The 457,966-nt window shown below is 70.5% G+C and carries 416 protein-coding genes, 2 tRNA genes, 3 rRNA genes, 7 pseudogenes and 1 riboswitch (1 of these 429 cut by a window edge); of the genes and pseudogenes, 248 read left to right on the top strand and 180 right to left on the bottom strand.

Annotated elements, in window-relative coordinates:
• Window positions 1–194 carry the start of a DUF6907 domain-containing protein gene (locus OHT57_RS12555; RefSeq protein WP_328746351.1) on the bottom strand. 310 nt of this gene lie to the left of the window's left edge, so only the first 194 of its 504 coding nucleotides appear in the window; it begins with the start codon at window positions 192–194; its stop codon lies off the left edge, out of view.
• Window positions 195–304: 110 nt separating this feature from the next.
• Window positions 305–955: a hypothetical protein gene (locus OHT57_RS12550; RefSeq protein ID WP_328746349.1), complete on the bottom strand. Its 651-nt coding sequence runs from the start codon at window positions 953–955 to the stop codon at window positions 305–307.
• Between the two features lie 575 nt (window positions 956–1,530).
• Here OHT57_RS12550 and OHT57_RS12545 point away from each other — a divergent pair.
• From OHT57_RS12545 to OHT57_RS12530, 4 genes are all read left to right on the top strand, one after another.
• Complete coding sequence (locus tag OHT57_RS12545) at window positions 1,531–3,036, top strand: peptide deformylase (RefSeq protein ID WP_328746347.1); 1,506 nt, start codon at window positions 1,531–1,533, stop codon at window positions 3,034–3,036.
• Entirely contained in the window at window positions 3,033–3,440 is a 408-nt protein-coding gene (locus OHT57_RS12540) for an NUDIX hydrolase (RefSeq protein WP_328746345.1), read from the top strand. The genes OHT57_RS12545 and OHT57_RS12540 overlap by 4 nt, the downstream gene beginning before the upstream one ends.
• Window positions 3,441–3,721: 281 nt before the next feature.
• On the top strand, window positions 3,722–4,177 hold the full coding sequence (locus tag OHT57_RS12535; protein WP_328746344.1) for a Panacea domain-containing protein: 456 nt from the start codon (window positions 3,722–3,724) through the stop codon (window positions 4,175–4,177).
• 21 nt (window positions 4,178–4,198) lie between these two features.
• Window positions 4,199–4,696, top strand: coding sequence for a hypothetical protein (locus tag OHT57_RS12530; protein WP_328746342.1), 498 nt, complete (start codon window positions 4,199–4,201; stop codon window positions 4,694–4,696).
• A gap of 134 nt (window positions 4,697–4,830) precedes the next feature.
• Here the strand turns inward: OHT57_RS12530 and OHT57_RS12525 are convergent, their stop codons facing one another.
• From OHT57_RS12525 to OHT57_RS12515, 3 genes are all read right to left on the bottom strand, one after another.
• The gene (locus OHT57_RS12525) at window positions 4,831–5,481 is read right to left on the bottom strand and encodes an MBL fold metallo-hydrolase (protein ID WP_328746339.1); all 651 of its coding nucleotides are present in this window, start codon (window positions 5,479–5,481) and stop codon (window positions 4,831–4,833) included.
• A gap of 103 nt (window positions 5,482–5,584) precedes the next feature.
• On the bottom strand, window positions 5,585–6,223 hold the full coding sequence (locus tag OHT57_RS12520) for a dihydrofolate reductase family protein (protein WP_328746338.1): 639 nt from the start codon (window positions 6,221–6,223) through the stop codon (window positions 5,585–5,587).
• Between the two features lie 110 nt (window positions 6,224–6,333).
• Window positions 6,334–7,020 (bottom strand): maleylpyruvate isomerase family mycothiol-dependent enzyme, encoded by a 687-nt coding sequence (locus tag OHT57_RS12515; protein ID WP_328746337.1) that lies wholly within the window; start codon window positions 7,018–7,020, stop codon window positions 6,334–6,336.
• A gap of 224 nt (window positions 7,021–7,244) precedes the next feature.
• Here OHT57_RS12515 and uvrA point away from each other — a divergent pair, with 224 nt between their 5' ends.
• On the top strand, window positions 7,245–10,244 hold the full coding sequence (uvrA, locus tag OHT57_RS12510; protein WP_328746336.1) for an excinuclease ABC subunit UvrA: 3,000 nt from the start codon (window positions 7,245–7,247) through the stop codon (window positions 10,242–10,244).
• Between the two features lie 104 nt (window positions 10,245–10,348).
• On the opposite strand, the gene OHT57_RS12505 is transcribed toward uvrA, so the two are convergent.
• The 4 genes from OHT57_RS12505 to OHT57_RS12490 all read right to left on the bottom strand — a co-directional run bounded on the left by OHT57_RS12505 (window position 10,349) and on the right by OHT57_RS12490 (window position 14,180).
• On the bottom strand, window positions 10,349–11,260 hold the full coding sequence (locus OHT57_RS12505; RefSeq protein WP_328746335.1) for a carbohydrate kinase family protein: 912 nt from the start codon (window positions 11,258–11,260) through the stop codon (window positions 10,349–10,351).
• Window positions 11,257–12,378, bottom strand: coding sequence for a LacI family DNA-binding transcriptional regulator (locus OHT57_RS12500; protein WP_328746333.1), 1,122 nt, complete (start codon window positions 12,376–12,378; stop codon window positions 11,257–11,259). Before OHT57_RS12500 ends, OHT57_RS12505 begins: the two co-directional genes overlap by 4 nt.
• Window positions 12,379–12,546: 168 nt before the next feature.
• On the bottom strand, window positions 12,547–13,503 hold the full coding sequence (locus OHT57_RS12495) for a hypothetical protein (RefSeq protein WP_328746331.1): 957 nt from the start codon (window positions 13,501–13,503) through the stop codon (window positions 12,547–12,549).
• Between the two features lie 317 nt (window positions 13,504–13,820).
• Window positions 13,821–14,180 carry a response regulator gene (locus tag OHT57_RS12490; RefSeq protein ID WP_328746329.1) on the bottom strand — a complete coding sequence of 120 codons (360 nt, stop codon included), beginning with the start codon at window positions 14,178–14,180 and terminating at the stop codon, window positions 13,821–13,823.
• A gap of 207 nt (window positions 14,181–14,387) precedes the next feature.
• On the opposite strand from OHT57_RS12490, the gene OHT57_RS12485 reads away from it, so the two are divergent.
• Both OHT57_RS12485 and OHT57_RS12480 read left to right on the top strand, forming a co-directional pair.
• Window positions 14,388–15,776 (top strand): extracellular solute-binding protein, encoded by a 1,389-nt coding sequence (locus OHT57_RS12485; RefSeq protein WP_328746327.1) that lies wholly within the window; start codon window positions 14,388–14,390, stop codon window positions 15,774–15,776.
• A 229-nt stretch (window positions 15,777–16,005) separates the two neighbouring features.
• A complete protein-coding gene (locus OHT57_RS12480; protein WP_328746325.1) occupies window positions 16,006–18,747 on the top strand; it encodes a PAS domain S-box protein in 2,742 nt (913 codons plus the stop codon).
• Window positions 18,748–19,029: 282 nt separating this feature from the next.
• On the opposite strand, the gene OHT57_RS12475 is transcribed toward OHT57_RS12480, so the two are convergent.
• On the bottom strand, window positions 19,030–19,191 hold the full coding sequence (locus OHT57_RS12475) for a hypothetical protein (protein WP_328746323.1): 162 nt from the start codon (window positions 19,189–19,191) through the stop codon (window positions 19,030–19,032).
• A gap of 247 nt (window positions 19,192–19,438) precedes the next feature.
• Between OHT57_RS12475 and OHT57_RS12470 the strand changes: the two genes are divergently transcribed.
• The 11 genes from OHT57_RS12470 (at window position 19,439) to OHT57_RS12420 (ending at window position 32,535) form a co-directional block, all read left to right on the top strand.
• Window positions 19,439–20,113 carry a response regulator transcription factor gene (locus tag OHT57_RS12470; RefSeq protein WP_328746321.1) on the top strand — a complete coding sequence of 225 codons (675 nt, stop codon included), beginning with the start codon at window positions 19,439–19,441 and terminating at the stop codon, window positions 20,111–20,113.
• Window positions 20,114–20,166: 53 nt separating this feature from the next.
• Window positions 20,167–22,200 carry an excinuclease ABC subunit UvrC gene (uvrC, locus tag OHT57_RS12465; RefSeq protein WP_328746319.1) on the top strand — a complete coding sequence of 678 codons (2,034 nt, stop codon included), beginning with the start codon at window positions 20,167–20,169 and terminating at the stop codon, window positions 22,198–22,200.
• Window positions 22,197–23,156 (top strand): RNase adapter RapZ, encoded by a 960-nt coding sequence (gene rapZ / locus OHT57_RS12460; protein WP_328746317.1) that lies wholly within the window; start codon window positions 22,197–22,199, stop codon window positions 23,154–23,156. The genes uvrC and rapZ overlap by 4 nt, the downstream gene beginning before the upstream one ends.
• Window positions 23,153–24,220 carry a gluconeogenesis factor YvcK family protein gene (locus OHT57_RS12455; RefSeq protein ID WP_328746315.1) on the top strand — a complete coding sequence of 356 codons (1,068 nt, stop codon included), beginning with the start codon at window positions 23,153–23,155 and terminating at the stop codon, window positions 24,218–24,220. Before rapZ ends, OHT57_RS12455 begins: the two co-directional genes overlap by 4 nt.
• Window positions 24,211–25,200, top strand: a complete 990-nt coding sequence (gene whiA, locus OHT57_RS12450) for a DNA-binding protein WhiA (RefSeq protein ID WP_328746314.1) — start codon at window positions 24,211–24,213, stop codon at window positions 25,198–25,200. The genes OHT57_RS12455 and whiA overlap by 10 nt, the downstream gene beginning before the upstream one ends.
• Window positions 25,201–25,346: 146 nt before the next feature.
• The gene (locus OHT57_RS12445) at window positions 25,347–28,298 is read left to right on the top strand and encodes a M14 family metallopeptidase (RefSeq protein ID WP_328746313.1); all 2,952 of its coding nucleotides are present in this window, start codon (window positions 25,347–25,349) and stop codon (window positions 28,296–28,298) included.
• Between the two features lie 214 nt (window positions 28,299–28,512).
• Window positions 28,513–29,523 carry a type I glyceraldehyde-3-phosphate dehydrogenase gene (gap, locus tag OHT57_RS12440; protein ID WP_328746311.1) on the top strand — a complete coding sequence of 337 codons (1,011 nt, stop codon included), beginning with the start codon at window positions 28,513–28,515 and terminating at the stop codon, window positions 29,521–29,523.
• Window positions 29,524–29,655: 132 nt separating this feature from the next.
• Entirely contained in the window at window positions 29,656–30,867 is a 1,212-nt protein-coding gene (locus OHT57_RS12435) for a phosphoglycerate kinase (protein WP_328746308.1), read from the top strand.
• 6 nt (window positions 30,868–30,873) lie between these two features.
• A complete protein-coding gene (gene tpiA, locus OHT57_RS12430) occupies window positions 30,874–31,650 on the top strand; it encodes a triose-phosphate isomerase (protein WP_328746306.1) in 777 nt (258 codons plus the stop codon).
• 104 nt (window positions 31,651–31,754) lie between these two features.
• Window positions 31,755–31,985, top strand: coding sequence for a preprotein translocase subunit SecG (gene secG / locus OHT57_RS12425; protein WP_328753185.1), 231 nt, complete (start codon window positions 31,755–31,757; stop codon window positions 31,983–31,985).
• Between the two features lie 214 nt (window positions 31,986–32,199).
• A complete protein-coding gene (locus tag OHT57_RS12420; RefSeq protein ID WP_082412914.1) occupies window positions 32,200–32,535 on the top strand; it encodes an RNA polymerase-binding protein RbpA in 336 nt (111 codons plus the stop codon).
• Between the two features lie 280 nt (window positions 32,536–32,815).
• Here OHT57_RS12420 and pgl read toward each other — a convergent pair whose 3' ends face one another.
• From pgl to tkt, 5 genes are read right to left on the bottom strand one after another with little or no spacing between them, the layout of a single operon-like run.
• Window positions 32,816–33,598 (bottom strand): 6-phosphogluconolactonase, encoded by a 783-nt coding sequence (pgl, locus tag OHT57_RS12415; RefSeq protein ID WP_328746303.1) that lies wholly within the window; start codon window positions 33,596–33,598, stop codon window positions 32,816–32,818.
• Window positions 33,595–34,746 (bottom strand): glucose-6-phosphate dehydrogenase assembly protein OpcA, encoded by a 1,152-nt coding sequence (gene opcA / locus OHT57_RS12410; protein ID WP_328746301.1) that lies wholly within the window; start codon window positions 34,744–34,746, stop codon window positions 33,595–33,597. The genes pgl and opcA overlap by 4 nt, the downstream gene beginning before the upstream one ends.
• Window positions 34,743–36,266 carry a glucose-6-phosphate dehydrogenase gene (zwf, locus tag OHT57_RS12405; protein WP_328746299.1) on the bottom strand — a complete coding sequence of 508 codons (1,524 nt, stop codon included), beginning with the start codon at window positions 36,264–36,266 and terminating at the stop codon, window positions 34,743–34,745. Before zwf ends, opcA begins: the two co-directional genes overlap by 4 nt.
• A 4-nt stretch (window positions 36,267–36,270) precedes the next feature.
• Window positions 36,271–37,389, bottom strand: coding sequence for a transaldolase (gene tal / locus OHT57_RS12400; protein WP_328746297.1), 1,119 nt, complete (start codon window positions 37,387–37,389; stop codon window positions 36,271–36,273).
• 32 nt (window positions 37,390–37,421) lie between these two features.
• A complete protein-coding gene (gene tkt / locus OHT57_RS12395) occupies window positions 37,422–39,509 on the bottom strand; it encodes a transketolase (RefSeq protein WP_328746295.1) in 2,088 nt (695 codons plus the stop codon).
• A 353-nt stretch (window positions 39,510–39,862) separates the two neighbouring features.
• On the opposite strand from tkt, the gene OHT57_RS12390 reads away from it, so the two are divergent.
• The 4 genes from OHT57_RS12390 to OHT57_RS12375 all read left to right on the top strand — a co-directional run bounded on the left by OHT57_RS12390 (window position 39,863) and on the right by OHT57_RS12375 (window position 43,176).
• Window positions 39,863–40,816, top strand: a complete 954-nt coding sequence (locus tag OHT57_RS12390) for a heme o synthase (RefSeq protein ID WP_328746293.1) — start codon at window positions 39,863–39,865, stop codon at window positions 40,814–40,816.
• Between the two features lie 44 nt (window positions 40,817–40,860).
• Window positions 40,861–41,193, top strand: a complete 333-nt coding sequence (locus tag OHT57_RS12385; RefSeq protein WP_328746291.1) for a hypothetical protein — start codon at window positions 40,861–40,863, stop codon at window positions 41,191–41,193.
• A gap of 141 nt (window positions 41,194–41,334) precedes the next feature.
• Entirely contained in the window at window positions 41,335–42,441 is a 1,107-nt protein-coding gene (locus OHT57_RS12380; RefSeq protein ID WP_328746289.1) for an amidohydrolase family protein, read from the top strand.
• A gap of 18 nt (window positions 42,442–42,459) precedes the next feature.
• A complete protein-coding gene (locus OHT57_RS12375; RefSeq protein WP_328746287.1) occupies window positions 42,460–43,176 on the top strand; it encodes a nucleotidyltransferase domain-containing protein in 717 nt (238 codons plus the stop codon).
• Here the strand turns inward: OHT57_RS12375 and OHT57_RS12370 are convergent.
• Both OHT57_RS12370 and OHT57_RS12365 read right to left on the bottom strand, forming a co-directional pair.
• Window positions 43,131–44,144 (bottom strand): COX15/CtaA family protein, encoded by a 1,014-nt coding sequence (locus tag OHT57_RS12370; protein WP_328746285.1) that lies wholly within the window; start codon window positions 44,142–44,144, stop codon window positions 43,131–43,133. The genes OHT57_RS12375 and OHT57_RS12370 overlap by 46 nt on opposite strands.
• Window positions 44,145–44,222: 78 nt before the next feature.
• The gene (locus tag OHT57_RS12365; protein ID WP_328746283.1) at window positions 44,223–46,802 is read right to left on the bottom strand and encodes a tetratricopeptide repeat protein; all 2,580 of its coding nucleotides are present in this window, start codon (window positions 46,800–46,802) and stop codon (window positions 44,223–44,225) included.
• A gap of 278 nt (window positions 46,803–47,080) precedes the next feature.
• On the opposite strand from OHT57_RS12365, the gene OHT57_RS12360 reads away from it, so the two are divergent.
• The gene (locus tag OHT57_RS12360; RefSeq protein ID WP_328746281.1) at window positions 47,081–48,388 is read left to right on the top strand and encodes a glycosyltransferase family 4 protein; all 1,308 of its coding nucleotides are present in this window, start codon (window positions 47,081–47,083) and stop codon (window positions 48,386–48,388) included.
• Here OHT57_RS12360 and OHT57_RS12355 read toward each other — a convergent pair.
• From OHT57_RS12355 to OHT57_RS12340, 4 genes are all read right to left on the bottom strand, one after another.
• A complete protein-coding gene (locus OHT57_RS12355) occupies window positions 48,300–50,366 on the bottom strand; it encodes a glycogen debranching N-terminal domain-containing protein (protein WP_328746279.1) in 2,067 nt (688 codons plus the stop codon). The genes OHT57_RS12360 and OHT57_RS12355 overlap by 89 nt on opposite strands.
• Window positions 50,367–50,452: 86 nt before the next feature.
• Window positions 50,453–51,223, bottom strand: a complete 771-nt coding sequence (locus OHT57_RS12350; protein ID WP_328746277.1) for an ABC transporter permease — start codon at window positions 51,221–51,223, stop codon at window positions 50,453–50,455.
• Window positions 51,220–52,143, bottom strand: a complete 924-nt coding sequence (locus OHT57_RS12345; protein ID WP_328746274.1) for an ABC transporter ATP-binding protein — start codon at window positions 52,141–52,143, stop codon at window positions 51,220–51,222. The genes OHT57_RS12350 and OHT57_RS12345 overlap by 4 nt, the downstream gene beginning before the upstream one ends.
• Window positions 52,144–52,154: 11 nt before the next feature.
• Complete coding sequence (locus OHT57_RS12340; RefSeq protein WP_328746272.1) at window positions 52,155–53,039, bottom strand: aminoglycoside N(3)-acetyltransferase; 885 nt, start codon at window positions 53,037–53,039, stop codon at window positions 52,155–52,157.
• 161 nt (window positions 53,040–53,200) lie between these two features.
• Between OHT57_RS12340 and OHT57_RS12335 the strand changes: the two genes are divergently transcribed.
• The 8 genes from OHT57_RS12335 (at window position 53,201) to OHT57_RS12300 (ending at window position 59,771) form a co-directional block, all read left to right on the top strand.
• Window positions 53,201–53,944, top strand: coding sequence for a helix-turn-helix transcriptional regulator (locus OHT57_RS12335; RefSeq protein ID WP_328746270.1), 744 nt, complete (start codon window positions 53,201–53,203; stop codon window positions 53,942–53,944).
• Complete coding sequence (gene sufB / locus OHT57_RS12330) at window positions 53,941–55,362, top strand: Fe-S cluster assembly protein SufB (RefSeq protein WP_328746268.1); 1,422 nt, start codon at window positions 53,941–53,943, stop codon at window positions 55,360–55,362. The genes OHT57_RS12335 and sufB overlap by 4 nt, the downstream gene beginning before the upstream one ends.
• Before the next feature lie 62 nt (window positions 55,363–55,424).
• Window positions 55,425–56,606 carry a Fe-S cluster assembly protein SufD gene (sufD, locus tag OHT57_RS12325; protein WP_328746265.1) on the top strand — a complete coding sequence of 394 codons (1,182 nt, stop codon included), beginning with the start codon at window positions 55,425–55,427 and terminating at the stop codon, window positions 56,604–56,606.
• Complete coding sequence (locus OHT57_RS12320) at window positions 56,606–56,926, top strand: non-heme iron oxygenase ferredoxin subunit (protein ID WP_328746263.1); 321 nt, start codon at window positions 56,606–56,608, stop codon at window positions 56,924–56,926. The genes sufD and OHT57_RS12320 overlap by 1 nt, the downstream gene beginning before the upstream one ends.
• Window positions 56,927–56,933: 7 nt before the next feature.
• Window positions 56,934–57,698, top strand: coding sequence for a Fe-S cluster assembly ATPase SufC (sufC, locus tag OHT57_RS12315; protein WP_328746261.1), 765 nt, complete (start codon window positions 56,934–56,936; stop codon window positions 57,696–57,698).
• Window positions 57,695–58,951, top strand: a complete 1,257-nt coding sequence (locus tag OHT57_RS12310) for a cysteine desulfurase (RefSeq protein ID WP_328746259.1) — start codon at window positions 57,695–57,697, stop codon at window positions 58,949–58,951. Before sufC ends, OHT57_RS12310 begins: the two co-directional genes overlap by 4 nt.
• Before the next feature lie 20 nt (window positions 58,952–58,971).
• Window positions 58,972–59,439: a Fe-S cluster assembly sulfur transfer protein SufU gene (sufU, locus tag OHT57_RS12305; protein WP_044471548.1), complete on the top strand. Its 468-nt coding sequence runs from the start codon at window positions 58,972–58,974 to the stop codon at window positions 59,437–59,439.
• Window positions 59,436–59,771: a metal-sulfur cluster assembly factor gene (locus OHT57_RS12300; protein WP_328746255.1), complete on the top strand. Its 336-nt coding sequence runs from the start codon at window positions 59,436–59,438 to the stop codon at window positions 59,769–59,771. The genes sufU and OHT57_RS12300 overlap by 4 nt, the downstream gene beginning before the upstream one ends.
• 73 nt (window positions 59,772–59,844) lie before the next feature.
• Here the strand turns inward: OHT57_RS12300 and OHT57_RS12295 are convergent, their stop codons facing one another.
• The gene (locus OHT57_RS12295; protein WP_328746253.1) at window positions 59,845–60,657 is read right to left on the bottom strand and encodes an AbfB domain-containing protein; all 813 of its coding nucleotides are present in this window, start codon (window positions 60,655–60,657) and stop codon (window positions 59,845–59,847) included.
• A gap of 462 nt (window positions 60,658–61,119) precedes the next feature.
• On the opposite strand from OHT57_RS12295, the gene OHT57_RS12290 reads away from it, so the two are divergent.
• From OHT57_RS12290 to OHT57_RS12270, 5 genes are all read left to right on the top strand, one after another.
• On the top strand, window positions 61,120–61,440 hold the full coding sequence (locus tag OHT57_RS12290) for a DMT family transporter (RefSeq protein WP_328746251.1): 321 nt from the start codon (window positions 61,120–61,122) through the stop codon (window positions 61,438–61,440).
• Window positions 61,440–61,997, top strand: coding sequence for a TetR/AcrR family transcriptional regulator (locus tag OHT57_RS12285; protein WP_328746249.1), 558 nt, complete (start codon window positions 61,440–61,442; stop codon window positions 61,995–61,997). The genes OHT57_RS12290 and OHT57_RS12285 overlap by 1 nt, the downstream gene beginning before the upstream one ends.
• A 278-nt stretch (window positions 61,998–62,275) precedes the next feature.
• Window positions 62,276–63,265, top strand: a complete 990-nt coding sequence (gene dapD / locus OHT57_RS12280) for a 2,3,4,5-tetrahydropyridine-2,6-dicarboxylate N-succinyltransferase (RefSeq protein ID WP_328746247.1) — start codon at window positions 62,276–62,278, stop codon at window positions 63,263–63,265.
• A 151-nt stretch (window positions 63,266–63,416) separates the two neighbouring features.
• Complete coding sequence (locus OHT57_RS12275) at window positions 63,417–63,986, top strand: SigE family RNA polymerase sigma factor (RefSeq protein ID WP_328753184.1); 570 nt, start codon at window positions 63,417–63,419, stop codon at window positions 63,984–63,986.
• Entirely contained in the window at window positions 63,983–65,200 is a 1,218-nt protein-coding gene (locus tag OHT57_RS12270) for a WD40 repeat domain-containing protein (protein WP_328746245.1), read from the top strand. The genes OHT57_RS12275 and OHT57_RS12270 overlap by 4 nt, the downstream gene beginning before the upstream one ends.
• On the opposite strand, the gene dapA is transcribed toward OHT57_RS12270, so the two are convergent.
• Complete coding sequence (gene dapA, locus OHT57_RS12265) at window positions 65,201–66,097, bottom strand: 4-hydroxy-tetrahydrodipicolinate synthase (protein ID WP_328746243.1); 897 nt, start codon at window positions 66,095–66,097, stop codon at window positions 65,201–65,203.
• A gap of 151 nt (window positions 66,098–66,248) precedes the next feature.
• Between dapA and OHT57_RS12260 the strand changes: the two genes are divergently transcribed.
• Genes OHT57_RS12260 through OHT57_RS12245 form a run of 4 tightly spaced genes read left to right on the top strand, consistent with a single transcriptional unit; the run spans window position 66,249 to window position 67,978 of the window.
• Window positions 66,249–66,377, top strand: coding sequence for a hypothetical protein (locus OHT57_RS12260; protein WP_328746241.1), 129 nt, complete (start codon window positions 66,249–66,251; stop codon window positions 66,375–66,377).
• Entirely contained in the window at window positions 66,374–67,054 is a 681-nt protein-coding gene (locus tag OHT57_RS12255; protein WP_328746239.1) for a hypothetical protein, read from the top strand. Before OHT57_RS12260 ends, OHT57_RS12255 begins: the two co-directional genes overlap by 4 nt.
• A gap of 52 nt (window positions 67,055–67,106) precedes the next feature.
• Window positions 67,107–67,526, top strand: a complete 420-nt coding sequence (locus OHT57_RS12250; protein WP_328746237.1) for a phage holin family protein — start codon at window positions 67,107–67,109, stop codon at window positions 67,524–67,526.
• On the top strand, window positions 67,523–67,978 hold the full coding sequence (locus tag OHT57_RS12245) for a DUF3618 domain-containing protein (RefSeq protein WP_328746235.1): 456 nt from the start codon (window positions 67,523–67,525) through the stop codon (window positions 67,976–67,978). The genes OHT57_RS12250 and OHT57_RS12245 overlap by 4 nt, the downstream gene beginning before the upstream one ends.
• Window positions 67,979–68,080: 102 nt before the next feature.
• Here the strand turns inward: OHT57_RS12245 and OHT57_RS12240 are convergent, their stop codons facing one another.
• On the bottom strand, window positions 68,081–69,091 hold the full coding sequence (locus OHT57_RS12240; RefSeq protein ID WP_328746233.1) for a YihY/virulence factor BrkB family protein: 1,011 nt from the start codon (window positions 69,089–69,091) through the stop codon (window positions 68,081–68,083).
• A 79-nt stretch (window positions 69,092–69,170) separates the two neighbouring features.
• On the opposite strand from OHT57_RS12240, the gene OHT57_RS12235 reads away from it, so the two are divergent.
• From OHT57_RS12235 to OHT57_RS12225, 3 genes are read left to right on the top strand one after another with little or no spacing between them, the layout of a single operon-like run.
• On the top strand, window positions 69,171–69,872 hold the full coding sequence (locus OHT57_RS12235; RefSeq protein WP_328746231.1) for an antibiotic biosynthesis monooxygenase: 702 nt from the start codon (window positions 69,171–69,173) through the stop codon (window positions 69,870–69,872).
• A gap of 58 nt (window positions 69,873–69,930) precedes the next feature.
• Window positions 69,931–70,548, top strand: coding sequence for an ArsR/SmtB family transcription factor (locus OHT57_RS12230; RefSeq protein WP_328746229.1), 618 nt, complete (start codon window positions 69,931–69,933; stop codon window positions 70,546–70,548).
• Between the two features lie 4 nt (window positions 70,549–70,552).
• The gene (locus OHT57_RS12225; protein WP_328746227.1) at window positions 70,553–71,287 is read left to right on the top strand and encodes an SRPBCC family protein; all 735 of its coding nucleotides are present in this window, start codon (window positions 70,553–70,555) and stop codon (window positions 71,285–71,287) included.
• A 28-nt stretch (window positions 71,288–71,315) separates the two neighbouring features.
• Here OHT57_RS12225 and OHT57_RS12220 read toward each other — a convergent pair whose 3' ends face one another.
• Window positions 71,316–73,139 (bottom strand): endonuclease/exonuclease/phosphatase family protein, encoded by a 1,824-nt coding sequence (locus OHT57_RS12220; protein WP_328746225.1) that lies wholly within the window; start codon window positions 73,137–73,139, stop codon window positions 71,316–71,318.
• Window positions 73,140–73,482: 343 nt separating this feature from the next.
• On the opposite strand from OHT57_RS12220, the gene OHT57_RS12215 reads away from it, so the two are divergent.
• From OHT57_RS12215 to OHT57_RS12160, 12 genes are all read left to right on the top strand, one after another.
• Window positions 73,483–74,907, top strand: coding sequence for a hypothetical protein (locus OHT57_RS12215; RefSeq protein WP_328746223.1), 1,425 nt, complete (start codon window positions 73,483–73,485; stop codon window positions 74,905–74,907).
• Window positions 74,908–75,190: 283 nt separating this feature from the next.
• Window positions 75,191–76,639, top strand: a complete 1,449-nt coding sequence (locus OHT57_RS12210; protein ID WP_328746221.1) for an alkaline phosphatase PhoX — start codon at window positions 75,191–75,193, stop codon at window positions 76,637–76,639.
• Window positions 76,640–76,698: 59 nt separating this feature from the next.
• A tRNA-Met gene (locus OHT57_RS12205) sits at window positions 76,699–76,768 on the top strand.
• Window positions 76,769–77,105: 337 nt separating this feature from the next.
• Window positions 77,106–78,686 (top strand): TROVE domain-containing protein, encoded by a 1,581-nt coding sequence (locus OHT57_RS12200; RefSeq protein WP_328746219.1) that lies wholly within the window; start codon window positions 77,106–77,108, stop codon window positions 78,684–78,686.
• Between the two features lie 97 nt (window positions 78,687–78,783).
• Window positions 78,784–79,431 carry a GntR family transcriptional regulator gene (locus tag OHT57_RS12195; RefSeq protein ID WP_328746217.1) on the top strand — a complete coding sequence of 216 codons (648 nt, stop codon included), beginning with the start codon at window positions 78,784–78,786 and terminating at the stop codon, window positions 79,429–79,431.
• A 40-nt stretch (window positions 79,432–79,471) separates the two neighbouring features.
• The gene (locus tag OHT57_RS12190) at window positions 79,472–80,488 is read left to right on the top strand and encodes a 1-aminocyclopropane-1-carboxylate deaminase (protein ID WP_328746215.1); all 1,017 of its coding nucleotides are present in this window, start codon (window positions 79,472–79,474) and stop codon (window positions 80,486–80,488) included.
• Between the two features lie 46 nt (window positions 80,489–80,534).
• A complete protein-coding gene (locus OHT57_RS12185; RefSeq protein WP_328746213.1) occupies window positions 80,535–81,578 on the top strand; it encodes a LacI family DNA-binding transcriptional regulator in 1,044 nt (347 codons plus the stop codon).
• Window positions 81,579–81,833: 255 nt separating this feature from the next.
• Entirely contained in the window at window positions 81,834–83,135 is a 1,302-nt protein-coding gene (locus OHT57_RS12180; protein WP_328746211.1) for an ABC transporter substrate-binding protein, read from the top strand.
• Between the two features lies 1 nt (window position 83,136).
• Complete coding sequence (locus OHT57_RS12175; protein WP_328746209.1) at window positions 83,137–84,138, top strand: carbohydrate ABC transporter permease; 1,002 nt, start codon at window positions 83,137–83,139, stop codon at window positions 84,136–84,138.
• Window positions 84,128–84,997 carry a carbohydrate ABC transporter permease gene (locus OHT57_RS12170; protein ID WP_328746207.1) on the top strand — a complete coding sequence of 290 codons (870 nt, stop codon included), beginning with the start codon at window positions 84,128–84,130 and terminating at the stop codon, window positions 84,995–84,997. The genes OHT57_RS12175 and OHT57_RS12170 overlap by 11 nt, the downstream gene beginning before the upstream one ends.
• Before the next feature lie 23 nt (window positions 84,998–85,020).
• Window positions 85,021–85,425, top strand: a complete 405-nt coding sequence (locus tag OHT57_RS12165; RefSeq protein WP_328746205.1) for an NUDIX hydrolase — start codon at window positions 85,021–85,023, stop codon at window positions 85,423–85,425.
• Between the two features lie 61 nt (window positions 85,426–85,486).
• Window positions 85,487–86,053, top strand: a complete 567-nt coding sequence (locus tag OHT57_RS12160) for a TetR/AcrR family transcriptional regulator (RefSeq protein WP_328746203.1) — start codon at window positions 85,487–85,489, stop codon at window positions 86,051–86,053.
• An 11-nt stretch (window positions 86,054–86,064) separates the two neighbouring features.
• On the opposite strand, the gene OHT57_RS12155 is transcribed toward OHT57_RS12160, so the two are convergent.
• The 8 genes from OHT57_RS12155 to OHT57_RS12120 form a co-directional block, all read right to left on the bottom strand.
• On the bottom strand, window positions 86,065–86,829 hold the full coding sequence (locus tag OHT57_RS12155; protein ID WP_328746201.1) for a class I SAM-dependent methyltransferase: 765 nt from the start codon (window positions 86,827–86,829) through the stop codon (window positions 86,065–86,067).
• A 115-nt stretch (window positions 86,830–86,944) separates the two neighbouring features.
• A complete protein-coding gene (locus tag OHT57_RS12150) occupies window positions 86,945–88,171 on the bottom strand; it encodes a TerD family protein (protein ID WP_328753183.1) in 1,227 nt (408 codons plus the stop codon).
• 84 nt (window positions 88,172–88,255) lie between these two features.
• On the bottom strand, window positions 88,256–89,245 hold the full coding sequence (locus tag OHT57_RS12145; RefSeq protein WP_328746199.1) for a zinc-dependent alcohol dehydrogenase family protein: 990 nt from the start codon (window positions 89,243–89,245) through the stop codon (window positions 88,256–88,258).
• Entirely contained in the window at window positions 89,242–90,078 is an 837-nt protein-coding gene (locus OHT57_RS12140; RefSeq protein WP_328746197.1) for a carbohydrate ABC transporter permease, read from the bottom strand. The genes OHT57_RS12145 and OHT57_RS12140 overlap by 4 nt, the downstream gene beginning before the upstream one ends.
• Window positions 90,075–91,013: a carbohydrate ABC transporter permease gene (locus tag OHT57_RS12135; protein WP_328746195.1), complete on the bottom strand. Its 939-nt coding sequence runs from the start codon at window positions 91,011–91,013 to the stop codon at window positions 90,075–90,077. Before OHT57_RS12135 ends, OHT57_RS12140 begins: the two co-directional genes overlap by 4 nt.
• Window positions 91,010–92,380 carry an ABC transporter substrate-binding protein gene (locus OHT57_RS12130; RefSeq protein ID WP_328746193.1) on the bottom strand — a complete coding sequence of 457 codons (1,371 nt, stop codon included), beginning with the start codon at window positions 92,378–92,380 and terminating at the stop codon, window positions 91,010–91,012. Before OHT57_RS12130 ends, OHT57_RS12135 begins: the two co-directional genes overlap by 4 nt.
• Window positions 92,381–92,459: 79 nt before the next feature.
• Window positions 92,460–93,227, bottom strand: coding sequence for a DeoR/GlpR family DNA-binding transcription regulator (locus OHT57_RS12125; protein ID WP_328746191.1), 768 nt, complete (start codon window positions 93,225–93,227; stop codon window positions 92,460–92,462).
• A 306-nt stretch (window positions 93,228–93,533) separates the two neighbouring features.
• Window positions 93,534–94,358 (bottom strand): NAD-dependent epimerase/dehydratase family protein, encoded by an 825-nt coding sequence (locus tag OHT57_RS12120; RefSeq protein WP_328746190.1) that lies wholly within the window; start codon window positions 94,356–94,358, stop codon window positions 93,534–93,536.
• A gap of 193 nt (window positions 94,359–94,551) precedes the next feature.
• Between OHT57_RS12120 and OHT57_RS12115 the strand changes: the two genes are divergently transcribed.
• On the top strand, window positions 94,552–95,496 hold the full coding sequence (locus OHT57_RS12115) for a 5-dehydro-4-deoxyglucarate dehydratase (protein ID WP_328746188.1): 945 nt from the start codon (window positions 94,552–94,554) through the stop codon (window positions 95,494–95,496).
• A complete protein-coding gene (locus OHT57_RS12110) occupies window positions 95,493–96,653 on the top strand; it encodes a hypothetical protein (RefSeq protein WP_328746187.1) in 1,161 nt (386 codons plus the stop codon). The genes OHT57_RS12115 and OHT57_RS12110 overlap by 4 nt, the downstream gene beginning before the upstream one ends.
• On the opposite strand, the gene OHT57_RS12105 is transcribed toward OHT57_RS12110, so the two are convergent.
• Window positions 96,590–97,963, bottom strand: a complete 1,374-nt coding sequence (locus OHT57_RS12105; RefSeq protein WP_328746186.1) for an MFS transporter — start codon at window positions 97,961–97,963, stop codon at window positions 96,590–96,592. The genes OHT57_RS12110 and OHT57_RS12105 overlap by 64 nt on opposite strands.
• A 144-nt stretch (window positions 97,964–98,107) precedes the next feature.
• Here OHT57_RS12105 and OHT57_RS12100 point away from each other — a divergent pair, with 144 nt between their 5' ends.
• From OHT57_RS12100 to OHT57_RS12000, 21 genes and pseudogenes are all read left to right on the top strand, one after another.
• Window positions 98,108–98,692, top strand: a complete 585-nt coding sequence (locus tag OHT57_RS12100; RefSeq protein WP_328746185.1) for a TIGR03086 family metal-binding protein — start codon at window positions 98,108–98,110, stop codon at window positions 98,690–98,692.
• 75 nt (window positions 98,693–98,767) lie between these two features.
• Complete coding sequence (locus OHT57_RS12095) at window positions 98,768–99,523, top strand: MBL fold metallo-hydrolase (RefSeq protein WP_328746183.1); 756 nt, start codon at window positions 98,768–98,770, stop codon at window positions 99,521–99,523.
• 158 nt (window positions 99,524–99,681) lie between these two features.
• Window positions 99,682–100,338, top strand: a complete 657-nt coding sequence (locus OHT57_RS12090; protein ID WP_328746181.1) for a GntR family transcriptional regulator — start codon at window positions 99,682–99,684, stop codon at window positions 100,336–100,338.
• Complete coding sequence (locus tag OHT57_RS12085) at window positions 100,335–101,246, top strand: dihydrodipicolinate synthase family protein (protein WP_328746179.1); 912 nt, start codon at window positions 100,335–100,337, stop codon at window positions 101,244–101,246. The genes OHT57_RS12090 and OHT57_RS12085 overlap by 4 nt, the downstream gene beginning before the upstream one ends.
• 14 nt (window positions 101,247–101,260) lie before the next feature.
• A complete protein-coding gene (gene araD, locus OHT57_RS12080) occupies window positions 101,261–102,979 on the top strand; it encodes an L-arabinonate dehydratase (protein ID WP_328746177.1) in 1,719 nt (572 codons plus the stop codon).
• Window positions 102,980–103,172: 193 nt separating this feature from the next.
• A complete protein-coding gene (locus OHT57_RS12075) occupies window positions 103,173–104,108 on the top strand; it encodes a carbohydrate ABC transporter permease (protein ID WP_328746175.1) in 936 nt (311 codons plus the stop codon).
• Entirely contained in the window at window positions 104,105–105,001 is an 897-nt protein-coding gene (locus OHT57_RS12070) for a carbohydrate ABC transporter permease (protein WP_328746172.1), read from the top strand. Before OHT57_RS12075 ends, OHT57_RS12070 begins: the two co-directional genes overlap by 4 nt.
• Entirely contained in the window at window positions 104,998–105,216 is a 219-nt protein-coding gene (locus OHT57_RS12065; protein WP_328746170.1) for a hypothetical protein, read from the top strand. The genes OHT57_RS12070 and OHT57_RS12065 overlap by 4 nt, the downstream gene beginning before the upstream one ends.
• Window positions 105,213–105,539 (top strand): hypothetical protein, encoded by a 327-nt coding sequence (locus tag OHT57_RS12060; RefSeq protein ID WP_328746168.1) that lies wholly within the window; start codon window positions 105,213–105,215, stop codon window positions 105,537–105,539. Before OHT57_RS12065 ends, OHT57_RS12060 begins: the two co-directional genes overlap by 4 nt.
• Window positions 105,536–106,690, top strand: coding sequence for a Gfo/Idh/MocA family protein (locus tag OHT57_RS12055; protein ID WP_328746166.1), 1,155 nt, complete (start codon window positions 105,536–105,538; stop codon window positions 106,688–106,690). Before OHT57_RS12060 ends, OHT57_RS12055 begins: the two co-directional genes overlap by 4 nt.
• Window positions 106,687–107,532: a PmoA family protein gene (locus tag OHT57_RS12050; RefSeq protein ID WP_328746165.1), complete on the top strand. Its 846-nt coding sequence runs from the start codon at window positions 106,687–106,689 to the stop codon at window positions 107,530–107,532. Before OHT57_RS12055 ends, OHT57_RS12050 begins: the two co-directional genes overlap by 4 nt.
• 124 nt (window positions 107,533–107,656) lie before the next feature.
• A complete protein-coding gene (locus OHT57_RS12045; protein ID WP_328746164.1) occupies window positions 107,657–109,183 on the top strand; it encodes a glycoside hydrolase family 43 protein in 1,527 nt (508 codons plus the stop codon).
• Between the two features lie 309 nt (window positions 109,184–109,492).
• Window positions 109,493–110,416: pseudogene (locus OHT57_RS12040) on the top strand (pectinesterase family protein); the annotation flags it as partial.
• Between the two features lie 56 nt (window positions 110,417–110,472).
• Entirely contained in the window at window positions 110,473–111,816 is a 1,344-nt protein-coding gene (locus OHT57_RS12035) for an ABC transporter substrate-binding protein (RefSeq protein WP_328746162.1), read from the top strand.
• A gap of 94 nt (window positions 111,817–111,910) precedes the next feature.
• Window positions 111,911–112,705, top strand: coding sequence for a rhamnogalacturonan acetylesterase (locus OHT57_RS12030; RefSeq protein ID WP_328746161.1), 795 nt, complete (start codon window positions 111,911–111,913; stop codon window positions 112,703–112,705).
• 44 nt (window positions 112,706–112,749) lie between these two features.
• Window positions 112,750–114,069, top strand: coding sequence for a pectate lyase family protein (locus OHT57_RS12025; RefSeq protein WP_328746160.1), 1,320 nt, complete (start codon window positions 112,750–112,752; stop codon window positions 114,067–114,069).
• A gap of 113 nt (window positions 114,070–114,182) precedes the next feature.
• A complete protein-coding gene (locus tag OHT57_RS12020) occupies window positions 114,183–115,322 on the top strand; it encodes a pectinesterase family protein (protein ID WP_328746159.1) in 1,140 nt (379 codons plus the stop codon).
• A 1-nt stretch (window position 115,323) separates the two neighbouring features.
• The gene (locus tag OHT57_RS12015; protein WP_443053444.1) at window positions 115,324–116,358 is read left to right on the top strand and encodes a pectinesterase family protein; all 1,035 of its coding nucleotides are present in this window, start codon (window positions 115,324–115,326) and stop codon (window positions 116,356–116,358) included.
• On the top strand, window positions 116,345–117,511 hold the full coding sequence (locus OHT57_RS12010) for a dienelactone hydrolase family protein (protein ID WP_328746157.1): 1,167 nt from the start codon (window positions 116,345–116,347) through the stop codon (window positions 117,509–117,511). The genes OHT57_RS12015 and OHT57_RS12010 overlap by 14 nt, the downstream gene beginning before the upstream one ends.
• A 55-nt stretch (window positions 117,512–117,566) precedes the next feature.
• Complete coding sequence (locus tag OHT57_RS12005; protein WP_328746156.1) at window positions 117,567–118,679, top strand: right-handed parallel beta-helix repeat-containing protein; 1,113 nt, start codon at window positions 117,567–117,569, stop codon at window positions 118,677–118,679.
• 94 nt (window positions 118,680–118,773) lie between these two features.
• Window positions 118,774–119,574: an HAD family acid phosphatase gene (locus tag OHT57_RS12000; RefSeq protein WP_328746155.1), complete on the top strand. Its 801-nt coding sequence runs from the start codon at window positions 118,774–118,776 to the stop codon at window positions 119,572–119,574.
• Here the strand turns inward: OHT57_RS12000 and OHT57_RS11995 are convergent.
• From OHT57_RS11995 to OHT57_RS11985, 3 genes are all read right to left on the bottom strand, one after another.
• Window positions 119,571–121,769 carry a family 43 glycosylhydrolase gene (locus OHT57_RS11995; protein WP_328746154.1) on the bottom strand — a complete coding sequence of 733 codons (2,199 nt, stop codon included), beginning with the start codon at window positions 121,767–121,769 and terminating at the stop codon, window positions 119,571–119,573. The two genes, OHT57_RS12000 and OHT57_RS11995, sit on opposite strands and share 4 nt — an antisense overlap.
• A gap of 566 nt (window positions 121,770–122,335) precedes the next feature.
• Window positions 122,336–123,178, bottom strand: a complete 843-nt coding sequence (locus tag OHT57_RS11990) for a hypothetical protein (RefSeq protein WP_328746153.1) — start codon at window positions 123,176–123,178, stop codon at window positions 122,336–122,338.
• Complete coding sequence (locus tag OHT57_RS11985) at window positions 123,175–123,741, bottom strand: SigE family RNA polymerase sigma factor (RefSeq protein WP_328746152.1); 567 nt, start codon at window positions 123,739–123,741, stop codon at window positions 123,175–123,177. The genes OHT57_RS11990 and OHT57_RS11985 overlap by 4 nt, the downstream gene beginning before the upstream one ends.
• A 260-nt stretch (window positions 123,742–124,001) precedes the next feature.
• On the opposite strand from OHT57_RS11985, the gene OHT57_RS11980 reads away from it, so the two are divergent.
• Window positions 124,002–125,405: an NCS2 family permease gene (locus OHT57_RS11980; protein ID WP_328746151.1), complete on the top strand. Its 1,404-nt coding sequence runs from the start codon at window positions 124,002–124,004 to the stop codon at window positions 125,403–125,405.
• A 13-nt stretch (window positions 125,406–125,418) separates the two neighbouring features.
• Here the strand turns inward: OHT57_RS11980 and OHT57_RS11975 are convergent, their stop codons facing one another.
• From OHT57_RS11975 to OHT57_RS11965, 3 genes are all read right to left on the bottom strand, one after another.
• On the bottom strand, window positions 125,419–126,870 hold the full coding sequence (locus OHT57_RS11975) for a peptidoglycan D,D-transpeptidase FtsI family protein (protein ID WP_328746149.1): 1,452 nt from the start codon (window positions 126,868–126,870) through the stop codon (window positions 125,419–125,421).
• Between the two features lie 93 nt (window positions 126,871–126,963).
• Window positions 126,964–127,434 (bottom strand): GNAT family N-acetyltransferase, encoded by a 471-nt coding sequence (locus OHT57_RS11970; RefSeq protein WP_328746148.1) that lies wholly within the window; start codon window positions 127,432–127,434, stop codon window positions 126,964–126,966.
• Window positions 127,435–127,437: 3 nt separating this feature from the next.
• Window positions 127,438–128,211 carry an IclR family transcriptional regulator gene (locus tag OHT57_RS11965; RefSeq protein WP_328746147.1) on the bottom strand — a complete coding sequence of 258 codons (774 nt, stop codon included), beginning with the start codon at window positions 128,209–128,211 and terminating at the stop codon, window positions 127,438–127,440.
• Window positions 128,212–128,340: 129 nt separating this feature from the next.
• Here OHT57_RS11965 and OHT57_RS11960 point away from each other — a divergent pair, with 129 nt between their 5' ends.
• The 5 genes and pseudogenes from OHT57_RS11960 to OHT57_RS11940 form a co-directional block, all read left to right on the top strand.
• Window positions 128,341–129,870: an aldehyde dehydrogenase (NADP(+)) gene (locus OHT57_RS11960; RefSeq protein WP_328746146.1), complete on the top strand. Its 1,530-nt coding sequence runs from the start codon at window positions 128,341–128,343 to the stop codon at window positions 129,868–129,870.
• 45 nt (window positions 129,871–129,915) lie between these two features.
• The gene (locus OHT57_RS11955) at window positions 129,916–130,524 is read left to right on the top strand and encodes a DUF1349 domain-containing protein (protein WP_328746145.1); all 609 of its coding nucleotides are present in this window, start codon (window positions 129,916–129,918) and stop codon (window positions 130,522–130,524) included.
• 100 nt (window positions 130,525–130,624) lie between these two features.
• On the top strand, window positions 130,625–131,350 hold the full coding sequence (locus OHT57_RS11950) for a DsbA family oxidoreductase (RefSeq protein WP_328746144.1): 726 nt from the start codon (window positions 130,625–130,627) through the stop codon (window positions 131,348–131,350).
• A gap of 98 nt (window positions 131,351–131,448) precedes the next feature.
• Complete coding sequence (locus tag OHT57_RS11945) at window positions 131,449–132,501, top strand: aminotransferase class V-fold PLP-dependent enzyme (RefSeq protein ID WP_328746142.1); 1,053 nt, start codon at window positions 131,449–131,451, stop codon at window positions 132,499–132,501.
• Window positions 132,502–132,559: 58 nt separating this feature from the next.
• Window positions 132,560–133,029, top strand: a pseudogene (locus tag OHT57_RS11940) (RNA polymerase sigma factor); the annotation flags it as partial.
• Between the two features lie 111 nt (window positions 133,030–133,140).
• Here OHT57_RS11940 and thpD read toward each other — a convergent pair.
• The 5 genes from thpD to OHT57_RS11915 all read right to left on the bottom strand — a co-directional run bounded on the left by thpD (window position 133,141) and on the right by OHT57_RS11915 (window position 137,820).
• On the bottom strand, window positions 133,141–134,028 hold the full coding sequence (gene thpD, locus OHT57_RS11935) for an ectoine hydroxylase (RefSeq protein WP_328746141.1): 888 nt from the start codon (window positions 134,026–134,028) through the stop codon (window positions 133,141–133,143).
• Between the two features lie 4 nt (window positions 134,029–134,032).
• Window positions 134,033–134,437 (bottom strand): ectoine synthase, encoded by a 405-nt coding sequence (locus OHT57_RS11930; RefSeq protein WP_328746139.1) that lies wholly within the window; start codon window positions 134,435–134,437, stop codon window positions 134,033–134,035.
• A 45-nt stretch (window positions 134,438–134,482) separates the two neighbouring features.
• Window positions 134,483–135,754 carry a diaminobutyrate--2-oxoglutarate transaminase gene (ectB, locus tag OHT57_RS11925; RefSeq protein WP_328746138.1) on the bottom strand — a complete coding sequence of 424 codons (1,272 nt, stop codon included), beginning with the start codon at window positions 135,752–135,754 and terminating at the stop codon, window positions 134,483–134,485.
• Between the two features lie 71 nt (window positions 135,755–135,825).
• A complete protein-coding gene (ectA, locus tag OHT57_RS11920) occupies window positions 135,826–136,332 on the bottom strand; it encodes a diaminobutyrate acetyltransferase (protein ID WP_328746137.1) in 507 nt (168 codons plus the stop codon).
• Between the two features lie 387 nt (window positions 136,333–136,719).
• Entirely contained in the window at window positions 136,720–137,820 is a 1,101-nt protein-coding gene (locus OHT57_RS11915) for a pyridoxal-phosphate-dependent aminotransferase family protein (RefSeq protein ID WP_328746135.1), read from the bottom strand.
• A gap of 174 nt (window positions 137,821–137,994) precedes the next feature.
• Between OHT57_RS11915 and OHT57_RS11910 the strand changes: the two genes are divergently transcribed.
• The 12 genes from OHT57_RS11910 to OHT57_RS11855 all read left to right on the top strand — a co-directional run bounded on the left by OHT57_RS11910 (window position 137,995) and on the right by OHT57_RS11855 (window position 150,892).
• On the top strand, window positions 137,995–138,858 hold the full coding sequence (locus tag OHT57_RS11910; RefSeq protein WP_328746133.1) for a transporter substrate-binding domain-containing protein: 864 nt from the start codon (window positions 137,995–137,997) through the stop codon (window positions 138,856–138,858).
• Window positions 138,855–139,688, top strand: coding sequence for an amino acid ABC transporter permease (locus OHT57_RS11905; RefSeq protein WP_328746132.1), 834 nt, complete (start codon window positions 138,855–138,857; stop codon window positions 139,686–139,688). The genes OHT57_RS11910 and OHT57_RS11905 overlap by 4 nt, the downstream gene beginning before the upstream one ends.
• Window positions 139,685–140,485: an amino acid ABC transporter ATP-binding protein gene (locus OHT57_RS11900; protein WP_328746131.1), complete on the top strand. Its 801-nt coding sequence runs from the start codon at window positions 139,685–139,687 to the stop codon at window positions 140,483–140,485. The genes OHT57_RS11905 and OHT57_RS11900 overlap by 4 nt, the downstream gene beginning before the upstream one ends.
• A gap of 54 nt (window positions 140,486–140,539) precedes the next feature.
• Window positions 140,540–141,331, top strand: a complete 792-nt coding sequence (locus tag OHT57_RS11895) for a PIG-L deacetylase family protein (protein WP_328746130.1) — start codon at window positions 140,540–140,542, stop codon at window positions 141,329–141,331.
• A gap of 64 nt (window positions 141,332–141,395) precedes the next feature.
• Window positions 141,396–142,484 carry an amidohydrolase family protein gene (locus OHT57_RS11890; RefSeq protein ID WP_328746129.1) on the top strand — a complete coding sequence of 363 codons (1,089 nt, stop codon included), beginning with the start codon at window positions 141,396–141,398 and terminating at the stop codon, window positions 142,482–142,484.
• A 151-nt stretch (window positions 142,485–142,635) separates the two neighbouring features.
• A complete protein-coding gene (locus OHT57_RS11885; RefSeq protein ID WP_328746128.1) occupies window positions 142,636–143,529 on the top strand; it encodes an SCO1860 family LAETG-anchored protein in 894 nt (297 codons plus the stop codon).
• A 108-nt stretch (window positions 143,530–143,637) separates the two neighbouring features.
• Window positions 143,638–144,252 carry a hypothetical protein gene (locus OHT57_RS11880; RefSeq protein WP_328746127.1) on the top strand — a complete coding sequence of 205 codons (615 nt, stop codon included), beginning with the start codon at window positions 143,638–143,640 and terminating at the stop codon, window positions 144,250–144,252.
• A gap of 190 nt (window positions 144,253–144,442) precedes the next feature.
• Window positions 144,443–145,297, top strand: coding sequence for an ABC transporter permease (locus OHT57_RS11875; RefSeq protein ID WP_328753181.1), 855 nt, complete (start codon window positions 144,443–144,445; stop codon window positions 145,295–145,297).
• A gap of 50 nt (window positions 145,298–145,347) precedes the next feature.
• A complete protein-coding gene (locus tag OHT57_RS11870) occupies window positions 145,348–146,268 on the top strand; it encodes a carbohydrate ABC transporter permease (protein ID WP_443053609.1) in 921 nt (306 codons plus the stop codon).
• Between the two features lie 37 nt (window positions 146,269–146,305).
• On the top strand, window positions 146,306–147,943 hold the full coding sequence (locus OHT57_RS11865) for a sugar ABC transporter substrate-binding protein (protein WP_328746126.1): 1,638 nt from the start codon (window positions 146,306–146,308) through the stop codon (window positions 147,941–147,943).
• A 43-nt stretch (window positions 147,944–147,986) separates the two neighbouring features.
• A complete protein-coding gene (locus OHT57_RS11860) occupies window positions 147,987–149,051 on the top strand; it encodes a LacI family DNA-binding transcriptional regulator (RefSeq protein ID WP_328746125.1) in 1,065 nt (354 codons plus the stop codon).
• Window positions 149,048–150,892, top strand: a complete 1,845-nt coding sequence (locus OHT57_RS11855; protein WP_328746124.1) for a DUF2264 domain-containing protein — start codon at window positions 149,048–149,050, stop codon at window positions 150,890–150,892. The genes OHT57_RS11860 and OHT57_RS11855 overlap by 4 nt, the downstream gene beginning before the upstream one ends.
• Window positions 150,893–150,921: 29 nt before the next feature.
• On the opposite strand, the gene cobC is transcribed toward OHT57_RS11855, so the two are convergent.
• Genes cobC through cobM form a run of 6 tightly spaced genes read right to left on the bottom strand, consistent with a single transcriptional unit; the run spans window position 150,922 to window position 157,269 of the window.
• Entirely contained in the window at window positions 150,922–151,992 is a 1,071-nt protein-coding gene (cobC, locus tag OHT57_RS11850; RefSeq protein WP_328746123.1) for an Rv2231c family pyridoxal phosphate-dependent protein CobC, read from the bottom strand.
• Window positions 151,982–152,905, bottom strand: a complete 924-nt coding sequence (locus OHT57_RS11845) for a sirohydrochlorin chelatase (protein WP_328746121.1) — start codon at window positions 152,903–152,905, stop codon at window positions 151,982–151,984. Before OHT57_RS11845 ends, cobC begins: the two co-directional genes overlap by 11 nt.
• Window positions 152,902–153,525: a precorrin-8X methylmutase gene (locus OHT57_RS11840; protein WP_328746119.1), complete on the bottom strand. Its 624-nt coding sequence runs from the start codon at window positions 153,523–153,525 to the stop codon at window positions 152,902–152,904. Before OHT57_RS11840 ends, OHT57_RS11845 begins: the two co-directional genes overlap by 4 nt.
• The gene (gene cobJ / locus OHT57_RS11835; protein WP_328746117.1) at window positions 153,522–155,204 is read right to left on the bottom strand and encodes a precorrin-3B C(17)-methyltransferase; all 1,683 of its coding nucleotides are present in this window, start codon (window positions 155,202–155,204) and stop codon (window positions 153,522–153,524) included. The genes OHT57_RS11840 and cobJ overlap by 4 nt, the downstream gene beginning before the upstream one ends.
• Entirely contained in the window at window positions 155,201–156,445 is a 1,245-nt protein-coding gene (gene cbiE, locus OHT57_RS11830) for a precorrin-6y C5,15-methyltransferase (decarboxylating) subunit CbiE (protein ID WP_328753179.1), read from the bottom strand. Before cbiE ends, cobJ begins: the two co-directional genes overlap by 4 nt.
• Window positions 156,446–156,450: 5 nt before the next feature.
• Window positions 156,451–157,269, bottom strand: coding sequence for a precorrin-4 C(11)-methyltransferase (gene cobM, locus OHT57_RS11825; RefSeq protein ID WP_328746116.1), 819 nt, complete (start codon window positions 157,267–157,269; stop codon window positions 156,451–156,453).
• Between the two features lie 95 nt (window positions 157,270–157,364).
• Here cobM and OHT57_RS11820 point away from each other — a divergent pair, with 95 nt between their 5' ends.
• The gene (locus OHT57_RS11820) at window positions 157,365–158,102 is read left to right on the top strand and encodes a ZIP family metal transporter (protein ID WP_328746115.1); all 738 of its coding nucleotides are present in this window, start codon (window positions 157,365–157,367) and stop codon (window positions 158,100–158,102) included.
• A 101-nt stretch (window positions 158,103–158,203) separates the two neighbouring features.
• On the opposite strand, the gene cobI is transcribed toward OHT57_RS11820, so the two are convergent.
• The 10 genes from cobI to OHT57_RS11770 form a co-directional block, all read right to left on the bottom strand.
• Complete coding sequence (gene cobI / locus OHT57_RS11815; RefSeq protein WP_443053443.1) at window positions 158,204–158,938, bottom strand: precorrin-2 C(20)-methyltransferase; 735 nt, start codon at window positions 158,936–158,938, stop codon at window positions 158,204–158,206.
• Window positions 158,935–160,386, bottom strand: coding sequence for a cobyrinate a,c-diamide synthase (locus tag OHT57_RS11810; protein ID WP_443053442.1), 1,452 nt, complete (start codon window positions 160,384–160,386; stop codon window positions 158,935–158,937). Before OHT57_RS11810 ends, cobI begins: the two co-directional genes overlap by 4 nt.
• On the bottom strand, window positions 160,383–160,982 hold the full coding sequence (cobO, locus tag OHT57_RS11805; RefSeq protein ID WP_328746110.1) for a cob(I)yrinic acid a,c-diamide adenosyltransferase: 600 nt from the start codon (window positions 160,980–160,982) through the stop codon (window positions 160,383–160,385). Before cobO ends, OHT57_RS11810 begins: the two co-directional genes overlap by 4 nt.
• Window positions 160,982–162,985 carry a putative cobaltochelatase gene (locus OHT57_RS11800; protein ID WP_328746109.1) on the bottom strand — a complete coding sequence of 668 codons (2,004 nt, stop codon included), beginning with the start codon at window positions 162,983–162,985 and terminating at the stop codon, window positions 160,982–160,984. The genes cobO and OHT57_RS11800 overlap by 1 nt, the downstream gene beginning before the upstream one ends.
• A complete protein-coding gene (cobN, locus tag OHT57_RS11795) occupies window positions 162,982–166,638 on the bottom strand; it encodes a cobaltochelatase subunit CobN (RefSeq protein WP_328746108.1) in 3,657 nt (1,218 codons plus the stop codon). Before cobN ends, OHT57_RS11800 begins: the two co-directional genes overlap by 4 nt.
• Window positions 166,635–168,146: a cobyric acid synthase gene (locus OHT57_RS11790; RefSeq protein WP_328746107.1), complete on the bottom strand. Its 1,512-nt coding sequence runs from the start codon at window positions 168,144–168,146 to the stop codon at window positions 166,635–166,637. Before OHT57_RS11790 ends, cobN begins: the two co-directional genes overlap by 4 nt.
• Entirely contained in the window at window positions 168,143–169,084 is a 942-nt protein-coding gene (locus tag OHT57_RS11785; protein ID WP_328746106.1) for a cobalamin biosynthesis protein, read from the bottom strand. The genes OHT57_RS11790 and OHT57_RS11785 overlap by 4 nt, the downstream gene beginning before the upstream one ends.
• Window positions 169,085–169,184: 100 nt before the next feature.
• Window positions 169,185–169,326, bottom strand: a riboswitch (cobalamin riboswitch).
• 147 nt (window positions 169,327–169,473) lie between these two features.
• The gene (locus OHT57_RS11780; protein WP_020121372.1) at window positions 169,474–169,695 is read right to left on the bottom strand and encodes a hypothetical protein; all 222 of its coding nucleotides are present in this window, start codon (window positions 169,693–169,695) and stop codon (window positions 169,474–169,476) included.
• A 30-nt stretch (window positions 169,696–169,725) separates the two neighbouring features.
• On the bottom strand, window positions 169,726–170,967 hold the full coding sequence (locus tag OHT57_RS11775) for an inorganic phosphate transporter (protein ID WP_328746103.1): 1,242 nt from the start codon (window positions 170,965–170,967) through the stop codon (window positions 169,726–169,728).
• Between the two features lie 153 nt (window positions 170,968–171,120).
• Window positions 171,121–171,852, bottom strand: coding sequence for a lysozyme (locus OHT57_RS11770; RefSeq protein ID WP_328746102.1), 732 nt, complete (start codon window positions 171,850–171,852; stop codon window positions 171,121–171,123).
• A 194-nt stretch (window positions 171,853–172,046) separates the two neighbouring features.
• Here OHT57_RS11770 and OHT57_RS11765 point away from each other — a divergent pair, with 194 nt between their 5' ends.
• The 3 genes from OHT57_RS11765 (at window position 172,047) to OHT57_RS11755 (ending at window position 175,757) form a co-directional block, all read left to right on the top strand.
• Window positions 172,047–172,778 (top strand): class II aldolase/adducin family protein, encoded by a 732-nt coding sequence (locus tag OHT57_RS11765; RefSeq protein WP_328746101.1) that lies wholly within the window; start codon window positions 172,047–172,049, stop codon window positions 172,776–172,778.
• A 185-nt stretch (window positions 172,779–172,963) separates the two neighbouring features.
• Window positions 172,964–174,163, top strand: a complete 1,200-nt coding sequence (locus OHT57_RS11760) for an alpha/beta hydrolase (protein WP_328746099.1) — start codon at window positions 172,964–172,966, stop codon at window positions 174,161–174,163.
• Window positions 174,164–174,353: 190 nt separating this feature from the next.
• The gene (locus OHT57_RS11755) at window positions 174,354–175,757 is read left to right on the top strand and encodes a hypothetical protein (protein WP_328746098.1); all 1,404 of its coding nucleotides are present in this window, start codon (window positions 174,354–174,356) and stop codon (window positions 175,755–175,757) included.
• Between the two features lie 193 nt (window positions 175,758–175,950).
• On the opposite strand, the gene OHT57_RS11750 is transcribed toward OHT57_RS11755, so the two are convergent.
• Window positions 175,951–176,364, bottom strand: coding sequence for a VOC family protein (locus tag OHT57_RS11750; protein ID WP_328746097.1), 414 nt, complete (start codon window positions 176,362–176,364; stop codon window positions 175,951–175,953).
• Window positions 176,365–176,497: 133 nt separating this feature from the next.
• Complete coding sequence (gene ypfJ, locus OHT57_RS11745) at window positions 176,498–177,388, bottom strand: KPN_02809 family neutral zinc metallopeptidase (RefSeq protein WP_328746096.1); 891 nt, start codon at window positions 177,386–177,388, stop codon at window positions 176,498–176,500.
• A 265-nt stretch (window positions 177,389–177,653) separates the two neighbouring features.
• On the opposite strand from ypfJ, the gene OHT57_RS11740 reads away from it, so the two are divergent.
• The 3 genes from OHT57_RS11740 (at window position 177,654) to OHT57_RS11730 (ending at window position 180,750) form a co-directional block, all read left to right on the top strand.
• Complete coding sequence (locus OHT57_RS11740) at window positions 177,654–179,252, top strand: ABC-F family ATP-binding cassette domain-containing protein (protein WP_328746095.1); 1,599 nt, start codon at window positions 177,654–177,656, stop codon at window positions 179,250–179,252.
• A 347-nt stretch (window positions 179,253–179,599) separates the two neighbouring features.
• Window positions 179,600–179,821 carry a helix-turn-helix domain-containing protein gene (locus tag OHT57_RS11735; protein ID WP_004002281.1) on the top strand — a complete coding sequence of 74 codons (222 nt, stop codon included), beginning with the start codon at window positions 179,600–179,602 and terminating at the stop codon, window positions 179,819–179,821.
• Between the two features lie 116 nt (window positions 179,822–179,937).
• Window positions 179,938–180,750, top strand: coding sequence for an enoyl-CoA hydratase/isomerase family protein (locus tag OHT57_RS11730; protein WP_328746094.1), 813 nt, complete (start codon window positions 179,938–179,940; stop codon window positions 180,748–180,750).
• Window positions 180,751–180,754: 4 nt separating this feature from the next.
• Here OHT57_RS11730 and OHT57_RS11725 read toward each other — a convergent pair whose 3' ends face one another.
• Complete coding sequence (locus tag OHT57_RS11725; RefSeq protein WP_328746093.1) at window positions 180,755–181,471, bottom strand: nucleopolyhedrovirus P10 family protein; 717 nt, start codon at window positions 181,469–181,471, stop codon at window positions 180,755–180,757.
• Window positions 181,472–181,558: 87 nt separating this feature from the next.
• On the opposite strand from OHT57_RS11725, the gene OHT57_RS11720 reads away from it, so the two are divergent.
• The 5 genes from OHT57_RS11720 to amaP are packed head-to-tail and all read left to right on the top strand — an operon-like array spanning window position 181,559 to window position 183,903.
• Window positions 181,559–182,023: an Asp23/Gls24 family envelope stress response protein gene (locus OHT57_RS11720; RefSeq protein ID WP_328746092.1), complete on the top strand. Its 465-nt coding sequence runs from the start codon at window positions 181,559–181,561 to the stop codon at window positions 182,021–182,023.
• Between the two features lie 38 nt (window positions 182,024–182,061).
• Entirely contained in the window at window positions 182,062–182,256 is a 195-nt protein-coding gene (locus OHT57_RS11715; RefSeq protein ID WP_328746091.1) for a hypothetical protein, read from the top strand.
• A complete protein-coding gene (locus OHT57_RS11710) occupies window positions 182,253–182,651 on the top strand; it encodes a hypothetical protein (RefSeq protein WP_328746090.1) in 399 nt (132 codons plus the stop codon). Before OHT57_RS11715 ends, OHT57_RS11710 begins: the two co-directional genes overlap by 4 nt.
• Complete coding sequence (locus OHT57_RS11705) at window positions 182,648–183,319, top strand: DUF6286 domain-containing protein (protein WP_328746089.1); 672 nt, start codon at window positions 182,648–182,650, stop codon at window positions 183,317–183,319. Before OHT57_RS11710 ends, OHT57_RS11705 begins: the two co-directional genes overlap by 4 nt.
• Before the next feature lie 5 nt (window positions 183,320–183,324).
• Window positions 183,325–183,903, top strand: a complete 579-nt coding sequence (gene amaP, locus OHT57_RS11700; RefSeq protein WP_328746087.1) for an alkaline shock response membrane anchor protein AmaP — start codon at window positions 183,325–183,327, stop codon at window positions 183,901–183,903.
• Between the two features lie 50 nt (window positions 183,904–183,953).
• Here the strand turns inward: amaP and OHT57_RS11695 are convergent, their stop codons facing one another.
• From OHT57_RS11695 to OHT57_RS11675, 5 genes are read right to left on the bottom strand one after another with little or no spacing between them, the layout of a single operon-like run.
• On the bottom strand, window positions 183,954–184,709 hold the full coding sequence (locus OHT57_RS11695) for an SDR family oxidoreductase (protein ID WP_328746086.1): 756 nt from the start codon (window positions 184,707–184,709) through the stop codon (window positions 183,954–183,956).
• Window positions 184,710–184,714: 5 nt separating this feature from the next.
• Complete coding sequence (locus OHT57_RS11690) at window positions 184,715–186,499, bottom strand: glycoside hydrolase family 15 protein (protein WP_328746084.1); 1,785 nt, start codon at window positions 186,497–186,499, stop codon at window positions 184,715–184,717.
• Between the two features lie 33 nt (window positions 186,500–186,532).
• Window positions 186,533–186,832 carry a hypothetical protein gene (locus OHT57_RS11685; RefSeq protein ID WP_328746083.1) on the bottom strand — a complete coding sequence of 100 codons (300 nt, stop codon included), beginning with the start codon at window positions 186,830–186,832 and terminating at the stop codon, window positions 186,533–186,535.
• A complete protein-coding gene (locus OHT57_RS11680) occupies window positions 186,829–187,398 on the bottom strand; it encodes a sigma-70 family RNA polymerase sigma factor (protein ID WP_328746082.1) in 570 nt (189 codons plus the stop codon). The genes OHT57_RS11685 and OHT57_RS11680 overlap by 4 nt, the downstream gene beginning before the upstream one ends.
• Window positions 187,395–188,927 carry a sodium:solute symporter family protein gene (locus tag OHT57_RS11675; RefSeq protein WP_328746081.1) on the bottom strand — a complete coding sequence of 511 codons (1,533 nt, stop codon included), beginning with the start codon at window positions 188,925–188,927 and terminating at the stop codon, window positions 187,395–187,397. Before OHT57_RS11675 ends, OHT57_RS11680 begins: the two co-directional genes overlap by 4 nt.
• Before the next feature lie 166 nt (window positions 188,928–189,093).
• On the opposite strand from OHT57_RS11675, the gene OHT57_RS11670 reads away from it, so the two are divergent.
• The 3 genes from OHT57_RS11670 (at window position 189,094) to OHT57_RS11660 (ending at window position 191,844) form a co-directional block, all read left to right on the top strand.
• Window positions 189,094–189,309: a DUF3311 domain-containing protein gene (locus OHT57_RS11670; protein ID WP_328746080.1), complete on the top strand. Its 216-nt coding sequence runs from the start codon at window positions 189,094–189,096 to the stop codon at window positions 189,307–189,309.
• 136 nt (window positions 189,310–189,445) lie between these two features.
• Window positions 189,446–191,548: a carbon starvation CstA family protein gene (locus OHT57_RS11665; protein ID WP_328746079.1), complete on the top strand. Its 2,103-nt coding sequence runs from the start codon at window positions 189,446–189,448 to the stop codon at window positions 191,546–191,548.
• 95 nt (window positions 191,549–191,643) lie between these two features.
• Window positions 191,644–191,844 carry a YbdD/YjiX family protein gene (locus tag OHT57_RS11660; protein WP_328746078.1) on the top strand — a complete coding sequence of 67 codons (201 nt, stop codon included), beginning with the start codon at window positions 191,644–191,646 and terminating at the stop codon, window positions 191,842–191,844.
• Between the two features lie 143 nt (window positions 191,845–191,987).
• Here OHT57_RS11660 and OHT57_RS11655 read toward each other — a convergent pair whose 3' ends face one another.
• Window positions 191,988–192,785: an SURF1 family cytochrome oxidase biogenesis protein gene (locus OHT57_RS11655; protein ID WP_328746077.1), complete on the bottom strand. Its 798-nt coding sequence runs from the start codon at window positions 192,783–192,785 to the stop codon at window positions 191,988–191,990.
• Between the two features lie 164 nt (window positions 192,786–192,949).
• On the opposite strand from OHT57_RS11655, the gene OHT57_RS11650 reads away from it, so the two are divergent.
• Window positions 192,950–193,198, top strand: coding sequence for a hypothetical protein (locus OHT57_RS11650; RefSeq protein ID WP_031046215.1), 249 nt, complete (start codon window positions 192,950–192,952; stop codon window positions 193,196–193,198).
• Between the two features lie 243 nt (window positions 193,199–193,441).
• On the opposite strand, the gene OHT57_RS11645 is transcribed toward OHT57_RS11650, so the two are convergent.
• Window positions 193,442–194,425, bottom strand: coding sequence for a DEDDh family exonuclease (locus OHT57_RS11645; RefSeq protein ID WP_328746076.1), 984 nt, complete (start codon window positions 194,423–194,425; stop codon window positions 193,442–193,444).
• An 88-nt stretch (window positions 194,426–194,513) separates the two neighbouring features.
• Here OHT57_RS11645 and OHT57_RS11640 point away from each other — a divergent pair, with 88 nt between their 5' ends.
• From OHT57_RS11640 to OHT57_RS11630, 3 genes are all read left to right on the top strand, one after another.
• Window positions 194,514–195,242, top strand: coding sequence for a VIT1/CCC1 transporter family protein (locus OHT57_RS11640; RefSeq protein WP_443053441.1), 729 nt, complete (start codon window positions 194,514–194,516; stop codon window positions 195,240–195,242).
• Between the two features lie 242 nt (window positions 195,243–195,484).
• A complete protein-coding gene (locus OHT57_RS11635) occupies window positions 195,485–196,357 on the top strand; it encodes a sterol desaturase family protein (protein WP_328746075.1) in 873 nt (290 codons plus the stop codon).
• Entirely contained in the window at window positions 196,354–197,046 is a 693-nt protein-coding gene (locus tag OHT57_RS11630; RefSeq protein ID WP_328746074.1) for a lysoplasmalogenase, read from the top strand. The genes OHT57_RS11635 and OHT57_RS11630 overlap by 4 nt, the downstream gene beginning before the upstream one ends.
• A gap of 147 nt (window positions 197,047–197,193) precedes the next feature.
• On the opposite strand, the gene OHT57_RS11625 is transcribed toward OHT57_RS11630, so the two are convergent.
• From OHT57_RS11625 to OHT57_RS11610, 4 genes are all read right to left on the bottom strand, one after another.
• The gene (locus OHT57_RS11625) at window positions 197,194–198,249 is read right to left on the bottom strand and encodes a CopD family protein (RefSeq protein WP_328746073.1); all 1,056 of its coding nucleotides are present in this window, start codon (window positions 198,247–198,249) and stop codon (window positions 197,194–197,196) included.
• A 100-nt stretch (window positions 198,250–198,349) separates the two neighbouring features.
• Window positions 198,350–199,708, bottom strand: coding sequence for a CoA transferase (locus tag OHT57_RS11620; RefSeq protein ID WP_443053440.1), 1,359 nt, complete (start codon window positions 199,706–199,708; stop codon window positions 198,350–198,352).
• 73 nt (window positions 199,709–199,781) lie between these two features.
• Window positions 199,782–201,347: a S8 family peptidase gene (locus tag OHT57_RS11615; protein WP_328746071.1), complete on the bottom strand. Its 1,566-nt coding sequence runs from the start codon at window positions 201,345–201,347 to the stop codon at window positions 199,782–199,784.
• 73 nt (window positions 201,348–201,420) lie between these two features.
• Complete coding sequence (locus OHT57_RS11610; protein ID WP_328746070.1) at window positions 201,421–202,968, bottom strand: S8 family peptidase; 1,548 nt, start codon at window positions 202,966–202,968, stop codon at window positions 201,421–201,423.
• A gap of 253 nt (window positions 202,969–203,221) precedes the next feature.
• On the opposite strand from OHT57_RS11610, the gene OHT57_RS11605 reads away from it, so the two are divergent.
• From OHT57_RS11605 to moaA, 3 genes are all read left to right on the top strand, one after another.
• Window positions 203,222–203,578 carry a DUF485 domain-containing protein gene (locus OHT57_RS11605; RefSeq protein ID WP_328746069.1) on the top strand — a complete coding sequence of 119 codons (357 nt, stop codon included), beginning with the start codon at window positions 203,222–203,224 and terminating at the stop codon, window positions 203,576–203,578.
• Window positions 203,575–205,194, top strand: coding sequence for a solute symporter family protein (locus OHT57_RS11600; RefSeq protein ID WP_328746068.1), 1,620 nt, complete (start codon window positions 203,575–203,577; stop codon window positions 205,192–205,194). The genes OHT57_RS11605 and OHT57_RS11600 overlap by 4 nt, the downstream gene beginning before the upstream one ends.
• Window positions 205,195–205,349: 155 nt before the next feature.
• Window positions 205,350–206,339 (top strand): GTP 3',8-cyclase MoaA, encoded by a 990-nt coding sequence (moaA, locus tag OHT57_RS11595; RefSeq protein ID WP_328746067.1) that lies wholly within the window; start codon window positions 205,350–205,352, stop codon window positions 206,337–206,339.
• 29 nt (window positions 206,340–206,368) lie between these two features.
• Here moaA and OHT57_RS11590 read toward each other — a convergent pair whose 3' ends face one another.
• Window positions 206,369–206,587 carry a hypothetical protein gene (locus tag OHT57_RS11590; protein ID WP_328746066.1) on the bottom strand — a complete coding sequence of 73 codons (219 nt, stop codon included), beginning with the start codon at window positions 206,585–206,587 and terminating at the stop codon, window positions 206,369–206,371.
• Window positions 206,588–206,775: 188 nt separating this feature from the next.
• Window positions 206,776–207,174, bottom strand: a complete 399-nt coding sequence (locus OHT57_RS11585; RefSeq protein WP_328746065.1) for a DUF3099 domain-containing protein — start codon at window positions 207,172–207,174, stop codon at window positions 206,776–206,778.
• A 245-nt stretch (window positions 207,175–207,419) separates the two neighbouring features.
• Here OHT57_RS11585 and OHT57_RS11580 point away from each other — a divergent pair, with 245 nt between their 5' ends.
• Complete coding sequence (locus OHT57_RS11580; RefSeq protein WP_328746064.1) at window positions 207,420–207,698, top strand: GlsB/YeaQ/YmgE family stress response membrane protein; 279 nt, start codon at window positions 207,420–207,422, stop codon at window positions 207,696–207,698.
• Between the two features lie 61 nt (window positions 207,699–207,759).
• Here the strand turns inward: OHT57_RS11580 and tyrS are convergent, their stop codons facing one another.
• The 3 genes from tyrS to OHT57_RS11565 are packed head-to-tail and all read right to left on the bottom strand — an operon-like array spanning window position 207,760 to window position 212,000.
• Entirely contained in the window at window positions 207,760–209,028 is a 1,269-nt protein-coding gene (tyrS, locus tag OHT57_RS11575; RefSeq protein WP_328746063.1) for a tyrosine--tRNA ligase, read from the bottom strand.
• A gap of 57 nt (window positions 209,029–209,085) precedes the next feature.
• The gene (locus tag OHT57_RS11570) at window positions 209,086–210,480 is read right to left on the bottom strand and encodes a metallopeptidase TldD-related protein (RefSeq protein WP_328746062.1); all 1,395 of its coding nucleotides are present in this window, start codon (window positions 210,478–210,480) and stop codon (window positions 209,086–209,088) included.
• A complete protein-coding gene (locus tag OHT57_RS11565; RefSeq protein ID WP_328746061.1) occupies window positions 210,477–212,000 on the bottom strand; it encodes a TldD/PmbA family protein in 1,524 nt (507 codons plus the stop codon). The genes OHT57_RS11570 and OHT57_RS11565 overlap by 4 nt, the downstream gene beginning before the upstream one ends.
• 251 nt (window positions 212,001–212,251) lie before the next feature.
• Between OHT57_RS11565 and fabG the strand changes: the two genes are divergently transcribed.
• From fabG to OHT57_RS11550, 3 genes are all read left to right on the top strand, one after another.
• A complete protein-coding gene (fabG, locus tag OHT57_RS11560; protein ID WP_328746060.1) occupies window positions 212,252–212,956 on the top strand; it encodes a 3-oxoacyl-[acyl-carrier-protein] reductase in 705 nt (234 codons plus the stop codon).
• 5 nt (window positions 212,957–212,961) lie between these two features.
• Entirely contained in the window at window positions 212,962–213,729 is a 768-nt protein-coding gene (gene fabI, locus OHT57_RS11555; protein ID WP_328746059.1) for an enoyl-ACP reductase FabI, read from the top strand.
• 221 nt (window positions 213,730–213,950) lie between these two features.
• Window positions 213,951–214,334 (top strand): hypothetical protein, encoded by a 384-nt coding sequence (locus OHT57_RS11550; RefSeq protein WP_328746058.1) that lies wholly within the window; start codon window positions 213,951–213,953, stop codon window positions 214,332–214,334.
• Here the strand turns inward: OHT57_RS11550 and OHT57_RS11545 are convergent.
• On the bottom strand, window positions 214,309–215,004 hold the full coding sequence (locus tag OHT57_RS11545; protein ID WP_328746057.1) for a FadR/GntR family transcriptional regulator: 696 nt from the start codon (window positions 215,002–215,004) through the stop codon (window positions 214,309–214,311). The genes OHT57_RS11550 and OHT57_RS11545 overlap by 26 nt on opposite strands.
• 82 nt (window positions 215,005–215,086) lie before the next feature.
• Between OHT57_RS11545 and OHT57_RS11540 the strand changes: the two genes are divergently transcribed.
• From OHT57_RS11540 to OHT57_RS11525, 4 genes are all read left to right on the top strand, one after another.
• The gene (locus OHT57_RS11540; protein WP_443053439.1) at window positions 215,087–216,484 is read left to right on the top strand and encodes a CynX/NimT family MFS transporter; all 1,398 of its coding nucleotides are present in this window, start codon (window positions 215,087–215,089) and stop codon (window positions 216,482–216,484) included.
• A gap of 48 nt (window positions 216,485–216,532) precedes the next feature.
• The gene (locus OHT57_RS11535; protein WP_123759839.1) at window positions 216,533–216,649 is read left to right on the top strand and encodes an SGM_5486 family transporter-associated protein; all 117 of its coding nucleotides are present in this window, start codon (window positions 216,533–216,535) and stop codon (window positions 216,647–216,649) included.
• A 182-nt stretch (window positions 216,650–216,831) separates the two neighbouring features.
• Entirely contained in the window at window positions 216,832–217,038 is a 207-nt protein-coding gene (locus tag OHT57_RS11530) for a hypothetical protein (RefSeq protein ID WP_328746055.1), read from the top strand.
• Between the two features lie 65 nt (window positions 217,039–217,103).
• A complete protein-coding gene (locus OHT57_RS11525) occupies window positions 217,104–217,622 on the top strand; it encodes a SixA phosphatase family protein (RefSeq protein WP_328746053.1) in 519 nt (172 codons plus the stop codon).
• Between the two features lie 82 nt (window positions 217,623–217,704).
• On the opposite strand, the gene serB is transcribed toward OHT57_RS11525, so the two are convergent.
• Window positions 217,705–218,919 carry a phosphoserine phosphatase SerB gene (serB, locus tag OHT57_RS11520; RefSeq protein ID WP_328746052.1) on the bottom strand — a complete coding sequence of 405 codons (1,215 nt, stop codon included), beginning with the start codon at window positions 218,917–218,919 and terminating at the stop codon, window positions 217,705–217,707.
• A 701-nt stretch (window positions 218,920–219,620) separates the two neighbouring features.
• Window positions 219,621–221,549 (bottom strand): annotated as a pseudogene (locus tag OHT57_RS11515) (streptophobe family protein); the annotation flags it as partial.
• Between the two features lie 240 nt (window positions 221,550–221,789).
• On the opposite strand from OHT57_RS11515, the gene OHT57_RS11510 reads away from it, so the two are divergent.
• Window positions 221,790–224,420 carry an ABC transporter ATP-binding protein/permease gene (locus tag OHT57_RS11510; RefSeq protein WP_328746050.1) on the top strand — a complete coding sequence of 877 codons (2,631 nt, stop codon included), beginning with the start codon at window positions 221,790–221,792 and terminating at the stop codon, window positions 224,418–224,420.
• 90 nt (window positions 224,421–224,510) lie between these two features.
• Here OHT57_RS11510 and OHT57_RS11505 read toward each other — a convergent pair whose 3' ends face one another.
• The 3 genes from OHT57_RS11505 to OHT57_RS11495 form a co-directional block, all read right to left on the bottom strand.
• Window positions 224,511–225,251 carry a transglycosylase SLT domain-containing protein gene (locus OHT57_RS11505; protein ID WP_328746049.1) on the bottom strand — a complete coding sequence of 247 codons (741 nt, stop codon included), beginning with the start codon at window positions 225,249–225,251 and terminating at the stop codon, window positions 224,511–224,513.
• A gap of 304 nt (window positions 225,252–225,555) precedes the next feature.
• Window positions 225,556–226,662 (bottom strand): S-adenosylmethionine:tRNA ribosyltransferase-isomerase, encoded by a 1,107-nt coding sequence (locus tag OHT57_RS11500; protein WP_328746048.1) that lies wholly within the window; start codon window positions 226,660–226,662, stop codon window positions 225,556–225,558.
• On the bottom strand, window positions 226,659–227,357 hold the full coding sequence (locus tag OHT57_RS11495; RefSeq protein WP_328746047.1) for an SDR family NAD(P)-dependent oxidoreductase: 699 nt from the start codon (window positions 227,355–227,357) through the stop codon (window positions 226,659–226,661). The genes OHT57_RS11500 and OHT57_RS11495 overlap by 4 nt, the downstream gene beginning before the upstream one ends.
• Window positions 227,358–227,705: 348 nt before the next feature.
• Between OHT57_RS11495 and OHT57_RS11490 the strand changes: the two genes are divergently transcribed.
• From OHT57_RS11490 to OHT57_RS11475, 4 genes are all read left to right on the top strand, one after another.
• The gene (locus OHT57_RS11490; protein WP_328746046.1) at window positions 227,706–228,851 is read left to right on the top strand and encodes a GAF domain-containing sensor histidine kinase; all 1,146 of its coding nucleotides are present in this window, start codon (window positions 227,706–227,708) and stop codon (window positions 228,849–228,851) included.
• Window positions 228,844–229,485, top strand: a complete 642-nt coding sequence (locus tag OHT57_RS11485; RefSeq protein ID WP_328746045.1) for a response regulator transcription factor — start codon at window positions 228,844–228,846, stop codon at window positions 229,483–229,485. Before OHT57_RS11490 ends, OHT57_RS11485 begins: the two co-directional genes overlap by 8 nt.
• A 155-nt stretch (window positions 229,486–229,640) precedes the next feature.
• Window positions 229,641–229,886 carry a chaplin ChpE gene (gene chpE, locus OHT57_RS11480; RefSeq protein WP_328746044.1) on the top strand — a complete coding sequence of 82 codons (246 nt, stop codon included), beginning with the start codon at window positions 229,641–229,643 and terminating at the stop codon, window positions 229,884–229,886.
• A gap of 194 nt (window positions 229,887–230,080) precedes the next feature.
• Window positions 230,081–230,320 carry a chaplin family protein gene (locus tag OHT57_RS11475; protein WP_328746043.1) on the top strand — a complete coding sequence of 80 codons (240 nt, stop codon included), beginning with the start codon at window positions 230,081–230,083 and terminating at the stop codon, window positions 230,318–230,320.
• 173 nt (window positions 230,321–230,493) lie between these two features.
• Here OHT57_RS11475 and OHT57_RS11470 read toward each other — a convergent pair whose 3' ends face one another.
• On the bottom strand, window positions 230,494–231,282 hold the full coding sequence (locus OHT57_RS11470) for a hypothetical protein (protein WP_328746042.1): 789 nt from the start codon (window positions 231,280–231,282) through the stop codon (window positions 230,494–230,496).
• A gap of 139 nt (window positions 231,283–231,421) precedes the next feature.
• On the opposite strand from OHT57_RS11470, the pseudogene OHT57_RS11465 reads away from it, so the two are divergent.
• From OHT57_RS11465 to OHT57_RS11455, 3 genes and pseudogenes are all read left to right on the top strand, one after another.
• Window positions 231,422–231,952, top strand: a pseudogene (locus OHT57_RS11465) (ABC transporter ATP-binding protein); the annotation flags it as partial.
• A gap of 361 nt (window positions 231,953–232,313) precedes the next feature.
• Window positions 232,314–232,745 (top strand): NfeD family protein, encoded by a 432-nt coding sequence (locus tag OHT57_RS11460; RefSeq protein WP_328746040.1) that lies wholly within the window; start codon window positions 232,314–232,316, stop codon window positions 232,743–232,745.
• A gap of 131 nt (window positions 232,746–232,876) precedes the next feature.
• Window positions 232,877–233,815: an SPFH domain-containing protein gene (locus tag OHT57_RS11455; protein ID WP_328746039.1), complete on the top strand. Its 939-nt coding sequence runs from the start codon at window positions 232,877–232,879 to the stop codon at window positions 233,813–233,815.
• A 133-nt stretch (window positions 233,816–233,948) separates the two neighbouring features.
• On the opposite strand, the gene OHT57_RS11450 is transcribed toward OHT57_RS11455, so the two are convergent.
• The 3 genes from OHT57_RS11450 to OHT57_RS11440 all read right to left on the bottom strand — a co-directional run bounded on the left by OHT57_RS11450 (window position 233,949) and on the right by OHT57_RS11440 (window position 235,974).
• On the bottom strand, window positions 233,949–234,455 hold the full coding sequence (locus OHT57_RS11450; RefSeq protein WP_328746038.1) for an HNH endonuclease: 507 nt from the start codon (window positions 234,453–234,455) through the stop codon (window positions 233,949–233,951).
• Between the two features lie 151 nt (window positions 234,456–234,606).
• The gene (locus OHT57_RS11445) at window positions 234,607–235,146 is read right to left on the bottom strand and encodes a YbhB/YbcL family Raf kinase inhibitor-like protein (protein WP_328746037.1); all 540 of its coding nucleotides are present in this window, start codon (window positions 235,144–235,146) and stop codon (window positions 234,607–234,609) included.
• Window positions 235,147–235,191: 45 nt separating this feature from the next.
• Window positions 235,192–235,974 (bottom strand): sporulation protein, encoded by a 783-nt coding sequence (locus OHT57_RS11440; RefSeq protein ID WP_328746036.1) that lies wholly within the window; start codon window positions 235,972–235,974, stop codon window positions 235,192–235,194.
• Window positions 235,975–236,112: 138 nt separating this feature from the next.
• Here OHT57_RS11440 and OHT57_RS11435 point away from each other — a divergent pair, with 138 nt between their 5' ends.
• The 7 genes and pseudogenes from OHT57_RS11435 (at window position 236,113) to OHT57_RS11405 (ending at window position 244,750) form a co-directional block, all read left to right on the top strand.
• Window positions 236,113–236,754, top strand: coding sequence for a DNA-3-methyladenine glycosylase (locus tag OHT57_RS11435; RefSeq protein ID WP_328746035.1), 642 nt, complete (start codon window positions 236,113–236,115; stop codon window positions 236,752–236,754).
• Between the two features lie 521 nt (window positions 236,755–237,275).
• Window positions 237,276–238,803: ribosomal RNA gene (locus OHT57_RS11430) — 16S ribosomal RNA — on the top strand.
• A 305-nt stretch (window positions 238,804–239,108) separates the two neighbouring features.
• Window positions 239,109–242,233: ribosomal RNA gene (locus OHT57_RS11425) — 23S ribosomal RNA — on the top strand.
• A 106-nt stretch (window positions 242,234–242,339) separates the two neighbouring features.
• A 5S ribosomal RNA gene (gene rrf / locus OHT57_RS11420) occupies window positions 242,340–242,456 on the top strand.
• Together the 16S, 23S and 5S rRNA genes form the textbook arrangement of a ribosomal RNA operon.
• Before the next feature lie 179 nt (window positions 242,457–242,635).
• Window positions 242,636–243,481 (top strand): annotated as a pseudogene (locus OHT57_RS47435) (hypothetical protein); the annotation flags it as partial.
• Between the two features lie 16 nt (window positions 243,482–243,497).
• Window positions 243,498–244,019: a hypothetical protein gene (locus tag OHT57_RS47430; RefSeq protein ID WP_443053656.1), complete on the top strand. Its 522-nt coding sequence runs from the start codon at window positions 243,498–243,500 to the stop codon at window positions 244,017–244,019.
• Window positions 243,956–244,750: a hypothetical protein gene (locus tag OHT57_RS11405; RefSeq protein ID WP_328753177.1), complete on the top strand. Its 795-nt coding sequence runs from the start codon at window positions 243,956–243,958 to the stop codon at window positions 244,748–244,750. The genes OHT57_RS47430 and OHT57_RS11405 overlap by 64 nt, the downstream gene beginning before the upstream one ends.
• Window positions 244,751–244,807: 57 nt before the next feature.
• Here the strand turns inward: OHT57_RS11405 and OHT57_RS11400 are convergent, their stop codons facing one another.
• Complete coding sequence (locus tag OHT57_RS11400) at window positions 244,808–246,091, bottom strand: DUF1015 domain-containing protein (protein WP_328746034.1); 1,284 nt, start codon at window positions 246,089–246,091, stop codon at window positions 244,808–244,810.
• A gap of 72 nt (window positions 246,092–246,163) precedes the next feature.
• On the opposite strand from OHT57_RS11400, the gene OHT57_RS11395 reads away from it, so the two are divergent.
• The 4 genes from OHT57_RS11395 to OHT57_RS11380 all read left to right on the top strand — a co-directional run bounded on the left by OHT57_RS11395 (window position 246,164) and on the right by OHT57_RS11380 (window position 250,242).
• Window positions 246,164–247,192, top strand: a complete 1,029-nt coding sequence (locus tag OHT57_RS11395) for an HAD hydrolase-like protein (RefSeq protein WP_328746033.1) — start codon at window positions 246,164–246,166, stop codon at window positions 247,190–247,192.
• An 88-nt stretch (window positions 247,193–247,280) separates the two neighbouring features.
• Window positions 247,281–248,324, top strand: a complete 1,044-nt coding sequence (locus OHT57_RS11390) for a FecCD family ABC transporter permease (protein ID WP_328746032.1) — start codon at window positions 247,281–247,283, stop codon at window positions 248,322–248,324.
• Window positions 248,321–249,358, top strand: coding sequence for a FecCD family ABC transporter permease (locus OHT57_RS11385; RefSeq protein WP_328746031.1), 1,038 nt, complete (start codon window positions 248,321–248,323; stop codon window positions 249,356–249,358). Before OHT57_RS11390 ends, OHT57_RS11385 begins: the two co-directional genes overlap by 4 nt.
• Window positions 249,355–250,242, top strand: a complete 888-nt coding sequence (locus OHT57_RS11380; RefSeq protein WP_328746030.1) for an ABC transporter ATP-binding protein — start codon at window positions 249,355–249,357, stop codon at window positions 250,240–250,242. Before OHT57_RS11385 ends, OHT57_RS11380 begins: the two co-directional genes overlap by 4 nt.
• Here OHT57_RS11380 and OHT57_RS11375 read toward each other — a convergent pair.
• Window positions 250,226–250,573 carry an SCP2 sterol-binding domain-containing protein gene (locus OHT57_RS11375; protein ID WP_328746029.1) on the bottom strand — a complete coding sequence of 116 codons (348 nt, stop codon included), beginning with the start codon at window positions 250,571–250,573 and terminating at the stop codon, window positions 250,226–250,228. The genes OHT57_RS11380 and OHT57_RS11375 overlap by 17 nt on opposite strands.
• Window positions 250,574–250,615: 42 nt before the next feature.
• On the opposite strand from OHT57_RS11375, the gene OHT57_RS11370 reads away from it, so the two are divergent.
• The 5 genes from OHT57_RS11370 to OHT57_RS11350 all read left to right on the top strand — a co-directional run bounded on the left by OHT57_RS11370 (window position 250,616) and on the right by OHT57_RS11350 (window position 255,984).
• Window positions 250,616–250,921 carry a hypothetical protein gene (locus tag OHT57_RS11370; protein WP_328746028.1) on the top strand — a complete coding sequence of 102 codons (306 nt, stop codon included), beginning with the start codon at window positions 250,616–250,618 and terminating at the stop codon, window positions 250,919–250,921.
• A gap of 7 nt (window positions 250,922–250,928) precedes the next feature.
• Complete coding sequence (locus OHT57_RS11365; RefSeq protein ID WP_328746027.1) at window positions 250,929–251,744, top strand: TlyA family RNA methyltransferase; 816 nt, start codon at window positions 250,929–250,931, stop codon at window positions 251,742–251,744.
• Window positions 251,741–252,646 carry an NAD kinase gene (locus tag OHT57_RS11360; protein ID WP_328746026.1) on the top strand — a complete coding sequence of 302 codons (906 nt, stop codon included), beginning with the start codon at window positions 251,741–251,743 and terminating at the stop codon, window positions 252,644–252,646. Before OHT57_RS11365 ends, OHT57_RS11360 begins: the two co-directional genes overlap by 4 nt.
• 160 nt (window positions 252,647–252,806) lie before the next feature.
• On the top strand, window positions 252,807–254,525 hold the full coding sequence (recN, locus tag OHT57_RS11355) for a DNA repair protein RecN (protein ID WP_328753175.1): 1,719 nt from the start codon (window positions 252,807–252,809) through the stop codon (window positions 254,523–254,525).
• 322 nt (window positions 254,526–254,847) lie between these two features.
• Window positions 254,848–255,984 (top strand): glycosyltransferase family 4 protein, encoded by a 1,137-nt coding sequence (locus OHT57_RS11350; protein WP_328746025.1) that lies wholly within the window; start codon window positions 254,848–254,850, stop codon window positions 255,982–255,984.
• Here the strand turns inward: OHT57_RS11350 and OHT57_RS11345 are convergent.
• Window positions 255,981–257,621, bottom strand: a complete 1,641-nt coding sequence (locus OHT57_RS11345) for a PucR family transcriptional regulator (protein WP_328746024.1) — start codon at window positions 257,619–257,621, stop codon at window positions 255,981–255,983. The genes OHT57_RS11350 and OHT57_RS11345 overlap by 4 nt on opposite strands.
• Before the next feature lie 47 nt (window positions 257,622–257,668).
• Complete coding sequence (locus OHT57_RS11340) at window positions 257,669–259,474, bottom strand: glycoside hydrolase family 15 protein (protein ID WP_328753174.1); 1,806 nt, start codon at window positions 259,472–259,474, stop codon at window positions 257,669–257,671.
• A gap of 468 nt (window positions 259,475–259,942) precedes the next feature.
• Here OHT57_RS11340 and OHT57_RS11335 point away from each other — a divergent pair, with 468 nt between their 5' ends.
• The 12 genes from OHT57_RS11335 to OHT57_RS11280 all read left to right on the top strand — a co-directional run bounded on the left by OHT57_RS11335 (window position 259,943) and on the right by OHT57_RS11280 (window position 273,514).
• The gene (locus OHT57_RS11335; RefSeq protein WP_328746023.1) at window positions 259,943–261,607 is read left to right on the top strand and encodes a CTP synthase; all 1,665 of its coding nucleotides are present in this window, start codon (window positions 259,943–259,945) and stop codon (window positions 261,605–261,607) included.
• Between the two features lie 85 nt (window positions 261,608–261,692).
• Window positions 261,693–262,319, top strand: a complete 627-nt coding sequence (locus tag OHT57_RS11330; RefSeq protein WP_328746022.1) for an NUDIX hydrolase — start codon at window positions 261,693–261,695, stop codon at window positions 262,317–262,319.
• A 300-nt stretch (window positions 262,320–262,619) separates the two neighbouring features.
• The gene (locus OHT57_RS11325) at window positions 262,620–264,683 is read left to right on the top strand and encodes a tetratricopeptide repeat protein (protein WP_328746021.1); all 2,064 of its coding nucleotides are present in this window, start codon (window positions 262,620–262,622) and stop codon (window positions 264,681–264,683) included.
• A gap of 144 nt (window positions 264,684–264,827) precedes the next feature.
• A complete protein-coding gene (gene ald, locus OHT57_RS11320; protein ID WP_328753173.1) occupies window positions 264,828–265,943 on the top strand; it encodes an alanine dehydrogenase in 1,116 nt (371 codons plus the stop codon).
• 413 nt (window positions 265,944–266,356) lie between these two features.
• The gene (locus tag OHT57_RS11315) at window positions 266,357–267,484 is read left to right on the top strand and encodes a ParA family protein (RefSeq protein ID WP_328746020.1); all 1,128 of its coding nucleotides are present in this window, start codon (window positions 266,357–266,359) and stop codon (window positions 267,482–267,484) included.
• The gene (locus tag OHT57_RS11310) at window positions 267,469–268,047 is read left to right on the top strand and encodes a hypothetical protein (RefSeq protein ID WP_328746018.1); all 579 of its coding nucleotides are present in this window, start codon (window positions 267,469–267,471) and stop codon (window positions 268,045–268,047) included. Before OHT57_RS11315 ends, OHT57_RS11310 begins: the two co-directional genes overlap by 16 nt.
• A gap of 18 nt (window positions 268,048–268,065) precedes the next feature.
• Window positions 268,066–269,145, top strand: coding sequence for a segregation and condensation protein A (locus tag OHT57_RS11305; protein ID WP_328746017.1), 1,080 nt, complete (start codon window positions 268,066–268,068; stop codon window positions 269,143–269,145).
• Window positions 269,142–269,798, top strand: coding sequence for an SMC-Scp complex subunit ScpB (gene scpB, locus OHT57_RS11300; protein WP_328746015.1), 657 nt, complete (start codon window positions 269,142–269,144; stop codon window positions 269,796–269,798). Before OHT57_RS11305 ends, scpB begins: the two co-directional genes overlap by 4 nt.
• Window positions 269,798–270,919, top strand: coding sequence for a pseudouridine synthase (locus OHT57_RS11295; protein ID WP_328746014.1), 1,122 nt, complete (start codon window positions 269,798–269,800; stop codon window positions 270,917–270,919). Before scpB ends, OHT57_RS11295 begins: the two co-directional genes overlap by 1 nt.
• A gap of 253 nt (window positions 270,920–271,172) precedes the next feature.
• The gene (locus OHT57_RS11290) at window positions 271,173–271,706 is read left to right on the top strand and encodes a TIGR03086 family metal-binding protein (RefSeq protein ID WP_328746013.1); all 534 of its coding nucleotides are present in this window, start codon (window positions 271,173–271,175) and stop codon (window positions 271,704–271,706) included.
• 78 nt (window positions 271,707–271,784) lie between these two features.
• Entirely contained in the window at window positions 271,785–272,501 is a 717-nt protein-coding gene (locus tag OHT57_RS11285; RefSeq protein ID WP_328746012.1) for an NUDIX hydrolase, read from the top strand.
• Window positions 272,498–273,514, top strand: coding sequence for an ADP-ribosylglycohydrolase family protein (locus tag OHT57_RS11280; protein WP_328746011.1), 1,017 nt, complete (start codon window positions 272,498–272,500; stop codon window positions 273,512–273,514). Before OHT57_RS11285 ends, OHT57_RS11280 begins: the two co-directional genes overlap by 4 nt.
• Before the next feature lie 15 nt (window positions 273,515–273,529).
• On the opposite strand, the gene OHT57_RS11275 is transcribed toward OHT57_RS11280, so the two are convergent.
• From OHT57_RS11275 to OHT57_RS11265, 3 genes are read right to left on the bottom strand one after another with little or no spacing between them, the layout of a single operon-like run.
• Window positions 273,530–273,940 (bottom strand): Rieske (2Fe-2S) protein, encoded by a 411-nt coding sequence (locus OHT57_RS11275; RefSeq protein ID WP_328746010.1) that lies wholly within the window; start codon window positions 273,938–273,940, stop codon window positions 273,530–273,532.
• Window positions 273,937–274,518 carry a DUF6529 family protein gene (locus OHT57_RS11270; RefSeq protein WP_328746009.1) on the bottom strand — a complete coding sequence of 194 codons (582 nt, stop codon included), beginning with the start codon at window positions 274,516–274,518 and terminating at the stop codon, window positions 273,937–273,939. Before OHT57_RS11270 ends, OHT57_RS11275 begins: the two co-directional genes overlap by 4 nt.
• 22 nt (window positions 274,519–274,540) lie before the next feature.
• Entirely contained in the window at window positions 274,541–275,203 is a 663-nt protein-coding gene (locus tag OHT57_RS11265; protein WP_328746008.1) for a hypothetical protein, read from the bottom strand.
• A 258-nt stretch (window positions 275,204–275,461) separates the two neighbouring features.
• On the opposite strand from OHT57_RS11265, the gene aroH reads away from it, so the two are divergent.
• The 5 genes from aroH (at window position 275,462) to der (ending at window position 279,904) form a co-directional block, all read left to right on the top strand.
• Window positions 275,462–275,824 (top strand): chorismate mutase, encoded by a 363-nt coding sequence (gene aroH / locus OHT57_RS11260; RefSeq protein WP_328746007.1) that lies wholly within the window; start codon window positions 275,462–275,464, stop codon window positions 275,822–275,824.
• Window positions 275,821–276,906 carry a prephenate dehydrogenase gene (locus tag OHT57_RS11255; protein WP_328746006.1) on the top strand — a complete coding sequence of 362 codons (1,086 nt, stop codon included), beginning with the start codon at window positions 275,821–275,823 and terminating at the stop codon, window positions 276,904–276,906. Before aroH ends, OHT57_RS11255 begins: the two co-directional genes overlap by 4 nt.
• Before the next feature lie 111 nt (window positions 276,907–277,017).
• Window positions 277,018–277,704, top strand: coding sequence for a (d)CMP kinase (gene cmk, locus OHT57_RS11250; protein WP_328746005.1), 687 nt, complete (start codon window positions 277,018–277,020; stop codon window positions 277,702–277,704).
• Between the two features lie 53 nt (window positions 277,705–277,757).
• On the top strand, window positions 277,758–278,345 hold the full coding sequence (locus tag OHT57_RS11245) for a lysophospholipid acyltransferase family protein (RefSeq protein ID WP_328753171.1): 588 nt from the start codon (window positions 277,758–277,760) through the stop codon (window positions 278,343–278,345).
• An 80-nt stretch (window positions 278,346–278,425) separates the two neighbouring features.
• On the top strand, window positions 278,426–279,904 hold the full coding sequence (gene der, locus OHT57_RS11240; protein ID WP_328746004.1) for a ribosome biogenesis GTPase Der: 1,479 nt from the start codon (window positions 278,426–278,428) through the stop codon (window positions 279,902–279,904).
• Between the two features lie 50 nt (window positions 279,905–279,954).
• On the opposite strand, the gene OHT57_RS11235 is transcribed toward der, so the two are convergent.
• From OHT57_RS11235 to OHT57_RS11215, 5 genes are all read right to left on the bottom strand, one after another.
• Window positions 279,955–280,278 (bottom strand): hypothetical protein, encoded by a 324-nt coding sequence (locus OHT57_RS11235; protein WP_328746003.1) that lies wholly within the window; start codon window positions 280,276–280,278, stop codon window positions 279,955–279,957.
• A gap of 104 nt (window positions 280,279–280,382) precedes the next feature.
• Window positions 280,383–281,165, bottom strand: a complete 783-nt coding sequence (locus OHT57_RS11230) for a hypothetical protein (RefSeq protein ID WP_328746002.1) — start codon at window positions 281,163–281,165, stop codon at window positions 280,383–280,385.
• A 259-nt stretch (window positions 281,166–281,424) separates the two neighbouring features.
• Window positions 281,425–282,102, bottom strand: coding sequence for an ABC transporter ATP-binding protein (locus OHT57_RS11225; protein ID WP_328746001.1), 678 nt, complete (start codon window positions 282,100–282,102; stop codon window positions 281,425–281,427).
• The gene (locus OHT57_RS11220; RefSeq protein WP_328746000.1) at window positions 282,099–285,038 is read right to left on the bottom strand and encodes an ABC transporter permease subunit; all 2,940 of its coding nucleotides are present in this window, start codon (window positions 285,036–285,038) and stop codon (window positions 282,099–282,101) included. Before OHT57_RS11220 ends, OHT57_RS11225 begins: the two co-directional genes overlap by 4 nt.
• Window positions 285,038–285,514 carry a hypothetical protein gene (locus tag OHT57_RS11215; RefSeq protein ID WP_328745999.1) on the bottom strand — a complete coding sequence of 159 codons (477 nt, stop codon included), beginning with the start codon at window positions 285,512–285,514 and terminating at the stop codon, window positions 285,038–285,040. Before OHT57_RS11215 ends, OHT57_RS11220 begins: the two co-directional genes overlap by 1 nt.
• 123 nt (window positions 285,515–285,637) lie before the next feature.
• Between OHT57_RS11215 and OHT57_RS11210 the strand changes: the two genes are divergently transcribed.
• Complete coding sequence (locus OHT57_RS11210) at window positions 285,638–286,186, top strand: hypothetical protein (protein ID WP_328745997.1); 549 nt, start codon at window positions 285,638–285,640, stop codon at window positions 286,184–286,186.
• On the top strand, window positions 286,155–287,447 hold the full coding sequence (locus tag OHT57_RS11205; RefSeq protein ID WP_328745996.1) for an ABC transporter substrate-binding protein: 1,293 nt from the start codon (window positions 286,155–286,157) through the stop codon (window positions 287,445–287,447). The genes OHT57_RS11210 and OHT57_RS11205 overlap by 32 nt, the downstream gene beginning before the upstream one ends.
• Window positions 287,448–287,665: 218 nt before the next feature.
• Here the strand turns inward: OHT57_RS11205 and OHT57_RS47425 are convergent.
• Window positions 287,666–287,902 (bottom strand): annotated as a pseudogene (locus OHT57_RS47425) (epoxide hydrolase N-terminal domain-containing protein); the annotation flags it as partial.
• A 62-nt stretch (window positions 287,903–287,964) separates the two neighbouring features.
• Between OHT57_RS47425 and OHT57_RS11195 the strand changes: the two are divergent.
• Together OHT57_RS11195 and OHT57_RS11190 are read left to right on the top strand one after the other, a co-directional pair.
• Window positions 287,965–288,963: pseudogene (locus OHT57_RS11195) on the top strand (helix-turn-helix transcriptional regulator); the annotation flags it as partial.
• A gap of 348 nt (window positions 288,964–289,311) precedes the next feature.
• The gene (locus OHT57_RS11190) at window positions 289,312–289,527 is read left to right on the top strand and encodes an I78 family peptidase inhibitor (RefSeq protein ID WP_328745992.1); all 216 of its coding nucleotides are present in this window, start codon (window positions 289,312–289,314) and stop codon (window positions 289,525–289,527) included.
• A gap of 102 nt (window positions 289,528–289,629) precedes the next feature.
• Here OHT57_RS11190 and OHT57_RS11185 read toward each other — a convergent pair whose 3' ends face one another.
• Entirely contained in the window at window positions 289,630–290,655 is a 1,026-nt protein-coding gene (locus OHT57_RS11185) for a phosphatase PAP2 family protein (RefSeq protein ID WP_328745990.1), read from the bottom strand.
• A gap of 236 nt (window positions 290,656–290,891) precedes the next feature.
• Window positions 290,892–292,061 carry a mannosyltransferase family protein gene (locus OHT57_RS11180; RefSeq protein ID WP_328745989.1) on the bottom strand — a complete coding sequence of 390 codons (1,170 nt, stop codon included), beginning with the start codon at window positions 292,059–292,061 and terminating at the stop codon, window positions 290,892–290,894.
• Window positions 292,062–292,322: 261 nt separating this feature from the next.
• Here OHT57_RS11180 and OHT57_RS11175 point away from each other — a divergent pair, with 261 nt between their 5' ends.
• Window positions 292,323–293,942 (top strand): MFS transporter, encoded by a 1,620-nt coding sequence (locus OHT57_RS11175; protein WP_328745988.1) that lies wholly within the window; start codon window positions 292,323–292,325, stop codon window positions 293,940–293,942.
• A gap of 113 nt (window positions 293,943–294,055) precedes the next feature.
• Window positions 294,056–295,228: an acyl-CoA dehydrogenase family protein gene (locus tag OHT57_RS11170; RefSeq protein WP_328745987.1), complete on the top strand. Its 1,173-nt coding sequence runs from the start codon at window positions 294,056–294,058 to the stop codon at window positions 295,226–295,228.
• 36 nt (window positions 295,229–295,264) lie between these two features.
• Here the strand turns inward: OHT57_RS11170 and OHT57_RS11165 are convergent, their stop codons facing one another.
• Window positions 295,265–295,708 carry a cell division protein SepF gene (locus tag OHT57_RS11165; protein ID WP_328745986.1) on the bottom strand — a complete coding sequence of 148 codons (444 nt, stop codon included), beginning with the start codon at window positions 295,706–295,708 and terminating at the stop codon, window positions 295,265–295,267.
• Window positions 295,709–295,997: 289 nt separating this feature from the next.
• On the opposite strand from OHT57_RS11165, the gene OHT57_RS11160 reads away from it, so the two are divergent.
• The 7 genes from OHT57_RS11160 (at window position 295,998) to OHT57_RS11130 (ending at window position 302,326) form a co-directional block, all read left to right on the top strand.
• Entirely contained in the window at window positions 295,998–297,068 is a 1,071-nt protein-coding gene (locus OHT57_RS11160; RefSeq protein WP_328745985.1) for a DUF5685 family protein, read from the top strand.
• A 446-nt stretch (window positions 297,069–297,514) separates the two neighbouring features.
• Window positions 297,515–297,781, top strand: a complete 267-nt coding sequence (locus OHT57_RS11155) for a hypothetical protein (RefSeq protein WP_328745984.1) — start codon at window positions 297,515–297,517, stop codon at window positions 297,779–297,781.
• Window positions 297,778–299,544 (top strand): FAD/NAD(P)-binding protein, encoded by a 1,767-nt coding sequence (locus OHT57_RS11150; protein WP_328745983.1) that lies wholly within the window; start codon window positions 297,778–297,780, stop codon window positions 299,542–299,544. The genes OHT57_RS11155 and OHT57_RS11150 overlap by 4 nt, the downstream gene beginning before the upstream one ends.
• 46 nt (window positions 299,545–299,590) lie before the next feature.
• The gene (locus OHT57_RS47420; RefSeq protein WP_443053438.1) at window positions 299,591–299,743 is read left to right on the top strand and encodes a hypothetical protein; all 153 of its coding nucleotides are present in this window, start codon (window positions 299,591–299,593) and stop codon (window positions 299,741–299,743) included.
• Window positions 299,743–300,810, top strand: a complete 1,068-nt coding sequence (locus OHT57_RS11140) for an LLM class flavin-dependent oxidoreductase (protein WP_328745982.1) — start codon at window positions 299,743–299,745, stop codon at window positions 300,808–300,810. Before OHT57_RS47420 ends, OHT57_RS11140 begins: the two co-directional genes overlap by 1 nt.
• Before the next feature lie 145 nt (window positions 300,811–300,955).
• Window positions 300,956–301,414, top strand: a complete 459-nt coding sequence (locus tag OHT57_RS47415; protein WP_443053437.1) for a DUF1684 domain-containing protein — start codon at window positions 300,956–300,958, stop codon at window positions 301,412–301,414.
• A gap of 3 nt (window positions 301,415–301,417) precedes the next feature.
• The gene (locus OHT57_RS11130) at window positions 301,418–302,326 is read left to right on the top strand and encodes a S1 family peptidase (RefSeq protein ID WP_328745981.1); all 909 of its coding nucleotides are present in this window, start codon (window positions 301,418–301,420) and stop codon (window positions 302,324–302,326) included.
• A 70-nt stretch (window positions 302,327–302,396) separates the two neighbouring features.
• Here the strand turns inward: OHT57_RS11130 and OHT57_RS11125 are convergent, their stop codons facing one another.
• Entirely contained in the window at window positions 302,397–303,290 is an 894-nt protein-coding gene (locus OHT57_RS11125) for an alpha/beta fold hydrolase (protein WP_328745980.1), read from the bottom strand.
• 90 nt (window positions 303,291–303,380) lie between these two features.
• Between OHT57_RS11125 and OHT57_RS11120 the strand changes: the two genes are divergently transcribed.
• The 3 genes from OHT57_RS11120 (at window position 303,381) to OHT57_RS11110 (ending at window position 309,489) form a co-directional block, all read left to right on the top strand.
• Complete coding sequence (locus tag OHT57_RS11120) at window positions 303,381–304,271, top strand: slipin family protein (RefSeq protein ID WP_328753170.1); 891 nt, start codon at window positions 303,381–303,383, stop codon at window positions 304,269–304,271.
• A gap of 236 nt (window positions 304,272–304,507) precedes the next feature.
• The gene (locus tag OHT57_RS11115) at window positions 304,508–305,590 is read left to right on the top strand and encodes a S1 family peptidase (RefSeq protein WP_328745979.1); all 1,083 of its coding nucleotides are present in this window, start codon (window positions 304,508–304,510) and stop codon (window positions 305,588–305,590) included.
• A 443-nt stretch (window positions 305,591–306,033) separates the two neighbouring features.
• Entirely contained in the window at window positions 306,034–309,489 is a 3,456-nt protein-coding gene (locus OHT57_RS11110) for a DNA polymerase III subunit alpha (RefSeq protein ID WP_328745978.1), read from the top strand.
• A 776-nt stretch (window positions 309,490–310,265) separates the two neighbouring features.
• Here OHT57_RS11110 and OHT57_RS11105 read toward each other — a convergent pair.
• From OHT57_RS11105 to OHT57_RS11090, 4 genes are all read right to left on the bottom strand, one after another.
• Window positions 310,266–311,357 (bottom strand): aldo/keto reductase, encoded by a 1,092-nt coding sequence (locus tag OHT57_RS11105; protein ID WP_328745977.1) that lies wholly within the window; start codon window positions 311,355–311,357, stop codon window positions 310,266–310,268.
• A 140-nt stretch (window positions 311,358–311,497) separates the two neighbouring features.
• A complete protein-coding gene (locus tag OHT57_RS11100) occupies window positions 311,498–312,493 on the bottom strand; it encodes a hypothetical protein (RefSeq protein ID WP_328745976.1) in 996 nt (331 codons plus the stop codon).
• A 130-nt stretch (window positions 312,494–312,623) separates the two neighbouring features.
• A complete protein-coding gene (locus OHT57_RS11095) occupies window positions 312,624–313,472 on the bottom strand; it encodes an aldo/keto reductase (protein WP_328753169.1) in 849 nt (282 codons plus the stop codon).
• Between the two features lie 270 nt (window positions 313,473–313,742).
• A complete protein-coding gene (locus OHT57_RS11090) occupies window positions 313,743–314,996 on the bottom strand; it encodes an MFS transporter (protein ID WP_328745975.1) in 1,254 nt (417 codons plus the stop codon).
• 475 nt (window positions 314,997–315,471) lie between these two features.
• Here OHT57_RS11090 and OHT57_RS11085 point away from each other — a divergent pair, with 475 nt between their 5' ends.
• Complete coding sequence (locus OHT57_RS11085) at window positions 315,472–316,407, top strand: NADP-dependent oxidoreductase (RefSeq protein WP_328745974.1); 936 nt, start codon at window positions 315,472–315,474, stop codon at window positions 316,405–316,407.
• 210 nt (window positions 316,408–316,617) lie between these two features.
• Here OHT57_RS11085 and OHT57_RS11080 read toward each other — a convergent pair whose 3' ends face one another.
• The 4 genes from OHT57_RS11080 to OHT57_RS11065 form a co-directional block, all read right to left on the bottom strand.
• Window positions 316,618–317,016 (bottom strand): MerR family transcriptional regulator, encoded by a 399-nt coding sequence (locus OHT57_RS11080; protein WP_328745973.1) that lies wholly within the window; start codon window positions 317,014–317,016, stop codon window positions 316,618–316,620.
• Between the two features lie 214 nt (window positions 317,017–317,230).
• The gene (locus tag OHT57_RS11075) at window positions 317,231–318,235 is read right to left on the bottom strand and encodes a DJ-1/PfpI family protein (RefSeq protein WP_328745972.1); all 1,005 of its coding nucleotides are present in this window, start codon (window positions 318,233–318,235) and stop codon (window positions 317,231–317,233) included.
• A gap of 93 nt (window positions 318,236–318,328) precedes the next feature.
• The gene (locus OHT57_RS11070; RefSeq protein WP_328745971.1) at window positions 318,329–319,039 is read right to left on the bottom strand and encodes an SDR family oxidoreductase; all 711 of its coding nucleotides are present in this window, start codon (window positions 319,037–319,039) and stop codon (window positions 318,329–318,331) included.
• Window positions 319,040–319,502: 463 nt separating this feature from the next.
• Window positions 319,503–320,132 carry a TetR/AcrR family transcriptional regulator gene (locus OHT57_RS11065; protein ID WP_328745970.1) on the bottom strand — a complete coding sequence of 210 codons (630 nt, stop codon included), beginning with the start codon at window positions 320,130–320,132 and terminating at the stop codon, window positions 319,503–319,505.
• A gap of 97 nt (window positions 320,133–320,229) precedes the next feature.
• Here OHT57_RS11065 and OHT57_RS11060 point away from each other — a divergent pair, with 97 nt between their 5' ends.
• The 3 genes from OHT57_RS11060 to OHT57_RS11050 all read left to right on the top strand — a co-directional run bounded on the left by OHT57_RS11060 (window position 320,230) and on the right by OHT57_RS11050 (window position 322,004).
• On the top strand, window positions 320,230–320,337 hold the full coding sequence (locus tag OHT57_RS11060; RefSeq protein ID WP_443053436.1) for a ferredoxin: 108 nt from the start codon (window positions 320,230–320,232) through the stop codon (window positions 320,335–320,337).
• Window positions 320,338–320,539: 202 nt separating this feature from the next.
• Complete coding sequence (locus OHT57_RS11055; RefSeq protein ID WP_328745969.1) at window positions 320,540–321,313, top strand: SDR family NAD(P)-dependent oxidoreductase; 774 nt, start codon at window positions 320,540–320,542, stop codon at window positions 321,311–321,313.
• Window positions 321,314–321,710: 397 nt separating this feature from the next.
• Window positions 321,711–322,004, top strand: coding sequence for a Dabb family protein (locus tag OHT57_RS11050; protein WP_328745968.1), 294 nt, complete (start codon window positions 321,711–321,713; stop codon window positions 322,002–322,004).
• Window positions 322,005–322,216: 212 nt separating this feature from the next.
• Here the strand turns inward: OHT57_RS11050 and OHT57_RS11045 are convergent, their stop codons facing one another.
• Window positions 322,217–323,095, bottom strand: a complete 879-nt coding sequence (locus tag OHT57_RS11045; RefSeq protein ID WP_328745967.1) for a helix-turn-helix transcriptional regulator — start codon at window positions 323,093–323,095, stop codon at window positions 322,217–322,219.
• A gap of 823 nt (window positions 323,096–323,918) precedes the next feature.
• On the opposite strand from OHT57_RS11045, the gene OHT57_RS11040 reads away from it, so the two are divergent.
• A complete protein-coding gene (locus OHT57_RS11040; protein WP_328745966.1) occupies window positions 323,919–324,899 on the top strand; it encodes a DNA polymerase Y family protein in 981 nt (326 codons plus the stop codon).
• Window positions 324,900–325,210: 311 nt separating this feature from the next.
• On the opposite strand, the gene OHT57_RS11035 is transcribed toward OHT57_RS11040, so the two are convergent.
• A complete protein-coding gene (locus tag OHT57_RS11035) occupies window positions 325,211–326,641 on the bottom strand; it encodes a family 43 glycosylhydrolase (RefSeq protein WP_328745965.1) in 1,431 nt (476 codons plus the stop codon).
• Between the two features lie 784 nt (window positions 326,642–327,425).
• Between OHT57_RS11035 and OHT57_RS11030 the strand changes: the two genes are divergently transcribed.
• From OHT57_RS11030 to OHT57_RS10990, 9 genes are all read left to right on the top strand, one after another.
• Complete coding sequence (locus tag OHT57_RS11030) at window positions 327,426–328,424, top strand: LacI family DNA-binding transcriptional regulator (RefSeq protein ID WP_328745964.1); 999 nt, start codon at window positions 327,426–327,428, stop codon at window positions 328,422–328,424.
• 205 nt (window positions 328,425–328,629) lie between these two features.
• Window positions 328,630–329,931, top strand: a complete 1,302-nt coding sequence (locus OHT57_RS11025) for an ABC transporter substrate-binding protein (protein WP_328745963.1) — start codon at window positions 328,630–328,632, stop codon at window positions 329,929–329,931.
• 50 nt (window positions 329,932–329,981) lie between these two features.
• Window positions 329,982–330,866 (top strand): carbohydrate ABC transporter permease, encoded by an 885-nt coding sequence (locus OHT57_RS11020; RefSeq protein WP_328745962.1) that lies wholly within the window; start codon window positions 329,982–329,984, stop codon window positions 330,864–330,866.
• A gap of 6 nt (window positions 330,867–330,872) precedes the next feature.
• The gene (locus OHT57_RS11015) at window positions 330,873–331,769 is read left to right on the top strand and encodes a carbohydrate ABC transporter permease (protein ID WP_328745961.1); all 897 of its coding nucleotides are present in this window, start codon (window positions 330,873–330,875) and stop codon (window positions 331,767–331,769) included.
• Window positions 331,766–334,375, top strand: a complete 2,610-nt coding sequence (locus OHT57_RS11010) for a family 78 glycoside hydrolase catalytic domain (RefSeq protein ID WP_328745960.1) — start codon at window positions 331,766–331,768, stop codon at window positions 334,373–334,375. Before OHT57_RS11015 ends, OHT57_RS11010 begins: the two co-directional genes overlap by 4 nt.
• 34 nt (window positions 334,376–334,409) lie before the next feature.
• Window positions 334,410–335,840, top strand: coding sequence for a family 43 glycosylhydrolase (locus OHT57_RS11005; RefSeq protein ID WP_328745959.1), 1,431 nt, complete (start codon window positions 334,410–334,412; stop codon window positions 335,838–335,840).
• Between the two features lie 447 nt (window positions 335,841–336,287).
• Window positions 336,288–336,659, top strand: coding sequence for a DUF4333 domain-containing protein (locus OHT57_RS11000; RefSeq protein WP_328745958.1), 372 nt, complete (start codon window positions 336,288–336,290; stop codon window positions 336,657–336,659).
• A 19-nt stretch (window positions 336,660–336,678) separates the two neighbouring features.
• Window positions 336,679–337,362 (top strand): ABC transporter ATP-binding protein, encoded by a 684-nt coding sequence (locus OHT57_RS10995; protein ID WP_328745957.1) that lies wholly within the window; start codon window positions 336,679–336,681, stop codon window positions 337,360–337,362.
• A 15-nt stretch (window positions 337,363–337,377) separates the two neighbouring features.
• Window positions 337,378–339,393, top strand: a complete 2,016-nt coding sequence (locus tag OHT57_RS10990) for an FtsX-like permease family protein (RefSeq protein ID WP_328745956.1) — start codon at window positions 337,378–337,380, stop codon at window positions 339,391–339,393.
• Window positions 339,394–339,657: 264 nt separating this feature from the next.
• Here the strand turns inward: OHT57_RS10990 and OHT57_RS10985 are convergent, their stop codons facing one another.
• A complete protein-coding gene (locus OHT57_RS10985) occupies window positions 339,658–340,428 on the bottom strand; it encodes an SDR family NAD(P)-dependent oxidoreductase (RefSeq protein WP_328745955.1) in 771 nt (256 codons plus the stop codon).
• Window positions 340,429–340,493: 65 nt separating this feature from the next.
• On the bottom strand, window positions 340,494–341,177 hold the full coding sequence (locus OHT57_RS10980; protein ID WP_328745954.1) for a GntR family transcriptional regulator: 684 nt from the start codon (window positions 341,175–341,177) through the stop codon (window positions 340,494–340,496).
• 100 nt (window positions 341,178–341,277) lie between these two features.
• Between OHT57_RS10980 and OHT57_RS10975 the strand changes: the two genes are divergently transcribed.
• From OHT57_RS10975 to OHT57_RS10965, 3 genes are all read left to right on the top strand, one after another.
• Complete coding sequence (locus tag OHT57_RS10975; protein ID WP_328753168.1) at window positions 341,278–341,925, top strand: NAD(P)H-binding protein; 648 nt, start codon at window positions 341,278–341,280, stop codon at window positions 341,923–341,925.
• 160 nt (window positions 341,926–342,085) lie between these two features.
• Window positions 342,086–342,541, top strand: coding sequence for a VOC family protein (locus OHT57_RS10970; RefSeq protein ID WP_328745952.1), 456 nt, complete (start codon window positions 342,086–342,088; stop codon window positions 342,539–342,541).
• A gap of 7 nt (window positions 342,542–342,548) precedes the next feature.
• Entirely contained in the window at window positions 342,549–342,863 is a 315-nt protein-coding gene (locus tag OHT57_RS10965; RefSeq protein ID WP_328753533.1) for a hypothetical protein, read from the top strand.
• A 3-nt stretch (window positions 342,864–342,866) separates the two neighbouring features.
• Here the strand turns inward: OHT57_RS10965 and OHT57_RS10960 are convergent, their stop codons facing one another.
• Window positions 342,867–343,241 carry a cupin domain-containing protein gene (locus OHT57_RS10960; protein ID WP_328745951.1) on the bottom strand — a complete coding sequence of 125 codons (375 nt, stop codon included), beginning with the start codon at window positions 343,239–343,241 and terminating at the stop codon, window positions 342,867–342,869.
• Window positions 343,242–343,343: 102 nt separating this feature from the next.
• Here OHT57_RS10960 and OHT57_RS10955 point away from each other — a divergent pair, with 102 nt between their 5' ends.
• Both OHT57_RS10955 and OHT57_RS10950 read left to right on the top strand, forming a co-directional pair.
• Window positions 343,344–343,787 carry a MarR family winged helix-turn-helix transcriptional regulator gene (locus OHT57_RS10955; RefSeq protein ID WP_328745950.1) on the top strand — a complete coding sequence of 148 codons (444 nt, stop codon included), beginning with the start codon at window positions 343,344–343,346 and terminating at the stop codon, window positions 343,785–343,787.
• Window positions 343,788–343,958: 171 nt separating this feature from the next.
• A complete protein-coding gene (locus tag OHT57_RS10950; protein ID WP_328745949.1) occupies window positions 343,959–344,822 on the top strand; it encodes an esterase/lipase family protein in 864 nt (287 codons plus the stop codon).
• 56 nt (window positions 344,823–344,878) lie between these two features.
• Here the strand turns inward: OHT57_RS10950 and OHT57_RS10945 are convergent, their stop codons facing one another.
• Window positions 344,879–345,868: a lytic polysaccharide monooxygenase auxiliary activity family 9 protein gene (locus tag OHT57_RS10945; RefSeq protein ID WP_328745948.1), complete on the bottom strand. Its 990-nt coding sequence runs from the start codon at window positions 345,866–345,868 to the stop codon at window positions 344,879–344,881.
• A 140-nt stretch (window positions 345,869–346,008) separates the two neighbouring features.
• Here OHT57_RS10945 and OHT57_RS10940 point away from each other — a divergent pair, with 140 nt between their 5' ends.
• Window positions 346,009–346,458: a GNAT family N-acetyltransferase gene (locus OHT57_RS10940; protein ID WP_328745947.1), complete on the top strand. Its 450-nt coding sequence runs from the start codon at window positions 346,009–346,011 to the stop codon at window positions 346,456–346,458.
• A gap of 21 nt (window positions 346,459–346,479) precedes the next feature.
• Here OHT57_RS10940 and OHT57_RS10935 read toward each other — a convergent pair whose 3' ends face one another.
• Window positions 346,480–346,614: a hypothetical protein gene (locus tag OHT57_RS10935; RefSeq protein WP_328745946.1), complete on the bottom strand. Its 135-nt coding sequence runs from the start codon at window positions 346,612–346,614 to the stop codon at window positions 346,480–346,482.
• A 140-nt stretch (window positions 346,615–346,754) separates the two neighbouring features.
• Here OHT57_RS10935 and OHT57_RS10930 point away from each other — a divergent pair, with 140 nt between their 5' ends.
• Window positions 346,755–347,363: a class I SAM-dependent methyltransferase gene (locus tag OHT57_RS10930; RefSeq protein WP_328745945.1), complete on the top strand. Its 609-nt coding sequence runs from the start codon at window positions 346,755–346,757 to the stop codon at window positions 347,361–347,363.
• On the opposite strand, the gene OHT57_RS10925 is transcribed toward OHT57_RS10930, so the two are convergent.
• Together OHT57_RS10925 and OHT57_RS10920 are read right to left on the bottom strand one after the other, a co-directional pair.
• Window positions 347,360–347,935: a DUF402 domain-containing protein gene (locus OHT57_RS10925; RefSeq protein WP_328745944.1), complete on the bottom strand. Its 576-nt coding sequence runs from the start codon at window positions 347,933–347,935 to the stop codon at window positions 347,360–347,362. The two genes, OHT57_RS10930 and OHT57_RS10925, sit on opposite strands and share 4 nt — an antisense overlap.
• A complete protein-coding gene (locus OHT57_RS10920) occupies window positions 347,916–348,845 on the bottom strand; it encodes a GNAT family N-acetyltransferase (protein WP_328745943.1) in 930 nt (309 codons plus the stop codon). Before OHT57_RS10920 ends, OHT57_RS10925 begins: the two co-directional genes overlap by 20 nt.
• A 71-nt stretch (window positions 348,846–348,916) precedes the next feature.
• On the opposite strand from OHT57_RS10920, the gene OHT57_RS10915 reads away from it, so the two are divergent.
• Entirely contained in the window at window positions 348,917–349,288 is a 372-nt protein-coding gene (locus OHT57_RS10915; RefSeq protein WP_328745942.1) for a GntR family transcriptional regulator, read from the top strand.
• A gap of 124 nt (window positions 349,289–349,412) precedes the next feature.
• Here OHT57_RS10915 and OHT57_RS10910 read toward each other — a convergent pair whose 3' ends face one another.
• Window positions 349,413–350,507: a DUF5925 domain-containing protein gene (locus tag OHT57_RS10910; RefSeq protein ID WP_328745941.1), complete on the bottom strand. Its 1,095-nt coding sequence runs from the start codon at window positions 350,505–350,507 to the stop codon at window positions 349,413–349,415.
• A 168-nt stretch (window positions 350,508–350,675) separates the two neighbouring features.
• Between OHT57_RS10910 and OHT57_RS10905 the strand changes: the two genes are divergently transcribed.
• Window positions 350,676–352,097: a GH39 family glycosyl hydrolase gene (locus OHT57_RS10905; RefSeq protein ID WP_328745940.1), complete on the top strand. Its 1,422-nt coding sequence runs from the start codon at window positions 350,676–350,678 to the stop codon at window positions 352,095–352,097.
• 28 nt (window positions 352,098–352,125) lie between these two features.
• On the opposite strand, the gene OHT57_RS10900 is transcribed toward OHT57_RS10905, so the two are convergent.
• The 6 genes from OHT57_RS10900 to OHT57_RS10875 all read right to left on the bottom strand — a co-directional run bounded on the left by OHT57_RS10900 (window position 352,126) and on the right by OHT57_RS10875 (window position 360,432).
• Complete coding sequence (locus tag OHT57_RS10900) at window positions 352,126–355,956, bottom strand: lipopolysaccharide biosynthesis protein (RefSeq protein WP_328745939.1); 3,831 nt, start codon at window positions 355,954–355,956, stop codon at window positions 352,126–352,128.
• The gene (locus OHT57_RS10895; RefSeq protein WP_328745938.1) at window positions 355,949–356,749 is read right to left on the bottom strand and encodes a polysaccharide deacetylase family protein; all 801 of its coding nucleotides are present in this window, start codon (window positions 356,747–356,749) and stop codon (window positions 355,949–355,951) included. The genes OHT57_RS10900 and OHT57_RS10895 overlap by 8 nt, the downstream gene beginning before the upstream one ends.
• Window positions 356,742–357,731: a glycosyltransferase family 2 protein gene (locus OHT57_RS10890; protein ID WP_328745937.1), complete on the bottom strand. Its 990-nt coding sequence runs from the start codon at window positions 357,729–357,731 to the stop codon at window positions 356,742–356,744. Before OHT57_RS10890 ends, OHT57_RS10895 begins: the two co-directional genes overlap by 8 nt.
• The gene (locus OHT57_RS10885) at window positions 357,728–358,549 is read right to left on the bottom strand and encodes a glycosyltransferase family 2 protein (RefSeq protein ID WP_328745935.1); all 822 of its coding nucleotides are present in this window, start codon (window positions 358,547–358,549) and stop codon (window positions 357,728–357,730) included. Before OHT57_RS10885 ends, OHT57_RS10890 begins: the two co-directional genes overlap by 4 nt.
• A 364-nt stretch (window positions 358,550–358,913) precedes the next feature.
• Complete coding sequence (locus OHT57_RS10880) at window positions 358,914–360,035, bottom strand: GNAT family N-acetyltransferase (RefSeq protein WP_328745933.1); 1,122 nt, start codon at window positions 360,033–360,035, stop codon at window positions 358,914–358,916.
• 1 nt (window position 360,036) lies between these two features.
• Window positions 360,037–360,432: a hypothetical protein gene (locus OHT57_RS10875; RefSeq protein ID WP_328745931.1), complete on the bottom strand. Its 396-nt coding sequence runs from the start codon at window positions 360,430–360,432 to the stop codon at window positions 360,037–360,039.
• 219 nt (window positions 360,433–360,651) lie between these two features.
• On the opposite strand from OHT57_RS10875, the gene OHT57_RS10870 reads away from it, so the two are divergent.
• Window positions 360,652–361,446, top strand: a complete 795-nt coding sequence (locus tag OHT57_RS10870) for an SGNH/GDSL hydrolase family protein (protein ID WP_328745930.1) — start codon at window positions 360,652–360,654, stop codon at window positions 361,444–361,446.
• Between the two features lie 5 nt (window positions 361,447–361,451).
• On the opposite strand, the gene OHT57_RS10865 is transcribed toward OHT57_RS10870, so the two are convergent.
• The 4 genes from OHT57_RS10865 to OHT57_RS10850 all read right to left on the bottom strand — a co-directional run bounded on the left by OHT57_RS10865 (window position 361,452) and on the right by OHT57_RS10850 (window position 367,883).
• Window positions 361,452–363,047: a serine/threonine-protein kinase gene (locus OHT57_RS10865; RefSeq protein WP_328745929.1), complete on the bottom strand. Its 1,596-nt coding sequence runs from the start codon at window positions 363,045–363,047 to the stop codon at window positions 361,452–361,454.
• Between the two features lie 57 nt (window positions 363,048–363,104).
• Window positions 363,105–364,799, bottom strand: a complete 1,695-nt coding sequence (locus OHT57_RS10860; protein WP_328745928.1) for an urease accessory protein UreH domain-containing protein — start codon at window positions 364,797–364,799, stop codon at window positions 363,105–363,107.
• Entirely contained in the window at window positions 364,796–366,250 is a 1,455-nt protein-coding gene (locus OHT57_RS10855; RefSeq protein WP_328745927.1) for a tetratricopeptide repeat protein, read from the bottom strand. The genes OHT57_RS10860 and OHT57_RS10855 overlap by 4 nt, the downstream gene beginning before the upstream one ends.
• Before the next feature lie 100 nt (window positions 366,251–366,350).
• Window positions 366,351–367,883 carry a DUF4331 domain-containing protein gene (locus OHT57_RS10850; protein ID WP_328745926.1) on the bottom strand — a complete coding sequence of 511 codons (1,533 nt, stop codon included), beginning with the start codon at window positions 367,881–367,883 and terminating at the stop codon, window positions 366,351–366,353.
• A 207-nt stretch (window positions 367,884–368,090) separates the two neighbouring features.
• Here OHT57_RS10850 and OHT57_RS10845 point away from each other — a divergent pair, with 207 nt between their 5' ends.
• The 3 genes from OHT57_RS10845 to OHT57_RS10835 all read left to right on the top strand — a co-directional run bounded on the left by OHT57_RS10845 (window position 368,091) and on the right by OHT57_RS10835 (window position 369,922).
• Window positions 368,091–368,633 carry a sigma-70 family RNA polymerase sigma factor gene (locus tag OHT57_RS10845; protein WP_328745925.1) on the top strand — a complete coding sequence of 181 codons (543 nt, stop codon included), beginning with the start codon at window positions 368,091–368,093 and terminating at the stop codon, window positions 368,631–368,633.
• Window positions 368,630–369,529, top strand: a complete 900-nt coding sequence (locus OHT57_RS10840) for an anti-sigma factor (RefSeq protein WP_328745924.1) — start codon at window positions 368,630–368,632, stop codon at window positions 369,527–369,529. Before OHT57_RS10845 ends, OHT57_RS10840 begins: the two co-directional genes overlap by 4 nt.
• A 126-nt stretch (window positions 369,530–369,655) precedes the next feature.
• Window positions 369,656–369,922, top strand: a complete 267-nt coding sequence (locus OHT57_RS10835) for a hypothetical protein (RefSeq protein WP_328745923.1) — start codon at window positions 369,656–369,658, stop codon at window positions 369,920–369,922.
• A 211-nt stretch (window positions 369,923–370,133) separates the two neighbouring features.
• Here OHT57_RS10835 and OHT57_RS10830 read toward each other — a convergent pair whose 3' ends face one another.
• Both OHT57_RS10830 and OHT57_RS10825 read right to left on the bottom strand, forming a co-directional pair.
• Window positions 370,134–370,916 (bottom strand): ABC transporter permease, encoded by a 783-nt coding sequence (locus tag OHT57_RS10830; protein ID WP_328745922.1) that lies wholly within the window; start codon window positions 370,914–370,916, stop codon window positions 370,134–370,136.
• Window positions 370,913–371,851 (bottom strand): ATP-binding cassette domain-containing protein, encoded by a 939-nt coding sequence (locus tag OHT57_RS10825; RefSeq protein ID WP_328745921.1) that lies wholly within the window; start codon window positions 371,849–371,851, stop codon window positions 370,913–370,915. The genes OHT57_RS10830 and OHT57_RS10825 overlap by 4 nt, the downstream gene beginning before the upstream one ends.
• A gap of 63 nt (window positions 371,852–371,914) precedes the next feature.
• On the opposite strand from OHT57_RS10825, the gene OHT57_RS10820 reads away from it, so the two are divergent.
• On the top strand, window positions 371,915–372,631 hold the full coding sequence (locus OHT57_RS10820) for a TetR/AcrR family transcriptional regulator (protein WP_328745920.1): 717 nt from the start codon (window positions 371,915–371,917) through the stop codon (window positions 372,629–372,631).
• Here the strand turns inward: OHT57_RS10820 and OHT57_RS10815 are convergent.
• Genes OHT57_RS10815 through hmgA form a run of 3 tightly spaced genes read right to left on the bottom strand, consistent with a single transcriptional unit; the run spans window position 372,628 to window position 375,944 of the window.
• The gene (locus OHT57_RS10815; protein ID WP_328745919.1) at window positions 372,628–373,782 is read right to left on the bottom strand and encodes a type ISP restriction/modification enzyme; all 1,155 of its coding nucleotides are present in this window, start codon (window positions 373,780–373,782) and stop codon (window positions 372,628–372,630) included. The genes OHT57_RS10820 and OHT57_RS10815 overlap by 4 nt on opposite strands.
• Window positions 373,783–373,808: 26 nt before the next feature.
• Window positions 373,809–374,558, bottom strand: coding sequence for a GntR family transcriptional regulator (locus OHT57_RS10810; protein WP_328745918.1), 750 nt, complete (start codon window positions 374,556–374,558; stop codon window positions 373,809–373,811).
• Window positions 374,559–374,585: 27 nt separating this feature from the next.
• Complete coding sequence (gene hmgA / locus OHT57_RS10805) at window positions 374,586–375,944, bottom strand: homogentisate 1,2-dioxygenase (protein WP_328745917.1); 1,359 nt, start codon at window positions 375,942–375,944, stop codon at window positions 374,586–374,588.
• Window positions 375,945–376,119: 175 nt separating this feature from the next.
• Between hmgA and OHT57_RS10800 the strand changes: the two genes are divergently transcribed.
• From OHT57_RS10800 to OHT57_RS10755, 10 genes are all read left to right on the top strand, one after another.
• The gene (locus tag OHT57_RS10800) at window positions 376,120–376,896 is read left to right on the top strand and encodes a hypothetical protein (protein WP_328745916.1); all 777 of its coding nucleotides are present in this window, start codon (window positions 376,120–376,122) and stop codon (window positions 376,894–376,896) included.
• 64 nt (window positions 376,897–376,960) lie between these two features.
• Complete coding sequence (locus tag OHT57_RS10795) at window positions 376,961–377,581, top strand: TetR/AcrR family transcriptional regulator (protein WP_328745915.1); 621 nt, start codon at window positions 376,961–376,963, stop codon at window positions 377,579–377,581.
• Window positions 377,582–377,674: 93 nt separating this feature from the next.
• On the top strand, window positions 377,675–379,912 hold the full coding sequence (locus OHT57_RS10790; protein ID WP_328745913.1) for a molybdopterin oxidoreductase family protein: 2,238 nt from the start codon (window positions 377,675–377,677) through the stop codon (window positions 379,910–379,912).
• Window positions 379,913–380,050: 138 nt separating this feature from the next.
• A complete protein-coding gene (locus OHT57_RS10785) occupies window positions 380,051–381,475 on the top strand; it encodes a CitMHS family transporter (protein WP_328745912.1) in 1,425 nt (474 codons plus the stop codon).
• A 22-nt stretch (window positions 381,476–381,497) separates the two neighbouring features.
• On the top strand, window positions 381,498–382,736 hold the full coding sequence (locus OHT57_RS10780; protein WP_328753167.1) for an MFS transporter: 1,239 nt from the start codon (window positions 381,498–381,500) through the stop codon (window positions 382,734–382,736).
• Between the two features lie 100 nt (window positions 382,737–382,836).
• Window positions 382,837–383,496 (top strand): hypothetical protein, encoded by a 660-nt coding sequence (locus OHT57_RS10775; protein ID WP_328745911.1) that lies wholly within the window; start codon window positions 382,837–382,839, stop codon window positions 383,494–383,496.
• Window positions 383,483–384,229: a class F sortase gene (locus OHT57_RS10770; RefSeq protein WP_328745910.1), complete on the top strand. Its 747-nt coding sequence runs from the start codon at window positions 383,483–383,485 to the stop codon at window positions 384,227–384,229. Before OHT57_RS10775 ends, OHT57_RS10770 begins: the two co-directional genes overlap by 14 nt.
• Window positions 384,230–384,400: 171 nt before the next feature.
• Window positions 384,401–385,738, top strand: coding sequence for an ABC transporter ATP-binding protein (locus OHT57_RS10765; protein ID WP_328745909.1), 1,338 nt, complete (start codon window positions 384,401–384,403; stop codon window positions 385,736–385,738).
• 429 nt (window positions 385,739–386,167) lie between these two features.
• The gene (locus tag OHT57_RS10760; RefSeq protein ID WP_328745908.1) at window positions 386,168–387,556 is read left to right on the top strand and encodes an aldehyde dehydrogenase family protein; all 1,389 of its coding nucleotides are present in this window, start codon (window positions 386,168–386,170) and stop codon (window positions 387,554–387,556) included.
• 11 nt (window positions 387,557–387,567) lie between these two features.
• Window positions 387,568–388,647, top strand: coding sequence for a Zn-dependent alcohol dehydrogenase (locus OHT57_RS10755; protein WP_328745907.1), 1,080 nt, complete (start codon window positions 387,568–387,570; stop codon window positions 388,645–388,647).
• A 64-nt stretch (window positions 388,648–388,711) separates the two neighbouring features.
• Here the strand turns inward: OHT57_RS10755 and OHT57_RS10750 are convergent, their stop codons facing one another.
• From OHT57_RS10750 to OHT57_RS10740, 3 genes are all read right to left on the bottom strand, one after another.
• The gene (locus OHT57_RS10750; protein ID WP_443053608.1) at window positions 388,712–389,644 is read right to left on the bottom strand and encodes a DMT family transporter; all 933 of its coding nucleotides are present in this window, start codon (window positions 389,642–389,644) and stop codon (window positions 388,712–388,714) included.
• 91 nt (window positions 389,645–389,735) lie between these two features.
• Window positions 389,736–390,455, bottom strand: a complete 720-nt coding sequence (locus OHT57_RS10745; protein ID WP_328745904.1) for an ArsR/SmtB family transcription factor — start codon at window positions 390,453–390,455, stop codon at window positions 389,736–389,738.
• A 35-nt stretch (window positions 390,456–390,490) separates the two neighbouring features.
• Window positions 390,491–391,132: a TetR/AcrR family transcriptional regulator gene (locus OHT57_RS10740; protein WP_328745902.1), complete on the bottom strand. Its 642-nt coding sequence runs from the start codon at window positions 391,130–391,132 to the stop codon at window positions 390,491–390,493.
• 75 nt (window positions 391,133–391,207) lie between these two features.
• Between OHT57_RS10740 and OHT57_RS10735 the strand changes: the two genes are divergently transcribed.
• From OHT57_RS10735 to OHT57_RS10725, 3 genes are all read left to right on the top strand, one after another.
• Window positions 391,208–392,362 carry an acyl-CoA dehydrogenase family protein gene (locus OHT57_RS10735; protein ID WP_328745901.1) on the top strand — a complete coding sequence of 385 codons (1,155 nt, stop codon included), beginning with the start codon at window positions 391,208–391,210 and terminating at the stop codon, window positions 392,360–392,362.
• Between the two features lie 59 nt (window positions 392,363–392,421).
• On the top strand, window positions 392,422–392,709 hold the full coding sequence (locus OHT57_RS10730) for a YiaA/YiaB family inner membrane protein (protein WP_328745900.1): 288 nt from the start codon (window positions 392,422–392,424) through the stop codon (window positions 392,707–392,709).
• A gap of 91 nt (window positions 392,710–392,800) precedes the next feature.
• Window positions 392,801–393,427 carry a TetR/AcrR family transcriptional regulator gene (locus tag OHT57_RS10725; protein WP_328745899.1) on the top strand — a complete coding sequence of 209 codons (627 nt, stop codon included), beginning with the start codon at window positions 392,801–392,803 and terminating at the stop codon, window positions 393,425–393,427.
• Window positions 393,428–393,431: 4 nt separating this feature from the next.
• Here the strand turns inward: OHT57_RS10725 and OHT57_RS10720 are convergent, their stop codons facing one another.
• Window positions 393,432–393,893, bottom strand: coding sequence for a MaoC family dehydratase (locus OHT57_RS10720; protein WP_328745898.1), 462 nt, complete (start codon window positions 393,891–393,893; stop codon window positions 393,432–393,434).
• 128 nt (window positions 393,894–394,021) lie between these two features.
• Between OHT57_RS10720 and soxR the strand changes: the two genes are divergently transcribed.
• Window positions 394,022–394,489 (top strand): redox-sensitive transcriptional activator SoxR, encoded by a 468-nt coding sequence (soxR, locus tag OHT57_RS10715; protein ID WP_328745897.1) that lies wholly within the window; start codon window positions 394,022–394,024, stop codon window positions 394,487–394,489.
• 145 nt (window positions 394,490–394,634) lie between these two features.
• Here the strand turns inward: soxR and OHT57_RS10710 are convergent, their stop codons facing one another.
• Together OHT57_RS10710 and OHT57_RS10705 are read right to left on the bottom strand one after the other, a co-directional pair.
• The gene (locus OHT57_RS10710) at window positions 394,635–395,357 is read right to left on the bottom strand and encodes a 3-keto-5-aminohexanoate cleavage protein (RefSeq protein WP_328745896.1); all 723 of its coding nucleotides are present in this window, start codon (window positions 395,355–395,357) and stop codon (window positions 394,635–394,637) included.
• Between the two features lie 125 nt (window positions 395,358–395,482).
• Window positions 395,483–396,085, bottom strand: a complete 603-nt coding sequence (locus OHT57_RS10705; protein ID WP_328745895.1) for a hypothetical protein — start codon at window positions 396,083–396,085, stop codon at window positions 395,483–395,485.
• Window positions 396,086–396,318: 233 nt separating this feature from the next.
• Between OHT57_RS10705 and OHT57_RS10700 the strand changes: the two genes are divergently transcribed.
• Window positions 396,319–399,099, top strand: coding sequence for a penicillin acylase family protein (locus OHT57_RS10700; RefSeq protein WP_328745894.1), 2,781 nt, complete (start codon window positions 396,319–396,321; stop codon window positions 399,097–399,099).
• Between the two features lie 69 nt (window positions 399,100–399,168).
• Here OHT57_RS10700 and OHT57_RS10695 read toward each other — a convergent pair whose 3' ends face one another.
• Window positions 399,169–400,341 (bottom strand): DUF1343 domain-containing protein, encoded by a 1,173-nt coding sequence (locus OHT57_RS10695; RefSeq protein ID WP_443053607.1) that lies wholly within the window; start codon window positions 400,339–400,341, stop codon window positions 399,169–399,171.
• A gap of 91 nt (window positions 400,342–400,432) precedes the next feature.
• Between OHT57_RS10695 and OHT57_RS10690 the strand changes: the two genes are divergently transcribed.
• Window positions 400,433–402,064, top strand: coding sequence for a transposase (locus OHT57_RS10690; RefSeq protein ID WP_328745892.1), 1,632 nt, complete (start codon window positions 400,433–400,435; stop codon window positions 402,062–402,064).
• Here OHT57_RS10690 and OHT57_RS10685 read toward each other — a convergent pair.
• On the bottom strand, window positions 402,061–402,240 hold the full coding sequence (locus tag OHT57_RS10685) for a hypothetical protein (RefSeq protein ID WP_328745890.1): 180 nt from the start codon (window positions 402,238–402,240) through the stop codon (window positions 402,061–402,063). The genes OHT57_RS10690 and OHT57_RS10685 overlap by 4 nt on opposite strands.
• A gap of 163 nt (window positions 402,241–402,403) precedes the next feature.
• Between OHT57_RS10685 and OHT57_RS10680 the strand changes: the two genes are divergently transcribed.
• The 3 genes from OHT57_RS10680 to OHT57_RS10670 are packed head-to-tail and all read left to right on the top strand — an operon-like array spanning window position 402,404 to window position 405,461.
• Window positions 402,404–403,177, top strand: coding sequence for an SDR family oxidoreductase (locus tag OHT57_RS10680; protein WP_328745889.1), 774 nt, complete (start codon window positions 402,404–402,406; stop codon window positions 403,175–403,177).
• Window positions 403,174–404,841, top strand: a complete 1,668-nt coding sequence (locus tag OHT57_RS10675; protein WP_328745888.1) for a class I adenylate-forming enzyme family protein — start codon at window positions 403,174–403,176, stop codon at window positions 404,839–404,841. The genes OHT57_RS10680 and OHT57_RS10675 overlap by 4 nt, the downstream gene beginning before the upstream one ends.
• Window positions 404,842–404,867: 26 nt before the next feature.
• Complete coding sequence (locus OHT57_RS10670) at window positions 404,868–405,461, top strand: TetR/AcrR family transcriptional regulator (protein ID WP_328745887.1); 594 nt, start codon at window positions 404,868–404,870, stop codon at window positions 405,459–405,461.
• Window positions 405,462–405,469: 8 nt separating this feature from the next.
• Here the strand turns inward: OHT57_RS10670 and OHT57_RS10665 are convergent, their stop codons facing one another.
• Window positions 405,470–406,258: a response regulator transcription factor gene (locus OHT57_RS10665; RefSeq protein ID WP_328745886.1), complete on the bottom strand. Its 789-nt coding sequence runs from the start codon at window positions 406,256–406,258 to the stop codon at window positions 405,470–405,472.
• An 11-nt stretch (window positions 406,259–406,269) separates the two neighbouring features.
• On the bottom strand, window positions 406,270–408,252 hold the full coding sequence (locus tag OHT57_RS10660; RefSeq protein ID WP_328745885.1) for a sensor histidine kinase: 1,983 nt from the start codon (window positions 408,250–408,252) through the stop codon (window positions 406,270–406,272).
• Between the two features lie 161 nt (window positions 408,253–408,413).
• Here OHT57_RS10660 and OHT57_RS10655 point away from each other — a divergent pair, with 161 nt between their 5' ends.
• On the top strand, window positions 408,414–408,995 hold the full coding sequence (locus OHT57_RS10655) for a hypothetical protein (protein WP_328745884.1): 582 nt from the start codon (window positions 408,414–408,416) through the stop codon (window positions 408,993–408,995).
• Between the two features lie 106 nt (window positions 408,996–409,101).
• On the opposite strand, the gene OHT57_RS10650 is transcribed toward OHT57_RS10655, so the two are convergent.
• The 7 genes from OHT57_RS10650 to OHT57_RS10620 all read right to left on the bottom strand — a co-directional run bounded on the left by OHT57_RS10650 (window position 409,102) and on the right by OHT57_RS10620 (window position 414,512).
• Window positions 409,102–410,316: an acyl-CoA dehydrogenase family protein gene (locus OHT57_RS10650; protein ID WP_328745883.1), complete on the bottom strand. Its 1,215-nt coding sequence runs from the start codon at window positions 410,314–410,316 to the stop codon at window positions 409,102–409,104.
• Window positions 410,317–410,321: 5 nt separating this feature from the next.
• Window positions 410,322–411,365: a phosphotransferase family protein gene (locus OHT57_RS10645; protein WP_328745882.1), complete on the bottom strand. Its 1,044-nt coding sequence runs from the start codon at window positions 411,363–411,365 to the stop codon at window positions 410,322–410,324.
• Window positions 411,366–411,521: 156 nt separating this feature from the next.
• Complete coding sequence (locus OHT57_RS10640) at window positions 411,522–411,818, bottom strand: hypothetical protein (protein ID WP_328745881.1); 297 nt, start codon at window positions 411,816–411,818, stop codon at window positions 411,522–411,524.
• Window positions 411,819–412,194: 376 nt separating this feature from the next.
• The gene (locus OHT57_RS10635) at window positions 412,195–412,518 is read right to left on the bottom strand and encodes a DUF202 domain-containing protein (RefSeq protein WP_328745880.1); all 324 of its coding nucleotides are present in this window, start codon (window positions 412,516–412,518) and stop codon (window positions 412,195–412,197) included.
• Window positions 412,515–412,907, bottom strand: coding sequence for a YidH family protein (locus tag OHT57_RS10630; protein ID WP_328745878.1), 393 nt, complete (start codon window positions 412,905–412,907; stop codon window positions 412,515–412,517). Before OHT57_RS10630 ends, OHT57_RS10635 begins: the two co-directional genes overlap by 4 nt.
• 169 nt (window positions 412,908–413,076) lie before the next feature.
• The gene (locus OHT57_RS10625) at window positions 413,077–413,592 is read right to left on the bottom strand and encodes an NUDIX domain-containing protein (protein WP_328745877.1); all 516 of its coding nucleotides are present in this window, start codon (window positions 413,590–413,592) and stop codon (window positions 413,077–413,079) included.
• 26 nt (window positions 413,593–413,618) lie between these two features.
• On the bottom strand, window positions 413,619–414,512 hold the full coding sequence (locus OHT57_RS10620; protein ID WP_328745875.1) for a DMT family transporter: 894 nt from the start codon (window positions 414,510–414,512) through the stop codon (window positions 413,619–413,621).
• A gap of 443 nt (window positions 414,513–414,955) precedes the next feature.
• On the opposite strand from OHT57_RS10620, the gene OHT57_RS10615 reads away from it, so the two are divergent.
• The 4 genes from OHT57_RS10615 to OHT57_RS10600 all read left to right on the top strand — a co-directional run bounded on the left by OHT57_RS10615 (window position 414,956) and on the right by OHT57_RS10600 (window position 418,919).
• Window positions 414,956–415,906: a hypothetical protein gene (locus OHT57_RS10615; RefSeq protein ID WP_328745874.1), complete on the top strand. Its 951-nt coding sequence runs from the start codon at window positions 414,956–414,958 to the stop codon at window positions 415,904–415,906.
• 29 nt (window positions 415,907–415,935) lie between these two features.
• Window positions 415,936–417,477 (top strand): APC family permease, encoded by a 1,542-nt coding sequence (locus tag OHT57_RS10610; RefSeq protein WP_328745873.1) that lies wholly within the window; start codon window positions 415,936–415,938, stop codon window positions 417,475–417,477.
• Window positions 417,478–417,586: 109 nt separating this feature from the next.
• On the top strand, window positions 417,587–418,315 hold the full coding sequence (locus OHT57_RS10605) for a molybdopterin-dependent oxidoreductase (protein WP_328745872.1): 729 nt from the start codon (window positions 417,587–417,589) through the stop codon (window positions 418,313–418,315).
• The gene (locus tag OHT57_RS10600; protein ID WP_328745871.1) at window positions 418,299–418,919 is read left to right on the top strand and encodes a cytochrome b/b6 domain-containing protein; all 621 of its coding nucleotides are present in this window, start codon (window positions 418,299–418,301) and stop codon (window positions 418,917–418,919) included. The genes OHT57_RS10605 and OHT57_RS10600 overlap by 17 nt, the downstream gene beginning before the upstream one ends.
• Before the next feature lie 43 nt (window positions 418,920–418,962).
• Here the strand turns inward: OHT57_RS10600 and OHT57_RS10595 are convergent, their stop codons facing one another.
• A complete protein-coding gene (locus OHT57_RS10595) occupies window positions 418,963–420,360 on the bottom strand; it encodes a GntP family permease (RefSeq protein WP_328745870.1) in 1,398 nt (465 codons plus the stop codon).
• 53 nt (window positions 420,361–420,413) lie between these two features.
• Window positions 420,414–420,920: a gluconokinase gene (locus OHT57_RS10590; RefSeq protein WP_328745869.1), complete on the bottom strand. Its 507-nt coding sequence runs from the start codon at window positions 420,918–420,920 to the stop codon at window positions 420,414–420,416.
• 137 nt (window positions 420,921–421,057) lie between these two features.
• Here OHT57_RS10590 and OHT57_RS10585 point away from each other — a divergent pair, with 137 nt between their 5' ends.
• A complete protein-coding gene (locus OHT57_RS10585; protein ID WP_328745868.1) occupies window positions 421,058–421,759 on the top strand; it encodes a FadR/GntR family transcriptional regulator in 702 nt (233 codons plus the stop codon).
• A 29-nt stretch (window positions 421,760–421,788) separates the two neighbouring features.
• Here OHT57_RS10585 and OHT57_RS10580 read toward each other — a convergent pair whose 3' ends face one another.
• From OHT57_RS10580 to OHT57_RS10565, 4 genes are all read right to left on the bottom strand, one after another.
• Window positions 421,789–422,199: a YchJ family protein gene (locus OHT57_RS10580; RefSeq protein WP_443053435.1), complete on the bottom strand. Its 411-nt coding sequence runs from the start codon at window positions 422,197–422,199 to the stop codon at window positions 421,789–421,791.
• Window positions 422,200–422,389: 190 nt separating this feature from the next.
• Window positions 422,390–423,760 (bottom strand): M1 family metallopeptidase, encoded by a 1,371-nt coding sequence (locus OHT57_RS10575; protein WP_328745866.1) that lies wholly within the window; start codon window positions 423,758–423,760, stop codon window positions 422,390–422,392.
• A 77-nt stretch (window positions 423,761–423,837) separates the two neighbouring features.
• Complete coding sequence (locus tag OHT57_RS10570) at window positions 423,838–427,701, bottom strand: Pls/PosA family non-ribosomal peptide synthetase (RefSeq protein ID WP_328745863.1); 3,864 nt, start codon at window positions 427,699–427,701, stop codon at window positions 423,838–423,840.
• A 320-nt stretch (window positions 427,702–428,021) separates the two neighbouring features.
• Window positions 428,022–428,109 (bottom strand) — tRNA-Leu (locus OHT57_RS10565).
• 199 nt (window positions 428,110–428,308) lie between these two features.
• Here OHT57_RS10565 and OHT57_RS10560 point away from each other — a divergent pair.
• From OHT57_RS10560 to OHT57_RS10550, 3 genes are all read left to right on the top strand, one after another.
• Window positions 428,309–429,634 (top strand): M20/M25/M40 family metallo-hydrolase, encoded by a 1,326-nt coding sequence (locus tag OHT57_RS10560; protein ID WP_328745862.1) that lies wholly within the window; start codon window positions 428,309–428,311, stop codon window positions 429,632–429,634.
• A 136-nt stretch (window positions 429,635–429,770) separates the two neighbouring features.
• Window positions 429,771–430,004 (top strand): chaplin ChpH, encoded by a 234-nt coding sequence (gene chpH, locus OHT57_RS10555; protein ID WP_328745861.1) that lies wholly within the window; start codon window positions 429,771–429,773, stop codon window positions 430,002–430,004.
• A 149-nt stretch (window positions 430,005–430,153) separates the two neighbouring features.
• A complete protein-coding gene (locus tag OHT57_RS10550; protein ID WP_328745860.1) occupies window positions 430,154–431,005 on the top strand; it encodes a chaplin in 852 nt (283 codons plus the stop codon).
• Between the two features lie 88 nt (window positions 431,006–431,093).
• On the opposite strand, the gene OHT57_RS10545 is transcribed toward OHT57_RS10550, so the two are convergent.
• The gene (locus tag OHT57_RS10545) at window positions 431,094–431,282 is read right to left on the bottom strand and encodes a DUF5703 family protein (protein ID WP_328745859.1); all 189 of its coding nucleotides are present in this window, start codon (window positions 431,280–431,282) and stop codon (window positions 431,094–431,096) included.
• Between the two features lie 47 nt (window positions 431,283–431,329).
• On the opposite strand from OHT57_RS10545, the gene OHT57_RS10540 reads away from it, so the two are divergent.
• Window positions 431,330–432,037: a hypothetical protein gene (locus OHT57_RS10540; RefSeq protein WP_328745858.1), complete on the top strand. Its 708-nt coding sequence runs from the start codon at window positions 431,330–431,332 to the stop codon at window positions 432,035–432,037.
• Between the two features lie 122 nt (window positions 432,038–432,159).
• On the opposite strand, the gene OHT57_RS10535 is transcribed toward OHT57_RS10540, so the two are convergent.
• Both OHT57_RS10535 and OHT57_RS10530 read right to left on the bottom strand, forming a co-directional pair.
• Window positions 432,160–434,469, bottom strand: a complete 2,310-nt coding sequence (locus OHT57_RS10535) for a helix-hairpin-helix domain-containing protein (RefSeq protein WP_328745857.1) — start codon at window positions 434,467–434,469, stop codon at window positions 432,160–432,162.
• Complete coding sequence (locus OHT57_RS10530) at window positions 434,466–435,452, bottom strand: aldo/keto reductase (protein ID WP_328745855.1); 987 nt, start codon at window positions 435,450–435,452, stop codon at window positions 434,466–434,468. Before OHT57_RS10530 ends, OHT57_RS10535 begins: the two co-directional genes overlap by 4 nt.
• A 175-nt stretch (window positions 435,453–435,627) precedes the next feature.
• On the opposite strand from OHT57_RS10530, the gene OHT57_RS10525 reads away from it, so the two are divergent.
• Window positions 435,628–436,683, top strand: a complete 1,056-nt coding sequence (locus OHT57_RS10525) for an LLM class F420-dependent oxidoreductase (protein ID WP_328745854.1) — start codon at window positions 435,628–435,630, stop codon at window positions 436,681–436,683.
• 375 nt (window positions 436,684–437,058) lie between these two features.
• Window positions 437,059–437,847 carry a ferritin-like domain-containing protein gene (locus tag OHT57_RS10520; protein WP_328745853.1) on the top strand — a complete coding sequence of 263 codons (789 nt, stop codon included), beginning with the start codon at window positions 437,059–437,061 and terminating at the stop codon, window positions 437,845–437,847.
• Window positions 437,848–437,854: 7 nt separating this feature from the next.
• Here OHT57_RS10520 and corA read toward each other — a convergent pair whose 3' ends face one another.
• The gene (gene corA / locus OHT57_RS10515) at window positions 437,855–438,850 is read right to left on the bottom strand and encodes a magnesium/cobalt transporter CorA (protein ID WP_328745852.1); all 996 of its coding nucleotides are present in this window, start codon (window positions 438,848–438,850) and stop codon (window positions 437,855–437,857) included.
• 62 nt (window positions 438,851–438,912) lie between these two features.
• Here corA and OHT57_RS10510 point away from each other — a divergent pair, with 62 nt between their 5' ends.
• The 4 genes from OHT57_RS10510 to mshC all read left to right on the top strand — a co-directional run bounded on the left by OHT57_RS10510 (window position 438,913) and on the right by mshC (window position 442,393).
• Window positions 438,913–439,599: a histidine phosphatase family protein gene (locus tag OHT57_RS10510; RefSeq protein WP_328745851.1), complete on the top strand. Its 687-nt coding sequence runs from the start codon at window positions 438,913–438,915 to the stop codon at window positions 439,597–439,599.
• 96 nt (window positions 439,600–439,695) lie between these two features.
• On the top strand, window positions 439,696–440,286 hold the full coding sequence (locus OHT57_RS10505; RefSeq protein WP_328745849.1) for a DUF3090 domain-containing protein: 591 nt from the start codon (window positions 439,696–439,698) through the stop codon (window positions 440,284–440,286).
• The gene (locus OHT57_RS10500) at window positions 440,250–441,062 is read left to right on the top strand and encodes an SCO1664 family protein (RefSeq protein ID WP_328745848.1); all 813 of its coding nucleotides are present in this window, start codon (window positions 440,250–440,252) and stop codon (window positions 441,060–441,062) included. Before OHT57_RS10505 ends, OHT57_RS10500 begins: the two co-directional genes overlap by 37 nt.
• 101 nt (window positions 441,063–441,163) lie before the next feature.
• Window positions 441,164–442,393: a cysteine--1-D-myo-inosityl 2-amino-2-deoxy-alpha-D-glucopyranoside ligase gene (mshC, locus tag OHT57_RS10495; protein ID WP_328745846.1), complete on the top strand. Its 1,230-nt coding sequence runs from the start codon at window positions 441,164–441,166 to the stop codon at window positions 442,391–442,393.
• 82 nt (window positions 442,394–442,475) lie between these two features.
• Here the strand turns inward: mshC and OHT57_RS10490 are convergent, their stop codons facing one another.
• Window positions 442,476–443,108: a hypothetical protein gene (locus tag OHT57_RS10490; protein ID WP_328745845.1), complete on the bottom strand. Its 633-nt coding sequence runs from the start codon at window positions 443,106–443,108 to the stop codon at window positions 442,476–442,478.
• Between the two features lie 53 nt (window positions 443,109–443,161).
• On the bottom strand, window positions 443,162–444,886 hold the full coding sequence (locus OHT57_RS10485) for a S8 family peptidase (protein ID WP_328745844.1): 1,725 nt from the start codon (window positions 444,884–444,886) through the stop codon (window positions 443,162–443,164).
• A gap of 265 nt (window positions 444,887–445,151) precedes the next feature.
• On the opposite strand from OHT57_RS10485, the gene OHT57_RS10480 reads away from it, so the two are divergent.
• Entirely contained in the window at window positions 445,152–446,081 is a 930-nt protein-coding gene (locus tag OHT57_RS10480; protein ID WP_328745843.1) for an SMP-30/gluconolactonase/LRE family protein, read from the top strand.
• 54 nt (window positions 446,082–446,135) lie between these two features.
• On the opposite strand, the gene OHT57_RS10475 is transcribed toward OHT57_RS10480, so the two are convergent.
• The 8 genes from OHT57_RS10475 to OHT57_RS10440 all read right to left on the bottom strand — a co-directional run bounded on the left by OHT57_RS10475 (window position 446,136) and on the right by OHT57_RS10440 (window position 454,617).
• Window positions 446,136–447,179: a PAC2 family protein gene (locus OHT57_RS10475; RefSeq protein ID WP_328745842.1), complete on the bottom strand. Its 1,044-nt coding sequence runs from the start codon at window positions 447,177–447,179 to the stop codon at window positions 446,136–446,138.
• Window positions 447,180–447,343: 164 nt separating this feature from the next.
• Complete coding sequence (locus OHT57_RS10470; protein ID WP_328745841.1) at window positions 447,344–448,015, bottom strand: FadR/GntR family transcriptional regulator; 672 nt, start codon at window positions 448,013–448,015, stop codon at window positions 447,344–447,346.
• 69 nt (window positions 448,016–448,084) lie between these two features.
• The gene (locus tag OHT57_RS10465) at window positions 448,085–449,380 is read right to left on the bottom strand and encodes an amidohydrolase (RefSeq protein ID WP_328745839.1); all 1,296 of its coding nucleotides are present in this window, start codon (window positions 449,378–449,380) and stop codon (window positions 448,085–448,087) included.
• Window positions 449,377–450,150 (bottom strand): phosphorylase family protein, encoded by a 774-nt coding sequence (locus tag OHT57_RS10460; protein WP_328745838.1) that lies wholly within the window; start codon window positions 450,148–450,150, stop codon window positions 449,377–449,379. Before OHT57_RS10460 ends, OHT57_RS10465 begins: the two co-directional genes overlap by 4 nt.
• Window positions 450,147–451,016, bottom strand: coding sequence for an ABC transporter permease (locus OHT57_RS10455; protein WP_328745837.1), 870 nt, complete (start codon window positions 451,014–451,016; stop codon window positions 450,147–450,149). The genes OHT57_RS10460 and OHT57_RS10455 overlap by 4 nt, the downstream gene beginning before the upstream one ends.
• Entirely contained in the window at window positions 451,016–452,074 is a 1,059-nt protein-coding gene (locus OHT57_RS10450; RefSeq protein WP_328745836.1) for an ABC transporter permease, read from the bottom strand. Before OHT57_RS10450 ends, OHT57_RS10455 begins: the two co-directional genes overlap by 1 nt.
• Before the next feature lies 1 nt (window position 452,075).
• Entirely contained in the window at window positions 452,076–453,584 is a 1,509-nt protein-coding gene (locus OHT57_RS10445) for an ABC transporter ATP-binding protein (protein ID WP_328745834.1), read from the bottom strand.
• A complete protein-coding gene (locus OHT57_RS10440; protein ID WP_328745833.1) occupies window positions 453,565–454,617 on the bottom strand; it encodes a BMP family ABC transporter substrate-binding protein in 1,053 nt (350 codons plus the stop codon). Before OHT57_RS10440 ends, OHT57_RS10445 begins: the two co-directional genes overlap by 20 nt.
• A gap of 305 nt (window positions 454,618–454,922) precedes the next feature.
• Here OHT57_RS10440 and mtnA point away from each other — a divergent pair, with 305 nt between their 5' ends.
• Complete coding sequence (mtnA, locus tag OHT57_RS10435) at window positions 454,923–455,954, top strand: S-methyl-5-thioribose-1-phosphate isomerase (protein ID WP_328745832.1); 1,032 nt, start codon at window positions 454,923–454,925, stop codon at window positions 455,952–455,954.
• Between the two features lie 78 nt (window positions 455,955–456,032).
• Here the strand turns inward: mtnA and mtnB are convergent, their stop codons facing one another.
• Genes mtnB through OHT57_RS10420 form a run of 3 tightly spaced genes read right to left on the bottom strand, consistent with a single transcriptional unit; the run spans window position 456,033 to window position 457,953 of the window.
• Window positions 456,033–456,641: a methylthioribulose 1-phosphate dehydratase gene (gene mtnB / locus OHT57_RS10430; RefSeq protein ID WP_328745831.1), complete on the bottom strand. Its 609-nt coding sequence runs from the start codon at window positions 456,639–456,641 to the stop codon at window positions 456,033–456,035.
• Window positions 456,638–457,357, bottom strand: a complete 720-nt coding sequence (gene mtnC / locus OHT57_RS10425) for an acireductone synthase (protein ID WP_328745830.1) — start codon at window positions 457,355–457,357, stop codon at window positions 456,638–456,640. The genes mtnB and mtnC overlap by 4 nt, the downstream gene beginning before the upstream one ends.
• Window positions 457,354–457,953 (bottom strand): 1,2-dihydroxy-3-keto-5-methylthiopentene dioxygenase, encoded by a 600-nt coding sequence (locus OHT57_RS10420; protein WP_328745829.1) that lies wholly within the window; start codon window positions 457,951–457,953, stop codon window positions 457,354–457,356. The genes mtnC and OHT57_RS10420 overlap by 4 nt, the downstream gene beginning before the upstream one ends.
• Between the last annotated feature and the right edge of the window lie 13 nt (window positions 457,954–457,966).

Below are 457,966 nucleotides of genomic sequence, written 5' to 3'. Positions count from 1 at the left end.
TCGTCGCCGCGGTGCATGAGGTCCGACAGGTCACGGACCGGCTCGTCGACGTGGTCCTCGGTGCACCACGTCGGGTCCTCGATCAGCACGATCACCGAAGTGTCTTCGGTGGCGCCGACCTTGGCGGGCACGAACCGGTGACCCGGCTTCGGCGTCGGCATCGGGTAGAGGTTGGACGGTACGGTGTTGGACACGGCTGTTCTCCCTGGTTGAGAGGGGTTCGGCCCAGGCCCCGGAGGAAGGTCAGAGCTCCCCCGGGGCCGCCGCTTGTGCGGCGGCCGTGGGATGGAAGGTCTGAGGCCCGTCAGGCGGGCAGGAGGGCGGCGGCGCCGTCGATGGCGTCCGCGAGGCGACGCAGCTGCGCCGTGAACTCCGCGGCGGCCGCCTGGTCTCGCATCTCGCGGCGGATGTTCAGGCTGGTCATGTTGTAGGCGAAAGCCACGATGTGCGGGCCGCTCTCGTCGGCCACCAGCTCCGCGGGCAGGGACACGTCCTCGCCCTGGAACTGCACCTCACCGAGCTGCGCGGTGCAGGTGCTGTCGTAGTGCCAGGTGCCGTCACAGCCGGGGATGCGGCAGGCGGCCGGGATGGTCTCCGCCTTGACGGCCGGGGCGAGCTCCGTGACGAGGTACTCCGCCGTCCGCTTGTACGTGGTGTACGCCTCGTTGAGGATCTCGGCCTCGGTGGGCAGGTAGCCGTTCACGCGGCGCCACTTCCCGGAGACGAGGGACCAGGCCCGGCGGGGCTCGGCACCGTTCGCGGTGCGGTAGATCTTCGCCGCGGTGCGCCCGAAGGCGGATCCGTAGCGGTCGGCGAACTCCTGGTCGATGCCGCGGCCGGTGAGGTAGCGGCGGGCCAGCAGCATGCCGGCCGAGATCGCGGTGTAGAGGACGCCGAGGTCAACAGCCTGGGCGGCGTTCAGGTGGCACTGGCGGGGCGTGAGAGCATGGCTCACAGCGGGCTCCTGTTGATGGCAGGTGTTCCGTTAGGCCCGGGTCGGTGTTGGTAGCACCGGCCTTGGGCCGTCCCCGTTTCCGGGGTTGTTCTTGTAGGTACGAAGCTAGCCCCGTTGTACCTACAAAGCAAGCTACTCGCCAAAGAATCTTGTACCCACAAATTAGACGCGCGTGTCTGGAACTCGTAGGTACAAGGCGGTACCCTCCGACCATGAACCCCGAGCCGGAGACCGAGTACGATCCCGCGCGGAACTTCCGCGCTCCCGCTAGCGAATGGACCCCCTTCGAGGTCGCTACGCGCGCGATGCACCCCGAGGGGCGCAGCCCACGCGGGAAAGTCCTTCGGGAGTTCATGCGCTGGTACATGCGGCGGCCGGGGGCCAAGCTGCCGGAGCGTCCGCCGGCCGGACCCTGGTCCACACCGACCGACAGTTGAGTCGCGGATATCCATCACGTGTCGCCCCTCGGTTCGGGTGAGTGCGATCACCCCGAGGGAAGCGCAGAGACGGCATGTGACGGCAGCCTGAGCAGCGATCACTCATAGATCACTCACATGCACAGGGGAGGGGCGGTCATGGCCACCCAGCAGCAGCCGGCCGAGGCATTCATCGCGGAGCTGAAGCGCTGGAGGGACATCCGCGGACTCGCGCAGACCGCCCTCGCCGCCCTGGTCGGCTACACGCCCTCGTACATCTCGAAGGTTGAGGGCGGCCGGCAGCATCCATCCGCTGCGTTCGCTGCGGCAGCAGACCGCGAACTACGGGCAGGCGGGGCGATCCTGAGGGCCTACGGCGACCTCGGGCCCCGCACCCCCACCGCACACGCCGCAGGCCCGGAGAACGGCACAGGCGACGCGCATGCCGCGAACCTGATCGTCGAGCACGAAGACACCTCGCTGCACTACGACGGCCGCGTCTACCGCGCCACTCAGCGCCGGCGCCTCTACAACGACAGCCCGGACCCCATCGCCCGCTACCTGATCCGCATCAGCGTCGACCGCTTCCCGGGCGACCCTGAACGATCGAACGCCCACTTCCGGGAACACCCGCTCACGTGGGACGAGATACAGCTGTCCGCCAGCATCGGCGGCGAACCGATCGGCTGGCGCGTCCAGCACGACCGCGACGCCTTCAAGGAGCTGTGGCTTCTCTTCGAGAACGACAACGGCCGCTACCCGCTCTACCCCGGCGAGTCGACGTGGCTGGAGTACAGCTACACCGTCGGCGACGACAAGTGGGGGACCTGGTTCCAGCGCGCGGTACGCCTGCCGACCCAGCTGCTCTCTGTCCGCCTCGACTTCCCCGCCGAGTTCGACCCGCAGGTGTGGGGGACCGAGACGACGATGACGGCCGCCGCCCTGCCGTTCCGTACCGCCATACGCCAGACGCAGGAGGACGGCCGGAGCGTCTTTGCGTGGAGCACCGAAGACCCGCCCCTGCACGCCCGCTTCCGGCTGGAATGGAAGTTCCGCACCCGACCCGACCTTGAGGAGAACCCGCACGCCATGGAGACCGCCACGACTGCCAGCGCGAGAATGCACGCCGTTGGCGTCGTCCAGGACGGCGACCCGATCCTGACGAAGACAGCCCGCCGCTTCGTCCTGCCCGACGAGGCCGAGGACGCCCGCCGGGTCGTCGCCGAGCTGGTCTCTGCATGCGAACGCGCATCGAGCGTGCACGTCTTCGGCAAGGGCATGGGAATGGCGGCCCCGCAGATCGGCATCGACCGGGCTGCGGCGATCGTCCGCACCCCCGACGGCGAATCGATCACCTTGCTGAACCCGCGGATCGTCGAGGAGTCGCCGGACACCGACGAGCAGTACGAGGGATGCCTGAGCTTCTTCGACGTGCGCGGCATGGTTCCCCGCCCACTCGCCATCAGCGTCGAGCACACCGACATCGACGGGCAGCAGCGCATCACCATCTTCGAGCAGGGCGTAGCTCGTCTCGTCGCTCACGAGGTCGACCACCTGCACGGCATGCTGTATCGCTCGCGGATGCGGGAGGGCGTCGACCCGATTCCGGTCTCCGAGTACCGCGGCACGGGCAGCGGCTGGCGGTACGCCAAGTCGGCGGAATGACCGGCGAGGACGCCACACGGGCCCGTGTCGCGCTCGCCGTGGTGGTGGAGGCCGGCAGGGTGCTTCTGGCCCGTCGCGTGGTCGCCGAGGGCTCTCTCTCGTGGGTGTTTCCTGGGGGCGCGGTCGAGCCTGGGGAGAGTGCCGAGAGGGCATCCGTGCGGGAGGCTGCGGAAGAAGTCGGTGTCGTGGTCGAACCGGTGCGCATTCTGGGTGAGCGGGTGCATCCAGGGACCGGCCGGCATCTGGTGTACGTGGCCTGCCGCTTCATCTCGGGCCAGACGAGGGCGGCTAGCGCTCGGGAGGTCGCCGAGGTCGAGTGGGCCGGGCGGGCGGCACTTCAGGCGCTCGTGCCACAGGGATTTTATACCCCTGTGCAGGACTACCTCGACGGCTCCCTGATGTGAGCCATGCGCACATCGGAGCGGGCTGGACGCTTGGTTTGCCGCGATGGAAAGTGGCAGGTCAGGGGGCTAACGGGATCAGTACGCTAGCCATATGGTCGTTCAATAGTTCGAATCGTCACATAGCGTCCAGTGCTTCACTCGACCACTTACGAGATGTCAGTGATGGCCATTACGCTGGGGCTGTCTGGGGGAGAGTCTCGTTTGCCACGCCACCCACCAACGCTACTTTTTTGCGTCTGGTCTACCGTGGAGATATCGAGACGAGACGAAAGGGGGCAGCCATGGGAAGCGCGAACGACGTCGCGGCATACGTCCTGTCCAAGACGGGTCCGGTGTCCGCGATGAAGATGCAGAAGCTCTGCTACTACTCCCAAGCATGGTCCCTCGTCTGGGATCAGGAACCGCTCTTCGAGGACCGCATCGAGGCCTGGGCTAACGGGCCTGTCGTGCGGTCGCTGTACGCACAACACCGCCTCCAGTGGGAGATCCAGTCGTGGCCTTCGGGCAACCCTGACAACCTCACGGCGGACCAGAAGGCGTCGGTCGACGCAGTCCTCAAGGCGTACAGCAAGCTCACCGCGCAGCAACTCAGCGACCTCACCCACAGCGAGCGTCCGTGGATCGATGCCCGCGCCGGCCTCGCGCCGATGGTCCGCAGCGACGCCGAAATCACCCAGGACTCGATGCGCACCTTCTATGCTTCTCTGGCCAGCCGAGCAGACACGGATACTGTCTGATCTGCCGCGTCAGGGGAGCGTGTGGGGAACGACAAGAAGAACACCAAGAAGGTTCCGTCAGCCGCAGTGCCGACGGAACCTTCTCGTGTACCCCGGCGGCTGCAAGGCGTCGCAGTGCCCGGCGAGATGGACGAGCAGCACCCGGTATGGCGGATAGCCCTTCTGGATCGAGACCACGACGGCTCATGGTCATGGAAGATCACAGACCAGACGCTGATCAAGATCGTGGACTTCATGGCCACGATGGAGCGCCTCACGTGGCGTGAGATCCGCCAGATGCAGACCGGCGGTGACCGGAGGCGCGGCCCGAAGCACAAGTCGATCCCCCGCAACCATCTGTGCAAGGAAGCCCAAGAGCGACTCGTGGAGCTGAATCTCGACGACTTTGACGAACTCTTCCGGTTCCGCACGGGCAACATGGAACGCCTGTGGGGCGTCCTCATCGGTGACAACCCGCGGATCTTCTATCCGATCTGGTGGGACCCGGAGCACAAGGTCTGTCCCAGCGCGGATCGATAGGCGCGCAACCGCCTGAGAGCATAGGGCAGTGCAGCCTTCGGGCGCGCCGGCAGACAACGGCGCTGCCTGAACACCATGACCGGGCAGGACCCTTTTCGTTTCGCATTCCGTTTCGGCGCCGCAAGGCCCGACGCCTACCAGCCGCGCGCCCACCACTCCGCAAGGTGCGGGCGCTCCGCGCCCAGCGTCGTGTCGTTGCCGTGACCGGGGTAGACCCATGCCTCGTCAGGCAGCGTGAACACCTTGGCTTCGAGCCCGCTCATGAGGCTCTTGAACTCCTCGGGTTGTGTTGTCCGGCCAGGGCCGCCCGGGAAGAGACAGTCCCCGGTGAACACGTGCGGATGCCCGTGCGGGTCGTCGTAGACGAGGGCGATCGAACCCGGCGTGTGTCCGACCAGGTGACGAGCGGTCAGCTCCACCTGCCCCACGTGGATGACGTCGCCGTCCTCGACCGGGACATCGGTGGGCACGGGGATGCCGTCGGCGTCGTCCCGGCCCGCGTACGTACGCGCGTGCGTGGCCGCGACGACCTCGGCGAGCGCCTGCCAGTGATCGCCGTGCTGATGCGTGGTGACGACGGAGGCGATGCCGTCGTCACCGATCGTGCCGAGCAGGGTGTGCGCGTCGTTGGCGGCGTCGATCAGCAACTGCTCGTCGGTGGCCCGGCAGCGCAGCAGATAGGCGTTGTTGTTCATCGGGCCGACCGCGATCTTGGTGATCATCAGGTCCTTGAGCTCATGCACGTCGGCGGCCCCGCCGACCGTCACCTGTCCGCTGTACGTCATGGCGGTCAGCCTAATCCGTTCCCGGGGGTGTGCCGACGGGATGTGCGACTGCCGTGCGTTCACCCGGGCCGGTGCCCGCCACCGGCGATGACGGGGTCGGCCGTCAGCGGCGGACCAGTACCGCGTGGGTGACCTTCGGTGAGCTGACCAGCTTGGCGACCTGGTATCCGTCGATCCCGTCGCCCAGGTCGTCCAGCAGTCGCTCTCCGCGCCCGATGAGCATCGGTGCGATCGCCAGGTGGAGCTCGTCGATCAGTCCGGCGCGCAGGTACTGCCGGATGACCGCCGCCCCGCCGCCGATCCGGACGTCCTTGCCGTCCGCGGCGTCGAACGCGCGCCGGAGCACCGTCTCCGACGGCTCGTCGGTGAAGTGGAAAGTGGTTCCGCCGGCCATCTTCAGCGACGGGCGCAGATGGTGGGTGTGCACGAAGACGTCGTGGTGGTAGGGCGGGTTGTCGCCCCACCAGCCCTGCCAGGACTCGTCCTCCCACGGGCCGCGCTGCGGACCGAACATGTTCCGCCCCATGATCGTGGCGCCGATGTTCCGGTCGCCGCGGACCAAGTGGTCGACGTCGGTTCCGGTCCTGCCCGCGGCCGAGTCCTCCATCGCGGAGGAAAGCCAGCTGTGCAGCTCGTCGCCCCAGCCGACACCGTCGCCGAACGGGGCGTCCAGTCGCTGGTTCGGGCCGGCCGCGAAGCCGTCGAGCGAGATCGTCACGTTGTGCACCCGGACCTTGGGCATGGCCTTCACCTCTCGTGGAGTGTCGTTCTCTCACCTCTGCGTCGTACAGGGCCCGCCCGGATCGACATCCCCGCCCACGTTTTCCTCCCGAGGGCCGGAGGCGCGGGGTGCTACAGCGGGGGCAGCGACGGCAGGGTGCCGCCGTGCACCCTCAGCAGCGTGCCGTCGCGGCGGCCGGCGAGCCAGCCGAGCAGGTCGGCCCGGCGCCCGGAGACCACGAGTGCGGCTTCCTCGTGATGCCCGGTCGGGCTCCGGCGGCCGTCGTCCTCCTCGATCAGGAGGGCCGGTAGGCCGGGGTGGCCCCGGAACCGCTCCGCGAGGAAGTCGATCTCACGCTGGGTGAACTGCTCCGGGAGGTCCTCCAGCTCGTACCCGATCCCGAGGTCCACGTGGTGCAGCTCCACCTCGGCCCACCGCCGGAACGGCACCCGGGACGCCGAGTCGGTGACCCCGTTGCGCAGTTCCACCGTGCGGGACCAGTCGGCCGGCTCGGCCCCCGCCTCCTGGAAGCGCGCGGCGCTGTCGCGGAGGTCGGCCTCCTGGACGTCCAGGGGGCGCGGGGCGTCCCGCTCGATGTCGGCGTCGCGCGCGTCCGCGGAGGGATACATGGGCCGTCCGTGCAGAACGTTCACGAGGGCGTCGGCGTTCCGGGAGAGATGCGCGAGGACATGTCCGCGGCTCCAGCCCGGCAGCCGTGACGACTCGGTCACCGACGCGTTGTTCATTGCGGCGGCTGCGGTCAGCAGCCGCTCGGTCGCGCCACGTACAGACTCCAGGTCATGAGCGTGATCAATCATGCTGCCGACCCTAGCCCCGTCACACCTTTGGGTGAAGGTGGTGAAGCAGTGCCGGAAATCGAATGCACGTGCTATATGGTCGGGTGCGGCGTCGGGCATGCTGGAGGGCCGGGGATTGTTATGCCTCCGGGGAATCCGACCGGCGTTGTCAGTGGCTCCCCCTAGTCTGAGAAAGCACGGGGGCCCCGCCCCTGTCACCACTCTCTAGAAAGGTGCGGACCGGCGTGGCCGACCGTCTCATCGTCCGTGGCGCGCGCGAGCACAACCTGAAGAACGTCTCGCTCGACCTGCCTCGCGACTCGCTCATCGTCTTCACGGGCCTGTCCGGGTCGGGCAAGTCCTCCCTGGCCTTCGACACCATCTTCGCCGAGGGTCAGCGGCGCTATGTGGAGTCGCTCTCCTCGTACGCCCGCCAGTTCCTCGGCCAGATGGACAAGCCGGACGTCGACTTCATCGAGGGCCTCTCGCCCGCGGTCTCCATCGACCAGAAGTCGACCTCGCGCAACCCGCGTTCGACGGTCGGCACCATCACCGAGGTCTACGACTACCTGCGTCTGCTCTTCGCGCGCATCGGCAAGCCGCACTGCCCCGAGTGCGGCCGTCCGATCGCGCGCCAGTCGCCGCAGGCCATCGTCGACCGGGTCCTGGAACTGCCGGAGGGCAGTCGCTTCCAGGTGCTCTCGCCGCTGGTGCGGGAGCGCAAGGGAGAGTTCGTCGACCTTTTCGCCGATCTCCAGACCAAGGGGTACAGCCGCGCGCGCGTGGACGGCGAGACCGTCCAGCTCTCCAACCCGCCCACGCTCAAGAAGCAGGAGAAGCACACCATCGAGGTGGTCATCGACCGTCTCACGGTGAAGGACTCCGCCAAGCGTCGTCTCACCGACTCCGTCGAGACCGCGCTGGGGCTGTCCGGGGGCATGGTCGTGCTCGACTTCGTCGACCTCCCCGAGGACGACCCCGAGCGTGAGCGCATGTTCTCGGAGCACCTGTACTGCACGTACGACGACCTGTCCTTCGAGGAGCTGGAGCCCCGCTCCTTCTCCTTCAACTCACCCTTCGGCGCCTGTCCCGAGTGCACCGGCATCGGCACGCGCATGGAGGTCGACCCGGAGCTGATCGTCCCGGACGAGGACAAGTCCCTCGACGAGGGCGCCATCCACCCCTGGTCCCACGGACACACCAAGGACTACTTCGGCCGCCTGCTCGGTGCCCTCGCGGACGCGCTGGGCTTCCGGACGGACATCCCCTTCGCGGGGCTGCCGCAGCGCGCCAAGAAGGCCCTGCTGTACGGCCACAAGACGCAGATCGAGGTCCGCTACCGGAACAGGTACGGCCGCGAGCGCGTCTACACGACGCCCTTCGAAGGCGCCGTCCCCTTCGTCAAGCGCCGGCACGGCGAGTCCGAGAGCGACGCCAGCCGTGAGCGCTTCGAGGGCTATATGCGCGAGGTGCCCTGCCCCACCTGTGAGGGCACCCGTCTGAAACCGCTCGTCCTCGCGGTCACCGTCATGGACAGGTCGATCGCCGACGTCTCGGGGATGTCCATCAGCGACTGCGCGGACTTCCTGGGCGAGCTGAAGCTCAGCGCCCGCGACAAGAAGATCGCCGAGCGGGTGCTGAAGGAGGTCAACGAACGGCTGAAGTTCCTGGTCGACGTCGGCCTGGACTACCTCTCGCTGAACCGCGCGGCCGGCACCCTCTCCGGCGGCGAGGCCCAGCGCATCCGTCTGGCCACCCAGATCGGCTCAGGGCTCGTCGGCGTCCTGTACGTCCTCGACGAGCCGTCCATCGGTCTGCACCAGCGCGACAACCACCGGCTCATCGAGACCCTGGTTCGGCTGCGGGACATGGGCAACACGCTCATCGTCGTCGAACACGACGAGGACACCATCAAGGTCGCCGACTGGATCGTCGACATCGGTCCCGGCGCGGGTGAGCACGGCGGCAGGGTCGTGCACAGCGGCTCCCTGAAGGAACTGCTGGACAACGACGAGTCGCAGACCGGCCAGTACCTGTCGGGCAAGAAGGCCATCCCGCTGCCCGACGTCCGGCGCCCCCTGGACCCGTCCCGCCGGCTCACCGTGCACGGCGCCCGCGAGAACAACCTCCAGGACATCGACGTGTCCTTCCCGCTGGGAGTGTTCACCGCGGTCACCGGTGTCTCGGGGTCCGGCAAGTCGACGCTGGTCAACGACATCCTGTACACGCACCTGGCCCGCGAGCTGAACGGCGCCCGGAGCGTTCCGGGACGGCACACGCGTGTGGACGGCGACGACCTCGTCGACAAGGTCGTCCACGTGGACCAGTCGCCCATCGGCCGCACCCCGCGGTCCAACCCGGCGACGTACACCGGTGTCTTCGACCACGTCCGCAAGCTGTTCGCCGAGACGACCGAGGCGAAGGTCCGGGGCTACATGCCCGGGCGTTTCTCCTTCAACGTCAAGGGCGGCCGCTGCGAGAACTGCGCGGGCGACGGCACGATCAAGATCGAGATGAACTTCCTCCCGGACGTCTACGTCCCGTGCGAGGTCTGCCACGGCGCCCGCTACAACCGGGAGACCCTGGAGGTCCACTACAAGGGCAAGTCCATCGCCGACATCCTGAACATGCCGATCGAGGAGGCCACGGGGTTCTTCGAGGCCGTTCCCGCGATCGCCCGCCACCTCAACACCCTCAAGGACGTCGGGCTCGGTTACGTCCGTCTCGGCCAGGCCGCGACCACTCTCTCCGGCGGCGAGGCCCAGCGGGTCAAGCTCGCCAGCGAGCTCCAGAAGCGGTCCACCGGCCGTACGGTCTACGTCCTGGACGAGCCCACCACCGGTCTGCACTTCGAGGACATCAGCAAGCTGCTGACGGTCCTGTCGGGCCTGGTCGACAAGGGCAACACGGTCATCGTCATCGAGCACAACCTCGATGTGATCAAGACGGCCGACTGGGTCGTCGACATGGGCCCCGAGGGCGGTGCCGGCGGCGGACTCGTCGTGGCCGAGGGCACTCCGGAGGAGATCGCCGGGGTCTCTGCGAGCCACACCGGCAAGTTCCTGAGGGAGATCCTCGGGGCGGACCGCGTCAGCGACGCCTCCTCGGTCAAGGCTCCGCGCAAGCCGGCCGCCAAGAAGGCCACCGCGGCCAAGAAGACGGCCGCCGCCAAGTCGACGGCCCGGAAGACGGCGACGGCGCGGACGACAGCGGCCAAGAAGACGACCCGGGCCCGCAAGGCCTGAGACACCTCAAGGAATGACACGAACGGGCGGTGCCCCGCGGGAACTCCCCGCGGGGCACCGCCCGTTCGACCTGCGACGGCCCTTCCTCCTGCGGCCGGACGGTCCTAGAGAGCGCCCACTTCGGACGCGTACGGCGGCTCCGCGCCCGCCCGCGAGCAGGTGATCGCCGCCGCGCGTGCCGCGAATCGCAGCAGCCGGGTCCAGTCGCCGACGCCCAGCTCTGCGAGTGCCGCCGGGGACAGCGCGTCGAGGGTGGCAAGGCCGTGCAGCAGCGCCGCGTTCACCGTGTCGCCGGCGCCGATCGTGTCCACGACGTCGACCTTCTCGCCCGGCACGGGAAGCGCCGCCCCGTCCCGGGTGAACACGGTCAGCCCGTCACCGCCGTGGGTGATCACGACCGCCGAGGGCCCCGCGGCCAGCCACTCGCGGGGGGTACCGCCCAGCCACAGGGCGTCCTCCTCGGAGAGCTTGAGCAGGGACACCGACGGCAGCCAGCTCCTGAACCGGGCCCGGTAGGCGTCCGCGTCGGGGATCAGCCCGGCCCTGATGTTCGGGTCGAGCGCGGTGAACACACCCTGCGCGGCAGCTGTCCGCAGCAGTTCCTCGTACGCGCTCGCCCCCGGTTCCAGGACGAGCGAGCAGGTGCCGAAGGACACCGCGCGGGTGCCCACGGGGAGTTCGCCGGGTGCCGTGAACAGGCGGTCGGCGGTCCCGTCGACGTAGAAGGAGTAGGCGGCCGAGCCGTTGGCGTCGATGGTGGCGACCGCGAGCGTGGTGGGTTCCGCACCGCGCTGCACGGCGGACACGTCCACCTTGGCCTCCCGCAGCCCCTGAAGCAGGGCCTCGCCGAAGGCGTCGAGCGAGGTCCGGGAGCAGAAGGCCGTGGAAGAGCCGAGGCGGCCGAGGGCCACCGCGGTGTTGTAGGGGCCACCGCCGAGCGCCGGCTTGAGACCCGCGAGGGCGCCCCGGCCCTGCGGTACCAGATCGATCAGGGCCTCACCGGCGACGACGATCACGAGACGGTTCCTTTCCTGGACTGCGAGGACCGCGCAGGCTGCGAGACCTGCGAGGGAGTCGGGTGCTTCGGGGCCGGCCCGGAGAGCGCGGACCGCTCCCCGGAGTCGGGGCAGCCGCACGACGTGCGGTGGACGAAAGTGCAGGCCAGGCGCACGGTCCGGGCGGGCCGGTCCGGCACGGCGAGGCGGTCCAGGAGCACCCGGACCGCCCGGGCGCCGATCTCCCTGCTGGGCTGGGCGATCGCGGTGAGCCGGGGGGAGAACAGATCGGCCCAGGCGAAGTCGTCGAAACAGCACAGGGCGAGGTCGTCCGGTACGGAGAGGCCGCGTTCGCGCAGGGAGCGCAGGGTGCCCATGGTCATCGTGTTGTTGGCGGTGACGAGTGCGGTGGGCGGTGCGGCCAGGGAGAGCAGGGCGGCCGTGGCCCGTTCGGCTCCGGCCGACTCGGAGTCGCCATGGGCGACGAGGTGATCGTCGTAGGGGAGACGGGCGGCCGTGAGGCCCTGCCGGTATCCGGTGACCCGTTCCGCGGTGGTGCTGAGCCCTGGCAGGCCGGCCACCAGCCCAATGCGCCGGTGACCGAGTCCGGCGAGGTGGGCGACCAGGCGGGCCGTCGGCCCGGTGTTCTCGGCGCAGACCTGGTCGAAGCGCTGCGGACCGCCCCCGGGGGAGTCGACCAGCCGGTCGAGGAACACGGTCGGGACCTCGTGGCGCCCGAGGTAGGCGACGAGTTCGCGCGGGTCCACCGAGGGCGCGACGATCATGCCGTCCACGCGCCGCTCGTGCAGTAGTTGAACGACCTTGCGCTCATGCTCGGGGTCGTCGTGCGGGTCGGCGATGAGCAGGCTGTAGCCGTGTTCCAGGGCGTTCGCCTCGACGCCCTGAAGGATCTCCGTGAAGTACGGATTGCTGATCGCCGACACCGCGAGCCCGATGGAACGGGTGCGCGAGGTCACCAGGGAACGGGCGAGGGTGTTGGGGGTGTAGCCCAGTTCGTCGACGGCGTCCAGCACCGCCTGGCGGGTGTGCGGCAGGACCGGTCTGGTGTCGTTGAGGACGTGCGAGACGGTCGCCACGGACACTCCCGCGCTGCGTGCCACGTCGGCCATGGTCGGCATCGAGTCCCCCTCCCGGAACGGCGGCCCACGGCCGGAAGATATCCCATCGGACGCCGCACGTAAACGCTTGCGCAAGCGTTTACGTCGCGTCACCGACCTGACGTCACGCCACCCACCGCTCCGGCTCTCCTCGCCACCACCCTGGCTGTCACTCTCGTCGGCATCCCGTCACTCCCAGTCCCATCCGATCCCCACGATCCCCGACCGCACCCGCGGCTCGACGAGGTGGACCGAGTGGTGGTGGCCGGTGAGGGACAGTTCCTGGCGGCCGCTGCGGGGTGCCGCGGGGGAGTGCTGGGCGAAGCGGTGGCAGCGCCGCGGCAGGGCGTTCTCGTCGAACCGGACCTGCAGCGCGTACTGGCCCCCGGGCGAGCCGAAGCCCCGGACGTACTCACGGGACGCACCGGCCGTGCCGTCCTCGACGCGGTAGCGGAAGAGGAACGTGTCCCCTGCCCGCAGCCGTGCGTCGAGGAGCAGCTCGGCCACGAGCACACCGGTGTCGTGGTGCGAACGGACGCGCCCGGTACGGCAGTTCTCCAGCGCGTGCACGGTCATGAGCTCCGGCACGCACCCCGGGTCGCCGTGGTGGACGGCCATGAAGCGGTCGACGCCCTCCCGGTGGGCGCGCACGATGTGGTGCGACTCGCGGCTGCCCAGTTCCCGGCGCGGCCCGATGTCTATCCGCTCGTGGTGGCCGAGGGTGTGCAGCCCGCCGTCGAGGGGCGAGTCCAGCTCGTCCAGCAGCTGTTCGAGAACGCCCGAGGCCGCGAGGAGGGAGCGGTAGGAACGGGCCGCGGGCCGCTCGCCGGCCGACCGGTCCTCCTGCTCGGCGAGCAGCCGGATCAGTGACTCCTCCGGCAGCTGAAGGATCTCCTCCAGCGCGCGTACGGCCCGCAGCGACTCGGGGCGCTGCGGGCGCCGGGCTCCCTGCTGCCAGTAACTCAGGCTGGTGACGCCGACTTTGACCCCGTATCGAGACAGATGGTGCTGGACGCGCTGCAACGGCAGCCCCCGGGCGGCGATCGCGGCACGCAGCGCTACGTGGAAGGGGCCGCCGCGCAGGGCCGTGTCCAGTTCCGCGTCGGCGAGGGTCACGACGTCCGCGTGCTGTGTGGCGTGCGGCATGCAGGGGCCTTTCTGTGCAGGTCCGGGCGGCTGGTCAGGCCGTACGTGAGGATGCCCCGGGGCCGTCCGCGGCAGTGCCGGGGGAGGCTGCACATCCGTACGCCGTCGTTCCCGGTCCCGAGTTCCCCCGCATTGAAGCGTGTTGACCAAGTCCCGACAACACCTGTCGCCGAACGGCGGCGCACTCACGGCTGGATGGGGGCGCACTTCACGCCGTGCTGGGGGCGGGGTCACGGCCGGACGGGGGCGTGTTCATAGCCGGGTCCCCGGCCGGGCTCACGGCCGTACGGCGGCTCGCGCCCTCAAGTGGGCGTGGGCTACCCCTCGTTGTCCAGCAGCTCGCGGATCGCCCGCGCCGACAGTGCCGACTTGGGCAGGAAGCCGCGCGCCGCACTGGCGGCGACCAGTTCCTCGAAGTCCTCCAGCGCGTGCGTGGAGATCAGGATGACGACGGCGGAGACATGACGGGCCAGCTCCGTCGCCACGTCGAAGCCGTTCTCGCCGTCGAGGTCGAGGTCGACCAGAACGACGTCCGGGGTCAGCTCGGCGGCCCGTGCCAGAGCCTCCGTACCGGACAGTGCGACGCCGACGACAGGTATCCCGTCGCGTTCCAGCAGACTTCGCGCGGCCTGCAGGAACCGGATGCTGTCATCGACGAGAAGACAGCGCATGGACATGCGGACAGGGTCCCAACCGGCGGGTGATTGCGCTTTCCGGCTAGCCGGAAAGAGTCGGGGCGGATTGCTTCCCGGCACCTGGTATGTGCTCAAGTCCTTTGCCGGTTCCGACAGTTCCCGTTCACGCAGCGCAGCGGAAGGTGACTGGGGGTAGCATGTGGGCTGCCCTGGGGAGGCCGCGCAAGGCCGGTCGAGTGGGGGTGTGCGATGAAGGCGCCGCTCGAGAACGTCGGAGAGTTCGCAAGGGTCCGAGGGCGTCGTGCCCTGGCCTCGGGGCTGGTGGCGGCCGCGCTGCTGCTCGTCGCGTGCGGTGGCGCAGGAGACGGCGACAAGGGCGAGCGGGCCCGTACCGACACCACCTGCGACGGCAGGATCGACGGCACCGCGCAGGTCACGGTGTGGTTCCACGCGGGGCCGAGCGCCGAGTCCACCACCCTGCGCCGCCAGGTCCAGGACTTCAACACGTCACAGCGGCAGGTACGGGTGGAGGTCGTCACCCTTCCCGAGCAGCGGCCGTACAACGAACTCGTCCTCTCCGCCGCGGCCAGCGGCGATCTGCCGGACCTGCTCGACTTCGACGGGCCGCGGCTCTACAGCTACGCCTGGTCCGGCAGGATCAAGCCGATCGACTCCTGTCTGTCCGACGGCCTCCGGGAGGATCTGCTGCCGTCGATCCGTCAACAGGGCACCTACGCCGGACGGTTGTACGGCATCGGCACCTTCGACTCGGGGCTGGGGCTGTACGTGCGGCCGTCGGTCCTGAAGAAGGCCGGCATCCGTATCCCCGAGGGCCCGGCGGACGCCTGGACCGCCGGCGAGTTCACGGGCATCCTGCGCACCCTGCGCGGGGCGGGGTACCGCCACCCGCTCGACATGGGGCTCGTCCACGCGCGACCCGGCGAGGAGTGGAGCACCTACGGCTTCGCACCGGCGGTGTGGTCGGCGGGCGGGGAGCTCATCGACCCCAGGACGTTCCGGACGGCCGACGGCTTCCTCAACGGACCCGCGTCGGTCAGGGCACTCACCACCCTGCAGAACTGGGCCGGGGAAGGGCTCGTCGAGCCCGGCAGGAACGACCAGGCGTTCGATCAGGGGCGCAGCGTCATCTCCTGGACCGGCCACTGGCGGTACCCGGACTACGCCGAGCACTTCCCCGGTGACGTGACGATCGTGCCGCTGCCCGACTTCGGCGAGGGCACCGTGACCGGGATGGGCTCCTGGCAGTGGGGCCTCACCTCGGGCGGGGCCGACGGCGACGCCGTATGGCGCTTCCTCACCTATCTGCTCAAGCCGGACCAGATCCACCGGATGACCGAGGCCAACGGCGCGATCCCGGCCACGGACAGCGCGGTGAAGCTGTCGCCGGAGTACGCCGAGGGCGGCGCCGAGCATCTGTTCATCGAGCAGTTGAGGGGCGGGGTGGCCCGGCCGAGGCCGCGGACGCCCGCCTATCCGGCGATCACCGAGGCGTTCTCCAGGGCCTTCCCGAAGATCATGATCGACAGGGCGCCGGTGAAAGCCACCCTGGACGAGGCGGTCGAGGCCATCGACAAGGACCTTGCCGCCCACGACGGTTACCCGAGGAACGGATCATGAACCACCACCGCCCGACGTCACGGAACCGGCCCCCGGAACACATGGACGGCAGCGGAGTCCACGAGCATGCTGAGGAAATCGCGGCAGCCGGGCCACGCCGGACCGTTCGATGCCGACAGGCGCGGTACGCCGACGGGGAACCGGCGCCGGCGCCGTCCACGAAGAGGTGTTTCGCATGACGGAAACCCACGGCACGGCACCCGGAACAGACGCCATCTGAGGCCCGGCCATGCGCCACTCACCGCTCAGACGAGACCCCCGGGCCCCGCAGCGCGTCCCGCTTCTCGCCCGGCTGCGCGTCGGACGGAAGCTGATGCTGCTGGTCCTGCTGCCGGTGGCCGGACTTCTGGTCTTCACCGCGTTCAGCTCCGTGAGCCAGTGGCGGGAGGCGCGGACCCTGCGCGACTTCCACACCGGGGCCCAGGTGTCGTCCGCCACGGCCGAGGTCGCCGACGCCGTCGCGCGCGAACGGCTCGCCGCGGTCAAGGCCCGCCTGCGTCCCGGACCGGGCACCCTGGCCGAGCGGACCGAGGCCGAGCGCACCACCGGCCGGGTCCTGGAGCGCACGGTGGCCCACACCGCCCCGTGGTCCGGATCCGACGTCGTCGGCGATCTCGACGCCCTCGGCCGTCAACTGCACTCCCTGCACGCCCAGACGGCCACCGGCTCGCTCACCGCACCCGACATCGCCGAGCAGTACGGCAACGTCGAGGCCACCCTGCTCCACGACGTCGCCGCGCTGGAGTCCGGCCGCCCCACCCGGGCGTCGGGCCGCGCGGCCGACGCCCACATCGCGCTGCTGCGGGCCATCGAGGCCGCCGAACGCGAGCAGGCGGAGGTCGCCGCGCTGCTCGCCGGGCCCGCGGGCCGGCCCACCGGCGCCGGACGCTGGCCCGCCCTGGAGACGGCCCAACTGGACGCCTTCCGGGAGAACACCTCGGCCGACCTGCGCACCCGGCTGTACGTCATCCAGTTCCAGGACGCCGGCCGGGCCGTCCGCGAGGTCCGCGACCTGCTTGCCACCGCCCGCCCGGAGAACGCCTCCTGGCCCTCCTACGAGCGCTGGCTCGCCGACTCCGGCGCCCGCATCGAATCCCTGCGCGGCATCCAGGAGCGGGCCGCCCGCGCACTCGACATCACCGCCGGTCACGACCGCCGCAGCGCGGAGACCCGGGTGGTGCGCGACCTCACCCTCTGCCTGGTCGTGCTCGCCCTCGTCACCTTCCTCGCCCTCGCGCTCAGCCGGTCGATCACCCGGCCCCTCCGCCAGGTCTCCGCGGGCGCCCGGGCACTGTCGTACGGCGATCTCTCCTACGACATCCCGTACACGGGCCGCGACGAACTGGGCGAGGTCGCCGACACCTTCCGCGAACTGAGGGTGACCACCGAGCGGCTGGCCGCCGAGATCCGTGCCATGAACACGGCGATCGACGACAACCGCCTCGAACACCGCGCCGACGAAGGCGCCTTCGAGGGCACCTGGAGCCAGCTGCTCGGCGGCATGAACGGCGCCATGGCGTCCTTCGCGGCGATGCACGGCCGGCGCGAGAAGGCCGAGCAGGAACTGGCGAGCATCTTCAACCTCTCACTGGACCTGCTCTGCATCAGCGGGGTCGACGGCTACTTCAAGCGGGTCAACCCGGCCTTCGAGCGAACCCTGGGCCGCCCGCGCGAGACGATCCTGGCGACGCCGTTCCTGGAGTTCGTGCACGAGGAGGACCGGGACTTCACCCGGCAGGCCCTCGCGCGGCTGTCGAGCGGCGTCGAGGTCGCCGAGTTCGAGAACCGCTATCTGCGGGCCGACGGCACCGAGTGCTGGCTGCAGTGGAGCGCCCGGCCGGTCCCCGAGGAGGGCCTCGTCTACGCCACGGCCCGGGACGTCACCGAGAGGCGCCGTACCGCGCGGGAGCAGGCCGCCCTGCGCCGCGTCGCCACCCTGGTGGCCCAAGGAGCGCCGCCGTCCGAGGTGTTCGCGAGGGTCGCCGAGGCGGTGGGGGACCTGCTGGACACCACCGCGGCCGTGCTGCGGCAGGAGTCCGACGGCAGCCAGACCGTCCTCGGTACCGTGCTCGGCCTCCCGGCGGAGCTGGAGGAGGCCACGCGCGAAAAACGCAGACAGGCGGGCCGCGAGGCCGTCGACGAGGTCATCCGGACCCGGCGCGCCGCCCACGTCGGGCATGCCGTGGGCGCCCCGATCGTCGTCGACGACCGGCTGTGGGGCTTCGTGCTCGCCGCCTCCCGGCGGGACCCGCTGCCCGCAGGCACCGAGTCGCGGCTGGCCGACTTCACCGAACTCGTCGCCACCGCCATCGCGAACGCCGACGGCCGCGACCAGCTGACCGCCTCACGCGCGCGCGTGGTGGCCGCCGCGGACGCCTCCAGGCGGAGCTTCGAGCGCGATCTGCACGACGGGGTCCAGCAACGGCTCGTCGCCTGCCAACTGGATCTGCGGCTGGCCGAGACCCTGGTGACCGACCCGTCCTCGGAGCTCGCCGAGCAGCTGGCGCACGTCGGCAAGGGCCTCGACGACGCCTTCCAGGACCTGCTCCAGGTGGCTCGCGGCATCCACCCGGCCATCCTGTCCAAAGGCGGTCTGGGCCCCGCCCTGCGCTCCCTGGCCCGCCGCTCCGCCGTCCCCGTCGCGCTCGACCTGAAGCTGCCCGCGGCCCGGCTGCCGGAGCAACTGGAGGTGGCCGCCTACTACGTGACGTCCGAGTGCCTCGCCAACACGGCGAAGCACGCGCACGCGCGTGTGGTGGAGGTGGCGGCGAAGACCCGGGACGGCTTCCTGGAGCTGACCATCCGCGACGACGGCGTCGGAGGTGCCGACCCGGGCCGCGGCTCCGGCCTCATCGGGCTCACCGACCGGGTCGAGGCGATCGGCGGCAGGTTGGCCGTCGGCAGCCCGCCCGGCGAGGGCACGACCCTGGATGTGCGGCTGCCCCTGGGCGGGCCCCCGCCGGGCGGGTGACCGCCCGAGGCGCACGCCGGGGAATCGGTCCAGGTGGGGGAGCCTGAACGCGGTGACGTCGCGTACGCCGCGGGCGGTCCGTTCGGACGGAGACATCCGTCCGGTTCGAGGGCCTGTCGTCACGTTCCCGGCTGCCCGGTGACGTCCTGCACGCCCTGTCGCCGCACCGGGCACAGACCCACGTACAACCACGTACGAGGGCCCGCCCGGCACGCCGAGAGCACGCACCTGCCGCCGCGAGGCCCGCTCGTCGGGCGGACCACGCGAGTGTGACGACAGGCCCTAGCTGCGGTGGGTTTTGCCGGCCTGTGCGGTCAGCAGGCGCTTGGCGCGCACGATGTCGGGATCCCTGGGGTCCAGGTCGCCGAGCGCGCCGTACGCCTCGTCCGGGTGTCGGCGGACACGGACCGGTCGCCGCTGCTTCTCGATCCGTGTCCGCCGCATCTTCCGCACCCTTCGGCCGTACGACCCGCCGTCCCTCGCCCGGGACGGCCGGCCGGACTGCATCTGCACTGGTTCGAGAATCCCCCGGACACGCCCGCATGTCGTCACGGCAGGCCTCCAATTCCGCTTACGGCTAGCCGTAACCCCACGGGTGGGGCAGGCTGTTGGGGCGCAGGCAGCGGGCGGGCCGGGGCGGCTCGGACCGCGGACGGCGCACCGCGGAGGCCGGGCAGGGGGGACCGGGGCCATGGACGACGTATCGCAGCGGCCGGCACGGGGACGGGTGGTCCTCGCCGATGACGACATCCTGCTCAGGGAGGGCCTGGCCAGCCTGTGCGAGCGCCTCGGGTACCAGGTCGCGGGCCAGGCCGGCGACGCGGCCCGGCTCCTGGAACTGGTCGACGAGGAACGCCCCGAACTGGCGATCGTCGACATCCGGATGCCCCCGGACCACTCGACGGAGGGCCTCAAGGCGGCCCGCACGATCCGGGAACGCCATCCCGACACCGGCATTCTCGTCCTGTCGGCGTTCGTCGAGGTCGAGGACGCCCTGGAACTACTGGTGAGCGGCCACAAGGTCGGCTATCTCCTCAAGAGCCGGGTCACCGTCGTCGAGGAGTTCACCGAGGCACTGGAGCGCATCCAGCGGGGCGGCTCGGTCGTCGACCCGTCCCTGGTACAGGAACTGTTCGCCGCCCAGCGCCGCGACGACCCACTCGCCCATCTCAGCTCCCGCGAGCGCGAGGTCCTCGCCCTGATGGCGGAGGGCCGCTCCAACGCCGGCATCGGCCGCCGCCTGTGGGTCACCGAGGGCACCGTCGAGAAACACGTCCGCAGCATCCTGGGCAAGCTCGCCCTCACGGAGGACACCGACGACCACCGTCGCGTCCTGGCCGTGCTGACGTTCCTGGAGTCCCGCTAGCCGTCCTCCACAGGCTCGTCGGAGTGTCAGCCCTCGCCAGTAGGGTGGGAGACATGGCCGATCCCTCCAGCTACCGCCCCAAACCAGGGGAGATCCCGGACTCTCCCGGGGTGTACAGGTTCCGCGACGAGCACCGCCGGGTGATCTACGTCGGAAAGGCGAAAAGCCTGCGCCAGCGCCTGGCGAACTACTTCCAGGACCTGGCGGGCCTGCACCCCCGCACCCGCACCATGGTGACGACGGCCGCGTCCGTGGAGTGGACCGTGGTGTCCACGGAGGTCGAGGCACTCCAGCTGGAGTACTCCTGGATCAAGGAGTACGACCCCCGGTTCAACGTCAAGTACCGCGACGACAAGAGCTACCCGTACCTCGCGGTGACGATGAACGAGGACTTCCCACGCGTGCAGGTGATGCGTGGCCAGAAACGCAAGGGCGTCAGGTACTTCGGGCCCTACGGACACGCGTGGGCGATCCGCGACACCGTCGACCTCCTGCTGCGCGTCTTCCCCGTTCGCACCTGCTCCGCCGGCGTCTTCAAGAACGCCACCCGCACCGGCCGCCCCTGCCTCCTCGGCTACATCGGCAAGTGCTCGGCGCCCTGCGTCGACCGCGTCTCCGCCGACGAACATTGGGACCTGGCCGAGGAGTTCTGCGACTTCATGGCCGGCCGCACCGGCACCTACATCCGCCGTCTGGAGAAGCAGATGACGGACGCGGCCGACGAGATGGAGTACGAGCGGGCGGCCCGCCTGCGCGACGACATCGGGGCCCTGAAGAAGGCCATGGAGAAGAGCGCCGTCGTGCTCGCCGACGCGACCGACGCCGACCTGATCGCGGTCGCCGAGGACGAGCTGGAGGCCGCAGTCCAGATCTTCCACGTCCGCGGCGGACGCGTCCGGGGCCAGCGCGGCTGGGTCACCGACAAGGTCGAGGAGATCACCACCGGCGCCCTCGTCGAGCACGCCCTCCAGCAGCTCTACGGCGAGGAGAAGGGCGACGCGGTCCCCAAGGAGGTCCTCGTCCCGGCCCTGCCCGACCCGGTCGAGCCGGTCCAGGAGTGGCTCACCGGGCGCCGTGGCTCCAACGTCTCGTTGCGCATCCCGCAGCGCGGCGACAAGAAGTCCCTCATGGAGACCGTGCAGCGCAATGCCCAGCATTCGCTCGCCCTGCACAAGACCAAGCGCGCCTCCGACCTGACCACGCGCTCGCGTGCCCTGGAGGAGATCGCCGAGGCCCTCGACCTGGACAGCGCCCCGCTCAGGATCGAGTGCTACGACATCTCCCACCTTCAGGGCGACGACGTGGTCGCCTCCATGGTCGTCTTCGAGGACGGGCTGCAGCGCAAGAGCGAGTACCGCAGGTTCCAGATCAAGGGGTTCGCCGGGCAGGACGACGTCCGGTCCATGCACGAGGTGATCTCCCGCCGCTTCCGGCGCTATCTCGCCGAGAAGGAGAAGACGGGGGAGTGGGCCGACGGCGAGGACACGTTCACCGAGGAGGACGGCCGCCCCAAGAAGTTCGCCTACCCGCCCCAGCTCGTCGTCGTCGACGGCGGACAGCCCCAGGTCGCCGCCGCCAAGAGGGCGCTGGACGAGCTGGGCATCGACGACATCGCCGTCTGCGGCCTCGCCAAGCGCCTGGAGGAGGTCTGGCTGCCGGACGACGACGACCCGGTCGTGCTCCCCCGCACCAGCGAAGGCCTGTACCTTCTGCAACGGGTCCGCGACGAGGCCCACCGCTTCGCGATCACCTACCAGCGCACCAAGCGGGCCCAGCGCTTCCGGTCGAGCCCCCTCGACGAGGTGCCCGGCCTCGGGGACACGCGCAAGCAGGCCCTGCTGAAACATTTCGGGTCCTTGAAGAAACTACGATCCGCCACCATCGACCAGATCTGCGAGGTCCCCGGTATAGGCCGCAAAACGGCCGAGACGATCGCCGTGGCCCTCGCCCAGGCGGCCCCGCCCGCGCCCGCCGTGAACACGGCGACTGGAGAGATCATGGATGAGGAGGAACCCGGCACCACGGGTTCCGGTGGGGAGCCCGTGACGGCGGGTGCCCCGGACGAACGACGGGGGCAGGAGACATGAATGTGAACGAGCACGAAGAACAACAGGACCAGAGCGGGGACGACGCACAGGTGAGCACGGGCGCACCCCTCGAATCGGCCGGAGTCCCGGAGACGGCCATCCCCGAGCTGGTGATCATCTCCGGGATGTCCGGCGCCGGCCGCTCGACCGCCGCCAAGTGTCTGGAGGACCTCGGCTGGTTCGTCGTCGACAACCTGCCGCCCGCGCTGATCCCCACCATGGTGGAACTCGGCGCCCGCTCCCAGGGCAACGTCGCCCGGATCGCGGTCGTCGTCGACGTCCGCGGCCGACGCTTCTTCGACAACCTCCGTGACTCCCTCGCCGACCTGGCGGCCAAGCACGTCACCCGGCGCATCGTCTTCCTGGAGTCCTCCGACGACGCCCTGGTGCGCCGCTTCGAGTCGGTGCGCCGCCCGCACCCCCTCCAGGGCGACGGGCGCATCGTCGACGGCATCGACGCCGAGCGCGAACTCCTGCGCGAGCTGCGTGGCGACGCCGACCTGGTCATCGACACCTCCAGCCTCAACGTCCACGAGTTGCGCGCCAAGATGGACGCCCAGTTCGCCGGCGAGGAGGAGCCCGAGCTGCGGGCCACCGTCATGTCCTTCGGCTTCAAGTACGGCCTCCCGGTCGACGCCGACATGGTCGCGGACATGCGGTTCCTGCCCAACCCGCACTGGGTGCCGGAACTGCGCCCCTTCACCGGCCTCAACGAGGAGGTGTCGGCGTACATCTTCAACCAGCCCGGTGCCAAGGAGTTCCTCGACCGCTACGCCGAGCTGCTGCGCCTCGTCGCGGCCGGCTACCGCCGCGAGGGCAAGCGGTACGTGACCATCGCCATCGGCTGCACCGGCGGCAAGCACCGCTCGGTGGCCACGTCGGAGAAGCTCGCCGCGCGCCTCGCGGCCGAGGGTGTGGAGACGGTGGTCGTGCACCGGGACATGGGACGGGAATGACAGGACGTTCTTCCCGGCTGAGCAGGCTGCGCCGGGCGGTGCCCGAGGGGCGGGTGAGCCGTCCCGTCGAGGCACGCGGCGCCAAACCGCGCCGCCGCGGTGCCCAGCCCAAGGTGGTCGCGCTCGGCGGCGGCATGGGCCTGTCCGCGTCGCTCGCCGCCCTGCGCCGGATCACCGGTGACCTGACCGCCGTCGTCACCGTGGCCGACGACGGCGGCTCCAGCGGCCGGCTCCGCGACGAGCTGGGTGTGCTGCCGCCAGGCGACCTGCGCAAGGCACTGGCCGCGCTGTGCGGGGACGACGACTGGGGCCAGACCTGGGCCCGGGTCATCCAGCACCGCTTCCAGTCCAAGGGCGACCTGCACGAACACGCGGTGGGCAACCTGCTGATCGTCGCCCTGTGGGAGCAGCTCGGCGACCATGTCCAGGCCCTCGACCTGGTCGGCAGGCTCCTGGGCGCGCACGGGCGCGTGCTGCCCATGTCCGCCGTACCCCTGGAGCTCCAGGCCCTGGTCAAGGGGCACGACCCGGAGCGGCCCGAGGACGTGGACACCGTACGGGGGCAGGCGACCGTGGCCCTGACGCCGGGCGAGGTGCAGTCCGTGCACGTCGTGCCGCACGACCCGCCGGCGGTCCCCGAGGCGGTGGAGGCCGTGCGGGACGCGGACTGGGTGGTCCTCGGTCCCGGCTCGTGGTTCTCCTCGGTCATCCCGCACCTGCTGGTGCCGGAACTCCTCGACGCGCTGACCCAGACGAAGGCGCGCCGGGTGCTCTCCCTGAACCTCGCTCCGCAGCCGGGAGAAACCGATGGCTTCTCCCCGCAGCGTCATTTGGAGGTTTTGGGACGACACGCCCCTAAACTCGCCCTGGACGTGGTGCTGGCCGACCAGGCCGCCGTGCCCGACCGCGATTCCCTCACCGATGCCGCCAAGCGGTTCGGCGCCGCGGTCGAGCTGGCGCCGGTGGCCTGGCCCGACGGCACCCCGAGGCACGACCCGGAGCTGTTGGCCGCCGCGTACGACCGTATTTTTCGGATGCATGGAAGGATCGGCCCATGGCGATGACGGCAGCGGTGAAGGACGAGATCTCCCGGCTTCCCGTCACCCGGACCTGCTGCAGAAAGGCGGAGGTCTCCGCTGTTCTGCGGTTCGCCGGCGGCCTTCACCTGGTGAGCGGGCGCATTGTGATCGAGGCGGAGCTGGACACCGCGATGGCGGCCCGTCGGCTCAAGCGGGACATTCTGGAGATCTTCGGCCACAGTTCCGAACTGATCGTGATGGCACCGGGCGGGCTGCGCCGCGGCTCGCGTTACGTCGTCCGGGTGGTCGCGGGCGGTGACCAGCTGGCCCGCCAGACCGGCCTGGTCGACGGCCGCGGCCGGCCGATCCGGGGTCTGCCCCCGCAGGTCGTCTCCGGCGCCACCTGTGACGCCGAGGCCGCCTGGCGCGGGGCCTTCCTGGCGCACGGCTCACTCACCGAGCCCGGCCGCTCCTCCTCCCTGGAGGTGACCTGCCCGGGTCCGGAGGCCGCGCTGGCCCTGGTCGGCGCCGCCCGCCGGCTGTCCATCGCGGCCAAGGCCCGCGAGGTCCGCGGGGTCGACCGGGTCGTGGTCCGGGACGGCGACGCGATCGGCGCCCTGCTCACCCGGCTGGGCGCCCACGAGTCGGTGCTCGCCTGGGAGGAGCGCCGGATGCGCCGCGAGGTGCGCGCGACGGCGAACCGGCTCGCCAACTTCGACGACGCCAACCTGCGACGATCCGCGCGCGCGGCCGTCGCCGCCGGGGCCCGGGTCCAGCGCGCCCTGGAGATCCTCGCCGACGACGTGCCCGAGCACCTGGCCGCCGCGGGGCGACTGCGCATCGAGCACAAGCAGGCCTCCCTGGAGGAGCTGGGCGCGCTCGCCGACCCGCCGCTGACCAAGGACGCCGTCGCCGGCCGTATCCGCCGACTGCTGGCGATGGCCGACAAGCGGGCATCCGACCTCGGCATCCCGAGCACGGAATCCAGCATCACCGAGGAGATGGCCGACAACCTGGTCGGCTGACTCTCGCTCACCACGCCGGTGCCGACGCCCACTCGGGATGTCGGCACCGGCGTTTGCGTATCCGTGAGGCACCCTTGACTCGATCATGAACTGTCATGAGCCTGGCATCTGTTCGCTGCTGTGGCGGACCACCGCAAGGGGGGCTCATGAGACGAAGAGCGAGACCGATCCTCGCTGTTGGCGCACTTCTGCTCGGCGGCGCGGGTATCGCACCCGTCGCCCATGCCGCGCAGAGCGCAGGTTCTCCTGATCCAAGCGAAGTCAAGGTCTTCCGCGCCGAGGTCACCAGCGGGCAGGTACCCCTGCTGCTGGCGGCCGGGCAGGACGGCCAAGAACTGAGCGAGCAGGTGCCCGCCAAGGGCACCGCGACCGTCGAGGTCTACCTCACCGACCAGGAGGCGGAGAAGCTCGAAGGGCAGGGCGTCGAGCTCACTGAGCACACGCTGACCGCCAAGGCCGAGGCCCGCGTGGACAAGGCCGCCGAGGGCGTGTTCCGGCCGTACAGCGGAAAGGGGGGCCTGCAGGAGGAGATCCTCGCGACCGCCCGCGCCAACCCCGGGCTCACCAAGGTCGTCTCCATCGGCAAGACCGTGAACGGCAAGGACATCCTCGCGCTCAAACTGACCAAGGACGCGAAGAAGTCCAAGGACGGCGCCAAACCCGCCGTTCTCTACATGTCCAACCAGCACGCGCGCGAGTGGATCACGCCGGAGATGACCCGCCGGCTGCTCCACCACTACGTCGACCACTACAAGAGCGACAAGCGCATCAAGAAGATCGTCGACTCCACCGAGCTGTGGTTCGTCCTGTCGGCCAACCCCGACGGCTACGACTACACCTTCCAGAACGCCGACAACCGCCTGTGGCGCAAGAACCTGCACGACAACAACGCTGACGGCACGATCGGCGTCGGCGACGGCGTCGACCTCAACCGCAACTTCTCCTACAAGTGGGGTTACGACAACGAGGGCTCGTCCCCCAACCCCACCAGCGAGACCTACCGCGGCACGGCCCCGTCCTCCGAGCCCGAGACCAAGGCCCTGGACGCCTTCGAGAAGCGGATCGGCTTCGCGTACGGCATCAACTACCACTCCGCCGCCGAACTCCTCCTCTACGGCGTCGGCTGGCAGGTGGCCACCGACACCCCGGACGACGTCCTCTACAAGTCCCTCGCCGGCACCCCGGACAACTCGGCGATCCCCGGCTACCGCCCGCAGGTCTCCTCCGAGCTGTACACCACCAACGGCGAGGCGGACGGCCACGCCTCGAACGTCAACGGCCTGGCGATGTTCACCCCCGAGATGTCGACCTGCCAGACCGCCTCGGACCTCGACCCGAACGACCAGTGGAAGGCGGCCGACTGCCAGTCGGTCTTCAACTTCCCGGACGACGAGAAGCTGATCCAGCAGGAGTTCGAGAAGAACCTCCCCTTCGCGCTCTCGGTCGCCGAGACCGCCGCCCACCCCGACCAGCCGGCCTCCTCACTCGGCCTGAAGGCCGCCGACTTCACCCCGAAGCCGTTCACCACGTCCTACGCGCGCGGCGCCGACCAGGAGGTCTCCGTCGTCGTACGCAGGTCCGTGCGCGACAAGGAGCTCAAGTACCGCGTCAACGGCGGCCGTACACAGCACATGGCCCTGCGGGCCTGGAAGGGCGGCGAGACGTACGGCGGTGACGACAACCTCTACTTCGACGAGTACCGGGCCAAGATCGCCCACGGCGATCCCGGTGACAAGGTCGAGGTCTGGTTCACCGGCGCGACGAAGGGCAAAAAGCCCACCTCCAGCACGCACTTCACCTACACCGTGGCCGAACGGCCGCGCGCGGACGTGCTCGTGGTGGCCGAGGAGGGCGCGAACGCCACACAGGCGCAGACGTACGTCGACGCGCTGAAGGCGAACGGCCGCAAGGCGATCGTCTGGAACGTCGCCACCCAGGGCGCGCCCGACGCGCTCGGCGTGCTGGACCACTTCAGGTCGGTCGTGCACTACACGGGCGCGGCCGTCCCGGGCAATCCCACCCAGCTCCAGTTGCGCGCCTTCCTCAACGAGGGCGGCAAACTGGTCGAGGCGGGCGAACGGGCCGGCGGCAACGTCGACCTCGGTGGCGGCACCCTGTCGAACGACTTCAGCCAGTACTACCTGGGCGCCTACACCCGTACGACCTTGCCGGGCGCCACCGCCTTCCAGGGCAGCGGCAAGCTCGCCGGGGCCTCCGGAGCCCTCGGCGCCGCCCCGGGCAACCCGCTCGACGCGGCCGGATCCTTCAGCGTCACCTCGGACAACCTGCCCGTGGCGACCTACCCGCAGTTCGCGAGCGCGGGAGCGGCCGCCTATCCCGGCACGCCCAACCCGTACGGTCCCTACGAGGGTGCGTCCATGGCCGCCGTCACGCACAGCGACTACGCCTGGGACCGCCTCACCCGCACCATCGACCTCACCCAGGTGACCGCCGCGCAGGCGCCCGCACTGCGCACCCGGCTGCTGTGGGACACCGAGGAGGGCTACGACCACGCCGTCCTGGAGGCGCACACCGCCGGGGCCGAGGACTGGACCACCCTCCCCGACAAGGGCGGCGCCACCACCAACGCCGTACCCGCCGAGTGCGGCGCCGGGTTCTTCATCGCGGCCCACCCCGCGCTCAAGCGGTATCTGACGCTCGGTACGGACGGCTGCACGGCCACCGGCACCAGCGGTCAGTGGAACAGCTTCACCGGGGCGTCGGCGGGCTGGCAGGAGGTCTCCTTCGACCTCTCCGCGTACGCGGGCAAGAAGGTCGAGGTCTCCCTCAGCTACATCACCGACCCGGGCTCGGGCGGCCGGGGTGTCCTCGCGGACAACGCGTCCGTCGTCATCGGCGGCCAGGCCGTGGAGACCGAGGGCTTCGAGACCTCGCTCGGCGCGTGGAGCGTGCCCGGGCCGCCCGCGGGCAGTCCCGCGGTCGTGCAGGACTGGGGGCGCGTCGGAGAGCTGTTCAAGACGTACGGCGCGGTCACCACGGACGACACCGTGCTGCTGGGCTTCGGCCTGGAACACGTCACCGCGGCGGCCGACCGCACGGCCCTGCTCGGCAAGGCACTCGCGGCCATCGGCGGGTGAACCCGGGATGACCCGACGCGGTCGTTCCGGGTGACCGGAGCTTTCGGTCCGGGGCGGTCCGTACCCCTACTGGCGGGTACGGACCGCCCTGCCGTGTATGGGGCATCTCGATGTCACCGCGCCGGTCTCAGGGAGGTAGGGTCGGGGGTGGTCGGGGACATCCCATACAGCTCGCCGGAGTCGAACCCGGCGTACCAACGAGGAGATCGGTTTCGTGACGATCCGCGTAGGCATCAACGGCTTTGGCCGCATCGGTCGTAACTACTTCCGCGCGCTGCTGGAGCAGGGTGCTGACATCGAGATCGTGGCTGTCAACGACCTGGGTGACACCGCGACCACCGCTCACCTGCTCAAGTACGACACCATCCTGGGCCGACTCAAGGCCGAGGTGTCGCACACCGCCGACACGATCACCGTCGACGGCAAGACCATCAAGGTGCTGTCCGAGCGCAACCCCGCCGACATCCCGTGGGGTGAACTGGGCGTCGACGTCGTCATCGAGTCGACCGGCATCTTCACGAAGAAGGCCGACGCCGAGAAGCACATCGCCGGCGGCGCGAAGAAGGTCCTCATCTCGGCTCCGGCCAAGGACGAGGACATCACCATCGTGATGGGCGTCAACCAGGACAAGTACGACGCGGCCAACCACCACGTCATCTCCAACGCCTCCTGCACCACCAACTGTGTGGCGCCGATGGCCAAGGTTCTCGACGAGAACTTCGGCATCGTCAAGGGCCTGATGACGACGGTCCACGCGTACACGAACGACCAGCGGATCCTGGACTTCCCGCACTCGGACCTGCGCCGCGCCCGCGCCGCCGCCGAGAACATCATCCCGACCACGACCGGTGCCGCCAAGGCCACCGCGCTGGTGCTCCCGCAGCTCAAGGGCAAGCTGGACGGCATCGCGATGCGCGTCCCGGTCCCGACCGGCTCGGCCACCGACCTGGTCGTGACGCTGCAGCGCGAGGTCACCAAGGACGAGGTCAACGCCGCGTTCAAGAAGGCCTCCGACGACGGCGACCTCAAGGGCTTCCTGACCTACACCGAGGACCCGATCGTCTCCTCGGACATCGTCGGCGACCCGTCGTCCTGCACCTTCGACTCCTCCCTGACCATGGTCCAGGAGGGCAACACGGTGAAGATCCTCGGCTGGTACGACAACGAGTGGGGCTACTCCAACCGCCTCGTCGACCTCACGGTCTTCGTCGGCAACCAGCTCTGATCCACAGAGCAGGCACTTTGATGTGAGAGCAGGGCTCGGGCGGCGCAGGGACGCGCAGTCCGAGCCCTGACTCGCGTACGGACCGGCCCTCTCAGCATCACGAGCACCACCAGTCATTCGGGAGCCCTCTCAATGAAGACGATCGACGAACTTCTCGCCGAAGGCGTGGCAGGCAGGCGGGTTTTCGTCCGCGCCGACCTGAACGTGCCGCTCGACGGCACCACGATCACCGACGACGGCCGTATCCGCGCCGTGCTGCCCACCGTCAAGGCGCTCGCCGAGGCGGGCGCCCGCGTGGTCGTCGCCTCCCACCTGGGCCGCCCCAAGGGCGCCCCGGACCCGGCCTTCTCGCTCGCCCCGGCCGCCGCGCGCCTCGGTGAACTCCTGGACGCCTCCGTGGCGTTCGCGACCGACACGGTGGGTGAGTCGGCCACCGCCACGGTCGCGGGCCTCGCCGACGGCCAGGTCGCGGTCGTCGAGAACCTCCGCTTCAACGCCGGAGAGACCTCCAAGGACGACGCCGAGCGGGGCGCCTTCGCGGACCAGCTCGCCGCTCTCGCCGACGTCTACGTCGGCGACGGCTTCGGCGCGGTGCACCGCAAGCACGCTTCGGTCTTCGACCTCCCGGGCAAGCTCCCGCACTACGCCGGCTACCTCATCGCCACCGAGGTCGGCGTCCTGAAGAAGCTCACGGACGACGTCCAGCGCCCGTACGTGGTCGCGCTCGGCGGCGCCAAGGTCTCCGACAAGCTCGCCGTCATCGACGAACTCCTCGGCAAGGCCGACCGCATCCTCATCGGCGGCGGCATGGCGTACACCTTCCTCAAGGCCAAGGGGTACGAGGTCGGCAAGTCGCTCCTCCAGGAGGACCAGATCCCGGCGGTCCTGGAGTACATCGAGCGCGCGGAGAAGACCGGCGTCGAGCTGGTGCTGCCCGTCGACGCCGTGGTCGCCCCCGGGTTCCCGGACCTGAAGACCAAGGCCCCGAGCGGCGCCACCACCGTCGCCGCGGACGCGATCCCGGCCGACCAGCTGGGCCTGGACATCGGCCCGGCGTCCGGCAAGCTGTACGCCTCGAAGATCACCGATGCCGCCACCGTCTTCTGGAACGGCCCGATGGGCGTCTTCGAGCACCCCGACTTCGCCGAGGGCACCAAGGCGGTCGCCCAGGCACTCCTCGACTCCCCGGCCTTCACGGTCGTCGGCGGTGGCGACTCCGCCGCGGCCGTCCGCATCCTGGGCTTCGACGAGAACGCATTCGGCCACATCTCGACCGGCGGCGGCGCCTCCCTCGAATACCTCGAGGGCAAGACGCTCCCCGGCCTCGCCGCACTGGAGGACTGACCCCGCATGACCACTCGCACGCCGATCATGGCGGGTAACTGGAAGATGAACCTCAACCACCTCGAGGCCATCGCGCACGTCCAGAAGCTCGCCTTCGCCCTCGCGGACAAGGACTACGAGGCCGTCGAGGTCGCCGTCCTGCCGCCCTTCACCGATCTGCGCTCCGTGCAGACCCTGGTCGACGGCGACAAGCTCAAGATCAAGTACGGCGCCCAGGACCTCTCGGCGCAGGACTCCGGCGCCTACACCGGTGAGATCTCCGGCTCGATGCTGGCCAAGCTGAAGTGCACGTACGTGGCGGTCGGCCACTCCGAGCGCCGTCAGTACCACGCGGAGACCGACGAGATCGTCAACGCCAAGGTGAAGGCCGCCTACAAGCACGGCCTCACCCCGATCCTGTGCGTCGGCGAGGAACTGGAGGTCCGCGAGGCGGGCAACCACGTCTCCCACACCCTCGCCCAGGTCGAGGGCGGCCTCAAGGACCTGTCGGCCGAGCAGGCCGAGTCCGTCGTGATCGCCTACGAGCCCGTGTGGGCCATCGGCACCGGCAAGGTCTGCGGCGCGGACGACGCCCAGGAGGTCTGCGCCGCCATCCGCGGGAAGCTCGCCGAGCTGTACACCCAGGAACTGGCCGACCGGGTCCGCATCCAGTACGGCGGCTCCGTCAAGGCCGGCAACGTCGCCGAGATCATGTCCAAGGCCGACATCGACGGCGCCCTCGTCGGCGGGGCCTCGCTGGACGCCGATGAGTTCGTCAAGATCGTGCGCTTCCGGGATCAGTAAGTAGGCCCCGGCGGTAATACGTCGTACCCTTGCGGGGGCATGGTGGGAAGCCGCCATGTCCCCGTCGTTCATCCGAATCCGAGAGAGTTGGTCCAGCCGTGGTTTTGGGGTTCTCGATCGCCCTGATCGTCTTCAGCGGGCTGATGATGCTGCTGGTACTGATGCACAAGGGGAAGGGCGGCGGCCTCTCCGACATGTTCGGTGGCGGCATGCAGTCGTCCGTCGGCGGTTCCTCGGTCGCCGAGCGCAACCTCGACCGCATCACTGTGATGGTCGGTGTGCTGTGGTTCGTGTGCGTCATCGTGCTCGGCCTGCTCATGAAGACGAACAGCTGAGCGGCCACGCCACACACAGCACGTACATTCCGCACGTAAGGCCCCATGTTCGGTACGCGCAGCTGAGCGCGGCCTATCATGGGGCTTGCGTCTAGGTGTGAGGGCTGTAACTCCAATCACTGGACGCGCGTTGGGCCTTACGTAGACTGAGGCGCTCGCAACGAAGCGAAACGCCGACTCGCTTCGCGGCACCATCACGCAGGGAGTTACGACCGTGGCAAGTGGCAACGCGATCCGTGGTAGCCGGGTCGGGGCGGGGCCGATGGGCGAGGCCGAGCGGGGCGAGTCCGCCCCGCGTCTGCGCATCTCCTTCTGGTGCTCCAACGGGCACGAAACGGTGCCCAGCTTCGCCAGCGACGCGCAGGTGCCCGAAACCTGGGACTGCCCACGCTGTGGCTTTCCCGCCGGACAGGACCGGGACAACCCGCCGGCTCCGCCGCGCACCGAGCCGTACAAGACGCACCTCGCGTACGTACGGGAGCGGCGCAGCGATGCGGACGGTGAGGCGATCCTCGCCGAGGCGCTCGCCAAACTGCGGGGCGAGATCTAGAAGTCGAGAACCGGCCGGGCACCGAGAGGTGACTGGCCGGAGCCGTTTCACGGCTGCTGTCCCGACGCCGGCCAGGCCGATTGTCAGTGGCGGCCTCTACGGTTTGTGCATCGAGGTGTGATGCGCGGACCGGGAGGGGGAGCCGTGATGTCGGTCGAGGCGACGGGCGGATCCGCGAGGCGCCGCAGGACTGGGACCGGCGCGTCTCCCGCTGAGAACGCGAACACCGGGCCCCTCCCAGGAGGGACCCGGCGTTCAACCGCCTTCTCGAAGACGGGTGTTACGACGAAGCAGGCGGATACAGCGACCTCGGCAGCTGGGAGGCCGCCGCCGAGTCCAGCAGCCACAGGGTGCGGGCCCGGCCGCGGGCACCGGCCGCCGGGGCCTGGATCTCGCCCGCGCCGGACAGGGCGATCGCCGCGGCCTTCGCCTTGTCCTCACCGGCCGCCAGGAGCCAGACCTCACGGGCCGCGCGGATGGCGGGCAGCGTGAGGGTGATCCGGGTCGGCGGAGGCTTCGGGGCGCCATGGACCCCGACGACCGTGCGCTCGGTCTCCCGTACCGCCGGGAGTTCCGGGAACAGGGACGCCACGTGGGTGTCCGGGCCGACGCCCAGCATCAGGACGTCGAAGGTCGGCACCGTGCCATGGTTCTCGGGGCCCGCCGCCCGCTCCAGCTCCTCCGCGTACGCGGAGGCCGCCCCGTCGGCGTCGTCGCCGTGGGGACCGTCCGACGCGGGCATGGCGTGCACGCGCTTCGGGTCCAGCGGTACGGAGTCCAGCAGGGCCTCGCGGGCCTGCGTGACATTGCGCTCCGGGTCGCCCTCGGGCAGGAAACGCTCGTCGCCCCACCACAGGTCCAGGCGGCCCCAGTCCACGGCGTCCCGGGCGGGCGCCACGGCGAGGGCGGCCAGCAGGCCGTTGCCGTTGCGCCCGCCGGTGAGGACCACCGACGCCGAGCCCCGTGAGGCCTGCGCGTCCACGATCTTCGTGATCAGACGGGCCGCGGCGGCCTGGGCCATCAGCTCCTTGTCGCGGTGCACGACCAGCTGCGGGGTGCTCACTTCCCCGCCTTCCCGGACAGCCCGGAGGGGACCGGCTTCAGCGAGGGCGCCGTCGGCCCTTCCTTCCCGGCAGCTTTCGCAGGGCCCTCGACAGGGGCTTTGACGGCGATTTCCGCGGAGGTTCCGGCTGGGGCCTGCTCTGCGGAGACGGTGTCTGCGGAGCGGGATTCTCCGGCGCCGGAGCCGGTGTCTCCTTTGGCGGCCGGTTCCGGAAAGGGCGCCGACGTGTTCAGCTTCTCCACCCCGAACCGCAGCGCCGACGCGTATGTGTCGTCCGGGTCCAACCTGCGCAGCTCCTCGGCGATCAGCTCGGCCGTGTCCCGGCGCTTCAGCGCCACCGCACGGTCGGGCTGCCCCTGGATGGAGAGCGTGGCGAGCGAGCCGTCGGCACGGTCCAGGACGATCGGACCGCTGTCCGTGTGCAGCCGTACGGCCGTCAGACCAGGACCGCCCGACAGGGACCGCCTCACCGGCACGTCCAGCCGGTCCGCCAGCCACATCGCCAGCAGTTCGCAGCTCGGGTTGAACTCCTCGCCCTCCACCTCGACGGCCGCCACCTCGCAGGTGACCTGGTCGAGCGCGGCGGCCAGCATCGAGCGCCACGGGGTGATGCGGGTCCAGGAGAGGTCGGTGTCCCCCGGGGTGTAGGTGCCGGCGCGCGCCGACAGCTCGCTCACCGGCTGCTCGGAGGAGTACGTGTCGGTGACCCGGCGCTGAGCCAGCGCGCCGAGCGGATCGCCGGCCGGGTCCAGCGGCGCGGCCACCGGCCACCAGACGACGACCGGCGCGTCCGGCAGCAGCAGCGGAAGGACGACCGACTGGGCGTGGTCGACGACGTCGCCGTACAGCCGTAGCACCACCGTCTCGCCGGTGCCCGCGTCCGCGCCCACCCGTACCTCGGCGTCGAGGCGGGACTGGGTGCGGTCGCGGGAACTCCGCGACACCCGCTTGATGACCACGAGCGTGCGCGAGGGGTGCTCGCGGGACGCGTCGTTCGCGGCCTTCAGGGCGTCGTACGCGTTCTCCTCGTCGGTCACGATGACCAGCGTGAGCACCATGCCGACGGCCGGTGTGCCGATGTCCCGGCGGCCCTTCACCAACGCCTTGTTGATCTTGCTGGCAGTGGTGTCCGTGAGGTCTGTCTTCATGGCCGGCGCCAGCTCCGTCCCTCTCGTGCGAGCATTTCGTCCGCCTCGACCGGTCCCCAGGTGCCGGAGGGGTACTGGGCGGGCTTGCCGTGCCGGTCCCAGTACTCCTCGATCGGGTCGAGGATCTTCCAGGACAGCTCGACCTCCTCCGTGCGGGGGAAGAGGTTCGAGTCGCCGAGCAGGACGTCGAGGATGAGGCGCTCGTACGCCTCGGGCGAGGACTCCGTGAACGACTCGCCGTAGGCGAAGTCCATGGACACGTCCCGGATCTCCATGGAGGTGCCCGGCACCTTGGAGCCGAAGCGGACGGTGACGCCCTCGTCGGGCTGGACGCGGATGACGATCGCGTTGGAGCCGAGCTCCTCGGTGGCCGTCGTGTCGAAGGGGGAGTGCGGGGCCCGCTGGAAGACCACCGCGATCTCGGTGACCCGGCGGCCGAGGCGCTTGCCGGTGCGCAGGTAGAACGGCACACCCGCCCAGCGCCGGTTGTCGATCTCCACCTTGATGGCCGCGTAGGTGTCGGTCTTCGACTTGGGGTCGATGCCCTCCTCCTGGAGGTAGCCGACCGCCTTCTCGCCGCCCTGCCAGCCCTCGGCGTACTGCCCGCGCACGGTGTCGCGGCCCAGATCCTTCGGCAGCTTCACCGCGCCGAGCACCTTGGTCTTCTCCGCGGCCAGCGCGTCCGCGTCGAAGGACGCCGGCTCCTCCATGGCGGTGAGGGCCATGAGCTGGAGCAGGTGGTTCTGGATGACGTCACGGGCGGCGCCGATGCCGTCGTAGTAGCCGGCCCGGCCGCCGATGCCGATGTCCTCGGCCATCGTGATCTGCACGTGGTCCACGAAGGACCGGTTCCAGATCGGCTCGAACATCGTGTTGGCGAAGCGCAGCGCCAGGATGTTCTGGACGGTCTCCTTGCCCAGGTAGTGGTCGATGCGGAAGACCTGGTCCGGGGCGAAGACCTCCTCGACGGTCGCGTTGAGCTCCTCGGCCGACTTGAGGTTGTGGCCGAAGGGCTTCTCGATGACCGCGCGGCGCCAGGAGCCGCTCGACTGGTCGGCAAGACCGTGCTTCTTCAACTGCTGGATGACCACCGGGAAGGCGCCCGGCGGCACGGACAGGTAGAAGGCGAAGTTGCCGCCCGTGCCCTGTGCCTTGTCCAGCTCCTCGATGGTGGCGCGCAGCCGTTCGAACGCGTCGTCGTCGTCGAAGGTGCCCTGGACGAAGCGCATCCCCTGGATGAGCTGCTGCCAGACCTCCTCGCGGAACGGCGTACGGGCATGCTCCTTGACCGCGTCGTGGACCTCCTGCGCGAAGTCCTCGTTCTGCCATTCGCGCCGGGCGAAGCCGACCAGCGAGAAGCCCGGCGGCAGCAGACCCCGGTTCGCAAGGTCGTACACGGCGGGCATGAGCTTCTTTCGTGACAAATCGCCCGTGACGCCGAAGATGACCAGGCCCGACGGCCCCGCGATACGCGGGAGCCGTCGGTCGGCGGGGTCACGCAGCGGGTTGCTGCTCGACAAGAGTTCAGCCCTCCGAAGGGGCGAGGCGCCGAAGCTCCGCCTCGGTCGACTTGAGCAGGTCGTTCCACGCGTCCTCGAACTTCTGGACGCCCTCTTCCTCCAGCAGTACGACCACCTCGTCGTAGGAGATGCCGAGCTTCTCCAGCGCGTCGAGCTCGGCGCGGGCCTGCTCGTACGTGCCGGACACCGCGTCGCCGCGGATCTGGCCGTGGTCCTCGGTGGCGAACAGGGTGGCCTCCGGCATGGTGTTCACCGTGTTCGGCGCCACCAGCTCGTCGACGTACAGCGTGTCCTTGTACGCCTTGTCCTTGACACCGGTCGAGGCCCACAGCGGACGCTGCTTGTTGGCGCCCGCGCTCTCCAGCGCGGTCCAGCGCTCCGTGGAGAAGACCTCCTCGTACGCCTGGTAGGCGAGGCGCGCGTTGGCTACGCCGGCCTTGCCGCGGGCGGCCTTGGCCTCGTCGGTGCCGAGCGCGTCGAGCCGCTTGTCGATCTCGGTGTCCACGCGGGACACGAAGAAGGACGCCACGGAGTGGATCTTCGACACGTCCAGGCCGCGCTCCTTGGCCTTCTCCAGGCCCGCGATGAACGCGTCCATGACCAGGCGGTAGCGCTCCAGCGAGAAGATCAGCGTGACGTTGACGCTGATGCCGAGGCCGATGACCTCGGTGATCGCCGGGATGCCCGCCTGGGTGGCGGGGATCTTGATGAGGGTGTTGGGGCGGTCGACCAGCCAGGCCAGCTGCTTGGCCTCGGCGACGGTCGCCTTGAGGTTGTGCGCCAGGCGCGGGTCGACCTCGATCGAGACCCGGCCGTCCTGGCCGTCGGTGGCGTCGAAGACCGGGCGCAGGATGTCGGCGGCGTCCCGGACGTCCGCCGTCGTGATCATGCGGATGGCCTCTTCGACCGAGACCTTGCGGAAGGCCAGGTCGGAGACCTGCTGGTCGTAGCCGTCACCCTCCGAGATCGCCTTCTGGAAGATCGACGGGTTGGTGGTGACGCCCACGACGTGCTGCTGGTCGATCAGTTCGGCGAGGTTGCCGGACGTGATCCGCTTGCGCGACAGGTCGTCCAGCCAGATCGCGACGCCCTCCTCGGAGAGGCGCTTGAGTGCGTCTGTCATGGAATTACATCTCCTACGGTCGTGTGTGAGCGTCAGCGCTGGGCGGCGGCGAGGGATTCCCGGGCCTTGGCGGCCACGTTCTCGCCAGTGAAACCGAACTCCTGGAAGAGGACCTTGCCGTCCGCGGAAGCACCGAAGTGCTCCAGGGAAACGATGCGACCGGCGTCCCCGACGTACTTGTGCCAGGTGAGGCCGATACCCGCCTCGACCGCGACACGCGCCCTCACGGCCGGCGGCAGCACGCTGTCCCGGTACCCCTGGTCCTGCTCCTCGAACCACTCCACGCACGGCATGGAGACGACACGGGTGGGCACACCGTCCGCTTCGAGCTGCTCGCGCGCCTCGACGGCGACGTGCACCTCGGAACCGGTCGCGATCAGGACGACCTCCGGAGAACCGGTGGAGGCCTCGAACAGGACGTAACCGCCCTTGACCGCGTCCTCGTTGGGCGCGTACGTCGGCACGCCCTGACGGGTCAGCGCCAGGCCGTGCGGGGCGCCCTTGCCGAAGACCTTCGTGTAGCGCCTGAGGATCTCGCGCCAGGCGATCGCGGTCTCGTTGGCGTCCGCCGGGCGGACCACGTTCAGGCCCGGGATCGCGCGCAGCGCGGCGACGTGCTCGACCGGCTGGTGGGTGGGGCCGTCCTCGCCGAGACCGATCGAGTCGTGCGTCCACACGTACGTCACCGGCAGGTGCATCAACGCCGAGAGCCGCACCGCGTTGCGCATGTAGTCGGAGAAGACGAGGAACGTGCCGCCGTAGATACGGGTGTTGCCGTGCAGCGCGATGCCGTTCATCTCCGCGGCCATGGAGTGCTCGCGGATGCCGAAGTGGATCGTGCGGCCGTAAGGGTTCGCCTCCGGCAGCGGGTTGTCCGCCGGGAGGAACGAACTGTCCTTGTCGATCGTCGTGTTGTTCGAGCCCGCGAGGTCGGCGGAGCCGCCCCACAGTTCGGGGATCACGGCGCCGAGGGCCTGGAGCACCTTTCCGGAGGCGGCACGCGTGGCGACACCCTTGCCCGGCTCGAACACCGGGATGAAGGACTCCCAGTCCTTGGGCAGTTCGCCCGTGGCGATCCGGTCGAACTCCGCGGCGCGCTCGGCGTTGTTGTTCCGCCACTCCTGGAAGGACTTCTCCCACTCGGCCTTCGCCTGACGGCCGCGCTCCAGCGCCTGCCGGGTGTGGTTGATGACCTCGTCGGAGACCTCGAAGGACTGCTCCGGGTCGAAGCCCAGCACCCGCTTGGTGGCCGCGACCTCGTCGGCGCCGAGCGCCGAGCCGTGCGCGGCTTCGGTGTTCTGCGCGTTCGGGGCGGGCCAGGCGATGATCGAGCGCATCGCGATGAAGGACGGGCGGTCCGTCACCCGCTTCGCGGCCTCGATCGCGTCGTAGAGGGCGTTCGGGTCGAGGTCGCCGTCCGGCTTCGGGGCGACCCGCTGGACGTGCCAGCCGTACGCCTCGTACCGCTTGACGGTGTCCTCGGACACGGCCGTCTCGGTGTCGCCCTCGATCGAGATGTGGTTGTCGTCCCACAGCAGGACCAGGTTGCCGAGCTGCTGGTGGCCGGCCAGCGAGGACGCCTCGGCGGAGATGCCCTCCTGGAGGCAGCCGTCACCGGCGACGGCGAAGACGAAGTGGTCGAACGGCGACTCGCCGGCCGGGGCCTCCGGGTCGAACAGACCGCGCTCGTAGCGGGCGGCCATCGCCATGCCGACGGCGTTGGCGACACCCTGGCCGAGCGGTCCCGTCGTGGTCTCGACGCCCTTGGTGTGCCCGTACTCCGGGTGGCCGGGGGTCTTGGAACCCCAGGTCCGAAACGCCTTCAGGTCGTCCAGCTCCAGACCGAAACCGGCCAGGTAGAGCTGGGTGTAGAGGGTCAGGGACGAGTGGCCGGCGGACAGCACGAAGCGGTCGCGCCCGACCCACTCGGGGTCGGCCGGATCATGCCGCATCACCTTCTGGAAGAGGGTGTACGCGGCGGGGGCCAGGCTCATCGCCGTACCGGGATGGCCGTTGCCGACCTTCTGTACGGCGTCGGCGGCCAGGACGCGGGCGGTGTCGACGGCCCGCTGGTCCAGCTCGGTCCACTCGAGGTCTGTGGTGGTCGGCTTGGTGCTCACCCTGGGTCAGGGCTCCTCTCCACATGTCACGCATGTCGAATGCCGGTGCGCGGGACGCCCGGTCTTTGTCGAGCCTACCCCCGCAAGTACGTGCGTTTTTTCGAGCCATTCCAGACTGCCGGGACTCTCGGGGATCCGCCTCCCGACTGGCCGGGAGCGCATTCGGCAACTGAATACGGAGCTGCTCATCGGAGTGCTCAACCGAGTGGCGGCGAGCTCTTCCGGGGGAGTCGTCGGACACGACCCGACCCCCGCGAATGTCGGGGTATGGGCAACGTCTACAGTGGCGTGGTACGCGCGGGCCTTTACCGGGACTTCACACGGCTGAGGCCTGCTGGGATGTCTCTGTAGGGGTGTGCGTGACGGCCGTCGAATCCCGTCCAGTCGGTGTGCTGGGGGAGAGCAAGAGCTCGGGTCACCGGCCGTTCGGGGCCCGTGTCAAGGCGTTCGTGGCGCTGACCAAGCCTCGGATCATCGAGCTGCTGCTCATCACCACCGTGCCGGTGATGTTCCTGGCGCAGCAGGGTGTGCCGGACCTGAAGCTGGTCCTGCTGACCTGCCTCGGCGGCTACCTCTCGGCGGGCGGCGCCAACGCGCTGAACATGTACATCGACCGTGACATCGACGCGCTCATGGACCGCACCTCGCAGCGACCGCTGGTGACCGGCATGGTGTCGCCGCGCGAGTGTCTGGCCTTCGGCATCACGCTGGCGGTCGTCTCGACACTCCTGTTCGGCCTCGCCGTCAACTGGCTGTCGGCCTGGCTGTCGCTCGGAGCGCTCCTCTTCTACGTCGTCGTCTACACGATGATCCTCAAGCGCCGTACCTCCCAGAACATCGTGTGGGGCGGCATCGCCGGCTGTATGCCGGTCCTGATCGGCTGGTCCTCGGTCACGAACTCCATGTCGTGGGCGCCGGTCATCCTCTTCCTGGTCATGTTCTTCTGGACGCCGCCGCACTACTGGCCGCTGTCCATGAAGGTGCGGGAGGACTACGCACGCGTGGGCGTGCCGATGCTGCCGGTGGTCGCCTCCAACAAGGTGGTCGCCCGGCAGATCGTCATCTACAGCTGGGTGATGGTCGCCGTCTCCCTGCTGCTGACCCCGCTCGGCTACACCGGCTGGTTCTACACGGCGGTCGCGCTGCCGGCCGGCGGCTTCTGGCTGTGGGAGGCGCACGGGCTGCAGAACCGCGCCAAGGCCGAGGTGACCGGCGGCAAGCTCAAGGAGATGCGGCTGTTCCACTGGTCGATCACCTATGTGTCGATCCTCTTCGTGGCCGTCGCCGTGGACCCCTTCCTGAGGTGAGCGTCACGTCGCCGCCCCTTCTACCGGTCGGTAGCATCCTGGGCATGGCAGACACGCAGCAGGTTGACGCGAAGGCCGAGCGCAAGGTCGCCCGGCTCGCCAAGCAGATCAGCGCCTTCTCCAAGGAGCACGGCGGCGCCGAGGGCCAGTTGGCCCACATCGGTGAGCGCGGCACCCGGATCGTCCTCGTCGGTGAGGACGGCGGCTGGGGCGACCTGGTGGCCCCCTCGCACGACATCGCCGAGAAGGCCGTCGAGAAGTCCGGCATCACCGTGCACGAGGAGTTCGACGGCGAGTTCGCCGCGAAGGTGAAGACGGGGCCGTACGAGTGGAGCCGGATGGCGGGCCTCCAGCTCGGCGGACCGGCCAACGGCTGATCGAGCGCGTCCCCTTCTCCGTGGATGAGCCGTCCCAACCCGCGAAGCGTTTCGCACGGGGTGTGTGACAGCAGCACCTGATGCCCGGTTCACCCGTTAGGACCTGTGAGCAGTGCCACGGTCCTGACACGGGGAGCCCGGATGATCGAAACGCCGTCCCTCGTGGACCAGTACTGCCACGGCGTACTGAGAACGGAGCTGGGTCTCGGCACCTTCGAGGCCCAGCTGGCCCGCACCGAGGGCCCTCCCGCCCCGGGCACCACACTGTTCGACACTCAGACGGGCTTCGCCCTACGACGCTGGTGTCCGCCGCTCCTCGGTCTCGAACCGCACTGTCCGCCCGCCCGCTATCTGGCCCGGCGCCGTGAACTGGGCGTACTGGAGACGGGCCGCAGGCTGTTGCGCGGCAGCGGGATCACGACCTACCTGGTCGACACCGGGCTGCCGGGCGACCTCACGGGACCCACCGAACTGGCCACCGCGGCGGCCGCCGAGACCCGCGAGATCGTCCGCCTGGAACTCCTCGCCGAACAGGTCGCCGACACCTCCGGGACCGTCGAGTCCTTCCTCGCCAACCTCGCCGAGTCGGTGCACGGCGCCGCCGTGAACGCGGTGGCCTTCACCTCGGTGGCGGGCGTACGGCACGGCCTCGCACTGGCGCCCGAGCCGCCGGGGCCGGGCGAGGTGCGGGGCGCGGCAGGCAGGTGGCTCGCGGGCCGCCGGGTGGGCGGCGAACTGTCCGACCCCGTGCTCCTACGACACCTGCTGTGGATCGCGGTCGCCTCCGGCCTGCCCCTCCAACTGCACGCCGGGCTCGGCGAACCGGGCCTGCGCATCGACCGCACCGACCCCGTCCTGCTCACCGACTTCGTCCGCGCCACTGCCGGCCTCGGCACCGACCTCGTGCTGCTGCACAGCTACCCCTACCATCGCCACGCCGCCCACCTCGCCGGCGTCTTCCCGCACGTCTACGCCGACTCCGGCGCCGCCCTGGTCCGCACTGGCGCCCGCGCGGCGACCGTCCTCGCGGAGACCCTGGAGCTGGCCCCCTTCGGCAAGATCGTCTTCTCCAGTGGCGCCCACAGCCTGCCCGAACTGCATGTGGTGGGCGCCAGCCTCTTCCGCGAGGCACTGGCCCGGGTGCTGGGCGGCTGGGTCACGGAGGGAGCGTGGTCGGCGTCGGACGCACAGCGGGTGGCCGGCCTGATCGCGGCGGGGAACGCGCGGAGGCTGTACGGGCTGGAGTGAGCTGTACAGGATGGGTGGATGCAGACAGAGGTGTTACTGGACCGCTTCCTCAGCGGACTGGCCCCGCTTGCCCCCGTCGCCGTCTGGGCCCACGGCTCGCTGGCGGGCGGCGACTACCAGGAGGGCCGCAGCGACCTGGACCTGATTGCCGTACTCCCCTCGATCACACCCCGTACGGTGTGGCGGCTGGCCAAGCTGCACGCCCGGCTGCGGGCCGAGCCGCTGGCCGGGCAGCTGCACTGCACGTACCTGACGCCTTCCGCCGATATCGATCGCACTCACCTCACCTGGGCGCACTCGGAACTGTTCAAGCGGCCGGTGAGCCCGGTGACTCGGCGTGAGCTGCACACCTTCGGGCGCGTCCTGCACGGGAAGCCGCCGACGGACCTGCTGCCGTCGGTGACGGACCGGGAACTGGCCGACTTCGTGATCCGCGACCAGCGCGACTTCTGGCGCCCGACCCTCGACAACGCCGAGCTGTGGACACGGGATGTGTGGGTCGACCTGGGACTGCTGACGTTCGCCCGAGCGACCGTGACCCTGCGCGAGGGCCGGCTGATCTCCAAGCGTGAGGCGTTGGAACTGCTGCCCGGGCTCGGGGCGCCCATAGAGGTAGTGGAGGACATCCGGGGGCGCCGCTACGGCGATCCTGTGCCCACCGTCGAGGACAGGGCCGCGCGGACCCGGAGCTACCTGGGCCCGGCGATCGACGGGCTCGTGGCGGCGTACGGCTGAGCGGGTACATCGGGCAGCTCGCCCCCGTCCCGCTCGCGCAGGGCCAGCAGCACCCGGAGCACCGCGATCCACACCAGGGCCGAGCCGAGCATGTGCAGGCCGACCAGGAACTCGGGGAGGTCGGTGAAGTACTGGACGTAGCCGATGACGCCCTGCGAGAGCAGGACCAGGAAGAGGTCGCGGGTGCGGTCCAGGGGGTTCTTCGGGGCGTCGACCGCCTTGAGGATGAACCACAGGGCGAAGGTCAGAGACACCACGATCCAGGCCAGCACCGCATGCACCTTGCTCACGGTCTCCCAGTCCAGCGGCATCCGCTCGACCTCGCTGGAGTCGCCGGCGTGCGGTCCGGCGCCGGTCACGACCGTGCCGACGAGGATCAGCAGGGCGGCGGCGGCGACCAGGAACCACACCAGCTGCTGCACCGGCTTGCCGACCAGCGGGCGGGGAGCCTCGTCGCCCTCGCGGGTGCGCTGCCACATCACCGCGGCGACCGTGATCAGGGCCGTCGTGGCGACGAAGTGGGCGGCGACGGTGTACGGGTTGAGCCCGACCAGCACGACGATGCCGCCGAGGATCGCGTTGCTCATCACGATCCAGAACTGCGCCCAGCCCAGCCGCGTCAGGCTGCGCCGGTACGGCTTCTCGGAACGCGCCGCGATGATCGCCCACCCGACGGCGGCACACAGCACGTACGTCAGCATCCGGTTGCCGAACTCGATGGCGCCGTGGAAGCCCATCGCGCGGGTCGTGGTCAGCGAGTCGTCGGTGCACGTGGGCCAGGTCGGGCAGCCGAGCCCGGACCCGGTCAGGCGCACCGCACCGCCGGTGACCACGATGACCACCGCCATGACGAGCGCGGCGAGAGCCGCCCGCTGAACCGTCCGAGGGGTCGGGGTCCAGCGTGCGGCGATGAAGGCGAGCGGGTTGCGGACGGCCGCTACGGCGTCGGCGCGGGTCACGTTTGGCACCCGCCCATCGTAGGGGGGACGCTTGTGCACGGTTTCACGAGGGTCGCCGTTTCGGTGCGGCGCGGCCTGAGGGGTCGGTCACAGGGACTGACGGATGCGGTCCGCCTCGGCCCTGAGCCGGTCGGCTTCATGCTGGTCGCCGCGGTCCGCGACGCAGTCGGCCAGGTGTTCGTACACGGCCATCAGAACGGGGTGGTCGCCGCCGAGCGCGGTACGGAAGATGCCCCCCGCGTCCCCGAGCACCCGCTCGGCCTCCGCGCCGCGGCCCTCGGCGCGCAGCACCGGTCCGAGCCGGGTCAGCGACTTGGCGCGGTAGTAGTGATGCTCGCCGTAGGCGCGTCGATAGATGGTCTCGGCCTGCTCGAGCGTTCGTCTCGCCTCTGGGATCCGCCCCTGTGCGAGCCGCAGCGAGCCCAGCTTGTTGAGGCATGCCGCGTACTTGTGCTCCTCGGCCTCGCTGCGCTTGCTGTGGAGCTCCACCACCGGACCGAGAATCGCGTCGGCGCGTGCCAGCTCCGAACCGGCCCGGCGCAGCAGATCGACGCGGCGCAGGGGCTGCAGGGTGCGTCGCGCCGCCTCCCGGTGCTGCTCGCCGCGCCGACGCAGCACGTCGGCCAGGAACTTGGCTACCTGCGCGGTCTCGAAGTCCTCCGGCCCCCGGTGCGCCCCGAACATCTCCAGCGCTGTGTTGAGCTGTTCCTCCGCCGGTTCGAGCTGCCCGCGGTCCTGGGCGACGATGCCGAGATCGCGCTGCAGCATGGCGCGGAAGAGCGTGTACTCCGGCGGTTCCTGGTTCCCGCGGCTGGGGATCCTCTCCTTGGCGCGCTCGTAGTGGACGACGGCCTGGGCGAGCTGGCCCGCGTTGCGATGGATCAGTCCGATCTCCTGCTCGGCGACGGCCCAGTCGAGGCTCTCCTCCCGCCAGACCTGCCCCTCGTAGATCTTCACCGCCGTCTGCACGGCTTCCAGGGCCTCCGGGAAGCGGTTGTACTCGCGCATGATGCCGCCCAGCTGTCGCTGGCACTGGGCTCGTAAGCGCAGGAAGGCCTCTTCCTCGTGAGCCTCGCACAGATCCAGCGCCCGACGGCACTCCCGCTCGGCGGCGTCCAGTGCCGCGAGCAGGTAGTGCTGGCGAGCCACGGCGTACCTGGCGGTGGCGCGGGCGAGTTCGTGGTCGTCTCCGAACTCGCGCAGTTCGGCCTCCTGCTCGAAGAAGTCCAGGGCCCGCACCCAGTCGCAGCGGTGCTCCTGATATGTGCCCACCCGGTGCAGCAGCCGGGCCAGCGCCTCGGGGTCCTGGGAGGCGCCGAGCCCGCCGTCCGCGTCGTCACCCCAGGCCAGCTTGTCGATGACGGCCTCGACGTGCGACATCAGCCTTTCGCACAGGGGCCGGGCGGCCAGCAGGTCCGGGGTCGTGGGGAAGCAGGCCTCCACAAGACGGACCGCCGCCTGGGACCACTCCAGACGCTCGGACAGGCTCAGCCCGTCATGGATCAGTGTCTGGACCCGTGGGTGCATGCCGTAGGCGGCCGATCCCTTGCGCCAGTCGCCGCTGCGGGTCAGCAAGGAGTGATCCACCAGCAGCAGCACCTCCCGGGTGAAGGTGACGGGATCGTCCATGATGGTGCGCAGACGGGCGGGGAGGACGGACCGGTGCTGGGTGAGTGTCGTCCGTCGGACGTCCTCCGACGCCAGGAACGCGCACAGCCGCAGCAGGTCGACGGCGGCGGGCGAGGCCTCCGAGACCCGGGCGATGGAGAGCCGGAAGGTGCCCTCGACCGCGGCGCCGCCCGGCAGGTCGCGCAGATACTCGGCCACGGTGATCTCGGCCTGCGCTATGTAGGCCGCCGCCTGGTCGAGGGCCAGCGGCAACCAGCCCAGCTGGTGACCGAGTTCGGTCAGTGCCCTGTGGTCCTCGTCCGTGAGCTGCTCGGACGTGATGCCGAACCGGCGCCGTAGGAACTCGACACCTTCCTTCTCGGGGAAGGCCCTCAGTTCGATCGGGCCCGAACTCAGGCCCGCCCAGCCCTGGTGCTGCTGGGTGGTGATGAGTACTTCGCCGTCACCCTCGGAGGGCAGCAGACTGCGCATCGAGTCGTCGTACGTAGGCCATCCGTCGTAGACGAGCAGCCAGCCCCGCTGCTCGCGCAGCCGGCTCCACAGGTTCATCAGGACGACGTTCTTGCTCTCTTGGTCCGGGATGCCCACATACTGCGCGAACTCCAGGAGTTCGGTGCGCAGGGTGTCGGGCCGGGAGGCGTTGAGCCACCACGTCAGGGTGTGCCGGCTCAGCTCGTCGTGGGCGTAGGACACGGCGAGTTGCGACTTGCCGGCGCCGGTCGCGCCGTAGAGCACGCACAGGCGCGGGACGGGCCGTTCGTTCTTGTCCCGACGTCCTCTGGCAGGGCCCTTCAGGACGTTCACGATCCGTTCCTTCTCCACCGCGCGGCCTGTGAAGTACATGCTGAGCATGGGAAGGTTGTTGGGTGGTCCTTGCTCTGTGCCGATCGGTTCCGGCGCTGCGTCGTCGGACTTCTTGTGCGCATGCGCCACACCCGCTGTCAGGCCGACGAGCATGGCGGCGCCGGCGGTCAGCACCCACAGCAGTGGTTGATCGGAGTCGACCGTCTTGGCGGCGACGCTGAGAAAGGCGGCCACCCCGGCCCCCGTACCAGCGGATAACGTGACCACCCATGACCGCATGCGACCCCCCGAAGTCGCTCTGCCCACCGCGAGCACACACTCGCGTTTGAGAGTGAATGTCATCTAATCTTCAGTTTCCCCTTCTTCCCTTCTTCGCAACCGGTGAGCAACCGATTCGTTAAAGAGGCGAACGGCGAGCCGCGCCGTGCAATACGATCCCGGCTCGCGAAAGTTTGTTCTGCCGTTTACCGGGTCCGGCCCGAGCACGGTGGCGAGGGCGCCCGGAGGCGGCAGTGCGACAGGAGAGCGGTTCACGGACCCCGAAAGGGCTGGACATCGCCCTGGTCCACTGGGCGTTTCCGCCCACGGTCGGCGGGGTCGAGTCCTATCTGTGGAACTGCTCCCGGCTGCTGGCCCGGCAGGGGCACCGGGTGACGGTGTTCACAGGGACGCCCGACGCGAGGACGCCTCCGGGAGAGGGGGTCGAGGTGCTGCGGCACCCGGGGCTCGATCTGTCCCGGGCCACGGGGGACAGTGCGGAGCGGCAGGCCCTGCGGGATTGGTTCCGCGCGGAATTGTCCGAGCGGGAGATCCAGTTGGTGCACGGCCACAATCTGCACCATTTCTCGTCGGCTCCGGCGGAGGCGCTGCTCGAGCTGCGGGACTCGCTGGGGCTGGTGCTGATGCATACCTACCACAGCATCTGGAGAGAGACCGAGAGCGTTCGGCTGGCCCGGCCGTGCAGTCGCTTCGACGTGCACTTCGCGGTCTCCGAATTCCTCCGGCAAGCCTGCGCGGATGTGCTGGGCGTGACCTGTGCGAAGCCGATGTACCTCGGCATCGACACCGAGCCCTATCTGCAGGTTCCGGAACTTGTCGATCCGCCGGAGAACGACGAGGCCGTCATTCTTCTGCCGGCTCGTCTCATTCCTGACAAGGGTGCGGAGATGGCGGTGAAAGCCATGGCCAAGGTCATCAAGGAGGATCTGCCGGTCCGGCCGTATCTGGTTCTCATGGACGCCCCGGACTCGATCGATTTCCATGGCGAGAAAGTCGGATTCCGTGATTCCGTGCAGGAATGGGTGAAATTTCTTCCGGAGCCTGATCGAGTGCGTTTTGAGCGGGCAGGCGTGGACGGCATGGTCGACCTGTACTCCCGGGCGCGGGTGGTGGTCTGTCCGTCCCTGTTCGCCGAACCCATGGGGCTTGCCGCACTGGAGGCGATGTGCGCCGCGCGCCCGGTGATCGCCACCGAGGTGGGTGGCCTCGCGGAGGGCATCGGGGAGCACGATGTGTCGGGATTCCTGGTCGCTCCCGGGGATGTCGACGGCCTCGCGGACTGCATTGTCCGTCTGCTGCGCAGCCCGGGCCTGGCCAGAGACGTCGGCCTCGCCGCGCGCAAGCGGGTGCGGGAGGACTTCGACCTCGAACACCGACGCCTGCCCCCGCTGATCGGCGCGTACGCCGACGCGCTCAGGGTCGCTCCGCGCCGAAGGTGGCCGCGGGACCTCCTCACCCGTGCGGTGGATCGGTGGGGTGCTCCCAGCCGGCGGGCAGCCCAGTCACCTTCACCCCGCCCGAGCGGGTCGTCCCGATCTTGAGCGTCGCCCCGGCCAGCCGTACCCCCATGACCGACATCGGTCCGAGAAGTTCTGCCGGCATCGGACGGAGCCGCAGTGTCCGGTCCGAGGCGTCGGGGTGCAGCCCGAGCAGGGCGGAGAGGAGCGCCACTCCGGAGGCGGCCGACCAGCCCTGTGGGCGGCAGGCGGCGGGATACGCCAGGGGCGCGGGTGAGCCGGGGGTGCGGTGGTCGCCGCCGTAGAGTTCCGGCATCCGGTACTCGAAACGTGTCGCCGCGTCCAGGAGGCCGTCCGTGAGCGCGTAGGCCTCGGTGTGGCAGCCGGCTGTGCACAGTCCGTGGATCGCTATCGCCGTGTCATGGGTCCAGACCGAACCGCCGTGGTAGCTCATCGGGTTGTAGCCGCCCAGGGCCGCGGAGCGGCTGCGCAGCCCCCAGCCGGAGTTCAGCTCGCTCGCGGCCAGCCAGGCCGCCACGTCCTGGCAGCCGTCCGCGTCCAGGATGCCCGTGGACAGCAACTGGCCCATGTTGGACGCGGGACCGCTGACCGGCTTCCGGCCCCGGCCGACGGCGATGGCCACGTAGCGGGCGGCCGGGCCCTGCGGGGACGGTAACCAGAAGGCGTCGGCGAAGCGTTTGCGCAGGGACGCCGCCCAGGTGCGCAGCCGCTCGGAGGCCTCGACGCGGCCTCGGGACGACAGCAGTCCGGCCAAGCCGGTCGCCGCCTCGTAGGCGTATCCCTGCACCTCGCACAGCGCCAACGGCGGCTCGATACGGCGGCCTGCCGCGTCCCGGACCGCGTCCTCGCTGTCCTTCCACGACTGGTGACGCAGCCCTCCGGCTCGCGGGTAGTAGCGCAGGAAGCCGTCGTCGTCGTCGTTGCTCGTCTCCACGACCCAGTCCATGGCCCGTTCCGCGTACGGCAGCAAGGCGTCCGTCTCCGCGTCCGGCAGCCCCCAGTGCCAGGCATCGACCAGGAGGGACACGAACAGCGGGGTCGCGTCGACCGAGCCGTAGTAGCGGGACGGCAGGCGCAGTCCGTGGCCGTGTTCGGCATCGGCCGGGCGCAGTTCGTGCAGGATGCGGCCCGGTGCCTCCTCCCGGAACACGTCGTGCGCCGTGCCCTGTCGGCGGGCCAGCGCCCACAGGGTGCCGCGGGCCAGGTCCGTGCCCAGGGGCAGCATCATCCGCGCCGACCAGATCGAATCGCGGCCGAAAAGTGTCAGGTACCACGGGCACCCCGCCGCGATGAACTGGTCCTCCGGGTCCGTGCGGTCGGGATCCGCCAGGCGCAGCGCGCGCAGGTCACCGAGGCCGTGGCGCACCAACTCGACCAGTCGCCGGTCCCCCTGCACGACGGGCTCGGTCCAGGGCGCCGCGGAGCGTGGGGCTTCGGGGTGACCGGGCGGGGCGGGAACTGCTCCGCCGGCGACGGTGAGCCCGATCCGCCGGCTCTCGCCGGGTCTGAGCAGCATCCGGGGCCATGCGAAGGTGCCGCCTTCCGGGCCGTCGGTGACCTCCGGCAGCGCGCCGTCGCCCGTGGCGCGGACTTCGGAGCGGGCCGTGTCCGTCCGCCATTCCAGGCCGGTCGCGTCCTGAACGACCGTGCAGCGTATGGCGGTCTGCGGATCGCCGCGCTTGACGGCGGCGATGTCGGCGAGGTCGGTGGCGAGGGCGAGCTCGACGCGTAATCGGCGGGTCGTGACGCCGACGTTGCGCAGGAGGACGGTCTCGCCCTCACCCGCGGTGCGTACCCGCTCGATGATCACGGTGGGGTCGTCCGTGCGGGCCCCGGCATAGCGGTGGACGGAGCTGAACCGCACCCGGTCGGGGCCCAGTGGTTGCAGCCCGATCGGCTCGGGTTCCCGGCCGTCCACCAGCAGGCACGCGGTGTGCAGAAGCCTGCGGTCGTGACCGTAGAACCCGTCCGCGCGCACGCCACGCAGTTGTCCGTCCCGTGGTGAGGCGGCGAAGGACGGGGCCGCGACGCAGATCACCACGTCGTGCAGCAGAGGTTGTAGTGCTCGCACACTCGACGAATCCGCGGACTCGAACATTGTGCGTCTCTTCCCGCTCTCCGCGAACGTCACTCCCAGCGGAAGAACTTCCCGGCCAACGCCAGCCCCACAACCCCCCACACCGCCAGGATTCCCAGATCCCCCCACGGCGTTCCGGCCCCGTGCTGCAGCACGTCCCGCAGGCCGTCCGAGAGGGCCGAGATCGGCAGCAGGCCGAGGACGTCCTGGGCGCCCTGGGGGAACTTGTCCAGGGGGACGATGACTCCGCCGCCGACCAGCAGGAGCAGGAACACCAGGTTGGCGGCGGCCAGCGTGGCCTCCGCCTTCAGGGTGCCCGCCATCAGCAGGCCGAGGCCGGAGAAGGCCGCCGTGCCCAGGATGAGGAGCAGGAGGACTGCGAGGGGGTTGCCGTGCGGGTTCCAGCCCAGGGCGAGGGCGATCACCGTCAGCAGCGCCACCTGCAGGATCTCCGTGACCAGGACCGACGCCGTCTTCGCCGTCATCAGACCCCAGCGGGGGAGCGGGGAGGACGCCAGGCGCTTCAGCACGCCGTAGCGGCGTTCGAAGCCCGTGGCGATGGCCTGACCCGTGAACGCCGTGGACATGACCGCGAGGGCGAGGATGCCGGGGGTGAGGAAGTCCACCGACCTGCCCGTGCCCGTGTCGACGATGTCCACCGAGCTGAAGAGGACCAGGAGCAGGGTCGGGATCACCACCGTCAACAGGAGCTGCTCGCCGTTGCGCAGCAGCATCTTCGTCTCCAGGGCGGCCTGGGTCGCGATCATGCGTCCCAGGGGTGCCGCGCCCGGCTTCGGCGTGTGGAGACCGGTGGCCGTCACGTGCGCAGCTCCTTACCCGTCAGTTCCAGGAATACGTCTTCCAGCGTGTGCCGTTCGACCGAGATCCGCTCCGGCATCACCCCGTGCTGCGCACACCACGACGTCACCGTCGCGAGCAGCTGCGGGTCGACCTTGCCGCCGACCCGGTAGGAGCCGGGGGTCAGCTCGACCGCTGTGCAGTCCGCCGGGAGCGCCTTGAGCAGGGACCCCACGTCCAGGCCCGGGCGGCCCATGAAGCGCAGGGTGTTCTCCGCGCCGCCGCGGCACAGCTCCTCCGGGGTGCCCTGGGCGATGACCCGGCCGCCGTCGATGATCGCCACGTCGTCGGCGAGCCGCTCGGCCTCGTCCATGTAGTGCGTGGTGAGGATGACCGAGACGCCGTCCGCGCGAAGGTCGCGGACCAGGTCCCAGGTGGCGTGGCGGGCCTGGGGGTCGAGGCCGGCGGTCGGCTCGTCCAGGAACACCAGCTCCGGGCGGCCCACGACCGCCATGGCCAGCGCCAGGCGCTGCTGCTGGCCGCCGGAGAGGCGGCGGTACGTCGTCCTGCCGCAGTCGCCCAGGCCCAGTCGCTCGATCAGCGCGTCCACGTCCAGCGGGTGCGCGTGCAGCCGGGCCACGTGCCGCAGCATCTCGTCGGCGCGGGCACTGGAGTACACGCCGCCGGACTGGAGCATCACCCCGATCCGGGGGTGCAGCTCGCGAGCCTGGCGCACCGGGTCGAGGCCCAGGACGCGGACCGTGCCGGAGTCCGGCGTGCGGTATCCCTCGCAGGTCTCGACGGTCGTCGTCTTGCCCGCGCCGTTGGGCCCGAGTACGGCGGTCACGCCCGCCCGGGCCACCAGGTCGAGGCCGTCCACGGCGGTTTTCGTGCCGTACCGCTTCACCAGGGCGTGGACCTGGACCACGGGCTCACTTCGCATGGGACCCGAGTCTAGGTTCGCCGTCCGCGCCGCAGACGGCCGGGTGCAGGATCTCCACCCGGGTCCCCGCCGGGGTCCCCGCCCCGGGCGTACCCGAGCACGTCCTCCCGCGAGCGGTGCAGCGTCAGCCACCGCTGCGCGTACCGCACCGCGTCCGCCACCGGGAACAGTCGTACGTCGGCCGCGCCCACCTTTCCCCGTACGACGACGGACCGCCGGTCCCGCTCGAAGTCGTAGCCCAGTTCGTCGAAGCGGTCGGAGGTGATCGACACCTCCGTCACCACCTCCCAGCCGGCCGCTCCCGGGCGGCCGACCCGCACCAGTGGGGTCGGGACGCGGTACTCGGCGAGATGGAAGCTCGTGCACGTGTCGTAGCCCGCGCCGAGGAGCAGCACGCGTGCGTGCATCGCCTCCAGACGGGCGAGCGGGCTGTGCTCGCCCAGGCGGCAGTCGTGGGCGTGGCCGTCGACGACCTCGTGGGCGCGGGCGCCGATCGCCGCGAAGGAGGTCTGCGGGTGCGCGCTGCGCAGGGCACCGGGCCAGGTGCGGACGGTCTCCGGGATCACGCCGACGCCGCGGGAGGGCGTGACGAGGGGGTCGTAGGCGGGCATGGCCCTGCGGATCGTGTCCCACCAGTCCTCGGGCACCGGAGGGTTGCTCCACAGGGCCGGGTCCGAGAGTTCGCCGGTCTGGGTGGGGACCACGAGCGTGCCGTCCGGGGCCAGGATGTCGAGCAGGCCCTGGACCACCGCGACGGGTCCTCCGCAGACCCAGCCGAGGGAGCTGAGGGAGGAGTGCACGAGCAGGGTCTCGCCGCTGCGGACACCCAGTTCGCGCAGCTCCGCCGCGATGCTGCCGCGGGTGACAAGAGGGCCGGTGGGAGGTGGTTTCGGCATGCTTCGGGAGTGTCCCCGACCGGCCGCCGAAAAACCACCGCTTTGATCGATCAAAGATCGTTCCCGCAGGTCAGGTTAGGAATACCTAAGTGATGCATGGCACCGTCCGGCGGACGGGGTGCGGCTTGCCTGGTCCTGAGGAATTACGCAACAATGGTGTTGTGAAAAACGTCGGCGAGGCTCGGGCGACCCCCACGGGGGCCCCACAGGAGGAGCTCGCGACCGGTGAGCGGTCCACCCGCAACCGCGTCGCGCGATCCATCCTGGACCTCGGCCCCTCGACCGTCGCCGAGCTGGCCGGACGGCTGGGCCTGACACACGCGGCCGTACGACGCCATCTGGACGCGCTGGTGGCCGACGACGTCGTGGAGGCACGCGAGCAGCGGGTGTACGGCGCGCGGACGCGTGGCCGCCCCGCCAAGGTCTTCGCGCTCACCGACTGCGGCCGGGACGCCTTCGACCAGTCCTACGACAAGCTCGCCGCGGACGCCCTGCGCTGGATCCAGGAACGGTTCGGCGGGGACGAGGCGGTCGTCGCCTTCGCCCGCGCGCGAATCGCCGAGCAGGCCGCCGGGTACCGCGAGGCCGTCGAGGCCGCCGCCCCCGAGGAGCGCACCGAAGCCCTGGCCAGGGCGCTGAGCGCGGACGGGTACGCTGCTACGGCGCGCAGCGCACCGGTCGGCGAGCAGCTCTGCCAGCACCACTGTCCGGTGGCCCATGTCGCGGAGAAGTTCCCGCAGCTGTGCGATGCCGAGACGGAGATCTTCTCGCAGCTGCTCGGGACGCACGTCCAGCGGCTCGCGACCATCGCCCACGGTGACGGCGTCTGCACCACGTTCATCCCCAAGATTTCCAAGAACACCCATAACGCATCTGCAAGCACGGCCGGGAGGAACCCCGCATGACTCTCCCCACGGAGACCGCCCACCCTGAGCTCGAGGGCCTGGGCACGTACGAATACGGCTGGGCCGACTCCGACACCGCCGGCGCCTCTGCGAAGCGCGGTATCAACGAGGACGTCGTCAAGGACATCTCCGCAAAGAAGTCCGAGCCGGAGTGGATGACCAAGCTCCGCCTCAAGGGCCTGCGTCTTTTTGAGAAGAAGCCCATGCCCAACTGGGGCTCGGACCTCTCCGGCATCGACTTCGACAACATCAAGTACTTCGTGCGCTCCACGGAGAAGCAGGCGGAGTCCTGGGAGGACCTGCCCGAGGACATCAAGAACACGTACGACAAGCTCGGCATCCCCGAGGCGGAGAAGCAGCGCCTCGTCGCCGGTGTCGCGGCCCAGTACGAGTCCGAGGTCGTCTACCACCAGATCAACGAAGAGCTTGAGGCGCAGGGTGTCATCTTCATGGACACCGACACGGCGCTGAAGGAGCACCCGGAGCTCTTCAAGGAGTACTTCGGGACCGTCATCCCGGTGGGCGACAACAAGTTCGCGTCGCTGAACACCGCGGTGTGGTCCGGCGGCTCCTTCATCTACGTGCCGAAGGGCGTGCACGTGGAGATTCCGCTCCAGGCCTACTTCCGTATCAACACGGAGAACATGGGCCAGTTCGAGCGGACGCTGATCATCGTCGACGAGGGCGCCTACGTGCACTACGTCGAGGGTTGTACGGCGCCGATCTACTCGTCGGACTCCCTGCACTCCGCGGTGGTCGAGATCATCGTGAAGAAGGGTGGCCGCTGCCGTTACACGACCATCCAGAACTGGTCGAACAACGTCTACAACCTGGTCACCAAGCGCGCCGTGGCATACGAGGGCGCGACCATGGAGTGGATCGACGGCAACATCGGCTCCAAGGTCACCATGAAGTACCCGGCCGTCTACCTGATGGGCGAGCACGCCAAGGGCGAGACCCTCTCCATCGCCTTCGCGGGCGAGGGCCAGCACCAGGACGCCGGCTCCAAGATGGTCCACATGGCGCCGAACACCTCCTCCAACATCGTCTCCAAGTCGGTGGCGCGAGGCGGCGGCCGCACCTCCTACCGCGGTCTCGTCGAGATCGGCGAGGGCGCACACGGCTCCAAGTCGAACGTGCTGTGCGACGCGCTGCTCGTCGACACCATCTCCCGCTCCGACACGTACCCCTACGTGGACGTCCGCGAGGACGACGTGTCCATGGGCCACGAGGCGACCGTCTCCAAGGTCAGCGACGACCAGCTCTTCTACCTGATGAGCCGGGGCATGACCGAGTTCGAGGCGATGGCCATGATCGTGCGCGGCTTCGTCGAGCCCATCGCGAAGGAACTGCCGATGGAGTACGCCCTCGAACTCAACCGGCTGATCGAGCTGCAGATGGAAGGTGCGGTCGGTTAATACCGGTCTTCTGTAAAGCAGCAAGCGAATTCTGACGCAGGAAAGAGAGCAGACCGACAGCCATGGCTGAGGCTCAGAGTATTCCGGTGGGGTCGACCACCGCCGGCGCGGTGGCCGTTGCCGCCGAGTCGACCGTCGCCACGCGCATGAGCGCGCCCCCCTCCTTCGACGTGGCGGACTTCCCGGTCCCCCACGGCCGCGAGGAGGAGTGGCGGTTCACCCCGCTGGAGCGGCTGCGCGGGCTGCACGACGGCACCGCGATCGCCACCGGCGACGGCGTGAAGGTCGACGTCCAGGCTCCCGAGGGCGTCATCGTCGAGGCTGTCGGCCGTGACGACGCCCGCCTCGGCAGGGCCGGCACCCCGGTGGACCGCGTCGCCGCCCAGGCGTACTCGGCGTTCGAGGAGGCCGGCGTGATCACCGTCCCCAAGGAGACGGTCCTCACCGAGCCCGTCCGGATCGCCGTGCACGGCGAGGGCGGCACCGCCTTCGCCCACCAGGTGATCGAGCTGGGCGCCTTCGCCGAGGCCGTCGTCGTCATCGACCACACCGGTGACGCGGTCCTCGCCGCCAACGTCGACTACATCGTCGGCGACGGCGCCAAGCTCACCGTCGTCTCCGTCCAGGACTGGGACGACAAGGCAGTGCACGTCGGCCAGCACAACGCCCTGATCGGCCGGGACGCCACGTTCAAGTCGTTCGTCGTCACCTTCGGCGGCGACCTCGTACGACTGCACCCGCGCGTGGCCTACGCCGGGCCCGGTGGCGAGGCCGAGCTGTTCGGCCTGTACTTCACGGACGCCGGCCAGCACCAGGAGCACCGCCTCCTGGTCGACCACAACGTCCCGCACTGCAAGTCCAACGCCGTCTACAAGGGCGCGCTGCAGGGCGAGGGCGCCCACGCGGTGTGGATCGGCGACGTGCTCATCGAGGCCACCGCCGAGGGCACCGACACGTACGAGATGAACCGCAACCTCGTGCTGACCGACGGCGCCCGCGTCGACTCCGTGCCGAACCTGGAGATCGAGACCGGCGAGATCGTCGGAGCGGGACACGCGAGTGCGACCGGCCGCTTCGACGACGAGCAGCTCTTCTACCTGATGGCCCGCGGCATCCCGGCCGACGACGCCCGCCGACTGGTGGTCCGCGGCTTCTTCGCCGAACTGGTCCAGCAGATCGGTGTCGCCGACATCCAGGAGCGGCTGCTCGAGAAGATCGACGCGGAGCTGGAGGCGTCGGTCTGATGCCGGCCTTCGTCCGCGCCTGCGGCTTCGGTGAGCTGGAGGAGGACACCCCGAAGCGGGTGGAACTCGACGGCACGCCGGTCTCGGTCGTCCGTACCGGGGGAGAGGTGTTCGCGATCAACGACATCTGTTCCCACGCGAACGTCTCGCTCTCCGAGGGCGAGGTGGAGGACTGCCAGATCGAGTGCTGGCTGCACGGCTCCGCGTTCGACCTCAGAACCGGCAAGCCGTCCGGTCTTCCCGCGACGCGCCCCGTCCCCGTATACCCCGTAAAGATCGAAGGGGACGACGTTCTCGTTTCCCTCAACCAGGAGTCCTGAGGCACCCATGGCAACGCTTGAAATCCACGACCTGCACGTCACCGTCGAGGCCGACAACGCCACGAAGGAGATCCTCAAGGGCGTCGACCTCACCGTGAAGCAGGGCGAGACGCACGCCATCATGGGCCCCAACGGCTCCGGCAAGTCGACCCTCGCCTACTCGCTCGCGGGTCACCCGAAGTACACGATCACCAAGGGCACCGTCACCCTCGACGGCGAGGACGTCCTGGAGATGTCCGTCGACGAGCGCGCCCGCGCCGGCCTGTTCCTGGCCATGCAGTACCCGGTCGAGATCCCCGGCGTCTCCGTCTCCAACTTCCTGCGCACCTCCGCCACCGCCATCCGCGGCGAGGCCCCCAAGCTGCGCACCTGGGTGAAGGAGGTCAAGGAGACCATGCAGCGGCTCCACATGGACCCCGCCTTCGCCGAGCGCAACGTCAACGAGGGCTTCTCCGGCGGTGAGAAGAAGCGCCACGAGATCCTCCAGCTCGAACTCCTCAAGCCCAAGATCGCGATCCTCGACGAGACCGACTCCGGCCTCGACGTCGACGCGCTCCGGGTGGTCTCCGAGGGCGTCAACCGCGTCCGCGAGACCGGCGAGGTCGGCACCCTGCTGATCACGCACTACACGCGCATCCTGCGCTACATCAAGCCCGACCACGTGCACGTCTTCTCGGGCGGCAGGATCGTCGAGTCCGGCGGTGCCGAGCTCGCCGACAAGCTGGAGAACGAGGGCTACGAGGCTTACACGAAGGGTGGCGCATCCGAGTGACACAGCTGCCGGGCCTCCTCGACACAGAGGCGATCCGCAAGGACTTCCCGATCCTGGACCGCATGGTCCACGACGACCGGAAGCTCGTCTACCTGGACAACGCGGCGACCTCGCAGAAGCCGCGCCAGGTGCTGGACGCCCTGAGTGAGTACTACGAGCGCTACAACGCCAACGTCCACCGCGGTGTGCATGTGCTCGCCGAGGAGGCCACGGCGCTGTACGAGGGAGCGCGCGACAAGGTCGCGTCCTTCATCAACGCGCCGAGCCGCGACGAGGTGATCTTCACCAAGAACGCCTCCGAGTCGCTCAACCTCGTGGCGAACATGCTGGGCTGGGCCGACGAGCCCTACCGCGTGGACGACGAGACCGAGATCGTCATCACGGAGATGGAGCACCACTCCAACATCGTGCCGTGGCAGCTGCTGTCGCAGCGCACCGGCGCGAAGCTGAAGTGGTTCGGCCTCACCGACGACGGCCGTCTCGACCTGTCCAACATCGACGAGATCATCACGGAGAAGACGAAGATCGTCTCCTTCGTGCTGGTGTCCAACATCCTGGGCACGGTCAACCCGGTCGAGGCGATAGTGCGCCGGGCGCAGCAGGTCGGCGCCCTGGTCTGCATCGACGCCTCGCAGGCCGCGCCGCACATGCCGCTGGACGTACAGGCCCTCCAAGCCGACTTCGTGGCCTTCACCGGTCACAAGATGTGCGGCCCGACGGGCATCGGCGTGCTGTGGGGCCGCCAGGAGCTCCTGGAGGACCTTCCGCCGTTCCTCGGTGGCGGCGAGATGATCGAGACCGTGTCGATGCACTCGTCGACGTACGCTCCCGCCCCGCACAAGTTCGAGGCGGGCACCCCGCCGATCGCACAGGCGGTCGGTCTGGGCGCGGCGATCGACTACCTCTCCGCGATCGGCATGGACAAGATCCTCGCCCATGAGCACGCGCTCACCGAGTATGCGATGAAGCGGCTCGGCAACGTCCCCGACCTGCGGTTCATCGGCCCGAGCACGGCCGAGGACCGGGGCGCGGCGATCTCCTTCACGCTCGGCGACATCCACCCGCACGACGTGGGCCAGGTCCTCGACGAGCAGGGCATCGCGGTCCGGGTCGGCCACCACTGCGCGCGGCCGGTCTGCCTGCGGTACGGAATTCCCGCGACCACGCGAGCGTCGTTCTATCTGTACTCCACGCCGGCCGAGATCGATGCTCTGGTCGACGGACTGGAGCACGTACGGAACTTCTTCGGCTGAGGAGATTGGCGAGCGATCGCATGAAGCTTGATTCGATGTACCAGGAAGTCATCCTGGACCACTACAAGCACCCGCACGGGCGTGGTCTGCGGGACGGTGACGCCGAGGTGCACCACGTCAACCCGACGTGCGGCGACGAGATCACCCTGCGCGTGAAGTACGACGGTACGACGATCAGCGATGTCTCGTACGAGGGCCAGGGCTGTTCGATCAGCCAGGCATCGGCCTCCGTGCTGAACGAGCTCCTGGTCGGCAAGGACGTGTCCGAGGCTCAGAAGATCCAGGAGACCTTCCTGGAGCTGATGCAGTCCAAGGGCAGGCTCGAACCGGACGACGCGATGGAGGAGGTGCTGGAGGACGCGGTCGCGTTCGCCGGTGTCTCCAAGTACCCGGCCCGGGTGAAGTGCGCGCTGCTGAGCTGGATGGCGTGGAAGGACGCGACGGCCCAGGCTCTGGGTTCGGACGCCGCCGAAAGGAAGACGGCATGAGCGAGACAACGATCGAGATGAAGCCGGCCTCGGAGGACGAGGTCCGCGAGGCGCTGTACGACGTCGTCGACCCCGAACTGGGCATCGACGTCGTCAACCTCGGCCTGATCTACGGCATCCACATCGACGACGCCAACATCGCGACGATCGACATGACCCTGACGTCGGCGGCCTGCCCGCTCACGGACGTCATCGAGGACCAGGCCAAGTCCGCCACGGACGGCATCGTCAACGAACTCCGCATCAACTGGGTGTGGATGCCGCCGTGGGGCCCGGACAAGATCACGGACGACGGCCGGGAGCAGCTTCGGGCGCTCGGGTTCAACGTCTGAGACACCCCGTGCAGTTCACGGAAAAGCGGCGGCACCTGTCGGGTGCCGCCGCTTTTCCGTGCTCGGACGGAACTCAGGCCAGCCCGTCCACCAGCTGGAACGACGAGTCCTGGAGGTACTGCGGGCTGTACTCGAAGCGTTCCAGCTTGACCACGAAGTTCTCGTGGCGGAGGAAGTAGCCGGGGTAGTTGACCGACTCCAGCATCTGCGCGCCGGAGTACGCGGCCTCGCGGGGGCAGAAGGTGGCGTCCTTGGGGAAGAGGCCGGAGCCGTCGTTGCGTTCGGCCCGCAGCACGAAGTTGCGGTGACGGAGGTACTTGCCGTCGTGCGTGACGAACGAGTAGCAGGACGCGTCGGCGAGGCCCTTGACCAGCTTGAAGGTGGAGTCCTCACGGGACTCCGAGCCGCTGACGGAGTCCAGGCCCACGTAGCCGTCGTCCACGTGCCAGTACCGCTGCGGGTAGTTGACCGAGCGGACCGAACGGTAGGTCGCGGAAGGCTTCGGCTTCGACGAAGCGCCCTTGGAGGCCGTCGATTTGGGTGGCTTCGGGGTGACCGTGACGGTTGCGGTGGGGCTCGGGCCCTGCTGCCGGGGGTCCAGGGGGCTGGGCGACACCGACGAGAGACCGCTGTCGCCCTCCGGGGCGGCGGCCGCGGGCTGCGAGGCGAAGGAGATCAGGCCGGAGCCGTCGTCCCGCGCGGTTTTTGACGGTGTGTCGATCGCCTTGTTCGTGGCGACCACCGCCGCCACGCAGGTGACGATCGTTACCACTGCCAGCGCTCCGGCGAGATAGAGCCTTCTGGTGCCGGGTGTACGGGCGGTGTCCAACGTCCAGCCGTTCTCCCAGGGGCGATCCTGGGGCGGCCGGGACTTTTCTTCGGGCATGCGCTGTTCCTCCGGCGCGGCGGGCTACGACGGCCGCTGCTGTGGTGGCGCGGTATGTGAATGGTGAAGCACTGCTGCTTCCGAGTGAACACTAGTGGTTACCGGGGCCCCCGAGCAGCCTTTTGAACCGGCTGGTATCCACTTTCGCCGCTCGCCGGGTTTCAGTTCCGCATCGAGGGCGACGGCGGCGTGGCGGTGTGATCACGTCTGCCCCTGCTTGTCCCGTACGGCCGGGTCCTCGTCCTCCAGACGTCAGTGCGAGGTGTCCCGGGGACGGCACACGACCGGTGTGTGTGCCCGGAGATGACCGGGTCCGCCGTCGGGAACGCCTCCAGTCGGGCAGCCGCCCGCGGCGACTGACGCCCAGTCGGATGATGGTGTGACGCCGGATCGGGTGAGGGGCCGGCATCGGTACGGGAGTCGGGGGTCCGGAACCGCGCCGCGTTATGTACGCTTGTACACATGGGATACCTGATGCTCGCCGGAGCCATCGCCGCCGAGGTCGGAGCGACCACGGCCATGAAGTACACCGAAGGCTTCAGCAGGCTCGGACCCTCGCTGCTGACCGTGCTCGGTTACGTCCTCTCCTTCGCCCTGCTCGCCCAGACCCTGAAGACGGTGTCGGTCGGCACCGCCTACGCGATCTGGGCCGGGGCGGGCACCGCGACCATCGCGGCGATCGGCATGTTCTTCCTCGGGGAGGGCATGACGGCCACCAAGGCCGCCGGGGTCGCGCTGATCATCGTCGGCGTGGTGGTGCTGAACCTGGGAGGGGCGCACTGATGGCCCGGCGTCACGACCCCGAGCGCCGGCAGCGGATCATCGACGCGGCCATCCGGGTCGTCGGCGAGAAGGGCCTCGCGGGACTCAGCCACCGCACCGCCGCCGCCGAGGCCGATGTGCCGCTCGGCTCGACGACGTACCACTTCAAGAGCCTCGACGAGCTCATGGTCGCCGCGCTGCGCCGGGCCGGCGAGGGCTTCGACAAGGCGGTCGCGGCGCACGGCGCCCTGGACGACCCCGGCGGCGACCTGGCCGCCGGCCTCGCCCGCGTCCTCGGCGACTGGCTCGGCGGCGACCGCACCGGCGTCGAGCTGGAGTACGAGCTCTATCTCGCCGCGCTGCGCCGTCCCGCCCTGCGTCCCGTCGCCGCCGAATGGGCCGACGACCTCGCCGCGCGCCTGGCCCACCGCACGGACCCGGCCACGGCACGGGCGCTGGTCGCGCTGACGGACGGGATCTGCCTCCAGGTGCTGCTGACGGGGGTGCCGTACGACGAGGAGTACGCGCGGGAGATGCTGGCCCGGGTGATCCCCGACGGGCCGACCGACCACGGTTGAACGCCGGTCCGGACCGGTCGGCAGCGAGCGGGTTCCTGGGTGCGGGGCGTGCGGGGCGTGCGGGGCGTGCGGGGGTACGGGGGCGTGCGGGCAGTTGCGGCAGCCTCGCCGAGGGGTGCGGTCGGCGCTGAGTTACTCGGCTCCGAGCCGTTGCCCAGCCGCCCCGAGCCGCCGTCCGGTCCACGCCGGCCCACCCCCCCCAGCCCGTACCGCCCGGCTCATGAGACGTCCCGTGCGTGGGTTCGCATCGCGTGCCTCCCGGCGGTTAGGTTTTCCTCATGACCGACACGACTGTTCCGCGCACCACCGGCGCCATCGCCGCAGGCCTCGCCACCGTCGCCGCTGACGGCACCGTTCTCGACACCTGGTTCCCCGCCCCCGAGCTCTCCGCCGAACCCGGCCCGGCCGGTACCGAGCGGCTGTCCGCGCAGACGGCCGTGGAACTGCTCGGCGAAGGCGCCGCCAAGGCCGTCGGACCGGATGCCCGCCGTGGCGTCGAGGTGGTCGCGGTCCGTACGGTCATCGCCTCCCTCGACGAGAAGCCGCTCGACACGCACGACGCCTACCTGCGCCTGCACCTGCTCTCGCACCGCCTGGTCAAGCCGCACGGCCAGAGCCTGGACGGCATCTTCGGCCTCCTCCCCAACATCGCCTGGACCTCGCTGGGCCCGGTCGCCGTCGACGACATCGAGAAGGTGCGCCTCAACGCCCGCGCCGAGGGCCTGCACGTCGCCGTGACGAGCATCGACAAGTTCCCGCGCATGACCGACTACGTGGCGCCCAAGGGCGTCCGCATCGCCGACGCCGACCGGGTCCGCCTGGGCGCGCACCTCGCCGAGGGCACCACCGTGATGCACGAGGGCTTCGTGAACTTCAACGCGGGCACGCTCGGCACGTCGATGGTCGAGGGCCGTATCTCCGCCGGCGTCGTGGTCGGCGACGGCTCCGACATCGGCGGCGGCGCCTCCACCATGGGCACGCTCTCCGGCGGCGGCAACGTCCGTATCACCATCGGCGAGCGCTGCCTGATCGGCGCCGAGGCGGGCGTCGGCATCGCGCTCGGCGACGAGTGCGTCGTGGAGGCCGGGCTGTACGTCACGGCGGGGACGCGCGTGACCATGCCCGACGGCCAGATCGTCAAGGCCCGTGAGCTGAGCGGCGCCTCGCACATCCTCTTCCGCCGCAACTCGGTCACCGGCACGGTCGAGGCCCGCCCGAACAACGCGGTCTGGGGCGGCCTCAACGACGTCCTGCACAGCCACAACTGAGCCCGCGAGGGCACTGCGGAAGTCGCCGTGGAGGAGAACCTTCCTCCACGGCGACTTTTTTTCGTGGTGGTGGCATAGCGGCGGGCCACGGCACGCGTCACAAGGGGCGGAGGGGCGACGCACAGGCGTCGCCGAGGAAGAGAAGGTGACGATGAATGCCGAAGGGCTGGAGAGTTTCCGGGACTTCGTCGACAGCAGGTCGTCCGCCCTGCTGAAGACCGCTGTGCTGCTGTGCGGGGGAGACCAGCACGCCGGTGAGGACCTGCTCCAGAACGCCCTCGTCAAGGCGGCCGGGCGCTGGCAGCGGATCGACGAACCCGAGGCCTACGTACGGCGGATCCTCTACCGCCAGCAGGTCAGCCGCTGGCGGCTGAAGTGGCCCCGGCGGGAGGTCAGTGTCGCCGAGCCGCCCGAACCACCGGGCACCGGCGAACCCGGCGCCGACACGGCCGCCGCGGCCGAACTGCGCCTCGTGATGCGGCAGGCGCTGTCCCGGCTCACCGCACGCCAGCGGTCCGTGCTGGTGCTGCGCTACTTCGACGACCTGCCCGAGGCGGAGGTGGCACGGCTGCTGGGCTGCTCGGTCGGCACCGTACGGTCCACCACCCACCGCTCGTTGGCCCGGCTGCGTTCGCTGGCCCCCGAACTGGCCGCCCTCGGCGAGGCCGACGCCGAGAGGTCCGCATCGCGTGACTACTCGCCCGTGGAGGTGCGTTCGTGAACGTCGACGATCTCGTGCGCGACGCCCTGCGCGAGCAGGCCGCTCAACAGGCCCCCGCGGCAGGGGGTTTCACCGACCGGGTGCTGTCCTTGCGCCGGCGCCGCCGTACCCGCAGGATCGCGGTCGCGGCCGCGGCCACGGCCGCTGTGGTCGCCGTGGCGGTGGCGGTGCCGCTGCTGGACTCAGGCAAGGAGGACGTGCGGCCCTCCGGCGGCATCGTGGTGGAGAAGAAGACGAAGGCCCACCCCGACCAGTCGCCGCCGCGCGACGAGATCTCCGTCGGAGGCACGACCCTGGCCGGGTACTTCGTCCCGGAGACGGTGAAGAAGACCGCGGACAGCGCCGTCTACGAGCGCACCTACCACCTGCTGAACCCGAAGACGGGCAAGTACGCCAAGGCCGCGGACTGGTCCTGGATCGCCCTCGCCCCCGGCGGGAGGACCGCCGCCGTCCTCGAACGGGACCTGCCCGCCTCGCGGATCGGCCTGCTCGATCTGGCCACCGGCAAGGTGGAGCGGTGGATCCCGGTCGACCACGGTGTCGGCGGGCTCGCCTTCTCCCACGACGGCCGCAAGCTGGTCGCGACGACGTACAGCCAGAACCCCGACCGGCGGGTCAAGGTGGAGGGCAACGTCGAATGGGGCCAGCCGCAGACGTCGAGCCGCACCGGCTTCTACGTCCTCGACGTGGCATCCGGGAAGGGCGACTGGACCGAGATCAAGCTCGTGCGCGACTCGCACGACCCGTTCGAACCCATGGTCAACAGCCGCCAGGACTTCTCCCTCACCGCCGACGGCCGGTACGTCTGGGAGGGCCGCCCCATGGAGCCCGGCTATGCGTTCTACGACCTCACGGGCAAGAAAGTCCCCGTGCCGACCGGCTACAAGTACCTGGACTGGTCCGTCGAAGCGGGCAGGTCGCCGAACGGCGGACTCGTCGCCAGTTCGTTCGCCGGGAAGAAGTGGCAGACCTCCTCCTACGTCGTCAACGCCCTGACCGGCGCCAAGACCGAGGAACGCGGCCAGCAGTTGCTCGCCTGGGTGGGCGAAAGCCGGCTCATCGCCTGGGACATCGGCAGGAACGACAAGAACGAGTTCCACCAGCGGCTCGTGCTCGTCACCCTCGGCAGCGACAAGGAAGTCCCGCTCAGCGGCTTCCGCGAGGGCCACGACGGGGACGCCGGACGCTGGGAGCCGCTCTTCGCCCAGCCCTGATCAGGGGGCGGCCACGAGCCGTTCGTACTCCGCCAGCAGCCCGTCGGCCGTCTTCCGGTCGGCGGGCCTCAGCGGGGAGCGGACCGGGCCCGCCGGCAGACCGAGGGTGTTGAGGAGTGCCTTGGCGGTGACCGTGCCGGGCAGGTCAGACGACATCATCAACTCGATCAGCGGCGTGGCTCGTTGTTGGAGGCGGGCGGACACGGGGGTGTCGCCCGCCTCGAACGATTCCAGGACCGCCGCGACGTGCGCCGGGACGACGTTGGCGACCGTGCTGACACAGCCCGCCCCACCCACGGCGTACAGCGCGAGATTGTGCTCGTCGCAGCCCGCGTAGTACGCCAACTCCGTTGCGTTCAGCACCTTCTGGGTGCCGAGGAAGTCGTAGGAGCAGTCCTTGACCGCGACGATCCGGGGGTGTTCCGCGAGCCGGATCACCGTCTCCGGCTCGATGCGGATGCCGGTGCGGCCCGGGATGTCGTACAGCATGACGGGCAGTCCTGAGGCGTCCGCGATCTCCCGGAAGTATGCCTCCAGCGCATCCTGCGGCGGCCTGCTGTAGTAGGGGCTGACCACCAACACCCCGTCCGCGCCCGCCTTTTCGGCCGCCAGGGTCAGCTCGACGGTGTGCCGGGTGTCGAAGGTGCCCACCCCCGCCACGACCGACGCATCCTCGCCCACGGCCTCCCGTACCGCCGTCACCAGTGCCGCCTTCTCCGCGTCCGTCGTGGTGGGCGACTCACCCGTCGTGCCGGACAGGACGAGCCCGTCGCAGCCCTCGCTCACCAGGTGTGCGGCGAGCAGCTGTGCGCCGTCGAGATCGAGGGCGCCGGTCTCGTCGAAGGGCGTGATCATGGCGCAGAGGGTGCGGCCGAAGGGCGGGGCGGTGGGTGTCATACGCGTAGTCTCGACAGGGCGACCGTGAAGCTCCACTTAATTCTTCTACGATGTACCGCTAAGGGATGCTGTGAGAAGGCCCTATGTCCAACCGGACTCGCATAGGTCACCATGGCGAGGACGGTGCACGACCCCAGGTCCTGGAGGCGTCATGAAGCTCGGCAAGGCACTCGCCACCGGAGTCGCGGAAGAGCGGCCGGAGATCCATGAGGAAGAGCTCGAACTCCCTGAGGAGATCATGGAGTTGAGGGCCCCCGAAGAGGTTCCGGCAGCCCGGTGAGACTGCGGCTTCCGGAGGAACGCCCGACGGAGCCGCCGACCGGATTCAAGATCGCCCACCCGGTGCTGTCGCAGGACGGCGGCCGGGCCGGGTTCACCGGTGTGTCGCTCGGCGGCGCGCTGCCGTACGGAGCCCTGGCCGACGCGTCCTGCGTCTACGGCCTGCGGCACCGGGCACCGAACCGCCGCTGCGACTGCGGCTTCCACTGCGTGCACGACCGCGCGGCGGCCGAGGCACTGCTGTGCACGGCCGAGCACCGCACGGCCGTCCTCCTCGACGTCCTGGTCCTCGGCCGCTATCTCCGCTTCGAACTCGGTTTCCGCTACGCCCGCCAGCGGGTGCGTACGGCCACCGTCGGACCCTGCGCCTGCGGCACCGTCGCCGCGGCGCTCGCCGACGCCGGCTGGGGCAGACCGGGATGGCGGGCACTGGCCCCCTCCTGTGCGGGCTGCCTCCGGGGCCGTACGTCCGTCTCGCTCGCCGGGTTCGCCCGGCTGGCCGGGGAAGGGCTGCGGGTGGTCGCCGGGTCCGCGGTCGCCGGACCTTATCTGCCGGAGGGACTCGGCGTACCCGAACTCGCCGCGGAGGCCGCCCTGTTGCAGGCCCGGCTCGACTGGTTCCAGGGCCAGCTGGCCCGGCTCGGACAGCACGGTCCGGGCGGCGGCCCGCAGGGGTAGCGGGAGCCGGGCCGGGTACCCGGGTGCTCCGACCGAGAGGAGGCGGAGCACCGTGACCGGAACCACGGCCCCCAGGCCGGCGCTCGACGAACACCACTCAGTGGGCGAACTCGTCGGGCAGGCCACCGAACAGGTTTCCCTGCTGGTACGGCAGGAGGTCGCCCTCGCGAAGGAGGAGCTGGCCGCGAAAGGCCGGCGCGCCGGAAAGGGCGGCGGGCTGCTGGGCGCAGCGGGTGCCTTCGCTTACGCGGGGCTGCTCGCACTGGCCGGAACGGCCGTCGCCGCCCTCTCGCTGGTGCTGCCGGTCTGGGCGTCGGCACTGATCGTGACGGCCGTGCTGTTCGTGATCGCCGCGGTGCTCGCCGCGACCGGCCGAGCCCAGCTGCGCCAGGCCACACCCCCCACGCCCGAGCAGGCGCTCGACAGCGTCAAGGCCGACGTCGAGGAGATCAAGGAGAGGGCGCACCGATGACGGACCGGACACCAGCGCAGAGCACGGGCGCCGACGCCGCTCAGGCGGTCGGCGCCGAAGGACCCGAGGAGCTGCGGCGCCAGATCGAGCGGACCCGCAGCCGACTGGGCGATACCGTCGAGGAGTTGGCAGGAAAGATGGACGTGAAGGGCCGCGCGCGAGCCCGGGCGGCCGATCTCAGGGACAAGGCGGGCGCGATGACCGTCCAGCTGCGCAGCACCGCTGCGCAGGCCGGTCACACCGTGCACGACAAGGCCACGCAGGCCGGCCACAAGGTCCACGGCAGGGCAACGGGCACGAGTCACGAGCTGGAGCGACGGGCACAGCGCAGTGTGCCCGCACCGGCGCGATCCCTGGTCATGACGGCGGTACGGCGTCCGCGGCCGGTGCTGATCGTCGGCGCGGCGGTGGCCGTGGTCGTCGTGGTGGCGTGGCGGTACCCCAGGAAGTGAGCCCCAGGAAGTGAGCCCCAGGAAATGAGCGGTGCGCACATGCGCACAAAGGTGGGCGCGGGCCGTGAAGCCCGCGCCCACCCTTGTGTCCTGTGTGTGCTGTCACCGGCCGCGCTTCGCCCGCAGCTTCGCCGGCCACTTCCTGGTGTCCCGGGGCTCCACATAGGGCTCCTCCGTCGGCGTGTGCTCGCCGGAGGTGATCGCCCGTTCCCGCGCGAGCTCTGCGTCGAACTCCAGGCCCAGCAGGATCGCCAGGTTGGTCAGCCAGAGCCACACGAGGAACACGATGGCGCCCGCGAGTGTGCCGTACGTCTTGTTGTAGGAGCCGAAGTTGGCGGCGTACAGCGCGAAGCCCGCGGACGCGGCCAGCCAGACCAGGGTGGCGAGGACGCTGCCGGGGGAGATCCAGTGGAAGCCGCGGCCACGGACGTTGGGAGCGGCCCAGTACAGCAGGGCGATCATCAGGACGACCAGCAGCAGGAGCACCGGCCACTTGGCTATGCCCCACGCCGTGATCGCCGCGTCGCCGAAACCCACCGCCCGGCCCGCCCGTTCGGCGAGCGGGCCCGTGAACACCACGATCAGCGCGCTCGCCGCCAGCATCAGCATCAGCGTCACGGTCAGCGCCAGCCTCAGCGGCGTCAGCTTCCACACCGGCCGGCCCTCGGGCAGGTCGTACACCGCGTTGGACGTACGGATGAACGCGGCGACGTACCCGGACGCGGACCACAGGGCGGCGAGCAGTCCGAGGATCGCCAGGACGCTGCCCGTGCCCCCGCTGTCGCCGAGCTGGACCACCGCGTCCCGCAGGATGTCCCGGGCCGGGCCCGGCGCGAGGTCCCCGATGTTGTCGAGGATCTTGTTCGTCGCACGCTGTCCCACCACCCCGAGCAGGGACACCATCACCAGCAGTGCGGGGAACAGTGACAGGACACCGTAGTACGTCAACGCCGCTGCCCGGTCGGCGAGTTCGTCGTCCAGCAGCTCCTTGAACGTGCGCCGCACCACGGCACCCCACGACCGCTTGGGCAGCTCGGAGGGGCTTTCCGGCTCCGGCTTCTCGGCCGTGCCCACCTTCTCGGCCTTCGCGGCCCTGTCGTCCTTCTCGTCCATGGGCAGGCGGGTCTCCCGAACGGGCCGTTCGAATCGGCTGCTTGACCTGAATCCTGGTCGAGGTTGCAAGGTCGTCGGTATGACACGTCGTACCGAAACGCATCCGGACCTCACCGACCCCCACGTCGGCGCTCCCTTCTTCAGCCACTGGCGGGTGGGCACGCCCGAGCGGCAGGAGCAGGCTGTGGAAGTGATCGCGCGCACCTGGGAACGTCGGCCGTGGCCCGCCGCCGGCCTGCTCGGCTACCACGTCTACACCGGGCACGACGGCGAGACCCTGATGCACTACTCGCAGTGGGCCGCCGAGCAGGCGTACGAGTCCTTCGTGAAGACGCACCGGCAGGAGCGCGTCGACGAGATCGACACCCTGGTGCCCGGCATCGAGCGGCTGAGGCTCGACCGGTACCGGCACTACCGGAGCAGGGTCCACGACGGTGACACACGAGTGCCGGGGTGCGTCGTGGTCGTCGACATCGAGTTCGAGGGGCCCGACCCGGACCGGCAGCGCACCTGGACCGACGCCGTCCTCGAGGCGCTGGAGAGCGAGCCGACCGCGCATCCCGGTGGCATCTCCGCCCACTTCCATCTGAGCACCGACGGCAGGAGGGTCCTCAACTACGCGGGGTGGGAGAGCGCCCAGGCGCACATCGACGCCCTCGCCGGACCGGGCGAGGGGATCGGTTCGGCCACCGGCCTCTGGGAGCGGGTGCACACCTGGCCGGGCCTGAAGAGCGGCACCGTCAGCCGCTACGACCACGCTCTCGGGCTGCTCCCGCACTGAGTCGTCCGAAAAGCAGAACTGTCTGGACAAAAAAAGTGTTCGGTGAGACGGTGGACCCATGCTGGATGTCACCGTGATCGAGGACCCCGAGGCCGCAGCCGTCTCCCTGGACCCCATAAGGGCGAGCCTGCTGGCCGAGCTGGCGGCCGGACCCGCGTCGGCCGCCATGCTGTCCGGCAAGGTCGGGCTGCCCCGGCAGAAGGTGAACTACCACCTGAAGACACTGGAGCGGCACGGCCTGGTCGAACTCGCGGGGGAGCGCCGCAAGGGAAACGTCACCGAGCGGCTGATGCGGGCGACCGCGGCGTCGTACGTGATCTCGCCGCTCGCCCTCGCCGCCGTGCAGCCCGACCCCGACCGTTTCCGTGACCAGCTCTCCGCACGCTGGCTGCTCGCACTCGGCGCCCGCCTCGTGCGGGACGTCGGCTCGCTGATCACCGGCGCGACGAAGGCGCGGCAGCGACTGGCCACCTACGCGCTGGACGGTGAGGTGCGCTTCGCCTCCGCCGCCGAACGGGCCGCTTTCATCCAGGAGTTGACCGCCGGGGTCACCGCCCTGATCCGCAAGTACGACGTCCCGGACACCGAGGGCGGCCGGGATCACCGGATCGTCATGGCGGTCCATCCGACGCTCAAAGAGACCGAACCCGCCCCCAAGCAGACCGAGTTGGAGTAGATCGATGTCCAAGGAATTCGAGATCGCCCGCGAGTTCGAGGTCGACGCCACCCCCGAGCAGGTGTGGGAGGCGTTCACCGCCGGAACCGGCGGTTACCTGTGGCCCATGGAGCCGCCCGAGCCCCGCGTCGGCGGCACGGGCCCCTTCGGGTCCAAGGTCACCGTCTGGGATCCGCCGCACCGCTACACCAACCGCGTCGAGAACGTCGAGGGCATCTCCGAGCAGAGCCTCAACCAGCTCGACTACACCGTGGAACCCCGTGACGAGGGCCGCCGGGCCTGGGTGCGGTACGTGCACAGCGGGATCTTCGTCGACGACTGGGACAACCAGTACGACGGCGCCGCCCGGCACACCGACTTCTATCTCCACACCCTGCGCGAGTACCTGACGCACTTCGCGCCGAGGCCGGTGGCCTTCGCCACCTTCGACGGCCCCGAGGCGTCCAGGGCGGCCGATGCCCTCGCCGTGGTGGGGCAGGCGCTCGGTGTCGGGGAGGATGTGGCCGCCGGTACCCGGCTGACGGTCCACGGGCCGGACACCTTCGACGCCGTGGTCGACTTCCGCAACCCGTACTTCATCGGCCTGCGCACCGACCGGGGCCTCACCCGGATCTTCGGGCGCAACCACTGGGGCCACCCGGTCGGCATCTCCCTGCACGACTTCGCCTCCGACGCCGACATCAAGGAGTGCGAGACGCAGTGGCAGGACTGGCTGAACGGCGTGTTCACCCAGTCCTGATCACTGTTCCTGTTCCTGCTGCGAAGGGCTACGGCTGGAAGCGCAGCACCTGCGGGTCGTGGTCGCTGATCTGGTCGTTGAACTCCGAGTTGATGTGCACGCTGTCGTACTCGAGGTCGCAGCCGCGCCGGATCGACGGGCTGACCAGGATCTGGTCCAGGACCTGCTGGTTGCCCTGGTAGTCGTAGGTGTAACGCTCGCTCGCGGGCAGCGACTTGATCGCCGACCAGAGTTCGCCGTCGCCCTCCAGGATCTTCGCGGTGTCGGAGAACTCGAAGTCGTTGATGTCGCCGAGGGCGATGACGTCCGCGTTCTTCTGGACGTCGAGGATGCTCTTGACGAACGCGTTGACCAGCGTCGCCTGCGCGTGACGCTGGATCTCCGAGCTGCGCGGCACCGGCTGGGTCGCCGAGGTCAGACCCTGGTCGCCGCCCTTGGAGTTCAGGTGGTTGGCGATCACGAAGACCGTACGGCCACGGAAGACGAACTCGCCGGCCAGCGGCTTGCGGCTGGACTTCCAGGCGTCGTTGGCCGGGTCGATCCGGCCGGGGGAGGCCGTCAGCTGCGGCTTGCCGTGCACCTTGGTGACGCCGACGGCGGTCGTGGAGTCGCCGCCCGCGCGGTCCACGAAGGACACCCGCTCCGGGTTGAACAGGAACACCTGGCGGATGTTGCCGCCCGGCTCGCCGCCGTCCTGGTCGTTGACCGGGTTGATCGAGCGCCAGTCGTACTTCGGGCCGCCCGCCGCCACGATCGCGTCGATCAGCTTGTTCACCGTGACGTCGGCGGCGACCGTGCCGTCGTCCGTCGCGCCGTTGTTGTCCTGGATCTCCTCCAGGGACACGACGTCGGGCGACTTCAGGTTGTTCACGATCGCGGAGGCGTGCTCCTCGAACGTGGCGTCGGACGGGTCGAGGTTCTCGACGTTGTACGTCGCGACCGCGAGCTCGCCCTTCTTCTGCTTCTTGGTCGTCTCGCGGGCCAGACCGGCGCTCTTCAGCGTCCCGATCTGGTTGGCGACCAGGGTGTAGCCGCCGAACTGGTTGTAGTCCAGCGGGCCCGCGGTGGCACCGGTGAGGACGTCACCGACGTTCGCGACGGGGAAGGCGGAGGTCGCGCCCAGGGACTGGATCTGCAGCCGGCCGGTGTTCTGCGAGGTGTAGGAGCCGTAGAGCGTGCCACCGCGCCTGGTGGTGTTCTCGCGCGGCTTCACCGTCACCCACAGCTCGGTGTACGGGTCGCTCGCGCCGACCACGCGGGTGTCGGCGACCGTGACGTTCATGCCCTCGAGGGACTCGTAGTAGTCCAGGGCGTACTTCTTCGGCTGCAGTGTCAGGCCGTTGATCGAGTTGGCCGCGGCCGTATCGCCCGCCGGGGCGTACGCGGCCGGCACCGACTTCGCGTCGACGACCGTGGCGGCCGGGACCGCGTTGCCGCTGGAGACGACGCTGACGGTCGGCTTGGTGATCTCGGTCACGGACTGGTTGCCGCTCGACGTGCCGCCCGGGACGTACTCCGAGACGGTGCCGGTGACCGTGACGGCGTCACCGACGGCGACCTTCGGCACGGAGCTGGTGAAGACGAACACGCCCTCACTGGTGGCCGGGTCGGCATCGGGGTTCGGATCCTGGATCCAGAACCCCTTGGAGGAGCCGTAGGTGCGCACACCGGTGACGATTCCGGCCACGTCCGTGACCTTCTGACCGGCGTACGGGGATATCCGGGTCGCACCCTGGATGTCATGGATGGCCACGCCGACCGCGTGGGCGGGCGAGATCAGAACGACCGTGGAGGCCGCGGACAGGGCGGCGACGGTGAGCGCGGCGAGACGTGCGGACTTCTTGCTGGGCAACGGAATCCCTCCGGGGACGTGCGTTGGGCGCCGGGACGAGGGTGGCGGCGGAACGGTGGGAGCGGCGACCGGTGGGGCGGTGACCACGCGCGTAGAAAAGTACGGTGAACAGATGTCCGCCCCGTTTCTACGCGCGTAAATCTCGTGCCTGGTCAGGCCAGTTGTCAAGGTTTCAGCCATGTACAGAACCAGTCGCAGAGATGAACCGGGCGGCATGGGTGGATATCCGTCTAGGCTGAGCGACTGAGTCGTACGGCGTCCGGATGGCCGTACGGCCCGCCGTCGTTCTTCGGCCGTACTCCGGTGGTACGGCCTTCAGAGGCGCCCTAGGAGAACCAAGCCGATGTCAGACAGCTCCCCCCTGCCGCCGGTGCGGCTGCACCCCGAAGCTGAGCTGGCGCGAGACGCCCTGTCCACGCCGTTGCTCGCCCGGGCCGCCCGGCTCGCCCGCTGGGCCGGCGAGGACACGCGGGTCGACGCCGGGGGCGGACTCGTCGAGGAGCAGTTGTCCGCGGCGGCCTCGGAACTCGCTCTGACCGGCGAGGACGCGGCGGCCTACGCGAGTGAGGCATGGCGGGTCGCCGTCGACACCGGGCTCGTGGAGATCGTCGACGAGGAGGCGGGCACCGTCACGGCGGGCGAGGACCTGGCCCTGCTGACCGGGTCGCCGCAGGAGGTGCTCGCGGTGTGGCTGACCGCGCTGGAGACGGTGCTGGCCGACGCGAGCGTGCCCGACCTGGACGACCTGGTCGACGCGATGGACGACGGCGGCGAGGTCGACTTCGCCTCCCTGGACTGGGACCCGCAGGCCGAGCAGGAGTTCCTGGACGGGGTGCTCGGGAACCTCTACCTGCTCACCGTGAGCGAGGACGGTCCCGGGGACGGGCCCGTGCCGCTGCCCGCGCTCGCCGCGTCCATGATCGTGCCGAGCGACATGGGCGAGCCCACGAACGACGTCCTGGAGCAGGTGTCCGACGCGATGATGCGGCTGGACGACCAGTTCCGGGTCCTGGAGCCGGTGGGGATCGTCGAGTACCAGCCCGTCGACGAGGCGTTGATGGCGGACGCCGACGAGGAACCCGCCACGGCGGTCGACGACACCGACGTCTCCCGGTACGGCATGGTGCGGCTGACCCCGCTCGGGCTGTACGGGCTGCGCTCGCGGCTGCTGGAGGCGGGGATCGCCGCGCCCGCGGTCGGCGACCTGGCCGACAAGGGAGCGGACGTGCTGCTCGACGGCACGTCGTCGTTCCCGGCGGCTGCCGCGCAGGCCGAGACCGAACAGTGGCTGGACCGGCGTGAACCCCTCGCTGCGGCACGGGAGTTGCTGACCGCGGCCCGGGGAGGCGACCGGGGAGCCCCGCTGCGACGGCTGCGGTGCCAGCAGGCGCTGTCACTGGTGGGCATGGCCGCGGAGCCCGCGCTGCGGGAGGTCCTGGACGACTCCGAACTGGGCGGACTGGCACGCGTCTGGCTGGCTGAGCGGGGGTTCCCGGACGTGCCCGCACCGTCCGAGGACCTCGTCTTCTGGCTGACCGTCGACACGATCGCCGCGCAACTGGCCGCCGAAGGCAACTCCGACGAGCTCCGGGGACTGGTGGAAGGGCTGGCCCAGCAGCACGGCGGCTTCTTCGCGGCGGCCTGGAAGGTCGACCACCCGGCCACCGCGGATGTGCTGGAAGCGATGGGGCGGCTGCACCCGGACAAGCGGGTCGCGAAGGAAGCCCGGAAGGCGGCGTTCAAGGCGAGGTCACAGCAGGGGGGTTGAGAGCGGCCGGGGGACGCGGTCCTGCCTGCTGTGACCTGCGGTGTGCCCGCTGTGACCGGCGCCCGGGCCTGCTGAGGTCGACGACACCGTCTGCACGGCGGAGCCGCACAAGGGCACGGACCCGCGTCCCTATAGGGGAGCATGCCCTGCCCTTTATTGATTCATTGAAGTTGGCCCGCTGAAGTCGCCTGGTGTTCAACCGGTGTTCAGGCATGGGCGAGACGGTTGCGCCGACTCGAGGTCCGCCACCCTCCTCGGCATACCGACCGTCTCAGGAGACACCATGTCGCTCACCCGCAGGGACTTCACCAGCAGAACCGCGCTCACCGGCGCCGGGGTCGCGCTGGCGGGCAGCGTCGGCGCCCTCGCCACCGCGCCGAACGCACTCGCCGCCACCGACGTCGAGAGCGAGGGGGCGCAGACCGCGGGCGCCCACGGCGGTGTCGGCTACGGGCCGCTCGTCTCCGACCCGGACGGCCTCCTCGCGCTGCCCGCCGGGTTCAAGTACAAGGTCATCACGTACAGCGGCAAGACCAAGCTGGAGTCGGGCGAGTTCACCCCCTCCAACCACGACGGCACGTCCACCTTCGACGGCCCCCGCGGCACCACCCTCCTCGTCAACAACCACGAGCTCGCCGGGCCCCGCGCCAACTGGCCGCACCCCGTGCCGCTCATCGACGGCCTGGTCTACGACCCCGCCGCGGCCGGCGGCTGCACGGTCGTCGAGGTACGCCCCGGCGGCAAGGTCGCCGAGTGGGTCGGCATCGCCGGCACCGCCACCAACTGCGCGGGCGGCAACACCCCTTGGGGTACCTGGCTCACCTGCGAGGAGACCGAGGACAAGGCCGGCACCAACGGCTTCACCAAGGACCACGGCTACGTCTTCGAGGTCGACCCCAGCGACCGTCGCGCCAACAAGAACCCCCACCCCATCAAGGCGCTGGGCCGCTACGCCCACGAGGCCGTCGTCGTCGACCCCAAGCGCGGCCACCTCTACCTCACCGAGGACGCGTCCAACCCCAACGGCCTGCTGTACCGCTGGACCCCGCCCGAGGGCTTCTGCCACGGCCACGGCAAGCTGCGCACCCTCGCCGAGAACGCGGGCGTCCTCCAGGCCTTCAAGTGCTTCGACTCCGGCGGCAAGTTCGTCGACGACCTGTCCCGCGCCACGAAGATCGGGACGGTGTACGGCGTCGACTGGGTCGACGTCCCCGACCGCGACGCGCGGACGACCTCCGTCCGCAAGCAGTTCACCGCCGGCCAGGTCACCCGAGCCCGCAAGCTCGAAGGCATGTGGTGGGGCGACGGCGGCACCTACATCGTCTCCTCGTTCGCCCGCACCGAGAGCCCCGTTCAGCACGACGGAGCGGTCTGGTTCTACGACCCCAAGCGCCGCACCCTCACCCTGAAGGTCCTCCTCGGCGTCAACCCCGACCCCTCCGTCGACGGCGCCTTCGACGGCCCCGACAACATCACGGTCTCCCCCTACGGCGGCCTCGTCATCGCCGAGGACGGCGAGGGCGTCCAGCACCTGTTCGGCGCCACCGAGAGCGGCCGCACCTACCCGATCGCCCGCAACGAACTCAACATCGGCACCGAAGAGGACCCCGAATACAGCGAGTTCACCGGCGTAACCTTCTCACCCGACGGAAGGACGCTGTACGCCAACATCCAGACGCCCGGAATCATGCTGGCGATCACGGGGCCGTGGAAGCGTCAGAAGCGCGGCTAGAAGAGCGGCTGAATTTAATTCGCTCGCCCGTCCCGCGGCCCGCCTCCTAGAGTGATGAACGTCCAGGTGCGAAGGCAGGACCTACTTCCACTCATAATGGGGCGGCCGCGGGTTCGAGTCCCGCCATCGGCACAACGAGCCGGTGTAGCTCAGGGGTTAGAGCACCTAATGTCGGTTCCGCCGATCTGAACTCTGGACACCACAACTTCATGCACCTCCCGGTGCGAGTATTTTGATCTCGGGAGGCGCAGCTCTTGGTGGGTGCCCGGTGCGCAGGCAGCGGATACTTCGGGAACTGGTGGGGGGAGATCCCTCATGCGGGTTCGAATCCCGTCATCGACCCGTGGTCGGTGTGGCGGAACGGAAGACGCGCCAGTTTATAAGCGCCGCAGTCGACTTCGACCTCGGACACCCTCCTTTTGCTGTGCCTCCCTCCGAAACCGACAGGAATTCGGGGGAATTCACCATGGCGCGATTCAACAAGAAGGCCGCGCGGGCCCGTCCCACTTCGCGGGTCACCTCGACGGGACGCGTTCTGCGCACCTACGAGGGCGGCCGAGGCCGTGAGCGTGACGCCCGCTCCGAGCTCTTTTTGCTCGCGGTCGCCAACTTCGTGTCCCAGCAGACCTGCTACGAGTCCGGCGCCGACCGCGACGACCGGTTCGCCGCGCTGGTGCGGCAGCTCGCCGTCACCGACTCCACCTGGACCGCCGGCCTGCTCGGCTGGCTGCGCGGCGAGGGCAACCTCCGCACCGCCTCGCTCGTGGGTGCCGCCGAGTACGTGAAGGCGCGCCTGGACGCGGGCGCCACCGACGGCCCCTCGAACCGGCAGGTCGTGGCGTCCGTACTCCAGCGGCCCGACGAGCCAGGCGAGTTCCTCGGGTACTGGACGGCGCGGTACGGCCGTAACGTCCCGAAGCCAGTCAAGCGCGGAGTCGCCGACGCCGTACAGCGGCTCTACAGCGGCAAGTCGCTGCTGAAGTACGACACCGCGTCCAGGGGCTACCGCTTCGGCGACATCCTCAACCTCGTGCACGCGGCCCCGGACCCGGACAAGCCGTGGCAGGGCGAGCTGTTCCGCTACGCCCTCGACCGGCGGCACAACCCGGACACGGCCGTGCCGCCCGAGTCGAGCCGGGTGCTCACCGCGCACCGCGAGCTGATGGCGGTGCCGGCCGGCCGACGGCGTGCCGTGGTCACGTCCGAGGGTGGGGTGGAGCGGCTTGCCGCGGCCGGGATGACGTGGGAGGCCCTGGCGGGCTGGCTCCAGGGACCGATGGACAAGGCGGCCTGGGAGGCCGTGATTCCGTCCATGGGTGCGATGGCACTCGTGAGGAATCTCCGGAACTTCGACGAGGCGGGCGTATCGGACGAGGTCGCCGCTCAGGTGGCGGCGAAGATCAGCGACCCGGCCGAGGTGGCACGGTCGCGGCAGTTCCCGTTCCGGTACCTCGCCGCATACCGGCACGCGCCCTCGCTGCGCTGGTCCTACCCGCTGGAGCGGGCGCTCGGCCACTCGCTGGCCAACGTGCCCGCGCTCCCGGGCCGCACCCTGGTGCTCGTCGACCGTTCCGGCTCGATGTGGGCGCGGCTGTCCGACCGCTCGCAGCTCAACCGGGCCGACGCGGCGGCGGTCTTCGGCACGGCGCTCGCGCTGCGGGCGGCGGACGCGGACCTCGTCGAGTTCGGCACCACCAGCCGGCGTCTCACCTTCGGTGAGGGCGAGTCGGTGCTGAAGATCCTGGACCGCTTCGGCGACCTGGGCGGCACCGACACCACCTCGGCCGTCCGCGCGCACTACCGGGGGCAGGACCGGGTACTGATCGTCACCGACGAGCAGTACACGCACCACCGCCACGGCGGCCCGACCGAGCAGATCCCGGCCGAGGTACCGGTCTACACCTGGAACCTCGCCGGTTACCGGGCGGGCCACGGCCCCTCGGGCACCGGCAACCGCCACACCTTCGGAGGCCTCTCGGACGCGGCCTTCCGGATGGTTCCGCTGCTCGAAACGGCCCAGGACGCCAACTGGCCCTGGGCCGCCTGAGCCCCGAGCGTGTGACCCGCACTTCACGGGGGTGCGGGTCACACTCATGTCCGCGCCCCTTGTCCGCGCCCCGCTCTGACATCTAACATTTCAGTTCATGGACGCCATACGCCCGCTCGCCCGCACCCTGCTCAGGGACCGCGCCTACGCATCCATCAGGGACGCCATCGTGGCCGGGGAGATCGAGCCCGGGGCGGTGGTGCGGGACGCCGAGCTCGCCGAGCGGCTCGGGCTGTCGCGCGCGCCGGTGCGGGAGGCCTTCGCGCGGCTGGTCGATGAGGGGCTGCTGGAGAGCAAGCCGCAGAGCTACACGCGGGTGACCCAGGTCGTCGCCGCAGACGTGCGGGACGCCGCCGCCGTGGTCGGGGCCATGCACGAGCTGGTCACGCGGGCCGCCGTGCCCCGGCTCTTCGCCGCCGACATCGAGACGATGCGTGCCGCCAACGAACGGTTCGCGGCCGCCGTCCGCGCCGGTGAAGTGGACGAAGCCATCCGGGCCGACGACGAACTGCACGACGTCCTCGTCCGCGTCAGCGGCAACCGCGCGGCCGCCGCCACCGCCGCCCGCTACACCCCGCTCATCCGCAGGCTGGAACGCCGACGCTTCGGCGAGGGCGGCAACTGCCGTTCGGCAGGCCTGCACGACCGGCTGATCGAGGCCTGCGCGGCCGGAGAGGTGGACGGAGCCGTCCGGGTCACGGCGGAGATCTGGCGCGGCCTGGCCGAGCTCGCCGACAGCGACTGATCCCTCCCAGGAGGGCCCCACCCCGTCTCAGGAGGACCCCATGCCCCTTTCGTCCTACGACCGTTACCCCCTCCTCTTCGGCCCGTCCCCCGTCCACCGTCTGGAGCGCCTCACCGCGCACCTCGGAGGCGCCGCCCTGTGGGCCAAGCGCGAGGACTGCAACTCCGGGATCGCGTACGGCGGGAACAAGACCCGCAAGCTGGAGTACCTGGTCGCCGACGCGCTCGCCAAGGGATGCGACACCCTCGTCTCGATCGGCGGCATCCAGTCCAACCACACCCGCCAGGTGGCCGCCGTCGCCGCCCATGCCGGGCTCAAGTGCGTGCTCGTGCAGGAGAGTTGGGTGGACTGGCCGGACGCGGTGTACGACAAGGTCGGCAACATCCTGATCAGCCGGCTCGCCGGGGCCGACGTACGGCTGGTGAAGGCCGGGTTCGGGATCGGGTTCAAGGAGAGCTGGGAGCAGGCGCTCAGGGATGTCGAGGAGGGCGGCGGGACGCCGTACGCCATTCCCGCCGGTGCCTCCGACCATCCGCTCGGCGGACTCGGCTTCGCCGCGTGGGCGTACGAAGTCGCCGATCAGGAGCGCGAGTTGGGCGCCTTCTTCGACACGGTCGTGGTCTGTTCGGTGACCGGCTCCACGCAGGCCGGCATGGTCGCGGGGTTCCGGGCGCTGGAGGAGACGGGCGGTCGGCCCCGGCGCGTTCTCGGCATCGATGCCTCCGCCAAGCCCGTCGCCACCCGGGAGCAGATCGCGCGGATCGCCCACGGCACCGGTCAACTCATCGGCGTACAGAAGGAGTTGACCGAGGATGACGTGGAGTTGGACGAGCGCTACCACGCGGGAATCTATGGCATCCCCGACGAGGCGACCCTCGCCGCCATGCGCCTCGCGGCCCGCACCGAGGGGATGGTCACCGACCCGGTCTACGAGGGCAAGTCGATGGCGGGCATGATCGACCTGGTCGAGCGCGGCGAGATCGGCGCGGACTCCACCGTGCTCTACGCCCACCTCGGCGGACAGCCGGCGCTCAACGGGTACAGCGCGCTGTTCTAGACCGGGCCTGAGCGTGTTCACGTGATGGCTGGATACAGTGCACGGTATGTGGACCGACGAACAGCAGCGGGAGCCCGGCCCCGACGGTTCCGGCGGTCCGCGTCGCCGGGCCACGATCCACGACGTCGCGAAGCTGGCCGGGGTGTCCCGGCAGACCGTCTCGCGGGCCGTCAACGACAAGGGTGAGATTGATCCGGACACCAAGGCGCGGGTGCTCGAAGCGGCTCGGATGCTGGACTACCGGCCGAGCCGTTTCGCGCGGGGTCTGGTGCGCAAGGGGACGGTGACCGCGGGTCTTGTCATTCCGGATCTGATGAACCCGTTCTTCCCCGAGGTCGCGGCCGGGGTGCTGGAGGCCGCCGAGGAGCGCGGCTGGCAGGTCGTGGTGTGGGACACCCGCACGGACGGCGCCAAGGAGCGCGAGGCGCTCAGCGTGCTGTCCCACCAGGCGGACGCGGTGGTGGGGTACTTCAAGAACGACGACGAGGTCCTCGCCCGGCACCTCGGTGGCATGCCGCTCGTGCTGTTGGAGCGCGGTCCGCACCAGACCCGGTTCGCGGCCGTCGGCATCGACGCCGCCGCCGGCCTGGAGCAGGGCATCGCCCATCTGGTCCGGGCGGGTCACCGGCGGATCGGCATGCTGGACGGCGACCGCGTCGAGGCTCCCGGGCCCCGGCGGGAGGCCTTCCTCGCCGAGGTCCGCCGGCACGGGCTGCCGGTCGACGACAGCTGGGTCGTGCTCTCCGCCGGTCACGGCGTCGCGGGTGGCGAGGCGGCCATGGAGCGACTTCTGGACGCCCGGCCCGAGACGACGGCGGTGTTCGGCTTCAACGACCTGATCGCCGTCGGCGCGATGCGGGCCGCCCGGCGCCGGGGCCGGCGGGTGCCGGAGGACCTGGCTGTGCTGGGCTTCGACGGACTCTCCCTGGGCGAACTGGTGGAGCCCGCCCTCACCACCCTGCACCTTGACAAGCGCCGGCTGGGACGGCTGGCCGTCGAGCAGGTGGCCCGTCTGCGCGCGGGCGAGGAACCCCTGACCGGCGCGGCCGCGTGGGTCGCTCCCGACCTGATCGTGCGCGCTTCGGCCTGAGTCCGGTGCGACTGCGGGCCGGCTGTCCGTTCGGCGAGGGCGCAGCATCCGCGCATCCGGGACGGCGTGTGCACCCCATGTCCATACCGCCGACACCTCGCCTCCTCACCTGAAGCCTCGTCAGCAGATAGCGCTCGCAGGTGTCTTGACTCCTGTTTTCAGCCCCCCCGATACTCGTCGGCAACGTTCACGTGAACGTTCACGGGAGCTTTGACATCGTTGTCCTCTCTTGTCCCGGAAAGCGAGTGCGCGCCCATGCCACACCGAACGATGTCCCGCAGGCGCCTGCTCGGCGCCTCACTCGGCGGGGCCGGTGCCGCTCTGCTGGGTCTGTCGGGGTGCGGGAGCGCGAGCGGCTCGATCTCCGCGGGCGCCGACCACCTGACGATCTGGTACTGGAACGGCTCACTCAGCGACAAGCTTCTCGCCACCTCCGCACGTGGAGTGCCCGGCGTGAGCGGACTGAAGGTCAAGGGTGCGTCGATCGCGGGCGACTACCGGGGCAAGCTGCGCACCGTCATGGCGGCCCGCGCCTACGTCCCGGACCTGGCCTGCGTCAACACCCCGCTCGGGGACTACTTCCCCGACGAGAACGAGTTCTTGGACCTCAGGAGTCTCGGCGCGGACGCCGTCGAGGACGACTACCTGCCCTGGAAGTGGAAGAGCTGCATCAGTCCGACGGGCCGGATGATCGGCTTCCCGCTGGACGCCGGTCCCACCGCGCTCTACTACCGCCGCGACCTGTTCGAGCAGGCCGGTCTGCCCACCGAACCGGAGGAGGTCGCCGAGGCCGCCTCGACCTGGGAGAAGTACCTCCGACTGGGCAAGACCCTCAAGGCGAAGGCGCCGAGCCACCCGTATCTGGTCTCGCAGATCGCGTACGTGTTCCGGATGGCGCTCTACCAGAGCCCCAAGCAGTTCGTCGACGCCGACAACCGCTTCATCGGCGACCAGGAACACGTGAAGCGCGCCTGGGACCTGGCCGTCGAGACCTACCGGCAAGGGCTGAGCGCCCGGACCCTGGACAGCACGCCCGACTACAACTCGGCCATGAGCAGCGGCCGTATCGCCTCGATCAACAACGCGGTCTGGTACATGGGCGGTCTCAAGGACACCGCGCCCAGGACCTCGGGGAATTGGCGGCTGACCACCATGCCCGACGGTCCGGCGAACTATGGCGGGTCCTACGTCGGGATCACCCGCTACTGCCGTGATCCGGAAGGGGCGTTCGCCTTCCTGAAGTGGATGCTCGGGCCCGAGAACCAGCTGAAGAGCTATCAGGAGATGTCACTGTTCCCCACCACCCCGGCCGTCTACTCCGAACCGGCGATGCGTGAACCGGACCCGTTCTTCGGCGGACAGATCCCCGTCGACGTCTTCGGACCGGCCGCCGAGAAGGCCCCGGTCCTCTTCATGAGCGCCTACGAGAACACCGCCAACACCCCGGTCTACCAGGAGCTGACGAACGTGGAGACGCTCGGCAAGAACCCCGACAGGGCGTGGCGGGACGCCATGAACGCCGCCGAGCGGGCGCTCGCCCAGCGGGGGGTGAGCTGACATGGCCACACTGGCCCAGGCGCCGACATCCGACAGCACCGAGGAGACGTCCCGCGCACAGGTCCCGCGGGGCCGGTGGCGGCGTCACCTTCCGCCGTACCTCGCGATCTCGCCGTACTACATCCTCTTCGTCCTCTTCGGCGCCTTCCCGGTGTTCTTCTCGCTGTACCTGTCCTTCCACGACTGGGACGGCATCGGGGACATGAAGTTCGTCGGGCTCAGGCAGTACTACTGGCTGCTGCACGACTCGGTGTTCTGGCACTCGATCGTGAACACCTTCGAGATCTGGTTCATGTCCACGCTGCCGATGCTGTTCCTGGCGCTGGTGCTGGCGTTCCTGCTGCACTCGCAGGTGCGGTACTCGTCGGCCTGGCGGGTGGCGTACTTCATCCCGAACGTCACCTCCATGGTCGCCATGACCATCGTGTTCGGGTCGGTCTTCGCCCAGGCGGGGCTCGCCAACTCGCTGCTCAAGGTCGTCGGGGTGGACGGTGTCGGCTGGCTGACCTCCTCCCTGGGGATCAAGTCGGCGATCTCCCTCATGGTCATCTGGCGGTGGGTCGGCTACAACGCCCTGATCTTCCTGGCCGGTCTCCAGGCCATCCCGAACGAGCTGTTCGAGGCCGCGCGGGTCGACGGGGCGAACAGCCGCCAGGTGCTGTTCCGGGTCGTGGTGCCGCAGCTCAGGCCGGTGATCCTGTTCGCCATCATCACGTCCACCATCGGCGGCCTCCAGATCTTCACCGAGTCGCAGGTGCTGTTCTATTCGGACGACCCGGGCACCGCGGGCGGTCCCGGCCAGGAAGGCATGACGATCGTGCTCTATCTGTGGCAGAAGTCCTTCAACGACCTCCAGTTCGGCTACGGCGCCGCGATGGGCTGGGTCCTCTTCGCGCTGATCGCGGTCTTCGCCGTCATCAACTGGCGGCTGGTGTCCGGGGGCGACCGTGACGAGCGCCGCGGCATCCCGCTGCTGCGCAAGGGAGGCCGCAATGGCCGCTGAGCACGCAACGTCCAACGCGGGCCTCGCGATAGGCGCCGGCAGCAGGAGGACCCGGATCCTGGTACGGATCGCCCTGCTCCTCGGGGTGCTGGTCTCCCTCTTCCCGTTCTACTGGCTGGTGGTGATGGCCTCCGTCTCCACCCAGGAGATCCTGGCCTACCCGCCCCGTCTGGTGCCGGGCACCCAACTCCTGCACAACATGCGGGAGGTGATCGACCGCATCGACTTCTTCACCTCCCTCTTCAACACGGTCGTGGTGGCCACGGTCGGCACGCTGCTGGTGCTGTTCTTCGACTCCCTGGCGGCCTTCGCCTTCGCCAAGTACGAGTTCCCGGGCAAGAAGATCCTCTTCGGCATCCTGATGGCGACGTACATGATCCCGTCGCAGCTGGCGCTGGTGCCGCAGTTCGTCACCATGGCCGAGTTCGGCTGGGCGGGCACACTGAAGGCGCTGATCATCCCGGGGGCGGCGAACGCCTTCGGCATCTTCTGGATGCGCCAGTACGCCCAGAACTCCCTGCCGGACGAACTCCTCGACGCGGGCCGGATCGACGGCGCAGGGTTCTTCCGCCTCTACGCGCAGATCGCCCTGCCGCTGTTCCGGCCCGCACTGGCCTTCCTCGGCATCTTCACCTTCATCAGCCTCTGGAACGACTACATCTGGCCGCTGGTCGTCATGGTCAACCCCGACAAGGTCACCCTCCAGGTCGCCCTCGCCAACCTCAACATCGCCTACAACACCGACTACGCCGTGGTGATGGCCGGAGCCCTGATGAGTGTCCTGCCGCTGATCGTCGTCTTCCTGATCGGCGCCCGGCACTTCCTGCGGGACCTTGCGGCGGGGGCGACGAAGATGTGAGCGCGGGTGGGTAGGGTCCCGGGATGGGAAAGGGTGAGGGCGTTCCGGAGAAGGTGGCCTGGGTTCTCGTGCGTGACGGGCGGGTGCTCGTGACACGCAGCCGCGGTGTGGATGTCTTCTACTTCCCGGGCGGGAAGAGGGAGCCGGGCGAGTCCGATGCCGAGACCTTGGCGCGCGAGATCGTCGAAGAACTCCGGTCCCGGGTCGATACGACCACGATGGTGCACGTCGGCACCTTCGAGACGCGGAGGGACGACGGACGCACCGAGTTCCGGATGATCTGTTACACCGCCGAGTGCACCGGTCCGCTGGTTGCCTCGAGCGAGATCGAAGAGACGGACTGGTTCGGCTACGGCGACCGTGAGCGGGTCTCGGCCGTGGACCGGATGGTGTTCGACGCGCTGCACGCCTCCGGCCTACTGCCCTGAGGGGACAGGCCGGGGTTCGGTACCATGCGGGGAGAGTCTCCGGTTCGCGAGGAGTATCTGGATGACGCCGGTCAGGCCCATGCGCGCGGACGCTCGGCGCAACTACGAGCGGTTGCTGAAGGCGGCGGCGGAGGCCTTCGCCGAGCATGGGGAGGGTGCGTCGCTGGACGACATCGCCAAGCGGGCCGGTGTGGGGTCCGGGACGCTGTACCGGCATTTCCCCACGCGGCAGGCCCTGCTGGAGGCGGCGTACGTGGACCGCGTCGAGGGATTCGCGCGCCGGGCCGACGAGCTCGCGGAGGAGTTGCCGCCGGGGGAGGCACTGGCGGAGTGGCTGTACGAGCTGTGCGTCGGGACGGTTCAGGTACGCGGGCTGAAGACGCTGCTGGGGTCGGCGGTGGCGGACGCGAGCGATGTGGTGCTCACGGTGTGCGGCACGCATGTGCGGGGGGCGGCGACGCGGCTCGTGGAGGCGGCGCGGGCGGAGGGGACGCTGCGGGCGGATGTCGAGCCGATCGAGTTGCTGCGGCTGGCGCACGGGGTCGTCGGCGCGGCGGAGTTGGCGGACGGCGGGGGCGAGTCCATCCGGCGTTACCTGTCACTGCTCACGGAGGGGCTGCGGGCGTAGTCGGTCGTGGGTCAGCCTGCCAGCCGCGCTTTCCAGATCTCCTCGCTGGGCCATTGCCGGGCCCAGTCGGCGGAAACCTCCGGATAGTCCTGGTGGGCATGCCGGGGCGCTTGAATCTCCAGCAGGTCCTCGACGACGAAGCCGCAGGATCGAAGCAGGCGAAGCATCTCACCATGCGGCAGGATGAACTCCACGTGCGATTCCCGGTGCAGCCGGGTCAGGCCGAACTGCCCGCGGGACAGCGTTGTGGACACCGGTCCCTCGGACGGCACGCACAGCGCGAACAGCGGTGAGTAGCGCATGAAGACCAGCCGGCCACCGGGAACGAGGAGCCGGGCCGCCTCCGGGATCCACTGGTAGGGGTCGCACCACAACGAGGCGCCGAATTCGCTGATCGCCAAGTCGAAGGTGTTGTCCTCGTAGGGCACCTTCTCGGCATTGCCCAGGACCAGCGGGAAGTCGATGCCGAACTCCGCCTGCATCGCGCGAGCGGTGGCGAGCTGCTTCTCCGAGAGGTCGATCCCGACCGGGTGGGCGCCCGCTCCGGCGAGCCAGGCGGAAACGTACGCGGTACCGCAGCCCAGCTCGATGGCGCGCATCCCGTCGATGCCGTCGGGAAGGACGCGGGCCTGCGACTCGGGGGTGGCCCACAGTCCCCAGGACGGTTCCGCGCGCGCCCAGTGATCACGGGCGAGCGGCCCGTGCCACGCGGCCGCCTCGTCGTCCCAGAAGCGTCGGTTCTGCTCCAGATGGTCCGCAGGGCCGTCATGAGTCATGAAGGCATTCGATCGAAGATGCCGGTGCTGCGGCAACGCAATTACACAGTCGGCGGGGGCCGACTCGCGCAGGCCCCCCCACCACTCACCGCCTGGCCATGCACCGCATCGTGCACTACAGCGCCTGCGCCGCCGGTTTCACCATCCCCCTCACCGTGCGGGACTTCACGAAGTCGCCGATCGCCGTCATCTCCCACTCGCCGGAGAACTGCTTGATCATCTTGGCCATCATCACGCCCGTCTGCGCCTCCGCGTTGGTGAGGTCGAAACGGACCAGTTCCTCTCCGCTCGCGGCGTCGATGAGGCGGCAGTACGCCTTGGCGACCTCGGTGAACTTCTGGCCGGAGAAGGAGTTGACCGTGAAGACCAGGCCGGTGACGTCCTGCGGGAGACGCCCGAGGTCGACGACGATCACCTCGTCGTCGCCGCCGCCCTCACCCGTGAGGTTGTCGCCGGAGTGCTTGATCGCGCCGCCGACGATGGACAGCTTGCCGAAGTAGCAGCTGTCGATGTGGTTGCGCTGCGGCCCGTAGGCGATGACGGACGCGTCTAGGTCGATGTCCTTGCCGCGGAACGCCGGCTCCCAGCCGAGACCCATCTTGACCTGGGAGAGCAGCGGACGACCGCCCTTGACCAGGGACACGGTCTGGTTCTTCTGGAGGCTGACGCGGCCCTTGTCGAGGTTGATCTTCCCGGCGCCCGGAGCGACGGCGGGCGGAGCCGGGGGAGCGGCGGGCGCCGGCGGCGCGGCGATCCGGGGGTCCATGGCCGGGGCGGGCGGAGCCACCGGGGTCTGCACGGTGGGCGTGACCGGCGGAGCCACGGGTGCCGGGGCGGGCGCGGGCGCCGGTTCCTCCACCGTCACGCCGAAGTCCGTCGCGATGCCCGCCAGACCGTTGGCGTACCCCTGGCCCACCGCCCGGGCCTTCCACGCGCCGTTGCGCAGATAGATCTCCACGACCACCAGCGCCGTCTCCGCGCCGAGCTGCGGCGGCGTGAACGTGGCCAGCGCGCTGTTGTCGTCCGCGTTGCGGATCGTGGCTGTCGGCTCGATGCCCTGGAAGGTCTGGCCGGCCGCGTCCGGGCTGGCGGTAACGACGATCTTCTCGATGCCGGGCGGTACGGCCGCCGTGTCGACGACGATCGCGTCGGGGGTCGTACCGCCGCCCGAGCGGTAGGTCACGCCCGGCCCGGTCGGCTGGTTGTAGAAGATGAAGTCGTCGTCGGAGCGCACCTTGCCGTCGGCGGTGAGCAGCAGGCCCGATACGTCGAGCCGCACGGGTGCGGCGACGTCCACCGTCACGCGGGCGGCGGACAGGGGGATGTTCGAGCCGGGGGTCATAGCTGTCATGCCCCGTGAACGATCGGGCCCACTTTGCCGTTCCCTTACCCGACGGCCAAATGGGGGCCGGGAGATCCGAAAGGCTTACGGCACCACCACGATCTTCCTCCCCACCCCCGCCGCGAACTGGTCCAGGGCCTGCGGATACCGCTCCAGAGGCAACCGGTCGCTGATGAAGATCTCCGGGTCCAGGACGCCCGTCGCGAAGAGTTCCGCCGCGCGTTCGAAGCTGTGCAGGACCGCCATGGAGCCGGTGATGGTGATCTCCTGGTTGTAGATGCGGTACGGGTCGATCGTCACCCTGGTCGCGTAATTGGCCACCCCGAACTGGAGGAAGGTGCCCGCCTTGGCCACCCGTTCCAGGCCGTCCTGGATCGCCGCCGCGTTGCCCGTCGCGTCGACCACCAGGTCCCAGCCCTGTGGGCGGTCCAGCTCGTCGGGGTTCGCGGCGGACGCCGAGACGCCGAGCCGGCGGGCCGTCTCCAGGCGGGCCGGGTTCACGTCCACCATGTCCACGCTCGCCGCGCCGGTCCGTTTGGCCAGCTCCAGCATCATCAGCCCCATCGTGCCGGAGCCGTAGATCAGGACATGGGCGCCGAGCCGGGACCTCAGGACGTCATAACCCCGCACCGCGCAGGACAACGGCTCCACGAGCGCCGCGTCCTGGGTGCGGATGTGCTCCGGCAGCCGTACGCAGTTGGCCACCGGCGCGAGCGCGTACTGTGCCGCGCCGCCCGCCGTCGTCACTCCGATCGCGGCCCAGCGCTCGCAGAGGTTGTTGTGGCCGGTACGGCACTGTCGGCACTCGTAGCAGTACAGGGACGGGTCGACCGCGACCCGGTCGCCGACGGCCAGCTCGGTGACCTGGGCGCCGACCCCGACCACCGCGCCCGCGAACTCGTGGCCGGGCACGATGGGCAGCTCGGGGGCGAACTCGCCCTGGAGGATGTGCAGGTCGGTGCCGCACAGGCCGCACGCGGCGACCTCGACGACGACCTCGCGCGGGCCCGGCGTCGGGTCCGGGACCTCGGTGACGACGGCACGGCCCACGGACTCGATGACGGCGGCCTTCATTTCACGGCTCCCAGTGACAGGCCCTGGACCAGTTTGTCCTGGGCGGCGAACCCCGCGGCGAGTACGGGCAGGGAGACGACGAGCGACGCGGCGCACACCTTCGCCAGGAACAGGCCCTGGCTGGTGATGAAGCCGGTCAGGAAGACGGGGGCGGTCTCGGCGACCACGCCCGTCAGGACCCGGGCGAACAGCAGTTCGTTCCAGCTGAAGATGAAGCAGATCAGGGCCGTGGCGGCGATGCCGGGCAGGGCGATGGGGGCCACCACGCGCGCGAGGATCGTGGGCAGACGGGCGCCGTCCACGCGCGCGGCCTCGATGATCGCGACCGGAACCTCGGCGAGGAAGGACTGCATCATCCAGACCGCGATCGGCAGGTTCATCGACGTGTAGAGAATGACCAGCAGCCAGATGTTGTCGAGCATGTCCGTGTTCTTCGCGAACAGGTAGATGGGGAGCAGGCCCGCCACCACCGGCAGCATCTTCGTCGACAGGAAGAAGAACAGGACGTCCGTCCACTTCCGGACCCTGCGGATGGACAGCGCGTACGCCGCCGGGAGGGCGAGGAGCAGGACGAACAGGGTCGAGGCCAGCGAGGCGACCGTCGAGTTGATCAGCGCCGGCCAAGGGCTCGCGCCGCCGCCGGTGCCGAAGAACTCGCGGTAGCCGTCCAGGGTGAGGGCGGCGCCGAAGGAGGGCGGGTTGGTGGCCGCGTCCGCCTCCGAGTGGAAGGACGTCAGGGCCATCCACGCGATGGGCAGGAAGAAGACGATCCCCAGGAGCCAGGCCACCAGTCCCAGGCCGCGCCCTTTGCGTTGTGCGGTGATCGTGCTCATGCCCGGCCCGCCTCCTCACGGAACAGGGACGACACCACGCGCAGGGCGAAGGTCGCGATGATGATCGAGCCGATGACGACCAGGACGCCGGCGGCCGAGGCGAGGCCGTTCTCGTGGGCCTGGTAGAAGCTCTGGTAGACGGTGTAGGGCAGGTTCGCGGTGCCCAGGCCGCCCGAGGTGATGGTGAAGACCGCGTCGAAGTTCTGGACGATGTAGATCGAGCCGAGCAGGGCCCCCAGCTCCAGATACCTGCGCAGGTGCGGGAGCGTCAGATAGCGGAACATCTGCCAGCCGCTCGCGCCGTCCACGCGCGCGGCCTCCATCTGCTGCTGGTCGCGGCTCTGGAGTCCGGCCAGCAGGATCAGCATCATGAACGGGGTCCACTGCCAGATGAGGGACGCCTCGACCGCGAGCAGCGGGGTGTTGGAGATCCAGTCCGGCTGTGGGCCGCCCACATAGTGCAACAACCCATTGAGCAGGCCGTATTCAGGGTTGTAGAGCACATGTTTCCAGAGGAGGGCGGCTGCCACCGGGACCACCAGGAAGGGGGCGATGAGCAGGGTGCGGACCACTCCCCGACCCCGGAAGCGGCGGTCGAGCAGCAGCGCCAGGAGCAGCCCGAGGACCAGGCTGACCAGGACCACCGTCACCGTCAGCAGGACCGTCGTCCACACCGAGTGGCGCAGGTCCGCGTCGGTCAGCACCTCACGGTAGTTGTCGACGCCGGTGAAGTGGCGGGCCTTGGGGTAGAGGGCGTTCCAGTCGAAGAAGGAGATCACCACTGTGGCCACGAAGGGCAGTTGGGTGACCACGATCATGAAGATCAGGGCGGGGAGCAGCGGGGCCCGGGTGGCCCAGGCCCGCAGTCGGGCCTTGGACGGGTCCGGGGTGCGTACGTGCGCGGTGGCCAGGGGGGCCGTGGTGGTCGCGGTCATCGTCCCTCGTACTCCTCGGAGATCTTCTCGGCGAGCTGCTGGGACCTCTTCAGGGCCGCCTCGACGGACTGGCGTCCGGCGACGGCCGCGCTGATCTCCTGGGAGACCTTGGTACCGAGATCGGTGAACTCGGGGATGCCGACGAACTGGATGCCGGGCGCCGGGCGCGGCTGCACCCCCGGGTCGTTCGGCCGGGCGCCCTCGATGGCCTGCTTGGTCATCTCCTGGAAGGAGGCGGCCGATTTCTGGTACGCCGGGTTCGTGTACGTCGACGCGCGCTTGCCCGCCGGGACGTTGGACCAGCCGATCTCGTCGCCGACCAGTTGCTCGTACTGCTTGCCGGACGCCCAGGAGATGAACTTCCAGGCATTGTCGGGATTGCGGGAGGCGTTCTGGATGCCCCAGGCCCAGGTGTAGAGCCAGCCGGAGGACTCGGTCTTCTCGACGGGCGCGGGGGCGTAGCCGAGCTTGCCCCTGACCGGGGAGTCGGCCGCCTCCAGCAGGCCGGCGGCGCTGGTGGCGTCGTACCACATGGCGACCTTGCCCTGGGTCATGTTGTTGAGGCACTCGGCGAACCCGGACTGGGCGGCGCCGGACTCGCCGTGCTCGCGGACGAGGTCGACATAGAACTTCGTCGCCTTCTCGAAGGCGGGTGAGTCGAGCCGGGCCTTCCAGCCCTTGTCGAACCAGGTGCCGCCGAAGGTGTTCACGACCGTGGTGAGCGGGGCCATGATCTCGCCCCAGCCGGGCAGTCCGCGCAGACAGATGCCCTTCATGCCGGACTCGGCGCCGTCCGCCGCGGCGGCCAGGTCGGCGACCTGGGTCCAGGTGGGGTGGGCCGGCATCGTCAGGCCCTTCCTCTCGAAGACGTCCTTGCGGTACATGAGGAAGGACGACTCGCCGTAGAAGGGCTGGCCGTAGAGCTTGCCGTCGTCGCCGGTCAGGGACTGGCGCATCGGCTTCAGGATGTCCTGTTCGTCGTACGCGGGGTCCTTGGCCACGTACGAGTTCATCTCGTGCAGCCAGCCGTTGCGGGCGTAGATCGGGATCTCGTAGTTGGACAGGGTCGCGACGTCGTACTGGCCCGCCTGGTTGGCGAAGTCCTGGCTGATCTTGTCGCGGACGTCGTTCTCGGGCAGGACGGTGAAGTTGACCTTGATGCCGGTCTCTTCGGTGAAGCGCGGGGCCAGTTTCTGCAGCTCCGTCATCTGGGAGTTGTTGACCATCAGGACGTTGACGGAATCGCCGCCCGACCCGGTCCCGCCGGCTCCGACCCAGCAGCCGGAGAGCAGCGGGGCGAGCAGCGTCCCTGCGGCGGCCATGGCGAGCGTGGCTCGCGATGGCCGTCGTCGGCTCTGGGTTCGCATGGATCGCTCCTGGACATAGGGGGGTAAAAGGGGCTTCGCCGGGTATGCGGAACCCCTGTTGAACACATCGGTCGGAACATCAGACGCGGATGACCTGCGGCCCGAGGAGCGAGTACCGGTGGGCCTCGGAGGAGGGCAGCAGTGTGCTCGTCACGATCGCCTCCAGCGCGCCGATCTCCGCGAACCGGCAGAAGCTGACCGCGCCGAACTTGGTGTGCACGCCCGCGAACACCGTGCGGCGGGAGGCGCGGATCGCCTGTGCCTTGACCTCGCTGACCGCCGGATCGGGCGTGGTGAGGCCGTGTTCGCGGGAGATGCCGTTGGCGCCGATGTAGGCCAGGTCGAGGACGAAGCCGGCCAGCATCTTCGTCGTCCAGTGGTCGACGGTCGCCAGGGTGCCGGGGCGGACCCGGCCGCCGAGCAGCAGTACGGAGGTGTTCTCGGCCTCGGCGAGACTGCCCGCGACCGGCAGGGACGCGGTGACCACGGTCAGTGGCCGGTCCCTGGGCAGAGCCTCGGCGATGAGCTGTGGGGTGAAGCCCTCGTCGACGAAGACCGTCTCGGCGTCCCCGAGCAGCTCGGCCGCGGCGGCCGCGACCCGGCGCTTCTCGGGTACGTGGCTGGTGGCCCGGAAGGCGAGCGTCGTCTCGAACCCGGCGCTCTCCACGGGATAGGCCCCGCCGTGCGTGCGGCGGACCAGGCCGTGGTCCTCCAGGGCGCGGAGGTCTCTTCTCACGGTCTCTTTGGCGACACCGAGTTGAGTGGCCAGGGTGTTGACGTCGACGGCGCCTGTGGTGCGAGCGGCACGGACGATTTCCCGCTGGCGTTCTTCCGAGGTGCTCGTCATGCGGTCACCCGCCCTCCTGTCGTGCTGCCCGTTCGGGCCGTATGCAGGAAGTTGTACAGCGGGTGGGTGGTGGTGACCAGGTCTGTTGCGGGAGCGATCCTGTCCGTGTGTGCCCGTTCGGGCGGGCCGAGCCCACGGGGGGCGGGGTGTGCGGTCGGACGGCGGCTGCGGGTTCGTCGTGGCTGGTCGCGCAGTTCCCCGCGCCCCTCGAGTGGCGCTGTCGCGCCACAGTCAGGGGCCGTCGGCCGTGCCCGGATATGCCTGCGGGCGGGCCCGTTCGGTGCCCGCCCGCTGATGTCAGGGGTGTCAGTACGGCCAGATCGGCGGGTCCGTCACGAACTGGCCGCCCAGGTGGGCGTGTCCCTCGTTGCCGTCCTGGAGCTCGCCCTGTTCGGCGATCAGCTTCTCCGCGTACGGCTCGGAGTCGTCCTGCGGCTTGTAGCCGAGCGCCCGCGCGGTGCTCAGGTCCCACCACAGCCGGGTGTTGGCGGAGGAGCCGTAGACCACGGTGTGACCGACCTCCTGCGAGGTCAGCGCCGCGTGGAAGAGGCGGGCGCCGTCGGCCGGGCTCATCCACAGCGAGAGCATGCGCACGCTGGTCGGCTCGGGGAAGCAGGAGCCGATGCGCACGGACACGCTCTCCAGGCCGTGCTTGTCCCAGTAGAACTGCGCGAGATCCTCGCCGAAGGACTTGGACAGGCCGTAGAAGGTGTCCGGGCGGCGCGGGGCGTCGATCGGGATCAGCGCACTGGGATCGAGAGGTGTGTCGCCCCGCGGGCGGGGGTTGTAGCCGACGGCGTGGTTCGAGGACGCGAAGACGATCCGGGGCACGCCCTCCTCGCGGGCGGCCTCGTAAAGGTTGTACGTGCCCTCGATGTTCGCCTTGAGGATCTTCTCGAAGGGGGCTTCCAGGGAGATGCCGCCGAGGTGGATGATCGCGTCGACGCCTCGCACGGCCTCGCGCACCGCAGCTTTGTCGGCGAGGTCGGCGACGACCGCGTCGGGCTCGCCCTCCACGGGGCGCAGATCGAGCAGGCGCAGGGTGTAGCCGTAGTCCGGGAGCAGATCCCGCATCAGGGTGCCGAGCCCGCCGGCGGCGCCGGTGAGCAGAACGGTACGGGGAGCGGGCATCCTCGGGTCTCCTTGGGACGACGGCCGTATGAGTGCACGGTATTCACATTCATGGACAAGCTAAGGATCATTGCCCGGTTGCGTCAAGGGTGGCGCGACCCATGTTCATAAATGTAAACTCTGATCAGTATCCCGCACGCGTGTTTTTCGTGATCACTCGTATCGCCCGTGCTACTCGTTCTAGGGAGAGCCTGTGACGTCTGCCGACCTCGTCCATCGACTCGGCATCCCCAGCGGGCCGCTGTTCTTCCCGGTCACGCCGTACGGCGCCGACGGCTCGGTCGACCTCGACACCTACCGCGCGCATGTGCGCCGGGGCGTGGAGGAGGGCGCCGCGGCCGTGTTCGCGTGCTGCGGCACCGGGGAGTTCCACGCGCTCACGCCCGAGGAGTTCGAGACGTGCGTCCGGGCGGCCGTCGAGGCGACGGCGGGACGCGTACCGGTGATCGCGGGCGCCGGATACGGCACCGCGCTCGCCGTGCGGTACGCGCGCCTCGCCGAGGCGGCCGGGGCCGACGGGCTGCTCGCCATGCCGCCCTACCTCGTGATCGCCGGGCAGGAAGGGCTGCTGCGGCACTACCGCGAGGTGGCCGCCTCGACCCCGCTCCCGGTGATCGTCTACCAGCGCGACAACGCCGTCTTCACTCCGGAGACCGTCGTCGAACTGGCCCGCACGGACGGCGTCATCGGTCTCAAGGACGGCCTCGGCGATCTCGACCTGATGCAGCGGACCGTCAGCGCCGTGCGCACCGAGATCCCCGGCGGCGACTTCCTCTACTTCAACGGACTGCCGACGGCCGAGCAGACCCAGCTCGCCTACCACGCCATCGGCGTCACCCTGTACTCCTCGGCCGTCTTCTGCTTCGCTCCCGAGGTCGCCCTCGCCTTCCACCGCGCGCTCACCGACGGCGACCGGGCCACGGCCGACCGGCTCCTCGACGGGTTCTACCGCCCCTTCGTCGAACTGCGCGCGCGTGGCCGCGGATACGCTGTCGCGCTGGTCAAGGCGGGCGTACGGTTGCGCGGACTGGAGGTGGGCGAGGTCCGGCCCCCGCTGCACGAGCCGGCGGAGGACCATGTGAAGCAACTCGCGCGGATCATCGAGCGCGGTTACGAACTCCTGGAGGAGCAGCAGTGAAGGCGTCGACGTTCGTCTACCCCTGGGACGTCAACGGGGACCCGGAGGCCGCGGCCCGCATCGCCGCCCTCGGCGTACGGCAGGCCACCCTCGCCGCCGCCTACCACTCCACCCGCGCGCTGACCCCGCGCCACCCCCGCCACCGCATCGTCACCGCCGAGCACGCGTCCGTGCTGTACCCGACGGACGACCGCTGGCAGGGGCGTGCGCTGCGCCCCTACGCGGCCGGCGACTGGGCCCCGGGCGACGCCTTCGGCGAGGCCGCCGACGCGCTGTCGGCGGCGGGCCTGGAGGTGCACACCTGGGTCGTCCTCGCGCACAACTCCCGCCTGGGCGCCGAGCACCCGGACACCTCCGTGGTCAATGCCTACGGCGACCGCTACCCGTGGGCCCCCTGCATCGCACAGCCCGCCACGCGCGGGTACCTCGTCGACCTCGCCGTCGAGGCGGCCGTGCGCCCGGGCGCGGCCGGCACCGAGCTGGAGTCCCTCGGCTGGTACGGCCTCCAGCACCTGCACGCGCACGACAAGACCGGCGGGGTCCCGCTCGGCGATGCCGGGATGTACCTCATGGCGCTCTGCTTCTGCGCGACCTGCCGGGCGGGTTACGGCGAACAGGGCGTCGACGCCGACGAGTTGGCGTCGGCCGTACGCACCGCCCTGGAGCCGCTGTGGCAGGGAACCGCCACCGACGAGGGCTGGCCGACGGTCGAGAAGCTGCTCGGCGCGTCGAACACGGCGGCCACCCGTGGGTGGCGGGACGAGACCGCCCGCACCCTCCAGGAGACGGCGGTCCGGGCGGTCCGGGCGGCCGCTCCCGAGGGCTTCCAGATCCTGCTGCACGCGGACCCCGTGACCTACCACGTCGGCGCCAACCCCGGGGTCGACCCCGAGCACATCCTGTCCGTCGCGGACGGTGTCGTCGTGCCCTGCTCGGGCGGGCCGGGCCTGCTCACGCCCTTCGCCCGGGCCCGGAAGGACGCGGTGATCGCCGCCAACTTCCCCGTCATCTCGGAGATGGGCGGCAGCCCGGGCACCCTCGCGGCGGACGTGGCCCGGGCGCGGGACCTCGGGGCGACCGAAGTCCGGCTGTATCACGCCGGGTTGGCGTCGGACGGTGACCTGGAGGCGATCCGCGAGGCGCTGGCAGGCCTCTGAAACAGCGGTACGGCTGTCGCGAGCCACACCACGCCGAGGACGGCCGACAGCGGCCGCTGGCCGACCAGTTCGACCAGGGCCGCTCCGACGGCGAGGCCGAGCACGTTCGGGGCGTACACGAGGGTGTGGGCCGTGGCGACCGTACGACCCAGCAGCGCGTCCGGTGTCTCGCGCTGCACGGCGGTGAGGGCGGCGATCAGCACGCAGGGCAGGCCCGCGCCGATGGCCGCGCTGCACGCGAGGGCGAGCGGGTCGGAGGGGATCGCCCGCAGCCCGGCGGCGACCGCGGTCAGGGCGATGCCGTACGCGGCGAACCGGCGTTCGCCGAGCCGGCGCAGAGCGGGCCCGGAGACCAGCCCCACCGCCACGGATCCGGCACCCTGGGCGGCGTACAGCGCACCGGCGTACGCGGGGGAGCGGCCGAGGCCGTCGAGTACGGCGTAGATCAGGGCGCCGTTGAGCCCGGCGAAGAGCATGGTGGTGCCGCCGGCCAGGATCAGGGGGCGCAGTGTGGGGTGGGCCCATATGTGGCGGACACCTACGGCTGCCGCGGTCCGCCCGCGTGACTTCGGGCGACCGGTCGCGGTCGAGCGCTGCCCGCACGGCGGTGACCCGCTCCCGGTGACCGGCGCGGGGTCGGCGGCCTCCGCCACGGTCGCCGCCCGGCCGGGCCTGCACCTGAACGTGCGCGCCCGCTTGAACAGTGGCGTGGGGGAGTCCGGTCGGGGCTCGTGGGGTCGCAGGCGGGCGTACAGGAGCGCGGCGATCACGAACGTGATCGCGTCCAGAAATGCGACACCCGGACCGCCGTAGACCGCGTAGAGACCCACGCCCGCCAGGGGGGCCACCAGCTTCATGCCCTCCGTGATCGCCGTCCGCAGCCCGTTGAAGTCGCCGAGCAGGGCCGGGGCCACCGCCCTGGCGACCAGGGCCGACTCCGCCGCGTCATGGACCACGCCCGCCGCGCCATAGACGAAGAGGACCGTGATGACGATCCACACGCGGTCGGGGGCGCCGACGGCGAAGAGGGCCGGCAGCAGCGCCGCCGGCAGGAGGTTGGCGCCGATCAGCAGGGGTTTGCGGCGGACCCGGTCGGCGAGCGCCCCGAACAGCGGGCCGGCGAGCGTCGGCGCCCACATCGCGAGCATGCACAGTGCGGCCAGGCCGTCCGAGCCGGTGAGCTCCTTGACCCATACGCCGGACACCAGCCACAGGGCCGAGGTGCCGAAGCCGGAGACGACGACAGCGGTGAGGAACACAGCGGAGTCACGGTCGCGCAGAACCGTCCATGTCTTCCATGTCTTGGTCATGCCTGGACATCGTGGGTCTAAGGCCCCGGTGCCGGGATGGGGCAGGTGCCGTAGATGTGGGAACGGGCGATGAGTTCTCGGGCCGCGGACGGTCCACCCCTCACGACACCGGAACCGTTGCCCGGACATCACGAGGAGCGCCGCATGACCGTCCCGACCCTGGACCTCGGACCGCAGACCCGCGCCATCGCCCGTCTCGCCGACGCGGTCACCGATGATCAGCTGGGGAACGCCACGCCGTGCCCCGAGCTCGCGGTGCACAATCTGCTCGGCCACCTGCTCCACCTCGCCGCCGCCTTCCGTGACGCCGCCCGCAAGGACCTCGGTGTCACGACCGACACGCCCCCGACCGCCTCCGTCCCGGACATCGGCCCCGGCTGGCGCGAGGAACTTCCCAAGGTGCTCGACGAACTCGCCGAGGCCTGGCGCGACCCGGCCGCCTGGACCGGCATGACCCGGGCCGGCGGCTTCGACATGCCGGGCGAGGTCACCGCTGCCGTCGCCGCCGACGAACTGATCGTCCACGGCTGGGACCTGGCCCGCGCGACAGGCCGCCCGTACGACCCGGACCCGGCCGCGCTCCAGGTCTCGCACGACTTCCTCCAGGCCTGTGTCGACGATCCCGGCCGGGGTGCCATCTTCGGCCCGGTCGTCCCGGTCCCGGCGGACGCCCCGCTGCTGGACCGGACCCTGGGGCTCAGCGGGCGGAACCCGCGGTGGACGCCGTAGACGCCGGTACGAGAGTGCCGTAGAGGAACGGAAACGGGCGGCGGGCGGGGAGGCCCGGACCGTACGCTCCCCACCATGCCGCCCCTCAGTCTCACCGTCCTCGGAACCGCCTCTCCGCATCCGGGACCGGGCCGCCCCTGCTCCGGCTACCTGGTGCGCGGCGGGGGCGCCGAGGTATGGGTGGACGCCGGGCCCGGCACTTTCGCGGAGTTGCAGCGGCACACTGATCCCTCCCGGCTGACGGCGATCTGGATCTCCCATCTGCACGCCGACCACAGTGCCGATCTGCTGGCCGCCGTCTACGCCTTCGTCTACGGCGGGCTCACCCCGCCCGCACCGATCCCGGTGTACGCGCCGCCGGGCTGTGCCCACCGGCTCGCCGGGTTCTTCGGACGGTCCGACATCCGTTTCCTCGACGGTGTCCTCGACTTCCATCCCCTGTACGACGGCCATGTCGTCCGGCACTGGAACCTCCGGCTCACCACCCGGGCCGTCGTCCACGACGCCGAGGCCTACGGACTGCGCGCCGAGTGCGCGGGGCGCGTCCTCGCGTACTCGGGGGACAGCGGGCCCTGCGGTGCCCTCGTCGAACTGGCCGCCGAGTCGGACGTGTTCCTGTGCGAGGCGGACATCGACCGTCATCGCGAAGGCGAACAGGTCCACCTGACTCCCGAGGAGGCGGGCGACCTCGCCCGCAAGGCCGGTGCGCGCGAGCTGATCGTCACCCATGTCGGACCCACGCTCACCAGGGAGGCCGCGACCACACGCGCGGCCGTGGCCTTCGCGGGGCGGACCAGTACCGCGTTCGAGGGTGCCACCCGTCTCGTCTGACGCGTCCGCACAGAAACTTCGGCTTCCTCTGCCGGAAGCATTGACGAAACAACACCGTCCTCTTACCTTCAACCCGTCGTACTTCGTACGTCATATATGAGACGCGATACGCGAGATCAGATACACAAGATCCGATACGCGAGATCCGAGAGGCGCGCATGACCTCTGTGCCCACGCCGATCCCCTCCCGCACGCAGTACGTGCAGGAAGAGATCAAACGCCGCATCCTCACCGGGCGCCTGACGCCGGGTCAGGCCCTGGTGGAGACCGAACTCGCCGCACAGTTCGGGGTGTCGAAGACCCCGGTGCGCGAGGCGCTCAAGACCCTGGCCGGAACCGGGCTCGTCGTGATGAACCAGTACAAGGGCGTCACGGTGCGCATGGTGGACGCGGACATGGCGCGCGAGGTCTACGACGTCCGGCTGCTCCTCGAACCCGAGGCGCTGAAGCGGGCCGTGCGCCGGGGAGCCTCGCTCGACGACGCCCGTGACGCGCTGACCCGGGCCGACGACGCCACCGACACCGCCGAACGCTCCCTCGCCAACCGGGATTTCCACCGTTCCCTCTATCTGCCCTGCGGCAACCCGCTGCTCGGCCGGATGCTCGACGAGGTCCGCGACCAGGCGGCTCTCGTCTCCGCCGTCGCCTGGGCGGCCTCGCCCTCCTGGGAGCGGGAGGCCGGTGAGCACCGGGAGATCCTGCGGCTCGCCCTGGAGGGCGACGCGGACGGCGCGGCCCGCGCCCTGCACGCCCACATCGCATCCTTCGTCGAGCGAGCGTTCCCCGGAGTGATGGACCAGGAAGGTCAGGAATGAGCAGCGAGACGTATCGGACCCAGCGGGCGGCCCTGGCCGACGTGGTGGCGATCCCGGTGACGCCGTTCGCCGAGGACGGCACCGTCGACCAGGACGTGCACCGGGCCCTGCTGCGTCGGCTGCTCGACGGAGGGATCACGACCCTCACCCCCAACGGGAACACCGGCGAGTTCTACGCCCTCACCCCCGAAGAGCGCCGACTGGTCACGGAGTTGACCGTCGACGAGGCCGGGGAACGCGCGAACGTCCTCGTCGGCGTCGGTCACGACGTGCCCACCGCCGTCGCCTCCGCCCGCCACGCCCGTGAGCTCGGCGCGGGGATGGTCATGGTCCACCAGCCCGTCCACCCCTACGTCTCGCAGGCAGGCTGGGTCGACTACCACCGCGCCATCGCCGAGTCCGTGCCCGAGCTGGGTGTCGTCCCGTACATCCGCAACGCCCAGCTCAGCGGCGACCGCCTCACCGAACTCGCCGACGCCTGCCCGAACGTGATCGGCGTGAAGTACGCCGTCCCCGACGCCGCCAAGTTCGCCGCCTTCGCCCGGGACGCGGGACTGGAACGCTTCGTGTGGGTCGCCGGACTCGCCGAGCCCTACGCCCCCTCGTACTTCTCCGCGGGCGCCACCGGCTTCACCTCGGGGCTCGTGAACGTCGCCCCCGCCGTTTCGCGGAACATGATCGAAGCGCTTCGGTCCGGGGACTACCTGGCCGCCATGAAGGTCTGGGAGCAGATCCGCCGCTTCGAGGAGCTCCGCGCGGCCAACGGCTCCGCCGACAACGTCACCGTCGTCAAGGAGGCCCTCGCCTCCCTGGGTCTGTGCCGCCGCGAAGTGCGCCCGCCGAGCCGCGAGTTGCCCGAGAGCGGGCGCGCCGAGGTCGCCGCGATAGCCGGCGGGTGGGCCGTATGACCGACAGGGAGCGAATGAGACCGGAGGAACTGCGCAGCCACCACTGGTACGGCGTCGAGGGCCAGTTGCGGACCTGGTCGCACAACGCCCGTATGCGCCAGCTCGGTTACGAGGCGGAGGAGTACCGGGGCCGCCCGGTGATCGCCGTCCTCAACACCTGGTCGGACATCAACCCCTGCCACGTCCATCTGCGCGAGCGCGCCGAGGCCGTCAAGCGGGGGGTGTGGCAGGCCGGGGGCTTCCCGCTCGAATTCCCGGTCTCCACACTCTCGGAGACGTACCAGAAGCCGACCCCGATGCTCTACCGCAACCTCCTCGCGATGGAGACGGAGGAGCTGCTGCGGTCGTATCCGATCGACGCGGCGGTGCTGCTCGGCGGCTGCGACAAGTCGACGCCCGCGCTGCTCATGGGCGCGGCCTCGGCCGACGTTCCCTCGCTCTTCGTCCCGGCGGGACCGATGCTGCCGGGGCACTGGCGCGGTGAGACCCTCGGGTCCGGCACCGACATGTGGAAGTACTGGGACGAGCACCGCGCGGGCAACCTGACGGACTGCGAACTGCGCGAACTCCAGGGCGGATTGGCGCGTTCTCCCGGCCACTGCATGACCATGGGGACCGCGTCCACGATGACCGCCGCCGCGGAAGCCCTCGGCATGACACTGCCGGGCGCCTCCTCGGTCCCGGCCGTCGACTCCGGGCACGAGCGGATGGCGGCCGCCTCCGGACGCCGCGCCGTGGACCTCGCCTGGACCGGCCTCAAGCCCTCCGAGATCCTCACCCACGAGGCCTTCCAGGACGCCGTCACCACGGTGCTGGGGCTCGGCGGCTCCACCAACGCGGTCATCCACCTGATCGCGATGGCGGGACGCTCCCACGTCTCCCTCACCCTCGACGACTTCGACCGCATCGCCCGCACGGTGCCGGTGCTGGCGAACGTACGGCCCGGCGGACAGACGTACCTCATGGAGGACTTCTACTTCGCCGGCGGGCTGCCCGCCTTCCTCTCACGGATCACCGACCTGCTGCACCTGGACCGGCCGACCGTCAACGGCACCCTGGGGCAGCAGCTCGAAGGAGCCGTCGTCCACAACGACGACGTCATCCGCACCCGCGAGAACCCGGTCGCGAGCGAGGGTGGGGTCGCCGTACTGCGCGGCAACCTCTGCCCGGACGGCGCGGTCATCAAGCACGTCGCCGCCGAGCAGCACCTGCTCAAGCACACCGGCACCGCGGTCGTCTTCGACGACTACAGGACCATGCAACGCACCATCGACGACCCGGCGTTGGACATCACCGCCGACAGCGTGCTGGTGCTGCGCAACGCCGGACCCAAGGGCGGCCCGGGCATGCCCGAGTACGGCATGCTGCCGATCCCGGAGCACCTGCTCAAGCAGGGCGTGCGGGACATGGTCCGGATCTCCGACGCCCGGATGAGCGGCACGAGTTACGGCACCTGTGTACTGCACGTGGCGCCCGAGTCGTACGTCGGCGGACCGCTCGCCCTCGTCCGCACGGGGGACAGCATCACCCTCGACGTCGAGGCCAGGTCACTCCAACTCAACTTGAACGACGAGGAGTTGGAACGCCGAAGGGCGGAGTGGACGCCGCCGCCCGTGCGTTACGAGCGCGGCTACGGCGCGCTCTACAACGAACAGATCACGCAGGCGAACATCGGCTGCGACTTCGAGTTCCTGGCACGGCCGGGCACCTCGCCGGACCCCTACGCAAGCTGACCCGAGCCCCATGGGGGCGCGGGGCTGTATCGACATGCGGCTCCGCCGCGTGAGCGCGACAAGCCACAACGAGTCCGCACCCGCCGCACAACAGCAAGAGGCACCCCGTATCGCGACAGGGGCGGACCTCCGCATATCGAGAAAGCGCTTCCCGTACGACCACCGCACGACGTACCGAGAACGGAGAACAGTCATGGCCCAAGCCGCTGCCGTGGCGAAACCGCCCGCGTCACCCCGGCGACGCCGTGCCTCCGCCACGCCGCGCAGGCTGCCGTACCTGCTGATCGCGCCGGCGGCCCTGCTGATGCTGGGCTTCATCGCCTACCCGGTCATCAGCGTCTTCTACTACAGCCTCCAGAACTACAACCCCACCAAGCCGTGGCGGAACGGGTACGCGGGCTTCGACAACTTCGTCCAGATCTTCACCAAGGACCCGCAGTTCTGGGACACGCTGACCTTCAGCGCCAAGTGGGTCTTCGTCGAGGTCGGACTCCAGCTGCTGTTCGGCCTGGCGCTCGCGCTGATCGTCAACCAGTCCTTCGTGGGCCGGTCGATGGGCCGCGCGCTCGTCTTCTCCCCGTGGGCCGTCTCCGGCGTGCTGACCTCCGCGATCTGGGTGCTGCTCTACAACTCCCAGACGGGCGTGACCCGTTACCTCGCCGACATGGGCATCGGCTCCTACGGCACCAGCTGGCTGTCGGACACCTCCACCGTCTTCTCGGCGGCGGTCGTCGCCGACCTGTGGCGCGGTGTCCCCTTCTTCGCGATCCTCATCCTCGCCGATCTGCAGTCCGTGTCGAAGGACCTGTACGAGGCCGCCGAGGTCGACGGGGCGAGCAAGATCAAGCAGTTCTGGCACATCACGCTGCCGCACCTCAAGGACGCGATCGTCCTGTCCACGCTGCTGCGCGCGGTGTGGGAGTTCAACAACGTCGACCTGCTCTACACGCTCACCGGCGGCGGCCCGGCGGGGGAGACCACGACCCTGCCGCTCTACATCGCCAACACCTCGGTCGACGCCCACAACTTCGGCTACGCGTCCGCCCTGACCACGGTCGCGTTCGTGATCCTGCTCTTCTGCTCGATGGTCTATCTGCGGCTGAGCAAGTTCGGAGGCGGTTCCAAGTGATCACCAAGGAGGCCACCGAGGTCGCCCCCGTGCCCGTGCGGAACACGCCCGAGGCACCCCGCCCGGTGAAGCGCCGCCGCAGCTGGGACGAGGCCCCCCGCTGGCAGATCTACACACCGCTGTCGATCTACCTCGTCTTCACGCTCATCCCCTTCTACTGGATCCTGCTCTTCGCGCTGCGCCCGGCAGGTTCCACCTCGCTCGTGCCCTGGCCGATCACCTTCGACCACTTCGAGAAGGTGTGGACGCAGCGGTCGTTCGGCACCTACTTCGAGAACAGCGTGTACGTCGGCCTCGCCACCCTGGTGATGACGACCCTGGTGGCCCTGGCCGGCGGTTACGCCCTCGCGAGGTTCGACTTCAAGGTCAAGAGCGCCTTCATGCTGGCCCTGCTGTGCTCCCAGTTCGTGCCGGGCGCGCTGCTGCTGGTCCCGCTGTTCGAGATCTTCGCCGAGCTGAACATGATCAACTCGCTGGGCAGCGTCATCATCGCGGAGACGGTCTTCCAGCTGCCGCTGTCGATGATCCTGATCAGCAACTTCATCAAGAACGTGCCGTACACCCTGGAGGAGGCGGCCTGGGTCGACGGCTGCAACCGCCTCACCGCGTTCAGGATCGTGGTGCTCCCGTTGTTGCGGCCCGGTCTGATCGCGGTTGGTTCCTTCGCCTTCGTGCACTCCTGGAACCACTTCCTGTTCGCCCTGATGTTCCTCAACAACCAGGACAAGCAGACGATCCCGGTCGGCCTCAACACCCTGATGAGCGCGGACAGCGTCGACCTCGGCGCCCTCGCGGCGGGCGGCATCATCGCGGCCGTCCCCGTGGTGATCGTGTTCGCCTTCATCCAGAAGTGGCTGATCACCGGCTTCAGCGCGGGGGCGGTGAAGGGATGAGACTCGGTCGGGTCGCCCTGGGCGGCGTGGTGCTGGGCCTGCTGGGTGTCGTCGTGCGGGCCGAGGGGCGTGCCGTCGGCCGAGTCCTGCTGGGGGTGGGCGACGCCCGGGTGTCCGAGGCGGCCGGCCGCGGTGGAGCCGGGGCGTTCGCGGGCCGGCCCGTGGGTGTGCGCACACAACCGGTCCCCGGGTCTGGCGAGGAGGCACGAATATGAGGGTCCGTCAGACCGCCCTGACCACCGACTTGTCGGGACGCACCCGCGACTTGTCGGGACGCACCCGCATCCCCGCCCACGCCCGTACCCGCGACGCCGACCTCGTCAGGAGCCGGAACGCCGGCACGAGGGAGCAGACCGGCGGCCTCTCCGACGGCGGTCCGGCGGACCTGCTCGCCGTGTGCCACACCCACGGCTCCGGCAGCGGGCGTGAGCTCACGGCCGACGTCGGCCGGACGCCTACCCTGCACTCAAAGTTCGACAGCGCCGAGGCAGCCGACCGAGAGGTGGCGCACGGCGCGGGCGCAGGGAGGACCCCATGAGCACCGTAGACATCGTCCTGGCGGGCGCGCGCGGCCACGGCCGCTGGCACCTGGAGAACATCCGCCGGCTCCAGGACAAGGGAATCGTACGGCTGGCGGGGATCTGTGAGCTGACCCCGCTGACCGGCGACGAGATCCCCGAGGGCCTGGGCGCGCCCGAGCAGTCCGCTGACTTCGGCGCGCTCCTCGACTCGACGGGCGCCCGGATCGCCGTGATCTGCACGCCGATCCCGACGCACACCGACCTGGCGCTCCTGGCGGCACAGAGGGGCGTCCACATCCTGCTGGAGAAGCCCCCCGCCCCCTCCTACGCCGAGTTCCGCCGCATGGCCGACGGGGTCGCCGCGGCCGGGGTCGCCTGCCAGATCGGCTTCCAGTCGCTGGGCTCGCACGCCGTGCCCGCGATCCGCGAGCTGGTCCAGGAGGGCGCGATCGGCGCGCTGACCGGGATCGGCGGAGCCGGTGCCTGGGCGCGTGCGGAGGCGTACTACCGGCGGGCACCCTGGGCGGGCAAGCGGCGGATGAACGGCGTCGACGTCATCGACGGCGCGCTGACCAACCCCCTCGCGCACGCCGTCGCCACCGCGCTGGCCCTGGGCGACGCGAGCCGTGCCGAGGACGTCACCCGCATCGAGACCGAGCTGCTGCGGGCCAACGACATCGAGTCCGACGACACCTCCTGTGTCCGCGTCACCACCTCGGCCGGTCTCACGGTGACCGTCGCGGTGACCCTGTGCGCCGAGGAGCCCGGCGAGCCGTATGTCGTCGTGCACGGCGACCGCGGCCGGATCACCTACTGGTACAAGCAGGACCGCGTACTGCTCCAGCGGGCCGGCCGCGGCCCCGAGGAGTACGAGTACGGCCGCACCGACCTGCTGGAGAACCTGGTCGACCACCTCACCGACGGCACCGGCCTCCTGGTCGTCCCGGACGTGACCGGTGCCTTCATGAAGGTCGTCGAGGCGATCCGGCTGGCCCCGGACCCGACCCCGCTGCCGGCCACGGCCTGGCAGCTGCTCCCCGACGAGGAGCGCCGGGTCGTGCCCGGCATCGACGGGCTCGTCGAACGCGCCGCCGACACCCTCGCCCTGTACTCCGAGCTGGGTGCCGGCTGGGCTCCGCCACATGACGCGAACGAGGTGAGTACATGACGACCCCCGACTTCCCTGTCCTGTGTGTCGCGGGCCGCCCGGTCGGCCGTTACGTCACCCGGCCCGAGCTGTCCGCCCGGCTCTCCCCACGCCCCTATCTGCACCCCGTCACCACCCTGGCCGGCACGGCGGTCACCGAACTGAGCCCCGCCGACCACATCCACCACCTCGGCGTCGGTGTCGCGGTTCCCGACGTCGAGGGGCACAACTTCTGGGGCGGCCGGACCTACGTCCGCGACCAGGGCCCGACCGAGCTCGACAACCACGGTGCCCAGCGCCACAGTTCCTTCCAGCTCCGCGACCCGGACGGCTTCGTGGAGGAGCTGCGCTGGGTCGCCACCGGGGGCGAGCTGCTGCGTGAGCGCCGTACCGTCGCGGTCACCGAACTGACGGGCACCGCCTGGGCGTTGGACTTCACCTTCTCCCTCACCAACGTCACCCAGGCCGCCCTGTCGATCGGCAGCCCGGCCACCAACGGCCGCCCGGGCGCGGCCTACGGCGGCTTCTTCTGGCGGGCCCGCAAGGAGCAGGAGGCGCCGGACGTCTTCACCGTCGACCGCGAGGGCGAGGGCGCGATACACGGCACCCGCGCCGACTGGGTCGCCCTCACGGGCCGTAGCTGGACGCTCGTCTTCGCCGGGGCCACCGAACGGACCCGGCGGGACCCGTGGTTCGTGCGCGCCGGCGAATACCCGGGCGTGGGCTCCTCGTTGGCCTCCCAGGAGCGGCTGGACGTGCCGCCGGGCGAGACCGTCGTACGGCGGATCGTCACCGTCGTGGCCGACGGACGCCTCCCGCGCCTCGAAGCAGCGGCCCTGGTACGGAAGGCGGTCAGCCAGTGACGTACTCCCGTCCGACCTTGCCAGGGACGCATCCGAGCCCGTCCCTGCCGGCCATGTACTCGAACTGCGACGGACGCCTCCCGCGGCTCGAAGCGGCGGCCCTGGTACGGAAGGCGGTCAGCCAGTGACGTACCCGAACCCGGCCCGGCCGGCGACGTACACGAACCCGGTCCTGAACGCCGACTGGTCCGACCCCGACGTCATCCGTGTCGGCGACGACTTCTACCTCACCGCCTCCAGCTTCGGCCGCGCCCCGGGCCTGCCGCTGCTGCACTCCCGCGACCTGGTCAACTGGACGCTGATCGGCCACGCCCTCGAACGCCTGGAACCGGCCGCGGAGTTCACCAGGCCCCGGCACGACTGCGGGGTCTGGGCGCCCTCTCTCCGTTACCACGACGAACGGTTCTGGATCTTCTGGGGCGACCCCGACCAGGGCATCTTCCAGATCAACGCCCCCGAGATCAGGGGCCCTTGGACTCGCCCGCACCTCCTCAAGTCGGGCAGGGGCCTGATCGACCCGTGCCCCCTGTGGGACGAGGAGACCGGCGAGGCCTACCTCGTGCACGCCTGGGCCAGGTCCCGCTCCGGCGTCAAGAACCGGCTCACCGGTCACCGGATGGATCTCGACGGCCGTGAACTCCTCGACGAGGGCAAGGTGATCGTCGACGGCGATCGGATCCCCGGCTGGTTCACCCTCGAAGGCCCCAAGCTCTATCAGCACGACGGCTGGTTCTGGATCCTCGCCCCCGCGGGAGGAGTCGAGACCGGCTGGCAGGGCGCCTTCCGCTCACGCGGGTTCTTCGGGCCCTACGAGGAGAAGGTCGTCCTGGAGCAGGGGGACACCGACGTCAACGGCCCCCACCAGGGCGGCTGGGTGCGCACCCCGTCCGGCCAGGACTGGTTCCTGCACTTCCAGCAGAAGGGCGCCTACGGCAGGGTCGTCCACCTCCAGCCCATGCGCTGGGGTCCGGACGGCTGGCCGGTGCTCGGCGAGGCGGGCACCCCCGTCGCCGTGCACGAGAGGCCCGACCTGCCGCCGCAGCCGGACGCGGCGCCCGCCACCGACGACGACTTCCCCGGCGGACGTTTCGGCCGACAGTGGCAGTGGACCGCCAACCCGCAGCCCGGCTGGGCCACCCACCACTCCGGCGACGGACTCCGGCTCACCTGCGTCCGCTCGGCCGACGCGCACGACCTGCGCAGAGTGCCGAACCTTCTCACCCAGCGGCTGCCCGGCACACCCTCGGCGGTCGAGGTGGAACTGCGGTTGCACAGCGAGGAACCGGGGGCCCGCGCCGGACTCGCCGTTCTCGGTGACGCATTCAGCTGGATCGGACTCCAGCGGGGGGCCGACGGCGCCGTCCACCTCGTGCACCGGTTCGCCGAGGGCGTCGCCGAGCAGGAACGGGACGCCGAGCACCCCCGGCCCGCCCTCGCCGAGAAGGTACGGCTGCGGATCGAGATCGGCACCGGGGCGCGCTGCAGGTTCTTCTGCGACCTCGGCGACGGCCCGCAGCCCTCCGGGCCCGTCTTCGCCGCCACGCCCTGGCGCTGGGTCGGCGCGCTGCTCGGACTGTTCGCGCTCGCGCCCGTCGGAGGAGGGCACGCCGGCGCGGCAACCTTCTCGCACTTGAGGATCGACCACCTGTAACGCACCGAACCCGTAAGCCTGTTGGGAGCCGCAATGACGCAGCACCTGCATAGCAAGCGCTTGCAGAGACCGGGGTACGGCACCGTCGTGGCCGCCGTGCTCGGTCTCGCGGCTGCCCTGGGTCTCGGGGCGGCAGGAGAGGCGAGGGCCTTGGCGACGACCGCCGTCGGAACACCGGCTTCGGGGGCCACGGCCTCCGCGGAGCAGTTAGAGGGCCGGCCGCACGGCTTCGCCTCCCTCGCGGGCGGCACCACAGCAGGGGCCGACGGCAAGGTCGTCACCGGGCCGCGGCAGCGGACCGGCGTGACCCTGCACGTCCCGGACGGCTACCCGACCGTGCAGGCCGCCGTGGACGCCGTGCCGGACGGGAACACCGTGCCGGTGACGATCGCCGTGGCGCCGGGGGTGTACCGCGCCAAGGTGTACATCCCCGCGACCAAGCCGAACATCGTGCTCCGGGGGACCGGACGCGACCGGTCCGACACCGTCATCGTCTACGACACGCCTGCCGAGTACGGCGGTTCGACGGGCAGCGCGACGGCTCGGATCGCCGCGAACGACGTCACCGCCCGCCACCTCACCTTCAGCAACGACTTCGACGAGGCCGCGGTCGAGCTGAAGGGCGAGCAGGCCCTCGCGATGAAGACGACCGGCGACCGGATCGTCTTCGAGGACACGGCCTTCCTGGGCAACCAGGACACCCTGATGACCGACAGCCCCAAGCTGGACGTGATCAGCCGGGTCTACATCCGCGACTCGTACATCGAGGGCGATGTCGACTTCCTCTACGGCCGTGCGACCACCGTCGTGGAGCGGTCCGTGATCCGCCTGCTGAGCCGGGGTTCCACCACCAACAACGGCTATATGACGGCCGCTTCGACATGGACGGGCAATCCCCACGGGTTCCTGATCACCTGCTCGAAGGTCCTGAGCGACGCGCCGGAGCAGTCCTTCCACCTGGGACGGCCGTGGCATCCGGGCGGTGAACCCGCCGCCGTGGCCCAGGTGTTGATCCGGGACACCGAGCTGCCGGCAGCGGTGAAGTCCTCGCCGTGGACCGACATGAGCGGCTTCTCGTGGAAGGACGCGCGGTTCGCCGAGTACCGCAACTTCGGGCCGGGGGCCTCCCCGAGTGCGGACCGGCCGCAGCTGAGCGCCGCCGACGCGAGGACGTACACCGTCGCGAACCACCTCAAGGGCACGGACGGCTGGGCCCCGTACGCCCGCCACTGACTTCCCCCCACACCTTCATTTCTCCGCTGGAACCAGAAGAAGAAGAGAGCCGACCAATGAAGATCAGCATCCGCAGAAGCAGGCGCGCTGCCATAGCCGTCGCCCTCGGGTCCGTACTGGCGCTCACCGCCACCGCCTGCGGTGACAACGGCAGCGGGTCCGGCGGCGACAAGGGCGACGAGGGCAGCGGCAAGGGAAAGATCGTCTTCTGGGACAACAACGGCGGTGTGCGCACCGACGCCTGGAAGGCGATCATCGCCGCGTTCCAGAAGGCGAACCCCGGCATCAAGGTCGAGTACGTCGGCATCGCCTCCACCGAGTACCAGTCCAAGGTCGACACCGCCATCCAGGGCGGCGGCCTGCCGGACGTCGGTGGCGTCGGTGCGGCCATGCTCGCCGGGTTCTCCGCGCAGAAGGCGCTGGAGCCGCTGGACGACCGCCTCGCCAAGTCCTCCCTGAGCGGCAAGCTCAACGAGAACATGGTCGCTTCGCTGAAGGCGGCGGGCGGCGGGGACGGGACCCTGTACTCGATCCCGACCTCCGCGAACAACGGCGTGCTGTACTACCGGACCGACCTGTTCAAGAGGGCCGGCCTCGACGAGCCGACCACCTGGGACAAGTTCTACGAGGCCGCGCGCAAGCTCACCGACTCCAAGAAGAACGAGTTCGGTTACACCATCCGCGGAGGAGCCGGGTCGATCGCCCAGGCCCTGGACGCCTCGTACGGGCAGAGCGGGATCACCTCCTTCTGGAACGGCGACAAGACCACCCTCAACGACCCGAAGAACGTGGCGGCGTTGGAGAAGTACGCGGCGCTGTACAAGAAGGACACTCCGGCGGCCGACCTCAACAACGACTTCACCAAGATGGTCGCGCAGTGGGACTCCGGCACCATCGGGATGCTGAACCACAACCTGGGCTCCTACCAGGACCATGTGAAGGCGCTCGGAGCCGGCAAGTTCCGGGGAATTCCGCAGCCGATCGGCGCCTCCGGCAAGCGGGTCCAGGTGTCCAACCCCGTTGACGGGCTCGGGGTGTTCAAGAGCTCGAAGAACAAGGAAGCCGCCTGGAAGTTCATCGAGTTCGCCACCTCGCGCGCGGAGAACTCGGAGTTCAACAAGGCGGCGGGACAGGTGCCGTCGAACAACGACGCCGCCAAGGACGCGTGGATCTCCCAGGCGGAGCCCACGAAGCTCGCCGCCGCCGCGCTGACCGACGGCTCCACGAGCATCGTCCAGTTGCCGTACTACCTGCCCGACTGGAACACGATCTCCAAGGCCGACAACGAGCCGAACTTCCAGAAGGTGCTGCTGGGTGACATGAGTGCGAAGAAGTTCCTGGACACCATGGCCGACCAGCTGAACACGGCCCAGGCGGAGTGGAAGGAACAGAACGGCTGAGAACCCGGGTGGTTGTTGTCGTGGGGAGCTGCGGGTCCGTCGTGGCTGGTCGCGCAGTTCCCCGCGCCCCTGAAAACAGGAAGGTGCACCGAAAATGTCTCTTACCCGCAGACAGGTCACCATGGCGACGATCGCCGCCGTGCCCATCGCTTTCAGCGCGACCGGTACCGCTCAGGCCAAGGAACAGCGCACCCTCTACATCGCCGGTGACTCCACGGCAGCCCAGAAATACGCCGACGCCGCGCCCGAGACCGGGTGGGGTATGGCTCTCCCCTTCTTTCTGCACAAGGGTCTCCCGGTCGCCAACCACGCGGTGAACGGGCGGAGTTCGAAGTCCTTCGTCGACGAGGGGCGGCTCGACGCCATTCTCGGGCTGATCAGGCCCGGTGACTTCCTGGTCGTCCAGTTCGCGCACAACGACGAGAAGACCGCCGATCCGACCCGGTACACCGAGCCGTGGACGACGTATCAGGACTATCTGCGCCTGTACCTCGACGGCGCCCGCGCCAAGGGTGCCCGTCCGGTGCTGGTCACGCCCGTCGAGCGTCGGAAGTTCGACGCGAGCGGCAACGCCGTGCCGACCCACGGTGAGTACCCCGCCGCGATGCGTGCGCTCGCAAAGGAAGAGGGCGTGGCGCTGCTCGACCTCCAGGCGCTGTCGCTCGCCCTGTGGCAGAAGCTCGGGGTCGAGGAGACCAAGCGGTACTTCAACTGGACCGCGACCGAGCAGGACAACACGCACTTCAATCCGCCGGGTGCCATCGCGGTGGCCCGGCTCGTCGCCGGTGAGCTGCTGCACCGGCGGGTGCTGGCGCCCCGGGACGTGCGCCGGCTCGACGCCGAGATCCCTGAGTCCTGGATCACCTGGCCGTCGCCGGCCACTGCCTGACCACTCCTTCTCCTCCTTCTTCGCAGTCGAAAGAGAGCCGCACAATGAACACACACGCATGGCATGGGCATGTCATAACAAAGGCGATGGCCGTGGCAGGCTGCGCCGCCCTGGTCCTCGCGGCCACCGGCACCACCGCCCAGGCCAAGGGGCATGACGTCACCCGCGAGGCCCTCGCCGCGAACGACGGCTGGGGCTCCGACGGCACCGGTACCACCGGGGGCGCGGCCGCCGACGCCGCCCACGTCTACACCGTCACCGACTGGGCTGGCTTCAAGGCCGCCCTCGCCGCAGGCGGCACCACGCCGAAGATCATCAAGGTGAAGGGGACCATCGACGCCGTCTCCGAGGGCTGCGACTCGCTCGCCGCGCCCGGCTACGACTTCGACGCCTACCTGGCGAAGTACTCGCCCGAGGCCTGGGGCCTGGACACCGACCTGAGCGCCGAGCCCGCAGGCAGCCCCGAGGGACTGCGCCGCGTCTCCGCCGCCAACCAGGACCAGACCATCAAGGCGAACGTCCCCGCCAACACCACGATCATCGGGGTCGGCAGGAACGCCGGCTTCAAGGGCGCCAGCCTCCAGATCAAGGCCGTCGACAACGTCATCGTCCGCAACCTCACCTTCGAGAGCCCCATCGACTGCTTCCCGCAGTGGGACCCGACCGACGGCGACAAGGGCAACTGGAACTCCGAGTACGACACCGCCGTCGTCTACGGCTCCACCCATGTGTGGCTGGACCACAACACGTTCACCGACGGATCCCACCCCGACAGCGCCGCGCCGACCTACTTCGGCATGCTCTACCAGCAGCACGACGGCGAGCTGGACATCGTCCGCGGCGCGAACTACGTCACCGCCTCCTGGAACGTCTTCGCCGACCACGACAAGACGATCCTGATCGGCAACAGCGACAGCGAGTCCACGGCGGTGGGGGACCGGGGCAAGCTCAAGGTCACCTTCCACCACAACCTGTTCTCGGACCTCGTCGAGCGCGCACCGCGCGTCCGCTTCGGACAGGTCGACTCCTACAACAACCACTTCGTGGCGAACGCCGACTACTCCTACAGCTTCGGCATCGGCAAGGAGTCCCAACTCGTCTCCGAGCACAACGCGTTCACGCTTCCGACGGGTGTCAGCGCGGCCAAGGTGCTCAAGCGGTGGAACGTCTCGCCGCTCACCGCCGACGACAACTACGTCAACGGCACGCCCACCGACCTGATCGCCGTCCACAACGCGGAGATCCCCGCCGAGACCCTTCAGTCCGGTGCGGGCTGGACGCCCACCCTGCGCACGAAGATCGACCCGGCGAAGAAGATCCCGGGGATCGTCGACCGGGGCGCGGGCGCCGGACGCATCTGCTGACACGCCCCCCCGAGACCGGCCGGGGCGGAATCCAGCGGCCGCCCCGGCCACCTCACCACACCCCCCACGCGAGGTACCCCCACCACTGAGCCGCGTTTCCAAGGAGCACCCGCATGTCCTCGCCCCACATACAACTCCCCCTGAACAGAAGGGGATTCCTGCTCGCGAGCACCGGAGCGGCAGCCGCGCTCGCCCTGACGCCGGCCGCCGCGTCCGCCGCCGCCCCGGCCGCCGGCAGACGTCCCTTCGGCCGCTTCGGGGCACCGGCCGCGCGGCTCACCCCGCAGACGCTGTACGTCGACCCGCGGGGCCGCGGTGACCACACCACCGTCAAGGCCGCCGTCACCGCCGCCACCGGCAGCGGCTGGACGCTGGTCCTCGCCCCCGGCACCTACCGGGAGACCGTCGCCGTCGACGTCACCCGGACCGAGGCGACCTGGATCGGCGCCTCCGAGGACCCACAGGACGTCGTGATCGTGTACGACAACGCGGCCGGCACACCCAAGCCGGGCGGCGGCACCTACGGCACCACCGGATCGGCCACCACGACCGTGCAGGCCGCCGGCTTCACCGCCCGCTGGATCACCTTCGCCAACGACTGGCTGCGCGCCGACCACCCCGACATCACCGGCACCCAGGCCGTCGCCCTCAAGGTCCAGGGCGACCGCTCCGCCTTCCACCACTGCCGCTTCCTCGGCCACCAGGACACCCTGTACGCCGACTCGACCGCCCTGACCTCCTTCGCCCGCCAGTACTTCGCGCACTGCTACGCCGAGGGAGACGTCGACTTCGTCTTCGGCCGGGGCACGGCAGTCCACGAGGACTGCCACTTCCGGACCCTGAACCGGACCGACCTTGCGGCAGCGCCGTACGGTTTCGTCTTCGCGCCCTCCACGGCGGGCGCCAACCCGCTCGGCTACCTGGTCACCAGGAGCCGTGTCAGCAGCGAGGCCCCGGACGGCTCCTACAAGCTGGCCCGCCCGTGGGTCCCGAGCTCCGACACCACGGCCCGTCCGTCACTCGTGGTCCGGGACACCCGGCTCGGCCCCGGCATCGACGCGGCCGCCCCTTACGCCAATATGTCGGACGCCTTCCCCTGGCAGAACCAGCGGTTCGCCGAGTACCGCAACACCGGCCCCGGCGCCAGGATCACCGTCCCGGAGAACCGGCCCCAACTCACCCGCGAACAGGCCGAGTCGGCGACCAGAGAGGCCTACCTCGGCGACTGGAAGCCGTGGAAGGAGACGTGCTGAGATGCTGCGCAGACGCACGCTCCTCACCGGGATCGCGGGCGGCCTGACAGCGGCCGCCTCCGCACCCGTCTTCGCTTCCGGCCGCCATGTCCTGCATGTGCACCCCGGCGACTCCGTCCAGGCGGCCGTCGACGCGGTCACCGGCCCGGGCCGGACGGTCGTCGTCCACCCGGGGACCTATCGCGAGGTGGTGAACATCCCCGCCTCCGCAGCGGAGCTGACCGTGCGCGGCGCCACCCGCGACCCCCGTGACGTGGTCATCGTGTACGACAACGCCAACGGCACCCAGAAGCCCGACGGTTCGGGCACCTACGGCACCGCAGGCTCCGCCACCTTCACCTCCGCGGCCCCCGGCCTCACCGTCCGCGACCTCACCCTCGCCAACGACTGGCTGCGCGCCGACCACCCCGACATCACCGGCACCCAGGCGGTCGCGGCCTACACCTACGGCGACCGCACCCACTTCGACAACGTCCGCCTCCTCGCCCACCAGGACACCCTGTTCGTCGAGACGACCGCGCTCACCTCCTTCGACCGGCAGTACTTCCACCGCTGCCACATCGAGGGAGACGTCGACTTCGTCTTCGGCCGGGCCACCGCCGTCTTCGAGGACTGCCACTTCCACACCCTCCGGCGGGACGTGAACTTCACCCCCAAGGGCATGGTCTTCGCCCCCTCCACCGCCCGCGCCAACCCGTACGGCATCCTCGCCGTCCGCTCCCGCTTCACCTCCGCTGCAGAGGACGGGGCGTACAAACTGGCGCGGCCGTGGGTCCCGTCGTACGAGACGACCGCCTGGCCGTCCCTCGTCGTGCGGAACTCCCGGATAGGCCCCGGGATCGACCCGGTCGCGCCCTACACCAACATGCGCGAGGCCTACCCGTGGCAGACCATGCGCTTTGCGGAGTACGGCAACTCCGGCCCCGGCGCGGTCGTTCCGGTCCCGGAGAACCGGCCGCAGCTGACCACCGCCGAGGCCGCCACGCACACCAGGCGGAGCTACCTCGGGAACTGGAGGCCCTATGAGCGCCCGTGACCCGAGGGGCCCCGTCGGCAGGCGGGCGTTCGTGGTGGGCGCCGGAGCGGCCGTGCTGGCCGGAGCCGCGGTGAGCCCTGCCGAGGCCGGGGTCGTGGACGGCCCGCTGCCCGACTTCCACCCGGCGCTCAAGCGGGAGCTGAACTTCCCACTGGCCAGGGGGCGTTCACCGATCCGAGACTTCAGGACCTGGCGGGCCCGAGCCAGGGCGGTGGTCGAGGAGCACCTCCTCGTCGACCGCGAGGACGGCACCCCGTACGCACCCGAATTCGGCAGCCGCGCCCAAGGGGACGGATACACGCGGGAGTTGGTGACCCTCTCCCTGACCCGTCACGAACGCGTCCGCGCCGCCCTGCTCACCCCGCAGGGCCCGGGCCCGTTCCCCGCCGTGCTGCTTCTCCACGACCACGGGGCGAAGTTCGACATCGGCAAGGAGAAACTGGTCCGGCCCTGGTACGACGACAGCCGGCTCGCCTCCGCGCAGGCCTGGACGGACAAGTACTTCAGCGGTCGGTTCGTCGGCGACGAGCTGGCCCGGCGCGGCTATGTCGTCCTGTGCGCGGACGCGCTCGGCTGGGGCGACCGCGGACCGGTCGCGTACGACCAACAGCAGGCCCTGGCGAGCAACTTCTACAACCTCGGCTCCTCGCTCGCCGGACTCATGGCCCGCGAGGACGCCCGCGCGGCCGGCTTCCTCGCCGGTCTCGACCGGGTGGACGCCCGCAGAGTCGGTGCCGTCGGGTTCTCCATGGGTGCCTACCGCGCCTGGCAGACCGCCGCGCTGACCGACCACATCGCGGCCACGGCGTCCGTCTGCTGGATGACCGGCCTCAAGGACATGATGGTGCCCGGCAACAACACCCTGCGCGGGCAGTCGTCGTACTACATGCTCCACCCCGGGCTTCCCCGGTTCCTCGACTTCCCCGACGTGGCGAGCATCGCCGCACCCAGGCCGATGCTCTTCTTCAACGGCGGGCTCGATCCGCTGTTCCCCGCCGACGGCGTACAGGTCGCCCACGACAAACTGCGCGCCGTCTGGCACTCCCGCCACGCCGAGGAGCGGTTGCACCTGAAGACCTGGCCCGACCTCGGCCATGTCTTCGTCGACCGCATGCAGGACGAGGTCTTCGGCTGGCTCGACGCCGTCCTGTGACCCCGCCCCGGACAATCCCCTCCCCGAACAGCACGACGGAAAGGACCCGCACTCCATGTCTCGTCGTACCGCTCTCATCGCCACGGCAGCCCTCGCCCTCGGCTCCGGCCTCGCCGTACTCCCCACCCAGGCCCAGGCCGCGACGGTCGTCGTCAGCAACTCGACCGACCTGTCCAACGCCATCAAGAACGCCACCGCCGGCACCGTCATCCAGGTCCGCGGCGGCACCTACTACCCGACGGCCACCCTCCAGTCCACGGCCAACGGCACCTCGTCGTCCGCGATCACGCTCACCGCCTACGGCTCGGAGACGGTGAAGATCGACGGGTCCTCGCTGCCCGCCGGCGACTGGATCTTCAAGCTGACCGCCGACTACTGGAACGTCTCCAACATCACCTTCCAGAACTCCCCGGACAGCGCGGTCGTCTGCCAGTCCTGCACCGGGACGGTGTGGAACAACATCAAGACGATCAACGGCAAGGACTCCGGCTTCACGCTCACCGGCGACGGGACCGTCAACAACACGGTCAGGAACATCGACTCCTACGGCAACTACGACGCCGCGAACCACGGGGAGAACGCCGACGGCGTCGCCGTGAAGTTCGGCTCCGGCACCGGAAACCTGATCACCGGGGCTCGCCTCTACAACAACTCGGATGACGGGATCGACTTCTGGTCCTTCTCCTCGCCCGTCACCATCGAGCACACCTGGTCCATGGGCAACGGCGTCAACCGCTGGTCCGACTCCGCCTTCGCGGGCGACGGCAACGGATACAAGCTGGGCGGCGACGGCGAGGTCGTCGCCCACGTCATCAACAACTCCGCCGCCTGGGGCAACGCCGGCAACGGCTTCACCGAGAACTCCAACACCGGCGCGATCGTCATCAACCGCACCACCGCCTACGCCAAAAGCAAGTGGGGCTACTACTTCGCCACCAGCTCGGCGAAGCTCGGCAAGAACCTCGCGGTGAGCAACAGCGGCGGCTCGGTCAGCAAGGGCTCCAAGGTCTCCTCGTCCGGCAACAACTGGGACAGCGGCATCAGCACCCCCGCCTTCAAGTCGACGGACGCCTCGACGACGTACAACGCCCGCAGCTCCAGTGGCACCCTGCCGGCCACGACCTTCCTGACGACGGGGAGCACCACCATCGGCGCCACGATGAACTGATCGCACCGTTCAGGGCCCCGCCCCGGGGCGCTTGACCCGTTTTTTACCCGGCGGGTCTCGCGCCCACGGGGGTGACGCGCGTAGAACCTCTGTCATGCATAAGACATTGCGTATCGCTGCCGCCACCACCGCCTGTGCGGTCGTCGGCATCGCCGTGTACGGCGCCGGTGCGGCCACGGCCCACCAGTCCACGGCCAACTCCACGCACGAGCCCTACAACATCGGGCTCCTGGTCAAGGACATCGACACCTACTACGGCACCACGGCCGACGCCAACGGCATCTACCAGGCGTCTCCCGACAGCCAGTACGCCAAGGACCTCGCGGCCGTCGACAAGGCCGTGAAGAAGCAGATCGACCAGGCCGCCCGCAAGACGCAGCACCACAAGGGCCACAAGCCGGCCGTCGTCTTCGACATCGACGACACGCTGCTGCTCAGCCTCGACTACGAGAAGCGCTACAACTACACGTACAACCCCACCACTTGGGCCGACTACGTGAACAAGGCCGACCGCCCGGGAGTCTTCGGCAGCGCCGAACTGGTGCAGTACGCCGAGAAGAAGGGTGTCGAGGTCTTCTACAACTCGGGCCTGAGCGAGGCGCAGCGCTCCGCCGCCGTCCAGAACCTGAAGAAGATCGGCGCCGATGTGAACCTCGACGCCGACCACGTGTTCCTCAAGGACAAGGCCAACCCGCCGTCCTACCTGAGTGCCTGCGCCACCCCCGGCACCTGGACCTGCACGACCGTGCAGTACAAGGGCGGCACCCGCAAGCACATCGAGCAGGACCTCGGGTACGACATCGTCGCCAACCTCGGTGACCAGTACTCGGACCTCGACGGCGGCTACGCCGACAAGACGTTCAAGCTGCCCAACCCGACGTACTTCGTCAGCTAGTTCCGCACCGGCCTGATCCCTTCGAGGGTCGGCACCACCGGTTCGATCGACCCGTCCGCCGCGAACCTCATGCGGTCGATGGTCGTCTCCCGGTGCATGCCGTCCCCGCCCGCCTTCCCCGGCCCGTTCAGGGCGAACCGGTGATAGACGATGTACCAGTCGTCGGTGCCGGGGACGTTGACCACGGAGTGGTGGCCGGTGGCGAGGATGCCGTACTCGGGACGCTTGGACAGGATCGTCCCCCGCTTGGTCCACGGACCGAGCGGGGACGGTCCCGTCGCATAGGCGACGTGGTAGTTCTCGCTGCGTGTGTCGTCCTCGGACCACATGAAGTAGTACGTGCCGTTCCGCTTGATCACGAAGGATCCCTCGCGGAAGTTGTCCGGGGTGATGTCCTCGATCCTCGCCGGGTCGTACGACACCATGTCGTCGTTCAGCGGCACCACGTACCCGTGCCCGTTGCCCCAGTAGAGGTACGACGTCCCGTCGTCGTCCGTGAAGACGGCCGGGTCGATCATCTGGCCCTTGAGCGCACCGCCCTTCGCCACCAGCGGCTTGCCCAGCGCGTCCTTGAAGGGGCCCGCGGAGGAGTCCGCCACCGCCACACCGATCTGCTGCTCGGCGCAGAAATAGAAGTAGTACCTGCCGTCCCGCTCGGCGATCGCCGGCGCCCACGCGTAGGTGTCGGCCCAGGACACGTCCGCGCCGAGGTCGAGGATGACGCCGTGGTCCTTCCAGTGGACCAGGTCCTTCGACGAGTACGCCTTGAACCGCGTCCCGCTCCAGCCGTTGAAGCCGTCGGTCGTCGGGTAGATCCAGTACTCGCCGTCCAGATAGTGCACGTCCGGGTCGGCGTTGAGACCGGGCAGGACGGGACTCCCGGTCCGCACGGCCTCGATCGTCCAGCTGCGGGTGGTGCCGTCCGCCGCCGTCACGGTGTACGTCTGCGGCCTGCGGAAGTCGCGCCGGGTACCGGACCTGGGGCTGACGCTCGCGCCCTCGCCCACGGCGATCTGCGGAGCGAGGTGCGAGAGGTCGGTGTCGGTCTGCACCGGCAGCACGACCTTCGCGGCGGACTCCGTGACGATCGCATACCCCTTCTGGCCCTTGGCCGTGGCGTCCACCATCGAGGTCGGAGTGGACGGATACGCGGACAGCAGCCGGTCGTACTCCTTCTGCGTCACCGGAAGTACCGTGCCGTGCCGGGGACTTGCGGGCAGCTGGTAGTTCGTCGACGGCGTCCACGTACCCGAGTCGAGGTCGGTCGTCTCGAAGGGCACGTAACCCCGGCCGCCGTACTCGTCGATGAACAGGTACCACTTCTTCTCGGTGTTCGACCGGAACACCGTCGGCCCCTCGCCGCGGGTCATCGCACCGCTGCCGATGCAGTCCGCCACCAGGTCGTACTTCGTCGACGTCAGACTCGTCGACTTCTCACCGGTGATGAACTTGGCGCAGGGCGAGCTGGAGGCGGGGTCCCGCTCGTCCTTGGTGTAGCGGTAGTAACTGCCCCTGTGCTTCACGACCGTCGAGTCGATGACGGAGTAGCCCGGGTCGTCCCAGACCTTCGGCTCGCTGAAGCTGCGGAAGTCCTTCGTCGTCGCGTACAGCATCTTGTTGTACGTCGATCCCGTGTGGCCGGGGTCGTCGTCGGCGTACAGCTTCGACGCCCAGAAGACGACGTACTCGCCGAGGCTGTCGTCCCAGTAGGCCTCCGGCGCCCAGGTGTTGCCCGCGTTGCCCGGGGCGACCTCGGCCAGCCGCTGGTCGGTCCAGTGGACCAGGTCGGTGGACTCCCAGATCATGATCGACCTGCTGCCGTGGCGCTGGACGTCGTCCCAACTGCCGCTGCTGTTGCGGTACATGCGCAGATCGGTGGCGATCAGATAGAACCTGTCGCCCTTGGGGGAGCGGATCACGAACGGGTCGCGCAGACCCTTCTCGCCGATCGTCGACGTCAGGACGGGCCTGCCCTGGTTCAGCTCGCGCCAGTGCAAGGGGTCGTTGCCGCGGCTGAGAGCGTAGCGGATCTGCTCGCCGTCGGCGGTGCCCTCGCCGGTGAAGTAGGCGAAGAGATAGCCGGCGTACTTGGGAGGGTTCACGGGTGGTGCTCCTGAGTGGGCGGAACCGGGCGGTGCGGTGAGAAGGGCCAGGAGTAGCGAGAAACAGGCAACGAGGAGGATACGAGAGCGCATGTCGCTCCTGCGAATGTGGGGGTGTGGGGGTTTGTGTTGAGGGCTGTGCGCGCCTTCGGAGTGTCACCAGTGCGAAACAGCACGTCAATCGATGAGCGTGCGCTGAGAAGCAGCGAAAGTTTCGGTTGTTGGGGCCGAGGCCGCTTCGGCGACGAGAAGGTGCGGATCGACGGGGCCAGGCTGCCCGCGACGACCTTCCTGGCCACCGGCTCCGGCACCCTCGGCTCCACGATGAACTGAAGGACGCGACCCGAACGACGAAACGCCCCGCCTGTCGTCACAGGCGGGGCGTTCCTCGTGCCGGCCGAGGGGGGCTCTGCCGGCAACTGCCGGCCGAGGGGGGCTCAGGCCGGCAGGTCTGTGGAGTCGGACGACGTGCCCGCGCTCAGGTGGGCACTATGAGGGACGTGAAAGGTGGGCGAATGGTTGTGCCCATGGGGGAACCTGTGGTGTTCAAGGGGGCTGTGCTCCGTCATCAGGGGACCTTCTGCCCTGTTGGTTGCCGCTGACGACGGATCGGTTGCCTCACCGGTGGGTGATTTTCAGCCGGACCGGTGAAGAGCCGGTCAGGAGTCCCCGTCGTCCTGCGCGGCGAAGCCGCCCTTCACGGCGAGGTCGCCGGACTTCGCGGTCGCCGTCACCGTGTAGCTGTCGTCCTTCGCGTCCCGGCCGCCGCGCTGATGGTTGTACTGCCCTGCGAACACCCACTCGCCCTTGGGGACCGTACGGCCGTCCTTGAGCACCCAGGTGTAGACGAGGAAGCCGTCCTTCTCGGCGACCGTCAGCGTGAAGTCGCTCTCGGGCGGCGAGCGCCAGGCTCCGGTGTCGGTGACACCGCCGGTCTCGGCGATCTTCAACTGAACGGTGAGCGTGGTGAGCTGCTCGGAGGTCTTGAAGGTGACATTGCTCTGCGCCCAGAAGTCGTTGCTGTGCTGGCCCACCGAGCCGTCCGACCAGAGCGGGCCGTCCTCGGTGCCGGTGGCCCGCGCCCCCGCAGGGGTGCTAGCCGTGGGAGAGGGCGTGCTGCTGGGCCGCTCGGCCTTCCGCGTGGGGGTGGTGCCCGGCGTCGGGTTCGCCGGCGGGAGGGGTGCGCGGCTCGTCGCGTCGGGCGACGGGGTGGGTGTGTCCGAGGTGGCGACCGATTTCTGTGCGGGAGTCCCGTCGTCCTTCACCGCGGACGCCACCGCGTAACCGCCGAAGCCCAGCACACAGGCGACCGCTGCGGTCGCGCTCACCACCCGCACCCAGCCGTAGAGCGGCGGCCGGGTCGCCCGGTGGTCGGGGCGGGTCTGCTCCGACATGCCACGCTCGACCCGGGCCAGGATCAGCTCGCGGTTCGGCTCGTGCGCCGCGGCCGAGTCCTTCAGCCGGGCGCGCAGATCGCGGTGCACGTCCCGCTGCATGGTCATCGGTCCCTTCCTCCGGCGTCACCGGTGCGCACCATCGCGGCGTGCATCGTCACCGGAGTCCTCTGCGTGCCGAGCAGGCGCTGCAACTCGGCCATCCCCTTCGAGGTCTGGCTCTTAACCGTACCGACAGACACACCCAGGGCCAGTGCCGTGTCCTTCTCCGAGAGGTCGAACGCGTGCCGCAGCACGACACACGCCCGCTTGCGGAACGGCAGCCTGCGCAGGGCCTCCTGGACGTCGATCACGCCCGCCACATCCGGGTTCTCAACCTTCTCCTCGCGCTGGGACCAGAACAGGGCGACGCGCCGGCGCTCCCGGACCGCACTGCGGATGCGGGTACGGGCCAGGTTGGCGACCACCCCACGGGCGTAGGCCGCCGGATGGTCGGCCGCGCGCACCCGGTCCCAGCGGTGCCACAGCGCCAGCAGCGCGTCCGCGGCCAGGTCGTCGGCGGCGTCCGGCTCGCCGGTCAGCAGATGGGCGAGGCGGGACAGTTCGGCGTAGTGGCGCTCGAAGAAGGCATGGAATTCCACGGAGGCGGCGTCGTCGACGACAGTGCCCACGGGCTACCTCTCCTCACTATGTGTGTCATGTGTATGACATGTGGCTATTCCGGGCACGCCAGGGCGAGATCGGGAAGCGTAGCAGTGATCCCGTGCAGGTTCTCGTACGGGTCTTCGAACGCTGTCTGACCGTTCGGGAACGCCTCTATGGTGCGCCGAGTCCGATTCCGTAACACGGAGAAAACCTGAAACGGGTTCGGCGCGGGAACAATCCAGCCAGCATCCGCACACGTTCATTCAGGCATCGAGGAGCAGGAAACATGTCCGTCGACCAGTACTTCAGGATCTCCGAGCGGGGGTCCACCTTCGCCCGTGAGATACGCGGCGGCTTCGCCACGTTCTTCACGATGGCTTACATCCTTGTCCTGAATCCGATCATTCTCGGCAGCGCCAAGGACAAGTTCGGACACCAGTTGGATGCGGTTCAGTTGACCACCGCGACGGCGCTCGTGGCCGCGGTGATGACGATCATCATGGGCGTCGGGGGCAACCTGCCGCTCGCTCTGGCCGCCGGGCTCGGGCTGAACGCGGTCGTCGCCTTCCAGATCGCCCCGCTGATGAGCTGGGACGACGCGATGGGGCTGGTCGTCCTCGAAGGCCTGCTCATCTGCGTGCTGGTGGTGACCGGACTGCGCGAGGCCGTCATGCACGCCATCCCGCAACCGCTCAAGCAGGCCATCAGCGTCGGGATCGGCCTGTTCATCGCGTTCATCGGCTTCGTGGACGCGGGATTCGTGAGCCGCATCCCCGACGCCGCGAACACCACCGTGCCGGTTCAGCTGGGCGGTACCGGGGCGCTCACCGGGTGGCCGATCCTCGTGTTCTGCCTCGGGGTGCTGCTGACGATCGGGCTGCTCGCCCGCAAGGTCAAGGGCGCGATCCTGATCAGCATCGTGACCATGACGGTCCTCGCGATGATCATCAACTCGATCGCCGACGTCAAGGCCTGGGGGCTGACCACCCCGGCGTGGCCCGACAAGATCGTCGACACCCCCGACTTCGGACTGCTCGGCCACTTCAGCCTGTTCGGGGCGTTCGGTGCGTCCGGTGTCGGTGTGGTCACCGTCGTCCTGCTGATCTTCACGCTGATCCTGTCCGACTTCTTCGACACCATGGGGACCGTCGTCGGCATCAGCGCTGAGGCGGGGCTGCTGGACGAGGAGGGGAAGGTACCCAACCTCGGCCGGGTGCTGCTGATCGACGGTGCGGCCGCGGTCGCCGGCGGTGCGGCGTCCGCCTCCTCCGCCACGGCCTACATCGAGTCGGCGGCGGGCGTGGGCGAGGGCTCACGCACGGGGTTCTCGAACCTGGTCACCGGCGGCATGTTCGGGCTCGCGCTGTTCTTGACCCCGCTGCTCACGATCGTGCCCCTGCAGGCCGCCGCGCCCGCCCTGGTCGCCGTCGGGTTCCTGATGATGACCCAGGTCAAGCACATCGACTGGGACAAGTACGAGATCGCGATCCCGGCGTTCCTGACCATCGCCGTCATGCCGTTCACGTACTCGATCACCAACGGGATCGGGGCCGGGTTCCTGGCCTACGTCGTGATCAAGGTGGTGCTGGGCAAGGCCAAGGAGATCCACTGGCTGCTGTGGGCCACCTCGGCGCTGTTCCTCGTGTACTTCGCGATCGACCCCATCGAGCAGGTGCTCGGGGCCAAGTAACCACCGCACGGGCTCAGTTCTTGAGGGCCGCCTCCATCATGGCCTTGGCCACGGGGGCGGCCAGACCGTTACCGCTCACCTCGGACCGGGCCGCGTTCGACTGCTCCACCACCACCGCCACGGCGACCTCCTTGCCGTCGGCCTTGCCGTAGGACGTGAACCAGGCGTACGGCGTCTTGCTGTTGTTCTCGCCGTGCTGGGCTGTGCCCGTCTTGCCGCCCACCGTGACACCGTCGATCCTGGCGTTGGTGCCGGTGCCGTCCTGGATGACGGACTCCATCGCCGACTGGAGCTGCTCCGCCGTCCGCGAGCTGACGACCTGCCGGGTGCTCGCCTCGTCGTCGTAGTTCTTCAGGACGTCGCCGCCGCTGTCGGTGATCGTCGACACCATGTGCGGCGAGACCAGCTTGCCGCCGTTGGCCAGGGCCGCGGAGACCATGGCCATCTGGAGCGGGGTGGCCGTGACGTCGTACTGGCCGATGCCGGTCAGGGCCGTCGAGGACTTGTCCATGCCGGAGGGGTAGACGCTCTCGTAGGCCCGCACCGGGACGTCCTGCGAGCCGTCGTTGAAGCCGAACTTCTCGGCCATCGCCCTCACCTTGTCCTGGCCGAGGTCCACGGCCATCTTCGCGAAGACGGTGTTGCAGGAGTACTCGAGCGCGACCCGGATCGAGGCGTTCTCACAGGGTGCCGAGGAGTTCTCGTTGCCCAGCGGGGTCACCGTGCCCGGCAGGGTGTACGGGTCCGGGCTGTCTGTCTTCTCGTCCACCGAGGAGTACAGGCCGTCCTCCAGCGCGGCGGACGCCACCACCAGCTTGAACGTCGAGCCCGGCGGCAGCGGCTGGCGCAGCGCGCGGTTGGTCAGCGGCTTGTCGGAGTCCGCGTTGAGCTGCTTCCAGGCACCGCCCGCGGTGTTGGCGTCCGTCAGCGAGGACGGGTCGTACGACGGCGTCGACACGACCGCCAGGATCTTGCCGGTCTCCGGGTCGATCGCGACGGCCGCGCCCTTCGTGTCGCCGAGCGCGTCGTACGCCGCCTTCTGCACGGCGGGGTCGATCGTGGTGACCACATCACCGGGCTCGGCCCGCTGGTTGGTGACCGTGTCCATGACGGTCTTCAGCCGGCTGTCCGTGCCGTTGAGGAGGTCGGCGTAGATGCCCTCCAACTGGGTCGGGGCGTACGCCTGCGAGGCATAGCCCGTCACCGCCGCGTACAGCTTGCCGTTCGTGTACGTCCGCTTGTACGCGAGGTCGCCGCCCGTCGTCCTCTCGGACCCCGTGACCGCCTTTCCGGCCACGATGATGTTCCCGAGCGGCGAGGAGTACGTCTCGATCGCGTTCCGTCGGTTGTCGCTGTCGTCCGCGAGTGCCTGGCCCTCGTAGAACTGCACCCAGGTCGCTCGGATCAGCAGAGCGAACACCAGGAGCAGCGCGAAGACCGATGCGCGCCTGATCGTCTTGTTCATCCCACAGACAGGACGATCAGGCGGAAGCGAATCGTTCCCATGCGTCCGCTTTTCTCATCGGACGTTCATCCGCCGCTGCTTGTACGGCCGGTGTCAGGCGTCCAGCATGAGCACGAACTCGTCGATCTCCGCGCCGCGCGCGTTGGCGTACCCGGAGGCCCGGGCGGTCACCCGGAACCCGCACTTGTGCAGGACCCGCAGCGAGCCGTCGTTGTCGGTGGCCGCGCGGGCGTACAACGGGCGCTCGGGCACCTGGGCGAGCAGCTCCCCGAGAGCCGCCGTGGCGATGCCCCGCCCCCAGTAGGCGCGGTCGATCCAGTAGGTGACCTCGCGCTCGCCCGGCTCGCCGTACACCGCCGCGCTGCCCACCACGTCCCCGTCCGCCAGAACCGTGCGGTGCACGGCGTCGGAGGCCCGGATCCGTTTCCAGTGGGCGTCGAACGCGTCCCGGTCGGTCGGGTCCTTCGGGGTGAAGGCCGCCATCCGCAGGGACTCGGGATCGTTCATCTGCCGGTAGAAGACCGGCAGATCGCTGTCGTGGACCTCTCGAAGCGCGATCTGCATGCCTCAGAGCCTACGGGTGGCCAGTGTCAGCCGGTCCCGCGCGTCGAACAGCGCGTCCTTGACCAGCTGTTCGTGGGCCGGGGTCAGCCGCGCCACCGGCACCGAGCAGCTGATCGCGTCCCGCGCGGGCGTGCGGTAGGGGATCGCCACACCGAAGCAGCGCAGCCCCAGGGTGTTCTCCTCGCGGTCCACCGAGAAGCCCTGCTCCCGGATCTGGTGCAGCTCCTCGATCAGCTTCTCCCGGTCGGTGATCGTGTGCTCGGTGAGCGCGGGCAGGGTCTCCGGCAGCATCTTGCGGACCTGCTCGTCGGAGTACGTGCTCAGCAGCGCCTTGCCGAGGGAGGTCGAGTGCGCCGGGAGCCTGCGGCCGACCCGGGTGAAGGGCCGCAGGTAGTGCTGCGACTGACGGGTGGCGAGATAGACGACGTTGGTGCCGTCCAGCCGCGCGAGGTGGATGGTCTCGGTGGTGTCGTCGGACAGCCGGTCCAGCGTCGGCCGGGCCGCCGCGACCACCTCGTCGCCGTCGATGTACGAGGTGCCGACGAGCAGCGCCCGCACCCCGATGCCGTACCGCGTGCCCGTCGCGTCCGTCTCCACCCAGCCCAGCTCCACCAGCGTGCGCAGCAGCATGTAGAGGCTGGACTTGGGATACCCGACGGCCTCCTGGACCGCCGCCAGAGAGTGCATGCCGGGGCGCCCGGCGAAGTATTCGAGCAGTTCAACCGTCCGTACCGCGGACTTGACCTGTGCCCCGCTGCCCGTCTCGCCTGCCGACATCGCCCTTGACCCCTTTGTTGGACGAGAACCAGAGATATAGTCTCCAGCAGCATATTCACCACCGGAGACAGCGTTCAGCATATCGAACGTTCCTGGTGGATGACCCGGATACATGTGGAGGGACCTGCGGTGGCAGCAGCACCAGTCTGGAGTGTCGACCCCCGAACCGGGAAGCAGCGCGAACAGGTTGCGGTGGAGGCCACAGCCCAGGAGGTCGACGCCGCCGTCCGCGCCGCTCACGACACGCGCGCGTCCCTCGCCGACCGCACGGTCCGCGCGGCCTTCCTGCGCACCGCGGCCACCAAGCTCGAAGAGTCCAAGGACCATCTGGTCGAGGCCGCCGACGCCGAGACCGCCCTCGGGCCGGTCCGGCTGACCGGCGAGCTCGCCCGCACCTGCTACCAGCTGCGGGCCTTCGCGGACATCGTCGACGAGGGCGAGTTCCTCGGTGTCGTCGTCAACCACCCCGACGACACCGCGACCCCGCCGATCCCGGACCTGCGCCGCTACAAGATCCCGCTGGGCGTCGTCGCCGTCTACTCGGCCTCCAACTTCCCCTTCGCCTTCTCCGTGGCCGGCGGTGACACCGCGAGCGCGCTGGCCGCGGGCAACCCGGTCGTCGTCAAGGCCCACCCCGATCACCCCGCGCTGTCCGAGCTGGTGGCCGCGGCACTGCGGCGGGCCGCCGGCGAGCACGGCATCCCCGCCGGTGTGGTCGGCCTCGTCCACGGCCTCGACGCCGGCATCGAGCTGATCAAGCACCCGCTGGTCGCCGCGGCCGGTTTCACCGGCTCGGTGAAGGGCGGCCGTGCCCTGTTCGACGCGGCGGCCGCGCGGCCGGTGCCGATCCCGTTCCACGGCGAGCTGGGCTCGCTGAACCCCGTCGTGATCACGGAGGAGGCCGCCGCCGAGCGGGCCGACACCATCGGCGCCGGACTCGCGGGCTCCATGACCCTCGGGGTCGGCCAGTTCTGCGTCAAGCCGGGCCTGGTCCTCGTGCCCCTGGGCGCGGCCGGCGACGGCCTGCTGAAGTCCCTGACCGACGCCGTCAGCGACACCGACGCGGGCGTCCTCCTCGACCACCGCATGCGGGACAACTTCGTCGCCGGGGTCGCCGAGCGCGCGCAGCTGCCCGACGTCGAGTCGCCGGTGACGCCCGGAGCGGGCGGCGAGCACACGGTGAGCGCGGGCTTCCTCACGGTGGCGGCCGAGAAGCTGACCAGCGAGGGGGCGTACGACCTGCTCCTGGAGGAGTGCTTCGGCCCGGTGACCGTCGTGGCCCGCTACGAGGACGACGACCAGGCACGCGCCGTGCTGTCCCGCCTCCCGGGCAACCTCACCGCGACGGTCCACCTGTCGACGCAGGAGGCCGCGGGTAAGGGGCGGGGCGCCGAGATCCTCGCGGAGCTGACCCCCCTCGCAGGCCGTGTCCTGGTCAACGGCTGGCCGACGGGCGTTGCGGTGGCCCCCGCCCAGCAGCACGGCGGCCCGTACCCGGCGACGACCTCCACGTCGACGTCCGTCGGCGGTACGGCGATCGAGCGCTGGCTGCGGCCGGTGGCGTACCAGAACACGCCGGAGGCCCTGCTGCCGCCGGAGCTGAGGGACGACAACCCGCTGGGGCTGCCCCGCCGCTTCAACAACCGTCTCGAGCGCTAGGCACCCGACGCGCGCACGCGGAGAGGGAGCTGGAAAACTCTGAGGATGGACGTCGAACTTCCCGAACTCCCCTTCTCTCTCCGCACCTACGGACCCGACGGGCACTGGGTCCACGAGGACGGGATGCTCTCCGGCTGGGCCGGCCCCCGGCAGGACCGGTTCGTGCCGCCCACCGGGGAGGGACTCGATCCCGCCGCCGACGCACCACGGCTGCTCGGCGCCCCCGAGGGGGACTTCCAGCTGATAGCCCGCGTCACCGTCGGCTTCAACGGGTCGTTCGACGCGGGTGTGTTGTACGTCCACGTCGGGGAGCGGGCCTGGGCGAAACTCTGCCTGGAGAACTCCCCGGACGTACCGACCGTGTGCACGGTCGTCACCCGGGGGCACTCCGACGACTGCAACTCCTTCACCGTGGACGGCAGTTCGGTGTGGCTCCGGATCAGCCGCACCGGCCGCGCCTTCGCCTTCCACGCCTCCCGGGACGGCAAGCGCTGGACCTTCGTCCGCCTGTTCACCCTGGGCGACGAGAAGGAGACGGGCGCGGCCCTGGTCGGCTTCATGTCCCAGTCGCCGATGGGGGAGGGCTGCGTGGTGACGTACGACCACATCGAGTTCAGGCCCGCCTGGCCGGACGACCTGAGAGACGGAAGCTGAGCGTCACGCCGGGCTACGGGAATGCGAGCCACTGCTTGAATGTTCACCGAGTGAGCGGAGGGAGTCTCCGCAGTCGTCCGACCTGGAGAGAGCCGAAGACATGCGCGTCGAGATCTGGAGCGACATCGCCTGCCCCTGGTGCTACGTGGGCAAGGCCCGCTTCGAGAAGGCGCTGGAGGCCTTCCCGCACCGTGACGGTGTCGAGGTGGTCCACCGGTCGTTCGAGCTGGACCCGGGCCGGGACAGGAGTGACGTCCAGCCCGTCCTCGCCATGCTCAGCAAGAAGTACGGCATGAGCCAGGCCCAGGCCCAGGCCGGCGAGGAGAACCTCGGAACCCAGGCCGCCGCCGAGGGCCTCGCGTACCGCACCCGTGACCGCGACCACGGCAACACCTTCGACCTGCACCGCCTCCTCCACCTCGCGAAGGCGCAGGGCAGGCAGGACGAGCTCATCCAGATCCTCTACCGGGCCAACTTCGCCGAGGAGAGGTCCCTGTTCAGCGAGGGCGACGAACGGCTCGTGGAACTCGCCGTCGAGGCAGGCCTGGATGCCGGCGAGGTCCGCACGGTCCTCGCCGACCCCACCGCCTACGCCGACGACGTCCGCGCTGACGAGCGCGAGGCCGCGGAGCTCGGCGCGAACGGCGTCCCCTTCTTCGTCCTGGACCGCAAGTACGGCGTCTCCGGCGCCCAGCCCGCCGAGGTCTTCGCCCAGGCCCTCACCCAGGCCTGGGGCAACCGCTCCCCGCTGCAGCTGATCGACCAGGGCGACGCGGGCGCTGAGGCCTGCGGCCCCGACGGGTGCGCCGTACCGCAGCAGCACTGACAAACGCGCAGGTCGGCGCGGACGTATAAGCGTTCCTTCGCGAAACCACGTAGAGAATCGCAATGGACCGAGAGGTCTCCCGGGCCCACAGTGGGTCCATGGAGACCTTCGAGAGCCTGGTCCGTGCCGAGTTCGCCCCGAAGAACACCTTTCTCAACACCGCGAGCAGCGGCCTGCTCCCCGCCCGAACCGTGACCGCCCTCCAGGGGGCCGCTCTGATCCGCGCCGAGGGCAGGCCGCTTGATCCGCTGTTCGAAGACGTGGAGATGTCCCGTGCCGCGTTCGCCCGGCTGGCCGGTGTCCCGGTCACGAGGGTCGCGGCCGGGGCTTCTGTCTCCACCCACTCGGGCCTGGTCGCCGCGTCGCTGCCCGCCGGTGCCGAAGTCCTCACCGCCGAGGACGACTTCACCTCCGTCGTGAACCCCTTCCACGCCCGCGGCGACCTCAAGGTCCGCATGGTTGCGCTGGAGCGGCTCGCCGACTCCGTCCGCCCCGGCACCGCTCTCGTCGCGGTCAGCGCCGCCCAGTCCGCCGACGGCCGGATCGCCGACCTGCCCGCCCTGCGCGCGGCGGCCACGGAACACGGCGCCCGCACCTACGTCGACTTCTCGCAGGCCGCGGGATGGCTCCCGGTGGACGCGCAGTCCTACGACTACACCGTCTCCACCACCTTCAAGTGGCTGCTGGGCCCGCACGGCGCCGCCTTCCTCGTCGTGCCCGAGGACTTCGGCGATCTGGTGCCGGTGCTCGCCGGATGGGTCGCGGGGGAGGTCCCTTGGGACAGCTGCTACGGTCCCATCGCCGAACTGGCCCACTCCGCCCGGCGGTTCGACATCAGCCCCGCCCTGTTCACCTACACGGGAACACGTCGCTCCCTCGAACTCCTGGAGGAGCTGGGCGTGGACGCCGTACGCACCCACGACCTCGCCCTCGCCGACCGTTTCCGCACCGGACTCGCCGACCTCGGCCACGCCCCCCTGCCCGCGCCCGGCTCGCCGATCGTGTCGGTGCCCGGACTCGGCGGGCGGCAGCCCGAGTTGAGCGCGGCGGGCATCGAGGTGTCCAACCGGGCCGGCAACCTGCGCGCCTCATTCCATCTGTACAACACGGTCACCGATGTCGACCGGATTCTGGACGCCCTGTCTCACTGAACCGCTGGCGCCGGACCGCCCGGGACGCCAGGAAGGGGCACCAAGGGGTGGTGGTGCCGTGGAGTCCACGGGCGGGACGACGCCCGTGCAGCAACCCGCAGACGCGGAGCTGCACCGGCGGCTGGTGTACGGCGACGAGTCCGCGCTGGCCGAGGCGCACGGGATGTACGGCGGCCTGGTGCGGGCGGTCGCGGTGCGCGTGACCCGGAGCGGGGCCGCAGCCGAGGACGTGGCACAGGAGGTCTTCGCGCAGCTGTGGAGCAGGCCGTACGCCTTCGACGCGCCCTGGGCAGCCTGCGCACCTGGCTGTCGCTGCTCGCGCACCGCAGGGCCGTCGACTGGGTGCGCGGCGAGGCCCGGCACCACAAGGACGCCCGCGCCGACGACCTGGCACTGCATGCCGTCCCGGACTCCGCCCCGGGCCCGGCCGAGGCGGTCGTCGACCGGGAGCGCTCCCTTCTGCTGCACACCGCACTCGCCGAACTCCCGCAGCCACAGCGGGAGGTGGTGCACCTCGCCTGCTTCGCGCCGGACATGGTCCCCCGGGAAGCGACAGGCGACGCGGCCGCCGTACGGAACGTACTGGAGCGGGCCGCGTCGCTGTCGTGGCTGTGAGGGTCGACTCACCGTGGCACAGGGCTACTTCACCGGAGTGAAGTCCCTCGCGCCGATGAACTCAGGACGCCGTACGGGAGCCGCGAACGGCTCGACGGCCTGGTTCTCCACGCTGTTGAACACGATGAACACGTTGCTGCGCGGGAAGGGTGTGATGTTGTCCCCGGAGCCGTGCATACAGTTGCAGTCGAACCAGGTGGCCGAACCGGCCTTGCCCGTGAACAACTTGATGCCGTACTGCGAGGCCATCTCCGTCAGCGCCTCGTCCGAGGGCGTGCCCGCGTCCTGCATCTGCAGGGACTTCTTGTAGTTGTCCTTCGGAGTGGCCCCCGCGCACCCGAGGAAGGTGCGGTGCGAGCCCGGCATGATCATGAGGCCGCCGTTGGTGTCGTGGTTCTCGGTCAGCGCGATCGAGACGGACACCGTGCGCATGTTGGGCAGGCCGTCCTCGGCGTGCCAGGTCTCGAAGTCGGAGTGCCAGTAGAAGCCGCGGGCCCCGAAACCGGGCTTGACGTTGATCCGCGACTGGTGGACGTAGACGTCCGAGCCGAGGATCTGCCGGGCCCGGCCGACGACCCGCTCGTCGTGCACCAGCTTCGCGAACACCTCGCTGATCCTGTGCACCTCGAAGACGGACCGGATCTCCTTGGACTGCGGCTCGATGATCGAGCGCTCGTCCGCGCGGATCTCCGGGGCGCTGATGATCCGCTCCAACTCGCGCTGGTAGACGGGTACTTCATCAGGCCCGATGATCTGGTCCATGGCGAGGAAGCCGTCGCGTTCGAAGGACTCCAGCTCGGCCGTGGCGATCGGGCCCGGTGTGTCGGGCGACGACCACAGGACCGGGTCCTTGCGGGGGATCGACACCTCGGTGGCGCCGCGGCTGGGGTAGAGATCGGTGACGGTGGTCATGCGGTCACACCTCCTCGGGTTCGGTGAGCAGCGGGTAGACGCCGTTCTCGTCGTGGTCCTCCCGGCCGGTCACGGGCGGGTTGAACACGCAGAGGCAGCGGAAGTCCTCCTTGACCCGCAGCGTGTGCCGCTCGTGCCCGTCCAGGAGGTACATGGTCCCGGGCGTGATCGAGTGGGTCTGCCCGCTCTCGTGGTCGGTCAGCTCGGCCTCGCCCTCGACGCAGACGACGGCCTCGATGTGGTTCGCGTACCACATCGACGTCTCCGTACCCGCGTACAGGATGGTCTCGTGCAGTGAGAAGCCGACCCGCTCCTTGGCGAGCACGATGCGTTTGCTCTCCCAGGTGCCGGAAGCGGCCTTCACATGCCGGTCGGTGCCTTCGATGTCCTTGAACGAACGGACGATCACGGTGCTGCGATGCCTCCTAGATGGACGGTGTGCTGAGAGGGGTTCTCAGACGGTTTCCCGGACGGCACGGGCGAGGACGCTCAGTCCCTCGTCCAGTTCCTCGGGGGTGATCGTGAGCGCCGGAAGCAGCTTCACGACCTCGCTCTCGGGGCCCGACGTCTCGATGAGCAGCCCGAGTTCGAAGGCCCGGTGCGCGATCTTCCCGGCGCGTGCCTTGTCGTGGAACTCCAGGCCCCACACCAGCCCGCGCCCGCGGTACTCCTTCACGTCGGCGAGGTTCTCCTCGGTGATGGAGATGAAGGCCTGCTCGACCTGCTCCCCGCGCTTCCTGGTCTGCTTCTCCATCGCGGAACCGTCCGCCCAGTACTGCTCCAGGGTGGCGGTGGCGGTGACGAAGGCCGGGTTGTTGCCGCGGAAGGTGCCGTTGTGCTCGCCCGGCTCCCAGATGTCCAGCTCCGGCTTGAACAGGCACAGGGACATCGGAAGGCCGTAGCCGCTGATGGACTTGGACACGGTGACGATGTCCGGGACGATGCCCGCCTCCTCGAAGGAGAAGAAGGCACCGGTGCGGCCGCAGCCCATCTGGATGTCGTCGACGATGAGCAGCATGTCCTGCCGTTCGCACAGCGCGGCGAGCGCCTGCAGCCACTCCTTGCGGGCCACGTTGATGCCGCCCTCGCCCTGCACGGTCTCCACGATCACGGCGGCCGGCTTGTTGAGCCCGGACCCCTGGTCCTCCAGGAGCCGCTCGAACCACAGGAAGTCCTCGACGGCGCCGTCGAAGTAGTTGTCGAACGGCATCGGCGTGCCGTGCACCAGCGGGATGCCGGCACCGGCCCGCTTGAAGGCGTTGCCGGTGACGGCGAGCGACCCCAGCGACATGCCGTGGAAGGCGTTGGTGAAGGACACGATGGACTCGCGTCCCTTGACCTTCCGGGCCAGCTTGAGGGCCGACTCCACGGCGTTGGTGCCGGTCGGGCCGGGGAACATCACCTTGTACGGCAGGTCGCGCGGCCGCAGGATGTGGTCCTGGAAGGCCTGCAGGAACGCCCGCTTGGCGGTGGTCGACATGTCGAGCCCGTGCGTGACGCCGTCCCGCTCCAGGTAGTCGATCAACGCCCGTTTCAGCACGGGGTTGTTGTGGCCGTAGTTGAGTGAACCGGCGCCGGCGAAGAAGTCCAGGTACGCGTGGCCGTCCTCGTCGTACATGCGGCTGCCCTGCGCGCGGTCGAAGATGGTGGGCCAGCCGCGGCAGTAGCTGCGTACCTCGGACTCGAGGGTCTCGAAGACGCTGAGGTCGGGCTGGGTGATGGTCACGACGAATCGCTCCTCGGTGCGTGGGGGAGAGTGCAGGGCTGGCGTGAGGGGGAAGTGCGGGGTGTCGGTCGTCAGGGGGAGAGGGGACCGATGCGGTAGAGGACCTCGGGGTCGTGCGGCCCGTCGGGGAACAGGCTCGTGTCGAACAGCACCTCGCGCTCCAGGGCGGCGCCACGGCGTTCGGCGAACGCCGTGAACAGCCGCTCGGAGGCGGCGTTGCCGGGCGTGATGGTGGTCTCGAGGGTGGTCAGCCCGCGCTCGGCGGCGAGCCGCGCGGTCAGTCCGTCGAGCAGGGCGGCGGCGAGTCCGCGGCCGCGGTACGCCGAGTCCACCGCCACCTGCCAGACGAGCAGGGTGCCGGGCCGGTCCGGGCGGACGTACCCGGTGACGAAGCCGACCGGCTCCCCGTTCTCGTTCCGTGCGACGGCCGAGGTGGCGGCGAAGTCGCGGCACCACAGCAGATAGCTGTACGACGAGTTCAGGTCGAGGACCTTCGAGTCGCGGGCGATCCGCCAGAGCGCGGCTCCGTCGGCGACCGTCGGCCGGTCGATTTGCAGGTCTGCTTGTGCGGCAGTCATGCGAATTGAATTTACCGAGGGAAATTCAAAATTGCATCGCCGGGTGGGGTTACGGCCGGGCACTCCATGTGTTATCACGCGGGCGCGTACGAACGCGCGAGAGTCGCCCGACCTGCCCCGTTATGACCCGTAAATAAGGGACGAATTGATCAACATGTGTAACGCGTCACAGCGATGTAACCTCCGCGAGACCCACCCGAATTCCTCCCGCCCGCGTTCGCAGAATCTTTGCGTTTAGGTCCGAGAAAAGCGGGCAGGAGAATATGGGAAGCTGTTCTTCGATAAACTCCACAATTACTCTCGGGATTATGCTCCGGTAACCCCGTTTATGCCTTCTCGTAAGACTGTCGGCGTGTCCGCTTCGGCGCGCGTGCCGAAGCGGGGCGGTCAGTGCCAAGCGGTGTCCGTGGCGCGCAGGGCCGCCTCCACGTCCACCGTGAGCCCCTGCTCCGTCAGTGCCGCACCCAGTGCCGCGAGGCTCGCCCGTACCGCTCCCCGTGTCGCGTCCACCCCGTAGTGGTTGACCCGGATCATCTCCTTGGACAGCGCACCCCCGCCCGCGGCCAGCGGCAGCGCGGGGTCGGACGACAGTGCACGGGACACCAGTTCCGAGGCGACGGTCCCGGCCGGTGCCCGCAGTGTGGTGGCGACGGGAGCCGCCTCGTGATCCGCGTGGACGTACGGCTCCAGGCCCCCGCCCAACGCCCGCGCACCGGCCCGCGTCGCCGCGGCCGCCGCCCGGTGCCGGCCCATCACCGCGTCCAGGCCGTCCGCCTCGATCCGCTCGACGCACGCCTCCAGCGCCAGCATCTCCAACTGCGCCGGAGCGTGCAGCAGGGCCTTGCGGCCGCCGTCGATCCAGCGCTCCTTCCAGTCGAGCAGCGAGAGATACGACCGTCGCGGCGCCGCCGGGTTCGCGGCCATCCGCGCCCACGCCCGCTCGCTCACCGACACCGCCGACACACCCGCGGGCCCGCCCATCGCCTTCTGCGCCCCGATCACGCACAGGTCGACACCCCACGCGTCCGGCAGCACCGGCTCGGCCCCGACGGAGGCGACCGCGTCCAGATAGAACAGCGCCCCCTGCCGCCGTACGACCTCCCCGATCTCCGCGACCGGATTCGTGTTGCCGGTCGCCGCCTCCGCGTGGACCAGCGACACGAAGTCGATCTCCGGGTGCTCCGTGAAGGCCGCCGAGATCTGCCCGGCGCTCACCGCCGTGTGGAAGGGCACCGAGAGGTCGATCACGGTCGCGCCGCAGTCGCGCAGCCAGTCGCCGAAGGTCTGCCCGTAGGGGCCGGTGACGATGTTCAGCGCGGTCGTGCCCGGACCGGCCGTACCGCGGATCGCCTCCTCCAGCGGCAGCAGGGCCTCGCCCTGCATGATCACGACGTCCTGCTCGGTGCGCAGCAGCCGCGCCACACGGTCCTCGATGGAGGCGAACTGCGCCGCGCTCAGCGGGGCCAGGTCCAGGAAGGGGTGTGTCACGACGGTGCTCTCTTCGCTCTCTGGGGTAGAGGTGATCGAGGGTAGTCCCCTGGGGCACCCCACCTGAACTGGCGACTTCTCAGGCTGAACGGCCTTGGAACCACCGGTTTGATTTGAGAGACCCAAACTTCTCCTTATAATCGGAACCCACAGTTCCCGCACAGGAGGCCTTCCGTGAACAACCGCTCCGGGCGCCGGCCCCGCGTCCTGGCCGTCACCACCGCGACGGCGGGGCTCCTGCTCGTCGCTGTCACCACCTCCGGGTGCACCTCCACCGACGACGGCGGCAGCGGTTCGAAGACCGCCGCGGGCGGGGTCGAACTGGTCAAGGCCGGTCAGCTCACCACCTGCACCCACCTGCCGTACCCGCCCTTCCAGTCGGAGATCGACGGCAAGGTCCAGGGCTTCGACGTCTCGATGATCGACCTGGTCGCCAAGAACCTCGGTGTGAAGCAGGAGATCCTCGACACCCCCTTCGAGAACTTCAAGACCGGCGCCCTGCTCAACTCGGGCGGCTGCGACCTGGCCGCGGCCGGCATGACCATCACCGAGGAGCGCAAGAAGAACGTCGACTTCTCGGACCCCTACTTCGACGCCACCCAGGCCCTTCTGGTCGCCAAGGGCAGCGGGATCGCCTCGCTCGCCGACGTCAAGTCGAAGAAGGCGAAGCTGGGCGCCCAGGCGCAGACCACCGGAGAGGACTACGTGAAGGCCCAGGGCTTCGACCCGGTGTCCTTCGAGTCCTCCGACGCCGTCCTCAACGGCCTGCGCGCCGGCCAGGTCAAGGCCGTCGTCATCGACTACCCGGTCGTCCAGGGCTGGCTGAAGACCAAGGCCAACGCGGACGCCTTCCAGCTCGCCGAGCAGATCAACACCGGTGAGCAGTACGGCTTCACGGTCAAGAAGGGCAACACCAAGCTGCTCACCGCCGTCAACAAGGCGATCTCGGACGCGAAGTCGGACGGCACGTACAAGAAGCTGTACGAGAAGTGGATCGGCCCGTACAAGGAGTCGGCCGCGTCCCCCTCCGCCTCATGACGGCGGCGGACACACAACTCCAGCCCCGCAAAAAGGGACTGACCCGACGTCAGAAGCGCAGCCTGTCGCGCGGCGCGCAGTACGTCGTCTTCGTCGCCGTCGTGATCGCCTTCGCGGTCTCGGCGGACTGGGGGCGGCTGAAGAACCAGTTCGCGCAGGCGGACATCGCCGGCCAGATGTTCCCGGACGTCATCACGCTGGCGTTGAAGAACACCGTGCTCTACACCCTGTCCGGCTTCGTCGTCGGACTCGCCCTCGGCATGGTCATCGCGCTGATGCGGCTGTCGTCGGTCGGCCCGTACCGCTGGTTCGCAGGCGTGTACATCGAGATCTTCCGCGGTCTGCCCGCCCTGCTGATCTTCATCTTCATCGGCGTCGCGGTCCCGCTGGCGTTCCCGGGCACGGAGATCATCGGCGGCACCTACGGCAAGGTCGCCCTCGCCCTCGGTCTGGTGGCGGCGGCCTACATGGCGGAGACGATCCGCGCGGGCATCCAGGCGGTGCCCAAGGGGCAGTTGGAGGCGGCCCGTTCGCTGGGCTTCTCGCCGGCCCGGGCGATGATCTCGATCGTCGTCCCGCAGGCGTTCAGGATCATCCTGCCGCCGCTGACCAACGAACTCGTGCTGCTCTTCAAGGACTCCTCGCTGGTGCTGTTCCTCGGCGTCACCCTGGAGGAGCGCGAACTGTCCAAGTACGGCCGTGACCTGGCCAGCACGACCGCCAACTCCACGCCCATCCTCGTCGCCGGCCTGTGCTACCTGCTGGTGACGATCCCGCTCGGGTTCGTGGTCCGTCGTATGGAGACGAAGGCCGGGGAGGCCGTGAAATGAGCGAGGAGTCCTCTTCGGCGCGTCCTTCGGCGCGTCCGGAGATCGAAGTGCGCGGCCTGCACAAGTCGTTCGGCGACAACGAGGTCCTCAAGGGCATCGACCTGGAGATCGGCCCGGGCGAGGTCGTCTGCGTGATCGGTCCGTCGGGCTCGGGCAAGTCGACGCTGCTGCGGTGCGTGAACCTCCTGGAGGAGCCGACCAAGGGGCAGGTCTTCGTCGGCGGCACCGAACTCACCGACCCCGACGTCGACATCGACGCCGTACGCCGCCGTATCGGCATGGTCTTCCAGCAGTTCAACCTCTTCCCGCACCTCACGGTGACCGAGAACCTCACGCTGCCGCAGCGCAGGGTCCTCAGGCGGGGCAAGGCGCGGGCCGCACAGGTGGCCGCCGAGAACCTGGAACGCGTGGGTCTCGCCGAGAAGGCGGACGCCTACCCCTCCTCCCTCTCCGGCGGCCAGCAGCAACGGGTCGCGATCGCCCGCGCGCTCTCCATGGGTCCCGAGGTGATGCTCTTCGACGAGCCCACGTCGGCCCTCGACCCGGAGCTGGTGGGCGATGTGCTCGCGGTCATGCGGATGCTCGCCCGGGAGGGCATGACGATGATGGTCGTCACCCACGAGATGAGCTTCGCCCGCGAGGTCGCCGACCGGGTCGTCTTCATGGACGACGGAGCGATCGTCGAGGACGGCCCCCCGGACCGGGTCATCGGCGCCCCGAGTCATGAGCGCACCCGCCACTTCCTCTCCCGCCTCCTGAACCCCGCGAGGGCCGACGTGGAGGAGAACGACACCTGAAAGGGACATACGTTCCCCTGGTCCACACAGCCTGATAACCGTCATCATTCGGGCATGACGACACTCGACAACACGGGCGATTCCGCAGCGGGCGGCACCCTGCCCCCGCTGCCGGAGAACTGGGAGCGCTGCCTGGCCGTGGCGGCGCATCCCGACGACATCGAGTACGGGACGGCGTCCGCGGTGGCCCGCTGGACGACCCAGGGCAAGACCGTCACCTATCTGCTGGTCACCCGTGGCGAGGCGGGCATCGACGGGCTGCACCCGGACGAGGCGGGTCCGCTCAGGGAAGCCGAGGAGCGGGCCGGAGCGCGCGAAGTGGGCGTGACCGACGTGGAGTTCCTCGACCACCGCGACGGGATGATCGAGGAGGGCTCGGCCCTGCGCCGCGACATCGTGCGGGCGATCCGCAGGCACCGGCCGGAGGTGGTGGTGACGGGGGCGTACACCGTGCGGATGGTCGCCGGCGTGGTCAACCAGGCCGACCACCGGGTGGTGGGCCTGGCCGCGCTCGACGCGGCACGCGACGCCGGCAACCGGTGGATCTTCCCCGAACTCGCCGACGAGGGGCTCGAACCCTGGGGTGGCGTCCGGTTCGTGGCCGTCGCCGGCACCGACCGTCCCACCCACGGCGTGGACGTCACCGGTGAACCGCTGGAGCGGGGCATCGCCTCACTGACCGCGCACGCCGAGTACACCAAGGGCCTCGGAGCGGGAGCCTTCGAGCCGCGTCCCTTCCTGACCTGGGCGGCCCGGCTGGGCGGAGCGGCCCTCGGAGTCGAGGCCGCCGTCGTCTTCGACGTGCACCAGCTCGCCTTCGAGGGACCACCGCCCTGGGTGGAGTGACCGCTGCTCTTTGAGGGGCCGCCGCCGTGGGTGGAGTGACCCCGGGCTGGCTAGTGTGCGGTGCATGAGCGATCGCACCGTGCTGCACGTGAAGGGCCGGATCCTGGCCGGTCCCGAGGATGTCCGGGACGAGTTGTGGGTGGTCGGAGGGCGGATCTCCTACGACCGTCCCGCCACCGCCCGCGACATCCGCACGGTGTCGGGCTGGGCGCTGCCCGGCCTGGTGGACGCGCACTGCCATGTGGGCCTGGGCGCTCACGGCCCCGTCGACCAGGACGTGGCCGAGAAACAGGCCCTGGCCGACCGGGAGGCCGGCACCCTGCTGATCCGTGACGCGGGATCGCCCTCCGACACCCGCTGGGTCGACGACCGCGCAGACCTCCCGAAGATCATCAGGGCGGGCCGCCACATCGCCCGCACCCGCCGCTACATCAGGAACTTCGCCTGGGAGATCGAGCCGGAGGACCTCGTCACGTATGTCGCCCAGGAGGCCCGCCGGGGTGACGGCTGGGTCAAGCTGGTCGGCGACTGGATCGACCGTGAGGCCGGCGACCTGGCCCCCAGCTGGCCCCGGGACGCCGTCGAGGCGGCCATCGCGGAGGCCCACCGGCTCGGCGCCCGGGTCACCGCGCACTGCTTCGCCGAGAACTCCCTGCGGGACCTGGTCGAGGCGGGCATCGACTGTGTCGAACACGCCACGGGTCTCACGGACGACCTGATCCCGCTCTTCGCCGCGCGGGGCGTCGCGATCGTCCCGACCCTCGTCAACATCGCGACCTTCCCGAAGCTGGCGCAGGGCGGCGAGTCCAGGTTCCCCCGCTGGTCCGCCCACATGCGCCGCCTCCACGAACGCCGCTACGACACCGTCCGGGGCGCCTACGACGCCGGCATCCCGGTCTACGTCGGCACGGACGCGGGCGGCACCCTCCCGCACGGCCTGGTCGCGGCGGAGGTCGCGGAACTGGTGACGGCCGGCATCCCCCCGCTGGACGCTTTGTCGGCGACGACGTGGAACGCCCGGACATGGCTGGGGCGACCCGGCCTGGACGAGGGCGCGCCGGCCGACCTGGTGGTGTACGAGCAGGACCCCCGCGCGGACGTACGCGTGCTCGCGGACCCGTTGCGGGTGGTGCTGAACGGGGCCGTCGTCTGATGTGAGCCAACTCCCGCTCGCGGAAGGGGAGTCGAAAGCGTGCCCGGATGCGCCACGATCGTGTGAACTCCCGTGGGACCGCTGTCGAACGGCGGACGGTGCGACATCCTTTCGAGGTCCCAAGCGCGTTCTCTCTGGGGGTCCCACCACCTTGAACAGCACCTACTTCCGCATGCCCGCACGCCGTCTCGTCACCGTCGCGACGGCCACCGCCCTGGCCGCCGGTCCCGTGGCACTGACCGGTGCGGGCACCGCGCACGCGACCGGCGGGCAGGGCCGTGCGAGCGCCGTCGTCCTGCGCACCGGGCTCGACGTCTCCCTGCTCGACAAGACCGTGAACGTCCCGCTCGCGGTCGCCCTCAACGAGGTCCAGGCACCGCGGAGCGCCAGGCGGACCGCGCTGACGGCCGAGTTGGACGGGGTGGACGGCGGACAGCCGTTCCGTGTGCTCGACGCCGAGGTCGCCGACGCGAAGGCGACGGTCACCGGCGCGAAGGCCGAGGCGTCCACCGAGCTCACCCACGCCAGGCTCCATGTGCCGGGCCTGCCGCTGCTGTCCCTCGTCGAGATCGAGGGCGTCACCTCCAGAGCGACCTGCGAGGCCGGCCGGACCCCGACCGCCACCTCGAACGTGCTCGGCGCGGTGACGGTCCTCGGCAGGAAGGTCACGGTCACCGCCGGCGGCCCCACGGACGTCAAGGTGCCCGGCATCGGCGAGGTCCGCCTCGACCTGTCCAAGCGCGCGACCACCTCGCGCACGGCCGCCGCCACGGCGCTCGAACTCACGGTGTCCGTCAACCCGTTGAAGCTCAACGTCGCCGACGTCGAGGGCACCGTGACCCTCGCGAAGGCGACCTGCGAGGCACCGGCGCCTCCCGCGTCGACGCCTCCCGCGGACGACACCGAGCCGCAGGGCGGTCCCGTCAAGGAGGCGGGCCTGGCCGAGACGGGCGGCGGCTCCCTGGCGCCGTACCTCGCGGGCGGGGCGGTCGCCCTGCTCGTGGCCGGCGGGGGAGGGCTGGCGCTGGCACGGCGCCGGCGCTGACAGCGGGCCCTCGCCCGGGGCACCGGTACTCACCCGGATGGCGCAGTGGCCGTATCTCTGGGACCGTGGGACGAGGGGCAGCACCGCAGGGGGGTGTAGGAGGTCCCCATGCGCGTCGCACCGTTGACCGGTCTGGTGGCCGTGGTGATCACGGTCGTCGGCTTTCTCCTGTTCGGCGACACCCCCGGGGTCGGCGCCTCGGGCCGAGAGGTCAGGTCGTTCTACGACGACCACCGGGCGCAGGTCGGGGTGAGCCTGTATCTCCTGGCCGTCGCCGCGGTCCTGTTCGTCTTCTTCGCCGCCTACCTGGCCCGTGTGGTCCGGGACGTCCTCCCGGCCGGCGGCGGCTGGCTGCACCGCGTCGTCCTCGCGGGCGGCGTGCTGCTCGCCGCGGGCTTCCTGGTCGGATCCGCCCTCACCCTGGCCCTGCTGGACCTCGCGGACGAGTCGTCGGCGGCCGGTCCGGCGCTCCAGGCGCTGAACGCCGTCAACGAGGACTTCTTCATCCCGTTCGTCGCCGGTATGGGGCTGATGCTGCTGGCCGCGGGCCTGGCCACGGTCCGTGCCGCCGGTTCGCCCCTGCCCCGCTGGCTGAGCTGGTCCGCCGTCGTCCTCGGCGTGCTGGTCTTCATCCCCTGGGTCGGCTTCTTCGCCTTCATGCTGGCGGGCGTGTGGGTGGCCGTCACGAGCGTCCTCCTGGCCCGCCGACCCGCAGTCGACTGAGAGCGTTTTCATCCGTTCCTGCCTCATGAGGAACCGCTCTGACATGCGTCAACTCCCCATCTTTGTCAGAACTGTTGACCCATGCATGAAAACGTTTTAACTTCCTCTTCGCCCAGACCGACCGGGAAGAGGGAGCGCCTTGGCAGTTGTCCGACGAAAAGGTTTCCAGAGCCGGGCTCTGCTGCTCCTGATGCTGCCCGGCCTCGCCTACTTCCTGCTCTTCCACTACGGCGCGCTGGTCGGCAACGTCATCGCGTTCAAGGAGTACGTCCCCTTCGACGGGCTGTGGGGCAGCCCCTGGACCGGAGGCGGCAACTTCCAGCGGATGTTCGAGGACACCGCCTTCTGGGACTCGGTGCTCAACACGGTCTGGATCGCCGTCCTCCAGCTCGTGTTCTACTTCCCGGTCCCGCTCGGCCTCGCCCTGCTGCTGCACAGCCTCACCTGGAGCAGCGTCCGCCGGTTCGTGCAGTCGGTGGCCTATCTCCCGCACTTCATCTCGTGGGTGATCGTCGTCGCCCTCTTCCAGCAGCTGCTCGGCGACACCGGACTGCTCAACTCCGGCCTCGACGGCATGGGGTTGCACACCGTCGACATCATCGGCAACCCCGACGCCTTCAAGCCGCTCGTCGTCGCGCAGGTCATCTGGAAGGACGCCGGCTGGGGCACGATCATCTTCCTCGCGGCCCTCGCCCAGGTCGACGAGCAGCAGTACGAGGCCGCCGCGATCGACGGCGCCGGACCCTGGCGGCGCTTCTGGCACGTCACCCTGCCCGCCGTCCGCCCGGTGATCGTGCTGCTGCTGATCATGCGGCTCGGCGACATCCTCTCCGTCGGCTTCGAGCAGATGCTGCTCCAGCGCGACGCGGTCGGCCCCGAGGCCTCCGAGATCATCGACACCTTCGTCTACTACCGGGGCATCGTCGGCGGCGACTACGGATTCGCCGCCGCGGCAGGGCTGTTCAAGGGCGTCGTCGGCGCCCTCCTCGTCTACGCCGCCAACAAGGTCGCCCACCGCCTGGGCGAGCAGGGGGTCTACAAGTGAGCGCTGGTTCCCGCACCTCCGCCCGTCCTGCTCCCGCTCCGTCGAAGCCGGTGCGGCGCAGCCCCGTCCGGCGTCCGCCCGGCCGTCGCCCCTCCACCCGCCCCAGCTGGCTGGAGAGGCCGCGGCCCCTCACCCAGGCCGCCAAGGCGGTGGCCCTGGCCGTGGTCGTCCTGCTGGTGTGCGTGCCGTTCCTCGTCATCGTGTCGACCTCACTCGCCTCCACCGACGAGGTCGTGGCCAACGGCGGCTGGGTGCTGTGGCCGACGGACCCCTCACTGAAGGCCTACCGCGACATCCTCGACGGCGGCATCGTCACCCACGCCCTCGGCGTCAGCGTCGGTGTCACGGTCGTCGGAACCCTGCTGAGCCTCCTGTGCACGGTCACCCTCGCCTACGCCCTCGCCCGCCCCGGCGTGTTCGGCGGCCGGCCCGTCCTGCTGCTGGTCCTGTTCACCTTCCTCTTCCCGCCCGGCATGATCCCGAGCTTCCTGCTCGTCAAGGAGCTGGGCCTGCTGGACAGTTACGCCTCCCTGGTGCTGCCCGTCCTGGTGAACGTCTTCAACCTGGTCGTCCTGCGCGGCTTCTTCCAGGGCATCCCCGACGAGCTGTACGAGGCCGCGCGACTCGACGGGGCGGGGGACCTCAGGGTGCTCGTCTCCGTCGTACTCCCCCTGTCCAAGGCCGCGTTGGCCGTCGTGGGGCTCTTCTACGCGGTGGCCTACTGGAACTCCTGGTTCTACGCCTCCCTCTACCTGGAGAGCGACCACTGGCCCCTCCAACAGGTGCTGCGCACCTACGTGGTGGCCGGCTCGGGGCTCACCGACGCCACCACAGGGGAGGGCACCGTCACCGCCCCGCAGACCGTGCAGATGGCGGTCCTCGTGATCGCCACTGTGCCGATCCTGCTGATCTACCCCTTCCTCCAGAAGTACTTCACCAAGGGCGTGCTCACCGGCGCCATCAAGAGTTGACCCAAGCCGTCCCAAGCAGACACGAGGTGAAACACCCATGCCCAGCCTGTCCCGACGCACCCTGCTGCTGTCCGCGGCGGCGGTCTCCGTCCCCGGTGTGCTGACCGCCTGCTCCACCGGATCCGGCGACAGCGACGTCTCCAACGCGGGCAAGAAGCTGGCCCCCTGGCCCGCGTACAGGCCCGCGAGCGGCCCCAAGCCGGACCTCGCCGCCACCGAGGCCGGCGTCCAGGCCGGATACACCGCCTACCCCACCGACCTCGTCAGGTCCGTCGCCCGCACCCCCGGCGACGGCTCCACCGTCAAGGTCATGTCGGTGTCCTTCGGCACCCCGCCCAAGCCGGCCTCGGCCAACCGGTTCTGGGCGGCCGTCGAGAAGGCGCTGGGCGTGAAGATCGAGTACACGATCATCTCCCAGGCCGACTACCAGAAGAAGATGGCCACGGTCATGGCGGGCGACGCCGACGCCCTGCCCGACATCATCAACATGTTCTCCGGCTTCGTCCTGCCCCGTGAGGCCGAGTTCGTGCAGCGCCGCGCCGAGGACCTCACGCCGTACCTCTCCGGCGAGGCCGTCGCCGACTACCCCAACCTCGCGGGCATCCCCACCCACGCCTGGAAGGACATGGGCCGCATCGGGGGCCGCATCTTCGGCATCCCGCTGGAACGCCCCCTGCCCGGCTCCACCCTCTGGACCAACCAGGGCCTGTTCACCGACGCCGGCATGAAGCAGGGCTGGACCTCCGAGGACTTCGCCGCCGTGGCGGGGCGGGCGACGAGCGGCCGTACCTACGCGCTCGGTGCGGCCCAGGGCTCCCTGTTCGGCAACGCCGTGCATTCCGCCGCCCACAACGCGCCCCAGAACTGGGCGGTCACCAAGGACGGCACGTTCCAGCCGGGCTGCGCCGACGACCGCTACAAAGCCGCCATCGCCTTCCAGGCCCGGCTCCGCAAGAACGGCTCCTACTACCCCGACGCCACCTCCGTCTCCCAGATCGACCTCACGACCCTCTTCTACAACGGCACCGTCGGCTCCATGCAGGACGGCTTCGGCGCCTACCTGCCCAAGTACCGTGAGACGAAGGGCAAGTTGACCCCGGCGGCCGCCCTGCCGTACAGCGTCGGTGGCGAGCCCGGCGGGATCGTCGCCGCCCGCCGCTCCTTCGGCTACACGGTCCTGAAGAAGGCGAAGAAGGAACGCGTCGAGCTGCTCCTGCGCATCCTCGACCACCTCGCCGCCCCCTTCGGCAGCCAGGAGTGGGAACTCGTCCACTACGGCGTCGAGGGCACCCACTTCACCCGCGGCGACGACGGCTCCCCCGAGCCCACCGAGCTCGGCGAGGTGGAGAACAACACCAACCTGCCGTTGAAGTACCTCGCCGAAGGCCCCCAGGTGCTGTTCGTGCCGGGCATGCCCGATGCCGTACGGGCCCTGCACGCCTGGCAGCAGAAGGTGGTGCCGATTGCCATCCGCGACGCCTCCTTCGGGCTGCAGTCCCGGACCAGGAACGCCCAGGGCACCACGCTCAAGGCGATGCTCGACGACGCCGTCACCGGGATCGTCGCGGGGCGGCTGCCCCTGTCGGAGTGGGACGGGGTGGTCAGGAAGTGGCGTGCTCAGGGCGGCGACAGAATGGCGGCGGAGCTCGCGAAGGACTTCGCGGCCAACACGTGAGGCGCCGCCGGTGGAACACAGGGCGCGGGGGATGGAGAACGGGATGACGGGCAAGGGACGGGTCACGATCCGCGAGGTCGCCGAGCGGGCGGGAGTGTCGATGGCGACGGCCTCGCGCGCGCTGAGCGGCAACCATCCGGTGCCGGCCGCGACCCGGGCCCGTGTCCTGCGCGCCGCCCGCGACCTCGACTACGTCGCCAACGCGCACGCCCGGGCCCTGGTCGGCGGCGGCCGCAAGATGGCCGCCGTCGTCGTCCGGCAGGTCACCAGCCCCTTCTACGCCCAGGTCGCCGAGGGCGTGGAGGCGGAGGCCGCCGACCGCGGATGGCTGTGCGTCGTCGGGGCGACCGGCGGGGATCCGCAGCGGGAGATGGAGTTCGTGCAGCTGATGCGGGAGGAGGGGGCCCGGCTGGTGATCCTCGTCGGCGGGGTCGTCGAGGACGACGCGTACCGGGAGCGGGTGGCCCACTACGCGCAGGCCCTCGACTCCTCGGGGGCCCGGCTCGTCCTGTGCGGCCGTCCCGCCCCCGACCCCGAGACCCCGGCGCTGGTCGTCGAGTTCGACAACGAGGCGGGGGCCCGGGCGATCACCGGGCATCTGCTGTCGGCGGGGCACCGGCGGATCGTCTTCCTCGGGGGGCTGCCGGGCAACACCGCGCTGGACGCCCGGGTGGCGGGATACCGGGCCGCGCTCGCCGAGCACGGGGTGCCCGCGGCGGCCGCACGGGTCGTCGACTGCGGGCTCGGCCGGACCGCCGGTCTGCGGGCGATGGCCGAACTCCTCAAGGAAACAAGGGAGTTCACGGCTGTCGTCGCCGGGGACGACATGGTCGCCGCAGGCGCGCTGCGCGCCATCGCCGACGCCGGGCTCGGTGTTCCCGACGACATCTCCGTCGTCGGCTACAACGACATCCCCCTGGCCGAGGACTTCAACCCGCCCTTGACCACGGTCCGTACACCCGCCGAGGAACTGGGCCGGGCCGCCGTGCGCATCGCACTGCGCGACCCCGAGCACGCCGCCGGCAGCCACCATCTGCTGGGCACCCACATCGTCGTACGCCGAAGCGTCGCCCCACCCCCTGCCGACGGAGGAATCACCCCCGTATGACCGCGCCGTACGTGTCGCTGCCCGCCCTGCCCCCGGACGACCTCGCGCTCTCCCCGGTCACCGGCTGGACCCGCGCCCACTGGGAGGCCCTCGCCGACCGGCTCCTCGACGGGCTCCTGCCCTACGCCACCCCGGGCTTCGCCCAGTACCGGCTGCCCGGGCCGCCCAGCCACTCCGGGGCCTGGTCCGACGGGCTGGAGGGGTTCGCCCGGTCCTTTCTGCTGGCGGCCTTCCGGATCGCCGGATCGAAGGGGCGGGTCGGTCCCGAACTCATCGAACGGTATGCCGCCGGGCTGGCCGCGGGCACCGATCCGCAGCACCCCGAGCACTGGCCGCCGATCGCCGACCGCAGCCAGCCGATGGTCGAGGCGGCCTCGGTCGCCCTCGCGCTGCACGAGTCCCGGCCCTGGCTGTGGGACCGGCTCGACGACGGTGTGCGTGGCCGGGTGGTCGAGTGGCTCGGCCGGTTCGTCGGGGCGAGGGTCAACGACTCCAACTGGAGGCTGTTCCAGGTGATCACGGAGGAGTTCCTCGCGTCCGTGGGCGCCCGGCACAGCCGGGCGGAGATCGACGCCGGACTCGCCCGGCTGGACGACTGGTACCGGGGCGGCGGCTGGTACACCGACGGTGACGGCAAGAAGTTCGACTACTACAACGGCTGGGCGCTGCACCTGTACCCGGTGCTGTGGTCGCGGATCGCGGGACCGCGCGCCGACCCGGGCACCGTGGCCCGGCACCGCGCCAGGCTGCGGGAGTTCCTCGGTGTCCACCAGCTCTTCCTCGGCTCCGACGGCGCCCCCGTCCACCACGGCCGCTCCCTCACCTACCGCTTCGCGGCCGCCGCCCCGCTCTGGGCCGGCGCCCTCGCCGACGCCACTCCGCTGCCGCCCGGCCGCACCCGCCGCCTCGCCTCGGGCACGCTGAAGCACTTCACCGAGCGCGGTGTCCCCGACGAACACGGGCTGCTCACCCTCGGCTGGTACCGGCCGTTCCCGGGGGTCCTCCAACGCTACTCCGGCCCCGCCTCCCCGTACTGGGCCAGCAAGGCCTTCCTCGGGCTGCTGCTGCCGGAGGACCACCCGGTGTGGACGGCCCCCGAGGAACCCGGCCCCGTCGACACCACCGACTCCGTCCTCGCGCTGACCGCCCCCGGCTGGCTGATCCACTCGACCACGTCCGACGGGATCGTCCGCCTCGTCAACCACGGCACCGACCGCCTCCCGCCCCCGCCCGCGACGGACGCCGACAGCCCGCACTACGCCAAGCTCGCGTACTCCACCGCGACCGCCCCCGACACCCCCCTCGGCCCCGACAACCACCTCGCGCTGATCGCCCCGGACGGCACCCCCTCCCCACGCGGCCGCATCCACCCGCTGGGCTGCGAAGGCCGTACAGCCGCCTCCTGGCACGAGGCGTACGGCCATCACGTCGAGACGGTGAGCGTGGTGCACGGGCCGTGGGAGATCCGCGTGCACCGCGTCGACGAGACGCACAACGGCCGGGTCAGAGAAGGAGGTTGGGCCCTCGCCGACGACACCGCGCCGCCCGTCGCCGAGTCCGGGCCCGGCTGGGCACGGGCCCGCCGCACCGACGGTCTGACCAGTGCCGTCGTGGGGCTGTACGGCTGGGGCGAGGGCGCCGGGACGGTTGTGGCAGCCGAGGGTGTCAACGCGTACGGCCGGTACTCGGCCACCCCCGTCCTCGAAGGCACCGGGCCGCTTCTGGTCACCCTCGTGACGCTCGGCACCGGCCCGTACGCCGGGGCGAGTGCGCGGGTCGACGGCGCGGGGGGTGTGGAGGTGCGGTTCCCGGACGGGGTCAGGGAGCGGGTGGACCCGTAGCGGAGGGTGTCATTCTCCGCGCGGGGTCGTCAGCCCTTCGCCAGCGTCACCGCCTGATCGAGCGCCTGCAGCAACCGGTTCACCGTCACCCGGTCCCGCACCGCGAGCCGAAGCCACTCCTCGCCGAGCCCCGGGAACGTGTCCCCGCGCCGCACCGCGAAACCGAGGTCGCGCAGATGCCGTCGGACGGCGGCGGCCTTCGGCAGTCGTACGAGGACGAAGGGGCCCTGCGCCGGTTCGACCACCCGGAGTCCGTCCGGGGCGAACTCCCGTAGCCCGGCGACGAGATGGGCCCGGTCCGTGGCGATGCGGTGCGCCGCGTGGGCGGCCTCCGCCAGCGCCCGGGGCTCCATGCAGGCCCGGGCCGCGGCGAGGGCCGGTGTGGAGACCGGCCACAGGGGCTGGGCGCGTTCCAGGGCGGCGATCGTCTCCGGGGCGGCGAGGACGTAGCCGATCCGGAGCCCGGCCAGACCCCATGTCTTCGTCAGGCTGCGCAGGACGACGAGTCCGGGCACGTCGGTGCGGCCCGCGAGCGCCTCCCGCTCGCCCGGCACCGCGTCCAGGAACGCCTCGTCCACCACCAACGTCCGCCCAGGTCGGGCCAGTTCGGTGATCGAGGCGGCCGGATGCAGGACCGACGTGGGGTTGGTCGGGTTGCCGATCACGACCAGGTCGGCGTCCTCGGGGACGGCTCCCGGGGTGAGCCGGAAGCCGTCCCGCGCCCGCAGCAGCACCCGGTCGACCGCGTGTCCGGCGTCCCGCAGTGCCGCCTCCGGCTCGGTGAACTGCGGGTGCACCACCACCGGGTGACGAACCGTCAGCGCGCGGGCGAGCAGCACGAAGGCCTCGGCGGCGCCCGCGGTCAGCAGCACCCGTTCCACGGGCACCTCGTGCCGGGCCGCCACCGCCGCCCGCGTCCCGCGCCCGTCGGGATAGGCGGCCAGCCCGGTCAGCGACTCCGCGATCCGTTCCCGCAGCCACGCCGGGGGAGTGTCCGCGCGGACGTTCACGGCGAGGTCGGTGAGCCGTGCCCCGTCGTCCCGCACCTCGGCGTCGCCGTGGTGGCGCAGGTCGTGGCCGCCGGAGCTGTCAGTGTGCATGGGAGTGGGCGCCATGGTGATGCCCGTGGTGGTGGCCGTCGTCGTCCGGATGGAAGTGCGGCTGCTGCGGCAGACCCACCTTGTCCTCGAAGCCGGGCAGCGCGATGCGGTACACGCACGAGTCGCAGTTCATCCGCAGATCGCCCGCGACGGCCTCCCGGTACCGCTCCATCACCAGGTCGAGCAGCTCCGGCTCCGGACCGATGACCTCCGCGGAACGCACCTCGACCTCGGGGTGCGCCGCCGCCCAGCCCTCGGTCTGCTGCTTCACCCGGTCCGGCAGGATCCCGGTGAACAGGAAGTAGGGGAGCACGACGACCCTCTTCGCGCCCAACGCCACACACCGGTCGAGTCCGCTCGGCACGTCCGGCGCCGCCAGCGACACGAACGCCGTCTCCACGCCCGCGTAGCCGCGCCCCTCCCACAGCAGCCGGGCCGCCTTGTACACCTCGGCGTTGGCGTCGGGGTCCGTGGAGCCCCGGCCGACGAGCAGCACGGTCACGTCCGCCCGGTCCAGGGGAGCGCGGCCCCCGACGGCGCCCAGCGCCTCGTCGAGCCGTCGCTCCAGCACGGTCAGCAGCGCCGGATGCGGGCCCAGCGGACGACCGTAGGTGTACGAGATCCCCGCGTGCCGCTCCTTCTCCCGGGCCAGCGCGGCCGGGATGTCACCCTTGGCGTGTCCGGCGGACACCAGCATCAGCGGTACGGCGGCGAACCGGCGGACGCCCCGCTCCACCAGCTCGGCCACCGCGTCGGCCAGCGGCGGCGGGGACAGTTCGATGAAGCCGCCCGCGACGGGCAGTTCGGGGTGGCGGGCCCCCAGCTCCCGGACGAAGTCACGGAACGCCTCGGCGCCGGCCTCGTCCCGGGTGCCATGACCGGCGATGAGCAGGGCGGGCTGGGGGGTGGTCACGATGTCTCCTCGGTCTTCTGGGAAGGGGTCTTCCGGGCAAGGGGCTGCTGGGTAAAGGGGTGGTACAGCAGGGCGTTGAGCGCGGCGGAGGCGACCGCCGAACCGCCCTTCTCGGACACGTTGCTCACGGCGGGCAGTCCGCTGCCGCGCAACGCGGCCTTGGACTCGACCGCACCGACGAAGCCGACGGGCAGCCCGATGACCAGGGCCGGGGCCGCGTCCAGGGTCAGCAACTCCTCCAGCGCGGTGGGGGCGTTGCCGATCACCCAGATCGCCCCCGGGCCGACCTGCTCGTGGGCGAGACGGATCGCGTGGGCCGAACGGGTCAGCCCCGGACCGGACTCGGCGTCCCTCAGCCGGCAGACGGTCTCCCGCCGGGTGATGCCCGCCGCGACCATCTCCACATCGGTGACGACGGGCGCGCCGGAGTGCAGCGCGGCGTGCGCCTTCTCCAACTCGCCCTCGTCCATGACGAGATCGCCGGCGTACTCCAGATCGGCGGCGGAGTGCACGACCCTCTCCACCACCGCCCGGGTCAACGGCGGGAGGTGCGAAGTGTCCAGGCGGGCCCGCATCCGCCGGTAGGACTCCACCTCGATCGGGTGGACGACACGGTTCACTCGGCACCCTCCTGCCAGCGGTAGCCGCGCGGTGTCACCATGCGCCCCGCGATATTCCGGGTCGCCGTGTTGCCGACGGTCACGACCGTCATCATGTCGACCGTCGCCGGGTCGAGGGCGGCCAGGGTGGTCAGCCGGCCGGACTCGTCGGGCCGCGACGCGTTGCGTACGACACCGACCGGCGTCGCCTCCTCCCGGTGCTCCGCGAGGATCGCCAGCGCCTTCGGCAACTGCCAGTCCCGGCCCCGGGAACGGGGGTTGTAGAAGGTGACCACGATGTCCGCCTCGGCCGCCGCACGCACCCGCCGCTCGATGACCTCCCACGGCGTGTGCAGATCCGAGAGGCTGATCGACACGTGGTCGTGGCCCAGCGGGGCGCCCAGGATCGCGGCCGCCGCGAGAGCGGCCGTCACGCCCGGGACGCCGACCACGTCGATGTCGTCGGAGGCCTCGGCGAGCGCGGGGGAGGCCATGGCGTACACACCGGCGTCCCCGCTGCCGATGAGCGCGACCGCCTGTCCCTTCCGCGCCTCGGCCACCGCGGTCCGGGCCCGCTCCTCCTCGGCGCCCAGCCCCGACTCCAGGACCCGGGTGCCGGGCCGCAGCAGATCACGGATCTGGTCGACGTACTGGTCGAGCCCGACCAGCACCGAAGCACGCCCGAGCTCCGCCTTCGCGCGGGGCGTCAACAGGTCCCGGGCACCCGGACCGAGCCCGACCACCGCGAGCCGGCCGCGCGCGGGACGCCGTACGACGGCACAGGTCGCCATGGCGGGCTGCGCGGCCGACTTCCGCTTGGGGACGAGGAGTTCACCGCCGTTCAGCAGCGCGGCCGCTTCGGCGACGGAAGGGGTCCCGACGGCGGCCAGGGGCGCGTCCGAGGGGTTGGGCACCTCGACGGCGGCCAACTCCTCGGCGGAGTGGGTGACCAGGGGCACGCCGAGCCGCTCTGCGGCGGCCACGATCCCGGGCTCCTCGGCCTTGGCGTCCACGGTGGCGAGCCCGGCGACCGACCTCACGGACAACCCGGCCTCGACCAACGAGCTCTCGATCAGCTCCAGTACCTCCTCGACCGGTGCGCCCCTGGAGGCCCCGACACCGACGACGAGGGTGGGCGGACGCAGGACGACCTCCCGCTCGGAGGGTTCGACGAGACGGTCCGTCACCCGGATGCCGTACGCCCCCTCCGCGGCCACCGGCAGCGGGGGCAGCGGCCAGGCCGACTCGTTGTGCAGGGCGACGGGTTCGCCGTCCAGGAGCGCCCGCGAAACGGCCGCCACCGCACCCTCCACCGGCAGGCCGAGGGTGTCCAGCCCCGGCAGCCCCACCGCGTCGGTCGCCGTCGTCACCACGGGCTCGGCGCCCAGCAACTCCCCGACCTGGTGGGCGAGTTCGTTGGCACCGCCACCGTGCCCGCCCACCAGGGACACGGCGAACCGCCCGCCCTCGTCGACACACACCACACCCGGGTCGGACGCCTTGGCGTCGAGCAGCGGCGCGATCAGCCGTACGACTGCTCCCGTCGCCAGGAAACACACGAGCTGCTCGCACTCCGCGAACGCCCGCCGTACGGCGTCCCCCGCGGGCCCGTCGTACACGCGCGTGCGGTCCGGCCATGCCGCGGCCAGCCGGTCGCGCGCCGCCGCCCCCGCCGCGGTGGCGGAAATGAGGCCGATCACAGAGCAACTCCTTCACGAGAGACGGGGCTTCCGGCGCCGTGCCGGGCCCCCCACAGCAGAAAGACCGGGTTGGTCGCCGCGAGCCGGGTCACGTCCCCGGGCAGCGGCGCGAGCCGGGACGACTGCAGCAGTACGCCGTCGCAGCCGAACCCGGCACCGGTGAGGGCCGCACGCACGGCCGGTACCCGGTCGAGCGCGGCCATGGCGACGACGACGCTCCGCCGGGCCCGCCGCGCGCAGACGGCGACGATGTCCGCCAGCTCCCGCCCGCCCCCGCCGACGAACACGGCGTCCGGGTCGTCGAGTCCGGCCAGCGCGTCCGGCGCGGACCCGTGCACCACCCGTACGTCGACCTCGTGTGCGGCCGCGTTGGCGCGGATCCGCCCGACACCGTCGGGGGTCTTCTCGACCGCGACGACAGCGGCACCGAGCCGCGCGCACTCGACGGCCACGGAACCGGAGCCCGCGCCGACGTCCCACACCAGATCGCCGAGCCGGGGCCCGAGCCGGGCCAGCGCCAGCGCCCGCACCTCGAACTTGGTGATCATCGAGTCCCGGTGAGTGAACTCGCCCTCCTCCAGGGCCCATCGGCCGGGCGCGGCGGCGGGCCCGGCGACCGTGCGCACGGCACCGAGCGCCCGCGACTCGTCGAGGCACAGCACGACACTCACCGCAGAACCCCAGTCCCGGGCGGCGGCCTCCACAGGGGTGACCCGCTCCACGCGCTCGTCGCCGGTGCCGATCGCGGAGGCGACGACCAGGACCCGGGCGTCGGCGGTGAGCGCGGCTCCCAGCTCGGCGGGACCGGCTCCCGGCCCCGTCAGCACCGCCACTTTCGGCCGTGCCCGGCACACGTTGACGGCCGTCCGCAGATCACGCCCGTGCGCGCTGACCACCACGGCGTCGTCCCAGGGCAGTCCGACCCGCGCGAAGGCGGCGGCGACGGACGACACCCCGGGCCGGACATCGAGCCGCCCCGCACCGAACCGCTCGGCCAGCACCCGCACGATCCCGAAGAACCCGGGGTCACCGGAGGCCAGCACCACGACGCGGCTGTCCTTCTCCAGGTGCCGTTCGACGACGTCCAGCGCCGGAGCGAGCGGACCGAGGACGACCTGCTCGGCGTCGGCGGGAACGGGCGCGGCGGCCAGATGCCGGCGCCCTCCCACCACGAGCCGGGCACCGGCCAGCTCCCGGGCCGCGGGCGGCGCCCCCGTCCCCGTACCGACGACCGTGATCAGGCCACTCACGTGCTCGCACCCCGCGCCCGCAGCTCCCGCCGGGCCTCCGGGTCCGCCTTGCGGTACCCGTGGAAGTGACCGGGGTGGTACAGGTGCGACCGGGTGCCCTCGGCGTCCAGGGCCGGGCCGACCAGGAACAGCGTGTGCTTCCAGAGCTTGTGCTCCTTGACGGTCTCCTCCAGCGTCTCGATCGTGCACCGCACGACCAGTTCCTCCGGCCAGGTCGCCTGATAGGCGACGACGACCGGGGTGGACGTCGGATAGCCGCCCTCCAGCAGCTCCCGCACCAGCTGCCCGCTGCGTGCCGCGGACAGGAAGAGCGCCATGGTGGTGCCGTGCTTGGCGAACTCCCGCACCTCCTCCCCGGGCGGCATCGGCGTCTTGCCGCCGCCGAGCCGGGTGAGCACGACGGACTGCGCGACCTCGGGGATGGTCAGCTCCCGCTGGACGAGCGCGGCGACGGCCGAGAACGCGGAGACACCGGGCACGACCTCGGTCCCGATGCCGATCCGCGAGCACCGGTCCAGCTGCTCCTGCGTGCCGCCCCACAGGGCGGGGTCGCCGGAGTGGATCCGGGCGACCTTGAGACCCTCCTCGCGTGCCCGCTCGTACACCGCGACCACGTCCTCCAGCGACATGGCCGCCGAGTCGAGGATCTCCGCCTCCGCGCGTGCGTGTTCGAGGACCTCCGCCTGCACCAGGCTCGCGGCCCAGATCACGACGTCGGCCTCGGCGATGGCGCGCGCGGCACGGAACGTCAGCAGATCGGCGGCGCCGGGGCCGGCACCGACGAAGGTCACCTTGCCGGTGGGGGCATCGGCCATGGGAATCGGTCCTCTCGTTGCAAAAGGTGTCAAGGATGTCGCCGGGGCGACGGCAGGATGTGCGCGAACGGGGGTTGATCGGATACCAAGGCCCTATGGCGGTCTTCGTCGCGCTCGGCGCGTTCCTGATGACGCTGGCCGGCGGTTGGACGGCACAGCGCGTGACCGACCGCCGTCATCTGGTCCTGGGACTGGCCGGCGGCCTGATGCTCGGCGTGGTCGGACTGGACCTGCTGCCGGAGGCGCTGCACGCGGCCGGAGGCGAAGTCTTCGGCGTACCGGCGGCCCTGCTCCTCTTCGTGGCCGGCTTTCTGCTGGCCCATCTGGTGGAACGCCTGCTGGCCGCCCGCCAGGCGGCGCACGGCGGCGAGGAACGGGAGGAGCACGGCGGGCGGGTGCCCGAGGTGGGCCTGACGGCCGCCGGCGCGATGGTCGGCCACAGCGTCATGGACGGCGTGGCGATCGGCGCGGCCTTCCAGGTGGGCGGCGGCATGGGCACGGCGGTCGCGCTGGCCGTGGTCGCCCACGACTTCGCGGACGGCTTCAACACGTACACGCTCACGAGCCTGTACGGGAACGCCCGCCGCAAAGCCCTGACCATGCTGGTCGCGGACGCGGTGGCCCCGGTCGTGGGCGCCGCCTCGACGGCGTTCGTGACCATCCCGGAGGGCCTGCTCGGCGGCTATCTCGGCCTCTTCGCCGGCGCACTCCTCTACCTCGCGGCAGCCGAGATCCTCCCCGAGGCCCACCACGAACACCCCGCCCGCTCGACCCTGCTGTGCACGGTCGCGGGCGTGGGCTTCATCTGGCTGGTCGTGGGCCTGGCCGGCTGATCCGCGGGGGCGGGGGGCGGGACTGCGTCCGGGTATGGGTCCGAGCCCGAGGGCGGGTTTCAGCCCAAGGACGGGTCCGGGTCTGCGGCCGGGGCCGGGGTTCACAGCTTGCCGCCCCGTGTGCCGTCCCGTCGCGCGGGTGCGATCAGGGTGGAGAGGTACGGCAGGGGAGCCCCGTCGAGCTCGCCGGCGGGACGGATGGACTCGGACTCCAGCCCGAGCGCCGATCCCCATACGGCGTCCTCGATCCGCCCGGTCTCCCTGAGCGCCTCGGCCACCTCACCGGCCTGCCGCCCGAACTTGTACGCGACGACGGTCCCGGGCCCGTTGAGCGCGTCCTTGAGCACGGCGGAACCGGCGGTGACGGGCACGAGCGTGAGCGGTTCGGTGCCCTCGGTCAGTACCGCCCCGGAACGCGCCGCGAGATCCTGCATGGCGGTGATCCCGGGGACGGTCTCGACGACGACGTCCGGCACGAGCTCGCGGATGGTCTGCGCGAGATAGGTGAAGGTGGAGTAGACGTTGGGGTCGCCGATGGTCGCGAAGGCGACGGACGCGTGCGCGGCCAGTAGCTGGGCGACCCGCTCACCGGCCGCGTCCCAGGCGGCCTCGCGCCGGGCGTGGTCACTGCGCTCGTTGAGAGCGAAGACGACCCGGACGATCTTCTCCTGGGACACGTAGTGCAGAACGGTCGCCTCGGCCCGCCCCCGCTCCCCGCTGTCCATGACCGGCACGACGACCACGTCGGCGGCGCGCAGGGCGTTGACACCCTTGACGGTCACCAGCTCCGGATCCCCGGGCCCGACCCCGACCCCGATCAACCTGCTGCTGCTCATGACGTCCGGCACCTCTCCACGAACCTACGGGCGACACCGGGCTCCGAGGCCCAGTGCGTGTGCAGATAGCTCGCGTGCACACCACGCTGTACGAAACCTTCCAACCGCCGCCGGGGCACCCGTACCCCCCAGGCGGCCGCGTCCCCCGCCCCCGGCTCCACGACCGTCCGGTGGAACTCGTGCCCCCGCATCCGGGTCCCGGCGACGGCGAGCGAACTGTCACTGACGGCGACGGCGTCCCGGTAGCCGAGGGTGAGTGTCTCCTCCATCCGCGCGGAGGCGTCGAGCACCCCGCACATGGGCTGCCCGTCGAGTTCGCGGCACAGGTAGAGCAGCCCGGCGCACTCGGCGGCGACGGGAGCGCCGCTCTCCGCGAGCGCGGAAACGGCTGTGCGCAGCGGCTCGTTGGCGGACAGTTCAGCGGCGTACACCTCGGGGAACCCGCCCCCGATGACCAACCCGGCGGTCCCGTCGGGCAGTTGCTCGTCGTGCAGGGGGTCGAAGACGACCACCTCGGCTCCGGCGGCGGTGAGCAGTTCGCTGTGCTCCGCGTAGGAAAAGGTGAAGGCGGGCCCCCCGGCGACGGCGACGACCAGCCCCTCCGGCGTTTGAGGAGCCGGGGTCCAGGGGGCGGAGCCCCCTGGGAGCGGGGTCGAAGGGGCGGCAGCCCCTGGGGACGGGACGGGAAGGGGCGGCGGGGGCGAGAAACCCAACACCTCAGCCGCGTCCCAGGCCGCACACGGCAATGCCCCCGCACCCCGCGCCAGCCCGACCAACGCCTCCAGATCGCACCCTTGAGCAACCTGTTCCGCCATCGCCGCGACCGCGTCCACCGCATCCGCCCGCCGCTCGGCGACCGGCACCAGCCCCAGATGCCGGGACGGCGTGTCCACCTGGGCCACCCGCCGCAACACCCCGAACACAGGCACGCCGGCCGACTCCAACGCCTCCCGCAACAACGCCTCATGCCGATCGGAGGCGACCTTGTTGAGGATCACGCCCCCGACCCGCACCTCCGGATCCCAGGACGCGAACCCGTGCACCAGCGCGGCGACCGACCGGGACTGCGAGGAGGCGTCGACCACCAGCACCACCGGCGCCCGCAGCAGCTTCGCCACATGCGCGGTGGAGGCCAGCTCTCCTTCCCCCGCGGCCCCGTCGAACATGCCCATCACGCCCTCGACGACGGCGATGTCACACCCCCGCGCCCCGTGCAGGAACAGCGGAGCCACCAGCTCCGGCCCGCACAGGTAAGCGTCGAGATTCCGTCCCGTCCGTCCGCTCGCGAGCGCGTGATACCCGGGATCGATGTAGTCCGGGCCCACCTTGTGCGGGGACACGGCGAGCCCCCGCGCGGCGAACGCGGCCATCAGCCCCGTGGCGACGGTGGTCTTGCCGCTCCCCGAGGAGGGCGCGGCGATGACCAGCCGGGGGACGGAGGACGTCACCACTCGATGCCCCTCTGCCCCTTCTGCCCGGTGTCCATGGGGTGCTTCACCTTGGACATGTCGGTCACGAGGTCGGCGAATTCGACGAGCTTGTCGGGCGCGTTCCGCCCGGTGATGACCACGTGCTGGGTCCCGGGCCGCTCCCGCAGCACGTCGAGCACCTCATCGGTGTCGACCCACCCCCAGTGCATCGGATAGGCGAACTCGTCGAGCACATACAGCTTGTACGTCTCGGCTGCCAGATCCCGCTTGACCTGCTCCCAGCCCTCCCGGGCCTTCTCCTCGTTGTCCATCTGAGCGTCGCGCTGGACCCAGGACCAGCCCTCGCCCATCTTGTGCCAGTCGACGGACCCGCCCTCGCCGCTGGCACCGAGCACCCGCAGCGCGTTCTCCTCGCCGACCTTCCACTTCGCCGACTTGACGAACTGGAACACCCCGATCGGCCACCCCTGGTTCCAGGCCCGCAGCGCGAGCCCGAACGCGGCGGTGGACTTCCCCTTCCCGATGCCCGTGTGCACGACCACCAACGGCCGGTTACGACGCTGACGGGTCGTCAGTCCGTCCTCCGGCACCACACTCGGCTGTCCCTGAGGCATTACGCGGCCCTCCTCTGTACGTCCTTCACCAGACCGGCGATCGAGTCGGCCCGCAACTCGTCCAACGTCACCGCGGTACCGCCCAGTTCACCGGCGAGCTGCCCGGCCAGCCCCAGCCGCACGGGCCCGGACTCGCAGTCGACGACGACGGAGGCGACCCCGCCGGCGGCGAACAGCCGGGCCGCCCGCCCCGCCAGGGCGACCGGCTCGGGCCCTCCGGTGGCCCGCCCGTCCGTCACCACGACGACCAGCGCCCGCCGGGCGGGATCCCGCAACCGCTCCACCCGCAGCACCTCGTGCGCCCGCAGCAGCCCGGCCGCCAGCGGCGTACGGCCACCCGTCGGCAGCGTCTCCAGCCGGGCCGCCGCCGCGTCCACGGACGACGTCGGCGGCAGCGCGACCTCCGCGGCCGACCCCCGGAAGGTCACCAGACCCACCTTGTCCCGCCGCTGGTACGCGTCGAGGAGCAGCGACAGCACGGCCCCCTTCACGGCGCTCATCCGCTGCCGCGCCGCCATCGACCCCGAGGCGTCGACGACGAACAGCACGAGGTTGCCCTCGCGCCCCTCGCGCGTCGCCTGCCGCAGATCGTCACGCCGGACCACGAGACCGCGCCCGGACCGCCCCCGGGCCCGCTGATGCGGAGCCGCGGCCTGCACGGTGGCCGCCAGGTGCAGCTTGGTCAGGGCACCGCGGGGCCGCCGCGCGCCGGTCGTCCGCCCGTGCTCGGTCCGGGCCCGCGACCGCCGCCCGGCGGCACCCTCACCGAGACCGGGCACGCTGAGCACCTTCGTGCGGAACGGCTCGGAAGCCCGCGCGGCGGACTGCTCACCCGAACCCGCGCCCGAGGCCTGCGGCTCACCGCCCTCGCCGGCCTCCGGCTGCGCACCGGAATCACCGTCGGCCTCCGGCCCGTCGGACGGCGGCGGCTGCCCGCCGTCTCCACCACCGTCACCGGGCCCGTCCGGATCCGGCTCGTCGTCGTCCTCGGAGCCGCTGAACTCCTCCAGCGTCTCGTCCAGCCTGTCCTCGTCGAGTCCCGGCGCGTCGAAGGGATTGCGCCGCCTGCGGTGCGGCAGCGCGAGCAGCGCGGCCTGCCGTACGTCCTCCGCGAGCACGTCCGTCCGTCCGGCCCATGCCGCGAGCGCGGTCGCCGTGCGCGCCATCACGATGTCGGCCCGCATGCCGTCCACCTCGAACGCGGCACAGGTCGCCGCGATCTGCCGCAGCGCCCCGTCACTCAGCCGGACCGACGGCAGCAACTCCCGCGCGGCGACGACCCGTTGCCGTACGGCCGTCTCCTCGTCCGCCCAACGGGCCGTGAAACCGGCCGGATCGTCGTCGTACGCGAGCCGTCGCCGTACGACCTCCACCCGCTGGTCGGGCTCCCGGGACGCCGCGACCTCGACGGTCAGTCCGAACCGGTCGAGCAACTGCGGCCGCAGCTCGCCCTCTTCGGGGTTCATGGTGCCCACGAGCAGGAACTTCGAGGCGTGCCGCACGGAGACACCCTCCCGCTCCACGTACGACGCCCCCATCGCGGCGGCGTCGAGCAGCAGGTCGACGAGGTGGTCGTGCAGGAGGTTGACCTCGTCGACGTAGAGGATCCCGCGGTGCGCGTCCGCCAACAGCCCAGGTTCGAAGGCCTTCACGCCCTCCGCCAGCGCCCGCTCGATGTCGAGGGCGCCGACCAGCCGGTCCTCGGAGGCGCCGACGGGGAGTTCGACCATGCGGGAAGGACGCGCGACGCCGTTCCCGCTCTCGTGCGGGCCGTCCGGGCACGAGGGGTCGGGCGCGGACGGGTCGCAGGAGAAACGGCAGCCGGCGACGACCGCGACCTCGGGCAGCAGCGCCGAAAGGGCGCGCACCGCCGTCGACTTGGCCGTGCCCTTCTCGCCGCGCACCAGCACACCGCCGACCGCCGGTGACACGGCGTTCAGCAGCAGCGCGAGCCGCAGGTCGTCCTGGCCTACGACGGCCGTGAACGGAAACGGGGTACTCACTTCTCGTCACCTTCCAAGTCGCCTTCAAGCTCCAGGTAGGTGGCCCGCAGCCGCTCCAGGGTGTCCGCGTCCGGCTCGGCCCACAGACCGCGCTCGGCGGCCTCAAGGAGCCGCTCCGTGATGCCGCGCAGAGCCCAGGGGTTGGACTTCTTCATGAAGTCCCGGTTCTCCGGGTCGAAGACGTACTCCGCGCTGAGCTTCTCGTACATCCAGTCGTCGACGACGCCGGCCGTGGCGTCGTAGCCGAAGAGGTAGTCGACGGTCGCCGCCATCTCGAAGGCGCCCTTGTAGCCGTGCCGCCGCATCGCCGCCATCCAGCGTGGGTTGACCACCCGCGCCCGGAACACCCGGTGGGTCTCCTCGCCGAGCGTCCGCGTCTTCACCTGGTCGGGAGTGGCCGAATCACCCACGTACGCCTCGGGGTTGGTGCCCGTCAGGTGGCGCACCATCGCGACCATGCCGCCGTGGTACTGGAAGTAGTCGTCGGCGTCGACGAGGTCGTGCTCACGGGTGTCGACGTTCTTCGCGGCGACGTTGATCCGCTTGAACGCGGTCTCCATGTCGCCGCGCGCCGCCCGCCCGTCGAGCCCGCGCCCGTAGGCGTAGCCGCCCCACACCGCGTACACCTCGGCGAGGTCGGCGTCCGAACGCCAGTTGCGGGCGTCGATCAGGGGCAGCAGCCCCGCCCCGTACGCCCCCGGCTTGGACCCGAAGACACGGGCCGTGGCCCGCCGCCGGTCACCGTGCTCGGCGGTGTCCTCGTCGGCGTGCGCCTTCACGAAGTTCTGCTCGGCGGGCTCGTCCAGCTCGGCGACCTGGCGCACGGCGTCGTCGATCAGCCCGACCACGTGCGGGAAGGCGTCCCGGAAGAAGCCCGAGATCCGGACGGTGACGTCGATGCGGGGCCGCCCGAGCTCCGCGAGGCCGATCACCTCGAAGCCGGTGACCCGCCGCGAGGCCTCGTCCCACACCGGACGGCAGCCAAGGAGCGCCAGGATCTCGGCGATGTCGTCGCCCTGGGTGCGCATCGCGGACGTGCCCCAGACCGTCAGGCCGACGGACTTCGGGTAGTCGCCGGTGTCCTGGAGGTACCGCTGCACGAGGGAGTCGGCGAGCGCCTGCCCGACCTCCCAACTCAGCCGGGAGGGAATGGCCTTGGGGTCGACGGAGTAGAAGTTCCGGCCGGTCGGCAGGACGTTGACGAGTCCGCGGGTGGGGGAGCCCGACGGACCCGCCGGGACGTAACCGCCGTTCAGAGCCTTCAGGATGTGGTCGATCTCGTCCGTCGTGCGGGCGAGCCGGGGCACGACCTCGGCGCAGGCGAACTCCAACACCGCCACCGCGTCGGGGAGTTCGGTGCCGAGGACGTCACGGACGAGGGACGCGGCCGCCGTCGTGTCCCAGGACAGGTCCTCCATCCGCTCCGCCATGCGCCGGCACAGCTGCTCCAGCAGGTCGATCGCGTCGGAGGCCGTACGGGACGGGCCCTCGACGAGGTCGGACAGCTCGACCGGGACCTTCACCGGGGCGCCCGGCTCGGCGAGCAACTCCTTCTCGACGAGCCCGTAATGGGCCGCGAGGCACGCCCTGAGCCCCGGCAGGGCGTTGGCCTGACCGCCCCACACCTGCGAGGCCCGCAGCACGGCGAGCACGAGGTTGACCCGCGGCTCACCCACCGGACCACCGCCGAGGATGTGCAGCCCGTCACGGATCTGCACGTCCTTGATCTCGCACAGATAGCCGTCGATGTGCATGACGAACTCGTCGAACGCCGTGTCGTCCGGCTGCTCGTCGACATGCAGGTCGTGGTGGAGCTCGGCCGCCTTCACCAGCGTCCAGATCTGCGCCCGGACGGCCGGAGCCTTGGCCGGGTCCAGGTCGGAGACGAGGGCGTACTCGTCCAGCAGCTGCTCCAGCTTGGCCAGGTCGCCGTAGGTGTCGGCACGCGCCATCGGCGGCACCAGGTGGTCGACGACGGTGGCGTGTCCGCGCCGTTTGGCCTGGGTGCCCTCACCGGGGTCGTTGACGATGAACGGGTAGATCAGCGGGAGTTCACCGAGTACGGCGTCCGGCGCGCACCCGCCGCTGAGCCCAAGTCCCTTGCCCGGCAGCCACTCCATCGTGCCGTGCTTGCCCATGTGGACGACCGCGTCGGCGCCGAAAGAGTTCTCGAGCCATCGGTAGGCGGCCATGTAGTGGTGCGACGGCGGCATGTCCGGGTCGTGGTAGATCGCGATCGGGTTCTCCCCGAAGCCGCGCGGCGGCTGGATCATCACGACGACGTTCCCGAACTGCAGCGAGGCCAGCACGATGTCGTCCCCGTCGACGTACAGCGATCCCGGCGGCTCACCCCACGCCTCCAGCATCGCGTCCCGCAGCTTCGGGTCGAGCGTGTCGAACCACGCCCGGTAGTCGGCGAGCGGCACCCGCGCGGGCGCCGACGCCAGCTGGTCCTCGGTCAGCCACTCGACATCGTGACCGCCGGCCGCGATGAGCCGGTGGATCAACTCGTCGCCGCCGGAGGGGTATTCGGTGAGCGAGTACCCGGCGTCCCGGAGCGAGTCGAGCACCCGCACCGCCGAGGCGGGAGTGTCGAGACCCACCGCGTTGCCCACCCGCGAGTGCTTGGTCGGATACGCGGTGAAGACCAGCGCGAGCTTCTTCTCCGCGTTCGGCTTGTGCCTCAACCTGGCGTGCCGTACGGCGATCCCGGCGACCCGCGCGGCCCTCTCCGGGTCGGCCACGTACACCGGGACGTCGTCGGGCCCCTGCTCCTTGAAGGAGAACGGCACGGTGATCAGCCGCCCGTCGAACTCCGGGATGGCGACCTGCATCGCCGCGTCCATGGGGGACAGGGCGGCATCGGAACCGGCCCACTGGGCCTTCGACGACGTCAGGCACAGTCCCTGCAGCACCGGCACGTCGAGGTCGGCCAGCGCACCGATGTCCCAGGCCTCCTCGTCACCGCCGGCCGAGGCCTGCGAGGCGTGGGTGCCGCCGGCGGCGAGGACGGTGGCGACGAGGCAGTCGGCCTTGGCCAGGAGCTCGTAGAACTCCGCGTCGGCCCCGCGCAGCGAACCGCAGTACACGGGAAGGGCGTTGGCGCCCCTCGCTTCGACCGCGTCGCACAGGGTGTCCACGAAGGCGGTGTTGCCGCTCAGTTCATGGGCCCGGTAGAAGAGCACGCCGATGGTCGGACGGCCCTCCTCGAAGGCGTACGAGCCGTGGACGCCGTACTCCGGCATCTTCTGCGGCTCGACGAACCCCTCGCCGGTCAGCAGCACCGTGTCGGAGAGGAACCGGGCGAGCTCGGTGAGGTTGTCAGGGCCGCCCTCGACGAGGTATTTCAGCGCCTCGGCCACGACACCGGCCGGCACCGACGAGTCGGCCATCAACTCGGCGTCCGGGACGGCCTCCCCGCCCAGCAGCACGGTCGGGATGCCCGAGGCCTTCAGTGCGGCCAGCCCGTCCTCCCAGGCCCGTTTGCCGCCGAGCAGCCGTACGACGGCGATGTCCGCGCCGTCGAGGAGTGCGGGCAGTTCGTCCATGACGTCGACGCGCGTCGGGTTGCCGATCCGGTACCCGGCATCCGAGGCGGCCCGGGCCGCCAGCAGATCCGTGTCGGCGGTCGACAACAACAACACTGTGCTCATGCGGGCGCTCCCGGTGGAATGAAAGGCAGTCCTTGCGGCGCGCCGGACTCGATGAGCCGCCACAGCGCGTCCGTGTCCGCGTGCTGTTCGATCAGGTCGCCGAGCCGGTCGAGCTGCTCCTCGCGCAGCGCGGCGAACGAGGTGTCGGGGGCCGGCACGAACCGGCGGCCCGCGGCGGCGGCCACCTCCCGCAGGAACGCCCGCCGGAACCCGTCCGACTCCAGCGAACCGTGCCAGTGCGTGCCCCAGGTCTGGCCGACGCGGACGCCGTCCAAGAACGGCTCGCCCCCGCCGATGGTGGCGACCCCGTGATGGATCTCGTACCCCTCGACGTGCTCGCCGAGGGCTTCGCCGACGGGGCGTGTGAGGGTCTTCTCCCGTGCGAACCGCACCCGCACGGGCAGGACTCCGAGCCCCTCGACATGCCCCTGACGGCTCTCGACCTCGTCCTCGATGTGCTCACCGAGGATCTGGAACCCGCCGCAGATGCCGAGGACGGGCCGCTGCTCCGCGGCCCTTCTGACAAGGGCGTCCGCCAACCCCCGCTCCCGCAGCCACTCCAGCGCGCGGACGGTCCCCCGGGTCCCCGGGACGACGACGAGATCGGCGTCCGCCAACTCCTCCGCCCGGTCCACGAACCGCACCACGACGCCGGGTTCGGCGGCCAGGGCGTCCACGTCGGTGAAGTTGGACATCAGGGGAACGGCGCAGACGGCGACGCGCAGCACGTCCTGGCCGACGGGCGGAGCGGTGTTGGACTCCCGGACCGTCCCGCGCAGCGAGACCCGCAGCCCGTCCTCCTCGTCGATCCCGAGCCCGTGCCGGAACGGCAGCACCCCGTAGGTGCGCCGCCCGGTGAGCCCGTGGAGCATGTCGAGCCCGGGTTCGAGCAGCGAGACGTCCCCCCGGAACTTGTTGACGAGGAACCCGGCGACGAGCGCCTGGTCCTCGGGGGAGAGCAGCGCGACGGTGCCGAAGAAGGAGGCGAACACCCCGCCCCGGTCGATGTCCCCGACGACCAGCACGGGCAGCCCGGCATTGCGGGCGATCCCCATGTTGACGATGTCGGTGCGCCGCAGATTGATCTCGGCCGGACTCCCGGCACCCTCACAGATCACCGCGTCATACGTGCCCCGCAACTCGGCGAGACAGTCGAGCACGGTCCCCAGAAGCTGCTGCTGCCGCCCCCCGTGATACCCCCGGGCACTCAACTCGCCCACGGGCTTGCCGAGCAGCACGACCTGACTGCTCTGCTCGCCACCGGGCTTGAGCAGCACGGGATTCATGAGCGCGGTCGGCTCCACCCGGCAGGCCTGCGCCTGCATGGCCTGGGCCCGCCCGATCTCGGCGCCCTCGCGCGTGACGAACGAATTGAGTGACATGTTCTGCGCCTTGAAGGGCGCGACCTTCACTCCCTGCCGCACCAGCCACCGGCAGATCCCGGCGGTGACGACACTCTTGCCGGCGTCGGAGGTGGTACCGGCGACGAGAAGCCCCCCACCGCTCATGCCCCACGTCCCTTCACGACGATCCGCGCGACGGCACCGACGCCGAGCGCGAGCAGCCCCACACGCCGCGAGAGCCGTGCGGCGCGCTCGATGTCGGCGGCGGCGACAGCGCGCCCTCCTTGATTCAGCACGGGCCGGTGCTCGACCCGCCCCGCGTACGACAGCGTCCCCCCGAGCCGGACACCCAGGGCGCCGGCGAACGAGGCCTCGACAGGACCGGCGTTGGGACTCGGATGCCTGCCGGCATCCTCCTGCCAGGCCCGCACCGCACCCCGAGGACTGTCCCCCGCGGCAGCGGCGAGTACGGCGGTCAGCCGCGCCCCCGGCCACCCGGCGAGGTCGTCGCACCGGGCGGAGGCCCACCCGAACCGCCTGTACCGGGGCGACTTGTGCCCCACCATGGCGTCCAGCGTGTTCACGGCCCGGAACCCGAGCAGCCCCGGCACCCCGCCGACGGCGCCCCACACGAGGGCGCCCACGACGGCGTCGGAGGTGTTCTCGGCCACGGACTCGACCACCGCCCGGGCGATCCCGTCGGCGTCGAGTGCCTGAGGGTCGCGCCCGCACAGATGAGGCAGCCGGTCCCGGGCCGCCTCGACGTCCCCGGCCTCCAGCGCCCGTCCGATGACCCGGGCCTCCCGCACGAGCGAAGTCCCGCCCACGACGGCCCAGGTGGCAGCTCCGGTGAGCACGACGGAAGCGGTGCGGGACGGACGTACGACATGCTCCGCGACGGCGCCCAGCGCCACCGCGCCACCCACACACACGGCGGTGTGCAGCGCGCCCCACCCCCGGTGGTCCCGCCACAACGCCCGCTCCACGGCCCCGGCCGCCCGCCCGAACACGGCGACCGGATGTCCCCGGCGCGGATCGCCGAGCAGCAGGTCCCCGAGAAGTCCGGCGGCGGCGCCGTACGCGAAGACGCGATCGGCACGCACGGGGTCAGCCCGCCGTGGGGTCGGGCAGCTTGCTGGTGCTGTACCTCGAAGGGCAGGCGGGCATCGCGATATGTCCTCACTCAGGGTGTCCACGCCCTGGTTCGACGAGACCGACGGCGAGAGTTCCTGGCTCCCGGGGCTACCTACCCCGGTCACAGTGGCGGGACCGCGCCGGACTTGCACCGGCTTCCTCTGCTGCCGTCGTACATGGCTCCGGCAGTCCACCACGCACCCGAACGGCAGTCAACTTGCTGTTGACCTGCGGCGGGAGAGTGTGCAGAACCCCACACCGCCGGTCCGGGGGACGGCGGACCCGCCGCACACGGACGGCCGGGCGGGTACGGAACCAGAAGTTCCGTACCCGCCCGGCCGTCGGGCGATCGGTGCCGTCAGGCCACGATCAGATAGATCCCGTACGCCACCGCCGCCGCGCAGGCTGCGAAGCAGGCGTACGCGCCGGTGACCGCGAGGGCCGCCGAGTCACCCTGGGCCGTGGCCCTCTCCTGACGGGAGAGGCCCATGATGCCGAGGGTGAACAGGGCCACGAGGCCCACGGTGACCACGAGGCTGACGCCGAAGACGGAGCCGAGCGCTTCCCAGTCGATCTTCATGGTGAGGCTTCCTTAGCGCGGGGTGCGGGCTCAGACGGCGGCCGGCGGGGCGGCCGGCTCCGAAGCGGTGGCAGTGGCAGGGGCCAGGATCGTGGCCGTGAGGCCCTCGGCCGGCGTGCCGGTGGGCGGCGGGGCCACTGCGGCGATCGCCGTGGTCACCACGCCGGCCGGCTCGTCGGGGACGACGTTCGACGCGTCCACGATCTCGCGCCGCGAGATCTTCCAGATGGCCGCGCTGGAGGCGATGAGGAAGACCGCCACCGCCGCCGTACCCCCGTCGCCGAGGTTCGTGACCGACTCGGCCAGGGCGCCCACCAGGGCCGCCGCCGGGAGCGTCAGGCACCAGGCGACCAGCATGCGGGTGGCCGTGGACCAGCGGACGATGCCGCCCTTGCGGCCGAGGCCCGCGCCCATCACCGCACCGGAGACGGAGTGCGTGGTGGAGAGGGAGAAGCCGAGGTGGGAGGAGGCCAGGATGACGGTGGCCGCGCTGGTCTGGGCGGCGAAGCCCTGCTGCGGCTGGAGGTCGGTCAGGCCCTTGCCCATGGTGCGGATGATGCGCCAGCCGCCCAGATAGGTGCCGAGCGCGATGGCGAGGCCCGCCGAGAGGATGACCCAGGTGGGCGGGTCGGAGTCGGGTGCGACGACGCCGCCGGCGACCAGGGCGAGGGTGATGATGCCCATCGTCTTCTGCGCGTCGTTCGTGCCGTGGGCGAGCGAGACCAGGCCGGCCGAGGCGATCTGCCCGGTGCGGTAGCCCTTCGCGGCGGCCTTGCCGTCGGCCTTCCTGCCCAGCCTGTACGAGAGGCGGGTGGCCAGCATGGCGGCGACGCCCGCGACGATCGGCGCGGCGATCGCCGGGATCAGGACCTTGGTGACGAGCGCGTCACCGTGGACTGCGCCCGTGCCGGCCGAGGCGATGGTGGCGCCGATCAGACCGCCCATCAGGGCGTGCGAGGAACTGGAGGGCAGACCCACCAGCCAGGTCAGCAGGTTCCAGAGGATCGCGCCGACCAGTGCGGCGAAGATGACCTCGGGACGGATGCCGCTCTCGTCGACGAGACCCTTGGAGATCGTGTTGGCGACCTCCACGGAGAGGAAGGCGCCCACAAGGTTCAGCACGGCGGACATGGCCACCGCGACCTTGGGCTTGAGTGCACCGGTCGAGATGGTGGTGGCCATCGCGTTGGCGGTGTCGTGAAAACCGTTCGTGAAATCGAACGCGAGTGCGGTGATAACCACAATCGCGAGGATCAGCGAGAAGTTTTCCATTTACCCAGGCAATCGTTCGAAGTCATTGGTGAGTTGAACGTAGGTAACCTGGGTGAACGGAAGATGAACTGAGCAGGGCCGCACGGTGACCGGAGTGAGCGTCCTTCGGTATGTCGTACCTTCCTGACCCCGCACGGCCCAGGTGCCTCAGGGCTACGACCCCCGGGCGAACTTCTTCAGCCGGCTCGCGGACCCGTTGAAGAGATTCTGATCACCCGGCAGGCCGCCGCTGTTGTCGTACTGCCAGATCGTCCAGTTCGACCATCCGGCAGGCAGGGCACCCGCGTCCGCCGAGTGGTAGCGGGCCACCCACAGCGCGTGGTTCGAGGCGAAGGCGCCGCTGCCGCCCGTGCAGGTGTTCCACCAGTGGGCGGTCGTGTAGATCACCGGACGGCGTCCGGTGAGCCGCTTCACCTCGGCGCTGAACGACCTGATCCAGTCGACCATGCCCGCCGGGCTCAGGCCGTAGCACTTGTGTTTCCTGTCGTACGGGTTGTATTCGACGTCGAGCGCGGGCGGCAGCGTCCAGCCGTCCGCGGACCAGGCGCCGCCGTTGCGCACGAAGTACGCGGCCTGTGCCCTGCCCGACGACTTGTCCGGCAGCGCGAAGTGATAAGCGCCGCGGATGATGCCCGCGCCGCGCGCACCGTCGTACTGCTCCCCGAAGTGCGGATTGCGGTAGTCGGTCGACTCGGTCGCCTTCACGTAGACGAACTCGGCGCCCCCGGCCCTGGCCTTCGGCCAGTCGACGTTCTTCTGGTGCGACGAGACGTCGTGCCCCCTGGGCAGCCCCGCCGCCGAGACCGGCGCCCCGGCGAGCGCCATGCCGCCCACGGTGAGCGCGGCCACGGACACGGCCAGGGCGCGGGTTCGGTGAAAGGCCATGAATCCCCCGGGAATGGCGTCGTGCAGGACAAAGCCCAGAGAGTACGGGAAAGGTAATGCATTACGGACGATCTCAGGCCACGCCACAAAAGAAAGGTGTGTATGCCGACATGAGCCTTTCCGGAGACCGGGCTTCCGACCCGAAGTGCCCCGGCCCGAGGCGGCCCGGCACCGCGGGCTGGCAGGATCGCGGCATGGCTGAGGAGCAGCAGGATCCGCGGGACGTACGAGGCGTCGGAGCCGGCGCACAGGACGCGTTCGAGTCGTGGGGGAGAGGTGTGCACGCCGAGGAGGCCGACGCCTGGGAGGAACTGGTCGCCACGGCCCGCCGCACCGTCTCCGACGGACTGGTCGTCGGCACTTCCGGCAACGTCTCGGTGCGCGTCGGGGACACGGTCCTGGTCACGCCGTCGGGTGTGCCCTACGACCGCCTCACGCCGGACGACGTGACGGGCGTCGACCTCGACGGCACCCAGGTCCTCGGCAGCCTGGTCCCCACGAGCGAACTCCCCATGCATCTCGCCGTCTACCGCAGCACCGACGCCGGCGCGGTCGTCCACACCCACGCCGTGCACGCCACGGCCGTCTCCACCCTGGTCCCCGAACTCCCGGCGATCCACTACATGGCCGGCGCGCTCGGCGGGCCCGTCCGTGTCGCCCCGTACGCCACCTACGGCACCGACGAGTTGGCCGAGAACATGCTCCACGCCCTCGCCGACCGCTCCGCCTGCCTCCTCCAGAACCACGGCACGATCGCCTACGGCACCACCCTCGCCCAGGCCTACGACCGCACGGCCCAACTGGAGTGGATGTGCCACCTGTGGCTGACGGCCCGCTCCCTCCCGGACCTGACCCCCAACCTCCTGACGGAGCAACAGGTGGCGGAGGCCGGGGAACGGTTGCGGGGGTACGGGCAGCGGGGGTGAACGGTCCCGTCACCCGGGCGCCGTTCGGTGGGTCAGCCCCCAACGCACCCGCGGCCGCCGACGGCGCAAAGGGGCGCGGGGAACTGCGCAAAAAACGCCCGCCCCCACCGAACCCGCACAGGCCGCCGCAGGCACCCGCACCCGCCCACTGGCCCATCCCCGCCCCCACCGCGACACTGAAAGGCGTGCGCAGTGTCAAAGCGACGGCCGCCGCCGTCACCGCAGCCCTGGCAGCCGGCGCGGCCGGAATCGTCGCCGGGAGGATCGCCGGCGACGCCGGACTGAAGGCGCCACCGGGCCGGCCGCTGCCCGGCGAACCCCGGCTCACCGTGCACGCCACGGCCGCCGGCCGCATCGCCCTCACCCGCGACCTCGCCGCCCTGCGCCCCGGCACCTACGGCCTCCTGGGCGACGCCTCGCACGCGACCGTCGGCCCCGTCCTCGCGGAGGAGCACCACTCCGCCGACACGGTCGTCCGGCGCCTGGAGCGCGTCACCCACGGCACCCTGAAACCCGGCGACAAGGTCTGGCTCACCCCGAACGCATACGTCGGCGACCCGAAGTCCGCCCTCGGCATCGACCACACCGACATCGACGTCCCCGGTGAACTCGGCTCGCTGCCTGCCTGGTTCGTCCCCGGCGTACGGGACACCTGGGTCATCGCCGTCCACGGCCTCGGCTCGACCCGCGAACACGCCCTGAACATCCTGGAGTTCCTGCACCGCCACCGCTTCCCGGTACTCGTCCCCGCCTACCGCGGCGACGAAGGCGCCCCCCGCCCGCCCGACGGCCTGAACCACTTCGGCGAGACCGAGTGGCGCGACCTGGACGCGGCGATGCGCTACGCCGTCAGCCACGGCGCCCGCCAACTCGTGCTGCACGGCTGGTCCACCGGCGCCACGATGGCCCTGCGGGCCGCCGCCCGCTCCGGCCTGCGCGACCGCGTCAAGGGGCTCGTCCTGGACTCCCCGGTCCTCAGCTGGGAGCGGACCCTGCGTGCCCTCGCCGCCGCCCGCCACACCCCCGGCGTCCTCCTCCCGCTCGCGGTACGCGCGGCACAGGGTCGCGCCGGCCTGCCCAGCGACGACTCGGGTCTGTACACGAGCCGCGGCGGCCCGTACACCGACCGCACGACCGACACCGACACCGACACCGACCGGACCGACGTCGGCCCGGGCCACGCCAGGCGCACGCCCCCGACACTGGTCTTCCACGGCCCGGACGACACGGTCGCCCCCTGGGACCTGTCCCGCCGTCTCGCCGCCACCCACGCCGACCGGATCACCCTCCACACGGTCCGTCAGGCCCCGCACGCGGCGATGTGGAATGCCGACCCCGGCGCCTATGAGGAGGCACTTCGCCGCTTCCTCACGCCCTTGATGTGACATCCCGGCACCCCCGCAGAACCCCGCCCGGCATCCCGGCCCCACCCGGTTCCGCAGGTTCCGTTTAAGCGCGTACTACTGGCCTGATCCCGGCGTATGCCCCTCCGCGCGGCCCCGGCGTTGGCCCTGCCCGTAGCCCGCGGTGACATTCCGTTTGGGTTTTCGGACCGTCAACCGGAAGACTGCACCCGTGACGTCCCGTATCCCGCGCGACTCCAGGCTTCGACTCGTCCGCCCGCGACCCCTGGCCGCCGCCCCCTCAGCTGTGAACCAGCGGCGCCCACGCCGCCCCGCGCCGCGCCCGCCGGAAGGCACCCCGGCGCCCGCGGTACTGGCCAGAATGGCGCGCTCCGGTCTGGCCGACGCGGCCCGCGTCGCCCACTGGGCCGACGACGCCCTCCGCCCCGGCGGGGACGGCACCGGCTCCGACGGCAAGGGCACCCTCTCCGACGAGACAGCCGCGCGCGCGGCCGCGGCCCTCGGCCTGACCGCGACCCGGATCCGCGCCGCCTGGGACACCGCCCGCCTCGCCGGACTCGTCGAGGTGCACGGCGACACCGCACGCCCAGGCTGGCGGCTGCGCGCCTGGGACCGTGACGACAGCGCCGTACTGCGCGGCTGGGTCGCCCTCTTCGACGCCTGGTCGCTCGCGTTCCCCGAACCCACGGACCGCGAGCCCGCTGCCGTCGCCGAAGTCGTCTCGTCCATGCCCCAGGTGCTCTCCTTTCTTCAGCTGTCCGCCGGGCCCGTCCCCGTGGAGCAGCTCCTGGACCTGCTGGAGCAGCGCGTCACCGAACTGCGCACCGCGCGCTGCGAGATCCCCTACGGCCCCCAGCCGGAACCGGAGACCGAGGCGGCCGCCCCGCAGGACGCCCTGCTGGCCCCCCTTCTCGACTGGGCCCTGCGCGCCCTCGCCTCCGTCGGCGCCCTGACCTACGGCGACGGGCAGGCCACTCTCACCCCGCTCGGCAGCTGGGCGGTGTGGGTCAAGCTGGAGCAGATCTGCGTCGCCGCGCAGAGCCCCGCCGGCAACATCGAGGTCGCCGCCGACGAGATGCTCCGCGGCTGCGCCCAACTGCGCCCCAACGCGGCCCGCGCCGAGTACCGGGCCTGGCTCGCCGCCCGCACCGTCGGCAGCGCCGTCACCGAACTGCTCGGCGCGGCCCGCGGCGACGACGCCCTGCTGCGCGGCCTCGCCTTCGAGGCCCTGCGTGTGGTCGGCGCCCCCGCCGAGCCCGACGTCCGCTCCGTGGCCGACGAGCCCACCCTGCGGCCGTACGCCCTGCTGTGGCTGGCGGAGCACGACGGCATCGACCCGGAGGACGCCCACGAGGTCCTCACCCGCGAAGAGGCCACCTGGCTGTGGGTCGACACCGCGGCCGCCGTCGCCGACCACGGCGAGGCCCCGATGCTGGTCCGGCACCTGGAGTCCGCGCTCCAGCCCACCGTCCACGCCCTCCTGAACGAGGTCAGGGCCGTGGGTCACCCGCGCACCGTGCAGGTCCTGGTCGCCCTCGCCGCAGCCCACCCCGACCCGGCCCTCGCCAAGGCCGTCCGCCGCGCCGCCTTCCAGGTGCACACCGGCGGCAGCTAGGGCCCGCCGCGTCCGTCGACGGCCGCCCCGTCGCGGTGTCCGGCACGCTCCCTGGAGGGGGCACCCCCACTCGCCGCGCCGGCCGAGGGCTCACCCACGTCCAGTACGAGGGACTCCGGCCGGCACACCGAGAGAATGCTCGGACGCCGCTCCTCGACGGGCAGACGCTGCCGGTCGCGGCACCGGCGGGCGCTCAGGCCTCCATGTCGGGGGCGTACGTCCCGAAGCTCCACACATTGCCCTCGGCGTCCCGGGCCATGTAGTCCCGGGAGCCGTAGTCTTGATCCGTCGGGGGCATCAGAATCTCCGCGCCGTGCTCCACGGCACGGCGATGATGTGCGTCGACGTCGTCCACGACGACGTACACCCCGGACGGACCCGCGTCCTTCATCACCTTGTCGTAGGCGCTGCTGGTCCCCTTCGAACCGAGCATCACAGCCCCGTTGCCCTGCACCAGCTCGGCGTGTGCCACCAGGCCGTCCTCGCCCTCGTACACCGCGAGTTCGGTGAACCCGAAGGCTTCCGTGAGCTGCCTGATCGCCGCCCGGGCGTCCGCGTACCGCAGTGTCGGGTAGATGCTGGGCCGCCCGCTGCTCGAACCTGCCATGCGATCACTCCTTTGTGACCAGAAACGTGGACCAGGAAACAGACCTGGAAGCCGGGACCGGAAACCGGAGAGTCAATCCGTCGACCAGTCTGGCAGCGACCACTGACAACAGCCTCTGGGCAGGGCGGACGGCTCAGCGGAAGGTGTCGCACCGTGCCATGTCCCCGGTCCGGTAGCCCTCCCGGAACCACTGCTGGCGCTGCTGCGCAGACCCGTGCGTCCACGTCTCCGGCGTCACCCGCCCCTGGAACCGTTCCTGGATCCGGTCGTCGCCCACGGCCGCCGCCGCGTCCAGACCGTCGGTGATGTCGGCCTCGGTCAGGCTCGTGATCAGCGGCCGCCCGGTCGACTCGTCCTTCGTCGTGGTCGCGTGATGGGCCCACACCCCGGCATAGCAGTCCGCCTGCAGCTCCACCTTCACCGAGTTGCTGTCCGCGCCCGCACGTCCGTCCTGCGACCGGCTCAGCGTGCCCGTCAGGTCCTGCACGTGATGGCCGTACTCGTGCGCGACGACATAGGCCTGGGCGAAGGCTCCTCCGCTCGCCCCGAACTTCGACCGCAGTTCGTCGAAGAACTCCAGGTCCAGATAGACCTTCCGGTCACCGGGGCAGTAGAAGGGCCCCACCGCCGAGGTCGCCGACCCGCACGCGGTACCGACCTGCTGACTGAAGAAGACCGTGGGGGAGGCCGTGTAGGTGGCGCGGCGGCGCTCGAACTCCTGGTCCCAGTAGTCCTGCACGCTGTTGACCACCGCCACGATCCGGCAGTCGTCCCGTGTGTTCGCGTCCTGCCCGGTGTGGCAGCTCCGCTGGACCTCGGCAAGGCTGGACGCGGTGCCCGCGGGCTGGGAACTGCCGTCGGTGAGGCCGAGCTGGTCCGGCCCGACCCCGAGGAACAGCCCCAGCACCAGCGCGATCAGTCCGACGACACCGCCGCCGACGGTCGCCCGGCCGCCCGGGATGCGGCTGCCCCGCACGTCCTGCACCTCGGAGGTGTCCAGCCTGGCATCGTCGTCGAACTGCATGCGGACTCCGCCCTCTGCGCGCACCGGCCCCTTGCAGGGCATCTTTGCCCGGCCACCCGTCCCCGGCCTCGGAGATACACCCGGACGAGGGACGACAACCCGGACCGATCGGATGCCCGAAGGGAGACCAACCGAACACCCGAACGCAGAAGAAGTGCTTGCACGGCCCCGTTAGACTTGGCCCATGGCCATTCTCCTCGCGCATTAGACGGCGGGAACGTCCTCAGCCGCCCTTCCCGCCACCAACCCGCCCTGGAGTCTGTCCGTGATCTCCGCCACCGGTATCGAGCTGCGCGCCGGCGCCCGAGTCCTCATCGAGTCCGCCACCTTCCGGGTCGCCAAGGGCGACCGCATCGGCCTGGTCGGCCGCAACGGCGCGGGGAAGACCACCCTGACCAAGTGCCTCGCAGGCCAGGGCATCCCCGCCGCGGGCCAGATCACCCGGTCCGGCGAGGTCGGTTACCTTCCCCAGGACCCCCGCACCGGCGACCTCGACGTACTCGCCCGGGACCGCATCCTCTCCGCGCGCGGACTCGACGTACTGCTGAAGAAGATGCGCGACAACGAGCAGCGCATCGCCAACGGCAGCGGTGCCACCCAGGAGAAGGCGCTGCGGCAGTACGAGCGCCAGGAGACGGAGTTCCTCACCAAGGGCGGATACTCCGCCGAGGCCGAGGCCTCCACCATCGCCGCCGCGCTGAACCTCCCCGACCGGGTGCTGGGCCAGCCCCTGCACACCCTCTCCGGTGGTCAGCGCCGCCGTATCGAACTGGCCCGGATCCTCTTCTCCGACGCCGACACGCTGCTCCTCGACGAGCCGACCAACCACCTCGACGCCGACTCGATCATCTGGCTGCGCGACTACCTCAAGACGTACCGCGGCGGTTTCATCGTGATCTCCCACGACGTCGACCTGGTCGAGACGGTCGTCAACAAGGTCTTCTACCTGGACGCCAACCGGGCCCAGATCGACGTCTACAACATGGGCTGGAAGCTCTACCAGCAGCAGCGCGAGGCGGACGAGAAGCGCCGCAAGCGCGAGCGGCAGAACGCCGAGAAGAAGGCCGCCGCCCTGCACTCGCAGGCCGACAAGATGCGCGCCAAGGCCACCAAGACCGTCGCCGCGCAGAACATGGCCAAGCGCGCCGACCGGCTGCTCGCGGGCCTCGACGCGGTGCGCCAGCAGGACAAGGTGGCCAAGCTGCGCTTCCCCGAGCCCGCCCCCTGCGGGAAGACCCCGCTGATGGCGGAGGGCCTGTCGAAGTCGTACGGCTCGCTGGAGATCTTCACCGACGTCGACCTGGCGATCGACAAGGGCTCGCGCGTGGTCATCCTGGGTCTCAACGGCGCGGGCAAGACGACCCTGCTGCGCCTGCTCGCCGGGACCGAGCAGCCGGACACGGGCGCCGTCGTCCCCGGCCACGGTCTCAAGCTCGGCTACTACGCCCAGGAGCACGAGACCCTCGACCCCGAGCGCACGGTCCTGGAGAACATGCGGTCGGCGGCCCCCGACCTCGACCTCGTCGAGGTGCGCAAGACGCTCGGCTCGTTCCTGTTCTCCGGCGACGACGTCGACAAGCCGGCCGGTGTCCTCTCCGGCGGCGAGAAGACCCGGCTGGCGCTCGCCACCCTGGTCGTCTCCTCGGCGAACGTCCTGCTCCTCGACGAGCCCACCAACAACCTCGACCCGGCCAGCCGCGAGGAGATCCTCGGCGCGCTGCGCACCTACAAGGGCGCGGTCGTCCTGGTGACCCACGACGAGGGCGCCGTCGAGGCGCTCCAGCCGGAGCGGATCATCCTGCTCCCCGACGGCGTCGAGGACCTGTGGGGTGCCGACTACGCGGATCTGGTCGCCCTGGCCTGATCGAAAGCGTGATCCACGGGGTGATCCACGGCGTATGGATCATTCGGCCGATCCGTGATCCATCATCTGTGTGAGATCTCCTCGTACCGAGGTGTGTCCTACATCCATTTCGCGGCCGGGCCCTTTATCGACAAGGGCCCGGCCGTCGCACGTCTCTGACCTGGGACTTCACGATATAACCCGTTCGGGGGTACGAACGCGGCTGTGTGGAATCACAGATTCCGTATGTGGGGACTCGCTCCTGTCGTCAAAACCAGGTCTTACGGACCTTGCCGAATGGGTGGCCATGAACGCCTGGAGGGGTGATCATGAGGGGACCAGAGCGCACTTCCTATGAGGAGGCACGGGTGGCCGAGACTCTGAAGAAGGGCAGCCGGGTAACCGGCGCCGCGCGTGACAAGCTCGCGGCAGACCTGAAGAAGAAGTACGACTCCGGTGCGAGCATTCGGGCGCTGGCCGAAGAAACCGGCCGCTCGTATGGCTTCGTGCATCGGATGCTCAGCGAATCGGGCGTCACGCTTCGTGGGCGTGGCGGAGCGACGCGGGGCAAGAAGGCCGCATCGTCCTGAACCGGACGGCCCATCGGCTTCGATGGTGACCACCCGGTCGGTCGACCGACCGGCCGGGTGGTTACTGTGCAGTCACTTAGCAGCGCTCTGCTGACCGCACGCATCGGAGGCACCCCATGGCTACGTCCACTCAGGATGGCCAGGAACTCGTTCCCCTGCTCGACAAGGACGGCGTGAGGCTCACCGTCGAGGACTCCCTCGCCACGGTGACGCTGACCAACCCGGCCAAGCGCAACGCGCAGAGCCCCGCTCTGTGGCGAGCGCTCGCCGAGGCGGGTCGGCTCGTGCCGGGCTCCGTCCGTGTGGTGGTGCTGCGCGGTGAAGGCAAGTCCTTCTCCGCGGGGCTCGACCGGCAGATGTTCACGCCGGAGGGGATCGAGGGCGAGCCGTCGTTCATCGAGCTCGCCCGCAGTGGTGACGCCGAGATCGACGCCGCCATCGCGGAGTTCCAGGAAGGCTTCACCTGGTGGCGGCGCAGTGACGTCGTGTCCATCGCCGCAGTACAGGGGTATGCCATCGGGGCGGGCTTCCAGCTCGCCCTCGCCTGTGACCTGCGCGTCGTCGCCGACGACGTGCAGTTCGCCATGCGCGAGACCAGCCTCGGCCTGGTCCCCGACCTCACCGGCACCCACCCCCTGGTGGGCCTCGTCGGTTACGCCCGGGCGCTGGAGATCTGCGCCACCGGGCGCTTCGTCACGGCCGAGGAGGCGGTGAGCACCGGCCTCGCCAACATCGCCGTCCCCCTGGACCGGCTCGACGGCGCCGTACGGGACCTGACGGCCGCGCTCCTGTCCGCCCCCCGCGACGCCGTCATCGAGACCAAGGCGCTGCTGCGGGGCGCCCAGGACCGCACCTACGACGAGCAGCGCGGCGCCGAGCGAGCGGCTCAGACGCGCCGGCTGCGGGACCTGGCCGGCGTCGGCGAGTAGGTCCTCAGACCTCCACGGCCGTCACCAGCACCGCCACCGTCGGACGATCCGGCAGCACCTCAGCCACGGCGGCGCGGACGTCCCGGGCCACGTCCAGGGCCCGGCGGTCCGCGCCCGTCGCCAGTTCCACACGGACATGGCGGCGCCCGAGGGAGCCGTCCCCGCTCTCCCGCTCCCCGATGTGCACCGGGCGCCCCAGCAGCCCGGTCAGCCGGACCGCACCGGGGACTGCCAGCGCGGCCGCGGCAGCGAGGGCCTCATCACCCGGGCCCGCCTCCGCAGGTCGCGGCGGCTCGGACCGTCGTACGGGAGACGGTTCGGCGTCCACGTCCAGCAGGGCCGTCACCCGCAGGTCCACCGCGCCGAGCTCCAGCCCCAGCAGCTCGGCCGCCGCCCGCGCGAGCGCCGTGCGCAGGAGCTCCGACGTCACCGGCAGCGGCTCGGCGGGCGTCGCCCCGAACTCCGCGGTCAGCCGCAGCGGGCCGGGCGGCAGCGCGCCGGGCGGCGCCGGTACGACGGGCTCGTACGTGTCCTCAGGGTCGGCGAGGCCGGTCCGCAGCGCTCCCAGCCGTACGTCCCGCAGGTCCGCCGCGGCGGACCGCAACACCGCGTGAGCCGCCTCCTCCGAGATCCAGGCCCCCTCGCGCGGCCCTCCCAGGGGCAGCAGCCGCCCCGGCCCGAGGTGGTGCCGTACCGCCCGCGTCCACTGATCCGCAGTCATTGCTCTAGCCTGCCGCATCTCCGGGGCGCGATCGCGCAACGGCACTTACGGTGGTCGAAGGACGACGACCGGAAGGGATGTACGGCGATGACCGACATGACGCAGAGCCCCGAGGTGGAGACGTCTGCGCAGCCCCGCAAGGCGATCAAACGCGGCGGCGGCGACCCGGCGACCCGTGGGCGGACCACCATCGCCGACGGCGTCGTGGAGAAGATCGCCGGGCTCGCGGCACGCGATGTCCTCGGCGTGCACGCGATGGGCAGCGGGCTGAGCCGCACCTTCTCGGCCGTACGGGACCGGGTGCCCGGCGGGTCCAAGTCCGTGTCCCGCGGAGTCAAGGCCGAGGTCGGCGAGGTGCAGACCGCGCTCGACCTGGAGATCGTCGTCGAGTACGGCGTCTCCATCGCCGACGTGGCCCGGGCGGTGCGGGAGAACGTGGTCGCGGCGGTGGAGCGGATGACCGGCCTGGAGGTCGTCGAGGTCAACATCGCGGTGAGCGACGTGAAGCTGCCCGACGAGGAGGACGAGGAGCCCGAGCCCCGCATCCAGTAGCACGGACCACACCCCGAGGGATCGTTAGGGAGCGCACGATGAGCATGGCCGTGGTCGGCATGATCGCCGGCATGGCGCTGGGATTCGCCGGGTATTTCGGCGGGTTCGGCGCCTTCCTGCTGGTGGCGGCGCTGGGCGCCATCGGCTTCGTCGTCGGCCGGTTCCTGGAGGGGGACCTGGAGGTCGGCGACCTCTTCCGCAGCCGTGACGACCGGCGTGACCGGCGGCGATGACGTCCGTGAGCGGCGCGGCCGACGAGACGGGTGAACTCCGCAGACCCCGGACCGCCACCGCCGTCCCGCCCGGCGAGCGCGGCGCGACGAACATCGCCGACCGCGTGGTCTCGAAGGTGGCTGCACAGGCGGCCCGCGAGGCGCTCGGAGAACTCCCGGCCGGGGCCGCGCCCCCTTACACCACCGTCATGGTCCACCACGGAACCGCCCGCATCCGCATGCACCTCGAACTGGCCTACCCGTGCGACATCGGCGCGCTTTGCCGCGCGGTGCGTCAGCAAGTGGTCGAGCGGGTAGTCGCGTTGGTGGACATGGAGGTGTCGGAGGTGACCGTCCAGGTGGAGCGGCTGCATCCGGCACAGGCGTACGGCGCGGCACAGGGGAGGGCGCGATGAGCGAGCCCCAGGGCTCCGAGGGCACCACACAACGACTGCCGGTCATCGAGCGGGCGGCGGAAGGGGACGGGCGAGACCGGTCCGCGTCGGCCGCCGCGTACGGACCACCGGAGGGCGGGGCGGGCGGCGAACGCCGCTTCTGGTCGGCGCGCAGGGTTCCGGCGGGCATCGTCGCCCTGCTGGTCCTGCTCGTCGCGGGTCTCTTCCTGTACGACATCGCGGCCGTCCGGGCCCATCGCCCCGCGATGCACTGGCGCCACGAACTCTCCCGGCAGCTCGCCGAGCGCCCCCTGGACGACCCCTGGGTCCTGGTCGGCGCGGGTGTCGCCGCGGCTCTGGGCCTGTGGCTGATCCTGCTGGCCGTCACACCCGGCCTGCGAGCCGTCCTGCCGATGCACCGCACCCACTCCGACGTCCGCGCCGGCCTGCACCGGGACGCGGCCGCCATGGTGCTGCGCGACCGCGCCATGGAGGTCTCCGGGGTCCAGTCCGCCCAGGTGCGGATGAGCAGGACGAAGGCCGACGTCCGCGCGGTTTCCCACTTCCGCGAACTGGACGACGTACAGGCCGACTTGGACCTGTCGCTCACCGAGGCGATCAGGGCACTGGGCCTGGCCCGGCCCCCGGCCCTCTCGGTGCACGTGGCACGGACGACGAGGAAGGGCTGAGGCCGATGCTGAGGACCGTCAACCGCGTACTGATCGCCCTGGTGGGCCTGGTACTGCTCGTCGGCGGCGGCTCGGTGCTCGCCGTGGGCCTCGGTCTGGACCCGCCGTCCCGGTGGATCCACGACGGCAGGCACGACGTACTGCTGAGCGACGCGCAGCGCACCCGCTGGAACGGCGACGGCTGGTGGTGGCCGACGGTCATCGCCGCACTGGCTCTCGTGGTGCTCCTGACCCTGTGGTGGCTCACGGCGGTGCTCCGCCGGCGCCGGCTCACCGAGGTGCGCGTCAACACCGGCGACGGCGAGGGCGCGCTCCTGAGGGGCCGCGCCCTGGAAGCCGTACTGGCGGGCGACGCAGGGCAGTTGGACGGCGTCCAGCGAGCCCAGGTGGGCCTGACCGGCCGCCCGGACGCCCCGGAGACCCACGTACGCCTCCTGCTGGAACCGCATGTGGACCCGGGGGCGGCCCTGCACCACCTGACGACTCAGGCCCTGGCCCACGCCCGCGATTCGGCGGGGCTGGAGTCACTTCCGGCGGAGGTCCGCATGACCGGCGTCAAGCACAAGGCGGAAAGGGTCGGTTGAGGCTTCCGAGGGCGCGGTGAACTGCGCCCTCGTCCTCCACCGGGCCGCAGCTAGAACCCGTGCCGCATGCCCCCGTCGACCGGCAGCATGACCCCCGTCAGATAGGAAGCAGCCGGAGACAGCAAGAACGCCGCCGCCCGGCCGAACTCCTCCGGCGTCCCGTACCGCCGCAACGGAATCCGCGACTCGTTCGCAGCCCGGGTGGCCTCCGGATCCGCGGACAGCCCGTCCAGCTCGCGCACGCGATCCGTGTCGATCCGGGACGGCAGCAGCCCCACCACCCGGATGCCCCGCGGCCCCAGTTCGTCGGAGAGGGACTTGGCGAACCCGGCGAGACCGGGCCGCAGCCCGTTCGAAATGGTCAGCCCGGGAATCGGCTCGTGCACCGACGCCGACAGCACGAACCCGATGACGCCCCCGGCGTCGAGTTCCGCCGCGGCCGCCCGGGCCAGCCGGACCGCTCCGAGGAACACGGACTCGAACGCGGCCTGCCACTGCTCGTCGGTGTTGTCCGCGACGAAACCGGGCGCGGGCCCGCCGACGCTGATCAGCACCCCGTCGAACCGCCCGAAGTGCTCCCGCGCCGCGGCGATCAGCTGTTCCGGCGCGGAGGGATCGGCGTTGTCGACGGCCACCCCGACGGCGTTCGGCCCCAGCTCGGCCGCCGCGGCCACCGCCCGCTTCTCCTCCCGGCCGGTCAGTACGACCTTCGCCCCGTCGGCGACCAGCTCGCGCGCGGCCGCGTTGCCGAGCCCGCGGGTCGCTCCGGTGACGATGTACACACGGTCCTTCAGTCCAAGATCCATGGCTTCTATCCTGCCTCCTCGTCCCCGTACAGGGTGAGGGCGGTGTTCACCAGCCCGATGTGGCTGAACGCCTGCGGGAAGTTGCCGAGCTGGACGCCGGCCACCGGGTCGTACTCCTCGGACAGCAGGCCCACGTCGTTGGCCAGACCAAGCAGCCGTTCGAACAGGTCCCGCGCCTCCTTCGTACGGCCCGTCATGTGCAGGGTGTCGGCGAGCCAGAACGAGCACACGAGGAACGTGCCCTCGCCTCCCGGCAGCCCGTCCACGGGCGTCTCCTCGGCGCTGTACCGCCGTACGAACCCGCCGTGGTCCAGCTCCGCGCGGACCGCGTCGATGGTGCCGACGACGCGTGGGTCGTCGGGCGGCAGGAAGCCGACGCGGGGGATCAGCAGCAGGGACGCGTCGAGTTCGCGCGAGCCGTAGTACTGGGTGAAGGTGTTGCGTTCGGGGTCGTAGCCCTTCTCGCACACCTCGCGGTGCACCTCGTCGCGCATCGCGCGCCAGCCGTCCAGGTCGCCGCGCAGCTCGGGGTTTTCCTCCAGCGTGCGTACGGCCCGGTCGGCGGCGACCCAGACCATCACCTTCGAGTGGACGAACTGCTGCCGGCCGCCGCGCACCTCCCACAGCCCCTCGTCGGGCTGCCGCCACACCTCGCGCAGGAACTCCAGGAGCGCGCACTGCAGGGACCACATGTGCGGCTTGGCGGGCAGGCCCGAGCGCCGGGCCAGCGACAGGGAGTCCATGACCTCGCCGTACACGTCCAGTTGGAGCTGGTCGACGGCCTCGTTCCCGATGCGTACGGGCTTCGAGCCGCCGAAACCGGCCAGCCACGGCAGTTCGGACTCGGGCAGCCGGCGCTCGCCCGCGAGGCCGTACATGATCTGCAGGTCCGCCGGGTCGCCGGCGACCGCGCGCAGCAGCCAGTCGCGCCAGGCCCCGGCCTCCTCCTGGTAGCCGCAGGACAGCAGGGCGCCCAGGGTGAGGGTCGAGTCGCGCAGCCAGCAGTAGCGGTAGTCCCAGTTGCGGACCCCGCCGAGCTCCTCGGGCAGTGAGGTGGTGGGGGCGGCGACGATGCCGCCGGTGGGGGCGTAGGTGAGGGCCTTGAGGGTGATCAGGGAGCGGACGACGGCATCCCGGTGGGGGCCGTCGTAACGGCACCGGGCAGCCCAGGCCCGCCAGTCGGCGACGCTGGCCTGAAGGGTCTCGTACGGCTCGATCAGCGGCGGGCGCGGTTCGTGCGAGGGGTGCCAGGTGAGGACGAAGGCGACCTTCTCGCCCGCCTCCACCGTGAACTCCGAGTGCGTGCCGAAGTCCTCGCCCCAGGTGTGCACCGCGGGTTCGCTGCGCAGCCACACCGAGTCGGGCCCCGCGATCGCCACCCGGTGACCGTCGGAGCGGCGGACCCACGGCATGACCGAACCGTGGTCGAAGCGGATCCTGAGGGTGCTGCGGACGGTCACCGTCCCGCGGAGCCCCTCGACGACGCGTACGAGGTCGGGGGCACCGTCGCGCTGCGGCATCAGGTCGGTGACCCGCACCGCGCCCTCGTCGGTCTCCCACTCGGTGTCCAGCACGAGAGTGTCGGGGCGGTAGCCGCGCCTCGTACAACGGTCCGCCCCCTTCGGGGCGATCCGCCAGTGGCCGTTCTCCTCGTCGCCGAGCAGCCTGGCGAAGCAGGCCGCCGAGTCGAAGCGGGGCAGGCACAGCCAGTCCACGGAACCGTCCATGCCGACCAGGGCCGCGGTCTGTTCGTCGCCGATGAGGGCGTAGTCCTCGATACGGGGGTGCACGAAGTGCGGGTTCCCGGCTGGTCGCGGGGGCAATCAGGGGTGCGGCCGGGGGAGTGACGCCGTGGTGCCGGAGAAGATCACCCCCGGGTGCGCCGGAGTCTGGTTCAGCACCCACAGGCCGATCAGTGTCGCCAGCGCGAACACGACGGCGATGAGGACGGTGAGGACGAGCCGGCGGCGGCGCTCGCGGCGCAGCCACTCGCCGCGTGCCGTGCGATAGGCGTCGGGGGCCGCGTGCACCCCGCCCGCCAGCGCGGCGAGGGCCTCCTGGAGCTCCTGCTCGGTTCGGTCCGGGCTGGTGTCATGCGACGGGGTCGCGTCTCGATGCGTCATCGCCGGGCCTCCATCGCCTGGGTCAGGGCGGCGAGGCCGCGTGCCGTGTGGGTCTTGACGGAGCCGCAGGAGATGCCCATCGCGGAGGCGATCTCGCTCTCCTTCAGTCCGAGCCAGTGCCGCAGCACCAGCGCCTCGCGCTGCCGGGCGGGCAGATGCTGGAGCGCGTCGATGAGGACGCGCTGGTCGTCGTGGAGGAGCGCGGTGCTCTCGGCGGACGCGACGAGCTCGCCCACCGACGTCGGCGGGTTCTCCACGTGTCTGCGGGCGACCTGGAGGTGCCGTATCCGCATCCGGGTCAGATTGCAGACCGTGGAACGCAGATAGGCCTCCGCGGCCTCGGTGTCCCTCAGGCGCCGCCACTTCCGGTAGATCTGGTAGTAGGCCTCGGCGACCACGTTCTCCGGGTCGTCGGCGCCGAGCAGCACGGCGAGGCGGAGCATCGAGGCGTAGTGCAGCTCGAACAACCGGGCCACACCGGCCTCGCGCTCCAGCTCGGCAGGGTCCGCCGCGGCGGGGGCGAGCGGCACCGGTGGCGGGGTGCCGTGTCTCAGATGCTGTCTCACGGGTGGTTCGCTCCCGTCTCGGGGCGCCGCCTGACGGTCAGGCGCGACGGTAGGTCGGTGAGGTCGGCGCCGCGCGGGACGCCGAGACGTTCGAGGACGGTCGTCCCGGCGAGGGCGACGGCCAGGTTCAGCAGGAGGGCGACGAGCCCGGCGTAGATCTGGAACGGACCGGCACCGATCGACGAGAACCCCTCGCGTACGACCAGGAAGGTGCCGGCCAGCATGCCCGCGCCCCATCCGGCGAGCAGGGCCCGCGGATGCAGCCGGCCGGTGAACAGGCCCACGGCGACGGCCGGGAAGATCTGCAGGATCCAGACCCCGCCGAGGAGTTGGAGGTTGACGGCGTCCTGGTCGCGCAGCCCGAACACGAACGCCACCGCGCCCACCTTCGCCGTCAGTGACACCGCCTTGGCGATCCGCACCTGCCGCTTGGGCGTGGCGGTGGGGTGCACGTACTCGACGTACACGTTGCGGACGAAGCTGGTGGCCGCCGCGATCGACATCACCGCGGCCGGCACCAGCGCCCCCACGGTGATCGCGCCGAACACCAGCCCGGCCAGCGGCCCCGGCATCAGCCGGTCCACCAGCATCGGTACGGCGGTCTCGGCGCCGCCCGCAGGCGCCCGGACCCCCGCCGCGAGCGCCGCGATCCCGAGAAACCCGAAGAGCGCGAGCAGCCCCGTCCAGGCGGGCAGGGCCACCGCGACCTTGCGCAGGGTGCGGGGCCCGTCGGCGGCGAAACCGGCGGTCAGGACGTGCGGGTACATCAGGAGGGCGAGGGCGGAACCGAGGGCGAGGGTGGCGTAGGCGGGCTGCTGCTCGGGGGAGAGCAGGAGTGCCGGCCCGCCGAGGCGTTCGGCCGCCCCGTCGAACACCTTGCCCGGTCCGCCGAGCCGTGCCAGGACCAGCCAGGTGACGGCGGTGAGCGAGACGAAGACGGCGACCGCCTTGAGCGCCGAGATCACGGTGGGTGCCCGCAGCCCGTGCCGGTAGGTGGCCACCGCCAGCCCCGCGAACAACGCCACCATCACCAGGTCACCGGTCGCGCCCCGCGGGTAGACGCCCCCGGCGGTCAACACCGCCCGTATCCCGAGCAGTTGGAGCGCCAGATACGGCATGGTCGCCAGGATCCCGGTCAGCGCGACCACCAGGGCCAGCGGCGGCGAACCGTAGCGGCCGCGCACGAAGTCGGCGGCGGTGATGTAACCGTGCCGGCGGGCCACCTCGCCCAGACGGCTGAGCAGCACGAAGGCGATCGGACAGACGATCACCGTGTACGGCACCGCGAAGAAGGCGGCGGCGCCGTTGCCGTACGCGAGACCCGGCACGGCCGTGAAGGTGTACGCGGTGAAGATCGTGCCGCCGAGCAGCAGCCAGGTCCACACCGGGCCGAGACTGCGGTCGGCGAGCGCCCAGCCCTCCAGGGACGGCAGCCGGTCGCTGGGGCGAAGCCGGCGCGCGGTCACGGCGAGCAGCGACGCTCCGCCGATCACGGCGAGGAACGTCGCGGTCATGGCGCTGTCGGCCATGGTCACCGTCCTTGGTGTGTCTGTGCCCTCGCGCTTAAGTTGCGCGGACCGCCGGTTCGGATGACGGACATCGGCGGGAAATCTTCCCGGAATTCGCTGTCAACCGTCTGCGGGAGGTGGGCAACTCTTGCACAGACCGACAGCGACGGGGAGAGGAGTGCGGGGCATGGCACAAACCGGTCATCACCGGCTACGGCGCGTCGCGATCGCCGTACTGCTTCTCGCGCCCGCCGCGGGACTGCTGTGGGTTCCGATGTACGCCGGTGCGGAGCCGCGCCTGGCGGGCACGCCGTTCTTCTACTGGTACCAGCTCGCCTGGGTGCCGGGGTGCGGTCTGTGCCTGCTCGCCGCGTATGCGCTGTCGGACCGACATCGCCGCTGAGTCCGCTGTTTCCGCTCCCGTTCTCCGTCTCGACCTCCGTCTCGATTCCTGCCTCTTGTTCCACCGTTTCCGGTGAGGAGCCGCCATGCCCGAAACCGTCCTTCAGCCTGCCCTTGAGGCGCCTGAAAAGTCACGTATGTCGCCTCGTTCGATCCTTTTGTGGGCCGTTGTCGCGCTGCTCGGCGCGGTCGCCTGGGGCGTCCTCGCACTGGCCCGCGGCGAGAGGATCTCCGCGGTCTGGCTGGTCGTCGCCGCGCTCGGTTCGTACGCGATCGCCTACCGCTTCTACTCCCGCTTCATCGTCCGCCGCGTCCTGCGACCGGACGACCGCCGCGCCACCCCGGCCGAACGCCTCGAGGACGGCGTCGACTTCCATCCCACCGACCGCCGGGTGCTCCTCGGCCACCACTTCGCGGCGATCGCCGGTGCGGGACCGCTGGTCGGCCCCGTCCTCGCGGCACAGATGGGCTACCTGCCCGGCACCCTGTGGATCGTCGCCGGAGTGATCTTCGCGGGCGCGGTGCAGGACATGGTCGTGCTGTTCCTGTCCATGCGCCGGGACGGCACGTCGCTCGGGCAGATGGCTCGGGCCGAGATCGGCCGGGCCGGCGGGGCGGCGGCCCTGATAGCGGTCTTCGCCATCATGATCATCCTGCTGGGGGTGCTGGCCCTGGTCGTCGTGAACGCCCTCGCCCACTCCCCGTGGGGCACCTTCTCCGTCGCGATGACCGTCCCCATCGCCCTGTTCATGGGCTTCTGGATGCACCGCATCCGCCCCGGCCGGGTCGTGGAGACCAGCCTCATCGGCGTCGCCCTGCTGCTGCTCGCCATCGTCGGCGGCAGCTGGGTCCAGGAGTCGTCGCTGGCCTCCGCCTTCACCCTCAGTCCGACGACCCTGGTCTTCTGCCTGATCGGCTACGGCTTCGTGGCGTCCGTACTCCCGGTGTGGATGCTCCTCGCCCCCCGCGACTACCTCTCCACCTTCATGAAGATCGGCACGATCGCGCTGCTCGCGGTCGGCGTCGTGGTCGCGGCCCCGGTCCTGCGCGCGGACGCGGTGAGCGACTTCGCCTCGTCGGGGGCGGGGCCGGTGTTCGCGGGGTCCCTGTTCCCCTTCCTGTTCATCACGATCGCCTGCGGCGCCCTGTCCGGCTTCCACGCGCTGGTCTCCTCCGGCACGACGCCGAAGCTGATCCAGAAGGAGTCGCAGGTCCGTCTCATCGGCTACGGCGCCATGCTGATGGAGTCGTTCGTCGCGATCATGGCGCTGATCGCGGCGGCGACCCTGGAGCCCGGCCTGTACTACGCGATGAACGCCCCCGCGGGGCTGCTGGGTACGACGGCCCAGTCGGCCTCGCACGCGGTGGCGGGCCTCGGTTTCATCATCACACCCGACCAGCTGACCCAGGCCGCCAAGGCGGTCGAGGAACAGTCCCTGATCGCCCGGTCCGGAGGCGCCCCGACCCTCGCGGTCGGCATGTCGGAGATCTTCTCCGGGGTGTTCGGCGGTACCGCCATGAAGGCCTTCTGGTACCACTTCGCGATCATGTTCGAGGCACTGTTCATCCTCACGACGGTCGACGCGGGCACCCGGGTCGGACGCTTCATGCTCCAGGACATGCTCGGCAACGTCTGGAAGCCGGTCGGCCGGGTCAACTGGAAGCCCGGTATCTGGCTGTGCAGCGGCCTGGTCGTGGCGGCCTGGGGCTACTTCCTCTACACCGGCGCCACCGACCCGCTCGGCGGAATCAACCAGCTCTTCCCGCTCTTCGGTATCGCCAACCAGCTCCTCGCCGCGATCGCACTGGCCGTGTCCACCACCGTCCTCGTCAAGTCCGGGAAGCTGCGCTGGGCGTGGGTGACCGGGGTCCCGCTGGCCTGGGTGGTCGCGATCACCTTCACCGCGGGCTGGCAGAAGATCTTCTCCGACGACCCGCGGGTCGGCTTCTTCGCCCAGCGGGCCAAGTACGCGGACGGCATCGACGCGGGCCAGGTGCTCGCGCCCGCCAAGACCCTCGGCGACATGCACACGGTGGTCACCAACTCCACGGTCGACGGGGTGCTGATCGCGGTGTTCCTGCTGCTGGTCGCGGTCGTGCTCGTCAACGCGGGGACGGTGTGCGCACGGGCGATCCGCACCCCGGGAGCGCTGCCGACCACCGAGGCACCGTACGTCGAGTCACAGCTCGCCGTGCCCGCCGAACCGAGCCATGAGGCCATGGCGGGGACGCGTCCGTGAGGGGCCGACGGAGGGTGTCCGGGGGGTGGGGAGTTCGGGGCACCCGGGCCGTTCGGTCGGGGGCTTGGTGCGCGGGGTGGCGGTCGCGGGTTGCCGTGTCCTTCGGGCCGGCCGTCCGGCGATCGGCCCGGGCCGTCCGGTGGTATCTGCGGGAGCTGACCGGGGAGGCGGAGTACGACCGCTACTGCGAGCGGCATCTGCGCCACCACCCGATCGCGCCGGTGCCGACCCGGCGCGAGTACCAGGTGCTGCGCACGCGGCACCAGGAGGCCCACCCGCAGGGCCGCTGCTGCTGACGCCGTCCACCAGGGAGCGCGGGGCGGGCACATGACCCGGTATCCGTGGGAGCTGCTGCCCGAGCCGGAACGCACGTTCGTCCACTGGCGGGACCGTCCGGGAAAGTGAGCGCTGCCGAGGGGCTCGTCCGCGACGGTGAGGGTTACACCACGGCCGGTTCCGCCGCCGTAGGGCTGTCCTGATCCGCCTTCTCCCGGCGCTCGCGGAGCTCACGACGCACGAGGATCACCCAGCCGATCGGCACGCCCACGGAGAACAGCCACCACTGGATGGCGTACGCGTAGTTCAGCGCGGCGTCCTCCATGCCGGGGTTGCTGCCCATCAGCTCCGGGATGTCGCCCTTCGGCTCGGGCGCGGTCTGGGCGATGTAGCCGCCGAGCACCGTGACGCCCAGCCGCTCCGCCTCCTGCTCGCTGTTGATCAGCATGACCTGCCGGTCCGGCAGCCCCTTGAGGTTCTTGATACCGCTCGCCGCGGTCGTCTCGTCGGGCATCAACCGCCCGGTGACGGTGATCTGCCCCGCGGGCGGCGCCGGGATCTTGGGGAACGCGGTCTGGCTCGGGCCGTCCGAAGGGATCCACCCCCGGTTGACCAGCAGCACCTTGCCGTCGTCGAGGACGAACGGAGTCAGTACGTGGTAGCCGACCTCGTCGTCGGAGTTGGTGCGACGCCGGACGACGACCTCGTCCCGGGTGTCGAAGTGTCCCTTCGCGGTCACGCGGCGATACCGGTCGTGCGTGGTGACCGTGTGTCCGGGCGAGGTCATCCGCTCCACGGGCACCGCCTTCGCGGACAGCGCGTCCGAGACCAGCTGGTTGCGGGCGGTGCGCTCCTCGTAGCGGTGCATCTGCCAGATACCCAGCCTGATCATCGTGGGGATGAGAAGGAGGGCGACCAGTGTGAGGATCACCCACTGCCGGGACAACAGGAAGCGGTACACCCCACGACCGTACAACTCGGACCTTGCGGTGCTCGCACAGGGGTGTGGAAGGACGTGGTGGCCGACGCCGGTCCCCCGTCCTGCGCGGGACCCAGGGCCTGCCCGACGGTGCGGCCGGCGCTGTCGACTTGCGAGTGCCCGATACGCCCTTGACGATGCGGTTTATGACACGTTGCGAAGTGTGCGGGAACGACTACGAGCTGGCGTTCACCGTGGAGACCCGGGACGGGGCACGCCACGTCTTCGATTCGTTCGCCTGCGCGATCCATCGCATGGCCCCCATCTGTGAGCACTGCCGGGTCCAGATCATCGGCCAAGGTGTCGAGGTGGACGGCCACTGGTTCTGCGGCGCGCACTGTGCCCGTGCGGAGGGCAAGGCCGGCATCGTGGACAAGGTCGGCTCTGCCGTGTAGGCCGACGGGGGTCTTTGCATATGGGTCGGGTCCGGGTGGATGAGGAATGGGCTCGGAATCGCGTCCGCCGAGAGGACGCCTGGGGCGCCTCCTACGGCCGTCGGTGCGCCGTGGTCACGGCGCGGGCGAGAGGGCACCGGGCGAGTCGTACGGCAACCACCCGCCCGTCGGCAGCCACTCCTCGGCGAGCGAGCACCCTTGCCGTCCGGTCACCCCTCCCGTCCGGTCATCCCTTCCTTACGGTCATCCCTCCGACGCCGGCTCCACGTCCCTGAGGAGCTGTCCGAAGGCCGCCTCGTCGACGACCGGGGTCCCGAACTGCCGTGCCTTGACGACCTTGGAGGTGCCCGAGTCCGGGTCGTTGGTGACGAGGAGGCTGGTCAGCCGGGAAATGCTGCCGGCGACATGCAGGCCTGCCTCGACCGCCCGGTCCTCCAGCAGCTCGCGCTCGGTCGAGGTGTCCCCGGAGAACGCGATCCGCATGCCCTGTTTGAGAGGCTTGCTGTCCTCGTACCGCCCGGGGTTCGGATACGGGCAGGCGGGCCGCTTGCGGGCGGGCCGCCAACTGGTCGGCCGGTAGCTGCCGTAGCCCGCCTGCTGCCGGGGCACCGCATGGTCGGTCCACTCGGTCAGCGGCCGGCACTCGTGCAGCGGCAGCCGCACGCTGCGGGCGGCCGCGGCGTGCAGGCTCGGCCGGAACGCCTCCGCGAGCACGCGCGCGTCGTCGAGGGCGTGGTGCGCCCGCTGTTGGACGACGCCGAAGTGGGCCGCGAGCGACTCCAGCTTGTGGTTGGGCAACGGAAGCCCGAGCTCCTTGGACAGGACGATGGTGCACAGCCGTTGACGTACCGGCGCCTCACGCTTGGCGCGCGCGTACTCCCGGGCGATCATCTGCCAGTCGAAGACGGCGTTGTGCGCGACCAGCACCCGGTTCTCCAGGCGGGTCGAGAACTCCTCGGCGATGTCCTGGAAGAGGGGCGCGTCGCGCAGGGTGTCGCTCGTCAGACCGTGGATCCACACAGGTCCCGGGTCGCGCTCCGGGTTGACCAGCGTGTACCAGTGGTCCTCGACCTCGCCGCGGGAGTCCAGCCGGTACACGGCCGCGGAGATTATCCGGTCGTCCCGGGCAAGGCCGGTGGTCTCCACGTCAACGACCGCGTACCCCTGGGGATATGCGGTCGGCCACGCCGTGGGGGAGGACGCTGCGGTCGTGTGGTCTTCGAGCATGGTCCCTGAGGATACGGGCCGCGACTGACAGTCCCTCACGGCGGCGTCGGTACCGGGCCCGCGGCGGCGGGGGTGCGATCCTCCGGAGGTGACCGACGAGGGTGTGAGTGGACCGGCGCACGGCGAGGCGCACGGCGGAGCGCTCGGCGCCCGCCTCAACTGGCTGCGGGCGGCCGTCCTGGGGGCGAACGACGGCATCGTCTCCACGGCGGGGCTGGTGGTGGGTGTGGCGGGCGCCACGAGCGACCGGGAGGCGTTGCTGACGGCGGGCCTGGCAGGGTTGCTGGCCGGGTCCATGTCCATGGCGGCGGGGGAGTACGTGTCCGTCTCGACCCAGCGTGACTCCGAGCAGGCCGCGTTGGCCGTGGAGAAGCGGGAGTTGAGGGAACAGCCGGAGGCGGAGCTGGAGGAGCTGACGGAGCTTCTGGAGGAACGGGGCCTGTCGCGTGACGTGGCCCTCGAGGCGGCTCGGCAGCTGACGGAACGGGACGCGCTGCGCGCCCACGCGCGTGTGGAGCTCGGCATCGATCCGGACGACCTGACGAATCCCTGGCATGCGGCCTGGGCGAGCTTCCTGGCGTTCACGGCGGGAGCGGTACTGCCACTGCTCGCGATCGTGCTGCCGGAAGCGGGGTGGCGGGTGCCGGTGACCGTGGTGTCCGTACTGGGGGCGTTGGTGCTCACCGGGTGGAGCAGCGCACGGTTGGGGGCGGCGGCTCCGGGGCGGGCGGTGCTGCGCAATGTCGTGGGCGGGGCGCTGGCGATGGGGGTCACGTACGGGGTGGGGGCGCTGTTGGGGGCGGCGGGGGTCGGTTGACGAAGTGGCGGTCCTGCGGGAGGAGGCCGGCGGCGGCGCGCGCGGGCCGAGTCCAAGTCGGCCACCGGGCACCGTGGTTGATCCGTCGGCTCCGGCAGCGACCGCACCGGATTCGGGGCCGGCCCCGCAGACGGTCGCGGCCTCCCTTGGCGGAGATCACCAAGAAGCAAGCGCGTGCCACCGTCAATACTTGTAAGTAACAACGTCTAGCCGTGCCCGACCGGCGGTTCTACGGTGCACGCATGCCCAACCTCCCCGACGTCGTGGTCTGGTCCATACCGGCCTTCGTACTGCTCACCGTGATCGAGATGATCAGCGTCCGGCTCCATCCCGACGCCGAAGGTGCCGCGGCCGGTTACGAGACGAAGGACGCCGCCACCAGCATCGGCATGGGCCTCGGCAGCCTCGTCTTCGACTTCCTGTGGAAGATCCCGATCGTCGCGCTCTACACGGCCCTCTACGAGTTCACCCCGCTCCGTGTACCGGTCCTGTGGTGGACGGTCCCCCTGATGCTGCTCGCGCAGGACTTCTTCTACTACTGGTCCCACCGCGGCCACCACGTCGTCCGCATCCTGTGGGCCTGTCACGTCGTCCACCACTCCAGCCGGAAGTTCAATCTCACCACCGCGCTGCGCCAGCCCTGGACGACCCTGACCGTCTGGCCGTTCTACGTCCCCCTCGTCGCCGCCGGTGTCCACCCGGCCGCGCTCGCCTTCTGCTCCTCCGCGAACCTCGTCTACCAGTTCTGGATCCACACCGAACGCATCGACAAGATGCCCCGTTGGTTCGAGTTCGTGTTCAACACCCCGTCCCACCACCGCGTCCACCACGCCTCCCAGGGAGGCTATCTGGACCGCAACTTCGGCGGGATCCTCATCATCTGGGACCGGCTCTTCGGTTCGTTCGTCGCCGAGACCGAACGGCCTGTCTATGGGTTGACCAAGAACATCAACACGTTCAACCCGATCAAGGTGGCCACCCACGAGTACGTCGCGATCATCAAGGACGTCAAGAGGGCGAGCAGTTGGCGGGAGCGCGCCGGCCGGATCTTCGGGGGTCCGGGCTGGGCCCCGACACCGGCGCCGGACACGGCCGAGGAAACCGTGTCCGCGTGAGCCCGGCGAGCACCCACCGCACCCGCTCCGCACTCCTCGCGGCCTTCGCCCTCGCCACCGCCGTCGACCTCGTCTCCCTGGCCGTGGGCCTCGACCCCGGGCACACCGTCGCCAAGCCCCTGCTGATGCCGCTCCTGACCGCATACGCCCTTGCGTCCGGCGCACCCCGGCTCCTCGCCGCCGCGCTGCTGTGCGGCTGGGGCGGTGACGTCCTGCTGTTGTCCGACGCCGACCCCGCCTTCCTCGCGGGCATGACCTGCTTCGCGGCCGGCCACGTCTGCTACCTCGCGCTCTTCAAGGGGTACGGCAGCCCACACGCGCGCGTGGCCGTCCTCGCACCCGCCTACGCCGTCGCCCTGGTCGTCACCGTCGTAGCACTGTGGCCGGACCTGCCCGCCGAACTCCGCGTGCCCGTCGCGGGCTACAGCGTGCTGCTGACGGCGATGGCGTGCGCGTCGGCCGTGCGGTTCGGACTCGTCGCCGGGCTCGGCGGCTCGCTCTTCCTGCTCTCGGACACCCTCATCGCGACCGGCGTCGCCGACTGGCCCCAGCTGCCGCGTCCCGATCTCTGGATCATGCTCACGTACATCGCCGGGCAGTTCCTGCTGGTCACCGGCGTCCTGCGTACCCTCGAAGCGCGTTCGCGGCCGAGGGCGACATACGGCGAGGTGCGCTCGACCACACCCTGAGCGCCAGTCCGTAGCGACATCCCCGAGCCGCTGCCCGACGGGCTGTACGGCACCGCCGGCTATGCGGCTATGCGGCTATGCGGCAGGGCGGCGATGGATGAACGCGTGCCCTCAAGATGCTCGTGGCCGACCGGAGACGCCGCGACATCACCAGCGGATCGGATGCGGCAGGGCCGTCAGCAACCCCGAGATCACGACCACCAGCGCCAGCGCGACGACCTCCAGCCGCGCGGGGACACAGACGGTCAGCGGGTCGGGGGCGCGGCGCAGCCGGGTCCGGGCCCACAGGGCGAGCGCGGCGACGACCGCCACGAGGAGCATCTTGGCGAGCAGGACGCGCCCATAGGCCGTGTCCGTCAGCTGTTCCAGGATCGTGCCCGGAGGCATCCGGCGCAGCGAACTCCAGACGCCTGTCGCGGTGATGGCGGCGAGCAGAACGGCCGCCAAGCGCGCGTAGAGCCCGATCAGCGCCGCGCCCCACACGGCGGAGCCCGACTCCGAGAAGCCCCCGGGACCGGCGGGGCCCGACTCCGCGGCACCCCAGTGGCGCAATGTCCGCAGCACATGCAGCAGTCCGCCCGCCCACAGCGCCGCGCAGGTCAGATGGACCAGCGTCAGCCCGGAGCCGATCAGCGGACTGTGCTCGGCCGGGGGATGGGCGCGCAGGGCCTCCGCCATGATCACGGCGGCCAGGGGCCACACCTGGAGGGCCGGTCGGGCCGAGCGGGCGCACAGAGCGGCCACGAGGAACGCGTTGACCTCCAGCAGGGCCAACTTGCCGTCCCGCGACTGGTACAGGCCGCCGACGTCGATCTCGGAGAGGCTGTGCGGCACCAGATTGCCGGTCGCCACGACCGAGGCGAGACCGAGTGCGGCGACGAGACCGGCGGCAACCGCGTAGGGAGCCCAGGAGCGTGGCGCGTACGGGGGAGCGCCGGGCACCGAGCGGGCCAGCCGGGCCGCGAACAGCTCGCCCAGGGGCACACACAGCGCCGCGAACAGCACCGTCCGCAGCAGGGCCACGCCACCCGCACCGGGCGCTGCGGCCTCCCCGGTGCCGTGCAGTGCGGCTGATGGGCCGAACAGGGGTATCAGTACGGCCAGGACCACCAGGACGAGGACGGCGATCGCCCGGCCGGGGCCGGGCCGCCGCGCGGGTCCGTGTGGGTCGGTCACCTCGTCTGTGGGTCTTATCAAGGTCATCTCACGATCTTGACCAGAACGGACGGAACCGGGCAACTGCAGGGAATCGGGTGTCGATATGACATTCCGTGCACGAATACGCTCCCGCTCCGGCCGTCGCTCACGCCCAGCGCGCGGCCTCAGTGCCCCATGGCGCCGGTGGCCGGGCCCAGTTTTCCGGGCCGCCTTCGAAGGAGACCGGCGACAGCGCGTACCGCAGTCGCCCGAGCGCACTGTCCGCCTCCGACAACCACGCCTTTGGGCCGTCGTACGAGTCGTGCCCGGCGTCCCTCGTGTCCATGCCGTCCACGCCGTCCATGCCGTCCACGCCGTCCACGCCGTTCATGCCGTCCGTCAGCCACTGGGCCGTCCGTGTCAGGGCCAGCCGCACGAACCGGCTCCCGCCTTCCTGCGACTGCTCGGTCAGTGCCCGCAGCACGGCGGCCGCCAGAAGGTAGCCCGTCCCGTGGTCGAGGGCCTGCGCGGGCAGCGCGCCCGGCCGTTGCGCCGACCCCTCCAGTACGGCGATCCCGGTGGCCGCCTGCACGAGGCTGTCGAAGCCCCGCCGTTCACACCACGGCCCGTACGCACCCCACGCCGACAACTGCGCCACGACCACCCCGGGCCGTCGCTCCGCCAGTGCCTCGGGGGACAGCCCGAACCGGTCCAGCGCACCCGGCCGGTACCCGGTGACGACCACGTCCGCCGCCGCGAGGAGCTCCTCGAAGGTCTGCCGGTCGGCGGCCAGGTCGAGGGCCGCCGACCGTTTCCCGAAGCCCGTGTCGGCGTGCTGGTCCGGCAGTTCGGGGAGCCGGGGCGCGTCCAGGCGCAGTACGTCCGCGCCGAGCAGGGCGAGGGTGCGCGTAGCGACCGGGCCCGCGAGGACCCGCGTCAGATCCAGAACCCGCAGTCCGGCCGCCGGAAGCAGGGCGGCGGCGTCGATCGGCGTGAGCGTACGTACGCGTGCCGCGTCCAGCCGTCCCTGTTCGACCAGGGGCCGCTTCGCCACCTCGGCCGCCTGCGGGTGCGCGGCCCACTCCTCGGGAGAACGCAGTGCCACGGCGAGACCGCCGGCCGCGTACACGGCTTCCTCGACGTCGAGGGCCGACCGCTCGGCTAGCGCCGCCTCGACGGCCGCCACGTCCTCCGGCACCCTCAGCACGTCGAGCAGACGCGCACGATGGTGCGGGTAGTTCGCGTGGGTCCGCACCCACCCGTCCGCCGTCCGCCAGAACCGTGAAAGGGGTGCGAAGGCGACGGGCGCGCGACCGTTGATCAGTAGATGACGCTCGCTCAGGAAAGCCGTGGCGACCGCCCCGTCGTCCACCCGCACCGTCGGCACCTCGGCGAGCCCGGCCCTGCGCGCCCCCAGTTCGGCGGCGGCCGACGCGCACTCGGCCACACAGGCACGCGCGAGCTCCTGCACGGGAAGGCGCCCCTGAAGAGCGCCCTCCCGCATCACCAGCTTGATATCAGTCATGACTGCACTATGCAGCATTGATCACAGTATTGACTGAATCAATATATTGACGAGTGCTGATCGCCCCGTCCGGCTACTTCGTCACCGCGTCCAGAGCGTCCACAGTGCCCCAGCCGTAGAAGCCGTTGCGGTTCTTCGACCCCTCGCACACCGCGTCGACCTTGCCGTCGCCGTTGATGTCGTACGGGTCCGTGCACGGTGTGGCGTCCGCCTCCGCGTACAGCAGAGCCTTCACCAGGGCCGGCGGGGCGTAGGGGTGTGTCGACTTGATCAGGGCGGCCACGGCCGCGACGTGCGGCGAGGCCATCGACGTACCGGCCATGTAGCCCCACTTGCCGCCGGGCAGCGTGCCCAGGATCAGACCGCTGGTCGCGGGCGGCTTGGGCGTCTGGTAGGCCGTCGAGTCGCCGCCCGGTGCGGCGACGTCGATGACGCCCAGGCCGTAGTTGGAGAAGGACGACTTGATGCCCTTCGCGCCCGTCGCCGCGACCGTCACGACACCCGGCAGCTGGGTCGGTATGTCGAAGCACTCGGAGGGGTCGATGACCCGGTCCGAGGGGGTGCCGTCGTTGGGCGAGACAGGGTCGGTGATCTCGTCGGCCGCGAGGTCGTAGTTCTCGTTGCCGGCCGCGGCCACATTGACCACGCCCTTCTTCTCCGCGTACCGCGAGGCCCGGGTGATGGCGTCCACGAGCGCCTTCTGGTCCGGGTCGTCGGTGCAGTTGAAGTACCAGGGGTCCGTGTAATAGCTGTTGTTGGTGACGTCGACACCATGGGTGGCCGCCCACATGAAGCCGCAGACCACGGCCTCCGTGTAGAAGTAGCCGGCGGTGGTCGAGACCTTGATGCCCGCCACCTTCACGCCCGGCGCCACGCCCGTCATGCCGACGCCGTTCTTGGCGGCCGCGATCTCACCGGCCACATGTGTGCCGTGCGGGCTCTCCGCGGCGCTCGGCCGCCACGCCCCGTCGGTGGTGTCCGGCTTGCCCGTCACACAGTTGACCGACGCGGCCCGGTCGAAGTTCGGCGCGAGGTCCGGGTGGGTGTCGTCCACACCGGTGTCGATCACGGCGACGGTCACCTTGCTGCTGCCGAGCGACTTCTCGTGGGCCTTGTCCGCCTTGATGGCGGGCAGGTCCCACTGCAACGACTCCAGCGGGTCCTGACCGGCGGTGGCGGCCGTCTTCGCCGCGGCGACCTCCGTCGCGCTCAGCGTCCTCGGCGTCCCCAGGTCGTCCGTCGACTGCGCGGGCAGCGGCGCGTTGCGCGTGTTGCCCGCCGACTCGACGCCGCGGACCTTGCGGATCGTCTTGGCGAAGTCGGGGTTCGACGAGTGGACGACGATCACGCCGATCCGGTCGTACGACGTCACGATCGTGCCGCCGGCCTGGCCGATGGCCTTCTTCACCTGAGCGGAAGGAGCATGCCCGGAACGGACGTTGACGACATAGCTGAGCGCCGTCCCGTCCGCGTCGGCGGAGGCGAGGATGTCGTTCACGGCGCCGGTGACACCGGCCACGGTGCCGGGAACGTCGGCCGCGGACGCCGTGGCGCCCGGCAGGAAGGCCATGGCTGTCGCCATCGTCATGCCGAGCGGGATCGCGATCGCGCGCCGATAGCGCGAGTGGGGCCCTGTCATGATGAAGATCTCTCCAGTTCGTTCTCGGTACAAGCGGTCCGTGCGGGTGGTTCCGTGGCTGCCGACCGGCGGGTCACTTGACCGCGCGCAGCGCGTTGACGATGCCGAAGCCGTAGAAGCCGTTGGCCCGGGTGCCGCCCTCGCACACCGCGTCCTGCGTCCCGTCACCGTTCTGGTCGTACGACGCCGGGCAGCTCGTGGCGTTCGCCTGTGCCTTGAGCAGCGCCTGCAGCTGGGCCGGGTTCGCCTTCGGGTGCGTCGACTTCAGCAGCGCGGCGACGCCCGCGGCGTGCGGCGAGGCCATCGAGGTGCCCTGAAGGAAGCCGTACCCGCCGTTCGGCAGGGTGGACAGGATGCGGCCGTTCTGCGAGGGCGTGTCCGGGATCTGGTAGAGCCGGTCGCCACCGGGCGCCGCGATGTCGATGACACCCTTGCCGTACGAGGAGTAGTACGACTTGAGGTTCTTGACGCCGGTCGCGCTGACCGTGACGACACCCGGCAGCTGTGTCGGCACGTCGAAGCACTCGTGCGGGTCGACGGTCCGGTTCACCGGTGTCGAGTCGTCGGGGCTCGACGCGTCGACGATCGCGTCGGAGTCCAGGTCGTGGTTGGAGTTGCCCGCCGACGCCAGGTTGAGCGTGCCCTTCTTCTGGGCGTACAACTGCGCCCTGTTGACCGAGTCAACAATGGCCCGCTGATCGGGATCGTCCATGCAGTTGTACAGCCATGGATCAACGTAGTAGCTGTTGTTCGTGATCTCGACGCCGTGGTCGGCGGCGAACACGAACGCGCACACGACGCTCTCCGGGTAGAAGAGGCCGTTGCTCCGGTCGGTCACGTTGATGGCCGACACCTTCACGCCGGGGGCGACCCCGGCCACACCGATGCCGTTACGGGCCGCGGCTATCTCACCGGCCACGTGCGTGCCGTGGTAGTCGTCCGCGGTGTACGGCCGCCAGGCGCCCGCGGTGGTGTCCGGGACACCACCGTCGCAGTTGGCCGACTGGGAGGCGGAGAAGTTCGGCGCGATGTCGGGGTGGGTGTCGTCGACACCGGTGTCGATCACGGCGACGGTCACCTTGCGGCTACCCGGGTTGATCTTGGCCGCCTTGTCGGCGCCTATCGCACGCAGGTCCCACTGGTCGGCCTCGAGAGGCTCACTGTCCGGCGTGGCGGCCGAGGACTTCGCGACCTTCGCGGCCTGCGCGTCCGACAGGACCTGGACCGCGCCCTCGTCCGTCGTGCCCGCCGGGGTCAGCGGCGAGGTGCGGGTGGCACCGGCCGACTGCACTCCGCGCACCGTGCGGATCCGCTGGGCGAAGTCCGCGTCGGACGAGTGGACCACGATCACGCCGATCTTCTCGTACGTGATCACGACGGTGCCGCCGGCCTTCGGGATCGCCCGCCGCACCGACGCGATCGTGCGGTGGTCCACCTTGGTGTTGACGACGTACGACAGATTCGTCGCGTCCGCGGCCCGTGCGGTGGACTGCGCGGCGGGAGCCGCCGAGGCCGCCGAGGGCAGGAAGCCGAGCGAGGCCGTGAGGGACAGCACGACGGGCACGGCGAGCGCGAGGCCGGATCCTGAACGTGCCGAACGTCTGGAACGCGGCTGGGACATGGGGTCTCCACATCATCCGGAAACGAAACCTGCCCGAGCCACAGGTGGTGTTCGGGCAGGTACATGACGGTTGGTTCAGGCCGAAGCTATCTCCCGAAGTCGCTGGCCAGCAATGACTTCCCCAAGGTGAGTTAGGAAAGAAGCAAAGTGAGTTGAACCGGGCCCAGCGCGGCGCCGTGACCTTGAACAGGGAACGCGAGGACACTCGCCCCCGATCCCCGTCACCACCGCACCCGCAACGCGAGGAGAGATCGTGTCCACCGACGCACCGCCCCCCTCGAAAGAGCAGCACAAACTCCCCACCACCGCGGAGTTCACCGAGGTTCAGGAGAGCGCGGAGTTCGGTGAACTGCGCCGCTCCTACCGCTCCTTCGCCTTCCCGCTGACCGTCGGCTTCATCGCCTGGTACCTGCTGTACGTCCTGCTGTCCAACTACGCGGGCGACTTCATGGGCACCAAGGTCGTCGGCAACATCAACGTGGCCCTGGTCCTGGGCCTCGGGCAGTTCCTCACCACCTTCCTCATCGCCTGGTGGTACTCACGCGTCGCCGCCGCCAAGTTCGACCCCAAGGCCGACGCCATCAAGTCCCGGATGGAGGGCGGCGCATGAGCCCCGCGATCACCCTGGCGGCCGGAGAGGCCAGCCAGCACCGGCCGCTGATCATCAGCCTGTTCGCCGTGTTCGTCCTCGCGACCCTCGTCATCACCGTCTGGGCCGGCCGGCAGACCAAGGACGCGGCCGACTTCTACGCGGGCGGACGCCAGTTCACCGGCTTCCAGAACGGCCTCGCCGTCTCCGGCGACTACATGTCCGCCGCTTCCTTCCTCGGCATCGCGGGCGCCATCGCCCTCTTCGGCTACGACGGCTTCCTGTACTCCGTCGGCTTCCTGGTCGCCTGGCTCGTCGCCCTGCTCCTGGTCGCCGAACCGCTGCGCAACTCCGGCCGCTACACGATGGGCGACGTCCTCGCCTACCGGATGCGCCAGCGCCCGGTCCGTACGGCGGCCGGCACCTCCACCATCGTCGTCTCGATCTTCTACCTGCTGGCCCAGATGGCGGGCGCGGGCGTCCTGGTCTCCCTGCTCCTCGGCATCACCAGCGACGCCGGCAAGATCGGCGTCGTCGCCCTGGTCGGCGTCCTGATGATCGTGTACGTCACCATCGGCGGCATGAAGGGCACCACCTGGGTCCAGATGGTCAAGGCCGTACTGCTGATCGCGGGCGCCCTGCTGCTGACCTTCCTGGTGCTGCTGAAGTTCGACTTCAACGTCTCCGACCTGCTCGGCTCCGCCGCCGACAACAGCGGCAAGGGCGCGGCCTTCCTGGAACCGGGCCTGAAGTACGGCGCCACGGGCACCACCAAGCTGGACTTCATCTCGCTCGGCATCGCCCTGGTCCTCGGCACCGCCGGCCTGCCGCACATCCTGATCCGCTTCTACACGGTTCCCACCGCCAAGGCGGCCCGTAAGTCGGTCATCTGGGCCATCGGCCTCATCGGCGCCTTCTACCTGATGACCCTCGCCCTCGGGTTCGGCGCCGCCGCGCTCATCAAGCCGGACGAGATCATCGCCTCCAACAAGGCGGGCAACACCGCGGCGCCACTGCTGGCACTGCATCTGGGCGGCGTCGACTCCAACTGGGGCGCGATCCTGCTGGCCACCATCTCGGCGGTCGCCTTCGCCACCATCCTCGCGGTCGTCGCCGGCCTCACCCTGGCCTCGTCCTCGTCCTTCGCGCACGACATCTACGCCAACGTCATCAAGCGCGGTCAGGCCACCGAGAAGCAGGAGATGAGCGCGGCCCGCTGGGCGACCGTCGGCATCGGCGCCGTCTCCATCCTGCTGGGCGCCCTCGCCCGCGACCTGAACGTCGCAGGGCTCGTCGCCCTCGCCTTCGCGGTCGCCGCCTCCGCCAACCTGCCGACGATCATCTACAGCCTCTTCTGGAAGCGGTTCACCACCTCCGGAGCCCTGTGGTCGATCTACGGCGGCCTCGTCACGGCGGTCGGCCTGGTGCTGTTCTCGCCGGTCGTCTCCGGCAAGCCCAGCTCGATGTTCCCGGACGTCGACTTCCACTGGTTCCCGCTGGAGAACCCGGGGATCATCTCCATCCCGGTCGGCTTCCTGCTCGGCATCATCGGCACCTACCTGTCCAAGGAGGAGCCCGACAAGGGCAAGTACGCGGAGCTGGAGGTCCGGTCACTGACCGGCACCGGCGCCCACTGACACACCCCGTGAGCGGCCGCGTCGTAGGTCTCTACGACGCGGCCGCCCCGTACGTCGTGGGATCGGGCCCTGTCGATGTCAGTGACGTCACGTAGGCTCGCAAGTGACGGAAACGAAGAATCCCGCACTGATCCGCGACGAGGGAGGGGGCCCACGTGCTCATCGACACCTACGGCCGGGTGGCCACCGACCTGCGCGTCTCGCTGACCGACCGGTGCAATCTGCGGTGCACGTACTGCATGCCGGAAGAGGGCCTGCAGTGGCTGGCCAAGCCCGATCTGCTGACCGACGACGAGATCGTCCGCCTGATCGACATCGCCGTCACCTCCCTCGGTATCGAGGAGGTCCGCTTCACCGGCGGTGAGCCTCTGCTGCGCCCGGGTCTCGTCGGCATCGTCGAGCGGGTCGCGGCCCTGGACCCGCGCCCCCAGATGTCCCTGACGACGAACGGCATCGGCCTCAAGCGCACCGCGACCGCCCTGAAGGCCGCCGGCCTGGACCGGGTCAACGTCTCCCTCGACACCCTGCGCCCGGACGTCTTCAAGACCCTCACCCGCCGCAACCGCCACCAGGACGTCCTGGAAGGCCTCGACGCCGCCCGCGAGGCGGGCCTGACCCCCGTCAAGGTGAACTCGGTCCTGATGCCGGGGCTCAACGACGACGAGGCCCCGGACCTCCTGGCGTGGGCGGTGGAGCACGACTACGAGCTGCGCTTCATCGAGCAGATGCCCCTGGACGCCCAGCACGGCTGGAAGCGCGACGGCATGATCACCGCCGGGGACATCCTGACCTCCCTGCGCACCCGCTTCGACCTCACGGAAGAGGGCTCACAGGAGCGGGGCTCGGCGCCCGCGGAGCGCTGGCTGGTCGACGGCGGGCCGCACCGCGTGGGCGTCATCGCCTCGGTCACCCGCCCGTTCTGCGCGGCCTGCGACCGCACTCGCCTCACGGCCGACGGCCAGATACGCACGTGCCTGTTCGCCCGCGAGGAGACCGACCTGCGAGCGGCCCTGCGCTCCGACGCCGGTGACGAGGAGATCGCCCGCATCTGGCGCGAGGCGATGTGGGGCAAGAAGGCGGGAGCGGGCCTTGACGACCCGACGTTCGTCCAGCCGGACCGTCCCATGTCGGCGATCGGCGGCTAGTCACGGCCAGGGCTTGCGGCGAAAGCCTTCTAGGCCCCTTCGGGAGCCTGCCACTCCCCGAACTTCACGACGTCCTTGAGGAACCCGCGCACCCCGAGGAACTGCGACAGATGCTCCCGGTGTTCCTCACAGGCAAGCCACGTCTTGCGCCGCTCCGGCGTGTGAATCTTCGGGTTGTTCCACGCGAGCACCCAGACCGCGTCGGCACGACAGCCCTTGGCGGAACAGACAGGGATTTCGTCACTCACGGATTCGTCTCACAAGCGGGGGAAAAGGCGACGCCGAGCAGCCACGGGGGGAGCTGCCCGGCGTCGGTCTGTCGCTCCGACGGGGGATGCGGAGCGCGTACGAAGTATGTCACGGGTAACCCTTGGCCCGGCACTGGAACAACATGATTGATCTGAGCTTTTCTTGAGCTTGGGGCTGAGAACACCTCTCACGTCTGCTCGTGCGGTTCCCCCCGTGCACGCGACGCCGACCCGCCCGCGCCGTCCTCCGGTGCGGGTTCCGCGGAGTCCCCTTCCGCCCGCGGCGGCGCGATCATCGGCCGCATCGGGACGGTCACGAAGGTCGACGGCAGAGAGGGTGCGTTCTCCCGCCCCGCGTTGGCGATGACGACGGAGATATAGGGCAGAACGGCCCCGAGCACCAGCGCGACGATCGCGACGTGCCGTTCCACGTTCCAGAGGGTGGTCGCGAGCACCACCGACACCGTACGGGCCGTCATCGAGATGACGTACCGGCGCTGACGTCCCCGCACATCGTCCTGAAGGCTCGAGCGGGCTCCGGTGATCCGGAACACCTCGGCGCTGCCGCCGCCATGCTGCTTCCGCATCACGTTCCACCATCCGCCCGCATCGGACTCTCCCCACCGCGCATCCGCTCCGGACCCGGTGGAGATACCGGGTACGGACGCCTTCCACGTTACGCCGCGCCTGCGCCGCCTACGAGACCGGGGCATCTCGCGCCCGGGCGAACGACCTCACCCGCGGCACGTACGGACGCACCCGACATGCGCCGTACCGGGAACGGACCGACACTGGCCCTAATGCTCACGTAGAGCCGTACGAGGAGGCAGCCATGGGCTGGTTGTGGGCGATCATCGTGGGATTCGTGCTGGGTCTGATCGCGAAAGCGATCATCCCCGGAAAACAGCACAGTCCCCTCTGGCTGACCACCATCTTCGGCATGCTGGGAGCCATCGTCGGCAATGCCGTCGCACGGTGGGCGGGCGTCGACGCGACCTCCGGCATCGACTGGAGCCGCCACGCGTTCCAGCTGATCGCCGCGGTCATCATCGTCGGCGTAGGCGACATGCTCTACATGGCGACGCTGGGCAAGCGGAAACAGCGGACCTGAGAGCCCGAACGACGAAGGGGGCACCCTCCACCCGGAGGATGCCCCCTTCGTCGTACCAGGACTACGCGGAGGTGACCTCGACCGCCGCCAGGTTCTTCTTGCCCCGGCGCAGCACCAGCCAGCGACCGTGCAGCAGGTCCTCCTTGGCCGGGACGGCGTCCTCGGCGGTGACCTTGACGTTGTTCACGTAGGCCCCGCCCTCCTTCACCGTCCGCCGGGCGGCCGACTTGCTGGCCACCAGACCGACCTCGGCGAACAGGTCCACGACGGCGCCCAGCTCGGTGACCCGGATGTGCGGAACCTCCGAGAGGGCCGCGGTCAGTGTCCGCTCGTCGAGACCCGTCAGCTCGCCCTGCCCGAAGAGGGCACGGCTCGCGGCGATCACCGCTGCCGTCTGGTCGGCGCCGTGCACCAGCGTCGTCAGCTCCTCGGCCAGTGCGCGCTGCGCGGCCCGGGCCTGCGGACGCTCCTCGGTCTGCTTCTCCAACTCCTCCAGGTCCGCACGGGACTTGAACGACAGGATGCGCATGTACGTCGAGACGTCCCGGTCGTCGACGTTCAGCCAGAACTGGTAGAACGCGTACGGCGTCGTCATCTCGGCGTCGAGCCAGATGGCGCCGCCCTCGGTCTTGCCGAACTTGGTGCCGTCCGCCTTGACCATCAGCGGCGTCGCCAGACAGTGCGCCTCGGCCTCGGGCTCCAGCTTGTGGATCAGGTCGAGACCCGCGGTGAGGTTGCCCCACTGGTCGCTGCCGCCCTGCTGGAGCGTGCAGCCGTACCGCCGGTAGAGCTCCAGGAAGTCCATGCCCTGGAGCAGTTGGTAGCTGAACTCCGTGTAGCTGATGCCCTCCTGGGACTCCAGCCGGCGCGCGACCGAGTCCTTGGTCAGCATCTTGTTGACGCGGAAGTGCTTGCCGATGTCCCGGAGGAACTCGATGGCCGACATCCCGGCCGTCCAGTCCAGGTTGTTCACCATGACCGCGGCGTTCTCGCCCTCGAAGGACAGGAACGGTTCGATCTGCCCGCGCAGCCGGCTCACCCAGGTCGCGATGGTCTCCGGGTCGTTCAGCGTGCGCTCCGCCGTGGGGCGCGGGTCGCCGATCTGGCCGGTCGCCCCGCCCACCAGGGCCAGCGGGCGCAGACCGGCCTGCTGGAGCCGGCGCATGGTGAGGACCTGGACCAGGTGGCCGACGTGCAGGCTGGCCGCCGTGGGGTCGAAGCCGCAATAGAACGTGACGGGACCGTCCGCGAGCGCCTTGCGCAAAGCGTCCTCGTCAGTGGACAGGGACCACAGTCCTCGCCACTTCAGCTCGTCGACGATGTCCGTCACGGTTCTCGCATCTCCTCGAAAGATCCTCGGGCAGTCGAGTGACTACCGGTTACGAGGTTATACGCCCTGACTGACAGAACTCATATTGAAATCCGGCACCCGCAGCGCCGGCATCGCGGCCCTGGTGAAGTAGTCGCTCCACTCCCTCGGCAGCGTCTTCTCCGTCCGCCCCGCCTCCGTCGCCCGCCCCAGCAGGCCGACCGGCGACTCGTTGAACCGGAAGTTGTTGACCTCACCGGTCACCTCGCCGTTCTCGACGAGGTACACGCCGTCCCGGGTCAGCCCGGTGAGCAGCAACGTGGCCGGGTCGACCTCGCGGATGTACCAGAGGCAGGTCAGCAGCAGCCCGCGTCCGGTGTTCGCGACCATGTCCTGCAGGGAGAGGTCCGAGCCCCCGTCGAGGACGAGGTTGCCGGCCGCCGGGGCGACGGGCAGCCCGGTCAGGCCCGCGCTGTGCCGGGTGGTCATCAGGTGTGCCAGTTCGCCCGCGCGGACCCAGTCGGTGGCCGCGACCGGCAGACCGTTGTCGAACACCGACTGGTCGCCCCCGGAGGAGTGCGCGACCACGAAGGGCGCGGACTCCAGGCCGGGCTCGTGCGGGTCGCTGCGCAGGGTCAGCGGCAGCTCGGTCAGCCTCTCGCCGACCCGGGTGCCACCGCCGGGCTTGGAGAACACCGTCCGCCCCTCGGCCGCGTCCCGCCCCGACGCCGACCACAGCTGGTAGATCAACATGTCCGCGACCGCGGTCGGCGGCAGCAGCGTCTCGTACCGCCCGGCGGGCAACGGGACGCGGCGCTCGGCCCATCCGAGGCGTACGGCGAGTTCGGCGTCCAGCGCCGCCGGGTCGACGTCCTTGAAGTCCCGCGTGGAGCGTCCGGCCCAGGCCGAGCGCGTACGGTCCGGCGACTTGGCGTTCAGCTCCAGCGTGCCGTTGGGCTGGTCGTGGCGCAGCCGCAGCCCCGTGGACGTGCCCATGTACGTCGACACGAGCTCGTGGTTGGCGAAGCCGTACAGCTCGCGGCCGCCCGCACGCGCGCGTGCGAAGGACTCGCCGAGCGCCGGGGCGAAGTCGACGAAGGCGGCCGAGGACGTCTCGGCGGGCGCGTCGGTGAAGTCGGGGGACTCCGGTACGCCCGAGACCAGCGGCTGGGCGTCCTCGGCGGGCGCGGCGCCGCGCGCGGCGGCCTCGGCGGCCCGCACCAGCGGCTCCAGCTCGTCGGCGGTCACGGCCGACCGCGAGACGACCCCGGAGGCGGTGCCCTCCTTGCCGTCGACGGTCGCGATGACCGTGAGCGTGCGCCCGCGCGTGACGCCGTTCGTGGTGAGCGCGTTGCCCGCCCAGCGCAGGTTGGCCGTCGACTGCTCGTCGGCGATCACGACACAGCCGTCGGCCCGGGACAGTGCGAGGGCCCGCTCGACGATCTCGTGCGGCTTGTTGGTGCGGGCGCTCATCGACCGGCCTCCTGAGTGGTGTTCAGAATGTTGACGCCCTTGAAGAGGGCCGAGGGGCAGCCGTGCGACACCGCTGCGACCTGCCCCGGCTGGGCCTTGCCGCAGTTGAAGGCGCCGCCGAGGACGTAGGTCTGCGGGCCGCCCACCGCGGCCATCGAGCCCCAGAAGTCGGTGGTGGTCGCCTGGTAGGCGACGTCCCGCAGTTGCCCGGTGATCCGCCCGTTCTCGATCCTGAAGAACCGCTGGCCGGTGAACTGGAAGTTGTAGCGCTGCATGTCGATCGACCAGGACCGGTCGCCGACGACGTAGATCCCGCGGTCCACGCTCCCGATCAGGTCCTGCGTCGACATCCCGGCCGGATCCGGCTGCAACGACACGTTGGCCATGCGCTGCACGGGCACATGCCCGGGGGAGTCGGCGTACGCGCACCCGTTGGACCGCTCGAACCCGGTCAGCTTCGCGATCCGCCGGTCCAGCTGGTACCCGACGAGCGTGCCGTCCTTCACCAGGTCCCAGGACTGGCCCTCGACGCCCTCGTCGTCGTAGCCGATGGTGGCGAGGCCGTGCTCGGCGGTGCGGTCACCGGTGACGTTCATCAGCTCGGAGCCGTACCGGAGCTTCCCGAGCTGGTCGAAGGTGGCGAAGGAGGTGCCGGCGTAGGCGGCCTCGTAGCCGAGCGCACGGTCCAGCTCGGTGGCGTGGCCGATGGACTCGTGGATGGTCAGCCACAGGTTGGACGGGTCGACGACGAGGTCGTACAGGCCCGACTCGACGCTCGGCGCGCGCATCTTCTCGGCGAGCAGTTCCGGGATCTGTTCGAGCTCGCTCTCCCAGTCCCAGCCGGTGCCCGTGAGGTACTCCCAGCCGCGCCCGACCGGCGGTGCGATGGTCCGCATGGAGTCGAACTCACCGCTCGACTCGTCGACGGAGACGGCCGTCAGCTGCGGGTGCAGCCGGACCCGTTGCTGCGTGGTCACCGTGCCCGCGGTGTCGGCGTAGAACTTGTTCTCGTGCACGGTGAGCAGCGAGGCGTCGACATGGTTGACCCCGTCCGCCGCCAGCAGCCGTGCGCTCCAGTCCGCGAGGAGTGCCGCCTTCTCCTCGTCGGGCACGGAGAACGGATCGATCTCGTACGACGAGATCCACGTACGGTCGGCGTGCACGGGCTCCCCGGCGAGCTCCACGCGCTCGTCGGACCCCGCCGCGCGGATCACCTGGGCGGAGAGCTTCGCCATGGCCACGGCCTGCGAGGCGACCTTGGCGGCGGCATCCAGTGTCAGGTCCACGCCGGACGCGAAGCCCCAGGTCCCGCCGTGCACGACCCGCACCGCGTACCCGAGGTCGGTGGTGTCCGAGGACCCGGACGGCTTGGCGTCCCTGAGCCGCCAGGACGCGCTGCGCACCCGCTCGAACCGGAAGTCCGCGTGCGCCGCGCCGAGCGCACGCGCGCGTGCCAGCGCGGCGTCGGCGAGGGCACGTAGGGGAAGCGCTGTGAAGGCTTCGTCGATGGTATGAGGCACCTGGGTCTCTTCCTGTCGGGGTGAGGGTGGGCGACGGCTGCTCCGATCATGTCGCGGCGGACGGTGCGCGGACCACACGTTTCCGACCGCTGTCCGCATCTTTCTGTAGGGACCCGACAGTGAGCCCCCTGAGCCACTGTCGGTGCCCGAATGTCCTCGGGAGGGAGCGGCCCGATAGGTTTTCGGAGAAGCCGCCTGTCGTCCACGGAGTTCGGGCGGGTGTGTCAGACCCCTATGGAAAGAGTGATCCGTTGAGCCGCTCGGTTCTCGTCACCGGAGGCAACCGGGGCATCGGCCTCGCCATCGCCCGCGCATTCGCCGACGCCGGCGACAAGGTCGCCATCACGTACCGCTCGGGTGAGCCGCCGGCCGGCTTCCTGGCCGTCAAGTGCGACATCACCGACTCCGAGCAGGTGGAGCAGGCCTACAAGGAGATCGAGGCCGAGCACGGCCCGGTCGAGGTTCTGATCGCCAACGCCGGCATCACCAAGGACCAGCTCCTGATGCGTATGTCCGAGGAGGACTTCACCTCGGTCATCGACACCAACCTCACCGGCACCTTCCGTGTGGTCAAGCGCGCCAACCGCGGCATGCTGCGCGCCAAGAAGGGCCGCGTCGTCCTGATCTCCTCGGTCGTCGGCCTCTACGGCGGCCCCGGCCAGTCCAACTACGCGGCCTCCAAGGCAGCCCTGGTCGGCTTCGCGCGGTCCCTCGCCCGTGAGCTGGGCTCGCGCAACCTCACCTTCAACGTCGTCGCGCCCGGCTTCGTCGACACCGACATGACCAAGGCCCTCACCGACGAGCAGCGTGAGGCCATCGTCAAGCAGGTGCCGCTCGGCCGTTACGCGCAGCCGGAGGAGATCGCCGCGACGGTGCGGTTCCTCGCCTCGGACGACGCCTCGTACATCACTGGAGCCGTCATCCCCGTTGACGGCGGACTGGGAATGGGTCACTGATCACCATGAGCGGAATTCTCGAGGGCAAGCGCGTCCTGATCTCCGGTGTGCTGATGGAATCCTCCATCGCCTTCCATGCCGCGAAGCTGGCCCAGGAGCAGGGTGCCGAGATCATCCTGACCGCGTTCCCGCGGCCCACGCTGACCGAGCGCATCGCCAGGAAGCTCCCCAAGCCCACCAAGGTCATCGAGCTCGACGTGACCAACGACGAGCACCTCGGGCGGCTGGCCGACCTCGTCGGTGAGGAGCTCGGCGGCCTCGACGGTGTCGTGCACTCCATCGGCTTCGCGCCGCAGGACGCGCTCGGCGGCAACTTCCTGAACACGCCCTTCGAGTCCGTGGCCACCGCCATGCACGTCTCGGCGTACTCCCTGAAGTCGCTCACCATGGCCTGCCTGCCGCTGATGCAGAACGGCGGCTCGGTCGTCGGCCTCACCTTCGACGCGCAGTACGCCTGGCCGCAGTACGACTGGATGGGCCCGGCCAAGGCCGCCCTGGAGGCCACCAGCCGCTACGTCGCCCGCGACCTGGGCAAGCAGAACATCCGCTGCAACCTCATCTCCGCGGGCCCGCTCGCCTCGATGGCCGCCAAGTCCATCCCCGGCTTCAGCGATCTGGCCGCCGTGTGGGACAACCGCTCCCCGCTGGAGTGGGACCTCAAGGACCCGGAGCCGGCCGGCAAGGGCATCGTCGCCCTGCTGAGCGACTGGTTCCCGAAGACCACGGGCGAGATCATCCACGTCGACGGCGGGCTGCACGCGATCGGCGCGTGACGCCGGCGCCGATGCCCGGACGAGCCTGAGGGCCCGCACCTTTCGAAGGTGCGGGCCCTCGGCGCTCACGCCGCCGGCCGGTGCGGGACCGGAGCGACACGGTCCCCGCGCGGAGTCACCCGTTCGGCCCACCGGCCGCGCGCGGACGCCGCACAACTGGGCACTCTGGATTACGCGTTCACCCGCGCTCCCCTCCCCAGCCCGGCCGAGGAGGTCCCCTTGTGCGTCTGTCCCGCAGCCTGGCCTCAGCGATCGCAGCCGTCTGCCTCGTGATGTCCCTGCCGTACGACGCGGTCCCGTACGACGCGACCTCTCACGACGCGCTGCCGCACACACGTGTGGAGGCGCGCGGGGCCGTCGCGCCGGAGCCGTTCGGCGCCTCCTGCCGCAGCAAGGTCACCGGCTCGCGTGTGACCGCGTACTGCCACAACCCGTATCCGCGCACCGACGGCGTCACCCTGCACATCGAATGCGAGCGCTGGTGGGACCTCGACAGCGACGCCGCCCAGGTCGAGGCCGGCCCCGCGCAGACCGTACGGCTGGCCGGCCGGTGCTGGAAGGAGATCCGCTCGGTGTGGGTCAGCCACCGGAAGATGGCGCGCTGAACCGGCCCGGACGGCACACGAGCGGATAGCCGGCCGCCTCCTCCGCCGCGGACGCCGGGTCGCCCGCGCGGATCGCGTCGACGAGCCGGGTGTGGTCCATGTAGGTCTCCGGCGTCAGCTCCTCGCCGATGTCCTCACGCAGCCAGTCCCGCAGCACCTCGCCGAGGTCCGCGTACATCTCGGTCATCACGTCGTTGTGCGAGGCGGCCACCACGGCCAGATGGAAGGTGGCGTCGGCCGTCACGAAGGCCTCCGTGTCGCCCGACTCCCAGGCCTCCTCGCGCCGCACCAGGAGCGCGTCGAGCTGCTTGAGGTCCTTCTCGGTGCGCCGCTCGGCGGCCAGTCGCGCCGCCGACGACTCCAGCGTGGAACGCAGTTCGGCGACGTGCCGCGGTTCCGCGTCGGCGAACCTGCGGTGCATCACGCCCGCCAGCTCGCTGGTCGCCACGACATACGTCCCCGAGCCCTGGCGGATGTCCAGCAGGCCGTTGTGCGCGAGCGCGCGGACCGCCTCACGGACGGTGTTGCGCGCGACCCCCAGTTCCCCGACCAGTTCGGGCTCCGTCGGGATCCGGGAGCCGACCGGCCACTCGCCCGAGGTGATCTGGTTGCGCAGCGCGGCGATGACCTGCTCGGACAGTGCCGAGCGGCGGGGATGGCTCAGGGGCATGGCACACCTTCGCACGGGCGGGACGGAAGAAGACGCCCCGGGGATGGACAACCAATCATCCTATGATTCTATGATGGACGTCATGGCACGTGACGAAACCCGGACGGTGAAGTCCACGACCGCACACCCTTCCGCGACCGCTCGCAACTCCGCGCCAGGTCGCAGCTCCGCGACCGCGCCGGAGGAGGGGGCCGCGGTGCCCGCCACGCGCGTGTGGGCGGTGCGCCTGGTCGTCGTCGGCATCGTGCTGTCCGCGCTCAACCTGCGCCCCGCCATCACCAGCTTCGGCGCCCTCCTCGAAGAGGTGCGCGACGGCCTCGGCATGAGCGGCAGCCTCGCGGGCCTCCTCACCTCGGTGCCCCCGCTGTGCTTCGCCGTCTTCGGCGTCACGGCCCCCCGCCTGGCCCGCCGCTTCGGTGCCGGCGCGGTGGTGTGCGCGGGGATGGTCGCCATCACGGCGGGCCTGCTCATACGGCCCTACACCGGCTCCACGGTGGGCTTCCTGGCCGCCAGTGCCCTCGCGCTCATGGGGATCGCCGTCAGCAACGTCCTGATGCCGGTCATCGTCAAGCGGTGGTTCCCGGACCGGGTCGGCTCCATGACCGGCCTGTACTCGATGGCCCTCGCCCTCGGCACCGCGGCGGCGGCCGCCGTGACGGTGCCGGTGACCGAGGCACTGGGCGGGAACTGGCAGGCCGGGCTCGCCGTGTGGGCGGCTCTGGCGGCGGCGGCCGTACTGCCGTGGATTCCGCTCGTACGGGAACGGGAGGCGCCGCCGTCCGGACAGGGGCCCTCGGGCAGCGAGCAGGCACAAGGCGTGTCCCGGCACGTACACACACGCGTGGACGGCGCGGGACCGGTCCGGCACGTCCACGCGCGTGTGGAGCAGTCCACCCTGCGGATCACCCGGAGCCGTACCGCCTGGGCGCTCGCCGTCTTCTTCGGGCTCCAGGCCACCGCCGCCTACATCACCATGGGCTGGATGGCGCAGATCTTCCGGGACGCGGGCGTGCCCGCGGGTACCGCGGGACTGCTGCTGGCCGTCACGATGGTGATGGGGGTCCCGCTGGCCTTCGTCATCCCGCGCGTGGCCACCAGGCTGCCGCGCCAGGGCCCGATCGTGATCGTGCTCGGCGTCTGCGGTCTCGCCGGATACGCGGGTCTGTATCTCGCCCCGGCCGCCGGCGCCTGGGCCTGGGCCGTGCTGCTCGGCATCTCCAACTGTGCCTTCCCCCTGGCCCTCACCATGGTCGGGATGCGGGCCCGAACCGGCGCGGGCGTCGCCCAGCTGTCCGCCTTCGCGCAGAGCACCGGCTATCTGATCTCCATCCCCGGGCCGCTCCTGGTCGGCGTGCTCTACCAGCACAGCGGGGGCTGGGGACTGCCGATCGGGCTCATGATCGGCCTGATGGTCCCGCAGATGGCGGTCGGGGTGCTCGCGGGCCGCGACCGCACGGTGGAGGACGAGGCGGCCCGCTGAGGTCACCCCGGAAGCCTGGGCAGGAGTCCGGGGTGCGAGACTGGCCGTATGCCAGTGCTCGACCCGAACCCCCAGAACGGCCAGAAGAAGATGTTGCTGGTCTTCGGCTCGTTCCTCGCCATTTTCGTGGTCATCGCCATCATCGCGACGATCGCCTCGCCCTGATCCGATCACCCGCTCCCCGGCCCGGCGGTGGGGTTAGCCCCCCTGTCCCCTAGGGGGTGAGTGTCAGGGTCAACTGGGTGGATCACCGGATGGGTTGAGAGCCTCCGGTTCCGTACCTTCGAGTTGTGACCGCGTTCCGTGGGTCACCGCCCACCGGCCACTCGAAGACAGCGGAGGCACCCATGTCGGCCCCTACGCACACCCCGCCCCTCTCGGCGTCCCGGGGCGGCGTCGACATCCGGCTGCCCTGGTGGGCCCTGGCCCTCCCGACGCTCGCCTTCGTCGTGCTCCTGGCGCTCATCCTCAACCCCTCCGATGCGCACGCGGCCTCCGGCAGCCCCGCCGTCACCCAGTTCCTGGAGCGCGTACAGCAGCTGATAGCGCGCTGAGCACGGACAAAGCCGCCCGTCAACTCCCTGCGCCCCATGGCCTGTTTCGTGCGAAGCTGGTTCCCATGAGCGTCGCAGAACCCCGCAGGATCGTCCTTTTCCGGCATGCGAAAGCCGACTGGCCCGAGATGACCGACCATGAGCGGCCGCTTGCCGACCGGGGCCGAAAAGATGCAGCGGAAGCCGGACGGCGAATGGTCGACTCGGGCATCCCCTTCGACCTGGCCCTCTGCTCCACCGCGACCCGGACCCGTGAGACCTGGAAGCTCGCCGTGCAGGAGTTTGCGCACCGGCCGAAAACCGTCTACGAGGAGCGGATCTACGAGGCCTCTCCCGGCGAGCTGATCGCCGTACTCAACGAGACCCCGGACGACGTGCACAACGCCGTCCTGGTCGGCCACAACCCGGGCGTGCAGGGCCTCGCGGACGTCCTGGCCGGCACCTCCGAGGGTGACTCCCGACGCCGGATGGACGGCCGCGGCTTCCCGGCCGCCGCCTTCGCCGTCCTGTCGTTCAGCGGCCCCTGGAAGGCCCTGGAGCCGGGCCTGGCCACCCTCGTCGACTTCTGGGAGCCCTCCGACTGACGGACCCGAGACCTAACTCGCGCGAGACGAGACGCGACAGGGCCCGGCACCGCGAGGGTGCCGGGCCCTGTCGATCCGTCGGTCAGTCCTCCTCGTGCGCGTCCGCCGCCTCGACCTCTTCGCGGGTGACACCCAGCAGATAGAGCACCGTGTCCAGGAAGGGCACGTTCACCGCGGTGTGCGCGGCCTCCCGCACCACCGGCTTGGCGTTGAAGGCGACCCCGAGTCCGGCCGCGTTCAGCATGTCCAGGTCGTTGGCACCGTCCCCGATCGCCACCGTCTGGGACAGCGGCACCCCCGCCTCGGCGGCGAACCGGCGCAGCAGCCGCGCCTTGCCCGCGCGGTCCACGATCTCCCCGGTGACCTTGCCGGTGAGCTTCCCGTCGATGATCTCCAGCGTGTTGGCCTGGGCGAAGTCCAGCCCGAGACGTTCCTTCAGATCATCGGTGACCTGGGTGAACCCGCCCGAGACGACGCCGACCTGGAAGCCGAGCCGTTTCAGCGTACGGATGAGGGTGCGGGCGCCCGGCGTCAGCCGGACCTCGCTGCGCACCTTGTCCACGACCGAGGCGTCCAGCCCCTCCAGGAGTGCCACGCGCGCGTGCAACGACTGCTCGAAGTCCAGCTCGCCGCGCATCGCGGCGGCCGTCACCTCGGCGACCTGGTCCTCGCAGCCGGCGTGCGCGGCGAAGAGCTCGATCACCTCGTCCTGGATGAGCGTGGAGTCCACGTCCATGACGACGAGCCGCTGGGCCCTGCGGTGCAGACCGGCGGCGACCACGGCCACGTCGACGCCGAGCTTGGCGGCGTCCGTCACGAGAGCGGTGCGCAGCGGCTCGGTCTCCACGCCGGACACCGCGAACTCGACCGCTGTGACCGGGTACTTGGCCAGCCGGAAGATACGGTCGATGTTGCCGCCGGCCTTGGCGATCTTGGCGGCGATCGCCGCGGTCGCCTCCGCGGTGAGGGGGTGGCCGAGCACGGTGACCAGTGAACGCCCCAGCCCGCGCGGCCGGTTGTCGCCGAGGCCGGAGATGATCTCCGTCTGCATCTTGATCGACTCCGCCCAGCTGTGGACGGTCGCCCGAAGGTCACCCTCCAGCGCGCGGGGCGGCGCGGTCACGAGCGCGCACAGCACCATTCGGCCACGGGTGACGACCTGCTCGATGTCGACCACGTCGACCGAGTAGGCGGCGAGGGTGTCGAACAGGCCTGCCGTGATGCCCGGCCTGTCCTTCCCGAAAATCTTGACGAGAAGGGTGGGGTCGTCGGGGGACGGGTTCTGTGAAGCGCTCATGGTGTTCCCACCGTATCCGGCACCCCGTGCCTCCTGCTCCTGCGGTCCGTCTGACGGACACGGAACAGTCGGTGTCGAAAAGGTGGCGTGCTCCTTGCCTGCGGGACACGGCTCGGCTGCGGCGGGTGCTCGGGCGACGGTTCAGTCACGCCGTCGATGCACGCCCACGGACGCCCACGGACGCCCTCTCGGCAGCCGCCGCGCTCGGTGGCGCCTTCGGCATCGGCCGAGCCAGGCCCGTCTCAGCGCCGTCCCTTCGGTTTCCCCGGCGGGGGCGGGGGCGGCGGCGGTGGGGGCGGGGGAGGAGGAGGCGGTGGCTGTCGGCCCTCGTCCCCGGAGGACGGTCGCCGGCCACCGGGCCGCCGCCTGGGGGGCCGTTGCGGTGAACGAGCGGGCTGGTCGATCGGCCGGGCCATGGTCGGGGCGCCGTAGACGTTGTCGGGCGGTGCCGCGTCGCCGGTTCGGCGCGGCTCGTCCGGTGGCCGGGAGTTCTTCTCAGGAGACCGCCCCGCCTCCTGCGGTCGGCCGCCGCCCCCTTCCGAACCCTCACGTCCGGGCCCTCCCCGACGATCCTCACGACGCGGCCATTGCCCGTCGCCCTCCCGGCCCGGTTCGCTCCGACGGTCCTCGGACTCCGGCCCCCGCCCGCCACCAGGCGGGGCATCCTCGGGCTCGCGCAACTCGCCGGGAATCCGCAGGTACGGGTTCGTCACCGGATTCGGAGGCCGATAGGGCGTAACGGGCACGTAGGGCCCCGTCTCACCGCCGTGGACCCCTGCCTCACCGCTGTGCGGCTCCGGCCCACCGCTGTAGGGCCCTGCCTCGCCGCCGTACGGCCCCACGGCACCTCTGTTCGACTCGGGACCACTGTCATACGGTCCCGGCGCGCCCCCGCCGTACGGTCCCGCCGCACCGTGGTTCGGCACCGGCCCGCCGCTGTACGGCCCGCCCTCGCCGCCGTACGCTTCGGCCCCGCCCCCCTCGTACGACCTCGCTCCACCCCCCTCGTACGACCCGGAACCGCCGCCCTCATACCCCCCGGCTCCCCCCGCCCCGCCGGCGTAAGCCCCACCCTCACCGGCGTACCGCGGCCCCCCGGCAAGCCCAGCCCCCGGGCCGCCCGCCGTCCCCGCACTCGGACCCGCTTCCACCACCGCAAAGTCACGCAGTGCCAGTCCTGCGGCCTGTGACCCAGCCGCCCCGGTCGCGCGGGCCAGCAACGCCCCCGCGGCCCCCGCTCCCGCGCCCCACAGCGCCCCGAGCAGCACCGCCATGCCGAGCTGACCCCGCAACGCGATACCGGCGCCGAAGGCGTCGAATCCCAGGACCGACAGCGAGGCGTCCACCGACACCTGCGTCAACCAGGCGAGCAACGGCAACGCCAACGCGGTAACGACCCCCAACCGCACCGCACACCGCCCGGCGAAACCAAGAGCCCCCGGCTCCCGACCGCCCCCGGCACCCGAGTCCCACCCCTGCGCGGCCCCGCCACGGGTCCCCGTACCCGCCCCGCCCAAGACCCCCACCGGCGTTCGCACGGCGGTGAGCACGCCCGCCAGCAGCATCATCAGCGCCGCCCCCACGCCCAGCAGCCACACCCGCCCGTCCAGGTCCGCCAGCCGCGCCAGCGTCGCCGACTGGTCGGAGTCGGAGTTGAGCAGCTGGTCCAGCGGGTCCGGAAGGAAATTGGTCAGGACGCCCGTCGCCCGGCCGTCGAAGGGGACGAACAGGCCGATGGGGATGCCCAGCCACACCCCGTTCGGCGCTCCGAGCAGCGCCGCTCCCGCGATCCGCTTGGGGTGGTCGTCGCCGATGGCCGCGTACACCGCCGCCGAGAGCCCCGCGGCCACCGCGACCAGCAGGACCATCACGAGGGCCGACACGGCCGGCCGTACGACCCGGTGCACGGCCTCCCAGCCGCGCGGCAGCGGTGTACGGCGGGACGCCAGCAGCGCGATCAGCAGGATCCCGGCCGACCAGCCGAGCCCGCCGAGCAGGGTCGCCGCGGTGTCCACGGTGAAGCCGACCGCGGCCTTCGCGTCGATGAGGTTGCCGATCTGGTCGGGCAGCAGCCCGCCGATGTCCCCGACGTCACCCAGCCCGGGGATGTCGAGGCCGCCCCCGCCCGCGCCGGGCAGCTTGTCGAGGCCCAGGGAGGCCCCGTCGATCGTGATGACGTCGTGGCCCGCCCAGGCCAGCCCGCCCAGCATCGCCACGAACAGCGCGATCACCGAGCCCGCGCGCGCGAGGAGTTCCGACGGTGCGATCACCGCTCCGGCGGCCCGCAGGGACCGTAGGAAGAACCAGGACAGAAGCACCGCGCCGACCAGGCTGACACCCAATGGCGTGATCTCGATGGCGGTGGCCGCCTCCGCTCCCGTCAACCCGAACGCGGACACATCACCGGAAGGCGTCACGGAACCGCCTGCCGCAAGGGCTACGACAGCCGCGGTCATCGGCCCCAGGGAGGCGGTGGAATCGGCCTCCAGCAGATGCAGACCGAGTGCGGCCGTTCCCGCCATCCCGATCAACGCCCAGCTCACAGAGGCGATCGCGGACAGCAGGATGTCGCCCCACGGCAGCCTCACGCCGCCGTGCTGCGCGCTCTCGTCGCTCATGGACGCACTCATGGCAGACCCCCCGATCCGCGGCGCGGCTGAGACCGCGCTTGTCCCCCTCGCGTGGATTACCCACTCTCCGGGTCGGTTTCAACCCCGTCAACGGAACCGGCCGAAGCGTGCGAACGTGGTCTTCTCGGGGCTCGGGTTTCGGTCAGGAGGCGGATCCTGAAATGGTTCCCGACGATGTTCGACATCCCTACACTCCCTGTGTCGGGGGCAATTCGGGGGGACTACTCAGTGGGGCTTGGAGTGCCGGAACTCGTACTGGAAGCGAACGGACGCACCTGGACGCTCGATCCGTCCAGGCCATACAGCCTCGGGCGCGATCCGCAGGGGGACATCGTGTTCGACGACGCCAGGGTGTCCTGGCGTCACGCCACGATCAGCTGGAGCGGGCGCGGCTGGGCCATCGAGGACCACGGCAGCACCAACGGCACGTTCGTGCACGGGCAGCGGATCCACCAGACGGAGGTCGGGCCCGGCTCCGCCGTACATCTGGGCAACGCGAGTGACGGCCCGCTGCTGGACTTCACCGGCGCCGCGGCCCCGGCCGCGCAGCCCCAACCCCGGCAACAGCCGTACGCCGCGCAGGGGGTTCAGGGCGCGAGCCCCGGCTGGGCCCAGCAGACACCGCAGCAGGCGGCCCCGCAGTCGGCCTCGCAGCAGTCTCCCCAGCAGGCCCCCCACCAGTCCCCGCAGTCCGGCTGGCCACAGTCGCAGCGGCCGTCGCAGCCGCACTCGCAGTCGCCGCAGCAAAGTCACCCACCGCAGCAAGGGCACCAGCCGCCGCAGAAGTTCCCGCAAAAGCAGGGCCCCGACGCGGGCGTCGGCGCCGGCGCCCCGCCGGTCTACGGCGACCGCAGCCCGACCACGTTCCACCAGTTCACCATCGGCCGCATCATGCGCATCGGCCGTGCCCTGGAGAACGACCTGGTCGTCTCCGACCTCCAGGTCTCCCGCAACCATGCCGAGTTCCACTCGACCCCCGACGGTCGCATGGAGATCCGCGACCTCGGCTCGCACAACGGCACGTATGTCAACGGCCAGCCGATCACCAAGGGCGGTTCCGCGCTGCTCGGCCCGACCGACATCGTCGGCGTCGGCCACTCCACGTTCCGGATTGTCGGCGACCGTCTGGAGGAGTTCGTCGACACCGGTGAGGTCTCCTTCTCCGCCCGTCACCTCACCGTCACCGTCGACGGCGGCAAGCAGATCCTCAAGGACGTCTCCTTCGGCGTCCCGGAGAAGTCCCTGATCGCGGTCATCGGACCGTCCGGTTCCGGCAAGTCGACCCTGCTCAAGGCGCTCACCGGCTACCGGCCCGCCAACCAGGGCGACGTCCTGTACGACAACCGCGACCTCTACAAGCAGTTCGCCGAGCTGCGCCAGCGCATCGGTCTGGTCCCGCAGGACGACATCCTGCACAAGGAGCTGACCGTCAAGAAGGCCCTCAAGTACGCGGCCAAGCTCCGCTTCCCCGCCGACACCACGAGCGAGGAGCGCGACCACCGCATAGGCGAGGTGCTCCGCGAACTGAAGCTGGACGTCCACAAGGAGAAGAAGGTCACCGCCCTCTCCGGCGGCCAGCGCAAGCGCGTCTCGGTGGCCCTGGAGCTGCTCACCAAGCCGTCCCTGATCTTCCTGGACGAGCCGACCTCAGGCCTCGACCCGGGCATGGACCGCGATGTCATGCAGCTGCTGCGTGGCCTCGCCGACGACGGCCGAACGGTCCTCGTCGTCACCCACTCGGTGGCCGAGCTGGCGCTGTGCGACAAGCTCCTGGTGATGGCCCCGGGCGGCTCCGTCGCCTACTTCGGCCCGCCGGAGGAGGCACTGAACTTCTTCGGCTACGACACCTGGGCCGACGTCTTCTCCGCCTTCGAGAACTACCGCGACTACGACTGGGCCGGACGCTGGAAGGGCTCGCAGCACTACCAGATGTACGCCGCGGACATCGACGCCGTTGCGCCGCAATCCGTACAGACGCCTCCGATGCACGGTATGAAGCCGCCGAAGCCACAGGGCTGGATGGGCCAGTTCGGGACGCTCGTGCGCCGCTATGTCTCGGTGATCGCGTCCGACAAGGGCTTCCTGGCCCTGACGGTGATCCTGCCCCTCGTCCTCGGCGCGGTGAGCCTGCTCATCGACTTCGGCGACCCCCTGCTGCCCAAGCCGATCGACCCCAGGACCAACCTCCCCGAGCCGAACAGCACGGCCACCACCGTCCTGCTCATCCTCGCGGTCGGCGCCTGCTTCGCCGGCGCCGCCAACTCCGTCCGTGAACTGATCAAGGAACGGGTCATCTACGAGCGGGAGCGGGCCACCGGCCTGTCCCGTTCGGCGTACCTGATGTCCAAGGTGTTCGTGCTCGGCGTGATCACCGTGCTGCAGGGGCTGCTGGTCGGCGTCATCGGCTTCGTCAGCCGCGGACTCCCGAAGGAGGGCCTGGTCCTCGGCAACGCCACGCTCGCGGAGCTGTGCCTCCCGATCATGGGCCTCGGGTTCACCTCGATGATGTTCGGCCTGATCATCTCCTCGCTGGTGAAGACGTCCGAGAAGACCATGCCGCTGCTCGTCATGTTCGCGATCGTCCAGGTCGTCTTCACCGGCTGTCTGTTCACCCTGAACGGCAAGATCGGCGTCAACGAACTCTCGTACCTCATGCCGTCGCGCTGGGCGGTCGCCGCGGCGGGCGCCACCCTGGACTTCAACAAGGTCAACCCGCCCGTCAAACCGGGCGACTCGACCGACCCGCTGTGGGACCACACGATCAGCGCCTGGGGCCTCGACATGATCGCCCTCGTCGCCATCGGCGTGGTCTGCGGCTTCTTCGTGGCCCGCTTCCTGCGCCGCCACGAACCCGAGGTCATGCGGAAGTAGCAGGTCTCCCACGACGGCGAAGGGCGGCACCCCGGCTGGGGTGCCGCCCTTTCTGTCCGCCTTCTTCGCGTACGAGAGGTCCGCGCGGCCTCAGTACGCGCTGTTCACGTTGTCGATCGAGCCGTACCGGTGGAACGCGTAGTTCGCGGAGGCGGTGATGTTGGCGACCGGGTTGTACTGGCTCCAGGACGTGCCGGAGACGTGGTAGGCGTCGAAGGTCGGCTTGATGATCTGCAGCAGACCGATCGACGGCGTGCCGTTGATCGCGTTGATGTCCCAGCCGTTGATGGCGCTCGGGTTGCCCGAGGACTCCCGCATGATGTTGCGGTAGAGGCCGTTGTAGCTGCCCGGGATGCCCTTGGACTTCATGATGTCCAGGGACTGCTTGATCCAGCCGTCCAGGTTGTCGCCGTAGCTCCTGGGCGCCGCGGCCTTCAGCTTGGCACGCTGCGCGGACCGGCTCGCGGCCTCCTTGGCCTTGCGCGCCTTCGCGGCCTTCTTGGCGGCGGCTGCGGCGGCAGCCTTCTTCTTCGCGGCGGCCGCGGCCTTGGCCTTCGTCTCGGCCTTCGCCTTCGTCTCGGCGGCCTTGCCCTGGAAGGTCTTGGCGGCGAGCTGCTCGCTGACGTCCGCGTGGAGGCCCTTGAGCTGCTCGGAGGTGTAGGTCACCGGGACCGAGGAGGTGGCCGCCTCCGACGTGGTGGTCTCCGCGTTGCCCGGCACCGCGCTGAACGCGATGGCGGCGGCGCCGAGCGTGGCGACACCTGCGACGGCGATCTTGTGGCGCTTCGTCAGCGCACGACTATGACCACGGGTGAAAGTGTTCTTGGGCATGCGGATGGACCTCTTCGAATAGCGCGGAGGTCGCTCGCTGTCCGGCGGGGGACACGGGTGCTTCCGGCACAAACGCCGCGGTCGAAACCCGCGGCGTTGAGCGACGAGAGCCATTCTTAGCGGCCGCAAAATGCCAGGGCAAAGGTGTGACGTACGATCCCGGGTAGTGGACCGGGGGATGGCAAAACGGGACAGACTGGAACGTCTGCCCCGTTCACGACGGAAGCCTGTGTCTCCTATCTGTCTTCGTACGTGATCTGCGCCCTATGTGCGGGCTCACACCGAGCGGGAGGCGGTCTCACCGTTAGTTGCTGCAGCAATGCTCTGCGTGAGGACCCTCCTCCGGGAGGAGGAGATGCACGTCCCCGAACTCGTGCCAGAGGTAGTGCCCGCGCAGCGCCTCCTCGTAGCCACGGTCGACCGCCGCCCGCCCCGCGACCGCCTCCAGCATCAGCAGATGCGAGGCCTCCGGCTCGTGCAGTCCGGTCAGCAGCCCGTCCACCACCCGTACCCCGCGCTCCGGGGTCACCACGAGATCCGTCCACCCCGCACGCGCGCGTACGACCCCGTCGGCCCCGGTCCCGGCCGCGGACTCCACGGCCCGCACGGCGGTCGTCCCGACGGCGACGACCCTGCCGTCCGCGGCCTTCACCGCGTTGATCAGCCGCGCGGAGGCCCTGGGCACCGAGTACCGCTCCGGATACGGCGGCTCGTGGGCCTCCGCCGAGGCCACACCCGTGTGCAGGACGACCGGAGCGAACTGCACACCACGGCTCACCAGCTCCGCCACCAGCCGCGCGGTGAAGGGCCGGGCGGCACTGGGCATCTCGGCGCTGCCGGCGCCGTCGGGGGAGGGGAGGGCGAAGACCGTCTGGTAGACGGACAGCGGCTGGTCCCGTTCCGTATAGGAATAGCGAATGGGCCGCCCGTACCCACGGAGCAGGCGGTGGACCGCCGGACCGCCCCCGACGCCCGCCACCCCTCTCACCCGCGCCCACCACAGCCGTCCACTCGCCTCGCTCAGCCTCTCCTCCAGGACCACGCGGACACCCGCGGGCAGCCGCACCTGCGTTCCCGCGGGGCCGCCCTCCCGCGCGCGTGTGGTGCCCGTGCCGTCCGGCTCCCGCAGCTCGACGGCCCACCGCCCGTCGTCCCCGAGGACCGAGAAGTGCACCACCACGCGTGCGTGCCCGATCCACGCGTCCACGGCGGCGGCCCGCGTGGGCGAGGTGTTCACGACGAGCAGATCCCCGGCCCGCAGCAGGGACGGCAACTCCCCGAACCCGTGGTGCGACACCTCTGTCCCACGCGACACCAGCAGCCGTACGGCATCCCGGTCGAGCCCGGGGCCGCGCTGTTCGGCCGGTACGCGCGCCGACAGCTCCTCGGGCACCCGCACCGTGAGCGTCATCGCCGGCCCTCCAGCAACGCCGGCGCCCCGTACCGCCCGCTCACCGGCCGCTCGTCCAGCAGCCGCAGAAAGGCCGGCACCACACGGGCCGGCTCCAGCCGTGGATCCCGGTCCTCGGGTACGGCCGCCGCGTACAGGTCCGTCGCCATGTCCCCGGGGTCGACGGCCCACACCCGCAGCTGAGGCTCCTCCTCGCCGAGCACCGCCATGAGGTGGTCCAGGGCGGCCTTCGACGCCCCGTAGCCGCCCCACGTCTCGTACGCCTCGGCCGCCGCGTCCGAGCTGACGGCGATCACCGCCCCGGCCGCCGCGGCCCGCAACAGCGGCAGCGTCTCCTGGACCAGGCCCAGCGCGGCCACTACGTTCACCTCCAGCGCGCGGCGCAGCCCGTCCAGGGCCAGCCCCTCCAGGCGGGCCAGCGGCTCGGCGCCCAGCGCGCTCGCGTTGTTCACCAGCAGATCGACGCCGCCGAGCTTCCAGGCCGCGGCCACCAGCTCGGAGCGGTGCGCCGGGTCCGTGACGTCCCCGGGCAGGGCCGTCACCCGGGTCCCCTGCCCGCTCAGTACGGCTGCGGTCGCCCGCAGCACCTCCGTGTTCCTGGCGTCGAGCACCAGATCCCAGCCCCGCGTCGCCAGGGCCTCGGCGAGCGCCCGACCCAGCCCCTTCGAGGCCCCCGTGATGATCGCAACCGGCATGGCACGCCCTCTCGTCTCCCACCGCCGCCACCGGGCGGTGACCTCACCGTAGGAAGACCACCCCGAGCCCCGCCTCGGGCGCGGGTCCCGAAACAGCGGGTCCCTTCGTCCTACGCCGCCGGCCCACCGACCGCGGGCCGGGACCCGTCGGCGGATCAGGCCGGCTGCATCGAGCAGTGCGGCCCGGCCGAGCCGAACCTCGGCAACCGATCGACAACGCCGCAGGTGCGAGTGGCACGACCCGCGACGCCGGCATGCTCCACCGGGCAGGTCCTAGGTCTCGCGCCCGAGCCGACTGCCGTCACCGGTCCGATCCCCGCTGTCACACCCCGCCGGTACCGTGAGGTCATGAGTCAAGGCCCCCGGTCCGGCCTCGCCGCGGTGAGTTCCGCGTTGCTGGCCATGAGCAGGCACCTGGAGGTGCGCGACGTCCTCAAGACGATCGTGGCCTCCGCCCGCGAACTGCTCGACGCGCAGTACGCCGCCCTCGGCGTCCCGGACGACCACGGCGGCTTCGCCCAGTTCGTGGTCGACGGCGTCAGCGACGAGCAGTGGAAGGCCATCGGCCCCCTCCCGCGGCAGCACGGCATCCTCGCCGCGATGCTCCACGAGGCCACCCCCGAGCGCCTCGCCGATGTCCGCGAGGACCCCCGCTTCGGGGGCTGGCCGTCCGCCCACCCCGACCTGGTGGACTTCCTGGGTCTGCCGATCCGCGATGGCGACGAGGTCATCGGCGCCCTCTTCCTCGCGAACAAGAACTGCCCCAAGCCGGAAGGCGGTTGCGGCTTCACCGAGGACGACGAGGAACTCCTCGCCATCCTCGCCCAGCACGCCGCGATCGCCCTCACCAACGCCCGCCTCTACGAACGCAGCCGCGAGCTCACCATCGCCGAGGAGCGCTCCCGCCTGGCTCACGAACTGCACGACGCGGTCAGCCAGAAGCTCTTCTCCCTGCGCCTGACCGCCCAGGCCGCCACCGCCCTCGTCGACCGCGACCCGACCCGTGCCAAGGGCGAGCTCCAGCAGGTGGCCGCGCTCGCCGCCGAGGCGGCCGACGAACTGCGCGCCGCGGTGGTCGAGTTGCGCCCCGCAGCTCTGGACGAGGACGGTCTGGCCGCCACCCTCCGCACCCACATCCAGGTGCTGGACCGCGCCCACACCGCGCGCGTGACCTTCGCGGCACACAGCTTCCGCGCGCTGCCCGCCGCCCAGGAGGAGGCCATGCTCCGCGTTGCCCAGGAGGCCCTGCACAACGCGCTGCGGCACTCGGGGGCGGCACATGTCGATGTGACGGTGGACCGGTGCGGCGGCGGAGCCGTCCTGCGTGTCACGGACGACGGCAGCGGATTCGAACCGACGGCGATTCGCCGCGTGGGGCGCCACCTCGGTCTGGTCTCCATGCGGGACCGGACGAGCGGGGTCGGCGGCACGCTCACCGTGGAGTCGGCGCCCGGCAAGGGCACCACGATCGAGATGGAGGTACCCGGTGGCTGACGCGATCAGGGTCCTGCTCGTCGACGACCACCAGGTCGTCCGCCGCGGTCTGCGCACCTTCCTCGAGGTGCAGGACGACATAGAGGTCGTGGGGGAGGCGGCCGACGGTGCCGAAGGTGTCGCGCGCGCGGAGGAACTGAAGCCCGACATCGTCCTCATGGACGTCAAGATGCCGGGCATGGACGGCATCGACGCCCTGCGCAAGCTCCGCGAACTGAACAACCCCGCGCGCGTGCTGATCGTCACCAGCTTCACCGAACAGCGCACCGTGGTCCCGGCCCTGCGCGCGGGCGCCGCGGGATACGTATATAAGGACGTCGACCCCGACGCCCTGGCCGGTGCCATCCGCTCCGTGCATGCCGGCCACATCCTGCTCCAACCCGAGGTCGCGGGCGTCCTGTTGTCCCAGGAGGAGAACAACTCCGGCCAGGGCCGAGGCGGTTCGCTCACCGAACGGGAGCGCGAGGTGCTCATGCTGATCGCCGACGGCCGCTCCAACCGGGAGATCGCCCGCGCGCTGGTGCTCTCCGAGAAGACCGTCAAGACCCACGTCTCGAACATCCTGATGAAGCTCGACCTGGCGGACCGCACACAGGCGGCACTGTGGGCGGTTCGCCACGGTATGGCCGGTTGATCCAAGCAACGTCGGCAATACGGAGGGTTCCACTCCGGACTGAGATTCATACCGTCGTGGGAATGTCCCTCGAATGGCGCATCCTTCGCGGATCTCCGCCGTTCTCCAGTGCGTGCTGCGGCGACTGCCGCGGCAATCGCTAGGAGGGCTTAGAAGTGAAGAACCTGAAGAAGGCAGCGGCCGTGACGATGGTGGCCGGCGGGCTGATCGCCGCCGGTGCCGGTATGGCCTCCGCCACCGACGGGTCGCACGCCGACGGCAACGCCGTGGGCTCGCCCGGCGTCGTCTCCGGCAACCTCGTCCAGGCCCCGGTCCACGTCCCGGTGAACGCGGTCGGCAACAGCGTCAACGTCATCGGCGTGCTGAACCCCGCTTTCGGCAACCTCGGTATCAACCACTGACTCCCCTCGTCGAGCGAGCAGTGACTTCGGCCTCCTGGGTGCCCCGCGCACCCGGGAGGCCGGTCCGTTTGTCGTGCGAATGATCCGAACGGTCAGACCCGCTCGAATCTCCGTACCGTCCTGTTTCTCTTACGCGTTGACCAACACACGACCCGCGGCCGGGTCGGACCGCAAACGCAGGAGGAACGCTTCTCATGAACATCGCCAAGAAGGCCGCCGTGGCCCTCACCGTCGCCGGTATGGCCACGGGTGCCGCTGCCGGTGCCGCTTTCGCCGACGCGGGTGCCGACGGCGCGGCCATGAAGTCGCCGGGCGTCGGCTCGGGCAACCTCGTCCAGGTCCCGGTGCACGTCCCGGTGAACGTGGTCGGCAACACCGCCAACGTCATCGCTCTGCTGAACCCGGCCTTCGGCAACACGGGTGTGAACGACTGACGTCCGGTCCCAACTGCTGGGCCTCACAAGTCGACGGAGACTTGTGGGGCCCTTGCTGTTGCCTCAGCAGAAACAGTCGGCCGCATGTCGACGGCGGCCCGCTGGGGGCTGGTTGCGCAGCCCTCCGTGCCCCAGGGCAGCTCCAGTAACCGCGAGCAGTCCGTGCACGCGGATCACCGCGCCCCCCGCTCCCGTTCCTCCACGTATGCGTTGTAGGCAGCCACCTGCGCCCGCCTCGCCGTCCGCTCCACCGGTCGCAGCGCTTCCCCCCGAGCCCGCATCTCGGCGGAACTCACCGCACCCCCATGTCCGTTCTCATGAGCGAGCGACACCAGCAGCCCCACCCGCTGAGCGAGCTCCAACACCCGCACCGCCCGCGGCGGGTACCCCGGCGCCAGAACCTCCCGCCCCCGCTCGGCCCGAGCCCGGTACGCATAGAGAGCCGCCTCGGCCACCGGTCCGGACCCGGCCACATCCAGCCGCGACAGCACCTCCGTCGCCTCCCGCAGGGCCTCCGCGAGCTCCCGCTCGGCTTCGCCCAGCGACGGCACATCGGCCGGCGGCGCCTCCCGCACCGGCAGCACATGCCACACCACCTCGACATGCACATCCCCCGAGGGCCCGGCCTCGTACACCTCCGGCACCAGGCCCAGCGCGACGCCGTAACAGATCACCGCCTCCTCCGCCTCCAACGCGCGCGCGTTGAAGTCCGGCGGCCCGCTCAGCCCCAGCGGATGCCCCGGAGCCGGCAGCGCGACCCGCAGGCCGGTGACCCCGAGCGACCGCAGTCGCCCGAGCGCCAGCGTCAGACCGACGGCCGCCGTCTCACCCGGCAGCCCTTCGACCCGGTGTACGGCATCGTCACCGACGATCGCCAGCACAGCGTCGTCCGGTGAGACAAGTCCGGCCAAAAGACCGTTTCCCCAAGCGGCAAGGCGTCCAGAGCGCGGTTCCGAGAGCATGCCTCCACCCTAAGGACCGGACCGATGGAAGGGAGCGGCCGACCAGTGGCGTAGATTTCATCGAGGGCTGCGCCGATTGCGCGCACGCGACAGCCGAGACGCCGACACCGGTCACACAGCAAGGGGAGACAACGCGCTCATGAGCGATGTTCTGGAGCTTCAGGACGTATCCGTGGTTCGTGAGGACCGGGCTCTGGTGGACCAGGTCTCCTGGTCGGTCAAGGAGGGCGAGCGATGGGTCATCCTCGGCCCCAACGGCGCCGGCAAGACCACGCTCCTGAACCTCGCCTCCAGCTACCTCTACCCCAGCAAGGGCACTGCCACCATCCTCGGCGAGACCCTCGGCAGGCCCGGCACCGACGTCTTCGAACTGCGCCCCCGCATCGGCATGGCGGGCATCGCCATGGCCGACAAGCTCCCGAAGCGCCAGACCGTCCTGGAGACCGTACTGACAGCGGCGTACGGCATGACCGCCGGCTGGCAGGAGGAGTACGAGGACATCGACGAACAGCGCGCCCGCGCCTTCCTCGACCGCCTCGGCATGAGCGACTACCTGGACCGCAAGTTCGGCACCCTCTCCGAGGGCGAGCGCAAGCGCACCCTCATCGCCCGCGCCCTGATGACCGACCCCGAGCTCCTCCTCCTCGACGAGCCCGCCGCCGGCCTCGACCTCGGCGGCCGCGAGGACCTGGTCCGCCGCCTCGGCCGGCTCGCCCGCGATCCGATCGCGCCCTCGATGCTCATGGTCACCCACCACGTCGAGGAGATCGCCCCCGGTTTCACCCACGTCCTCATGATCCGGCAGGGCAAGGTCCTGGCCGCCGGGCCGCTGGAGCTCGAACTCACCTCGCGCAACCTGTCCCTCTGCTTCGGCCTCCCTCTCGTCGTCGAACAGGTCGGCGACCGCTGGACCGCGCACGGCCTGCCACTGTCGTGATCACGTGAAGTACCCGCAAAAACACGGGTAAGAAGCCCACCCCCGCTCCATCGCGCCCTGTCCGAGGGGGTACCCGCGGACCTACCATGACCACGTGAACGACATCAACGCATGGGTGTGGTGGCTCGTCGCGGCGGCAGCGCTCGGCATTCCGCTGGTAGTGACCGCGATGCCGGAGTTCGCCATGTTCGCGGTGGGCGCCGTCGCTGCGGCGGTCTCGGCCGGACTCGGCGGTGACGTCGTCGTCCAGGTGCTCGTCTTCGTCGTCGTCTCGGTCGCCCTCATCGCCGTCGTACGGCCCATCGCGAACCGGCATCGCTCACAGCGCCCCCAACTTGTCACAGGCATCGACGCGTTGAAGGGGAAACAGGCCGTCGTCCTGGAGCGCGTCGACAACACGGGCGGTCGGATCAAGCTCGCCGGCGAGGTCTGGTCGGCCCGCTCTCTCGACACCGGCAGTGCCTACGAAGTGGGCCAGGAAGTGGATGTCGTCGACATCGAGGGAGCCACGGCGATCATCATGTGACCTCGCAGGATGCAACTGAACCGAACGCACCACGTGTCACACGACGGTCTGTCAGACTCGACCAGCAAGATCTTCAACAACCATAAGATCTTCCGAAGAACACCGAGGCGGAGAAGGGCACGGGGAGCACGATGGAACCTGTCATCATCGTCTTGATCATCCTGGTGGTGTTGGTCTTCATCGCCCTGATCAAGACGATCCAAGTCATCCCACAGGCCAGTGCGGCCATCGTGGAGCGCTTCGGCCGCTACACCCGGACGCTCAACGCGGGACTGAACATCGTCGTCCCGTTCATAGACACCATCCGCAACCGCATCGACCTGCGTGAACAGGTCGTGCCGTTCCCGCCGCAGCCGGTGATCACCCAGGACAACCTGGTCGTCAACATCGACACGGTCATCTACTACCAGGTGACCGACGCACGGGCCGCCACCTACGAAGTCGCCAGCTACATCCAGGCGATCGAGCAGCTCACCGTCACCACGCTCCGCAACATCATCGGCGGCATGGACCTGGAGCGGACCCTGACCTCCCGCGAGGAGATCAACGCGGCCCTGCGCGGCGTCCTCGACGAGGCCACCGGCAAGTGGGGCATCCGCGTCAACCGCGTGGAACTGAAGGCGATCGAGCCCCCGACCTCCATCCAGGACTCGATGGAGAAGCAGATGCGCGCCGACCGTGACAAGCGCGCCGCGATCCTGACGGCCGAAGGTACCCGCCAGGCCGCCATCCTCACCGCCGAGGGCGAGAAGCAGTCCCAGATCCTGCGCGCCGAGGGTGAAGCGAAGGCGGCAGCCCTCCGCGCCGAAGGCGAGGCCCAGGCCGTCCGCACGGTCTTCGAGGCCATCCACGCCGGAGACCCCGACCAGAAGCTCCTCAGCTACCAGTACCTCCAGATGCTCCCCAAGATCGCTGAGGGCAACGCCAACAAGCTCTGGATCGTCCCCAGCGAAATCGGCGACGCCCTCAAGGGCCTCTCCGGAGCGATGGGCAACTTCGGCAACCTCGGCGGCGGTTCGGGCGGAGGCAACGGCGGCTCGGAACGCCGGGAGAACCCGCCGATCGACTGAACAGGCATTTCCGTACGACAAAGGGGCCCGCCTTCTCAGTGAAGGCGGGCCCCAACGCACTTAGGGGCGCTGGGAACTGCGCGACCAGCCACAATGAAGCCGCAGCCACACCGCACCGATCTCGAAGAGACGACTAGGCGGCGTCCCGCGCCAACCACTCCGGCAGCGCCGAGAAGTCCTCGTGCCCCAGCGACAGCAGCATCGCATCCGCCGGCGTCGGCTCGAACGGCTTCCGCAGCAACGGCATCCCCGCCTCCGCCGGAGTCCGGTTCGCCTTGCGGTGGTTGTCCTCCGCGCAGGAGGCCACCGTGTTCAGCCAAGTGTCCTGACCACCCTGCGACCGCGGCACCACGTGGTCCACAGTCGCCGCCCGCCGCCCGCAGTACGCGCACCTGTGCTGGTCACGTACCAGAACACCCCGCCGAGACCACGGGGCTTGTCTTCGGAAGGGCACTCGCACATACCTGCACAACCTGATCACCCGGGGCGCCGGTATGTCGACAGCGGCACCGCGCATGCGCAGTTCGGGGTGGGACTGCTCGACGACGGCCTTGTCCTGAAGCACCAGAACGACGGCGCGGTTCAACGTCACCGTCGACAGCGGCTCGAAGCTCGCATTGAGTACCAGCGTGTCCCGCATGACCAGCCCACCTCCCGTGCGCACCGGCCCACCCCCAGGCGGGCTTGGGCTTGGATCAACTCTGGCCGGGCACGCCGAGATGGACAACGCAATAAAAATGCCCGCCTCTGATCAATTCCATGACCAGAGGCGGGCAAACGTCCCATGAACGTCAGGCTTCGGCGGGCACTTCGTACTCACCGATCAACTGGGCACGGGCGATCGCGTGGAACCGCAGGTTGAAGCCCACAAAAGCCGGAGAGGCATCGGAAGCCGGCCCGAGCTTCTCCTGGTCCACGGCGTACACCGTGAAAACGTACCGATGCGGCCCGTCCCCGGCCGGCGGAGCGGCCCCACCGAAGTCGTTCGACCCGTAGTCGTTGCGCGCCTGTACGGCACCCTCCGGCAGACCCTCGAACTTCCCGCTGCCCGCACCCACCGGCAACTCGGTCACCGAGGCGGGGATGTCGAACACCACCCAGTGCCAGAACCCGCTGCCCGTCGGGGCGTCGGGGTCGTAGCAGGTCACGGCGAAGCTCTTGGTCCCACCCGGAAACCCCTCCCAGCGCAGCTGCGGAGAGGTGTTGCCGGCCGCGTAGACCTGAGCGTCCTTGAGGGGTGCGCCCTCGGCGACGTCCTCACTCGTGACCGTGAACGACGGCACGGGCGGATGGAAGTCATGGGGGAGCGGCCGCCGCTTGAGCTCGGTCACCTCGGTACCTCCTGAGCGATCATCCGGAATCAGTAGTTCCCGATCCTAGAACCAGTTGCGCTTGCTGCCGACCTCGGACAGCCACTGGTTGAGGTACCCGGCCCAGTCGGTGCCCTGGAAGTCGTGCACACCCACCTGGAAGGACCGGAAGGTGTCGCTGCCCTCGCTGAACAGCCCAGGCTTCTTGTCCATCTCCAGGATGACGTCCATCGCGTTCCCGTCCGCGACGAAGCTCAACTCGACCTGGTTGAGCCCTCGGTACTGCTGCGGCGGGAAGAACTCGATCTCCTGGTAGAACGGCAGCTGCTGGCGCGTCCCGCGGATGTGCCCGCGCTCCAGGTCCGCGTTCTTGAAGCGGAAGCCCAGTTGCATGAACGCGTCCAGGATCGCCTTCTGCGCCGGCAGCGGGTGCACGTTGATCGGGTCGAGGTCACCGGAGTCCACGGCACGCGCGATCGCCAGCTCGGTCGTCACACCGACGTTCATGCCGCGCAGCGCCTGCCCGTCGATCATCGTGATCGGTGTCTCCCACGGGATCTCCAGCCCGAACGGCACCGAGTGCACCGCGTTGGGCTGCAGCTCGAAGGCCCCGCCGAGCGACACCTTCGTGAACTCGATGTCCTGCTTGTACTCCTGGTCGCCGCTCTCGACCTCGACCTTGGCCTGCAGCCCGACCGACAGCCCCTCGATCCGCTGGTCGACGGACCCGCCCTGGATCCGCACCTCACCCTGGACGACACCACCCGGGACGACGTTGACCTCGGTCAGCACCGTCTCCACCGAAGCCCCACCGGCACCAAGGCTCGCGAGCAGCTTCTTGAACGCCATGTCTCTCCTTACAACGCGCGGATTCCTGATCCCTACAAACGCGATCCGGCCGTGGTCGGTTCCGGGCCCTCACCCTGGCAAGCGGACGGACCCTTGACCACCCCTTGGCACACCCCGTCTGGACTACGCTCGTACGCCATGATCACGCCCCCGGACCGTACGCCACTCACACGAGAGTTCTTCGACCGCCCCGCACTGGACGTCGCCCCCGACCTCGTCGGCCGCACCCTCGTCCGTACGACCCCGGACGGCCCGATCGCGGTGCGTCTCACGGAGGTCGAGGCATACGACGGTCCGAACGACCCGGGCTCCCACGCCTACCGCGGCCAGACGCCCCGCAACAGCGTGATGTTCGGTCCGCCCGGGTACGTGTACGTCTACTTCACCTGCGGCATGTGGTTCTGCATGAACCTGGTGTGCGGACCGGAGGGTCGCGCGAGTGCCGTCCTGCTCCGCGCAGGCGAGGTCCTCGAAGGCGCGGACCTGGCGCGCAAACGTCGATTCTCAGCCCGAAATGACAAAGAACTGGCCAAAGGACCGGCTCGCCTCGCCACCGCCCTGGGGGTGGACCGGGCTCTGAACGGCACGGACGCCTGCGAGTCGGGCGAGACCCCGCTGCGGGTGCTTGCCGGCACCCCGGTTCCCTCCGACCAGGTACTCAACGGCCCACGGACCGGAGTGTCCGGAGACGGGGGCGTGCACCCCTGGCGGTTCTGGGCCGCCAACGACCCGACGGTGAGCCCCTATCGGGCCCATGTCCCGAGGCGCCGCTCAAGTTGACTCGCTCTTGGAAGATGCGTAACGTGGCCCGAGCCGCTTGACCCGGGTACGGCAATCGCCTGCAGCCGGAAGCGGCCAAACCACTACCTACAACTTCCCCTCAGCGGGGGCGATTTCGGTGTGCTCGCATGCTCGAATTCGAACTCGCAGAACTCGATTATGGGTTGCGGAGGGAATCCGCTAGCGTAGTGAATGTCGAAAGGCCCCGCCGACAGGGATTCAGTTCCGAAAGGCCCTGAGAAAATCAGGACCGAAAGGATCTGGTAGAGTCGGAAACGCAAGACCGAAGGGAAAAGCCCGGAGGAAAGCCCGAGAGGGTGAGTACAAAGGAAGCGTCCGTTCCTTGAGAACTCAACAGCGTGCCAAAAATCAACGCCAGATATGTTGATACCCCGTCTCCGGCCTTCATGGTCGTAGATGAGGTTCCTTTGAAGAATACACAGCGAGGACGCTGTGAGTGACCGCCTTATTCCGGTGGTTGCTCCGCTCTCGTGATGTGTGCACCCGATTACGGGTAAACATTCACGGAGAGTTTGATCCTGGCTCAGGACGAACGCTGGCGGCGTGCTTAACACATGCAAGTCGAACGATGAACCACTTCGGTGGGGATTAGTGGCGAACGGGTGAGTAACACGTGGGCAATCTGCCCTTCACTCTGGGACAAGCCCTGGAAACGGGGTCTAATACCGGATATCACTGCTACGGGCATCTGTGGTGGTTGAAAGCTCCGGCGGTGAAGGATGAGCCCGCGGCCTATCAGCTTGTTGGTGAGGTAATGGCTCACCAAGGCGACGACGGGTAGCCGGCCTGAGAGGGCGACCGGCCACACTGGGACTGAGACACGGCCCAGACTCCTACGGGAGGCAGCAGTGGGGAATATTGCACAATGGGCGAAAGCCTGATGCAGCGACGCCGCGTGAGGGATGACGGCCTTCGGGTTGTAAACCTCTTTCAGCAGGGAAGAAGCGAAAGTGACGGTACCTGCAGAAGAAGCGCCGGCTAACTACGTGCCAGCAGCCGCGGTAATACGTAGGGCGCAAGCGTTGTCCGGAATTATTGGGCGTAAAGAGCTCGTAGGCGGCTTGTCACGTCGGGTGTGAAAGCCCGGGGCTTAACCCCGGGTCTGCATTCGATACGGGCAGGCTAGAGTGTGGTAGGGGAGATCGGAATTCCTGGTGTAGCGGTGAAATGCGCAGATATCAGGAGGAACACCGGTGGCGAAGGCGGATCTCTGGGCCATTACTGACGCTGAGGAGCGAAAGCGTGGGGAGCGAACAGGATTAGATACCCTGGTAGTCCACGCCGTAAACGGTGGGAACTAGGTGTTGGCGACATTCCACGTCGTCGGTGCCGCAGCTAACGCATTAAGTTCCCCGCCTGGGGAGTACGGCCGCAAGGCTAAAACTCAAAGGAATTGACGGGGGCCCGCACAAGCAGCGGAGCATGTGGCTTAATTCGACGCAACGCGAAGAACCTTACCAAGGCTTGACATACGCCGGAAAGCATCAGAGATGGTGCCCCCCTTGTGGTCGGTGTACAGGTGGTGCATGGCTGTCGTCAGCTCGTGTCGTGAGATGTTGGGTTAAGTCCCGCAACGAGCGCAACCCTTGTCCTGTGTTGCCAGCGTGCCCTTCGGGGTGACGGGGACTCACAGGAGACCGCCGGGGTCAACTCGGAGGAAGGTGGGGACGACGTCAAGTCATCATGCCCCTTATGTCTTGGGCTGCACACGTGCTACAATGGCAGGTACAATGAGCTGCGATACCGTGAGGTGGAGCGAATCTCAAAAAGCCTGTCTCAGTTCGGATTGGGGTCTGCAACTCGACCCCATGAAGTCGGAGTTGCTAGTAATCGCAGATCAGCATTGCTGCGGTGAATACGTTCCCGGGCCTTGTACACACCGCCCGTCACGTCACGAAAGTCGGTAACACCCGAAGCCGGTGGCCCAACCCCCTTGTGGGGAGGGAGCTGTCGAAGGTGGGACTGGCGATTGGGACGAAGTCGTAACAAGGTAGCCGTACCGGAAGGTGCGGCTGGATCACCTCCTTTCTAAGGAGCATCTAGGCTGCCGGGCTTGCCCGGTGGTCCAGGGCCATTACGTCGGCATACGTTCGACGGTGGTTGCTCACGGGTGGAACGTTGATTATTCGGCATCGTCAGTCATCTCGGGCTGCAAGTACTGCTCTTCGGAGCGTGGAAAGCTGATCATGAGTGGCGGGGATGCCGGGCACGCTGTTGGGTGTCTGAGGGAATGAAATTCCCTCGATGCCGGCCCCAGTGAACTCCAGCTCAGGTTGGGGGTGATGGGTGGCTGGTCGTTGTTTGAGAACTGCACAGTGGACGCGAGCATCTGTGGCCAAGTTTTTAAGGGCGCACGGTGGATGCCTTGGCACCAGGAACCGATGAAGGACGTGGGAGGCCACGATAGTCCCCGGGGAGCCGTCAACCAGGCTTTGATCCGGGGGTTTCCGAATGGGGAAACCCGGCAGTCGTCATGGGCTGTCACCCATACCTGAACACATAGGGTATGTGGAGGGAACGCGGGGAAGTGAAACATCTCAGTACCCGCAGGAAGAGAAAACAACCGTGATTCCGGGAGTAGTGGCGAGCGAAACCGGATGAGGCCAAACCGTATACGTGTGAGACCCGGCAGGGGTTGCGTGTGCGGGGTTGTGGGATCTCTCTTTCACAGTCTGCCGGCTGTGAGGCGAGTCAGAAACCGTTGATGTAGACGAAGGACATGCGAAAGGTCCGGCGTAGAGGGTAAGACCCCCGTAGTCGAAACGTCAACGGCTCGTTTGAGAGACACCCAAGTAGCACGGGGCCCGAGAAATCCCGTGTGAATCTGGCGGGACCACCCGCTAAGCCTAAATATTCCCTGGTGACCGATAGCGGATAGTACCGTGAGGGAATGGTGAAAAGTACCGCGGGAGCGGAGTGAAATAGTACCTGAAACCGTGTGCCTACAAGCCGTGGGAGCGTCGCGCATCAAGTTTACTTGGTGCGTCGTGACTGCGTGCCTTTTGAAGAATGAGCCTGCGAGTTTGCGGTGTGTTGCGAGGTTAACCCGTGTGGGGAAGCCGTAGCGAAAGCGAGTCCGAATAGGGCGTTTCAGTAGCACGCTCAAGACCCGAAGCGGAGTGATCTAGCCATGGGCAGGTTGAAGCGGAGGTAAGACTTCGTGGAGGACCGAACCCACCAGGGTTGAAAACCTGGGGGATGACCTGTGGTTAGGGGTGAAAGGCCAATCAAACTCCGTGATAGCTGGTTCTCCCCGAAATGCATTTAGGTGCAGCGTCGTGTGTTTCTTGCCGGAGGTAGAGCACTGGATAGGCGATGGGCCCTACCGGGTTACTGACCTTAGCCAAACTCCGAATGCCGGTAAGTGAGAGCGCGGCAGTGAGACTGTGGGGGATAAGCTCCATGGTCGAGAGGGAAACAGCCCAGAGCATCGACTAAGGCCCCTAAGCGTACGCTAAGTGGGAAAGGATGTGGAGTCGCACAGACAACCAGGAGGTTGGCTTAGAAGCAGCCACCCTTGAAAGAGTGCGTAATAGCTCACTGGTCTAGTGATTCCGCGCCGACAATGTAGCGGGGCTCAAGCGTACCGCCGAAGTCGTGTCATTCCAGCACATACCCCCAACGGGGGCTGGGATGGGTAGGGGAGCGTCGTGTGCCGGGTGAAGCTGCAGCGGAAGCTAGTGGTGGACGGTTCACGAGTGAGAATGCAGGCATGAGTAGCGATACACACGTGGGAAACGTGTGCGCCGATTGACTAAGGGTTCCTGGGTCAAGCTGATCTGCCCAGGGTAAGTCGGGACCTAAGGCGAGGCCGACAGGCGTAGTCGATGGATAACCGGTTGATATTCCGGTACCCGCTGTGAAGCGTCAAACATTGAATCAGGCGATGCTAAGTCCGTGAAGCCGTTCCGGACCCTTCGGGGAATGGAAAGTGGTGGAGCCGGCGAACCAGACTTGTAGTAGGTGAGTGATGGGGTGACGCAGGAAGGTAGTCCATCCCGGGCGGTGGTTGTCCCGGGGTAAGGGTGTAGGACGAATGGTAGGCAAATCCGCCGTTCATTAAGTCTGAGACCTGATGCCGAGCCGATTGTGGTGAAGTGGATGATCCTATGCTGTCGAGAAAAGCCTCTAGCGAGTTTCATGGCGGCCCGTACCCTAAACCGACTCAGGTGGTCAGGTAGAGAATACCGAGGCGTTCGGGTGAACTATGGTTAAGGAACTCGGCAAAATGCCCCCGTAACTTCGGGAGAAGGGGGGCCATCACTGGTGATCCGATTTACTCGGTGAGCTGGGGGTGGCCGCAGAGACCAGCGAGAAGCGACTGTTTACTAAAAACACAGGTCCGTGCGAAGCCGTAAGGCGATGTATACGGACTGACGCCTGCCCGGTGCTGGAACGTTAAGGGGACCGGTTAGTCACATTTCGGTGTGGCGAAGCTGAGAACTTAAGCGCCAGTAAACGGCGGTGGTAACTATAACCATCCTAAGGTAGCGAAATTCCTTGTCGGGTAAGTTCCGACCTGCACGAATGGCGTAACGACTTCTCGACTGTCTCAACCATAGGCCCGGTGAAATTGCACTACGAGTAAAGATGCTCGTTTCGCGCAGCAGGACGGAAAGACCCCGGGACCTTTACTACAGTTTGATATTGGTGTTCGGTTCGGCTTGTGTAGGATAGCTGGGAGACTGTGAAGCGGGCACGCCAGTGTCTGTGGAGTCGTCGTTGAAATACCAGTCTGGTCGTGCTGGATGTCTAACCTGGGTCCGTGATCCGGATCAGGGACAGTGTCTGATGGGTAGTTTAACTGGGGCGGTTGCCTCCTAAAGAGTAACGGAGGCGCCCAAAGGTTCCCTCAGCCTGGTTGGCAATCAGGTGTTGAGTGTAAGTGCACAAGGGAGCTTGACTGTGAGACCGACGGGTCGAGCAGGGACGAAAGTCGGGACTAGTGATCCGGCGGTGGCTTGTGGAAGCGCCGTCGCTCAACGGATAAAAGGTACCCCGGGGATAACAGGCTGATCTTCCCCAAGAGTCCATATCGACGGGATGGTTTGGCACCTCGATGTCGGCTCGTCGCATCCTGGGGCTGGAGTCGGTCCCAAGGGTTGGGCTGTTCGCCCATTAAAGCGGTACGCGAGCTGGGTTTAGAACGTCGTGAGACAGTTCGGTCCCTATCCGCTGCGCGCGCAGGAATATTGAGAAGGGCTGTCCCTAGTACGAGAGGACCGGGACGGACGAACCTCTGGTGTGCCAGTTGTCCTGCCAAGGGCATGGCTGGTTGGCTACGTTCGGGAGGGATAACCGCTGAAAGCATCTAAGCGGGAAGCCTGCTTCGAGATGAGTATTCCCACCCCCTTTGAGGGGTTAAGGCTCCCAGTAGACGACTGGGTTGATAGGCCGGATCTGGAAGGCGGGTAACCGCTGGAGGTGACCGGTACTAATAGGCCGAGGGCTTGTCCTCAGTTGCTCGCGTCCACTGTGTTAGTTCTGAGACAACGAACAGTTGTCGGCTAGAGCTTGAACCACACAACAGAAAAGTGTGCTTGTTCGCTCGAAACCATTAGGGTTTCGGTGGTCATAGCGTGAGGGAAACGCCCGGTTACATTCCGAACCCGGAAGCTAAGCCTTACAGCGCCGATGGTACTGCAGGGGGGACCCTGTGGGAGAGTAGGACACCGCCGAACAATATTTGGAGGACCCCTGGTCCCAGCGTTCAGCTGGGACCAGGGGTCCTTTTGTTTTTAGAATGCTTGCAGTGCCGAAGACAGGAGTCACCATGTCCACCAACTCTCCCGACGACCGACCGGAGCGCGACCAGCAACGACGGGACAGTGGTGACCGTGGTGATCGAGGCAACCGGGGGGACCGTGGCGGCTTCCGCCGCGACGACAACCGCGGTGGCAGCGACCGCGGCGGCAATGACCGTGGTGGCAATCGCGGTGGTGGTTACGTACGCCGTGACGATCGTCGCGATGACAACCGTGGCGGCGGCAGCGACCGTCGCAGCGATGACCGTGGCGGGGATCGTGGTGGTTTCCGGCGTGATGACAACCGCGGCGGCAGCTACGCACCTCGCCGTGACGACAACCGCACCGGTAGCGGTGACCGTGGTGGTTTCCGGCGTGACGACAACCGCGGCAGCAGCTACGCGCCCCGCCGTGATGACAGTCGTGGTGGTGACAGTCGTGGTGGTGATCGTGGGGCTCGTCCTCCGTTCCGCCGTGACGACCGGCCGGCTGGTCCTCGCCGGGACGACCGTGACCGTGGGTTCCAGCGGGACGGTGACCGGCCTGCCTTCCGTCGCGATGACCGCGGAGACCGTGGCGAGCGCGTAGAGCGCCGCGACGACAACCGCGGCAGCAGCTACGCGCCCCGCCGTGACGACAACCGCACCGGTAGCAGTGACCGTGGTGGCTTCCGACGCGACAATGATCGCCGCGACGACCGTCGCAGCGATGACCGTGGTGGTTTCCGCCGTGATGACAACCGCAGCGGTGGCGGAGATCGTGGTGGCTTCCGCCGTGATGACAGTCGTGGTGGTGATCGTGGGGCTCGTCCTCCGTTCCGCCGTGACGACCGGCCGGCTGGTCCTCGCCGGGACGACCGTGACCGTGGGTTCCAGCGTGACGGTGACCGGCCTGCCTTCCGTCGCGATGACCGCGGAGACCGTGGCGAGCGCGTAGAGCGCCGCGACGACAACCGCGGCAGCAGCTACGCGCCCCGCCGTGACGACAACCGCACCGGTAGCAGTGACCGTGGCGGTTTCCGCCGTGACGACAACCGCACCGGTAGCGGTGACCGTGGCGGTTTCCGCCGTGACGACAACCGCACCGGTAGCGGTGACCGTGGCGGTTTCCGACGTGACGACAACCGCGGCGGCAGTTACGCGCCTCGCCGTGATGACAACCGCAGCGGTGGCGGGGATCGTGGTGGTTTCCGACGTGATGACAACCGCGGCAGCAGCTACGCGCCCCGCCGTGACGACAACCGCAGCGGTGGCGGGGATCGTGGTGGCTTCCGGCGTGACGACAGCCGTGGTGGAAGTGGTGGTCCCCGTAGGGACGATCGCGGTGGGCGGCCCGGTGGGTTCCGTGGGCGGGATGACCGGGGAGGTGGCGACGACCGGCGTGGCGGTGGGCGCTTCCGTGAGGAGCGTGACCGGGATCGTGAGCCGATCAAGCGGCTGCCGATTCCCGAGGACGTCACCGGCGACGAGATCGACAAGGACGTACGACAGGAGCTGCTGAGCCTGCCCAAGGGGCTTGCGGAGGATGTCGCCAAGAACCTGGTGATGGTCGCCCGGCTCATCGACGAGGACCCGGAGGGCGCGTACGCGTACTCCAAGATCGCCCTGCGGCTGGCGTCGCGTGTGGCCGCCGTACGGGAGGCGGCCGGGTTCGCGGCGTATGCGAACCAGAAGTACAGCGAGGCTCTCTCCGAGTTCCGGGCCGCGCGGCGGATGACCGGGAACGTGGAACTGTGGCCGGTCATGGCCGACTGCGAGCGGGGGCTCGGGCGGCCGGAGAAGGCGCTGGAGATGGCCGGGGCGCCCGAGGTGCACAAGCTCGACAAGGCCGGGCAGGTCGAGATGCGGCTCGTCGCCGCCGGTGCCCGGCGTGACATGGACCAGTTGGATGCGGCCATCGTGACGCTCCAGAGCCCCGAGCTTGCCTCCAACTCCGTGCAGCCGTGGACCGCGCGGCTGCGGTACGCGTACGCCGACGCGCTGCTCGCGGCCGGTCGGGAGGACGAGGCGCGGGAGTGGTTCGCCAAGGCCGTGGAGTCCGACAAGGACGGCAGCACGGACGCCTCCGACCGGCTCGCCGAGATGGACGGGGTGGAGTTCGTCGACGCCTTCGACGAGGCTGAGGCTGAGGGCGACGCCGAGGGTGACGTCGAGGTCGAGGGTGACGCTGAGGTCGTCGTCGAGAAGGCCGTAGAAGACGAAGACGATGACGAGGGCGACCTCAAGGACTGAGGGCGGCGGTGGAGTGAGAAGAAGGGGCGGGATCCCGGGATCCCGCCCCTTCTTGCGTCATACGTCCAGGGCGCGAAGGACCAGTCCCGACGCCGGCTTCGGGCCGAACGACGTCGACTTGCGGGGCATCGTGACGCCCTGGCGGGCGAGGTCGCGGACGACCTCCTCGCGGACCGGGTGCATCAGGACCGCGGTGCCGCCGTCGCGTTCCGCCTTCTTGACCGTGGCGGCGGTGTCGTGGATGTAGGCGATGCGGGCGGGGTCGTCCTCGGGGATGTGCCAGATGTGGGCGAGGAGGGTGGCGTGCAGGACCGTGGCGTCCAGGGTGCGCCAGGCGGTGGGGCGGTCCCCGGGGATCGTGCGGGACAGGAGATCCGGGTCGGGGCGGTCGACGAGGTGGAAGGCGCCGTCGCCTGCGAGCAGAAAGGCGTTGCCCGCGCAGGCCGCGTCGGCGAGGGTCTCCAGTGCTTCCGCCAGGGGAACATCGAGGTGTCGTACCCGGAAGAGGCCGTCGAGAAGGGCGAGGGACGTGGCCACCGGGACACCGTGCAGAAGGCGGTGGATGGCTCGGACGCGGAGGGGGTAGCGCGCTGTGTCGACGAGGAGGACCAGGCCGTGGTCCCACGGGCTCGGCGAGGGGTGCTCCGCGCGTAGCCGACGGTAGGTCGCCCAGCGGTGGTGGCCGTCGGCGATGAGGGCCTGGTGGTGGGCCAGGTCGGTCTGGATGCGGGCCAGGTCGGCCGGGTCGGTGACCGACCACAGGCGATGGCTGTAGCCGTCCTCCGTGGTGGTGGAGAGCAGCGGTGTCCGCTCGGCGGTGCGTTCCACGAAGTCGGCGGTGGAGCCGTTGCCGCGGTAGGTGAGGAGCAGGGGCTCCAGGTTCGCCGAGGTGGCGCGCATGAGGGCAGCGCGGTCGGCGACGACGTGCGGCATGACGTCCTCGTGGGGCAGGACGACACCCTCCGACGGGTCCGACAGGCGCAGGGTGCCGATGATTCCGCGCTGCAGCAGGCCGGCGCCGTCGTGCTGTTCGTAGACGTACAGGCCCGGTTCGGGGTCGGCGGCCAGGATCCCCTCGGACAGCCAGCCGCGCAGCGTGCGGGCCGCCTGTTCGTTGCGTTCGGCCGGGGTGGTGGCCTGCGGGAGGATCAGCCGGACGATGTTGTACGGGTCGTTGGACTGGAGTTGGTGCAGGCCGTCGGGGCGGACCACGACGTCGTACGGCGGGGATGTCACGGCGGCCAGGCTGCCGACCCGGTCGGGGTCGTAGCGCAGGCCTCGGAACGGGGTGAGTTCCAGGCCTCGGCGCGCTGTTGCTTCCGGGTGACCTGCTGTGTTCATCCCGGCATCGTACGGGTGTCAGTGGCATGGGGGATGATCGGGGGAAAGCCGTCGAACTAGGAGCGATGCGGAATGAGCCAGGGCGTGAGGACGAGGCCCGAGGGCAGTGGGCAGGCTCTGAACGAGGCGTACGACACGGCGCTGCTCGACCTCGACGGGGTGGTGTACGCGGGTGGGAACGCGATCGCGCACGCGGTCGAGTCGCTCGCCACCGCGCGTGAGGGGGGTATGCACCTCGCCTACGTCACCAACAACGCGCTGCGTACGCCCGATGCCGTGGCCGAGCACCTCACCGAGCTGGGGATACCGACGGGGGCAGACGACGTCATCACGTCCGCCCAGGCGGTCGCGCGGCTGATCAGTGAGCAGGTGCCGGCCGGGGCGCGGGTACTCGTCATCGGTGGCGAGGGGCTGCGGGTGGCCTTGCGCGAGCGGGGGCTTGAGCCCGTCGAGTCGGCGGACGACGATCCGGCGGCGGTCGTGCAAGGCTTCGGCGGGCCGGACCTGCCGTGGGGACGCTTCGCGGAGGCCAGCTACGCCGTCGCGCGCGGGGTGCCCTGGTTCGCGTCCAACACCGACCTCACGATTCCGAGCGGACGTGGCATCGCGCCGGGCAACGGCGCCGCGGTGGAGGTCGTGCGGATCGCGACCGGTGCCGAGCCGCAGGTCGCGGGCAAGCCGTTGCCGCCCATGCACCGGGAGACGATCCTGCGTACCGGTGCGAAGAAGCCGCTCGTGGTCGGAGACCGGCTGGACACCGACATCGAGGGCGCGTTCAACGGAGAGGTCGATTCGTTGCTCGTGCTCACCGGCGTCACCGACGGCGCCCAGTTGCTGGCTGCGCCGCCCCAGCACCGGCCGACCTATGTGGACGCCGATCTGCGGGGGCTGCTCACCGGGCAGCCCGAGGTCACCGAGGCGGGTGACGGCTTCCGGTGCGGTGGCTGGACGGCGACGGCCGGGACGGAGCGGCTGGAACTCGACGGTGACGGCGAGGCGCTGGACGGACTGCGTGCGTTGTGCGCGGCGGCCTGGACAGCGGGGGGAGAAGCGGCCTGCGAGCTGGACGGGGGCAAGGCGCTGGCCAAGCTGGGGTTGTGAGCCGTGGGGGCGGGCAGGCGTTCCTGTGATCCGGGTGCGGCCGGCCTCGGGATCGTGACCGATTGGCAGGGTAGGCTAACCTAACCTGGTGTTGGTCGACAGTCCTCCCGAACAGCGCGCGGAGACCGCCCCCGCGCCCCCAACCCGCCGGGCGATACGAGTCCTTGGGCTCCTCGTCTCCGTCGTGATCCTGTTGCTCGTCGCGGTGGCGAGCATCGCGATCGGGGCGAAAGGGCTGTCCGTCGCGCAGGTCTGGCACGGCCTGTTCGAGGACACGGGGACCTACGGCGACGTTGTCGTGGCGGACCGGCTGTCGCGGACCGTGCTGGGACTGCTCGCCGGCGCCGCGCTCGGCCTGTCCGGGGCGGTGCTCCAGGCGCTCACCCGCAATCCGCTGGCCGACCCCGGGCTGCTCGGCATCAACGCGGGCGCGTCCGCCGCGGTTGTCACCGCGATCACCTTCTTCGGCGTCACCTCACTCAACGGCTATGTGTGGTTCGCCTTTCTCGGCGCGGCAGCGGTCGGCGCACTGGTCTGGTTCCTCGGCGGCAGCCGGGGCGCCACCCCGGTACGGCTCGCGCTGGCCGGCACGGCGATCAGCGCGGCTCTGTACGGCTACCTCCAGGCCGTGATGATCACCGACGACCAGGCCCTCAACAAGATGCGTTTCTGGACGGTCGGTTCGCTGTCCTCGGCGAGCAACTCGACCATCCTCCAGGTGCTGCCGTTCCTCGTGGCCGGCTCGCTTCTGGCCCTCGCGCTCGCCCGGCCGCTCAACGCGATGGAGATGGGCGACGACACCGCCAAGGCCCTCGGCGCCAACCTCAACCGCACCCGGGCGCTGGCCATGCTCTCCGCCACCGTGCTGTGCGGTGCCGCCACCGCCGCCTGCGGACCGATCGTGTTCGTCGGCCTGATGGTGCCGCACATCGTGCGCTCCTTCACCGGACCCGACCTGCGCTGGATCCTGCCGTACGCGACCGTCCTGTCGCCCGCGCTGCTGCTGGGCTCCGACGTCCTCGGGCGGATCGTCGCCCGGCCCGCGGAACTCCAGGTCGGCATCGTCACCGCGCTCATCGGCGGGCCGGTCTTCATCTTTCTCGTACGACGGCGGAGGACGGCGCAGCTGTGAAGACCAACCGTGCCCTCAGGACCCCCGGCGGACTCTCGGTCCGGGTGGACGTCCGGGCCGCTGTCGTCGTCGGCCTGATCCTGCTCGCCGCGCTCACCGCGAGCGTCGTGCTGATCGGCACCGGCGACTTCCCGATCCCCGCCGAGGACGTCCTCAGGACCCTGCTCGGGAACGGCAACGCCGGTCAGGAGTTCATCGTCAACGAGCTACGGCTGCCCCGGGTCCTCGTCGGGCTTCTGGTCGGAGCCTCGCTCGGGCTCGGCGGTGCGCTGTTCCAGGCCATCTCCCGCAATCCGCTGGGCAGTCCGGATGTGCTCGGGCTCTCCCAGGGGGCGACGGCCGGGGCGCTCACGATGATCGTGCTGTTCTCCGGGAGCGCCGCTCAGATCACCGCGGGCGCGCTCGTGGGCGGCCTCGTCACAGGGTTCGCGATCTATCTGCTCGCCTGGAAACAGGGGGTGCACGGGTATCGGCTGGTCCTGGTCGGTATCGGTGTCTCCGCGATCGTCACCGCGGTCAACGGCTATCTGCTCACCAGGTCCACGCTCACCGAGGCGGCCCAGGCCGTCGTCTGGATGACCGGTTCGCTCAGCGGCCGTGACTGGGCGCAGGTCTGGCCGCTGCTATGGCTGTGCGCCGTCCTCGTCCCGCTGGTCCTCGTCAACGCGCGCGGCCTGAGGATGATGGAGATGGGCGATGACGTCTCGAACGCCCTCGGCGTGCGTGTCGAGCGCGTACGGCTGCTGTTGCTGGTCGCGGCCGTCCTGCTCACCGCCGCCGCCACCGCGGCCGCGGGGCCGGTCAGCTTCGTCGCGCTCACCGCACCGCAGCTGGCCCGCCGCCTGACCCGCTCGCCCGGCCCCAACCTGCTTCCGTCGCTGTGTATGGGCGCCACCCTCCTGGTCACCGCCGACTGGGTCTCGCAGAAGGTCTTCGGGGCCGACCAGCTGCCCGTAGGCGTGGTCACCGGAGTCCTCGGCGGCGTCTACCTGCTGTGGCTCCTGGTCACCGAGCGCAAGGCGGGCCGGATATGAGTGCCGGGATCATCCACGGCAGCGGACCGAACAACACAAGGAGCACCGTGAACCGCCTGTCCGCCGACAACGTCACCCTCGCCTACGACCAGCGCGTCATCGCCGAGCAGCTGTCGGTGGAGATACCCGACCACTCCTTCACGGTGATCGTCGGCCCCAACGCGTGCGGCAAGTCCACGTTGTTGCGGGCACTCTCGCGGATGCTCAAGCCCAGCCGGGGCAAGGTGCTGCTCGACGGGCAGGCCATCCAGTCGATGCCGGCGAAGAAGGTCGCCCGCGCCCTGGGCCTGCTCCCGCAGTCGTCGATCGCGCCCGACGGGATCACCGTCGCCGACCTGGTCGGCCGCGGTCGATACCCCCACCAGGGCATCCTGCGCCAGTGGTCCACCGAGGACGAGCGGGTCGTCCAGGAGTCGATGCGGCAGACCGGCGTCGCCGAGCTCGCCGAGCGGTACGTCGACGAGCTGTCCGGCGGTCAGCGGCAGCGGGTGTGGATCGCGATGGCGCTCGCCCAGCAGACCCCGCTGCTGCTGCTCGACGAGCCGACGACCTACCTCGACATCCAGCACCAGATCGACGTTCTCGATCTCTGTGCCGAGCTGCACGAGGAGCAGGGGCGGACGCTGGTCGCCGTCCTGCACGACCTCAACCACGCGGCCCGGTACGCCACGCATCTGATCGCGCTCAAGAACGGCAGGATCATCGCCGAGGGTGCCCCCAACGCCATCGTCACGGCCGACCTGGTCGAGGAGGTCTTCGGGCTGCGCTGTCAGGTCATCGACGACCCTGAGACGGGGACACCGCTGGTGGTGCCGGCGGCCCGCAAGGCACGCATGCGCGTGGAGGCCGTCAGCGAGACCGTGGGTGCTACAGAAGCTTCCTGAGCTGGAACAGATCCCTCAGACCGGCCTCCAGCTTCACCCGACCCGAGCCCCAGGCCTTGGCGAAGTTCAGTTCGCCGTTCACCAGGGCCACCAGGTCGTCACCGGACATGGTCAGCCTGATCTGCGCCTTCTCCTTCGGCGGGCCCTGGAGGGTGTCCCGCACCACGATTCGGCCGCCCGTCATCCGGCCGACGAAGGTCACGTCGAGATCCGTGATGCGGCAGCTCACCGAGCGGTCCATCGACGCCGCCGAGGCGGCGTCCCCCTCGGCGTTCCGCATGGTGTCGGAGAGCTTCTCGAGTGCGGCGCGGCACTCCTCGATCGTGGCCATCGCGATCGACGGTACCCCAGGGGTTCGAGGTAGCGTCTGGGCATGAGCGACGCAGTTCCGGAGACGGAGAATCTCCAGGAGGCGGTGGAGCCGGAGTACGACCCCGCTGCCCCCGCCCCTTTGAACGTGGCCCGCACCCCGACCGGCAACGCCGAGGTCGACGCCCGGCTGGAGCGGTTGGGCGACGCCGACCACCTCGCGACGGACGGGCACGTCGAGGTGTACGAGGATGTACACCGGGGGCTGCGCGACGCGCTCACCGCGCTCGACGCGCGCCCGGAACCTCCGGCGCCCTCGCCGTCGTATGACCAGAGGGCGCCTTCACCCTCGTATGGCACTAGGAGCTGAACCGAACGTGGCAGGAGTCGCACGACGTCGTCTGGACGCGGAGCTGGTCCGGCGGAAGCTCGCGCGCTCGCGCGAGCACGCCGGTCAGCTGATCGCGGCCGGGCGGGTCACCGTCGGCAAGACCGTCGCGACCAAGTCCGCCACCCAGGTGGAGACCGCGGCCGCGATCCTGGTCCAGAGCGACGACAGTGATCCCGACTACGTGTCCCGGGGTGGGCACAAGCTTGCGGGTGCCCTTCAGGCGTTCGTGCCGCGCGGGCTGGTCGTCGAAGGACGGCGGGCGCTGGACGCCGGCGCGTCCACCGGCGGTTTCACCGACGTGCTGCTGCGGGCCGGCGCCACACACGTGGTCGCCGTCGACGTCGGCTACGGCCAACTCGCGTGGTCTCTCCAAAGCGATGAACGCGTCACCGTCAAGGACCGTACGAACGTACGCGAGTTGACGCTCGAAGCGATCGATGGGGAACCAGTGGATCTTGTCGTGGGGGACCTGTCCTTCATCCCGCTCGGACTGGTACTGCCCGCCCTGGTGCGGTGCGTGAAGCCGGACGCCGACCTGGTGATGATGGTCAAGCCGCAGTTCGAGGTGGGGAAGGAACGGCTGGGCAGTGGGGGAGTGGTCCGCAGCACGCAGCTGCGGGCCGAGGCCGTGCGCGGGGTCGCCGGGAAGGCGGCCGGGCTCGGGCTCGGGGTGAACGGTGTGACGGCCAGTCCGTTGCCCGGGCCCTCGGGCAATGTCGAATACTTTCTGTGGCTGCGTGCCGGGGCGCCCGCCTTGGACCCGGCCGATGTCGACCGTGCAGTTGCGGAGGGGCCGCGTTGAACCAGAACCGAGCTCGAACTGTTTTCCTGCTCGCCCACACCGGGCGGCCCGCGGCCATCCGCAGTGCCGAACTGGTCGTGAAGGGGCTGATGCAGTCGGGGATCGGCGTGCGCGTCCTGGAGTACGAGGCCGCCGACCTGCCGCTGCCGCCCGAGGTGGAACTCGTCAAGGAGGCGACCGCGCAGTGCCTCGAAGGGTGCGAGCTGCTCATCGTGCTCGGCGGTGACGGGACGCTGCTGCGCGGCGCCGAGTTCGCCCGGGCCTCCGGGGTGCCGATGCTGGGCGTCAACCTGGGCAGTGTCGGCTTCCTCGCGGAGGCCGAGCGGGACGACCTCGACAAGGTCGTCGACCGGGTGGTGACCAAGTCGTACGAGGTCGAGGAGCGCATGACGGTCGACGTCGTCGTTCACCGGAACGGGGACATCGTCCACACCGACTGGGCGCTGAACGAGGCGGCCGTGCAGAAGGCCGGTGCGGAGAAGCTGCTCGAGGTCGTGCTGGAGATCGACGGACGCCCGGTGACCGGGTTCGGGTGCGACGGGATCGTGCTGTCCACGCCCACCGGGTCCACGGCCTACGCGTTCTCCGCAGGCGGGCCCGTGGTGTGGCCCGAGGTGGAGGCGCTGTTGATGGTCCCGATCTCCGCGCACGCGCTGTTCGCCAAACCGTTGGTGACCTCGCCGAACTCCGTGCTGGCCGTGGAGTTGCTGCCCCATATTCCGCCGGGTGTTCTGTGGTGTGACGGGCGGCGGACCTTCGAGTTGCCGCCGGGGGCCCGGGTGGAGGTCCGGCGGGGGGCTGTGCCCGTGCGGCTGGCTCGGCTGCACCACGCTTCGTTCACGGATCGGCTGGTGGCGAAGTTCGCGCTGCCGGTTTCCGGGTGGCGGGGGGCGCCTCACTAGCCAGTTGTGGGGGCTGGTTGCGGAGCGTGCGCGGGTGCCCGTGATTCGTGGTTGCTCGCGCAGTTCCCCGCGCCCCCAAAAAACCTCCACTCGCCCGAGTGACAGGGGGCCTCGCATCTCGTTGCCCCGACCTCGTAAGGTCGTCACCGTGCTGGAAGAGATGCGGATACGGTCGCTCGGAGTCATCGACGACGCTGTCGTCGAGTTGTCACCCGGGTTCACCGCCGTCACCGGTGAAACGGGTGCGGGCAAGACCATGGTGGTCACGAGCCTGGGGCTGTTGCTCGGTGGACGGGCTGACGCGGCGCTCGTGCGGATCGGGGCCGAGAAAGCGGTCGTGGAGGGGCGGATCAGTGTGTCCGCCGGTGACTCCGTGGTCGTACGGGCCGAGGAGGCCGGGGCGGAGATCGACGACGGGGCGCTGCTCATCAGCCGTACCGTTTCCGCCGAAGGGCGGTCCCGGGCCCACCTGGGCGGCCGGTCCGTGCCGGTCGGGGTGCTCGCCGAGCTCGCCGACGAGCTGGTCGCCGTGCACGGGCAGACCGATCAGCAGGGGCTGCTCAAGTTGAGCCGGCAGCGGCAGGCGCTCGACCGGTACGCGGGCGACGCGGTCACCGTGCCGCTGGCCAAGTACACCGAGGCCTACCGGCGCCTGCGGGCCGTCTCCGTCGAACTGGACGAGATCGTCACCCGCGCGCGTGAGCGGGCCCAGGAAGCCGACATGCTGCGGTACGGGCTCGACGAGATCGCCGGTGTGGAGCCTCGGACCGGGGAGGACGTCGAGCTGGCCGAGGAAGCCGAGCGGCTCGGACACGCCGAGGCACTGGCATCGGCCGCCACGGCCGCTCACGGCGCCCTCGCCGGGAATCCCGAGGACCCTGAGGGCATCGATGCCACGACGCTCGTGGCGGGCGCTCAGCGGGCTCTGGAGGCCGTACGGTCGCACGACCCCGCCCTTGCCGCACTCGCCGACCGGATCGGGGAGATCGGCATCCTGCTGGGCGACGTGGCCGGCGAGTTGGCGGGATACGCCGACGACCTGGACGCCGATCCGCTGCGGCTGTCGGCCGTGGAGGAGCGCCGGGCCGCTCTCACCGCGCTGACGCGGAAGTACGGCGAGAACGTCGCCGCCGTGCTCACCTGGGCCGAGCAGAGCGCCGCGCGGCTCACCGCACTCGACGGCGACGATGAGCGGATCGATGAGCTGACCGCCGAGCGGGACGCGCTCCGGGCCGAACTGGGCGGGCTGGCGCAGGCGTTGTCGGATGCGCGAACGGATGCCGCGGAGAGGTTTGCGGCGGCGGTGACGGCAGAGCTGGCCTCACTGGCGATGCCCCACGCGCGCGTGTCCTTCGACATCCGTCAGACCGAGGACCCGGAGGGCGTGGAGGTCGGCGGGCGCACCGTCGCCTACGGGACGTCCGGTGTCGACGAGGTCGAGCTGCTGCTCGCCCCGCATCCGGGGGCGCCGCCGCGGCCCATCGCCAAGGGCGCGTCCGGTGGTGAGCTGTCGCGCGTGATGCTGGCCGTCGAGGTCGTGTTCGCGGGGACGGACCCCGTGCCGACGTACCTCTTCGACGAGGTCGACGCGGGTGTCGGCGGCAAGGCGGCGGTGGAGATCGGGCGGCGCCTCGCGCGGCTCGCGAAGACCGCGCAGGTCGTCGTCGTGACGCACCTGCCTCAGGTCGCCGCCTTCGCCGACCGGCAGTTGCTGGTCGAGAAGACCAACGACGGGATCGTCACCCGCTCCGGTGTGAAGGTGCTGGAGGGCGAGGACCGGGTTCGGGAACTGTCCCGGATGCTCGCCGGGCAGGAGGACTCCGAGACGGCCCGTGCGCATGCGGAGGAGTTGCTCGCCACGGCTCGGGCGGACGCGTGAGGTCGGATGGGTGCGCTCGGTCGTATCGGCTGCGGGCCGGTGGGGGCCGGCCGCGCAGTTCCCCGCGCCCCTGAGGGGGTGGGCGCAGAGTGGCGTGCGTGCCTGAAGCGGGCTCGGACGCCGTGCGCTCACTCTTGTGAGTGAGCGCGACTCGCCGCGCACACCCTTGCGGCCGCTCTCCGTATGCGCGGAACACCCGTACGTCCTGGCATCCTTGGGGGAGAACCCGTCACGCGTAGGAAGCGCGCGGTACACCCTTCCGCTCGATCCCTTCTGTACGTTTCCTCGTGACCGTCCGACCCGAACCAGGAGCCCCGGCCACGTGACCCCCGTGAGCAGCCACTCACCGCACGGCCAGTCGCCGCTGCGCACCGTGCAGGTGCTGGGCGGCGGCAATGCCGGCGCCAGCGCGCATGTGCGCTCCCTGACCTCGGGGCTAGTCGAGCGGGGCGTGCGGGTCACGGTGTGCGCCCCCGCCGAGGCGGATCGCACCTACGACTTTTCCGGGGCCGGTGCCGAACACGTGCACGTGCCGCGCAGCAGCGATCCGACCTCCGTGGCGGTGCTGCGGGCGGCGTGCGCGGATGCGGACCTGGTGCACGCGCACGGGCTGCACGCCTCGTTCCGCGCGGTGCTGGCGCTCAGCGGGCGGCGGACTCCGCTCATCGTCACCTGGCACGACCGGGCGTACGCCGAAGGCGCGCGGGCTCATTTCGTACGCCTCCTCGAACGCCGGGTCGTCAAGGCCGCCTCCGTGGTCCTCGGTTCCACCTCGGTCCTCGTGGACCGGGCGCGCAGGACGGGTGCGCGGGACGCGCGGCTCGCCGCGGTGGCCCTGCCCGGACCGCGCGAGGCCGTCGAGCAGGAGGATCCCGATCGGCTGCGGCCGAAGGTACGGGCCGAACTGGGGGCCACCGGCAGGCCTTTGCTGATGGCGGTCGGCGCCCTGGAGCGGAACCGGGGCTACGAGACCCTGCTGGACGCCGCCCGCGCGTGGCGTCTCCTGGACCCCGTGCCGCTGGTCGTCGTCGCGGGGGAGGGGCCGCTGCGGGCCGTCCTGCAGAGCCGAATCGAGGAGGAAGAGCTGCCGGTTCGGCTCATCGGCCGACGCGACGACATCGCCGAACTGCTCGCGGCGGCCGACCTCGCGCTCCTGCCGAGCCGCTGGGAGGCCCGCTCGGTGCTCGCCCAGGAGGCCTTCCACGCGCGCGTGCCGCTCGTCGCGACTGCGGTCGGCGGCATCCCCGAACTCGTCGGCGACGCGGCCGAACTCATCCCGTACGGCGACCCGGACGCGCTCGCCGAAGCCGTCGTACGGCTGCTCGGGAATCCCGAGCGGCAGGACCTGCTGAGGGAGCGGGGTGTGCGGCAGGCGGCGACCTGGCCCACCGAGGACGAGACCGTCGCTCAAGTGCTCAGCGTCTACGACGAGTTGACCCAGCCCCGGCCGCTGCTCTAGGGCGCGTGCCTGCGCGCCCGCAGTGCCAGGCTCAACGCCAGTACCGTCTGCGGGTCGTCGAGGTCCGTGCCGAGCAACTCGCCGATGCGGGCGAGGCGGTTGTAGAGGGTCTGCCGGTTGAGGTGGAGTTCGCGGGCCGTCTCCGCCTTGCGGCCCGCGTGTGCCAGATAGGTCTCCAGGGTGGGCAGCAACGGCGGCTTGGAGCGGCTGTCGTGGGCGCGCAGCGGGCCGATCGCGCGGTCCACGAAGGCCGCGAGGTCCGGGTGGTCACGCAGCCGCCACAGCAGCAGATCGATGTCGAGGCGGCGGGCGTCGTACCAGGGGCGGTCGGACAGGCCCTGCGCGGCCGTCGCCGTCTCCGCCGCGTGCCGCAGGCCCGCCGAGGCCGCCGCCCAACTGCCGGCCACGCCGACCACGACCACGGGCGGCTGGGCGCCGGGCCGTTGCATCCCGGCTCGCTCCACACCCGCCCGCAGCGCCGCAGCGACCCGGTCCGCGACCGCCGACCGCTCCGACTCCGAGCGCAGGCCGAGCAGCACGAGCACACGGCCCTCGACCGGCCGTACCCCGAGCAGGACCGGCACACCGACCGCGGCCAGTTCCTCGGAGACCGCCCGGGCCAGGACCGCCCAGCCACCGCCCGGGGAGAGGGCGTCGCCGAGCCGCATCACCACCGGCAGCAGCGGACCCGTGCCCGGCCTGAAGCCCAGCACGCGCGCCTGTGCGGGCGCGTCCGTGGCGGTGATCCTGCCTTCGGCGAGGTCGGTGAGGAAATCGCCGCGGCCGCGTGCCGCCAGCTCCTCCTCCTGGCGGGCCTGCATCAGGACGACGGCCAGGATGCCCGCGGCGCGCTCGGCCGCCATGCGGTGCACCGGCCCGAGCGGAGCCCGTACCGGAAGCAGCACCAGCCGCGCCCGTACCGAACCCGCGCCGGGCCCGCCCCCGGGCACGTCCACGAGAGCCGAGCCGGACGGCGGCGAGTCCCTGTGCTGGCTGCGCAGCCCCTCCCACACCTGGAGCGGGTCGGCACCCTCGGGACCCGCCCCGGCGGCGTACAGGAGCCGTCCGTCCGGCGTCTCCAGGAAGACCGGATTGCCGCTGAAGTCGGCCAGGATGCCGAGCACCTGCGGGACACCGCCGCCGCCCAGCAGAGCCTCGGTGCAGCGCCGGTGCACCTCCTCCGCGCGCTGGAGCAGCGCGTAGTGGCCGTTGACGATCTCGGTGTGGATCTCCTCGGTGACCGCCACGAACGGCACCTCGCGGTGCAGTTGGACCAGCGGCAGGCCGGTCGCGCGGGCCGTGTCGACGAGGGACGCGGGCAGTCGGGTGAAACGCGGGCCGAGCTCGACGACCAGGGCCGCGATACCGCGCTCGGCCAGCGTGCGGACGAACGCGCGCTGTTCGGCGGGACGGGTGCCGAGACCGTAGCCGGTGGTCAGCAGCAGCTCGCCGCCCTTCAACAGCGAAGCGATGTTGGGCACCTCGCCCGCGTGCACCCAGCGCACGGTCCGGTCCAGCCGGTCCGCGCCCGCGAGGATCTCCGGGAGCCCGCTGCGCAGACCGGGCAGCTCCAGCGCCCGCTGCACGGTGATCCCGGCGCCCTGGGTGTCGAATCCGCTGCTCGTAGCGCTGTCCATGAGCCGGACGCTACCCGAGGCGTGCCCGACCCCCACGGATCAGCAGGTCAACCGCCGTACGCCCCCGACGCCGTCAGCCGCAGCGCCGTGTCGATGAGGGGGACGTGGCTGAAGGCCTGGGGGAAGTTGCCCACCTGGCGCTTGAGCCGGGGGTCCCACTCCTCGGCGAGGAGACCCAGGTCGTTGCGGAGGGCGAGGAGCTTCTCGAAGAGCTTGCGGGCCTCGTCGACCCGGCCGATCATCGCCAGGTCGTCCGCCATCCAGAACGAGCAGGCCAGGAACGCGCCCTCGTCGCCCGGCAGACCGTCGAGGTTCTCGCCGACGCCCGAGGTTGTCGGGTAGCGCAGGATGAAGCCGTCCTCGGTGGACAGTTCGCGCTGGATCGCCTCGATGGTGCCGATCACGCGCTTGTCGTCCGGGGGCAGGAAGCCCATCTGCGGGATCAGCAGCAGGGAGGCGTCCAGCTCCTTCGAGCCGTACGACTGTGTGAAGGTGTTGCGCTCCTTGTCGTAACCCTTCTCACACACGTCCCGGTGGATGTCGTCGCGCAGATCACGCCACTTCTCCAGGGGGCCGTCCGCGTCGCCGGACTCGATGAGCTTGATGGTGCGGTCGACGGCGACCCAGGCCATCACCTTGGAGTGCACGAAGTGCCGGCGCGGGCCGCGCACCTCCCAGATGCCCTCGTCCGGCTCGTCCCAGTGCTGCTCCAGGTAGCGGATCAGCTTGAGCTGGAGCAGGGAGGCGTAGTCGTTGCGGGCGAGGCCGGTCATGTGGCCGAGGTGCAGGGCCTCGGTGACCTCGCCGTACACGTCGAGCTGGAGCTGGTTCGCGGCGCCGTTGCCGACCCGGACCGGCCCGGAGTTCTCGTAGCCGGGCAGCCAGTCCAGCTCGGCCTCGCCCAGCTCGCGCTCGCCCGCGATGCCGTACATGATCTGCAGGTTCTCGGGGTCGCCTGCGACGGCCCGCAGGAGCCACTCGCGCCAGGCACGGGCCTCCTCGCGGTAGCCGGTGCGCAGCAGCGAGGACAGGGTGATGGCCGCGTCCCGCAGCCAGGTGTAGCGGTAGTCCCAGTTGCGGACACCGCCGATGTCCTCGGGCAGGGAGGTGGTCGGGGCCGCCACGATGCCGCCGGTGGGGGCGTACGTCAGCGCCTTGAGGGTGATCAGCGAGCGGATCACCGCCTCGCGGTAGGGGCCGTGGTACGTGCAGTGCTCGACCCACTCGCGCCAGAAGTCCTGCGTCGCCTCCAGCGACTGCTCGGGCTCCGGCAGCGGGGGCGGCTGCTTGTGCGAGGGCTCCCACGAGATCGTGAACGCGATCCGGTCACCCGGGGCGACGGTGAAGTCCGAGTACGTCGTCAGGGACTTGCCGTAGGTCTCGCACTCGGTGTCGAACCACACCGAGTCCGGGCCCGCCACGGCGACCGTGCGGCCCTCGTGCTTGTGGACCCAGGGGACGACGCGGCCGTAGGAGAACCGCATGCGCAGGGCCGAGCGCATCGGGACGCGGCCCGAGACGCCTTCCACGATCCGGATCAGCTGCGGGGCGCCGTCACGCGGGGGCATGAAGTCCGTCACCCTGACCGTGCCGCGCGGGGTGTCCCACTCCGACTCCAGGATCAGGGAGTCGCCGCGGTAGCCGCGTCGGGCCGCGGTGGGGGGTTCGGCGTCGGCCGCGTGCGCGGGGCCGAGTCGCCAGAAGCCGTGTTCCTCGGTGCCCAGCAGGCCGGCGAAGATGGCATGCGAGTCGAAGCGGGGCAGGCACAGCCAGTCCACCGTGCCGTCCCGGCAGACCAGGGCAGCGGTCTGCATGTCTCCGATGAGTGCGTAGTCTTCGATGCGCCCGGCCACGTGCAACTCCAGTCGAACGGCCACGTCACCCCCTCAGTGAAAAAGGGGGCTGTCGCTTGGTGCGGTCAAGGGGGTCGTTGTAAAGCGTCGTTGAGCGGTGAAGCAAAACAGGCCTGCCGCCGTGAGGCAAAACGACAACTGTTGCTCAACGAACTGACGAGCTCTCGTTGTTCCGGCGCCTACGGGTGGGGTGGTCCCGTTTTTCCGGCCGCTCGGCAGCGAGTGTCCGAGCAGGATACGACGCACGTAGATGATCTGTGTGCCGCTCCGGGCAACGCGGATGAGCCGAACGGGTGAGCAACGGGTGAGAACCGGGGGCGCTCGTGCACGTCCGTGTCCACGCGTGTGCGGAGCGTGGCCGGAAGCCATCTCCTCGCGGCGCTGATACCCTGGTAGCCCGTGGCCCGGGTGGCGTCTGACCCCCGAACCGCACCTCCAGATCGCGACCACGGGAGCCCCCTCTTGGCCATGACCGCTGCTTTTCGAAACAGCACAGCCACGACGACCAAGCACATCTTCGTCACTGGGGGTGTCGCTTCCTCGCTCGGCAAGGGCCTGACGGCCTCCAGCCTCGGCATGCTGCTCAAGGCGCGGGGCCTGCGCGTCGTGATGCAGAAGCTCGACCCGTACCTCAACGTCGACCCGGGCACGATGAACCCCTTCCAGCACGGTGAGGTGTTCGTCACCAACGACGGCGCCGAGACCGACCTGGACATCGGCCACTACGAGCGCTTCCTCGACCGTGACCTCGACGGCTCGGCGAACGTCACCACCGGCCAGGTGTACAACACCGTGATCGCCAAGGAGCGGCGCGGCGAGTACCTGGGCGACACCGTGCAGGTCATCCCGCACATCACCAACGAGATCAAGCACCGCATCCGCCGTATGGCGACGGACGAGGTCGACGTCGTGATCACGGAGGTCGGCGGCACGGTCGGTGACATCGAGTCGCTGCCGTTCCTGGAGACGGTCCGCCAGGTCCGGCACGAGGTCGGCCGTGACAACGTCTTCGTCGTCCACATTTCCCTCCTGCCGTACATCGGACCGTCGGGTGAGCTGAAGACGAAGCCGACCCAGCACTCGGTTGCGGCGCTGCGCAACATCGGTATCCAGCCGGACGCGATCGTGCTGCGGTCCGACCGCGAGGTGCCGACCGCGATCAAGCGCAAGATCTCGCTGATGTGCGACGTCGACGAGTCCGCGGTCGTCGCCTGCCCCGACGCCAAGTCGATCTACGACATCCCGAAGACCGTGCACAGCGAGGGCCTGGACGCCTATGTCGTCCGCAAGCTGGACCTGCCGTTCCGGGACGTGGACTGGACGACCTGGGACGACCTGCTCGACCGCGTCCACAACCCCGACCACGAGATCACCCTCGCCCTGGTCGGCAAGTACATCGACCTGCCCGACGCCTACCTGTCGGTCACCGAGGCGCTGCGCGCCGGCGGCTTCGCCAACAAGGCCCGCGTCAAGATCAAGTGGGTCACCTCCGACGACTGCAAGACCCCGGCCGGCGCCGCGGCGCAGCTCGGTGACGTCGACGGCATCTGCATCCCGGGCGGCTTCGGCGACCGCGGTGTGCTCGGCAAGGTCGGTGCGATCAAGTACGCCCGGGAGAACAAGGTCCCGCTGCTCGGTCTCTGCCTGGGCCTGCAGTGCATCGTGATCGAGGCCGCGCGGAACCTGGCCGACATCCCGGACGCCAACTCCACGGAGTTCGACTCGGCCACCGGCCACCCGGTCATCTCCACCATGGCCGAGCAGCTCGACATCGTCGCCGGCGAGGGCGACATGGGCGGCACCATGCGGCTCGGCATGTACCCGGCCAAGCTCGCCGAGGGCTCCATCGTCCGTGAGGTGTACGACGGCAAGGAGTACGTCGAGGAGCGGCACCGTCACCGTTACGAGGTGAACAACGCCTACCGGGCCGAGCTCGAGAAGAAGGCGGGCATCCTGTTCTCCGGCACCTCGCCGGACGGCAAGCTCGTCGAGTACGTCGAATACCCGCGTGATGTCCACCCCTATCTGGTCGCCACGCAGGCCCACCCGGAGCTTCGCTCGCGGCCGACGCGTCCGCATCCGCTGTTCGTGGGCCTGGTGAAGGCCTCGGTCGAGCGGAAGACTTCGATGTAGCACGACAGTTGTACGGTGGCCGGGGCGCGCGCATTCAATCGGCGAGTGCCCCGGCTTCTTTTGTGCACGTGGGGAAGGACAGGGCATGACGATCAAGGACACCCCGCAGGAGTGGGAGATCCGGGCCACGGAGACCCCCTTCGTGGGCAACAAGACCTCCGTCCGCACCGACGAGGTCGTCATGCCCGACGGGTCGGTGGTCCGCCGTGACTACCAGGTCCACCCGGGTTCCGTGGCCGTCCTCGCCCTCGACGACGAGGACCGGGTCCTGCTCATCCGCCAGTACCGGCACCCCGTACGGCAGAAGCTGTGGGAGATCCCGGCCGGACTGCTCGACGTGCCCGGTGAGAATCCGCTGCACGCGGCCCAGCGGGAGCTGTACGAGGAGGCACACGTCAAGGCGGAGGACTGGCGGGTGCTGACGGACGTCTACACGACTCCGGGCGGCTGCGACGAGGCGATCCGGATCTTCCTGGCCAGGGGGCTGTCCGAGGCCGAGGAGGAGCGGTTCGAGGTCGAGGACGAGGAGGCGGACATGGAGCACGCGCGTGTGCCGGTCTCCGAGCTGGTGCGCGGGGTGCTGGCGGGGGAGTTGCACAACAACTGCCTGGTCGTGGGCGTGCTCTCGCTGGTGGCCGCCCGGGATTCCGGTGGGTTCGACGCGTTGCGTCCGGCTGAGGCGCCGTGGCCTGCGCGGCCGTTCGAGGATTGATGCGGTGCGGGGTTCGCCTCTCGGTGGGGCGGTGTTGCGGGGTGCCGGTCGCGTTGAGGTCTGTCGCGGCCCGCGGTGGACCCGCCGATGTCACAGCCCCGCGCCCCTGACATCGGAACCGTCCCCTGACATCGGAACCGCCCAAACCGGCAATCCTATGATCCGTTGATCCGATCAGGGGACTCTCCGTCCCATACCGCCGCGCTCTGCCAGGAACGTTGCAGAGCGTGAACTAGGCTCTGAATGCCCGAACCGGGGTCCCGGCGGGCTTTGCGCGTGCGGTGGACGGGAGTGTGGCCCGTGACGGATCAGGCGGTGGACGCAGGCGGTGTGCAGCTGTCGGCCGAGGGTCATTTCCTGGGCCGGGAGCGGGAGTTGAAGGAACTCCGGGCCGATATCGAGCGCGCCGGGCTGGACACCATCTCGGGGCGCAAGGCTCCTCGCGCACGCGTGCTGCTCATTGCGGGCAGGCCGGGTTCCGGCCGCACCGAGCTCGCCGAGGAACTCGTACGGCAGGTTGCGCAGCGTTACCGGGACGGGGTGCTGCGCGCCCGGCTCAGCGAGCCCGACGGCACCCCCGTTCCCGTCGAGCACACCGCCCGTGAACTGCTTGCCGCGCTCGATGTGTCGGCGCCCGCCGGGGCCTCGGAGGACGACCTCACGGCGGTGCTGCGCGAGGCCCTCGCCGACCGGCGTGCCCTGCTCCTGCTGGACGACGCGGTGACCGCGGAACAGGTGGACGCTCTGCTGCCGGATACTCCGGAGTGCCTGGTCGTGGCCGTTTCGGGAGGCCCGCTGACCGGGATCGCGGACGTCCGCCCCTGCACTCTCGGCGGGCTCGACACCAAGTCCGCGCTGGACCTGCTGTCCCGGCACACCGGGGCGGTCCGCATCACCGTCGATCCGCGTACCGCCGAGGGCCTCGTCGAGGAATGCCAGGGCCATCCCGCCGCGCTGATGCTGGCCGGGGGCTGGCTCGCCGCCCGCCCCAGCGCCGCCGTCGCCGATCTGGCCAAACAGTTGCATGCGGAGAGTGACGAAGGGAACCCGCTCAGCCGGGTCTTCAAGCTCGTCTACGCGTCCCTGCCCAGTCCCGCCGCCCGGATTCTGCGACTGCTCTCCCTCGCGCCGGCCGGCCTCATCGACCCGCACACCGCCTCCGCGCTCGCCGGCTGCTCGGTGGACGGCGCCCGTTCCACCCTCGACGACTTCGTCGCCCTCGGCCTGCTGCACGTCGTGGACTCGCCGCTGCCGCAGTACGTGGTCCCCGGCTGTCTGCACCCGCTGTTCAAGGCCCTCGCCGGCACCCAGGACCGCCCGGCCGAGCTCCAGCTGGCCCGCGCCCGCATGCTGGAACGGACCGTACGGCTGCTCCAGTCCTCCCGTGCGATCACCGAGACCGACAATCCCGACGCCCGCGAGAAGCTCCAGGACATGCCGCGCTCCCTGCGCTTCCCGAGCCCCAGGGCCGCCGAGGACTGGCTGCGCGTGCGCAGGTCCGCCCTGCTCGCCGCGGCCCGGCTCGCGGTCGCCGACGGGGAGCTGGACACCCTCGCCCGGCGTCTGATGTCGCAACTCGTGCGCACGATGGTCGCCCACTTCGGGATGAAGGCCGCCGCCCCCGACCTCTACGGCATCCACGGCCTCGTCCTGGACGTGGCCGAGCGGCGCGCCCTGCCCCGTGAGAAGGCCGCCGCCCTGCTGAACCTCGCCGACCTGGACGCCCAGACGGGCCGGACCCGGGAGGCGCTGGCCCGCTACCGGGAGGCGCTGGACGCCGGACGGGAAGCGAACGACCCGTATGCGACCGGCCGGGCGATGGAATCCGTAGGCGGCGCGCATCTGGAGCTCGGTGACTACGACCGGGCCGCCGACTGGTTCGGCCGTGCCCTCGCCCAGCGGCTGGCCCGGGACGAGCGTGCCGAGGCCGCCCGGCTGTACGGCCGTATCGCCGCCGCGCACACCTATGCGGGCCGCTACGGCGAGGCGGTCAGGAACTGGCGGGCCGCGCTCGCCGGACACCGCAAGAGCGGCGATGTCGCCGCGCACGCACGGGCGTTGAGCGAACTCGCCCGCGTCCAGGAGTACGCAGGACACCCCGAGGAGTCGTTGCGCACCTGCCAGGAGGCCGTCGAGTGGGCCGGGCGCGCCGAGGACGTCCGGCTGCAGGCCGCGCTCCAGCTGAGGCTCGCGGACACCCTGGAGCGCCTCGGCGATTCCGCGGCCGCCCAGCTGCACCGCGGCGCCGCGGATCTGCTGCTGGGGGAGGTGCTTTCCCAGGGGGAACCGGGGCCGGAGCAGGCCGACGAGCCGGAACACGACGCTAATGCCTGCGAAATCCGTAGTACATCTGCTGAAGATTGATGCAATGAAAGGCTAGACAGCGGGAACGCCTTCATTAGACTGGCTCTGCCGCACCTTCTCCTGCGGTGTCTCCTGGTGTGCTCGTGCATGCCTGGGTATGTGTTGCATTGCCCCACATCCACTGAGCCAAGGACCGTGATCCACGTGAAGGTCGGCATCCCCCGCGAGGTCAAGAACAACGAGTTCCGGGTGGCCATCACCCCCGCAGGTGTGCACGAACTGGTGCGCCACGGCCACCAGGTCGTCATCGAGCGGGGCGCCGGCCTCGGTTCCTCCATCCCGGACGAGGAGTACGTCGCCGAGGGCGCCCTGATCCTGGAGACCGCCGACGAGGTGTGGGCCACCGCCGACCTGCTGCTGAAGGTCAAGGAGCCCGTCGCCGAGGAGTACCACCGTCTCCGCAAGGACCAGACGCTCTTCACCTACCTGCACCTGGCCGCCTCCAAGGAGTGCACCGACGCGCTCATCGAGTCCGGCACCACCGCGATCGCCTACGAGACCGTCGAGCTGTCCTCCCGCGCGCTCCCGCTGCTCGCCCCGATGTCCGAGGTCGCGGGCCGGCTCGCCCCGCAGGTCGGCGCCTACCACCTGATGCGCTCGGTCGGCGGTCGCGGTGTCCTCCCGGGTGGTGTCCCCGGCACCCAGCCCGCGCGGGCCGTCGTCATCGGCGGCGGGGTCTCCGGGTGGAACGCCACGCAGATCGCCGTCGGCATGGGCTTCCACGTCACGCTGCTCGACCGTGACATCAACAAGCTCCGCGAGGCGGACAAGGTCTTCGGCACCAAGGTCCGGGCGATCATGTCCAACGCCTTCGAGCTGGAGAAGGCCGTCCTCGACGCCGACCTCGTCATCGGCGCCGTCCTCATCCCCGGCGCCAAGGCCCCGAAGCTGGTCACCAACGAGCTCGTGGCGCGGATGAAGCCCGGAAGTGTCCTTGTCGACATCGCCATCGACCAGGGCGGCTGCTTCGAGGACTCCCGGCCGACCACCCACGCCGAGCCGACCTTCCAGGTCCACGACTCGGTCTTCTACTGCGTCGCCAACATGCCCGGCGCGGTTCCCAACACCTCCACCCACGCGCTCACCAACGCGACGCTGCCGTACATCGTCGAACTCGCCGACCGCGGCTGGGTGGAGGCGCTGCGCCGCGATCCCGCGCTGGCCAAGGGCCTCAACACCCATGACGGCAAGGTCGTTTACCGGGAGGTGGCCGAGGCGCACGGTCTGGAGCACGTGGAGCTCGAGACGCTGCTCGGCTGACCCTCTGACCTCGCCGGATGGCTAAGTCACCTTTTCGTAAAGGCGATACGTCAACAAGGCGCGTCAACGACGCACGCACGGCCGGACCTTGCCCGAGAAGGTCCGGCCGGATGTGTGTATGGTCACTTTGCGACTCTCGGTCAACTCGCGTCGAACGTAACCCTTGAACCGATTCGTACACCGGCGGAACCTGCCGTGCGACGGCCGTACGCCCTTGACAGCGGGATGTTTCATTGCCGACACATCCTGCCGGGTCCGGCGGATTGTGTTGCTGTGAACACCCGACACGCCATAGAGTCGCCAACCGTCGGCATGGTGACACGCTGACCTTGTCTAGAAGTTTCCTGGTCTCCAAGGAGGTAAGACGACTTGTGAATGAGTCGACATTTCTTCCCGGGGGTGGTCAACCAGGAATGCCCGCCGAGGCCCAGGGCCCCGCGGGCTTCGAGGCTGTCGGCTCCGTCGCGGTGCGCACCTTCGCAGCCCATCAGAGTCCGCGCACCGTGCGGACAGCACACCAGAGCATGGATGGCCATCACGTGAACGCCATGGCCGGCGACGGAAGTGGCGCGCCCCACAACCACTTCGCCGACTACGACGAACTGCCCGAGGGGCACTTCTACGACCCCGACGCCGAGTACGAGCCCGATCCGGAGTACGCGGCCACGCTCGCGCCGGACGCGGCCCGTCAGCGCCGTGAGCGCGTGGGTCCGACCGGACGCCCGCTGCCCTACTTCCCGATCCCGGGTCCGCTGACCAGTCACGGCCCCGCGACGATCATCGCGATGTGCAACCAGAAGGGCGGCGTCGGCAAGACGACGTCGACCATCAACCTGGGTGCCGCGCTCGCGGAGTACGGCCGACGCGTGCTGCTCGTGGACTTCGATCCGCAGGGCGCGCTGTCGGTGGGGCTCGGTGTCAACCCGATGGAGCTCGACCTCACCGTCTACAACCTGCTCATGGAGCGGGGCATGGCGGCCGACGAGGTCCTGCTGAAGACCGCGGTTCCCAACATGGACCTGCTGCCGAGCAATATCGACTTGTCGGCGGCGGAGGTCCAGCTGGTCTCCGAGGTCGCCCGCGAGTCGACGCTGCAGCGTGCCCTGAAGCCGCTCATGGCCGACTACGACTACATCGTGATCGACTGTCAGCCTTCACTGGGTCTGCTCACGGTCAACGCTCTGACGGCTGCGCACAAGGTGATAGTGCCCCTGGAGTGCGAGTTCTTCGCCCTGCGAGGGGTCGCACTGCTGACGGAGACCATCGAGAAGGTCCAGGAGCGGCTCAACCCGGATCTGGAGCTCGACGGCATCCTCGCCACGATGTACGACTCGCGCACCGTGCACAGCCGTGAGGTGCTCGCGCGTGTCGTCGAGGCGTTCGACGACCACGTCTACCACACGGTCATCGGGCGCACGGTCCGCTTCCCGGAGACCACGGTCGCCGGTGAGCCGATCACCACGTACGCCTCCAACTCCGTCGGCGCCGCCGCCTACCGTCAGCTCGCCAGGGAGGTGCTCGCCCGGTGTCCCGCCGAGTGAGTCTGCCGGGGGCCGACGAACTGTTCCGTACGACAGGGGGGATGGCGCTCCAGGCGTCCACCCCCCGGCGGGGGGCCAACGGCGAGGCCCGGGTACCGGCTCCCGCGGGCGACTCCGACGGGGCGGCGTCCGACGACGCCCCCCAGTCCGTGCCCGCGCAGGGCGGGGACGGCAACGGGGCCGAGCATGTGGCGGTCGACGCCGACTCGGTGGAGGCGGGCGAGTCCCGTCTCCGGGCGGCTGCCGCGGAGCGCACAGCCCGACGTCAGGAGGCGCAGGAAGGTTCAGCCCAAGCCTCCAACGGTGTCCAGCAGCGCGGCAAGCGCGGCCGGTCGCCCTCGCGGCGGCCGAGCGGCCGGGAGCGCCACGACGAGAAGATCACCGTGTATGTGTCGGCCGAGGAGCTCATGGATCTGGAGCACGCGCGTCTGGTGCTCCGGGGTGAGCACGGGCTCGCGGTGGACCGCGGACGGATCGTGCGCGAGGCGGTCGCCGTGGTGCTGGCGGATCTGGAATCCCGCGGGGACGCGAGCATTCTCGTACGACGGTTGCGTGGGCGCTAGCGGTAGCCTGCGAGGGCTATGACCTCGAACGACGTTCCCGTGCCCGGCGCCGGTGGCGCTGCCGCTCGTCGGCGTGTGCTGGGGCGGGGGCCGGGATCGCCGGCCGTTGCCGCACCGGCGGACGTGGCGCAGAGCGAGCCGCTTGCCGAGGGCGAGGCTGCCGCTCCCGCCCAGGCGGCCGGGCACGAGGACGGCGTCGGCGATCCGGCGGAGCCGCAAGCCAGTGACCCTGGCGAAGTCGGCCCCGGGGAAGCCGAACCCGGGGAGGTCGAACCCGGGGACGAAGCCTCCGACGGTGTCTTCAAGGTGCGGCTCGCCAACTTCGAGGGGCCCTTCGATCTCCTCCTCCAGCTGATCTCGAAGCACAAGCTGGACGTCACCGAAGTGGCGCTCTCCAAGGTCACCGACGAGTTCATGGCGTACATCCGGGCGATGGGCCCGGACTGGGACCTGGACGAGACGACCGAGTTCCTCGTCGTCGCGGCCACCCTCCTCGACCTCAAGGCCGCCCGGCTGCTGCCCGCCGCCGAGGTCGAGGACGAGGCGGACCTGGCGCTCCTCGAAGCGCGGGACCTGCTCTTCGCGCGGCTGCTCCAGTACCGCGCGTACAAGCAGATCGCCGACATCTTCAACCGGCGTCTCGACGAGGAGGCCCGGCGCTATCCCCGTACCGTCGGGCTGGAGCCGCACCACGCGGAGCTGCTGCCCGAGGTGGTCATCAGCATCGGTGCCGAGGGGTTCGCGAAGCTCGCCGTGCAGGCGATGCAGCCCAAGCCCAAGCCGCAGGTGTACGTCGACCACATCCACGCGCCCCTGGTGAGCGTCCAGGAGCAGGCGGGGATCGTGGTCGCACGGCTCAGGGAGCTCGGTGAGGCCAGCTTCCGTCTGCTGGTGGAGGACGCGGACGACACCCTGACCGTGGTGGCGAGGTTCCTCGCGCTGCTGGAGCTGTACCGCGAGAAGGCCGTGGCGCTGGACCAGGAGACCGCTCTGGGGGAGCTGATCGTGCGGTGGACCGGCGGGGCGGGGGAGGCCGCGCCCACCGTGACCGACGAGTTCGACCGACCGCCTGAGCCGCCCAAGGAGGACAAGGCGTGAGCGAGGAGACCACCGAGGTCCGGACGGGGCCCGTCAGTGTCGCCGACCTCGATCTGAAGCCGGCTCTGGAGGCCGTCCTCATGGTCGTGGACGAGCCCGCGACCGAGGAGTACCTGTCGAAGATCCTGGAGCGGCCGCGGCGGCTGATCGGCAAGGCGCTCAGGGAACTCGCGGACGACTACACCGCGCAGGGCCGCGGCTTCGAGCTGCGGTACGTCGCGGGCGGCTGGCGTTTCTACACCCGCGCCGAGTACACCGCGGCCGTGGAACGCTTCGTCCTGGACGGGCAGCAGGCCCGGCTCACCCAGGCGGCGCTGGAGACGCTGGCGGTGGTCGCCTACCGCCAGCCGGTCAGCCGCAGCAGGGTCTCCGTGGTGCGCGGAGTGAACTGTGACGGCGTGATGCGCACCCTTCTCCAGCGGGGTCTGGTGGCGGAGGCGGGCACGGAACCCGAAACAGGTGCGATCCTGTACGTGACGACGAACTACTTCCTGGAGCGGATGGGCCTGCGCGGTCTGGACGAGCTCCCGGAGCTGGCGCCCTTCCTCCCGGAGGCTGAGGCGATCGAGGCCGAGACGCTGGAAGGGGTCCCGTCGTTCGATCCGGACGCACCGGATGCAGATGCAGACGACTCGACGACGACGGAACTTTGATGCGAAGCAGTGGCAGTGGCAGCGGCAGGAACAACGGGCGCGGCAACCCCCGGGGAAGCAGCGGGGGCGGGAAGCCCCGCGGGACGGGTGGCGGTGGCTCCCAGCCGAAGGGCGGGGCGGGGCGGGACGACAGGCCGAAGCGCGAGGGCAGTCCCCGTCCCGAGGAGCGCCGCTACGACGTGGGTCCCGGCGCCACCCACGACGGTCCGAAGTCCGGGCGCGGTGCCTCCGCGCGCGGCGGGGCCAAGGGCGGCCCCAGGCAGAGCCAGGACACCGGGCGTGGCCGTTGGGTCCCGGCGACCTCCCGCGAGTACGAGGCGCGGGCGGAGGAGCGCAACCGTGAGCGGTACGCGGGCAAGAAGGACGTGAAGCCGCCGAAGACCTTCCCGGGCGCCGAGCAGGAGGGCGAGCGGCTGCAGAAGATCCTCGCCCGCGCGGGCTACGGCTCGCGGCGGGCCTGTGAGGAGCTCATCGAGCAGGCGCGGGTCGAGGTCAACGGCGAGATCGTCCTGGAGCAGGGCAAGCGGGTCGACCCGGAGCATGACGAGGTCAGGGTCGACGGCCTGACGGTGGCGACGCAGTCGTACCAGTTCTTCTCGCTGAACAAGCCCGCCGGTGTCGTCTCCACGATGGAGGACAACGAGGGCCGGCAGTGCCTCGGCGACTACGTGACCAACCGCGAGACGCGGCTGTTCCACGTGGGCCGGCTCGACACCGAGACCGAGGGCGTCATCCTGCTCACCAACCACGGCGAGCTGGCGCACCGGCTGACCCACCCCAAGTACGGCGTGAAGAAGGTCTACCTCGCGCACATCGTGGGCCCGATCCCGCGCGACCTGGGCAAGCGGCTCAAGGACGGCATCCAGTTGGAGGACGGGTACGCGAAGGCGGACCACTTCCGGGTCGTCGAGCAGACCGGCAAGAACTACCTCGTCGAGGTGACCCTCCACGAGGGCCGCAAGCACATCGTCCGCCGCATGCTCGCCGAGGCGGGCTTCCCGGTCGACAAACTGGTGCGGGTCGCCTTCGGTCCCATCACCCTGGGCGACCAGAAGTCGGGCTGGCTGCGACGGTTGTCCAACACCGAGGTCGGCATGCTGATGCAGGAAGTCGATCTGTAGTCCCCGACACACGCGCGTGCGGCCGGTTCCGGACTTCTCCGGGACCGGCCGATGCGTTTCGGGCCTTCCGCGGGTCTGTATCCCTGACGGAGGGAGCGAGGATGGACGCGAGGACCGGTATCCGCGACGAGGAGCACCCGGAACCGCTGGAGGGTCGCGTGCGGCCTTCGCGGCGCGCGGGACTCCCCGGGGCCCAGGAGGCCCCTGTGAGGCCACGGAGGGGCCGTTCCGGCGGTCCGGCGGAGGTGCTGTCATGAGTGCGGGAGAGCTGCTGGAGCGTTCGCTCGCCTACGCGCTGGGCAGCGTGGCGGAAGCGGGGAGTGCGGGGCTCGGCAGGGGGACGCCCTGCGCCGAATGGGATCTGGGGGACCTGCTGGGCCATCTCGACGACTCCCTGGACGCGCTGTACGAGGGGCTCACCGGTGCGCGGATCGGGCTGTTCCCGCACGCCGACCGGGTCTGCGGCTTCCGGTCACGTGCGCGTGCCGTGCTCGGCGCGTGGGCGGCCGGGCCGCCCGAGGACGTGCTGGTGGGTGAACGGCCGCTGGACGTACGGGTGATGGCCGCTGTCGGCGCCGTCGAGATCACCGTGCACGGGTGGGACGTGGCCCGGGCGTGCGGGCAGCGGCGGCCCATCCCGGACGGCCTCGCGGCCGAACTGCTGTCCGTCGCCCGGTGCGTGGTGGGGGAGGAGGACCGGGGCGTGCGGTTCGCCGCACCGGTCGCCGTGCCGTCCTGCGCAGAGCCCGAGGTCCGGCTCCTCGGCTTCCTCGGGCGCCGTTCCTAGGGCTTGTCGAACCCCGCCCGGCCCCTTTATAGTCGTAACGACTATTAGTCATTCTGACCATAAAGGGGGCGGGTGCGAGTGGACTACGACAAGTACGCCCACGAGCCCTTCGCCGTCACCGTCGATCTCGCCGTCCTGACCGTCGCCGAAGGCGCGCTGCACGCGCTGCTCGTGGAGCGGGGACAGGAACCGTACGCCGGACGATGGGCGCTGCCCGGCGGGTTCGTGCACCCGGACGAGTCCGCGGAGACCGCCGCGCGGCGCGAACTCGCCGAGGAGACCGGCCTGTCGGACCTCTCCGGGCTGCACCTGGAACAGCTGCGGACCTACAGCGACCCCGACCGCGACCCACGCATGCGGGTCGTCTCCGTCGCCTTCGCGGCGCTGCTTCCCGACCCTCCCGAGCCGCACGGCGGCAGCGACGCGGCCGAGGCCCGCTGGGTGCGCTACGACGAGACAGGGTCGCTGGCCTTCGACCACGACCGGATTCTGGCCGACGCCCACGACCGCGTCGGCGCCAAGCTCGAATACACCTGCCTCGCCACCTCCTTCTGCCCGCCCGAGTTCACCCTCGGCGAGCTCCAGCAGGTGTACGAGACCGTGTGGGGGACCGCCCTCGACCGGCCCAACTTCCGCCGCAAGGTGCTCGCCACGCCCGGCTTCGTCGAAGCCGTTCCCGGCGCCGCGCGTCTGACCGGCGGCCGCGGGAAACCGGCCGCGCTCTACCGCGCGGGACCGGCCACCACCCTGCACCCCCCTCTCCTTCGACCGTCCCCGGAAGGACGCCCCGCATGACCACGATCCTCACCAAACGCGCCGCCACCGGAACGCTCGTCGGTCTGGCCCTCGGGGACGCCCTCGGCTTCCCGACCGAGTTCAACAGCGTGCCGTCGATCCTCGCCAAGTGCGGGCCGTGGCGGGAGATGCAGCTGTCGACACCGGCGATCGTCAGCGACGACACACAGATGACGCTGGCGGTGGCGAGGGGGCTGCGGACGGCGATGGACCGGGGGGTGCTCGGGTCCGACATGGCCGAGCCGGTCCGCCGGGAGTTCATCGCGTGGAACCGCTCCCCGGAGAACAACCGCGCCCCCGGCAACACCTGCCTCAGGGCGTGCGACCTGCTGGAGCGCACGGATCTGCCCTGGCAGGACGCCAGCCAGATCGGCTCCAAGGGCTGCGGCGCCAACATGCGCGTCGCTCCCGTCGGACTCGTCCCCGGGCTCAGCGACGAACAGCGCGCCGGTGCCGCCCAGTTGCAGGCCGCGCTCACCCACGGGCACCCGACCGCGCTCGCCGCGTCCGACCTCACCGCACGTGCCGTACGGCTGCTCACGCGGGGGGCCGAGCCCGGTGAACTGGTCGGGATGCTGCGGTCGTACGCCGAGGCGAACCGGGGCCGGTACCACCAGCGTTGGCTCGGCGACCTGTGGACACGCAGTCAGGACCCGACGTCCGGGCAGTTCATCGCGCGCGGCTGGGACGAGTGCCTGGCGATCCTCGACCGGCTCGACGACGCCGTGCGCACCGCCTCGCCGGAGGAGGACCCGTGCCTGGCCACCGGGGCCGGCTGGATTGCTGAAGAGGCCCTGGCCACCGGGCTGTTGTGCTTCCTGCAGTTCCCGGAGGAGCCGCTGACCGCTCTGCGCCGGGCCGCCTGCACCTCCGGCGACTCCGACTCGATCGCCTGCCTGACGGGCGCCTTCGCAGGCGCCCACCTGGGTGCCGAGGCATGGCCCGTGGAGTGGGCCGACCGGATCGAATACGGCAGCGAGCTGGTGACCCTCGGGGCGCTCTGGGACGCCTGAGCGCCGGGCCGTCCGCTAGGCGAGCTGGATCGAGTCCCCGCTGACGGTGATCTGCTGCTCCGGCAGCGGCTTCGCCGCCGGCGGGTTGGCCACCGAGCCGTCCGCGATGTTGAACTTGCTGCCGTGGCACGGGCAGTTGATGGTGCCGCCGGACACGCTCGTCACCGCGCAGCCCTGGTGGGTGCAGATGTTCGAGAAGGCCTTGAACTCGCCCTTTTTCGGCTGTGTGACGACGACCTTCTCGTCCTTGAAGATCTTCCCGCCGCCGACCGGGATGTCGCCCGTCCTGGCCAGTTCGGTGCCGGCCGACGCCTCCACCGAGCTGGACCCGGAGTCACTGTTGCCGCCGTACTGGCCGCAGCCGACGGTCAGCGCGGTGGCGCCCGTCGCGAGAAGGGCCGTGCGTCGCGTCGGGCTGTGCGTCATGTCGTCACTCCGAAGGTGCGGAAGAACCAGAGGGCCGAGGTCAGCCAGAGGATCGTGAGCGCGCTGAAGACGAGCCCACCGATGATCGGCAGCAGCCAGCCGGGAAGTCGCTCCGAGCGGAGCAGCAGCATCTTGGCACTGAAGACACCGAAGAAGAAGCAACCGAAGAGGGAGTGCCACAGAACGCGTGATTCGTACGACTGGAAGCCCAGCGCGTACAGACAGTGCACCGCGACCGGCACCGCGACGAGGAACGCGACGCGACCGGACCAGCGGTGCAGGGTGGAGGACCAACTCGGGCCCGGCAGCTTGCCGTAGACCATCAGGGCCGAGACGAGCTGCACGATCGCGAAGAAGAACGCGACCGTCGCGAGCCACGACTTCACCGCGCCCGTGCTGCTGAAACCCGCGAGATTGAAGGCCGTCCCCGTCGGGTCGTGGACCTTGCCGTAGGCGCCCAGGGCGACCGCCACCGCGGCGGCCACGAGGGCGGGGATCAGATAGCGGGCCGGGCCGGGGCGGCGCTCGGGTTCGGGTGCGGGCCAGCTCTGGGTGGCCGCGTTCGGGTCGACGGTCATGATCGGCTCCCTCGGGCGAAGGTCAGGGGTGTACCGGGCGGGCCGTGAGCTGCTGTCCGTCGACCGTCACCGCACCGGTCTCCGGGTCGATCTCGGGTGCCGCGGACCGCTTGCCGTCGCGCGTGAGGATGCCGACCTGCTCGCCCTTCGGCAGGACGATCCAGCCGCCCTCGATCTTCGCGCCGGCCACCGTGCTGTTCGCGCGGTACAGGCCGGACGGCTTCTTCGCCCTGTCCACGGTGAAGGCGTAGCGTCCGTTGCCGACGCCCGCCGTGCCGCGGATCTCCTTGACGCCCTTCACCGCGGCGTCCAGGCGTGCGCCGCCCTTGCCGGTGAGGTGCAGGCTGCCGTCGTCCTTCACGTCGCCCTGGAGCCACGACTCGATGTTGTGGCCGTCACAGACGTACGCGATCGCCTTGTCGTCGCGCACCGTGATCGCGACGGCTGAGGAGTCGTCGTCCGTACGGCCCGCGTAGACCCCCTCCTGCACAGGTGTGCGGGACGGGGACGGGCTGGGCGGGGCGGACGATTTCGGTGGTGCGGTGTTCGGTGACGCCTTGGTGCCGGGTGACGGCTTCACGGACGCCGATGTCGGCTTCTCTCCCGTGGTGGCGTTGAGCGAGAGCATGAACAAGCCGACCAGCAATCCCACAAGCAGTGTGAGCAAGGGTCCGGAACGCTTCATCTAAGGGGCCTCCCCCGAGGCGAGTTTCCTGTTATCAGAGCGGACGTGCGGCTCCTAGTCCAGAGGCGCACGGGCATGTTTTCACCCCAAGTAGCGGAACTGCGACATTCGGGTGACATTGACACGGTCGGACATCGGAAACGGCCGCCGGAGTTGCCACCGGGACGCGCGTCTCACGGGGCGGGCGCCGCCCACCCGTCCCGCACGGCCTGACTAGGCTGGATGGACAGGAACCGAACACCAGCAAGGAGCAACGCCGTGGCGGTACGAGCGGTCCGGGGCGCCGTCCAGCTCGAACAGGACGAGGCCGGCCACATGGACGAGCAGGTCGGGGCGCTGCTCACCGCCATCATGGAGCGGAACGAGCTGACCGCCGACGACCTGATCAGCATCTGGTTCACGGCCACGCCCGATCTGCACAGCGACTTCCCGGCCGCCGCCGCCCGCAAGCTGGGCATCGTGGACGTCCCGCTGATCTGCGCCCAGGAGCTCGACATCGAGGGCGCCATGCCCCGGGTCGTCCGTGTTCTCGCGCACATAGAGTCCGACAGGTCCCGCGCCGACATCGCGCACGTCTACCTCGGCGCCGCGGCCGCCCTGCGCAAGGACATCGCCCAGTGAGAACCGCGCTCGTCATCGGCACCGGGCTCATCGGCACCTCCGCGGCACTGGCGTTGGCCGGGCGGGGCGTCACCGTGCACCTCGCCGACCACGACCCCGAGCAGGCGCGAACCGCGGCCGCGCTCGGCGCCGGCACCGACGAGACGCCCGAGGGGCCCGTCGACCTCGCGATCGTCGCCGCGCCGCCCGCGCACGTGGCCGCAGTGCTCGCCGACGCCATGCGGCGCGGTGCCGCTCGCGGGTACATCGACGTGGCCAGCGTCAAGGGCGGCCCACGGCGGGAGCTGGAGGCACTCGGGCTCGACCTGTCCCCGTACATCGGCACGCATCCGATGTCCGGGCGGGAGAAGTCCGGGCCGCTGGCCGCCAGCGCGGATCTCTTCGAGGGCCGGCCCTGGGTCCTGACGCCGACCCGGGACACCGACACCGAGGTGCTGAATCTCGCACTGGAGCTGGTCTCGCACTGTCGTGCGGTGCCGGTGGTGATGGACGCCGACGCCCACGACCGCGCCGTGGCGCTCGTCTCGCACATGCCCCATCTGGTGTCCAGCATGGTCGCCGCGCGGCTCGAGCACGCCGAGGAGGCCGCCGTACGGCTGTGCGGTCAGGGGATCCGGGACGTGACCCGGATCGCCGCGTCCGATCCCGCGATGTGGATCGACATCCTCTCCGCGAATCCGGGCCCGGTGGCCGATCTGCTCACCGATGTCGCCGGTGATCTCGAGGAGACGGTGCGGGCGCTGCGGGCGCTGCAGTCCGCGGACGAGGCCAAGCGGGGCGAGGGCGCCTCCGGGGTCGAGGACGTGCTCCGGCGTGGGAACGCCGGGCAGGTGCGGGTGCCGGGCAAGCACGGGTCCGCTCCCCGGGCGTACGAGGTCGTGGCCGTGCTGATCGACGACCAGCCGGGGCAGCTGGCCCGGATCTTCGCGGACGCGGGGCGGGCCGGGGTCAACATCGAGGACGTGCGGATCGAGCACGCGACGGGGCAGCAGGCCGGTCTCGTGCAGCTGATGGTGGAGCCGCAGGCCGCGCCGGTGCTGTCGGCCTCGTTGCGGGAGCGGGGCTGGGCGATCCGGCAGTGATCCGCCGGATCATCCGCCTGTAAGACGGGCCCCGGGGAGCCAGTAACCTTGTCCGGGGCACAGTCACGCCCCCACACCACCCGCCACACCGCACCCGAAAGGTGTCCCCCCGTGGAAAACGGCGTCGCCCGGCCCGTGATCGTCGCCATCGACGGTCCCTCCGGCACCGGCAAGTCGAGCACGTCGAAGGCTGTCGCCGCACAGCTGGGCCTCAGCTACCTGGACACCGGCGCCCAGTACCGGGCGATCACCTGGTGGATGGTGACCAACGGGATCGACATCGAGGACCCGTCCGCGATCGCCGCCGTCGCGGGGAAGGCGGAGATCGTCTCCGGCACCGACCCGGAGAAGCCGACGATCACGGTCGACGGTGTGGATGTGGCCGGTCCGATCCGGACCCAGGAGATCACCTCCAAGGTCAGCGCCGTGAGCGCCGTGCCCGAGGTGCGGACCCGGATCACCGAGCTCCAGCGGTCGCTCGCGGCCTCCGCCGAACAGGGCATCGTCGTCGAGGGGCGGGACATCGGTACGACCGTGCTGCCCGACGCCGACCTCAAGGTCTTCCTCACCGCCTCCCCGGAGGCCCGTGCCGCCCGCCGCAGCGGGGAGCTCAAGGGGGCCGACGTCAACGCCACCCGTGAGGCCCTGGTCAAGCGGGACGCGGCCGACGCCGGCCGCAAGACCTCGCCGCTCGCCAAGGCGGACGACGCGGTCGAGGTGGACACCACCGAGCTCACCCTCGCGCAGGTCATCGAGTGCGTCGTGACCCTGGTCGAGGAGAAGCGGGCCGGGAAGTGACTGCTCCCTCCGAAAAGGGCGCCGAAGTAGGTCGGCGCATCGGCGTCGGCCTGATGTACGGGCTGTGGAAGCCGCGTGTCCTCGGCGCATGGAAGGTCCCCGCGGCCGGCCCGGTGATCTTCGCGGTCAACCACTCGCACAACATCGACGGCCCGATGGTCATGGGCGTGGCACCCAGGCCGACGCACTTCCTGATCAAGAAGGAGGCGTTCGTCGGCCCGCTCGATCCCTTCCTGACGGCCATCGGACAGCTCAAGGTGGACCGCTCGGTGGCCGACCGCGGGGCGATCACCCGGGCGGTCGACGTCCTGGCGGCCGGCGGCGTGCTCGGCATCTTTCCGGAGGGCAGCCGGGGCGAGGGCGACTTCGCCTCCCTGCGCGCCGGGCTCGCCTACTTCGCCGTCCGCAGCGGCGCGCCGGTCGTCCCGGTCGCCGTGCTGGGAAGCTCCGAGAAGCCGGGGCGGTTGTTGAAGGGGCTGCCGCCGCTGCGCAGCCGCGTCGACGTCGTCTTCGGCGACCCCTTCGAAGCGGGCGACGGCAGCGGGCGGCGTACACGCAAGGCACTCGACGAAGCGACCGAGCGCATCCAGAAGCAGCTCAGCACCCACTTGCAAAACGCCAGGCGCCTCACCGGGCGCTAGGCGACACTGAGTAGTGGATCGACCCGGCCCGAGGGCCGGACCGGTCCACCGATCACCACGATGAACGAGGTACGGACTTCATGAACGACCACATCCACTCCGAGGGCTCTTCCGAAGAGCAGGACCACGGAGCGCTTGGCGACGCCGAGTACGCGGAGTTCATGGAGCTCGCCGCGGTAGAGGGCTTCGACGTCGAGGACGTCGAAGGGGCCATCGAGGCCGCCGGTCACGGGCCGCTGCCCGTGCTGGCCGTCGTCGGCAGGCCCAACGTCGGCAAGTCGACTCTGGTGAACCGCATCATCGGGCGCCGCGAGGCCGTCGTGGAGGACAAGCCCGGCGTCACCCGCGACCGCGTCACCTATGAGGCCGAGTGGGCGGGGCGGCGTTTCAAGGTCGTCGACACCGGTGGCTGGGAGCAGGACGTCCTCGGGATCGACGCCTCGGTGGCCGCGCAGGCCGAGTACGCGATCGAGGCCGCCGACGCTGTCGTGTTCGTCGTCGACGCCAAGGTCGGTGCCACCGACACCGACGAGGCGGTCGTACGGCTGCTGCGCAAGTCCGGGAAGCCGGTCGTGCTGGCTGCCAACAAGGTCGACGGCCTGAGCGGCGAGTCCGACGCGGCGTACCTGTGGTCCCTGGGCCTCGGCGAGCCGCACCCCGTCTCCGCGCTGCACGGCCGGGGCACCGGCGACATGCTGGACGCCGTCCTGGAGGCACTGCCGGAGGCGCCCGAACAGACCTTCGGCACCGCCGTCGGCGGGCCCCGCCGCATCGCCCTGATCGGCCGCCCGAACGTCGGTAAGTCCTCGCTGCTGAACAGAGTGGCCGGTGAGGAGCGGGTCGTCGTCAACGAGGTGGCCGGCACCACCCGTGACCCGGTCGACGAACTGATCGAACTCGGCGGTGTCATCTGGAAGTTCGTCGACACGGCCGGTATCCGCAAGCGGGTCCACCTGCAGCAGGGCGCCGACTACTACGCCTCGCTGCGCACCGCCGCCGCCGTCGAGAAGGCCGAGGTGGCGGTCATCCTGATCGACGGCTCCGAGTCGATCTCGGTCCAGGACCAGCGGATCGTCACCATGGCCGTCGACGCGGGCCGTGCGATCGTCCTCGCCTACAACAAGTGGGACACCCTCGACGAGGAGCGCCGCTACTACCTGGAGCGGGAGATCGAGACCGAGCTCGCCCAGGTGGCGTGGGCGCCCCGCGTCAACGTCTCGGCGCGCACCGGGCGCCACATGGAGAAGCTGGTTCCCGCGATCGAGACCGCGCTCGCGGGCTGGGAGACCCGCGTCCCGACGGGCCGCCTCAACGCCTTCCTCGGCGAGCTGGTCTCCGCCCACCCGCACCCGGTCCGGGGCGGCAAGCAGCCGCGCATCCTCTTCGGCACCCAGGCCGGCACCAAGCCGCCGCGGTTCGTGCTCTTCGCCTCCGGCTTCATCGAGGCGGGCTACCGGCGTTTCATCGAGCGCCGGCTCCGCGAGGAGTTCAGCTTCGACGGCACTCCGATCCACATCTCGGTGCGGGTGCGCGAGAAGCGCGGCGCCAAGAAGAAGTGACGCAGACATGAGGAAGGGCGGCCCCGCCCGGGGCCGCCCTTCCTCATGTCTCAGAGCCCTCGGCGAGGGCCGGGCGGCAGCGCCGCCGGGACGTGGTGCATCCCCGTGTGCTGCTGCCCGATGTGTCCCACCCGCTGCCACTGCGACTGCTGCCGGGCGCTGAACGCCCCCGCGCTGTAGGCACTGTACGAGCTGCTGAACGAGCCCGAGGCGTGCGGAATGTTCCCGAACGCGGTGAAGCCCAGCTCCTCCTCGCCGCTGCGGTCACCCGGCAGCGAACGGAAGGTCTTGACGTACTCGGAGTAGAGCGCGTCGTAGATCGGCGTGGCCGATTGTCCGCCGGAGAACCGGCGCGGAGCGTCGTATGGGTGCACGTATGTCCAAACGACAGCACGTACCAAGGGATGCGGCCGACATGGGGCTTTCGCGAGGGATGCCCCGTACTGACGCCCGCCGGACGGCGGTTCGTCCTGGCCGCTCAGGTGCCCGCCAGGGGCATGGCCGCCGCGACCAGTTTGCCGTTCGCCGCCGCCTTGTCGAGCGCGCCGCGCAGCAGGTCCTCGCGGGGCTGGCGCCCGATCGAGCCCGCCGGTGCCGCGAACATCAGCACCTGCTGGTGCTTGTTGGCGGCGGCCCGCCAGCTCTCGGTGACCTGGAGCGGCTGGTGCGCCTGCCACCAGGCCACCGGCTGACCGCCGTTCGCCGACGGCTGGAGCACCGCGTGCAGCTGGCCCACCGCGAGCAGCACGGACCACCCGTGCAGCACCGACGGAACCGACTCGATCGCCGTCAGCGGCATGAACCCCTGCTCGATCAGCAGCGGCAGGAAGTCGTCGCCGAGCCCCGTCTCCCCGGGCCGCACGATCGGGCCGGTCGGCTCCACGACCAGCGCCGGGTGCAACTCCCCGGAGATCAGGACGAGTCCGCTGGTCACCCCGAGCACCGCCTGTTCGGGTACGACCCGGTCCGGATCCAGGTCGACGGTGTCGCCGGTGATGGACTTCACCGCCCCCTGGAGCTGCTCCTCGGTGACCTGGACGACCTGCGAGGGCAGGCAGCTGGCGTGGGCGAAGGCCAGGACGGCCGTCTCGTCGCCGATGAACAGGACGGTGCTGGTGCGCTCCTGTTCGGAGTCGCCCTGGGTGCGGCAGGACGTGCAGTCGTAACTGCCGGGGGCGTTTTCTCCGGCGAGCAGCCGGTCGGCTTCTTCGTCGCCGATCTCGGCGCGTACCTCGTCGCTGACGTCGAGCATGCGCGGCACGGGTGACTCCCTCGGGATGTGGTGCGTGGCGGGGCCGGGTGGCTCCCGGTCCGTGAACCGGGCGGGTCCCGGGCTCATGAAGAAGACAACGGGTGATCTGTGGCGGGAGTCACGCTCCACGGCGAACGGAATCGAACCATTGACAGCGCAGGGTCACAGCTGGTGCGGAATCCGCCACGCATGATCAATTCCTGGGAGAACCAGGAATGTTGGTTGCGTGTGGACGGGTCCCGGATCGTCAGGGCGACTGGCCGGCACATCATGAAATCGAGGGCCGTCCCGGTCGCGGTCGCAGCTCCGCCGCCTCTCCGCCGAACACGACCGTGCCGCGCCGCAGTTCGTACACGATCGCCCTCGCGCCGTGCAGCGCGGGCGGCAGCCGTTGTTCGGCCACGACCACGCACGCGTCCAGAGCGGCGAGGAGTGCGTACGTGCGGGCCGCGACCGCGGGAGACATGCCCTGGGCGGGTTCGTCCACGAGGACCACGCGCGCGTCGGACAGCAGGGCGCGGGAGATCGCCAGCATGCGCTGCTCGCCGCCGGAGAGGGTGCCCGCCCGGCGGGGCAGCAGCGGGGCCAGCTGCGGGTAGGCGTCCAGGGCCGGGTCGGGGGCGGGGGCGGCGAGTTCGAGGTTCTCGCGGACGGTGAGGGAACCGAACACCGCCTGGCGCTCGGGGACCAGGCACATCCCGCTACGGGCCCGCTCGTACGCCGGTACGCGCGTCACGTCCACGCCGTCCCACACCACCGCGCCGCCGGACAGTGGGACGGTTCCGGCCAGGGCGCGCAACGTCGTCGTACGGCCCGAGCCGTTGCGGCCCAGCAGAACGGTGAGGCCGGGACCCGGGGCGGTGAGGGTGATGCCGTGCAGGGCCTCCAGAGGGCCGTAGCGCACGCGCGCCTGGCGGAGGGAGATGGCCGGGACGGCTGCTGTCATACGGCGGTCTCCCGGGCGTCGAACGAGTCCAGCACCTGGGCCGGGGGGCCGGAGGCGATGATGCGGCCCGCGGTCATGACATGCACGACGTCCGCGAGGTCTGCCACCAGGTCCAGGTCGTGCTCGATCACGAGGAGGGCGGTGCCGTCGGCCGCCAGGGCCTTCAGGACGCGCGCCAGCGCGGTCACCTCGGCGGTGTCCAGGCCGGCGGCGGGTTCGTCGAGGAGCAGGACGCCCGGGGTGCCGGCGAGGGCTCTCGCCAGTTCGACCCGGCGGAGGGTGCCGGTGGGGAGGCCGGCGGCGGGCGCGTTTCGCAGGGGGCCGTCGAGGGCGAACAGTCTCAGTGCGCGGTCCGTTGCGGCCGGGTCGGTGATGTGGCCCTGCTCCGCACCCACCTGGATGTTCTCGGCGACCGTCAGGGTCGGGAAGACGGCGAGTTGCTGGAAGGTGCGGGCGATGCCGAGGCGGGTGCGGGTGTGGGGGGACAGGCGGGTGATGTTCCGGTCGCCGTAGCGGACTTGGCCTCGGGAGGGGCGCAGGGTTCCCGCCAGGCAGTGGAAGAGGGTGGATTTCCCGGCTCCGTTCGGGCCGATGATCGCGGTGATGCTGCCCGGCTGGACGGTGAGGTCGACTCCGTCGAGGGCGGTGAAACCGTCGTAGCGGGCCCGGAGGTTGTGAGCGGTGAGGACTGCCCGGCGTCCGGCCGGGTGCGTGCTCTCACCCGCACCGTCCCGGCGCGTCCGGTGGTCGGGTGCGGGTGGCCCCGACGGGGCTGAGGCGCCGCCGGCGGGTCCCGGTGCGGGGGGTCGTCCGGGGCGGGGTGGGTGGGGTTCGGTCGCGGACGGATCGGTCTGGCGGGGCGCGCTGGATTCGGGTTCGCCGGTCTCGGCCTTGCGGGGTTCGGTGTTGTCGGTGTTCGTCCGGCGTGGTGGGTCGGGGTTGACGCCGCTGGTGTTCGTCCGGTGTGGCGTGCTGGGTTCGGTGTTGTCGGTGTTCGTCAGGTGGCGTGGGCCTGGTGCGGTATCGCCGGTGATCGCCCGGTGGGGCGTGGCGGGTTCGGTTGTGGGGGTGGTCGGGGGAGCGGTGCTCTGAGGTGGTGGGCGCAGGTGGCTGCGGGCTCGGAGGCCTGTTGCTGTCAACGTCGGGTGCCGTCGGGGTCGCAGTCTGCGGATCGCCTCGTAGGGGCCCCCGGGGAAGCGGCCCACCAGCACCGCCAGAACGCCGATCAGCGCCGCCGCCACCCCGCCTCGCGCACCCGCGTCCAGGCCGACGAGCAGGGCCGCCGCGGCGAGGGCGCCCAGGGTGCTGTCGGCGCCCATGACCACCACCGCCGCGAACCAGAGCAGGCCGCGGACGGGGTCGTAGGCGGCGGGGTCGAAGGCGCGGAGGCCCATGCCGAGCATTCCGCCGCCCAGGGCGGCCAGGGCGGCGCCCGCCACGAAGGCGAGGAGCTTCAGGGAGCGGATCCGGACGCCCGCCGCTGCGGCGCCGGACTCGTGGTCGCGCAGGGCGGCCAGTGCTCTGCCCGTGCGGCCCCGGCGCAGCACACGGGTCGTCAGGAGGGCGAGGGCCAGCAGGGCCAACTCCAGGACGTAGTACGCGCGGTCGCCCTCGAAGCCGGCCGGTCGGTCCAGGGACAGGCCCGACGTGGCGTACGGCTGGGCGAAGACGAAGCGGCTCACGCCGACGCCGACCGCGAAGGTCGCGAGGGCGAGGGCCAGGCCCTGACGGGTGATCGCCGGCCAGCCGGTCAGGAGGCCGAGGGGCGCCACCAGGACCACCGCCACCGCCAGGGCGGCCAGTTCCGGAAGGCGGGGCAGGCCCGGGAAGCGGCCCGCCGCGAGGAGGGAGGTGAAGAGGGCGCCCAGGCCCGCGTACGCCGCCTGGCCCAGGGAGATCTGGCCGCCCCTGCCCGTCACGACGACCAGGGAGAGCAGTACGACGCCCAGCGCCGGGACCTGGACGGAGGTGTGGAGGTCCGAACCCGCGAAGCCCAGGGGCAGCAGGAACAGCACCGCCGCGACGATCCACGCGCCCTGAGGCGTCGACACGCGCGCGGTCGCCGTGCGGGGGAGCGCGTCCCGGGTGCCGATGCGGGGGAGCGCCAGGGCCGCGATCAGCAGGGTGACCACGAAGAGGTTCGCGCCGACCGCCTGGAGCAACGGTTCGGCCCAGCCGGACGGGTGCAGTCTCGTCAGCTGGCTCTGGGCCACCCCGACGCCCAGCGCGACCACCACGGCCACCGGCAGGCTCCGCATCCGCGCGGCCACCGCGACCGCGACCACCTCCATGACGAGCAGGGGCAACCCGTACGGGTCCAGGCGGACGTACGGGGCCAGCAGGACGCCCGTCAGGCCCGCCGTGAACGACCCGAAGGCCCAGCCGGCCGCAGCCACCCGGTCCGCGTCGATCCCGCCGAGGACGGCCAGTTGCCGGTCGTCCACGACGGCCCGCAGCTCCCGTCCCAAGCGCGTCCAGCGGATCACCGCGCCCACCCCCGCGGCCAGGACCAGGGCGACCGCCAGCTGTCCCCACGGGTCGGCCGACACCAGCTCCGGAACGTCGTCACGGGCGCCCTGGCCCCACACCAGCGCGGCTCCGCCCACGAGCAGCACGAAGACACCGATGGAGGCCACCAGGGTCTGTGCCGGATCGCCGCCGAGGACGGACAGGGGCCGGAAGACGAAACGCTCCAGCAGCACGCCGAGCGCCGGTGCCAGGAACAGGAGAGTCATCGCGGCCCCCGCCCACAGCGGCCAGCCCCACCCGACCACGCACTGGCGCAGCACGTACGCGCACACCATGGCGATCGCGCCGTGCGCGAAGTTCAGCACCCCGGTCGCGCGGTACGTCACGATCAGGCCGGTCCCGGTGAGTGCGGCCGCGCTGCCGACCGACAGCCCGGCGAGGGTGAGGTCGTAGGTCAGCGAGGACATCAGTCGGTTTCCTCGACGGGTTCGCAGATGGGGCACGGGCCCAGTTCGCCGCTCGCCAGGAGCTTGGCGTCCACCGGGACCGACTCCACCTTCCCGGCGACCAGCGGGCAGTCCGCGCGGTGCCAGAGGGTGCCGCCGGGCACCATCAGCAGGTCCCCGCTGACCGCCAGGGGCGCGATGACCGCCGTGTCGGACTCCTCGGCGTCGGCGGGGTCCGCGGCGACCAGGAGGCCGTACAGCTCCTCCACGCGCGCGGTGGCGAGCGCGCTGCGGCCATGGGCGAGGAGCACCGCCCCGGCGACGATCAGCGCGGCACCGGGCACCGTGCAGGAGGCCAGGTAGGGCAGTTGCCGCTCGGCGTAGCGCTCGCCCGAGACGCCGTACCAGCCGAGGACGCACAGGACCGCGCCCGCGGCGAGCGCGGCCCAGCCGGTCCACAGGACGGGGTGCGCGGTCCGCAGTCGGGCTGTCCGCATCTGTGGCTCCCACATGTCGCGTGCCTGTCCATGTCAGCCAATCTTTTGCACTATGCCTTCTGGAAGCCGACCCTGAAAGCTCCGGGCGCACTCGGTCCGGACCGACACCCGGTGGTGAGCCAGATGGTTCTCGGGAGCGACCGCAAGCGGGCGAACGGCAGCCGGGGGCTGATGGCGGTGGGGTTCGTCCTCGCCGTGGCCCTCACGGCGTGCAGCGACGACAGCGGTGGCGGCAGCGACAGCCCGCCCCCGACGCCCACGGTGGAACGGACGACGCTGTCGCCCACCCCCTCCCCGAGCGGACCCGCCGACCGCGCGGCGGCCGAGAAGGAGATCAAGGAGAACTGGCGGAAGTTCTTCGACCCGAAGACCTCGACCAAGGACAAGCAGGCCGTCCTGGAGAACGGCGAGCAGATGGGTCCGGTGCTGCAGGCCTTCAGCGGCGACCAGCGGGGCGGTCAGGTGGAGGCGAGGGTCACTAAGGTCGAGTTCACGAAGCCGACCGCGGCGACCGTCACGTACACGCTGCTCCTGAACGGGGCCACCGCCCTGCCCGACGCCTCAGGAACGGCCGTCGAACAGGACGGCGCCTGGAAGATGTCGGTCAACACCCTGTGCGCGCTGGTCCAGTTGAGCGGCAATGCCACGGCGTCGGCTCTTCCGGGCTGCTGAGGCCGCCGCCGCGGTCCTGCTGCTCGTGGTGGGCACGGCGTGCGGCAGCCGGCTGCCGGAGAGCGACTTCGGGCACGGGGAGCGGACGGCGCCCGGCCAGGACGGCGCCCCGATCCGGGTCGGCATCATCACCAGCGTCACCAGTCCGGTCGGCGGCAACGCCTTCACCGGCCCGCGTGACGGCGCCAAGGCGTACTTCGAGCGTCTCAACGCGCGCGGGGGCGTCGACGGCCACAGGGTCGAGGTGCGCGAGTGCGACGACGGCGGCAGCGGGGTCGGCAACAACGCCTGTGTGCACCGGCTGATCGACGAGGACAAGGTGGTCGCCCTGGTCGCGACCACCGCCCTCGACTACGCGGGCGCCTCCCGCGTGTCCCGCGCGCGCGTGCCCGACATCGGCGGCCAGCCCATCGGGTCCGCCTACGACACCTGGCCGCACCTCTACGGCGTCTACGGCAGCCTCGCGCCCCGCGAGGGCACCACCGGCTGGGGCGGGAACCAGTACGGCGGCACCGAGGTCTACCGCTACTTCAAGCGCGAACACGGGGCCCGTACGGCCGCCGTCGTGTCCTACAACCAGGCCGCGTCCGCCGCCTACGCCCGGCTCGTCGAGCAGGGACTGAAGGCCGAGGGCTACGAGGTCGTCACCGAGCAGGTCGACTTCGCGCTGCCCAACTTCCGTGCCGTGGCGGCCGACCTCCGGGAACAGGGCGTCGACCTGGTCTTCGACGCCGTCGACAGCCACGGCAACGCGAAGTTGTGCGAGGCGATGGACCGGGCCGGCGTCCAGGTCACCGCCAAGGTCACCAACGTGCAGAACTGGACGTCCACCGTCCCGGACGACTACAAGGACGCCCCGCGCTGCCGCAACGCCCTGTGGGCGACCGGGTCCAGCCGGAACTACGAGGACACCGGCAACGCGGCCGTACGGGAGTTCAGGGACGCCACGAAGGGCCTGAAGACGCACTCCCAGTGGCAGTTGGAGGGCTGGGCGGCCGCGATGTGGTTCACGGACGCGGCGAAGTCCTGCGCGGCACGGGGCATCACGCGCGCGTGCGTCGACGCTTTCGTGAACCGCAGCCGGGGCTACACCGCGGACGGTCTCCTCGTCCCCGTCACCTTCGAACGCCTGGCCGATCCGCCGGCGTCCCGCAGGGCCTGTCTGTCGGTGGCCCGCTGGGAGGACGGCCGGGGCTGGGTCTCCCAGGGCGACATGGACAGCACCTGCTTCGACGTCCCGCAGCTGCCCTACCGGCAGTGAGTCACGCGCGCGTGCAGAGGCAGTGAACCGAAGAACTCCCTGACGTCACCGGCCGGCAGCTCGGGGACCTCCAGGGCGGCGAAGTGGCCGCCGCGGTCGAACTCCGTCCAGCGGGTGACGGTGTTGGCCCGCTCCGCCCAGCGGCGGATCGCCACGTCCTCGCCGAAGTCGGCCACCGCGGTCGGCACCCCCGAGGTCGCCGCCCTGGGCGCCGTAGCGTTGAGGGCGGCCTCGTGCTTGCGCCAGTCGTAGGCGCCCCGCCAGTAGGCGGCGAGATCGTGGAGATACGGCAGGGAGGCGCCGTACTCCCAGCCGGCGCCCGGGAGTTCGTCGGGCCGGCGGGTGAGGTCCAGCCGGGTGTGCAGATCGTCGAGCTGTGACTCGGGGATGGCGATCCGGAAGGGACGGGTCTCGCGAGTCTCGCCGGTCTCTGTGGTCGCGCCGTTGTCTGCCATGAGTCCAAGGCAGGAAGGTTTGCGGACAGGAGCTGTCCGCGATGGCTGGCAGACTCGGCATCATGTTGGAGACCTCGGCACGACTTCTGCGCCTGCTGTCGCTTCTGCAGGCCCACCGCGACTGGTCCGGCGCGGACCTGGCCGAGCGCCTCGGCGTCACTTCGCGCACCGTCCGCCGGGACGTGGACCGGCTGCGCGAGCTGGGCTACCCCGTCAACGCCAGCCCCGGCACCGGCGGCGGCTACCAGTTGGGCGCGGGCGCCGAGCTGCCCCCGCTGCTCCTGGACGACGACGAGGCCGTCGCGGTCGCCGTCGGCCTGCGCACGGCCGCGGGACAGGGCATCGAGGGCATCGGTGAGACGTCGGTGAGGGCCCTCGCCAAGCTGGAGCAGGTCCTGCCGAGCCGGCTGCGCCGCCGGGTGGGTGCCCTGAACGCCTTCACCGTGCCGATGCTGCGCGACCCGAGGCCCTCCGCCGTCGACCCGGGCGTCCTCACCGAGCTCGCCAACCTCTGCCGGGACGCCGAGCGCCTGCGCTTCGAGTACAGCGACCACGGGGGCACCCCCAGCCGCCGTACCGTGGAACCGCACCGTCTGGTGTGCAGCGAGCGGCGCTGGTACCTGGTCGCCTGGGACCTGGACCGCGAGGACTGGCGGACCTTCCGCGCCGACCGGATCACGCCCAGACCGCCGCACGGGCCCCGTTTCACGCCGCGGCCCCCGCCCGCCGAGGATCTCGCCGCGTACGTCTCGCGAGGTGTCTCCACGCGCGCGTACGCCTCGCACGCCGTCGTACGGCTGCTGGTGTCGAAGGAACAGGCCGCCGAGCGCGTCTCGCCGAGCGCCGGGGTGCTGGAGGAGGAGGGGCCCGACAGCTGCATCCTGCGGACCGGCGCCGCGAGCCTCGACGTGATGGTGATCCATGTGATGCTGACGGGCTTCGAGTTCGAGGTGCTGGAGCCGGACGGGCTGACCGAGGCGATCAGGACGGCGCACGGCCGGCTCGGTCGTACTTTGGCCCGGGCCGCGGAGCCGGGGCCGAGTACTCCGGGGGCTCCCGGTGGACCGCACCGGCGTCATGAAGTCCTGCCGTGGCGGCCGGGGGGCGTAGGGGGGTTCTGTGCTGGAACCGTGTATTTCTTATGCGGCGTCAGCTTCCGTGGCACTGTCCGGAATCTACGGGCAAAGGGGTCCTGACCACTTCTCCGGCAAGCCTTCTCGCAGGTCATTCCGGGAAGTCGTACGGCGCGCGGGAATTTCGTTCGAATACCCGTGGAAGGGCTGGGGAAACGCCCGTCCGTGTGACACAGCGCTAGGGAAGCCGGCGTCGTGATCCTGTGACAGAAGCGTGACAGGAGGGGAGCGGGACCCGTACTTCCCCGGTCGCCGGACAGGGCCTAGCGTGGCGCCATGGCACCCATTCCCACACCCTCCGCCGAACCCGACGACAGCCCGGACACGTACGTCGGCCTCGACTCCGACTCCGCCGAGCGGCTCGCGCGCGAGCGGGGCTGGCCGACGGTCCGGTCGTTGCCGCCGGGCGCGATCATCACGATGGAGTACCGCGCGGGCCGGCTCAACTTCGAGGTGAAGGACGGCCGCGTCGCGCGGGCCTGGAAGGGCTGAGAGCCGCCGTACGACGACGAAGGCCCCGGTTCCCTGTGAGGGAGCCGGGGCCTTCGCGCGGGGTGGTGGTGCGTACCTGCCCCGCTGGTCCGAAGGGGGAGGTCAGCCGCCCGGCACCGGCCGGGTGGACTGAGACGGCGTGCCGCGCACGACGCGGTCCGGATGCGGCGGGCGGCGGCTGCCGACCGGGGTGACCGGGGTGCGCTCCGAGCGGCTCGTGTGCGGGCCCTGGGCCAGATAGGCCGGTGACCTGGTGATATGTGCCGGTGCGGTGGCCTCGCGGGCCGCCGTCTCGTTCTGCGGGGCCGTGAGGGGCTTGAGCCGGGCGGGCGCGGCGACGGGGGTGACCGGAGCGGGGGCCTTCACGCCGCCGCGGGCCCGCCAGCGGTCGCGCAGGTCGAAGGCGTAGTCCTCGGTGCGGGCGATCAACGGCTCGAACCAGGGCAGTGCGAGCAGGATCAGCAGACCCGCCACCCAGCCCAGCACGACGTCGCTCAGCCAGTGCGTACCGAGGTAGACGGTGGCCATGCCCACACCCAGCGAGGTCACCGCGGAGATCGCGGACAGCCAGCGGCGGGCTGCCGGGGTGGAGGCCAGATACGCCAGGATTCCCCAGGTCACCACGGCGTTAGCGGTGTGACCGCTGGGAAATATATCCCCGCCGAGACCCATCTCGTTCGAGCCGATGACGGTCGCGTAATGCGGCCCGAGCCTTCCCATGCCGTACTTGGCGGCGCCGACCGTGATGTTCAGCAGCAGCAGGGACGCGCCCAGGGTCAGCAGCGGGCGCAGGGTGTGCTGCCGCCAGGAACGCCAGCCCAGCCAGGCCGCGACCATCACCGCGGTGGGGCCGCGCTGGCCCAGCACCACGTAGTAGTCGACGAACCAGTGGATCGAGGCCCACTGCTGGTAGGGCCGGAAGAACATGACCTGCCAGTCGAGGCGGACCAGCCACGAGGTGGTCACCACCAGCCATACGATCGTCAGGTAGAAGGCCAGGGCGGCGACGGCCAGGACGGTCCGGTGCCGGCTCGTCCTGGGCACGCTGAGGTGAGCCGGCCGCTCCCGCTCACGGTCCAGCCTGGCGAACACCCGGTCCAGACGGGTGGGGTTTCGTTCGGTACGCACTCAATCGACGTTACAGCGAGTGAGCTCTGTTCCCTGTCGAATCAACGGCTTTGTGATGACGATGTGATGTGGGATTCCTCTCAGGCGGCCGTTTATTCCGGTGATTCCGCAAAGGCGGGCGGCTGCGCCCTTCAATTCCTTTGATCATTCCGGGTCCGGTTTTATGGCCCTTATGAATTCGTTCACCGAATCATGGGGTGGAATTCGTCCGGCGCTCATGGGTGTTCCGCGTTCGGTCAGGGCGGACCGGAGCCGTTCAGCCAGAACGCGCCGTACAGGGCGGACGCGGTGGCGATCGACGCCACGACCACGACTGACCTGCGCGTACGTGCACGGGACAAGGCCAGGGCGAGGGGGAGCAACAGAGGGAAAGCGGGCATCAGCAGGCGCGGTTTCGAGCCGAAGTAGCTCGACGCGCACAGGGCGAGCGCCGTGACGACCCCCGCGTACACCAGGAGCGGCAGCGGCTGGCCCTGCCGCACACAGACGACGTACAGCCACACCACCATCCCGACCCCGACGATCAGCCCCGCTCCGGCCAGGGCCGACGGGAACGACGTGAACTTGTCGGCCACGAAACGCGCGAAGGCGTACCCGCCGTCGAATCCGTTGCGCCAGCCCGCCTGGACGTCGAGGTAGCCGAGCGGCCCCCCGCCGGTGCGGTGCCCGACCCACAGGACGTAGGCGGCGGTGCCGGCAGGGGCCAGCGCCAGGCCGAGGGCGCGGCGCAGGGACAGGGCGGAGGTGTCCTCGACGTCGGCGGCGGTATCCGCCCGGTTCCGTACGAACGCGGCGGCGATCCCCGCCGCCCACACCGCCGCGACCACCGCGATCCCCACCGGCCGGGTCAGACCCGCCAGGCAGGCCAGGGCGCCCGCCGTCACCCAGCGGCCGGTCAGGACCGCGTACAGCGACCAGGCCGCCAGCGCGGTGAACAGCGACTCGCTGTACGCCATCGACTGGACGATCCCGACGGGCAGAACGGCCCACAGGAGGACCGCGCAGACGCCGGCCCGGCGGCCGTACACGTGGTCCGTCACCGCGAAGACACCCCAGGCCGCGGCGAGCGAGGCGAGCAGGGAGACCGCGAAGCCGGCGTCGGCGTACGACAGCGGGGTCACCGCGGCCAACAGCCGTTCCAGCCACGGCAGCAGCGGGAAGAACGCCAGGTTCGAGTGCACGTCCCCGTCGGGCAGTCGCACCTCGTAGCCGTAACCGAGTTCGGCGACCCGCGTGTACCAGAGCGCGTCCCAGCGGGCCGTCAGCAGCGTGTACGCGCTCTTGTCGCGGGCCGCGCTCCACAGGGCCAGGGCGATCAGGCCCAGGGCGCGTACGGCCGCGTAGCCGAGCAGCGCCGGGGCGGCTCGGCGCAGGGCCGGTTCGGTGCGCGTTGCAAGATCGGTCACGGGCCCGATTATCGACCGCGCGCCGAACCGGCGTGTCCGCAGGGGCACGGAGAGGGGGTGCGGAAAGTGGTGTACGCCACACGTGTCGAGTCCGGAGTGTGAGAGGTCCGCCACTGGGCCGACGTACGAACTCGCGTACGCTGACGTGTCACCCGCCGTTCGCTGCGCGGGCCGGAGACTCCGCTCCTCTCCGGCCGAGATCACGGGGAGTCCCCACCCCGTGCCCCGCCGAACGCGAGGGAACATCTGGGAGGTACGTGCATGTCCGGGACGACCACGGCCGCCGCAGCGCTGCGCCGCCGGGCGGCCGGGGCCGGTGCCAACCGCTGGGTCGTCCTCGTCGTCCTCTGCGTCAGCCTGCTCCTGGTCGCCCTCGACGCGACCGTGCTGCACGTGGCGGTTCCCGCCGTCACCGAGGACCTCAAGCCCGGCGCGATGCAGCTGCTCTGGATCGTCGACGTCTACCCCCTCGTCTGCGCCTCGCTGCTGATTCTGTTCGGCACGCTCGGCGACCGCGTCGGCCGCAGACGGGTCCTTCTCCTCGGCTACGGCCTCTTCGGCGTCGCCTCCGGTCTCGCCGCCCTCGCGGACACCGCCCAGGTGCTGATCCTCGCGCGGGCGCTGCTCGGCGTCGGCGGCGCGATGATCATGCCCGCGACCCTGTCGATCCTCCGCCAGGTGTTCCCGGACCGGCGGGAGCGGGCGCTCGCGATCGGCATCTGGAGCGCGGTCGCCGCGGTCGGCGCGGCGGTCGGACCGCTGCTCGGCGGCTTCCTCCTGGAGCACTTCTGGTGGGGCTCGGTCTTCCTCATCAACATCCCGTTGATGCTGATCAGCCTGCCGGTGGGCCGCCTGCTGCTGCCCGAGTCGAAGGGCAGCGCGCAGGGCCCCTGGGACGTCGTCGGCGCACTGATGGCCGCCGCCGGCCTGTTCGGCATGGTCCTCGGCGTGAAGCGGCTCGGCGGCGCCGAGTTCGACGCGTTCACCGCGGTGCCGCTGATCGTCGGTGCGGTGCTGCTCGTCCTCTTCGTACGACGGCAGCGCCGGCTCACCCATCCCCTGGTGGACCTGCGGATGTTCGCGCGCCCGGCGTTCAGCACCTCGGTCTGCTGCATCGTGCTGGCGATGCTCGCGCTGGTCGGCCTCGAACTGATCGCGGCGCAGTACCTCCAGCTGGTCCTGGACCTCTCCCCGCTGCAGACCGGGCTGCGGCTGCTGCCTCTGACCGTCGCGGCGATGGCCGCGGGGCTGGCCGGGGCGCGCCTGCTGCGCAGGTTCGGGCCGCGCCGGATGGTCAGCGTCGGGTTCTGCCTCACCGCCGTGGCCGTGCTGCTGCTCACCGCGATGGACGAGGCAGACAACACGGGGCTGCTGCTGGCCGGGTTCGTCCTGCTCGGGTTCGGGCTGGAGACGACGCTCTTCGGGGCGTACGAGTCGATGCTCAGCGAGGCGCCGCCGGAGCAGGCGGGCGGGGCCGCGGCGATCGGCGAGACCTCCTACCAACTGGGTGCGGGCATCGGGATCGCCCTGCTCGGCAGCGTCATGAACGCGGCCTACGCGCCCGGGCTCTCGGGCGTGCCCGGCGTCCCGGAGTCGGCGTCGAAGTCGGCGGGACACTCCCTGGGCGAGGCCTACGACGTCGCCGGACGCCTGGGCGGATCCCCGGGCGAGGCCCTGCGCCGGGCCGCCCGGGACTCTTTCGTGCACGGGCTGCACGTGACCTTGCTGGTGAGTGCGGGGTTGTTGCTGCTGGGCGCGGTGATGGCGCTGCGGCTGCCGCGTGCGATGCAGTGCGGTGAGTCCTCGGCGGCGGTGGAGCTTCCGGCGCCCCGGGAGGTCGGGAAGGTCGGCGAGGTCGCGCAGCCCCGCGTCTCGGCGTGACCGGCGCTCTGGCTGTGCGGGACACCGCGCTGTACCGTCGGCCACGGAAGTTTAATTAGCGGTGCTAGTTTCGAGGCGCCGCCCGCTGGAGCCCGTCTGCCGGAGGATGTGCCATGCCCCCGTTCGACCCCGCCGACCCCCTCGGCATCGACGACCTGCTGGACCCGGAGGACCTGGCGATCCGCGAGACCGTGCGGACCTGGGCCGCCGACCGCGTCCTGCCCTACGTCGCCGACTGGTACGAGAAGGGCGAGCTGCCCGGGATCAGGGAACTGGCCCGTGAGCTCGGCGGGATCGGCGCCCTCGGCATGTCCCTGGACGGATACGGGTGCGCCGGCGCCTCCGCCGTGCAGTACGGACTCGCCTGTCTGGAGCTGGAGGCCGCCGACTCCGGGATCAGGTCCCTCGTCTCGGTCCAGGGCTCCCTCGCCATGTATGCCGTCCACCGCTTCGGCAGCGAGGAGCAGAAGCAGACCTGGCTGCCCCGCATGGCCGCCGGTGAGGTCATCGGCTGCTTCGGGCTCACCGAACCCGACCACGGCTCAGACCCCGCAGGCATGCGGACGTACGCCAAGAGGGACGGCACGGACTGGGTCCTGAACGGGCGCAAGATGTGGATCACCAACGGGTCGGTCGCCGGGGTCGCCATGGTCTGGGCGCAGACCGAGGACGGGATCCGCGGGTTCGTCGTGCCGACCGACACGCCGGGCTTCTCGGCGCCCGAGATCAAGCACAAGTGGTCCCTGCGGGCCAGCGTCACCAGTGAGCTCGTCCTCGACGACGTGCGACTGCCCGCCGACGCGGTGCTGCCGGAGGTCGTCGGGCTGAAGGGCCCGCTCAGCTGTCTGTCGCACGCCCGGTACGGCATCGTCTGGGGCGCGATGGGGGCGGCACGGTCGTGCTTCGAGACCGCCGTCGACTACGCCAAGACGCGGGAGCAGTTCGGGCGGCCGATCGGCGGCTTCCAGCTCACCCAGGCCAAACTCGCCGACATGGCGGTCGAACTGCACAAGGGAATTCTGCTCGCCCACCATCTGGGGCGGCGCATGGACGCCGGCCGCCTGCGTCCCGAGCAGGTCAGCTTCGGCAAGCTCAACAACGTCCGCGAGGCCATCGAGATCTGCCGTACGTCACGGACGATCCTCGGTGCCAACGGGATCTCCCTCGAATACCCCGTCATGCGGCACGCGACGAACCTCGAGTCGGTGCTGACGTACGAGGGCACCGTCGAGATGCATCAGTTGGTGCTGGGCAAGGCACTCACCGGGTTGGACGCCTTCCGGTGATCCCTGCCTGGGGCAGGGCCGGCGAGCGGCCCTGCCTCAGCTCTGGTTGAAGAAGCCGTCCGTGCGGTGCTGCGCGGGATCGCCGTTCACGATCTCGGTGTTGGCGGGGGTCAGCAGGAACACCCGGGTGGACACACGCTCGATGGAACCGCGCAGCCCGAAGATCAGCCCGGCCGCGAAGTCGACGACCCGCTTGGCGTCGCCGGCCTCCATCGCGGTGAGGTTCACGATGACGGGGACCCCGTCACGGAACAGTTCGCCGATGGCCCGTGCGTCCCGGAAGCTGTCCGGGGTCACCGTGCCGATCCGGCGGCCCTTCTCCTCGGCGACATCCGTGGCCACCTTGACCCGCGGGTCGGTGACCCAGGCATCCCCGGGCTGTTCGGTCCCTTCGGAGTATCCGTCGTCGTCGTAGTAACGCTCGTCTTCGTTGTCGTCAACGAGGCCCAGCCAGGCGCTCGCTTTGCGCACCGATCCCATGGACGCCTCCTCTCACAGCGGTCTTCTCTTGCTTCTGTTTCCCTATGGTCATCCATGATGCGGATCGCGCGCCAAGTGAATAGCCGCCGCGCGGGGGGTTTGTGACGGTACTGGTGCACAGCGAATCCGTCGAGAGCCCAGGTACCCCAAGGCTCGCATCCCATACGGCTGCTGACTGTGAGTGAAATATGATTCTTCACGGCGTATGGGTGATGGACGGAGCGTACGGGTGAACGGGCGGCCGGTACGATGCCGCCGCCCAACACCGCACTGACCACGGGGGATCGTCATGTTCGGAATCGTCAGGCCCTGCACTCGTCGGCTCGGAGAAAGCCTCAGGAACCAGTGGATGGCCCATTTGTGCGGGCTGTGTCTCGCTCTCCGCAAGGATCACGGCCAGTTCGCACGGGTCGTGACGAACTACGACGGCTTGCTGATATCGGTTCTGACGGAGGCTCAGACCGGCGGCGAATCCGGCGGAAGGCGTACGGCGGGACCGTGTCCGTTGCGGGGAATGCGGACCGCGTCCGTCGTACAGGGCGAGGGAGCACGGCTCGCGGCAGCCGTCTCGCTGGTGCTGGCCTCGGCCAAGGTGCGGGACCATGTCGCCGACGGCGACGGGATGCTGGCACGGCGGCCGGTGGCGGTCGCGGCGCGGAGGGTCGCCGAGGGATGGGGGCGGGCCGGGGAACGGACCGGGCTCGACGTGGGGTTCGACACGGCCGTACTCGTCGACGCGGTGGACCGGCAGTTCGGCATCGAGGCGCTGGCCGGGCCCGGGACGCCGATTCTGACGGTCACCGAGCCGACCGAGACCGCGACGGCAGCCGCCTTCGCGCATACGGCCGTGCTGGCGGGGCGGCCCGGGAACGCCCCGGCGCTCGCCGAGGCCGGGCTGCTCTTCGGGCGGCTGGCGCATCTGCTGGACGCGGTGGAGGACCGGGAGGCCGACGCCGCGTCGGGGGCGTGGAACCCGCTCACCGCCACGGGGACGTCCCTGGGGGAGGCGCGCAGGCTCGCCGACGACGCCGTCCACGGGGTGCGGCTCGCGTTGCGGGAGGCCGAGTTCGCCGACCCGGCGCTGGCTCATGTGCTGCTGGTGCACGAGCTTCGCAACTCGGTGGAGCGGGCGTTCAGCGCGCCACCGGAGCCGCCGTCCCGACGGGAGCGGCGGGGGCTGGTGGCGGGGTGCGCGGTCTGGGTGGGGCTCGCCTGCACCTGTCAGATGTGCTGCGGGACGTTCGAGGATCCCTGGAGCGGACAGCAACGGGACGGGGCGTGTCGTGGCACCGACTGCGGGGACTGCTGCGACTGCTGTGGCTGTTGCGGGGACGGATGCGACTGCGGGTGCGACTGCTGAGGGCAGTTCCGGCGGTGAGATCTCCGACGAGGCGTGCGCATGGTGGGGCGGTCTCCTGTGGGCGGGCAGCGCTGGGTGAGGGGAGGCGCGTGTGAAGGCGGAGAGGGCAAAGAAGGCCGAGAAGGCCCGCCAAGGGGAGAACGTGAAAAGGCGCCCCAGGGAATCAGGGCGCGCAGTGGGTCAGCTCAACAGGAGGAGGACCACACGCGACCGAAGTCGATGTGGGAGCGCCTGACCAGCCACTGCTGTGAATGCATGGGGTAAGTGGAACAGGCATCCGGTGGGGCGTCAACTGACCTGAGACGTACGGCTCACAGTATGGACAGCCTTGACAGGGCCGGGAAACGCACCCGTAGTCTCAAGGGGCGGTCCTGCTGAGGGGCTCGGCCGCACACGTGTGAAGGCACCCGTCCGAGTTCGACGACTCGATGTCACGGAGCCCTCGCATGTCCTGCGACACCCTCGCCAAAGCCCCCGCCGCACCGGACACACCGGATCACGCGGATTCCCCGCACACCGTCCCGCAGCGCCGCCCCGACCACTGGCCGGCCGCATTCGCCGTCCTCGTGCGGCTCGCCCACCACCGCGCCCATCGGGTCATCCCGCTGCTGATGGCGGGCATCGTCCGGTACACCCTCGTCACCTCGGTGCTCGGAGTGGGCCGGTACATCGTGGAGAAGCATCACGCACATGGCTCGGAGCGCACCCGATGAGGGGCTCGCTGGTGATAGTCGGGGCCGGACCGCGGGGGACCGGGCTGATCGAGCGGATCGCCGCCAACGCGCCCGAGCTGTACGAGGGTTCGGCCCACCAGGGGCTCGACATCCATCTGGTGGACCCGCATCCGCCCGGCGCCGGACGTATCTGGCGCGGGGCGCAGTCACCGCTGCTGTGGATGAACTCGCACGCCGAGGACGTCACCATGTTCACCGACGAGACGGTGGACATGGCAGGCCCCGTGCGCCCCGGCCCCACACTGCACGAGTGGGCCGGCATCGACGGCCGCACCTTCGCGGACCGGCAGCTCCAGGGCGGGTATCTGCGCTGGGTGCACGAGCAGGCGGTGGCGGCTCTCCCGGACGGTGTCACCGTCCACCACCATCCGCGCCGCGCCCTGCGTGTCAGCGGGCCGCGCGAGGGCAGACAACAGGTCTGGCTGGAGGGCCGCCCGAGACCGCTCCACGCCGACCTCGTCGTCCTCGCCCTGGGCCACCTCGACGCCGAACTCGACGACGAGCAGGTCGACTTGGCGGCCTACGCCCGCACCCACGACCTCGTCCACCTCCCGCCCGACTTCACCGCCGACAGCGACCTGTCCGCGCTCGCGCCCGGCGAACCCGTCCTGGTCCGCGGATTCGGGCTCGCCTTCGTCGACCTGATGGTGCTGCTCACCGAGGGCCGGGGCGGACGCCACGACGGGGACACCTACCTCCCGTCGGGGCGGGAGCCGGTGCTGTACGTCGGATCGCGGCGCGGAGTGCCGTACCACTCGAAGATCGGCTACGACTGGACCGGTGAGCGGCCGCCGCTGCCGCGCTTCCTGGGGCCGGCGCAGATCGACGAACTGCGTGCCCGGCCGGGGGGCTTCGACTTCGGGCGGGACGTGTGGCCGCTGATCGAGAAGGAGCTCGGGTTCGCGCACTACCACCGGCTGTTCACCGCGCATCCGGAACGGACCGCGATGTCCTTTGCCGACTTCGACGAGAAGTACGCCGCCATCGACGACCCCGTCGAACGGGAGACCCTGGCCGCCTCGGCCGTGCCCGACCCCCGTGACCGGCTCGACCTCGACGCGCTCGACCGGCCGTTGCAGGACGTCCGGTACGCGACGCACGAGGAGCTCCAGACGGGGGTGCGGCAGTATGTCGAGGCCGACCTGAGACGCGGTCATGACTCCGCGTACAGCCCGGACCTGGCCGTCTTCCTCGGGCTGCTCTCCGTCTACGGGCAACTGGTCCGGCTCGGGGACATCGGCCGACGGTGGCACGGCTTCTTCAGCTACCTCGCGTCCGGACCGCCCGGGCCCCGGCTGCGGCAGTTGCTCGCGCTGTCCCGGGCCGGGGTGGTCAGGTTCGTCGGGGCGGACATGGAAGTCCGCGCCGAGGACGGGCTGTTCCGGGCGTCGAGCCCCACGGTGCCGGGGCACTCGGTCGAGGCACGGGCCCTGGTGGAGGCCCGGCTGCCCGAGCCGACGCTCCGCCGGGCCCTCGACCCGCTGCTGCGCGAGCTGCACGCCGAGGGGGCCGCCGAGAGCCCGGACGGGCTGCTGCGCGTGGACCGCGCCGACGGACGCATCCTGGACCGCTCCGGCCGGCCACACCCACGGCGCTTCGCCCTCGGACCGCACACCGACGGACGGACACCCGGCGCCTTCACCCGGCCGCGTACAGGCGGGCCCGCCTTCAGACAGAACGACGCGACCGCACGGGCCGCGCTGCTGTTCCTCGGCGCGCGCACCGGCCGCGCGGCCGCCTGAGCCACCCGGACAGCCCACGTTGCCCGCACATGAGGGAAGTCAAGCGATGAGTGTCATGGTCGACATCAGATCCGTCCACAAGAGCTTCGGCCCGCTGAAGGTGCACAAGGGCATCGACCTCGAGCAGGGTCCGCCCGCCGGTGTGCTGGACAACCCGCGGCACGAACGCACGCGGGACTTTCTCCCGGAGGTGCTCTGATGCTGCATCTCGCCGCCGCTGTCGACCGGCCCACCGGCTACGACGCCGCCTCCTACGTCGACCTCGCACAGCTCGCGGAGCACGGCGGGTTCGACTTCGTCACGCTGCACGACACCTTCGCCCGGCCCGGCCCCGACGCCCTCGCCGTGCTGTCGGGCATCGCACCCGCCACCAGGCGGATCGGCCTGGTGCCCACCGTGACGACCACGCACACCGAGCGCTTCCAGGCGCAGGCCGCCGTCGCGGCCCTGGACCGGATCAGCGGGGGCCGGGCAGGCTGGCGGCTCGACATGTCGGCCACCGAGGATGAGGCCCGCCTCCTCGGCAGCCGGCACCCGGCTCCGCTCGGCCTCGCCCGTGCGGGGGGACCGGCGTCCCGGGCCGACGCGCTGGGGCAGAAGGCTGGTGAAGTCGCCGCCGCGGCCGCGGCGTTGTGGGACAGCAGGGAGGACGAGGCCGGGCCGCAGGACGTGCCGAGGGGCCGTCCCGCCGACCGGCACACGCCGTACCCCGTCGGCTTCCGGGACGCGGCCTTCTTCGCCCAGGGCCCCTCGACCGGGCCGCGGCCCCCGCAGCGCCACCCGGTCCGGGTGGCCGACGCCACCGACGCAGCCGCCTGGCAGACCGCCGCCCGGTACGCCGACGTGGTCCTGGTGCACGCCGCGAGCGCCGCACAGACAGCCGCCGCACGAGATCAACTCCGGGCCCAGGCCGCCGGGTTCGGCCGCGACCCCGACGAACTGCGGGTCCTCGCGAGCCTGCTCGTCGACCTCGGCGACGGCGAGTACGCGGCCGAACCGGGCCACGGCGGGGGCGGTCCCCGGCAGACCGAGCGGGGACCGTTGTACCGGGGCGGCCCTGTCGACCTCGCGGAACTGATCGCCACCTGGTACGCCGAGGGAGTCGTCGACGGCTTTCACCTCACGCCCACCGAGCCGTTCCGAGACCTGGAACGACTCGTCAACGGCACGGTGGCGCTGCTCCGGCACCGCGGACTGTTCCGCACCTTCTATCCGGGCGGCACGCTCAGGGAACACCTGGGCCTCACCGGGCCCGCCCGCCAGTAGGGGGTTCGTGTCCGCCGTACGACCCGCGCCGGAGGTTCCGGATCGGCTCGCGTTCGCCCTGTGACCGGCGCTGGTCGGTGCCGGGGCGCGTCACGCCGTACGGCATGCGGCGCACCGCCCGGGTCCCGCATGCGGGCGAGGGCGGGTGCTCAACCTCCCGGTCCGGGACGAGGGTTCGCGGTGGGCGGTTTTCGGCGATCCAGTGAGCGGGGACAGCGGCTGCCGATTCCGGTTCCTGTACCCGGCCGCGCCGGACGCGGAAGGCTGCGCGACGGCCGACGTGAACCGGGCGGTGCTGCCACCGTGCGCCTTCGCCGACCACTTCATCTGTCCGTTCCCGCCGCCGGACGACACCCTGGGCGTCGCCGTCCCGGCGGGGAGCGCGCCCTGGCCCGGTGAGCGGCCGATCCCTCCGGATCGCAAAGGTGTTTCAAAGATTGACGGCCGAAAGGCGCCCTTGCGCCTACCGTCCGTTCGGCCGAATACTCCCCCTCAGCGCTTGTCAGGGGCACAACGTGTTCGAAAACCGGACACGCTCGCCCCAGACTGCGCCTCACGGGCCCCGACCCCACGCGGGCCCCCGAATTCCCCTGGGAGGGAATGAAACGTGAGGATCAAGCGCACCACCCCCCGCAGTGGCATCACCAGACGGACCCGGCTGATCGCCGTTTCCACCGGACTCGTGGCCGCGGCCGCGATCGCGGTCCCCAGCGCGAACGCGAACTCCGCCACGCCATTCAGCACGGCCGAACTCAAGAGCGCCAGTGGCTCGGTGCTCAAGGCGGACATCCCCGGCACCGCCTGGGCCGTCGACAGCAAGACCAACCGCGTGGTCGTCACCGTGGACAGCACGGTCTCGCAGGCCGAGATCGCCAAGATCAAGGAGCAGGCCGGCGGCAACGCCGACGCGCTCACGATCAAGCGGACCCCGGGCAAGTTCAACAAGCTGATCTCAGGCGGCGACGCCATCTATGCGAGTAGCTGGCGCTGCTCCCTCGGCTTCAACGTCCGCAGCGGCAGCACCTACTACTTCCTGACCGCCGGTCACTGCACCGACGGCGCGGGCACCTGGTGGTCGAACTCCGCGCACACGACCACCCTGGGCGCGACGGCCGGGTCCAGCTTCCCGACCAACGACTACGGCATCGTCAAGTACTCCACCAGCTACCCGACGTCGTCGATCTCCGGCACCGTCGGCAGCGTCGACATCACCAGCGCAGCCACCCCGAGCGTGGGCACCACGGTCAACCGCCGCGGTTCCACCACCGGCATCCACAGCGGCCGGGTCACCGCGCTCAACGCGACCGTCAACTACGGCGGCGGTGACGTCGTCTACGGCATGATCCAGACCACGGTCTGCGCCGAGCCCGGCGACTCCGGCGGCCCGCTGTACGGCAGCAACGGTGTCGCCTACGGTCTGACCTCCGGCGGCAGCGGCAACTGCTCCTCCGGCGGCACGACCTTCTTCCAGCCGGTCACCGAGGCCCTGAGCGCGTACGGCGTCAGCGTCTTCTAGGACCGGGAGCAACGGCCCTTGTCGCAGCCGGCACCTGGTGAGCCCCCGTACGCGGTTGTCGTACGGGGGCTCACCGCGGTCGGGGCGCGGTTCCTTCCGGGGCGGCGCACAGCCAGTCCAGTACGGCCGGCAGAGCCTGGAGCGCCCCGAAGTGACCGGCGTCCGGCTCCAGGACGGGGCGCACACGGGGGATCCGGTTCGCGAGCCACTTGAAGTGGCCGGCCGGGAAGAACGTGTCCTGGGCGCCGTGCCACAACAGCACGGGCCGGGTGACGGCCGCCGGGTCGAAACCCCAGGTGCTGAGCAGGGCGAGGTAGTCGTCGAGCCAGCCGTACGCCGAACCGCGCAGCGCCTCGCGGTATCCGCGCAACAGCATCTCCCCGACGGCCGGGGTGGAAACGATCTGCCGGTCGGAGTCGGTGAGCCCGTCCCGGACGGAGACGAGCAGCTGTGCGGGGTCCCGGCGGATGTCGGCGGCGCGGGTGGCGAGCCGGCCGGCGAAGGCGAGCGGGTCGGTCAGCGCCAGGGTGAACTCCTCGACGTTGGACTCGGCCATGCCGTCGAACCAGCTCAGGTCCCGCGCGTCCGGCGGTGCGGGTGAAGCCAGTGCCGCCGCCCGTCGCACCCGGGAGGGCAGCAGCGCGGCGCAGGCCAGGGCGTGCGGGGCGCCGCCGGAGCGGCCCAGGACCGAGAAACGGTCGAGCCCGAGGTCGTCCGCCAGGTCCGCCACGTCCCGGGCGGTGTCGGCCACGCGCCGTCCCGGCAGGCGGTCCGAGTCGCCGTAGCCGGGGCGGTCGTAGGAGATGAACCGCGCTGTCGGATGCGCGGCGACGACGTCTTCGGGTACGACTCCGGAGCGGCAGCCCGGGGTGTCGTGCAGCAGCACCACCGGTGTGCCGTCCGGATCGCCGTACTCCTCGACCGCCAGCCGGCGGCCGTCCTGTGTCCTGATTCCGTGGACCACCTGTGTCCTCCGTCTCCCCAACGCGAACATCTCGGAGTTACCGTCGAAGTACACACCTTGAGCGCCTGGTTCGGACCCTGGGGGGCCGCAATGGTCGAGGAGCTGGTGGTGGCGGGCGTGACGCTCGTGTCCGCCGGAGCGGTGTACGCGATGGCAGCCGCGCGGGTCGTCAAACAGTACGAGCGGGGCGTGGTCTTCCGCCTCGGCAAGCTGCGGCCCGACGTGCGCGGGCCGGGGTTCACGATGATCGTCCCGGGCATCGACAAGCTCCGGAAGGTCAACATGCAGATCGTGACCATGCCGGTGCCGGGGCAGGAGGGCATCACCCGGGACAACGTCACGGTGCGGGTCGACGCCGTCGTCTACTTCAAGGTGACCTCGCCGGCCGAGGCGATCGTCCGGGTGGAGGACTACCGGTTCGCGGTCGCGCAGATGGCGCAGACCTCGCTGCGGTCCATCATCGGCAAGAGTGAACTGGACGAGCTGCTCGCCAACCGCGAAAAGCTCAACCAGGGACTGGAGTTGATGATCGACAGTCCGGCCGTGGAGTGGGGCGTCACCATCGACCGGGTCGAGATCAAGGACGTCTCGCTGCCCGAGACCATGAAGCGGTCCATGGCCCGGCAGGCCGAGGCGGACCGGGAGCGCCGGGCGCGGGTCATCAACGCGGACGCGGAGCTCCAGGCGTCGAAGAAGCTGGCCGAGGCGGCCAAGGAGATGTCCGAACAGCCCGCCGCGCTGCAACTGCGGTTGCTGCAGACGGTGGTTGCGGTGGCCGCGGAGAAGAACTCGACGCTGGTGCTGCCGTTCCCGGTGGAGTTGCTGCGGTTCCTGGAGCGGGCGCAGCCGGCGGTGGCGCCCGCGCAGCCCGCGGAGCCCGTGGCGCCGCCGACTGCGCGGCAACCGGTGCAGGAGCAACTTCCGTCCCCTGCGCCGCGTCCCGATCCTGCCCCCGAAGAGTCGAATTCAAGACAGGACTAGACCTCACGCACAGCTGATGGGTTACTCGCACGTAGTGTTTGCAGTGCGAATTCGCCTGGTGTGACTGTGCACGGTCAAATCAAAAGGGGCGCGCAACCGCGTTCTACGCGCGTCCTGAAGTCAACCTTGTGCGCCCCCTGGGGGGTTCGGAAGAGTAGGCGCTTGTCAACCAGCCTTCCGGTCCAGGGAATCCCCACACTCTCCTGGACCGACCCCCCCCCACAGGAGGACGCGAGTTGAAGCACCGACGTATACCCAGGCGGCGGATCGTCGTGGCAGGCGCGGGTGTTGCCGCGCTGGTCGCCGCGGGAGTCACCTTGCAGACTGCGAACGCCAGCGAGGCGCCGGCCTCGCCCGAAGTCAAGACCCTCTCGGCCCTCGCGGCCGGAAAGCTCGCCTCGACGCTCGGAGCCGACCTCGGCGCGGACGCGGCCGGAACGTTCTACGACGCGAAGACCAAAAGTCTCGTGGTGAACGTGCTCGACGAGGACGCGGCGCGGACCGTGTCGGCGGCCGGGGCCTCGGCGAGAATCGTGGCGAACTCCCTCGCCGAGCTGAAGAGCGCGCACACGACGCTCAAGAGCGACGCGACCATCCCGGGGACGTCCTGGGTGACCGACCCGACGACCAACAAGGTCGTCGTCACCGCCGACCGTACGGTGTCCGACGCCGAGTGGGCCAAGCTCACGAAGGTGGTCGACGGACTGGGCCAGGTGGCCGAACTCCAGCGCACGAAGGCGGAGTTCAAGCCCTTCGTCGCGGGTGGCGACGCGATCTCCGGGTCCGGCGGGCGGTGCTCGCTGGGGTTCAACGTGGTCAAGGGCGGCGAGCCGTACTTCCTGACCGCGGGGCACTGCACCGAGGCGATCTCGACCTGGTCGGACTCCAGCGGCAACGAGATCGGCACCAACGAGGTGTCGAGCTTCCCGGACAACGACTTCGGGCTGGTGAAGTACACGGCCGATGTCGCCCACCCCAGCGAGGTGGACCTCTACAACGGGTCCGCGCAGGCGATCACGGGAGCGGCGTCGGCGACCGTCGGTCAGTCCGTGACACGCAGCGGGTCCACGACCCAGGTGCACTCCGGGAAGGTCACCGGGCTGGACGCGACCGTGAACTACGGCAACGGGGACATCGTGAACGGGCTGATCCAGACCGATGTGTGCGCGGAGCCCGGGGACAGCGGCGGGTCGCTGTTCTCCGGCAGCAGCGCGATCGGTCTGACGTCGGGCGGCAGCGGTGACTGCACCTCCGGCGGGGAGACGTTCTTCCAGCCGGTGACGGAGGCGCTGTCGGCGACCGGGACGTCGATCGGCTGACGGTCCGGCACTGTGGAGTCCCGCCCCTCGTGTGAGGGGCGGGACTTTCGCGTGTCCCCGGCCGCCAGACGAACCTGCCCGGCCGACCGACGGCGGCCGCGGGGCGGAGGCGCGCTGCTTGGCCGCACCCCCGCGAGGCCGAGCCGTGCCGAGCCCCGGCGAGCCGTGCCGTGCCCCCTGTACGTGAGCGCTGACGGGCAGGTCCGTTTGGCCACCGGGGTCCTGCGCGGTCTGCGCCCGGGCCGCGATCCCAACTGCTCTGCCCTGCGGGGGAGGTGACGGAAGGGCGTCTGTTTCCGGACGCTGCTCACTCTGCCAAAGAATCGATGATGTGTTCGAACACGGTCGCTGACCGGGACTGATGGGGTTAGAGTAATCGAACGAGCGTGCGATAGCGATATCGGACGTATGGCTGAAAAGGGGTGGAGTGGTGGAGGTATGGCATGACGGGCTTCGCCCATCTGCACGTCGCGTCCGGTTACTCCGCCCGCTACGGCGCCTCCCACCCCGAACAGCTCGTCCGGCGGGCGGCCGGGCGAGGCATGTCCGCGCTCGCGCTCACCGACCGGGACACGGTCACCGGGGCCGTGAGATTCGCCCATGCCTGTGCGAAAGAGGGGGTCCGGCCGGTCTTCGGTATCGACCTCGCGGTGGAGGCCCTGGCGCCCCGGCCGCCCGTCCGGTGGCACCGCACTCCGGCCCGCGGTGGCGCGCACGTCGTCGAGCCGCCGTTGCGGTTCGTCCTGCTCGCGCAGAACCGGGCGGGCTGGGCACGGCTGTGCCGCATCACGTCAGCCGCCCATGTCGGCGCTGTGTCCGGTACGGCGCCGGTGGTGCCGTGGGAGGCGCTGCGTGAGTACGGCGGTCCAGGCCTGACCGTTCTGCTCGGACCGCTCTCGGAGCCCGTGCGGGCGCTGTCGGTGGGCAGGGGGGACGTCGCGATGAAGCTGCTGGCGCCCTGGAAGGAGATCTTCGGAAGTGGGGTCCGATTGGAAGTCGTTGCGCAGAAACGTTTCGGCACAGGTCCGGGATCCCTGCGCCTGGCCGCCCGCACCCTCGTGCTGGCCGACCGCACCCGCACCCCCGCCGTGCTCTCCAACGCCGTCCGCTACGCCGACCACGACCAGCACCGCCTCGCCGACGTCCTGGATGCCGCACGGCTACTGAGACCGATCGACCGGCGCCACTTGGACAGCCGACAGCGCTGGCTCAAGGACGAGAAAGGGATGGAGACCGTCGCGCGAATGATCATCGAATGTGCCGGAGCGGACATCCGCCGGACCCGCCGTCTGATGGCGGACACCGCCGCCACGGCAGCCGAATGCACCGTCGATCCGGTCGAGGACCTCGGGCTCGGCGCCCGGCACTTCCCGGAACCGTGGCTCTTCGGCGCCAGGCCCCGGCCGGACGGGGCCGCACAGTTGCTGCGCCGACAGTGCGAGGCGGGCATGGCCCGACGCGGCCTCGACCGTGACCGGACGGCGCTCGACCGGCTGGACGAAGAACTCAAGGTGATTTCCACGCTGGACTACAACTCGTACTTCCTCGCCGTCGGCCAGGTCGTGGCCGACATCCGGGCCAAGGGCATCCGGGTCGCGGCCCGCGGCTCCGGCGCCGGCTCGCTGGTCTGTCACACGCTGGACATCGCCACAGCCAACCCGCTCGACCACCGCCTGCTGTTCGAACGCTTTCTGAGTGTGCGCCGGGCTTCGCTGCCCGACATCGACATCGACGTGGAGTCCGCCCGCCGGCTGGAGTGCTACGACACGATCTTCGAACGGTTCGGCAAGGAACGGGTGGCGGTCACCGCCATGCCCGAGACCTACCGGGCCCGCCGCGCCCTGCGCGACACCGGCCTCGCCCTCGGCATCGCGCCCGCGGACGTCGACCGGATCGCCAAAAGTTTCCCGCACCTGCGTGCCTCCGACATCACCGGCGCCCTCGCCGAACTGCCCGAGCTGCGTCAACTCGCCGCCGAGGCGGACCGGTTCGGGCCACTGTGGGAGCTGGCGGAAGGCCTCGACTCCCTGGTCCACGGCATGGCCATGCACCCCTGCGGAGTCGTCATCAGCGACGCCACCCTCCTGGACCGGCTGCCGGTGCAGCCCACGCCCCAGGGCGACTACCCCATGGCCATGGCGGCGAAGGAGGAGATCGAGGCGCTGGGCAACATCAAACTCGACGTCCTGGGCGTGCGGATGTTGTCCTCAATGGCTCACACGATCACCGAGATCGAACGGGTGACCGGCAATCGCATCGATCTGGACGACCCGAAACAGGTGCCGCTCGACGACGTCTTCGCCTTCAAGCTCATCCAGGACAGCCGGACCCTGGGCCTGTTCCAACTGGAGTCGCCCGGCCAGCAGGATCTTCTGTCCCGGCTTCAGCCGCGCGACCCGCAGGACGTCATCGCCGACATCAGCCTTTTCCGTCCTGGTCCGGTCGCAGGCGGCATGCCCGAGCGGTACATCGCCGCCCGGCACGGCGGCACGCCTTCTTACGCCCATCCTGACCTGGAACCCGTCCTCGCCGACACCTACGGCGTGACCATCTGGCACGAACAGATCATCGAAACCCTGTCGGTCATGACCGGCTGCGACTACGCGCTGGCGGAGATCGCCAGGCGAGCCCTCGGCGACAAGAACCGGCTGCCCGGCATCAGGGACTGGTTCCACGGCCTGGCACGCGCGCGTGGCTACAGCGCGGCCGTCCGGGACGAGGTGTGGAAGACCGTCGAGGCCTTCGGCGCGTACGGCTTCTGCCGCGCCCACGCGGTCGCCTTCGCGGTACCCGCTCTGCAGAGCGCCTGGCTCAAGGCGCACTACCCGGCATTCCTGCTGGCCGGCCTCCTCGAACACGACCCCGGTATGTGGCCCAAGCGCGTCCTGGTCTCCGATGCCCGCCGTGGCGGCGTGCAGATCCTGCCCGTCGACATCAACCACTCCCAGGTGAAGCACACGGTGGAGAAGACCGACGGGGACCAGTGGGGCGTACGGCTCGCACTGTCCGGGGTGCGAGGCATCAGCGAGGAGGAGTGCGCCCGGATCGAGGGGGGACAGCCGTACGGATCGCTGTCGGACTTCTGGCAGCGGGCCCACCCCAGCCGCCCTGTCGCCGAACGCCTCGCCGAGATCGGCGCCCTGAACTGTCTGCACGACGGCCGTCTCACCCGACGTGATCTGCTGCTCCAGATCGCCGAGTTGCATCGGCAGTCCCGCACCCGGTCCGCGCACGAGGGTCAACTGCCCATCGATGCGGGCGCAGTCGGCGGCACGGAACCCAGCGGGCTGCCGGAGATGACCGGACGCGAGGCCCTGAGCGCCGAGCTGAACACGCTCGGCATCGACGTCTCCAAGCACCTGATGGAACACCACCATCGGTTGCTGCGTGAGGTCGGCGCGACCGACGCGGCGCACCTGGCCGGGATGCGCGCCGGTCAGCAGGTTCTCGTCGCGGGCGTACGGGCCTCGACCCAGACCCCGCCGATCGCCAGCGGCAAGCGCGTCATCTTCGTCACCCTGGAGGACGGTTCCGGCCTGGTCGACCTGGCCTTCTTCGAGGACTCCCACCCGGCCTGCGCGCACACCGTCTTCCACAGCGGCCTGCTGCTGGTGCGCGGCACGGTCCAGGTGCGCGGCACCCGCCGTACCGTCGTCGGCTCCATGGCCTGGGACCTCGACGAGATCGCCGCCGCCCGTCGCGACCACGGTCCCGAGGCCGCCCTCGCCCTCCTCGGCGAGACCCGCCCGCACCCGACCCCCGCCCAGCAGCCGCATCGCACTCTGATCAACGGCACCACCGGCGCGCGCCTGCACCCCTATGCCGACCTCCAGCCTGCCGGCACCCGCTCCGCCGACCTGAAGAAGTTCGGCCACCGCAGCCCGGGTTCTCCAGGCTGAGTCGAAGAGGTTGATGGGCGATTTGGCCTGCACGGACGCGAAGGCGTACTCGTGGTCGATCGACAGTTCGGCCGCCGTGGCGATCGCATTGGCCGCCGGTTCGATGACCCAGCACTGCCGGATCGGCAGGTCCGGGTCCAGCTTGTGCTTGGTCGCCTTCACGGCAGGGCTGCCGTGGTACTCGACGACCGAGTCCTTAAGGATGTCGCGGACCTCGATGTCGACCTCCTCGCCCCGACCGTGCCGCAGACCGACGGCGCCCTGCACCCGGCCGTCGAGGTGTCCGGCGACCGGCCGGTCCGGGTGCGCGATCCGGCGCGCGATGAGGACCCTCAGCCGCCCTGCGAGTTCGTGTGGGCGCCGCGATCCCGCCGGGTAGCCGGCCGGCAACAGCCTGATCCACTCTGTCACCACGTGGTGCAGGTCCGGCATCTCCCGCGCCAGCGAGGCGTCCTGTGCCGCCGCGACCGTCGCGTCGACGTGGGTGCAGAAGCTGCCGATGGCGTGCCGGTACGTGCGGCACGATCCCACCCGGAAGCCCGTCGAGGCCGCCTCGCGCACGTGCGGTGTGCAGGTCACTATTTTGTGGTCGAGGCACCTTCCCGGACCGTGCGTCGACGACAAGCCGACTGGCCACCACGGGGGTAGGGCAGATCACAGCCCGGGGAGTCAGCTGTCCAGAACATTGAAGGCGAGATCATAAAGGCCCAGTCCTTTCGGCCCGGCCGGCAGGACGCCGGCATCGAGCCGGGCGTATGCGGACCCGCCCGGTGCGCCTATGCGTGACCGAGAGGTGCGTCACTTCCGCCGTCGATGAGGTGCGCCTGGGCTTTGCTGCCGTGGAAGTCGCGGGAGCGCTGCGCGGTGCCGAAGCCGCCGTAGGGGTAGCCGCCGCGCGTGGGTGCGCTGACGGTGTCGAGGGCTGCGGTGCTGTCTGCGTCGAGGTGCAGTTCGGCCGCCCCGAGGTTGTCGGTGAGGTGGGTGAGGGTGAGGGTGCGGGCGCCGACGATGGGAGCGGCGACGGAGGGCTGGTCGGCTGCCCAGGCCAGGGCGACTTGGCTGGGCGTGTTGCCGGTCTCACGGGCGATGTGGACGACCGTGTCGATGGTGTGCCAGTTGCGGTCGGAGGCGGCGTACTCGGCGGAGACCCACTGGTAGAGCTTGTCGTCCGAGCCGGCGCGGGTGTCGGGGGCAGGGGTGGTGCCGCGCTGGTACTTGCCGGTGAGGAAGCCGCCGGCGAGGGGGGACCAGGGCAGGAGGGAGACGTTGTTGTGCAGTGCGGCGGGGATGACTTCGTATTCGCTCTCCCGGGAGAGCAGGCTGTACTGCTGCTGGAGTGTCACGGGCATGTGGGTGCCCATCTGCTGTGCGGTGGAGAGGGTGAGCTGGAGCTGCCAGCCGGTGAAGTTGGACAGTCCCAGATAGTTGATTTTTCCCGCGTGGACGGCGTCGTCGAGGAAGGACAGCGTCTCCTCGATCGGCGTCAGAGGGTCCCAGGCGTGGATCTGGTACAGGTCGACGTGGTCGCGTCCGAGGCGGCGCAGGGAGGTGTCCAGCGAGCGCCGCATTTGTCGGCGTGTGGAGCCGAGGCTGTTGACGTCGGTGCCGGTGCCGAAGCGGCCCTTGGTGGCCAGGACGACGCGGTCGGTGACGTCCGTGGGGCGGCTGGCGAACCAGCGGCCGATGATCTCTTCGCTGCTTCCACCGCCGTAGACGTTGGAGGTGTCGACCAAGTTTCCGCCTGCGTCCACGAACGCGTCGAGGAGCGCGAACGCTTCGTCTTCCGGGGTCTGGACGCCTAAGTACATGGCGCCGAACGCGATGCGGGAGACGGCGGTTCCGGTGTTGCCGAGCTTGCGGTACTCCATGGTGCTCCTTGTCGTTGTGCGGCTCACGCCGCGGTGGGGGAGAGCTGCGGCGGGCCCGGGACCACCGGGACGGTTCATGACACCGGCCGGAGCCAACGACTTCAGCCCGCTTGGCGGATGGTGGAGGCTCGCCGGGCGGTTCAGTGGTGCCGGGGGTGCGTGGTGAGGGTGTCGAGGTTGATGGTTCCGCGCTGCAGTTTCGCGTCGTGGGGTGCGTTTAGTCCGGCATTGGCGATGTACAGCTGGTTGCCGCGTACGGCGGTGGTGGTGGGTGAGGCGAGGCCGTCGTCGACGGTCAGGGCGCTCTCGTGGGCCCCGTTCGCGTGCACGACGCTGACCCGGTCGGTCGGGTCGTTCTGAGCGGCGAAGACCGTGTCGGAGCGGTTGTTGAGGAAGGAGAAGTCGTCGAGGTCGGGGAGGTTGTCGGCGACTGTGCGGATGGGGCCGGGGGTTTCGTGGGCGGTGACGGGGATCCTCAGCAGCGTGCCCTGGTTGAAGTTGCTCACCCATACGGCGCCCTTGTGGAAGCGGACGCCGTTCACGCCCAGCTTCAGTGATGCATTGGGGTCGGGCGCGAGCTCCGGGCCGGTCAGCCAGACCCTCGCCGCCCCGCCGGAGACGGGCACGGCCCACACCGTGCCGTTCAGGCTGTCGGCGGCGTAGAGGGTGCGGCCGGCCTGATCGATGGCCAGGCCGTTGGGCAGGCCATCGGGGAGGGCGGCCAGACGCTGGGGGCGGCCGTGTGGGGGCAGTTTCCAGGTCCCGTTCCGGGAGGCGTCGTCGGAGTCCACGTTGTAGTAGACGGTGCCGTCGTCGCCGCGGGTATTGCCGGTGATCTGATCGCCCAGGTGCCCGCCGACGAGGGTGGTGCGCTGCCCGGATGCGGTGATGTGCACGAGCTTGGGCGGCTTGTTCGCGGGGACGCCCAGCATGGACACGGTCAGGGAACCGTCCGGGTTGGTGGTGATGTTCTCGGGTGAGTCGCCGGAGGCGAAGTCGAACGCGGCCGCGGTCTTCACCCGGGTGATGACCGGCTGCGTCCGGTCTCCTCCGGTGACGGCGGACGCCGACGGGGCCGAGACGAGAACAGTCGCCAGAGCGGGGATTGCTGCGGCGTGAGCGAATCGCATGCGCATGGTGTTGCCTCCTGTGGAAGCGGCCGGAGGACGACGCGGTGGTGCCGTACGTCTTTTCGGACCGAGCGGTGTCCCAACCGGCCGTCTGGTGGCCGGGGAAGGGACTACGGGAGCGAGTCGCGGCGCGGCATCAGGTGTCGAACCGCACCCCGCCGAGCCACGTGACCTTTTCGGGGTCGTGGTGGTCGAAGATGCGGCTGCGACTCGTGTCCAGGCCGGCGATGCGTGCCATCTCGTCGGTGGTGAGCTGGAAGTCGAAGACGTCGAGGTTTGCTGCCATGCGTTCGGGCCGTACCGACTTCGGGATCGCGACGATCTCGCGCTGGACGAGCCAGCGAAGGGCGATCTGGGCGACGGACTTGTCGTGGGTGCGGGCGATGTCGACGAGCACGGGGTTGTCGAAGAAGCCCTGACCGCCTTCGGCGAGCGGCCCCCAGGACTCGTGCTGGACGCCGTGCTCACGCATCAGGTTCTGGTCGCCCGCGCGCTGGAAGAAGACGTGCGTCTCGATCTGGTTGACGGCGGGGACGATTTCGTTGTGGGTGATGAGGTCGGCGAGCCGGTCGGGGTGGAAGTTGCTGACGCCGATCGCCCGGGTGCGGCCGGCCCGGTTGAGGTCTTCCATGGCCCGCCAGGCGCCGTAGTAGTCGCCGAAGGGCTGGTGGATCAGGTAGAGGTCGAGGTGGTCGATACCGAGGCGGTCGAGCGAGCGGTCGAAGGCGCGCTTGGCGCTGTCCTGGCCGTAGTCCTGGATCCACAGTTTCGTGGTGATGAACAGTTCGTCGCGGGGGATGCCGCTGGCGGCGATCGCCCGGCCCACGGCGCGTTCGTTCTCGTACGCCGCGGCGGTGTCGAGCAGGCGGTAGCCGGCTTCGAGCGCGGCCTCCACCGCCTGCTGGGTCTGGTCTTCGGGGATCTGGAAGACGCCAAAGCCGAGGATCGGCATCTGCACGCCGTTGTTGAGGGAAACCTGGGGGATCTTGCTGTTCATGGCGGAGACCTTCGCTTTCTGGCTGTGGGGGCGTCGGCCGGGTAGCAGCCGTCTGCTCAGCGGTGCTTGACGCCGGCCTGGGCGGAAGGGGCGAGGGTGGGTTCGGTGACGGGGACGTCGCCCAGGGCCTGGTCGACGGCCGCCAGCAGGTCGTCCGACAGCTTCACGCCGGAGGCGGCGGCGTTGGCGTGGACCTGTTCGGGGCGGGAGGCGCCGGTGACGGCGGAGGCGACTTCGCTGCGGCGCAGGACCCAGGTGTCAGCTCCGCGCTGATGCCGCCTTGCGGTGGGAGGCGGCCAGCAGGCCCAGCGGCAGCAGGGCCGCGAGAGCGAAGGCGAAGCCGGTCAGCGACGGGCCTTTGAGGCCCAGGCTGGAGGTCAGGGCGATGCCGCCGAGCCAGGAACCTGTGGCGATGCCGACCTGGAAGGCGGACGTGGCCAGGGCCATGGGCAGGGACCGGCCGGCTCCGGCGATGCGGACGACCTCGCCGACGACGATGGGGTTGCAGGCGAAGCCGGCCGCGCCGAGCAGCACGACCAGGACCACGGCCACGACACTGTTGGTCGCCCACAGGGTGATGGCACCCAGGATCGCGGCCGTGACTGCGGTGGCCGGGATGAGCGTGGTGTAGGGCCGTCGGTCACCGAGGCGTCCGCCGACCGTGGTGCCGGCCAGCGCACCGATGCCGAAGCCGAGCATCGCCAGCGGTACCACGGAACTCGCGAGGTGGGCCCGCTCGGTCAGCAGCGGGGCGACGTAGCTGTAGGCACCCATGATGCCGGCCTGGATGAGCGCGATGGCCAGGTAGACCAGCCACAGGCGCGGATGCTTGAGCGCGGCCGTCTCGGCGCGCAGGGAGCTGTCGGCACGTGTGGTGTCGGCGGGCAGCCGGCGAGCCACCACCACGGCGGCGGCCACGGCGAGAGCGGCGAGCATCCAGAAGGGTGCCTGCCAGCCGCCCAGCTGGCCGGCTGCCGTACCGAGCGGGACGCCGACGATGTTGGCGAGGGTGATGCCGCCGACCATCACGCCCGTGGCACGGGTACTGGCGGCCGGTCCCGCGGCGGCGGTCGCCACCACCGCGCCCACGGCCCAGAAGGTGCCGTTGCCCAGCGCGGCGGCGACCCGGCCGACGAGCGCGAGCCCCAGGCTGGAGCTGAGCGCGCTGACGACGTGACCCGCGGCGAAGACCAGCAGCGCGGCGACCAGGGCCGAGCGACGCGGCAGGCGCCGGGTCGCAATCGACATCACGGGCGCGCCGATCATCATGCCTACGGCGAAGGCGGTGATCAGCGTCCCGGCGCTGGAGACGCTGACACCGAGAGCGCCGGAAATCTCCGGCAGCAGGCCGGAGACGACGAACTCGCTGGTGCCCATGATGAAGGTGATGGCACCCAGCAGCCACACCACCGGCGGCAGCTTGACCTTCCCGGCAGGCGCTGCTGTGCCGCCGTCACCCGTGAGGGGTGCGGTGGCCGAGTGATCCGGCTTCGTGGACGAGGGGGAACTCACTGACGATCCTTTCAGGCGAGCCGGCGCGGGCCCCGGTCATCCGGAGGCGTTCCGGCAAAGCGGCATGCGCGCCGTAGGTGGTGCGGGCGGAGCACTTCTGGCCCGCCGCAATCCACCAAACCAGCAGCCGAGCCCGGCAGGCAGTCACGCTTGTGAGGGGTAACAGCAGGGACCCCCTCATGGCGAGAACGTAAGCGTGTACACGGCGAATCGGGGTAGCGGCCGCGGCACGGGAGGCGGGCCGTCCTCACCGGTCCTCGCGCAGGTGGTCAGCACCGCCGCACGCCGGGCGGAGCAGCTCGAGCCGGACCGTGACGGTGACGTGCCGAACGCTGCCCGACTTGCATCTGACGTTGGCGTCAGGTTTTAGCGTGGTGGCTGTTGGCGTTCCGCAGCTCGCTGTGGACATCGCCTCCTTACGTCAACGATCTTCCGCGTCTGCTGTGAGCAGGTGCGACCGACACAGGGAGTACTCATGCGCGCAGCTGTGTACCGTTCGCTCGGCGGCCCGGACGTCGTCGAGATCGCCGAGGTCGACAAGCCTGTTCCGGGCTTGAGCGAGATTCGTATCAAGGTCCAGGCGGCCGCGCTCAATCCGACCGATGTGGCGGCCTGGAGCGGGGGCTTCTTCACCGCTCCGCCGGAGGGGGCCGCCTATGGCCTCGGCTGGGATGTCGCCGGCATTGTGGACGCCGCGGGCCCGGGTAGCCACTGGGAGCCCGGGCAGAGCGTCATCGCGTTCAGCCACGGCTTGCCCCTGGGGCTGAACCGGGGCCAGGCCGAGTACATCGTGGTTCCTTCCCAGGCGATCGCCGCGGCGCCCGCGGGTGTCGACCCCGCCCACGCCGCCACCATCCCCCTCAACGGCCTGACCGCGGCCCAGTCCGTCGAGCTGCTCGGCATCCAGGCGGGCCAGACCGTGCTCATCACCGGGGCGGAGGGAGCGGTCGGCGGCTACGCGGTGCAGCTGGCCAAGCGCCGGGGAGCCGTGGTCATCGCGACCGATCTCTCGCCCGAGGGCGAGTTCGCGACGAAGGTGGCGGGGGCCGACGTGTACGTGCCGGCGTCGCAGCCGCTCGTCGAGACCGTCCGCACGGTGCGTCCCGAAGGAGTCGACGCCGTTCTCGACACGGCAAGGCTGGGGCAGACCGCCATCGGGGCGGTGGCGGACGGTGGCAGGTTCGTGACCACGCGGCGTGACGCCCTTCCTGAGGCCGAGCGGGGGATCCGGGTGCTGCTGACGCAGGTCGGCCCGGACGGAGCGATGCTCACCACGCTGTCCGATCTGGCCGCGGCGGGAGACCTGGCGCTCCGCGTGGCCGAGACCTACCCGCTGCAGGAGGCCGCGCAGGCATACGCGCGCATGATCAAGGGCGGGCTCCAGGGGCGTGTTGTCCTCGCCATGGAGTGAGTACGACGCCCACCCTCTTGTACGACGGCCTCTGTCCCCGCGGGGACAGAGGCCGTCGCTGTCCGGTACCGGACGCACAGGCCGGGGCGAGGCCGTGCAGCCAGGCGGTCGACGTTTCGCGCGCGGCGACCCCACCGAGGTGACGATGGGGTCGGTCACTGAGGCGGTCCTGGCGCACACCGTTCATCAGCGGTGTGCGCCGGCACGGCCTCAGGCGGTACTGGCGGCAGCGCCGCCGCGTACGGGGTGGCTGTGGTGCGGGTGGCTGGGGTCCGTCGCCACCTCGATGATCTCGTCGAGGCGGGCGCGCACTGCCGTCAGGTCGCCGATCTGGCGGTCGATGCGGGCCCGTTCGGTGATGAGGGTGTCGCTGAACCCGACGGGCGAGGGGCCCTCGTTCATGCACCGCGGCAGGACCTCGCGGACGAGCCTGCTCGACAGGCCGGCGGCGTACAGCTGCTGGATCATCCGGACCCGGGCGACCGCGCCCTCCGGGTACTGCCGCTGCCCCCCGCCGGTACGGGTGGCGCCGAGCAGCCCCTGCTCCTCGTAGTACCGCAGCGCCCGGACGCTGACTCCTGCCTGTTCGGCGACCTCTCCGATCCGCATCGCTCCTCCTTGCAGGCTCAGCATCGTGTCAGAGTTGCATCTGACGTCAGTGTGAGGTTTCAGCGTAGCTGAACTCGACATCACGGGCCCTTCTTCTCGTCCGGCAGCAGCGTGCCGGACCACGGTCGATCAGGCGGACACATGCCGAGGCGCATGCCGTCCGTGGAGGGCATGCGCCAGGTCTGTGGTCCCGGCGGTGCCGGGAGGCGGGGCGTCAGTGACGGGGCAGGAGGGTGCGCAGACGGGCGGCGTGCTCGTCGATCGACTGGGGGCCGTTGCTGGTGAGCAGGCGGACACTCTCCTCCCAGATGACCTTGATGGCGGTCGGGTTGGTGGTCGTCTCCACCTTGTAGCCGGCGTTCCTGAGGGCTTCGTCGATGAAGTAGCCCATCCGTACCTTCTTGCCGGGGATCTTGAGGTAGCCGTTGCTGAGGACGAAGAGTTCGGCGGATTTGGCGACCGTGGTCACCCGCACGCCGTTGAAGGCGTGGTCGAGGTCGGTGATGACGGTGCCGTCAGCACCCACCCGGTACTTGGCCGAGGCCATGGCGATGGGGGCGTGGCAGATCAGCGAGATCAGCACCCCGTTCTCCCGCAGGGTGTGCAGGAGTTCGCCGAGCCAGGGGTTGTCGACGAAATCGACCATGGGGGCGTGGCCGCCGGGCATGTGCACGAAGTCGAACGCGCTCAGGTCGAAGGCGTCCTCGGGGTCACGGTGTCTGAGCACGATCTGCTCGATGGACTGGTAGGTGTGCTCCGGCAGGTCCTGCATCGACTTGACCAGGTCGTCCCGCAGCACCACGACCTCCTTGTCACTGCCCGGCAGCGACTCGGAGACGGGAAGGCGGCCCAAGTAGCGGCGGGCGAGGGCGAGTTCGCTGTCCCGGCGGGCGACGAGTTCCGGCCGCTTGGCGCGGAAGGTGTCGACATCGAAGCGGAAGACCTGTGCGGCGGTGGCCGAGACCGTCGCGGAACTGAACTTGTCCGCGGCGTGCATCGACAGGGCCAGGCCGTTGATCTCCAGCTGCGGGACGAGCCCGCCGGGGGTGGCGAAGGTGAAGTCGTACTCGTCGCCGAATTCCTTGAGGATCTGCGCCAGCTCGACCAGGTAGAACCCGGTGGAGACGCCGGGGTGGCCTGCCGGTGCGGTGAGCGGCAGAAGAGCAGCCGAGGGGACGACGATCAGTGCCTTGGGCCTGGACGAGGTGGGGGTGTTCATGGCGGGGCCTTCTTTTCGCTGTGCGAGCTGGGGGAATGGAGGGCGCGCTTATCGGTCACGGACCGTCGCGCCGTGGTGAGCGACCCTTGGATGTCAGGCGGCGGTCGCGGCCGGTGTGTAGACCACGGCGGGGTCCAGAGCCAGGTTGGCCTTGGCCCGCGCAGACAGCGCGTCGGCGATGACCTCGGACTGCTTGGCCTCGACCCCGTCGAGTGCGGCCCTGACAACGTCGGCCGGATCGTTCTTCTCGAACGGCTGACCTTTAGCCATGTCGGTGTCGGTGGGTCCCAGATACAGGCCGGTGACCAGGGTGTTCTGCCGCGAGAGTTCCAAGCGGACACTGTTGGTCAGGCTCCACGCGGCGGCCTTGGCCGCGCTGTAGGCACCCCAGTGCTCGGAGGGGACCCAGGATGCGACCGACAGGACGTTGACGATCGCTCCGCCGCCACCCGCCCTCAGGATCGGGGCGAAGGCCCGGATCATGCGCAACGGGCCGTAGTAGGCGGTGTCCATCTCCAGTTCGATCTGGTCCAGGTCACCGTTGACCAGGCCATTGATGGTGATGATGCCAGCATTGTTGACCAGCAGCGTCACGTCCGAGGCGGCTTCCGCCACGGCGGCGACGGAGGCCGGGTCGGTGATGTCGAGCGCCAGCACCTCCGCTCCGGGCAGATCAACGCGCTCGGGGTTGCGCGCGGTGGCGTACACCTTCGTCGCTCCCCGCTCCAGCAGCTGGGTGACGAAGTGGCGGCCGAGGCCGCGGCTCGCACCAGTGACAAGGGCGACGGAGTTGGCGATGTGCATGGGGAGTGGTCCTTCACGTAGGTATGCATCGTCGGAAACGCCCTGATGGGCCCGACAACAGCCACGCTAGAACCTCACGCTAACGTCAGGTGCAAGTCTTTTCCGGGTGAGACCTCCGCGAGAAGACAGACGCCGCTGCCTCACGGTGATCCCCGCGCCGTCGCGCGGGCGGGCGCCGGCCGACCAGCAGCACCGGGCCGGAGTCGGGCCGGGTGGCTTCAAAGCCTGGCCTGGGTGCGGGATTCGGAATGCTGTCCGCCCCCGGCCTGCGGTGACTTCCGTGCGGCACGGACGCGACGGCGGCGCGGGGCGTGTAGAGCTGGGCGAAGGTGGTTTCCTCCCAGCCGCATGTCCGTCGATCCCCGCCGCCCAGCGTCTCCTCCAGCCCTTCGCGCTGTCGACTGCGGTCTTGATCGTCGTTCGCGGGCGATTCTTCTCGAGGCTCGCGAGCCGCAGGATCACCTCATGTTGTGCCACGCCGGGCGTCGGGGGAGTGGTGGGTGACGAGGAGCTGCCAGGTCAGTTCGGCCATCTCGTTCGGTGTGCGGGGGCTGTCGCGTTGGAGCCAGTCGGTGGCCACGCCGAGGAGTGCCCCGGCGGTGAATGCGGCGGGTACGTCGTGAGGGATGTCGGTCGTCGAGACGCTGTCCGGCGCAGCGCCGGCGTTGAGGCGCACCGTGACGTGGACGCTGGAGCAGATTCGGCTGCGGATGTGGTCGATGACGCGGGCGCTGCCCTGTGGTCCCAGGAGGCTGCGGTAGAGGCCGGCGTGTTCGGCGAGGTTCTCGAAGAACGCGACGAGTGATCGGGCGGGTTCCGCATCCGGGGCCGCCAGCGCGGGGTCGAGGGCGGGGAGGGACTCGATGAGGGTGTCGATCGTCGTGGTGCAGGCGGCCTCGGCCAGTTCGTGCACATCCCGGTAGTGGTCGTAGAAGGTCGTGCGGTTCACCCCGGCCTGTTCCGCCACGTCCGCGACGCTGATCTGCCCCAGGTCCTGCTCCTCGACGAGCTTGATCAGTGCTCCCTGCAGGGCTGCGTGAGTACGCCGTACGCGGCGGTCGCCTGCCGGCGCGTTCCGTCGGGACGTGGTCATGGCCCACACTTTACCTAACCGACAGATGTTGGTTTTCCAACGAGTGTCGGATATCGTGTTATCTGAAGTAGAGCTTCCGGTCGAATGACGAACCCCCATGAAGCTCACCGTGGACGAACCCAAGTGCGTGGGCGCCGGGCAGTGCGCCCTGATCGCCCCGACGTCTTTGATCACCGGGAAGAGGGAGACCTCGTCGTACTGCTGACCGAGGCTCCCGGGGGACTGGAGGAGGCAGCCCTTGGTACCGCAGGACTGATCTGCCCCGCCGCGTTCCACCCGCAAGGGGTGAGAGCGCGGACGACGGTCCCCAGTTCGAGATGGCGGGTCGACATCAGACCCGCAAATCCGCCACGAGGCGTTACCGGCAGACGATCGCTGCGGCGCCGAAACAGACAAGGAGTAGTGCAATGCAGGGACTCAACACAAAGCGCATCGTCGTCGCCGGAGGGGCGTCCGGGATCGGCGCGGCCACGGCCGAGCGGCTCGCGGCCGAGGGCGCGGCGGTCGTGGTCGGTGACGTCAACATCGACGCGGCCGAGGCCACCGCCAAGCGCATCACCAGTACGGGCGCAACGGCTTTCGCCGTCGAGTTCGATCTCGCCGATGAGCGTTCGGTTCGTGCGCTCGTCGACACCGCCGTCTCCCAACTCGGAGGCGTCGACGGCCTCTACAACGTCGCCGCCGACGTCTCGGCGGAGACCTTGGGCCGTGACGGCGATCTGCTCGACATGGACCCGGCGGTATGGCGGCGCACGCTGGAAGTGAACCTGATCGGCTTCGCGCTCACCAGCCGCGCAGTCCTTCCCCTCCTGCTGGAACAGGGCAGTGGTGCCATCGTCAACACCTCCTCCCTCGCGGCGCACGTGGGCGACCATCAGCGCGCGGCGTACCAGACGAGCAAGGCGGGGATCAACGCACTCACCCGGCACATCGCCTCCCGCTGGGGCAAGCAGGGCATCCGCTGCAACTGCGTGTCTCCCGGAATCGTCCTGACCGAATCCGCGCAGACGATGGCTCTGAGCCCGGAGGCGCTGGAATTCACCCGCATGACGCTTCCCAGCCCCCGCTTCGGCAAGCCGGAAGACCTGGCCGGCATCGTGGCGTTCCTCCTGTCCGACGACGGCGAGTGGATCAACGGGCAGGTCTGGTCGGTCAACGGCGGTGCGATGCTCCGCGAGTAGCGACCACGAAGTCCTGCGAGCCCTTGGACCTGCTCGCGGTTTTGACCGTGAGGTTGAGACAGGTCTTGGCCCAGTCGACGAGGGCGCCGGCGCAGGCGCGGTCGGGTACAAGTAGTTGCGCTCGAAGTCCGCGCAGCCTGCGGTCGCCGTCTCCAGGCCGCCCGCGCTCGCGTCGACCAGGTGGGCCGCAAAGACGGCGCGGCCCTCAACCTCCAACGCGTCCAGTCCGTGGTCTTCGTGCTGTCCGTGATGTCACGGACCCGGGAAACGCCACCGGCTACGTCCAGACAGGGTTCGAGGGCATCTCGAACCCGGCTCAGTCCGTCGGCAACGTCTTCACCTGGCTCGCTGACCAGGCTGAGTAGCCCCCACCCCTTACGCCCCTCCTGGAGCTCATATGATCCGCCACCTGATCCTCTTCAAGCTCAACGAGGGCGTCGAGCGCGATGACCCGCGGGTCATGAAGGGTGTGGACGCCCTCCGCGCGCTCGACGGCAGCATCAAGGAGATCCGCTCCTGCGAGCTCGGCTGGAACTTCACCGACCGCCCCATCGCCTACGACTTCGCGGCCAACTTCGCGTTCGACGACGCGGACGCGCTGCACACGTACTTCGAGCACCCGGACCACCAGGCGGGCGTGGCGCTGTGGCGCGAGATCGCCACGTGGATCATCGCCGACTACGAATTCTGAGCCGTCCGCCGAACTCTCGAAGGGTACGGCCGCGCCTTCCCGCCCCGCACCCGCACGGTGCGGGGCTTTTACACCCGCTGCGCCTCCTGTCTTGAACTCTCGCTCAACAGCCGGAGCTGACGTGACGCCGGGTGCGACGGGCGTGAGATGCAGCGGGCCGAACGGCCTAGGGGCGGTGCCGGGGCGGGGAGTCCCGCAGATGCCGACCGGGGTCAGTGCTCGGTGTCGGCCTCGGAGGCGGCCGCGTCCCGGTTCTGGCTCGCGGCCCAGCTGGCCAGAAGCTTCAGGGCGTCAGCGGCCGGGGTGCCGGGGTCGGCGCTGTACACGGTGATGGACAGCCCCTGTTCTCCGGGCAGGTCCAGGCTTTCGTGGACCAGTTCCATCTCACCGACCGCCGGGTGGTGGAACCGCTTGGTTCCCTCGGTGAAGACGTGCACGTCGTGCGCGCCCCACAGGGTGCGGAAGGCGTCGCTACGGGTGGACAGCTCACCGATCAGGTTCGACAGCTCCCGGTCGTAGGGGTTCTTGGCGACCTCGACCCGCAGCACCCCGACCCCGTCGCGGGCCACGCGTTCCCAGTCGGGGAACAGCCGGGTGGCGCGGGGGTCGAGGAAGACGAACCGGCAGGTGTTGACCGGCTCCACCTCGAACACCTCGCTGAACAAAGCGCGGGCGAGCGGGTTGGCCGCCAAGATGTCCATGCGGTTGTTGCGCACGTACGCCGGCTGGTCGTGCAGGGCCTCGACGATGCGCAGCACGCTGGGCCGCACGATGGCCTTCTTCGGGCGGCGCCGGACCCGGGCCGCACTGGTGTTGGCCGCCCGGGCCAGGGCGTAGAGGTGATCCCGCTCGGTGTCGTCCAGCCGCAGCGCCTGGGCGAGGGCGTCCAGGACGCTGTCGGAGACCCCGGTGAGGTTGCCGCGCTCCAGGCGCGTGTAGTACTCGACGCTCATCCCGGCCAGCATCGCGACCTCACCGCGGCGCAGCCCGGGCACCCGCCGCTGCCCGTACACCGGCATGCCCGCCTGCTCCGGCGTGATCTTGGCGCGGCGGGACTTGAGGAATGCGCTGACTTCGGCCCGATTGTCCATGGAACCCAGCGTAGGAAAACAAAGCGATCAGTGGGGGTCCCTGTCAGTACCCCTCACCGCACGGACCCCCACAGCAGGGCTGGAGGCGATCCCCTGGAGATTGCTCCACTCCGCGGGTCCCGCCCGGGGTGGCGCCGCAGCGGCGAGTGGGGCAGCCCGGCGGGTTGCGTATGACGTCCGCCGATCACGGGTCCGTGCTCGTTCCAGTGAGGGTAGGAGATGCGGCCTCGGCCCCCGACCGGAAGGCCGCGGGCATCACCCGCCGCAGAATCCCGTCCGCCCCGCGGTCACCTGGCGCACCGACGTCGGACGGCCGTGCCGATGTCCCGTGGCGCCGTCCGGCTGTGTGGTGGGGGCGGGAAGCCCGCCGAATGTTTCCGGTTGTTACTCGCGGAGCATCGCGCCGCCGTTGACCGACCACACCTGTCTCGTCCACGTCGGCGGAGACTCCGCACGTGCTCGGCGCACACATTCTCGTCATCGACGTCGACTTCGAAGTCGACGGTCCAGCCGAACTCCTCGATGCCCTCCGCACGATCGGCAATCGCTGCCACGCAACACAACAGCGGCGATGACAGAGGAGCGGCTCACCCAGGCTCATCAAAGAAGAGCCGCTACCTGACGAGAGTCGCGGTGTTCGAATTCAGTTCGATATATTGTTCGCGGGAAGGGTGGACTCACTCATCCTGCAGCTGGAGACGGGCGGCATGCCATGAAGCGTCTGTGCCCGATTCCTCTGCGTCGGCGAGCCCGGCATCAAAGCTCTGACTCTGACGCGGTGGCGAGACAGCGTGAGGCGTCTGGTGAACCCGGGGAGCGCAGGATGACCACACGCCGGCGGTACATCGCCCACCTCCACCTGCACGCAGCGCTGACCGAGGATCGATACGCCGATATAATCGAACTGATGTCCGGTGTCACGCCCCACGTCCAGACCGTCCCGCCCAATGCCGTCCAGCTCGATCTGACGTCGGCGCTCCGGTACTTCGAGCTGTCCCCCTATGACGTCGTCCAGCTGGCGAAGCTCCGTCTGAAGGCGCTGTACGACATCGACAGCAGCGCCGGGCTCGCAGGAAACCGCATGCTGGCGGCCATGGCGGCCGACGCGTCCGCGCCGGGAGACACCACCTGGATCCCCGCCGGGCAGGCGGCCGACTGGCTGTATCCGCGGCCGGTCACCGCGCTGCCCGGGATCGGCCGCACCACATCGGAGGCGCTCGGCAAATACGGACTGCACACCATCGGCCAGGTCGTCGACCTGCCCGCCGGAACCCTGCCGCGACTGCTCGGCGCAGGTCCCGCCCGTCTGCTGGCCGAGCGCGCCCGCGGACATGACCCCCGTCCGGTCGCGCCGTCGGAACCGGCGGCACATCTGGTCGCCGACCTGGCGTTGGAGCGGGACTGCCTCGACCCGGCGCAGCATCACCGGGCAGTTCTGGGACTCGCCGACCAGATCGGCCAACGCCTGCGCGGCGAACGCCAGATCACCAGTCGGCTCACCCTCACCGTGCGGTACGCCGACGGCAGCTCGACCACGCGCACACGCGCCCTGCCGGAGCCCACCGACCACTCGTCCGTGCTCGTGACGGCTGCCCTGGGTCTGCTGAACGCCCTCGGGCTCCAGCGGGCGAGAGTCCGCGCCTTCGTGATCCGCGCCGATGCCCTGCTGCCGGCCGACAGTGCCTACCGCCAGCTCTCCCTGGACCCCGGCGACGATCGCGCCCGCGCAGCCGAAGCCGCCGCCGACCGAGCCCGGCGACGCTTTGGGCCCGCTGCCATTCGTCCAGCGACTCTGGCCGACTGACTGCTCCGGGCTCCACCATGCGTTCGAAGCCGTCGCGCCTCGGGACTGAACCCGGCGTACCGCCTAATGGGAGCTACGGAGCCGGGGAATGCTCGGTGCCGTAGCCGCCGGCAGGTGAGCACTACCGCCGCCGGAACCAGCAGTTCCACCTGCCGGTCCGACCTCGGGTTTCACGGCGTCAGGACGTCGGGACCGTCCAGCACCCCCGGTGCTCAAGCGTCGTCGCATGCTCCTCTGCGCAAACGGCCGCAGGGCATGTGCCGACGCCTGACCACCAGGGGGCAGCTGACAGCGGAACCCCGCTGGGACTGTCAGACGACCATCCACTGGTAGTTCGCGCTGGAGGCGCAGGTCGACTGGTCCAGGGCCGCGCCGTTGTCGCCGGATGCCCCGGCGACCTCCAGGCACTTACCGCTGTGGACGTTGGTGAAGGTGACGTAGCCGCCGATCACCGGGGTCCTCCGCCACAGCTGGTGCGAGGCGCCGGTGCACGTCGACTGGACGACCGCCGCGCCGTCGGCGGTGGAGGCGCCGGAGATCTGGAGGCACTTGCCGCTGTTGACGTTGACCAGTTCGTAGTCGTGACCCACCGGGGTCGACACCCACTGCTGGTTGGCGCCGGAGTTGCAGTAGCCGGAGTTGACCGATGCCTCGTCCGCAGTGCTGAGGTACCAGACGTCCGCGCACTTGCCGCTGTCGGCGTTCAGCAGGTGGTTGTTGGCGGCACCGAGTGGGCCGGCGATGACGGGCCAGCCGCCCGCGAAGGTCACCCGACGGATGTCGAGGGTCTCCTGTCCGGAGTTGTCGCCGTCGTAGTAGTGGTAGGCGAGGAAGTCGGACTTGCCGTCTTCGAAGGCGTCGGCGCCACCCGCGGCCACCCTGGGATAGGCGCCGGTGAGGACGGTGGTTCCGCCGTTGGAAGCCATGTCGGTGCCGCTCTGGTCCAGGTAGGGGCCGGTGATGCTGGTGGACCGTCCGACCACGGTGTAGTAGGTGCTGTTGACCCCGTTGCAGCACCCGCCCTTCGAACCGAAGAGGTAGTAGTAGCCGCCGTTGTGGATGATCGTCGGGTTCTCGATGTTGATGGCGATGTGCCGGAGGTCGTTGTCAGCGGTGGACAACTTGCCGGTGCGAGGGTCCAGGACGTGCATGTACGTGCCGCTGCCGGTCCAGGAGCCCCAGGAGATGTACAGCCGGCCGTGGGAACCCTTCTCGACGTTGGGGTCGATGGGGTAGTTGACGTCCGTGACCATGCCCTGGTCGGTCCACGGGCCCTCGATGTGCTTGGCGGTGGCCAGGCCCATCACCGCGTAGTTCGTGCCCCATCGTGAACCGGCGTAGTACAGGTGGTACTTGCCGTTGAAGTACGCGATGTCGGGGGCCCAGATGTTCGGCGGGGTCGCGCCGAGCTTGCTGGTGATCCACGACGGCGTCGTCTCCCAGACGTTGCCCACCTTCGTCCAGCCGGTCGCCGCGGTGCGGGCGCACGTCTTGCGGATGGTGATGGACCCGCTGGGATTGAGGGGGTCGTTCTCGAACCCGGTGGAGAAGCCGTAGTGACAGTGCCCCACCTTGATGACACTCGGGTCGTGCATCCGGATGTCACCGCTGAGTGCCTTCGCCTGGCCGGCGGTGACCAGCCCTATGACTGCCACGAGGGCGGCCAGGATCGCGGCAAGGGTGGGAGAGACACGACGTCTACGGACTTCGGGGTATGCGCCTCCGGCGTCATGGCTGGTCATACGAGACTCCTTTGTGTCGCTCAGGCATGGGTGCGACCGCTTGGCCGGTGTTCCGCCGCCGGTTCACGGACGTCCCCATCCCGACGCGGACCCGACGCGGACCCCGTGCGTCCCTGCCCCTTCACCGCCGCCCGGGCGTGGGGGCGCCCGGGCAGCGGCTGTCCGTACCGGCGATGGAGACGTCGGTGACGGTTCTGGTGCGAGATGCCGGGGCCGGTTGTCATGACGTCGCGACTGCCTCGGCGGTGAGAGAAGGACGGCGGGCGGGGCTTACCTGTACGGGGCCTGGCCATGTGCTCCGAGCAGAACCGGAGCACATGGCCAGGCCCTTGCATGGCCGCTACGGCTGAGGGGAGTTCGCCGCGTGGGCCGGCATTCAGAGCCGAAGAGCGGATTGATACGCTTCAATCGCTTCAGCGGTGTGAGGCTGGCACTCTCCGGGCCGAACGTCAAGAGTTCCCGCAGTCATCCTGCAGGCCGCAGCAAGTCCTGGGCCGGATGCCGCTCCTGTGGCCGGGCCCGTCGAGCAGACACCGCCGAGGAGCGCGGCAGTTCGCGGGGCATATCAGCGAAACGCCGTGACCTGGCCGTATGCTCTCGCAGCCACCAAGTGTCAGGGCGTGTGCGCGAGAGTCATTGGAGCGCTTTAACGTGAGCGTGTATCCTGCGTCTGTTCACACCGGCTGGGCCCCGTCAGTGACGTGCCCAGTTCGCATGAGACCGGAAGCCGAGGAGCGTCGTGGCAGCCGCAGGTCCACGAGCAAATGGACATGCCGGTCCGAGCATGCAGGATGTCGCGAAGGCGGCGGGCGTCTCGCTCGGCACGGTCTCCAACGTCCTGAACCATCCGGCCAAGGTCAGCCCCGTGACGGCGCAGCGCGTGCGCGAAGCCATAAGCCGGCTGGGTTTCGTGCGCAACGACGCGGCCCGCTCACTGGCCTCGGGGTCCAACGACAGTGTCGGCATGGTGCTCGCGGACATCGAGAACTCGCTGTTCATCGACATGGCGCACGGAGCGCAGGAGGCGGCCCGCGCGGCCGGCCTCAACCTCCTGCTCGCGAACACGACGTGCGACATGGGACTCCAGAACGACTACCTGGACGTCTTCGACGAGGCCAGGGTGACCGGCGTACTGCTGGCCCCCATGGAGGACTCCACCGACGGCATCGCCCGGATGCGCTCGCACGGACGTCAGATCGTGCTCCTCAACTTCTCGCCGAAACCGGGCACTTGCTGCTCGGTGCTCGTCAACAACGAGCACGTGGGGTATCTCGCGGCCCGCCACCTCATCGACACGGGACGCACCAGGCTGGCGTACGTGGTCGCGCACGACGACTACCAGCCCGTGCGTGACCGGCGCAGAGGGGTACGCGCGGCGGTCGAGGAGGCCGGCGGACGCGTGACGCTGGAGGAGATCGACAGCGCAGGACTGACCACGGCGCACGGGCACGAGGTCGGCCGGGCTCTCGCCGGGCGCCGGCCCGACGACCTGCCGGACGGTCTCGTCGTCGTCGCCGACGAACTGGCCAACGGCATCATCCACGAGCTCCACACGGTGGCCGGCATCGGCGTGCCCGACCGGATCGCGATCATCGGGTGCGAGAACAACCGGACGGCCGGTTCCGCCGCCGTTCCCCTGACCGCGGTGGACCTGCCGGGGCGGGCGATGGGGCAGGAAGCGATGCGGCTGCTGATGGACGAGGTGGCCTCGGGCGCGCAGCACCGCCACGCCACCGTCGTGCTCGAACCGGAGCTGATCGTCCGGGCCAGCGCACCGCGCTGATTCGCCCACCCGGTCCGCGGACCGTCCCCCCCCCCGTCTCCGATGCGGGGGACGGTCCGCGGGCGCGCCCGATTCCTGACGCGGTGGGCACATTGCGGTTCGGAAATACCGGCGAATCATCCTTGACATGGTCGCGTAGCGGGCCGTAGGTTCCGGGGCAACATTGAAGCGCTTCAATGCGCTGTGCACCGCGAGGAGTCATCCCGTGCACCACACCCTCAAGCCCCGCAGCCTTGCTGTCCTGGCAACCGCCACCTCCGCCGGTCTTCTGCTGAGTGCCTGCGGCAGCGGTTCGAACGCGTCGAGCGGCGGCGCCAAGGAGTTCAGCCTCACCATCAACGATGACAACCACATCGTGCAGCAGGAGCTCACCACCCTGAGCAAGGGCTCGTGCGCGTCGCAGAACAAGGCTCTGCCGTTGAAGATCCAGACGCTGCCGATCGGCAACGTCGACCAGAAGGTGCAGCTTCTCGCCGGGCAGAACGCCCTGCCGGTGCAGTTCGCGGCGGGCGGCACACCGCAGCTGACCAAGACCCTGGACAAGGCGGGCCAGGTCCTGGACCTGGAGAAGACGCTCAAGGACCTCGGGGTGTGGGACGACCTCCAGCCGGCGGCGATCAAGACCGTCGAGAACCTGTACGGCAAGTTCAACGTGATGCCGTACCAGTTCAACATCGAGGGCATCTGGTACAACAAGACGCTCTTCGCCGAGCACCATGTCGCCACTCCGGCCACCTACGACGAACTGGTCGCCGCCGCCGCGAAGTTCAAGAGTGCCGATGTCACCCCGTTCTCCGCGGACGGCAAGGACGGCTGGCCCCTCACCCGCCTCGTCAGCGGCTACCTCTACCGGGAGCTGGGCCCCGACGCCCTCCAGGCGGTCGCCGACGGCAAGGCCAAGCTGACCGACCCCGCCTATGTGAAGGCCGCGCAGGCCATCGCCGACCTCGGCAAGGCGGGCTACTTCGGCAAGGGCGTCGGCTCGATCGACTACGACACCGCGGTGCAGCAGTTCCTCACCGGCAAGGCCGCCATGTTCTACATGGGCAGCTGGGCGCTCGGCGACTTCAACGACAAGACCAAGAACAAGATCGGCGCGGCCAACGTCGGCTTCATGCCGTTCCCGACCGTCGCGGGCGGCAAGGGCAGCGCGGACCAGATCCCCGCCAACGTCGGCCTCCCGGTCGCGGTCTCCGCCAAGTCCTACAACGCCGAGGTCGGCGACTGGCTCTCCTGCATCACCAAGAACTACGGCGCGGCCTCGCTCAAGGACCAGGGCACGGTTTCCGGGTTCAAGCCGGGCGGCGACACCGGCACCCTCCCGCCGCTCACCCAGACCGTCCAGGACACCATCACGAAGACCAAGACGAGCACCCTGTGGTTCGAGGCGCTCTTCAACACGAAGGCCACGGAGACCAGCCAGACGAACGCCGCGCCGCTCGTCACCGGCTCCCTCTCGGCCAAGGACTTCATGCAGAAGATCCAGACCGATCTCGACAACGGCTGACCCCTGCGCACCACCGCCGTCCGCACCGAACCCTTCGTGAGAGAGCCGTCATGCGTTCAGTTCTGGGAGACCGCCGTGCCATCGCCGTCCTGCTGGGCCCGGCGCTGCTGGTGTACACCCTGGTGATGCTGGTGCCGATGGGCTGGTCCCTGGGCTACACCTTCTTCAAGGGCAACGTCATCGAGGGCTTCACCTTCGACGGGTTCGGCAACTTCGAGAAGCTCTGGCACGACCCGCAGGCGCACTCGGCACTGTGGTTCACGTTCAAGTACGGACTCGCCGTCAGCGCCGGGCAGGTCCTGTGCGGATATCTCCTCGCCCTGCTCTACGTGTTCGTCCTGCGCAGGTCGTCCGCGGCCGTCCGGACGCTGGTGTTCTTCCCGGTGATCCTCCCGACGGTCGCGGTCGCCCTGATGTTCCAGAAGCTCTTCGCCGTCGCCCCGCAGAACGGCCTGGCCAACGTCGCCGTCGAGGGGCTGGGCATCCACCACGGCGACTGGTTCGCGAGCGCCGGCGGATCCTTCATCGTCCTCGTCGTCATGGACGTATGGCGCTCCATGGGCTTCTACGGCGTCCTCATCTTCGCCGGGCTCCTCGACATCCCCGAGGAGACGCTCGAGTCGGCGCGGCTGGACGGCGCCACCGGATGGCGGCTGATCCGGCACATCGTCCTGCCGCTGTCCGCACCCGTACTGCTGTCCTCGGTCGTGTTCAGCATCAACGGCACCCTCAAGGTGTTCGACTCGGTCCTCGCCCTGACCAACGGCGGACCGGGCAGCGACACGACGCCCCTGACGCTGTACATGTTCCGCACCGCGTTCTCCTACGGCGACTACGGCTACGGCAGCACCATCGCCTCCCTGCTCACCGTGGTCTGCCTCGGCGTCACCCTCATCATCTTCCGCTTCTCGCGACGCGACCTGACCAAGGGCTGAACCCCCATGACCGACACCATGACGGCCCCGCCGCGGAAACTCCTGCCCAGCCCACGGTCCGCCACCACCCGCAAGCCCGGGTACGCCCGGCGCCTGACCCGCAACCTGCTCGTCGCCCTGCTGGTGGTGATCGAACTGGCACCGCTGGCATGGCTGCTGCTCAGCTCCTTCAAGACCCAGTCCGAGTTCGTCAACGACCCCGCCTGGACGCTGCCCGGCAAGTGGGACTTCGGCAACTACACCGAGGCGTGGACGACCGGCCACGTCGCCCTCTACGTGCGCAACAGCCTCCTGGCCACGGTGCCCTCCCTCGCGCTCATCATCGTGCTGGGCACCGCCGCGGGCTTCGCCCTGGAGGTGATGATCTGGCGCGGCCGCCACCAGGTCCTCCTGGTCTTCCTGCTGGGCATCATGGTGCCGAGCCAGATGATCCTGCTGCCCCTGTTCCGGGTGTACTTCCAGTCCGGACTGTCCGGCACGATGTGGCCACTGATCATCACCTACACCGCGGTCGGCCTCCCGCTCACCGTCTTCATGATGGCCACCTACTTCCGGGCGGTCCCGCGCGAGCTCTTCGAAGCCGCCACCCTCGACGGGGCGAGCATCCTCACGGCCTTCTGGCGGATCGGGTTCCCCGCCGTCCGCAACGCCGTCTTCACGGTCGCGCTGGTGCAGTTCTTCTTCATCTGGAACGACCTGCTCATCTCGCTGACCTTCACCACCGACGACGACCTGCGCACCATCCAGGTCGGGCTGCTCAACTTCACCGGCCAGTACGGCGAGACGTCCTACGGCCCGCTGTTCGCCGCCATCAGCATCAACGTCGTAGGCGCCCTGGTGCTCTACCTGCTCATCAACCAGCGCATCATCAAGGGCCTCACCGCCGGGGCGGTGAAGGGATGACCCACCAGTCCCTACCGGCCGTGGCCGCTCCGACCACGGAGCACCACCGGGAGCCGTTCGGCATCGGCGAGTCCTCGCCCCGGCTCTCCTGGAGGACCGCGGCACCTCCCGGCTGGACACAACACGCCCACCAGATCGAGATCACCCGCACCGACCGAACGCACCGCACCCCCTGGGTGACCTCCGAAGCATCCGTCCTCGTCGACTGGCCGGACCGGCCACTGGCATCGCGGGAACCCGCCGAGATACGCGTCCGGGTCCGCGGAGCCGACGGCGCGGCCTCCGACTGGAGCCCGGCCCTGCGCCTGGAGACGGGCCTGCTGGAGCCCACGGACTGGACCGCGCACGCGATCTCGCCGCAGCGCGAGTCGGTCGAGCGGCTCGACGGCGAGCGGCGTCCACCGCTGCTGCGCAAGGACTTCCAGGCCGGCGCGGAGGTGGAGCGCGCACGGCTGTACGTCACCGCCCACGGCCTGTACGAGATCGAGATCAACGGCCGTCGGGTCGGCGACCACACCCTCGCCCCCGGCTGGACCAGCTACGACCACCGACTGCGCTACCAGACCCACGACGTCACCGAGCACCTGCGCGCCGGCGACAACACCATCGGCGCCTGGCTGGCCGACGGCTGGTACCGCGGCCGACTGGGCTTCAACGGCGGCCATGCCGACCTCTACGGCGACCGCGTCGCCCTCCTCGCCCAGCTGGAGATCGTCCACCGGGACGGGACCGTCACCGTCGTCGGCACCGACACGTCCTGGCGGGCCGGCCGGGGACCCCTCCTGTCCTCGGGCCTGCTCGACGGTGAGACGTACGACGCCCGGCAGGAACGGCCCGGCTGGTCGAGCCCCGAATTCGACGACGGCGACTGGTCAGCGGTGGACGTCGTCACCCGGAACCCGGCGACCCTGGTCGCGCCCACCGGCCCGCCGGTGCGCTGCACCGAGGAGATCGCCCCGGTGCTGGTGACCGCCCTGGACGGCGACCGGCTCCTGGTGGACTTCGGGCAGAACCTCGTCGGCAGGGTCCGTGTCACGGTCTCCGGCCCGGCCGGGCACACGGTCGTCATCCGCCACGCCGAGGTGCTCCAGGACGGCGAACTGTGCGTACGCCCCCTGCGCGGCGCGATCTCCACCGACCAGTACGTCCTGCGGGGCGGCGGCCGGGAAACCTGGGAGCCGCGCTTCACCATCCACGGCTTCCGCTACGCCGAGATCACCGGCTGGCGCGGCGGCAACCCCCACCTGGACATCACCGCCCGCGTCCACCACACCGACATGGCCCGCACCGGCTGGTTCGAGTGCTCCAACGACCAGGTGAACCGGCTCCACGAGAACGTGGTGTGGAGTCTGCGCGGCAACTTCGTCGATCTCCCCACCGACTGCCCGCAGCGCGACGAACGGCTCGGCTGGACCGGCGACATCCAGATCTTCGCCCCCACCGCCGCCTTCCTGTACGACTGCCACGGCATGCTCGCGTCCTGGCTGCGCGATGTCGCCGTGGAACAGCACGCCGACGGGACCGTGCCCTGGTACGTCCCCGAGATACCGGGCGGCGAGCAGTGGACCCCGGCCAGACCGGGCGCCGGCTGGGGCGACGTCGTGGCGCTGACTCCGTGGGATCTGTACCGGGCCTCAGGCGACACCGGTCTCCTCGCCGCCCAGTACGACAGCGCACGGCGATGGGTCGACCTCGTCACCGAACTCGCCGACGAGTCGGGCCTGTGGAACCGCGGGTACCAACTCGGCGACTGGCTCGACCCGTTCGCACCCCCCGAGGACCCGGGAGCGGGCCGCACCGACCGGCACCTCATCGCGAGCGCGTACTACGCGTGGTCCCTGCGCCATGTCGCCTGGACCGCCGGTGTCCTGGGGCGCGTCGACGACCGCCGCCGCTACGAGGAACTCGCGGATCGCGTCCGGCAGACCTTCGTCGCCGAGTACGTCGGACCCGGCGGTCTGATGACCAGCGACACACAGACCGCCTACGCCGTCGCCCTGCAGTTCGACCTCCTTCCGGGCCCGGCGACCCGGGCGGCGGCGGGGCGCCGCCTGGCCGACCTGGTCGCGGCGGGCGGACACACCATCCAGACCGGTTTCATCGGAACCCCGCTGGTGGCACCCGCGCTGAGCGCCACCCACCACGACGACAGCGCGTACGCCCTGCTCCTCCAGCATGAGTGCCCCTCGTGGCTCTACGCGCTCAAGCACGACGCCACCACCGTCTGGGAGCGATGGGACAGCATGCTGCCCGACGGCACCGTCAATCCGGGCGAGATGACCTCGTTCAACCACTACGCGCTCGGCGCCGTCGCCCAGTGGCTGCACACCACGGTCGCCGGGCTCGACGCGAGTGCGCCCGGCTACCGCGAGGTCGTCTTCCGGCCCCGGCCGGGCGGCGGCATCTCGTGGGCGAGCGCCGCCCACGAGTCGCCGTACGGGCGGGTGGCGATCCGATGGGAGCTCGCAGAGACGCAGCTCACCGTCGAGACGACCGTGCCCACCGGCGCGACCGGACGCATCGAATGGCCCGACGGAGGCGTGACCCTCCTGCCCACCGGGACCACCAGCACGCGTCGGCACCACCTCGCCTCCGACCCGACATGACCCACTGAGCCACAGCGACACAAAGGAGTCTCGCGTGACCAGAAGTGACACCGAAGAGCCCCGCCCCGGCAGACGCGGCAGGGCCCGACGTTCCGCTCTCGCGTCGATCCTGGTCGCACTGATCACCCTCCTGGGCCTGGCCACGGCCGGTCCCGCCCAGGCCCTCAGCGGTGACCTGCGCATGCACGACCCCAGCCTCATCAAGGTGGGCAGCTGCTACTACGGGTTCTCCACAGGGTTCGAGAACGACTCTCTCAACCCCAGCGGATCCATCACCGTCCGCAAGACCTGTGCCGGCACCGCCGCCTCCGGGTGGACCAAGGTCGGCAACGTGTGGTCGTCGACCCCGTCCTGGATCACCGCCAAGCTGGGCTCGACCCCGCCGAACATCTGGGCCCCCGACATCAAGTACTTCAACGGCGCCTACCACCTGTACTACGCCGGTTCGCTCTGGGGCTCGAACTACGCGGTGATGGGACTCGCCACCGCGACGAACATCGAGGGCCCGTGGACCGATCAGGGCCTGGTCACGGACGTCAACTACCCGATCGACCCCAACGTCGACTGGGGCCCGGACGGCCGGCTCTACATCTCCTGGGGCTCCTGGACCGGCTCCGGCACCTACATGCACGTCCTGGACCAGTCCACCGGCAAGCTCTCCACCACCGACAACAACCTGTGGCACATCGCCGTCAACATCGAGAACCCCACGATCATCCTCGACGGCGGCTACTACTACCTCTTCGGCTCCAAGGGCCTGTGCTGCAGCGGAGTCAGCAGCACCTACTACACGGTGGTCGGCCGCTCCACCAGCATCACCGGCCCCTACCTGGACCAAAGCGGCACCGACATGGCCTCCGGCGGCGGGACCACCGTCCTCACCGGCGCCTATCCCAGGGTGGCCGCGGGTGGCGCCGACGCCTACGACGACGGCACGTCGAAGTTCCTCGCCTACCACTACTACGACGGTGACAACTCCGGACAGGAGACCCTCGACATCCGCCAGGTGACCTTCGCGAACGGCTGGCCGGTCCTCGCCGGACCGCTCGGCGCGGCCAACAACCACCTGCTCAACCGGAACAGCGCCAAATGCGCGGACGTCTGGTCGTTGAGCACGGCGGACGGGGCGGCCGTCAACTCCGGGAACTGCAACTCCGGAACCAACCAGCAGTGGGTGGCGACGGCCGTCGGCTCGAACTACCGGCTGGTCAACGTCAACAGCGGCAAGTGCCTGCAGATCTCCGGCGCCTCCACCGCCAACGGAGCGGTGGCCGTCCAGTCGACCTGCACCGGTGCCTCGCACCAGCTGTGGACGAGGACGGCGGTGATCGGCGGCTACGTCACCTTCACCAACGTCAACAGCGGCAAGTGCCTGGAGGTCGCCGGGGCGTCCTCGGCTAACGGCGCGGCCCTGGACCAGGCCACTTGCAACGCCGGTGTCAACCAGCAGTGGATGGTCGTCTGACACCAGGAACGACCTCCTGAGCCGCCGGGCGCGCATCTTTCGGCATCGGTCTGTCGGCTCAGGCGTCCAGGAGCAGGTCTCAGGCCCAGCGGGCCGGGAGTTCGGAGAACTCCCGGCCCGCTGTCGAGATCCTGGCGTACGGATGGGATTCGGCGAGCCCGGGCCGGGCCGGCAGCTCGGGGTCCGCCGCCACGACATGAATCCGTGAGCGCAACGTCGATGACGGCCGCGGCGAGCAGGCGTCCGGCGGCGAGGCCACGGGCGCAGTCCGGGTGGAAACAGTCTTCGCGTCGATCGCCGTGGGCCAGGCCTCCGGCAGCGGATCGGCCGAACGGTCGAGGGGGCCGCGGATCCGGCCCGCGATCCTGACCGTTCGGCCGAGGCGTGCGCCCGGGGCCGCGGGCGAGGGTGGAGCCGCATCCTCACCACGGACACCAGGAGTACGCGATGCAGCGCAGTAAATTCCTCGTCGGCATCGTCGGCGGTATGAGTGCCGTGGTCGCGCTCGGCGGACTCGGCACGTATCTGCTCGCCGGAACCGAGTCGACCACCGGGCTGGACGACCACACGACGAGATCGGTGGACGGCCACCGGGCGCTCGCGGCGGACATCGTCGCGGGCCGCACCGAGAGCAAGTACCACCCGCTGCCCTGGGTCGGCGCCAAGGTCTCCGACGTCACCTGCCCGACCGGCCTCAAGGCCGTGACCGGAGCCACCCTCACCTGCACCGGCAAGAAGAACGACGGCGCGACCGTCAAGATCCCCGTCCGGGTGACCAGGGCGGACGCCACGAGCGTCACCTGGAAGTTCGAGCGCTGAGAAGGGCCCACCACACACCATGAGCACCGTCCTGGCCGGACACGGCCTCGTCAAGAAGTACGGCTCCACCAGCGCGCTGGCCGGCGTGGACGTCGAGGTCCGTGAGCGCGACTCACTGGCGATCATGGGCCCCTCGGGGTCCGGCAAGTCGACCCTGCTGCACACCCTCGCCGGGATCATCCGCCCGGACGGCGGCCAGGTGCTGTTGCGCGGCGAGCGCGTCGACAACCTGGGCGAGAACAGGCTCAGCGCACTGCGCCGCAAGCGGTTCGGGTTCGTGTTCCAGTTCGGTCAGCTGCTGCCGGAACTGCCGGCGGAGGAGAACGTGGCTCTGCCGCTGATGCTGGAGGGCGTCCCGCGCAAGGCAGCCGTCGAGCGTGCCCGCCGCTGGTTCGCGCCGCTGGGCCTGGAGGGGTTGGAGCACCGTCGCCCCGGACAGCTCTCCGGCGGCCAGGCCCAACGGGTCGCCATCGCCCGCGCCCTGGTCGTCGAACCGGACGTCGTCTTCGCCGACGAGCCCACCGGCGCCCTCGACCAGACCACCAGTACAGAGGTCATCCGGCTGCTGACCTCAGCCACCCGGGACACGGGCGCCGCCCTGGTCATGGTCACCCACGACGCCGACGTCGCCGCCCACTGCGACCGGATCCTCCAGGTCCGCGACGGCCGCATCAGCGGCCACAGCCAGTACACCGTCGCCTGAACGGCAGGAGATGCCATGCGTTCCCCCGTCCTGCCCCTGACCTGGCACCTCGCCAGATCCTCCGGCCGTCGCGGCCTGCAGTCCCAGCTGCTCGCGGCCGGCGCCGCCGCCGTCGGCTCGTTCCTCCTGCTGGTGATGACCGCCGTCGCCCTGGGCGCCGGCGCCCGCGCCGACCACACCACGTGGCGCACCCCCGACGCCGTACCGGCGAAGCGGGCCACAGCCGTCCAGGCCACCACCACGACATACGTCCGCCACGAACCGGTCACCGTCGTGAACCTGGCCCAGCTGCCCGGCCGCAACCCGACGCCGGCGCCGCCCGGTCTGAGCGGATTCCCGAAGCAGGGCGAGGTGTACGTCTCCCCGTCCCTGGCCGCACTGTTGCACGAACTGCCCGCGAGCCGACTCGCCGACCGCTTCCCGAAGACGACGTCCTACGGCACGATCGGCGCCGCCGGTCTCGCCTCGCCCGACGAACTGGTCGCGGTGGTCGGACGGGCCCCCGGCGACCCGGCCGTCTCCAAGGCCGCCGGGGAACAGAGCTACTACGACGAGGGGATGAGCGAGCGCGCAACGGTCTCCGGGTTCTCCGGCACCAAGGAGAACGTCTTCACCGGCGCCGACCAGGGGACCGTGCTGATGGGTGTGGTGCTTCTGGTCGTTCCGGTCGTCGTGCTGGCCTCGGCCGCGGGACGGCTGGGTGCGGCCCGGCGCGAGCAGCGGCTCGCCGCGCTGCGGCTGGCCGGGGCGACCCCGCGGCAGATCCTCGCCATGACCGCCGTCGAGGCGTCCGGAGTCGGCGCGGCCGGGGCCCTGGCGGGTGCGCTCGCTTACACGGCGCTGCTGCCCGCGCTCGCCGAGCTCCCGTACGGCGTCGGCGCCTGGTACATCGGTCAGTTGTGGGTGGGATTGCCGTGGCTCGCGGCGGTGGTGCTGGCCGTGACCGCGCTGATCACCGTCAGCGCGGTGACCACGCTGCGTCAGGTGGCCACCTCGCCCCTGGGCGTGGCCCAGCAGGCGAACCCGCGCCGCACCCGCGCGATCCGGCTGGTGCTGTTCGTCGTGGTCCTGGGCTACATCTGGGCCGGCACGAGCGACGGCGGCCAGTTGAAGCCCCGGCAGTTGGTCGCCATGCTGTTGCTCTTCTACGGCGCGTTCTGGCTACTGGGTCCCTGGGTCGTGGACCGGCTGGGCCGGATCGTGGGCCGCCGCGCCGTCCGCCCGGCCACACTGCTGGCCGCGCGCCGGCTCAGTGACGATCCGCGTGGGGCCTGGCGGACGGTCAGCGGCCTGGTGCTCGCGGGGTTCGTGGCCGGGTTCTTCTCCGTCAGCACGCTGGATTTCGAGGGGCCGAGCCACGAGGGCCAGGTGGCCGTGATCACCGCGAACGCCGCAGACGCCCGGCACGCCGCCACCGAGGCCCGTACCGCGCTGCGCCGTACGGGCGTCAGGGCGACCGTCTCCGAGGTGAGGGAGGACGACTACGACAGCCTGCTGGGCGGTGCCACCGGCGTGATCGCCCATGTCTCCGGCAGCCAGGCGGACATCGACACCGCTGTCACCGCCCTGACGCCCGTGGGGTCGGGCAGGTACCCGTTCACGCAGGAGTACGTCTCCGCGCCGGACGACACGGTCATCGCCCGCATCGCCACCGTCAGCACCGCCACCCTGGTCCTGAGCTTCCTTGTCGCAGCCGCCTCCGCCGGCCTCACCGCGGCCGCGAACGTCCTCGACCGGCGTCGGATCTACGGCCTGCTGCGGCTGGCCGGCACCCCGCTGAAGGTGCTGGACCGGGCCCGAGTCCGCGAAACGGTCCTCCCGTTGGCGGTCCTGGCCGGCGGCACCACCGCGATGGGCGTCTTCGGCGCCATGCAGCTCAACAAGGCGGCTGGTACGACGGTCAACGCCTCCGGTGCCGTGCAACTCGTGACCTGCGCGACCCTCGGCGCGCTGGCCATGCTCGCTGCCATCGCCGGCAGCAGGCCGCTGCTGCGGAAGGTGACGGCGGGCCCGGCACAGACGGCGGACTGACGCCCGCACGAGGCGAACGCCCCGCGACGCGGACCCGGCGGGGATCAGGGCGACATGAATCCCCTGCCGGCGCCGGCTGCAGTGGTGTCTCGGGCCTCGATCCGTTCGTCGAGGGCGCGCGGACCGGGCGGGGGAGTCGCCTGCCGGAGGTCGCCGAGGGCCATGGCGCCCCTCTGGCGAGGTGACCACGGCGTCGGGATGCCCCCGCCACCCACGCCGCGGCTGCTCTATCGGGATGCCCCCGCCACCCACGCCGCGGCTGCTCTATCGGGATGCCAGGCTCCGCAGGACTGCCGAGGAGACCGCGGTGGGCAGGACGCTCAGGGTACGAACCAGGGCGGTCGTCGCCCAGGGGAAGTACGCCTGCGCCGGTTCTCTCTCCAGAGCACGGATGACGTGGCGTGCCGCGCGCTCTGTACTGACCTGGAAGGGCTTGGGCAGGCTGTCGGCGTTGACCCGGTCGGTCGCCACGAAGCCGGGGTGGATGCTGGTGAACCGGATGCCCTTGGGCGCCAGTTCGACGCGCGCGGCGTCGATGAGCGTGCGCGCGGCCGCCTTCGCGGCGGAGTAGGGGCCTTGGCGGGGGATGCCCATGAGCCCTGCCAGCGAGTTGGTGTGTGCGATCAGGCCACCGTGCGGCTGGTCTCCCATCTGCGCGATCAGCGGGATGAGGTAGTTGACGACGACGTCGTAGTTCAGCGCCATGATCCGTGACACGTCTGCCACGGTGACCTCGTCCATCGACATGTCCGGTCCCTGGCCGGCGTTGAGCAGGGCCACGTCCACCGAGCCGTACTCGGCGACTGCGGCCGCCACCACGTCGGCGGCCGCCTTCGGGTTCAGGGCGTCGGCGGCAATGTCCAGGCAGGCGCTGCCGGCCGCACGTACCTCCTCAGCCAGGGCTGCCAGCTCGGGGGCCCGTCGTGCCGTGACGACCAGACGGTTGCCGCCGTGGCCGAGCCGGCGCGCGACCTCCGCGCCGATCCCCGACGAGGCGCCGACGATCAGAACGGTCCTGCCCGTGATGCTTGCCATGGTGTTCCTTCGCTTGCTGACGCTTCACCACGCCTGGCGGCGTCCAGACGCCGTTGGACCGGTGCTCAGGCCGGGTTCGACGTGCCGGTGACGACGTCCACCGCGTGGCGGCGGTGGGCGGCGAACAGGGGGAGGGCGGTCTGGGGGTCCCGGGCGCGCAGGGCGGCGGCCAGCGCGTGGTGCTCCTGGGGGATGCAGGCGAGGTAGCCCTCGGTGCTGAGGCCGATGCGGGTCAGCAGGAACAGGTGGACCTGGCAGCGGATGGTCTCCCAGGCCGCGGCGAGACGCTGGTGGCCGGTGGCGGCGAACACGGCGTCGTGGAAGGCGATGTCGAGGCGGACCATGGCGTGCGGGTCCGTCGTGCGGTCCATCACGCCGGTCGCCTTCTCGATGGCCGCGAGGTCCTCGTCCGAGGCGCGTGCGATGACCTGCTGGACGGCGAGGTCCTCAAGCGCGCCGCGCAGGCTGTCGAGCTCGGCAACATCCTCGGCGGACAGTGTCGTGACCACGGTCCCGCGGTGCCAGGCGCAGTGCACGAGCCCCTCGCGCTCCAGTACGCGCAGAGCTTCACGCACCGGACCCCTGCTGACCTGGAGTACGCCGGACAGTTCGACCTCGCGCAGTGGTGCCCCGGGGGCGTATGCACCGCTGAAGATCGCCTCGCGGATCCGGTCGGCGACCTCGTCGGCCAGTCCGCGGCGGCGGGCGGGGGCCACCGCGCGATCTCCTGCGAGTTGCGTCTTCTCCATGTCGCAATGTTAACATCCTTGCGTTGTCTCAATGTCAACATTGAGACAACGCAAGTCGATGAAGTCGATGGTCCAGCCAGGAGAGGCGATTTCCTTGAAGGTGTTCCAGATCGGTGCCGCCGGAGGTGTCGGCAGGAGGCTCGCCGGCCTGCTGTCCGAGCGCGGCGACGAGGTGACCGGCATGCACCGCAGTCCGGCCCAGGCCGACACGATTCGCGCGACCGGGGCGACGCCGGTGACCGGCGACCTGATCGCCGACTCCGTGGCAGAACTCGCCCGCAAACTCGCCGGTCACGACGCGGTGGTGTTCTCGGCCGGCGCCCACGGAACCGGCATGGACAAGACCACGCTCATCGACGGCAAGGGCCTGGAGAAGGCGGCCGCCGCGGCCGAGAACGCCGGAGTCCCGCGCTTCGTCCTCGTCTCCGTGTTCCCCGACGCCCTGCGCGGCGCTGCAGCGTCCGAAGGCTTCGAGCACTACGTCAAGGTCAAGAAGAGTGCCGACGTCCATCTCACCCGCACCAGCCTTGACTGGCTCATCGTCCGCCCCGGCACCCTGCTGGACGGATCGGGTACCGGGCGGGTCGCTGCCGGGCCCGCTGTCGAGTACGGCGACGTGCACCGCGAGGATGTCGCCGCGTTCATCGACGCCGCCCTGCACGAGCCCGCCCTCACTCGCGTCATCGTCGAGCTGACCTCCGGCGACACCCCCGTCGCGGACGCGGTCGCCCGCCTCGCAGCCACCTGACAGCCACACCCAACACCCCTGGGCGACCCTCAGAGCGTCGCGGACGCCCTCGATCAGCCCGCCGACGCCACCGTCAACGACCTGATCATTTCGCCCACCCGTCAAAACTGGTAAGCGTCAGCCACTTCACTCCATGCGTCACGGAAGGAACCCCGGATCCATGTCCGTTCTCGCCTCCCCCATCCCCCGATTCCACCTCGCCGTCCCGGTCGACGACCTCGACGCCGCCCGCCGTTTCTACGGCGAGACACTCGGCCTGGAGCAGGGCCGCAGCGCCGACACCTGGGTGGACTGGAATCTGCACGGCCACCAGTTCGTCACCCACCTCGCTCCGGCCCGCGCCGGACAGATGCACAACCCGGTCGACGGCCATGACGTCCCCGTACCGCACTTCGGGCTGATCCTGACCATCGACGCCTTCCACCGGCTCGCCGACCAACTGCACGCCGCCGACACCGAATTCGTCATCGAGCCCTACGTGCGCTTTGCAGGCGAAACCGGCGAGCAGTGGACGATGTTCCTGCTCGACCCGGCCGGCAACGCCCTGGAGTTCAAGGCGTTCGCCGACGACTCCCAAGTGTTCGCTACGCCACTTCGCTCGGACCCCAGCAACTAATGGACCGGTGCCGCGACAACCGGGACCGCCCGCGGACCGGCACTGCGAGCAGGCGCTGGGCGGGATCGGCTTCACCGCTGAGCACCCGCGGCACGCCGTCTTCCCGCCGCGAGGCCCCCGCAGCCACAGGGTGTGGGCTGGGCCGCCCGGAACCTCGTCGGCGGCGCGGCCGGCGGTGCCGGTGCCGGTGCCGGCAGGGGCCTCCCACCAACTCGCCCTCGACCCCGTCGACGACGGACTCCGCTGCGTCGAGGAGGCCGCGGACCGGGGCCGGGCCAGGTTCGGTCCGCTCGCTGTGCCGGCGGGAGCGCCGGCGGCGTAGTGGTCAGTTGGCCCACGGGGGAGTGATGCGGGTGCCGTCGGCCAGTTCCGCCTCCAGACCGATGGAGGTCGTGACCCAGGAGATCGCGGTGTGGGCGGTCGGGTTCTCGACGGCCAGGGTCGCGCCGGGATTGATGATCACCGTGTCGCCGGCGGTGATCCGGTGGATGGTGCCGTCGAGGGTGATCAGGAGCTCGCCGATGAGCAGATGGAAGATCTCCTCGCGGTTGACGGTGTGCGCCGGAGCCTTCGTCCCCGCGGGGATCTCGCCCCGCCAGGCGCAGAGCTCCTTGGCGCCGCTCAGGGGAGTGGCGTACGAGACGAAGCGGGCGCCGTGGATCTCGTGGGTGACGGCGTCGGACGAGCGGACTACGGGCATGGGTGGCCTCCGGGACGGGTCGAGTTATGGTCAAGCAGCTTGACTATATGGACTCATAGTCAAGCTGCTTGACCAATTCGTCAACGGTGTTTCAATGCGTGAGTGCAGAACTCCGAAGCCCTCGCCCTGTCCGCCGCCCTGCTCGCCGCCGCCGGCGATCTGACGCACCGCATCAACGACGGGGTCGTGGCCCGGGGGTTCGAGGCGCGGCCCGCCTGGGGTTTCGCGTTCACCCGGCTCGCGCCGGACGGAGCCACCGCCACCGAGATCGCGGCCCATCTCGGGGTGACCAAGCAGGCTGCCAGTCAGCTGGTCGACGAGATCGTGCGCAAGGGGTACGCCGAGCGGCGGCCGCATCCCGCGGACGCGCGGGCCCGGCTCGTCGTACTGACCGAGCGGGGGTGGGCCTGCACCCGTGCGGCGGAGGAGGCCGCCGCCGAGGCCGTACGGACGTGGGTCGACGTACTCGGTGAGAGTGAAGTGCGCGCGTTGTGCGAGCGATTGGGGCGCATTGCTCCCTATGGTCCCATCAGGCCCGCCTGGTGACGGTTCATCAGCAGATGCAGTCGACGCGGTTATCACTGGAAGTTTTTACTGACGCGTAACTTCACAAGTGCACTACTCGTCCGTAACTTTCGAATTGAACAGCATCCTCGTGATCCGGGTCACAGGGCGTAAGGCCATCGCACCTCCCTTGAGCCGCAAGGAGATCACACGATGCTGCCCTGGAAACGACTGCTCAGACCCCTCACCGCTCTCCTGCTGACCACCGCGGTCGCCGTCGTCCCCGCCGCCGGTGTCGCCCAGGCGGCCGCCGCGCCCAGCCACGGCTGGAACGACTACTCCTGCAAACCCTCCGCCGCCCACCCCCGCCCCGTCGTCCTCGTCCACGGCACCTTCGCGAACTCCACGGACAACTGGCTGGCGCTCGCCCCCTACCTGGAGGACCGCGACTACTGCGTCTTCTCCTTCGACTACGGCCAGCTGTCCGGCGTCCCCCTGATCTACGGTCTCGGTCCGATCGACAAGTCGGCGGAACAGCTGAAGACCTTCGTCGACAAGGTGCTCGCCGCCACCGGCGCCGCCGAGACCGACCTCGTCGGCCACTCGCAGGGCGGCCTGATGCCCCGCTACTACCTCAAGTTCCTCGGCGGTGCCGCCAAGGTGAACGCCCTCGTCGGGATCGCCCCCGACAACCACGGCACCACCCTGTCGGGCCTCACCAACCTGCTGCCGTACTTCCCCGGCATCGGGGACTTCCTGACCACCAACACCCCCGCCCTCGCCGACCAGGTCGTCGGTTCCGCCTTCCTCACCAAGCTCAACGAGGGCGGCGACACCGTCCCCGGCGTCAGGTACACGGTCCTCGCCACCAAGTACGACGAGGTCGTGACGCCGTACCGGAGCCAGTTCCTCAGCGGATCCGGCGTCAACAACGTGCTGCTCCAGGACCTGTGTCCGCTCGACCTCTCCGAACACGCGGCCATCGGACTCTTCGACCGGATCGCCTTCCACGAGGTGGCGAACGCTCTCGACCCGGCGCATGCCTCCACCACCACCTGCGCGTCGGCGTTGAGCTGACCGATGCCGGGGCCTGTCCGGCCTGAGCCGCCCGACAGGCCCCGGAGTTCATGCGCTCAACGGCCGTGCCGTCCCGCGCCGTTCACCGCCCGCCGCCGGACCGAACCGAACAGGAGCGCCGCGCCGGCCGCGAGAACGGCCGCACCGCCCATCGCGAGATACGACGTGCTGCCGTTCCCGCCCGTCTCGGCCAGGCGCTGCGAAGTGCCCGCCGCCTCGGGGCCGTTGACGTGGGTGCTCACGGTGTCCGTCACCGGCGCCGCCGACGTGCTCGCGTCACTGTCACCGTGCCCGTGGTGCTCGACCGTCGACTCACCGGCCCCGTCCTCGATCTGCTCCTCGGAGGGAGCGGAGGCGCTCGGGGCAGGGGCCGAACCGCCCGCCGCGCCGCCGGAGCCGCCGCCGAACGTCACGTCCGAGCAGGAGTAGAACGCCTCCGGGCTGTCCGAGCGCTGCCAGACCGCGTACAGGAGCTGTCTGCCGGAGCGCTCGGGGAGGGTGCCGGAGAACGTGTAGAAGCCGCCCGAGGCGACCGGGTCGGTGGCCGTCGCCACCGGGTTCGACAGATCCAGGTCGTCCCAGGCGAGCGGCTGCGAAGGGTCGTAGCCCGGCTTGGTGAGATACACCGTGAAGGTGCCCTTGTGCGGGGCGGTCACGCGGTACTCGAAGGTGTACGACCCGCTGTGCACGCTCGTCGCCGGCCAGTCGGCGCGGGCCAGGTCGAGGCCTTTGAACTCGTCGTTGCCCGCGCTGCACAGCCTGCCGTCCGGGATCAGTGCCTGGTGCCGCCCGTTCGCGTCGCCGATGCGGATGCCGTTCCAGTCGTAGAGCGCCTGGGTGCCTCCCCCAGAGGGGGTACCCCCAGCCGTGACCGCCGCCCGGCACGCGTCCGATGTCGGGTTCTCGGGGCCCTCCGCGTAGCACTGCGAGACCCGGCTGACCGGGTCGCCCATCGAGCCGTGTGCGGCCGCGGGCGCGGCGGCCAGCGCGGTCAGGGCGAGCGGGGCCATCGCGACGGCGGCGACGGCCTTGCGGCGTGCGGGCATGGGGGATCTCCTCGGAACCGGAACTGACGGGTGCCGGATCAAAGAAACCGTGAAATCACCGGCCTGTGACGGCCGGTGGCGATCTTTATGGCCCTCTTAAGGGAGTGCTGAGACGGAGATCAGGTAGGTAGCGTGCGCGCATGACGAACGAGGAGATCCGGCTCGCCGAAGCGGCCGACGTGCCGACCGTGAAGGCCGTGACCGACGCGGCGTTCGAGCACTACATCGAGCGCATCGGGCACGTGCCGCAGCCCATGGAGCGGGACCACGCGGCGAACGTGGCCGGGGGACGAGTGTTCGTCACAGGGGACCCCGTGACCGGGCTGGTGGTGATCGAGGAGCACGCGGACCATCTGTATCTCGACACCGTCGCCGTCCGTCCCGGAGCCCAGGGGCAGGGCGTGGGAGGACGGCTGCTGCGGTTCGTCGAGACACACGCGCGTGCGCATGGGCTGCCCGAAGTCAGGCTCTGCACGAACGCGCTGATGTGGGAGAACCAGAAGATCTACCCGAAGTTCGGCTACGAAGTCGTGGAACGGCGAGTGGACGGGCCCTATGACCGCGTCCACTACCGCAAACGACTGGTCTGACACGGAGCACGGCAGCCGCCGTCAGCCGTCGGGCCACCACGTGCGGGCGATGTCCTTGCGGACCTCGGGCCGTCCGGCGGGGCGCGCGTCGGCCTCCTCGCGGATCCGGCGGACGTCCGTCCTCTTCAGGGGCTTCTGCACGGTGGTACGGCGCATGGCTGCCTCCTTCAGTGCCTACCGAGTTCCGCGTTCTCACGGAGGTAGACCCTTTGGGGGAGAGTTCCTCATCGGTCCCTGGTCTGTCAGTGGCGGCTGTCACGATTCGAGTGTCAGTGGCGGGTGTCACTCTTGGGCGTATGACGGAGAACCGGGGTGGCGGCGGGGCGGCGGGCGTGGACTGGGATGCCGAGGCGGCATCCTTCGACGAGGAGCCGGATCACGGACTGCGTGATCCCGAGGTGCGCGGGGCCTGGGCCGAGAGGCTGCGTGACTGGCTCCCGATCGATGCCGGTGACGTCCTCGACCTCGGGTGCGGGACCGGGAGCCTGTCGCTCCTCGCGGCCGAGCAGGGACACCGTGTCACCGGGGTGGACCTCTCCCCGGCGATGGTCGGACTGGCTCGCGCGAAGCTCGCCGGGCGTGACGCGGTGTTCCTGCTCGGTGACGCCGCGACGCCCCCGGTGGGGGAGCAGCGCTTCGACGTGGTGCTCGCACGGCATGTGCTGTGGGCGCTGCCGGATCCCGGCCGGGCGCTGCGGCGGTGGTGGGGATTGCTGCGGCCGGCCGGGCGGCTCGTGCTGGTGGAGGGTGTGTGGGGGAAGGCCGGGATACCGGCCGACGCGGTGGCCGGGCTGGTGGAGCCGTTCGGCGGCCAGGTGCTCGTGGAGAGACTGTCGGAGAACTCCGCGTTGTGGGGCAAGGACGTGGACGACGAGCGGTACGCGGTGGTGGTGAGGGGCGACTAGGAGATCGGCGGCCAGTGCTGTGTGTCGGCCGTGGGTTCGTCGTGACGTGTCGCGCCCCGTGGCGGAGCCGCAGATCGGTTCAGCCCCGCGTCCCTGAAGCGGTGGGCCAACGCCTCCAGCTCGTCCAGGGCCGTCGTCGCGGCCGACGCGGCCTCCGGGTCGCTCTGCGCCAGACCGCTCTCCTCGAACTCGTCCTCGTCCAGGCGCAGTACGTCCCGGCCGTCGGCGGAGACCCACAGGTCGAGGTCCAGGTCCTCCACGACCAGCTCGGCGCCGTCCAGTGTCGCCGGGCGGGTGATGTCGCAGTACCAGCCCTTGAGGGTGCCGTCGGCCGTGCGGACCTCCTTCACCGCGTACCAGCGGTCGCGCCAGTAGTGCTCGGTGAAGACGTCACCAGGCTCGAAGCGTACGAAGCCGAAGTCGCGCACATCCTTGCCCGCCCAGGGGGCGCGGACGGTGATGCGGGTGCCGTCGTCGGTGAGGAGTTCGGCCTCGTAACGGATCTTCGTGCGGCCCGCCTTGACCAGAACGACGTCCAGGAGGGGCTTCGGGTCAGGTGAGTTCGCGGACATGACGTACCTCCGTGGCGCGGATCTCGTATCCGAACCACTTGTTGATTGCGAGCATGGGTTCGTTTCCGGCGTCGTTGCCCGTGAGGGCCTCGGTGCAGCCGGCGGCGCGGGCGCGGTGCAGGGAGTGGTTCTTGGCGAGCTTGGCGAGGCCGCGGCCGCGGAAGGCGCGGGCGGTGCCCGTCATGGCGGTGGCGTAGCGTCCCGTGCCGTCCGTATGGGCGGCACTGAAGGCGGCGGGGCGGCCGTCGACGAGGACGACCGACGTCAGGGCGTGGTCGAGGAGCGGGTGCTTCCAGCTCTCCTCGATCCACATGTCGTAGTCCGTGAGCTCGGCCTCGACATCGCTCGGTTCGTCCGACGTGGTCTCCGCGTCCAGTTCGAAGAAGGGGCGGGGGTCGGCAGCGAAGTCGGCGGCGGTCCGCAGCTCGACGCCCGGGGGAGGGGACTGCAGCGGGGGCAGCGTGCCGTTCGCCAGGTCCAGGCCGAGGAAGTGGGCGGAGCGGCTGGCCCGGTAGCCGCGTTGTTCGGCGAAGGCGCGGTGGTGCGGCTCGTCCAGGACCCAGGAGAACAGCCTGCTCGCGCCGTGCGCCGCCAGGTACTCCTCGGCGGTCCGGACGAGGAGGGCGCCGGCGCCGCGCCGGGTGCGGTCCGGGCGTACGTACACGTTGAGGTAGCCCTGGCCCGGCTCCGGGTTGTCGTGGGCGAGGCCGAGCTGGGCCGTGCCGATCACCTCGCCGTCCTCCTCGGCGACCAGGGACCGGTAGCGGGCGTCGGGATGGGTGTGGACGAGGCGGTGCAGGACACCGGCCGGGGTCCACAGCACGAACGGGAGGGCCAGATGGCGGGCGCGGGCGAAGTTGTCGACGTCGGCCGGGTCCTGTGGGCGCAGGTCGCGCACGATCACGGTCATGAAGGCGCACGCTACGTGGGGGGCTTGCCCGGATGCCTCTCATTTTCCGGCGGGTGCGGGACAATCGGCTGGTGACCCTGAAGATCCACATCGACGACAGTGCGCCGCCGTACGAACAGGTGCGGGCGCAGATCTCCGAGCAGGCGCGGGCGGGGGTGCTGCCCGTGGGGTACCGGCTGCCGACCGTGCGGGGGCTCGCCGAGTCGCTCGGGCTCGCCGCGAACACCGTCGCCAAGGCGTACCGGGCGCTGGAGAGTGACGGCGTGATCGAGACGCGGGGGCGCAACGGCACGCTCGTCGCCGCGGCGGGCCCGGCCGCGGAGAGGGAGCTGGCGTCGGCCGCCCAGGCGTACGTGGAGCGGGCGCGGCGGCTCGGGCTGGACGAGTCGGCGGCTCTCGCCGCCGTCCGGGACGCGCTGCGGGCGGGTTACGGGGAGGGCTGAACAAGAGCCCCGAACGTTGCCGCGTCCCGTACGGCGGCACCGTTCGGGACGTTGTCGAAGTGCGCGTACACGTCCTCGCCCCGCCAGGCCACGTCGTGCGGGACCGTCTGCCCCGGCGCGGCCCTCAGAGGTACAGGCCGGCGTCGGCGTCTCCCCGCGGTTCGGGCAGCGTCGTCGGTGACGTCCCCCGGCGCAGCGCGTACAGCTCCGCCAGGGTCGCGCCCTCGCGGCCGACGCCCTCCTCGGTGCCGAGCCAGCCCGTCGCCTCCCCGCGGGTCAGCGGGCCGACCTCGATGCGGGCCAGACAGCGGCCGGGGCGGACGACGGCGGGGTGCAGCCGCTCCAGGTCCTCGTTGGTCGTCACCCCCACCAGGACGTTGCGGCCCTGGCCGAGCAGCCCGTCGGTCAGGTTCAGCAGCCGCGACAGGGCCTGGCCCGCCGTGTGCTTCGCCTCGCCGCGGATCAGCTCGTCGCAGTCCTCCAGGAGCAGGAGCCGCCAGCGGTCCTTGCCGGCCGCGTCCTCCTCGCCGATCGCGATGTCCATCAGATAGCCGACGTCGCTGAACAGGCGCTCCGGGTCCAGGACGCAGTCCACCTGGCACCAGTCCCGCCAGGAGCGGGCGAGGGTGCGCAGGGCCGAGGTCTTGCCGGTGCCCGGCGGGCCGTGGAGCAGGAGCAGGCGCCCGGCGATGTTCTCCGGAGTCGTCTTCATCAGGCGGTCCATGGCGTCCGCGACCGGTGCCGTGTAGTTCTCCCGGACCTCGTCCCAGGTGCCCGCGGAGATCTGCCGGGTCGTGCGGTGCGGGCCCCGCCTGGGGGAGACGTACCAAAAGCCCATCGTCACGTTCTCCGGCTGGGGCTCCGGCTCGTCCTTCGCACCGTCGGTGGCCTGGTCGAGGACCTTCTTCGCCAGCTCGGGTCCGGTCGCCGTCACGGTGACGTCGGCGCCGCGGTTCCAGCGGGAGACGAGCAGGGTCCAGCCCTCGCCCTCGGCGAGCGTCGCGCTGCGGTCGTCGTCGCGGGCGATGCGCAGCACCTTCGCGCCCGGCGGCAGGAGCGTGGCCCCGGAGCGGACCCGGTCGATGTTGGCCGCGTGGGAGTACGGCTGCTCGCCCGTCGCGAAGCGGCCGAGGAACAGCGCGTCGACGACGTCCGACGGGGAGTCGCTGTCGTCGACGTTGAGCCGGATCGGCAGCGCGTCGTGTGGGTTCGCAGACATGCGGCCCATGATCCGGCACAAGACCCCTCATACGCACCCGGTTTCCGCGGTGCACCGGTTGGGCCGCGGGCGTCCCGTGCTTCCGGTCCGTCCTCCGTCTGCTGTTACAGAGCTGTGCATCCACGACCTCTGCCCGCGCAGGCGTGTTCGCGGATACCGTTGTCCCCGATGGCACGTCATGGGTGGAATTCGGGGGCACTGCGGTGGCGGCTCACCGCTCTGCTCGGTGTGGGCGTGGCGGCTCTGGCGCTGCTCGTGACCCTCCTCAACACGCTTCCTGGGAACGGCGCGGGCACCGACGGCACATCACGCAACGGCGACAAGGTCCACGGCGCTCCGACGACCACGCCGGACGCCGACACCCCGGACGTGGGCTGGGGGTTCACGCACACCCAGTTCAGCGCGGACGAGGGCAGCTCCGCGGCCACCGAGCGCGTCGAGGGGATGCTCGCCGACGCCGGCGGGCTGCCGCAGAACCAGGCCATCATGGGCTGGGGTGCCGACAACCCCGAGCCGGTGAAGGGGCGTTACGACTTCGAGGACCTGGACCGGCGCGTCGACTTCGTCCGTGCCTCCGGCTCCACCCCGGTGCTCACCCTGTGCTGCGCGCCGGACTGGATGAAGGGCGGCAAGGCGGGCGTCGGCAGCACCGACTGGAGCAAGGCGGCCCTGGAGACCGCCCCGGAACCGGCGCACTTCAAGGACTACGCCGCGCTCGCCGCGACCGTCGCCAAGCGCTATCCGGACGTACGGCACTTCATCGTCTGGAACGAGTTCAAGGGCTTCTGGAACGACGGCGAGGCCCGCTGGGACTACGAGGGCTACACCCAGCTGTACAACCTGGTCTACAAGGCACTGAAGAAGGTCAACCCCGAGATCATGGTGGGCGGGCCGTATCTCGTGATGGACAGCGTCGACCCGCGCTCCACGAACGCCTCCACGGCCTTGAAGGGTCCCTGGGGCGCCATGGACCAGCGGATCGTGGACGCCTTCGACTACTGGAACCAGCACAAGGCCGGCGCCGACTTCGTGGTCGTCGACGGCTCCAGCTACACCAACGACGACGAACTGCTGCCGAACGAGTTCGCGGCCACCGACAAGTTCACCGCGGTGAGCCGCTGGGTGCGGCAGCAGACCGGGAACCTGCCGCTGTGGTGGGCCGAGTACTACGTCGAGCCCGCCGACAGCCGGGACGAACGCGAGGGCTGGTCCGAGAGCCGCCGTGTTGCGGTCCAGGCCGCCGGAATGATCGCGCTGGCCAAGGGCGGCACCACGTCCGCCCTCTACTGGAACCCGGAGAACGAGCAGGGCACGGACTGCGCGGGCTGCCTGTGGACGCCGACCAGCGGCGCGGACGGCGGCCGGGAGCTGCCCATGTTCGGCCTGCTGAGCCGCTTCAGCGCAGCGTTCCCGCCGGGCACGCGGTACCGCACGGCCGCCGTCGCCGCGGACGACGTGCCCAACGTCCGTGTTCTCGCCACCGACAGGACGGTCCTGGTCGTCAACACCCTGAACCGGAAGATCAGCGCGCAGGTCGACGGCAAACGGTTCGACATGCAGGCGTACGAGGTCAAGTGGCGCAGCCGCTGAGCCACTTGACCCCTTTCGGGCAGCGCGCCTACTTCATCGTCAGGAACCGCTGGACCAGCGCGGCCAGGAACACCGCGAGCAGGGGCAGCGAGAACCAGAAGCTGCTCTGCAGCCACCGCAGCTGACGCACACTCGGCCGCACCGCGACCCGTACCACCTCACGGGCCGACAGCAGCAGGATCAGCGCCAGCGCGGCCAGCGCCCCCACCACCGACCAGGAAGTCCAGGTCACCTGCGGCCCGATGGGCCCCGGATCGGGCCGCGGGACCTTGCCCGCGGGCTGGTCCCGCAGCGCGTACATGGTCACGTCGTCGTTGGTGACGACCCGCTTGAGCTCCTTGCGGTTGTCGAGGTTCTCGAGCAGCCGCGGCTCCCAGGTCCGCGAATAGCCCACGTCCAGCCGCAGATACGTGACCTGACTGACGTTGACCATCAGATACGAGTTCGGGCCCGCGTCCTTCAGCGCCTTGACCAGGCTCGACACCAGCACCGGGTCGGGCGGCGCCAGCGTCGGCACGTACGACACCTTCTCCATGTCCTGCGTGCCCCACGGCATCGCCGGCGTCACGTTGTTCACCGTGTCGTTGGACAGCCACAGCACCCGGACCGTCGGGTCGTCGTGGGCGTAGACGTAGTCCATCGCGGCGACCTCGCCGGGCTGGATCCGCTCGAACGGCTCATTGCCCCAACGGGCGACCAGGAAGCCCCCGATGAGCAGCAGACCCGCCATGAACGCGGCCACCGGAGCGAGGCTCACCCGGTCCCGCTCGCGCTCCTTGGCGGTGACGCCGGTGCGCGGGAAAAGCGCCAGCGCGGCGAGCAGACCGGCACCCGGCAGGGCGAACATGAAGACGCGCAGCGCCATTTCACCGCCGTACGACTGCATGCCGAAGCCGAGGAACGGGATGAACGTGAGGACGAGCAGAGCAGCTTCCCGGTACTTGTGGTCGCGCCGTCGCCACCAGCCGTAGCAGGCCAGTGCCATGACACCGCCGGCCAGCAGGACGCGTACGTACAGAACCAACTTGTGCGTCGAACTGCCGCCCTCGATACGGCCGGAGACCGACGAGGACACGTTGCCGCCGACGCCGCCGACCCCGCCGAACAGGTCGTCGAAATGGCCCGACCAGTACGGTTCGGCCATGTAGCAGATCCAGGCGGTCACCATCACGGCGAACAGCACGGGCAGGCCCCGCAGTTCGCTGCGGCGGAACACTACGAGTGCCGCCAGCACACCGAGCATCATGAACGGGGTGAGCTGGTGGGCCGGCACGCTCGCCGCGAACAGACCGATCAACACCGCGAGCAGAACAGCCCGTTGGCGTCGGTTGGTCGGTTCGACCTCCGCCTCGCCGGGGCGCCTCTTCGTCCAGATCACACGGGGTGCCCGGAACCAGACGAGCAGGACGGCCACGAACACCAGGTACAGCAGATAGGTGAAGCCCTGCGGGGAGAAGTAGTCCTGGCCCACCCAGCCGCTGAGCACGAAGATCCAGATGCCGGTCCACTTGGCCCGCCAGCTCGCCCGCATGTGCCGGACGAGCAGGAACATCGGTACCAGGTAGGCGAGTTGGATCGCGGTCGGCCACCATCGGATGACCTCGGTGAAGTCCGTGACCCCACAGGCCCGCGCGACGAACGCGGCCACCGCGAAGAAGCCCGGCCAGCTCCAGCGCGCGTCCAGGTCGGGGACCGCGGAACCGGTCCGGTCGATGTAGTCGATGAACCCGAGGTGCTGCCAGGCCGTCGCGAACCGGGGCTCCACCTCGATCACCGCGGGCAGCGCGTGCAGGGAGACCACCGTCGCCACCAGCGTGACCAGCAGCAGCGCCTTGTGCTCACGGCCCAGCCACAGCAGCGAGGCGAAGACCACGACCAGCAGGGCCGCTCCGAGCAGGGTCGCCGGCGGCAGGATCGAGATCAGCCCGAGCCCGCCCATCCGGTCCAGGTCCGACTCGCCCAGGCGGGCCGCGGGCACCCAGTACAGCAGGAGCGCGGCGACCAGCACACAGGCGAGGACGACTCCGCTCCGGGTGGGCCGCAGCCGTTCCCGCCATGAGCGCGGCGGAAGCGGTCCCGGCGGCTGCGCCGACTCCGTGGGGAAGGCCGCCTCTTCCCTTACCTCGGGTTCCGCTCCCGGTACGGCTTCCTGGCCGGCGTCGAAGGTCACCTCGAACGGTGCGTCCACCTCGGGCTCGGACGGTCCGAGGGAGGACTCGGAGCCGGGCTCCCGGTTCTCCACGGGCAGTCCGGGGTCGGGCAGCTTGCGCAGCGCCCAGGTCGGCCGGTCGCGAGCCGGCCGGTCCACGGGCGTGCCGGTGGGCGGGGTGCCGGGGCCCGGGCGTACGTCGGGGCGGCGTTCCTGGTGGTCGAAGTCGACGTGTATGCCCAGGGCCAGGGTGTCCTGGTCGAGCGCCCAGCCGGGGCGGCGGGTGCGGCCGGTGACCGTGACCTCGCGTGCCCCGAGGTCGGCGAGATCACCGTCGGGAGCGGCGCCCGCGGGGATCTCGGCGGCCGGTGCCTGCCGGATCGTCCGGTACAGCTTGGGTGCGGCGATCGTGACGATCACCGCGAGCGAGGAGATCTCGGCGACGCCCGCTCCGGTCAGCCCCATGCGGGGCAGCAGCAGCAGCGTCAGGCCGAGCACCAGCACGCACAACAGGCCCTGCATCCAGGCGAGTCCGGCGGTGCGGCTCTGTGCGCGCAGTACCGCGAAATAGGTCTCCATGACGACCCGGAGCACCGCGCCGATTGCGAACCAGCGCAGCAGCGGGGTGGCCGCGTCCGCGTAGCCCTCGCCGAACACGCCGAGGATCCAGGGCGCCCCGAAGAACAGGACGGACGCCACCGGCAGCATGATCCGGACCATCCGTTTGAGCGCGGCACGGGTGTTGGCGGCCAGCCGTCCCGGGTCGTGCGAGCCCTCGACGGTCAGGGAGGCGCCCATGTTGATGGCGAGCAGGTTGCAGGTGCCGCCGATCGTCGTGGTGATGTAGAAGTACGCGTTGTCCTCGGAGCTGACCTGCGAGGCGATGATCACCGGGATCAGATAGACGACGGCGAGCGAGAACAGCGATCCGGTGTAGTCGCCGGCGAGGAAGCGCCCGATCTCCTTGAGTGACGGCGGCTGGGTGCGGCCCTCGGTGGCCTTCACATGCCGGGGCACCAGACGCCGGAACACCAGCCAGCCCAGCGGCAGTACGGACATCGCGATGGCCGCGACCCAGGACACGAACACTCCGGCCGTGGGGATCGCCACCGCGAAGGCGACCAGCAGTCCCAACTTCACGGCGGAGAACACGGTGTTGCCGACCGGCACCCAGAGCGCGTTGCGCAGCCCTGTGAGCACACCGTCCTGGAGTGTGAGCACGTTCCAGGCGATGACGGCCGCGATGAACCCGAGGCCGTTGAGGGGCCCGTGCAGGAAGCGGTACGACGGCCCCCACACGTCCAGCGTCAGCAGGAAGACGACCGCGGCCACTGCCACGATCAGCGAACTGCCCGCGTACGTACGGAAGATGAGCCGCCCCGTGGCCCGGCCCGCCACCGGGATGAAGCGGGCCAGCGCCCCGGTCAGGGCGACCGCGGTCAGACCCGCGAGGAACTTCATCGCGGCGATCGCGGCGGACCCCTGGCCGACCGCGGACTCGGAGTAGTAGCGGGCGGCCGCCAGCCAGAAGCCGAGGCCGAGCACCGCGGAGATACCGGTGTTGAGCATCAGGGCGTACGCGTTGCGGAACAGCTGGTTGCCGCCGCCGGCGCCCCTGCCCAGTCCGGGCAGCCGAAGACGGCGCCCCGACTGCTCGGGCGCCTTCGCCGCGGTCGACTCGGGCTCGGTCGTGGTCGTCGTGTCAGACACGGGAACGGGAGACCTTCCGCCGGACCTGTCGTGCTCTTCGGACCAACGCGTACCCCTTGGTGAGGGCACGGTCCCTGGCGAAGTCCCGGGCGATCGCACGGCCCTGGACGAGCCGCTCGAACTCCTCGGCCGTGGTGCTGCGCCGCACGGTGAGGCGGGTGAGCGCATACGGCCCCTGGCGCCGGCGTGCCAGGCCGTTGTTCACGGCGAGCGCCTGGCCGTACCCGGTCTCGCGCACCGCCTGACGCACCCGGCGGCTGGAGTAGCCGTACGGATAGGCGAACGAGGCCGGTACGGTGCCGAGTTCGTCGGTGACGATCTCCTTGGAGTGGATCAGCTCATGGCGCAGCGCGGTGTCGTCGAGCTGGTCGAGCTCGGGGTGCGTGTGGGTGTGGCCGCCGATCTCCACGCCCGCCGCGGCGAGTTCGCGGATCTGGTCCCAGTCCAGCATGGTGTCCAGGCCGCCGCCGGTGTCGTACGCACCCCGGATCCAGCCGGTGGAGACGAACACCGTCGCCGGGAAGCCGTGCTTGGCGAGCACGGGCAGCGCATGGCGGTGCACGCCCTCGTAGCCGTCGTCGAAGGTGATCAGGACGGGCCGTTCGGGCAGCGGGCGGCCGTCACGCCAACGGGCCGCGAGATCGGCGACCTTGACCGGCGTGAGTCCCGCCCCTCCGATCAGTTCCATCTGCTCGGCGAAGGACTCCGGGGACACCGACAGCACGCGGGTGGCGTCGTTCGGGTCGGTCGCGACCGCGTGGTACATGAGGATCGGTACGGGCGGCTCAGGCATGCGTTCCCCCCTCGATCTCCGCGACCGTGAACGTGGCTCCTCCCCGCCGGGCCCGGACGCTGCCGACGACATACCCGCCGGCCGCCGTCAGCACCCCGGCGACGATCGCGCCCGCCCGGCCCGCGCCCCCCGGCCGGGACAGCGCGGCGTCCCGCAGTCCGCGCACCACCCCGGACGGCAGTACCCGGGTGGTGTAACGGCGCTCGGACTCAAGTCCCTTGCCCGCGCCGACACTTCGGGCCACCAACGCCTTCGACAGGCCCTCGGCGTACGCGCGGACACGGAAGTACCCGAAGTGCTCGCGCGCCTCGGGCACCCGGTGATGGATCACCGCCCGGTCGTCGATCAGCAGGACCGCGTCCGGTCTGGCCCGGCTCAACCGGATGCACAGCTCCGTCTCCTCGCAGCCCAGCGGGCGCTTGTCGCCGTCCCGTCCGATGCCGGTGGCGAAGCCGCCGGCCGCGTCGAAGGCGCTGCGACGGAAGGAGGCGTTGCCGCCGAGGACGTTGCGCACGCGGACCAGGCCGGGCTCAATGCCCTTGTAGGTGCAGCCGACCACCCAGTCGAACTCCTCCGGGAACCAGGCCGGCCTGCGGCCCGACGCCCAGATCGGCACCGTACGGCCGCCCACCGCCATGACCCGCGGGTCGGCGTAGCCGGCCGCGAAGTGGCGCAGCCAGTCGCGCTCGGCGACGGCGTCGTCGTCGAGGAAGGCGATCACCGCGCCGCGCGAGGCGGCGATCCCGGTGTTGCGGCCCGCGGACAGGCCGCGGGGGCCCGCGTTGGCGAACAAGCGGACCTCCCCGACTTCCTTGTACTCCTTGGCCAGCCGGTCGAGCAGCGCCGGATTGTGGTCGACGACCAGCAGCGTCTCCAGGGCCGTGTACGACTGCGTCCGCACCGAGGCGACCGCCGCGAGGATGTCCTCCCAGCGGTCCTCGGTGTACACGCAGATCACGACGGAGATGTCGGGACCGCTCAAGACACCTCTCCCCGGTGCGAGTCGAGCATCGGCGAGTGGTGGATACGGCGACGCAGCGCACGCCGGTTGGACCGCTCCCCGAGGATCACGTTGAGCACCCGGAACCCGTCCCGGACCGCCCGCAGGTTGCTGGCGCCGTGGATGCGGAGGTACTCGTAGCTCGGAATCTCCTGCACCTTGAGCCCGGCCTTGACCACCCGGATGTTCATCAGGGTCTCCACCTCGAAGCCCGTGCAGTCGAGGTCGATCTCGTCGAGGCAGTGCCGCCAGAACGCGTTGTACCCGTAGCAGAGATCCGTGTAGCGGGCGCCGAACTTGCGGTTGACGATGGTGCACAGCGCCCAGTTGCCGAGCTTGCGGATGAAGGTCATGTCGTCGGTGCCGCCGCCGTTGGCGAAGCGGGACCCCTTGGCGAAGTCCGCGCCCGAGACGAGGGCGGAGACATAGGAGACGATCTCGTTGCCGTCGGCCGAGCCGTCCGCGTCGATCATGACGACGATGTCACCGGTGCAGGCTTCGAACCCGGTGATCAGCGCGTCCCCCTTGCCCTTGCCGTGCTGCTTCACGACCTTCACCTCGGGCCACAGCCCGCGGGCCACCGCGACGGTGTCGTCGGTGGAGTTGCCGTCCACGAGAACCACTTCGTGGATCCAGTCCGGCAAGGTCTTGAAGACGTACGGAAGGTTCTCCGCCTCGTTCATGGCGGGTATGACCACACTCACCGGTGGCGCTATGGCCAGGTGAGTGGAGATCGGTCGGTACCGGCTGGCTACTGGCCCACCCTGGCCCGTAGTCGGCGGGCGCAGAACTGAACTCATGAGTCTGTTTCCCTCTCGTCCGGTGGACCGCCCGCCCCTGGGCGGTCCGGCTTTTTACTCCGGTTCGAAAGGGGGGTTCTCACTCACGGCATGCCGGAAGGAATCTCCGTACCCGCCGGGTGAGCTGGCAAAGCTGGCCGACCGCCGTCGTGCTGTGCCTGATTCAAAGAAACGACAGCCGGTCGCGCGGCACGACTCGGTCACCTGTGCGGCCACCGAGCACGGCACCCCCCTACCGCGCCCCGCGTCCCCCCGTCGCGGTCCTTGAGCCCTCCCCTAGAGCCGCTCGATGACGGGACGATGCGGGTGTGATGTATGACGGTATTGACGATTGAACCCCTATGGCAAGACCTGGAACGAGGCCTCACGTTTTTGTTGGTTTGACCGTTACAGACGGAACCGTACGGATCTTTCCCACCTTCTTCAAAAATCTGTCGGCGGGTTCGAACAGCTCCGGCCGCGTCACCACGGCGTTGCGCAGTGCCCGTACCGGAACCCGGCGGACGCGGTGTAGCGCCGCGATCGGGTGCCTACGGGTCACCCACCCCTCCGACACGGTCAGTTCCCGTGTCTTCAGGGAGTCCTTGTACTCCTTGTGGCCCCGGCCCAGATCGAGGTACGCGATGCCGTCGGCGGCGGCCGCCTCGGCCATGCGCAGATGCAGGATCAGGCCCGGCGAGTAGGTCGCGTACTCCGGGTCGTACGCAGGGAACCAGCAGGCCAGCACGCGCTCGGTGCGCAGCCCGAAATGGGCGGCGACCGGCTTCCCGTCGGCGTACAGCACCGACAGGATGCCGGCGAACGAGTCGGAGCGGGTGTGGAACAACTGCCGTACGAGCCCGGAGATCCACTGGTGGGCGAAGCGGTCGCTGCGGCCGGTCCTGCGGTACTGGGCGGACTTCCAGCCCATCAACGTGCGCAGAACGGCCGGATCGCGCTCGTCGTGGACGTAGCGCACCTCGCTCGCGGCGCGGTGCAGCCTGCGCTCCTTGGCGAGGGTGGTCCTGGTGAACTTCGGTGAGCGCTTGCGCAGTTGGGCCAGATACGTCTCGTAGCCCTGGTCCACGTCCAGCACAGGGGAGGGGAAGCCACGGGAGGCGTCCGACTCGAACGGCCCCTGTTCTTCCACCAGATGGTCGAACTCCCACACGGCGAGCCCGCAGGAGCGCAGCAACTCCCTTGCGTCCCAGGTGAATCCGGGCCGGTGCACGAGGCCCTGGGCGTCCGAGATGCCGAGGCCCACGGCCCGGCCGACGCCGGCGGCGGTGCGCTGGTACGGAAGGAACGCGACGGGCTCGTCGCGCTCCCGTACCACCGCGATCCGCACGCCCCGTCTGTACCGGCCCACCGCCAGCGTGAACTCGGGGGACAGGAACGGGTTCGCGAGCCCGGGCGAGCCCTGCAGATGGGCCTTGGACTGCAGGGCCGTCCACGCCGCCCGGTCGGCGGCACTCAACTCGCCGGGGCGGTACACGTCGATGTCCATGTCAGTCGTCCCGGCCCTTCGCCGTACGGCGCCGCGGGACCAGCACCAGCAGCAGGATGAGGGAACTGATCACGGCCATCGCCACGACACCGCCGCGCGCCGACCAGCGATGGGTGGCCAACATGCCCTGCGCGACGAGCATGTTGAGGACGACCGAGCCGGCCAGCGCGGTCAGCGCCCGGGCGAACGGATCGAGGCCGCGCAGCACGGCGGCTATGCCGGCGGCGGGTGCCGCGAGCAGGAAGAACAGCACGAGCGGTGCACGCAGTGGTGAGTCCGAGCCGGTGAGCGCGAGCAGCGCGCCCAGTCCCCCCGTTGCGGTCGCGGCGCCCGCGAACAGCGGTGTGAGGTCTCTGCCCGATTCTCTCGGAGATGTCCTGATACGCGTGAGGTGCATGGGCGACGTTTCCCCCCAGAAAGCGCCGGATGCCGGACTTCAATGTCGCTCAGTGGGGCGGGGGCCGTCAAGACGGGGAGGCCTGTTGCTGGTACGGACTTGGGTGGGACGTGCCTGTCGCGGCGATGCGATCAGCGACGGTTTTGGCATGGACACTTCCCGTCGGTGGGCGCAGTTGCTACGACGGATGTGGCAGAGATCCTGCTAAAGGGAGGTTCCATGAGACGTTCCCGATTTGCCGCTTACGTCGGCTCGCTCCTCCTCGCCCTCGCCGCCGTCCTCACCGGGACGGGCACCGCCCACGCGGCCGAAGGCCCCTATGTGGCCCTGGGGGACTCGTACTCCTCGGGTGTCGGCGCCGGCAGCTACCTCGGCTCCAGCGGTGACTGCAAGCGCAGCACGAAGGCCTACCCCTACCTCTGGGCCGCCGCCCACTCACCCTCGTCGTTCGCCTTCACGGCGTGCTCGGGCGCTCGAACGGGTGATGTTCTGGCGAACCAGCTGACGCCGCTCAGCTCCGCCACCGCCCTCGTCTCGATCAGTGTCGGCGGCAACGACGCGGGCTTTGCCGACGTCATGACGACCTGTGTGCTCCAGTCCGACAGCTCCTGCCTGGCCCGGATCAACACCGCGAAGGGGTACGTCGACTCGACGCTGCCGGGCCAACTGGACAAGGTCTACTCGGCGATCAGCGGCCGGGCCCCCAACGCCCGCGTGGTCGTCCTCGGCTACCCCCACTTCTACAAGCTCGGCGCCACCTGCCTCGGCCTCTCCGAGACCAAGCGGAAGGCGATCAACGGCGCCGCCGACTACCTCGACACCGCGGTCGCCAAGCGCGCCGCGGACCACGGCTTCGCCTGGGGCGACGTCCGCCCCACCTTCACCGGGCACGAACTCTGCTCCGGCAGCGCATGGCTGCACAGCCTCAACCTGCTCAACATCGGTGAGTCGTACCACCCGACCGCGGGCGGCCAGTCCGGCGGCTACCTTCCGGTACTGAACAGCGCGGCCTGACCCCCTCAGGGGGACGAAGTGGGGGAGGCCGCGCCCGTCGGGGTCGGGGTCGGGGTCTCCTTCACGCAGGTCAGGGAGAACGGAACCGAGTTGGACGTCTCGTGGACCGGGTCGCTGACCTCCACGCTGATGACGTCCTCGAACGTACCGCTGTCGTCCTGCGTGGTGATGAACCGCCGGTCCTGTTGTGTCCTGTCACCGCCGGCCGGGAACGTGAGCGTCTTCCAACTGCCGTTCACCGAGCCGTTCTTCGACACCCAGCGGTAGGTCACCGTCGCCGGGAGCCGGCCGACCGTCAACGTGGCCGTGAAGCCGGGTGCCGCCGACTTTCCGGGTGGGCAACTGCCGGAGTAGTCGGTGTTCGTGCCCGCCAGCGAGACGTCCACGGACTGCCGCGGGGGCGCGCTCGTGGTGCTCTCCTGCTGACTGGAGGGCGGGTTCTCCTTGCCGGTCTCGTCCGTGGAGGTGTCGGTCTGCGCGGGTGAACTCACCGACGAGCCGGGGTCCTTGGCGGTGTCCCCGTCCTTGTCGCCGTTGTCCTTGTTCAACAGCGCGTACGTCAGCCCCGCGATCGCCAGCGCGAGGGCCACCACGCCCGCGATCAGCACGAAGCCCGCACGACGGCCCCGGTCCGGGGGCCTGGAGGCGGTGGTGGCGGGAGTGGAGACCGGTGTGGGCGCCGGCCGGTACGGGGTCGTCGCCGGTTCCTGCGGGAAGGGCGCCGCGACGGTCGGGGGATACGGCGCGGCCTGCACGGCGCCCGTGCGGGGGGTGCCTCCGGCGCCGATGATCCGCAGCTCCTGCTCGGCCTGCTCGGCCGGCAGCCGCTCGGCAGGATCCTTGCGCAGCAGGCCCTCGATCACCGGGGCGAGCGGACCGGCCCGGTACGGCGGCGGCAGCTCCTCGTCCACGATCGCGCGCAGGGTGCTCAGCGGGGTGTTCTGCCGGAAGGGGGAATTGCCCTCGACGGCGGCGTACAGCAGCACACCCAGCGACCACAGGTCGGACTCCGGGCCCGGAGTGCGGCCCAGCGCCCGCTCCGGGGCGAGGAACTCGGGGGAGCCGATGACCTCGCCGGTCATCGTCAGCGCCGAACTGCCCTCGACCTGGGCGATGCCGAAGTCGGTGAGCACCACACGGCCGTCGTTCGAGAGCAGTACGTTGGCGGGCTTCACGTCCCGGTGCAGCACCCCGGCCTCGTGTGCGGCCCGTAGCGCGGAGAGCACCTCGGCACCGATGTGCGCGGTTCGCTGCGGACTCAACGGGCCCTCGGCGTCCAGGAGTTCGGCGAGCGAGACGCCCCGCACCAGCTCCATGACGATCCACGGCCGGCCGTCCTCGGTGGCCACGTCGTACACCGTCACCACGTTGCGGTTGGTCACCCGCGCCGCCGCCCACGCCTCGCGTTCGAGGCGGGCGTACATCCGATCGACCTCGTGCGTCGCCAGTCCGTGCGGGGCGCGCACCTCCTTGACGGCGACCTCACGGTGCAGCACCTCGTCGCGGGCGCGCCACACGGTTCCCATGCCGCCCTCGCCGAGCGGGGACAGGAGGCGGTAGCGGCCCGCGATCACTCGTTCACTGCCCGGATCTTCGGACACGGACGTCCCCCACTTCACACTCCGCTCGACTTCGCATGATTTCTCCACAAACGTAGCTCAGCCGAGTGCGGATGCCGCCCCCTTGAGCACCAAACCAGCCCCAAGAGCCACGACGACGAAGGCCGACATCAGCGGTGCGGTCCGGCGCACCAACGCGGTCAGCGGGCTCGCCGCCAGGCGGGGGCGCCGGTCCAGCACCCGTGTGACTCCGCTACCCAGCCTGACGACGACGAATCCGGCCGCGGTCAGAGTCAGGGCGAGCCCGACGCCGTACGCCACGACGAGCAGCAGGCCGAACCAGGCCTGTCCGAGCGCGGCGGCGCCGACGAGTACGACGACGGCGGAGGGGCTGGGTACGAGACCGCCGGCGAAGCCGAGGAGGATCGTGCCGCGGACGGTGGGGGCGACGGCGTGGGTGTGGGTGGAGCCGCCGTGGGTGTGTTCGAGAGCGTCCGAGTGGGGGTGCGGGTGATCGTGGGTGTGTCCGTGTTCGTGCGCGTGGTGGTGACCGTGATCGTGGCTGTGCCCGGGCGTGGGGGAGTGCGTGTGGGCCTTCGCCGTCGCCGGGGCGGCCTCGGTGTGGGCGGCGACCAGGACCAGGGAGCGCTCCTCGACCTTCTCGGCCGCGTGCGGGTGCTCGTGGGTGTGGCCGTCCGGTCCGTGCGGGTGTTCGTGGTCGTGGGTGTGCCCGTGCCCGGGGCCGGCCGGCTGCTGGTGAACGCGGCTGCGCAGGGCCCGTCGCAGCAGGGTGACGCCCGCCGCGGTCACCATCACCCCGCTCGCGATGCCCAGCCAGGCGATCACCGAGGGCGCCGCCGCCGAGCCGGCCGTGACCAGCAGGCCCAGGGCGACCACGCCCAGGGTGTGGGTGATCGTCACGGAGGCGGCCAGGGGCAGGACGTCCTTCATCCGGGCCTTGCCGCCGCGGGCCGCGGCCACCGCGGCCATCAGCGTCTTGCCGTGGCCCGGGGCGAGCGCGTGCATCGCACCCAGGACGACGGCGATGAGCAGGGCGAGCGCGGCGAAACCGACGGTGAGGTCGTGGCGGGCGACCAGGGAGTCCAGGGCACGGGTCCAGCGGTCCGCGCCGCGCGGCAGGACCGAGGCGGCCGGGGCGTCCGACCGCGCCTCGGTGAGCGCCGGTCCACCGGGCCGCACACGCAGGGAGGCGGTCACGGTGTCGGCGGGTGAGGAGAGCAACTCCGTCGGGTACGTGGTGAGTTCGTCCGAGACCGACTTCGTGGGCACGTCCGACTTGGCGAGCGTCATCCGGTCGCCGCGCGCGGTGATCTCGCGCCAGCCGGGGCCGGAGTCGGTGCCCGCGCTGTGGAAACCGAGGGTCACGGTGGCGTCCTCGGGCACCGGGGCGGTCAGCCGGCACTCCACGCGGAGGGTGTTGAGCCCGGCCTGACCGGGACGCAGGCGCGCGTGACTGCTCTTGGCGGTGAGGACGACGGTACGGCCGTCGACGGTGACCTTGCCGCCCTCGGCCGCCTTCTGGCAGCGCTGTGCGGCCCACTCGGTCATGCCGAGCTTCTCGATGTCCGGCTTGGCCTGGGTGGCCGGGATCTCGGCGAGGTCCTCGACGTGGTCGACGCGGAGTTCACCGCGGGCGGCGACGAGACCGTCGTAGCGATTGACGGTGAAGTTGCCGAGGGGGTGTGCGCTCGCGCTGCTGGAAGGGAGCAGCGCGAGCGCACAGGCCGCCGTCAGGACGGCCGTGACGGACGCGAACAGACGGCGGGGCCTCACTTGGACGCCCCCTTGAGAGCCTTGCGGGCCTCACGGGCGCCGAGGGGGGAGAAACCGGGGTTGAGCTTCAGGGCGGAGGCGAGATGGCTCCGGCCTTCCTTCCGGTCACCCGCGGCGAGTTCGATGATGCCGCGGTGGTAGAGGAAGGAGGCGTTGCGATAGCCGGTGGCGGTGGCCTGCCGGGTGTAGGGCAGGGCCTCCTTGTCACGGCCGTTCACGTGCAGGGCCCAGGCCAGGGCGTCCGCGGTGTGCACGGTGTGCCGGCGGGCCCACTCGGCGCGGGCGGCCTTCAGAGCGGAGGCCTTGTCGCCGTGGTCGGCGGCGGCGAGCGCGGTGTCGAGGTCGGCGTTGACGCCGTTGGCCCGGGCGAGGGCGATCCAGGCGTCCACGAGGGCGTACTGGTCCTGGGCCTTCGCCTTGTCGCCGTCGCCGCCCCGGTCCTCGTACAGCTCCCCGAGCTCGACGAGCGGCCCGGGCAGCGGATAGCGGGCCACGACGTCCTCCATGCCCTTGATCGCGGCGGCCCGGTCCCCGCTCGCCGCCTGGGCGCGGGCCCTGCCCTCCAGCGCGGGGAGGTAGGTGTCGTCGGCGGCGAGGGCGCGGGCGTAGTCGGTCAGGGCCGTCTTGTAGTCGCCCTGGTTCCAGGCGAGTTGGCCCAGGGCGCCGGCCACATAGGCGATGTCGCCCGGCGTGGACGCCGTGGACAGCGCCTGCTCCAGGACGCTGCGGGCGGTGCGGACGTCGCCACGCAGCTCGTGGACATAGGCGTAGCGGGTGAACACCGGGATGCCGGGCCGCAGTTCGTCCGCGAGGTCGGCCGCCTTGGACGCCTCGTCGTAGCGGCCGAGTTCGACGAGGGCGTCGATGCGGGAGGAGAGGGCCCGCTCGCTGTAGGGGTTCTCCTTCAAGGTCCTGTCGGCGTAGGCGAGGGCGTCCTTGAAGTCGTGCCGGGCGGCGGCGAGCGCGGCGAGACCGGTGAGTGCCTGCTCGTTGCCCGCCGACAACTTCAGTGACTTCTTCAGCACTTGCTGGGCCTGCCGGTACCGCGAGGGGTCGCCCTTCGTCCGGGCCTGCTCCACGTAGGCCAGCCCAAGGCCGGCCCAGCCGCCGAAGTCCTTGGGCTGGCTGCGCAGATGGGCCTGGAGCGCGCGGATGCTCGCGTCGAGATCACCGGCGGCCATCAGTCCGGGGGAGACGGCCGAGGACGAACTGGCGACGGTGGCGGTGCCGCCGTCCCGCAGCGCCCCGAAGGCGATCGACCCGCCGGTCAGAGCCACGGCCAACAGGGCCGCGCACCCGGCGAGTTGAGCGGCCCGCCACCGCCGTCCGGTCTCGGAGACCCGCCGCACGGACGTGACCTTCTCCTCGTCGACAGGGACGGAGGGCGCCTCGGTCTCCGACGACCCGTCGTGTTCACCCTGCGCCGCGCTGTCGGTCGTAGACCCGGACATGGCCCTCTCCTGATTCGTTCGTGTTCGTGTGTCGCGGCGCGGCCCGCACGGTGGGGGGACGAGTTCGTGCGGGCCGCGCCAGTGGGGGTGGAGAGGTGGCCTAGTAGGCGCGCTCTCGCATCCGGCGCCACCACATGAGGGCCGCCCCGATGAGCGCGATACCGGCGGCACCGCCACCCGCGGACGCGGCGATCAGCGTCATGTTGTCCGATCCGGAGGACCCGGCCGGGGACAGCGCGTCGCCGAGCTGGTTACGGACGTCGTTCCCGCCGCTCGTCCCCTTCGCCAGCGGCCCACGGGAACCCTCGGTCGGCAGCGCCACGTACGGGAAGGACTTCTCGAAGTCCTTGTCGTTCTTGTCGACCGCGTCACCGAGGTCGTTCTTGGACCCGACCAGCTCACCCTCGACGACCTGCAGCGAGGCGTCGATCACGTCGTCGGTGAGCCGGCGCCCGTTCGGGAACCCGGCGTTGTCGCCATCAAGCACACCGAGCCGCTTCGGAGAATCGGTGGGCTTGATGGACGTGTTGAGGCGCAACTCCTCCGCGGGAGTCACGTAGGGGGGCTGGTTCAGCCCCTTCACACCCTTGAGGAAGACGTCCACGAGGTCGTTGCGCGGCTCCTTCGGGGCGGGGATCTTGTAGATCGCCTCGATGAGCTTGGGCAGTTCGGGGTTGGTCACGTTCTTCAGGAACTGCGCGTCGTCCTTGGGCGAGGACGCGTTGAACTTGTCCTTGTCCTTGAGCGGGTTGACGACCTCGTTCACCAGCGGGTTGCCGAGGCGTGAGACCTGGGAGTAGTAGCCCTGCGCGTTCTTGCGCTGGGTCGTCGACCAGATGCCCACGATCGGCTGGTGCGACGACTCGGCGATCAGCTCGGTCGGGACCTGCAGGGCGATCGAGTTGACGTTGTAGCCCTTGAGCGTGTCGTTGCCGACCTCGCTGAGGTTCCCGCCGTACAGCAGGTCGAAGACCCGCAGGTCCGCGAAGAACGGGTCGTCGGCCTGGCCGGCGAACGCCGTCGAGTCGCCGGGAAGCTTGTAGACCGCCTGGTCGCGCAGCTTCTCGTAGTTCGGCATGGACGCCTTGCCGACGTTCGACGGCGCCACCGGGATGTCGTCGGCGACCTTCGTCTTGTACTCGACCTTGCCGTGCTTCAGCCGGAAGAGCTCGATGTCGTACGTCTGCGTGACGTTCAGGTCGGGGTCGTCGAGGCTCTCGACCACGCCGGTGTTGTACAGGAACGACTTCTTGTTCTTGACGTGCGTCTTGAAGGTGAAGCGGTACAGCAGGTCGTCCCGTGCATCACCGTTGTTGTCGATGTGGAGGTCGTACTGCGCGTCCTCGGCGAACTGGTAGAAGTTCGGGCCGCCGCCGGGCTCCTCGAAGGGGATCCAGTTGGCGACGATCGTCGTCGAGTCGGGCTTGTCCGGGCTGACGAACGCGTACACGTCCGTGTTGTCGTACTGCGGCTGCCCCGAGATCAGGGGTGCCTCCCGGTGACTGGAGGCGGAGGCCGCCCCGGGTTCCAGCGTGGCCACACCGGCGGCTACGAGCCCCCCGGTGGCCAGCGCGCCACAGATGAGGGTCGCGATGCTGCCGCGTCCCGAGCCGCTCCTGGAGATAGGTGTCATGCCGTCCGTCCTCAGTCCAACTTGCCTGACGCTCGGTGATTCGGAGCGGTGGGCGGGCCGGATTGGTCGAATCTCAAAACTTCTTTTCTGCTGCTCGACCCGCACTTTCGGCCTTCTCATCCGTAACCCCATCCGGAGGTGTGTTCGTTGCGAGTACCACGTGGGACGGGACAGCCCAGGTGCGGTTTTGCGGGAGGGGGCGACGAGTTGGAGGCGGACGAGCTTCTGGTGCTCGTGGCAGGCGGGGACCAGAGGGCATTCGAGGAGCTCTACGGGTTCGTGGCCGGGCCCGTCTTCGGACTCGTACGCCGGGTGGTGCGTGATCAGGCGCAGTCCGAGGAGGTGTCACAGGAAGTGCTGCTCGAACTCTGGCGGTCCGCCGCGCGGTTCGACCCCCGCAAGGGCAGCGCGATGTCCTGGATCCTCACCCTCGCGCACCGCCGCGCCGTCGACCGGGTGCGCAGTGCCCGTGCCGCGGGCGAGCGTGAGCAGCGGGAGGCGAACCGGGCCCACCCCCCTGCCTTCGACCACGTGACCGAGGAGGTCGAGGCGGGCCTCGAACGCGAGTGGGTGCGCCGGTGCCTGGAGCGGCTCACCGAACTCCAGCGACAGTCCGTCACCCTCGCCTACTACGACGGCTACACGTACCGTGAAGTGGCCGAGCGGCTCTCCTTGCCGCTGGGTACGGTGAAGACGCGGATGCGCGACGGGCTGACCCGGCTGCGCGAGTGCTTGGGAGGTGTCGCATGAGTCTGAGTGACCGGTTCCGCAGCGAGGACCTCCATTCCCTGGCGGCTCCCTACGCGCTCGACGCGCTGGAGCCCGCCGAGCGGATCCGTTTCGAGCGGCACCTGGGAGGCTGCGACAGCTGTCCCGCCGAGGTGCGGGTGCTGTCCGAGGACGCGGTACGGCTCGCCTGGTCCGCGGCGGCCCCGGCGCCGCCCGCGATGCGCGACCGGGTGCTGGCCGCCGTGCGAGCAACCGCGCAGGAGCCCGTCTCGCTCCGGGAACCGGGCCCGCACCACGGGTTCGACCGGCAGCGGGAGCCGGTGCGGCCGCGCGAGGCCGACCGGCACCGAGGGCCCGCACGGCAGCGGGGACCGGGACGTGCGCGCAAGTCGCAGTTGCCGGCCCACGTGTGGGGGACCCAGCCACTTCCCAGGCAGCGGCGGCGGCCCCTGTTCGTGCCCTTCGCGACGGCCACGGCCGCCGCTGCGCTCGCCGTCGCCTCCCTGTTCGCCGTCCAGGCCAACCGGACCCAGGGCGAACTGGACGCGCAGAAAGCCCAGGCCAGTGAGATCGCCCACGTTCTGCAGGCTTCGGACGCGCTCGCGACCCGTGGCCAGGACGCACAGGGCCGCATCATCGGAGTGATCGCTTCCGCATCGGAGGGGCGCGCGGTCGTCACCCTGAGCGGGTACAGCGCGCCCCCGAGCGGCCGCGTGCGCCAGTTGTGGCTCATGCGCCCGGGCGAGCAACCGCGCTCCCTGGGGCTCTTCGCCACCGACACGCCCTTGGTCGCGACCGGACTCGACAAGTCCGCAACATCACTGGCTGTGACGGTCGAGCCCGGCGGGGGCTCACCGCAGCCCACTACCCAGCCGGTTGTCCAACTCGCCCTGAAATCGGTTGGATTCGGAGAGTAATCAAAGAGGGGTCGTCAACGCCCTTATGGGGAAGGTGAATCCTGTGAGGCCGATACACGAGTGCCCCGACGGGGCGATAGGGTTAACCTGCCCGGGCCGGGTGGACTCGTACGGGTGGGGAGTGACATGGAACAGATAGCAGTACGCAGGGCGAGGGTTCCTGCGATCACCTGCGGGAGCAGCGCGACCAGTTCGCGCCTCGACCGTCATCTCTCGGTGCTGTCGGGACCTGCTGTCCCGCAGCGAGAGGCGGCCGAGGCGACGTTGCTGATGCGTGAGCTGACCGCGCGTGACACCACCAAGCAGCGCAGCGACAGGGGAGTGCGCGTACGCCGCGTCTCGCTGTTCGCGCCGCTGCGTCGACTGACCCGTTCGCTGTTCGGCGGCCGCTGAGCCGTACCGGCCCTCCGGGGTCACGGTTCAGAGGTTCCCGACCCGCGCTCGGCGGTCGTGCCATCCCGGCGTCCCGCTGCGCTCCCGTCCGTCATCCCCACGGCATGCAGCGGCGCCAGGTGGATTCGCCGAGTGCGGGACACGTCCCCGGCTCACCCCACCCCACCCGTAACACCCCTGCCCTGTACGTGCGTTGAGTCCGGTGGCGTGATCAGCCCCGGCCGCGCCCGTACCGGCGTACGGCCAGCGGTGCGAAGACCGCGAGCAGCACCGCGCACCACATCAGCGACCCGGCGATCGGATGGGCCACCGGCCAGGCGGCGCCCTCCGGCACGGGCGCGTTCCCGAACAGGTCCCGCAGGGCCGTGGTCACCGCGCTGATCGGGTTCCACTCGGCGAGCGTGCGCAGCCAGCCGGGCAGACCCTCGGTCGGGATGTACGCGTTGGACAGCAGCGGCAGGATGAACGTCGCGCCGCCCAGCTGACCCGCGGCCTCCTCGCTCCCGGTGAGCAGGCCGAGGAAGATGCCGATCCAGGTGGTCGCGAACCGGAACATCAGCAACAGCCCGACGGCGCCCGCCGCGTGGAGCGCGGACCCCTCGACGCGCCAGCCCACCGCGAGCCCCACCAGCAGGAGCGGCACCATGCCGACTGCTGTCACCGCCACGTCCGCGACCGACTGCCCCAGGGGTACGGCCGCCCGGCTGATCGGCAGAGTGCGCAGCCGGTCCGTCACGCCCCGGTGGACGTCCTGGGCCGCCTGGAACATCCCGGTCATGATCCCGTTCGCCGCCGTCGCCACCAGCAGTCCCGGCACCAGGAAGGACCGGTACTCCGCGCCTGGCATCGCCAGCGCGCTGCCGAAGACATAGCCGAAGAACAGCAGCATCGTGATCGGCATGGTCTGGGTCAGGATCAGCAGTCCCGGGTTGTTCCGGACCCGCCGCAGCTGACGGCCCACCATCGCCGTGCCGTCGTAGGCCAACGTGCTCATGCCGCACGCTCCTTCGTGAGTCGCAGGAAGACGTCGTCGAGGGTCGGCGGCCGGATGCTCGCGTCCAGCAACGGCACGCCGGCCATGTCCAGTTCGCGCACCAGACGGGGCAGTGTGAGTGTGGTGTCCCGGGTGACCGCGCCGACCGAGTTGCGCTCGTGGTCGAACGACGGTTCCCCGCCGGTGAGTTGATCGAGCACGCCGGCCGCCTTCACCAGGATGTCCGCGTCCGCGACGACGATCTCGACGTGTGCCCCGATCAGCGCCTTCAGCTGGGACGGTGAACCCGTGTGCGCGACCCGGCCCTTGTCCACCAGGGCGATGTCGTGGGCGAGCCGGTCGGCCTCCTCCAGGTACTGCGTGGTCAGCAGTACGGTCGTGCCGTCCGCGGTGAGATCGCGCACGGCGTCCCAGATCAGGTTGCGGCTGGCCGGGTCGAGCCCGGTCGTCGGCTCGTCGAGGAACAGGACCTCGGGGCGGCGGATCAGGCTCGCGGCCAGGTCGAGGCGGCGACGCATGCCGCCCGAGTAGGTGGATGCGGGCCGGTCGGCGGCGTCGGCCAGCCCGAAGCGGTCGAGCAGCTCGGCGGCCCGTTCGGCCGGCCCCCGCACCCGGTGCAGCCGGGCGAACAGCCGGAGGTTCTGCCGTCCGGTGAGGTCCCCGTCGACCGACGCGTCCTGCCCGGTCACGGAGATGGCCCGGCGTACCGCCGCGGGCTCCCGGACGAGGTCGTGCCCGGCGACCCGAGCGGAACCGGCGTCCGGCCGCAGCAACGTCGTGAGCAGCCGTACGGCCGTGGTCTTGCCCGCGCCGTTGGGGCCGAGGATGCCGCAGACCGTGCCCGGGGCGACCGCGAGATCCAGCCCGCGCAGGGCATGGACCTTCCCGAAGCGCTTCTCCAGACCTTCACTAAGTACAGCGTACGTAGAAGTCATGGGGTGACCATAGCGCACTACGTACGCTGTACGTAACTAGGATGGTGGCCGAGGTGATGACCGATGGCAGGCCGAGCGGCCGTACCCGAAGTGATCTGGGCGCGTCCCGAGCGGACGGGGCGTGGTCCGAGGCCCGCGCTCACGCGGGCCGACATCGCGGCCGCGGCGGTGCGGCTCGCCGACGCCGGTGGGCTGGAGGCCGTGTCCATGCGGCACATCGCGGCCGAACTGGGCTGCGGAACGATGTCGCTGTACAACTACGTCCCCCGTAAGGAGGACCTGTACGAGCTGATGATTGACGCGATCGGTGCCGAGCACGACATCCCCGAGCCCACGGGCGACTGGCGCGCCGACATGATCCGCAACGCGGAGGAGACCCGCGCCATCATGCGCCGGCACACCTGGGTGCCGCGTCTGATGTCGGGGGTCTACGGCTTCAGCCCCAACTCACTGCGGTACCTGGAGCACTGCCTGGACTGTCTCGAACCGCTCGCCGTTCCGTACGGCGTGAAGATGGAGCTGGTCGCCCTGCTCAACGGCGTCGTCACGACGTACACGGCCAACGAGATCGCCACCACCGAACGTACCCGTTCCATGCCCTGGTCCGAGGAGGAGGAGAACGCGGTCCGGATCGCCTACCTGGGCGGTCAGGTGGCCACCGGCGCGTATCCGCGGCTGGCCGCGGCCTTCATGGAGGACAGCGGGCCGATCGATCTGGAGGCGGTGTTCGTGCGGGCACTGGAACGGGTGCTGGACGCCTTCGACCCGGGCCCGCGTTAGATCAGCGCGAGCTGCCCCTCCGGCCCCTCCTCGTGGCCGTCCAGGACCGACGCCGGCCGGCGTGCCGGCTCCGGCACCGGGAGCACGCCCGCCCCGCGCAGGTCGGCCGCCGTGATCCGGGACGTCAACTCGTCCCACGGGGGCTGGAGTTCCGCCAGCAGGGCCAGCGCGGCGATCAGCTCCAGCAGCTCCGACGTCCACGTCTGCGGCCAGGTCGCCGGGCGGATCGCCGCCAGGGTGCCGGGTTCGGGCTCCGTGACCCGGGCCGTGAACCACTGCTCCAGGACCCGCACGCCGGCCACCTCGAAGTCCCAGGCCTCGGGTGGTACCGGCGAGATGCGGCCCTCGTCCAGGAGCAGGGCCTCCTCGTTGCGGTCGTAGGCCAGGAGCACCGGGCGCGAGGGGAGCGGCGCGCGGACGTAGGGACGGCGGCCTCCGGGCAGCTTCGGGCGGTCGCCGTGCCGTCGCATCAGCCAGAGGGTGCGGCGGCCCCACTCGACGCCGCGGGACCAGAGTCCGGGGTCGTCGGTGAGCGGGACGGTGAGGTCGGGGCGGACCGCCGCCAGGATCCAGCCGAGGACGTCCGGGGGTGCCACCTCGATTCCGAGCCGGGTCCGCAGGTGCTCCAGCAGGCCCGGGGACAGGTTCGGTTCCGTGCCGCCCGGGCGCCGGTACAGCGGGCGGATCCGGCCGGGCCGCAGCAGCGGGAGCACGGAGGTCGCGAAGAGCCGGGCGCCCTGCGCGTTCGCGGGCGTCTCCACCACGAACACCTGGTCGTCGTCGGCGACCCGCCACAACTCGGGCCGGGCCGCGTCGATCAGCCGGTGGTCCGGGATCAGCCACTGCTCGTCGAAGGGCGCGTGCAGGACCCGTACCGGCTCCGGGCAGGGGCCTGAAGCGCGCGCGAGCCTCTCCGTGCCGCCCGTCCGCCCAGGCAGCTGCCCGACCGCCGAGCGCAGGGTGCGCGAGCGCGTCGGCTCGAACAGGGCCTCCCGGTCGGGACCCTCGGCCTTCAGCAGGGCGTCCCAGCGGGCTTTCAGGGAGGCCGCGTCGGGGCCCGTCGGCCACCCCCGGCCGAGCCGCGGCGGTGCGACGGACCACGGCATGAGGTCCGCCAGCGGCGGAGCGTCGTCGTGCGTCACGCTGGGCATCGTACGACCAGTGACGGACAGTGGGTTCATGTGGCGTCCAGAGTCACCGTGAAGGAGAACCGGTCCCCCCGGTAGTGGATCACCGCCGCGTCCAGCACCCGGCCGTCCGGGTCGTAGGTGACTCCGGTGTAGTGCAGGATCGGGCTGAGCAGCGGGACTTGGAGCAGACGCGCGGTCTCCGGGTCCGCCAGCCGCGCCTCCACGGTGTCCGTGATGCGGCTGATGTCCGCGCCGACGACGTCCTTGAGCACCTTCGTCATCGGCCAGCGCAGCAGGTCGGACGGGTCGATGCGGGCCGCGAGTTCGGGCCGGACGTAGTTGCGGGCGTGGTTGGTCGGCTCGCCCGTCCGCTCGTCGCAGCGCAGCCGGTGGTACGTCGCCACCTCGTCGAACTCCGGGAAGTACTCGGCGAGTTCGGTCGGCACGGACGACTTGCCGTGCTCCAGCAGTTCGGTCGTCATGCCGGACTGCTGGGCCACGATCGCGTCCACCGAGCCGAGCAGCCGGACCGGGGCGCCCCGGCGGGCGTCCGGCTCGATGAAGGTGCCCCGGCGGCGGTGCCGGGTGATCAGCCCCTCGTCCTCCAGCTCCTTGAGCGCCTGCCGCATGGTCAGCACGCTCACGCCGTAGTGCCCCGCCAGTTGTTCCTCGGTGGGCAGGCGGAGGGGGTCCTGGGGTGAGCGGCCGAGTATCGAGGCGCGCAGGGACTGCGACACCTGGTACCAGAGCGGCAGCTTGCGGTTCAGGACGATCGAGTCCGGAGCGAAGGAGGTCACGGGCTATCCGTACCTTCCGCGGATCGGTCAGTGCAACGGGCGGAAGTGACGTTCGAGGCCCCGCCACACGTCGTCGTAGTGCGGTTGGAGGTGGTCAGCCCGGGCCGCGTGCGCGGTGAGCGTCACCGGCCACCGCGTCTCGAACATGAAGGCGAGGCCGTCGTCCACCTTCTGCGGCTTGAGTTCGGCCGCGCTCGCCCTGTCGAACGTCTCCCGGTCGGGTCCGTGCGCCGACATCATGTTGTGCAGGGAACCGCCGCCCGGCACGAAACCCTGCGCCTTCGCGTCGTAGGCGCCCTCGATCAGGCCCATGTACTCGCTCATCACGTTCCGGTGGAAGTACGGCGGCCGGAAGGTGTCCTCGCCGACCAGCCAGCGTGGCGCGAACACCACGAAGTCGACGCCGGCCAGGCCCGGGGTGTCCGACGGGGACGTCAGCACGGTGAAGATCGACGGGTCGGGGTGGTCGTAGGAGACGCTGCCGATGACGTTGAAGCGGCGCAGGTCGTAGACGTACGGCACATGGTTGCCGTGCCAGGCGACGACGTCGAGCGGTGAGTGGTCGTAGGTCGCCGTCCAGAGGTTGCCGCAGAACTTGTTGACCACCTCCACCGGCCCCTCGACGTCCTCGTAGGCGGCGACGGGGGCCCGGAAGTCGCGGGCGTTGGCCAGGCCGTTGGCGCCGATCGGGCCGAGGTCGGGGAGCTGGAAGGGCGCCCCGTAGTTCTCGCACACATAACCGCGGGCGGAATCGCTGAGCAGCTCCACACGGAACCGCACCCCACGAGGGATCAGCGCCACATGTCCCGGCTCCACATGCAGCAGCCCGAACTCCGTGCGCAGCAGCAGCCCGCCGCGCTCCGGGACGATCAGCAGCTCGCCGTCGGCGTCACTGAAGACGCGGTCCATCGAGTCGGTGGCGTGGTAGAGGTGCACGGCCATGCCGGTGCGCTGGGTGACGTCGCCGTTGCCGCCGAGGGTCCACAGGCCGGCGAGGAAGTCCGTGCCCTCCGTGGGCTGCGGCAGCGGGTCCCAGCGCAGCCTGTTCGGGTCCGGGACCGACTCCGTGAAGGGGGCGGTGCGGATCCGGCCGTTGTGGGTGTGCGTGAACGCCGGGTGCGCGGCCGACGGACGGATCCGGTACAGCCACGAGCGGCGGTTGTGGGCGCGGGGCTCCGTGAACGCCGAGCCGCTGAGCTGCTCCGCGTACAGGCCGAGGGGGGCGCGCTGCGGGGCGTTGCGGCCCTCGGGCAGGGCGCCGGGGACGGCTTCCGACGCGTGTTCGTTGCCGAAGCCGGAGAGGTGGGCCAGGCCCTCGGCGGTCTTCCGCGCGTTCCCGCGCGCGTCGGCCGCGTCCCCGCCCGAGGTCGTTGCGTCCCCGCTCATGGTCGCTCCCTTGCGGTCTGATTCCTATGCATCACCGTAGGATTGCGGTTGCCGTGGCGCAAGAGGGGTCGTTCCGTGGAACCGATTTCCCGTCCGTGACCTCCTCAGGGAGGAGGACCGGAACCAGACCCCAGGGGGATTCGCGGTGTCGTACCCGTGTTCTAGGCTCCCGGGCATGTCGTGGACGCGGGGACTCCTTGCCGTGCTCGCGGTCTGTGTCCTGCTGGTGACCGGATCCGTGAGCTGTGGCACCAGTGGGGCACAGGACCACAAGGACGGCCAGTCGGTCTCACCGGTGGGCAAGGTCCTCGGCAACACCGACCACGAGGGGCGGCACTACCGCGAGGTGGACCAGGGGAGCGCCCCCGACGTCGGCATAGAGGTGCAGCCGGGCACGGACGACTGCTGGTCCGTGCGCCTGGACGTCGAGAACTTCGTCTTCTCGCCCACCGGTACGACGTCCAGGGCGGTCTCCGGCCACGGCGTGGCCGTCCTCTTCGTGGACGGCCACCCCGTCACCACCCTGCGCACCCCCGCCTACCGACTCGACGCCGGGTACGTCCCCCAGGGCACCCACAAGGTCACCGCCCGGCTGTACGCCGACGACGGCACCGTGTGGGCCGTGGACGGCGACCCGATCGAGAGCACGGCGGACGTCACGGCCTCGGAGCCACGATCTACGGCTAACACGGCTACGGCTGGCACGGACGGCGGCTCGGAGTCGCAGAGCATGACCGGCGCGGGCGGCGACGGCACGCAGTCACAACTCACGACCAGTGCGGGTGCCGGCGGATCGGAGCCGCAACTCAGGACGGCCGCGGGTGTCGGCGGCACGCAGCTGGACAGCATGACCGGCGCGGGCGGCCGTGCCTCCCAGTCGCGCAGCATGACCAGTACCGGCAGCGGCGCCTCGGAAGTGCAGGCCGCGGCGAGTACCGGCGGTGGCCGGTGACTGCCCCAGGGTCCCGGCCCCGTACCAGGTGGCAGGGTTCACCGGACCACGGCGGAAAGGCATCATGAAGCCCGTGCCCCAAGCGACCTCGCTTCGCCGCGCCCCCGTGCAGCGGCGCAGTGCCGAACGGCTGACCAGGATTCTCGACGCCTGCGCCGACCTTCTGGACGAGGTCGGCTACGACACCCTGAGCACGCGGGCCGTCGCACTGCGCGCCGGCGTGCCCATCGGCTCGGTCTACCGTTTCTTCGGCAACAAGCGGCAGATGGTCGACGCCCTCGCCCAGCGCAACCTGGAACGCTTCACGGTCCGCGTCACCGACCGCCTCGCGGAGTCGGGCGAGGGAGGCGGCTGGCGTATGGCGATGGACGTCGTGCTCGACGAGTACCTCGCCATGAAGCGCACCGCGCCCGGCTTCTCCCTCGTCGACTTCGGCAACCAGATCCCCGTCGGCGCCCGCCACGCGGAACCCAACCACCGTGTCGCCGACCGGCTCACCCAGCTTCTCTCCGGCTATCTCTCCCGCGAACCGGACGACGACCTGCGCCGCACCTTCCTGATCGCCGTGGAGACCGCGGACACCCTGGTGCACCTGGCCTTCCGGATGGCGCCGGACGGTGACGAGCAGATCATCCAGGAGGCACGGGAGATGCTGCGGGCGTATCTCGCGCGGGTGCTTGACTGACGCTCCCGCGGAATTCGCCGGACAAGGCCTCCCCACCGTTCATACCGGTCGGTATGCTCATCCGGACAGGCACCGCTGCCCCCAGGAGGACCCGTGTCCCGCACCGCCCTGCGAATCTGTCCCCTGTGCGAGGCCACCTGCGGGCTGACCCTCACCATCGAGGGAACCCGCGTCACCGGGGCCCGCGGGGACCGTGACGACGTGTTCAGCAAGGGGTTCATCTGCCCGAAGGGGGCCGCCTTCGGGGCCCTCGACGGGGACCCCGACCGGCTGCGCACCCCCCTCGTGCGACGCGACGGCGAGCTGTGCGAGGCCACCTGGGACGAGGCCTTCGACGCGGTCGCCGCCGGGATCAGGGCGGTCGTCGACGGCCACGGAGCGAACTCCGTCGGGGTCGTCCTCGGCAACCCCAACGTCCACACCATGGCCGGCGCCCTCTACCCGACGGTGCTGCTCGCCGGGCTCGGCACCCGGAGCATCTTCACCGCGTCCACCGTCGACCAGATGCCCAAGCACGTCTCCAGCGGGCTGTTGTACGGCGACGCCAACGCCATCCCGGTGCCCGACCTCGACCACACCGACCATCTGCTGCTCATCGGCGCCAACCCCCTGGAATCCAACGGGAGTCTGTGCACCGCCCCCGACTTCCCCGGCAAGCTCAAGGCGCTGAAGGCCCGCGGTGGCACCCTCACCGTCATCGACCCCCGCCGCACCCGCACCGCGAGGCTCGCCGACCGCCACATCGCCGTCCGGCCCGGCACCGACGCACTGCTCCTCGCGGCGATGGCCCACGTGCTCTTCGAGGAAGGCCTCGTGGACCCGGGGGAGTTGGCCCCGCATCTCCAGGGGCTCGACGAACTCCGCGAAGCCGTGGGGGACTTCCCCCCCGAGGCCGTAGCCGCCGCCTGTGACGTGGACGCCGGGGTGACACGCACCCTCGCCCGCGAACTCGCCGCAGCCCCGACGGCCGCCGTATACGGCCGGATCGGCAGCTGCACCGTCCCGCACGGCACCCTGGCGAGCTGGCTCGTCGACGTGCTCAACATCCTCACCGGCAACCTCGACCGGCCCGGCGGCGCCCTCTTCCCCCAGGCGGCCACCGACCGGACACCCCGTCCCGCCGGACCCGGTCACGGGTTCGCCCTCGGGCGCTGGCACTCCCGGGTGAGCCGACACCCCGAGGCCAAGGGGGAGTTGCCGCTCTCCGCGCTCGCCGAGGAGATCGACACCGCGACCGCGGAGGGCGAGCCGGTCCGGGCGCTCATCGCCGTCGCCGCCAACCCCGTGCTCTCCGCCCCCGACGGCGACCGGCTCGACAAGGCGCTCGGTTCGCTCGACTTCATGGTCAGCGTGGACCCGTACCTCAACGAGACCTCGCGCCACGCCCACGTCGTACTGCCGCCGCCCCCGCCCTCCCAGAGCCCGCACCACGACTTCGCGTTCAACACCCTCGCCGTACGCAACCAGGTCCGGTACACCCGCCCCGCCGTCCCGCTGGAGCCCGGCCGGATGGCGGAGACGGAGATCTTCGCCCGGCTTATCCTCGCCGCGACCGGCATGCACGGCGCCGCCCCGTCCGCCGTGGACGACCTGGTCATCGGCCAGACCCTCGGCAAGGCGGTCAAGGAGCCCCACTCTCCCGTGCACGGCCGCGACCCCCGCGACCTCACCACCGAACTGGGCGGCGACACCGGCCCCGAGCGGCGGCTCGACATGATGCTGCGCCTCGGCCCCTACGGCGACGGCTTCGGCGTACGGCCGGACGGCCTGAGCCTGACGAAGCTGCTCGCGCATCTGCACGGCATCGACCTCGGGCCGCTGGGGTCCCGGCTGCCGCAGCCCCTGAAGACCAGGAGCGGCAGGGTCGAGCTGCTGCCGCAGCCGATCGCGGACGATCTGCCCAGGCTGCGTGAGGCTCTGCGGCACCGGGCCGACGGCCTGGTCCTCATCGGCCGCCGGCACCTCCGCTCCAACAACAGCTGGATGCACAACGTCCCCGCGCTCACCGGCGGCACCAACCGCTGCACCCTGCACATCCATCCCGAGGACGCCGAGCGGCTCGGCCTGACGGACGGCGCCCCGGTGCGGATCAAGGGCGCCGGGGGCGAGGTGGTCACCGAGGCGGAACTCACCGACGTCGTACGCCCCGGCGTGGTCAGCCTGCCGCACGGCTGGGGTCACGACCGTCCCGGGAGCCGGCTCGGCCACGCCGCCAAGGACCCCGGCGTCAACGTCAACCAGCTCCTCGACGGCAGCCTGCTCGACCCGCTCTCGGGCAACGCGGTCCTCAACGGCGTACCCGTGGAACTTGCCGCCGTCCTGGCCCTGTGAGCAGTGCAAAGCTGTGACCAGCAGTTTTGCGCTTATTGCTCGCACGTCAACGTCTTGTTAACGCCACTTGACGGGACCTAACGTCAACGCACCGCCGACTCTGGTGGGAGTTCAAGGGCGAACGTTAGGTATCCACTCATGTTGACCATCCTCGGCTTCGCCATGATCGCGACCTTCCTGGTCCTGATCATGATGAAGAAGATGTCGCCGATCGCGGCGCTCGTGCTGATCCCGGCACTCTTCTGTGTCTTCGTCGGGAAGGGCGCCAAGCTCGGTGACTACGTCATCGAAGGCGTCACCAGCCTCGCCCCCACCGCGGCGATGCTCATGTTCGCGATCGTCTACTTCGGTGTGATGATCGACGTCGGCCTCTTCGACCCGGTCGTCCGCGGCATCCTGAAGTTCGCCAAGGCCGACCCGATGCGGATCGTCGTCGGCACCGCGATCCTCGCCGCGATCGTCTCCCTCGACGGTGACGGCTCGACCACCTTCATGATCACCGTCTCCGCGATGTACCCGCTGTACAAGCGCATGAAGATGAGCCTGGTCGTGATGACCGGTGTCGCCGCCATGGCCAACGGCGTGATGAACACGCTGCCCTGGGGCGGCCCGACGGCCCGCGCCGCCACCGCGCTGAAGCTCGACGCCAGCGACATCTTCGTCCCCATGATCCCGGCCCTCGCCGTCGGTCTGCTGGGCGTCTTCGTCCTCTCGTACGTCCTCGGCATACGCGAGCGCAAGCGGCTCGGCACGCTGACGCTGGAGGAGGTCCTGGAGCCCGCGGAGTCCGAGACGGTCCTGGTGGGTGCCGGTACCGGCACGTCCGGCACGTCCGGCACATCCGGCACGGGCAAGAGCGCGGCGGGAACCGGCGGCACGGGCGCCTCTGACGCCGATGACGCCGCCGACGAACTGAGGCGCTTCCAGGTCCTGGACCCGAACCGGCCCACCCTGCGCCCCAGGCTGTACTGGTTCAACGCGCTGCTCACGGTCGTCCTGCTCACCTGCATGATCATGGAGTGGCTGCCGATCCCGGTGCTGTTCCTGCTCGGCGCCGCACTCGCGCTCACCGTGAACTTCCCGCACATCCCGGACCAGAAGGCCCGCCTGGCCGCCCACGCCGACAACGTCCTCAACGTCTCCGGCATGGTCTTCGCCGCCGCCGTCTTCACCGGCGTCCTGCAGGGCACCGGCATGGTCGACCACATGGCCCGCTGGATGGTCGACGTCATCCCCGAGGGCATGGGCCCGCACATGGCCCTCGTCACCGGCGTCCTGAGCCTTCCGCTCACCTACTTCATGTCCAACGACGGCTTCTACTTCGGTGTCCTCCCCGTCCTCGCCGAGGCCGGCGCGGCGCACGGCGTCACCCCGCTGGAGATGGCCCGCGCCTCGCTCGTCGGCCAGCCGCTGCACATGTCGAGCCCGCTCGTCCCGGCCGTCTACGTCCTGGTCGGCATGGCCAAGGTGGAGTTCGGCGACCACACCAAGTTCGTGGTCAAGTGGGCCGCGCTCACAAGCCTGATCATCCTCGGAGCAGGCATCCTCTTCGGAATCATCTGATCAGTCCGTGAACAACGTCATCATGAGGCCCGGTGGGAACCGCGGCTGGCTGCTTCGCCTCGTCATCGCCTTCAGCTTCGCGCAGGGGGCGGTGTCGATGGCCCGGCCCGCCGTCTCCTACCGGGCTCTGGCGCTGGGCGCCGACGAGCAGGCGGTCGGCGTCATCGCCGGCGTGTACGCCCTCCTGCCCCTCTTCGCCGCCGTACCCCTGGGCCGCCGCACGGACCACGGGCGTTGCGCGCCCCTGCTGCCGGTCGGAGTGGTCCTGATATCCGGCGGCTGCGCGCTGAGCGGCATCGCCGACTCCCTGTGGGCGATGGCCGTCTGGAGCGGGGTGATGGGCCTCGGGCACCTCTGTTTCGTGATCGGCGCCCAGTCGCTCGTCGCCCGGCAGTCCGCCCCGCACGAACAGGACCGCAACTTCGGCCACTTCACCATCGGTGCCTCCCTCGGCCAACTGGTCGGCCCGATCGCGGCGGGTGCGCTGATCGGCGGCTCCGACATGGCGGGCACCAGCGCGCTGGCGCTGCTCGTCGCGGGTGCGGGTGCGGCGGTCGCGTTCACCTCTCTGTGGCGGATCGAGCACCGCGAGACGGCCGCCAACTCTCTTGCCGGAGAAGGCGATCGTGTCTCCGTGCGGCACATCCTGCGGGCCCGGGGCGTGCCCGGAGGCATCTTCGTGAGCCTGTCCGTGCTGTCCGCCACCGACATCCTCACCGCGTACCTCCCGGTGGTCGGCGAACACCGGGGCATCGCCCCCTCGGTGATCGGCCTGCTGCTGAGCCTGCGCGCGGCCGCCACCATCGCCTGCCGTCTGGTACTGACTCCTCTGCTACGGCTGCTGGGGCGAGCGTTGCTCCTCACCGTGACGTGTCTGCTGGCGGCCGTGCTGTGCGCGGGCCTCGCGCTGCCGGTCCCGGTGTGGGCGCTGGCGGTCATGCTCGCCCTGCTGGGCTTCTGTCTGGGCGTCGGGCAGCCACTGTCCATGACGACGGTCGTCCAGGCCGCCCCGGACGGCGCCCGCTCCACCGCCCTGGCCCTGCGGCTGACCGGCAACCGCCTCGGTCAGGTCGCCGCACCGGCCACCGCGGGGCTGGTCGCCGGGGTGGTGGGCGTGGCGGCGCCGTTCGTGATGCTGGGGGCGTTGCTGCTGGTGTCCTCGGGGGTGGCGTTGCGGTCGTCGGGGCGCCCCGACGGGACCGAACCGGCCCCGGGGGAGCGGCCGATGCGCCCGCGATTGCGCCGCACGAGCGATATCTGACGGCGCGCCGGGCGTCGATGCGTCGACCGCTGCGCGCATCAAGGAGAGTTCTGCCGAACGAGCGATTTGTATGGAAATCGTCTGAATCGGAGGAGCGCGCATGCCCACCCTGACACTCCCACGTACCTTCCGCGTCCACGCGGGTGCCACCGTCGTCCTCACCGCCCTCGCGGCGGCCGGCGCGTCGTGGGTGGTGGCGCCGACCGCGTCGGCTGCAGGAGAGAACGGCGACATCAGGATCCATCACGTGGGCGTGCCGTTCGGCGTCTCGAAGGATGATTCCCGGGTCTGCAAGTTCTACCTGGATGCCGTCAACTTCGACGCCCTCACCACCATCAACTACACCATCACGCCACAGCCTCCGCTGCCCAGTGCCGCGACCGTCAGCGGCCTCGTCCAGATCGCGGGCGGCGCCGGCCACACCGAACCGCTGGGGGTGGCGGACGGGCAGCACAAGATCGCCTGGACCGTGGGGGGCGTCACCAAGGAGAAGGTCTTCCGCGTCAACTGCCACGAAGGCAAGCGCGACGCGGAGCGTCGGCCGGGCGACCGGATCGAGGACCAGCAGCGTGACGGCGCGGGTTGGGGCCAGAGCGACCACAACGGTCCGAAGGGAGGCGTGCACGCGGGCGGCGGCGGTCTCGTCGACACCGCGGCCGCGTTCGCGCCGGTGACCGCCGCGGGGGTCGTCGGCCTGGTGGCGGTCGGCGGCGTCGCGTACTTCCGGATGAACCGCCGTCGGCCCAATGGCGCCGCGTAGGCGCAGACGAAGGCCCTGGTACCGGACCCGCGCCTACCGACTCGCCAGGACGGCCCTGCTCACGGTCGTCCTGGTGACGGTAGGGGTTCGATGCGCGGGGGACGACAAGGCGACGGCACCGCAAGGGCCCGACGGTCAGGACACCGTGGCGGCCGGAGCCCCGGGCGCGGAGGCGGCCGGTGGGCCGACCCCCTCCGCCCGCCCTGCGCGCCGCCCTACGCGCACGCCCCCGCCCCGTCCGCTGCCCCGGTCCAGGCCGACGTCCTTCCGCATCCCGTCACTGGGTATCGGCGCTCCGATCACGGGTATCGCACTGATCAAGGGCAGGGAGCTGGCGACGCCACCGGTCGACAAGCCGAAGCTCGTGGGCTGGTACGAGGGCGGCCCCACGCCCGGAGAGTCCGGCACGGCGATCGCCGTGGGCCACCGCGACACCAGGACCGGCCCCGCCGTCTTCGCCGCGCTCGCCCAGGTGAAGCCCGGCAACGTGATCGAGGCGGGGCGGGCGGACGGACGCACCGCCGTCTACACGGTGGACCGGGTGAAGGTCTTCGACAAGGCAGGCTTCCCCGACAAGGAGGTCTACGGCCCGGTCCGGCGCCCGGAACTCCGCGTGATCACCTGCGGCGGATTCTTCAACCGGCGGACCGGGTACAGCAGCAACGTCGTCGTCTTCGCCCACCTCACGAAGACCCGTGGGCCGCAGCCGCTGAAGAGCGCCCCGGCCCACTGAATCCGACGGTCCGTTTTCTCGCCGCGTGGGCCGGTGCAACGATCCCGCCCAGTCTCTTCCCCCGGGTGCGCGCATTCCGTTAACTTCCGTGACTCACAGCCCCGTTCGAACCGCACGGGGTCTCTCGACCGCGGAGCACCAGCGCCTGATTCAGCCCTCGGGGGCACTGCCATGACACGCGCCATCTCGCTGCACGACGTGAGCAAGACCTACACACGAGGAACCCGGGTGGTGGACCGGCTCTCGCTGGACGTCAGGCCCGGCGAGTTCCTCGTCCTGCTCGGCCCCTCCGGCTGCGGCAAGTCCACCGTGCTGCGCATGATCGCCGGGCTGGAGGAGATCACCGAGGGGCAGCTCAGGCTCGACGGCGAGTTGGCCAACGACCTTCTGCCCTCCGAACGGCGGATGGCGATGGTGTTCCAGAACTTCGCCCTCTACCCGAACATGACGAGCCGGGGGAACATCGGTTTCCCGCTGCGCATCGAGGCCCCCGGCGAGGACCCTCGTTCACGCGTGGACGCCACCGCCCGCATGCTGGGCATAGAGGACATCCTCGACCGGTACCCGGGCCAGCTCTCCGGCGGTGAACGCCAGCGCGTGGCGATGGGCCGGGCCATCTCCCGCCACCCCTCCGCCTTCCTCATGGACGAGCCCCTGTCCAATCTCGACGCCAAGCTCCGTAACCACCTGCGCGCCGAAATCGTGGGCCTCACCCGCAAGTTGGGCGTCACCACGGTCTACGTCACCCACGACCAGGCCGAGGCCATGTCCCTCGGCGACCGGGTCGCCGTCCTGCGCGGCGGAGTCCTCCAGCAGATCGGCACCCCGCGCTCGGTGTACGCGCTGCCCCGCAACGTCTTCGTCGCCGCCTTCATCGGCACCCCGCGCATCAACCTGCTGCGCGGTCTGGTCCGGGCCCCGCTGGACGGCGCGATGACCATCAGCCTCGGCAAGCAGTACCTGCGGCTGCCCGAACCCCTGTGTCTGGACCACCAGTTGCTCCGTGTCCAGCAGGGCCGCGAGGTGATCGTCGGCCTGCGTTCGGAGGCGATCCGGATCGCCAAGCCCGCCTCCGCCCGCCCCGGGGAGATGCCGATCACCGGTCTGGTGGAGCATGTGGAGTTCCAGGGCCACGAGGTCCTCGTCCACTTCAACACCGGCTCCAGCCCCGCGTTCGTCCCCGACCTGGAGGCTCCCCGCCCCGCCGCGCGGCCGACCCGGCGCCGCCGCCGCGAGGGTACGGTCCTGGACCGCATCAGGGACCGTGCGGGCTCGCTGCGGGCCGGCCCGGTGGTCGTCATGGAGGACCCGCAGGACACCGCGCCCGAACCCGCTCTGTCCGACGGTCACCTCCCCGGCGACCTCGTCGTCCGCACCACCCCGGACATCGACCTGCGCCGCGGCATGCAGGTCCCCCTCCTCGTCGACATCTCCCACCTCTTCGTCTTCGACCAGCACGGCGAACGGATCTGCCCCTCCCCGGCACGGGTTCCGGATCTGGACGCGTGAGACGCCGGGCGAGTCGGCCCGGACGGGTGGGGGGAGGCCGGCCGAGCCGGTGCCGCGACGCGGGGAACCACCTGGACGCGCAGGGCATGCCCCGCCCGCCGCGCGGCGGGCGGCCGACTCGCGCCTGAACCGCCCGGCCGTCGCCGGTGCCACCCGTGCGCCCACCGCTGCGGTCGGAGCCGCCTGCCCCCGAGTGTCGGCGTCGGCAGCGGTGGTCCGGCGTGCAGGGGCCACGCGGCCACCCCGCCGTCAGGCCCGCCGGGCCCACGGGAATGCCGTCGCGCACGACACCGTGGGCAGGGTGTGCGACGCGTGCCGACCTCTGATGTCCTTGCAGGGTCAGGCCCCGCCCTGGCGCGCGAAAACTATCGCCGCTAGTTTATGAGGCCGGACGACGACACGTCACGGCCCAGCCCGGGAGGACGCACCATGAAGGCGCACGACGGTATGTACATCGACGGCGAGTGGCGCCCGGCCGCCGGACCGGACGTGATCGAGGTGGTGAACCCGGTCGACGAACAGGTCGTCGGCACCGTCCCGGCCGGCACCGCCGAGGACGTCGACACCGCCGTACGGGCCGCCCGCGCCGCCCTCCCGGCCTGGGCCGCGACCGCACCCGCCGAGCGGGCCGCCCGCCTGGCGGCCCTCCGGGACGTCCTGGCCGCCCGCAAGGACGAGATCGCCGAGACCGTCACCGCCGAACTCGGCTCGCCCCTGAAGTTCTCGCAGAACGTCCACGCCGCCGTGCCCATCGCGGTGGCGGCCTCCTACGCCGAGCTCGCGGCGACCCACCCCTTCGAAGAGAAGGTGGGCAACTCCACGGTCCACCAGGAGCCGATCGGCGTGGTCGGCGCGATCACGCCCTGGAACTACCCGCTGCACCAGATCGTCGCCAAGGTCGCCCCGGCCCTCGCCGCGGGCTGCACGGTCGTCCTCAAGCCCGCCGAGGACACCCCGCTGGTCGCGCAGCTCTTCGCCGAGGCGGTCCACGAGGCGGGCGTTCCGGCCGGAGTCTTCAACCTGGTCACCGGTCTCGGACCGGTCGCGGGGCAGGCGCTCGCCGAGCACCCGGACGTGGACCTGGTCTCCTTCACCGGCTCCACCGCGGTCGGACGGCAGATCGGCGCGAGTGCCGGTGCCGCACTGAAGAAGGTCGCCCTGGAACTCGGCGGCAAGTCCGCCAACGTCATCCTGCCGAGCGCCGACCTCGCCAAGGCGGTCAACGTCGGCGTCGCCAACGTGATGTCCAACTCCGGCCAGACATGCAGCGCCTGGACCCGGATGCTGGTGCACACCGAGCAGTACGACGAGGCCGTCGAACTCGCCGCCGCGGCCGCCGCGAAGTACGGCGAACGCATCGGACCGGTCGTCAACGCCAAGCAGCGGGCGCGGGTGCGCGGTTACATCGAGACAGGCGTGGCCGAGGGCGCCCGGCTGGTCGCCGGTGGCCCCGAATCCCCGCGTGAGCAGGGCTACTTCGTCAGCCCGACCGTCTTCGCCGACGTCACCCCGGACATGAGGATCGCGCAGGAGGAGATCTTCGGCCCGGTCCTGTCCGTCCTGCGCTACGAGGACGAGGAGGACGCCCTGCGCATCGCCAACGGCACGGTCTACGGCCTCGCCGGTGCCGTCTGGGCCGGTGACGAGTCGGAGGCGGTGGCCTTCGCCCGCCGGATGGACACCGGGCAGGTCGACATCAACGGCGGCCGCTTCAACCCCCTTGCCCCCTTCGGTGGTTACAAGCAGTCCGGGGTGGGCCGCGAGCTCGGCTCGCACGGGCTCGCCGAGTACCTCCAGACCAAGTCCCTGCAGTTCTGAGGAGCCGTCCCATGGTCCGTGCCGCCGTCCTTCCCGCCGTGGGCGCACCCCTGGAGATCACCGACATCGACCTTCCGGACCCCGGCCCCGGCCAGGTCCGCGTCCGGCTCGCCGCCGCCGGGGTCTGCCACTCCGACCTGTCCCTGTCCAACGGCACCATGCGCGTCCCCGTCCCGGCCGTCCTCGGCCACGAGGGCGCGGGCACGGTGGTCGCCGTGGGGGAGGGGGTCTCCGGGGTGGTGCCCGGCGCCGCGGTGATCCTCAACTGGGCTCCTTCCTGCGGGAGTTGCCACGCCTGTTCGCTCGGCGAGGTGTGGCTGTGCGCCAACGCGCTCACCGGTGCCGCCGACGTCTACGCCCGCACCGCGGACGGCACCGACCTCCACCCCGGCCTGAACGTCGCCGCGTTCGCCGAGGAGACGGTCGTCTCCGAGTCCTGCCTGCTACCCCTCCCCGAGGGCATCCCCCTCACGGACGCGGCCCTGTTGGGTTGCGCGGTCCTCACCGGATACGGCGCCGTCCACCACTCGGCGCGGGTCCGGAAGGGCGAGACGGTCGCCGTGTACGGCGTCGGGGGAGTGGGCCTCGCCGCACTCCAGGCGGCCCGCATCGCGGGAGCGTCGAAGATCGTCGCGGTCGATGTCTCCCCGGCGAAGGAGGAGTTGGCGCGCGCGGCCGGAGCCACCGACTACGTGATCGCCTCCGACCACACCGCCCGCGAGATCAGGGGCCTCACCGGCAAGCAGGGCGTCGACGTGGCCGTGGAGTGCGTGGGCCGCGCGACGACCATCCGCACCGCCTGGGACTCCACCCGCCGCGGCGGCCGTACGACGGTCGTCGGTATCGGCGGCAAGGACCAGCAGGTCACCTTCAACGCCCTGGAGATCTTCCACTGGGGCCGCACCCTCGCGGGCTGTGTCTACGGCAACTCGAACCCGGCCGAGGACCTGCCGGTGCTCGCCGAGCACGTGCGGGCGGGCCGGCTGGATCTCGGGTCGCTGGTCACGGAACGGATCGCGCTGGACGGGATCCCGGCGGCGTTCGACAACATGCTGGCGGGGAAGGGCGGCAGGGCGCTGGTGGTGTTCTGAGCGGCGGGTCGCCCGGGGCCCCGCCTCAGGCTCCGGGCAACCCTCGCGCTCGGGCGGGTCTCGTTCACGCGGCGTCCGAGGCCTTCTCGGGCCGCGGCTCCGAGGGCGTCGTCGGGGCCGCGGCCGGGCGCCGCGCACGGGACACCGCCACACCCGCGAGACACAGCACCCCTCCCGCGAGCGTGAACAGGCCCGGAACCTCGCCCAGGGCCAGCCAGGACATCAGGACGACCAGGGCGGGGACCGCGTACGTGGTCGCGCCCATGCGACTGGCGGTCGTACGGGCGAGGGCGTACGCCCAGGTGGTGAACGCCAGGGCGGTCGGGAAGACGCCCAGGTAGACCATGTTGAGCGTCGCCGAGGCCGGGGCGTCGGCCGCGTCCGACACCAGCCGGCCGGCGAACGGGAGGCAGACCACGGCGCCCACCAGGCATCCGAACGTGGTCACCTGCAAGGGGCTCGCCGAGTCGAGCGCGGGCTTCTGGGCGACGACTCCGCCGGCGTAGGCGACCGCGGCCAGCAGGCACAGCACCACACCGAGGACCGAGGAGCCGCCCTCGCCGGACATCGACAGGCCCACGGTGACCGCGCCCGCGAAGGACACCGCCATGCCCGCCAGCAGCCGGGGCGGCATCGCGTCCCTGAGCAGACGGGCACCGAGCAGCGCGATCAGGATCGGGCCGATGTTCACGACCAGGGCGGCGGTGCCCGCGTCCACCTGTTGCTCACCCCAGTTCAGGACGACCATGTAGAAGCCGAACCAGAGGACTCCGGAGACCGCGATGCCGCGCCAGGCCGGGCGAGGTGGCCATCCCACCCGCCGTATGAGGCACATCGCGCCCAGGGCCAGTACGCCGGAGAGAAGCCGCCCAAGGGCCAGCGCGCCCGGCGAGTACGCGGCGCCCGCGCTCCGGATCGAGACGAACGCCGAGGCCCACAGGACGACGGTGACGGTGGCTGCCGCGGCGGCGAGGAGTTCGGTACGGCGGGGGTTCATCATGCTCCTGAGGTTAGGAAGGCAGGCGTTCGAAAGCTCGCGGATTTCGGACAGGCCGTCTGCCGCCGGCTGTGGCTCCCCGAAGGGGCGTTCAGCGCAGCGCCGGTCCAGGTATGCCCAGCAGCTCCGACAGCGCCTGTTCGCCTGCTGCCGTGACTTTCACCGCCCGCTCCGAGCCGATGCGCATGCACCAGCCCTCGGCAAGGACATGCCGGCACAGGGCCGCTCCGGCCACTCCCGCCAGATGCGGGCGGCGCTCCGTCCAGTCGAGACAGGCCCGGGCCAGGGGGCGGCGGGTCCCGTGGTCGAGGGAGATGCCGGTGGCCCCGAACCAGGCGAGACCCGCGTCCGTGAGGGCGAACCCCGTGTCCTGTCGCAGAAGTTGACGCGCCGTCAGGGCCTCGGTCACGGCGATTCCCAAGCGGCCCGCCAGGTGGTCGTAGCAGGTGCGGCCCCTGGCCATCGCCGAGCCGGCACTCGACTCCCTCAGGTTCCGCGGGCGTTGGACCGGGTCCGGGGAGACCTGCGCCGCCAGGTCCTCGATCAGGTGGGCCACCCGCGCGTCGGTCAGCCGCACATAGCGATGGCGGCCCTGCCGCTCCTCCGTCAGCAGTCCGCCCGCGACCAGCTTGCCCAGGTGCTCGCTCAGCGTCGACGCGGCGACTCCGGCGTGGCGGGCCAGCTCGCCCGCCGTCCAGGCCCGGCCGTCGAGGAGGGCCAGCAGACAGGTGGCCCGGGTCTCGTCGGCGATCAGGGCGGCGAGCCTCGCCAGCCGCGACGCCTGCGGGTCTTGGGTCATGGGATCCAGCATGCGCCCCGAACGGTTCGGTCACCGCCGAAGTGTCGTCACACCGGCTGGCGCACCTGCTCGTACTGCTGCGCCAGCCCGTCCAGCAGCGCCCGGAGTCCCGTCTCGAACGCCCGCTCGTCGATCTTCTCCTGCCGCTCGGCGAGGAGGTGGGCCTGGCCCAGGTGGGGATAGTCGGCCGGGTCGTAGGCGCTCGCGTCGTCCACGAAGCCCCCCGCGAAGGAACCGAGCGCCGAGCCCATGATGAAGTACCGCATCAGCGCGCCGATGGACGTGGCCTGCGCCGGCGGCCAGCCCGCGTCGACCATCGCGCCGTAGACGGCGTCTGCGAGGCGCAGTCCCGCGGGGCGGCGGCCGGGGCCCTGGGCCAGCACCGGGACGATGTTCGGATGGTCGCGCAGAGCGCTGCGGTAGGAGAGGGCCCAGTCGTGCAGCGAGGTCCGCCAGTCGCGGTCGCCCTCGAACAGCGACAGGTCGACCTGGGTGCTCACCGAGTCGGCGACCGCCTCCAGGATCTCGTCCTTCGTGCGGAAGTGGTTGTAGAGCGACGGGCCGCTGACGCCGAGTTCCGCCGCCAGCCTGCGCGTGGACAGGGCAGCCAGGCCCTCCGCGTCCACGAGCGCGCGTGCCGTCTCGACGATCCGGTCGGTGCTGAGGAGGGGCTTGCGCGGTCGGGCCATGGCCCACATAGTAGGGCTGCGGAACAGAAACTAGCAGTGCTAATTTAACGGTACTCTCTCAAGTGAGGTGATCTCGTGGTCCACCTGGGACTCAGCGAGGAGCAGACCGCCGTCCGCCAACTCGCCAGGGACTTCGTGGACCGTGAGATCGCCCCCCACGTGATCGCCTGGGACCGCGCGGAGGAGGTGGACCGCGCGATCGTCAAGAAGCTCGGCGAGGTCGGCTTCCTCGGGCTGACGATCGACGAGGAGTACGGCGGCTCGGGCGGCGACCACCTCGCGTACTGCCTGGTCACCGAGGAGCTCGGGCGCGGTGACTCCTCCGTGCGCGGGATCGTGTCCGTCTCGCTCGGCCTGGTCGCCAAGACCATCGCCGCCCGGGGCGACGAGGAGCAGAAGCGGCGCTGGCTGCCGGGGCTGACCTCCGGCGAGTACGTCGGCTGCTTCGGCCTCACCGAGCCGGGCACCGGTTCCGACGCGGGCAACCTCACCACCCGAGCCGTACGCGACGGCGACGACTACGTCATCGACGGCACCAAGATGTTCATCACGAACGGGACCTGGGCCGACGTGGTCCTGCTGTTCGCCCGGTCGACGGACGCTCCCGGCCACAAGGGCGTCTCCGCCTTCCTCGTCCCGGCCGACACCCCCGGCCTCAGCCGCCGCACCATCCACGGCAAGCTCGGCCTGCGCGGGCAGGCCACCGCCGAACTGGTCCTGGAGGGGGTGCGCGTGCCCGCCTCCGCGATGCTAGGCGAGGAGGGCAAGGGCTTCTCCGTCGCCATGTCCGCGCTGGCCAAGGGGCGGATGTCGGTGGCGGCGGGCTGTGTCGGCATCGCTCAGGCCGCCCTGGACGCGGCCGTCCGATACGCCGGTGAGCGCGAGCAGTTCGGCAAGCCGATCGCGGGTCACCAGCTGGTCCAGGAACTCATCAGTGACATCGCCGTCGATGTGGACGCGGCCCGGTTGCTGACCTGGCGGGTCGCCGACCTGATCGACCGCGGACTGCCCTTCACCGTCGAGTCCTCCAAGGCCAAGCTCTTCGCCTCGGAGGCCGCCGTACGCGCCGCGAACAACGCCCTGCAGGTCTTCGGCGGCTACGGCTACATCGACGAGTACCCGGCGGGCAAACTGCTGCGCGACGCCCGCGTGATGACGCTCTACGAGGGCACGAGCCAGATCCAGAAGCTGGTCATCGGGCGGGCGTTGACGGGCGTCTCGGCCTTCTGAGTACCCGTCTGAGTATCCGGACGGATGTGACCGGGACCGTGGTCGTCGAGACTCGGGCCATGAGTGAGACACCGGTCAAGCAGCAGAACACGGCCGCCTTCTACGGCCAGGCCGTCGCGTCCTTCGCCGTGGCCATGACCGCCACGGCCGTCGGGATCTACCGACTGCACGCCGATGCCTGGGTGCGCGGCTTCCTCGCGATCGCCGTCCTGTACCTCGTCACCTCCGCCTTCACGCTGGCCAAGGTGATCCGGGACCGTCAGGAAGCCGGCCAGATCGTCAGCCGCGTCGACCAGGCCCGCCTGGAGAAACTGCTCGCCGAACACGACCCCTTCGAGAAGCTCTGACCTGGCCCGTTCCCAGGCCGAGCGGGGTGGCTAAGCGCTCGCTCAGGTTCGGCGGTATGGTGGTGTCTCCGACAGTGGAGAGGGGCGTGCGATGACTACGGCGGAGGAGACGGCCGGCGGCGAGACGTCGGCGTGGGGCGAGGTCACGCCCGACGCGGCGCGGCGGCTGCTCGTCGCCGCGGTGGAGGCGTTCGCCGAGCGCGGCTACCACGCCACCACGACCCGGGACATCGCGGGCCGGGCCGGTATGAGTCCCGCCGCGCTCTACATCCACTACAAGACCAAGGAAGAGCTGCTCCACCGCATCAGCCGGATCGGCCACGAGAAGGCACTGGAGATCCTCCAGGTCGCGGCCCGCCGCGAGGGCACCGCGGCCGAGCGGCTCGCGGCCGCCGTGAGCTCCTTCGTCCGCTGGCACGCCGGCGGCCGTACCACCGCCCGGGTCGTCCAGTACGAACTGGACTCGCTGGGCCCCGACGCCCGCGCCGAGATCCTCGCGCTGCGCCGGCAGTGCGACGCCGAGGTGCGCGGGATCATCGAGGACGGCGTGGCCTCCGGCGAGTTCGACGTGCTGGACGTCAGGGGGACCACCATCGCCGTCATGTCGCTCTGTGTCGACGTGGCCCGCTGGTTCAACCTCGACGGCCCCTGGACGCCCGACGAGGTCGGCGCACTGGACGCCGACCTCGTACTGCGGATGGTGGGCGCGGCGACGTAGCCGCTCAGAGGTAGTAGCGGGAGACCGACTCCGCCACGCACACCGGCTTGTCGCCGCCCTCGCGTTCCACGCTGAAGGCGACGGTGACCTGGACGCCGCCCGCCACGTCGTCGACGCCGGTGATCCGCGCGGTCGCCCGCAGCCGTGAACCCACAGGCACGGGCGCGGGGAAACGCACCTTGTTCGTCCCGTAGTTGACGCCCATCTTCACGTTCTCGACCTTGATCAGCTGCGGCCCGAAGAGCGGCAGCAGGGAGAGGGTGAGATAGCCGTGCGCGATGGTGGTGCCGAAGGGGCCCGTGGCGGCCTTCTCCGGGTCGACGTGGATCCACTGGTGATCGCCCGTGGCCTCCGCGAACAGGTCGATGCGCTTCTGGTCGACCTCCAGCCAGTCGGTGTGTCCCAGCTGTTCGCCCACCGCCGCCTTCAGGTCGTCGGCGCCCGTGAAGATCCTCGGCTCTGCCATGTCCCGCCTCCTCGCCACATCATGTCTAAGCGACTGCTTAGCATGGTCGGCCGCGGGGCCCGTGTCAACGGACCGCGGGGGTGACCGGCCCGCTGATCGCGGAAGGCGGCGTGGGTAGGGTTCGAGGGGTGCCCCAGATTCCCGAGAAGATCCATGAGCTCACTGTCGGCCAGCTCGCCGCCCGCAGCGGCGCCGCCGTCTCCGCCCTGCACTTCTACGAGTCCAAGGGCCTGATCGGCAGTCGCCGCACCACGGGCAACCAGCGCCGCTACTCCCGCGACGCACTGCGCCGGGTCGCGTTCGTCCGGGCCGCGCAGCGCGTCGGCATCCCGCTGGCCACGATCCGTGAGGCCCTTTCCGAACTCCCCGAGGAACGCACCCCCACGCGCGAGGACTGGGCCCGCCTCTCCGAGGTCTGGCGCTCCGAACTCGACGAGCGCATCAAGCAGTTGAACCGCCTCCGCGACCATCTCACCGACTGCATCGGCTGCGGCTGTCTCTCCCTGGACACCTGCGTCCTGTCCAACCCGGACGACGTCGTCGGAGACCGGCTGACGGGCTCACGCCTGTTGGCGGAACGGCCGCGCAGCCGATAGGGCGACGTACGCAGGGAGCGATCACGGGTCGGGAACAGGTCGCTGTCGGGGGAGCGGGTCCTGGGCCGGCCGTACACGCCCCGCCCGTCTCCGCGCCCCGGAGTGGGCCCGACCTGGCGATATGCGTCGGGCTCCTGAACCTGCCCTACGACGAGCGCCGGGCCCATCCGTGCTGGACCAGCCCCTCGGTCACCAACTGGGCGTTGGACAGGGCCCGTTGGCCGTCGGGCAGCAGCAGGGTGTCCTCCAGGCCGATCCGGGTCGCCAGCCCGAGCCGCCCTGCCAGCCGCAGCACCGGCCAGGCGCCGCCGTCCTCGCCGTGCAGCAGCACAGCGCGGCCGTGCGCGGCGCCGAGCGTGGTGAGAAGCGTGCGCGCCGATGCCTCCGGCGCCGTCGTGTCCGTCACCTCCGCCAGAACCCGCAATACCCTCGGTCCGAGCGGGGACACGGCGAACCGCTCCGCCGCGTCCGTCCCCGACCAGATGCCGGCCTCCACGCCGACCCCCAGGCCGATCAGTGCGGCGGCCACCTCCTCGGCGCCCGGCTCGTGCCAGTTGACCGAGGCGTGATCGGGAAGCACGCTCCAGTCCCGGACGCGGGCGAGCCGGGCCGCGGGGTCCCGTACGGTCCAGGCGCCGGTGGTCACGCCGACCGGGACCGACACGCGTGCCCGGATCGCCTCCAGCGTCACCGCGAGCACGCGCGGCGACAAGGTGTCCTGCCCGCACGGCGTCTTGGGGTGGACATGGATGTCCACGGCGCCCGCCGCGACGGCGTCGGCCGCCGACTGCGCCATGGTCTCGGGAGTGAGCGGCACCGCCGTACCGTCGGCGGCTCCGCGCGGACCGTTCAGACACACCTGCACCATTCCCCCATGGTGCCGGTCGGCACTGACAGGTCGATCCGGAGGGATCGGCCGGACAGCGGCCTGGCGGATCGAACCGGACAAAAAGGGGTGCGGCATCCCCGGCGCACCCCGGCGCGCCACTCGCTCTAGGCCGGCACCAGCAGCCGTCCGCGCCTGGCGTCCGCCAGGGCTTCGGGCGTGAGTACGGGCCGCGGGACCAGGATTCCGCATTCCGTGCAGACCGGACCCGTCGAGGGTTCGTGGTCCAGTTCGTACTTCCAGGCGAGCCGGTCCCCGTCGCACGCCGGGCACACCGCGCCCGGTTCGCGTTCCAGTGCGGAGATCAGCCGGCGCAGCACCTCGGCCAGCGATTCATCGGGGTGGACCCGGGGGTCGTCGCACCATGCGACACCGAAGCCGCCCCAGGTCAGCCGGTGCCAGTCGTCCACAGTGCCGGGCCTGCGCAACCCGTCGTGCTTCTCCTTCTTGCGTCGCTCGGCGAACTCCACCTCGTAGGCCAGCCAGACCGAACGCGCGTCCTCCAACTCCTCCAGTGCGGCCACGAGCCGCGCCGGGTCGGGGGAGCGGTCCTCGGGACCGAATCCTGCTCGGGAGCACAAATGGTCCCAGGTCGCCCTGTGCCCGTAAGGAGCGAACCGCTCAAGGCACTTGCGCAGCGAATAGCGCCGAAGCGCCAGATCGCACCGCGGGTCTCGCACCTGTCTCGCCAGACTCCGGAAACCGGCCATCGCCCTGCACCTCCGTCACACCTGCACCTGTACTTCGGTCAACTTCGGCGTCGCCGTACGGACTTCGTACGGCGTTGCCGAATAGACGTATCGACAGGCGATTTGGCTCCATCCGATTTCCGATGCCCCCCATAAGCCCACGCACCCCTGCCAAAACTTGACGCATGTTCATCTTCACTACCGGGGATACCGGCGGTAACGTCCCGGCACACCCCCCGTCGGTTGGAGCTGCCATGCCACGGCGCACCTCGCGCACCCTCCTTGACAGACTGAGAACTCCCGGCAGACTCTCCGGGTTCCTGAAGTCGGCATCCGTATGCGTCCTGGTTGCCGCTCTTTTGTCCCCGCTCGCCCAGACGACAGCCACGGCGGCGGCCTCCAACGACTACTGCGGCGGACAGTGCTCCGACATCCTGCCGCCCGGTGAGAACGGCAACGCGACCCTCGCGCAGGTCCTCCTCAACCAGGCCTTCGGCACCCAGCCCGACCACGCCGAGGACCAGCTCGGCCCCTACGCCAACCTGGCCAAGGGCTACTCCACGCTCACCAATTCCACGATCAACACGTTCTTCAACGACGCGTCGTTCGGGGTCGCGTCCGATCAAGTCGCCTCCACCGAGAAGCCCGCGAACCGCACCGACGTGACGATCGTCCGCGACAAGAAGACGGGCGTACCGCACATCACCGGTACCACCAGATACGGCACGGAGTTCGGCGCGGGCTATGCCGCGGCTGAGGACCGGCTGTGGCTGATGGACGTCTTCCGGCACGTGGGGCGCGGTCAGCTGACCTCCTTCGCCGGCGGTGCCGCCTCCAACCAGGGCCTTGAACAGCAGTTCTGGCGCGACGCGCCCTACAGCGAGGCGGATCTGCAGGCGCAGATCGACAACGCCGTCGCCACCAACGGCGCCCGCGGCCAGCAGGCCCTCGCCGACGCCAACGCCTACCTCTCCGGCATCAACTCCTACATCGACGCCTCCGACAGCGGCCGCTACTTCCCCGGCGAGTACGTGCTGACCGGCCACAAGGACTCCGTCACCAACGCCGGCACGATCGACCACTTCAAGATCACCGACCTGGTCGCGCTGGCCTCCGTCATCGGCGCCCTGTTCGGCTCCGGGGGCGGCGGCGAGGTCAACAACGCGATCTCGCTGATGGCCGCCCAGCAGCAGTACGGCGTGGCGAAGGGCACCGAGGTCTGGGAGTCCTTCCGCGAGCGCAACGACCCCGAGGCCGCCCTCACCGTCCACAACGGCGAGAGCTTCCCCTACGCCACCAAGCCCGCCGCCCCGCAGGGCGAGGCGCTGCCCGACGCCGGTTCGGTGAGCACCGTGCCACTGGTCTACGACGCCTCGGGCACCGGCGCCGACCAGAGTGCGAGCGCGGCCTCCGCCACGGCCACCGCGAACGCCCTCACCTCGGCCAAGCGCGGCATGTCCAACGCCCTCGTCGTCAGCGGGAAGTACACCGCCAGCGGCCACCCGGTCGCCGTCTTCGGCCCGCAGACCGGCTACTTCGCACCCCAGCTGCTCATGCTCCAGGAGATCCAGGGCCCGGGCATCAGCGCCCGCGGCGCGTCCTTCGCGGGCCTGAGCATGTACGTCGAGCTGGGCCGCGGCCAGGACTACGCGTGGTCCGCCACGACCTCCGGCCAGGACATCATCGACAGCTACGCCGTCGAGCTGTGCCAGGACGACTACCACTACCTGTACCACGGCACCTGCACGGCCATGGACATGATCGAGCAGAAGAACACCTGGGCCCCGACCACGGCCGACAGCACCGCCGCCGGGTCGTACACGATGCGGGTCTATCGCACGAAATACGGTCCGGTCGAATACCGGGCGACCGTCGGCGGCAAGAAGGTCGCCTACACGACCCTGCGCTCCTCCTACATGCACGAGGCCGACTCGATCATCGGCTTCCAGATGCTGAACGACCCGGACTACGTCAAGAGCCCGCAGACCTTCCAGAGTGCGGCGCAGCACATCAACTACACCTTCAACTGGTTCTACGCCGACTCCACGCACACCGCGTACTACAACAGCGGCAACAACCCGGTGCGCGCGGCCGGTGTCGACGCCGAGTTCCCGGTGTGGGCGCAGGCGGCGTACGAGTGGAAGAACTGGGACCCGGCAACCAACACCGCCGACTACACCCCGGCCTCCGCGCACCCCAACTCCATCGACCAGGACTACTACATCTCCTGGAACAACAAGCAGGCGCTCGACTACTCGGCGGCCTCCTGGGGCGACGGGTCCGTGCACCGCGGCAACCTTCTCGAGGACCGGGTGAAGAAACTGGTCGCCGCGGGCGGGGTCACAAGGGCCGCGCTCGTCAAGGCCATGGCGGACGCGTCCCTGACCGACCTGCGCGCCGAGGACGTGCTCCCGGACCTGCTGAAGGTGGTCAACAGCTCCACGGTCACCGACTCCACGGCAGCGGCCGCGGTCACCAAACTCCAGGCGTGGCTGACCGCGGGCGGCAAACGCACCGAGACGTCGGCGGGCTCGAAGAAGTACGCCGACGCCGACGCGGTCCGCATCCTCGACGCGTGGTGGCCACTGCTGGTGCAGGCGGAGTTCTCCCCGGGTCTCGGCAGCAACCTGTACACCGCCCTCACGGCCAACCTGTCAGTCGACGAGTCCCCGTCGGCCGCACACGGTCCCACCGGCGCCCACGCGGGCAGTTCCTTCCAGTTCGGCTGGTGGAGCTACGTCGACAAGGACATGCGCTCGGTGCTCGGTGAGTCGGTGAAGGGCCCGCTGGCGAACACGTACTGCGGCGGCGGCAGCCTCAGCGCCTGCCGGGACATCCTGATCAGCACCCTGAAGACCGCGTCCGGCAAGACCGCGGCCCAGGTCTACCCCGGCGACACCCTGTGCTCGGCGGGCGACCAGTGGTGCGCCGACTCGATCGTCCAGCGCACCCTGGGAGGCATCAAGCACTACAACATCAGCTGGCAGAACCGTCCGACCTTCCAGCAGGTGGTGGAGTTCACCACGCACCGGTAGGCGTACGGCGGTGCGGCGGCGGGTCAGTGCACACGGCCCGCCGCCGGCGGAAGGGCCGCACGTCGTGGGTCATCGGTACAGGAGGTAGTTCTTCCGGATCCGGCGGAACGCCGCCAGTTCCTCCCGCCAGCCGGCCACGACCTCGTCGGTGCCCGCACCGCCGTCGATCATCGTGCGCACGAGGGTGGAGCCGGTGAGCCTGTCGATCCAGTTGTCCGGGCGCCAACCGAAGCCGGACCAGGTCCTCTTGGCGGTCACCAGAAGGGCGACGCCGGTGCGGACGGGGTCGTACGCGGGTCTGTCGTGCACATGGATCTGGATGCCGCCCACGGTCCTCCCCTGGAACTTGGAGAAGGTCGGCGCGAAGTAGGCCTCCCTGAAGTGCACGCCGGGCAGGCCCAGTTCGTTCGCGGCGTCGGCCCAGCGGCCGTCGATGCCCTCGGCGCCCAGCAGTTCGAAGGGGCGGGTGGTACCGCGCCCCTCGGAGAGGTTCGTGCCTTCGAAGAGACAGGTGCCCGCGTACACGAGTGCGGTGTCGGGGGTCGGCATGTTCGGGCTCGGGGGGACCCAGGGGAGGTTCCAGGCGTCGTAGAACTCGGAGCGTCTCCAGCCCGTCATCAGGACGGTGTCCAGGGGGACGGGGGAGTTGAGGAACTCGCCGTTGAAGAGGCGGGCCAGTTCCGCGACGGTCATACCGTGCGCCTGGGAGATGGGCTGTCTGCCCACGAAGGTCGCGAACTCCCTGTGCAGGACGGGGCCGCGGGCCTCACGGCCGGTGACGGGGTTCGGGCGGTCCAGGACGACGAAGCGTTTGCCGGCGAGCCGGGCCGCCTCCATGCAGTCGTACAGGGTCCAGATGTAGGTGTAGAAGCGCGCGCCCACGTCCTGGATGTCGAAGACGACCGTGTCCACGCCGGAGGCGGTGAAGACGTCGGCGAGGGGAGGGCCGCTCTTGAGGTACGTGTCGTAGACGGGCAGGCCGGTGGCCGGGTCGTCGTAACGGCCCTCGGAACCACCTGCCTGGGCGGTGCCGCGGAAGCCGTGCTCGGGGCCGAAGACAGCGGTGAGGCGCACCCTTTCGTCGGCGTGCATGACGTCGACGATGTGGCGTACGTCGCGGGTGACGCCGGTGGGGTTTGGAGCTGCTGCCGTTGGAGTGCGTTCAAGAGGGTTTGGGTGAGCGGGAGTGAGAGCTGTTGGTCTGTCTTGTGTCACGCGCCTCGGTGGTGGTGTCGGTTTCAGTGGGGAACTGGCGTTCTCGCATCGAATGCGTGACCTTCATGGGAGGCGCTCGTTTCCCCTGGCGACGGGATCTTCGGGCGGGGGTGACAGGGTGGGTGAACTGAGGAGTCTCGCTGCGCCGTTCGTTGCGTCCGGTCCCAGCGGTGTGGCCGTCCGGACCCGCCTCAGGGAGCTGACACCCGACGACGAGATGGTGCTGCGGCTGGTGGGCGGGCATCTGGGGTCGCTGGCCTCGAAGGATCTCAAGGCTCGTTGCCGGGACGGCCTTTCGTATTCCGGTCAGGCGTGGGCGGTGCGTAAGCGGGAGCTGACGCCTCTGTCGTCGTCGCGGTGGGCGGGCAGTATCACCAAGGCCACGCACGACCAGTGGGCGCTGGCCCGCCGTGGCCAGTGGGCGCACCTGCAGCACCTGGAAGCGGGCATCCGCACCATCGAGAACCGGCTGTCCCAGCCGGTCGGGCAGAAGGGGACGAAGAAGGCGCCCGGGGGGTACCGATCGGCGCGGGAGTGGCATGCGAAGTCCCGGCGGCTGCGGGTGCTTGAGGACCGGCTGACGGCAGCGCGGGCCGACCGTGAGGCCGGCATCGTGCACGTCGTACGCGGCGGCAAGCGTCTGGCCCGTACCCGCCACCACCTGGAGGCGGCCCACCTGACTGGGTCCGCGTGGCGTGGGCGGTGGGAGGCGGAGCGCTGGTTCTGCCAGGCGGACGGTGAGTCCGGCAAGCGCTACGGCAACGAGACGATCCGCATCAGCCCCGACGGTGAGGCGAGCATCAAACTCCCCGCCCCGCTCACCCATCTGGCGAATGCCCCGCACGGACGGTATGTCCTGGCCTGCCGGGTCGCGTTCGCGCACCGGGGCACCGAGTGGGCGGATCGCGTCGCGGCCAACCGGGCGATCGCCTACCGCATCCACTACGACGCCGACCGGGACCGCTGGTACCTGACGGCCGCCTGGCAGCTGTCGCCCACCCCCACCGTCCCGATCGAGGCCGCGGTCACGCACGGCGTGATCGGCGTCGACATGAACGCCGACCACCTGGCCGCCTGGCGCCTCGACACCCACGGCAACCCGACCGGAGCCCCGCGCCGCTTCTTCTACGACCTGACCGGCACCGCGCCCCATCGTGACGCCCAGGTCCGCCACGCCCTGACCCGCCTGCTGCACTGGGCCCGCGCTTGTGGGGTGCAGGCGATCGCGGTGGAGGATCTGGACTTCGGCGCGGAGAAGACCCGGGAGAAGCATGGGCGTAGGAAACGCTTCCGGCAGCTGATCTCCGGCCTGCCCACCGGTCAGCTCCGCGCCCGGCTGGCGTCGATGGCCGACGCCACGGGTATCGCGGTCATCGCCGTCGATCCGGCCTACACCTCGAAGTGGGGCGCCCAGCACTGGCAGAAGCCCCTCGCTACGACGACTCGTAAGACCACTCGCCATGAGGCTGCTGCCGTGGCGATCGGAAGGCGCGCCCAGGGACACTCGATCCGGCGACGGACGGCACCGCCCCCTGCTCACCGGAGTGATGAGCAGGGGCATCGGACCGTCCAGGCTGATCGGCGTGTTCCCGGGCGTGAGGGAACCCGCCCCCGCATCCCCGGACCACGGACGCGATCCGTGAGCGCCGGACGCGGAGCGAACGCGGGCAACCAGAACGCCCAACACCGTCCGGGGCGTTCGGCCGAGCATGAGACCTGGCAACAGGACTCACTCCCGCTCAGTCCCTAGGAACGGTTGGTGACGACTCCGACCTTCTGGCCGTGCAGGGCTGCGTAGCCAGATGCGGCCAGGTTCTCGAAGCCGGTCCGCCTGCGGCTGGGCTGGGCGGCGGAAGCCGGTGGGGTCGAGGTGAGTGACGCTGCTGCCGTTGTCGCTGCGAGGAGGGCTCGTCTGGATAGGCGCATGTGGTGCACGGTAGGGGCTCCCGCGGGTTGTGGGGAGGGTGCCGGTAGGACGTGGCTGGTCGCGCAGTTCCCCGCGCCCCTGGGTAGGTTTCGCTCACCCTTTCCATGAACATACCGACCGGTTAGTCTGGGCCTGCAGTCGAGCCGTAGTCGAAGGAGACCGATGGTGGAAGCCCTGCACGATGCCGGAGTGGTTGTCACCGGAGCGGGAGGTGGCATCGGGGCTGCGCTTGCGCGGCGGTTCGCCGCTGAAGGGGCCCGGGTCGTCGTCAACGACCTGGATGCCGGACGGGCCAAGGCCGTGGCCGAGGAGATCGGCGGGATCGCCGTCGCCGGGGACGCCTCCGACGTGGTCTCCGACGCTCGCGACGCCCTGAACGGTGTCGTCGACGTCTACTGCGCCAACGCCGGTGTCGCCTTCGGAGGCGGGAACGCCGACGAGCCGCTCGACGAGAACGCCTGGGCGGCCTCCTGGGACGTCAACGTCATGGCCCACGTGAGGGCCGCCCACGCGCTGCTGCCCGGGTGGCTGGAGCGGGGGAGCGGGCGGTTCGTGTCCACGGTGTCCGCCGCCGGGCTGCTGACCATGATCGGGGCCGCCCCCTACGCCGTCACCAAGCACGGGGCGCTCGCGTTCGCCGAGTACCTGTCGCTCACCTACCGCCACCGCGGGATCAAGGTGCACGCGATCTGTCCGCAGGGCGTGCGCACCGACATGCTGGCCGCCACCGGCAGCGCCGGGGACCTGGTCCTCAAGCCGACCGCAGTGGAACCGGAGGACGTGGCCGAGGCGCTGTTCCGGGGGATCGAGGAGGACCGCTTCCTGATCCTGCCGCACCCCGAGGTCGCCGCGTACTACCAGGCGCGGGCCACCGACCCCGACCGATGGCTGGCCGGCATGAACCACATCCAGCAGAAGTGGGAGGAGACGCGGTGACCGACTCCCGATACGCGGCCAAGCCCTGGCTGGGACTGCTCAGCGAGGCCCAGCGTGGCCCGATCGAACCCGCCGACTCGCTGGTGCACGCCCTTCGCCGGGCCGTCGCCGAGGAGCCCGAGCGGCCCTTCCTGGCCTACTTCGACGGCCGGCTCAGCTATCGCGAGGTCGACGAGCTCAGTGACTCCGTCGCCGGGCACCTCGCGGCCCGTGGACTGGAACCCGGGGACCGGGTGGCGGTCCTGCTGCAGAACTCGCCGCACTTCGTCGTCGCGCTGCTCGGTGCCTGGAAGGCGGGCGCCACCGTGGTGCCGGTCAACCCCATGTACAAGTCGGGGGAGGTACGGCATGTGCTGCGGGACGGCGAGGCGGTCGCGCTGATCTGCTCCGACCGGGCCTGGGAGTCGTATCTGCGCGAGACGGCCGCCGACTCGACGGTGCGGATCGTGCTCACCGGGTGCGAGCTGGACTTCCAGACCCGCGGGGACGCACGCGTGCTCGGCTTCGAGCGGCAGCCGCGGGCCGAGGACGCCGACGATCTGACCGAGGTCGCCCGCGCCGGGCACAAGGCGCCGGACGGCCGCGATCCCGGGCCCGCCGACATCGCGCTGATCAGCTACACCTCGGGCACCAGCGGCACCCCCAAGGGCGCCACCAACACGCACGGCAACATCATGTACAACGCCGAGCGGCAGCGGACCGGTCTCCTGCTGCCCGAGGCCCCCGTGTACTTCGCGATGGCGCCGCTGTTCCACATCACCGGGATGGTCTGCGAGCTCGGGGCGTGTCTGAACAGCGTGGGCACGCTCGTGCTGGCGTACCGCTTCGAGGCGGGCGTGGTCCTGGAGGCCTTCGCCGAGCACCGGCCGCACTACACGGTCGGCCCCTCGACCGCGTTCATGGCGCTGGCCGCGCACCCGGACGTCACCCGCGAGCACTTCTCGTCGTTCGTCAACATCTCCTCGGGCGGGGCACCGCTGCCGCCCGCCCTGGTGGAGAAGTTCCGGGCCGGCTTCGGGCCGTACATCCGCAACGGCTACGGGCTGACCGAGTGCACCGCGCCCTGCGCCTCCGTGCCGCCGGAGCGGGAGGCGCCCGTCGACCCGGTGTCCGGGACGCTGGCCGTGGGCGTGCCGGGGCCCGACACGGTCGTACGGATCGTCGACGACAGCGGCGTCGAGGTGCCCTTCGGGGAGCAGGGCGAGATCGTCGTGCGCGGGCCCCAGGTCGTGCCCGGCTACTGGCGGCGGCCCGACGCGACCGCCGAGACCTTCCCGGACGGCGAACTGCGCACGGGCGACATCGGGTTCATGGACCCCGAGGGCTGGCTGTACGTCGTCGACCGCAAGAAGGACATGATCAACGCGTCCGGCTTCAAGGTGTGGCCGCGCGAGGTCGAGGACGTGCTGTACACCCATCCGGCGGTGCGCGAGGCGGCCGTCGTCGGGGTGCCCGACGGGTACCGCGGAGAGACCGTCAAGGCGTACATCAGCCTCCGTCCGGGTGCCGAAACCGACCCCGATGCGCTCGCCGCCTACTGCAAGGAGAGACTGGCGGCTTACAAATACCCGCGGCAGGTGGAGATCCTGCCCGACTTGCCGAAGACGGCCAGTGGGAAGATCCTCCGTCGGGAACTCCGTTCCCCACCGCAGAACAGCGCATGACCTCACGGAAAGCAGGTGGCGGCACAGTGCCCAGGACGACGGACGGAGACGGTACGCCCGTCCCGCAGCGGCTGCTGGCCGCCGCCACCCGGCTCTTCGCCGAACAGGGCTACGACCGCACCTCCGTGCAGGAGATCGTCGAGGCGGCCGGCGTCACCAAGGGAGCGCTGTACCACTACTTCGGTTCCAAGGACGACCTCCTGCACGAGGTGTACGCGCGCGTGCTGCGCGTCCAGCAGGAGCGCCTCGACGCGCTCGCGAACGCAGACGAGCCGATCGAGAAGCGCGTGCGGGCGGCGGCCGCCGACGTCGTCGTCACCACGATCGACAACCTCGACGACGCGATGATCTTCTTCCGGTCCATGCACCACCTCAGCCCGGAGAAGAACAAGCAGGTGCGCGCCGAGCGGCGGAAGTACCATGAGCGGTTCCGTGCGCTCATCGAGGAGGGCCAGGACGCGGGCGTCTTCTCCAAGGCGACCCCGGCCGACCTCGTCGTGGACTACCACTTCGGCTCCGTCCACCACCTGTCGACCTGGTACCGCCCGGACGGACCCATGAGCCCGCAGCAGGTCGCCGACCACCTGGCCGACCTGCTGCTGAGGGCCCTGCGGCCGTAACGTCCGCGCTACTCGTCGGGCGTGGGGCCCAGTCCGGCCTCGCGGGCCCACGCCGCCGCCCCGGCGCGGTCGGCGACGCCCAGTTTCGTCAGGACCGCGGAGGTGTGGTTGCTGACCGTCTTGGGGGAGAGGCCGAGCCGGGCGGCCACCACCGAGTTGGGCTGTCCGTCGGCGATCAGCGTCAGCACGTCCCGTTCCCGCGGGGTGAGCGTCGGACACGGATCGATCTGCGGCTGCGGACGGCCGAGCTGCCCGAGCACGCGCCGCGCCACCCCGGGCCCGAAGATCGCCTCGCCGGCGGCCACCGCCCGGATCGCCCGGACGATCTCGTCCTGCCCCGCACCCTTGAGGACGTAGCCGCGGGCACCGGCCCGCATCGCCGCGAACACCGAGTCGTCCTCCTCGACCATGGTCAGCATCAGCACCGCCACCGACGGGGCGACCCGGCCGATCTCCCGCGTCGCCTCGATGCCGTTCTGATCCGGCATCCGGATGTCCATCACCATGACGTGGGGGCGCAGTGTCACCGCGGCCCGTACGGCCTCGCGCCCACTGGCCGCCACACCGACGACCCGGACCCGCGGGCTCCCGTCCCGCACCGACTCGAGCAGTGCGGCAAGACCCGTACGCACCACGGGGTGGTCATCGGCCAGCACCACCCGCAGCGCATCGCTGTTCTCCGGGCCGCCGTCCCGGCTCCCCGCCGGGACCTCGGTCTCCCGGGCGCCGGGCGGCGTGTCGGCGCGTGTCGCGTCGTCGCCACCCGGGTCCGTCCGGTCCTGCGCATGCCGTGTCATTGCACCGTCCCTCACAGCGGCAGCCTCGCCGTCACCCGTCCTCGGCCCGCCGTGCAGCGACCGCCGAGTTCCGCCGCGCGTTCCTGCATCGACGTGATGCCCACACCCGCCTGCCACGGTGGATCCCCGGCAGCGGGCGTGCCGTCGTCGCACACCTCCAGCCACAGGCCGTCACCGATCCCGATGCGCAGGTCCACGCGCGAGGCGCGGGCGTGCCGGGCGGCGTTGGTGAGGGCCTCGACCGCGATCCGGTAGGCGGCCACCTCCACGGCGGCGGGCAGCACCGGCAGCCGGTCGGGGGCCTGGATCCGCACCTGCAGCGGGGTGCCGTCGGCACGGCAGGACAGCCAGGCGGCACGTTCCCGCAGGGCGCCGAGGAGCCCCAGCTGGTCCAGGTCCGGCGGCCTGAGCCCGTCCACCAGACGCCGGACCTCCCCGACCGCGCCGCCGATCTCGGCCCGCAGCTCGGCCAGCAGACCGAGCGCCCGCTCCTGGTCGAACGCCAGCAGGTTGCCCACCGCGTCCACCTGGAAGGCCGCTCCGGCGAGCGTCGGACCGAGCCCGTCGTGCAGATCGCGGCGGATGCGCCGCCGTTCCTCCTCCTGCGCGGCGACGATCCGTTCCCGGGACACCTGCAACTGCCGGGTCAGGTCGGTCGCGTACAACGCCGCCGCGAGCGGAACCGCGAGCAGCTCCAGGACGGCCAGATCCGCCGGGGCCGGCTGCTGCTCCCCGGGGCGCAGGCCGACCACCAGCTCGCCGACGTCGTGGCCGTCGTAGTCCAGCGGGACGGTGTGCACGGCCCCCGCCGGGACTCCCCAGCTCCCGCTCCCCGTCCCCGACCTGGAGTCGACGCGCGCGTACGGCACCCGCAGCGCCTCGCCCACCGCCTCCGGCACCGCACCCACCCCGGTCCCCGCGAGCCGCTTGCCGATGCGGGAGACCACGCGTACAGGATCGTGCCGCTCGCCGTACAGGGCCCGGTCGACCATGCGCTGGAGTCCTCGCCGGGCGGGCTCGAAGGCGACTGCGAGGGTGACCGTGACGAGGGCCGGGCCGAGCAGTTCGGGCAGCGGGGCGAGCTGGGACTGCACGAAGGCGACCAGGCCGACGTAGGCGGCGATCACGCCGAGGGTGAGCGCGCCGTACAGCAGGCTCCGGGAGACGACGACACGGATGTCGAGCAGCTCGTGGCGGACCACGGCGATCACGATGGCGGCCGGCAGGAACAGGGTGCAGCACGACGTGTAGACCGCGGGAAAACCGAAGATCTGCAGCAGCACGCTCAGCGCCAGCGGTGTCATCCCGGCGATCAGCCACAGCAGCCGGCGCCGGTCCTGCTCCCCGCCGCGCCGGTAGCGCATGGTCATGGCGGCGAACACGGCGGTCAGCACCAGACAGGCCTTCGCGGTCTCCACGTGTCTGAGCACGGGCAGCCAGCCCTCAGGAGCCGGAAGGTACGAGGGTGCGGCCGGCGTGCCGAGGAACAGCCCCCAGTCGTCCCGCGCCCAGACCGCGAAGTCGAGCGGCGAGGACAGCAGTTGCAGCGCCAGGACCCAACGCCAGCGACGGTCGGGCAGCCGTCCGTCGGGAAACAGGAAGAACACGAAGACGAACGCCCACGAGCTGCCGATGATCCAGGTGTGCCGCCCGGTCGTGACGACCGCGCGCAGCAGTTCGGGGGACCATCCCAGCCGCAGCCCCTCGACACCCAGACCGATCGACAGACCCGTGAACGCGTGACCCAGGCCGTACCCGATCAGCAGCCAGCCGATGGGGTTGCGCGGGCGGTGCAGCGCGATCACCGTGCCGCAGACGGGGTAGGCGAAACCCACGGCCAGGTCGACGACCATGTCGTAGCGGACCAGGTCCCGTGCCGGGACGTCCGCCATCACCAACATCACGGCCCCGGCCGTCACTTGGGCGAGTGCGAGGCCCAGCAGGGCATACGCCGCCACCGTGCGCCGCCGGTTTCGCCCCCGCCCGTCCTTCATGCCCTCATGGTCCCGGTTCGGCCGCCCGGGTGTCATGGGAACGGTTCCCGGTCCACCCGGGAGAGGTTCCGGGGACCGCCCGGCCGTTCCCTCTCAACTCCCGGCCGCTGAGGGCGCGATGCTCATGGCAGGAAAGCAGGGACTACGGGGGAGAACGAACCATGCTGACACTGAACCGACGCCTGACCGGCGTCGTGCTGGGCTCGCTGCTCGCGCTGGGCACCGCCGCCGCGGTACCGGCCGCGGCGCAGACCTCGGCGGCGCCGTCGCAGGCCCGGGCTGCCGCGTGCGGCATCGCGGTCAACGAGGCGCACATCAACGGGCGTTGGAACGCCCTCGGCGGGGCCGGCGGCTGGCTGGGCTGCCCGAGGAGCTACACCAAGGACGTCTACCTGAACGGCGTCTACGCCGGCAAGCGCCAGTACTTCGACTACGGCAACGTCACCTGGTCGCCGCGGCAGGGACAGAACATGGTCGTGGCGGCCTGGGAGGACGGCGGCTACGCCTACTTCAACTGGAACACGACATCGCCGTACCGCTACGACAGGTTCCTGATCCGCTACACCAGCGCCGCCGACCCGAACGGTACGCAGCGCGAGGTGGGCGGCGGGACGTCCGGCCGGGTGCGGGTGCTGCAACGCACCACGGGGTCCTACACGTTCCGCGTCGAGGGCTGCGACGTGGGCGTCTTCGGGCACACGTGCCGCCAGGGCTGGACGCTGAGCGCGTCCACACCCAACTGACGTCACCGCGGGGGAAATCGGGGGAACCAGGGCTGGAGGGGCGGGTGCGCCTCTCCAGCCCTTGCCTCGTCACCGGCCCGTGTTTCAGGCCCGCCTTACAGGATCGTCAGAGGTACTTCTTCAACTCCCGCCGCGCCAGCGACCGTTGGTGTACCTCGTCCGGGCCGTCCGCGATCATCAGGGTGCGGGCGCCGGCGTACAGCTCGGCCAGCGGGAAGTCCTGGCTGACGCCGCCCGCGCCGTGCAGCTGGATCGCCCGGTCGATGACGTCGACCACCGCACGCGGCGTGGCGATCTTGATGGACTGGATCTCGGTGTGGGCGCCCCTGTTGCCGACCGTGTCCATCAGCCAGGCCGTCTTCAGCACCAGCAGCCGCAGTTGCTCCACGGTCACGCGCGCGTCGGCGATCCAGTTGTGCACCACGCCCTGCTGGGCCAGCGCCTTGCCGAAGGCCGACCGGGAGACCGCCCGCCGGCACATCAGCTCGATCGCCCGCTCGGCCATGCCGATGAGCCGCATGCAGTGGTGGATCCGGCCCGGTCCGAGACGGGCCTGGGCGATGGCGAAGCCGCCGCCCTCCTCGCCGACCAGGTTCGCGGCCGGTACGCGCGCGTGGTCGAAGACCACCTCGGCGTGGCCGCCGTGGGAGTGGTCCTCGTAGCCGAAGACCTGCATCGCGCGCTTGACGGTGACACCAGGGGTGTCACGGGGCACCAGGATCATGGACTGCTGGCGGCGGATGTCCTCGCCGTCCGGGTCCGTCTTGCCCATCACGATGAAGATCTTGCAGTCCGGGTTCATCGCCCCGGAGATGTACCACTTGCGGCCCGTGACGACGTACTCGTCGCCGTCCCGCTCGATGTAGGTGGTGATGTTGGTGGCGTCGGAGGACGCGACCTCCGGCTCCGTCATCGCGAACGCCGAGCGGATCTCACCTGCCAGCAGCGGTTCCAGCCACTGCTTCTTCTGCTGCTCGTCGGCGAACTGGGTCAGCACCTCCATGTTGCCGGTGTCGGGCGCCGCGCAGTTCAGCGCGGTGGGCGCGAGCTGCGGGGAGCGGCCGGTGATCTCCGCGAGCGGGGCGTACTGGAGGTTGGTCAGTCCGGCGCCGTACGCCGGGTCGGGCAGGAAGAGGTTCCACAGGCCCTGGCGGCGGGCCTCGGTCTTCAGCTCCTCCACCACGGCCGGGGTGTCCCACGGCGAGGCCAGCTGCGCGCGCTGCTCCTCCGCGACCGGCTCGGCGGGGTAGACGTACTCGTCCATGAAGGCGAGCAGCTTGGCGCGCAGCTCCTCGGTGCGCGCGTCGAACGCGAAGTCCATGCGGATCAGCCTTCCTGGATGCCGTCGTGAAGCGTGGTCAGACCGTGCTGGATGAAGACCGGGACCAGGTCGCCGATGCGGTCGAAGCCGCCGCCGACCGTCTGGCCCAGGGTGTAGCGGTAGTGGATGCCCTCGAGGATCACGGCGAGCTTGAACCACGCGAACGCCGTGTACCAGGACACCGCCGTCACGTCCCGCCCGGAGCGCTCGGCGTACCGCGCGATCAGTTCGGCCGGATCCGGGTGCCCGGCGGCCTCGGCGGTCGTGGAGACCGGGGAGTCGGGCGTGCCCAGCGGCATGCTGTACATCACCAGCAGGCCGAGGTCGGTGAGCGGGTCGCCGAGGGTCGACATCTCCCAGTCGAGAATCGCCTTGATCCGGTCGTCGTCGCCCAGCAGGACGTTGTCGAGCCGGTAGTCGCCGTGCACGACCGTGGCCGCCGGGGACTCGGGCAGCCGGCGGCCGAGCGCCGCGTGCAGCTCGTCGATGCCGGCCAGGTCGCGGTTGCGGGAGGCGTCCAACTGCTTGCCCCAGCGGCGCAGCTGGCGGTCCAGGAAGCCCTCGGGGCGGCCGAAGTCCGCGAGGCCCACCTCGGTGGGGTCCACCGCGTGCAGCTCGACGAGCGTGTCGACGAGGGACAGCACGGCGTCGCGGGTGCGCTGCGGGCCGAGCGGGGCGAGCTGGTCGGCGGTGCGGTACGGGGTGCCTTCGACGAACTCCATGACGTAGAAGGGCGACCCGGGCGCCGCCTCGTTCTCGGGGTCCTCGCACAGCAGGACCGGTTTCGGCACCGGTACGTCCGTGGGGTGCAGGGCGCTGATGACCCGGTGCTCGCGCTTCATGTCGTGCGCGGTGGCCAGGACATGGCCCAGCGGGGGCCGGCGTACGACCCACTTCGACGTGCCGTCCGACACCGCGTACGTGAGGTTCGACCGTCCGCCCTCGATCAGCCGGCCGGTCAGGGGACCGTGCACCAGGCCGGGCCGCTCGCGGTCGAGCAGTCCGCGCAGCCGGTCGAGATCGAGTCCTGGCGGATGATCGGGGCTCATCGGGGCTCCTTACGCGCGCGTGAACGGGTACGACCATCATGCCGACTGGTCGGTATGCCGTCCAGGGGGGACGGTGAACGTGATCCGGCACACGATAGGCCGACAGCTCCCCGCCCGGTGCGGCGGGGAGCTGTCGGCGGTGCGCTCTCGGTCAGGTCAGTGGTCGTCCCAGTGGCCCTCGTGGGCGGCGTGCCGGTGGCCGTCGTGGAGGTAGTCGACGTGGTCGCCGTGCAGGACGCTCTCGTGTCCGCAGTCCTGGCCGTGCCGGTGCTCGTGGGCGTCGTGCAGGACGTGCTCACCGGGCTCGCACTCGTCCCAGTGGCTCTCGTGCTCGCGGTGCAGATGCCCGTCGTGCGCGTAGTCGACGTGGTCCTCGTGCGGCACCTCGGTGTGACCGCAGTCCCTGCCGTGGGTGTGCGTGTGGGAGGCGTGTTCGTGGTGAAGGGTGGTCATGCGGCTCACCTTCGGCTTCGAAGCGACGGGCGATGTCGACGGCCAGGCTGCCACGGGAGGGGTGCATATCGGCAGATTCGGCACGCGCGGCGCGGCCCCGACACCGCCCTGCCCCGCACGACCGGAACGGCCGCCTACCGGAACGGCCGCCTACCGGAACGGACGCCTGCCGGAACTGGCGCCTACCGGAACGGCCGCCCACCAGGCCCGCCGCTCGCGAGCACCGGCACCCTCCAGGCCCGGGGCCCGCGAGCACCGCCACCCACCAGGCCCGCCACTCACCAGGCCCGCCACCCGCGAGGCCGCCGCCCGCCCGCACCGCCCCCCCCCACCGGGCCCGGGGCCCACCAGCCCCCCACCAGACCCCGGCGCCGGCTCAAAGCACCAGCGCCGCCCCGCACGCTGCCAGCGCCATCGTGCACAGGGCCGCTGCCGTGGCGTGGCCCGGGGTGAGGGCGGGCGGTCTGCCGGTCGATGCCAGGGTGTGGATGCGGTGGTGGGCGAGGTAGAGGAAGCCCAGCCACAGGACGCAGCACAGGGTGCAGGCGACGAGGTTCGCGGGGGACGACCCGCCGTGCAGGGCGGTCTTCGCGCCGAGCACGGCACACGCGGTGGCCGACAGGGTCGTACGGCGCCAGGCGAGCCGGGTGCGTTCCGGCTGGAGACCCGGGTCGCGCTCCACGGCGGCGCCCTCGCTCACCCCTCCCACCCGACGAGCACGACGAACACCATGGCCACGGCGACGACCGCGACCACCAGGCTCAGCAGGGCCGGGAACCGTGACGTCGGCAGGTCCTCCCCCCGCCGCATGGCCCGCTCGCACCGCACCCAGTGGTTGACGGCCCGCAGCGAGCAGAGCACCCCCGCCGCGAGCAGTGCGAGCGCCAGCCCGACCCGCCAGCCCCAGCGCAGGTCGGGCAGGAACTGGTCCACGGCGAAACCGCCGCCGATCAGGGCGAGCGCGGTCCGCAACCAGGCCAGAAAGGTGCGTTCATTGGCCAGCGAGAACCGGTAGTCGGGGGTACGGCCTTCCTGCCGGATCTCCTCGGGGGCGAACCAGACGCGGACGTTCCGTGCGAAATCGATCACGCGCACGAGCCTATCGGGGGCGGATGGTGAGAGTGTCGTCAGCGGCGTCGACCGCCGGTCCGGCCACGCGTGTTCCCAGGGCTCAGGGCTCCGGCGGCAGTCAACCCCGGTCGGCATCCATCGGACCCGACCGAGCCCGACGAACCTCACCGAGCCCGACCGAGCCAGGTCAGCCCTTCGCCCGGTACCCCCGCAACCGCTCGTACGCCGCCAGCCCGTCCGGCACCCACTCCCACTCCCCGAGCCGTGCCTCCACCTCGTCCTCCGTCAGGAAGTCGTGCCAGGCGACCTCCTCCACCTGGGGGCTCACCGGGAGCTCGCAGCGCACCTGGTAGACGGCCGACCACCAGGTCTGGCCGGCCCCGTCGTCGTAGAAGAACTTGAAGAGGTACTCCGGGCGCGGAAGTCCGCTCACGCCCAGTTCCTCCTCGGCCTCGCGCAGGGCCGCCTCGTCGTAGGACTCGCCCGCACCGACCACCCCGCCGACGAACATGTCGTAGAGGGACGGGAAGACCAGCTTGGTGGGCGTGCGGCGGTGGACGAAGAGGCGGCCCTCGGCGTCCCTGGCCTGGATGAAGACGCAGCGGTGGCGCAGCCCCTCGGCGTAGGCCCTGCCGCGCGGGGACCGGGTGACGACGACGTCGTTCTCGTCGACGATGTCGAGGATCTCGTCAGCAGCGCTCATGCCCCCCATCCAAGCAGGGGCACGCGTCAGCTCGGCTGGAGGTTCCGCGCAGGTTCCGACTGGGCGGCTCCACAGGGCATCGCGGGGTGCATCCCCAGCAGCACGATGCCCGTGACGACGGCCGCGAGCCCCAGCGCCTCCCAGGTCAGCGCGCCGGTGTCGGTGTGCAGCCGGTCGCCGAGGAAGCCCACCCCGCAGACGATCCCGGCGAGCGGCTGGGCCGCGGTCAGCGCGGGCAGCGACATCCGCAGCGGCGCGGTCTCGAACGCGCTCTGCACCAGGACGAGCCCGGTGACACCGAGAGCCAGCACGGCGTACGGCTGCCAGCCGGTCAGCAGTTCGGCGAGGCCGCCCTCGGAGAAGCGCTGGCCGCTGACCCGGGTGAGGGCGTCCTGGACGCCGTACAGCAGACCGGCCGCCAGGGCCAGCAGGACCGGGCCGGAGCCGAGGCGGGAGCGCTTGGCGTAGGTGGTGAGCAGCAGGGCGAGGCCGGTCATCGCGCCGATGATCAGCCAGTGCCGGAAGGGATCGGTGACCGCCGCGCCGCCGCGGGGCTCGCCCGCCACGATGAACGCGCTCACCCCGCCCGCGAGCAGTGCGAGGCCCGCCCAGCCCTGGCGGCCCAGCGGCTGCCGGGTCTGCCTGCGGGAGAGGGCGAGGGCGAAGAGCAGGTTCGTGGCGAGGAGGGGTTCGACCAGGGAGACCTCGCCCCGGCTCAGCGCGATCGCGCCCAGCACCATGCCGGCCACCATCAGCCCGATGCCGCCGAGCCAGCGCGGCACCTTCACGAGGTCGAGGAGCAGCCGGGGCGAGAGGAAGTCGCTCAGCGGGGCCTGACGGGCCGCGTTCTGCTGGAGCACGAAGCCGAAGCCCAGGCAACAGGCAGCACTCACGGCGAGAGTCAGAACCAGAACCGACACGCTGTGTACCTCGATCGTCCGGCCGGGCAGCGGGGGTAGTCGCCGACTGTAGCGTCCCAGTACCCGGCTTGTTCCTGGGAGTACCCGCATTCCGGCCGTCGACGCGGTCGCCGCGCCCTCACGGTGGGCGGGGGGTCTCGCCATGGTGCGGTGCGCGGGAGGCGGGCGCCATGGCGTACGCCACAGATGTGGGGTCTTGACCCGGTCCCACCAGCACCGGACTGTCACAACTTCCCCATGCGTATGGAGAGTTGACGCGTGTAACGTGCCTTCGACCCTTGACGCAAACCATAGGTGGGGGGTTGGCTGTCCGTGATCAATCGATGGCGGTGCGAATCAGCCCGCCGGCCTGCCCACATCGGTTGTCGGCCTGCCCGCGCCGAGCCGGGCAACCCTTGCGCACCACCCACCACGAACCATGTTCCGTGAGGAAAGCCCACACGGTGTCCCCGCCCCCACCTCCCTTCGGCCGCGGCCGAAAACGCGCCGCTCAGGCCTTCGACGCGGCCCTTGACGACGCCGAACTCATCGACGCGCGCGCCGCGTTGGCGCAGGGCAGATGGCAGGCGGTCCGGACACTGCTCACCCGGACGGGAGACGAGTGGGACCGGCGCGGCCACCGGGTCACGGTTCTCGCCGCGGAGCCGTACAGCCACGCCTGGGCCCGGGACTGGCTGGTCGCCGAGCCGGACTCCGCCGACGCCGCCGTGCTGCTCGCCCTCGCCCTGGTCCAGAGTGTCCGGCGGGGCAAGGGGAAGCCCGCTCCCGCCCGCGAGGCCTGCCGGACCGCGGCCCGGCTCGCGCCCGCCGACCCCACCCCCTGGCTCGGGCTGCTCCTGCTGGAGCGCGACCTCGGTGCGGCGGACGAGGTGGCCGACGTCTTCGGCGAGATCCGGCGACGGCACGCCGACCACCACCACGCCCACCATCTGATGGTCGCCCGGCTCGCCGAGCGCCGCGCCGGGACGGGTCCCGACCCGCTGCACGAGGTCTACGACTTCGCGAACTGGGCCGCCGAGCAGGCCCCCGCCGACTCCCCGCTCGCCATCCTGCCGGTCATCGCGCACACCGAGCGCTACCGGGCCCTGGCCGCCGCCGGGCACGAGCCGGGCGATCCCGCCGCCTCCGGGCACTGGACCGGACGCCGGGCCCGGCAGGTGATGAAGTCCGCCTTCGACTGGTGGCTGGAATGGGAGCACGAGGGTCACCCCCGCCGCCTGGTGGACCTCAACTTCCTCGCCCACGCGAAGGTCTGCGAGGGCCGCGGTGCCGAGGCCGCCGCCCTCTTCCACCGCATCGGCGAACGCCCCACCCCGGCCCCCTGGTCCTATCCGGACCGTGAGCCCTACTCCGCCTTCCGTGCCGCCCGAGACCATGCGCTCGGCACGGTGTGAACCCCCTAACCCCCAGAAGGACGGCCCTTATGACCACCGAGAGTTCCCGTACGAGCAGACCGCCCGCCGACGGCATCAGTACGTTCAAGGGACAGGACCGCGCTCTGCGCGCCGGGCGCCTGGGCACCGGGGGCCTGCTGCTCTCCGTCCTCGCCGCGACCGCTCCCCTCATGGTGGTAGCGGGTGTCATGCCCACTACATTCGCGGTGATGGGGATCGTCGGCCAGCCCCTGCTCTACGTCATCCTCGGCGTCGTTCTCGTCCTGTTCAGCGTCGGCTACGCCGAGATGAGCCGGCACGTCCACAACGCCGGCGCCTTCTACGCCTACATCTCCCGCGGCCTCGGCGCCACGGCCGGAGCCGGCGCGGCCCTCGTCGCCCTGGTCGCCTACAACGCCCTCCAGGTCGGCATCTACGGCATCTTCGGCTTCGAGGTCTCCGGCCTGTTCGCCACCTACACCGACCTGTCGGTGGCCTGGTGGATACCCGCGCTGGTGGCCGCCCTGGTCGTCGGCGCACTGGGCTGGCTGAAGATCGACGTCAACGCGCGCGTGCTCGGCGTCCTGCTGATCATCGAAGTCGCCCTGGTCGTCGTCTTCGACATCGCCGCCGTCACCGACCCGGCGGCCCAGGGCCTGTCGCTGCACGCCTTCAACCCGGACACCCTCAGCGGTGCCGGCGTCGGCACCGCCCTGTGCTTCTGCATCGCGGCCTTCCTCGGCTTCGAGCAGGCGCCCGTGTACGCCGAGGAGACGAGCCGCCCGCACATCCTGGTGCCGCGCGTGATGTTCCTGGCCGTCGGCGGCGTCGCCGTGTTCTTCGCGCTCAGTTGCTGGGCCCTCACCGTCGCCACCGGCCCGTCGGCCATCGTCGCCGAGTCCCAGAAGCAGAGCGCCGGGCTCCTCTTCGGCCTCACCGAGTCCCGCCTCGGCGGCACGTTCACCGATGTCCTGCACGTCCTGTTCGTGACCGGCATGTTCGCCGCCATGCTCAGCTTCCACAACGTCGTCGCCCGCTACGCCTTCGCCATGGGCCGCGAGGGACTGCTGCCCGCTGCGTTCGGCCGCACCAACAGCGCGAACGGCGCGCCCGGCACCGGGTCGCTGCTCCAGACCGCCGTGTCCGTGGTGGTCGTGGTCGTCTTCGCGATCACCGACGACAAGCCCACCGGCGACCCGACCGTGCCGATCCTGCAGCTGTTCACCTGGTTCGGCAACATCGGGTCCCTCGGCGTGATCGTGCTGATGGCGGCCGCCTCCGCCTCCGTGGTCGCCTTCTTCGTCCGGCGCGGTGCCGCGGGCGCCCAGGCCTGGCGCCTTGCCACCTCCGTCCTCGCGGGGATCGCCCTGCTGGTCATCGCCGTCTACACGGTCAAGGACTTCGACGTCCTGGTCGGCGCCGGTCCGGGCTCCTCCCTGAGCTGGCTGCTGCCCGGCATCATCGGACTCGCCCTGGTGGCGGGCCTTGTGCAGGGCCTGCTGTTGAAGGCCCGCAATCCCGAGGCGCACGCCCGGATCGGGCTCGGCAACGAGGCGTTCCAGCTGGACAAGGCCGCGGAAGAGGTGTCGTAGCCCCCGGATCCGGACGCTCCCTGAGATCCGGGTGAGAAGTGGTTACCAAAGTCTGACGAGCACCCGCGATTCCTGGCCCCCCGGGGGTCGCGGGTGTTCGAATGGATGCGTGAACTCCGGACAACCCGAGGAGCAGCGCGGCAAGCCGGTCGGCCGCCGTGTCCTCCTCGGCACCCTCGGCCTGGGAGCGCTCGGCGTGGTCGCCGCCCCCACCCTGCAACGCGGCCTGGAGGCCTTCCTCGGCAGCGCAGCCGACAAGGACCCCACCGGCCTGACGGGACTGCTCCCCAACGGGGGCGGCTTCCGCTACTACTCGGTGACGTCGTCCGTACCGCACAAGGACGCCCAGAACTACCGCCTCACGATCGACGGCCTGGTCTCCCGCCCGCGGTCGTACACCCTGGCCGACCTGCGCGCCCTGCCCCAGACCCGGCTCGTCAAGGACGTCCAGTGCGTGACGGGCTGGCGGGTCCCGGACACGCCGTTCGAAGGCGTACGGCTGTCCCGGCTGCTGGACGCCGCCGGAGTGACGGCGAAGGCCGGCGCCGTCCGCTTCAGCTGCTTCGACGGGGCGTACACCGAGAGCCTCACCCTCGACCAGGCCCGCCGCTCGGACGTCCTGGTCGCCCTGCGCATGCAGGACAAGGACATCGGCCACTCCCACGGCGGCCCGGTCCGCCTCTACGTGGCCCCCATGTACTTCTACAAGTCGGCCAAATGGCTGTCCGGCATCACGGTCACCGAGGACGTGGAGCCGGGCTACTGGGAGGACCGGGGCTACGACGTCGACGCCTGGGTCGGCAAGTCGAACGGGCGGGACGATGAACCTACGAACTGACGCCCCGCCCGCGACTCGGGTCCGCCGCTTCGGCCGCAGCCAGAAGTGGGTCCACCGCACGACCGCCGCACTGATGGGCGTGTGCGTGGTGACGGCGGCCTTTCTGTACATCCCGCAGTTCGCCGAACTCGTCGGCCGCCGCGAGCTGGTGGTGCGCGTCCACGAGTGGGCCGGTCTGGCCCTGCCCGCACCGGTCCTGGTGGGCCTCATCTCGCGCGCCTTCCGCGCCGATCTGGGCTTCCTGAACCGCTTCGGCCCGCACGACCGCGTCTGGCTGCGCGCCGCCCTGCGCCGCGACAAGCGCCGGGTGTCGCGGCCCGCGGGCAAGTTCAACGCGGGCCAGAAGGTCTACGCCGCCTGGATCTCCGGCGCGAGCCTCGTCATGCTCGGCACGGGCCTGCTGATGTGGTTCACCCATCTCACCCCGATCCAGTGGCGCACCAGTGCGACCTTCGTCCACGACTGGCTCGCCCTGACCGTCGGTATCGTCCTCGCCGGCCACATCGGCATGGCACTCGGCGACCCGGAGGCACGCAGGGGGCTGCGCACCGGCTCGGTGGACAAGGAGTGGGCGGACCGCGAGCACCCCCTGTGGCGGCCGTGACCGGTGCCCAGGGGGTGCGGGGGATGCTCTCGTCGCCGTATCCCTAAATGATCAGGGAGAGCAGCAGGACCAGGCCTCCCGCGACCACCGAGATGATCGTCTCCATGATCGACCAGGTCTTGATGGTCTGGCCGACGTCGAGGCCGAAGTACTCCTTCACCAGCCAGAACCCGGCGTCGTTGACATGGCTGAAGAAGAGCGAGCCGGCGCCGATGGCGAGGACGAGCAGGGCCGTGTGGGTCGTCGACATGTTCGCGGCCAGCGGGGCGACCAGACCGGCCGCGGACACCGTGGCCACCGTCGCCGAGCCCGTCGCCAGCCGGATCACCACCGCGATCAGCCAGGCCAGCAGCAGGGCCGGGATCGACCAGTCCTCGGAGATGTCCAGGACCATCCGGCCCACACCGGAGTCGATCAGGGTCTGCTTGAAGCCGCCGCCCGCGCCGACGATCAGCAGGATGCCGGCGATGGGCGCGAGGCCCTTCTCGACGAGCGGGGTGAGGCGGTCCTTGCCGAACCCGGCGGGGCGAAGCAGCGTGAAGATGCCCACGAGGACCGAGGCCAGCAGTGCGATCAGCGGGGAGCCGACGACGTCGAAGACGCGCTGCACGGTGTTGTCGGGGTTGTCGATCACGATGTCGACCAGTGCCTTGGAGAGCATCAGGACGACCGGGAGCAGGATCGTGGCGAGGGTGGCACCGAAGCCCGGACGCTTCTCCAGCTCCTCGGTGGCGCGCTGCGGGACCATGCGGTCGGGAGCCGGGACGTCCACCCAGCGGGCCGCGACCTTCGAGAACAGCGGACCGGCGACGATCACCGTCGGGATGGCGACCAGCACGCCGAGCGCGAGCGTGACACCGAGGTTGGCCTGCACCGCGTCGATGGCGACCAGCGGGCCGGGGTGCGGCGGGACCAGGCCGTGCATCACGGACAGGCCGGCGAGGGCCGGGATGCCGATGCGCATCAGGGAGTAGTTGCCGCGCTTGGCCACCATCAGCACGACCGGGATCAGCAGCACGACACCGACCTCGAAGAACAGCGGCAGACCGATGACGGAGGCGATCAGGACCATCGCCCACGGCATGGAGCGGCCGCCGGCCCTCGCGAGGATGGTGTCGACGATCTGGTCCGCGCCGCCGGAGTCGGCGAGCATCTTGCCGAGGATCGCGCCGAGGGCGATCAGCACGCCGACACCGGCGACCGTGGTCCCGAGGCCGGTGGTGAAGCTGGTGATGGCCTTGTCGAGGGGCGCCCCGGCGACCGCGCCGAGCACGAGAGTGCCCAGGGTCAGCGCCAGGAACGCGTGGAGCTTGAACGTGGTGATGAGTACGACGATGACGGCGATGCCCGCCAGTACGGCGATGCCCAGCTGAGCGTGACCGGCCGAGGTGATCGGCTCGGGCACGTCCGCTGCCAGCATCTCGACGCTGAGTCTGGTCACGGAGGTTCCCTTGCAGGTACGGGGGTGTGCTTCGGAAAAGGGGTGACGGGGTGTTACGGGTGTCCGGCGAGCGCCTGGGCGGCCCGCTCGGTGATCTCCTCCGGACTGCCGGACACGTCCACCACGACCCCGGCCTCGTCCCGCTGGAGGGGCTGGAGCGTGGCGAACTGAGAGTCCAGCAGCGCGGTGGGCATGAAGTGCCCCTGCCGGTGCGACATCCGGTCCTCGATGAGGGCCCGGTCGCCCGCCAGGTGTACGAAGACGACCCCGGGTGCCTCAGCCCTCAGCCGGTCACGGTACGACCGCTTCAGCGCCGAGCAGCTGACCACCCCGCCGAGCCCGGCCCGTCCGTGCGCCCAGGAACCGATGGCGTCCAGCCACGGCCACCGGTCCTCGTCGGTGAGCGGGGTGCCGGCCGACATCCTGGCGATGTTGGCCGGCGGGTGGAAGTCGTCGCCCTCGGCGTAGGGAACGCCGAGCCGGGCCGCGAGCAGGGGACCGATGGTGGTCTTCCCGGTGCCCGCGACGCCCATGACCACGACGACAGGGGAGGTCCTCATCGCTGCCTCACTGTCTGGTTTCGTCTTCGACAAGGTGTGTCAACGCAACTGAAACCGATTAGGTACGACGAATTCAAGAGTCTGTACCAAATAAGTCTGACTTTTTGGCGCTGTGATGTGCCCCGTACGCTGAGTGCATGACCACATCGGGCCGGGGGCTGCACGGGCAGGTACTGGAATCCCTCGGCCCCGCGATCACCGCGGGCGAGTACCCGCCGGGGAGCGTTCTGCGCACCGACGAACTGGCCCAGCGTTTCGAGGTCTCACGTTCGGTGATGCGCGAGGCGGTCCGGGTCCTTGAGTCCATGCACCTGGTCGAGTCCCGCCGCCGCGTGGGCGTGACGGTGCGCCCCAAGGCCGAGTGGAACGTCTACGACCCCCAGGTCATCCGCTGGCGGCTGGCAGGCGCCGACCGCCCGGCGCAACTGCGCTCCCTCACGGTGCTCCGCTCGGCGATCGAGCCGGTGGCGGCGGGCCTGGCCGCGAAGAACGCGACGGCCGAGCAGTGCGCCGAGCTCACCAGATGCACGCTCGGCATGGTCGCCAACTCCAAGGGCCACCGGCTGCAGGGCTACCTCTTCCACGACATCGCCTTCCACCGCGTGGTCCTCAACGCCTCCGGCAACGAGATGTTCGCCCACCTCGGCGACCTCGTCGCCGAGGTCCTCACCGGCCGCACCCACCACGAGGTCATGTTCGAGGACCCCGACCCGGCCGCCGTCACCCTCCATGTCCGCCTCGCCGAGGCGATCCGCGAGGGCGACGCCGGTCACGCGGAGGAGCTGACCCGCGAGATCGCGGCGGGCGCCCTCCACGAGCTGGACATCCTGGCGCCGTGACCCAGCCGCCGTGACCCAGCCGCCGTGACTCAGTCGAGGAACTCCCCGTCGACGTACACCCAGGCCCCGTCGACCCGTTCGAACCGGCTGCGTTCGTGCAGCGAACCGCCCTCGAACGAGGCCCGGAAGGTCACCGTCCCGGCGGGGTGGAAGGCCGATCCGTCACTCGTCCCGAGGATCTCCAGGCCGGTCCAGCGCATACCGGGGTCGAAGTCGACGCCCTGCGGCCGGGTCCGCGGATGCCAGGTGCGGAGCAGATAACCCTCCTCGCGCCGCACGAAAGCGCAGTACCGCGAGCGCATCAGGGACTCGGCGGTCGGCGCCGCGGCCTCACCCCGGTGGAAGCGGCCGCAGCAGCCGTCGTAGGCCTCCGCGAGACCGCAGGGGCAGGACGTGGCGCGGGGCCGGGGCTTCGAGGTACGTCGGGACATGACCACCATTGTGCTGGCGCGGTAGCCGTGCTCCCGACCGCCTATGCCGACCGGGCGTCGGTGGGCGGGTCCGCGGGGCGGGCCGGGAACATCGTCGGCAGCGGGGGCAGCGGGGGCAGCGGGGGCAGCGGGGGCAGCGGGGGCAGCGGGGGCAGCGCGGCGCCGTAGACCCACGCGTCGATCAGCCCGTCCCGACCGTCTACGCCGACCCGGCGTTGGAGGGCGGATGCGCGGGGCGGGCCGGGATCATCGTGGGCAGCGGCGGCAACGCGACGCCGCGCACCCATGCGTCGAGCAGCCCGGTCAGCGGCTCGTCCGCGTACCGGTTGACATGAGCCGTGAACGTCGAGGTGGTCACGGCCCCGCCCCGGTGCAGTCCCGCCCAGCCGCGCAGCATCCGGAAGAACGCCTCGTCGCCCATCGCGCAGCGCACCGCGTGCACGGCGAGCCCGCCGCGTTCGTAGAGCCGGTCGTCGAACATCGACTTGCGGCCCGGGTCGGCCAGCCGCAGATCCTGGGGGAGCGAGGACACCAACCGGTGTGCGGCGGCGGCCAGTTGCTGGGCGGTACGGCCCCCCGAGTGCTCCGACCACAGCCACTCGGCGTACTTGGCGAGCCCCTCGTTCAGCCAGATGTGCCGCCAGTCCGCGATGGACACGCTGTTGCCGAACCACTGGTGCGCCAGCTCGTGCGCCACCAGCCGCTCCGAACCCCGGGCCCCGTCCACGTGGTTGGCGCCGAACAGCGACAACCCCTGCGCCTCCACGGGCACATCGAGCTCCTCCTCCGTGACGACGACCGCGTACTCGTCGAACGGATAGGGCCCGAACAGCTCCTGGAACAGCTCCATCATCTGCGGCTGCCGGGCGAAGTCCCGGGAGAACTCCGGCAGCAGATGCGCCGGGATGTGCCCGTGCTGCGGCACTCCGCCGGGACCCGGATCGCCGAGCAGCACCGTCTGGTACTTGCCGATCGACAGCCCGACGAGATAACTGGACGTGGGCGCGGCCTGCTCGTACACCCAGGTCGTCGTGGACGCCCTGGTCGTACGGGTCAGCAGCCTGCCGCCCGCCACGACCGCGTACGCGGACGGCGTGGTGATCGAGATCTGGTACGACGCCTTGTCGGCGGGCCGGTCGTTGCACGGGTACCAGGACGGCGCCCCGATCGGCTGGCTCGCCACCAGCGCCCCGTCCTCCAGCTCCTCCCAGCCGAGGCCGCCCCAAGGACTGCCGACCGGCTTGGGGTTGCCGGACCAGTGCACCTCGACGGTGAACGCGGCCCCGGGCCGCACCGCCTTCCCGGGCCGGATCCGCAGCTTCCCGCCGCGGTGCGTGTAGTGCGCCTGCCGGCCGTCCACCCGCACCCGGCCGATCTTGAAGTCGGACAGGTTGAGCATGAACTCGGCCAGCGGCGAACGTCCCGCTATGGCGTTGATCCTGGCGCTCCCGGACAGCCGGTTCGGCCCGGGGCGGTAGTCCAGCGCGAGCTCGTACCGGTGCACCCGGTACCGGGCGTCACCGTGGTCCGGGAAGTACGGGTCCGAACCCGCCGGTTGCTGAACTGCCACTGCCGCTTCTGCTCCCTGCGCTGCGTTGCCACTCGGATGCGTCGTCACACCGCTCACCGGACCCGAGTGGCCCGCTTTCAGGGACGCCATGCCTCGATCGGGTTGCCCAGCCAACGGGTGTCGTCCGGAACGGACTCCGCGGCCATGACGAGCGACGCGGGACCCAGTGTGGTGCGGGCCCCGATCGTGCTGCCGGGCAGCACGATCCCGCCAGGGCCCAGCGTGGCACCCTCACGAAGAACAACAGTATCCGTCCGCAAGATCCGGTCGTGGAAGAGGTGGGTCTGGAGCACACAGCCGCGGTTCACGGTCGCCGCGTCCTCCAGGGTCACCAGATCGGTCTCCGGCAGCCAGTAGCTCTCCACCCAGACGCCCTTGCCGATCCGCGCGCCGAGCCCCCTGAGCCACGCCGTCATCACCGGCGTACCCGGCACGGAGCCCGCCAGCCACGGCACCGCGAGCACCTCGACGAAGGTGTCCGCGAGCTCGTTGCGCCATACGAAGCCGCTCCACAGCGGGTGCTCCCCGCTGCGGTGTCGCCCCACGAGCAGCCACTTCGCGGCCATCGACACCAGACCGGCCAGCGCACCGGCCGCGAGCAGCACCACGCCGGCCAGCAGCCACGCCCACGGCCCGAGGGCGCACAGCGCGGCCACCGTCAGCACGGCCACGCCCGCCGAGCAGAACACCGGCACGATCCGGCACAGCTCCACGAGCCCGCGCGCCCACAGCAGCCCCGCCGACGGCTCGTACGTCCGGCTCTGGTCGCTGTCGGCCGAGTTGCGGGGCAGCTTCACCGGCGGCAGCCCCAGATACGACGTGCCCTTCTTCGCCTTCTTCGGCGTCGCCGACAGCACCCCGACGAGCCCGCCGTCCGGCACGGTCCGCCCCGGCGCGGTCATCCCCGAGTTCCCGAGGAACGCCCGCCGCCCGATCTCCGCACGCCCTATCCGCACCCAGCCGCCCCCCAGCTCGTACGGCGCGGTCAGCGTGTCGTCGGCCAGGAACGCGCCCTCGCCGACCGTCGTCAGGCTCGGCAGCGCGAGCACGGTCGACACCTCGGCGCCCCGCCCGATCCGCATCCCGAGCAGCCGCAGCCACACCGGCGTGACCAGCCCGGCGTACAGCGGGAAAAGCGTCTCGCGCGAGAGGTCCATCAGCTGCGTCACGGTCCACGCCTGCCACCCGATCCGGCTGTGCGTCGGATACGTCCCCTCGCGCAGCCCCAGGCTCAGCAGACGGACGCCGACCAGGAGCAGCAGCGCGTACGCGAGACCGAAGGCCAGCGTCGCCGGGACGAGGGCGAGGAAGGCACCCGTCAGGGGAGAGCCCCCGGCCAGGAACGGACGGGCCACCAGGAAGGCCGCGCCACCCGCCAGCACCGGCAGCAGAGTCAGCGCGAGGCCGGTGATGCCGTACATCACCCGCCAGTACGTGCCCCGCACCGGCCGTTCCTTCGGCCAGTTGCGCTTGGCCTTGCCGAGCTTGACCGCGGGCGCACCCGCCCAGCGCTGACCGGTCGGGATCTGGCCGGTGACCGCAGACCCCGGCGCCACCTCGGCCCGCTTGCCGACCCGGGCACCCGGGAAGAGCATGCTGCGCGTGCCGACCACGGCGTGAGCGCCCACCCTGACCGCGCCGATCTCCAGCCGGTCGCCGTCCAGCCACCAGCCGGACAGGTCCACCTCGGACTCCACGGCGGCGCCCCGTCCCAGCCTGAGCATGCCCGTCACCGGCGGCAACGAGTGCAGGTCCACGTCCGGACCGATCTTCGAACCGAGCGCCCGCGCGTACCGCTCCAGCCAGGAGCCGGTCAGCGAGGTCGCCCCGATGAACTCGGCCAGCCGCTCGGCCGTCCACAGCCGCAGGTGGACGCTGCCGCCGCGGGCGTAACGGCCCGGCTGGACACCGCGCAGCAGCAGCCGTGCCCCGCCCGCGGCGATCGCGAGCCGTCCGGGCGGGCTGAACAGCAGCAGCGCCCCGGCACCGACCAGCCACCATGAGGTGCTGGGCAGCCAGGAGTACGGCAGGACGTTGCCGAGCGCGGCCAGCGGCACCAGCCAGCGCAGCCCCATGAGGGTGAACAGCGGGACCAGGACGAGGAGCTGGATCACCTGGGCGCTGCGGGGCACGGGTGCGATCACCCGCGTCGTCCCGTCGCCCTGGGAGGACTCCTCCAGATGGCGGGCCAACTTCCGCAGCGTGGGCTGCTGGTAGATGTCGAGGACGGCCGCGCTCGGGTACCGGGTGCGCAGCCGGGTGGTCAACTGGGCGGCGGCCAGACTGCTGCCGCCGACCGCGAAGAAGTCCTCACGGGCACTGGTCACCGGGATGCCGAGGACTTCCGCCCACTGCTCGGCGAGCCAGGCCTCGGTACCGTACAGCTCCTCGGCGGGGCCGCTGGTTCCGAGCCCCTCCAGGGGCCAGGGCAGCGCGCCCCGGTCCACCTTGCCGGAGGTCCTGGTCGGCAGGTCCTCGACGGGGGCGAGCAACGGCACGAGTGCGGCGGGCAGTTCGGCGCGCAGCTTCGCGACGGCGGCCGCGTGGTCCCAGCCGTCCTGCGTGACGACGTAGCCGACGAGGAGCTGGTTGCCGCTGCGGGCGGTGCGCACGGCGGCAGCCGCTCCCGCGACCCCCGGCAGCGCCTGCAGCGCGGCATCGACCTCGCCGAGTTCGATCCGCCGGCCACCGAGCTTGATCTGCTCGTCGGCCCGCCCCAGGAACACCAGCCCCTCGGGCTCCGCCTGCACGAGGTCACCGCTGCGGTACGCCCGCTCCCAGCCCAGCGACTTGAGCGGCGCGTACTTCTCCGCGTCCTTCTCGGCGTCCAGGTACCGGGCGAGCCCGACCCCGCCGATCACCAGCTGCCCGCTCGCGCCCATCGGCACGGGATCCCCGGCCTCGTCGACGACGGCCAGCTCCCAGCCGTCCAGCGGCAGTCCGATCCGGATCGGCTCCTCGCCGCTCATCAGCGAGGCACACGCCACGACGGTCGCCTCGGTGGGCCCGTAGGTGTTCCACACCTCGCGCCCCTCCGTCACCAGCCGCTGCACCAGCTCGGGCGGGCACGCCTCACCGCCGAAGATCAGCAGCCGTACGTCGTTGAGGGCCTCGGGCTCCCACAGCGAGGCGAGCGTCGGCACCGTCGACACGACGGTGATCTCCTGCTCGACCAGCCAGGGCCCGAGGTCGGCGCCGCTTCTGACCTGTGACCGCGGCACCGGCACCAGACAGGCCCCGTACCGCCACGCCAGCCACATCTCCTCGCAGGACGCGTCGAAGGCGACCGACAGCCCCGCCATGACCCTGTCACCGGGACCGATGGGGTCGTCGGTGAGGAACAGCGCGGCCTCGGCGTCCACGAACGCGGCGGCGCTGCGGTGCGAGACGGCCACACCCTTGGGCCTGCCGGTGGAGCCGGAGGTGAAGATGATCCACGCGTCGTGCTCGATGCCGGGCCGGGCGGCGGGGGAGTCGGCGCGCCCGTTGACGGTCAGTGCGTGCCCGGCGCCGACCACGGCCCGGACCTCCGCCTCCCCGAACACCAGCTCGGCCCGCTCGTCGGGGTCCTCGGCGTCCACGGGGACGTACGCGGCACCCGCGGCCAGCACGGCGAGGATCGCGACGTAGAGGTCGTTGGTGCCGGACGGAACCCGGACGCCCACCCGGTCGCCGAGCCCGACCCCGGCCTCGGAGAGCCGCAGCCGTAGCCGCTCCACCTCCACAGCCAGGGCGCGGTAGGTGAGCCGGGCCGTCCCGTCGTCGAGGGCGAGCTCGTCGGGGTAGGACCGGACGGACGCGTCGAAGACGTCGACGAGGGTGCGGGGGGAGGCGGCGGGGGCCCCGGAGAAGCGGGCGGTGTCACCGAACTGTTCGCGGATCTCTGCGCTGAACTCGTCCTTGAGCAAGCCGAGAGCATTGCTCTCGTGTGTGGCTGCCATCGGTCCTCGCGTCTCGATCCCGGAGGCCTCCGGGGCGCTGGCGGGCCGCAGGTCTGCCTGGGGTTGTCCGGCTCCAGCTCGTAACAAGCCGGAAATTTTAGTACGACGCTAGGCTCATCCCCCCGAAACGGCCACTTGGGAAGGCCGTCCGGCGCCGTGAGCGCACCCAGCGCACGCCTTTGACCTGGTGATCTTCACACCCAGCGAGAGATGCCCCACATACGGCGAGCGAAGGGGAATCGACGCGTCCATGAACACTCTCAGGCCGTGCGCCGTTGCACGACGAATCCCCCGGCCGCTGAGCGGCCGGGGGATTCGGCTGGTGTCCGAGGGGGGACTTGAACCCCCACGCCCGATAAAGGGCACTAGCACCTCAAGCTAGCGCGTCTGCCATTCCGCCACCCGGACAAGGTGTTTGTCGCACGAGGTTTCACCCGCAGCGACGAAGGAAACATTACCAGGCTTTCGAAGGGGTCCGATCACCCCCTGTTCCCGTCCCGGGGCTCGCGTGAACGGCGTGTGACGGGCCGGACCCGGTCTTGGGGCGGACCGGGTGGCGGGGAGAGGATGAGGGGAACCACCAGCAGTGACAGCGGGAGGAAACACCGTGAGCGAGACCGACACTGGCAGGAGCGTCGCCGGCGAGGACGAGGTCGTGGACCTGTGCCGCGAGCTGATCCGGTTCGACACCAGCAACTACGGCGACCACTCCGGCCCGGGCGAGCGCAAGGCGGCCGAGTGGGTCGCGGAAAAGCTCGCCGAGGTGGGTCTCGACCCGCAGATCTACGAGTCGCACCCCGGCCGCGCCTCCACGGTCGCCCGGATCGCGGGCGAGGACCCGTCCCGGCCCGCGCTGCTGATCCACGGCCACCTCGACGTCGTCCCGGCCAACGCGCAGGACTGGACCCACGACCCGTTCTCCGGTGAGGTCGCCGACGGGTGCGTGTGGGGGCGTGGCGCAGTCGACATGAAGGACATGGACGCGATGACCCTGGCGGTCGTCCGCGACCGGCTGCGCAGCGGACGCAGGCCGCCCCGGGACATCGTCCTCGCGTTCCTCGCCGACGAGGAGGCGGGCGGCACGTTCGGCGCCCGGCACCTCGTCGACAACCATCCCGACCTCTTCGAGGGTGTGACCGAGGCGATCAGCGAGGTGGGCGGCTTCTCCTTCACGGTCAACGAGCAGCGCAGGCTCTACCTGATCCAGACGGCCGAGAAGGGCATGCACTGGATGAAGCTGACGGTGGCCGGCACCGCCGGGCACGGGTCGATGATCCACCGGGACAACGCCATCACCGAACTGTCCGAGGCCGTCGCGCGGCTCGGGCGCCACAAGTTCCCGGTGCGGGTCACCAAGACCACCCGGGCCTTCCTCGACGAACTCGGCGACGCGCTCGGCACCGAGCTGGACCCGGAGGACATGGAGGGCACGCTCGCCCGGCTCGGCGGCATCGCCAAGCTCATCGGCGCGACCCTCAGCAACACGGCCAATCCCACCCAGCTCGGCGCCGGCTACAAGGTCAACGTCATCCCGGGCGAGGCCACCGCGCACGTCGACGGGCGCTTCCTGCCCGGCTTCGAGGAGGAGTTCCTCGCCGACCTCGACAAGATCCTCGGCCCCAAGGTCAGGCGCGAGGACGTGCACTCCGACAAGGCCGTCGAGACCACCTTCGACGGCGCGCTCGTGGACGCCATGCAGTCCGCGCTGGTCGCGGAGGACCCGGCCGCCAAGGCCGTCCCGTACATGCTCTCCGGCGGCACCGACGCGAAGTCCTTCGACGAGCTGGGTATCCGCGGCTTCGGCTTCGCGCCGCTCAAGCTGCCCCCGGAGCTGGACTTCGCCGGCATGTTCCACGGTGTCGACGAGCGGGTGCCGGTGGACGGCCTGAAGTTCGGCGTGCGCGTTCTCGACCGTTTCATCGACGCGTCGTGACCTCCGTAATCGGCAACCTGTACGGAACTGACTGAGAAGAGTGAATGCGCTCATAAGCTCGTAGCTCCATTACTCCCTCCTCGTTACAGGTGATGCGATCCGCTGCTTGGGATCGCATTGCCAACAAGGAGGAATAATGATCAAGAAGATCGTCGCCGCTGCGGCTGCCACCGGTGGTCTGGTTCTCGCGGGTGCCGGCCTTGCCGTCGCCGACGCCGGTGCCCAGGGTGCCGCCATCGGTTCCCCGGGCGTGCTGTCCGGCAACGTCGTGCAGGTGCCTGTTCACGTCCCCGTGAACGTCTGCGGCAACACGGTCTCCGTGATCGGCTTGCTGAACCCCGCCTTCGGCAACACCTGCATCAACAAGTGACGTTGTGCCTCGCCCTTAGTTAACAGGGTTGAGTCTGTCGGCCCCGGAGCGCGTGCCATGCGCTCCGGGGCCGACCGGCCTTTTCGAAGGGGAGAAGAGCCGCGCAGCAGCGGCATTTCCAGACAACGTCGAAGGCAGGGATTCAGCACATGCGACAAGTCACCCGCAAGGGCCTGATGACAGTGGCGGCCGCGACCGGCGTGATCGCCGCCGCGGGAGGAGCCGCCCACGCCGACTCGGGCGCGAGCGGATCAAGCGTGAACTCACCCGGCGTGCTGTCGGGCAACACCGTGTCGGCGCCGGTGCACGCGCCGGTGAACGCCTGCGGCAACACCGTGGACGTCGTCGGGGTCCTCAACCCCGCCATGGGCAACAGCTGTGCCAACAAGAGCGGCGGGTCGCACGGCGGATACGGCGGCTCGGGCGGCCCGGGAAGTCACGGCAGCCAGGGCGGTCACGGGCACGGCGGACACGCCGGCCACGCCGGCCACGGCGGTTCAGGGGGCTCGGGCGGCTCAGGGGGCGCGCACGCCGGCGGACACACCGGCGGTTCGCCCGGAGTGGGCTCGGGCAACCACGTCGAGGTACCGATCGACGCCCCCGTGAACGTCTGCGGCAACAGCGTCGACGTCATCGGCATCGGCAACCCCGCGATGGGCAACGACTGCGGCAACGGCTCCGGCGGCGGTCACCACACCCCGCCCGGCGGCAGCCGGAACATCCCGCCCGGCAACCCGGGGCACCCCGGAATCCCGGGCAACCCCGCAAACCCCGTGGAGCCCGGTCCCCCCGGTTCTCCGGTTACCCCGTCCGTCCCCGGCACTCCGGGCGGCGGCACCCACGGCAACCACCCCGGCACCCAGACCGTCAGCCAGCCCCTGGGCAGCGCGGAACTCGCACACACCGGAAGTGACCTGCCGATCGGCCTGGTGCTCCCGGTCGGCGCCGGTGCGCTGCTGGCGGGCGCGGTCCTCTACCGCAAGGCGCGCGCCTCGGCCTAGGGCCGCGCGCCGCGTGCCCCCGCAGGGGGCGCGGCGAGTGAAACGGAGCGGGCCCCGTCGTGGCGGGGCCCGCTCCGTTCGTCGTGCCTCACCACGTGGCCCGCACCTGGCGGATGATCCGCCGGCGCAGCCGCACCCTGCGGCTGCCATCGCGCATCAGGCTCAGTCGGTCCAACTCCCAGTGTCCGTACTCGGCATGGTCCGTCAGCAGACGTGTGGCGTCCTTGCGGGATACCCCCCGCGGCACGTACACGTCGGCAAATTCGTATTCCGGCATCGCATCTATTGTGCGGGCCGGGGCCCGGTACGGATAGCGTCTGCTCTATGTCTGATGCTGTGCAGCCCACCGCTGCCGAGGTACGTGCCGCCGCCGAGGCGGTCAAGACCGCGCTCGACCGCCACCTGGCCGCGGTCGAACGGAGGTCGGGGGAGGACGACCCCGCCGTCTACGAGGCCTTCAACGAACTGGCCGCGGCCGCCGAGGTGTACGACGAGCTGCTCTACGACCGCTACGACGAGGTCACCCCCTTCGAGATCCCCGGCGCCGAGGACGCCCCGCCGTACACCGGCCCCGAGGAGCCGAGCGCGCTGAGCGTGCTGATCCGCCGTGACTACGCCGTGGCGGAACCGCAGCGGCTGATGGCGCAGGCCCAGCGGGTCGAGGCGGCCGACGACGGTCTCGGCGCGGAGGCCTCCAGCACGGTGCACGGTGCGCTGGGGGTGCTGTTCGGCGAGTTCGAGCCCGACGAGATCGCCTCCCGGCACAAGGAGTTCGGTCTGGAGGAGGGCGACTCGACGCTGTGGGTGACCGCGGCGGACGAAACGGCCGACCCCGGGGAGTGGCTGGAGGCGCCGTTCGAGCAGGTCGACGCGGAGCGGGTGGTGTGCCGCTTCGACGTCAGCGCGGTCTTCGACGACGACCTTGACGACGAGGCCGACGACGAAACCGACGAGGCCGACCTCGAGGACGATCTCGACACGGATCTGACCGAGGACGAGGACCTGGAACCGCTGGACGCGGATCGTCGCTGAGCGGATGTGCTGAGGTGGACGCGCTGAAGCAGGTGTGCTGACGCAGCTGTACTGACGAGTGCGAGGGCGGTGGGCCCGGAGGATCTTCTCTCTCCGGGCCCACCGCCCTCGTTCCGGTGGGGTCAACCGGCCGTCGGCGTCTGCGGTGCGAGGAGGACGGGCAGCCGCGTCGTCCGGGGCTTGGCCGGGATCTCGGCCACCGCCCGCGGAAGCGCCTGGTCCACGCCGTGCACCACGGAGAGGTGACGCGCAGCCCTGCCGAACGCCGTGTAGACCCAGGGGCGGGTGAGGGCCTGGGCGGCGTCGCCGGGCAGGACCGCGACCACCGCGGGCCAGCGGCCACCCACCGCCTGGTGCGCGGTCAGCGCCCAGCCGTGCCTGACGGACTGCTCCACCTGCTCCTTCGGTACGACGACGGGCTCGTCGGCGCAGGTCAGGTGCAGGCCGTCCGCGTCAGCCCGCACCACGCGGCCCGTCAGGGTACGGCCCGGTGCGGGGGAGTAGGCGATGCGGTCGCCCGGGTCGAATCCGCCGAAGCGGCCGGGACCCGGGTTGAGGCGTTCCTTCAGGGCCGCGTTGAGCACGCGGGTGCCCGCGGCGCCGCCGTGGCCCGGGGTGATCACCAGGGTCTCCTCGGCGGGGACGCCGATCGCCCGGGGCACCGAGTCCGCGACCAGCTGCACTGTGCGGTGCACGGCCTCGCCCGCGTCCCGCACCGGCACGATCACGACCTCCTTGCCGGGGGCCTCGACCTGGTTCAGTTCGCCGATCCCGATGCCCGAGACCAGCTCGCCCAGCGGCCCGGGATCCGGCCTTCGCGAGGCGACCTGCGGGCAGATCCGTGCGGCGAGCAGATCCGCGAACACCCGCCCGGGACCCGCCGACCACAACACCGACGGGTCTCCGCCCAGCACCAGCCGCGCCCCGTCCGGCAACGACTCCACGAGCAGCGCGGCCGTCTCGACATCCAGCTGAGGCGCGTCGAGCACGACGAGCAGGTCGAGGTCGAACGCCCCGTCGGCGTCCCGGCCGGGCCCTTCGGCACCGGTGAGGAGACCGGCGACGGTGGCGACGGGCTGGGCCAGGGTGTCGTCTGAGGGGCCGTCGTGCGGTTCGCCCTCGCCCGGACCGGGGGCGCCCTGTCCACCGGCCGTGAGCAGGCCGGCGAAGAGGTCACGCCCCAGTGGGCTGTGCGTGGCCGCCCAGGCCCGCAGCCCCAGGCTCCGCGCCGCCTCCAGCAGCGCCGCCGGCTCGGCCCGGGACGCCTCACCGCCGGTGTGCAGGACCAGACCGGCCGTCGCGACCGCGCGGATCAGCTCGGCCGCACCCTTGGCCGACGCGGCGGCGCGCTGCCAGTCCTCCGCCGAACCGTCCTCCTTGGGCACGGAGTTGATCACCCGGGCCAGTCCGTCGGCGAGGCTCTCCTCCGCGAGGGCGTAGCGCTCCAGGCCGACCAGGATCCGGACGGGACGTTCCGCGCCCTCCGGGTCGTTCTCGTCGCTCTCCTCGGGCTCCGGTGCGGTCGGGTCGAGGGCGTCCTGGAAAACCAGGGCCTCGGCCTCGGCGATGGTGCTCTGTACGGCCGCGTCGGCGTCCTGCACGCCCCGCTGGGCCAGCGCGGCGATGAGCGCCGGCATCTCCAGCGCGGTGTGCCCGGCGAGCGCCGCCTGCTCCAGGAGCCAGACGGTGACCGCCCGTCCCCGCCGCTCGTCGTCAGGCTCGCACTCCGCGCCGAGCAGTGCCCGCGCGAACCCGTCGGCCTGCTCGGGCCGTACGCCGGAGACCCGCAGCAACTGCCAGGGATCCGCTCGCAGTTCGTCGTCCGCCGCTTCCCCGAACACCGCGGCGACCTGCGGCGCGAGGTCCTCCGGCGCACCGCCCTCCACCAGCACCCGCCGTACGGCCTCCACGGCCTCGGGAGCGGGCCCTGCCCCGGAACCGGCGACCTGGCTCCCGGCTGCTTCGGCCGACACCGGCCGGGGCCGCGCCGGTTCCTGGGCCGGCCTGCGCGGTGGTTCGGGCTCGCTGAACACGGCGGCCACGGGCTTGGCCCCGCTCTCCACCGCCCGCACGGCCGCGAGGAGGTCGGCGGCCTTGCCTCTGAGTCCGGCCCCGCTGTCGACGGGCCCCGACCTCTCGGCCTTCCGCCGCGCGATCCGCTCCCGCTCGACCCGCTGCGCCGCGAGTTCGGCCTCGGCCTCGGACAACTGCGCCTTGGCGGCGCCGTCCGCGTCGCCGGCGGCGGAATCGCCGCTCACACCCTCGGTGTCGGCCGCATTCGATGCGTCGCCGTCCTCAGGATCCCCGGTCGCGTCCGCGTCGGCACTCTCCTCCGCGGAAGCGCCCGGTGTCTCCTCCGTGCCCTCCGGCTCCGTCGCCTCGCCCCGTGTCTGCGGCTCGGTCTTCTCCGTGGGCTCCGGCTCCGTGCTCACAGCGTGCTCCAGTCGTGATCGGGATAGCGGTGCACGGGTGCCGACACATCGTCGAGCGCCCGGCAGATCTCGTCAGGAAGACTAAGGGCCTCCACTGACAATGCCGCCGTGAGCTGCTGCGAGTTGCGCGCGCCGACGATCGGCGCCGCCACCCCCGGCCGGTCCCTGACCCAGGCGAGGGCCACCTGCAGCGGAGTGACCGCGAGCCCGTCGGCCGCCGTGGTCACCGCGTCCACGATGCGGCTCGCCGTGTCGTCGAGATAGGGCGCGACGAACGCCGCCATGTGTTCCGAGGCACCGCGCGAGTCGGACGGCGTGGTGTTTCCCCGGTACTTGCCGGTCAGGACCCCGCGCCCCAGCGGTGAGGACGGCAACAGCCCGATACCCAGGTCCAGGGTGGCCGGCAGCACCTCGCGTTCGAGGCCGCGCTGCAGCAGCGAGTACTCCAGCTGTGTGGCGGCGAGCCGGGTCCGCACCCCGGGCGCGGCCAGCTGCCAGGTTCCCGCCTTGGCGAGCTGCCAGCCGGAGAAGTTGGAGACTCCGGCGTAGCGCGCCCGGCCGCTGTTGACGGCCAGGTCGAGGGCCTGGAGTGTCTCCTCCAGCGGGGTGCAGGGGTCGTAGGAGTGGATGTGCCACACGTCGACGTAGTCCGTGCCGAGCCGGGCCAGCGAGTCGTCCAGCGCGGAGAGCAGATGCCCGCGCGAGCCGTCGACAGGGCGGTTCGGGTCGGCCACGCTGCCCGCCTTCGTGGAGATGACCAGGTCCCGGCGCGGGACCAGCCCTTCTATGAGGCGGCCGAGCAGGTACTCGGCCTCCCCGTCGCCGTACACGTCAGCCGTGTCGACGAGTGTCCCGCCCGCCTCCCAGAACGTTTTGAGGAGGTCAGCCGCGTCGTGCTCGTCGGTGTCCCTGCCCCACGTGAGGGTGCCGAGTCCGATGCGGGACACGCGCAGGCCGGTACGGCCGAGATGCCTCTGCTCCATGAACGCCGAGATTACTGGCCAGAGCATGCCTCGTGGGGGCCTGTGGACAACCGATTCCCACAGGTGCGGGGCAAGTGGGCCCGGTCACCGGCACGGGCCTCGACCTGCCCCGGTCCGCACTGCCACGCTAAGGTCTGCGGCAAGGGACGTTACTGATCGGTAAGGGGAATCGGCCATGCAGCTCGGGATCAACCTCGGCTACTGGGGCGCCGGAATGGACGCGGACAATCTCTCCGTCGCCCAGGAGGCCGACCGGCTCGGATACGCCGTCTGCTGGGCGGCCGAGGCCTACGGCTCGGACGCGGCCACCGTGCTCACCTGGGTCGCCGCGCAGACCGAGCGCATCGACGTCGGCTCGGCCATCTTCCAGATCCCGGCCCGCCAGCCGGCGATGACCGCGATGACCGCCGCCACCCTCGACTCGCTGTCCGGCGGCCGCTTCCGACTCGGCCTCGGCGTCTCGGGGCCGCAGGTCTCCGAGGGCTGGTACGGCGTCAAGTTCGACAAGCCGCTGGCACGCACGCGTGAGTACGTCGAGATCGTCCGCAAGGCCATGAGCCGCGAACGCCTCACCCACGACGGCGAGCACTGGACGCTCCCGCTGCCCGGGGGGCCCGGCAAGCCCCTCAAGCTCACGGTCCACCCGCAGCGCGAGCACATCCCGCTGTACATCGCGGCGATCGGTCCCAAGAACCTGGAGCAGACCGGCGAGATCGCCGACGGCGCCCTGCTGATCTTCCCCTCCGCCGAGCACCTGGAGGACACCGCGATCCGCTATCTGCGCGCCGGGCGGGAGAAGGCGGGCAAGACCCTCGACGGGTTCGACATCGCGCCGACCCTTCCGCTCGCCCTCGGCGAGGACAAGGACGTGGCCGCGCTCGCCGACACCTTCCGCCCGTACACCGCGCTGTACGTCGGCGGCATGGGCAGCCGCAAGCAGAACTTCTACAACCAGCTCGCCCAGCGCATGGGCTTCGAGTCGGCGGCCGCCGAGATCCAGGACAAGTACCTCGCCGGCGACAAGGACGGCGCCGCGGCCGCCATCCCGCACGACCTGATCGACAAGACGGCGCTGCTCGGCTCCGTGGACCGCATCGCGGACCGGATGAAGGAGTACGCGGCGGCCGGCGTCACCACGCTGACCCTGGCCCCCGCGGGCTTCACGCTCGACGAGCGTCTCGCCGCACTCCGGGCCGGCACCGAGGCCCTGGAGCGAGCCGGGCTCGCATAGGCCGCGGTGCTCCGGATCAGCTCGGTTCCGTGGGCCGCAGTGCCCCGCGCAAGCGCCGTGGCCCACGGAACGATCCGGCCGCCGATCAACGCCGGACCGGCGGATCACGCAGCCGATGCCGGCGGTCCCGCCTCGCGTGTGCGTGGTTCGGCCGCCGGAGGTTTCCACGGCCGTGGTGGGGGCTCGGGGGTCTTCCCCGCCACGGCCGTCACATGAGTCAACGCGCCCGCGCCCGCGCGGTTACGCCCCCGGAGTGACTCCGGCAGTCCTCCTTTTGGCGGAGTTGTCCGACACAGCTGTTGCAGCACCCATCGCGCCGCATTTGACTCGTTCTTCGCGGATTTGCCGCGGAGTCCGGCGGAGAGGTGCCACACGATGCTTTCGGCCAAGAGCCTGTTCCAGGAGATCATCGACGACGACGAGTCGTTCCGGCTGTTCTGCTCCATCGCGGCCAGTGGGGAGTCGCAGGGCGGCTGGGAGAACGCCCGCATCGCCGCACTCGTGCCGCAGAGCGAGCGCGACCTCGTCCCCAAGATCACCCGGCACGGCGCGGACGAGGACAAGCACGGGCGGATCTTCAACGCCCTGATGAAAAAGCGCGGTCTCCGACCCGTCCCCGTCCCGCCGGAGACGGACTACACCATGCTCCTGGAACGGCACGGCATCGGCCTCGCCCACGAGAAACTCAGGAGCGACGAGCCGCTCACCGTGCAGGACATCGTCACCTACCTCGCCCACAGCCGCGTCACCGAACAGCGCGCCGCCGAGGAGATGGAGCTGCTGCGCAAGCACTTCGCCGACCACCCCGACCTCGGCCGGGCGGTCCGGATGATCTCCGGTGACGAGGACAACCACCTCGCCTACTGCCACGAGGAACTGCTGCGCTTCGCCCGCGCCGGTCACGGCCGTGCCATCCAGCACAGGCTCAGGGAGTGCGCGCTGGCCGAGATCCGCGTCTACCGGGACGTCAGCCTCGCCGTGATGGCCCACATGGGACGCATCCTCGGCTGGCCGCGGCCGAAGTCGGCGGTGCTGGCCGCGGGCATCCACGCGGTGTACGCCTATGAACGTGCGGCCGGCTGGCGCCGCATGGTCTCCCTGCGGACACCGGAACGCCGCGACGCCCTGGGCGGCCCGGCCACCTCGGCCCCCGAGTTCGCCTGAGCACCCGCTACAGCCAGCCCCGACGCTTGAACGTCTGGTACAGCAGCACCTCCAGGGCGCCCATCAGCGCGATCACCGCCGGATACGACCACACCCAGTGCAACTCGGGCATGTGCTCGAAGTTCATGCCGTAGATCCCCGCGATCATCGTGGGGATCGCGGCCATGGCCGCCCACGCGGAGATCTTCCGCATGTCGTCGTTCTGCCGGACGCTCATCTGCGCGAGATGCGCCGACAGGACGTCCGACACCAGCCTGTCCAGGCCCTCCACCGACTCGTTCACGCGCGCGAGGTGGTCGTTGACGTCCCGGAAGAAGGGCCGCGCCCTGTCGTTGACGAACGGCACCGTCGCGCCGTAGGACTCCACACCCGCGAGCCGGGTCAGGGGCATCGTGAGCGGGACGGTGGCCCGGCGGAACTCCAGGATCTGCCGCTTGAAGGTGTAGATCCGGGACGCGGTGTCCCGTGAGCCGCCGCCGTCCGGTGAGAACACCTCCGCCTCCAGCTCCTCCAGGTCGGTCCCCAGTTCCGTCGCCACCTCCAGGTAGTGGTCCACGACGGCGTCGGCGACCGCGTACAGCACCGCGGTGGGTCCCTTGTCGAGGAGGCGCGGTTCCTTCTCCAGACGGTCCCGTACGGTCTTCAGCGGCGAACCCACGCCATGACGGACCGTCACCACGAAGGCGTCGCCGAGGAAAAGCATGACTTCGCCGGTGGAGACGGCGTCGCTCTCCGGCTCGTACACGACGGGTTTGAGGACGACGAACAACGAGTCGTCGTAGACCTCCAGTTTGGGCCGCTGATGGGCCTTGAGGGCGTCCTCCACGGCCAGTGGGTGCAGTCCGAACTCCTTGGTGACCAGCTCGAACTCGTCCTCGGACGGTGCGTGCAGCCCGATCCAGACGAACCCGCCCGCCGCCCGCGCCCCGTCCAGCGCGTCGGACAGGTCCTCGGGCCCCTCCGTCCGGTGCCCGTCCCGGTAGATGGCACAGTCGACGATCACGGAGCGTATTCTCCTGTCGCTCGGACGCCGTCGCATTCCGGCGTACGCCTACCCTGGGCCGCATGCCCACGTTGATCCTTGTCAGACACGGACGCTCCACCGCGAACACCGAGGGGCTGCTCGCCGGGTGGACACCCGGGGTCGCCCTGGACGAGCGCGGCACCGCACAGGCCGCCGGGCTGCCCGCACGGCTGGAAGGCGTGCCGATCTCCGAGGTCGTCGCCAGCCCGCTCCAGCGCTGCCAGGAAACGGTCCGGCCGCTGCTGGACGCCCGGCCCGGCCTGTCGTCGCACAGCGAGGAGCGCATCGGGGAGTGCCACTACGGCGACTGGTCCGGCCGCAAGCTCGCCGAGCTCATGGGTGAGCCGCTCATGGAGGTCGTCCAGACGCATCCCTCGGCGGCCGCGTTCCCCGGCGGCGAGTCCATGCGGGCCATGCAGACGCGCGCGGCGGAGGCCGTACGCGAGTGGAACGCGCGCGTGGAGCGCGACCACGGCGCCGACGCCGTCTATCTGATGTGCTCGCACGGCGACGTCATCAAGTCGCTCGTGGCGGACGCACTGGGACTTCATCTCGACCTCTTCCAGCGGATCTCTGTAGAACCGTGTTCCATCACCGTCATCCGTTACACCCGTCTGAGGCCGTTTCTCGTCCGCCTCGGCGACACCGGTGACTTCGCGTCCCTCTTGCCGCGCGAGGAGGCCGCCGGCGGTGACGCTCCGGTCGGTGGTGGTGCGGGCGCACCGTGATCGTCGGGCGCAGTAGGGTGAAGCGATTCACCCGAGCGCGTTCACGCATGGACGTTCCCGCCGTTCCCCTACTCACGAATCCAATGGAGACAGGACGTGTCCCGTCAGGTGTTCCTCTATGACCCGCCGGACCGCTTCGTGGCCGGCACGGTCGGACTGCCCGGACGCCGTACGTTCTTCCTCCAGGCCACGGCCGGCCCCCGAGTGACCAGCGTGGCCCTGGAGAAGACACAGGTGGCCGCCCTCGCCGAGCGGATGGACGAACTCCTCGACGAGGTCGTGCGCCGCAGCGGCGGCAGTGCCTCCGTCCCGGCCGTGCCGCCCACCGTGATCTCCGACACCGCCCCCCTCGACAGCCCCGTCGAGGAGGAGTTCCGGGTCGGCACCATGGCCCTCGCCTGGGACGGCGAGGAGCAGCGCATGATCGTCGAGGCGCAGGCGCTCGTGGAGTTGGAGGCCGACTCCGAGGAGGACCTCGCCGAGGCCGAGGAGAAGCTCCTCCAGGACGAGGAGAACGGGCCCCCGATGCTGCGGGTCCGGCTCACCGGCGCGCAGGCCAGAGCCTTCGCCAGACGTGCCCTGGACGTCGTCAACGCCGGGCGGCCGCCGTGCCCGCTGTGCAGCCTCCCGCTCGACCCGGAAGGACACGTATGTCCGCGCCAGAACGGATACCGCCGCGGAGCGTGACCACGGCACAGGTGCTCGCCAGGGGTGAGCTGACGGTCCGCGGACAGATCCGGGACGCCTCCAACGCGGTGCTGCAGTGCTCCGTCGAGAGCGAAGGCCAGGAGCTGCTCTGCGTCTACAAGCCGGTCCGCGGCGAACGCCCCCTGTGGGACTTCCCGGACGGCACCCTCGCCCAGCGCGAGGTCGCCGCCTACGAGGTGTCCGAGGCGACCGGCTGGGGCCTGGTGCCGCCCACCGTGCTGCGGGACGGGCCCTACGGCGAGGGCATGTGCCAGCTGTGGATCGAGGGCGTACCGGGCACCGAACTGCTCGCCCTGGTCGACGCCGAGGAGCCCGAGCCGGGCTGGAAGGCCATCAGCCTCGCCGAGGTCGGCGAAGGGAAGACCGCGCTGCTGGTGCACGCGGACGACGAGCGGCTGCGCAGACTCTCCGTCCTCGACGCCGTGATCAACAACGCGGACCGCAAGGGCGGCCATCTGCTGCCCGCCGAGGGCGGTCGCCTCTACGGCATCGACCACGGCGTCACCTTCAACGCCGAGAACAAGCTGCGCACGCTGCTGTGGGGCTGGGCGGGGGAGCCGTTGACGGGGGAGGCGGTCGACGTCCTCAAGGGCCTCAGGGAGGCCCTGTCGGGGGCGCTGGCCACCCGGCTGGCCGCTCTGATCACCGCCGCCGAACTCGACGCCACGCGCGCGCGTGTCGATGAACTGCTCGCCACGGGCAAGCACCCGGAGCCGAGCGGTGAGTGGCCGGCCATCCCCTGGCCGCCCGTATGACGTGACCTTGCACACGGTCCGGGACCGCGCAAGAAGGCCTCACCGGCCATCCGGACCGGTCCGGTTCGTATACGGAACATCCGTCCGGTTAGGCTCATGACATGCATGCCTGGCCCGCTTCCGAGGTCCCCGCCCTGCCTGGTCAGGGCCGCGACCTGAGGATCCACGACACCGCGACCGGCGGTCCGGTCACCCTCGACCCCGGTCCCGTCGCCCGTATCTACGTCTGCGGCATCACGCCGTACGACGCCACCCACATGGGGCACGCGGCGACCTACAACGCGTTCGACCTCGTGCAGCGCGTGTGGCTCGACACCAAGCGCCAGGTCCACTACGTCCAGAACGTCACCGACATCGACGACCCGCTGCTGGAGCGCGCCCAGCGGGACAGCGTCGACTGGGCCGCCCTGGCGGAGAAGGAGACGGCCCTCTTCCGCGAGGACATGACAGCCCTGCGGATGCTGCCCCCGCAGCACTACATCGGCGCGGTCGAGGCGATACCCGGCATCGTGCCGCTCGTCGAGCGGCTCCGGGACGCCGGTGCCGCCTACGAGCTCGACGGGGACACCTACTTCTCCGTCGAGTCCGACCCGAACTTCGGGAAGGTCTCGAACCTCGACGCGGCCGCCATGCGGCTGCTGTCCGCCGAGCGCGGCGGCGACCCGGACCGTCCGGGCAAGAAGAACCCCCTCGACCCGATGCTGTGGATGGCCGCCCGCGAGTGCGAACCCAGCTGGGACGGGGCCTCGCTCGGCCGCGGACGGCCGGGCTGGCACATCGAGTGCGTCGCGATCGCCCTCGACCACCTCGGCATGACCTTCGACGTCCAGGGTGGCGGCTCCGACCTCGTCTTCCCGCACCACGAGATGGGCGCCTCGCACGCCCAGGTGCTGACCGGCGAGTTCCCCATGGCCAAGGCGTACGTCCACGCCGGCATGGTCGCCCTCGACGGCGAGAAGATGTCCAAGTCCAAGGGCAACCTGGTCTTCGTGTCGCAGCTGCGGCGTGACGGCGTCGACCCCGCCGCCATCCGGCTGGCGCTGCTCGCCCACCACTACCGGTCCGACTGGGAGTGGACCGACCAGGTCCTCCAGGACGCCCTGGACCGGGTCGGGCGCTGGCGTGCCGCCGTCTCCCGGCCCGACGGTCCGTCCGCCGAGGCGCTCGTCGAGGAGATCCGCGAGGCCCTCGCGAACGACCTGGACGCGCCCACCGCGCTGGCCGCCGTCGACCGCTGGGCCGCCGCCCAGGAGGAGCGGGGCGGCACCGACACGGGCGCGCCGGGCGTGGTGTCACGGGCGGTGGACGCACTCCTCGGCGTGGCTCTCTAGGAAGCCGTACGGAAGGGGCGCTGCCTGCTCGCGGAACCCGCGGCGGGAAGCGCCCCTTCGTCTGTCACGTGTCACGCGCGGGTCAGATCCGCTGGATCCGCACGCTGCGCAGGACGTTCGGGGACTGGGTGTCCCAGATGCCGATCACCTGGTGACCGAAGGCGAACGCCTCCTGGATCTGCTGGTGGATCTGCGGGCTCGGGCTGTTCAGCACCCGGAACTGGCCGTTGATACGCAGGAATACCTGCTGGGGCTGGCCCTGGAGCGGGTGCACGATGTCGATGAAGCCGCCTGCCACACCGGCGGCGAGCGACTGCGACTGGACCTGCTGGATCACCTGCTGGACCACGGACTGGGCGAGCTGCTGGAGCTGCTGCTGGTTCTGCTGCTCCATCTGCTGCGCCTGCTGGTCCTGCTGCTGCGACTGGCCGTAGGGCTGCTGCTGTTGCTGCCCCTGCCCGCCCACCAGCTGTTGCAGCAACTGCTGGTAGGGCTGCTGCTGACCGAGCTGCTGGAGCTGCTCCAGGGTGCCGCTGCCGCCCTGCTGCTGGCCGAAGCCCTGGCCTTGCTGCCCGAAGCCGTAGCCCTGCTGTTGCCCGTGGCTCTGCTGGTCGAAGCCCTGGCCCTGCTGTTGATAGGGCGATGTGCTCGGGAACTGCTGTCCCTGCTGCTGACCTTGCAGTCCCTGCTGGCCCATCTGCGGGGTGATGCTCATGCGATGTCACCTTCCCATTGATGTGACGGGACGTGCCGTGCCGTGCCGGATCGTCAGCCGGTGAGCACCAGGCCGACGATCTCGTCGTCCGAGAACCACACCCGGACGTCGGGCCGTCCGCCCGCGAAGGCGGCGTGCACCGCCTGCCGGATCTCGGGCGACGGGTTGTTGAGGTTGCGCCACGCGCCGGCCACGAACAGCCGGAGTCGCGGCGGGAGTTCACCTGGGTAGGGCAGGAGTTCGTCCCAGTACCGCTCGGCCCGGCCCGAGCCGACCGCGTCCGGCAGCAGCCGGGTGACCGCCGCCTTGATGTCGGGCCTGCTGCCGATCCGCTGCGAGGCCGGCCGGCCCGGCGCGTCCTGCTGCGGGGAGCCCGTGGCGCGCAGCACCGTACGGGCGCGGTCCGGGGACATCGGCGGCCGGCCGGCCGCCTTCAGCATGCCCTGGAGTGCGGCCAAGGCGCCGACCACCAGCGGGGACGCGGAGGACGTCCCGGAGAACGTGTCCGTGTACCAGGCGATCTCCTCGGGCCCGCCCTGCAGATCGCCGGGCTTGTCCCAGGACCCGCCGGTGGTGGTGACCTCGCGTCCCCAGCCCTGCGCGTCCACGCGTGCGCCGTAGTTGGAGAACGCGAGCCGGGAGCGGTCCGGGCCGTGGTCGCGGCCGTGCGTGCCGGGCGGCGGGGCGCCCGCGCCGACCAGGACCGCTCCGGACGACTGGTTGGAGAGGTTGAACGGGTTGCGCCACCACTCGGGGAACTCGTCGGGGCGGCGCTCGTAGACGGCGTCGTCGAGGGACTCGCCGCCGTTGCCCGCGGCCGCCACGACGAGAACGCCCCTGGCGGTCGCGTACCGGACGGCCGCGTAGTCGTCCGGCCACCACTCGATCGGGATGTAGCCGCGCTGGTCGTCACGGATCTCGTGGTCGAACCGAGGCCCGGGGCGCTGCAGTTCGACCAGGACGACGTCACCGGGCCCGAGCCGGTCGGCCGCCGCCTGGATCGCGGCCGCCGTGCCGATGCCCTGGAAGGACGCGGCCGCGGTCACCGCCTCCGGCACGATCCCGGCCACTCCGCGCTCACCCGGGTCGCCGCCGATCACACCGATCACGGCGGTGCCGTGGTTGCGCCAGGCGATGTCGGCCAGCGGGGTGCCGACGACGACACCGGCGAGCTTGGCGGCCAGGTTCTCGTGGCCCAGCTGCCAGGCGCCCTCGACGTCGATCACGGTCACCCCCTGGCCCGTCCCGCCCGGGCGCTGCCAGGCCCAGTGGGCGTCGATCCCGTCGGGCGCGGGACGCAGATAGCCCTGCCTGCCGGTGAAGTCCGGCGTCACCGGCGCGCCCTCCTTCAACCGGCGGTCGTCGTCGGCCACCGTCGCGGGCACGGCCGGCGGTTTGACGTACGCCGTGTCGATGCCGGGCAACGCGGCGATCCGCGCCCGCAGTTCCCCGGCCCGGCTCTCACCGCCGCGCACCCGGTAGAACCGCGCGAGGTCGGGCACGTCCTCGGCGCCGGTGCCCGTGACGTTGTGCTGGAGACGCTCCTCGCTGCCGAACAGCGGCTCCAGGGCGAGCTGTTCGTCGCTGAGGAACATGGCGAGGGCCGACACGTCGGCACCGGCCGCCGAGCGGACGCCCTGTGCCCCGGCGCGCAGCCGGGCCTCGGGGCGTGCGACGACGATCAGTTCCTGTTCGGCTCCCCGGTAGGTGAACCCCGCTCCGTCGGGTCCCGGCCCAGAGGCTCCCGGGCCCTGTGGTGGCTGTACCTGCTCGGTCATCGGGTATCGCTCCCTTCGGTCCGTGCGGGTGCTGCGGGTTCCTTCGGGGAGACAACAAAGCACCACAACGACGGCTCGTCCAGCCTCCGTTCGCCAACTCGGTTTGGAACAAGTTGAATTGGGTAACGTGTGCAATCCGTCCGGAAACCGATGTCACGTCACAATCCGGCCGAAGCCTGTGGAGGCCACCGTCATGTGATGGGGTGGGAGGGTCGCTCGACTGTTCGGCCGGCCATGCGCCGGCCTCCTTGCGGAAGGACGCACAGTGGCACGCGCAGACCGCTCCTTTGCACGTCGCACACTCCTGACCACGACCGCCGTGCTCTCCGGCGCGGCCCTGCTCGGCGGTACCGCGCAGGCGGCCGAAACCCGGCACGCCGCGTGGCCCGCGCAGTTCCCCCTCCCCGACGGCTTCCAGCCCGAGGGCATCACCATCGGCGCGAAGCCGTACGCCTACTTCGGCTCCCTCGCCAACGGCGACGTCTACCGGGCGAGCCTGGCCACCGGACGCGGCGAGGTCGTCGCGAAAGGCGCCGGACGTCCCACCGTCGGTCTGAAGATCGACCGGCACGGTACGCTCTTCCTCGCCGGCGGCGACAGCGGTGAGATACGGACCGTCGACGCCCGCTCGGGCAGGACCGAGCAGGTGCACGCCACCGGCGGCACCTTCGTGAACGACGTGGTCCTCACCCCGGGTGCCGCCTGGTTCACCGACTCCTTCAAGCCGGTGCTCTACAAGCTGGCCAAGGGCGCGGTGGAGACCGTACCGCTGACCGGGGACTGGCAGCAGGGACCCGACTTCACGGCCAACGGCATCGAGCGCACGCCCGACGGCCGAGCCCTGCTCGTGGTGAACGACTTCGCGAACGGCGGCGCTCTCATGCGGGTCGACCCGGGCACCGGCGCCGCGCGCGTCGTCGACCTGGGCGGGGCGAAACTCCCCAACGGCGACGGCCTGTTGCTGCTCGGCCGGACCTTCTACGCCGTCCAGCAACGACAGAACGCGATCGACGTGTTCCGGCTGAACGACGCCGGTACCAGGGGTACCGCGATCACCCGCATCACCGACCCGCGCTTCCGCATTCCGACCACGGTCGCGGCGTGGGGCGCGCGACTGTATCTGCCCAACGCGCGCTTCGACGTGGAGCCGACGCCGGAGACCGACTACGACGTGGTGTCCGTGCCGCAGGTCTGACACGGGTGAGGGCGGTGCGCATCCCGCGCACCGCCCTCACCCGTCCGGTCTGCCTCAGTCCTGCGACGACGAATCCTCGTCGCCCGGCTCCGTTCCCGGCTCGGTCTCCGGCTCGGTCCCGGCTTCCGGCTCGGCCGTGGTCTCGGGCTCGGTCTCCGGCGTCGACGGTCTGGGCGGCTTCGTACGACCGCCGGGGCCCTCCCACAGATATGCCGTGCTGTCACTGCCGTCCGCGGTCGCGTGGCCGCCCGGCTGACCGCCGTCCCGGCGCCGCAGATACCGCTCGAACTCCCGGGCGATCGCCTCGCCCGAGGCCTCCGGCAGCTCCGCGGTGTCCCGGGCCTCCTCCAGCGTCTGGACGTACTCGGCGACCTCGGTGTCCTCGGCGGCCAGCTGGTCGACGCCCACCTGCCAGGCGCGCGCGTCCTCGGCCAGCTCGCCCAGCGGGATCCGGACGTCGATCAGGTCCTCCAGCCGGTTCAGGAGGGCCAGCGTCGCCTTCGGGTTCGGCGGCTGCGACACGTAGTGCGGTACGGCCGCCCACAGCGACACCGCGGGCACACCCGCGTGCGTGCACGCCTCCTGGAGGATGCCGACGATGCCCGTGGGGCCCTCGTACTTGGTCTCCTCCAGGTCCATCCGCTGGGCCAGATCCGCGTCGGACGTGGTCCCGCTGATCGGAACCGGACGGGTGTGCGGGGTGTCACCGAGCAGCGCGCCCAGGATCACCACCAGCTCCACGCCCAGTTCGTGGGCGAAGCCCAGCAGCTCGTTGCAGAACGAACGCCATCGCATCGACGGTTCGATACCTCGGACGAGTACGAGATCGCGCGGTTTGTCACCGCCGACGCGGACCACCGACAACCTTGTCGTCGGCCACGTGATCTTGCGCACCCCGCCGTCCAGCCACACCGTGGGGCGGTTCACCTGGAAGTCGTAGTAGTCCTCGGCGTCGAGCGCCGCGAACACCTCGCCCTTCCACTCCCTGTCCAGATGCGCGACCGCGGCGGAAGCGGCGTCGCCGGCATCGTTCCAGCCCTCGAACGCGGCCACCATGACCGGGTCGACCAGCTCGGGTACTCCCTCGAGCTCGATCACCCAGGCCTCCTTCCGACGTGCCCTCGCTTAACGTGCCAACCTTACGGCGTCCGGCGGGGGCGCCCGCAGCCCCCTTGCACGGGGGAGTGAACGATCACTGCCCCGATAGCGCCCCGGGAACACCCACCCGACGCGGCGCCCCTCGGACGCTTCTCACTGACTTCTCACAGCGTGGACCGCAGCCACTGCTCCACGCTCGCGATGTGGACCGTCGCCCACGAGCGGGCCGCCTCACCGTCCCGGTCGCGCAGGGCGGCGAGGATCGCGCGGTGCTCGTGGAGGGTGCGGCTGACCGCGTCCTCCTGGGTCAGACCGCGCCAGATCCGGGCCCGGGTGGTGGGGCCGGACAGGCCGTCGAGGAGGGAGCAGAGGACGGAGTTGCCGGAGCTCTGCACGATCCCGCGGTGAAAGTCGAGGTCGGCGGCGACCAGTTCCTCCACCGACGGGCTCTCGCCGAGCTTGTCCAACTGGGCGCTCAGCGCGTCCAGTTGCTGCTCGCTGATCCGGGCGGCGGCCATCGCGGTCGCCGCCGGTTCCAGGATGCGGCGCACCGCCAGGAACTCCAGGACCGTGTCGTCGCGGTGGAAGTCCACGACGAAGCTCAGCGCCTCCAGCAGGAGTTGCGGATCCAGGCTGGTCACATACGTGCCGTCGCCCTGCCGCACGTCCAGGATCCGGATCAGCGACAGCGCCCGCACGGCCTCCCGCAGCGAGTTGCGGGACAGCCCCAACTCGGAGGCCAGCTCGCTCTCCTTGGGGAGTCGGTCGCCGGGGCGCAGCGCGCCGGAGACGATCATTCCCTTGATCTTCTCGATCGCCTCGTCGGTGACAGCCATGACCGGCCTCCTTCTCACCCCGCGGGTGCCCTGAGACGTCGGATGTCTCAGCCTCATTATGGGCGCTGCTCAGACGAGCGCCTCCAGTTCCGCGATCACCGCTTCCGCGTCGAGCGTCCGCAGTGCCCGGTCCCGCATCAGCACCCGCCCGTCCACGACGGTGTCACGCACGTCCGCCGAGTGGGCCGCGTACGCCAGCGTCGACCACGGGTCGTGCAACGGTCGCAGATGCGGCGCGTTCAGGTCCAGGACGATCAGGTCGGCGCGTTTGCCCGCCTCCAGCGTCCCCAGTTGTTCCGCGAGCCCCAGCGCCCGCGCGCCCTCGATCGTCGCCATGCGTACGGCCCGCTCGGCGTCGACCGCCGTGGGATCGCCGCCCGCCTTGTGCACGAGCGCGGCCTGCCGGACCGCGCCCAGCACGTCCAGCGAGTTGGAGCTGACCGCCCCGTCCGTGCCGAGGCCGACCGTCACCCCCGCGCCCAGCAGGCGCGGAACCGGTGCGATCCCGCAGCCCAGTTTGAGGTTGGAGACCGGACAGTGCGCCACGGACGTGCCGGTGCGGGCCAGGGCCGCGATCTCCGGACCGGTGAGGTCCACGGCGTGCGCGAGCAGCAGGTCGGGGCCGAGCAGGCCCAGTGAGTCGAGCAGTTCGACCGGCCGCTTGCCGTGACGCACCTCGACGGTGGCGACCTCGGTGGCGTTCTCCGCCGCGTGGATGTGCAGCAGCGCCCCGAACTCCCGGGCCAGGGCGGCGATCTCGGTCAGCTGGCCGGGGGAGAGGGTGTAGGCGGAGTGCGCGAAGACGACGGGACGGCGGCCGCCCCGGGCCGGTCCTCGCGCCTCCAGGTCCCGCCGGGCCCACGCGAGCCGCTGCCCGTACCCGAGGCCGTCGGGCGGTTCGGGTACGTCCATGAAGGTGGGGCCGCTCAGCAGCCGCCAGCCCGCCTCCCGGGCCGCCTCGTCGGCCGCCTCGTGGAACCAGTACATGTCGAGTGCCGAGGTCACCCCGGCCCGTATGCTCTCGGCGATCGCGAGCCGCACGGCCGCAGCCACGTTCTTCGGCGTGAGGAGTTCGGCCTCCGCGGGGAGCACCCGCTCCAGGAAGCCCTGGAGGGTGACATCGTCGGCGCGGCCGCGCAGCAGGGTCATCGCCAGATGGGTGTGCGTGTTGATGAGCCCGGGCAGGACGAGGCAGCCGCCGGCGTCAATGGACTCCTCGGCTGTGAACCCGGTACACAGCTCTTGTGCGGGACCGACGGCGACGATCACGCCCTCGTGGACGGCGACCGCCCCGCTGTGAACAACGCTTCCCGCCTCGTCGACGGTCAGAACGTCACCGCCGTGCACCAGCAGGTCGATGTTCACAGGGCGTCCCCCGCCTCACGTTCCTCGTGCGCCTCCGCCAGCAGCCGCAGCGCCTCCAGGGACACCACCGCGCCCCGGTCGACACCCACCGCGACGACCTCCCGGTGGGGGTCGTACACGCTGGCGCCCTCGTCGTCCACCAACTCGTCCGCGTTCGCGCCGTCGACGACGAGCACACCGCCCGCGACGAGGCCGCGCAGGGAGGCGATGACCAGCAGGGCGGACAGCTCCATCTCGATCGCCGCGAGCCCCGCGCCCTCGTAGGAGAAGAGCGGGAGGAGCCCGGGCTGGAAGGCCGCGCGTGTCCATACGATGCCCCGGTGGTGCGGTGCGCCGACCGCGCGGGCCGCACGCTGGAGCGCGAGCACCGCCTCGGGCGCGGAGACCGCCGGGTACTCGGGCGGCAGAAGCTGCTGCGTGACGCCGTCGTCCCGCACGGCCGCCTCCGCGATGACGAGATCGCCGTCACCGATGCCCGGCCTCATCGCGCCCGCCGTACCGAACCGCAGGACGGTGCGGATGCCCGCGTCGGCGAGCTCCTGGAACAGCAGAACGGCCCCCGGCCCGCCCACGCCGTGCGAGGCGACGGTGACCGGCAGCCCCTTCCAACTCCCGCTGAACACCCGGTACTCGCGGTGGTACGACACCTCCTGGGCGCCGTCGAGGAGTGCTGCGACGGCCGCCGCACGGGCCGGGGCGCCGACGACGACCGCGTGGGCCGGGAGCCCGGTGCGGGGGATACGGGTGACGGGCAGCAGGTCCTGGCTCATGAGGCGGCTCCGGAAGGAGAAGGCGTACGGCGACGGCGGCGGGCCGTCGTGAGGAAGAGGGCGCCGAGTGTGACGACGTAGGGCGCGGCGTCGGTCGCCTGCTGGGGCAGACCGAGGCCCTGCAGACGGAAGCCGGCCGCCTCCGCGATGCCGAAGAGCAGCGCGGCCAGCAGCACGCCGACGGGCGCCGCGCGGCCGAGCATGACCGCGACGACCGCGATCCAGCCCCGGCCCGCCGTCATGTTCTCGGTGAACAAGGTGACGTTGCCCAGGGCGAGTTGGGCCCCCGCGAGCCCGCACAGGACACCGGAGACCAGAATCGCCCCGTACTTGTACCTGACCGGGCTCACCCCGAGCGTGGCCGCGGCGTCCGGGGCCTCGCCGACCCCGCGCAGCCGCAGCCCCCACACATGCCGGGAGAGCATCACGGCGGCCACCGCGACCGCTGCCCACGACAGATAGGTGAGCGGGGTCAGACCACCGACCAACGGCAGCCCGGCAAGTGACGGGTCGTCAAAAGTGCCCTGCACGCCGAAGACCGTACGCAGCAGGAAGCCGGTCAGGCCGACGGCGAGCAGATTCATGGCCACGCCCAGGACGACCGCGTCCCCGCCCAGGGTCACCGCGCCCACGGCCAGGATCAGCGAGTACGCGGCCGCGGCGAGGGCCGCCGCCAGCACGCCGAGCCAGGCGCTGCCGGTGAACCAGCTGGTGGTGACGGAAGTGAAGCAGCCCATCAGCATCATGCCCTCGAGGCCGATGTTGAACACGCCCGCCCGTTCGCACAGGGCGCCGCCGAGCGCGGCCAGCAGGATCGGGGTGAGCGCGCGCAGCGCCGACATCAGCAGATCGGAGTCGAAGAACATCACACCGTCTCCTCGGACGTGCGGCGACGGCTCAGGAACCCGGGGATGCCGGGCAGCCGCAGCCGGGCCGCCAGGAACACGATCACGATCGCCTGGAGCACCTGGGTCAGCTCGCGCGGCACCTGGGTGGTCCGTTCCATGGCGAGGCCGCCGACCTGGAGGACCGCGAAGAAGAACGAGGCGACGACCGTGCCGATCGGCGCGGCCGTCGCCAGCAGCGCGGCCGTGAGTCCCGTCCAGGTGTAGCCGGGTGCGGTGAGCGAGCCGTCGACGAAGCGGTACGGGAAGCTCAACACCCCGATCGCGCCCACGAGTCCGGCGAGCGCACCGGAGACCGACATCAACTTCAGGGTCAGGCCCCGGCGTTCGACACCCGCGTACGCGGCGAAGCGGGCGTTGAGACCCGTCATGCGGATCTCGTACCCGATGGCGGTGCGCCGGTCGGTGAACCAGTACGCGGCCGCCGCGAGGACAACCAGCACCAGTCCCACGGTCACCGTCGAGTCGCCGAACGCGGGCAGCGCCACTCCGGCGGGCATCGCCCGGGTCTGCGGGAGGCTGGAACCGGGCTCCTTGAGCGGATAACGGGCCAGATACGACGCGAGCGAGACCGCCGGGTAGCTCAGCAGCAGGCTGCTGACCAGGAGCGGGACGCCGAAGTGGTTCTCGCACAGGGCGGCCAGGGCGGCGTACAGGGCGCCCGCCGCCATGCCGCCGAGGAGGGCCAGGGTGACGGTCAGGGGTGCGGGCAGCGGCGTGTACAGGCCGATGACGGCCGCGGTGATCCCGCCGAGCACCATCTGTCCGTCGCCGCCGAGGTTGATGAGTCCGGCGCGCAGCGGGATCGCCAGCGCGAGCGCCAGGCCGAGCACGCTGGTTCCGGTCGACAGGGTGGAGCCGATGCCGTCGGCGCCGAGTGATCCGGTCAGGATCGCCCGGTACGCCGTGACCGGGTCCGCGCCGGTGCCGACGAGGAAGAGCGCGCCGATGAGGACGCCCGCGAGCACGGAGAAGGTGACGGGGGAGCGCAGGGCGCCCCAAGTCCGGTCAGGTCTCATGTCAGTTGCCGCCCGCCATCGCGAGTCCCAGCGTCCGTTCGTCCGCTTCGTTCTTCCGGTACGTGGCCGTGACCCGGCCCTCGTACATCACCAGCACCCGGTCCGCGAGCCCCCGGATCTCGCTCAGCTCGGCCGAGACGAGGAGGACGGCGTGGCCGGCGTCGCGGTAGGCGATCAGCTGGTCGTGGATGTTCTGGATCGCGCCGATGTCGACTCCGCGCGTCGGCTGCTCCACGAGCAACAGGGGTGACTCGTGGGCGAGTTCGCGGCCGATGAGCAGCTTCTGGAGGTTGCCGCCGGACAGCGCGGAGGCGGGCACCGCGGACGTCGGGGCCTTGATCCCGAACCGCTCGACCAGCCGCCGGGCATGGGCGCGGACGGTCGCCGGCGGCAGCAGTCCGCGGGACGACAGGGACGTACGGTGGTGACCCATCGCGAGGTTGTCGGCCACGGACGCGGCAGCCGCCGTACCGACCGCGTGCCGGTCCTCGGGGACGTACGCCAGGCCCTTGAGGCGGCGCTCGGTGGCCGAGGCGTGGGTGATGTCGTGGCCCTGGAGGGTCACCCGCCCCGCCGTGACCGGCCGCAGCCCCGCCAGCGCCTCGATCAGCTCGCTCTGCCCGTTGCCCGCGACGCCGGCCACACCGACGATCTCGCCGGCGCGGACGGTGAGATCGGCCTCGTGCACTCCGGGAGCCGCGAGGCCCCGCACGTCCAGCACCACGGCACCGGGTGTCCCGGCCGGGTGGATCCGGTCCAGTTCGACCGCGCGGCCGGTCATGGCGGCGGCGATCTCGTCGGCGGAGGTCTCGGCGGTGACCAGGCGGGCCACGACCCGGCCGTCCCGCAGGACGGTCACGCGGTCGCTGCCCGCCAGCACCTCGCGCAGCTTGTGCGTGACGAGGATCACCGTACGGCCCTCCGCAGCCAGCGACTTGAGCACCGTGAACAGGGCGTCGGCCTCGCCGGGGGTGAGCACCGCGGTCGGCTCGTCGAGGATCAGGGTCCGGGCACCGCGGTGCAGCAGCTTCAGGATCTCCACCCGCTGGCGCAGCCCGACGGGCAGCGCGCCGACCCGGGCGTCGGGGTCCACGGCCAGGCCGTGCTCCTCGGCCAGCTCACGCACCCGGCGGCGGGCCGCGGCCCGGTCCAGCAGGCCGAAGCGGCGCGGCTCGGCGGCGTAGACGACGTTCTCGGCGACCGTCAGTGAGTCGAACAGCTTGAAGCTCTGGTGCACCATGCCGAGTCCGGCGGCCATGGCGGCACCCGGGCTGGCGAAGTCCACCTCCCGCCCGTCGATCCGGACCGTCCCGGCGTCGGCGCGTTCCATGCCGTACAGGACCGACATGAGCGTCGACTTGCCGGCACCGTTCTCGCCCATCAGGGCGTGGATCTCGCCGCGTCGCACGGTCAGGTCGACGTGGTCGTTGGCGAGCGTGCCGGGGAACCGCTTGGTGATCCCCCGCAGCTCGACAGCGTTGTCGTGGGGCTCAGCCCGCGGCGGGGTCATCGACCGTCAGCTTCCCGGACACGATCTGGTCGCGCAGCGCCTCGACCTTCTTCAGGACGTCCTTGTGGTCGGCGATCACGCACTTCGAGGAGTCGACGCCGTCCTGCAGCCCGGTGAGGCTGATGCCGCCCTCCTTGAGGCCGTACGACACGGTCGTGCCCGTCCTGCCTGCCAGGACCGACTCGATGCCCTTCTCCACGGCGATGTCCGTGCGCTTGATCACGTTGTCGACGACCGTGCCCGGCGCCGAGGGGCACTGGTTGACGTCGACGCCGTACGCGTAGGCGCCCTTGGCCTTCGCGGCCTCGAAGACGCCGTAGTTGCCGGCCGCGGCGGCCGCCATGATCTGGTCGTAGCCCTTGGCGAGCAGGGTGCTTGCCTGCTCCTTGGCGCGGGCCGAGTCGTCGAAGGGGGACTGGCCGCCGACGAAGCGGGTGCCGGTGGAGGTCCCCGGCGCGACCTTCTTGGCGCCGGCCGCGAACGGGTCGCTGTAGCGGCGGAACTGGGGGGTGTCGAGAACGTCGACCGCGCCGACCTTCCCGGACTTGCTGAGCAGACCGGCCTCGGCGCCCGCGAGGTAGACGCCCTCGTGCTCGCGGAAGACCGCGCAGCTGACGTTCTTGTACGTCTTGGTCGTGCAGGCGTCGATGATCAGGAACTGCTGCTTCGGGTTCTTCTGGGCCTGCTGGGCGACGATGTCGGCGAACTCGAAGCCGACGAGCACGATGACGTCCGGCTTGGTGTCCACCGCGGCCTGCACGTTCTGCTGCTGTGAGGCGGTGTCCGTGGACTCGTAGACCTTCTCCGTCCCGTCGTGCTGCTTCGCCGCGTCCTTGATGCCGCTGACGGCGAGCTTCAGGAACTCGTTCTGTCCCACCGAGTCGGGCGTGACCAGGGTGAAGGACGTGCCGCTGCCGCTCGCCGCATCGGAGGCGGTGTCGCTCTTGGCGGCGGCGTTGCAGGCCGTGGCGGCGGTGACCAGGAGTGCGGTGGTGGCGGCGACTTGCAGGGTACGACGGCTTCTGCGAGGCATCGGGGGACCTTCCGGGATACGACTGGGGCGCGCTCCGGCGGGAGCGCGCGAGGGTCGGCGGACAGCGCCATGGGGAGAGAGTCGAGAGGGACGGGTCAGCGTCGACAGCCGTCGCCTGCACACCGGCCGAAGTCGAGGAAGCGGCGCTTGGTCAGCAACACGGGCTTCCTCCTTCGTCTCGGTCCGCGGACTGGAGGGTGGACAGTACCACCCGTTTCCAGACACCTGCTCGAATGTCTCGAACTGTGGTTCGTCCAGGTCATGTACCGTGGCGGGCACTACCGGAACATCAGGAGTCTCCCGAAATGTCCCAGGAACTGCGTGCTGTCGACTGGACCGAAAAAGGCCTGGTGCTCATCGATCAGACGCTGCTGCCGCATCGTGCCGAGACGCTCGATGTCCACGATGTGGACACTCTGGTCGACGCGATCCAGCGCCTCGTGGTGCGTGGCGCCCCCGCGATCGGTGCGGCCGGGGGGTACGGCGTCGCACTGGCTCTCGTGCAGGGGGAGCGGGAGGGATGGTCGGACGCCGAGGTGCGTGCGGCTGTTGCCCGTATCCGCGAGGCCCGGCCCACCGCCGTCAATCTCATGGTGTGCGTGGACCGGGTGATGACCCGCTTCGAGGAGGGACTCGACGCGGTGTTGGAGGAGGCCGTGGCGGTTCAGCGCGAGGACGTCTCGGCGAACCGGGCGATGGGCGCGTTCGGCGCGGACTGGCTCCTCGAACGGATCGGTGCGGACCGGCCGTTGAGGATCCTGACGCACTGCAACACCGGCGCGCTGGCGACGGCGGGCTGGGGCACGGCCCTCGGCGTCGTCCGTGAACTGCACGCGCGCGGACGCCTGGAGGTCGTCTACGCCGACGAGACGCGTCCCCTGCTCCAGGGATCCCGGCTCACCGCCTGGGAGTTGGTCCAGGAGGGCATCGCGCACTACATCCAGGCGGACGGGGCCGCCGCCGGCACGATCCTGCGCGGCGAGGTCGACGCGGCGATCGTCGGCGCGGACCGGATCGCCGCGAACGGCGACACAGCGAACAAGGTGGGCACGGTGGGTGTCGCCCTCGCGTGCGCGGATGCCGGTATCCCGTTCCTGGTGGCGGCACCGACGACCACGGTGGACCTGGCGACCGCGACCGGCGACGACATCCACATCGAACTCCGCGGTGAGGCCGAGGTGTTGGAGTGGGCCGGCGTGCGGACCGCTCCGGTCGGCTCCCGTGGTCACAACCCGGCGTTCGACGTGACACCGGGGCGGCTGGTGACGGGGCTGGTCACCGAGCGCGGGGTGCTGGAGGTCTCGGCGGGCGAACTGCCCGGCGACAGGCTCAGGTAGCCCAGAAGCACGAAGCCCAGGTAGCCAGAAGCACGCGACGAAGGGATCCCCTCCCCAGGGGATCCCTTCTCGCTTCTCTCAGCGACCCGTCAGCTCCAACTCCAGCAACCACTCCACCACTTCGGTGTGATGCCGGGCCCGGCGCGGATCCGGACCCCACACGTACAGCCCGTGGCCCGCGACCACGACCGCCGGCATCCGGGGATCGCGCGCCTCCTCCAGGCGATCGCCCAGCACCTTCATGTCCTGGCTGTTGGCGATGACCGGCAGCGTCACCTCGGCGTCGTGGGCCGGCAGGCCGACGCCCTTCAGCATCTCCAGGTCCTTGAAGACGATGCCGCCCGGCTCGCGCCTGCCCATCGCCACCGAGGCGACGGTGTGCACATGGACCACGGCACCGGCCCCGGTCAGCGCGGCCACCCGCGCATGCAACTCGGCCTCGGCCGAGGGCTTCCCGCCCTGTACCGCCGCACCCTCGCCGTCCACCAGCACCACGTCCGCGGGCGTCAGTTCACCCTTGTCGTGCCCACTGGCGGTGACGGCGAGCCGCAGCGGTTCACGCGAGAGCACCACGGACAGGTTCCCGGAAGTCCCCCTCATCCAGCCGAACGAGGCGAAGCGGGCGGACTCGGCGGCGAGGACGGCCCCCGCCTCCGCCAGGTCGGGTGCGGTGATGTCGGCGCTCACGAAGTGCTCCTCGAAACGGTGATCTCGTCGAACGTCCCCGCTGCAGCGTGGTCGCCGACTCCTTGCTCGTAGTACGGCTCCCCGGGCCGGCGAATCCCGACGGCGTGCCACCCGGCCGCACGGGCCGCGTCCAGTTCGCCGGGCCGGTCGGAGAGGAACAGCAGACGGTCCGCATCGATACCGGTCGCCGAGGCGATGCGGCGGTACGACTGCGCGTCCTGCTTGGGCCCGGCGTTCTCGGTGTCGTACAGACCGGACACCAGCGAGGTGAGGTCGCCCTCCGGGCTGTTGGTGAACCACGCCCGCTGTGCCGTGACCGACCCGGACGAGTAGACGTAGAGCCGTACGCCGGCCGCGTGCCAGGCGCGCAGCTCCGGTACGACGTCGTCGTAGAAGTGCGAGACGAGGTCGCCGCGGGCGAAGCCCTCGGCCCAGATGACGCCCTGGAGGGTCTTCAGCGGGGTCGCCTTGCGGTCCTCGTCGAGCCAGGCGTTCAGTGCCTTCTCGACGCGTTCGGCGTCGGCGTCCGGTTCGCCGATCTCCTCGCGGACCTGGGCGACCGCCCGTGCCACCTCGGGTTCGTCGCCCCGCTCGGTGAGCAGCGCGGCGAACCGCGAGCGCGAGTACGGGTACAGCACGTCGACGACGAACCCCGTGGCGCTCGTGGTGCCCTCGATGTCGAGCACCACGGCGTCGACGTCGTGGCGCAACGTCATGCGGCGGCCCTGTCTGCCTCGTAGCCCGCCGCGATCGTGTCGTAGTCCGGGAAGCGGGAGGCGATCGTGGAACCGGTGAAGGTGCCGATCCAGCCGTCCTCCTCGTGGAAGAAGCGGATCGCGGTGAACGACGGGCTGGTGCCCATGTCGAACCAGTGGGTGGTGCCGCGCGGCACGCCGAGGAGGTCGCCCTTCTCGCAGAGGACCGCGTGCACCTCGCCGCTCACGTGCAGATAGAAGATCCCGGAGCCGGAGACGAAGAAACGAACCTCGTCATCGTCGTCGTGCGTGTGCTCCTGGAGGAACTTCGCGCGTGCGGCCGCGGCCTTCGCGGGGAACTCCGGGTCCTCGCTCGGGTGCAGACCGAGGACGTCGACGGTGGTGAAGCCCTCCTCGGTGTTCAGCTTGTCGATCTCGGGGCCGTAGGCGGCGAACACCGTCTCGCTGTCCGCGTCGAACGGGACGTCCGCGCGGACCGGCCACTGCTCGTAGCGCACACCGAGCGGCTTGAGTGCCTCGGCGATCTCGGCGGGGTCCGAGGTGCGGCGGACCAGGGTCTCGGGACCGGACTCGGACCAGGTCGTCAGCAGCGTCATGGGAACAACTCCA

This window comes from Streptomyces sp. NBC_00285, from assembly GCF_036174265.1.
In the GTDB taxonomy this organism is placed as follows: domain Bacteria; phylum Actinomycetota; class Actinomycetes; order Streptomycetales; family Streptomycetaceae; genus Streptomyces.
Note: the sequence above shows the minus strand (reverse complement) of the source record. Positions and strands in the feature narration are given on the sequence as shown.

Coding starts and splice junctions, on each gene's coding strand:
- OHT57_RS12545 (WP_328746347.1), top strand. CDS start 1,531: ATGGCCACCCAGCAGCAGCCGGCCGAGGCATTCATCGCGGAGCTGAAG.
- OHT57_RS12540 (WP_328746345.1), top strand. CDS start 3,033: ATGACCGGCGAGGACGCCACACGGGCCCGTGTCGCGCTCGCCGTGGTG.
- OHT57_RS12535 (WP_328746344.1), top strand. CDS start 3,722: ATGGGAAGCGCGAACGACGTCGCGGCATACGTCCTGTCCAAGACGGGT.
- OHT57_RS12525 (WP_328746339.1), bottom strand. CDS start 5,481: ATGACGTACAGCGGACAGGTGACGGTCGGCGGGGCCGCCGACGTGCAT.
- OHT57_RS12520 (WP_328746338.1), bottom strand. CDS start 6,223: ATGCCCAAGGTCCGGGTGCACAACGTGACGATCTCGCTCGACGGCTTC.
- OHT57_RS12515 (WP_328746337.1), bottom strand. CDS start 7,020: ATGATTGATCACGCTCATGACCTGGAGTCTGTACGTGGCGCGACCGAG.
- OHT57_RS12500 (WP_328746333.1), bottom strand. CDS start 12,378: ATGCCGACCATGGCCGACGTGGCACGCAGCGCGGGAGTGTCCGTGGCG.
- OHT57_RS12495 (WP_328746331.1), bottom strand. CDS start 13,503: ATGCCGCACGCCACACAGCACGCGGACGTCGTGACCCTCGCCGACGCG.
- OHT57_RS12490 (WP_328746329.1), bottom strand. CDS start 14,180: ATGTCCATGCGCTGTCTTCTCGTCGATGACAGCATCCGGTTCCTGCAG.
- OHT57_RS12485 (WP_328746327.1), top strand. CDS start 14,388: ATGAAGGCGCCGCTCGAGAACGTCGGAGAGTTCGCAAGGGTCCGAGGG.
- OHT57_RS12480 (WP_328746325.1), top strand. CDS start 16,006: ATGCGCCACTCACCGCTCAGACGAGACCCCCGGGCCCCGCAGCGCGTC.
- OHT57_RS12475 (WP_328746323.1), bottom strand. CDS start 19,191: ATGCGGCGGACACGGATCGAGAAGCAGCGGCGACCGGTCCGTGTCCGC.
- OHT57_RS12470 (WP_328746321.1), top strand. CDS start 19,439: ATGGACGACGTATCGCAGCGGCCGGCACGGGGACGGGTGGTCCTCGCC.
- uvrC (WP_328746319.1), top strand. CDS start 20,167: ATGGCCGATCCCTCCAGCTACCGCCCCAAACCAGGGGAGATCCCGGAC.
- rapZ (WP_328746317.1), top strand. CDS start 22,197: ATGAATGTGAACGAGCACGAAGAACAACAGGACCAGAGCGGGGACGAC.
- OHT57_RS12455 (WP_328746315.1), top strand. CDS start 23,153: ATGACAGGACGTTCTTCCCGGCTGAGCAGGCTGCGCCGGGCGGTGCCC.
- whiA (WP_328746314.1), top strand. CDS start 24,211: ATGGCGATGACGGCAGCGGTGAAGGACGAGATCTCCCGGCTTCCCGTC.
- OHT57_RS12445 (WP_328746313.1), top strand. CDS start 25,347: ATGAGACGAAGAGCGAGACCGATCCTCGCTGTTGGCGCACTTCTGCTC.
- OHT57_RS12435 (WP_328746308.1), top strand. CDS start 29,656: ATGAAGACGATCGACGAACTTCTCGCCGAAGGCGTGGCAGGCAGGCGG.
- tpiA (WP_328746306.1), top strand. CDS start 30,874: ATGACCACTCGCACGCCGATCATGGCGGGTAACTGGAAGATGAACCTC.
- opcA (WP_328746301.1), bottom strand. CDS start 34,746: ATGAAGACAGACCTCACGGACACCACTGCCAGCAAGATCAACAAGGCG.
- tal (WP_328746297.1), bottom strand. CDS start 37,389: ATGACAGACGCACTCAAGCGCCTCTCCGAGGAGGGCGTCGCGATCTGG.
- OHT57_RS12385 (WP_328746291.1), top strand. CDS start 40,861: ATGGCAGACACGCAGCAGGTTGACGCGAAGGCCGAGCGCAAGGTCGCC.
- OHT57_RS12380 (WP_328746289.1), top strand. CDS start 41,335: ATGATCGAAACGCCGTCCCTCGTGGACCAGTACTGCCACGGCGTACTG.
- OHT57_RS12375 (WP_328746287.1), top strand. CDS start 42,460: ATGCAGACAGAGGTGTTACTGGACCGCTTCCTCAGCGGACTGGCCCCG.
- OHT57_RS12345 (WP_328746274.1), bottom strand. CDS start 52,143: ATGCGAAGTGAGCCCGTGGTCCAGGTCCACGCCCTGGTGAAGCGGTAC.
- OHT57_RS12340 (WP_328746272.1), bottom strand. CDS start 53,039: ATGCCGAAACCACCTCCCACCGGCCCTCTTGTCACCCGCGGCAGCATC.
- sufB (WP_328746268.1), top strand. CDS start 53,941: ATGACTCTCCCCACGGAGACCGCCCACCCTGAGCTCGAGGGCCTGGGC.
- sufD (WP_328746265.1), top strand. CDS start 55,425: ATGGCTGAGGCTCAGAGTATTCCGGTGGGGTCGACCACCGCCGGCGCG.
- OHT57_RS12320 (WP_328746263.1), top strand. CDS start 56,606: ATGCCGGCCTTCGTCCGCGCCTGCGGCTTCGGTGAGCTGGAGGAGGAC.
- sufC (WP_328746261.1), top strand. CDS start 56,934: ATGGCAACGCTTGAAATCCACGACCTGCACGTCACCGTCGAGGCCGAC.
- sufU (WP_044471548.1), top strand. CDS start 58,972: ATGAAGCTTGATTCGATGTACCAGGAAGTCATCCTGGACCACTACAAG.
- OHT57_RS12300 (WP_328746255.1), top strand. CDS start 59,436: ATGAGCGAGACAACGATCGAGATGAAGCCGGCCTCGGAGGACGAGGTC.
- OHT57_RS12295 (WP_328746253.1), bottom strand. CDS start 60,657: ATGCCCGAAGAAAAGTCCCGGCCGCCCCAGGATCGCCCCTGGGAGAAC.
- OHT57_RS12290 (WP_328746251.1), top strand. CDS start 61,120: ATGGGATACCTGATGCTCGCCGGAGCCATCGCCGCCGAGGTCGGAGCG.
- OHT57_RS12285 (WP_328746249.1), top strand. CDS start 61,440: ATGGCCCGGCGTCACGACCCCGAGCGCCGGCAGCGGATCATCGACGCG.
- dapD (WP_328746247.1), top strand. CDS start 62,276: ATGACCGACACGACTGTTCCGCGCACCACCGGCGCCATCGCCGCAGGC.
- OHT57_RS12275 (WP_328753184.1), top strand. CDS start 63,417: ATGAATGCCGAAGGGCTGGAGAGTTTCCGGGACTTCGTCGACAGCAGG.
- dapA (WP_328746243.1), bottom strand. CDS start 66,097: ATGACACCCACCGCCCCGCCCTTCGGCCGCACCCTCTGCGCCATGATC.
- OHT57_RS12260 (WP_328746241.1), top strand. CDS start 66,249: ATGAAGCTCGGCAAGGCACTCGCCACCGGAGTCGCGGAAGAGCGGCCG.
- OHT57_RS12245 (WP_328746235.1), top strand. CDS start 67,523: ATGACGGACCGGACACCAGCGCAGAGCACGGGCGCCGACGCCGCTCAG.
- OHT57_RS12240 (WP_328746233.1), bottom strand. CDS start 69,091: ATGGACGAGAAGGACGACAGGGCCGCGAAGGCCGAGAAGGTGGGCACG.
- OHT57_RS12235 (WP_328746231.1), top strand. CDS start 69,171: ATGACACGTCGTACCGAAACGCATCCGGACCTCACCGACCCCCACGTC.
- OHT57_RS12230 (WP_328746229.1), top strand. CDS start 69,931: ATGCTGGATGTCACCGTGATCGAGGACCCCGAGGCCGCAGCCGTCTCC.
- OHT57_RS12225 (WP_328746227.1), top strand. CDS start 70,553: ATGTCCAAGGAATTCGAGATCGCCCGCGAGTTCGAGGTCGACGCCACC.
- OHT57_RS12215 (WP_328746223.1), top strand. CDS start 73,483: ATGTCAGACAGCTCCCCCCTGCCGCCGGTGCGGCTGCACCCCGAAGCT.
- OHT57_RS12210 (WP_328746221.1), top strand. CDS start 75,191: ATGTCGCTCACCCGCAGGGACTTCACCAGCAGAACCGCGCTCACCGGC.
- OHT57_RS12200 (WP_328746219.1), top strand. CDS start 77,106: ATGGCGCGATTCAACAAGAAGGCCGCGCGGGCCCGTCCCACTTCGCGG.
- OHT57_RS12195 (WP_328746217.1), top strand. CDS start 78,784: ATGGACGCCATACGCCCGCTCGCCCGCACCCTGCTCAGGGACCGCGCC.
- OHT57_RS12190 (WP_328746215.1), top strand. CDS start 79,472: ATGCCCCTTTCGTCCTACGACCGTTACCCCCTCCTCTTCGGCCCGTCC.
- OHT57_RS12185 (WP_328746213.1), top strand. CDS start 80,535: ATGTGGACCGACGAACAGCAGCGGGAGCCCGGCCCCGACGGTTCCGGC.
- OHT57_RS12180 (WP_328746211.1), top strand. CDS start 81,834: ATGCCACACCGAACGATGTCCCGCAGGCGCCTGCTCGGCGCCTCACTC.
- OHT57_RS12175 (WP_328746209.1), top strand. CDS start 83,137: ATGGCCACACTGGCCCAGGCGCCGACATCCGACAGCACCGAGGAGACG.
- OHT57_RS12170 (WP_328746207.1), top strand. CDS start 84,128: ATGGCCGCTGAGCACGCAACGTCCAACGCGGGCCTCGCGATAGGCGCC.
- OHT57_RS12165 (WP_328746205.1), top strand. CDS start 85,021: ATGGGAAAGGGTGAGGGCGTTCCGGAGAAGGTGGCCTGGGTTCTCGTG.
- OHT57_RS12160 (WP_328746203.1), top strand. CDS start 85,487: ATGACGCCGGTCAGGCCCATGCGCGCGGACGCTCGGCGCAACTACGAG.
- OHT57_RS12155 (WP_328746201.1), bottom strand. CDS start 86,829: ATGACTCATGACGGCCCTGCGGACCATCTGGAGCAGAACCGACGCTTC.
- OHT57_RS12150 (WP_328753183.1), bottom strand. CDS start 88,171: ATGACCCCCGGCTCGAACATCCCCCTGTCCGCCGCCCGCGTGACGGTG.
- OHT57_RS12145 (WP_328746199.1), bottom strand. CDS start 89,245: ATGAAGGCCGCCGTCATCGAGTCCGTGGGCCGTGCCGTCGTCACCGAG.
- OHT57_RS12140 (WP_328746197.1), bottom strand. CDS start 90,078: ATGAGCACGATCACCGCACAACGCAAAGGGCGCGGCCTGGGACTGGTG.
- OHT57_RS12135 (WP_328746195.1), bottom strand. CDS start 91,013: ATGACCGCGACCACCACGGCCCCCCTGGCCACCGCGCACGTACGCACC.
- OHT57_RS12130 (WP_328746193.1), bottom strand. CDS start 92,380: ATGCGAACCCAGAGCCGACGACGGCCATCGCGAGCCACGCTCGCCATG.
- OHT57_RS12125 (WP_328746191.1), bottom strand. CDS start 93,227: ATGACGAGCACCTCGGAAGAACGCCAGCGGGAAATCGTCCGTGCCGCT.
- OHT57_RS12120 (WP_328746190.1), bottom strand. CDS start 94,358: ATGCCCGCTCCCCGTACCGTTCTGCTCACCGGCGCCGCCGGCGGGCTC.
- OHT57_RS12105 (WP_328746186.1), bottom strand. CDS start 97,963: ATGACCAAGACATGGAAGACATGGACGGTTCTGCGCGACCGTGACTCC.
- OHT57_RS12100 (WP_328746185.1), top strand. CDS start 98,108: ATGACCGTCCCGACCCTGGACCTCGGACCGCAGACCCGCGCCATCGCC.
- OHT57_RS12095 (WP_328746183.1), top strand. CDS start 98,768: ATGCCGCCCCTCAGTCTCACCGTCCTCGGAACCGCCTCTCCGCATCCG.
- OHT57_RS12090 (WP_328746181.1), top strand. CDS start 99,682: ATGACCTCTGTGCCCACGCCGATCCCCTCCCGCACGCAGTACGTGCAG.
- OHT57_RS12085 (WP_328746179.1), top strand. CDS start 100,335: ATGAGCAGCGAGACGTATCGGACCCAGCGGGCGGCCCTGGCCGACGTG.
- araD (WP_328746177.1), top strand. CDS start 101,261: ATGAGACCGGAGGAACTGCGCAGCCACCACTGGTACGGCGTCGAGGGC.
- OHT57_RS12075 (WP_328746175.1), top strand. CDS start 103,173: ATGGCCCAAGCCGCTGCCGTGGCGAAACCGCCCGCGTCACCCCGGCGA.
- OHT57_RS12065 (WP_328746170.1), top strand. CDS start 104,998: ATGAGACTCGGTCGGGTCGCCCTGGGCGGCGTGGTGCTGGGCCTGCTG.
- OHT57_RS12060 (WP_328746168.1), top strand. CDS start 105,213: ATGAGGGTCCGTCAGACCGCCCTGACCACCGACTTGTCGGGACGCACC.
- OHT57_RS12055 (WP_328746166.1), top strand. CDS start 105,536: ATGAGCACCGTAGACATCGTCCTGGCGGGCGCGCGCGGCCACGGCCGC.
- OHT57_RS12050 (WP_328746165.1), top strand. CDS start 106,687: ATGACGACCCCCGACTTCCCTGTCCTGTGTGTCGCGGGCCGCCCGGTC.
- OHT57_RS12035 (WP_328746162.1), top strand. CDS start 110,473: ATGAAGATCAGCATCCGCAGAAGCAGGCGCGCTGCCATAGCCGTCGCC.
- OHT57_RS12030 (WP_328746161.1), top strand. CDS start 111,911: ATGTCTCTTACCCGCAGACAGGTCACCATGGCGACGATCGCCGCCGTG.
- OHT57_RS12025 (WP_328746160.1), top strand. CDS start 112,750: ATGAACACACACGCATGGCATGGGCATGTCATAACAAAGGCGATGGCC.
- OHT57_RS12020 (WP_328746159.1), top strand. CDS start 114,183: ATGTCCTCGCCCCACATACAACTCCCCCTGAACAGAAGGGGATTCCTG.
- OHT57_RS12015 (WP_443053444.1), top strand. CDS start 115,324: ATGCTGCGCAGACGCACGCTCCTCACCGGGATCGCGGGCGGCCTGACA.
- OHT57_RS12010 (WP_328746157.1), top strand. CDS start 116,345: ATGAGCGCCCGTGACCCGAGGGGCCCCGTCGGCAGGCGGGCGTTCGTG.
- OHT57_RS12005 (WP_328746156.1), top strand. CDS start 117,567: ATGTCTCGTCGTACCGCTCTCATCGCCACGGCAGCCCTCGCCCTCGGC.
- OHT57_RS12000 (WP_328746155.1), top strand. CDS start 118,774: ATGCATAAGACATTGCGTATCGCTGCCGCCACCACCGCCTGTGCGGTC.
- OHT57_RS11995 (WP_328746154.1), bottom strand. CDS start 121,769: ATGCGCTCTCGTATCCTCCTCGTTGCCTGTTTCTCGCTACTCCTGGCC.
- OHT57_RS11990 (WP_328746153.1), bottom strand. CDS start 123,178: ATGACCATGCAGCGGGACGTGCACCGCGATCTGCGCGCCCGGCTGAAG.
- OHT57_RS11980 (WP_328746151.1), top strand. CDS start 124,002: ATGTCCGTCGACCAGTACTTCAGGATCTCCGAGCGGGGGTCCACCTTC.
- OHT57_RS11975 (WP_328746149.1), bottom strand. CDS start 126,870: ATGAACAAGACGATCAGGCGCGCATCGGTCTTCGCGCTGCTCCTGGTG.
- OHT57_RS11970 (WP_328746148.1), bottom strand. CDS start 127,434: ATGCAGATCGCGCTTCGAGAGGTCCACGACAGCGATCTGCCGGTCTTC.
- OHT57_RS11965 (WP_328746147.1), bottom strand. CDS start 128,211: ATGTCGGCAGGCGAGACGGGCAGCGGGGCACAGGTCAAGTCCGCGGTA.
- OHT57_RS11955 (WP_328746145.1), top strand. CDS start 129,916: ATGGACGTCGAACTTCCCGAACTCCCCTTCTCTCTCCGCACCTACGGA.
- OHT57_RS11950 (WP_328746144.1), top strand. CDS start 130,625: ATGCGCGTCGAGATCTGGAGCGACATCGCCTGCCCCTGGTGCTACGTG.
- OHT57_RS11945 (WP_328746142.1), top strand. CDS start 131,449: ATGGAGACCTTCGAGAGCCTGGTCCGTGCCGAGTTCGCCCCGAAGAAC.
- thpD (WP_328746141.1), bottom strand. CDS start 134,028: ATGACCACCGTCACCGATCTCTACCCCAGCCGCGGCGCCACCGAGGTG.
- ectA (WP_328746137.1), bottom strand. CDS start 136,332: ATGACTGCCGCACAAGCAGACCTGCAAATCGACCGGCCGACGGTCGCC.
- OHT57_RS11905 (WP_328746132.1), top strand. CDS start 138,855: ATGACGGCGGCGGACACACAACTCCAGCCCCGCAAAAAGGGACTGACC.
- OHT57_RS11900 (WP_328746131.1), top strand. CDS start 139,685: ATGAGCGAGGAGTCCTCTTCGGCGCGTCCTTCGGCGCGTCCGGAGATC.
- OHT57_RS11895 (WP_328746130.1), top strand. CDS start 140,540: ATGACGACACTCGACAACACGGGCGATTCCGCAGCGGGCGGCACCCTG.
- OHT57_RS11890 (WP_328746129.1), top strand. CDS start 141,396: ATGAGCGATCGCACCGTGCTGCACGTGAAGGGCCGGATCCTGGCCGGT.
- OHT57_RS11880 (WP_328746127.1), top strand. CDS start 143,638: ATGCGCGTCGCACCGTTGACCGGTCTGGTGGCCGTGGTGATCACGGTC.
- OHT57_RS11875 (WP_328753181.1), top strand. CDS start 144,443: ATGCTGCCCGGCCTCGCCTACTTCCTGCTCTTCCACTACGGCGCGCTG.
- OHT57_RS11865 (WP_328746126.1), top strand. CDS start 146,306: ATGCCCAGCCTGTCCCGACGCACCCTGCTGCTGTCCGCGGCGGCGGTC.
- OHT57_RS11860 (WP_328746125.1), top strand. CDS start 147,987: ATGACGGGCAAGGGACGGGTCACGATCCGCGAGGTCGCCGAGCGGGCG.
- OHT57_RS11855 (WP_328746124.1), top strand. CDS start 149,048: ATGACCGCGCCGTACGTGTCGCTGCCCGCCCTGCCCCCGGACGACCTC.
- cobC (WP_328746123.1), bottom strand. CDS start 151,992: ATGCACACTGACAGCTCCGGCGGCCACGACCTGCGCCACCACGGCGAC.
- cobM (WP_328746116.1), bottom strand. CDS start 157,269: ATGGCCGATGCCCCCACCGGCAAGGTGACCTTCGTCGGTGCCGGCCCC.
- OHT57_RS11820 (WP_328746115.1), top strand. CDS start 157,365: ATGGCGGTCTTCGTCGCGCTCGGCGCGTTCCTGATGACGCTGGCCGGC.
- cobI (WP_443053443.1), bottom strand. CDS start 158,938: ATGAGCAGCAGCAGGTTGATCGGGGTCGGGGTCGGGCCCGGGGATCCG.
- cobO (WP_328746110.1), bottom strand. CDS start 160,982: ATGCCTCAGGGACAGCCGAGTGTGGTGCCGGAGGACGGACTGACGACC.
- cobN (WP_328746108.1), bottom strand. CDS start 166,638: ATGAGCACAGTGTTGTTGTTGTCGACCGCCGACACGGATCTGCTGGCG.
- OHT57_RS11790 (WP_328746107.1), bottom strand. CDS start 168,146: ATGAGCGGTGGGGGGCTTCTCGTCGCCGGTACCACCTCCGACGCCGGC.
- OHT57_RS11780 (WP_020121372.1), bottom strand. CDS start 169,695: ATGAAGATCGACTGGGAAGCGCTCGGCTCCGTCTTCGGCGTCAGCCTC.
- OHT57_RS11775 (WP_328746103.1), bottom strand. CDS start 170,967: ATGGAAAACTTCTCGCTGATCCTCGCGATTGTGGTTATCACCGCACTC.
- OHT57_RS11770 (WP_328746102.1), bottom strand. CDS start 171,852: ATGGCCTTTCACCGAACCCGCGCCCTGGCCGTGTCCGTGGCCGCGCTC.
- OHT57_RS11765 (WP_328746101.1), top strand. CDS start 172,047: ATGGCTGAGGAGCAGCAGGATCCGCGGGACGTACGAGGCGTCGGAGCC.
- OHT57_RS11750 (WP_328746097.1), bottom strand. CDS start 176,364: ATGGCAGGTTCGAGCAGCGGGCGGCCCAGCATCTACCCGACACTGCGG.
- ypfJ (WP_328746096.1), bottom strand. CDS start 177,388: ATGCAGTTCGACGACGATGCCAGGCTGGACACCTCCGAGGTGCAGGAC.
- OHT57_RS11730 (WP_328746094.1), top strand. CDS start 179,938: ATGGCTACGTCCACTCAGGATGGCCAGGAACTCGTTCCCCTGCTCGAC.
- OHT57_RS11725 (WP_328746093.1), bottom strand. CDS start 181,471: ATGACTGCGGATCAGTGGACGCGGGCGGTACGGCACCACCTCGGGCCG.
- OHT57_RS11720 (WP_328746092.1), top strand. CDS start 181,559: ATGACCGACATGACGCAGAGCCCCGAGGTGGAGACGTCTGCGCAGCCC.
- OHT57_RS11715 (WP_328746091.1), top strand. CDS start 182,062: ATGAGCATGGCCGTGGTCGGCATGATCGCCGGCATGGCGCTGGGATTC.
- OHT57_RS11710 (WP_328746090.1), top strand. CDS start 182,253: ATGACGTCCGTGAGCGGCGCGGCCGACGAGACGGGTGAACTCCGCAGA.
- OHT57_RS11705 (WP_328746089.1), top strand. CDS start 182,648: ATGAGCGAGCCCCAGGGCTCCGAGGGCACCACACAACGACTGCCGGTC.
- amaP (WP_328746087.1), top strand. CDS start 183,325: ATGCTGAGGACCGTCAACCGCGTACTGATCGCCCTGGTGGGCCTGGTA.
- OHT57_RS11695 (WP_328746086.1), bottom strand. CDS start 184,709: ATGGATCTTGGACTGAAGGACCGTGTGTACATCGTCACCGGAGCGACC.
- OHT57_RS11685 (WP_328746083.1), bottom strand. CDS start 186,832: ATGACGCATCGAGACGCGACCCCGTCGCATGACACCAGCCCGGACCGA.
- OHT57_RS11675 (WP_328746081.1), bottom strand. CDS start 188,927: ATGGCCGACAGCGCCATGACCGCGACGTTCCTCGCCGTGATCGGCGGA.
- OHT57_RS11670 (WP_328746080.1), top strand. CDS start 189,094: ATGGCACAAACCGGTCATCACCGGCTACGGCGCGTCGCGATCGCCGTA.
- OHT57_RS11665 (WP_328746079.1), top strand. CDS start 189,446: ATGTCGCCTCGTTCGATCCTTTTGTGGGCCGTTGTCGCGCTGCTCGGC.
- OHT57_RS11650 (WP_031046215.1), top strand. CDS start 192,950: ATGACACGTTGCGAAGTGTGCGGGAACGACTACGAGCTGGCGTTCACC.
- OHT57_RS11645 (WP_328746076.1), bottom strand. CDS start 194,425: ATGCTCGAAGACCACACGACCGCAGCGTCCTCCCCCACGGCGTGGCCG.
- OHT57_RS11635 (WP_328746075.1), top strand. CDS start 195,485: ATGCCCAACCTCCCCGACGTCGTGGTCTGGTCCATACCGGCCTTCGTA.
- OHT57_RS11625 (WP_328746073.1), bottom strand. CDS start 198,249: ATGACCTTGATAAGACCCACAGACGAGGTGACCGACCCACACGGACCC.
- OHT57_RS11620 (WP_443053440.1), bottom strand. CDS start 199,708: ATGACTGATATCAAGCTGGTGATGCGGGAGGGCGCTCTTCAGGGGCGC.
- OHT57_RS11615 (WP_328746071.1), bottom strand. CDS start 201,347: ATGACAGGGCCCCACTCGCGCTATCGGCGCGCGATCGCGATCCCGCTC.
- OHT57_RS11610 (WP_328746070.1), bottom strand. CDS start 202,968: ATGTCCCAGCCGCGTTCCAGACGTTCGGCACGTTCAGGATCCGGCCTC.
- OHT57_RS11600 (WP_328746068.1), top strand. CDS start 203,575: ATGAGCCCCGCGATCACCCTGGCGGCCGGAGAGGCCAGCCAGCACCGG.
- OHT57_RS11585 (WP_328746065.1), bottom strand. CDS start 207,174: ATGCGGAAGCAGCATGGCGGCGGCAGCGCCGAGGTGTTCCGGATCACC.
- OHT57_RS11580 (WP_328746064.1), top strand. CDS start 207,420: ATGGGCTGGTTGTGGGCGATCATCGTGGGATTCGTGCTGGGTCTGATC.
- OHT57_RS11570 (WP_328746062.1), bottom strand. CDS start 210,480: ATGAGCGCCCGCACCAACAAGCCGCACGAGATCGTCGAGCGGGCCCTC.
- fabI (WP_328746059.1), top strand. CDS start 212,962: ATGAGCGGAATTCTCGAGGGCAAGCGCGTCCTGATCTCCGGTGTGCTG.
- OHT57_RS11545 (WP_328746057.1), bottom strand. CDS start 215,004: ATGCCCCTGAGCCATCCCCGCCGCTCGGCACTGTCCGAGCAGGTCATC.
- OHT57_RS11540 (WP_443053439.1), top strand. CDS start 215,087: ATGGCACGTGACGAAACCCGGACGGTGAAGTCCACGACCGCACACCCT.
- OHT57_RS11535 (WP_123759839.1), top strand. CDS start 216,533: ATGCCAGTGCTCGACCCGAACCCCCAGAACGGCCAGAAGAAGATGTTG.
- OHT57_RS11530 (WP_328746055.1), top strand. CDS start 216,832: ATGTCGGCCCCTACGCACACCCCGCCCCTCTCGGCGTCCCGGGGCGGC.
- OHT57_RS11525 (WP_328746053.1), top strand. CDS start 217,104: ATGAGCGTCGCAGAACCCCGCAGGATCGTCCTTTTCCGGCATGCGAAA.
- serB (WP_328746052.1), bottom strand. CDS start 218,919: ATGAGCGCTTCACAGAACCCGTCCCCCGACGACCCCACCCTTCTCGTC.
- OHT57_RS11505 (WP_328746049.1), bottom strand. CDS start 225,251: ATGCCCAAGAACACTTTCACCCGTGGTCATAGTCGTGCGCTGACGAAG.
- OHT57_RS11500 (WP_328746048.1), bottom strand. CDS start 226,662: ATGACGCTCACGGTGCGGGTGCCCGAGGAGCTGTCGGCGCGCGTACCG.
- OHT57_RS11495 (WP_328746047.1), bottom strand. CDS start 227,357: ATGCCGGTTGCGATCATCACGGGGGCCTCGAAGGGGCTGGGTCGGGCG.
- OHT57_RS11490 (WP_328746046.1), top strand. CDS start 227,706: ATGAGTCAAGGCCCCCGGTCCGGCCTCGCCGCGGTGAGTTCCGCGTTG.
- OHT57_RS11475 (WP_328746043.1), top strand. CDS start 230,081: ATGAACATCGCCAAGAAGGCCGCCGTGGCCCTCACCGTCGCCGGTATG.
- OHT57_RS11470 (WP_328746042.1), bottom strand. CDS start 231,282: ATGCTCTCGGAACCGCGCTCTGGACGCCTTGCCGCTTGGGGAAACGGT.
- OHT57_RS11455 (WP_328746039.1), top strand. CDS start 232,877: ATGGAACCTGTCATCATCGTCTTGATCATCCTGGTGGTGTTGGTCTTC.
- OHT57_RS11450 (WP_328746038.1), bottom strand. CDS start 234,455: ATGCGGGACACGCTGGTACTCAATGCGAGCTTCGAGCCGCTGTCGACG.
- OHT57_RS11440 (WP_328746036.1), bottom strand. CDS start 235,974: ATGGCGTTCAAGAAGCTGCTCGCGAGCCTTGGTGCCGGTGGGGCTTCG.
- OHT57_RS11435 (WP_328746035.1), top strand. CDS start 236,113: ATGATCACGCCCCCGGACCGTACGCCACTCACACGAGAGTTCTTCGAC.
- OHT57_RS11400 (WP_328746034.1), bottom strand. CDS start 246,091: ATGAACACAGCAGGTCACCCGGAAGCAACAGCGCGCCGAGGCCTGGAA.
- OHT57_RS11395 (WP_328746033.1), top strand. CDS start 246,164: ATGAGCCAGGGCGTGAGGACGAGGCCCGAGGGCAGTGGGCAGGCTCTG.
- OHT57_RS11380 (WP_328746030.1), top strand. CDS start 249,355: ATGAGTGCCGGGATCATCCACGGCAGCGGACCGAACAACACAAGGAGC.
- OHT57_RS11375 (WP_328746029.1), bottom strand. CDS start 250,573: ATGGCCACGATCGAGGAGTGCCGCGCCGCACTCGAGAAGCTCTCCGAC.
- OHT57_RS11370 (WP_328746028.1), top strand. CDS start 250,616: ATGAGCGACGCAGTTCCGGAGACGGAGAATCTCCAGGAGGCGGTGGAG.
- recN (WP_328753175.1), top strand. CDS start 252,807: ATGCGGATACGGTCGCTCGGAGTCATCGACGACGCTGTCGTCGAGTTG.
- OHT57_RS11345 (WP_328746024.1), bottom strand. CDS start 257,621: ATGGACAGCGCTACGAGCAGCGGATTCGACACCCAGGGCGCCGGGATC.
- OHT57_RS11335 (WP_328746023.1), top strand. CDS start 259,943: ATGACCGCTGCTTTTCGAAACAGCACAGCCACGACGACCAAGCACATC.
- OHT57_RS11330 (WP_328746022.1), top strand. CDS start 261,693: ATGACGATCAAGGACACCCCGCAGGAGTGGGAGATCCGGGCCACGGAG.
- OHT57_RS11315 (WP_328746020.1), top strand. CDS start 266,357: ATGCCCGCCGAGGCCCAGGGCCCCGCGGGCTTCGAGGCTGTCGGCTCC.
- OHT57_RS11305 (WP_328746017.1), top strand. CDS start 268,066: ATGACCTCGAACGACGTTCCCGTGCCCGGCGCCGGTGGCGCTGCCGCT.
- OHT57_RS11295 (WP_328746014.1), top strand. CDS start 269,798: ATGCGAAGCAGTGGCAGTGGCAGCGGCAGGAACAACGGGCGCGGCAAC.
- OHT57_RS11290 (WP_328746013.1), top strand. CDS start 271,173: ATGAGTGCGGGAGAGCTGCTGGAGCGTTCGCTCGCCTACGCGCTGGGC.
- OHT57_RS11280 (WP_328746011.1), top strand. CDS start 272,498: ATGACCACGATCCTCACCAAACGCGCCGCCACCGGAACGCTCGTCGGT.
- OHT57_RS11275 (WP_328746010.1), bottom strand. CDS start 273,940: ATGACGCACAGCCCGACGCGACGCACGGCCCTTCTCGCGACGGGCGCC.
- OHT57_RS11270 (WP_328746009.1), bottom strand. CDS start 274,518: ATGACCGTCGACCCGAACGCGGCCACCCAGAGCTGGCCCGCACCCGAA.
- OHT57_RS11265 (WP_328746008.1), bottom strand. CDS start 275,203: ATGAAGCGTTCCGGACCCTTGCTCACACTGCTTGTGGGATTGCTGGTC.
- OHT57_RS11245 (WP_328753171.1), top strand. CDS start 277,758: ATGTACGGGCTGTGGAAGCCGCGTGTCCTCGGCGCATGGAAGGTCCCC.
- der (WP_328746004.1), top strand. CDS start 278,426: ATGAACGACCACATCCACTCCGAGGGCTCTTCCGAAGAGCAGGACCAC.
- OHT57_RS11225 (WP_328746001.1), bottom strand. CDS start 282,102: ATGACAGCAGCCGTCCCGGCCATCTCCCTCCGCCAGGCGCGCGTGCGC.
- OHT57_RS11220 (WP_328746000.1), bottom strand. CDS start 285,038: ATGTCCTCGCTGACCTACGACCTCACCCTCGCCGGGCTGTCGGTCGGC.
- OHT57_RS11215 (WP_328745999.1), bottom strand. CDS start 285,514: ATGCGGACAGCCCGACTGCGGACCGCGCACCCCGTCCTGTGGACCGGC.
- OHT57_RS11210 (WP_328745997.1), top strand. CDS start 285,638: ATGGTTCTCGGGAGCGACCGCAAGCGGGCGAACGGCAGCCGGGGGCTG.
- OHT57_RS11205 (WP_328745996.1), top strand. CDS start 286,155: ATGCCACGGCGTCGGCTCTTCCGGGCTGCTGAGGCCGCCGCCGCGGTC.
- OHT57_RS11190 (WP_328745992.1), top strand. CDS start 289,312: ATGGCACCCATTCCCACACCCTCCGCCGAACCCGACGACAGCCCGGAC.
- OHT57_RS11175 (WP_328745988.1), top strand. CDS start 292,323: ATGTCCGGGACGACCACGGCCGCCGCAGCGCTGCGCCGCCGGGCGGCC.
- OHT57_RS11170 (WP_328745987.1), top strand. CDS start 294,056: ATGCCCCCGTTCGACCCCGCCGACCCCCTCGGCATCGACGACCTGCTG.
- OHT57_RS11165 (WP_328745986.1), bottom strand. CDS start 295,708: ATGGGATCGGTGCGCAAAGCGAGCGCCTGGCTGGGCCTCGTTGACGAC.
- OHT57_RS11160 (WP_328745985.1), top strand. CDS start 295,998: ATGTTCGGAATCGTCAGGCCCTGCACTCGTCGGCTCGGAGAAAGCCTC.
- OHT57_RS11155 (WP_328745984.1), top strand. CDS start 297,515: ATGTCCTGCGACACCCTCGCCAAAGCCCCCGCCGCACCGGACACACCG.
- OHT57_RS11150 (WP_328745983.1), top strand. CDS start 297,778: ATGAGGGGCTCGCTGGTGATAGTCGGGGCCGGACCGCGGGGGACCGGG.
- OHT57_RS47420 (WP_443053438.1), top strand. CDS start 299,591: ATGAGTGTCATGGTCGACATCAGATCCGTCCACAAGAGCTTCGGCCCG.
- OHT57_RS11140 (WP_328745982.1), top strand. CDS start 299,743: ATGCTGCATCTCGCCGCCGCTGTCGACCGGCCCACCGGCTACGACGCC.
- OHT57_RS11120 (WP_328753170.1), top strand. CDS start 303,381: ATGGTCGAGGAGCTGGTGGTGGCGGGCGTGACGCTCGTGTCCGCCGGA.
- OHT57_RS11110 (WP_328745978.1), top strand. CDS start 306,034: ATGACGGGCTTCGCCCATCTGCACGTCGCGTCCGGTTACTCCGCCCGC.
- OHT57_RS11105 (WP_328745977.1), bottom strand. CDS start 311,357: ATGGAGTACCGCAAGCTCGGCAACACCGGAACCGCCGTCTCCCGCATC.
- OHT57_RS11100 (WP_328745976.1), bottom strand. CDS start 312,493: ATGCGCATGCGATTCGCTCACGCCGCAGCAATCCCCGCTCTGGCGACT.
- OHT57_RS11085 (WP_328745974.1), top strand. CDS start 315,472: ATGCGCGCAGCTGTGTACCGTTCGCTCGGCGGCCCGGACGTCGTCGAG.
- OHT57_RS11080 (WP_328745973.1), bottom strand. CDS start 317,016: ATGCGGATCGGAGAGGTCGCCGAACAGGCAGGAGTCAGCGTCCGGGCG.
- OHT57_RS11075 (WP_328745972.1), bottom strand. CDS start 318,235: ATGAACACCCCCACCTCGTCCAGGCCCAAGGCACTGATCGTCGTCCCC.
- OHT57_RS11070 (WP_328745971.1), bottom strand. CDS start 319,039: ATGCACATCGCCAACTCCGTCGCCCTTGTCACTGGTGCGAGCCGCGGC.
- OHT57_RS11065 (WP_328745970.1), bottom strand. CDS start 320,132: ATGACCACGTCCCGACGGAACGCGCCGGCAGGCGACCGCCGCGTACGG.
- OHT57_RS11060 (WP_443053436.1), top strand. CDS start 320,230: ATGAAGCTCACCGTGGACGAACCCAAGTGCGTGGGCGCCGGGCAGTGC.
- OHT57_RS11055 (WP_328745969.1), top strand. CDS start 320,540: ATGCAGGGACTCAACACAAAGCGCATCGTCGTCGCCGGAGGGGCGTCC.
- OHT57_RS11050 (WP_328745968.1), top strand. CDS start 321,711: ATGATCCGCCACCTGATCCTCTTCAAGCTCAACGAGGGCGTCGAGCGC.
- OHT57_RS11045 (WP_328745967.1), bottom strand. CDS start 323,095: ATGGACAATCGGGCCGAAGTCAGCGCATTCCTCAAGTCCCGCCGCGCC.
- OHT57_RS11040 (WP_328745966.1), top strand. CDS start 323,919: ATGACCACACGCCGGCGGTACATCGCCCACCTCCACCTGCACGCAGCG.
- OHT57_RS11035 (WP_328745965.1), bottom strand. CDS start 326,641: ATGACCAGCCATGACGCCGGAGGCGCATACCCCGAAGTCCGTAGACGT.
- OHT57_RS11030 (WP_328745964.1), top strand. CDS start 327,426: ATGCAGGATGTCGCGAAGGCGGCGGGCGTCTCGCTCGGCACGGTCTCC.
- OHT57_RS11020 (WP_328745962.1), top strand. CDS start 329,982: ATGCGTTCAGTTCTGGGAGACCGCCGTGCCATCGCCGTCCTGCTGGGC.
- OHT57_RS11015 (WP_328745961.1), top strand. CDS start 330,873: ATGACCGACACCATGACGGCCCCGCCGCGGAAACTCCTGCCCAGCCCA.
- OHT57_RS11010 (WP_328745960.1), top strand. CDS start 331,766: ATGACCCACCAGTCCCTACCGGCCGTGGCCGCTCCGACCACGGAGCAC.
- OHT57_RS11000 (WP_328745958.1), top strand. CDS start 336,288: ATGCAGCGCAGTAAATTCCTCGTCGGCATCGTCGGCGGTATGAGTGCC.
- OHT57_RS10995 (WP_328745957.1), top strand. CDS start 336,679: ATGAGCACCGTCCTGGCCGGACACGGCCTCGTCAAGAAGTACGGCTCC.
- OHT57_RS10990 (WP_328745956.1), top strand. CDS start 337,378: ATGCGTTCCCCCGTCCTGCCCCTGACCTGGCACCTCGCCAGATCCTCC.
- OHT57_RS10985 (WP_328745955.1), bottom strand. CDS start 340,428: ATGGCAAGCATCACGGGCAGGACCGTTCTGATCGTCGGCGCCTCGTCG.
- OHT57_RS10980 (WP_328745954.1), bottom strand. CDS start 341,177: ATGGAGAAGACGCAACTCGCAGGAGATCGCGCGGTGGCCCCCGCCCGC.
- OHT57_RS10970 (WP_328745952.1), top strand. CDS start 342,086: ATGTCCGTTCTCGCCTCCCCCATCCCCCGATTCCACCTCGCCGTCCCG.
- OHT57_RS10960 (WP_328745951.1), bottom strand. CDS start 343,241: ATGCCCGTAGTCCGCTCGTCCGACGCCGTCACCCACGAGATCCACGGC.
- OHT57_RS10950 (WP_328745949.1), top strand. CDS start 343,959: ATGCTGCCCTGGAAACGACTGCTCAGACCCCTCACCGCTCTCCTGCTG.
- OHT57_RS10945 (WP_328745948.1), bottom strand. CDS start 345,868: ATGCCCGCACGCCGCAAGGCCGTCGCCGCCGTCGCGATGGCCCCGCTC.
- OHT57_RS10940 (WP_328745947.1), top strand. CDS start 346,009: ATGACGAACGAGGAGATCCGGCTCGCCGAAGCGGCCGACGTGCCGACC.
- OHT57_RS10935 (WP_328745946.1), bottom strand. CDS start 346,614: ATGCGCCGTACCACCGTGCAGAAGCCCCTGAAGAGGACGGACGTCCGC.
- OHT57_RS10930 (WP_328745945.1), top strand. CDS start 346,755: ATGACGGAGAACCGGGGTGGCGGCGGGGCGGCGGGCGTGGACTGGGAT.
- OHT57_RS10925 (WP_328745944.1), bottom strand. CDS start 347,935: ATGTCCGCGAACTCACCTGACCCGAAGCCCCTCCTGGACGTCGTTCTG.
- OHT57_RS10920 (WP_328745943.1), bottom strand. CDS start 348,845: ATGACCGTGATCGTGCGCGACCTGCGCCCACAGGACCCGGCCGACGTC.
- OHT57_RS10910 (WP_328745941.1), bottom strand. CDS start 350,507: ATGTCTGCGAACCCACACGACGCGCTGCCGATCCGGCTCAACGTCGAC.
- OHT57_RS10905 (WP_328745940.1), top strand. CDS start 350,676: ATGGCACGTCATGGGTGGAATTCGGGGGCACTGCGGTGGCGGCTCACC.
- OHT57_RS10895 (WP_328745938.1), bottom strand. CDS start 356,749: ATGCCTGAGCCGCCCGTACCGATCCTCATGTACCACGCGGTCGCGACC.
- OHT57_RS10885 (WP_328745935.1), bottom strand. CDS start 358,549: ATGAGTTCAGTTCTGCGCCCGCCGACTACGGGCCAGGGTGGGCCAGTA.
- OHT57_RS10880 (WP_328745933.1), bottom strand. CDS start 360,035: ATGGACATCGACGTGTACCGCCCCGGCGAGTTGAGTGCCGCCGACCGG.
- OHT57_RS10875 (WP_328745931.1), bottom strand. CDS start 360,432: ATGCACCTCACGCGTATCAGGACATCTCCGAGAGAATCGGGCAGAGAC.
- OHT57_RS10870 (WP_328745930.1), top strand. CDS start 360,652: ATGAGACGTTCCCGATTTGCCGCTTACGTCGGCTCGCTCCTCCTCGCC.
- OHT57_RS10855 (WP_328745927.1), bottom strand. CDS start 366,250: ATGTCCGGGTCTACGACCGACAGCGCGGCGCAGGGTGAACACGACGGG.
- OHT57_RS10850 (WP_328745926.1), bottom strand. CDS start 367,883: ATGACACCTATCTCCAGGAGCGGCTCGGGACGCGGCAGCATCGCGACC.
- OHT57_RS10840 (WP_328745924.1), top strand. CDS start 368,630: ATGAGTCTGAGTGACCGGTTCCGCAGCGAGGACCTCCATTCCCTGGCG.
- OHT57_RS10835 (WP_328745923.1), top strand. CDS start 369,656: ATGGAACAGATAGCAGTACGCAGGGCGAGGGTTCCTGCGATCACCTGC.
- OHT57_RS10830 (WP_328745922.1), bottom strand. CDS start 370,916: ATGAGCACGTTGGCCTACGACGGCACGGCGATGGTGGGCCGTCAGCTG.
- OHT57_RS10825 (WP_328745921.1), bottom strand. CDS start 371,851: ATGACTTCTACGTACGCTGTACTTAGTGAAGGTCTGGAGAAGCGCTTC.
- OHT57_RS10820 (WP_328745920.1), top strand. CDS start 371,915: ATGGCAGGCCGAGCGGCCGTACCCGAAGTGATCTGGGCGCGTCCCGAG.
- OHT57_RS10815 (WP_328745919.1), bottom strand. CDS start 373,782: ATGCCCAGCGTGACGCACGACGACGCTCCGCCGCTGGCGGACCTCATG.
- hmgA (WP_328745917.1), bottom strand. CDS start 375,944: ATGAGCGGGGACGCAACGACCTCGGGCGGGGACGCGGCCGACGCGCGC.
- OHT57_RS10800 (WP_328745916.1), top strand. CDS start 376,120: ATGTCGTGGACGCGGGGACTCCTTGCCGTGCTCGCGGTCTGTGTCCTG.
- OHT57_RS10795 (WP_328745915.1), top strand. CDS start 376,961: ATGAAGCCCGTGCCCCAAGCGACCTCGCTTCGCCGCGCCCCCGTGCAG.
- OHT57_RS10785 (WP_328745912.1), top strand. CDS start 380,051: ATGTTGACCATCCTCGGCTTCGCCATGATCGCGACCTTCCTGGTCCTG.
- OHT57_RS10780 (WP_328753167.1), top strand. CDS start 381,498: ATGAGGCCCGGTGGGAACCGCGGCTGGCTGCTTCGCCTCGTCATCGCC.
- OHT57_RS10775 (WP_328745911.1), top strand. CDS start 382,837: ATGCCCACCCTGACACTCCCACGTACCTTCCGCGTCCACGCGGGTGCC.
- OHT57_RS10770 (WP_328745910.1), top strand. CDS start 383,483: ATGGCGCCGCGTAGGCGCAGACGAAGGCCCTGGTACCGGACCCGCGCC.
- OHT57_RS10765 (WP_328745909.1), top strand. CDS start 384,401: ATGACACGCGCCATCTCGCTGCACGACGTGAGCAAGACCTACACACGA.
- OHT57_RS10760 (WP_328745908.1), top strand. CDS start 386,168: ATGAAGGCGCACGACGGTATGTACATCGACGGCGAGTGGCGCCCGGCC.
- OHT57_RS10755 (WP_328745907.1), top strand. CDS start 387,568: ATGGTCCGTGCCGCCGTCCTTCCCGCCGTGGGCGCACCCCTGGAGATC.
- OHT57_RS10750 (WP_443053608.1), bottom strand. CDS start 389,644: ATGAACCCCCGCCGTACCGAACTCCTCGCCGCCGCGGCAGCCACCGTC.
- OHT57_RS10745 (WP_328745904.1), bottom strand. CDS start 390,455: ATGCTGGATCCCATGACCCAAGACCCGCAGGCGTCGCGGCTGGCGAGG.
- OHT57_RS10740 (WP_328745902.1), bottom strand. CDS start 391,132: ATGGCCCGACCGCGCAAGCCCCTCCTCAGCACCGACCGGATCGTCGAG.
- OHT57_RS10730 (WP_328745900.1), top strand. CDS start 392,422: ATGAGTGAGACACCGGTCAAGCAGCAGAACACGGCCGCCTTCTACGGC.
- OHT57_RS10725 (WP_328745899.1), top strand. CDS start 392,801: ATGACTACGGCGGAGGAGACGGCCGGCGGCGAGACGTCGGCGTGGGGC.
- OHT57_RS10720 (WP_328745898.1), bottom strand. CDS start 393,893: ATGGCAGAGCCGAGGATCTTCACGGGCGCCGACGACCTGAAGGCGGCG.
- OHT57_RS10710 (WP_328745896.1), bottom strand. CDS start 395,357: ATGGTGCAGGTGTGTCTGAACGGTCCGCGCGGAGCCGCCGACGGTACG.
- OHT57_RS10705 (WP_328745895.1), bottom strand. CDS start 396,085: ATGGCCGGTTTCCGGAGTCTGGCGAGACAGGTGCGAGACCCGCGGTGC.
- OHT57_RS10700 (WP_328745894.1), top strand. CDS start 396,319: ATGCCACGGCGCACCTCGCGCACCCTCCTTGACAGACTGAGAACTCCC.
- OHT57_RS10685 (WP_328745890.1), bottom strand. CDS start 402,240: ATGCGCCTATCCAGACGAGCCCTCCTCGCAGCGACAACGGCAGCAGCG.
- OHT57_RS10680 (WP_328745889.1), top strand. CDS start 402,404: ATGGTGGAAGCCCTGCACGATGCCGGAGTGGTTGTCACCGGAGCGGGA.
- OHT57_RS10665 (WP_328745886.1), bottom strand. CDS start 406,258: ATGACACGGCATGCGCAGGACCGGACGGACCCGGGTGGCGACGACGCG.
- OHT57_RS10660 (WP_328745885.1), bottom strand. CDS start 408,252: ATGAAGGACGGGCGGGGGCGAAACCGGCGGCGCACGGTGGCGGCGTAT.
- OHT57_RS10655 (WP_328745884.1), top strand. CDS start 408,414: ATGCTGACACTGAACCGACGCCTGACCGGCGTCGTGCTGGGCTCGCTG.
- OHT57_RS10650 (WP_328745883.1), bottom strand. CDS start 410,316: ATGGACTTCGCGTTCGACGCGCGCACCGAGGAGCTGCGCGCCAAGCTG.
- OHT57_RS10645 (WP_328745882.1), bottom strand. CDS start 411,365: ATGAGCCCCGATCATCCGCCAGGACTCGATCTCGACCGGCTGCGCGGA.
- OHT57_RS10640 (WP_328745881.1), bottom strand. CDS start 411,818: ATGACCACCCTTCACCACGAACACGCCTCCCACACGCACACCCACGGC.
- OHT57_RS10625 (WP_328745877.1), bottom strand. CDS start 413,592: ATGAGCGCTGCTGACGAGATCCTCGACATCGTCGACGAGAACGACGTC.
- OHT57_RS10610 (WP_328745873.1), top strand. CDS start 415,936: ATGACCACCGAGAGTTCCCGTACGAGCAGACCGCCCGCCGACGGCATC.
- OHT57_RS10600 (WP_328745871.1), top strand. CDS start 418,299: ATGAACCTACGAACTGACGCCCCGCCCGCGACTCGGGTCCGCCGCTTC.
- OHT57_RS10590 (WP_328745869.1), bottom strand. CDS start 420,920: ATGAGGACCTCCCCTGTCGTCGTGGTCATGGGCGTCGCGGGCACCGGG.
- OHT57_RS10585 (WP_328745868.1), top strand. CDS start 421,058: ATGACCACATCGGGCCGGGGGCTGCACGGGCAGGTACTGGAATCCCTC.
- OHT57_RS10580 (WP_443053435.1), bottom strand. CDS start 422,199: ATGGTGGTCATGTCCCGACGTACCTCGAAGCCCCGGCCCCGCGCCACG.
- OHT57_RS10570 (WP_328745863.1), bottom strand. CDS start 427,701: ATGGCAGCCACACACGAGAGCAATGCTCTCGGCTTGCTCAAGGACGAG.
- chpH (WP_328745861.1), top strand. CDS start 429,771: ATGATCAAGAAGATCGTCGCCGCTGCGGCTGCCACCGGTGGTCTGGTT.
- OHT57_RS10550 (WP_328745860.1), top strand. CDS start 430,154: ATGCGACAAGTCACCCGCAAGGGCCTGATGACAGTGGCGGCCGCGACC.
- OHT57_RS10545 (WP_328745859.1), bottom strand. CDS start 431,282: ATGCCGGAATACGAATTTGCCGACGTGTACGTGCCGCGGGGGGTATCC.
- OHT57_RS10540 (WP_328745858.1), top strand. CDS start 431,330: ATGTCTGATGCTGTGCAGCCCACCGCTGCCGAGGTACGTGCCGCCGCC.
- OHT57_RS10530 (WP_328745855.1), bottom strand. CDS start 435,452: ATGGAGCAGAGGCATCTCGGCCGTACCGGCCTGCGCGTGTCCCGCATC.
- OHT57_RS10525 (WP_328745854.1), top strand. CDS start 435,628: ATGCAGCTCGGGATCAACCTCGGCTACTGGGGCGCCGGAATGGACGCG.
- OHT57_RS10520 (WP_328745853.1), top strand. CDS start 437,059: ATGCTTTCGGCCAAGAGCCTGTTCCAGGAGATCATCGACGACGACGAG.
- OHT57_RS10510 (WP_328745851.1), top strand. CDS start 438,913: ATGCCCACGTTGATCCTTGTCAGACACGGACGCTCCACCGCGAACACC.
- OHT57_RS10500 (WP_328745848.1), top strand. CDS start 440,250: ATGTCCGCGCCAGAACGGATACCGCCGCGGAGCGTGACCACGGCACAG.
- mshC (WP_328745846.1), top strand. CDS start 441,164: ATGCATGCCTGGCCCGCTTCCGAGGTCCCCGCCCTGCCTGGTCAGGGC.
- OHT57_RS10490 (WP_328745845.1), bottom strand. CDS start 443,108: ATGAGCATCACCCCGCAGATGGGCCAGCAGGGACTGCAAGGTCAGCAG.
- OHT57_RS10485 (WP_328745844.1), bottom strand. CDS start 444,886: ATGACCGAGCAGGTACAGCCACCACAGGGCCCGGGAGCCTCTGGGCCG.
- OHT57_RS10470 (WP_328745841.1), bottom strand. CDS start 448,015: ATGGCTGTCACCGACGAGGCGATCGAGAAGATCAAGGGAATGATCGTC.
- OHT57_RS10460 (WP_328745838.1), bottom strand. CDS start 450,150: ATGAGCCAGGACCTGCTGCCCGTCACCCGTATCCCCCGCACCGGGCTC.
- OHT57_RS10455 (WP_328745837.1), bottom strand. CDS start 451,016: ATGTTCTTCGACTCCGATCTGCTGATGTCGGCGCTGCGCGCGCTCACC.
- OHT57_RS10450 (WP_328745836.1), bottom strand. CDS start 452,074: ATGAGACCTGACCGGACTTGGGGCGCCCTGCGCTCCCCCGTCACCTTC.
- OHT57_RS10445 (WP_328745834.1), bottom strand. CDS start 453,584: ATGACCCCGCCGCGGGCTGAGCCCCACGACAACGCTGTCGAGCTGCGG.
- OHT57_RS10440 (WP_328745833.1), bottom strand. CDS start 454,617: ATGCCTCGCAGAAGCCGTCGTACCCTGCAAGTCGCCGCCACCACCGCA.
- mtnA (WP_328745832.1), top strand. CDS start 454,923: ATGTCCCAGGAACTGCGTGCTGTCGACTGGACCGAAAAAGGCCTGGTG.
- mtnC (WP_328745830.1), bottom strand. CDS start 457,357: ATGACGTTGCGCCACGACGTCGACGCCGTGGTGCTCGACATCGAGGGC.
- OHT57_RS10420 (WP_328745829.1), bottom strand. CDS start 457,953: ATGACGCTGCTGACGACCTGGTCCGAGTCCGGTCCCGAGACCCTGGTC.